373 protein-coding genes, 4 tRNA genes, 3 rRNA genes, 18 pseudogenes and 1 riboswitch (2 of these 399 cut by a window edge) are annotated in these 461,373 nt (G+C 59.9%); of the genes and pseudogenes, 218 read left to right on the top strand and 180 right to left on the bottom strand.

Annotated features, from left to right (window positions below; all coding sequences use genetic code 11):
* Nucleotides 1-532, bottom strand: the 5' portion of a protein-coding gene (locus BLU75_RS21065) for an AsmA family protein (protein ID WP_084381832.1). The gene continues 1,685 nt to the left of window position 1, outside the view; 532 of the gene's 2,217 nt are visible here — the first part of the coding sequence; the start codon lies at nt 530-532; its stop codon lies beyond the left edge, outside the window.
* A gap of 296 nt (nt 533-828) precedes the next feature.
* Here BLU75_RS21065 and BLU75_RS21060 point away from each other — a divergent pair, with 296 nt between their 5' ends.
* From BLU75_RS21060 to BLU75_RS21030, 7 genes are all read left to right on the top strand, one after another.
* The gene (locus tag BLU75_RS21060; protein WP_084381833.1) at nt 829-2,490 is read left to right on the top strand and encodes an OFA family MFS transporter; all 1,662 of its coding nucleotides are present in this window, start codon (nt 829-831) and stop codon (nt 2,488-2,490) included.
* A gap of 233 nt (nt 2,491-2,723) precedes the next feature.
* Complete coding sequence (gene hisB, locus BLU75_RS21055; RefSeq protein WP_084381834.1) at nt 2,724-3,317, top strand: imidazoleglycerol-phosphate dehydratase HisB; 594 nt, start codon at nt 2,724-2,726, stop codon at nt 3,315-3,317.
* Nucleotides 3,317-3,955: an imidazole glycerol phosphate synthase subunit HisH gene (hisH, locus tag BLU75_RS21050; RefSeq protein WP_084381835.1), complete on the top strand. Its 639-nt coding sequence runs from the start codon at nt 3,317-3,319 to the stop codon at nt 3,953-3,955. The genes hisB and hisH overlap by 1 nt, the downstream gene beginning before the upstream one ends.
* Nucleotides 3,955-4,212: a DUF2164 domain-containing protein gene (locus BLU75_RS21045; protein WP_084381836.1), complete on the top strand. Its 258-nt coding sequence runs from the start codon at nt 3,955-3,957 to the stop codon at nt 4,210-4,212. The genes hisH and BLU75_RS21045 overlap by 1 nt, the downstream gene beginning before the upstream one ends.
* Before the next feature lie 39 nt (nt 4,213-4,251).
* Nucleotides 4,252-4,989, top strand: coding sequence for a 1-(5-phosphoribosyl)-5-[(5-phosphoribosylamino)methylideneamino]imidazole-4-carboxamide isomerase (hisA, locus tag BLU75_RS21040; RefSeq protein ID WP_084381837.1), 738 nt, complete (start codon nt 4,252-4,254; stop codon nt 4,987-4,989).
* Nucleotides 4,990-4,998: 9 nt separating this feature from the next.
* The gene (gene hisF, locus BLU75_RS21035) at nt 4,999-5,769 is read left to right on the top strand and encodes an imidazole glycerol phosphate synthase subunit HisF (RefSeq protein WP_003171107.1); all 771 of its coding nucleotides are present in this window, start codon (nt 4,999-5,001) and stop codon (nt 5,767-5,769) included.
* Between the two features lie 65 nt (nt 5,770-5,834).
* Nucleotides 5,835-6,590, top strand: coding sequence for a substrate-binding periplasmic protein (locus BLU75_RS21030; protein WP_084381838.1), 756 nt, complete (start codon nt 5,835-5,837; stop codon nt 6,588-6,590).
* On the opposite strand, the gene BLU75_RS21025 is transcribed toward BLU75_RS21030, so the two are convergent.
* The 4 genes from BLU75_RS21025 to gpmI all read right to left on the bottom strand — a co-directional run bounded on the left by BLU75_RS21025 (nt 6,581) and on the right by gpmI (nt 11,652).
* Complete coding sequence (locus tag BLU75_RS21025; protein ID WP_084381839.1) at nt 6,581-7,369, bottom strand: divergent polysaccharide deacetylase family protein; 789 nt, start codon at nt 7,367-7,369, stop codon at nt 6,581-6,583. The two genes, BLU75_RS21030 and BLU75_RS21025, sit on opposite strands and share 10 nt — an antisense overlap.
* Nucleotide 7,370: 1 nt before the next feature.
* A complete protein-coding gene (locus BLU75_RS21020) occupies nt 7,371-8,678 on the bottom strand; it encodes a S41 family peptidase (RefSeq protein WP_084381840.1) in 1,308 nt (435 codons plus the stop codon).
* Nucleotides 8,679-8,707: 29 nt separating this feature from the next.
* Nucleotides 8,708-9,985: a murein hydrolase activator EnvC family protein gene (locus BLU75_RS21015; protein WP_084381841.1), complete on the bottom strand. Its 1,278-nt coding sequence runs from the start codon at nt 9,983-9,985 to the stop codon at nt 8,708-8,710.
* A 137-nt stretch (nt 9,986-10,122) separates the two neighbouring features.
* Nucleotides 10,123-11,652 carry a 2,3-bisphosphoglycerate-independent phosphoglycerate mutase gene (gpmI, locus tag BLU75_RS21010; protein WP_084381842.1) on the bottom strand — a complete coding sequence of 510 codons (1,530 nt, stop codon included), beginning with the start codon at nt 11,650-11,652 and terminating at the stop codon, nt 10,123-10,125.
* Nucleotides 11,653-11,803: 151 nt separating this feature from the next.
* Here gpmI and BLU75_RS21005 point away from each other — a divergent pair, with 151 nt between their 5' ends.
* Genes BLU75_RS21005 through secB form a run of 3 tightly spaced genes read left to right on the top strand, consistent with a single transcriptional unit; the run spans nt 11,804 to nt 12,995 of the window.
* Nucleotides 11,804-12,217, top strand: coding sequence for a rhodanese-like domain-containing protein (locus BLU75_RS21005; RefSeq protein ID WP_084381843.1), 414 nt, complete (start codon nt 11,804-11,806; stop codon nt 12,215-12,217).
* A gap of 1 nt (nt 12,218) precedes the next feature.
* Entirely contained in the window at nt 12,219-12,473 is a 255-nt protein-coding gene (gene grxC, locus BLU75_RS21000; protein ID WP_084381844.1) for a glutaredoxin 3, read from the top strand.
* A gap of 42 nt (nt 12,474-12,515) precedes the next feature.
* A complete protein-coding gene (gene secB / locus BLU75_RS20995; RefSeq protein ID WP_084381845.1) occupies nt 12,516-12,995 on the top strand; it encodes a protein-export chaperone SecB in 480 nt (159 codons plus the stop codon).
* A gap of 150 nt (nt 12,996-13,145) precedes the next feature.
* Here secB and BLU75_RS20985 read toward each other — a convergent pair whose 3' ends face one another.
* Nucleotides 13,146-13,601 (bottom strand): tRNA (cytidine(34)-2'-O)-methyltransferase, encoded by a 456-nt coding sequence (locus BLU75_RS20985; protein WP_084381847.1) that lies wholly within the window; start codon nt 13,599-13,601, stop codon nt 13,146-13,148.
* On the opposite strand from BLU75_RS20985, the gene BLU75_RS20980 reads away from it, so the two are divergent.
* On the top strand, nt 13,600-14,040 hold the full coding sequence (locus tag BLU75_RS20980) for a hypothetical protein (protein WP_084381848.1): 441 nt from the start codon (nt 13,600-13,602) through the stop codon (nt 14,038-14,040). The two genes, BLU75_RS20985 and BLU75_RS20980, sit on opposite strands and share 2 nt — an antisense overlap.
* 352 nt (nt 14,041-14,392) lie before the next feature.
* Here the strand turns inward: BLU75_RS20980 and BLU75_RS20970 are convergent, their stop codons facing one another.
* The 6 genes from BLU75_RS20970 to glnA form a co-directional block, all read right to left on the bottom strand.
* Nucleotides 14,393-15,310, bottom strand: a complete 918-nt coding sequence (locus tag BLU75_RS20970; RefSeq protein ID WP_084381955.1) for an IS110 family transposase — start codon at nt 15,308-15,310, stop codon at nt 14,393-14,395.
* Between the two features lie 261 nt (nt 15,311-15,571).
* Nucleotides 15,572-17,008 carry a nitrogen regulation protein NR(I) gene (ntrC, locus tag BLU75_RS20965; protein ID WP_084379894.1) on the bottom strand — a complete coding sequence of 479 codons (1,437 nt, stop codon included), beginning with the start codon at nt 17,006-17,008 and terminating at the stop codon, nt 15,572-15,574.
* Nucleotides 17,005-18,090, bottom strand: coding sequence for a nitrogen regulation protein NR(II) (gene glnL / locus BLU75_RS20960; RefSeq protein ID WP_084379893.1), 1,086 nt, complete (start codon nt 18,088-18,090; stop codon nt 17,005-17,007). Before glnL ends, ntrC begins: the two co-directional genes overlap by 4 nt.
* A gap of 295 nt (nt 18,091-18,385) precedes the next feature.
* Nucleotides 18,386-18,811 carry a cupin domain-containing protein gene (locus tag BLU75_RS20955; protein ID WP_084379892.1) on the bottom strand — a complete coding sequence of 142 codons (426 nt, stop codon included), beginning with the start codon at nt 18,809-18,811 and terminating at the stop codon, nt 18,386-18,388.
* 78 nt (nt 18,812-18,889) lie between these two features.
* Nucleotides 18,890-19,426, bottom strand: coding sequence for a chorismate mutase (locus BLU75_RS20950; protein ID WP_084379891.1), 537 nt, complete (start codon nt 19,424-19,426; stop codon nt 18,890-18,892).
* A 155-nt stretch (nt 19,427-19,581) separates the two neighbouring features.
* Nucleotides 19,582-20,988 (bottom strand): glutamate--ammonia ligase, encoded by a 1,407-nt coding sequence (gene glnA / locus BLU75_RS20945; RefSeq protein WP_084379890.1) that lies wholly within the window; start codon nt 20,986-20,988, stop codon nt 19,582-19,584.
* Between the two features lie 333 nt (nt 20,989-21,321).
* Here glnA and thiI point away from each other — a divergent pair, with 333 nt between their 5' ends.
* Complete coding sequence (gene thiI / locus BLU75_RS20935) at nt 21,322-22,776, top strand: tRNA uracil 4-sulfurtransferase ThiI (protein ID WP_084379889.1); 1,455 nt, start codon at nt 21,322-21,324, stop codon at nt 22,774-22,776.
* A 140-nt stretch (nt 22,777-22,916) separates the two neighbouring features.
* Entirely contained in the window at nt 22,917-24,737 is a 1,821-nt protein-coding gene (gene typA / locus BLU75_RS20930; protein ID WP_084379888.1) for a translational GTPase TypA, read from the top strand.
* Between the two features lie 268 nt (nt 24,738-25,005).
* On the opposite strand, the gene BLU75_RS20925 is transcribed toward typA, so the two are convergent.
* Nucleotides 25,006-25,440: a YkgJ family cysteine cluster protein gene (locus BLU75_RS20925; protein ID WP_084379887.1), complete on the bottom strand. Its 435-nt coding sequence runs from the start codon at nt 25,438-25,440 to the stop codon at nt 25,006-25,008.
* 227 nt (nt 25,441-25,667) lie between these two features.
* Here BLU75_RS20925 and BLU75_RS20920 point away from each other — a divergent pair, with 227 nt between their 5' ends.
* From BLU75_RS20920 to BLU75_RS20905, 4 genes are all read left to right on the top strand, one after another.
* Nucleotides 25,668-28,118, top strand: coding sequence for a glycogen/starch/alpha-glucan phosphorylase (locus BLU75_RS20920; RefSeq protein ID WP_090221549.1), 2,451 nt, complete (start codon nt 25,668-25,670; stop codon nt 28,116-28,118).
* Nucleotides 28,119-28,216: 98 nt separating this feature from the next.
* On the top strand, nt 28,217-31,303 hold the full coding sequence (locus tag BLU75_RS20915; protein ID WP_084379885.1) for a DUF2339 domain-containing protein: 3,087 nt from the start codon (nt 28,217-28,219) through the stop codon (nt 31,301-31,303).
* Entirely contained in the window at nt 31,303-32,646 is a 1,344-nt protein-coding gene (locus tag BLU75_RS20910; RefSeq protein WP_084379901.1) for a DUF3999 domain-containing protein, read from the top strand. The genes BLU75_RS20915 and BLU75_RS20910 overlap by 1 nt, the downstream gene beginning before the upstream one ends.
* Before the next feature lie 115 nt (nt 32,647-32,761).
* Entirely contained in the window at nt 32,762-33,772 is a 1,011-nt protein-coding gene (locus BLU75_RS20905) for a class 1 fructose-bisphosphatase (protein WP_084379884.1), read from the top strand.
* 52 nt (nt 33,773-33,824) lie between these two features.
* Here BLU75_RS20905 and BLU75_RS20900 read toward each other — a convergent pair.
* Nucleotides 33,825-34,148: pseudogene (locus BLU75_RS20900) on the bottom strand (type II toxin-antitoxin system RelE/ParE family toxin).
* A gap of 208 nt (nt 34,149-34,356) precedes the next feature.
* On the opposite strand from BLU75_RS20900, the gene BLU75_RS20895 reads away from it, so the two are divergent.
* Both BLU75_RS20895 and BLU75_RS20890 read left to right on the top strand, forming a co-directional pair.
* Nucleotides 34,357-34,611, top strand: coding sequence for a hypothetical protein (locus BLU75_RS20895; RefSeq protein ID WP_084379883.1), 255 nt, complete (start codon nt 34,357-34,359; stop codon nt 34,609-34,611).
* A 32-nt stretch (nt 34,612-34,643) separates the two neighbouring features.
* Complete coding sequence (locus tag BLU75_RS20890) at nt 34,644-35,213, top strand: lipocalin family protein (protein WP_084379882.1); 570 nt, start codon at nt 34,644-34,646, stop codon at nt 35,211-35,213.
* Nucleotides 35,214-35,402: 189 nt separating this feature from the next.
* Here BLU75_RS20890 and BLU75_RS20885 read toward each other — a convergent pair whose 3' ends face one another.
* Complete coding sequence (locus BLU75_RS20885) at nt 35,403-36,767, bottom strand: formimidoylglutamate deiminase (RefSeq protein ID WP_084379881.1); 1,365 nt, start codon at nt 36,765-36,767, stop codon at nt 35,403-35,405.
* Between the two features lie 132 nt (nt 36,768-36,899).
* On the opposite strand from BLU75_RS20885, the gene hutC reads away from it, so the two are divergent.
* The 20 genes from hutC to BLU75_RS20785 all read left to right on the top strand — a co-directional run bounded on the left by hutC (nt 36,900) and on the right by BLU75_RS20785 (nt 60,988).
* On the top strand, nt 36,900-37,625 hold the full coding sequence (hutC, locus tag BLU75_RS20880) for a histidine utilization repressor (protein ID WP_231982688.1): 726 nt from the start codon (nt 36,900-36,902) through the stop codon (nt 37,623-37,625).
* Nucleotides 37,622-38,182: a HutD/Ves family protein gene (locus BLU75_RS20875; RefSeq protein ID WP_084379879.1), complete on the top strand. Its 561-nt coding sequence runs from the start codon at nt 37,622-37,624 to the stop codon at nt 38,180-38,182. Before hutC ends, BLU75_RS20875 begins: the two co-directional genes overlap by 4 nt.
* A 343-nt stretch (nt 38,183-38,525) precedes the next feature.
* Nucleotides 38,526-40,214, top strand: coding sequence for a urocanate hydratase (hutU, locus tag BLU75_RS20870; RefSeq protein ID WP_084379878.1), 1,689 nt, complete (start codon nt 38,526-38,528; stop codon nt 40,212-40,214).
* A gap of 223 nt (nt 40,215-40,437) precedes the next feature.
* The gene (locus BLU75_RS20865) at nt 40,438-41,406 is read left to right on the top strand and encodes an ABC transporter substrate-binding protein (protein ID WP_084379877.1); all 969 of its coding nucleotides are present in this window, start codon (nt 40,438-40,440) and stop codon (nt 41,404-41,406) included.
* A 70-nt stretch (nt 41,407-41,476) separates the two neighbouring features.
* Entirely contained in the window at nt 41,477-42,328 is an 852-nt protein-coding gene (locus BLU75_RS20860; RefSeq protein ID WP_084379876.1) for an ABC transporter permease, read from the top strand.
* Nucleotides 42,325-43,149, top strand: coding sequence for a quaternary amine ABC transporter ATP-binding protein (locus BLU75_RS20855; RefSeq protein ID WP_084379875.1), 825 nt, complete (start codon nt 42,325-42,327; stop codon nt 43,147-43,149). Before BLU75_RS20860 ends, BLU75_RS20855 begins: the two co-directional genes overlap by 4 nt.
* A gap of 135 nt (nt 43,150-43,284) precedes the next feature.
* Nucleotides 43,285-44,808 (top strand): HAL/PAL/TAL family ammonia-lyase, encoded by a 1,524-nt coding sequence (locus BLU75_RS20850; protein ID WP_084379874.1) that lies wholly within the window; start codon nt 43,285-43,287, stop codon nt 44,806-44,808.
* A gap of 26 nt (nt 44,809-44,834) precedes the next feature.
* Nucleotides 44,835-46,367 carry a histidine ammonia-lyase gene (gene hutH, locus BLU75_RS20845; RefSeq protein WP_084379873.1) on the top strand — a complete coding sequence of 511 codons (1,533 nt, stop codon included), beginning with the start codon at nt 44,835-44,837 and terminating at the stop codon, nt 46,365-46,367.
* 306 nt (nt 46,368-46,673) lie between these two features.
* Nucleotides 46,674-48,083 (top strand): amino acid permease, encoded by a 1,410-nt coding sequence (locus BLU75_RS20840; RefSeq protein WP_084379872.1) that lies wholly within the window; start codon nt 46,674-46,676, stop codon nt 48,081-48,083.
* Between the two features lie 15 nt (nt 48,084-48,098).
* Complete coding sequence (hutI, locus tag BLU75_RS20835; RefSeq protein WP_084379871.1) at nt 48,099-49,304, top strand: imidazolonepropionase; 1,206 nt, start codon at nt 48,099-48,101, stop codon at nt 49,302-49,304.
* A gap of 11 nt (nt 49,305-49,315) precedes the next feature.
* Nucleotides 49,316-50,116: an N-formylglutamate deformylase gene (gene hutG / locus BLU75_RS20830; protein ID WP_084379870.1), complete on the top strand. Its 801-nt coding sequence runs from the start codon at nt 49,316-49,318 to the stop codon at nt 50,114-50,116.
* A gap of 140 nt (nt 50,117-50,256) precedes the next feature.
* Nucleotides 50,257-50,964, top strand: coding sequence for a class I SAM-dependent methyltransferase (locus BLU75_RS20825; protein WP_084379869.1), 708 nt, complete (start codon nt 50,257-50,259; stop codon nt 50,962-50,964).
* A gap of 174 nt (nt 50,965-51,138) precedes the next feature.
* Complete coding sequence (gene pip / locus BLU75_RS20820; RefSeq protein ID WP_084379868.1) at nt 51,139-52,110, top strand: prolyl aminopeptidase; 972 nt, start codon at nt 51,139-51,141, stop codon at nt 52,108-52,110.
* Nucleotides 52,107-52,544, top strand: coding sequence for a D-aminoacyl-tRNA deacylase (gene dtd / locus BLU75_RS20815; protein WP_084379867.1), 438 nt, complete (start codon nt 52,107-52,109; stop codon nt 52,542-52,544). The genes pip and dtd overlap by 4 nt, the downstream gene beginning before the upstream one ends.
* 268 nt (nt 52,545-52,812) lie before the next feature.
* Nucleotides 52,813-54,549 (top strand): glucan biosynthesis protein G, encoded by a 1,737-nt coding sequence (locus BLU75_RS20810; RefSeq protein ID WP_084379899.1) that lies wholly within the window; start codon nt 52,813-52,815, stop codon nt 54,547-54,549.
* The gene (gene mdoH / locus BLU75_RS20805; RefSeq protein ID WP_084379866.1) at nt 54,542-57,112 is read left to right on the top strand and encodes a glucans biosynthesis glucosyltransferase MdoH; all 2,571 of its coding nucleotides are present in this window, start codon (nt 54,542-54,544) and stop codon (nt 57,110-57,112) included. The genes BLU75_RS20810 and mdoH overlap by 8 nt, the downstream gene beginning before the upstream one ends.
* 241 nt (nt 57,113-57,353) lie before the next feature.
* Nucleotides 57,354-58,154 carry a transporter substrate-binding domain-containing protein gene (locus tag BLU75_RS20800; protein WP_084379865.1) on the top strand — a complete coding sequence of 267 codons (801 nt, stop codon included), beginning with the start codon at nt 57,354-57,356 and terminating at the stop codon, nt 58,152-58,154.
* 223 nt (nt 58,155-58,377) lie between these two features.
* Nucleotides 58,378-59,175 (top strand): transporter substrate-binding domain-containing protein, encoded by a 798-nt coding sequence (locus BLU75_RS20795; protein ID WP_084379898.1) that lies wholly within the window; start codon nt 58,378-58,380, stop codon nt 59,173-59,175.
* Nucleotides 59,176-59,301: 126 nt separating this feature from the next.
* Nucleotides 59,302-60,261, top strand: coding sequence for an amino acid ABC transporter permease (locus BLU75_RS20790; protein ID WP_084379864.1), 960 nt, complete (start codon nt 59,302-59,304; stop codon nt 60,259-60,261).
* Nucleotides 60,254-60,988, top strand: a complete 735-nt coding sequence (locus BLU75_RS20785; protein WP_084379863.1) for an amino acid ABC transporter ATP-binding protein — start codon at nt 60,254-60,256, stop codon at nt 60,986-60,988. Before BLU75_RS20790 ends, BLU75_RS20785 begins: the two co-directional genes overlap by 8 nt.
* A 15-nt stretch (nt 60,989-61,003) precedes the next feature.
* Here the strand turns inward: BLU75_RS20785 and BLU75_RS28395 are convergent, their stop codons facing one another.
* From BLU75_RS28395 to ubiE, 11 genes and pseudogenes are all read right to left on the bottom strand, one after another.
* Nucleotides 61,004-61,708 carry a methyl-accepting chemotaxis protein gene (locus BLU75_RS28395; protein WP_414860575.1) on the bottom strand — a complete coding sequence of 235 codons (705 nt, stop codon included), beginning with the start codon at nt 61,706-61,708 and terminating at the stop codon, nt 61,004-61,006.
* 198 nt (nt 61,709-61,906) lie between these two features.
* Nucleotides 61,907-62,830 (bottom strand): annotated as a pseudogene (locus BLU75_RS28390) (methyl-accepting chemotaxis protein); the annotation flags it as partial.
* A gap of 276 nt (nt 62,831-63,106) precedes the next feature.
* Complete coding sequence (locus BLU75_RS20775) at nt 63,107-63,814, bottom strand: 16S rRNA (uracil(1498)-N(3))-methyltransferase (RefSeq protein WP_084379861.1); 708 nt, start codon at nt 63,812-63,814, stop codon at nt 63,107-63,109.
* Nucleotides 63,811-64,602: a twin-arginine translocase subunit TatC gene (tatC, locus tag BLU75_RS20770; protein WP_084379860.1), complete on the bottom strand. Its 792-nt coding sequence runs from the start codon at nt 64,600-64,602 to the stop codon at nt 63,811-63,813. The genes BLU75_RS20775 and tatC overlap by 4 nt, the downstream gene beginning before the upstream one ends.
* A complete protein-coding gene (gene tatB / locus BLU75_RS20765; RefSeq protein ID WP_084379859.1) occupies nt 64,599-65,015 on the bottom strand; it encodes a Sec-independent protein translocase protein TatB in 417 nt (138 codons plus the stop codon). Before tatB ends, tatC begins: the two co-directional genes overlap by 4 nt.
* Nucleotides 65,016-65,025: 10 nt before the next feature.
* Nucleotides 65,026-65,304: a twin-arginine translocase TatA/TatE family subunit gene (locus BLU75_RS20760; protein WP_084379858.1), complete on the bottom strand. Its 279-nt coding sequence runs from the start codon at nt 65,302-65,304 to the stop codon at nt 65,026-65,028.
* Between the two features lie 27 nt (nt 65,305-65,331).
* Entirely contained in the window at nt 65,332-65,664 is a 333-nt protein-coding gene (locus BLU75_RS20755) for a phosphoribosyl-ATP diphosphatase (RefSeq protein ID WP_017478214.1), read from the bottom strand.
* 2 nt (nt 65,665-65,666) lie between these two features.
* The gene (gene hisI / locus BLU75_RS20750) at nt 65,667-66,059 is read right to left on the bottom strand and encodes a phosphoribosyl-AMP cyclohydrolase (RefSeq protein ID WP_084379857.1); all 393 of its coding nucleotides are present in this window, start codon (nt 66,057-66,059) and stop codon (nt 65,667-65,669) included.
* 63 nt (nt 66,060-66,122) lie between these two features.
* Nucleotides 66,123-67,727, bottom strand: coding sequence for a ubiquinone biosynthesis regulatory protein kinase UbiB (ubiB, locus tag BLU75_RS20745; RefSeq protein WP_084379856.1), 1,605 nt, complete (start codon nt 67,725-67,727; stop codon nt 66,123-66,125).
* The gene (locus BLU75_RS20740; protein ID WP_084379855.1) at nt 67,724-68,347 is read right to left on the bottom strand and encodes a ubiquinone biosynthesis accessory factor UbiJ; all 624 of its coding nucleotides are present in this window, start codon (nt 68,345-68,347) and stop codon (nt 67,724-67,726) included. The genes ubiB and BLU75_RS20740 overlap by 4 nt, the downstream gene beginning before the upstream one ends.
* Nucleotides 68,347-69,117 carry a bifunctional demethylmenaquinone methyltransferase/2-methoxy-6-polyprenyl-1,4-benzoquinol methylase UbiE gene (gene ubiE / locus BLU75_RS20735; RefSeq protein WP_084379854.1) on the bottom strand — a complete coding sequence of 257 codons (771 nt, stop codon included), beginning with the start codon at nt 69,115-69,117 and terminating at the stop codon, nt 68,347-68,349. The genes BLU75_RS20740 and ubiE overlap by 1 nt, the downstream gene beginning before the upstream one ends.
* A gap of 144 nt (nt 69,118-69,261) precedes the next feature.
* Between ubiE and BLU75_RS20730 the strand changes: the two genes are divergently transcribed.
* The 3 genes from BLU75_RS20730 to BLU75_RS20720 all read left to right on the top strand — a co-directional run bounded on the left by BLU75_RS20730 (nt 69,262) and on the right by BLU75_RS20720 (nt 71,057).
* Complete coding sequence (locus BLU75_RS20730; RefSeq protein WP_084379853.1) at nt 69,262-69,537, top strand: polyhydroxyalkanoic acid system family protein; 276 nt, start codon at nt 69,262-69,264, stop codon at nt 69,535-69,537.
* A gap of 139 nt (nt 69,538-69,676) precedes the next feature.
* The gene (locus BLU75_RS20725) at nt 69,677-70,099 is read left to right on the top strand and encodes a phasin family protein (RefSeq protein WP_084379852.1); all 423 of its coding nucleotides are present in this window, start codon (nt 69,677-69,679) and stop codon (nt 70,097-70,099) included.
* Between the two features lie 10 nt (nt 70,100-70,109).
* Nucleotides 70,110-71,057 carry a phasin family protein gene (locus BLU75_RS20720; RefSeq protein WP_084379851.1) on the top strand — a complete coding sequence of 316 codons (948 nt, stop codon included), beginning with the start codon at nt 70,110-70,112 and terminating at the stop codon, nt 71,055-71,057.
* 91 nt (nt 71,058-71,148) lie between these two features.
* On the opposite strand, the gene BLU75_RS20715 is transcribed toward BLU75_RS20720, so the two are convergent.
* The 10 genes from BLU75_RS20715 to BLU75_RS20670 form a co-directional block, all read right to left on the bottom strand.
* Nucleotides 71,149-71,781, bottom strand: a complete 633-nt coding sequence (locus tag BLU75_RS20715) for a TetR/AcrR family transcriptional regulator (RefSeq protein ID WP_084379850.1) — start codon at nt 71,779-71,781, stop codon at nt 71,149-71,151.
* Between the two features lie 32 nt (nt 71,782-71,813).
* The gene (phaC, locus tag BLU75_RS20710; RefSeq protein WP_084379849.1) at nt 71,814-73,496 is read right to left on the bottom strand and encodes a class II poly(R)-hydroxyalkanoic acid synthase; all 1,683 of its coding nucleotides are present in this window, start codon (nt 73,494-73,496) and stop codon (nt 71,814-71,816) included.
* A 103-nt stretch (nt 73,497-73,599) separates the two neighbouring features.
* Nucleotides 73,600-74,445, bottom strand: coding sequence for a poly(3-hydroxyalkanoate) depolymerase (gene phaZ, locus BLU75_RS20705; protein ID WP_084379848.1), 846 nt, complete (start codon nt 74,443-74,445; stop codon nt 73,600-73,602).
* Between the two features lie 133 nt (nt 74,446-74,578).
* Nucleotides 74,579-76,258, bottom strand: coding sequence for a class II poly(R)-hydroxyalkanoic acid synthase (phaC, locus tag BLU75_RS20700; protein WP_084379847.1), 1,680 nt, complete (start codon nt 76,256-76,258; stop codon nt 74,579-74,581).
* Between the two features lie 249 nt (nt 76,259-76,507).
* A complete protein-coding gene (locus BLU75_RS20695) occupies nt 76,508-76,885 on the bottom strand; it encodes a gamma-butyrobetaine hydroxylase family protein (protein WP_084379846.1) in 378 nt (125 codons plus the stop codon).
* 132 nt (nt 76,886-77,017) lie between these two features.
* Nucleotides 77,018-78,355, bottom strand: a complete 1,338-nt coding sequence (gene hslU, locus BLU75_RS20690; protein ID WP_084379845.1) for an ATP-dependent protease ATPase subunit HslU — start codon at nt 78,353-78,355, stop codon at nt 77,018-77,020.
* 38 nt (nt 78,356-78,393) lie between these two features.
* On the bottom strand, nt 78,394-78,924 hold the full coding sequence (gene hslV / locus BLU75_RS20685; RefSeq protein ID WP_084379844.1) for an ATP-dependent protease subunit HslV: 531 nt from the start codon (nt 78,922-78,924) through the stop codon (nt 78,394-78,396).
* A gap of 398 nt (nt 78,925-79,322) precedes the next feature.
* Nucleotides 79,323-80,030 carry an SPOR domain-containing protein gene (locus tag BLU75_RS20680; RefSeq protein ID WP_084379843.1) on the bottom strand — a complete coding sequence of 236 codons (708 nt, stop codon included), beginning with the start codon at nt 80,028-80,030 and terminating at the stop codon, nt 79,323-79,325.
* A 1-nt stretch (nt 80,031) separates the two neighbouring features.
* Nucleotides 80,032-81,768, bottom strand: coding sequence for an arginine--tRNA ligase (gene argS, locus BLU75_RS20675; RefSeq protein WP_084379842.1), 1,737 nt, complete (start codon nt 81,766-81,768; stop codon nt 80,032-80,034).
* Nucleotides 81,769-82,005: 237 nt separating this feature from the next.
* Entirely contained in the window at nt 82,006-84,225 is a 2,220-nt protein-coding gene (locus tag BLU75_RS20670) for a primosomal protein N' (protein WP_084379841.1), read from the bottom strand.
* A 256-nt stretch (nt 84,226-84,481) separates the two neighbouring features.
* Between BLU75_RS20670 and rpmE the strand changes: the two genes are divergently transcribed.
* The 3 genes from rpmE (at nt 84,482) to BLU75_RS20655 (ending at nt 86,995) form a co-directional block, all read left to right on the top strand.
* Nucleotides 84,482-84,715: a 50S ribosomal protein L31 gene (gene rpmE / locus BLU75_RS20665; RefSeq protein ID WP_028621753.1), complete on the top strand. Its 234-nt coding sequence runs from the start codon at nt 84,482-84,484 to the stop codon at nt 84,713-84,715.
* A gap of 10 nt (nt 84,716-84,725) precedes the next feature.
* A complete protein-coding gene (locus tag BLU75_RS20660) occupies nt 84,726-85,544 on the top strand; it encodes a thermonuclease family protein (protein ID WP_084379840.1) in 819 nt (272 codons plus the stop codon).
* A 182-nt stretch (nt 85,545-85,726) separates the two neighbouring features.
* Nucleotides 85,727-86,995 carry a malic enzyme-like NAD(P)-binding protein gene (locus BLU75_RS20655; RefSeq protein WP_084379839.1) on the top strand — a complete coding sequence of 423 codons (1,269 nt, stop codon included), beginning with the start codon at nt 85,727-85,729 and terminating at the stop codon, nt 86,993-86,995.
* 128 nt (nt 86,996-87,123) lie between these two features.
* Here BLU75_RS20655 and BLU75_RS20650 read toward each other — a convergent pair whose 3' ends face one another.
* The gene (locus BLU75_RS20650; protein WP_373863653.1) at nt 87,124-89,571 is read right to left on the bottom strand and encodes a penicillin-binding protein 1A; all 2,448 of its coding nucleotides are present in this window, start codon (nt 89,569-89,571) and stop codon (nt 87,124-87,126) included.
* A gap of 219 nt (nt 89,572-89,790) precedes the next feature.
* On the opposite strand from BLU75_RS20650, the gene pilM reads away from it, so the two are divergent.
* The 11 genes from pilM (at nt 89,791) to hemE (ending at nt 104,434) form a co-directional block, all read left to right on the top strand.
* Nucleotides 89,791-90,444 (top strand): type IV pilus biogenesis protein PilM, encoded by a 654-nt coding sequence (gene pilM / locus BLU75_RS20645; RefSeq protein ID WP_084379837.1) that lies wholly within the window; start codon nt 89,791-89,793, stop codon nt 90,442-90,444.
* Nucleotides 90,444-90,995 (top strand): PilN domain-containing protein, encoded by a 552-nt coding sequence (locus BLU75_RS20640; protein ID WP_084379836.1) that lies wholly within the window; start codon nt 90,444-90,446, stop codon nt 90,993-90,995. The genes pilM and BLU75_RS20640 overlap by 1 nt, the downstream gene beginning before the upstream one ends.
* Nucleotides 90,992-91,612, top strand: a complete 621-nt coding sequence (locus tag BLU75_RS20635) for a type IV pilus inner membrane component PilO (protein ID WP_084379835.1) — start codon at nt 90,992-90,994, stop codon at nt 91,610-91,612. Before BLU75_RS20640 ends, BLU75_RS20635 begins: the two co-directional genes overlap by 4 nt.
* Entirely contained in the window at nt 91,609-92,133 is a 525-nt protein-coding gene (locus tag BLU75_RS20630) for a pilus assembly protein PilP (protein ID WP_084379834.1), read from the top strand. Before BLU75_RS20635 ends, BLU75_RS20630 begins: the two co-directional genes overlap by 4 nt.
* A gap of 69 nt (nt 92,134-92,202) precedes the next feature.
* The gene (locus BLU75_RS20625; protein WP_084379833.1) at nt 92,203-93,543 is read left to right on the top strand and encodes a type IV pilus secretin PilQ; all 1,341 of its coding nucleotides are present in this window, start codon (nt 92,203-92,205) and stop codon (nt 93,541-93,543) included.
* Nucleotides 93,544-93,547: 4 nt separating this feature from the next.
* On the top strand, nt 93,548-94,066 hold the full coding sequence (gene aroK / locus BLU75_RS20620; RefSeq protein ID WP_084379832.1) for a shikimate kinase AroK: 519 nt from the start codon (nt 93,548-93,550) through the stop codon (nt 94,064-94,066).
* A gap of 147 nt (nt 94,067-94,213) precedes the next feature.
* The gene (gene aroB, locus BLU75_RS20615; RefSeq protein WP_084379831.1) at nt 94,214-95,314 is read left to right on the top strand and encodes a 3-dehydroquinate synthase; all 1,101 of its coding nucleotides are present in this window, start codon (nt 94,214-94,216) and stop codon (nt 95,312-95,314) included.
* Between the two features lie 10 nt (nt 95,315-95,324).
* Nucleotides 95,325-96,875 carry an SPOR domain-containing protein gene (locus BLU75_RS20610; protein WP_084379830.1) on the top strand — a complete coding sequence of 517 codons (1,551 nt, stop codon included), beginning with the start codon at nt 95,325-95,327 and terminating at the stop codon, nt 96,873-96,875.
* A gap of 352 nt (nt 96,876-97,227) precedes the next feature.
* On the top strand, nt 97,228-101,673 hold the full coding sequence (gene gltB, locus BLU75_RS20600; protein ID WP_084379829.1) for a glutamate synthase large subunit: 4,446 nt from the start codon (nt 97,228-97,230) through the stop codon (nt 101,671-101,673).
* 32 nt (nt 101,674-101,705) lie between these two features.
* On the top strand, nt 101,706-103,124 hold the full coding sequence (locus BLU75_RS20595) for an FAD-dependent oxidoreductase (RefSeq protein ID WP_084379828.1): 1,419 nt from the start codon (nt 101,706-101,708) through the stop codon (nt 103,122-103,124).
* A gap of 242 nt (nt 103,125-103,366) precedes the next feature.
* Nucleotides 103,367-104,434, top strand: a complete 1,068-nt coding sequence (gene hemE / locus BLU75_RS20590; RefSeq protein ID WP_084379827.1) for a uroporphyrinogen decarboxylase — start codon at nt 103,367-103,369, stop codon at nt 104,432-104,434.
* A 193-nt stretch (nt 104,435-104,627) separates the two neighbouring features.
* On the opposite strand, the gene BLU75_RS20585 is transcribed toward hemE, so the two are convergent.
* The gene (locus BLU75_RS20585) at nt 104,628-105,896 is read right to left on the bottom strand and encodes an MFS transporter (protein WP_084379826.1); all 1,269 of its coding nucleotides are present in this window, start codon (nt 105,894-105,896) and stop codon (nt 104,628-104,630) included.
* A 124-nt stretch (nt 105,897-106,020) separates the two neighbouring features.
* Here BLU75_RS20585 and BLU75_RS20580 point away from each other — a divergent pair, with 124 nt between their 5' ends.
* Complete coding sequence (locus tag BLU75_RS20580; RefSeq protein WP_084379825.1) at nt 106,021-106,902, top strand: LysR family transcriptional regulator; 882 nt, start codon at nt 106,021-106,023, stop codon at nt 106,900-106,902.
* Between the two features lie 107 nt (nt 106,903-107,009).
* Here the strand turns inward: BLU75_RS20580 and BLU75_RS20575 are convergent.
* A pseudogene (locus BLU75_RS20575) lies at nt 107,010-107,927 on the bottom strand (S-type pyocin domain-containing protein); the annotation flags it as partial.
* 256 nt (nt 107,928-108,183) lie between these two features.
* Entirely contained in the window at nt 108,184-108,483 is a 300-nt protein-coding gene (locus BLU75_RS20570) for a DUF6124 family protein (RefSeq protein ID WP_084379823.1), read from the bottom strand.
* A gap of 393 nt (nt 108,484-108,876) precedes the next feature.
* Here BLU75_RS20570 and BLU75_RS20565 point away from each other — a divergent pair, with 393 nt between their 5' ends.
* A complete protein-coding gene (locus BLU75_RS20565; protein ID WP_084379822.1) occupies nt 108,877-109,479 on the top strand; it encodes a helix-turn-helix transcriptional regulator in 603 nt (200 codons plus the stop codon).
* Nucleotides 109,463-110,332, top strand: a complete 870-nt coding sequence (locus BLU75_RS20560; protein WP_084379821.1) for a queuosine precursor transporter — start codon at nt 109,463-109,465, stop codon at nt 110,330-110,332. Before BLU75_RS20565 ends, BLU75_RS20560 begins: the two co-directional genes overlap by 17 nt.
* A 64-nt stretch (nt 110,333-110,396) precedes the next feature.
* Here the strand turns inward: BLU75_RS20560 and queC are convergent, their stop codons facing one another.
* The 21 genes from queC to BLU75_RS20455 form a co-directional block, all read right to left on the bottom strand.
* Nucleotides 110,397-111,092 (bottom strand): 7-cyano-7-deazaguanine synthase QueC, encoded by a 696-nt coding sequence (gene queC, locus BLU75_RS20555; protein ID WP_084379896.1) that lies wholly within the window; start codon nt 111,090-111,092, stop codon nt 110,397-110,399.
* A gap of 260 nt (nt 111,093-111,352) precedes the next feature.
* On the bottom strand, nt 111,353-111,802 hold the full coding sequence (locus tag BLU75_RS20550) for a hypothetical protein (RefSeq protein ID WP_084379820.1): 450 nt from the start codon (nt 111,800-111,802) through the stop codon (nt 111,353-111,355).
* Between the two features lie 17 nt (nt 111,803-111,819).
* On the bottom strand, nt 111,820-113,055 hold the full coding sequence (locus BLU75_RS20545) for a beta-ketoacyl-ACP synthase (RefSeq protein ID WP_084379819.1): 1,236 nt from the start codon (nt 113,053-113,055) through the stop codon (nt 111,820-111,822).
* A complete protein-coding gene (gene fabG, locus BLU75_RS20540) occupies nt 113,055-113,783 on the bottom strand; it encodes a 3-oxoacyl-ACP reductase FabG (RefSeq protein WP_084379818.1) in 729 nt (242 codons plus the stop codon). Before fabG ends, BLU75_RS20545 begins: the two co-directional genes overlap by 1 nt.
* A complete protein-coding gene (locus BLU75_RS20535; protein ID WP_084379817.1) occupies nt 113,776-114,240 on the bottom strand; it encodes an ApeP family dehydratase in 465 nt (154 codons plus the stop codon). The genes fabG and BLU75_RS20535 overlap by 8 nt, the downstream gene beginning before the upstream one ends.
* The gene (locus BLU75_RS20530) at nt 114,237-115,403 is read right to left on the bottom strand and encodes a beta-ketoacyl-[acyl-carrier-protein] synthase family protein (protein WP_084379816.1); all 1,167 of its coding nucleotides are present in this window, start codon (nt 115,401-115,403) and stop codon (nt 114,237-114,239) included. The genes BLU75_RS20535 and BLU75_RS20530 overlap by 4 nt, the downstream gene beginning before the upstream one ends.
* The gene (locus tag BLU75_RS20525) at nt 115,400-115,882 is read right to left on the bottom strand and encodes a hypothetical protein (RefSeq protein ID WP_084379815.1); all 483 of its coding nucleotides are present in this window, start codon (nt 115,880-115,882) and stop codon (nt 115,400-115,402) included. Before BLU75_RS20525 ends, BLU75_RS20530 begins: the two co-directional genes overlap by 4 nt.
* Nucleotides 115,879-116,613, bottom strand: a complete 735-nt coding sequence (locus tag BLU75_RS20520; RefSeq protein ID WP_090221639.1) for a class I SAM-dependent methyltransferase — start codon at nt 116,611-116,613, stop codon at nt 115,879-115,881. Before BLU75_RS20520 ends, BLU75_RS20525 begins: the two co-directional genes overlap by 4 nt.
* An 11-nt stretch (nt 116,614-116,624) precedes the next feature.
* Nucleotides 116,625-117,872, bottom strand: coding sequence for an NAD(P)/FAD-dependent oxidoreductase (locus BLU75_RS20515; protein WP_231982584.1), 1,248 nt, complete (start codon nt 117,870-117,872; stop codon nt 116,625-116,627).
* A gap of 57 nt (nt 117,873-117,929) precedes the next feature.
* Nucleotides 117,930-120,242, bottom strand: a complete 2,313-nt coding sequence (locus tag BLU75_RS20510; protein ID WP_084379812.1) for an MMPL family transporter — start codon at nt 120,240-120,242, stop codon at nt 117,930-117,932.
* On the bottom strand, nt 120,232-120,924 hold the full coding sequence (locus BLU75_RS20505) for an outer membrane lipoprotein carrier protein LolA (protein WP_084379811.1): 693 nt from the start codon (nt 120,922-120,924) through the stop codon (nt 120,232-120,234). Before BLU75_RS20505 ends, BLU75_RS20510 begins: the two co-directional genes overlap by 11 nt.
* Nucleotides 120,918-121,346, bottom strand: coding sequence for an acyl-CoA thioesterase (locus BLU75_RS20500; RefSeq protein WP_084379810.1), 429 nt, complete (start codon nt 121,344-121,346; stop codon nt 120,918-120,920). Before BLU75_RS20500 ends, BLU75_RS20505 begins: the two co-directional genes overlap by 7 nt.
* Nucleotides 121,339-122,883 carry an HAL/PAL/TAL family ammonia-lyase gene (locus tag BLU75_RS20495; protein WP_084379809.1) on the bottom strand — a complete coding sequence of 515 codons (1,545 nt, stop codon included), beginning with the start codon at nt 122,881-122,883 and terminating at the stop codon, nt 121,339-121,341. The genes BLU75_RS20500 and BLU75_RS20495 overlap by 8 nt, the downstream gene beginning before the upstream one ends.
* Entirely contained in the window at nt 122,864-123,802 is a 939-nt protein-coding gene (locus tag BLU75_RS20490) for an LpxL/LpxP family acyltransferase (protein ID WP_084379808.1), read from the bottom strand. Before BLU75_RS20490 ends, BLU75_RS20495 begins: the two co-directional genes overlap by 20 nt.
* The gene (locus BLU75_RS20485; RefSeq protein WP_084379807.1) at nt 123,799-124,533 is read right to left on the bottom strand and encodes a glycosyltransferase family 2 protein; all 735 of its coding nucleotides are present in this window, start codon (nt 124,531-124,533) and stop codon (nt 123,799-123,801) included. Before BLU75_RS20485 ends, BLU75_RS20490 begins: the two co-directional genes overlap by 4 nt.
* Nucleotides 124,526-126,196, bottom strand: a complete 1,671-nt coding sequence (locus BLU75_RS20480) for an acyl-CoA synthetase family protein (RefSeq protein ID WP_084379806.1) — start codon at nt 126,194-126,196, stop codon at nt 124,526-124,528. Before BLU75_RS20480 ends, BLU75_RS20485 begins: the two co-directional genes overlap by 8 nt.
* Entirely contained in the window at nt 126,193-126,738 is a 546-nt protein-coding gene (locus BLU75_RS20475) for a COG4648 family protein (RefSeq protein ID WP_084379805.1), read from the bottom strand. The genes BLU75_RS20480 and BLU75_RS20475 overlap by 4 nt, the downstream gene beginning before the upstream one ends.
* The gene (locus BLU75_RS20470; RefSeq protein ID WP_003209389.1) at nt 126,735-126,989 is read right to left on the bottom strand and encodes an acyl carrier protein; all 255 of its coding nucleotides are present in this window, start codon (nt 126,987-126,989) and stop codon (nt 126,735-126,737) included. Before BLU75_RS20470 ends, BLU75_RS20475 begins: the two co-directional genes overlap by 4 nt.
* An 8-nt stretch (nt 126,990-126,997) precedes the next feature.
* Nucleotides 126,998-127,267: a phosphopantetheine-binding protein gene (locus tag BLU75_RS20465; protein ID WP_084379804.1), complete on the bottom strand. Its 270-nt coding sequence runs from the start codon at nt 127,265-127,267 to the stop codon at nt 126,998-127,000.
* Nucleotides 127,251-128,057 (bottom strand): lysophospholipid acyltransferase family protein, encoded by an 807-nt coding sequence (locus BLU75_RS20460; protein ID WP_084379803.1) that lies wholly within the window; start codon nt 128,055-128,057, stop codon nt 127,251-127,253. Before BLU75_RS20460 ends, BLU75_RS20465 begins: the two co-directional genes overlap by 17 nt.
* The gene (locus BLU75_RS20455; RefSeq protein WP_084379802.1) at nt 128,033-128,752 is read right to left on the bottom strand and encodes a beta-ketoacyl synthase chain length factor; all 720 of its coding nucleotides are present in this window, start codon (nt 128,750-128,752) and stop codon (nt 128,033-128,035) included. Before BLU75_RS20455 ends, BLU75_RS20460 begins: the two co-directional genes overlap by 25 nt.
* A gap of 348 nt (nt 128,753-129,100) precedes the next feature.
* Between BLU75_RS20455 and BLU75_RS20450 the strand changes: the two genes are divergently transcribed.
* Complete coding sequence (locus tag BLU75_RS20450) at nt 129,101-129,871, top strand: ParA family protein (RefSeq protein ID WP_084379801.1); 771 nt, start codon at nt 129,101-129,103, stop codon at nt 129,869-129,871.
* Between the two features lie 186 nt (nt 129,872-130,057).
* Here the strand turns inward: BLU75_RS20450 and trxC are convergent, their stop codons facing one another.
* The 4 genes from trxC to BLU75_RS20430 all read right to left on the bottom strand — a co-directional run bounded on the left by trxC (nt 130,058) and on the right by BLU75_RS20430 (nt 137,443).
* Nucleotides 130,058-130,495 carry a thioredoxin TrxC gene (gene trxC / locus BLU75_RS20445; protein ID WP_084379715.1) on the bottom strand — a complete coding sequence of 146 codons (438 nt, stop codon included), beginning with the start codon at nt 130,493-130,495 and terminating at the stop codon, nt 130,058-130,060.
* A 239-nt stretch (nt 130,496-130,734) separates the two neighbouring features.
* A complete protein-coding gene (gene selO / locus BLU75_RS20440; RefSeq protein ID WP_084379714.1) occupies nt 130,735-132,198 on the bottom strand; it encodes a protein adenylyltransferase SelO in 1,464 nt (487 codons plus the stop codon).
* 48 nt (nt 132,199-132,246) lie between these two features.
* Nucleotides 132,247-135,630 carry a mechanosensitive channel MscK gene (gene mscK, locus BLU75_RS20435; RefSeq protein ID WP_084379713.1) on the bottom strand — a complete coding sequence of 1,128 codons (3,384 nt, stop codon included), beginning with the start codon at nt 135,628-135,630 and terminating at the stop codon, nt 132,247-132,249.
* 70 nt (nt 135,631-135,700) lie between these two features.
* Nucleotides 135,701-137,443 carry a potassium/proton antiporter gene (locus BLU75_RS20430; RefSeq protein ID WP_084379712.1) on the bottom strand — a complete coding sequence of 581 codons (1,743 nt, stop codon included), beginning with the start codon at nt 137,441-137,443 and terminating at the stop codon, nt 135,701-135,703.
* Nucleotides 137,444-137,777: 334 nt separating this feature from the next.
* Between BLU75_RS20430 and BLU75_RS20425 the strand changes: the two genes are divergently transcribed.
* The gene (locus BLU75_RS20425) at nt 137,778-138,008 is read left to right on the top strand and encodes a hypothetical protein (RefSeq protein WP_084379711.1); all 231 of its coding nucleotides are present in this window, start codon (nt 137,778-137,780) and stop codon (nt 138,006-138,008) included.
* Complete coding sequence (locus tag BLU75_RS20420) at nt 138,005-138,307, top strand: cell division protein ZapA (RefSeq protein ID WP_084379710.1); 303 nt, start codon at nt 138,005-138,007, stop codon at nt 138,305-138,307. The genes BLU75_RS20425 and BLU75_RS20420 overlap by 4 nt, the downstream gene beginning before the upstream one ends.
* Nucleotides 138,308-138,309: 2 nt before the next feature.
* Here BLU75_RS20420 and BLU75_RS20415 read toward each other — a convergent pair whose 3' ends face one another.
* Both BLU75_RS20415 and putA read right to left on the bottom strand, forming a co-directional pair.
* The gene (locus BLU75_RS20415) at nt 138,310-140,112 is read right to left on the bottom strand and encodes an acyl-CoA dehydrogenase (protein ID WP_084379709.1); all 1,803 of its coding nucleotides are present in this window, start codon (nt 140,110-140,112) and stop codon (nt 138,310-138,312) included.
* A 163-nt stretch (nt 140,113-140,275) separates the two neighbouring features.
* On the bottom strand, nt 140,276-144,229 hold the full coding sequence (gene putA / locus BLU75_RS20410; RefSeq protein WP_090221548.1) for a trifunctional transcriptional regulator/proline dehydrogenase/L-glutamate gamma-semialdehyde dehydrogenase: 3,954 nt from the start codon (nt 144,227-144,229) through the stop codon (nt 140,276-140,278).
* 81 nt (nt 144,230-144,310) lie between these two features.
* Here putA and BLU75_RS27535 point away from each other — a divergent pair, with 81 nt between their 5' ends.
* The 3 genes from BLU75_RS27535 (at nt 144,311) to BLU75_RS20395 (ending at nt 147,203) form a co-directional block, all read left to right on the top strand.
* Nucleotides 144,311-144,514, top strand: a complete 204-nt coding sequence (locus BLU75_RS27535) for a hypothetical protein (protein ID WP_231982583.1) — start codon at nt 144,311-144,313, stop codon at nt 144,512-144,514.
* A gap of 176 nt (nt 144,515-144,690) precedes the next feature.
* Complete coding sequence (gene putP, locus BLU75_RS20400) at nt 144,691-146,175, top strand: sodium/proline symporter PutP (protein ID WP_084379706.1); 1,485 nt, start codon at nt 144,691-144,693, stop codon at nt 146,173-146,175.
* A gap of 191 nt (nt 146,176-146,366) precedes the next feature.
* Nucleotides 146,367-147,203, top strand: coding sequence for a 23S rRNA (adenine(2030)-N(6))-methyltransferase RlmJ (locus BLU75_RS20395; protein ID WP_084379705.1), 837 nt, complete (start codon nt 146,367-146,369; stop codon nt 147,201-147,203).
* 201 nt (nt 147,204-147,404) lie between these two features.
* Here the strand turns inward: BLU75_RS20395 and msrA are convergent, their stop codons facing one another.
* The 4 genes from msrA to aceE form a co-directional block, all read right to left on the bottom strand.
* Complete coding sequence (gene msrA, locus BLU75_RS20390; protein WP_084379704.1) at nt 147,405-148,052, bottom strand: peptide-methionine (S)-S-oxide reductase MsrA; 648 nt, start codon at nt 148,050-148,052, stop codon at nt 147,405-147,407.
* 72 nt (nt 148,053-148,124) lie between these two features.
* Nucleotides 148,125-150,815 (bottom strand): putative bifunctional diguanylate cyclase/phosphodiesterase, encoded by a 2,691-nt coding sequence (locus BLU75_RS20385; RefSeq protein WP_084379703.1) that lies wholly within the window; start codon nt 150,813-150,815, stop codon nt 148,125-148,127.
* 339 nt (nt 150,816-151,154) lie between these two features.
* The gene (gene aceF / locus BLU75_RS20380) at nt 151,155-152,798 is read right to left on the bottom strand and encodes a dihydrolipoyllysine-residue acetyltransferase (protein ID WP_084379702.1); all 1,644 of its coding nucleotides are present in this window, start codon (nt 152,796-152,798) and stop codon (nt 151,155-151,157) included.
* A gap of 11 nt (nt 152,799-152,809) precedes the next feature.
* Complete coding sequence (aceE, locus tag BLU75_RS20375) at nt 152,810-155,455, bottom strand: pyruvate dehydrogenase (acetyl-transferring), homodimeric type (RefSeq protein WP_084379701.1); 2,646 nt, start codon at nt 155,453-155,455, stop codon at nt 152,810-152,812.
* Between the two features lie 383 nt (nt 155,456-155,838).
* On the opposite strand from aceE, the gene glnE reads away from it, so the two are divergent.
* The 14 genes from glnE (at nt 155,839) to BLU75_RS20305 (ending at nt 173,063) form a co-directional block, all read left to right on the top strand.
* Nucleotides 155,839-158,778 (top strand): bifunctional [glutamate--ammonia ligase]-adenylyl-L-tyrosine phosphorylase/[glutamate--ammonia-ligase] adenylyltransferase, encoded by a 2,940-nt coding sequence (glnE, locus tag BLU75_RS20370; protein ID WP_084379700.1) that lies wholly within the window; start codon nt 155,839-155,841, stop codon nt 158,776-158,778.
* 204 nt (nt 158,779-158,982) lie between these two features.
* The gene (waaF, locus tag BLU75_RS20365) at nt 158,983-160,017 is read left to right on the top strand and encodes a lipopolysaccharide heptosyltransferase II (RefSeq protein ID WP_084379699.1); all 1,035 of its coding nucleotides are present in this window, start codon (nt 158,983-158,985) and stop codon (nt 160,015-160,017) included.
* Nucleotide 160,018: 1 nt separating this feature from the next.
* Nucleotides 160,019-161,080 (top strand): lipopolysaccharide heptosyltransferase I, encoded by a 1,062-nt coding sequence (gene waaC, locus BLU75_RS20360; RefSeq protein WP_084379698.1) that lies wholly within the window; start codon nt 160,019-160,021, stop codon nt 161,078-161,080.
* A complete protein-coding gene (locus tag BLU75_RS20355; RefSeq protein ID WP_084379697.1) occupies nt 161,080-162,204 on the top strand; it encodes a glycosyltransferase family 4 protein in 1,125 nt (374 codons plus the stop codon). Before waaC ends, BLU75_RS20355 begins: the two co-directional genes overlap by 1 nt.
* Complete coding sequence (gene rfaP / locus BLU75_RS20350; protein WP_090221547.1) at nt 162,201-163,007, top strand: lipopolysaccharide core heptose(I) kinase RfaP; 807 nt, start codon at nt 162,201-162,203, stop codon at nt 163,005-163,007. Before BLU75_RS20355 ends, rfaP begins: the two co-directional genes overlap by 4 nt.
* Complete coding sequence (locus BLU75_RS20345; protein ID WP_084379695.1) at nt 163,007-163,741, top strand: lipopolysaccharide kinase InaA family protein; 735 nt, start codon at nt 163,007-163,009, stop codon at nt 163,739-163,741. The genes rfaP and BLU75_RS20345 overlap by 1 nt, the downstream gene beginning before the upstream one ends.
* Nucleotides 163,738-164,490, top strand: coding sequence for a lipopolysaccharide kinase InaA family protein (locus BLU75_RS20340; RefSeq protein WP_084379694.1), 753 nt, complete (start codon nt 163,738-163,740; stop codon nt 164,488-164,490). Before BLU75_RS20345 ends, BLU75_RS20340 begins: the two co-directional genes overlap by 4 nt.
* Nucleotides 164,490-165,944 carry a lipopolysaccharide kinase InaA family protein gene (locus BLU75_RS20335; RefSeq protein WP_084379693.1) on the top strand — a complete coding sequence of 485 codons (1,455 nt, stop codon included), beginning with the start codon at nt 164,490-164,492 and terminating at the stop codon, nt 165,942-165,944. The genes BLU75_RS20340 and BLU75_RS20335 overlap by 1 nt, the downstream gene beginning before the upstream one ends.
* 446 nt (nt 165,945-166,390) lie before the next feature.
* On the top strand, nt 166,391-166,732 hold the full coding sequence (locus BLU75_RS20330; protein WP_084379692.1) for a YceK/YidQ family lipoprotein: 342 nt from the start codon (nt 166,391-166,393) through the stop codon (nt 166,730-166,732).
* A 152-nt stretch (nt 166,733-166,884) separates the two neighbouring features.
* Nucleotides 166,885-168,642 (top strand): carbamoyltransferase family protein, encoded by a 1,758-nt coding sequence (locus BLU75_RS20325; RefSeq protein ID WP_084379691.1) that lies wholly within the window; start codon nt 166,885-166,887, stop codon nt 168,640-168,642.
* Entirely contained in the window at nt 168,643-169,539 is an 897-nt protein-coding gene (locus BLU75_RS20320; protein ID WP_084379690.1) for a GNAT family N-acetyltransferase, read from the top strand.
* The gene (locus tag BLU75_RS20315) at nt 169,536-170,948 is read left to right on the top strand and encodes a PIG-L deacetylase family protein (RefSeq protein WP_084379689.1); all 1,413 of its coding nucleotides are present in this window, start codon (nt 169,536-169,538) and stop codon (nt 170,946-170,948) included. Before BLU75_RS20320 ends, BLU75_RS20315 begins: the two co-directional genes overlap by 4 nt.
* An 88-nt stretch (nt 170,949-171,036) precedes the next feature.
* Nucleotides 171,037-172,185: a glycosyltransferase family 4 protein gene (locus BLU75_RS20310; protein WP_084379688.1), complete on the top strand. Its 1,149-nt coding sequence runs from the start codon at nt 171,037-171,039 to the stop codon at nt 172,183-172,185.
* Entirely contained in the window at nt 172,182-173,063 is an 882-nt protein-coding gene (locus BLU75_RS20305) for a glycosyltransferase (RefSeq protein ID WP_084379687.1), read from the top strand. The genes BLU75_RS20310 and BLU75_RS20305 overlap by 4 nt, the downstream gene beginning before the upstream one ends.
* A gap of 63 nt (nt 173,064-173,126) precedes the next feature.
* Here the strand turns inward: BLU75_RS20305 and BLU75_RS20300 are convergent, their stop codons facing one another.
* Nucleotides 173,127-174,983, bottom strand: coding sequence for a bifunctional O-antigen ligase/aminoglycoside phosphotransferase family protein (locus BLU75_RS20300; RefSeq protein ID WP_084379686.1), 1,857 nt, complete (start codon nt 174,981-174,983; stop codon nt 173,127-173,129).
* Between the two features lie 162 nt (nt 174,984-175,145).
* Here BLU75_RS20300 and msbA point away from each other — a divergent pair, with 162 nt between their 5' ends.
* Nucleotides 175,146-176,951, top strand: a complete 1,806-nt coding sequence (gene msbA / locus BLU75_RS20295; protein WP_084379685.1) for a lipid A export permease/ATP-binding protein MsbA — start codon at nt 175,146-175,148, stop codon at nt 176,949-176,951.
* A 289-nt stretch (nt 176,952-177,240) separates the two neighbouring features.
* Nucleotides 177,241-178,662 carry a bifunctional D-glycero-beta-D-manno-heptose-7-phosphate kinase/D-glycero-beta-D-manno-heptose 1-phosphate adenylyltransferase HldE gene (gene hldE, locus BLU75_RS20290; RefSeq protein WP_165447469.1) on the top strand — a complete coding sequence of 474 codons (1,422 nt, stop codon included), beginning with the start codon at nt 177,241-177,243 and terminating at the stop codon, nt 178,660-178,662.
* A gap of 38 nt (nt 178,663-178,700) precedes the next feature.
* Here hldE and BLU75_RS20285 read toward each other — a convergent pair whose 3' ends face one another.
* The 4 genes from BLU75_RS20285 to BLU75_RS20270 all read right to left on the bottom strand — a co-directional run bounded on the left by BLU75_RS20285 (nt 178,701) and on the right by BLU75_RS20270 (nt 182,149).
* The gene (locus tag BLU75_RS20285; protein WP_084379683.1) at nt 178,701-179,669 is read right to left on the bottom strand and encodes a metal ABC transporter ATPase; all 969 of its coding nucleotides are present in this window, start codon (nt 179,667-179,669) and stop codon (nt 178,701-178,703) included.
* 41 nt (nt 179,670-179,710) lie between these two features.
* Complete coding sequence (locus BLU75_RS20280) at nt 179,711-180,523, bottom strand: aldo/keto reductase (protein WP_084379682.1); 813 nt, start codon at nt 180,521-180,523, stop codon at nt 179,711-179,713.
* Nucleotides 180,520-181,695 (bottom strand): NAD(P)/FAD-dependent oxidoreductase, encoded by a 1,176-nt coding sequence (locus tag BLU75_RS20275; RefSeq protein WP_084379681.1) that lies wholly within the window; start codon nt 181,693-181,695, stop codon nt 180,520-180,522. The genes BLU75_RS20280 and BLU75_RS20275 overlap by 4 nt, the downstream gene beginning before the upstream one ends.
* Before the next feature lie 118 nt (nt 181,696-181,813).
* Complete coding sequence (locus tag BLU75_RS20270) at nt 181,814-182,149, bottom strand: DMT family transporter (RefSeq protein ID WP_003188013.1); 336 nt, start codon at nt 182,147-182,149, stop codon at nt 181,814-181,816.
* Nucleotides 182,150-182,249: 100 nt separating this feature from the next.
* Between BLU75_RS20270 and BLU75_RS20265 the strand changes: the two genes are divergently transcribed.
* Both BLU75_RS20265 and waaA read left to right on the top strand, forming a co-directional pair.
* Entirely contained in the window at nt 182,250-183,140 is an 891-nt protein-coding gene (locus BLU75_RS20265; protein ID WP_084379717.1) for a LysR family transcriptional regulator, read from the top strand.
* 23 nt (nt 183,141-183,163) lie between these two features.
* Nucleotides 183,164-184,441 (top strand): lipid IV(A) 3-deoxy-D-manno-octulosonic acid transferase, encoded by a 1,278-nt coding sequence (gene waaA, locus BLU75_RS20260; RefSeq protein WP_084379680.1) that lies wholly within the window; start codon nt 183,164-183,166, stop codon nt 184,439-184,441.
* A gap of 60 nt (nt 184,442-184,501) precedes the next feature.
* Here the strand turns inward: waaA and BLU75_RS20255 are convergent, their stop codons facing one another.
* Nucleotides 184,502-185,941 carry a TolC family outer membrane protein gene (locus tag BLU75_RS20255; protein ID WP_084379679.1) on the bottom strand — a complete coding sequence of 480 codons (1,440 nt, stop codon included), beginning with the start codon at nt 185,939-185,941 and terminating at the stop codon, nt 184,502-184,504.
* Nucleotides 185,942-186,137: 196 nt separating this feature from the next.
* Nucleotides 186,138-186,243: riboswitch (TPP riboswitch) on the top strand.
* A gap of 150 nt (nt 186,244-186,393) precedes the next feature.
* Between BLU75_RS20255 and thiC the strand changes: the two genes are divergently transcribed.
* Both thiC and BLU75_RS28385 read left to right on the top strand, forming a co-directional pair.
* Nucleotides 186,394-188,283, top strand: a complete 1,890-nt coding sequence (gene thiC / locus BLU75_RS20250) for a phosphomethylpyrimidine synthase ThiC (protein WP_084379678.1) — start codon at nt 186,394-186,396, stop codon at nt 188,281-188,283.
* A 365-nt stretch (nt 188,284-188,648) separates the two neighbouring features.
* Nucleotides 188,649-188,798: pseudogene (locus tag BLU75_RS28385) on the top strand (outer membrane lipoprotein carrier protein LolA); the annotation flags it as partial.
* Nucleotides 188,799-189,087: 289 nt separating this feature from the next.
* Here the strand turns inward: BLU75_RS28385 and BLU75_RS20240 are convergent.
* Nucleotides 189,088-189,834, bottom strand: a complete 747-nt coding sequence (locus BLU75_RS20240) for an RsiV family protein (protein ID WP_084379676.1) — start codon at nt 189,832-189,834, stop codon at nt 189,088-189,090.
* Nucleotides 189,835-190,047: 213 nt separating this feature from the next.
* On the opposite strand from BLU75_RS20240, the gene BLU75_RS20235 reads away from it, so the two are divergent.
* From BLU75_RS20235 to BLU75_RS20195, 9 genes are all read left to right on the top strand, one after another.
* Entirely contained in the window at nt 190,048-190,665 is a 618-nt protein-coding gene (locus tag BLU75_RS20235; RefSeq protein WP_084379675.1) for an NUDIX domain-containing protein, read from the top strand.
* A complete protein-coding gene (locus tag BLU75_RS20230; protein WP_084379674.1) occupies nt 190,656-191,105 on the top strand; it encodes a DUF1249 domain-containing protein in 450 nt (149 codons plus the stop codon). The genes BLU75_RS20235 and BLU75_RS20230 overlap by 10 nt, the downstream gene beginning before the upstream one ends.
* Nucleotides 191,106-191,208: 103 nt before the next feature.
* The gene (gene cpdA / locus BLU75_RS20225) at nt 191,209-192,024 is read left to right on the top strand and encodes a 3',5'-cyclic-AMP phosphodiesterase (RefSeq protein WP_084379673.1); all 816 of its coding nucleotides are present in this window, start codon (nt 191,209-191,211) and stop codon (nt 192,022-192,024) included.
* Nucleotides 192,025-192,071: 47 nt separating this feature from the next.
* Entirely contained in the window at nt 192,072-192,680 is a 609-nt protein-coding gene (locus BLU75_RS20220; RefSeq protein ID WP_084379672.1) for a YqiA/YcfP family alpha/beta fold hydrolase, read from the top strand.
* Nucleotides 192,681-192,737: 57 nt separating this feature from the next.
* Nucleotides 192,738-194,642 (top strand): DNA topoisomerase IV subunit B, encoded by a 1,905-nt coding sequence (gene parE / locus BLU75_RS20215; RefSeq protein ID WP_084379671.1) that lies wholly within the window; start codon nt 192,738-192,740, stop codon nt 194,640-194,642.
* On the top strand, nt 194,642-195,637 hold the full coding sequence (locus BLU75_RS20210) for an esterase-like activity of phytase family protein (RefSeq protein WP_084379670.1): 996 nt from the start codon (nt 194,642-194,644) through the stop codon (nt 195,635-195,637). The genes parE and BLU75_RS20210 overlap by 1 nt, the downstream gene beginning before the upstream one ends.
* On the top strand, nt 195,634-196,155 hold the full coding sequence (locus BLU75_RS20205) for a retropepsin-like aspartic protease family protein (RefSeq protein WP_084379669.1): 522 nt from the start codon (nt 195,634-195,636) through the stop codon (nt 196,153-196,155). Before BLU75_RS20210 ends, BLU75_RS20205 begins: the two co-directional genes overlap by 4 nt.
* A 10-nt stretch (nt 196,156-196,165) precedes the next feature.
* Nucleotides 196,166-198,430, top strand: a complete 2,265-nt coding sequence (parC, locus tag BLU75_RS20200; RefSeq protein ID WP_084379668.1) for a DNA topoisomerase IV subunit A — start codon at nt 196,166-196,168, stop codon at nt 198,428-198,430.
* 177 nt (nt 198,431-198,607) lie between these two features.
* A complete protein-coding gene (locus BLU75_RS20195) occupies nt 198,608-199,315 on the top strand; it encodes a PqiC family protein (protein WP_084379667.1) in 708 nt (235 codons plus the stop codon).
* A 388-nt stretch (nt 199,316-199,703) separates the two neighbouring features.
* Here BLU75_RS20195 and BLU75_RS20190 read toward each other — a convergent pair whose 3' ends face one another.
* Nucleotides 199,704-201,236, bottom strand: a complete 1,533-nt coding sequence (locus BLU75_RS20190; protein WP_084379666.1) for an AhpA/YtjB family protein — start codon at nt 201,234-201,236, stop codon at nt 199,704-199,706.
* 134 nt (nt 201,237-201,370) lie between these two features.
* On the opposite strand from BLU75_RS20190, the gene serB reads away from it, so the two are divergent.
* Complete coding sequence (gene serB, locus BLU75_RS20185) at nt 201,371-202,585, top strand: phosphoserine phosphatase SerB (RefSeq protein WP_084379665.1); 1,215 nt, start codon at nt 201,371-201,373, stop codon at nt 202,583-202,585.
* Between the two features lie 136 nt (nt 202,586-202,721).
* Here the strand turns inward: serB and asd are convergent, their stop codons facing one another.
* From asd to BLU75_RS20170, 3 genes and pseudogenes are all read right to left on the bottom strand, one after another.
* Nucleotides 202,722-203,582, bottom strand: coding sequence for an archaetidylserine decarboxylase (gene asd, locus BLU75_RS20180; RefSeq protein WP_084379664.1), 861 nt, complete (start codon nt 203,580-203,582; stop codon nt 202,722-202,724).
* Between the two features lie 16 nt (nt 203,583-203,598).
* Nucleotides 203,599-204,414 (bottom strand): rhodanese-like domain-containing protein, encoded by an 816-nt coding sequence (locus BLU75_RS20175; protein WP_084379663.1) that lies wholly within the window; start codon nt 204,412-204,414, stop codon nt 203,599-203,601.
* Between the two features lie 57 nt (nt 204,415-204,471).
* A pseudogene (locus BLU75_RS20170) lies at nt 204,472-206,008 on the bottom strand (HDOD domain-containing protein).
* 166 nt (nt 206,009-206,174) lie between these two features.
* Here BLU75_RS20170 and motA point away from each other — a divergent pair.
* Complete coding sequence (motA, locus tag BLU75_RS20165) at nt 206,175-207,026, top strand: flagellar motor stator protein MotA (RefSeq protein ID WP_084379662.1); 852 nt, start codon at nt 206,175-206,177, stop codon at nt 207,024-207,026.
* Nucleotides 207,027-207,029: 3 nt separating this feature from the next.
* On the top strand, nt 207,030-208,055 hold the full coding sequence (motB, locus tag BLU75_RS20160; RefSeq protein WP_084379661.1) for a flagellar motor protein MotB: 1,026 nt from the start codon (nt 207,030-207,032) through the stop codon (nt 208,053-208,055).
* A 101-nt stretch (nt 208,056-208,156) separates the two neighbouring features.
* Here the strand turns inward: motB and rsgA are convergent, their stop codons facing one another.
* Nucleotides 208,157-209,188, bottom strand: a complete 1,032-nt coding sequence (rsgA, locus tag BLU75_RS20155; RefSeq protein WP_084379660.1) for a small ribosomal subunit biogenesis GTPase RsgA — start codon at nt 209,186-209,188, stop codon at nt 208,157-208,159.
* A gap of 106 nt (nt 209,189-209,294) precedes the next feature.
* Between rsgA and orn the strand changes: the two genes are divergently transcribed.
* Nucleotides 209,295-209,837 (top strand): oligoribonuclease, encoded by a 543-nt coding sequence (gene orn, locus BLU75_RS20150; RefSeq protein WP_084379659.1) that lies wholly within the window; start codon nt 209,295-209,297, stop codon nt 209,835-209,837.
* A gap of 181 nt (nt 209,838-210,018) precedes the next feature.
* Nucleotides 210,019-210,633, top strand: a complete 615-nt coding sequence (locus BLU75_RS20145) for a trimeric intracellular cation channel family protein (protein WP_172832109.1) — start codon at nt 210,019-210,021, stop codon at nt 210,631-210,633.
* Here BLU75_RS20145 and queG read toward each other — a convergent pair.
* On the bottom strand, nt 210,615-211,694 hold the full coding sequence (gene queG, locus BLU75_RS20140) for a tRNA epoxyqueuosine(34) reductase QueG (protein WP_090221546.1): 1,080 nt from the start codon (nt 211,692-211,694) through the stop codon (nt 210,615-210,617). The genes BLU75_RS20145 and queG overlap by 19 nt on opposite strands.
* 63 nt (nt 211,695-211,757) lie before the next feature.
* Between queG and BLU75_RS20135 the strand changes: the two genes are divergently transcribed.
* The 12 genes from BLU75_RS20135 to BLU75_RS20080 all read left to right on the top strand — a co-directional run bounded on the left by BLU75_RS20135 (nt 211,758) and on the right by BLU75_RS20080 (nt 226,108).
* Nucleotides 211,758-212,618, top strand: coding sequence for an NAD(P)H-hydrate dehydratase (locus BLU75_RS20135; protein ID WP_084379656.1), 861 nt, complete (start codon nt 211,758-211,760; stop codon nt 212,616-212,618).
* Nucleotides 212,606-213,076 (top strand): tRNA (adenosine(37)-N6)-threonylcarbamoyltransferase complex ATPase subunit type 1 TsaE, encoded by a 471-nt coding sequence (gene tsaE, locus BLU75_RS20130; RefSeq protein ID WP_084379655.1) that lies wholly within the window; start codon nt 212,606-212,608, stop codon nt 213,074-213,076. Before BLU75_RS20135 ends, tsaE begins: the two co-directional genes overlap by 13 nt.
* A gap of 15 nt (nt 213,077-213,091) precedes the next feature.
* A complete protein-coding gene (locus BLU75_RS20125) occupies nt 213,092-214,513 on the top strand; it encodes an N-acetylmuramoyl-L-alanine amidase (RefSeq protein ID WP_084379654.1) in 1,422 nt (473 codons plus the stop codon).
* Nucleotides 214,513-216,426 (top strand): DNA mismatch repair endonuclease MutL, encoded by a 1,914-nt coding sequence (gene mutL, locus BLU75_RS20120; RefSeq protein ID WP_084379653.1) that lies wholly within the window; start codon nt 214,513-214,515, stop codon nt 216,424-216,426. Before BLU75_RS20125 ends, mutL begins: the two co-directional genes overlap by 1 nt.
* The gene (miaA, locus tag BLU75_RS20115; protein WP_084379652.1) at nt 216,426-217,397 is read left to right on the top strand and encodes a tRNA (adenosine(37)-N6)-dimethylallyltransferase MiaA; all 972 of its coding nucleotides are present in this window, start codon (nt 216,426-216,428) and stop codon (nt 217,395-217,397) included. The genes mutL and miaA overlap by 1 nt, the downstream gene beginning before the upstream one ends.
* 96 nt (nt 217,398-217,493) lie before the next feature.
* The gene (hfq, locus tag BLU75_RS20110; protein ID WP_084379651.1) at nt 217,494-217,754 is read left to right on the top strand and encodes an RNA chaperone Hfq; all 261 of its coding nucleotides are present in this window, start codon (nt 217,494-217,496) and stop codon (nt 217,752-217,754) included.
* 12 nt (nt 217,755-217,766) lie between these two features.
* The gene (gene hflX / locus BLU75_RS20105) at nt 217,767-219,068 is read left to right on the top strand and encodes a ribosome rescue GTPase HflX (RefSeq protein WP_084379650.1); all 1,302 of its coding nucleotides are present in this window, start codon (nt 217,767-217,769) and stop codon (nt 219,066-219,068) included.
* 96 nt (nt 219,069-219,164) lie between these two features.
* Nucleotides 219,165-220,340 carry an FtsH protease activity modulator HflK gene (gene hflK, locus BLU75_RS20100; RefSeq protein ID WP_084379649.1) on the top strand — a complete coding sequence of 392 codons (1,176 nt, stop codon included), beginning with the start codon at nt 219,165-219,167 and terminating at the stop codon, nt 220,338-220,340.
* Nucleotides 220,340-221,206 (top strand): protease modulator HflC, encoded by an 867-nt coding sequence (gene hflC / locus BLU75_RS20095; RefSeq protein WP_084379648.1) that lies wholly within the window; start codon nt 220,340-220,342, stop codon nt 221,204-221,206. Before hflK ends, hflC begins: the two co-directional genes overlap by 1 nt.
* Before the next feature lie 296 nt (nt 221,207-221,502).
* Complete coding sequence (locus BLU75_RS20090) at nt 221,503-222,690, top strand: ATP phosphoribosyltransferase regulatory subunit (protein WP_084379647.1); 1,188 nt, start codon at nt 221,503-221,505, stop codon at nt 222,688-222,690.
* A gap of 54 nt (nt 222,691-222,744) precedes the next feature.
* Nucleotides 222,745-224,034, top strand: coding sequence for an adenylosuccinate synthase (locus BLU75_RS20085; RefSeq protein WP_084379646.1), 1,290 nt, complete (start codon nt 222,745-222,747; stop codon nt 224,032-224,034).
* Nucleotides 224,035-224,173: 139 nt separating this feature from the next.
* Nucleotides 224,174-226,108, top strand: a complete 1,935-nt coding sequence (locus BLU75_RS20080) for a methyl-accepting chemotaxis protein (protein WP_084379645.1) — start codon at nt 224,174-224,176, stop codon at nt 226,106-226,108.
* A gap of 139 nt (nt 226,109-226,247) precedes the next feature.
* On the opposite strand, the pseudogene BLU75_RS20075 reads toward BLU75_RS20080, so the two are convergent.
* From BLU75_RS20075 to BLU75_RS20060, 6 genes and pseudogenes are all read right to left on the bottom strand, one after another.
* Nucleotides 226,248-227,715, bottom strand: a pseudogene (locus tag BLU75_RS20075) (ABC transporter permease).
* 26 nt (nt 227,716-227,741) lie between these two features.
* Nucleotides 227,742-227,930 (bottom strand): annotated as a pseudogene (locus BLU75_RS20070) (iron ABC transporter substrate-binding protein); the annotation flags it as partial.
* 75 nt (nt 227,931-228,005) lie between these two features.
* Complete coding sequence (locus tag BLU75_RS27365) at nt 228,006-228,356, bottom strand: hypothetical protein (RefSeq protein ID WP_130909331.1); 351 nt, start codon at nt 228,354-228,356, stop codon at nt 228,006-228,008.
* Nucleotides 228,357-228,711: 355 nt separating this feature from the next.
* Entirely contained in the window at nt 228,712-229,068 is a 357-nt protein-coding gene (locus BLU75_RS27360; protein WP_130909330.1) for a hypothetical protein, read from the bottom strand.
* Nucleotides 229,069-229,561: 493 nt separating this feature from the next.
* A tRNA-Leu gene (locus tag BLU75_RS20065) sits at nt 229,562-229,648 on the bottom strand.
* A gap of 178 nt (nt 229,649-229,826) precedes the next feature.
* Nucleotides 229,827-229,913, bottom strand: a tRNA-Leu gene (locus BLU75_RS20060).
* Nucleotides 229,914-230,137: 224 nt separating this feature from the next.
* On the opposite strand from BLU75_RS20060, the gene rnr reads away from it, so the two are divergent.
* The 7 genes from rnr to dnaB all read left to right on the top strand — a co-directional run bounded on the left by rnr (nt 230,138) and on the right by dnaB (nt 237,350).
* Nucleotides 230,138-232,768 carry a ribonuclease R gene (rnr, locus tag BLU75_RS20055; RefSeq protein ID WP_090221545.1) on the top strand — a complete coding sequence of 877 codons (2,631 nt, stop codon included), beginning with the start codon at nt 230,138-230,140 and terminating at the stop codon, nt 232,766-232,768.
* Nucleotides 232,765-233,520, top strand: coding sequence for a 23S rRNA (guanosine(2251)-2'-O)-methyltransferase RlmB (rlmB, locus tag BLU75_RS20050; protein ID WP_084379643.1), 756 nt, complete (start codon nt 232,765-232,767; stop codon nt 233,518-233,520). The genes rnr and rlmB overlap by 4 nt, the downstream gene beginning before the upstream one ends.
* A 245-nt stretch (nt 233,521-233,765) precedes the next feature.
* Nucleotides 233,766-234,188: a 30S ribosomal protein S6 gene (gene rpsF / locus BLU75_RS20045; protein WP_003217491.1), complete on the top strand. Its 423-nt coding sequence runs from the start codon at nt 233,766-233,768 to the stop codon at nt 234,186-234,188.
* Between the two features lie 28 nt (nt 234,189-234,216).
* A complete protein-coding gene (rpsR, locus tag BLU75_RS20040) occupies nt 234,217-234,447 on the top strand; it encodes a 30S ribosomal protein S18 (RefSeq protein WP_002551829.1) in 231 nt (76 codons plus the stop codon).
* Nucleotides 234,448-234,483: 36 nt separating this feature from the next.
* Nucleotides 234,484-235,377: a YybS family protein gene (locus BLU75_RS20035; protein ID WP_084379642.1), complete on the top strand. Its 894-nt coding sequence runs from the start codon at nt 234,484-234,486 to the stop codon at nt 235,375-235,377.
* Between the two features lie 18 nt (nt 235,378-235,395).
* Nucleotides 235,396-235,842: a 50S ribosomal protein L9 gene (gene rplI, locus BLU75_RS20030; RefSeq protein ID WP_003171376.1), complete on the top strand. Its 447-nt coding sequence runs from the start codon at nt 235,396-235,398 to the stop codon at nt 235,840-235,842.
* Nucleotides 235,843-235,952: 110 nt separating this feature from the next.
* Nucleotides 235,953-237,350: a replicative DNA helicase gene (gene dnaB, locus BLU75_RS20025; RefSeq protein WP_084379641.1), complete on the top strand. Its 1,398-nt coding sequence runs from the start codon at nt 235,953-235,955 to the stop codon at nt 237,348-237,350.
* Nucleotides 237,351-237,359: 9 nt separating this feature from the next.
* On the opposite strand, the gene BLU75_RS20020 is transcribed toward dnaB, so the two are convergent.
* Complete coding sequence (locus BLU75_RS20020; RefSeq protein ID WP_084379640.1) at nt 237,360-241,376, bottom strand: dermonecrotic toxin domain-containing protein; 4,017 nt, start codon at nt 241,374-241,376, stop codon at nt 237,360-237,362.
* A 216-nt stretch (nt 241,377-241,592) separates the two neighbouring features.
* Between BLU75_RS20020 and BLU75_RS20015 the strand changes: the two genes are divergently transcribed.
* The 4 genes from BLU75_RS20015 (at nt 241,593) to BLU75_RS20000 (ending at nt 245,980) form a co-directional block, all read left to right on the top strand.
* Nucleotides 241,593-243,896, top strand: coding sequence for a YgiQ family radical SAM protein (locus tag BLU75_RS20015; RefSeq protein ID WP_084379639.1), 2,304 nt, complete (start codon nt 241,593-241,595; stop codon nt 243,894-243,896).
* Nucleotides 243,897-244,132: 236 nt separating this feature from the next.
* The gene (locus tag BLU75_RS20010; RefSeq protein WP_084379638.1) at nt 244,133-245,059 is read left to right on the top strand and encodes an NAD synthetase; all 927 of its coding nucleotides are present in this window, start codon (nt 244,133-244,135) and stop codon (nt 245,057-245,059) included.
* Nucleotides 245,056-245,508, top strand: coding sequence for a hypothetical protein (locus BLU75_RS20005; protein WP_084379637.1), 453 nt, complete (start codon nt 245,056-245,058; stop codon nt 245,506-245,508). The genes BLU75_RS20010 and BLU75_RS20005 overlap by 4 nt, the downstream gene beginning before the upstream one ends.
* Nucleotides 245,441-245,980 carry a hypothetical protein gene (locus BLU75_RS20000; protein WP_231982582.1) on the top strand — a complete coding sequence of 180 codons (540 nt, stop codon included), beginning with the start codon at nt 245,441-245,443 and terminating at the stop codon, nt 245,978-245,980. Before BLU75_RS20005 ends, BLU75_RS20000 begins: the two co-directional genes overlap by 68 nt.
* A 223-nt stretch (nt 245,981-246,203) precedes the next feature.
* Here the strand turns inward: BLU75_RS20000 and BLU75_RS19995 are convergent, their stop codons facing one another.
* A complete protein-coding gene (locus BLU75_RS19995; RefSeq protein ID WP_084379635.1) occupies nt 246,204-246,392 on the bottom strand; it encodes a hypothetical protein in 189 nt (62 codons plus the stop codon).
* A gap of 383 nt (nt 246,393-246,775) precedes the next feature.
* On the opposite strand from BLU75_RS19995, the gene azu reads away from it, so the two are divergent.
* Nucleotides 246,776-247,222 (top strand): azurin, encoded by a 447-nt coding sequence (azu, locus tag BLU75_RS19990; protein WP_084379634.1) that lies wholly within the window; start codon nt 246,776-246,778, stop codon nt 247,220-247,222.
* A gap of 136 nt (nt 247,223-247,358) precedes the next feature.
* Here the strand turns inward: azu and nadE are convergent, their stop codons facing one another.
* The 3 genes from nadE to BLU75_RS19975 all read right to left on the bottom strand — a co-directional run bounded on the left by nadE (nt 247,359) and on the right by BLU75_RS19975 (nt 250,472).
* On the bottom strand, nt 247,359-248,186 hold the full coding sequence (gene nadE, locus BLU75_RS19985) for an ammonia-dependent NAD(+) synthetase (protein ID WP_084379633.1): 828 nt from the start codon (nt 248,184-248,186) through the stop codon (nt 247,359-247,361).
* Nucleotides 248,187-248,189: 3 nt separating this feature from the next.
* On the bottom strand, nt 248,190-249,404 hold the full coding sequence (gene pncB, locus BLU75_RS19980) for a nicotinate phosphoribosyltransferase (RefSeq protein WP_084379632.1): 1,215 nt from the start codon (nt 249,402-249,404) through the stop codon (nt 248,190-248,192).
* 108 nt (nt 249,405-249,512) lie between these two features.
* Complete coding sequence (locus BLU75_RS19975; protein ID WP_231982581.1) at nt 249,513-250,472, bottom strand: LysR family transcriptional regulator; 960 nt, start codon at nt 250,470-250,472, stop codon at nt 249,513-249,515.
* A 153-nt stretch (nt 250,473-250,625) separates the two neighbouring features.
* Here BLU75_RS19975 and amaB point away from each other — a divergent pair, with 153 nt between their 5' ends.
* The 10 genes from amaB (at nt 250,626) to BLU75_RS19925 (ending at nt 262,973) form a co-directional block, all read left to right on the top strand.
* A complete protein-coding gene (amaB, locus tag BLU75_RS19970; RefSeq protein WP_084379631.1) occupies nt 250,626-252,116 on the top strand; it encodes an L-piperidine-6-carboxylate dehydrogenase in 1,491 nt (496 codons plus the stop codon).
* 318 nt (nt 252,117-252,434) lie between these two features.
* Nucleotides 252,435-253,352, top strand: coding sequence for an IS110 family transposase (locus BLU75_RS19965; protein ID WP_084381955.1), 918 nt, complete (start codon nt 252,435-252,437; stop codon nt 253,350-253,352).
* Between the two features lie 89 nt (nt 253,353-253,441).
* A complete protein-coding gene (gene amaA / locus BLU75_RS19960; protein WP_084380884.1) occupies nt 253,442-254,725 on the top strand; it encodes an L-pipecolate oxidase in 1,284 nt (427 codons plus the stop codon).
* A 387-nt stretch (nt 254,726-255,112) separates the two neighbouring features.
* Entirely contained in the window at nt 255,113-256,249 is a 1,137-nt protein-coding gene (locus BLU75_RS19955) for a branched-chain amino acid ABC transporter substrate-binding protein (RefSeq protein ID WP_084380885.1), read from the top strand.
* Nucleotides 256,250-256,456: 207 nt separating this feature from the next.
* The gene (locus BLU75_RS19950; RefSeq protein WP_084380886.1) at nt 256,457-257,371 is read left to right on the top strand and encodes an ABC transporter permease subunit; all 915 of its coding nucleotides are present in this window, start codon (nt 256,457-256,459) and stop codon (nt 257,369-257,371) included.
* A gap of 2 nt (nt 257,372-257,373) precedes the next feature.
* Entirely contained in the window at nt 257,374-258,672 is a 1,299-nt protein-coding gene (gene livM, locus BLU75_RS19945; RefSeq protein WP_084380887.1) for a high-affinity branched-chain amino acid ABC transporter permease LivM, read from the top strand.
* The gene (locus BLU75_RS19940) at nt 258,665-259,540 is read left to right on the top strand and encodes an ABC transporter ATP-binding protein (RefSeq protein ID WP_084380888.1); all 876 of its coding nucleotides are present in this window, start codon (nt 258,665-258,667) and stop codon (nt 259,538-259,540) included. The genes livM and BLU75_RS19940 overlap by 8 nt, the downstream gene beginning before the upstream one ends.
* Nucleotides 259,537-260,253 (top strand): ABC transporter ATP-binding protein, encoded by a 717-nt coding sequence (locus BLU75_RS19935; RefSeq protein WP_084380889.1) that lies wholly within the window; start codon nt 259,537-259,539, stop codon nt 260,251-260,253. Before BLU75_RS19940 ends, BLU75_RS19935 begins: the two co-directional genes overlap by 4 nt.
* 817 nt (nt 260,254-261,070) lie before the next feature.
* Nucleotides 261,071-261,838, top strand: a complete 768-nt coding sequence (locus BLU75_RS19930; protein WP_084380890.1) for an SDR family oxidoreductase — start codon at nt 261,071-261,073, stop codon at nt 261,836-261,838.
* 229 nt (nt 261,839-262,067) lie between these two features.
* The gene (locus BLU75_RS19925) at nt 262,068-262,973 is read left to right on the top strand and encodes a cation diffusion facilitator family transporter (RefSeq protein ID WP_084380891.1); all 906 of its coding nucleotides are present in this window, start codon (nt 262,068-262,070) and stop codon (nt 262,971-262,973) included.
* 57 nt (nt 262,974-263,030) lie between these two features.
* Here the strand turns inward: BLU75_RS19925 and BLU75_RS19920 are convergent, their stop codons facing one another.
* From BLU75_RS19920 to ureE, 5 genes are all read right to left on the bottom strand, one after another.
* Complete coding sequence (locus tag BLU75_RS19920; protein ID WP_084380892.1) at nt 263,031-264,152, bottom strand: AGE family epimerase/isomerase; 1,122 nt, start codon at nt 264,150-264,152, stop codon at nt 263,031-263,033.
* A gap of 129 nt (nt 264,153-264,281) precedes the next feature.
* Nucleotides 264,282-264,854: a HupE/UreJ family protein gene (locus tag BLU75_RS19915; protein WP_084380893.1), complete on the bottom strand. Its 573-nt coding sequence runs from the start codon at nt 264,852-264,854 to the stop codon at nt 264,282-264,284.
* Nucleotides 264,855-264,876: 22 nt separating this feature from the next.
* The gene (gene ureG, locus BLU75_RS19910; protein WP_084380894.1) at nt 264,877-265,491 is read right to left on the bottom strand and encodes an urease accessory protein UreG; all 615 of its coding nucleotides are present in this window, start codon (nt 265,489-265,491) and stop codon (nt 264,877-264,879) included.
* Between the two features lie 9 nt (nt 265,492-265,500).
* On the bottom strand, nt 265,501-266,175 hold the full coding sequence (locus tag BLU75_RS19905) for an urease accessory protein UreF (protein WP_084380895.1): 675 nt from the start codon (nt 266,173-266,175) through the stop codon (nt 265,501-265,503).
* Nucleotides 266,172-266,672 (bottom strand): urease accessory protein UreE, encoded by a 501-nt coding sequence (gene ureE, locus BLU75_RS19900; protein WP_084380896.1) that lies wholly within the window; start codon nt 266,670-266,672, stop codon nt 266,172-266,174. The genes BLU75_RS19905 and ureE overlap by 4 nt, the downstream gene beginning before the upstream one ends.
* 339 nt (nt 266,673-267,011) lie before the next feature.
* Between ureE and BLU75_RS19895 the strand changes: the two genes are divergently transcribed.
* Nucleotides 267,012-267,530 carry a C40 family peptidase gene (locus BLU75_RS19895; protein WP_084380897.1) on the top strand — a complete coding sequence of 173 codons (519 nt, stop codon included), beginning with the start codon at nt 267,012-267,014 and terminating at the stop codon, nt 267,528-267,530.
* Between the two features lie 5 nt (nt 267,531-267,535).
* Here BLU75_RS19895 and BLU75_RS19890 read toward each other — a convergent pair whose 3' ends face one another.
* Together BLU75_RS19890 and BLU75_RS19885 are read right to left on the bottom strand one after the other, a co-directional pair.
* Complete coding sequence (locus BLU75_RS19890; RefSeq protein ID WP_084380898.1) at nt 267,536-268,168, bottom strand: TetR family transcriptional regulator; 633 nt, start codon at nt 268,166-268,168, stop codon at nt 267,536-267,538.
* A 152-nt stretch (nt 268,169-268,320) separates the two neighbouring features.
* A complete protein-coding gene (locus tag BLU75_RS19885) occupies nt 268,321-268,743 on the bottom strand; it encodes a hypothetical protein (protein WP_084380899.1) in 423 nt (140 codons plus the stop codon).
* A 368-nt stretch (nt 268,744-269,111) separates the two neighbouring features.
* Here BLU75_RS19885 and BLU75_RS19880 point away from each other — a divergent pair, with 368 nt between their 5' ends.
* Nucleotides 269,112-271,181 carry an AsmA family protein gene (locus BLU75_RS19880; protein ID WP_090221544.1) on the top strand — a complete coding sequence of 690 codons (2,070 nt, stop codon included), beginning with the start codon at nt 269,112-269,114 and terminating at the stop codon, nt 271,179-271,181.
* Nucleotides 271,182-271,241: 60 nt separating this feature from the next.
* Here the strand turns inward: BLU75_RS19880 and BLU75_RS19875 are convergent, their stop codons facing one another.
* Together BLU75_RS19875 and BLU75_RS19870 are read right to left on the bottom strand one after the other, a co-directional pair.
* Nucleotides 271,242-271,772 carry a ferritin-like domain-containing protein gene (locus tag BLU75_RS19875; protein ID WP_084380900.1) on the bottom strand — a complete coding sequence of 177 codons (531 nt, stop codon included), beginning with the start codon at nt 271,770-271,772 and terminating at the stop codon, nt 271,242-271,244.
* Nucleotides 271,773-271,860: 88 nt separating this feature from the next.
* A complete protein-coding gene (locus BLU75_RS19870; protein WP_084380901.1) occupies nt 271,861-272,769 on the bottom strand; it encodes a LysR substrate-binding domain-containing protein in 909 nt (302 codons plus the stop codon).
* Between the two features lie 137 nt (nt 272,770-272,906).
* Between BLU75_RS19870 and BLU75_RS19865 the strand changes: the two genes are divergently transcribed.
* Both BLU75_RS19865 and BLU75_RS19860 read left to right on the top strand, forming a co-directional pair.
* Complete coding sequence (locus BLU75_RS19865; RefSeq protein ID WP_084380902.1) at nt 272,907-273,548, top strand: FMN-dependent NADH-azoreductase; 642 nt, start codon at nt 272,907-272,909, stop codon at nt 273,546-273,548.
* Between the two features lie 98 nt (nt 273,549-273,646).
* The gene (locus BLU75_RS19860) at nt 273,647-274,537 is read left to right on the top strand and encodes an esterase/lipase family protein (RefSeq protein ID WP_084380903.1); all 891 of its coding nucleotides are present in this window, start codon (nt 273,647-273,649) and stop codon (nt 274,535-274,537) included.
* An 18-nt stretch (nt 274,538-274,555) separates the two neighbouring features.
* Here BLU75_RS19860 and BLU75_RS19855 read toward each other — a convergent pair whose 3' ends face one another.
* Nucleotides 274,556-275,443, bottom strand: coding sequence for a DMT family transporter (locus BLU75_RS19855; protein ID WP_084380904.1), 888 nt, complete (start codon nt 275,441-275,443; stop codon nt 274,556-274,558).
* Nucleotides 275,444-275,746: 303 nt separating this feature from the next.
* On the opposite strand from BLU75_RS19855, the gene BLU75_RS19850 reads away from it, so the two are divergent.
* On the top strand, nt 275,747-276,046 hold the full coding sequence (locus tag BLU75_RS19850) for a PsiF family protein (RefSeq protein ID WP_084380905.1): 300 nt from the start codon (nt 275,747-275,749) through the stop codon (nt 276,044-276,046).
* A 179-nt stretch (nt 276,047-276,225) separates the two neighbouring features.
* The gene (locus BLU75_RS19845; protein ID WP_084380906.1) at nt 276,226-277,239 is read left to right on the top strand and encodes an AI-2E family transporter; all 1,014 of its coding nucleotides are present in this window, start codon (nt 276,226-276,228) and stop codon (nt 277,237-277,239) included.
* 105 nt (nt 277,240-277,344) lie between these two features.
* On the opposite strand, the gene BLU75_RS19840 is transcribed toward BLU75_RS19845, so the two are convergent.
* Nucleotides 277,345-278,613 carry an Hsp70 family protein gene (locus BLU75_RS19840; RefSeq protein WP_084380907.1) on the bottom strand — a complete coding sequence of 423 codons (1,269 nt, stop codon included), beginning with the start codon at nt 278,611-278,613 and terminating at the stop codon, nt 277,345-277,347.
* A 276-nt stretch (nt 278,614-278,889) separates the two neighbouring features.
* Here BLU75_RS19840 and BLU75_RS19835 point away from each other — a divergent pair, with 276 nt between their 5' ends.
* On the top strand, nt 278,890-279,828 hold the full coding sequence (locus BLU75_RS19835) for a DnaJ C-terminal domain-containing protein (RefSeq protein WP_084380908.1): 939 nt from the start codon (nt 278,890-278,892) through the stop codon (nt 279,826-279,828).
* A gap of 44 nt (nt 279,829-279,872) precedes the next feature.
* Here BLU75_RS19835 and BLU75_RS19830 read toward each other — a convergent pair whose 3' ends face one another.
* The 4 genes and pseudogenes from BLU75_RS19830 to ureC (BLU75_RS19820) form a co-directional block, all read right to left on the bottom strand.
* Nucleotides 279,873-281,000 carry a sensor histidine kinase gene (locus tag BLU75_RS19830; protein WP_084380909.1) on the bottom strand — a complete coding sequence of 376 codons (1,128 nt, stop codon included), beginning with the start codon at nt 280,998-281,000 and terminating at the stop codon, nt 279,873-279,875.
* 214 nt (nt 281,001-281,214) lie between these two features.
* On the bottom strand, nt 281,215-281,919 hold the full coding sequence (locus tag BLU75_RS28380) for a methyl-accepting chemotaxis protein (RefSeq protein WP_373863662.1): 705 nt from the start codon (nt 281,917-281,919) through the stop codon (nt 281,215-281,217).
* Nucleotides 281,916-282,848 (bottom strand): MCP four helix bundle domain-containing protein, encoded by a 933-nt coding sequence (locus tag BLU75_RS28375; protein WP_373863663.1) that lies wholly within the window; start codon nt 282,846-282,848, stop codon nt 281,916-281,918. The genes BLU75_RS28380 and BLU75_RS28375 overlap by 4 nt, the downstream gene beginning before the upstream one ends.
* Before the next feature lie 113 nt (nt 282,849-282,961).
* Nucleotides 282,962-283,189: pseudogene (gene ureC / locus BLU75_RS19820) on the bottom strand (urease subunit alpha); the annotation flags it as partial.
* 7 nt (nt 283,190-283,196) lie between these two features.
* On the opposite strand from ureC (BLU75_RS19820), the gene BLU75_RS19815 reads away from it, so the two are divergent.
* The gene (locus BLU75_RS19815) at nt 283,197-283,757 is read left to right on the top strand and encodes a dermonecrotic toxin domain-containing protein (RefSeq protein ID WP_090221542.1); all 561 of its coding nucleotides are present in this window, start codon (nt 283,197-283,199) and stop codon (nt 283,755-283,757) included.
* Nucleotides 283,724-290,206 carry an NEL-type E3 ubiquitin ligase domain-containing protein gene (locus BLU75_RS19810; RefSeq protein WP_084380911.1) on the top strand — a complete coding sequence of 2,161 codons (6,483 nt, stop codon included), beginning with the start codon at nt 283,724-283,726 and terminating at the stop codon, nt 290,204-290,206. Before BLU75_RS19815 ends, BLU75_RS19810 begins: the two co-directional genes overlap by 34 nt.
* Nucleotides 290,207-290,224: 18 nt before the next feature.
* Here the strand turns inward: BLU75_RS19810 and ureC (BLU75_RS19805) are convergent, their stop codons facing one another.
* The 22 genes from ureC (BLU75_RS19805) to cbiE form a co-directional block, all read right to left on the bottom strand.
* Entirely contained in the window at nt 290,225-291,925 is a 1,701-nt protein-coding gene (gene ureC, locus BLU75_RS19805) for an urease subunit alpha (protein WP_084380912.1), read from the bottom strand.
* Between the two features lie 50 nt (nt 291,926-291,975).
* Nucleotides 291,976-292,281: an urease subunit beta gene (locus BLU75_RS19800; RefSeq protein ID WP_084380913.1), complete on the bottom strand. Its 306-nt coding sequence runs from the start codon at nt 292,279-292,281 to the stop codon at nt 291,976-291,978.
* On the bottom strand, nt 292,278-292,811 hold the full coding sequence (locus BLU75_RS19795; protein WP_084380914.1) for a GNAT family N-acetyltransferase: 534 nt from the start codon (nt 292,809-292,811) through the stop codon (nt 292,278-292,280). The genes BLU75_RS19800 and BLU75_RS19795 overlap by 4 nt, the downstream gene beginning before the upstream one ends.
* A 5-nt stretch (nt 292,812-292,816) precedes the next feature.
* The gene (locus tag BLU75_RS19790) at nt 292,817-293,347 is read right to left on the bottom strand and encodes a GNAT family N-acetyltransferase (protein WP_084380915.1); all 531 of its coding nucleotides are present in this window, start codon (nt 293,345-293,347) and stop codon (nt 292,817-292,819) included.
* Nucleotides 293,348-293,356: 9 nt separating this feature from the next.
* Complete coding sequence (locus BLU75_RS19785; protein ID WP_084380916.1) at nt 293,357-293,659, bottom strand: urease subunit gamma; 303 nt, start codon at nt 293,657-293,659, stop codon at nt 293,357-293,359.
* Nucleotides 293,660-293,744: 85 nt separating this feature from the next.
* Complete coding sequence (locus BLU75_RS19780) at nt 293,745-294,584, bottom strand: urease accessory protein UreD (protein WP_084380917.1); 840 nt, start codon at nt 294,582-294,584, stop codon at nt 293,745-293,747.
* Between the two features lie 30 nt (nt 294,585-294,614).
* Complete coding sequence (gene urtE / locus BLU75_RS19775) at nt 294,615-295,313, bottom strand: urea ABC transporter ATP-binding subunit UrtE (RefSeq protein WP_084380918.1); 699 nt, start codon at nt 295,311-295,313, stop codon at nt 294,615-294,617.
* 138 nt (nt 295,314-295,451) lie between these two features.
* A complete protein-coding gene (urtD, locus tag BLU75_RS19770) occupies nt 295,452-296,312 on the bottom strand; it encodes an urea ABC transporter ATP-binding protein UrtD (protein WP_084380919.1) in 861 nt (286 codons plus the stop codon).
* Nucleotides 296,309-297,388, bottom strand: a complete 1,080-nt coding sequence (gene urtC, locus BLU75_RS19765; RefSeq protein ID WP_084380920.1) for an urea ABC transporter permease subunit UrtC — start codon at nt 297,386-297,388, stop codon at nt 296,309-296,311. The genes urtD and urtC overlap by 4 nt, the downstream gene beginning before the upstream one ends.
* Nucleotides 297,388-298,890 carry an urea ABC transporter permease subunit UrtB gene (urtB, locus tag BLU75_RS19760; protein ID WP_084380921.1) on the bottom strand — a complete coding sequence of 501 codons (1,503 nt, stop codon included), beginning with the start codon at nt 298,888-298,890 and terminating at the stop codon, nt 297,388-297,390. The genes urtC and urtB overlap by 1 nt, the downstream gene beginning before the upstream one ends.
* Nucleotides 298,891-299,174: 284 nt before the next feature.
* Nucleotides 299,175-300,437, bottom strand: coding sequence for an urea ABC transporter substrate-binding protein (urtA, locus tag BLU75_RS19755; protein ID WP_084380922.1), 1,263 nt, complete (start codon nt 300,435-300,437; stop codon nt 299,175-299,177).
* A gap of 184 nt (nt 300,438-300,621) precedes the next feature.
* The gene (locus tag BLU75_RS19750) at nt 300,622-301,632 is read right to left on the bottom strand and encodes a FecCD family ABC transporter permease (RefSeq protein ID WP_084380923.1); all 1,011 of its coding nucleotides are present in this window, start codon (nt 301,630-301,632) and stop codon (nt 300,622-300,624) included.
* Nucleotides 301,629-302,576 (bottom strand): ABC transporter substrate-binding protein, encoded by a 948-nt coding sequence (locus tag BLU75_RS19745; RefSeq protein ID WP_084380924.1) that lies wholly within the window; start codon nt 302,574-302,576, stop codon nt 301,629-301,631. The genes BLU75_RS19750 and BLU75_RS19745 overlap by 4 nt, the downstream gene beginning before the upstream one ends.
* Nucleotides 302,573-303,361, bottom strand: a complete 789-nt coding sequence (locus BLU75_RS19740) for an ABC transporter ATP-binding protein (RefSeq protein WP_084380925.1) — start codon at nt 303,359-303,361, stop codon at nt 302,573-302,575. The genes BLU75_RS19745 and BLU75_RS19740 overlap by 4 nt, the downstream gene beginning before the upstream one ends.
* 229 nt (nt 303,362-303,590) lie before the next feature.
* Nucleotides 303,591-304,973, bottom strand: coding sequence for a PepSY-associated TM helix domain-containing protein (locus BLU75_RS19735; protein WP_084380926.1), 1,383 nt, complete (start codon nt 304,971-304,973; stop codon nt 303,591-303,593).
* A 173-nt stretch (nt 304,974-305,146) separates the two neighbouring features.
* Nucleotides 305,147-307,222 (bottom strand): TonB-dependent copper receptor, encoded by a 2,076-nt coding sequence (locus BLU75_RS19730; protein WP_084380927.1) that lies wholly within the window; start codon nt 307,220-307,222, stop codon nt 305,147-305,149.
* A 93-nt stretch (nt 307,223-307,315) separates the two neighbouring features.
* Nucleotides 307,316-307,738 (bottom strand): DUF2946 domain-containing protein, encoded by a 423-nt coding sequence (locus BLU75_RS19725; RefSeq protein WP_084380928.1) that lies wholly within the window; start codon nt 307,736-307,738, stop codon nt 307,316-307,318.
* A 21-nt stretch (nt 307,739-307,759) separates the two neighbouring features.
* Nucleotides 307,760-308,242: a copper chaperone PCu(A)C gene (locus BLU75_RS19720; protein WP_090221540.1), complete on the bottom strand. Its 483-nt coding sequence runs from the start codon at nt 308,240-308,242 to the stop codon at nt 307,760-307,762.
* A 45-nt stretch (nt 308,243-308,287) separates the two neighbouring features.
* Nucleotides 308,288-308,683 carry a DUF2946 domain-containing protein gene (locus tag BLU75_RS19715; RefSeq protein WP_084380930.1) on the bottom strand — a complete coding sequence of 132 codons (396 nt, stop codon included), beginning with the start codon at nt 308,681-308,683 and terminating at the stop codon, nt 308,288-308,290.
* A gap of 97 nt (nt 308,684-308,780) precedes the next feature.
* The gene (locus BLU75_RS27965) at nt 308,781-308,984 is read right to left on the bottom strand and encodes an addiction module antidote protein (protein ID WP_231982687.1); all 204 of its coding nucleotides are present in this window, start codon (nt 308,982-308,984) and stop codon (nt 308,781-308,783) included.
* Nucleotides 308,985-309,244: 260 nt separating this feature from the next.
* Nucleotides 309,245-309,964 carry a cobalt-precorrin-6A reductase gene (locus tag BLU75_RS19705; RefSeq protein ID WP_084380932.1) on the bottom strand — a complete coding sequence of 240 codons (720 nt, stop codon included), beginning with the start codon at nt 309,962-309,964 and terminating at the stop codon, nt 309,245-309,247.
* Entirely contained in the window at nt 309,961-311,166 is a 1,206-nt protein-coding gene (cbiE, locus tag BLU75_RS19700) for a precorrin-6y C5,15-methyltransferase (decarboxylating) subunit CbiE (RefSeq protein ID WP_084380933.1), read from the bottom strand. The genes BLU75_RS19705 and cbiE overlap by 4 nt, the downstream gene beginning before the upstream one ends.
* Nucleotides 311,167-311,276: 110 nt before the next feature.
* On the opposite strand from cbiE, the gene cobG reads away from it, so the two are divergent.
* From cobG to BLU75_RS19675, 5 genes are all read left to right on the top strand, one after another.
* Complete coding sequence (gene cobG, locus BLU75_RS19695; RefSeq protein ID WP_278045755.1) at nt 311,277-312,581, top strand: precorrin-3B synthase; 1,305 nt, start codon at nt 311,277-311,279, stop codon at nt 312,579-312,581.
* A complete protein-coding gene (locus tag BLU75_RS19690) occupies nt 312,574-313,200 on the top strand; it encodes a precorrin-8X methylmutase (protein WP_084380934.1) in 627 nt (208 codons plus the stop codon). The genes cobG and BLU75_RS19690 overlap by 8 nt, the downstream gene beginning before the upstream one ends.
* Nucleotides 313,197-313,931: a precorrin-2 C(20)-methyltransferase gene (locus BLU75_RS19685; RefSeq protein ID WP_373863664.1), complete on the top strand. Its 735-nt coding sequence runs from the start codon at nt 313,197-313,199 to the stop codon at nt 313,929-313,931. The genes BLU75_RS19690 and BLU75_RS19685 overlap by 4 nt, the downstream gene beginning before the upstream one ends.
* A complete protein-coding gene (gene cobJ / locus BLU75_RS19680) occupies nt 313,928-315,574 on the top strand; it encodes a precorrin-3B C(17)-methyltransferase (RefSeq protein WP_090221539.1) in 1,647 nt (548 codons plus the stop codon). The genes BLU75_RS19685 and cobJ overlap by 4 nt, the downstream gene beginning before the upstream one ends.
* Nucleotides 315,575-315,869: 295 nt before the next feature.
* Nucleotides 315,870-316,661, top strand: a complete 792-nt coding sequence (locus BLU75_RS19675; RefSeq protein ID WP_084380936.1) for a hypothetical protein — start codon at nt 315,870-315,872, stop codon at nt 316,659-316,661.
* Nucleotides 316,662-316,667: 6 nt separating this feature from the next.
* Here BLU75_RS19675 and BLU75_RS19670 read toward each other — a convergent pair whose 3' ends face one another.
* The 13 genes and pseudogenes from BLU75_RS19670 to BLU75_RS19610 form a co-directional block, all read right to left on the bottom strand.
* Nucleotides 316,668-317,264, bottom strand: coding sequence for a MarC family protein (locus tag BLU75_RS19670; RefSeq protein WP_084380937.1), 597 nt, complete (start codon nt 317,262-317,264; stop codon nt 316,668-316,670).
* A gap of 122 nt (nt 317,265-317,386) precedes the next feature.
* Nucleotides 317,387-320,161: pseudogene (locus tag BLU75_RS19665) on the bottom strand (hybrid sensor histidine kinase/response regulator).
* A 101-nt stretch (nt 320,162-320,262) separates the two neighbouring features.
* Entirely contained in the window at nt 320,263-321,555 is a 1,293-nt protein-coding gene (gene purD / locus BLU75_RS19660; protein ID WP_084380939.1) for a phosphoribosylamine--glycine ligase, read from the bottom strand.
* Between the two features lie 148 nt (nt 321,556-321,703).
* On the bottom strand, nt 321,704-323,311 hold the full coding sequence (purH, locus tag BLU75_RS19655) for a bifunctional phosphoribosylaminoimidazolecarboxamide formyltransferase/IMP cyclohydrolase (RefSeq protein WP_084380940.1): 1,608 nt from the start codon (nt 323,309-323,311) through the stop codon (nt 321,704-321,706).
* Nucleotides 323,312-323,392: 81 nt separating this feature from the next.
* Nucleotides 323,393-323,713, bottom strand: a complete 321-nt coding sequence (gene fis, locus BLU75_RS19650; protein WP_003221275.1) for a DNA-binding transcriptional regulator Fis — start codon at nt 323,711-323,713, stop codon at nt 323,393-323,395.
* Nucleotides 323,710-324,705 (bottom strand): tRNA dihydrouridine synthase DusB, encoded by a 996-nt coding sequence (dusB, locus tag BLU75_RS19645; RefSeq protein WP_084380941.1) that lies wholly within the window; start codon nt 324,703-324,705, stop codon nt 323,710-323,712. Before dusB ends, fis begins: the two co-directional genes overlap by 4 nt.
* A 185-nt stretch (nt 324,706-324,890) precedes the next feature.
* Complete coding sequence (locus BLU75_RS19640; protein ID WP_084380942.1) at nt 324,891-326,138, bottom strand: DUF3426 domain-containing protein; 1,248 nt, start codon at nt 326,136-326,138, stop codon at nt 324,891-324,893.
* 30 nt (nt 326,139-326,168) lie between these two features.
* A complete protein-coding gene (prmA, locus tag BLU75_RS19635) occupies nt 326,169-327,047 on the bottom strand; it encodes a 50S ribosomal protein L11 methyltransferase (protein WP_084380943.1) in 879 nt (292 codons plus the stop codon).
* Between the two features lie 405 nt (nt 327,048-327,452).
* The gene (gene accC, locus BLU75_RS19630) at nt 327,453-328,814 is read right to left on the bottom strand and encodes an acetyl-CoA carboxylase biotin carboxylase subunit (RefSeq protein ID WP_084380944.1); all 1,362 of its coding nucleotides are present in this window, start codon (nt 328,812-328,814) and stop codon (nt 327,453-327,455) included.
* Between the two features lie 17 nt (nt 328,815-328,831).
* On the bottom strand, nt 328,832-329,287 hold the full coding sequence (gene accB / locus BLU75_RS19625) for an acetyl-CoA carboxylase biotin carboxyl carrier protein (RefSeq protein ID WP_084380945.1): 456 nt from the start codon (nt 329,285-329,287) through the stop codon (nt 328,832-328,834).
* 24 nt (nt 329,288-329,311) lie between these two features.
* Nucleotides 329,312-329,767, bottom strand: coding sequence for a type II 3-dehydroquinate dehydratase (gene aroQ / locus BLU75_RS19620; protein WP_084380946.1), 456 nt, complete (start codon nt 329,765-329,767; stop codon nt 329,312-329,314).
* A gap of 327 nt (nt 329,768-330,094) precedes the next feature.
* A complete protein-coding gene (locus BLU75_RS28370; protein WP_414860574.1) occupies nt 330,095-330,862 on the bottom strand; it encodes a methyl-accepting chemotaxis protein in 768 nt (255 codons plus the stop codon).
* A gap of 1,248 nt (nt 330,863-332,110) precedes the next feature.
* Complete coding sequence (locus BLU75_RS19610) at nt 332,111-333,781, bottom strand: response regulator (protein ID WP_084380948.1); 1,671 nt, start codon at nt 333,779-333,781, stop codon at nt 332,111-332,113.
* Nucleotides 333,782-334,055: 274 nt separating this feature from the next.
* Here BLU75_RS19610 and BLU75_RS19605 point away from each other — a divergent pair, with 274 nt between their 5' ends.
* From BLU75_RS19605 to BLU75_RS19585, 5 genes are all read left to right on the top strand, one after another.
* Nucleotides 334,056-335,123, top strand: coding sequence for a DUF2333 family protein (locus BLU75_RS19605; protein WP_084380949.1), 1,068 nt, complete (start codon nt 334,056-334,058; stop codon nt 335,121-335,123).
* 3 nt (nt 335,124-335,126) lie between these two features.
* Nucleotides 335,127-335,663 (top strand): NUDIX hydrolase, encoded by a 537-nt coding sequence (locus BLU75_RS19600; RefSeq protein WP_084380950.1) that lies wholly within the window; start codon nt 335,127-335,129, stop codon nt 335,661-335,663.
* Nucleotides 335,664-335,859: 196 nt separating this feature from the next.
* Nucleotides 335,860-336,231, top strand: coding sequence for a translation initiation factor Sui1 (locus tag BLU75_RS19595; RefSeq protein ID WP_084380951.1), 372 nt, complete (start codon nt 335,860-335,862; stop codon nt 336,229-336,231).
* A 210-nt stretch (nt 336,232-336,441) separates the two neighbouring features.
* A complete protein-coding gene (gene speA / locus BLU75_RS19590) occupies nt 336,442-338,355 on the top strand; it encodes an arginine decarboxylase (RefSeq protein WP_084380952.1) in 1,914 nt (637 codons plus the stop codon).
* A 247-nt stretch (nt 338,356-338,602) separates the two neighbouring features.
* Nucleotides 338,603-339,520: an IS110 family transposase gene (locus BLU75_RS19585; protein ID WP_084381955.1), complete on the top strand. Its 918-nt coding sequence runs from the start codon at nt 338,603-338,605 to the stop codon at nt 339,518-339,520.
* A 50-nt stretch (nt 339,521-339,570) separates the two neighbouring features.
* Here the strand turns inward: BLU75_RS19585 and BLU75_RS19580 are convergent, their stop codons facing one another.
* Nucleotides 339,571-340,914 carry an MATE family efflux transporter gene (locus BLU75_RS19580; RefSeq protein WP_084381953.1) on the bottom strand — a complete coding sequence of 448 codons (1,344 nt, stop codon included), beginning with the start codon at nt 340,912-340,914 and terminating at the stop codon, nt 339,571-339,573.
* A gap of 109 nt (nt 340,915-341,023) precedes the next feature.
* On the opposite strand from BLU75_RS19580, the gene BLU75_RS19575 reads away from it, so the two are divergent.
* Both BLU75_RS19575 and BLU75_RS19570 read left to right on the top strand, forming a co-directional pair.
* Nucleotides 341,024-341,476, top strand: coding sequence for a hypothetical protein (locus BLU75_RS19575; protein WP_090221538.1), 453 nt, complete (start codon nt 341,024-341,026; stop codon nt 341,474-341,476).
* Nucleotides 341,477-341,843: 367 nt separating this feature from the next.
* Nucleotides 341,844-346,742 (top strand): alpha-2-macroglobulin family protein, encoded by a 4,899-nt coding sequence (locus tag BLU75_RS19570; RefSeq protein WP_090221537.1) that lies wholly within the window; start codon nt 341,844-341,846, stop codon nt 346,740-346,742.
* An 88-nt stretch (nt 346,743-346,830) separates the two neighbouring features.
* Here the strand turns inward: BLU75_RS19570 and BLU75_RS19565 are convergent, their stop codons facing one another.
* Complete coding sequence (locus tag BLU75_RS19565; RefSeq protein WP_090221536.1) at nt 346,831-347,124, bottom strand: hypothetical protein; 294 nt, start codon at nt 347,122-347,124, stop codon at nt 346,831-346,833.
* 150 nt (nt 347,125-347,274) lie between these two features.
* Between BLU75_RS19565 and pbpC the strand changes: the two genes are divergently transcribed.
* The 5 genes from pbpC (at nt 347,275) to BLU75_RS19540 (ending at nt 352,035) form a co-directional block, all read left to right on the top strand.
* Nucleotides 347,275-349,554: a peptidoglycan glycosyltransferase PbpC gene (gene pbpC / locus BLU75_RS19560; RefSeq protein WP_231982685.1), complete on the top strand. Its 2,280-nt coding sequence runs from the start codon at nt 347,275-347,277 to the stop codon at nt 349,552-349,554.
* Between the two features lie 197 nt (nt 349,555-349,751).
* Complete coding sequence (locus BLU75_RS19555; protein ID WP_084381765.1) at nt 349,752-350,060, top strand: MazG-like family protein; 309 nt, start codon at nt 349,752-349,754, stop codon at nt 350,058-350,060.
* Nucleotides 350,053-350,802, top strand: coding sequence for a methyltransferase domain-containing protein (locus tag BLU75_RS19550; RefSeq protein ID WP_084381764.1), 750 nt, complete (start codon nt 350,053-350,055; stop codon nt 350,800-350,802). The genes BLU75_RS19555 and BLU75_RS19550 overlap by 8 nt, the downstream gene beginning before the upstream one ends.
* A 24-nt stretch (nt 350,803-350,826) precedes the next feature.
* Complete coding sequence (locus tag BLU75_RS19545; RefSeq protein ID WP_084381763.1) at nt 350,827-351,432, top strand: DUF4136 domain-containing protein; 606 nt, start codon at nt 350,827-350,829, stop codon at nt 351,430-351,432.
* A 45-nt stretch (nt 351,433-351,477) separates the two neighbouring features.
* On the top strand, nt 351,478-352,035 hold the full coding sequence (locus tag BLU75_RS19540) for a DUF4136 domain-containing protein (RefSeq protein ID WP_084381762.1): 558 nt from the start codon (nt 351,478-351,480) through the stop codon (nt 352,033-352,035).
* 49 nt (nt 352,036-352,084) lie between these two features.
* Here the strand turns inward: BLU75_RS19540 and BLU75_RS19535 are convergent, their stop codons facing one another.
* A complete protein-coding gene (locus tag BLU75_RS19535) occupies nt 352,085-352,933 on the bottom strand; it encodes a MaoC family dehydratase (protein ID WP_084381761.1) in 849 nt (282 codons plus the stop codon).
* Between the two features lie 2 nt (nt 352,934-352,935).
* On the bottom strand, nt 352,936-354,288 hold the full coding sequence (locus tag BLU75_RS19530; RefSeq protein ID WP_084381760.1) for a 3-oxoacyl-ACP reductase: 1,353 nt from the start codon (nt 354,286-354,288) through the stop codon (nt 352,936-352,938).
* Between the two features lie 113 nt (nt 354,289-354,401).
* On the opposite strand from BLU75_RS19530, the gene BLU75_RS19525 reads away from it, so the two are divergent.
* Nucleotides 354,402-355,679 (top strand): acetyl-CoA C-acetyltransferase, encoded by a 1,278-nt coding sequence (locus BLU75_RS19525; RefSeq protein WP_084381759.1) that lies wholly within the window; start codon nt 354,402-354,404, stop codon nt 355,677-355,679.
* Between the two features lie 186 nt (nt 355,680-355,865).
* Nucleotides 355,866-356,762: a PA4780 family RIO1-like protein kinase gene (locus BLU75_RS19520; protein WP_084381758.1), complete on the top strand. Its 897-nt coding sequence runs from the start codon at nt 355,866-355,868 to the stop codon at nt 356,760-356,762.
* Nucleotides 356,763-356,837: 75 nt separating this feature from the next.
* Here BLU75_RS19520 and cueR read toward each other — a convergent pair whose 3' ends face one another.
* Nucleotides 356,838-357,239: a Cu(I)-responsive transcriptional regulator gene (gene cueR / locus BLU75_RS19515; RefSeq protein WP_084381757.1), complete on the bottom strand. Its 402-nt coding sequence runs from the start codon at nt 357,237-357,239 to the stop codon at nt 356,838-356,840.
* Nucleotides 357,240-357,315: 76 nt separating this feature from the next.
* Nucleotides 357,316-357,696, bottom strand: a complete 381-nt coding sequence (locus BLU75_RS19510; protein ID WP_084381756.1) for a hypothetical protein — start codon at nt 357,694-357,696, stop codon at nt 357,316-357,318.
* Between the two features lie 147 nt (nt 357,697-357,843).
* Here BLU75_RS19510 and BLU75_RS19505 point away from each other — a divergent pair, with 147 nt between their 5' ends.
* Together BLU75_RS19505 and BLU75_RS19500 are read left to right on the top strand one after the other, a co-directional pair.
* A complete protein-coding gene (locus tag BLU75_RS19505) occupies nt 357,844-358,041 on the top strand; it encodes a heavy-metal-associated domain-containing protein (RefSeq protein WP_084381755.1) in 198 nt (65 codons plus the stop codon).
* Nucleotides 358,042-358,125: 84 nt separating this feature from the next.
* Nucleotides 358,126-359,319: a multidrug effflux MFS transporter gene (locus BLU75_RS19500; RefSeq protein ID WP_084381754.1), complete on the top strand. Its 1,194-nt coding sequence runs from the start codon at nt 358,126-358,128 to the stop codon at nt 359,317-359,319.
* 11 nt (nt 359,320-359,330) lie between these two features.
* Here the strand turns inward: BLU75_RS19500 and BLU75_RS19495 are convergent, their stop codons facing one another.
* Entirely contained in the window at nt 359,331-359,510 is a 180-nt protein-coding gene (locus BLU75_RS19495) for a hypothetical protein (protein WP_084381753.1), read from the bottom strand.
* A 149-nt stretch (nt 359,511-359,659) separates the two neighbouring features.
* Nucleotides 359,660-360,673, bottom strand: a complete 1,014-nt coding sequence (locus BLU75_RS19490) for a zinc-binding alcohol dehydrogenase family protein (protein WP_084381752.1) — start codon at nt 360,671-360,673, stop codon at nt 359,660-359,662.
* 132 nt (nt 360,674-360,805) lie between these two features.
* Between BLU75_RS19490 and BLU75_RS19485 the strand changes: the two genes are divergently transcribed.
* From BLU75_RS19485 to BLU75_RS19475, 3 genes and pseudogenes are all read left to right on the top strand, one after another.
* Nucleotides 360,806-361,735, top strand: coding sequence for a LysR family transcriptional regulator (locus BLU75_RS19485; protein WP_084381751.1), 930 nt, complete (start codon nt 360,806-360,808; stop codon nt 361,733-361,735).
* 132 nt (nt 361,736-361,867) lie between these two features.
* Nucleotides 361,868-362,583: pseudogene (locus tag BLU75_RS19480) on the top strand (ArsR/SmtB family transcription factor).
* 96 nt (nt 362,584-362,679) lie between these two features.
* Nucleotides 362,680-364,050 (top strand): MFS transporter, encoded by a 1,371-nt coding sequence (locus BLU75_RS19475; protein WP_084381750.1) that lies wholly within the window; start codon nt 362,680-362,682, stop codon nt 364,048-364,050.
* A gap of 76 nt (nt 364,051-364,126) precedes the next feature.
* Here the strand turns inward: BLU75_RS19475 and BLU75_RS19470 are convergent, their stop codons facing one another.
* Nucleotides 364,127-365,080, bottom strand: coding sequence for an adenosine deaminase (locus BLU75_RS19470; RefSeq protein ID WP_084381749.1), 954 nt, complete (start codon nt 365,078-365,080; stop codon nt 364,127-364,129).
* 194 nt (nt 365,081-365,274) lie between these two features.
* Here BLU75_RS19470 and BLU75_RS19465 point away from each other — a divergent pair, with 194 nt between their 5' ends.
* The gene (locus BLU75_RS19465; RefSeq protein ID WP_084381748.1) at nt 365,275-366,363 is read left to right on the top strand and encodes a calcium:cation antiporter; all 1,089 of its coding nucleotides are present in this window, start codon (nt 365,275-365,277) and stop codon (nt 366,361-366,363) included.
* 2 nt (nt 366,364-366,365) lie between these two features.
* Here the strand turns inward: BLU75_RS19465 and BLU75_RS19460 are convergent, their stop codons facing one another.
* The 3 genes from BLU75_RS19460 to BLU75_RS19450 form a co-directional block, all read right to left on the bottom strand.
* Nucleotides 366,366-367,721 carry an 8-oxoguanine deaminase gene (locus tag BLU75_RS19460; protein WP_084381747.1) on the bottom strand — a complete coding sequence of 452 codons (1,356 nt, stop codon included), beginning with the start codon at nt 367,719-367,721 and terminating at the stop codon, nt 366,366-366,368.
* Between the two features lie 152 nt (nt 367,722-367,873).
* Nucleotides 367,874-368,560 (bottom strand): SDR family oxidoreductase, encoded by a 687-nt coding sequence (locus BLU75_RS19455; RefSeq protein ID WP_084381746.1) that lies wholly within the window; start codon nt 368,558-368,560, stop codon nt 367,874-367,876.
* Nucleotides 368,561-368,585: 25 nt separating this feature from the next.
* Nucleotides 368,586-368,936: a MerR family transcriptional regulator gene (locus BLU75_RS19450; protein WP_084381745.1), complete on the bottom strand. Its 351-nt coding sequence runs from the start codon at nt 368,934-368,936 to the stop codon at nt 368,586-368,588.
* An 83-nt stretch (nt 368,937-369,019) separates the two neighbouring features.
* Between BLU75_RS19450 and BLU75_RS19445 the strand changes: the two genes are divergently transcribed.
* Nucleotides 369,020-369,424 carry a hypothetical protein gene (locus tag BLU75_RS19445; protein ID WP_084381744.1) on the top strand — a complete coding sequence of 135 codons (405 nt, stop codon included), beginning with the start codon at nt 369,020-369,022 and terminating at the stop codon, nt 369,422-369,424.
* An 89-nt stretch (nt 369,425-369,513) separates the two neighbouring features.
* Here BLU75_RS19445 and BLU75_RS19440 read toward each other — a convergent pair whose 3' ends face one another.
* The 3 genes from BLU75_RS19440 to BLU75_RS19430 all read right to left on the bottom strand — a co-directional run bounded on the left by BLU75_RS19440 (nt 369,514) and on the right by BLU75_RS19430 (nt 372,020).
* Nucleotides 369,514-370,095, bottom strand: a complete 582-nt coding sequence (locus BLU75_RS19440) for an IMPACT family protein (protein ID WP_084381743.1) — start codon at nt 370,093-370,095, stop codon at nt 369,514-369,516.
* 12 nt (nt 370,096-370,107) lie between these two features.
* Nucleotides 370,108-370,767, bottom strand: coding sequence for a TetR/AcrR family transcriptional regulator (locus BLU75_RS19435; RefSeq protein ID WP_084381742.1), 660 nt, complete (start codon nt 370,765-370,767; stop codon nt 370,108-370,110).
* 332 nt (nt 370,768-371,099) lie between these two features.
* A complete protein-coding gene (locus BLU75_RS19430) occupies nt 371,100-372,020 on the bottom strand; it encodes a LysR family transcriptional regulator (protein WP_084381741.1) in 921 nt (306 codons plus the stop codon).
* Between the two features lie 125 nt (nt 372,021-372,145).
* Between BLU75_RS19430 and aptA the strand changes: the two genes are divergently transcribed.
* The 13 genes and pseudogenes from aptA (at nt 372,146) to BLU75_RS19360 (ending at nt 392,768) form a co-directional block, all read left to right on the top strand.
* A complete protein-coding gene (gene aptA, locus BLU75_RS19425; RefSeq protein WP_084381740.1) occupies nt 372,146-373,495 on the top strand; it encodes an omega-aminotransferase AptA in 1,350 nt (449 codons plus the stop codon).
* A 74-nt stretch (nt 373,496-373,569) separates the two neighbouring features.
* A pseudogene (locus BLU75_RS19420) lies at nt 373,570-375,063 on the top strand (CoA-acylating methylmalonate-semialdehyde dehydrogenase).
* Nucleotides 375,064-375,688: 625 nt separating this feature from the next.
* Nucleotides 375,689-377,225, top strand: a 16S ribosomal RNA gene (locus tag BLU75_RS19410).
* Nucleotides 377,226-377,306: 81 nt separating this feature from the next.
* A tRNA-Ile gene (locus BLU75_RS19405) sits at nt 377,307-377,383 on the top strand.
* Nucleotides 377,384-377,413: 30 nt separating this feature from the next.
* Nucleotides 377,414-377,489, top strand: a tRNA-Ala gene (locus BLU75_RS19400).
* A 233-nt stretch (nt 377,490-377,722) separates the two neighbouring features.
* Nucleotides 377,723-380,616, top strand: a 23S ribosomal RNA gene (locus BLU75_RS19395).
* 161 nt (nt 380,617-380,777) lie between these two features.
* Nucleotides 380,778-380,893 (top strand): 5S ribosomal RNA (rrf, locus tag BLU75_RS19390).
* Together the 16S, 23S and 5S rRNA genes with 2 tRNA genes alongside form the textbook arrangement of a ribosomal RNA operon.
* A gap of 216 nt (nt 380,894-381,109) precedes the next feature.
* Nucleotides 381,110-384,559 (top strand): exodeoxyribonuclease V subunit gamma, encoded by a 3,450-nt coding sequence (gene recC / locus BLU75_RS19385; protein WP_084378996.1) that lies wholly within the window; start codon nt 381,110-381,112, stop codon nt 384,557-384,559.
* On the top strand, nt 384,556-388,236 hold the full coding sequence (recB, locus tag BLU75_RS19380) for an exodeoxyribonuclease V subunit beta (protein WP_090221535.1): 3,681 nt from the start codon (nt 384,556-384,558) through the stop codon (nt 388,234-388,236). Before recC ends, recB begins: the two co-directional genes overlap by 4 nt.
* Nucleotides 388,233-390,287: an exodeoxyribonuclease V subunit alpha gene (recD, locus tag BLU75_RS19375; RefSeq protein WP_084378998.1), complete on the top strand. Its 2,055-nt coding sequence runs from the start codon at nt 388,233-388,235 to the stop codon at nt 390,285-390,287. Before recB ends, recD begins: the two co-directional genes overlap by 4 nt.
* Before the next feature lie 144 nt (nt 390,288-390,431).
* Nucleotides 390,432-391,004 (top strand): regulatory sequestration protein YfiR, encoded by a 573-nt coding sequence (locus BLU75_RS19370; protein ID WP_084378999.1) that lies wholly within the window; start codon nt 390,432-390,434, stop codon nt 391,002-391,004.
* Nucleotides 391,001-392,272 (top strand): diguanylate cyclase DgcN/YfiN, encoded by a 1,272-nt coding sequence (locus tag BLU75_RS19365; protein ID WP_084379000.1) that lies wholly within the window; start codon nt 391,001-391,003, stop codon nt 392,270-392,272. Before BLU75_RS19370 ends, BLU75_RS19365 begins: the two co-directional genes overlap by 4 nt.
* A gap of 4 nt (nt 392,273-392,276) precedes the next feature.
* Entirely contained in the window at nt 392,277-392,768 is a 492-nt protein-coding gene (locus tag BLU75_RS19360) for an outer membrane lipoprotein YfiB (protein ID WP_084379001.1), read from the top strand.
* Nucleotides 392,769-392,789: 21 nt separating this feature from the next.
* Here BLU75_RS19360 and BLU75_RS19355 read toward each other — a convergent pair whose 3' ends face one another.
* A complete protein-coding gene (locus BLU75_RS19355) occupies nt 392,790-393,737 on the bottom strand; it encodes a LysR family transcriptional regulator (protein ID WP_084379115.1) in 948 nt (315 codons plus the stop codon).
* A gap of 305 nt (nt 393,738-394,042) precedes the next feature.
* Here BLU75_RS19355 and BLU75_RS19350 point away from each other — a divergent pair, with 305 nt between their 5' ends.
* Nucleotides 394,043-395,569 carry a CoA-acylating methylmalonate-semialdehyde dehydrogenase gene (locus tag BLU75_RS19350; RefSeq protein ID WP_084379002.1) on the top strand — a complete coding sequence of 509 codons (1,527 nt, stop codon included), beginning with the start codon at nt 394,043-394,045 and terminating at the stop codon, nt 395,567-395,569.
* Nucleotides 395,570-395,583: 14 nt separating this feature from the next.
* Complete coding sequence (mmsB, locus tag BLU75_RS19345) at nt 395,584-396,471, top strand: 3-hydroxyisobutyrate dehydrogenase (protein ID WP_084379003.1); 888 nt, start codon at nt 395,584-395,586, stop codon at nt 396,469-396,471.
* Between the two features lie 800 nt (nt 396,472-397,271).
* Here the strand turns inward: mmsB and BLU75_RS27530 are convergent.
* A complete protein-coding gene (locus tag BLU75_RS27530; RefSeq protein WP_172832057.1) occupies nt 397,272-397,586 on the bottom strand; it encodes a hypothetical protein in 315 nt (104 codons plus the stop codon).
* Between BLU75_RS27530 and BLU75_RS28365 the strand changes: the two are divergent.
* From BLU75_RS28365 to BLU75_RS19315, 6 genes and pseudogenes are all read left to right on the top strand, one after another.
* Nucleotides 397,532-398,947: pseudogene (locus BLU75_RS28365) on the top strand (Ig-like domain-containing protein); the annotation flags it as partial. The gene BLU75_RS27530 and the pseudogene BLU75_RS28365 sit on opposite strands and share 55 nt — an antisense overlap.
* Nucleotides 398,948-400,603: 1,656 nt before the next feature.
* The gene (locus BLU75_RS27945; RefSeq protein WP_331717134.1) at nt 400,604-402,568 is read left to right on the top strand and encodes a BapA/Bap/LapF family large adhesin; all 1,965 of its coding nucleotides are present in this window, start codon (nt 400,604-400,606) and stop codon (nt 402,566-402,568) included.
* A gap of 186 nt (nt 402,569-402,754) precedes the next feature.
* A complete protein-coding gene (locus BLU75_RS19330; RefSeq protein ID WP_084379117.1) occupies nt 402,755-404,152 on the top strand; it encodes a TolC family outer membrane protein in 1,398 nt (465 codons plus the stop codon).
* Nucleotides 404,149-406,332: a type I secretion system permease/ATPase gene (locus tag BLU75_RS19325; protein WP_090221533.1), complete on the top strand. Its 2,184-nt coding sequence runs from the start codon at nt 404,149-404,151 to the stop codon at nt 406,330-406,332. The genes BLU75_RS19330 and BLU75_RS19325 overlap by 4 nt, the downstream gene beginning before the upstream one ends.
* A gap of 29 nt (nt 406,333-406,361) precedes the next feature.
* Entirely contained in the window at nt 406,362-407,549 is a 1,188-nt protein-coding gene (locus tag BLU75_RS19320; protein WP_231982684.1) for an HlyD family efflux transporter periplasmic adaptor subunit, read from the top strand.
* Nucleotides 407,550-407,563: 14 nt separating this feature from the next.
* Entirely contained in the window at nt 407,564-408,457 is an 894-nt protein-coding gene (locus tag BLU75_RS19315; protein WP_231982579.1) for an alpha/beta hydrolase family protein, read from the top strand.
* A 17-nt stretch (nt 408,458-408,474) separates the two neighbouring features.
* Here the strand turns inward: BLU75_RS19315 and BLU75_RS19310 are convergent, their stop codons facing one another.
* The 3 genes from BLU75_RS19310 to BLU75_RS19300 form a co-directional block, all read right to left on the bottom strand.
* The gene (locus BLU75_RS19310) at nt 408,475-411,627 is read right to left on the bottom strand and encodes a UDP-N-acetylmuramoyl-tripeptide--D-alanyl-D-alanine ligase (RefSeq protein ID WP_084379006.1); all 3,153 of its coding nucleotides are present in this window, start codon (nt 411,625-411,627) and stop codon (nt 408,475-408,477) included.
* A gap of 130 nt (nt 411,628-411,757) precedes the next feature.
* Entirely contained in the window at nt 411,758-411,955 is a 198-nt protein-coding gene (locus BLU75_RS19305; RefSeq protein WP_084379007.1) for a hypothetical protein, read from the bottom strand.
* Between the two features lie 481 nt (nt 411,956-412,436).
* The gene (locus tag BLU75_RS19300) at nt 412,437-412,781 is read right to left on the bottom strand and encodes a cupin domain-containing protein (RefSeq protein ID WP_029299917.1); all 345 of its coding nucleotides are present in this window, start codon (nt 412,779-412,781) and stop codon (nt 412,437-412,439) included.
* Nucleotides 412,782-413,031: 250 nt separating this feature from the next.
* Between BLU75_RS19300 and kynB the strand changes: the two genes are divergently transcribed.
* Nucleotides 413,032-413,682, top strand: coding sequence for an arylformamidase (gene kynB / locus BLU75_RS19295; protein ID WP_084379008.1), 651 nt, complete (start codon nt 413,032-413,034; stop codon nt 413,680-413,682).
* The gene (kynA, locus tag BLU75_RS19290) at nt 413,679-414,536 is read left to right on the top strand and encodes a tryptophan 2,3-dioxygenase (RefSeq protein WP_090221532.1); all 858 of its coding nucleotides are present in this window, start codon (nt 413,679-413,681) and stop codon (nt 414,534-414,536) included. Before kynB ends, kynA begins: the two co-directional genes overlap by 4 nt.
* A gap of 218 nt (nt 414,537-414,754) precedes the next feature.
* Here the strand turns inward: kynA and BLU75_RS19280 are convergent, their stop codons facing one another.
* Complete coding sequence (locus BLU75_RS19280; RefSeq protein ID WP_084379011.1) at nt 414,755-416,158, bottom strand: amino acid permease; 1,404 nt, start codon at nt 416,156-416,158, stop codon at nt 414,755-414,757.
* Between the two features lie 160 nt (nt 416,159-416,318).
* Here BLU75_RS19280 and BLU75_RS19275 point away from each other — a divergent pair.
* Nucleotides 416,319-416,438, top strand: a pseudogene (locus tag BLU75_RS19275) (AraC family transcriptional regulator); the annotation flags it as partial.
* A 112-nt stretch (nt 416,439-416,550) separates the two neighbouring features.
* Here the strand turns inward: BLU75_RS19275 and BLU75_RS19270 are convergent.
* A pseudogene (locus BLU75_RS19270) lies at nt 416,551-417,427 on the bottom strand (LysR family transcriptional regulator).
* 57 nt (nt 417,428-417,484) lie between these two features.
* On the opposite strand from BLU75_RS19270, the pseudogene BLU75_RS27340 reads away from it, so the two are divergent.
* Nucleotides 417,485-417,673, top strand: a pseudogene (locus BLU75_RS27340) (muconate cycloisomerase); the annotation flags it as partial.
* 140 nt (nt 417,674-417,813) lie between these two features.
* Nucleotides 417,814-418,743 (top strand): catechol 1,2-dioxygenase, encoded by a 930-nt coding sequence (gene catA, locus BLU75_RS19260; RefSeq protein ID WP_084379013.1) that lies wholly within the window; start codon nt 417,814-417,816, stop codon nt 418,741-418,743.
* A gap of 306 nt (nt 418,744-419,049) precedes the next feature.
* Here catA and BLU75_RS19255 read toward each other — a convergent pair whose 3' ends face one another.
* On the bottom strand, nt 419,050-419,523 hold the full coding sequence (locus BLU75_RS19255; protein ID WP_084379014.1) for an Lrp/AsnC family transcriptional regulator: 474 nt from the start codon (nt 419,521-419,523) through the stop codon (nt 419,050-419,052).
* 142 nt (nt 419,524-419,665) lie between these two features.
* Between BLU75_RS19255 and kynU the strand changes: the two genes are divergently transcribed.
* Both kynU and BLU75_RS19245 read left to right on the top strand, forming a co-directional pair.
* Nucleotides 419,666-420,916, top strand: coding sequence for a kynureninase (gene kynU / locus BLU75_RS19250; protein WP_090221531.1), 1,251 nt, complete (start codon nt 419,666-419,668; stop codon nt 420,914-420,916).
* Between the two features lie 121 nt (nt 420,917-421,037).
* Nucleotides 421,038-422,486 carry an amino acid permease gene (locus tag BLU75_RS19245; RefSeq protein ID WP_373863647.1) on the top strand — a complete coding sequence of 483 codons (1,449 nt, stop codon included), beginning with the start codon at nt 421,038-421,040 and terminating at the stop codon, nt 422,484-422,486.
* Here BLU75_RS19245 and BLU75_RS19240 read toward each other — a convergent pair.
* Nucleotides 422,432-423,328 carry a LysR substrate-binding domain-containing protein gene (locus BLU75_RS19240; RefSeq protein ID WP_084379016.1) on the bottom strand — a complete coding sequence of 299 codons (897 nt, stop codon included), beginning with the start codon at nt 423,326-423,328 and terminating at the stop codon, nt 422,432-422,434. The genes BLU75_RS19245 and BLU75_RS19240 overlap by 55 nt on opposite strands.
* A 121-nt stretch (nt 423,329-423,449) precedes the next feature.
* Between BLU75_RS19240 and BLU75_RS19235 the strand changes: the two genes are divergently transcribed.
* From BLU75_RS19235 to BLU75_RS19220, 4 genes are all read left to right on the top strand, one after another.
* Complete coding sequence (locus BLU75_RS19235) at nt 423,450-424,214, top strand: sulfite exporter TauE/SafE family protein (protein WP_084379017.1); 765 nt, start codon at nt 423,450-423,452, stop codon at nt 424,212-424,214.
* Between the two features lie 132 nt (nt 424,215-424,346).
* Nucleotides 424,347-424,937, top strand: coding sequence for an NADPH:quinone oxidoreductase MdaB (gene mdaB, locus BLU75_RS19230; protein ID WP_084379018.1), 591 nt, complete (start codon nt 424,347-424,349; stop codon nt 424,935-424,937).
* Between the two features lie 41 nt (nt 424,938-424,978).
* A complete protein-coding gene (locus BLU75_RS19225) occupies nt 424,979-425,875 on the top strand; it encodes a LysR family transcriptional regulator (RefSeq protein ID WP_084379019.1) in 897 nt (298 codons plus the stop codon).
* An 82-nt stretch (nt 425,876-425,957) separates the two neighbouring features.
* Entirely contained in the window at nt 425,958-427,403 is a 1,446-nt protein-coding gene (locus BLU75_RS19220) for a SulP family inorganic anion transporter (protein WP_084379020.1), read from the top strand.
* Between the two features lie 388 nt (nt 427,404-427,791).
* Here the strand turns inward: BLU75_RS19220 and BLU75_RS19215 are convergent, their stop codons facing one another.
* On the bottom strand, nt 427,792-428,175 hold the full coding sequence (locus BLU75_RS19215) for a lysozyme inhibitor LprI family protein (protein ID WP_084379021.1): 384 nt from the start codon (nt 428,173-428,175) through the stop codon (nt 427,792-427,794).
* A 195-nt stretch (nt 428,176-428,370) separates the two neighbouring features.
* On the opposite strand from BLU75_RS19215, the gene BLU75_RS19210 reads away from it, so the two are divergent.
* From BLU75_RS19210 to BLU75_RS19195, 4 genes are read left to right on the top strand one after another with little or no spacing between them, the layout of a single operon-like run.
* On the top strand, nt 428,371-429,774 hold the full coding sequence (locus BLU75_RS19210) for a GntT/GntP/DsdX family permease (RefSeq protein WP_084379022.1): 1,404 nt from the start codon (nt 428,371-428,373) through the stop codon (nt 429,772-429,774).
* 12 nt (nt 429,775-429,786) lie between these two features.
* The gene (locus tag BLU75_RS19205; protein WP_084379023.1) at nt 429,787-430,647 is read left to right on the top strand and encodes a MurR/RpiR family transcriptional regulator; all 861 of its coding nucleotides are present in this window, start codon (nt 429,787-429,789) and stop codon (nt 430,645-430,647) included.
* A 1-nt stretch (nt 430,648) separates the two neighbouring features.
* Complete coding sequence (locus tag BLU75_RS19200) at nt 430,649-432,112, top strand: N-acyl-D-amino-acid deacylase family protein (RefSeq protein ID WP_090221530.1); 1,464 nt, start codon at nt 430,649-430,651, stop codon at nt 432,110-432,112.
* A gap of 29 nt (nt 432,113-432,141) precedes the next feature.
* Entirely contained in the window at nt 432,142-432,510 is a 369-nt protein-coding gene (locus BLU75_RS19195) for a glyoxalase superfamily protein (protein WP_084379025.1), read from the top strand.
* Nucleotides 432,511-433,164: 654 nt separating this feature from the next.
* On the opposite strand, the pseudogene BLU75_RS28360 reads toward BLU75_RS19195, so the two are convergent.
* From BLU75_RS28360 to BLU75_RS19185, 3 genes and pseudogenes are all read right to left on the bottom strand, one after another.
* A pseudogene (locus BLU75_RS28360) lies at nt 433,165-433,761 on the bottom strand (methyl-accepting chemotaxis protein); the annotation flags it as partial.
* Between the two features lie 306 nt (nt 433,762-434,067).
* Nucleotides 434,068-435,084, bottom strand: a pseudogene (locus BLU75_RS28355) (methyl-accepting chemotaxis protein); the annotation flags it as partial.
* A 197-nt stretch (nt 435,085-435,281) separates the two neighbouring features.
* Entirely contained in the window at nt 435,282-436,313 is a 1,032-nt protein-coding gene (locus BLU75_RS19185) for a hypothetical protein (protein WP_084379027.1), read from the bottom strand.
* A 169-nt stretch (nt 436,314-436,482) separates the two neighbouring features.
* Here BLU75_RS19185 and BLU75_RS19180 point away from each other — a divergent pair, with 169 nt between their 5' ends.
* From BLU75_RS19180 to xylB, 7 genes and pseudogenes are all read left to right on the top strand, one after another.
* Nucleotides 436,483-436,941: a GNAT family N-acetyltransferase gene (locus BLU75_RS19180; protein WP_084379028.1), complete on the top strand. Its 459-nt coding sequence runs from the start codon at nt 436,483-436,485 to the stop codon at nt 436,939-436,941.
* Between the two features lie 104 nt (nt 436,942-437,045).
* Nucleotides 437,046-438,518, top strand: a complete 1,473-nt coding sequence (gene pdxR, locus BLU75_RS19175) for a MocR-like pyridoxine biosynthesis transcription factor PdxR (RefSeq protein WP_084379029.1) — start codon at nt 437,046-437,048, stop codon at nt 438,516-438,518.
* Nucleotides 438,519-438,617: 99 nt separating this feature from the next.
* The gene (locus BLU75_RS19170) at nt 438,618-439,817 is read left to right on the top strand and encodes a benzoate/H(+) symporter BenE family transporter (RefSeq protein ID WP_084379030.1); all 1,200 of its coding nucleotides are present in this window, start codon (nt 438,618-438,620) and stop codon (nt 439,815-439,817) included.
* A gap of 176 nt (nt 439,818-439,993) precedes the next feature.
* Complete coding sequence (locus BLU75_RS19165) at nt 439,994-441,538, top strand: sugar ABC transporter ATP-binding protein (RefSeq protein WP_084379031.1); 1,545 nt, start codon at nt 439,994-439,996, stop codon at nt 441,536-441,538.
* A gap of 25 nt (nt 441,539-441,563) precedes the next feature.
* Nucleotides 441,564-442,541, top strand: coding sequence for an ABC transporter permease subunit (locus BLU75_RS19160; RefSeq protein ID WP_090221638.1), 978 nt, complete (start codon nt 441,564-441,566; stop codon nt 442,539-442,541).
* A 30-nt stretch (nt 442,542-442,571) separates the two neighbouring features.
* The gene (locus BLU75_RS19155) at nt 442,572-443,513 is read left to right on the top strand and encodes an ABC transporter substrate-binding protein (protein ID WP_084379032.1); all 942 of its coding nucleotides are present in this window, start codon (nt 442,572-442,574) and stop codon (nt 443,511-443,513) included.
* A 22-nt stretch (nt 443,514-443,535) separates the two neighbouring features.
* Nucleotides 443,536-445,018 (top strand): annotated as a pseudogene (xylB, locus tag BLU75_RS19150) (xylulokinase).
* Between the two features lie 45 nt (nt 445,019-445,063).
* On the opposite strand, the gene BLU75_RS19145 reads toward xylB, so the two are convergent.
* Nucleotides 445,064-445,594, bottom strand: a complete 531-nt coding sequence (locus tag BLU75_RS19145) for a P-loop nucleotide/nucleoside kinase family protein (protein WP_084379033.1) — start codon at nt 445,592-445,594, stop codon at nt 445,064-445,066.
* 14 nt (nt 445,595-445,608) lie between these two features.
* A complete protein-coding gene (gene dapF / locus BLU75_RS19140) occupies nt 445,609-446,412 on the bottom strand; it encodes a diaminopimelate epimerase (RefSeq protein WP_084379034.1) in 804 nt (267 codons plus the stop codon).
* A 423-nt stretch (nt 446,413-446,835) separates the two neighbouring features.
* On the opposite strand from dapF, the gene dctP reads away from it, so the two are divergent.
* The 3 genes from dctP to dctM all read left to right on the top strand — a co-directional run bounded on the left by dctP (nt 446,836) and on the right by dctM (nt 449,808).
* Nucleotides 446,836-447,831, top strand: a complete 996-nt coding sequence (gene dctP, locus BLU75_RS19135; protein ID WP_084379035.1) for a C4-dicarboxylate TRAP substrate-binding protein DctP — start codon at nt 446,836-446,838, stop codon at nt 447,829-447,831.
* A 64-nt stretch (nt 447,832-447,895) separates the two neighbouring features.
* Nucleotides 447,896-448,528: a TRAP transporter small permease gene (locus BLU75_RS19130; RefSeq protein ID WP_084379036.1), complete on the top strand. Its 633-nt coding sequence runs from the start codon at nt 447,896-447,898 to the stop codon at nt 448,526-448,528.
* On the top strand, nt 448,525-449,808 hold the full coding sequence (gene dctM, locus BLU75_RS19125) for a C4-dicarboxylate TRAP transporter large permease protein DctM (RefSeq protein ID WP_084379037.1): 1,284 nt from the start codon (nt 448,525-448,527) through the stop codon (nt 449,806-449,808). Before BLU75_RS19130 ends, dctM begins: the two co-directional genes overlap by 4 nt.
* Nucleotides 449,809-449,813: 5 nt before the next feature.
* Here dctM and BLU75_RS19120 read toward each other — a convergent pair whose 3' ends face one another.
* From BLU75_RS19120 to BLU75_RS19100, 5 genes are all read right to left on the bottom strand, one after another.
* Nucleotides 449,814-450,203, bottom strand: a complete 390-nt coding sequence (locus tag BLU75_RS19120; RefSeq protein WP_084379038.1) for a DUF1850 domain-containing protein — start codon at nt 450,201-450,203, stop codon at nt 449,814-449,816.
* Nucleotides 450,200-452,227: a TRAP transporter permease gene (locus tag BLU75_RS19115; RefSeq protein ID WP_084379039.1), complete on the bottom strand. Its 2,028-nt coding sequence runs from the start codon at nt 452,225-452,227 to the stop codon at nt 450,200-450,202. The genes BLU75_RS19120 and BLU75_RS19115 overlap by 4 nt, the downstream gene beginning before the upstream one ends.
* A gap of 74 nt (nt 452,228-452,301) precedes the next feature.
* Nucleotides 452,302-453,255, bottom strand: a complete 954-nt coding sequence (locus tag BLU75_RS19110) for a TAXI family TRAP transporter solute-binding subunit (protein WP_084379040.1) — start codon at nt 453,253-453,255, stop codon at nt 452,302-452,304.
* 99 nt (nt 453,256-453,354) lie between these two features.
* A complete protein-coding gene (locus BLU75_RS19105) occupies nt 453,355-454,812 on the bottom strand; it encodes a TrkH family potassium uptake protein (protein WP_084379041.1) in 1,458 nt (485 codons plus the stop codon).
* A 302-nt stretch (nt 454,813-455,114) separates the two neighbouring features.
* On the bottom strand, nt 455,115-455,591 hold the full coding sequence (locus BLU75_RS19100) for a hemerythrin domain-containing protein (protein WP_084379042.1): 477 nt from the start codon (nt 455,589-455,591) through the stop codon (nt 455,115-455,117).
* A gap of 695 nt (nt 455,592-456,286) precedes the next feature.
* On the opposite strand from BLU75_RS19100, the gene BLU75_RS19095 reads away from it, so the two are divergent.
* The 4 genes from BLU75_RS19095 to BLU75_RS19080 all read left to right on the top strand — a co-directional run.
* Nucleotides 456,287-456,805, top strand: a complete 519-nt coding sequence (locus BLU75_RS19095; RefSeq protein ID WP_084379043.1) for an Hcp family type VI secretion system effector — start codon at nt 456,287-456,289, stop codon at nt 456,803-456,805.
* 87 nt (nt 456,806-456,892) lie between these two features.
* Complete coding sequence (locus tag BLU75_RS19090) at nt 456,893-458,962, top strand: type VI secretion system Vgr family protein (RefSeq protein WP_084379044.1); 2,070 nt, start codon at nt 456,893-456,895, stop codon at nt 458,960-458,962.
* The gene (locus BLU75_RS19085) at nt 458,959-459,810 is read left to right on the top strand and encodes a DUF4123 domain-containing protein (protein WP_084379045.1); all 852 of its coding nucleotides are present in this window, start codon (nt 458,959-458,961) and stop codon (nt 459,808-459,810) included. The genes BLU75_RS19090 and BLU75_RS19085 overlap by 4 nt, the downstream gene beginning before the upstream one ends.
* Nucleotides 459,807-461,373 carry the 5' portion of a toxin VasX gene (locus BLU75_RS19080; RefSeq protein ID WP_090221529.1) on the top strand. 1,706 nt of this gene lie beyond the right edge of the window, so only the first 1,567 of its 3,273 coding nucleotides appear in the window; it begins with the start codon at nt 459,807-459,809; its stop codon lies off the right edge, out of view. The genes BLU75_RS19085 and BLU75_RS19080 overlap by 4 nt, the downstream gene beginning before the upstream one ends.

Below are 461,373 nucleotides of genomic sequence, written 5' to 3'. Positions count from 1 at the left end.
CGATGCGGGCGTTATTGACCGTCAGGCTGTCAATGTCCAGGCGGATCGGCTGGGCCGGTTTTTCCGGGGCTGGCGGGGCGGACGCTGGTGTAGCGGCAGGCGTCTCGACGGTGCCAGCGGTGACGGCCGGTGCCTTGCCGATGTCCTCCCAGTTGCCGTGGCCGTGCTTGTCGCGGTTCAGGCGCAGGTTCAGGCCTTCGACACGCACATCGCTCATCTGCACTTCGCGGCGCAGCAGCGGCAGCACGCGTACTGAAAGACCGAGCATCTGCAAGTCGGCAAATGGCTGGGCGGGATTGGTCAGGGTTGCCACGCTGGCGTCATGCAGCTCCAGGCCGAGCCAGGGGAAGAGGCTCCAGCCGATATCGCCATTGAGCGTCAGCTCGATGTGGGCCCTGTCACGGGCAATCTGGCGAATCTCGTCTTTATAGTCGTTGGGATCAAAGAGGTGGGTCAGGGCGAAACCCAGAGCCACAATGATCAGCAACAACCCGAGAAGTACCAGGCCCAGGATTTTGCCGAACGCTTTCATGGGCGAGTCCTTGTAAGTCAATTTTGAAATTCAGCCGCAGAGTATAACGCCGGCAGCTCTGCCGCTGTTTACGTATCGTTACATAGTGTCAAACAAAACAGCTGACTCGGAAAACCTAGTGGCAGTTTGGTTTTTCTGTCATCGACAGATGTTAATCTCCCCGTGTTCGTCCGCCTTCTGCGACTAACCGTCGCGCTTACAGGGAGCTTCACTCGACAAAAACGGCCACGCTTGCGTGCAAAGGCCGAGGAGGAGAGCGCCTGACGAACACAGACTAATAACTGGGGGAAACACCAATGAGCACTATCACTGCGGCAGGTATAACTGCCGCACAGCCCGCGTTCCTGTCCAAGGAACGCATTATCGCCAAGCCGGGATTCAACCGCTGGCTGGTTCCACCGGCCGCTCTGGCCATTCACTTGTGCATCGGCATGGCTTATGGCTTCTCGGTGTTCTGGCTGCCACTGTCCAAGGCACTGGGCGTTACCGCCCCGCTCGCGTGTTCGCCGGACATGAGCTTTATCGCCCAGATTTTCTCGTCGCAATGCGACTGGCCGATCTCGATGCTGGGTTGGATCTACACCCTGTTCTTCATCTTCCTGGGTTGCTCGGCAGCCATTTGGGGCGGCTGGCTGGAACATGCCGGACCACGCAAGGCGGGCGTTGTCTCGGCCCTGTGCTGGTGTGGCGGTTTGCTGATCTCGGCGCTGGGGATTTATACCCATCAGATCTGGCTGATGTGGATCGGCTCGGGGGTCATTGGCGGTATCGGCCTGGGCCTTGGCTACATTTCGCCGGTCTCGACCCTGATCAAGTGGTTCCCGGACAAACGCGGCATGGCGACCGGCATGGCGATCATGGGCTTTGGTGGTGGTGCGATGGTGGGCGCTCCGCTGGCCGCGGCGTTGATGGGGCAGTTTGCTACGCCTGACAGTGTTGGCGTGTGGCAGAGCTTCCTGGTGATGGCCGCGATCTACTTCGTGTTCATGATTGGCGGTGCCTTGTCCTACCGCGTTCCACCGACCGGCTGGAAGCCCGAGGGCTGGACCGCGCCGGCGAAAAAAGCCAGCAATGCGATGATCACTCATCGTCACGTACACGTGAACGTGGCCTGGAAAACCCCGCAATTTCGTCTGGTCTGGCTGGTGCTGTGCCTGAACGTATCCGCCGGTATCGGCATCATCGGCATGGCTTCGCCGCTGCTGCAGGAAGTATTCGGTGGCAAGTTGCTGGGCGTTGATGTGCCTTTCGGTCAACTGGATGCGGGTCAATTGGCCTCGATTGCGGCCATCGCTGCCGGTTTCACCGGTCTGTTGAGTCTGTTCAACATCGGTGGCCGCTTCCTCTGGGCGTCGATCTCCGACTACCTGGGTCGTAAAAATACCTATTTCGTGTTCTTCGCCCTGGGCGTTGCCCTGTATGCGCTGATTCCGAACATGGGGCACCTGGGCAACGTGGCGGTGTTCGTGGGCGCGTTCTGCGTCATTCTATCGATGTACGGCGGCGGGTTTTCGACAGTCCCGGCTTACCTGGCGGACCTGTTCGGCACGCAAATGGTCGGCGCGATCCACGGTCGTCTGTTGACGGCATGGGCGGCGGCGGGCGTATTGGGCCCGGTGTTGGTCAACTACCTGCGTGAGTATCAGTTGAGCATTGGTGTGGAGCGTGCGGCGGCTTACGATATTACTTTGTACATCCTCGCGGGCCTGCTGGTACTGGGCTTCATCTGCAACCTGTTGGTGCGGCCGGTGGCCGACAAGTACTTCATGACCGACGCTGAGCTTGCGGCCGAACAGGCCTTGGGTCATGACAAAGGCACCGATGCCACCACCGTGCTGGAGTGGAAAGCCAATCCGGGCACTGTACCGTTGGCTGTTGCCGCCTGGCTGGTCGTGGGTATTCCGTTGGCGTGGGGAGTGTGGGTGACCCTGCAGAAAACCGCGGTACTGTTTAACTAACAGCGCATGACCTATGTGGGAGCGGCGGTACGACGATTCGCCTTGCTTGCGATGCAGGCAACTCGGTCAGTCTGGATAGCGAGATAATGCTATCGCGAGCAAGCCCGCTCCCACATGTACACACATGTCTATCCCCGACACTCCATCAGTCTTATCCCCTCCGATGTTTCTGTTTAGCGCCCGCGCCCCTATAATGGCTGCCTTTTTCGCCCAATGATTTTGCGGAGCTGGTGATGGCCGAACGTATGGCGTCTGTCGAGCGCGACACTCTGGAAACCCAGATCAAAGCCTCGATCAACCTGGATGGCACCGGAAAGACCCGATTTGATATCGGTGTACCTTTTCTTGAACATATGCTGGACCAGATCGCCCGTCATGGGCTGATCGACCTGGATATCGTCAGCAAGGGCGACCTGCATATCGACGACCACCACACCGTGGAAGATGTCGGTATCACCCTGGGCCAGGCATTTGCCAAGGCTATTGGCGACAAGAAAGGCATCCGCCGCTACGGCCATGCCTATGTGCCGCTGGATGAAGCGCTGTCGCGGGTGGTCATTGACTTCTCCGGTCGCCCTGGCCTGCAGATGCACGTACCGTATACCCGCGCCACCGTGGGCGGTTTCGACGTCGATCTGTTCCAGGAATTCTTCCAGGGTTTCGTCAACCACGCACTTGTCAGCCTGCACATCGACAACCTGCGCGGCACCAACACTCACCACCAGATCGAAACGGTGTTCAAGGCCTTCGGCCGTGCCCTGCGCATGGCTGTCGAGCTGGACGAGCGCATGGCCGGGCAAATGCCGTCGACCAAAGGCGTCCTGTAATGCAGACGGTCGCGGTGATCGACTACGGCATGGGTAACCTGCACTCGGTGGCCAAGGCCCTCGAGCACGTAGGTGCCGGCAAGGTGCTGATTACCAGTGATGCCGAGGTGATTCGCGAAGCCGATCGGGTGGTATTCCCGGGCGTCGGTGCGATTCGCGACTGCATGGCTGAAATTCGCCGCCTGGGCTTCGATAGCCTGGTGCGCGAAGTCAGCCAGGATCGACCATTTCTCGGTATCTGCGTGGGCATGCAAGCCTTGCTCGACAGCAGTGAAGAGAACGACGGCATCGACTGCATCGGTCTGTTCCCAGGCCAGGTGAAGTTCTTCGGCAAAGACCTGCATGAAGATGGCGAACACCTGAAAGTCCCGCACATGGGCTGGAACGAAGTCCGCCAGAGCGTGGATCACCCGCTGTGGCACGATGTTCCAGACTTGGCGCGGTTCTACTTTGTCCACAGTTACTACATCGCGGCCGGTAATCCGCGCCAGGTGGTGGGTGGCGGGCATTACGGCGTCGACTTCGCCGCGGCCCTGGCCGACGGTTCGCGCTTTGCCGTGCAGTTCCACCCAGAGAAGAGCCATACCCATGGCCTGCAATTGCTGCAGAACTTCGCCGCCTGGGACGGGCGCTGGTAATGGCCAGGAAGGTCAAGCCGCCGATCTTGAACCTCACTCCCCAGCAGGAGAGTGAGGCGACCAACAAGATCAAGCGTTTCATGGAAGACCGCTTCGAGCTCAAGCTGGGCTCGTTCGAGGTGGCTGAGATCCTCGAGCTGTTCACTACCGAAATTGCTCCGCACTATTACAACAGGGCGATTTTCGATGCGCAGACGCACCTTAAAGAAAGGTTCGAAAGCATCGAAAGCGACTTGTGGGCGCTCGAGAAACCCTGATTCCTCGAGCAATGCTGAATATCGAATAAGGTTTGCCAGATGCTGATTATCCCCGCTATCGATCTCAAGGACGGCGCTTGCGTACGTCTGCGCCAGGGCCGTATGGAAGACGCCACGGTGTTCTCCGATGACCCGGTGAGCATGGCTGCCAAGTGGGTGGAAGGTGGCTGCCGCCGTTTGCATCTGGTGGACTTGAACGGCGCCTTCGAAGGTCAGCCGGTCAACGGTGAAGTGGTCACGGCCATCGCCAAGCGCTACCCGAACCTGCCGATCCAGATCGGCGGCGGTATCCGCTCCCTGGAAACCATCGAGCACTACGTCAAGGCTGGCGTGAGCTACGTGATCATCGGCACCAAGGCGGTGAAAGATCCTGCCTTCGTCGCCGAGGCTTGCCGCGCGTTTCCGGGCAAAGTGATCGTGGGCCTGGACGCCAAGGACGGTTTCGTCGCCACCGACGGCTGGGCTGAAATCAGCACCGTGCAAGTGATCGACCTGGCCCGGCAGTTCGAGGCCGACGGCGTGTCCGCCATCGTCTACACCGACATCGCCAAAGACGGCATGATGCAGGGTTGCAACGTACCCTTCACCGCAGCGCTGGCTGGTGCGACAAAGATTCCGGTGATCGCTTCCGGCGGTATCCACAACCTAGGTGATATCAAGTCACTGCTGGACGCCAAGGCGCCGGGGATCATCGGTGCGATTACCGGCCGTGCAATCTACGAAGGTACTCTGGACGTCGCGCAAGCCCAGGCTTATTGCGATGCCTACAACGGCTGAGGATTGACCATGGCGCTGGCCAAACGCATCATCCCTTGCCTGGACGTCGACAACGGTCGCGTGGTCAAGGGCGTCAAGTTCGAGAACATCCGTGACGCCGGCGACCCGGTGGAAATCGCCCGTCGCTACGACGAACAAGGCGCCGACGAGATTACCTTTCTCGACATCACCGCCAGCGTCGACGGTCGTGACACCACCTTGCACACCGTCGAACGCATGGCCAGCCAAGTGTTTATCCCGCTGACCGTTGGCGGTGGCGTGCGTACCGTGCAAGACATCCGCAACCTGCTCAATGCCGGCGCGGACAAGGTTTCGATCAACACCGCGGCGGTGTTCAATCCGGAATTTGTCGGTGAGGCCGCGCAGCATTTCGGTTCGCAGTGCATTGTCGTGGCCATTGATGCCAAGAAGGTTTCCGGGCCGGGTGAAACCCCGCGCTGGGAAATTTTCACCCACGGCGGACGCAAGCCTACCGGGCTGGATGCGGTGGAGTGGGCGATGAAGATGGAAGGCCTGGGCGCCGGTGAAATCCTGCTGACCAGCATGGACCAGGACGGCATGAAAAATGGTTTCGACCTGGGCGTGACCCGCGCCATCAGCGATGCCCTGGGCATTCCGGTGATTGCCTCCGGCGGCGTCGGCAACCTGCAACACTTGGCCGACGGTGTGATCGAAGGCCACGCCAGCGCGGTGCTGGCGGCGAGTATTTTCCACTTTGGCGAATACACCGTTCCCGAGGCCAAGGCCTACATGGCCGCACGCGGCATCGTGGTTCGCTAAACGTCACTGGACACCCTGGCAGGCTCGCGGCACTCTTGGGCCTGCCATGGATTTCGGTAACCCTCATGTTCAAAGACCTGCTGCTTGCCTTTGCCAGCGCCTCCATTCTGTGGGTGAGTTCGGCTGACGCCGCCGATCCCGGTGACACTGAACTGGTGTTGCTGACGGAAAATTTTCCGCCCTACAACATGGCAAAAAACGGCAAGAACTTCGCCAGGGACGAAAACATCGAAGGCATCGCCGTGGACATCGTCCGCGAAACCTTCAAGCGTGCCGGCATTTCCTACAACCTCACCCTGCGTTTTCCTTGGGAGCGAATCTACAAGCTCGCCCTGGAAAAACCGGGCTACGGCGTATTTGTAACGGCTCGCCTGGCGGACCGTGAAGCGCTGTTCAAGTGGGTCGGCCCCATCGGCCCGGATGATTGGGTGCTGCTGGCCAAGGCCGACAGCAAGATCCAGCTCGATGACCTGGCCCAGGCCCGTGTCTACAGAATCGGTGCCTACAAAGGCGATGCAATCGCCGAGAGCCTGGAAAAACAGGGACTCAACCCGGTGCTCGTATTGCGTGACCAGGACAATGCGCAAAAACTCCGCGACGGCCAGATCGACCTGTGGGCCACCGGCGATCCAGCGGGTCGCTACCTGGCGCGACAGGTCGGGGTGAAAGGCTTCAAGACCGTGCTGCGCTTCAATAGCGTCGAGCTGTATCTGGCATTGAACAGGGAGGTGCCGGATGAGGTGGCGGCCAAACTGCAGGCAGCCCTTGATCAGTTGCGCAAAGACGGCGTGGTGGAGCAGATCACGGCGCGCTACCTGTAACGGTAAACGCCATCCTTGCCGTGCCCGGCCATGGCTTGATTGCCGCGCACGCTGATCATCAGCTTTATATCAATCCATTCGATGCCCTGGGCCTTGAGCTTGGGTAACTCGCGCTCCAATACCGCCAGGGTTTGTGGATAAGGATGGCCGATCATGACGGCCGAGCCCTGTCTATGGGCCAGCTTGATCGCCGTCTGCAGCTGTGTGGTGATGGCGGCTTCAGTGCGTTCGTCATCGAGAAACACATCTCGCGAGACGCTGGCCAAGCCGATCTTTTGCGCCTCGGCTGCCGCCACGGTCTTGGCGCTGGTACGGCTGTCGAGAAAAAACTTGTGGCGCCGCTGCAACTCATCCATCAGCCAGGCCATGGCGGCCGGTTCGGCGGTCATGCGGCTGCCCATGTGGTTGTTGATGCCGGCGGTATAGGGCACCGCCTTGAACGCCGCATCCAGGCGCTTGCCGAGTTCCTCGACGGGTAGCTCGGGATGCCAGGCGAACGGGCCGGTGGCCGGATCCATGGGCATGTGCAGGATAATGGTTTTGCCGGCCTGGTGGGCCTCGCGGGCAAATTCGGCGGCGTGGGGGGTGTCGGGCATGATTGCTGTGGTGACCGGGCCGGGCAGGGCCAGCACGCGACGATCGCGCGGCAGGTTCTGCCCCAGATCGTCGATAATCAGCGTCAGGTAGGCTTTATGCGGCGCCGCCAAGGCGCTGGCGGAGGCGCCTTGGGCAGCTCCCGCCAGACAGCACAGCAACGTGAAGATCAGTCCACAGCGCATATCAGCGGTTGCGGGTGATGCTCAGACCCTTGAGCAGGCTCAAGGCCTGGGCCAACTGGTAATCATCATCCTGAGGCATCGGCTTGGCTTTCGGGCCGCTGCCGGTAGGCTGGTCGGCGCCGCCGTTGCCGTTGCCCAAGTGACCTTGCAGGTCCGCTTCCTTGAAGTACTCGTTTTCCTGTTCGTTGGTGATCTTGGCCTGGCGCACCTCGATATCAGGCGCGATGCCCTGGGCCTGGATCGAACGACCGTTAGGCGTGTAGTACAGCGCCGTGGTGATCTTCAAGGCGCGTTCATTGTTCAGCGGCAGCACGGTTTGCACCGAGCCCTTGCCGAAACTGGTGGTGCCCATCAACACGCCGCGTTTCTGGTCTTGCAGGGCGCCGGCGACGATCTCCGAGGCCGAGGCGCTGCCACCGTTGATCAGCACCGCCAGTGGAACGTTCTCGCTGAGGTCATTGCCGGTGGCCGAGAAGCGCAATTCGGAGTTGGCAATCCGGCCCTTGGTGTAGACGATCAGGCCTTTGGTGATGAAGTGGTCGACCACTTCCACGGCCGATTGCAACACGCCACCTGGGTTGTTGCGCAGGTCGAGGACGATGCCGTTGAGTTTCTTGCCGTTGTCCTTGCGCAGCTTCGCCAGGGCCTTGGCCACTTCATCGCCGGTCTTGACCTGGAACTGCGTGATGCGGATGTAGCCGTAGCCCGATTCCAGCAACTGGCTTTTCACGCTCTTGACCGTGATGGTGGCGCGAGTCAGGGTCACGTCGAACGGGTTACCGCCGTCGCGCACCAGGGTCAGGGTGATTTTCTGGCCGACCTTGCCGCGCATCTTGTCGACGGCTTCGGTCATGGTATGGCCACGGGTCGGTTGACCGTTGATCTTGACGATCAGGTCGCCGGCCTGGATGCCGGCCTTGGACGCCGGTGTGTCGTCGATCGGCGAAACCACTTTGATGATGCCGTCTTCAGCGCCGACTTCAATGCCCAGGCCGCCGAATTCACCGCTGGTGCTTTCCTGCAGTTCGGCAAAGTCTTCCGGACCCAGGTAGGCGGAGTGCGGATCGAGGTTGCTGAGCATGCCTTTGATGGCATTTTCCAGCAGCGTCTTGTCGTCCACAGGTTCGACATAGGCCGCCTTGATCCGGTCCATGACCTCGGCAAAGGTGCGCAACTCGTCCAGCGGCAACGGTGCCTTGGTGGTCGCGGCCGTGGTTGGCTCGGCGGCCTCGTCGGCGAATGCCAGAGGCGCGCCGAGCACCAGGGCGATCGTCAGGGCCAGCGAAGTGAGGCGGGACAAATGCAGCATGTCGAACGAACTCCTAATGTAGGTGCGGCCTATCCTTGGGCGCGACACCATTGTGCAGGATCGCTGGGGCGACCCTGCTGACGAATAGCGAAGTACAACGCCGGGGTGTCCTGGCCACCACTGCTACCGACAGTGGAGATGGATTCACCGGCTTTTACAACATCACCTGCTGCTTTGAGCAATGTTTGATTGTGGCCGTAAAGGCTCAAATAGCCATTACCGTGGTCGAGAATCACCAACAAACCCGCGCCGCGTAGCCAGTCGGCAAACACCACGCGGCCACCGTGGACAGCATGCACCTGGCTGCCGGCGGCGGCGCTGATCATCACGCCGTCCCATTTGGTGCGGGTGTCGTCGCCACGGGTCTGACCAAAACGTGCAAGCAATCGACCATCAACTGGCCATGGAAGTTTTCCCCGGGCTGAAGCAAACGGTCCGCCGAAAGATTCACCGGCACTGGAAACCAGCGGACCGGAAGCTGTGCGCGCCGGTTTACGCGGGGCGTCGGTGGCGGCGTCACGCTGACGCTTTTTTTCGGCTTCCTGCTGGGCAATCAGCGCCTTTTGTCGCGCCTGTTCAGCTTCGCGAGCCTGGCGCGCCAAGGTCTCTTCGATGGTTTTCAGAACCTTGGCCAAGTCGGCCTGGTCCTGTTGACGGGCCCGGAGTTTGGTGTCACGGGCTTTCACATCGTTATTGAGCTTGGCCAATGCCTGCTGGCGTTCCTTGCGGACCTTCTCCAGCTCATCGCGCTGGGTATCAAGGCTGCTTTTTTGCGCCAGCAACTGGTTCTGCTGGTCAGCGATTTCCTGTTCGACATTGGCCAACTGGCGCAGGGTCTCGTTGAAGCTTTTAAGTTGCTCCAGGCGCGCCGTGCTCAGGTAGTCGTAATACGTCAGGGTGCGAGCGAATTTTTCCGGGTTCTGCTGGTTGAGCAGCAGCTTGAGGTATTCCTGGCGGCCGTTCTGGTACGCGGCGCGCGCCTGGATTGCGATCAGGCGTTGCTGTTCAACGCGGGCGCTCTGGAGTTTTTTTTTCTCAGCGTCGAGTCGCTCCAGTTCCGACTCGCTCTTCTTTAGTTCTTTTTGCAGCTCCTGGACCTGCTTCTCCAGCTTGCCCATTTCGGTTTCCGTGCCGCGCAGATCTTTCTGCACGCCGGATTTTTCTTTCTGGAGCTTGCCGAGCAGCTTTTTCAGCTCGGTAATATCCTGACGCGTAGCGTCCAACTGTTGTTGGGTTTGCGCGCGCTCGTCGGCAAAAGCCGGTTGGAGCAGGCAGACAAGAGCAAGGGTAATCAAGGCGCGAAGCATAGAGGCGGGCGACACCAGGGAAAGGGACGGTCTAGTATGCCCGGCAAGCGCCGCAAAAAAAACGCCTCAAAGCCAACTGCTTTGAGGCGTTCGTCATAAAAAGCCGTTTCGGAGGCTTTAGTCGGTCGGTTTTGCCATCAAACCAATATCGAAGTGCCAGTCATCTCGGCAGGTTTTTCCAGGCCCATCAACTTCAGCATGGTCGGCGCCACGTCCGCCAGTACGCCGCCTTCGCGGACCTTGAAGTCGCGCTTGCCGACATAGATGAACGGCACCGGCTCGGTGGTGTGGGCCGTGTGGGCCTGGCCGGTGGATGCGTCGGACATTTGTTCGCAGTTGCCGTGGTCGGCGGTGATCAGCGCTTCGCCACCGACTTTCTCCAGGGCATCGACGATGCGGCCGACACACAGGTCGAGGCATTCGACGGCTTTGATGGCCGCTTCCAGGTTGCCGCTGTGGCCGACCATGTCGCCGTTGGCGTAGTTGACCACGATCACGTCATAACGCAGGTTTTCAATGGCATCGACGATCTTGTCGGTCACTTCCGGCGCGCTCATCTCCGGCTGCAAGTCATAGGTGGCGACTTTCGGCGACGGGATCAGGATGCGTTCTTCACCGGGGAACGGTTCTTCACGCCCGCCCGAGAAAAAGAAGGTCACGTGGGCGTATTTCTCGGTTTCGGCAATGCGTAACTGGGTCTTGCCGTTTTTTGCCAGGTAGTCCCCCAGCACGTTTTCCAGGCTGCCCGGCGCAAAGGCCGAAGGTGCCGGGATGCTGGCGGCGTATTGGGTCAGCATCACGAAACCAGCGAGTTTTGGCTGGCGGACGCGCTCGAAGTCGTTGAAATCATCTTCAACGAACACACGGCTCAACTCGCGAGCGCGGTCGGCGCGGAAGTTCATGAACACCATGGCGTCGCCATCTTCGACTTTCACCGGTTCACCGATGGTGGTGGCCTTGACGAATTCATCGCTCTCGCCACGGGCGTAGGCGGCTTCCAGGCCTTGCTGGGCGGTGGCGGCGTTGAATTCGGCGTTGCCGTCGACAATCAGGTTGTAGGCCTGGGCCACGCGGTCCCAGCGGTTGTCGCGGTCCATCGCGAAATAACGCCCCACCAGGCTGGCGATGCGGCCCTTGCCCAGAGCGGTGAAGCTCGCGTCCAACAGTTCGATGGACGATTGCGCGCTTTTCGGCGGTGTATCGCGGCCGTCGAGGAGCGCGTGCAGGTAGATTTTTTCGGCACCGCGCTTGTAGGCCAGTTCGGCCATAGCCACCAGATGATCCTGATGGCTGTGGACGCCGCCATCGGACAGCAGGCCCATGAAATGCACGGCCTTGCCGGCCGCGACGGCTTTATCCACCGCTGCGCAGAGGGTCGGGTTCTCGAAAAACTCGCCATCGCGAATGGATTTGGTCACGCGCGTGAAGTCCTGATACACCACTCGTCCGGCGCCCAGGTTCATGTGGCCGACTTCCGAGTTGCCCATTTGACCGTCCGGCAGGCCGACATCCATGCCGGATCCCGAGATCAGGCCGTTGGGCACGGTCGCCGTCAGGCGGTCCAGTACGGGCTTGTTGGCCGAGTACACGGCGTTGGATTCGTGGCTTTCACTGTGACCGAAGCCATCGAGAATCATCAGGACCAAAGGTTTAGGCGTCGTAGTCATAGATCCTCTCGCGGCGGTATTAAAGGAAGGCGATTGAAAAGGGAGTGGCAGTTTAAAGCGAAGTTCCGATGCCGTCACCGCTTTACGGGGGTTGGCCGGCCATGACGGCTGTGTATACTTACCGCCATTTTAACGCCCTGGAACCTCCTAGATGGTTGATCACCTGATTGCATTCGCTACCTCTCACTATCTGCTGGTCGGTGCCTTTGTCGTACTGCTGGCGCTGCTGATCGCTCATGAAATGAGCCGTGGCGGCCGCAGCCTCAGTACCGGCGAGCTGACTGCGCTGGTCAACAAGGACCAGGCCGTTATCGTCGATATTCGTCCCGCCAAGGATTTTGCCGCCGGGCATATCGTCGGTGCGCTGAACATTCCCCAGGACAAGCTGATCGCGCGCATCGCCGAACTGGAGAAGCACAAGGCCAAGACCATCATCCTGGTCGACGCCCAGGGCCAGCACGCCGGTGGCCACGCCCGCGAAATGATGAAAAGCGGTTTTACCGCCGCCAAGCTGTCCGGTGGTATCTCCAGCTGGCGCGCCGACAACCTGCCGTTGGTGAAGTGATATGAGTCAGGTTGTCGTGTATTCCAGCGATTATTGCCCTTATTGCATCCGCGCCAAGCAGTTGCTCCAGAGCAAGCAGGTTGCCTTTGAAGAAATCAAGGTCGATGGCAAGCCTCAGGTGCGCGCCGAAATGGCTCAGAAGGCTGGCCGTACCTCGGTCCCGCAAATCTGGATCGGTAGCCGGCATGTCGGCGGCTGCGATGAGCTGTTGGCCCTGGAGCGCGCCGGTAAACTGGACGCGCTGCTCAGCGCCTGACTCCTAAACCCTAAAAGACCCCAAGATCAAGAAGGCTCTACGATGACTGACCAACAGAACACCGAAGCGGCAGAAGCTCAAGGCCCACAGTTTTCCCTGCAGCGTATCTATGTGCGTGACTTGTCGTTCGAAGCGCCGAAAAGCCCGGCGATTTTCCGTCAGGAGTGGACGCCAAGCGTCGGTCTGGACCTGAACACCCGTCAAAAGCAATTGGAAGGCGATTTCCACGAAGTGGTGCTGACCCTCTCGGTTACCGTGAAGAACGGTGAAGAAGTGGCGTTCATCGCTGAAGTGCAACAGGCCGGTATCTTCCTGATCCAGGGCCTGGACGAAGCGTCGATGAGCCACACGCTGGGTGCGTTCTGCCCGAACATCCTGTTCCCGTACGCTCGCGAAACCCTGGACAGCCTGGTCACCCGTGGCTCGTTCCCGGCCCTGATGCTGGCTCCGGTGAACTTCGATGCCTTGTATGCGCAAGAGCTGCAGCGTATGCAACAGGAAGCTGCGCCAACGGTTCAGTAACCTCGCCATTGTAGGCGCGAGCTTGCTCGCGAAGGTCGTCAACGATGACGCGGAAAATCTGATACCCCTAAGCGTCCTCAGGTTTTTCGCGAGCAAGCTCGCTCCTACAGGAAGCGCAGGGCGGATCTGCACTTCCAGCCAGACACAGCCTTATTTGAAACCGAGCTGGCGCCAGCCTTCGTAGACGGCGACGGCGACCGTGTTGGACAGGTTGAGGCTGCGGCACCCTTCGCGCATCGGCAGGCGCAGGCGATGGCCCTCGGGCAGGGCGTCCAGCACCTCGGCCGGCAAGCCTCGGCTTTCCGGACCGAAGAGAAAGGCGTCACCTTCGACAAAACTGGCATCATGAAACGGTCGCGAGCCCTTGGTGGTGAACGCAAACAGCCGCGGGTGGCCGAGGCTTTCCAGGCAACTCGCCAGGTCCGCGTGGCGTTGCAAGGTGGCATATTCGTGATAGTCCAGCCCAGCCCGACGCAGACGTTTGTCATCCATGTCGAAACCCAGCGGCTCGATCAAGTGCAGGTTGCAGCCACTGTTGGCACACAGCCTGATAACGTTGCCGGTATTCGGCGGAATTTCTGGTTGAAAAAGGATGACGTGAAACATGCACGGCTCCGAAGGTAAAGATGCGCAGCATTCTACCCCCGAAGAAGATCCCAGGCCGAAGCTATTACCGAGGGTTTTGAGCTCGTTGGTGATTGTCGGCCTGATGGTGGGTTTAATGATTGGTCGCCTGACCACTGCGGATCCGGTTGAGCTGCAACAGATCGAACCCTCGGTGGACGGCCTGGTGCTGTGGTTCAACAGCGAACCCAAGCTCCATGGCGAACATGTCGACGGCGCCGTCGCGCTGCTGTTTGACGCGCAGGGTAGAGCGTTGGCGGGACAGTTGAAGGTCAGCCACAAGGATGCGAATTGGCGGGTGCGCAAGACCGATAAGGGCTTGCTGCTGAACGTGGTAGCGGCGCGACCGTTGCGTGGACAGTGGACAGGCGCCGAGGTCGATGACCGTTGGCGGTTGGAGATCCATCTCCAGGAGCAATAAAAGAGGGAGTTCCCAGCCTGCCTGTACCAGGACTCCCAAAACCGCGTGAAGCACGATGGCTTCGGTGTAAAAGAGGGGATTCTCGGCCTGCCTGTACCAAGGTCCCCGAAACTGGGTAGTACCAGGGTTATTGCAGGGCGCGTGCCAGCATTGCGAAGTCGTGTCAGAACGTTCTTCATAAAGCCAAAAGCCCCGGGGTGCGGGGCTTTTGGGTTTTCAGCGGGTGGAGTTTTTTCGAAAGTGACCTGGGGTTTGTGCGCGATGCCGGTTCAGGGTGCATTGAAACGGTGCGCGATCCTTGGACTTGGTGAAGAACCAAAGGTGGGAGCAACTGTCTTCACCATGCCATTCGTCACCGCCACTCAGTGCCATCTCGCAACATGGCATTGAGCCTAATCAGCAGTACACGCATGCAGGCGATGAGCGCGACCTTCGCGCTCTTACCTCGCTCTCGAAGGCCTTCGTAGCGTGCCTTGAAGTCGGGCTGATGGCGGATTACAACCCAGCAGGACATGTACAGAGCCCGTCTGACACGGGCTCTGCCTCCATAGATATGTCGCTTCCCGCTGTGATTACCGCTGTCGTCGTTCAAGGGCGCGATACCTGCCAAGGCCGCAACCTCACGGCGATCAAGCTCACCTAGTTCGGGCAGATAAACCAGCAAACTCGCGGTGGCAACCGTACCGATACCTTTAACAGAGATGAGCCGCTGGGCTTTTTCTGCGTCCAGTTCGTGCATGCTCTGATTGATGGCCTTATCAAGTTGCCTGATTTGCGTTTGCAGGAAGTGAATATGGCCTTTGATCAGCGCAATAACGGCTGGTAGCTGGGCTTGCTGAAGACGGCGCTTATTGTCGTCTCGTTGCTGAACGAAATGCTCGCGCTGCTGAACCAGCTCGCGGAGCGCTTCACGCTCAGGCGAAATAACCTTGCTGCTTGAGGCATTCAGCACTTCAGCAAAGTCTGCTAGAACGGCCGCATCAATAGCGTCAGTCTTCGCATTCTTGCCCATCGCCACGGCAAAGGATCTGGCTCGGCGAGGATTGACCCTGAGCACCTTGAAGTTTGCGCCTTGCAGAGCCGCCATGGCATTACGCTCATAGCCCCCGGTGGCCTCCAGCAAAATCAGACTGACTTCAAACTGACTCAATCGTCGAATCAGCTCAAGAAATCCTTCTGAAGTGTTTGAAACATCGAAACCTTCGCTCTGTGGTTTAACCCAGACGACAAGGTTTGATTTTGAGATGTCGATACCGACCCAGGAAATCATGGCAAAACCCTCTTACACTCAGATGTGAGAGTGCTCTGGCTTTGCCCACGCTTGTGATTTCGAGTGGCTGCTCGTCCAACTGTTCGGGCTTGTAGGCCAGAGTGGAAAGGTGGATGGCAGCTCGGCTCCCACACGTGCTTTGAGCACCGCGGACTTGCAGCTTGCCATCCACCCCTCTCACCCCAGAGTTTATTCCTAGATCAAGACACAAGCGGGCAAGCCCGCACGCAGTTGGATCTTCAGTGAGTTGGAGAGCTGTTATCAGCCCTCATCACTCTCGTCGTCGTCACCGCCATCGACCTTCATCCCCAATTCCTTGATCTTGCGCGTCAAGGTATTGCGGCCCCAGCCCAGTAGCACTGCGGCGTCGCGGCGGCGGCCGGCAGTGTGCTTGAGGGCGGTTTCGATCATGATCCGTTCGAAGGCCGGCACGGCGCTGTCCAACAGGTTCGATTGACCGCGTGCGAGCGCCTGGTCAGCCCATTGGCGCAAGGCCTGCTCCCAGTTTGTCACCGGCGCCAAATCCTGCGGCAGGCTCAGAAGCTCGGGCGGCAGGTCGCTGATATGCACTTCACGCCCGGAAGCCATCACCGTGATCCAGCGGCAGGTGTTTTCCAGCTGGCGCACGTTGCCCGGCCACGGCAGGTTCTTGAGGTATTCCTCGGTTTCCGTCTTCAGCAGTTTTGGCTCGACAGCCAGCTCCTGAGCGGCGCGACTGAGGAAGTGTCGGGCCAGGGTCGGAATGTCTTCACGACGGTCCGACATCCGTGGGATGTGGATGCGGATCACATTCAGGCGGTGAAACAGATCCTCGCGGAATTTTCCGGCGTGAACCAGGGTTTCCAGATTCTGGTGAGTCGCGGCAATGATCCGCACATCGACCTTGACCGGCGTGTGGCCGCCCACGCGATAGAATTCGCCATCCGCCAAAACCCGCAACAGTCGGGTCTGGGTGTCCGCCGGCATGTCGCCGATCTCATCGAGAAACAGCGTGCCGCCGTCTGCCTGCTCGAAACGGCCACGGCGCAGGTTGGCGGCGCCGGTGAACGCGCCTTTTTCATGGCCGAACAGTTCGGACTCCATCAAATCCTTCGGGATGGCCGCCATGTTCAGCGCGATGAACGGCGCGACCGCCCGTGGACTGTGGCGGTGCAGGGCGTGGGCCACCAGTTCTTTGCCGGTGCCGGACTCACCGTTGATCAGCACGGTGATATTGGAGTGGCTCAAGCGCCCGATGGCGCGAAACACTTCCTGCATCGCCGGCGCTTCGCCGATGATTTCCGGGGTGCGGGTCAGTGTCGGCACCACGTCGTGGCCTTGCTGTTCCTGGGCGTGCTGGTTGGCGCGCTTGACCAGCGCGACCGCTTCATCGACGTCGAACGGCTTGGGCAAGTATTCAAACGCGCCGCCTTGATAGGACGCGACAGCGCTGTCCAGGTCCGAGTGCGCGGTCATGATGATCACCGGCAAGCGCGGGTGTTGTTCGCGAATGCGCGCCAGCAAGTCCAGGCCGCTGGCACCGGGCATGCGAATGTCGGAGATGATTACGTCTGGCTGCTGGCGCGCGAGACGGCTCATCACGCCGTCGGCGCTGTCGAAGCTCTGGGTGGTCATGCCTTCCTGTTGCAAGGCTTTCTCCAGGACCCAGCGGATAGAACGGTCGTCATCGACGATCCACACAGTTTCACTACGGCTCATGTCGATGGGGCTCCTTGTTCCAGTGGCAGAAAGATCGAAAAAATCGTGTGGCCGGGATGGCTTTCACATTCGATCAAACCCTGGTGCTGGCTGATGATGTTCTGGGTAATGGCCAGGCCTAGCCCGGTACCGTCCGGGCGGCCGCTGACCATCGGAAAGAAAATGGTTTCCTGAAGGTCGGCGGGAATGCCCGGACCGTTGTCGATGATCTCGACCTTGGCGACCAGGCGATGGCGCACGTGGCCGATAGTGAACTGACGCAGGGCGCGGGTGCGCAGACTGATGCGGCCCAGGCGCAGCTCGTTCTGGCTGCTGATGGCTTGCATGGCGTTGCGCACTATATTGAGCACCGCTTGGATCATCTGCTCGCGATCGATCAATACATCGGGAATGCTCGGGTCGTAGTCACGCACCAAGGTGATACAGCCCTGGCTTTCGGCCTCCACCAGTTGGCAGACGCGCTCCAGTACCTCGTGCACATTGGTCAGCGCCAGTGAAGGCAGCTTGTTGGAGCCGAGCATGCGGTCCACCAGGTTACGCAGGCGGTCGGCTTCCTCAATGATGACGTTGGTGTAGTCCTTGAGGTGCTCGTCGGGCAGTTCGCGCGCGAGCAACTGCGCGGCGCCGCGAATCCCGCCCAGCGGGTTTTTGATCTCATGGGCGAGGCCGCGCACCAGCATCTTGCTGGTTTCCTGCTTGGACAGTTGCGCTTCCTCCTTGGTGATCCGCAGCAAGCGGTCACGCGGGTGGACTTCCAGCAACAGCAGGGTCGTGCCCTTGCTCAGGATCGGTGTGACGGCATAGTCGACAGTCAAGGTCTGGCCGGTGAGGGCGGTGAGCAACGCTTCGCGCTTGGTGAAGGGATGTGCCTGCTCCACAGCCTGGCGCAACGAACTCAATGCCTCGGCGGACTCGGTGAACAGTTCGCTGATGAATTGCCCGTGACTGCGCTGGCCACTGATGGCCAGGAGCATTTCTGCCGCCGGGTTCATGTACTCAAGGCGTAATTCGTCATTGAGCAAGATGGTCGCAGTGGTCAGGTTGTCGAGTAGCAAACGGTGCAGTGCGTCGCTGATGGTCATTAGGACCTCTTTTGGAGCAGGGCGCGGGCTTGAGGCGCGCGCTGATACCAGGAAAATGCAAAAACCAAACCAAGGCTCCGAAAAGAAGCGTAAAAACCCTGAAATAGGCGCTTGAAGCGCGAAACTATGGCGTAAAGCCAGCTTTTTCGGGATATCTCGAACCAAAATGGATTGGGACGGTGGGAAAGGTGCGGTCTAGCGCACCAATATAGTGCGTTTTCGTGACGAGTGTTCAGGAAGGGATGAGCGGATCGTTTTTAATGCGTGGTGGAAACGATCCGCGATAGGCGCTGTATCAGCGTTGTTCGGACAGCGGCATGCCAATACTGCCCGCGTAAAATATCAGGAGCTCAACCGGTGTCTCTGCGGTGATGCCGCGATGTTCGGTGCCCACCATCTCGGCCAGGGTTTGCCCTTGCCTCAAGGTGCGAGTCATCCCGTTCTTGCGGGTTTCAACAGTCAGCTCTCCCGATACGATGTAAGCGGCGTTCGGCATCGGGTGGGTGTGCCATGGCAACTGAGTGTGCGCAGGGATCTTGAGGCGTATCAACGTGAGCCGCGGCGGGCCGGAAGGGTAGGCTTTGTAGGGCGCACCATCCCACGACTCGCTGCGTTCAAGCAGGACCTCCTTCTCGATGGATGCCGCATTCTTTGGCTGGATGCCGCAGCCAAGCAACGACAATCCCAGAGCCGTTGCAATCAAGCATTTGAGGGTGTCCATGGTTCCATCCTGATCGGTAAATGAGTTTTTTCAGGCTATGTCTACCGATAGGCGCAGGATGCAGGGCGATGCTTCAAATCAAGTAGGCCGCGTACACAATTCGGCGGTGGCGCGGATCATCGCAAGTTGGCGCAATGGATCATTGAGCGGCGCATGCGCCGCCTGGGCCAGCCATCGCGGGCAGTCGGGGTCGGTGCGCTGGGGGGAAAAATCGGCCAATTGCTGCAGCAGGCGCTTTTGCAGCAGGTCCAGTTGCGGGCGAATCTGCTTCACTAAGTCCGGGCGCGGGTCGTCGGGCGCCTTGCCTTGGAGCTGCCAGTCGGAGAGGTGGGTGTACTGCACCAGTTTGTTCGCCTCGATTTGTGCCGAGAAAAACTGCTCGGCGGCGGCAGGGTCGAGTTTGTAACTTGATGCCTGGGCGGTGACGTTGGCGATTACCTCTTGCTCGCGTTTCTTGTCTTCCACGGGTTTGTGGCTGTCCCATTTGCTCAGGGCCACCTGATCGGCAATGGCCAGGCGTTCTGCGATGCTCTTGAGCAGCGGCTCAAGGGCTGGCGGCGCGGCGCTGGCACTGGCGCTGATAAACAACAGGGCGATTGCAAATCTATATTTCAATGGAGATCTCCTTGTGGGAGCAGGTCTGGAATGGCGTCAGTCAGAGGCTACCTTATCTTTCGCGGTTGTCTGCAAGCGGGGTAGACCCAGCGCAAAAAAAAGACCTCCACAAGGAGGCCTTTTTTCGTCACGCTGCATCAAGCAGCGCTACCGGATCAGCAGCTGTAGTACAGCTCGTATTCCAGTGGGTGTACGAAGGTGCGGACCTTGATTTCTTCTTCGCTTTTCAGGGCGATGTAGGCATCGATAAAGTCGTCGCTGAACACGCCGCCTTTGGTCAGGAACGCACGGCCCTTGTCCAGCTCTTCCAGGGCTTCTTTCAGGCTGCCGCACACTTGTGGAATTTCCTTGGCCTCTTCAGGCGGCAAGTCGTACAAGTTCTTGTCGGCAGCGTCGCCTGGGTGGATCTTGTTCTGGATACCGTCCAGGCCAGCCATCAACAGTGCAGCGAAGCCCAGGTATGGGTTGGCTGCTGGATCCGGGAAACGGGCTTCGATACGGCGCGCGCGCGGGCTGGTCACGTAAGGAATACGGATCGAGGCGGAACGGTTACGAGCCGAGTAGGCCAGCATTACCGGCGCTTCGAAACCTGGGACCAGACGCTTGTAGGAGTTGGTCGACGGGTTGGTGAAGCCGTTCAGAGCCTTACCGTGCTTGATGATACCGCCGATGAAGTACAGGGCAGTGTCGGACAGGCCGGCATAACCTTCGCCAGCGAAGGTGTTTTTGCCTTCTTTGGCGATGGACAGGTGAACGTGCATACCCGAACCGTTATCGCCGTACAGTGGCTTAGGCATGAAGGTGGCGGTACGGCCGTAGGCATCAGCCACGTTATGTACGCAGTACTTCAAGGTCTGTACTTCGTCAGCCTTGGCTACCAGGGTGTTGAACTTCACACCGATTTCGTTCTGACCGGCAGTCGCCACTTCGTGGTGGTGAACTTCGATGACCAGGCCCATTTCTTCCATGGCGTTGCACATGGAGGTACGGATTTCATGGTCGTGGTCGAACGGAGGCACCGGGAAGTAGCCGCCTTTGACGCCTGGACGGTGGCCTTTGTTGCCGCCTTCCACGTCCTGGTCGGACATCCACGAACCTTGTTCGGAGAAGATTTTGAACATCGAGCCGGAGATGTCGGACTTGAACTTCACTTCGTCGAAGATGAAGAACTCAGGCTCTGGCCCTACGAATACGGTGTCGCCGATACCGGTGGACTTCAGGTATTCCTCGGCACGCTTGGCGATTGCACGTGGGTCGCGGTCGTAGCCTTGCATGGTCGACGGCTCGATCACGTCGCAGACCAGAATCAGGGTCGGCTCTTCGGTGAATGGGTCGAGTACGGCGGTGGTGTCGTCCGGCATCAGGATCATGTCGGAAGCTTCGATGCCTTTCCAGCCAGCGATGGAGGAACCGTCGAACATTTTACCTTCTTCGAAGAAGGCCTCATCCAGCGCGTCGCGAGCCGGCATGGTCACGTGGTGCTGAGTGCCTTTGGTGTCCGTGAAGCGCAGATCAATCCATTTAACGTCATGATCTTTGATGAGTTGAACCGACTTCGACATAGTGTCCTCCGGGTGGCTTCGGGCTGGGTAGTGGAGTTAGCCCTTGGAATGTGGGTGATGCCGGCGCGGATAGTCCGCCATGGCAACCTGCCTCACAAGGGAGCAAATTGCATGCCAGTGCGCCAACATGGCCTTTTTGCCTCAAAATGGCCCCTATAAAGGTGCAGCCCGTTAAAACCGCATAAATAGCGCACCGCAATGTAGCGCAAAAGTACGCTGACGCACTGTTTTGGTGCGACTCGTGCCGTTTGTATATTAACTGGTTAAACCTTGAGCGATTTCCGCTATAATCCGCGCCCCCCTTTTTCGGCTGGCCCTGCGCGCGCTGTTTCCATGAAATTAATCGTTAAAGTCTTCCCTGAGATCACCATCAAGAGCCGACCGGTACGGATGCGTTTCATCCGTCAATTGGCCAAGAACATCCGTGCCGTGCTCCGCGATCTGGACCCGGCTGTGGTGGTGAACGGCGTGTGGGACAATCTCGAGCTGGAAACCCGCGTGACCGACCCCAAAGCCCTGAAGGAGCTGACCGAACGCCTGAGCTGCATGCCGGGCATCGCGCACTTTCTGCAGGTTGATGAGTACCCGTTGGGCGACTTCGACGACATCACCGAAAAGTGCAAGCAGCACTTCGGTGGTACGCTCGCAGGGAAGATTTTCTCCGTGCGTTGCAAGCGCGCCGGCAAGCACCCGTTCAGCTCCATGGACGTCGAAAAATACGTCGGCAGCAAGCTGCGTCGCGAATGCGGTGCAGCCGGAATTTCCCTGAAAGCACCGCAAATTGAAGTGCGCATGGAAATTCGCGACCAACGGTTGTTTGTGATCCACAGCCAGCACAACAGCATCGGTGGCTACCCGCTGGGAGCCCTGGAACAGACCCTGGTACTCATGTCCGGCGGTTTCGATTCCACGGTGGCGGCCTACCAGATCATGCGCCGCGGGCTGATGAGCCACTTCTGCTTCTTTAACCTGGGCGGGCGTGCACACGAATTAGGCGTGATGGAAGTCGCGCACTATATCTGGAAGAAATACGGCAGCTCCCAGCGTGTGTTGTTTGTCAGCGTGCCGTTCGAGGAAGTCCTGGGAGAAATTCTCGGCAAAGTCGATAACAGTCATATGGGCGTAGTATTGAAGCGTATGATGTTGCGCGCTGCGTCCCGGATTGCTGATCGGCTACAGATCGAGGCGCTGGTTACCGGCGAAGCGATCTCTCAGGTGTCCAGCCAGACACTGCCGAACCTGTCGTTGATCGACTGTGTGACCGAGAAGCTGGTGTTGCGCCCGCTGATTGCCAGTCACAAGCAGGACATCATCGACCTGGCGAACGAGATTGGTACCGCCGACTTCGCCAAGCACATGCCTGAGTACTGCGGGGTCATCTCGGTGAACCCCAAGACCCATGCCAAGCGTCACCGCGTGGAGTACGAAGAGCAACAATTCGACATGGCGATTCTGGAGCGTGCGCTCGAGAACGCCAAGCTGGTGCCAATCGATCGCGTGATCGACGAACTGGGCCAGGATTTGCAGATCGAAGAAGTCAGTGAGGCACTGGCCGGCCAAATCGTCATCGACATCCGTCACCCGGATGCCGCTGAAGATGAGCCGCTGGCCATCACTGGGATCGACGTACAAACGTTGCCGTTCTATGCATTGAACGCACGTTTCAAGGAACTGGATGACAGCCGTCAGTACCTGTTGTATTGCGACAAAGGCGTGATGAGTCGCCTGCATGCCCACCATTTGCTCAGTGAGGGACATGCCAATGTGCGCGTTTATCGACCGAGCTAAGAGCCCGGGGCTGTTTGCCTGTGGCCTGCGTCACCGGCCCCCCCGACTCTGCCGTCAAGCTGTAACGGCAAGGCCTGACTCTACTGTTAATCGCTGCCACGACCTGTCAGCACACCGAATCCTCTGATCGAGATACACAAGTGATCGAAAATCTACGTAACATCGCCATCATTGCCCACGTTGACCACGGTAAAACCACCCTGGTAGACAAACTCTTGCGTCAATCCGGCACCCTGGAGCGCAACGAGCTCAACGACGAGCGCGTGATGGACTCCAACGACCAGGAGAAAGAGCGCGGTATTACCATTCTGGCGAAAAACACCGCCATCAACTGGAACGGCTACCACATCAACATCGTGGACACCCCGGGCCACGCCGACTTCGGCGGCGAAGTTGAACGTGTAATGTCGATGGTTGACTCCGTTCTGCTGCTGGTTGACGCTCAAGACGGCCCTATGCCGCAAACCCGTTTCGTGACCAAGAAGGCGTTCGAAGCCGGCCTGCGTCCAATCGTGGTGATCAACAAGGTCGACCGTCCAGGCGCGCGTCCGGACTGGGTTCTGGACCAGATCTTCGACCTGTTCGACAACCTCGGTGCCACCGAAGAACAGCTGGACTTCAAAGTCGTCTACGCCTCGGCCCTGAACGGCATTGCCGGTCTGGACCACACCGACATGGCTGAAGACATGACCCCGCTGTACCAGTCGATCGTCGACAACGTACCGGCGCCGGCTGTTGACCGTGACGGTCCGTTCCAGATGCAGATTTCCGCTCTGGACTACAACAGCTTCCTGGGTGTTATCGGTGTTGGCCGTATCGCTCGTGGTCGCGTCAAGCCGAACACTCCGGTTGTCGCTATCGACGCCACCGGCAAGAAGCGTAATGGCCGTATCCTGAAGCTGATGGGTCACCACGGTCTGCACCGCATCGACGTTGAAGAAGCTGCGGCAGGCGACATCGTTTGCATCAGCGGCATGGATTCGCTGTTCATCTCCGACACCCTGTGCCACCCGGACACGGTCGAAGCGATGAAGCCGTTGACCGTTGACGAGCCAACCGTTTCCATGACCTTCCAGGTAAACGACTCGCCTTTCTGCGGTAAAGAAGGCAAGTTCGTGACGTCCCGTAACATCAAGGAACGTCTGGACAAAGAGCTGCTGTACAACGTTGCACTGCGCGTTGAAGAAGGCGACTCGGCTGACAAGTTCAAGGTTTCCGGCCGTGGTGAGCTGCACCTCTCGGTACTGATCGAAACCATGCGTCGCGAAGGCTTCGAAATGGGTGTTGGTCGTCCGGAAGTGATCATCCGCGTGGTCGACGGCAACAAGCAGGAACCGTTCGAAAACGTCACCATCGACACCCCTGAGGAATCCCAGGGCAAGGTCATGGAAGAGATCGGCCTGCGTAAGGGTGACCTGACCAACATGGTACCGGATGGCAAGGGCCGTGTTCGTCTGGAATACAACATCCCTGCTCGTGGTCTGATCGGTTTCCGTAACCAGTTCCTGACCCTGACCAACGGTGCTGGCATCCTGACCTCGATCTTCGATCGCTACGACACCATGAAGTCCGGCCAAATGTCCGGCCGTCAGAACGGTGTTCTGGTATCGGTAGAAACCGGCAAGGCGCTGACCTACTCCCTGGAAACCCTCCAGGCGCGTGGCAAGCTGTTCGTTGAGCACGGTCAAGAGATCTACAACGGTCAGATCGTTGGTCTGAACAGCCGTGACACCGACATGGGCGTCAACCCAACCAAAGGCAAGAAGCTCGACAACATGCGTGCTTCGGGCAAAGACGAAACCATCGCTCTGGTTCCACCTGTTCGCTTCACTCTGGAACAGGCCCTGGAATTCATCCAGGACGACGAGCTGTGCGAAGTCACGCCTAAGTCGATCCGCCTGCGTAAGAAGGTCCTGGACGAAGGCGAGCGTACCCGCGCTGCCAAGAAAGCCAAGAACTGAGTTAGCCCAGGCTGAATAAAAACGCCCCCGGTCGAAAGGCCGGGGGCGTTTTTTTATGCCTGCAGAATGTGCTGGGCCGGCTCTTGTTGTGAGCAGACTGGTGTGGCAAACGGGCTGTTGTGGCGAGCGGGCTTGCCCCGCGCTGAGCTGCGAAGCGGCCCTGAAACCAGGCAAAGAGTTTTACCTGAACGAACGCGCTGAGCCTATTGGGCCTGCTACGCAGCCCAGCGCGGGGCAAGCCCGCTCGCCACAGGTGTTCGGCGTTGGATCAGAATTTGTCGAGGGTCTTGAACTTGGTCTCGCGCACTACTTCTTTCGGCTTGTAGGCGCAATACCCTGGCCGTGGTCCGATCTTCGGGTGATTGCGGCAGGTATCCGGGCGCTTGTCATAAATAGTGCAGAAACGGCTCTTACGATCCAGATACAGGCAGTCGTTGTTGCTCATGCGCTGCAAGGTGAAAATCTCGGATTTTTGGTTGTAACGCTCGACGATGCCTTCCTTCTGCAAACGCTTGGCGATGTTCTTCGGCGGATCGCCGCGCTCGAACTCATCGACGATGCCAATGCGGATCAAATCCTTGATCTTCACCTCAACCGGCAAGGTGCAGCAGCTGGACACGCAGCCGCCGCACATGTGGCTGGAGTATTTCTGCCACGTTTCGAGACGGTCGAGTTCCGCGGCGGCGATCAATTGAGGCTTCATCAGGTTTCCAAGGGGGGCGTTGTCCGGGCGCGGGATCATACCGGGATTGGTGGTTTTTTGAACAATATTTTGCAGGTTTCAGCCCAAAGGGTGATCGGGCACGGCCCCTGCATCAAACTCCCCCACAGGTGAATGAGTGAAAAAACTGCCGAACCGTCAGCCTTGAGGTTTGTCAGACCGACTAGGCTCTAGGATTCCCTTCTTCTATCTCGCTCGAGGTCACACCGATGACTCAGGAACCGCTTGTACGAGAAGCAGAGGTGGCAGCGTTTCGCGATGCCGTCTTGACCAAGCTCACTTATGCCGTGGGCAAAGACCCTGATCACGCGTTCGATCACGACTGGTTCGAAGCCATCGCCCTGGCGGCGCGCGATCACATGGTCGATGACTGGATGGACCATACCCGGCGCATTTATCGTCGTGGGCAGAAGCGGGTCTATTACCTCTCGCTGGAATTTCTGATCGGCCGCCTGTTGTTTGACAGCCTGAGCAACCTCGGCTTGCTGGAGGTGGCGCGCGAAGCCCTGGGTGAGTTGGGTGTGGACCTGGAGCGGATTCGCCTGCTGGAGCCCGATGCGGCCCTCGGCAACGGTGGCCTGGGTCGCCTGGCGGCGTGCTTCATGGAAAGTATGTCGACCCTGGGCATCGCCGGCCATGGTTATGGCATTCGTTATGAACATGGCCTGTTTCGCCAGGCGATTGTCGATGGTTGGCAGCAGGAGCAGACCGAGCGCTGGCTGGATTTCGGTAACCCTTGGGAGTTCGAGCGGGCCGAGGTGATCTACCCGATCGGCTTTGGTGGCAGTGTCGAGACCGTACTGGACGCGTCCGGCAAGTCGATCCAGGTCTGGTCGCCGGGTGAAACCGTGCGCGCCGTAGCCTACGACACCCCGGTGGTCGGCTGGCGTGGCGCCAGCGTTAACACGCTGCGTTTATGGCGTGCGCGGGCGGTGGAAGATCTGCACCTGGAACGTTTCAATGCCGGTGACCATTTGGGCGCCGTCGCTGAAGTGGCGCGCGCGGAAAGCATCTCGCGGGTGCTTTACCCGGCCGACAGCACTGAAGCGGGGCAGGAATTGCGCCTGCGCCAGGAATACTTCTTCGTCTCCGCCTCGCTGCAGGACTTGCTGCGTCGCCACAAAAACATGCACGGCTCGGTGCTGAGCCTGGGTGAGCACGCGGCGATCCAGCTTAACGACACTCACCCCTCCATCGCGGTGGCCGAGTTGATGCGTCAGTTGGTGGACCTGCACGACATCGCCTGGGATGCGGCCTGGCAGGTCACCGTCGAAACGCTGTCCTACACCAACCACACATTGCTCCCCGAAGCCCTGGAAACCTGGCCGGTGGGGTTGATGGAGCGCATGTTGCCGCGGCACATGCAGATCATCTACCTGATCAACGCCCAGCACATCGACTCGTTGCGGGCCAAGGGCATCCATGACTTCGACGTGCTACGCGCCGTGTCGCTGATCGAAGAAGACAACGGCCGTCGCGTGCGCATGGGCAATCTGGCATTCCTCGGCTCCCATAGCGTCAACGGGGTATCCGGCCTGCACACGCAGTTGATGCGCAGCACGGTATTCTCCGAACTGCACAAGCTTTATCCGCAGCGGATCAACAACAAGACCAACGGCATCACCTTCCGCCGCTGGTTGTTCCAGGCCAACCCCAAGCTCACCTCGATGCTGGTGGGGGCCCTGGGCCCGGACATCCTCGACAACATGGAGCAGCGCCTGGTGGAGTTGGAAACCTTTGCCGAGAAGGAGGTTTTCCGCAAAGCCTTTGCCGAGCAGCGCCTGCACAGCAAGCGGGCACTGGCGGACATCATTCATCAGCGCCTGGACATCTCCATCAACCCGGCGGCGATGTTCGATGTGCAGGTCAAGCGCATTCACGAATACAAGCGCCAGTTGCTCAACCTGCTACACACCGTCGCCCTGTATCAGGCGATTCGCGCCGAGCCCGAGACCGATTGGGTGCCACGGGTGAAAATCTTCGCCGGCAAGGCGGCGGCCAGTTATCACCAGGCCAAGCTGATCATCAAGCTGACCAACGACATCGCCCGCACCGTGAACAACGACCCTACCGTGCGTGGTTTGCTCAAGGTGGTGTTCCTGCCCAACTACAACGTCAGCCTGGCGGAAAACATCATTCCGGCGGCCGATTTGTCGGAGCAGATATCCACCGCCGGTTTCGAGGCGTCGGGCACCAGCAATATGAAGTTCGGCCTCAACGGCGCGTTGACCATCGGGACCATGGATGGCGCGAATGTCGAGATGCACGAGCGCATTGGCGGCGAGCACATGTTTATCTTCGGCCTCAGCGCCCAGGAGGTGGAAGCGCGTAAACAGGCTGGCGAGTTCAGTGCGGGCCCCGAGATTGCCGCGTCCCACCGTTTGAACGACGTGCTGCAGGCGATTCGTGGCGGGGTGTTCTCACCGGACGACCCCGGTCGCTATGTCGGGCTGATCGATTCGTTGATCGACTACGACCGCTTTCTGGTCTGTGCAGACTTCGATTCTTATTGGGACGCCCAGGTGCGGGTCGAAGCGCATTGGCATGACTCCAAGGAGTGGTGGCGCTCGGCGGTGCTCAATACGGCGCGTACCGGCTGGTTCTCCTCGGATCGGACCATCCGGGAGTATGCGACCGAGATCTGGAAAGCCTTGGAGTAAAAGCAGCAGATACAAAATGTGGGAGCAAGTCGCACCGCCGCTCCCACATTGGTTACGCGTCGATATACTAGGCTTTGGTTTTCCTAGGGATTTGGACCATGCAATGGATGTTCATGCTGATTGGCCTGGTGCTCGGCTGGGCGCTGGATGAATCGTTCAGTGACGCAGGCGTCGGCGCACTACTGGGGTTGGTGATTGGCCAGGCAGTTCGACTGTCGAACCTGGGCAGCGCCTTGCAGGCGCTGGAGCAACGCCTCGCGATTCTGGAAAAACAGCCTCAGGTCGAACCGTCCATTGTTGAGCCCGTGGCCGCGCCTGAGTTGGTCTGGGAACTGCCCGCCGAACTGCAACCGACCTATTCCCCCGAACCCAGTCAACCGCTGCCGGACGACCTTTGGAAACCCGCCGCTGCTGTGCCCGCCGCTGAACCCGAAACGCCCCGTGGCCCGAATTTGATCGAACGCGCCATCCAGGGTGCGCGCAACTGGCTGCTGGGCGGCAACACCGTATTGCGGGTCGGCGTGGTGCTGCTGTTCCTCGGTCTGGCGTTTTTGCTGCGCTACGCCACCGAAGGCATGGTCGTGCCTATCGAATTGCGTTACCTCGGTGTCGCTGCCTGTGCCCTGGGTTTGCTGGGCCTGGGATGGTGGCTGCGCGTGCGCAACAGTCATTACGCACTGATGTTGCAAGGCACCGGCATTGCCGTGTTGTACCTGACGGTATTCGCCGCCATGCGTCTGCACCCGCTGCTCGACCCCGCTGCGGGGTTCGGCCTGCTGGTGGCGGTGACGCTGTTCTCGGCGATTCTGGCGATCACCCAGGACGCCATCGGCCTGGCCTGCGCCGCGGCCCTGGGCGGGTTCGCCGCGCCGATCCTGGCGTCCACCGGCGAAGGCAGCCATGTGGCGCTGTTCAGCTATTTCGCCTTGCTCAACGCTGGCATCCTCGCAATCGCCTGGTTCAAGGCCTGGCGCCTGCTGAATGTAATCGGTTTTGTCGGCACCTTCGGTATCGGCTTCGCATGGGGTATTCGCTCCTACACGCCGGAACTGCTCTGGAGTACCGAGCCGTTCCTGATCCTGTTTTTCCTGATGTACCTGGCCATCGGCCTGTTGTTCGCCCGGCGCAAGTTGCTGGACATCAGCGATGCCCCGCCAGACGATAGCCGCGGCGCACTGCTGCGCTGGTCGGCGGCCAAGGGTGATTATGTCGATGGCAGTCTGCTGTTCGGCCCGCCGATCGTGGCGTTTGGCGTGCAGTTCAGCCTGGTCCAGCACCTGGAGTTTGCGGCCGCTTTCAGCGCATTGGTGCTGGGCGTGATCTATATGGGATTGGCACGTATGTTCAGCGCAGGGCGCACCGTGCTGCTGGCGCAGACGTGCCTGGCGCTGGGCGTGATCTTCGCCAGCCTGGCGATTCCGTTGGGGCTTGATGCCCGTTGGACGGCGGCGGCCTGGGCGGTGGAGGGCGCGGGTATCTTCTGGCTTGGCTTGCGCCAACAGCGGTTGATGGCGCGGATGTTTGGCTTGCTGTTGCAACTTGGCTCGGCATTGGCCTTTCTCAGCGAGTTGGGTGCGGGTGAAGACAGGCTATTGGAGGGTGCGCCGCTGGGAGCGTTGCTGCTCGGTGTGGCGCTGCTGTTCAGCTTCCATCAACTGCGCAAGGCGTCCGGCGAGCAGGCGGCGGGTTGGGAGCGTCACGTTCTACCGGTACTGGCCTGTCTGGGGCTGAGCTTTTTGTACGTACTCGCACCGTTGCTGTGGTCGAGTCACGGCACCGCTATCGGTTGGGCGTTGGCGGGCGTGGCGAGCCTGTTTGTTGGCTTGCACATCACTTCGCGTACGTTTGTTTTCACGGCGCTTGGCGTGCAATTGCTAGGCGGCGCGTTGCTGCTGTGGGCGCCATGGAGCGGCGATGCATTGCCGGCGTTTGCTCATAAAGGTTTCTGGGCGCCGATGATCGTCGGGATGGTCGCGCTGTTGGGCGCGTGGCGTTTGCAGCACGGCACGCCATCGCCAAGTTTTGCCGGGCTCGGGTTGCAGCGTCTATCCGATCTGCTGCTGGTGTGGGGTGGCGCCTGGTGGGCGTTGGCGCTGACCAGTGAAGTGCTGCGTTTCATGCCGCCACAGTTGCAGGCAACTTGCCTGTTGGCTGCCGCCGCCATGAGTGCCGCGATCTGGACAGTGCTGGCCTGGCGTCTGCGCTGGGCAGCGCTGGGAATGCTGTGCCTGTTGCTGATGCCGGCGGCCGTGATGGTGCTGCTGGTGTCCTTGCACAGCTATTACCACCCGGCGGCGAAGCTCGGTTGGCTGGCTTGGGCGGCGGTGTTCGGCGTGCATTTCATCTCCCTGCGGTGTTTGGCGGAGCAGGTGCCGCAAAAGGCCCTGAGTATTGCGCATGTGCTGGGCTGCTGGATGCTGGTCGGCGTGCTGGCGCTGGAGTTGCGTTATGGCCTGTTGCGGTTGTCGGTGCAGTACAACGCCTGGCGTTGGCTGGGTTGGGCGGTGCTGCCGAGTCTGTATCTGGTGCTGGCCGCTTTGCCGCGTCATTGGCCATGGCCGGTGTCGGCTTATCCGCGAGAGTACCGGGTGCTGGCGGCGCTGCCGTTGGCAGTGTTGATGCTGGTCTGGTTCTGGCTCGCCAACCTTTTCAGTGACGGGACTGCCGCGCCATTGCCGTATGTACCATTGCTCAGCCCGTTGGACCTTGGCCTGTTGTTTGCGCTGCTGGGGGTGTACCTGTGGTCCCGCAGCGCGGCGCCGCAAAAGGGGCGTCGTGCTGAATGGGCGGCCCAAGGGATTGCGGGCATCTCGCTGTTCGTCTTCTTCACTGCGCTGGTGATGCGCACCGCGCACCATTGGGGCGGCGTGCCGTTCCATCTGGAGGCGTTGTTGGAGTCGATGCTGGTTCAGGCGGGACTGTCGATTGTCTGGACTCTGATTGCCCTGAGCCTGATGATCGGTGGCCATCTGCGTCACCGCCGCGAAGTCTGGTTGATCGGCGCGGCATTGATTGCCGTGGTGGTCGCCAAGTTGTTCTTCGTCGAACTGAGCAACCATGGCGGATTGGCGCGCATCGTGTCGTTTATCGGGGTCGGTGGGCTTCTGCTGGTGGTGGGGTATTTTGCCCCGCTGCCACCTAAGCGCGCCGAACCTGTCACTGAAAACCAAGGAGCATCCTCTTGATCGGCAAGTTGAGCGTCGCTGTAGTGGGGCTGTGTACGGCGCTATCCGCGTGGGGCCAGGAAGTCCCCGCCGACTTCGCTACCCAAGTGCCGCTGACGCTCAGCGGTGAAGGTCCGTGGTATCGCCTGGAGTTGCCGCTGGCCGCGCAGTTGAGCGCCCGTCAGGCGAATCTCGGCGATGTGCGCGTATTTAATGCCGCTGGCGAACCCCAGGCTTACGCGCTGGCGCAGGAGTCGGCACAACGTAACGAAAACCACGCACTCACGGCGGTGAAGTGGTTCCCGTTGTACGCCGATGCCGACGCCAACGAGGCGACGCCCGGCGTGCGAGTACAGTCGAGCGCCACTGGCACGTTGGTACAGGTGCAACCTTCGACGCCGTTGGCGGCGGGCGATGCCGTGCGCCGTGGCTGGCTGCTGGACGCCAGTGCGATCAAGGCACCCTTGCAGCAATTGGTCCTCGACTGGGTCAGCGAGCGCGACGGTTTCCAGCGGTTCAGCATTGAAGCCAGTGATGATTTGCAGCATTGGCGCTCCTGGGGGGAAGGGCAGGTGGCGCGTCTGGCGTTTGCCGACGAACGCGTCGAGCAGCACGACGTTGCGTTGCCCGGCCAGTCGGCCCGCTACCTGCGCCTGATGTGGAAAGGGCAGGCCGCGCCGCTGCTGACGGCCGCCCATGTGCAAGGCGCAAATGCCCTGCCATTGCCGTTGGTGTGGTCGCAGCCGTTGGCCGGTAGCCGGCTCAAGACGGGCGAATACAGCTGGCAGTTGCCCGCCACGCTGAGTGTGGAAAGGTTGCGTATCGAGTTGCGCCAGCCCAATAGTCTGGCGCCCGTGACACTCTATGGGCGTCGAGAGCCCGCTCAGCCGTGGCGCCCGTTGAGCAGTGGCCTGCTTTACCGGCTGACGCAGGATGGACAACAAGTGGTGCGCGATGAGTTGCCCTTGTCGGGTCAGGCGGTCCAACACTTCAAGCTCGAGATAGACGAGCGGGGCGGTGGCCTGGGACCTGATACGCCGACGCTCAGGTTTGCGGTACGCGCCACACAATTGATCTTCCTGGCGCGGGGCGAACCGCCCTTCACCCTGGCGGTGGGCAACGCGTCGGTCAGGCCGGCGAACTTGCCGCTGGCGACACTGATTCCCGACTACAACGCCAGACGCCTCAAGGATCTGGGCCAGGCCAAGGTGGACGGCGAGTGGCTACTCGACCCGTCCCCGCCGCCAGATGCGCGGGCCGTGGATTGGAAGCGCGTCGGCTTGTGGGCTGTGTTGCTGTTGGGCGTGGCGGCACTTGGGGCGATGGCCTACAGCTTGTTGCGAAAGCCGCCGTCCACGCCTTGAGGCAGAGCCCTGCATGAACTCTGTCAGGGTTATCTCGTCTGATAGGAGGAAATACACCCCGACTCGCGCTAAACTGCGCGGGTTTTCAGCCCCCCCCCATTCTCCGGAGCCTTCCATGTCCCGCGTTACTCTGAGTCGCTATTTGATTGAGCAGACCCGCAGCAACAACACCCCTGCCGATCTGCGCTTCCTTATCGAAGTGGTGGCGCGTGCTTGCAAGGAAATCAGCCACGCCGTATCCAAGGGCGCGCTGGGTGGTGTGCTGGGCAGCATGGGCACAGAAAACGTACAAGGCGAAGTGCAGAAGAAGCTCGACGTGATTTCCAACGAAATCCTGCTCGAGGCCAATGAGTGGGGCGGTCACCTGGCCGGTATGGCGTCCGAAGAAATGGACAATGCCTACCAGATTCCGGGCAAGTATCCGAAAGGCGCCTATCTGTTGGTATTCGACCCACTGGACGGTTCGTCGAACATCGATATCAACGCGCCGGTCGGTACGATCTTCTCGGTGCTGCGTTGCCCGAACGAATACCTGAGCCAGAACGAAGCCTTGGACGAAAAGGCCTTCCTGCAGCCTGGCACCAAGCAGGTCGCCGCCGGTTACGCGATCTACGGCCCGCAGACCATGTTGGTGCTGACGCTGGGTGATGGCGTCAAGGGCTTTACCCTGGACCGTGAAATGGGCAGCTTCGTGTTGACCCACGAAGACATCTCGATTCCTGCGTCGACCCAGGAATTTGCGATCAACATGTCCAACCAGCGTCACTGGGAAGAACCCGTCACCCGCTACGTGGGCGAGTTGATGGCCGGCGAGGAAGGCCCGTTGAAGAAGAACTTCAACATGCGCTGGGTCGCGGCGATGGTTGCCGACGTACACCGCATCCTGACCCGTGGCGGTTTGTTCATGTACCCACGCGACAGCCGCGAGCCTTCCAAGCCGGGCAAGCTGCGCCTGATGTACGAAGCCAACCCGATGTCGTTCCTGGTAGAGCAGGCGGGCGGTGCTTCAACTGACGGCCACCAGCGCATCCTCGACATCCAGCCCGAAGGCCTGCACCAGCGCGTGGCGGTATTCCTCGGTTCCAAGGAAGAAGTCGAGCGTGTGACGGGTTATCACAAGGCCTGATACCTTGCGCTAAGAAAAAAGCCCCGAAGTGCTCTCCGCGTTTCGGGGTTTTTTATTGGATGAGGTTTTTGAGTCGTAGCGCCTGCAGACTTCTGCGTAGGTCGGCAATGATGTAGAGGTAGATAGTTTTCCCTCGGATTTCGTAGATAACCCGATTCATTCCGCTGACGATTTGCCGGTACTGGCTCAGGTTCAGTTTCTCGATTTCTTCCGGTATAGGACCTGCATAAGATTGGCTTTCCGGGTGGCGCATAGCCTGTTGCAGGGCCTCGTAGGTGTGTTGTCAGGTCGCGGCTGAAAACCCTCGGGGGATGTAGGCGTTAATGTCTTTGAGGTGGTTTTTTGCGGATTGAAGTATCACAACCTGAAAGCGCATTGAGCTTCGTCCTTGTCCATTTCGGTGAACACGTTTGTTCACTTTAACGGTCCGACGAAAGGCGGCGATGTGTAGGTTAGAAGTTTTGTTGAAAAGAGCCGCCCCGTAGAAAAAAGAAATACCGCTGCCCATCGGGAACCAGACACCCCTTTTCCCTTCTAAGCTTCTGGCAGATCCCCACTGCTGCTTGTCCTTCAGGAGCTTTTCCATGTCGTTACGCCGTCTCGCTCTCTTGTGTTTTTGCGTCTTGCTGGCCGCATGCAGCAAGGTCACTCAAGAAAATTACCAAAAACTGTCGGCGGGAATGCCCAAGGCCGAGGTGGAATCGCTGTTGGGTAAGCCGACTGATTGTTCCGGTGCACTGGGCATGTCCAGCTGCACGTGGGGCGATAAAACCAGCTTTATCAGCGTGCAGTACGCCGGTGACAAAGTTCTGATGTTTTCCGGGCAAGGCCTGAAGTAAACCGGGGCGAAAGCCTGCGGGAGAAGAAGAACATGATGCGTTTTGTTTTATGCCTTTGCGCCAGCCTGTTTTTGGCGGGCTGCGCCAGCCATTCTGGCGATGATCTGCAACCCAAGACGGTCGACCACGTTGACCTCAAGCGTTACCAGGGCACCTGGTATGAGTTGGCTCGTTTGCCGATGTACTTCCAGCGCAATTGCGCGCAGTCCGAAGCCCGTTACTCGCTGTTGCCCGACGGTGATATGTCGGTGTTCAATCGCTGCCTGACCGCTGAGTGGCAATGGGAAGAAGCCAAGGGCACGGCCACGCCGCAAGTCCCTGGCAAGACCGACAAGCTGTGGGTCGAATTCAATAACTGGTTCACCGCGCTGTTGCCGGGTATCACCAAGGGTGATTACTGGGTGTTGTACGTCAGCGACGACTACAAGACCGCCATCGTCGGCAGTCCGAGCCGGCGTTACATGTGGCTCCTGTCCCGCACGCCGACGGTCAGCACCGATACCCGCGAAGACCTGTTGAGCAGGGCACGGCAACAGGGTTACGACACCACCCGTTTGATCTGGCGCACGTCGGACAAGCAAATGGCAAAGACCTCGCACTGAGAGAATCTGGATACCGCTCCCCATGATGAGGGGTGAGCCTGCTGCGGTTTTTGTAGGAGCGAGCTTGCTCGCGAAAAACCTCAACGATAACGCGTGTTTCCTGAATAAACGCGGCGCCTATGAGTTCTTCGCGAGCAAGCTCGCTCCTACAGTCAGTGGACATTATTTGGTTAGCTGAACGGCATTAGGCTAGCCCAGCAATTCCCGCAGGACTTGCGTAAACGCCCGGCTGCTCTGTTCCTCGCCGGCATGATGCCCGTCACGTATCACCCATTGCCCGTTGACCATTACGTCGCGTACCTGACGATCGCCGCCGGCGAACAGCCAGCGATTGAGAATCGCGTCTTCACGCGCAGTCGCCAGATACGGATCGTTGCCGTCCAGCACTAGCCAATCGGCGCGCTTGCCCACTTCGAGGCGTCCAATCGGTTGTCCCAATGCCTGGGCGCCGCCGTCCAGCGCCGCATCGAACAACGTACGGCCAATCATCGGCTGATCGCTGCGATACAGCCGGTTGCGCCGCTGATCCCGCAGGCGCTGGCCATATTCCAGCCAACGCAACTCTTCCACCACGCTCAATGAAACATGGCTGTCGGAACCAATCCCCATGCGCCCGCCCTGGGCCAGAAAGTCCACCGCCGGAAAAATCCCGTCGCCCAGGTTGGCTTCCGTGGTCAGGCACAGGCCGGCAATTGCCCGGCTCCTGGCCATTCGCGTGACTTCTTCGGCGTTGGCGTGAGTGGCGTGGACCAGGCACCAGCGTTGATCGACGGCGACATTGTCATACAGCCATTGCAACGGACGCTTGCCGCTCCAGGCCAGGCAATCGTCGACTTCCTTCTGTTGTTCGGCGATGTGGATATGCACCGGACAGGCCTGGTCACTGGCGGCCAGCACCTCACTGATCTGCTGCGGCGTGACAGCGCGCAATGAGTGGAAGCACAGGCCCAGCTGTTGCGCGGGGTGCGCTGCGAGGATCGGTTGCAGGCGTGCTTGCAGGTCCAGGTAGTTGTCGCTGCTGTTGATAAAACGACGCTGGCCTTCATTCGGTGCCTGGCCGCCAAAGCCCGAGTGACTGTACAACACAGGCAGCAAGGTCAGGCCGATACCGCTGCTGGCGGCCGCCTGGCTGATCTGGCGTGACAACTCCGTAGGGTCGGCGTAAGGCTGACCGCTGAGGTCGTGGTGTACGTAGTGAAACTCGGCCACCGAGGTGTAGCCGGCCTTGAGCATTTCGATATACAGCTGACGGGCGATGATCTGCAGTTGCCCGGGGCTGATCTGGCCGACCATCCGATACATCAAGTCACGCCAGGTCCAGAAGCTGTCATTGGGATTGCCGGCGACTTCCGCCAGGCCCGCCATCGCCCGCTGGAACGCATGGGAGTGCAGGTTCGGCGTGCCTGGCAACAGCGGGCCCCTGAGCCGTTCGGCAGCGTCTGCGGCGGCATTGGCCTCGACCTTTGTCAGCAGGCCTTCGGCACTGACTTCAAGACGTACATCATTGGCCCATCCATTAGGCAGCAGCGCGCGTTCGGCAAAGAAAGCGGACATGATTCAGGCACCCCGGTCGTGTGTTTATTTGTATATACATATACAGACGTTTGTCTGCTCGGTAAACTCCGGCAAGCTATGCTTCTTTTTCACCGACAAGGATTCCCCGTGCCGACTCCGCCCGCCAACTCGATGCTGGCTGCCCACATGGACGAAAGTCCGGCGCCCTTGTATGCCCGCGTCAAACAGATGATCAGCCAGCAAATCCTTAACGGCAACTGGCCGCCGCATTATCGCGTTCCCTCGGAAAGCGAACTGGTCAGCCAGTTGGGCTTCAGCCGCATGACCATCAATCGCGCCCTGCGTGAGCTGACCGCGGAAGGCTTGCTGGTACGCATGCAAGGCGTGGGCACGTTTGTCGCCGAGCCGAAGAGCCAGTCGGCACTGTTTGAAGTCCACAATATTGCCGATGAGATCGCTGCCCGTGGGCACCGTCATACCTGCAAAGTCATTACGTTGGGCGAGGAAGCCGCCGGCTCCGAGCGCGCCGTGGCTTTGGAAATGCGTGAAGGCGGGCGGGTGTTTCACTCGCTGATCGTGCATTACGAAAACGATATCCCGGTGCAAATCGAAGACCGTTTCGTCAACGCCCTGGTGGCGCCGGAATACCTGCACCAGGATTTCACCCAGCAAACGCCCTACGCCTATCTCAATCAGGTGGCGCCGCTGACCGAAGGCGAGCACGTGGTGGAAGCGATCCTGGCCGACGCCGAGGAGTGCACGCTGTTGCAGATCGAGCCCAGCGAGCCGTGCCTGTTGATTCGCCGTCGCACCTGGTCCGGTCGTCAGCCGGTCACCGCGGCGCGTTTGATCCACCCCGGTTCGCGTCATAGCCTGGAGGGACGTTTCAGCAAATGAGTGCAGTGAAAGTCTGGCGTGCAGCGGATTACGTGCGCATGCCGTGGAAAAACGGCGGTGGCAGCACTGAAGAAATCAGCCGCGATGCAGGCGATGGTCTGGATGGATTCGGCTGGCGTCTGTCGATTGCCGATATCGCCGAGTCGGGTGGCTTTTCCACGTTCGCCGGTTACCAGCGGGTGATCACCGTGATCCAGGGCGCGGGCATGGTGCTGACGGTGGATGGCGAGGAACAGCGCGGTTTGTTACCGCTGCAGCCCTTTGCGTTCAAAGGCGAAAGTCAGGTCTCCTGCCGGTTGATCGGCGGGCCGATTCGCGACTTCAACCTGATCTATTCACCCCAGCGTTACCACGCGCGCTTGCAGTGGGTAGATGGAGTGCAACGCTTTTTCAGTACCGCGCACACCGTGCTGGTGTTCAGTGTGGCCGATGAGGTGAAGGTGCTGGACGAGGTACTCGGGCATCATGACTGTTTGCAGGTGGACGGTAACAGTGGATTGCTGGATATCAGCGTGACTGGTCGCTGCTGCCTGATCGAGCTGACTGCACGCGATTAAAACATGTGGGAGCAGGCAAGCCAGCTCCCACATTAGTTATGCATAGGCTGCAAAATCTGTTTCCAGCCCCGCACCAATTTGTTACCGAATGCCCCAGCATGGCGCGATGCCCTGCCGTTGTAACAATCCTCCAGCTGTGTAAATCATCTCTGTAAGAAATTTCATAAAGCCTCGACGCCTTGATTTCCAAGGCTTGTGAACACCTCCAAAAAAAATTTTGGTCACGTACCGCTCAAGTTGGCCGTTTGATTGCATATGCTTGTATGTACAAGTAGAGATGTGTGCGTAAGAGTCCTCTTCGCACCAATCATGTTCGCGCATCGATCGCTGAGGAGTTCTTGTTGTGACTGATTCTTTCAAAGCCAAGCCTACGAAATACCGTGACGTCGAAATCCGTGCCGCCCGCGGTAACACGCTCACCGCCAAAAGCTGGCTGACTGAAGCGCCGCTGCGCATGCTGATGAACAACCTCGACCCACAAGTGGCCGAAAACCCGAAAGAACTGGTGGTGTACGGTGGTATCGGCCGCGCCGCACGCAACTGGGAATGCTACGACCAGATCGTCGAAAGCCTCACCCACCTCAACGACGACGAAACCCTGCTGGTGCAATCCGGCAAACCGGTGGGCGTATTCAAGACCCACAGCAACGCGCCCCGCGTGCTGATCGCCAACTCGAACCTGGTGCCGCATTGGGCCAGTTGGGAACACTTCAACGAACTGGATGCCAAGGGCCTGGCGATGTACGGCCAGATGACCGCTGGCAGCTGGATCTACATCGGCAGCCAGGGCATCGTCCAGGGCACTTACGAGACCTTCGTCGAAGCCGGCCGCCAGCATTACAACAGTGATCTGAAAGGCCGTTGGGTGCTGACCGCAGGCTTGGGCGGTATGGGCGGCGCTCAACCGCTGGCCGCCACCCTGGCTGGCGCCTGCTCGCTGAACATTGAGTGCCAGCAGGTCAGTATCGATTTTCGCTTGAACAGCCGTTATGTCGATGAGCAAGCCACAGACCTCGACGACGCACTGGCGCGCATCGCTAAATACACCCAGGAAGGCAAGGCGATTTCCATTGCGCTGCTGGGTAACGCCGCTGAAATCCTGCCGGAACTGGTCAAGCGCGGCGTGCGTCCGGACATGGTCACCGACCAGACCAGCGCCCACGACCCGCTCAATGGCTACCTGCCGGCCGGCTGGACCTGGGACGAGTACCGTGCGCGCGCCAAGACCGAACCGGCTGCCGTGATAAAGGCCGCCAAGCAGTCGATGGCCGTGCACGTCAAAGCGATGCTCGCGTTCCAGAAACAGGGCATCCCGACCTTCGACTATGGCAACAACATCCGCCAGATGGCCCAGGAAGAAGGCGTGGAAAACGCATTCGACTTCCCAGGCTTTGTACCGGCCTACATCCGCCCACTGTTCTGCCGTGGCATTGGTCCGTTCCGCTGGGCCGCGCTGTCGGGCGATCCGCAAGACATCTACAAAACCGACGCCAAAGTAAAAGCGCTGATCCCCGACGACGCCCACCTGCACAACTGGCTGGACATGGCCCGCGAGCGCATCAGCTTTCAGGGGCTGCCGGCGCGTATCTGCTGGGTTGGCCTGGGCCAGCGCGCCAAGCTCGGTCTGGCGTTCAACGAAATGGTGCGCAGCGGCGAGTTGTCGGCGCCGGTGGTGATCGGGCGTGACCACCTGGACTCGGGCTCGGTCTCCAGCCCGAACCGTGAAACCGAATCCATGCAGGACGGCTCCGACGCCGTGTCCGATTGGCCACTGCTCAACGCCTTGCTCAACACCGCCAGCGGCGCGACCTGGGTCTCGTTGCACCACGGTGGTGGCGTCGGCATGGGTTTCTCCCAACATTCGGGAATGGTGATCGTCTGCGACGGGACCGACGAAGCGGCCGAGCGCATTGCCCGCGTGCTGCACAACGATCCGGCCACCGGCGTCATGCGTCACGCCGATGCCGGGTACCAGATCGCCATTGATTGCGCCAAAGAGCAGGGTCTGAACCTGCCGATGATCAAAGGCTGACGCCTGCACCGTAGGAGCGAGCGTGCTCGCGAAGATCATTAACGATGACGCAGGCTTGCAGGATACCTGCGGCGCTTATACGGTTTTCGCGAGCCAGCTCGCTCCTACAGGCAATACCCGAACAATCGACAAACAGGCGCGTTGTACAAGTCTGATGGGACGTGGACAAGGCAGGATGCCTTTTAACTGCCGTAATCCATTTCATGATTGGGAGCGTCACACAATGAAAATGTATAAGACCCTGCTGACCACGCTGTTCGCCGCAGGCTGGCTGGCAAGCGCTGGCGCCACCCAGGCAGCCGGCTGGTGCGAGTCGGGTAAACCGGTGAAGTTCGCCGGCCTGAACTGGGAAAGCGGCATGTTGCTGACCGATGTGCTGCAAGTGGTCCTGGAAAAAGGCTACGACTGCAAGACCGATAGCCTGCCGGGCAATTCCATCACCATGGAAAACGCTCTGGGCAGCAACGACATCCAGATCTTCGCCGAAGAATGGGTAGGCCGCAGCGAAGTGTGGAACAAGGCCGAGAAGGCCGGCAAAGTCGTCGGGGTCGGCGCGCCTGTGGTGGGTGCCGTCGAGGGCTGGTACGTGCCGCGCTATGTGATCGAAGGTGACCCCAAGCGCAAGCTTGAGGCCAAGGCGCCGGGTCTGAAAAACATTGCTGATCTGGGCCAATACTCCGCTGTGTTCAAGGATCAGGAAGAACCGTCCAAGGGCCGTTTCTACAATTGTCCCGCCGGCTGGACCTGCGAGCTGGACAACAGCGAAATGCTCAAGAGCTACGGCTTGGAAAGTTCCTACACCAACTTCCGCCCAGGCACCGGCCCGGCGCTGGATGCCGCCGTGCTGTCCAGCTACAAGCGTGGCGAGCCGATCCTGTTTTATTACTGGACGCCGACACCGCTGATGGGCCAGGTGGACCTGGTGAAGCTGGAAGAAAAACCCGGCGTGGATAAGCGCGTGACCATCAAGATCGGCCTGTCCAAGGTCTTCCACGAGCAAGCCCCGGAACTGGTCGCGGTGCTGGAGAAGGTCAACCTGCCCATCGACCTGCTCAACCAGAACCTGGCGCGCATGAGCAAGGAACGTATCGAATCACCCAAACTGGCGAAGATTTTTCTCAAGCAACACCCTGAAGTCTGGCACGCGTGGGTGAGCGAAGACGCAGCCCGGAAAATCGACGCGGCCTTGTAGGTCGAGTGCCCCCGGCTACCCTGAACGGTAGCCGGGACCCGGCCACAATTCACTGGATCGAGAGCACGCTATGTTTCCTGAAAACTTTACGTTTTCCACTGCCGACTGGGTCAACGCTTGGGTGGACTCACTGGTGACCAACTACGGGGATGTGTTCCGGCATATCTCCGACACCCTGCTGTGGGCCATCGTCAACCTTGAGGGGATGCTGCGCATGGCGCCCTGGTGGTTGATGCTGGCGATTGTCGGCGGTATTGCCTGGCACGCCACGCGCAAAGTCGTGACCACGGCGGTCATCGTCGGCCTGTTGTTCCTGGTGGGAGCGGTGGGGCTGTGGGACAAACTGATGCAGACCCTGGCGTTGATGCTGGTTGCTACCGTGATCTCGGTGCTGATCGGCATTCCGCTGGGCATTCTGTCGGCGCGCAGCAACCGCCTGCGTTCGGTGCTGATGCCGTTGCTGGACATCATGCAAACCATGCCCAGCTTCGTGTACCTGATTCCGGTGCTGATGCTGTTCGGCCTGGGCAAGGTGCCGGCGATTTTCGCCACGGTGATTTACGCCGCGCCACCGCTGATACGCCTGACCGACCTGGGGATTCGTCAGGTCGACGGCGAAGTGATGGAAGCGATCAACGCATTCGGCGCCAACCGCTGGCAGCAGCTGTTCGGCGTGCAACTGCCGCTGGCCCTGCCGAGCATCATGGCCGGGATCAACCAGACCACCATGATGGCGCTGTCGATGGTGGTCATCGCCTCGATGATCGGTGCCCGTGGCCTGGGGGAAGACGTTCTCGTCGGCATCCAGACCCTCAACGTCGGCCGGGGCCTTGAAGCCGGCCTGGCGATTGTGATTCTCGCCGTGGTCATCGACCGCATTACCCAGGCCTACGGTCGTCCACGGCATGAGGCGAGCAAATGACTACTGTCAGCAAAATCGAAGTGAAAAACGTATTCAAGATTTTCGGTTCCCGCTCCAAGGAGGCGCTGGCGCTTATCGGCCAGGGCAAGACCAAGGATCAGGTATTGGCCGAGACCGGTTGTGTAGTCGGCGTGAATGACCTGTCACTGAACGTAGGCACCGGCGAGATCTTCGTGATCATGGGGCTGTCCGGCTCCGGCAAGTCGACCCTGGTGCGCCACTTCAACCGCCTGATCGACCCTACCAGCGGCGCGATCCTGGTGGACGGCGAAGACATCCTGCAACTGGACATGGAAGCCCTGCGCCAATTCCGGCGGCACAAGATCAGCATGGTGTTCCAGAGCTTCGGCCTGCTGCCCCACAAGAGCGTGCTGGATAACGTCGCCTACGGTCTGAAAGTGCGCGGCGAAAGCAAGCAGGTGTGTGCCGAGCGCGCGTTGCACTGGATCGAAACCGTGGGGCTGAAAGGCTACGAAAACAAGTATCCGCACCAGTTGTCCGGCGGCATGCGTCAACGTGTCGGCCTGGCCCGCGCCCTGGCGGCCGACACCGATATTATTCTGATGGACGAGGCCTTCAGCGCCCTCGATCCGCTGATCCGCGCGGAGATGCAGGACCAGTTGCTGGAACTGCAGAAGACCCTGCACAAAACCATTGTTTTCATCACTCACGACCTCGACGAAGCGGTGCGCATCGGCAACCGCATTGCAATCCTCAAGGACGGCAAGTTGATCCAGGTCGGCACCCCGCGCGAGATCCTGCATTCGCCAGCGGATGAGTACGTGGACCGCTTTGTTCAGCGGCGGGCGGCGGTGGTCTGATTCGAAAACTGTGGCGCGGCGGCTGCTCTTTCGCGAGCAAGCCCGCTCCCACAGGGGAATGCTTGCAAAAGGTGGGAGCGGGCTTGCTCGCGAAAGGGCCGGCAAAGCTGCACAAAAATTCAGGAAGGTATGAAGATGTCCCAGGCTGAAAAAATCATCATCGCCGATGCCCCGCTGCGTTGGCCGGACGTGGTCGCCGTAGCTCGTCACGGCGCGCTGCTCGAACTGTCGGGCCAGGCCTGGGCCCGCATCGACAATGCCCAGGCCATCGTGCAACGCATCGTCGCCAGCGGCGAGCGCGCCTATGGCGTCAACACCGGTTTGGGCGCCTTGTGCAACGTTTCGCTCAAGGGTGAGCAACTGAGCCAATTGTCGCGCAACACCCTGCTCAGTCACGCCTGCGGTGTGGGGGCGCCACTGAGTAACGAGCAGACCCGCGCGATTATCTGCGCCGCGATCATCAATTACAGCCAGGGGAAATCCGGTTTGCACCCGCAGGTGGTGCATGGGTTGCTGGCGCTGCTCAACCATGGCATTACCCCGCAGGTGCCGTCCCAGGGGTCGGTGGGTTACCTGACGCACATGGCGCATATCGGCATTACCCTGCTCGGTGTCGGCCATGTCAGTTATCGGGGCCGCAGCGTTGCGGCTCATGAAGCGCTGGCCGCCGAAGGCTTGCAGCCATTGGTACTGGGAGCCAAGGACGGTCTGAGCCTGGTCAATGGCACGCCCTGCATGACCGGCTTGAGCTGCCTGGCGCTGGCCGATGCCCACCATTTGCTGCAATGGGCCGATGTGATCGGGGCCATGAGTTTCGAAGCGCAACGCGGCCAGATCGACGCGTTCGATGAACAGGTCATCGCTCTCAAGCCACACCCCGGCATGCAGCAAGTCGGTAGCAACCTGCGGGCGCTGCTGGCCGGCAGTGAAGTGATTGGCGCAAGCAAGGGGATTCGTACCCAGGACGCCTTGAGCATACGTTCGATTCCCCAGGTTCATGGTGCCGCCCGCGACCAGTTGGAGCACGCCACCCGGCAGGTTGAAACCGAACTTAACGCTGCCACCGACAATCCCTTGCTGTTGGGCACGCCGGACAACTACCGCGTGGTGTCACAGGCCAATCCTCACGGGCAGTTCGTGGCCCTGGCGGCGGATATGTTGGCCATCGCGATGGCGGAAATCGGCTCCATCGCCGAGCGCCGTCTGGATCGCCTGATCAATCCACATGTCAGCGGCCTGCCGGCGTTCCTGGTGAGCAATCCCGGGGTCAACTCGGGAATGATGATTGTGCAGTATGTCGCCGCTTCCCTGTGCGGGCAGAACCGTCAACTGGCGCAACCGGCGGTACTCGACAACTTCGTCACCTCGGGCCTGCAGGAAGACCACCTGAGCATGGGCACCAACGCCGCATTGAAACTGCACGCGGTGCTGGAAAACGTCACCCGGATCCTCGCCATCGAGTACCTGCTGGCGTCCCAGGCGTTCGAGTTTCTCAAGCAGCAGCGGTTTGGCGTGGGGACCGATACCGCCTGGCGCCTGTTGCGTGAACAGGTCGCGGCCTACGATCAGGATCGCTGGTTGGCGCCGGATATCGAGACCGCTGCGGCGCTGCTCAAGAACCCTGATTTGCTGAATCACGCTTTACCGAATGTGCACTGAAAACCAATTCAACAAGGAGCATCAATGTGACTGCGCTAAATCTGATTCCAGGCCAACTGAGCCTTGCCCAACTGCGGACTATCTACCAGCAGCCGGTCGTCCTCAGCCTGGATGACAGCGCCACGGCGCAGATCGAAGCCAGCGTCGCCTGCGTGGAGCAGATTCTCGCCGAGAACCGCACCGCCTATGGCATCAACACCGGTTTCGGGCTGTTGGCTTCGACCCGCATCGCCAGTGAAGACCTGGAAAACCTCCAGCGTTCCCTGGTGTTGTCCCACGCGGCCGGCGTTGGTGTACCCATCAGCGATGAGCTGGTGCGACTGATCATGGTGCTCAAGGTCAACAGCCTGAGCCGAGGTTTCTCGGGGATTCGCCGGCAGGTGATCGACGCGCTGATCGCGCTGATCAACGCCGAGGTATACCCGCATATTCCGTTGAAAGGTTCGGTCGGTGCTTCCGGCGACCTGGCGCCGCTGGCCCACATGTCCCTGGTACTGCTGGGCGAAGGCAAGGCGCGTTACAAGGGTGAATGGCTGGAGGCTACTGAAGCGCTGAAAGTCGCCGGCCTCGTGCCGCTGACCCTGGCTGCGAAAGAAGGTCTGGCGCTGCTCAACGGTACCCAGGTGTCCAGCGCTTTCGCGCTGCGCGGGCTGTTTGAAGGTGAAGACCTGTTCGCGGCGGCCCTGGCTTGTGGCGGCCTGACGGTGGAGGCTGTGCTGGGTTCGCGCTCGCCGTTCGACGCACGTATTCATGCGGCCCGTGGTCAACGGGGGCAGATCGATTCTGCCGCGGCCTATCGCGATCTGTTGGGTGAGAGCAGCCAGGTTTCCCAGTCCCATCAGAACTGCGACAAGGTACAAGACCCGTACTCCCTGCGTTGCCAGCCGCAAGTCATGGGCGCCTGCCTGACCCAGTTCCGTCAAGCCGCTGAAGTGCTGGTGATCGAAGCCAACGCGGTGTCGGATAACCCGCTGGTATTCGCCGCCGAAGGTGACGTGATTTCCGGCGGCAACTTCCACGCCGAGCCGGTGGCCATGGCCGCCGACAACATGGCTTTGGCCATCGCCGAAATCGGCTCCCTGAGCGAGCGCCGCATCTCGTTGATGATGGATAAGCACATGTCGCAACTGCCGCCGTTTCTGGTGGGCAATGGCGGGGTCAACTCCGGTTTCATGATCGCCCAGGTGACAGCGGCGGCCCTGGCCAGTGAAAACAAGGCGTTGGCCCATCCCCATAGCGTCGACAGCTTGCCGACATCCGCGAACCAGGAAGACCACGTTTCCATGGCCCCGGCGGCCGGTAAGCGGCTGTGGGAAATGGCCGAGAACACTCGCGGGATTTTGGCCGTTGAATGGTTGGCCGCGTGCCAGGGCCTGGATCTGCGTGACGGTCTGAAAACCTCGCCAAAGCTGGAACAGGCCCGGGGGATATTGCGCAGCAAGGTGGCGTTTTATGAGAAGGACCGGTTCTTTGCGCCGGACATCAATGCCGCCAGTGAGTTGTTGGCCAGCCGTTGCTTGAATGAGCTGGTGCCTGGGCAGTTGTTGCCGAGTTTGTGAAGAGGGCGCCGATTCTGGTCGCTGTCAAAATCGGCGTTCGATTCGCACTCTCAGGTCTCAGGATTGAAACCAGGCAACTCGGTCAGTCCCCTCACCCCTCAGGGCAAATTTTGCCTCAACGCTTAAATCCAAGCAGATAGGGCTGTTGTGGCAAGCCCGCTCGCCACAGGGACATTTGTCAGTTTCTGAAAATTATGTAGATACCTATGCCCTCTGGGTGGAGGGTTAGGGTGGATCTCCCGGGTGCCGAGTGTTCCCGGTCACCCCTTCCATTCTTCTCCGGACAAAAATAATTAGGGACGAGAAATGCACCAGCAACAACAGGGTTTAAAACGCGGCCTGAACGCCCGCCACATTCGCTTCATGGCCCTCGGATCCGCCATCGGCACCGGGCTGTTCTACGGTTCCGCCTCCGCCATCCAGATGGCCGGCCCGGCGGTACTCCTGGCCTACCTGATCGGCGGTGCCGCGGTCTTCATGGTCATGCGCGCCCTCGGCGAAATGGCCGTACACAACCCGGTCGCGGGTTCCTTCGGCCAGTACGCCAGCACCTACCTGGGACCCATGGCCGGGTTTGTCCTTGGTTGGACCTACGCATTTGAAATGATCATTGTCTGCCTGGCGGATGTCACCGCGTTTGGCATCTACATGGGCTTCTGGTTTCCCGAGGTCGCGCGCTGGATCTGGGTGCTGGGCATCGTCCTGCTGATTGGCGGGCTGAACTTGTGCAACGTCAAAGTCTTTGGCGAAATGGAGTTCTGGCTGTCGCTGCTCAAGGTCGGGGCCATTGTCGCGATGATCCTCGGCGGCTTCGGCATCATGCTGTTCGGCGTTCATGCCGCCGGTGCCGCGCCGGCTACCGGACTGAGTAACTTGTGGGCCCACGGTGGCTTCATGCCCAATGGCTTCGGTGGCTTGATTGCGTCCTTCGCGGTGGTGATGTTTGCCTTTGGCGGCATCGAAATCATCGGTATCACCGCAGGCGAAGCCAAGGACCCGCAGCGCGTTATTCCGAAGGCGATCAACGCCGTGCCGTTGCGTATCCTGCTGTTCTACGTGCTGACGCTGTTTGTGCTGATGGCGATCTATCCATGGCCGCAGATCGGCAGCCAGGGCAGCCCGTTCGTGCAGATCTTCAGCAACCTGGGGATTGGCTCGGCGGCAACTATCCTCAACATCGTGGTGATTTCGGCGGCCGTCTCGGCCATCAACAGCGATATCTTCGGCGCCGGTCGCATGATGTACGGCCTGGCCCAACAAGGGCAGGCGCCCAAGGGTTTTGCGCAACTGTCGCGGCAGGGTGTGCCGTGGATGACCGTACTGGTCATGGGCGCGGCGTTGTTGGGCGGTGTGGTGTTGAACTACCTGATTCCGGAAAACGTATTCCTGGTGATCGCCTCGATTGCCACCTTCGCCACCGTCTGGGTGTGGCTGATGATCCTGTTTACGCAAGTGGCGATGCGCCGCTCGATGAGCAAGGAACAGGTCGCCGAACTGAAATTCCCGGTGCCGTTCTGGCCCTATGCGCCGGCCGCGGCGATTGTGTTCATGCTGTTTATTTTCGGTGTGCTGGGCTACTTCCCGGACACCCAGGCCGCCTTGATGGTCGGTGCTGTGTGGATCGTGCTGCTGGTGATCGCTTACCTGCTATGGGTCAAACCGGCTGCCGGGCAAGCCGCCAAGGTTCACTACGACCCGGCTTTTTCTCACCGATAACGGATGGAGGCGCGGATGAAAACGCTTTGGCAACACTGCCACATCGCAACCATGGCTCAAGGCAAGTACTCGATCATCGAGGATGCCGCGATGGTCACGGCCGGTACGCTGATCGAATGGATCGGCCCACGGGCACAACTACCGAGTGGCGATTACGCGCAGATCCACGACCTGCACGGCGCGTGGGTCACGCCCGGGCTGATCGACTGCCACACCCACACGGTGTTCGGCGGCAATCGTAGCGGCGAGTTCGAGCAGCGCCTGCAAGGTGTGAGTTATGCCGAGATTGCCGCGGCCGGCGGAGGAATTGCCTGCACGGTACGGGCGACTCGCGCGGCAACGGAAGACCAGTTGTTCGCCAGCGCCCACAAACGCTTGCGCAGTTTGCTGCGCGACGGTGTGACGACGGTGGAGATCAAGTCCGGCTATGGCCTCGACCTGGTCAACGAACGCAAGATTTTGCGCGTGATTCGTCGTCTCGGTGAAACGCTGCCGGTCAGCGTGCGCGCCACCTGCCTGGCGGCTCACGCCTTGCCGCCGGAATACACGGAGCGCGCCGACGCCTACATCGAGCATATCTGCAGCGAGATGCTGCCGACCTTGGCCGCGGAAGGCCTGGTGGATGCAGTAGATGCCTTCTGCGAGTACCTGGCGTTTACGCCGGCGCAGGTCGAGCGAGTGTTTGTCGTCGCCCGGCAACTCGGCTTGCCGGTGAAACTGCACGCCGAACAGTTGTCGTCCCTGCACGGCTCCAGCCTGGCCGCACGCTACCAGGCGTTGTCGGCCGATCACCTGGAGTTCATGACCGAAGACGACGCCATCGCCATGGCCGCCGCAGGCACCGTCGCCGTGCTGTTGCCGGGGGCGTTCTACTTCCTGCGCGAAACCCAGCTGCCGCCGATGGACGCCCTGCGCAAGCATGCGGTGAAGATCGCCATTGCCAGTGACCTGAACCCCGGCACCTCGCCCGCGCTGTCCGTGCGCCTGATGTTGAACATGGCCTGCACGCTGTTCCGCATGACCCCGGAAGAAGCCTTGGCCGGCGTTACGCAACACGCCGCCACCGCCTTGGGCATGGGCGTTACCCACGGCTCGCTGGAAGTCGGCAAGGTCGCCGACTTCGTGGCCTGGCAGATCGATCGTCCCGCCGATCTGGCGTATTGGCTGGGTGGCGAGCTGGATAAACGCGTCGTGCGCCATGGCGTCGACGTCACCGTGTAAGGAGTACCGTTGTGGATAACGTTCTGAATTTCAAGCAAGGCCGCGTACCACTGCTGATCAGCATGCCCCATGCCGGCCTGCGACTGACGCCAGCGGTGGAGGCCGGGCTGATTGCGCAGGCACAAAGCCTGCCGGACACCGACTGGCATATTCCTAGGTTGTATGACTTTGCCGAAGCGCTGGGCGCCAGTACCTTGGCCGCCGAGTACTCGCGCTTCGTCATCGACCTCAACCGGCCCGCCGACGACGCACCGTTGTACGCCGGTGCCACCACCGGTCTGTATCCGGCGACGCTGTTTGAGGGGGTGCCGCTGTTTCGTGAGGGGATGGAACCGTCGAAAGTCGAACGATCGACTTACCTGGAGCAGGTCTGGATGCCTTATCACCAGACCTTGCACGCCGAACTGGCGCGGCTCAAGGCCGAGTTCGGCTACGCCTTGCTGTTTGATGCCCATTCGATCCGTTCGGTAATCCCGCACCTGTTCGAGGGCAAACTGCCGGATTTCAACCTGGGCACCTTCAACAACGTCGCCTGCGATCCGCACCTGGCCAGCCAGCTTGAAGCTATCTGCGCTGAACATCCGCAGTACACCCATGTGCTGAACGGGCGTTTCAAGGGCGGCCATATCACCCGTCACTACGGCAATCCGGCGGAGAATATCCATGCGGTGCAACTGGAGTTGGGGCAGTGCACGTATATGGAGGAGTTCGAGCCGTTCAACTATCGAGCGGATCTGGCCGAGCCGACGCGGGTGGTGCTCAAGCAACTGTTGCAAGGTTTGCTGGCATGGGGGCAGCAGCGCTATGACTGAGGCTGTCGGTAGATTGTAGGTAGTTTCTTTTCTTGGCGTAGTTCAGGTCTTGTTCGGCCAATTGTCGCCTAACGTTGATTGAGCGCTTTTTCTGGCTGGGATTAAGGTCTTTCCTCGACTCTCTCAGGGAAGACGTACGCATGGATGTCTATACCAAAACCTTGAATCAAACCGGCTTTGCGTTGAATGCGGTGCTGGACCCCGTCGCGCAACAGTTTGTCGAGTTTACCCAAGGCGCTTCGCTTCCGGTTCTGGAACTGGGGTGTGCGTATGGCATGTCGAGCCTGGCATGCCTGGGCAACCGCGTGACCCTGATCCTCAACGACCTGGATGAGCGTCATCTGCGCAGCGCTATGGAACGTTGCCCGGTGCACCAGCGAAACCATCTGGTGCTGCTCCCCGGTGACTTGGAAACCTTGCCGATCCTGGAGCGCTCGCTCGCCGCGATCTTGTGCTGTCGTGTTATCCATTTCTTCGATCCGGACAAAGTGCTGCGTTCGCTGGCGCGTGTGCGTCACTGGCTGGCCCCTGGAGGCAAGGCATTTTTCACGGTGGAATCGCCGTACCTGGGGATTTGGCCGAAGTTCTACGAAGACTTTCAACGGAGGCGGCACCAAGGGCTGCTTTTTCCGGGCCATATGCGCGTGCGCGACTACGTTTGCGACAACGATATTGCCGCCAACCTGCCAGAATGGATGAACCTCTTCGATGTTGAAACGCTGAGCGAGGTGTTCAGAGTCAGTGGTTTTCAGGTTGAGTCATGCCAATTCATTCCTCGGCCCTACTTCTTTGAACAACTGCGGCTTGATGGCCGTGAGAGCGTGGGAATCATTGCGGTAAAGCACTGAGGTGGCACGCTGTGCACCTCGTGGTACAACATCGGTTCATGGCTGTTTGCGGGCTGCCGACACAGGTCTGAGTCCTCAAGGACATGCTCATTGCACAATTCGGGTTTATGATGCCAGACGGCAGAAAAACAGACGTCCCCCCAGGGATGGACCCGACCCCTTACGGAGTGCGCAATGCAGACTTTGTACCCGCAGATCAAACCCTACGCCCGGCACGATCTGGCCGTCGATGAAACCCATGTGCTGTATGTCGATGAGAGTGGTTCCCCGGAAGGCTTGCCGGTCGTGTTCATCCATGGCGGCCCTGGTGCCGGTTGCGACGCCAATAGCCGCTGCTATTTCGATCCGAACCTGTACCACATTGTCACCTTCGATCAGCGCGGTTGTGGTCGTTCGACGCCACGGGCCAACCTGGAAAACAACACCACCTGGGACCTGGTGGCCGACCTTGAGCGGATTCGCGAGCACCTGGGTATCGAAAAATGGGTGCTGTTCGGCGGCTCCTGGGGTTCGACCCTGGCGCTGGCCTACGCGCAAACCCATCCCGAACGCGTGCACGGCTTGATTGTACGGGGCATTTTCCTGGCCCGCCCCCAGGATATTCAATGGTTCTACCAGGCCGGCGCCAGCCGCCTGTTTCCGGACTACTGGCAGGATTACATCGCGCCCATCCCCCAGGAGGAGCGCCATGACCTGCTCCGCGCTTACCACAAACGCCTGACGGGCAACGACCAGATTGCCCAAATGCATGCCGCCAAGGCCTGGTCCACCTGGGAGGGCCGCATGTTGGGGCTGTGTCCGAACCCGCAGATCATCGAGCGGTTCGCGGAGCCTCAGCGGGCCTTGTCGATTGCGCGTATTGAATGCCATTACTTCACCAACAATTCTTTCCTCGAGCCCAATCAACTGATTCGCGACATGCACAAGATCGCTCACTTGCCGGGCGTCATCATTCATGGTCGCTACGACATGATTTGCCCGCTCGATAATGCCTGGGAGCTGCATCAGGCCTGGCCGAACAGTGAATTGCAGGTGATCCGCGAGGCGGGCCACGCGGCTTCCGAACCCGGTATCACCGATGCGTTGGTGCGTGCGGCGAGCGAGATGGCACGGCGCCTGCTTGATTTGCCGCCTGAAGAAGCATGAAGGGGCTTTTGCAGCGGGTGCGTGGCGCCCGGGTCGAAGTGGCAGGGGACGTGGTCGGCGCGATAGACCAGGGTTTGTTGGTGCTGGTGGCTGTCGAACCTTCAGATACGCTCGAGAGCGCCGACAAACTGCTGCATAAGCTGCTTAACTACCGGGTGTTCAGTGACGATGAGGGTAAGATGAACCGCTCGTTGAAGGACATTGCGGGCGGTTTGCTGCTGGTGTCGCAGTTCACCCTCGCGGCGGATACCAGGAGCGGTCTGCGGCCTAGCTTCTCCACGGCAGCACCGCCGGCGCTGGGCGAAGCGCTTTTCGACCACTTGCTGTCACAAGCGCAACAATTGCATGGCACGGTCGCGTCGGGGCGTTTTGGCGCGGATATGCAGGTGCATTTGGTGAATGACGGCCCTGTCACCTTCCTCCTGCAGACCTGAATCCATGAAAAACGACGTTTAGCGCCTGAAAGCGCAAGTTTTAGCTACAAATACTTCGTTGCCCCTGCTGCGTTATTTAACGGGCTACTAGATAATCGCGCGCTACGGGGGATCAGCGTTAATTGGTCCATTTTTGACTTAGGTAGAGTCTTGTCCGATGACCATTGGGGAATCATTTAGCCCCTCAGGAGTCGGAACAATGCTCGCCAACCTGGCATATAGATAGCTGGCCGTTGGTTTCATGATCTGTTTTCGGCGAGGGTTGCTCGTGATTGTTAGTCCCTGTAATGCACCAAAATTGTCTGCCAAACGGTTACGAAACGCACTGGTAACGGGCTCTGCCCTGTTTTGCCTGTTCGGCGCGGGTCAACTGTGGGCATTCAGTCTGGATGATGTGTCGGCCAAGGCAAAAGAGCTGGCTGGGCAAAAATACGAAGCCCCGCGCAGCAATCTGCCGAACGAATTTCGCGAAATGAAATTCGCGGATTACCAGAAAATTCGTTTCCGCAATGAAAAAGCCGAATGGGCCGATCAGAAAACTCCGTTCAAGCTGTCTTTCTATCACCAGGGTATGCACTTTGATACGCCGGTGAAGATCAATGAAGTCACGGCCACTGATGTCCACGAAATCAAGTACGACCCGACGCGTTTCGATTTTGGCGACCTCAAGTTCGATCCCAAGGCGACCGAACAGTTGGGTTACGCCGGCTTTCGCGTGCTGTACCCGATCAACAAGGACGACAAACAAGACGAAATCATGACCATGCTCGGCGCCAGCTATTTCCGCGTCGTGGGTAAAGGTCAGGTTTATGGCTTGTCCGCGCGTGGCATGGCGATCGACACCGCGCTGCCGTCTGGCGAAGAGTTTCCGCGTTTTACCGAATTCTGGATCGAGCGTCCAAAACCGGGTGACAAGCACCTGGTGATCTTTGCACTGCTGGATTCGCCACGGGCCACAGGCGCTTATCGCCTGATCCTGCGTCCGGGTACCGACACCATTGTCGACGTCAAGTCGCAGATGTTCCTGCGCGAAAACGTCAGCAAACTGGGCGTGGCACCGTTGACCAGCATGTTCCTGTTCGGCGCCAACCAGCCGTCCAAGGTCCTCAACTACCGTCGTGAACTGCATGATTCCAGCGGCCTGTCGATCCATGCCGGCAACGGCGAGTGGATCTGGCGCCCACTGAACAACCCGAAACACCTGTCGGTCAGCAACTTCTCGGTGGAAAACCCGCGTGGTTTCGGCTTGTTGCAACGTGGCCGTAATTTCAGCCAATACGAAGACCTTGACGACAACTACGACAAGCGCCCAAGCGCCTGGATCGAGCCCCAGGGCGATTGGGGCAAGGGCTCCGTCGACCTGGTCGAGATTCCGACCGCCGATGAGACCAACGACAACATCGTGGCTTTCTGGAGCCCGGCAGAATTGCTCAAGCCGGGCGAGCCGCTGGACATCAGCTACCGCCTGCACTGGACCCTCAACGATGCGCCGTTCCACTCGCCTGACAGCGCTTGGGTCAAGCAGACCCTGCGTTCCACCGGTGACGTGAAGCAATCCAACCTGATCCGCCAGCCAGACGGCAGCGTGGCTTATCTGGTGGACTTCGAAGGCCCGTCCCTGAAGGCCTTGAAAGAAGATGCCCCGGTACGTAGCCAGGTCAGCGTCGGTGAAAATGGCGAAATCGTGGAAAACAGCGTTCGCTACAACCCGCACACCCAAGGCTGGCGCCTGACCCTGCGCTTGAAGATCAAGGACGCCGGGAAACCGACTGAAATGCGCGCTGCGCTGGTCCAGGATATCGTCGAGCCGAAGGCGGAGAAGGTTTCGTCCCAAGTTCTGAAAACTGACAAGGCCTTGGCCAAGCAGCACGAGAAACAGGCCAAAAAAGACGCCAAGGACAAGCAAGCCAAGCAGCCAGAAGCTGCCCCAGCCACTCCGGAGCCGATCAAGACTGAGCAAGTCCTGACCGAAACCTGGAGCAATCAGTTGCCTGCCGATGATTAATTCCCAAGTACAGCCAGAAACGCTTGCCGAGTACCTGGCGCATCTGCCGATGACCGATGAGCAGCGCGCCGAACTGGCGGGCTGCACGTCCTTCTCTGAATTGCATGAGCGTCTTTCGTCCTCGACGTTTGATGCGCCGGTCGATGCCGCCCAGGCATCGGTAGGGCGTCGGCTGACCCTCAACAGCGCCGAGGAATTGGCGGAAGCCGAAATGCTGGTGCTCGACGCCAGCGGTCGGGTATGCCTGAAAGCCACGCCGCCGATCCGTCGCACCAAAGTGGTGCCCGAGCCTTGGCGCACCAATATCCTGGTGCGTGGTTGGCGTCGCCTGACCGGGCGCACCAACCCGCCAGCCCCGAAAAAAGACGAGCGTGTGCTGCCGGCTGCGCGCTGGCGCACCGTGGGCTCGATTCGCCGCTACATCCTGTTGGTGCTGATGCTCGGCCAGACGATTGTCGCCGGCTGGTACATGAAAGGCATCATGCCGTACCAGGGCTGGTCCTTCGTCGATATGGAAGAAATCCGCAACCAGACGCTGCTGCAAACCGCTACCCAAGTGCTGCCTTATGCCCTGCAAACCAGCATTCTGATTCTGTTCGGGATTCTGTTCTGCTGGGTGTCTGCGGGTTTCTGGACGGCGCTGATGGGCTTTCTCGAATTGCTCACCGGCCACGACAAATACCGTATTTCCGGTAAAAGTGCTGGCGATGAGCCGATCCCCAGGGATGCCCGCACCGCGCTGGTGATGCCGATCTGCAACGAAGATGTACCTCGGGTGTTTGCCGGTCTGCGAGCGACGTTCGAGTCGGTGGCTGCCACAGGTGACCTGGATCGTTTCGACTTCTTTGTCCTCAGTGACAGTAACGAGGCCGATATCTGTATCGCCGAACAGCAAGCCTGGCTTGATGTGTGCCGCGAAGCCGGTGGTTTCGGCAAGATCTTCTATCGCCGCCGCCGCCGCCGCGTCAAACGCAAGAGCGGCAACCTCGACGACTTCTGCCGTCGCTGGGGCGGTGATTACAAGTACATGGTGGTGCTCGACGCCGACAGCGTGATGAGCGGTGAATGCCTGACCAGCCTGGTGCGCTTGATGGAAGCCACGCCGGACGCCGGGATCATCCAGACCGCGCCACGGGCCTCGGGCATGGACACGCTGTATGCGCGCATGCAGCAGTTCGCGACCCGCGTCTATGGTCCGCTGTTCACCGCCGGCCTGCACTTCTGGCAACTGGGTGAATCGCATTACTGGGGTCACAACGCGATTATCCGCATGAAGCCGTTTATCGAGCATTGCGCCCTGGCGCCGCTGCCCGGTAAAGGCGCGTTTGCCGGTGCGATCCTCTCCCACGACTTCGTTGAAGCGGCACTGATGCGCCGTGCTGGCTGGGGCGTGTGGATTGCCTACGATTTGCCTGGCAGCTACGAAGAGCTGCCGCCGAACCTGCTGGATGAACTCAAGCGTGACCGTCGCTGGTGCCACGGTAACCTGATGAACTTCCGCCTGTTCCTGGTCAAAGGCATGCACCCGGTGCACCGCGCCGTATTCCTCACCGGGGTGATGTCGTACCTGTCGGCGCCGTTGTGGTTCTTCTTCCTGGTGCTGTCCACCGCTTTGCTGGCGGTTAACACCCTGATGGAGCCACAGTACTTCATGGCGCCTCGCCAGTTGTACCCGTTGTGGCCGCAATGGCATCCGGAGAAGGCGGTGGCGCTGTTCTCCACCACTATCGTGTTGCTCTTCCTGCCGAAACTGTTGAGCATCATCCTGATCTGGGCCAAGGGCGCGAAAGAGTTCGGTGGCAAGTTCAAGGTGACCTTGTCGATGCTGCTGGAGATGCTGTTCTCCATGTTGCTGGCGCCGGTACGGATGATTTTCCACACCCGCTTCGTGCTCGCCGCGTTCCTCGGCTGGGCCGCGACCTGGAACTCGCCGAAACGCGATGACGACTCCACGCCGTGGGGCGAGGCGGTCAAACGTCACGGTCCGCAGACCTTGCTCGGCTTCTTCTGGGCATTGCTGGTGGTGTGGTTGAACCCGAGCTTCCTGTGGTGGCTGGTGCCGATCGTCGGCTCGCTGATGCTGTCGATACCGGTGTCGGTGATTTCCAGTCGGGTCAAGCTGGGCCTCAAGTCCCGCGACGAAAGCCTGTTCCTGATCCCCGAGGAATACAATCCGCCCCAGGCGCTGCTGTCGACTGACCAATACACCCATGAAAACCGCTGGCATGCATTGAATGACGGTTTTGTACGGGCGGTGGTCGATCCGCAGCAGAACGCATTGGCCTGTGCCCTGGCGACCTCTCGCCATGGTCAGGCGGAGCCGATTGAGTGGCTGCGTACCGAGCGTGTTCGCCATGCGTTGAAGGTCGGCCCGGCCGGTCTCGACAACGCTGAGCGCCTGGCCTTGCTCAGCGACCCGGTCGCCCTGGCTCGCTTGCATGAGCAAGTCTGGAGCGAAGGTCACACCGAGTGGCTGGGGGCCTGGCGTGGTTCGGTCGAATCCGATCCGCATGCGCCGTTGCTGCCGCTCAAGCCACTGGTGTCGCAGGCTCAGCCAGCCTGATTCGGACGCCCCCGAGGCAGGTCTCGGGGGCGTTTGAAGCGTTACTCCTACAGCGTTTGCGCTTTCTGCTCTATCTGCATAACTCCTTGTTATTTCGAAACAAAAGACCTTTGCTCAAGGCATATTGCGGTGCCTGGGAGTGGGTTAGGATCGCCCCCCGAAATCTGACTCGGCCGTCTCTGGTTTGCGCTCAAACCGCAAGGCTCGGCACGCGGCTGATCAATGAAAAAAGGGGTGTTGCATGATCACAAGGTATTTGTCGGTGCTGCTGCTGGGCATCGTCACGTTTTTTCACCTGGACCTGGCGCGGGCGGGCGCCATTGAGGATGCCGTACGGCGCGGAGTGCTGAAAGTAGGCACCAATCCCGCTTATATTCCCTTTGAAATGACCGACAAGCGGGGACATATCGTTGGCTTCGAGATCGATCTGCTGCAGGAAATGAGCAAAGCGCTGGGTGTGGAACTGGAGTTGGTCCCGGTGGCTTATACCGATCTGATCCCGGGCCTGTTGGCCGACCAGTTCGACATGATTGGCAGCGGCATGACCGTGACCCAGAAACGCAACCTGCAGCTCAACTTCAGCGACGCGTTCATCATTGTCGGCCAGACCATCCTGCTTCATCCCAGGCTGGCAGGAAAGGTCAGCAGTGTCGAAGACTTGAACGAGGCCGGCTATCGGATCGCGGCAACGGACGGCACCACGGGAGAAGCCGCGGCCCAGCGTTTTTTGGGCGCGGCGCACTTGCGCAGTTTTCCGACACCGGAGGAAGGTGTGCAGCAGTTAGTCGACGGTGAAGTCGATGCCTTTATTCATGATGCGCCCTACAACCTGATCGCCATGGTCAAGCCGCAAAACCGCGAGCTGTTGGCCCTGGAGCAGCCCTTTACCTACGAACCGCTGGCGTTTGGCTTGAAAAAGGGTGATTACGACAGCCTCAACTGGATCAATCATTTTCTCAATCAGATAGCCCAGGATGGCACCTATGATCGCCTGCATGACAAGTGGTTCAGGGATACGGACTGGCTGTCGGAGATAGACTGATGCGCAAGGCCGCAAACATTTAGGCAACGGGCCCGGTTCCTGCAATGGAGGTGCCAGTGCTGTTTTTTCCTGGGGCCTGATAGGTTTTTTCTGTCATAACCGCCAACAAATCCCGGCTAGACCTTTGTCGCGATGGTCGAGTGGGTTAGCATCGCTGCGCTAAGAATAGTGCAGCCCTACTGGGGGCTGACCGCACAATAAAATGAGTTCAGGGGACATGGTGATGAAAAAGTATCTTTCGATGCTGTTGCTCGGCGTCACGTCGTTGTTGGCCGTCAGTGCGGCCCAGGCGGGTGCGATTGACGACGCGGTCAAGCGCGGGACGCTGAAAGTTGGCATGGACCCGACCTACATGCCGTTCGAGATGACTAACAAACGTGGTGAGATCATTGGCTTTGAGGTCGACCTGCTCAAGGCGCTGGCCAAGTCCATGGGCGTCAAGCTGGAGCTGGTCTCCACCGGTTACGACGGTATCATCCCGGCATTCCTGACCGGCAAGTTCGACATGATCGGCAGCGGCATGACCCTGACCCAGGAGCGCAATCTGCGCCTGAACTTCAGCGAACCCTTCATTGTGGTTGGCCAGACCCTGCTGATTCGCAAAGAGCTGGAAGGCACTATCAAGTCCTACAAAGACCTTAATGACGAAAAATATCGCCTGACCTCCAAGCTTGGCACCACCGGTGAGATGCAGGCCAAGAAGTTGATCTCCAAGGCCAAGTACCACGGCTACGACAACGAGCAGGAAGGTGTGCTCGACGTGGTCAACGGCAAGGCTGACGCGTTCGTCTATGACGCACCGTATAACGTTGTGGCAGAGAAAAAAGTCGGCAGCGGCAAGCTGGTGCACCTCGACGAACCCTTCACCTATGAGCCGCTGGCCTTTGGCCTGAAGAAGGGCGACTACGACAGCATCAACTTCATCAATAACTTCCTGCACCAGATCAAGCACGACGGCACCTACGATCGTCTCCATGACAAGTGGTTCAAACGCTCCGAGTGGCTCAAGGACATGGAATAAAGCTGTTTGAGTACCGAGTCGCACCTATCGCGAGCAAGCCCGCTCCCACCTTTGGAAGGCATTCCAAGGTGGGAGGGCTTGCTCGCGATGTCGGCCTGACAGGCGACATCAATCCCGGAATCCGTAATGAAACAGAAAAAAGCCCAATGGCCCTGGCACCTGCTGACCTTGCTGGTGCTGGTTGGCCTGGCGGGTGCGTTGTACTACGCCACCTCGCTGATGTCCTACGAATGGCGCTGGAACCGCGTACCGCAATATTTTGCCTATCAAGCCGAAGAGCCCCAGCGGGCGGCGGATATCTCCACCGTCATTGAACTGGTGCGCAACGGTGATACCGCCCGAGTGACCCTGCGCAACGATGCCGGCGGCGAGCAACAACTGACTGTCGCCGAGGACAGCCTGCAAGTGGCGCGCGGCGATGATGTGGCCGAGGGCGATGCGGTCGGCGTGACTCGGCACTGGGCGCTGGGCCCGCTGATGTGGGGTTTGTGGACCACGCTGTGGCTGTCGTTGGTGTCCGGTATCCTGGGTCTGCTGATTGGCTTGGCGACAGGGCTGTGTCGGTTATCGAATAACCCGACCTTGCGTGACTTGTCGACGATTTACGTCGAGTTGGTGCGCGGCACGCCGCTGTTGGTGCAGATTTTCATTTTCTATTTCTTCATCGGTACGGTGCTGAATCTGTCTCGCGAGTTTGCCGGTATCGCAGCGCTGTCGTTGTTCACCGGGGCTTACGTGGCGGAAATCGTTCGCGCGGGTGTGCAGTCGATTGCCCGTGGCCAAGGTGAGGCCGCGCGCTCCCTGGGCTTGAGTGCCGGCCAATCGATGCGCCATGTGGTGTTGCCGCAAGCCTTCAAGCGGGTGCTGCCACCGTTGGCCGGACAATTTATCAGCCTGGTCAAGGACACCTCGCTGGTGTCGGTGATCGCCATTACCGAGTTGCTCAAGAGCGGGCGTGAAGTCATCACCACCTCATTCTCGCCCTTCGAAATCCTGTTCTGTGTGGCAGGCTTGTACCTGCTGATCAACCTGCCGCTGTCGAAAATGGCCAGCCGGCTTGAGCGGAGGCTCGCGCAAAGTGATTGAAGTTCGCGATCTGGTAAAAGTCTTCGACACCCGTGGGCAAGTGGTCCGTGCGGTGGATAACGTCAGCACCCAGGTGGCCAAGGGCGAGGTGTTGGTAGTGATTGGCCCGTCTGGCTCTGGCAAATCGACCTTCCTGCGCTGCCTGAATGGCCTGGAAGAATTCGATTCCGGCTCGGTGAGCATCGACGGCCTGCAACTGGCTGACCCGAAAACCGACGTGAATGCCTACCGGCGGGAGGTGGGCATGGTGTTTCAACACTTCAACCTGTTCCCTCACATGACCGTGTTGGAGAACCTGTGCCTGGCGCAGAAAGTCGTGCGCAAGCGCGGCAAGCGAGAGCGTGAAGCCAAGGCCCTGGCGTTACTGGAGAAGGTGGGCATTGCGCAGAAAGCCAACGAGTTCCCGTCGCGGCTTTCCGGTGGTCAGCAACAGCGCGTGGCGATTGCCCGGGCGCTGGCGATGGAGCCCAAGGTCATGCTGTTCGACGAACCCACTTCGGCGCTGGATCCGGAAATGGTTGGCGAAGTGCTCGACGTCATGAAGACCCTGGCCCTGGAAGGCATGACCATGGTCTGCGTGACCCACGAAATGGGGTTCGCCCGGGAAGTGGCGGATCGGGTGCTGTTTTTCGATCATGGCAAGCTGTTGGAAGACGCGGCTCCGGCGCAGTTTTTCGATGCGCCGAAGGATCCCCGTGCCCAGGCGTTTTTGCGCCAGGTACTGTAAGCCCGCCAAGAACCATCAGATCCGGAAACGCCCGACCAGACTTTGCAGGTAAACCCCCAGCCGTGCCAGCTCCGCGCTGGACGCGGCGGTTTCTTCGCTGGCCGCCGAGGTCTGTTCTGAAACGTCACGTACGTTGAGCACGCTGCGGTTGATTTCCTCGGCCACGGCGCTCTGTTGTTCGGCCGCCGTGGCGATTTGCTGGTTCATCGCCTGGATGGCCGAGACGGTACGCGTGATGTTCTCCAGCGCGCTACCGGCGCGACGGGTCAACTCGACGCTGCTGTCGGTCAGACCACGGCTGTTATCCATGATGGTCGCGACTTGTTGTGTGCCGCTTTGCAGGCCGGCAATCAGTTCCTCGATTTCCTCGGTGGACTGCTGCGTGCGCAGTGCCAGGCTGCGTACTTCATCGGCCACGACGGCGAAACCGCGCCCGGCTTCACCGGCGCGAGCGGCTTCAATCGCGGCGTTGAGGGCCAGCAGGTTGGTTTGCTGGGCGACGGACTTGATCACGTCCAGCACGCTGCCGATCTTGTCGCTTTCACGTTTGAGGTGGCCCATGGCTTCGGTGGAGTTACCGACTTCGCTGGCCAGGCGTTCGATCTGGGCGATGGCCTCACCCACCACCTTGTCGCCTTCGCGGGCCTGTTGGTCGGCGGCAGCGGCGGCTTCCGACGCTTCCTCGGCGTTGCGCGCCACTTCCTGCACCGTGGCAGTCATTTCGTTCATGGCCGTGGCCACTTGGTCGGTTTCGACTTTCTGGCTGTTGACCCCGGCGCTGGTCTGTTCGGTCACGGCCGACAATTGTTCGGCGGCGCTGGCAATTTGCGTTACGCCATCGCTGATGCCACCGATCAGCTCGCGCAGACCGGTGGTCATGCTCTGCATGGCGCGTTGCAATTGCCCCAGTTCGTCACGGCGCTGCGAATTCAGGTCATGGCTCAGGTCGCCCGCGGCGACTCGTTCAGCAACCTTGAGCGTCTGGTTCAACGGGATAACGATTTGACGGGTGATGATCCAGGCGGCCACTACGCTGAAGAGCAGCGCCAAGCCCGTGGCCAGCATCAGCAGTCGCTTGGCTTGGGTGGCATCGGTATCACGGACCACGGTTTGTGAAGCGGTCAGTTTTTTGCTGCGATCGATCAGGATATCGCCTTGTGCGGCCATGATTTTAAGGGCCGCCGCGCTGGCCACCTGAGAGTCGCGGAACTGGCTGATGGCCGCGCGATAAGCCTTGAAGGAATCGCTGGCTGCCTGCAGGTTGGCGGCATATTGCTCGGACAGGCTGGTGCGCAGGCTGTCGATGTTCTGCAAGGCGCTGTTGATGGCATCCAGTGCCGGTTGCTCGGCCTCGGTCTTGCCGCTGTAGGTATAGCCGCGCACCTGGAAGCGCGCTTGTTGAATTAGCTTGCTCAGGTCGACCACGCTGTTGAACTGAGCGACGCTGTAACCTTGCAGCAGGCTTTTTTCAATTTCGCTGACCTGGACCACCGCGCTGTCGGCGGTCGCACCCAGTTTGCTGCGGGCGTCTTCGCGCTGGGCGCCGGCCTGGACCAGGGCGTTGAAGGACTGTCGATAGGTGGCGACGGCGGCCAGTTGATCGTCGATCAAGGTGACGTCTTTGGCCTGCTCGATCTGCCCGCGCGCGATTTTCAATCCGCCCTCGAGTTCGTCCAGCAGCGTGTTGACCTCATCCGGGCCTTGTTCGCCATGGCGCGTTTCAAAATCCAGGCGGGCCAGACGCAAGTCTTTGGACAATTCATTGAGACTGGAAATAAACCCCAGTTTGTCACCACGGCTGATCACGCTACTGAGGCCCGTCCAGCCGGTGAACGTGGTCATCAGCGTCAGAATCAACACCAGGCCGAACCCCATGCCCAGCTTGCGGTTGACGCTTACATTTCCCAACTTTTCAAACGCCCATCGGTACATGCACTGAACTCCCCTGAACAAGGCCTGGACTTATTTCAGAGGCTATCGGCAGAGGGTGAGGATTCTGTAGGGGCGAGGGGAGCGCCCAGCCAGTGTTCGCGAAAAGCCTGAGGGCGCCGCGTTAAACCAGGACAGCGTGCGGTCGTTTGCGATATTCGCGAGCAAGCTGCGCTCCTACAAAGGAGGTCAGAACAGGCGGGCGAGCAAGGCGGTGACGGCGGTTTCGACCCGCAGGATCCGCGCACCCAATTGCACTGGCTGCAAACCGGCGTTGGCCAGCAAGTCCACTTCGTAGGGGATCCAGCCGCCCTCCGGGCCGATGGCCAGGGTCACCGGTTCATCCAGCCCGCGTGGGCATGGCGGGTAATTGCCGGGATGACCGATCAGGCCAAGGGTTCCTTGGGTGAGGGCCGGCAGGCGGTCTTCGACAAAGGGCTTGAAGCGTTTTTCGATGATGATTTCGGGCAATACCGTGTCCCGGGCCTGTTCCAGGCCGAGGATCAGTTGCTCGCGGATCGCTTCGGGTTCGAGAAACGGTGTCTGCCAAAAGCTCTTTTCCACTCGATAGCTATTGACCAGCACCAGCCGCGGCACGCCCATGGCGGCCACGGTTTGCAGGACCCTGCGCAGCATTTTTGGTCGAGGCAGGGCGAGCAACAGGGTCAGCGGCAATTTGGCGGGTGGCGGCTGATCAAGGGAAATCTGCAGTTCCGCTTCGCCGGCTTCCAGGCGCAGCAGTTCGGCGTTGCCCATCAGTCCGTCAATCCGCCCGACACGCAGGCGGTCGCCGACAGCGGCGCGGTGGACGTCCTGCATGTGCACCAGGCGCCGATCACGCAGGACCACTCGGTCAGCCGCGATAAAGTCGGCCTGTTCCAGCAGCAGCAGGTTCACGGTTGTGTGGCTGGCGGCTGGTCGTCGTCGGCGGGTTGCTCATCCGGGCGTTCGCCGCGCTTGCTCACCAGGCTGCCAAACAGGATGCCGACTTCGAACAACATCCACATTGGCACGGCTAACAGGGTTTGCGAGAAGATGTCCGGTGGCGTCAGGATCATCCCGACCACAAAGCAGCCGATGATCACGTACGGACGGATCTTGCGCAGGTACTTGACGTCGACCACACCGATCCACACCAGCAGCACCACGGCCACCGGGATCTCGAAGGCTACGCCGAAGGCGAAGAACAGCGTCATCACGAAATCGAGGTAGCTGGTGATATCGGTCATCATTTCCACGCCGGCCGGCGTCGCGGCGGCGAAGAACTTGAAGATCAGCGGGAACACCAGAAAGTAGGCGAATGCCATGCCGGTGTAGAACAGCATGATGCTCGACACCAGCAGTGGCACTGCGATGCGTTTTTCGTGCTTGTACAACCCCGGCGCGATAAAGCCCCAGACCTGGTGCAGGATCACCGGGATCGCCAGGAACAGCGAGACCATCATCGTCAGTTTCAACGGCGTGAGGAACGGCGAGGACACGTCGGTGGCGATCATCGTCGCGCCTGCCGGCAGGTATTCGCGCAGCGGCGTCGAGACGAAGGTGTAGATCTGCTGGGTAAAGGCAAACAGCCCGGCAAAGATCACAAAGATCGCCGCGACACAGCGCAGCAGGCGGGTGCGCAACTCGGTGAGGTGCGAGACCAGCGGCATGTGCTGGTCGTTTTCCGGTTTATCAGCGCTCATGGGGCTCGCGGCGGCAATGTAGGGTCGTGGGGAGCGGGCGACGCAGCAGGCGTCGGCGCGGCTTCTGTCGGCGCTGTGACGGGCGCGGGCGTTGCAGCCGGCGCGGCTTCAGCCACGGGCGCAATGCTCTGCTCGGCCAGCGGTTCGACCGGCGCAGGTGCCTGCTGCTGGGGCGCGAGGATTTTTCGCGCGTCCTGCTCCAGGGACAGGATATGTTCGTTGTGCAACTGCCGACGAATCTCGTCGGCGCCTATTTCCCGTTCAACTTCCTGTTTGATCGCGTTGAAACTGCGTTTCAGGCGCCCGATCCACAGGCCGGCCGTACGTGCTGCGCCGGGCAGGCGTTCCGGCCCCAGCACCAACAGCGCAACGAGGCCGACGAGCAGCAGTTCAGTGAAGCTGATACCAAACATTAGTCAGTGCTCACGAGTCTTTGCGGGTCGGCTCTTCGACTTTCTCGGGCTGCACGTCGAAGGTGCGACGTTCAGTGATCGGTTGGGTGGCCTGCGGGTGCACAGGCTGCGCCGGCGGAACCGGGTTGGCGGCGTTATCGGCCGGTTTTTCGTCATCGTTCATGGCTTTGCGAAAGCCCTTGATGGACTCGCCGACGTCGGTGCCGAGGTTTTTCAGTTTTTTGGTACCGAACACCAGGACAACCACGATGAGAATAACGACCCAATGTTTCCAGTCAAAAATGCCCATGCTGCAATTCCTCTGTCAAAAAGTTATTCAGGCGGACGGGCGCGAGGCCTTTTCGGCGTGCCCGGACAAGCCGAAGCGACGGTCCAGTTCATCAAGCACGGCCTGCGGATGCTGCCCCAGTTGGGCGAGCATGACCAGACTGTGGAACCACAAGTCGGCGGTTTCGTAGATCACATCGCTGCAGTCGCCGCTGATTTGTGCGTCCTTGGCTGCAATGATGGTCTCGACGGACTCTTCGCCGAGCTTCTCGAGAATCTTGTTCAAGCCCTTGTGATACAGGCTGGCCACATAGGAGCTATCGGCGGCCGCGCCTTTGCGGTCTTCCAGCACCTGGGCCAGACGGTTGAGTGTATCGGTCATGTTCAGTGTCCTGCCGAATAGATAGCGTGCGGGTCTTTGAGGACGGGCTCGACGGTTTTCCATTCGCCGTTCTCGAACACCCGGTAGAAGCAGCTGTGACGGCCGGTGTGACAAGCGATGTGGCCAATCTGCTCGACCATCAGGATGATCACGTCGGCGTCGCAGTCGAGGCGCATCTCATGCAGCTTTTGCACGTGCCCGGACTCCTCGCCCTTGCGCCACAGTTTGCCACGCGAACGTGACCAATAGATGGCGCGCTGCTCGACGGCGGTCAGGCTCAAGGCTTCGCGGTTCATCCAGGCCATCATCAGCACGCGCCCGGTCTTGTGGTCCTGGGCAATGGCCGGCACCAGGCCGTCACTGTCCCACTTGATCTCGTCCAGCCAGTCTTTCATCTTCGACTCCGACAGCCGTGCGCTACCCGCAACGGCAATGAACACAGTGTATAACCGGACGGGCTATCGGCGCACGACCAGATACAGGCCGACGGCGACCATGATCCCCGCTGGCCAATGCCCAAGATCCTGTAGCGGTCCACCGGCCGCGAGCACCGCGCCGCCGCCCAAGTGTGCCGCACCCAGCAGACGCAGGAACCAGTCGTCCTTGCGCTCGGGCCACGGCGCGGGCGGGTCCTTGGCGTGGGGCTGGGACATGCGCTCAAGCAAGTCGCGGGTCATGTTGGCCAGATGCGGCAATTGCTCGACCTGGCTCTGCAGGTTGCCCAGCAGGGTTTTTGGGCTGACCCGCTCGCGCATCCAGCGCTCGAGGAACGGCTGTGCGGTGTTCCACAAATCCAGGTCCGGATACAGCTGGCGGCCCAGGCCTTCGATGTTGAGCAGGGTTTTCTGCAGCAGCACCAGTTGCGGCTGGACTTCCATATTGAAGCGCCGTGCGGTCTGGAATAGGCGCATCAGCACTTGGCCGAAGGAAATATCCTTTAACGGTTTTTCGAAGATCGGTTCGCAGACGGTGCGGATCGCCGCTTCGAATTCGTTGAGCTTGGTTTCTGCCGGCACCCAGCCCGAATCGATGTGTAGCTGCGCCACGCGGCGGTAATCGCGCTTGAAGAAGGCAAACAGGTTGCGCGCCAGGTAGTCCTGGTCTTCCGGCGTTAGGCTGCCGACGATGCCGCAGTCGATGGCAATGTACTGCGGGCTCCACGGGTTGACCGTGCTGACAAAAATGTTGCCGGGGTGCATGTCGGCGTGGAAGAAACTGTCACGGAACACCTGGGTGAAGAAAATCTCCACACCGCGTTCGGCGAGCATTTTCATGTCGGTGCGCTGGTCGGCCAGGGTCGCCAGGTCGGTCACCTGAACGCCATAGATGCGCTCCATCACCAGCACTTTCGGCCGGCACCAGTCCCAATAGACTTGTGGCACGTAGAGCAGCGGCGAACCTTCGAAGTTGCGTTTGAGCTGGCTGGCGTTGGCCGCTTCGCGCAACAGGTCGAGTTCGTCGTAGATGGTTTTTTCGTAGTCGGCGACCACGTCTACCGGGTGCAGCAGGCGCGCATCGGCGGAGAAGCGCTCGGCGGCGCGGGCGAGGATGAACAGCCACGCCAGGTCCTGGCCGATGATCGGCTTGAGCCCGGGACGAATCACCTTGACCACGACTTCTTCGCCGGTCTTGAGTTGCGCGGCATGCACCTGGGCCACCGAGGCCGAGGCCAGGGGCGCGATATCGAAGCGGCTGAAGACTTCGCTGATTTTTTTGCCCAACTGCTCCTCGATCAGCTTCATCGACAGTTGCGAGTCGAACGGTGGCACGCGGTCCTGCAACAGCATCAACTCGTCGGCGATGTCTTCGGGCAGCAAATCGCGGCGAGTGGACAGGATTTGTCCGAACTTGATGAAAATCGGTCCCAGGTCCTGCAGGGCCAGGCGCAGGCGTGCGCCACGGCTCAGATCGAGGCTCTTGCGCGGAAACCAGCGCCACGGCAGCACATAGCGCACCGCCAGCAGGAACCAGGGCAAGGGCAAGGCGAACAGCAGGTCATCGAGACGGTAGCGGATGACCACGCGCTGGATACGAAACAAACGGCGGACGGCGAGCAGCTTCATGCGTTATCGCTTGGATCAAGGGAGCGACTCAGGCGCTCGAAGCGCGCCTCAAGTCGTTCAAGGTCGAGTTTGGCCTGGTCGAGTTCACGAAAGCGCGCTTCGGCTTCCCGTTGTCCGACGAGGGTGCGCGATTCTTCGCTGAGGTATTCGGCGAGGTTCTGGTTCAGGCTGGCGAAACCCTGCTGGTACCAGCGCGAGCGGCTGCGCAGGTGGCCACTGAGCAGGTGAGTGGCCACCGGACCCAGCCAGCGCGACAGTTCGTATTCCCAGTCCAGGTCCAGGTCTTGCAACACCGCGGCCAGGTCCATCAAGACCGCGCTGTCGCCTTCGAGCGTCACGTCCGGGCCGTGCAGGATTGCCGTCTTGTCTTGGCTCAAGGCCAGGCGCAGCAGGCTTGCAGCCGGTGCGCGCAAGGTGCAGTCGGCATCGGCGGCCCAGTGGGCCGCCAGCAACAGGCCTTCATCGCTGGGCAGGATATACAGCTGCAGGGCAGGACGTGTGCAGTCCACGGCAATGATCTTGCCGTTCAAGTGCGCCAGTCGCGCCAGGGCGGTGCTGTCCAGGCGCAGGACACGGTTGATGCCGTGTTCGACGCTGGCGAGAAGGCCTTGCAGCAGCATCAGGGCTTGATGCCGCGGTGCAGGGCGACGATGCCCGAGGTCATGTTGTGGTAGGTCACCCGGTCGAAACCGGCCTCCACCATCATCGACTTCAGGGTTTCCTGGTTGGGGTGCATGCGGATCGACTCGGCCAGGTAGCGATAGCTTTCGGCATCATTGGTGATCAGCTTGCCCATCAACGGCATAAAGGCGAACGAGTAGGTGTCGTAGACCTTGGACATCAGCGCGTTGGTCGGTTTGGAGAACTCCAGCACCAGCAGACGACCGCCCGGCTTCAGTACGCGCAACATCGAGCGCAGGGCGTCTTCCTTGTGGGTCACGTTGCGCAGGCCGAAGGCGATGGTCACGCAATCGAAATGGTTGTCGGGGAACGGCAGTTTTTCGGCATCGGCCTGGACGAACTCAATGTTGCCGGCCACTCCCTTATCCAGCAGGCGGTCGCGACCGACCTTGAGCATGGAACCGTTGATGTCGGCCAACACCACTTGACCGGTCGGGCCCACCAGCTGGGAAAACTTGGCGGCCAGGTCGCCGGTGCCGCCAGCGATATCCAGCACGCGGTTGCCGACGCGCACGCCTGACAACTCGATAGTGAAACGCTTCCACAGGCGGTGCATGCCGCCGGACAGCACGTCGTTCATCAGGTCGTATTTGGCGGCCACGGAGTGGAACACCTCCGCGACCTTTTCCGCTTTCTGGCTTTCCGGGACGTTCTTGAAGCCGAAGTGAGTGGTGGGTTCGGCATCGCTGCCTTTGCGCTGATCAGTCATATCGCTGTCACCAAAAGAGAATGCGGGACATGATAATCCCCAAGGCCTGCTTTGTCTTGGCAAGGGTGAAGGTAAGATAGACGGCCACCGAGACCTTTTGCCGCATGGGCGGTCACCACATCGCTTTAATGAGGAGTCATTCCAATGGCCCGGATACAGATCGAACGTGCCCATACCCTGGGTAAAGAAGCTGCCAGGGCGAAGGCCGAGAAGTTGGCGATCAAACTCAAGGATCAATATGGTCTGGAGCCGTCCTGGACTGGCGATACATTGAACCTTAAGCGTTCCGGAGTTAAAGGCACGCTGAAAGTCGCTGAAGATTCATTGCGGGTCGAGGTGGAACTGGGCCTGTTGATGTCGGCCATGAGTGGCACCATCAAGTCCGAAATCGAGAAAGCCCTGGATAAGGCGCTGGCCTGACCAGCGTCGCGTGATCCTGCGCACGACAGGCCATTTTCCAGCGTTGTTAGGGTGCCGATTCTAATTTTTCTCCTTACTTTGTACCCAGCCCTCAACTCCTGTGGGCAGTTCCTCTACCCGTTTATACGTGAGGTGCAGCATGGCCAAAGTTATGTTGAAGAAAAAAATCGACACCCGGATTAACGCATTCAGCGACGTTAAATCCTATGCCCGCGGGATCTGGCTGGCGGGTTTGGGGGCGTACGCGAAGGTCGGCAGCGAAGGTAGCGAGTACTTCAAGGAACTCGTAAAGACCGGTCAAGATGTTGAAAATAAAAGCAAAAAAGTTGTGAGCGAACAACTTGATGCGGCCAACAGTCAGCTTGATTACGTCAAGAGCAACCTCTCCAGCGTCAAAGGCAAAGTCGACGTGCAGTTGGATAAAGTCGAGCGTGCCTTTGACAGTCGTGTTGCAAGTGTCTTGAATCGCATCGGTATTGCGGCTAAACATGACGTCGAGACACTCTCTGCTAAGCTCGATGAGCTGACGGCATTGCTTGAACGCGTCGCGCGTAAACATTAAGGAGAACGGGATGGCTGGTAAAAAGAATACTGAAAAAGAAGGCAGCTCGTGGATCGGGGAAGTTGAAAAATACTCCCGCAAGATCTGGCTTGCTGGTTTAGGCGTGTACTCGAAGGTCAGCAGTGACGGCGGCAAATACTTCGAGACGTTGGTTAAAGACGGCGAGAAAGCCGAAAAATTGACCAAGAGCGCAGTCGATAAACAAGTAGATGCCGCCAAGGCGAACGCCAGTTCCACCAAGTCACGCATCAGTGATGCAAAAAAACAGGTGCTTGGCACTTGGGGTGAACTGGAAGGTGCTCTCGACAAGCGCCTGAACAGTGCCATTTCGCGCCTGGGCGTACCTAGCCGCAATGAAGTGAAGGCGCTGCACAGCAAGGTCGATACGCTGACCAAGCAAATCGAAAAACTGACCGGTGCCAAAGTTGCGCCTGTGGCGACCAAAGCAGTAAAACCTGCTGCCAAGCCCGCGGCAAAAACCGCAGCGGCCAAGCCCGCCACTAAAACTGCGGCCAAGCCTCTGGTCAAGGCTGCCGCCAAGCCGGCTGCCAAACCAGCGGCCAAACCAGCGGCCAAGGCACTAGCCAAGACCGCAGCAAAACCTGCAGCCAAGCCAGCAGTCAAAACCGCAGCCGCCAAACCGGCAGCCAAGCCTGCCGCCAAGAAGCCAGTGGCCGCCAAAACTGCTGCCAAGCCGGTGGCAAAACCAGCGGCAAAACCAGCGGCTAAAACCGCAGCCGCCAAGCCAGCCGCCGCGAAACCCGCTGCAGCCAAGGCTGTTGCAAAACCTGCCGTGGCGAAGAAACCAGCCACCGCGAAAAAACCTGCCGCTCCAAAGCCAGCCGTTGCCGCCAAGCCTGCAGCCCCGGCGCCAACCACCAACTCGGCCACCGCGCCGACGCCGGCAGCTACCCCGACTGCAACGCCGGCAACCCCGACGCCTACCAGTCAGTCCTGATTTCACGGGACATAAAAAAGCGCCCGGCCTTTAAAGGTCGGGCGTTTTTTATGCTTGTGCCCAGACGCTATCTCGCTCAAGACAATGATGACTATCGCAGGCCGAGATTCGCGTCATTCAGATAGCGCAGGGCAAATCGTTCGGTCGCCTGCCTGGCTGGCATCAGCAGGTGCGGTGCCACCAGCATCATGACTTGGTACACCGCTACCCGCACCTCACCCTGACGATCGAGAATCCGTTGGTAATCTAGGGAAAACAGCAGGGTCATGGTGATCTGCTCCACCAGTTGTCCCAATGCCTGGGTATCGCTGACCAGCTGTCCCGTGGTTTTGAGTCGGGCCAACAGCGACGCCAATGTACGCTTCAACGCGGTCAGCAAATGGCGCATACCCTTGGCCAGTTTGGGCAGGCGTCCGGCCAGGTTCGACAGGTCCTGGAACAGAAACCGATAGTGCGCCATGCGTTCGACAATCAGATGCAGAAATAGCCAATAATCCTCGGGCGCCAATTGTACGTCCGGCGGCGGGTCGAGCAGCGGCGCCAACTCTGCCTGGAAGCGCTCGAACAGCCCGAGCACCAGAGGCTCCTTGCCGTGGAAATGGTAGTAGAGGTTGCCGGGGCTGATCCCCAGTTCATTGGCCACTTCCAGGGTTGAAACATTGGGTTCGCCCTTGTGGTTGAACAACTGCAGGGCACATTCAAGAATACGGTCTCGGGTTTTCATCCAGTCTTCTTAGTGATCGATGCGCCAAGGGGTCAGCGGACCCGCACGTAAGTGCCAGGCGCCGGCTCCATCGGTGGGTAGTTCTGGTTGCCCAGGGCGGTCAGGGTCTCGCGCTGGGTGCCCGAGCGTTGCTGGATCCACTCCAGCCACTGCGGCCACCAACTGCCTTCGATATGACTGGCGTCGTAGTACCAGGCACGCGGGTCGCTGCTCAGTTTCGGGTTTTCGACGAAGTTGGCCTTGGGGTTGCCCGGCGGGTTGAGAATGCTCTGGATGTGCCCGCTGTTGGACAGCACGAAGCGCTTGTCGCCACCCAGCAGCAGGCTCGAGCGATAGACTGCATCCCACGGGGTGATGTGGTCGTTGATCCCGGCCACGCTGAAACTGTCCACCGTGACTTTTTGCAGGTCAACAGGCGTGCCGCAGACCTCCAGGCCACCGGGATGGCTCAGCGGGTTGTGCTTGAAGAAATCCAGCAGGTCGCCATGCAAGGCCGCCGGCAAGCGGGTGTTGTCGTTGTTCCAGTACAGAATGTCGAAGGCCGGTGGCTCCTTGCCCAGCAGGTAGTTATTGATCCAGTAGTTCCAGATCAGATCATTGGGGCGCATCCAGGCGAACACCCTGGCCATGTCACGACCGTCCAGCACGCCTTCCTGGTAAGAGCGCCGTTTGGCCGCCTCCAGGGTTTGCTCATCGACAAACAGCGTGGCCGGACTGTCGATCTGACTGTCCAGCAGGCTCACCAGGTAAGTCGCGCTGGAGACGCGCCGCAGTTGTCGTTTGGCTTGCAGATGACCTTGCAGCGCCGCGATGGTCAGGCCGCCGGCGCACGCGCCCATCAGATTGACCTCGCGTGCGCCGGTGATCGCCCGGCAAATGTTCAACGCTTCCTCAAGCGCCGCCACATAGCTGGACAGGCCCCATTCGCGGTGGCGCACGTCCGGGTTGCGCCAACTGACCATAAACACTTGCAGGCCATTTTTCAGGGCGTATTGGACGAAGCTGTTAGCCGGGCTTAGGTCGAAAATGTAGTACTTGTTGATTTGCGGCGGCACCACCAGCAGTGGCTTGGCGTACTGTTTCTCGCTCATGGGCTTGTACTGGATCAGCTCCAGCAGCTCATTGCGAAAGACCACCGAGCCTGGCGTCGTGGCCACCGTCTTGCCGACCTCGAACGCCTGCTTGGTGACCTGGCGCGGCAAGCCATGGTTGTGCAGCAAGTCGTCGAGCAGATTGCTCGCGCCCCGCACCACGCTTTGGCCGCCGGAATTGAGCAGTTCCTTGATCGCCAAGGGGTTGAGCAAGGTGTTGGACGGCGACACCGCGTCATTCAGCAGCGAAAAGGCAAAATGCGCCCGTGCGCGGTCGTCCTCGCTCAGGGTGCTGTCATCGATCCAGTGTTTGGTCTGTTTCTGCCAGCTTAGATAGGCTTGCAGACTGCGTCGATAAAACGGGTTGTGCCGCCAGGTCGGGTCGGCGAAGCGGCCGTCGTGAGGATAGGGCTCATGCATGGTTTCTCCGAGCAGAACGCGTCCCAGCTGGCCGCCCAGCGCCACCGCGTGCCTGGCACTGTGCAGCGGGTTACGCAGGCTATGGGCCGCGACGCTGCGCAGGGTCGACAGCAGATCCCGACCGCGCAGGCCAGTGATTGCGCTTCGGGCATTGATGAACGCGGCGGGTGTGGGCGCCGGGGTGGTCACGGGTCGGTCACGCATGAGTCAACACTCCTTCGTCAATTCACCATCAAGCACGCCAATTCAGAACCATAGTCGGTTCTGGCCAAGTTGCGCGTTTGCCTTCTGGCTCGCGCCCTTGGTGTTACAGGGCTGGGTGCGGGTGGATCACCGCACGCAAGCGTTCTTCCTGGAGAAACTTCATGATGATCGGTGCTACCGCTTCGGCCCGGGTGATCAGGAACAGATGACCGTCGTCGATGATGTGCAATTGCGCGTTGGGAATGCGCCAAGCCAGCATGCGCATGTTGACCAGCGGGATCAGCGGGTCGTCGTCGCCGGCCAGCACCAGGGTCGGTTGCTTGATCTTGTGCAGCCAGTGAATGCTGGTCCAGCCCAGCCCGGCGAACAGTTGCCAGTAATAGCCCAGCTTGCCGGCCGAGCGCACTTTGCTCGCGTGTTCGGCCGCCAGCTTCAAGTCCCGACGGAACGAGCCGCCATAGATCATCGGCGCAATGCGCACCACGTGGGACGGTTGGATATAGCGCCGAGGGCTTGCCATCAGCCACAGCACCTTCGGCTTGCCGGGCACCATGAACGCCCCAGCTGCCGTCGCCGCGAGAATCAGCTTCTTGCAGCGTTCCGGGTAATCGTAGGCAAACTGCTGCGCCAAGGCGCCGCCCCAGGAAACCCCGACAGCATTCACCTGACCATAGTCCAGGTAATCGAGCATGCGCGCGGTGAGCTTGGCCAGGCCGGGAAAGCGATAGGGCCGGTTCGGGGTCGAAGAACCACCGACACCCGGTACATCGAAAGCAATCACTTCCAGGTCCGGATCCAGCGCCTGGACGAACGGAAACACCAGCTCGAGGTTGGCGCCGATGCCGTTGAAAATCAGCAGCGGGGTCAAGTGAGGCTTACCCGGTCGTACCGCCGTGCGGATGGTCTGGCCATCCAGATCGATGGTACGGAAGATAAACGGTTGCGGCATGGGCTTACCCTGCGAGTGTAGGAGCGAGCTTGCTCGCGAATATCGTCAACGAAAACACGGGGTGTCTGATACCCCACGGTGGTCTTGAGTACTACGCGAGCAAGGGCTAAGCGCCCCTCTCGCTCCTACAGGGTTATCTTTCGTGAACGTATGTGCCTGGTGCAGCCTCTGCGGCTGCATGGGCTTTGTTACCCAAGCTGGCCGGTGCCTTCTTCAACTTGCCCGAGCGATCCGCCAGCCACGCCTGCCAGTGCAGCCACCAGGAGTCGGTGTGCTTGGTGGCGTTCTCCTGCCAGTCCAAGGCCTTCTGCGCCATGCTTTCGTTGGTCTGGTAACGCGCTTTCGGGTTGCCGGGCGGGTTGAGGATGCTTTGAATATGTCCGCTGCTGGACAGCACGAATTCGACCTTGCCGCCAAACAGTTGCGCCGACTTGTAGCACGACTGCCATGGCGTGATGTGGTCGTTGGTGCCCGCCAGTGAGTAAATGTCGGCGGTCACCTGCTTGAGGTCGATGGGGGTGCCGCACACTTCCAGGGCATTCGGGCGTACCAGCGGGTTATTTTTGAACAGCTCGATCAGGTCGCCGTGAAAGGCGGCGGGCAAGCGCGTGGTGTCGTTGTTCCAGAACAGAATATCGAAGACCGGAGGCTCGTTGCCCAGCAGGTAGTTGTTGACCCAGTAATTCCAGATCAGGTCATTGGGGCGCATCCAGGCAAACACCTTGGCCATGTCACGACCTTCCAGCACACCCGCTTGATAGGAGTGGCGCTTGGCCGCTTCCAGGGTCTGTTCGTCGACGAACAGCGCCACTTGAGTGTCCAGGGTGGTGTCGAGCACGCTTACCAACAACGTCAGCGCGTGGACTTTTTTCTCCCCCAGCGCGGCGTAATGGCCGAGCAGGGCGGTGCAGGTGATGCCGCCGGAGCAGGCGCCGAGCATGTTGACGTCCTTGCTGCCGGTAATCGCCGTTACCACGTCGACCGCTTCCTTCAGCGCCTCGATATAGGTCGACAAGCCCCACTCGCGCTGAGCCTTGGTGGGGTTGCGCCAACTGACGATAAACGTCTGCTGGTTATTGCGCAGGCAGAAACGCGCCAGGCTTTTATCCGGGCTCAGGTCGAAGACATAGAATTTGTTGATCTGCGGCGGCACCACCAGCAACGGGCGTTCATGCACCTGTTCAGTGATCGGCTTGTATTGGATCAGCTCCAGCACATCGTTGCGAAACACCACGGCGCCCTCGCTGGTGCCCAGGCTCTTGCCCACCTCAAAGGCGCCCATGTTGACCTGGCTCGGCATACCGCCGTTATGAACCATGTCCTTGGCCAGGTGCGACAGGCCATCGAGCAAGCTCTTGCCGCCGGTTTCGAAGAAGCGTTTGACGGCGGCGGGGTTGGCGGCGCTGTTGGACGGGGCCATGGCTTCGGTCATCAGATTGATAACGAAGTGCCCGCGGCTGATGTCCTGCTCTGACAGATTGCTGTCACCGATCCAGTCGTGCAGTTCCTTGCGCCATGCCAGATAGGTCTGCAGATAACGTTTGTAGAGCGGGTTCTGGCTCCACGCCGGGTCATTGAAACGACGGTCATCGCTCTCGGGCGCAAGTTCGGATTTGCCGAACACCACGTTCTTCAATTCGACGCCAAAGTGTGCGACGTGCTTGACGCTGTGCAACGGTTGCCTGATGGCCTGGGTCAGCACCATTCGAGCAGAAGCCAGTAAATCCTTTTTCCGTAACGCGATGATCGGGTTCAGCCCCAAGGTGTTTTCCGAGGCCTGACGTTTCAAGTCATCGTTGTTCTTGTTACTCATCTACGACGCTCCATTGTCCGAAAGACGAGTACCAGGTACCGCTGCGCACCACGTGTCGGCGCACAACACCAGTCTGGTACTGCTGCTCGGGTGACCGTTGAGACCGCATCGTCAAATGCAGGGAACTTGCCAGTTCCATTGGTTACCCGAGTTTAATTTTTTTCGCAAGCGGGCCATTCATTGGCCACACGACAGGGCATTCAAGCAGATGAAATTAGAAAATGCTTACTAATGAGTAAGAGGCTTGAGTTAGAGCACCAGTCTGACGACCGACTCGTTGGGATCGCGGGTTTTTCCGGCTGACTTGAGTTCGGCAAGATAATCGGCCCACAGAACGTCCTGACGCACGGCAAGCTGATAAAGGTAATCCCAGGTGAGCAATCCGCTGTCATGACCGTCGTCGAAGGTCAATTTCAGTGCGTACTGTCCGGCGGGTTCGATCTTGCTCAAGCCGACATTCAGCTTGCCGAATTGCAGGATCGGTTTGCCGTGGCCCTGGACCTCGGCGGAAGGGGAGTGCACGCGCAGAAATTCGGCGGGCAGGTGATAGACCTCGTCTGGGCCGTAGGTCAGCGCCAGGGTTTTGGAGGCTTTGTGCAGATTTATCGCGGTAGGAAGCTTAGACATTGGGTATCCGCCCAGAGATGATCCTGAAGGAACCGGCTCAACAATGTGGGAGCGGCGGTGCGACGATTCGACTTGCTCGCGAATCGTCGCACCGCCGCTCCCACTTCAGAGCAAAGCGGTCCTGCGTGAGGCCTACAGGATATAACGAGACAGATCTTCGTTCTCGGCCAATTCGCCCAGGTGGCTGTTGACGTACTCGGCGTCGATCTTGATCGTCTCGCCGTTCTGCGCCCCCGCCATGTCGCCCGCGCTGAAGGAGACTTCCTCGAGCAGGCGCTCAAGCAAGGTGTGCAGGCGACGGGCACCGATATTCTCGGTCTTTTCGTTGACCTGCCAGGCGATCTCCGCCAAACGCTTGATGCCATCCGCCTGGAACTCGATGCCCAGGCCCTCGGTTCCCAGCAGTTCGCGATACTGCTCGGTCAGCGACGCGTGCGGCTCGCTGAGGATGCGCTCGAAGTCACCTGGCGTCAGCGCCTTGAGCTCCACGCGAATCGGCAGGCGGCCTTGCAGCTCTGGCACCAGGTCGCTTGGTTTGCTCAGGTGGAACGCACCCGAAGCGATAAACAGGATGTGGTCGGTCTTGACCATGCCCAGCTTGGTATTGACGGTGCAGCCCTCGATCAGCGGCAGCAGGTCGCGCTGCACGCCTTCGCGGGATACATCGACACCGCCGGAATTGCCGCGCTTGGCGACCTTGTCGATCTCGTCGATAAACACAATGCCGTGCTGCTCGACCGCTTCCAGGGCCTTGGCCTTGAGTTCTTCCTCATTGACCAGGCGCCCGGCTTCTTCGTCACGTACCAGTTTCAGCGCTTCCTTGACCTTGAGCTTGCGGCTTTTCTTCTTGCCCTTGCCCATGTTGGCGAACAGATTCTGCAACTGGCTGGTCATTTCTTCCATGCCAGGCGGCGCGGAAATATCGACGCCAGAGACTTCGGCGACTTCGATCTCGATTTCCTTGTCGTCCAACTGACCTTCACGCAGGCGCTTGCGAAACAGCTGCCGCGTGTTGGAGTCCTGGCTCTGTGCCGAGTCTTCGTTGAAGCCCATGCGTGCCGGTGGCAGCAGAGCATCGAGGATGCGTTCTTCGGCGGCATCTTCGGCGCGATGACTGACCTTGGTCATTTCCTGTTCGCGCAGCAGTTTCAGCGCGGCATCGGCCAGGTCACGGATGATCGACTCGACGTCACGGCCGACATAGCCGACTTCGGTGAACTTGGTCGCTTCGACCTTGATGAACGGCGCATTGGCCAGTTTGGCCAGGCGACGGGCGATCTCGGTTTTACCGACGCCTGTAGGACCGATCATCAGGATGTTTTTGGGGGTTACTTCAACGCGCAGTTCTTCGGGCAGTTGCATCCGGCGCCAGCGGTTACGCAAGGCGATAGCTACGGCGCGTTTGGCATCGTCCTGGCCGATGATATGGCGATCGAGTTCATGGACGATTTCGCGGGGAGTCATGGACATAATGGTGTGCGGTCCTCAAGCAGGAAAAAGCCGACGGCTTATTCCGCGAGGTCCTGCTCCTCAATGGTCAGGTTATGGTTGGTGAAGACGCAGATGTCGCCGGCGATACCGAGGGCTGTCTCGACGATTTCTCGCGCCGACAGGTCGGTTTTCTTCAGCAAGGCGCTGGCTGCCGCTTGAGCGTAGCCGCCGCCGGAGCCCATGGCGATCAAACCTTGTTCGGGTTCTACAACATCGCCGTTACCGGTAATGATCAGCGAGGCGTCTTTGTTGGCGACCGCGAGCATGGCTTCCAGGCGACTGAGGGAGCGGTCGGTGCGCCATTCTTTGGCGAGTTCGACGGCGGCGCGAACCAGATGGCCCTGGTGCTTCTCCAGTTGGCCTTCGAATCGCTCGAAAAGGGTGAAGGCGTCAGCGGTGGCACCTGCAAAGCCGGCGAGGACCTGGCCGTGGTACAGGCGACGCACTTTTTTCGCGTTGCCTTTCATCACGGTATTGCCAAGGGAAACCTGGCCGTCGCCGCCCATGACGACTTTGCCGTGGCGACGAACTGAAACGATGGTGGTCAAGGGGAGAGTCTCCACGCTGCGGGGCGAAAATGCCCTGTGGAAACTGATATGGGGGTAATGAAGGAGATTTCAACCGTAGGAGTATGGCGAAGGGGCTTGTCCTGTGGCGAGGGGGCTTGTCCCCCGTTGGGGCGCGCAGCGGCCCGAAACAGACCGCACCGCTTGTCTGGAAATTTACCGTTGGGTGGGGCTGCTTCGCAGCCCAGCGGGGGACAAGCCCCCTCGCCACAGGGTAAGCCCTCATTCCACAGGGCAAATCCTCACTCCACAGGGCAAGCCCACTCCCACAGGGCAAATCCTCACTCCACAGGGCAAGCCCACTCCCACAGGGCAAACCCTCACTCCACAGGGCAAGTCCCTCACCCACAGGGTGCCATGTGCACCCGCGCGGTGTTAGATCAGCGGCTCCGGCGTTGCTGTAGCAACAAGTTGTTGAACCCTGCGCCGGCCAGTTGTTTCTGGGCTACGGTCAGTTGTTCGCGGTTGCTGAATGGCCCCACCAGCACGCGATACCAGGTCGCCTCTTTCACCGTCCCGGACTCTACCGTCACGGACTGCCCCAGCAGGATGATCTGCGCCCGCACCCGATCCGCGTCCGCCTGCTTGGGGAATGAGCCCGCTTGCAGGAAGAACTTGGTCACCGGTGCTGCTTTTGTGGTGGCGACGGGCGGTGCCGGCGGCGGGGTGATCCCGGCCAGCGCGGCCTGGGCGCGCGCGGTGTCGATTTTCGCAGCCTCCGCTGGAGTGACCGGTGTCGTCGGTACTACCGGCACTTGCGGCGTCGGCAGGGTTTTCTCCGGCACGGCGTCCTGCGGCACGATGACTTCCGATTCCGGCAGCAGGGTGTAGAAGTCATACTTGGGCTTCACTGGTGCTGTCGGACTTGGCGGTGTCTTGTTGGCTTCGGCGATCTTGGCCTTGCGCTGTTCCTGCTTGACCCGCTTGACGTCATCACCCTGGCCCGGCTCGAGCTTCATCAGGAACACGATGAACGCGCCGACCGTCAAGCCGATGACCAGCCACATCCAGCCCGGGATCGGTTTTTTTGCCGGTGCCTGGTAGCGGCTGGCGCCGCGCTTGGGTGCAGGTTTTTTCTTGGCAGCCAACTTACATACGCTCCAGAGTTTCCAGGCCCAACAATTCCAGGCCTTGCTTGAGGGTCCGTCCAGCCAGCGCGGCGAGGCGCAGGCGACTTTGCTTTTGCGCTTCGTCTTCAGCGCTCAGGATCGGGCAGTTTTCGTAGAAGCTGGAGAACAATCCGGCGACTTCGTACAGGTAAGTGCACAGAATATGCGGCGTGCCTTTCTCGCCCACACTGTTGAGCACCTCACCGAACTGCGCCAGCTTGGCCGCCAGTTCCTGTTCGTGGGACGCTTGAAGAATGATCTGGCCTTCGACCTCGCTGAAATCCTTGCCCAGCTTGCGGAATACACCCGCCACGCGGGTGTAGGCGTACAGCAGGTAGGGCGCGGTGTTGCCCTCGAAGTTGAGCATCAGTTCGAAGTTGAAGCTGTAGTCGCTGGTGCGGTGCTTCGACAGGTCGGCGTATTTCACCGCGCCGATACCCACCACGCGGGCGATGTTGCGCAGGTCGACCTCGGCCAACTCCGGGTTCTTTTCCTTCACCAGGTTGTAGGCGCGCTCCTGGGCTTCGTTCAGCAGGTCAATCAGCTTTACGGTGCCGCCGTCGCGGGTCTTGAACGGACGGCCGTCGGCGCCGTTCATGGTGCCGAACCCCATGTGTTCCATGTGCATCGGGTGAGTGACGAAGCCGGCGCGGCGCGCCACTTCGAACACCTGCTGGAAGTGCAGGGCCTGGCGCTGATCGACAAAATACAGGGCGCGATCGGCTTTCAGCACGCTGCTGCGGTAGCGCACGGCCGCCAGATCGGTGGTGGCGTACAGGTAGCCGCCGTCGGCCTTGACGATGATCACCGGCAGCGGCTCGCCGTCGGCGGTCTTGAATTCTTCGAGGAACACGCACTGGGCGCCGTTGCTCTCTACCAACAGGCCTTTGGCCCTGAGGTCGTTGACCACGTTGATCAGGTCGTCGTTGTAGGCGCTTTCGCCCATTACGTCAGCCATGCTCAGCTTGACGTTCAGCAGTTCGTAGATTTCCTGGCAGTGGGACAGGGAAATATCCCGGAAGCGGTTCCACAGTTCCAGGCATTCGGCGTCGCCGGCTTGCAACTTGACCACTAGGCCGCGGGCGCGGTCGGCGAATTCTTCGGATTCGTCGAAACGTTTCTTGGCGGCACGGTAGAAATTTTCCAGATCCGACAACTCGTTGCTGGTGATCGGGTTTTCCTGCAGGTACGCCATCAGCATGCCGAACTGGGTGCCCCAGTCGCCCACGTGGTTCTGGCGGATCACAGTGTCACCGAGAAACTCCAGGGCTCGCGCCACGCCGTCACCGATGATGGTCGACCGCAAGTGGCCAACGTGCATTTCCTTGGCCAGGTTGGGGGCGGACAGGTCAATGACCACACGCTGGGCATTGCCGGCCTTGCGCGCGCCGATGTTCGCATCGGCCAGCGCGGCGTCGAGGCGCGCGGCCAGGGCCTGGGTGTTCTGGAAAATATTGATAAAGCCCGGGCCGGCGATTTCAGCCTTGCTGACTTGTGGGTCGGCAGGCAATGCGGCGATGATTTTTTCCGCCAAGTCTCGCGGTTTCATGCCCGCAGGCTTGGCCAGCATCATCGCGATGTTGCTGGCGAAGTCGCCGTGGGTCTTGTCGCGGGTATTTTCCACCTGGATCGCCGGCGTCAGGCCTTCAGGCAACACACCTTCGTTGACGAGTTGGGTGATGGCTTGTTGGATCAGCTGGCGAATGGTGTCTTTCATGGTGTTCTCTATCGACCGCAAGCGGCGGCGCGCGATGCGCAGGTGGAAAAACTGGACATTATCCGTTGCGAGGGCGGGCTTGCCAACCGTTCCGGACCTGTGGAGCCTTTAAAGATGACCCTGCTCCCTGTAGGAGCGGACTTGTCCGCGAAAATCGTCAACGATAACGCTGGTTTACTGATTTAACGTGGCGCTCTGGGGTTTTTCGCGGGCAAGCCCGCTCCTACAGTGGAGCGATCAATACAAATCTACCGGGTCCACATCCAGCGACCATCGCACCTGACGACCGCTGGGCATTTGCTCCAGCGCAAGTAACCAGCTGCTTAACAGGCGATGCAGCGGCGCCCGGGCGCTCGCTTGCAAGAGTAGCTGCGCGCGATAACGTCCGGCACGCCGCTCCATCGGTGCCGGCACAGGACCCAGCAACTCGATGCCGGTCAGCCCCAGTTCATCCAGCAAACGTTCCGCCTCGCTGCAGGCCTGATCCAGAAAACCCTCGGCCTGCCCCGGTTTATGGGCCTCGGCGCGCAACAGGGCGAGGTGCGCAAACGGCGGCAGGCCGGCGCCGCGGCGTTCGCTCAGGGCCTGCTCGGCGAAGGCGAAGTAGCCTTGCTCGGTCAGTTGGATCAACAATGGATGATCTGCCAGGTGAGTCTGGATGATCACTTTGCCGGGCTCTTCCGCACGCCCTGCACGACCGGCGACCTGGACGATCAATTGCGCCATGCGTTCACTGGCCCGAAAGTCCCCGGAAAACAACCCGCCGTCGGCATCCAGGATCGACACCAGTGTCACCCGTGGAAAGTGATGCCCTTTGGCAAGCATCTGCGTGCCTACCAGAATGCACGGCTGGCCTTTCTGGATCGTTGCGAACAATTGATTCATCGCGTCCTTGCGCGATGTACTGTCGCGGTCCACGCGCAATACCGGATAGTCGGGGAACAGGATTCCCAACCGCTCTTCGGCGCGCTCGGTGCCCGCGCCAACCGGACGCAAGTCGACCTTGCCACACTGCGGGCAATGGCGCGGCACCCGTTCAACATGGCCGCAGTGATGGCAGCGCAACTCGCCGGAACGTTGGTGCACGGTCATCCGTGCATCGCAGCGGTTGCACTCTGACATCCAACCGCAGTCGTGGCACAGCAACGTCGGCGCGAAGCCCCGGCGGTTGAGGAACACCAGCACTTGCTGGCCGGCGGCGAGAGTCTGGCCAATGGCCTGTTGCATCGGTCCGGAAATGCCGCTGTCCAGCGGGCGGCTTTTCACGTCCAGGCGCAGGAAGCGCGGTTGCTTGGCGCCACCCGCGCGCTCATTCAGGTGCAGCAGGCCGTAACGTCCGGTGTGGGCGTTGTGCAGGCTTTCCAGCGAGGGTGTCGCCGAGCCCAGCACAATCGGGATATTTTCCTGGCGCGCCCGTACCAGTGCCAGGTCGCGGGCGTGATAGCGCAGACCTTCCTGCTGCTTATAGGAGCCGTCGTGTTCTTCGTCGATGATGATCAGGCCCGGGTTCTTCATCGGTGTGAACAGCGCCGAGCGGGTGCCGATAATGATGTCGGCCTCGCCGTCGCGCGCCGCCAGCCACGACTCCAGGCGCTCGCGGTCGTTGACCGCCGAGTGCACCAGGGCGATCCGTGCATTGAAGCGCTGTTCGAAACGCGCCAGGGTCTGAGGGCCGAGGTTGATCTCGGGGATCAGCACCAATGCCTGTTTGCCGGCTTCCAGGGTTTCGCGGATCAACTGCAAATAGACTTCGGTCTTGCCGCTGCCGGTCACGCCGGCCAGCAGGAACGCATGAAAACTGTCGGCGCTCGCGCTGATGGCCTCGAAGGCGGCGCGCTGCTCCGGGTTAAGCGGCAGCTCCGGCTGGGCCAGCCAGTGTTCATGGCGCTCGCCGGGCGCGTGTCGGCGCACTTGCACTTGCACCAGGTCCTTGGCCAGCAACAGGTCGAGGCTGTCCTTGCTCAGCATCAGCTTGCTCAAGAGCTGGTGTGCCACGCCGTGGGGGTGTTGCGCCAGGGTTGCCAGGGCTTCACGTTGACGCGGGGCGCGGGCGATGCGCGGGTCGTCGAGGCGTGCGCCGGGGGCGATTGACCAGAAGCGTTCCTGGCGCGCTTCGGCCAGTTCGCCCTGACGCAACAGCACCGGCAGCGCCCAGCTCAGGGTGTCGCCCAGGCTGTGCTGGTAATACTGCGACGTCCACAGGCACAGTTTGAACAGCGCTGGCGGCAACGGTGGCGTGGTGTCCAGCAGGGCCAGGGCCGGCTTGAGTTTTTCGGCGGGGACTTCGCTGTGGTCGGCGATTTCCACCAGGATGCCGATCATCTCGCGGCGCCCGAACGGCACCCGCACGCGCATCCCAGGTGCCAATTGCGAGCGCAATACGCCGGCCGGGGCTCGGTAATCGAACAGGCGGCGCAGGGGCGAAGGCAGGGCGAGGCGCAAAATGGCGTCGGGCACGCGTGAAATTCTCGTCAGCAGGAGGTGAAGAAGGTCGCGAGCCTAGCAGACCGGTGATGGAGGTGTCCCGCCTCTGATGGCCGGCCTGGTTCCCGCGAGAGGCGGTCTGCGCCGCAATTATCGTGCGGTTTTCTGATGAAAGGGCCGGTCACGCGGCTTGCGCGTTTAAAAAGGTCTGGTAGAATCCGCGGCCTAATTACGTGCGGTATTCGACAATAGTGTTGAGTGGCGGCACGCTAGCCTCGAGGAATACACCATGAAAGCCGATATCCATCCAGCATACGAAACCATCGAAGTAACCTGCAGCTGCGGTAACAAGTTCGAAACCCGTTCGAACCTGTGCAAGCCACTGGGTACTGACGTATGCAACGAGTGCCACCCGTTCTACACCGGTAAGCAGAAGACTCTGGATACTGGCGGTCGTGTACAGCGCTTCGCTGACCGTTTCGGTGCTTTCGGTAAAGCTAAAGCTCCTGCTGCAGCTGAGTAAGGCAAGCCACGTGAAAAGCCTGCGCGGCTTTTCTTCGTTGGTAAAGAAGGCGCCCCTTGCGGGCGCCTTTTTTGTGTCCGCGACTTGGCTGGTGCCCGTCCAGGCCGAGGTGTTTTGCCCGGCGCCGGCCGCCATCGGTACCTTCAAGGTCCAGCGGGTGGTGGATGGCGACACCGTGCGCCTGACAGACGGCCGCAGTGTGCGGATGATCGGTGTCAACGCCCCGGAAACCGGCAAGAAAGGCCGTTCCGACGAGCCTTTCGCCGTGGCCGCGCGCCAGCGCTTGCAAGCGCTGGTTGACGCCAGCGACGGCCGGGTGGGCATGGTTCTCGGGCGTGAGAGCAAGGACCGTTACGGGCGGACCCTGGCGCACCTTTATGACGCCAGCGGTGCCAATCTGGAGGCCCGGTTACTCGCCGAAGGCCTGGGTTTTCTGGTGGCGGTCGCGCCTAACGTCGATCTGGTTGCCTGCCAGCAGGCTGCCGAGCGCAGCGCCCGTCAGGCCCGATTGGGGCTGTGGCGGCAGTCGCCGGTGCAAAAGGTCACGCAGATCGAGCGTTCCGGCTTCGCGGTGGTCAGTGGGCGAGTGAGCAAGGTCGAACGCAATCGTGGCGGAATCTGGATCGAATTGCAGGACTCGCTGGTATTGCGAATTGCACCCAATCTGGTGAAACACTTCGACAGCGTCTCGCTCAAGCGCCTGCAGGGCCAGCATATCGAGGCCCGGGGCTGGGTGTTGGATCGTTCCCGACGCGGCGGTTTGAAAAAAGGTCAGGCTCGCTGGCTGCTGCCCTTGACCGATCCTGGGATGTTGCAAGTGGCGCCCTGAGAAAAAATTGTAGACATTTTTTTGGCTGATTGTGAACAGTTGAGCCCTTGCGGGCCGTGGCTCTTGGCCAAAAGTCGTAGGGTAGGGCTCTTGACACCTGTGACTGCCCAGTCTTGTAGGGACTTTGCGACACGCGTATCCTCGGCGGTCCGTCGTCTAACAGTAAAAAGCGGAATGCCGATATGTCTGATTTGAAAACTGCCGCTCTCGAATATCACGCCCATCCTCGTCCAGGAAAGCTGAGTGTCGAGCTCACCAAAGCCACTGCTACCGCGCGCGACCTGTCGCTGGCGTACAGCCCCGGTGTAGCAGAGCCTGTGCGCGAAATCGCCCGCGATCCCGAACTGGCCTACAAATACACCGGCAAGGGCAATCTGGTTGCAGTCATTTCCGATGGCACCGCGATTCTCGGTCTGGGCAACCTCGGGCCATTGGCTTCTAAGCCGGTCATGGAAGGCAAGGGCGTGCTGTTCAAGCGCTTTGCCGGCATCGACGTATTCGACATCGAAGTTGACTCCGAAAGCCCACAAGCTTTCATCGACACCGTAAAACGCATTTCCATCACCTTCGGTGGCATCAACCTGGAAGACATCAAGGCACCTGAGTGCTTCGAGATCGAAAAGGCCCTGATCGAACAATGTGACATCCCGGTATTCCACGATGACCAGCACGGCACCGCGATCGTTACCGCGGCCGGCATGATCAACGCCCTGGAAATTGCCGGCAAGACCCTGGCTGACGCGAAGATCGTCTGCCTCGGCGCTGGCGCTGCGGCCATCTCCTGCATGAAGCTGATCATCAGCATGGGCGCCAAGCTGGAAAACATCTACATGGTCGACAGCAAGGGCGTGATCCAGTCCGAGCGTACCGATCTGAACCAGTACAAGGCGATGTTTGCCCATCCGTCCTCCAAGCGCACCCTGGCTGAAGCGCTGGACGGTGCTGACGTGTTCGTCGGCCTGTCCGGTCCGAACCTGTTGAGCGCCGAAGGCCTGAAGTCCATGGCGCCGAATCCGATCGTGTTTGCCTGCTCCAACCCTGATCCTGAAATCTCGCCGGAACTGGCGCATGCCACCCGTAGCGACGTGATCATGGCCACCGGTCGTTCGGACTACCCGAACCAGGTCAACAACGTACTGGGCTTCCCGTTCATCTTCCGTGGTGCCCTGGACGTTCGCGCCAAGCGCATCAACGAAGAAATGAAAGTGGCGGCCGCCAACGCCCTGCGCGAACTGGCCAAGCTGCCGGTACCTCAGGACGTGTGCGACGCTTACGGCGGCACCAAGTTGGAGTTCGGGCGTGAGTACATCATCCCGAAACCCATGGATAAGCGCCTGATCACCCTGATCTCCGATGCCGTGGCCAAAGCCGCGATCGAGACCGGTGTGGCGACCCTGCCGTATCCGAAGCACTACCCGCTGCAAAGCGTGGATGATGTGTTCAGCGGTTAAGTCCTTGTAGCGCACCAAGAAAAAGCCCCGGCTCTCGCGAGTCGGGGCTTTTTGTTATCTGGCGATCATCTAAATGTGGGAGCGAGCAAGCGCTCCCACCTTGGTTTTGTGTCAGGCCGCAGATTGAGTCAGAACAAATCAATCGGCGCCGCTTCGTCGGCCGGCAATGGGCTGCCTGGGGCAATGCCATTCCCCAGTTCACTGATCGACGGCGGCGTGTCTTCGCTCTTGAACAGTTCGAAGTACGCGTTCGGCGTGCCTGGTACCGCGGTTCGACCACTGACTGGATCAATCCGCAAACTCAGGATGCCTTCGGGCTCAGGCAGGTTGTGGGTCGGTTTGTCCTTGAGCGCCGCGCCCATGTAGCTCATCCAGATCGGCAGTGCGACGGTGCCGCCATACTCCCGCCGACCGAGACTTTCCGGCTGGTCATAACCGGTCCAGACGGTGGTGATGTAATCCGCGTTATAGCCGGAGAACCACGCATCCTTGGACTCGTTGGTGGTACCGGTCTTGCCTGCAAGATCAGTACGACCCAGGGCCAGGGCGCGACGTCCGGTGCCGCGTTTGATCACGTCTTGCAGAATGCTGTTGAGGATATAGACGGTGCGGCCGTCGACAACCTGCTCCGCGACTGCAGGTGTTTGCGCAGCTGGGGCCGGGGCAGTGTCCGTGGGCGTCGTGCCCGGCGCAGGCTCGATGGTGATGCCGTCGTTGGCCGGCGCGGCCAGGCCGTCGCTGGCGGCGGTGCCGTTGGGGACGCTGGGCGGGTTGGCGACGAACAGTGTCTCGCCGTTGCGGCTCTCGATCTTGTCGATCAGGTAAGGCGTGACCTTGTAGCCACCGTTGGCGAAGACGCTCCAGCCGGTCGCGATTTCCATCGGTGTGAGGGTTGCAGTTCCCAAGGCCAGGGACAGGTTGGGCGGCAGATCCTGCTTGTTGAAGCCAAAGCGGGTCATGTAATCGATGGTCTTGCCCACGCCCATCGCCTGCAGCAGGCGGATCGATACCAGGTTGCGGGACTTGTACAGCGCCTCACGGACCCGGATTGGGCCGAGGAAGGTGTTGGTGTCGTTCTTTGGTCGCCAGACTTTATCCAGATACTCATCGACAAACACGATAGGTGCATCGTTGACCAGGCTGGCGGCGGTGTAGCCACTGTCCAGGGCCGCGCTGTAGATAAAGGGCTTGAAGCTGGAACCCGGTTGGCGCTTGGCCTGGATCGCACGGTTGTAGTTGCTTTGCTCGAAGGCAAAGCCGCCCACCAGGGCGCGGATGGCGCCGTTCTGCGGGTCGAGTGACACCAGTGCGCCCTGGGCGACCGGGACCTGGCTGAACTTCAGGCTGTCATCCGCCTGGCGCTGCACGCGGATCAGGTCGCCGACTTGGGCCACATCCGATGCCTGCTTGGGCACCGGGCCCATGCTGTTGGTGTTCAAGAACGGACGTGCCCATTTCATCGTGTCCCAGGCCACGTGGGCTTCGCCGCTGCGGGTCAGCACCTGGAGGCCATCTTTATTCACTTGGGTAACGATGGCCGGCTCGAGACCGCTGATCGGGCGCTGTTTGCCCAGCTCCAGTGTCCAGGCACTCAAGGTCTTGCCCGGCAGGCGCGATTCGGGGCCGCGGTAGCCATGGCGCTGATCATAGGTGATCAGGCCTTCATGGACCGCGTTGTTGGCGATTTCCTGCAAGTTGCTCGGAATGGTCGTGGTAACGCGGAAACCTTCGGTGTAGGCCTCGCTGCCATAACGCCCGACCATCTCCGCGCGAGCCATTTCAGCGATATACGGCGCGCTCACTTCTGGTGTCTGCACGTGATAGCTGGCGTTCAATGGCTCCGCTACGGCGGTTTCGTAGGTGTTCTGGTCGATTTTGCCCAGCTTGTACATGCGCCCCAGGATCCAGTCGCGACGCTCCTTGCTGCGGGCCGGGTTGGCCAGCGGGTTAAAGCGCGATGGGGTCTTGGGCAGGCCTGCAATCATTGCCATCTGTGCCAGGCTGATGTCGCGAATCGACTTGCCGTAATACACCTGGGAGGCGGCTTCGATGCCGTAGGCGCGGTTGCCCAGATAGATCTTGTTGACGTACAGCTCAAGGATTTCATCCTTGGTCAGTTGGCGTTCGATCTGCAGCGCCAGGAGGATTTCCGTGGCCTTGCGGGAAAAACTGCGTTCACTGGTGAGGAAGTAGTTCTTCGCCACCTGCATGGTGATGGTGCTACCGCCCGACTGAATGTGTCCGCTTTTTATCAGTTGCGTGGTTGCCCGGATCAGGCTGCTGGGATCCACGCCGTGGTGATTGGCGAAGTTATCGTCTTCGGCCGACAGCAGGGCGTTGATGAAATTGGGGGGGATATCGGCAAAGCTGATCGGGGAGCGGCGCATTTCGCCGAATTCCGCGATCAGTTTTTCATCGCTGCTGTAGACCCGCAAAGGAATCTGCAACTGGATGCTTCTCAGGGCCTCTACCGAGGGCAACCCCGGACTAAGATAGAGATAGGCGCCGCTGAGCACGAGCAACAGCCCGCAAACCATCGCGACAACGGAGTACCCGAAAAACTTCAGCAGACGAATCAAGGCTTTTGGATTTCCAGAGAAAAGAATGAGTTAGGTGTCGGGGGTAAACACGACAAGCGATGGAGCGACCCGACCTGCAGAAAAAGCGGAAAAAAAACGCTGGGCATTAAAGCACTTTTCGACTTGGGGCGTCATGAGCGCCGCGCAACCGAGCCGACCGAATGCATCTTCAAGGCATTGACCAACCCTGAGACACGGAAAGCGTTAGGGAGTTTTATGGTAAAGGGATTTTTCAGGCGAAGAGCCGATACCGTGCTGGGTGTCGACATCAGTGATAGGGGAGTGAGCGTGCTGGAACTGGCGCGTTCCGGTGCCGGATACAGGGTGCGCGCCTATGCGACCCAGTCTTTTTCGGGGCGTGTCGTGGTCGACAGCAATATCCTTGATCTGGAGGTTGTCGCGCAGACCGTTTCCAAGGCATTGTCTCGGGCGCAAACATCGATCAGGCATGCAGCCGTGGCCGTGGCGGGGCCGTCGGTGATTACCCGTGTCGTCGAGATGGAGGCCGGGCTGAAACCTGGCGAAATGGAGCAGAGAGTGCGAGGTGAGGCCGATCAGTACATTCCTTATCCGTTGGATGAGGTGGCGATCGACTTTCATGTTCAGGGGCCATCGTCGCGTGACCCTGCTTATGTCGATGTATTGCTTGCCGCCTGCCTCAAGGAGCAGGTGGAGGCACGTGAAGCCGTACTGGCCCTGGCTGGCCTGGCCACGCGAATAGTGGATGTCGAGGCGTTTGCCCTGGCGCGGATGACCGATACAGTGGTTGCCTGTATCGCACCGGGGAGTGGGATCAATAGTGCACAATGGGCTGCCGATGCCCAGGAATTGCGGGTCGCCTGCGGTCTGGCCCTCAGGAGTTTTGATTGATGACGAGAATCAACCTTTTACCCTGGCGCGAAGAACAGGCTGAACGCCGGCGCAAGTACTTTCTGGTGTTTTTGTTGGCTGTCGCGCTTGTGGTGCTGGCTGCCATATGGCTGGCAGATCGTGTCATCGACCGGGCGATCGATCGCCAGGTGGCCCGTAATAACCACTTGAGCAAGCAAGTCACGGTGCTTGATTCACGGATCAAGACCATTGATGAGCTGCGTGAGCAGCGCCGGCAATTGATGGAGCGCATGAAGGTTGTCGAGGACCTGCAAGGCGATCGCTCGTCGGGCGGGCGGCTGTTTGACGAGTTGGCCCGTGCGGTACCCGATGGCGTGCAGTTGCACGAAGTCAGCGTCAGTGGAACATCGGTCGAGATCAGCGGAACGGCGGCCTCCACCCACGATGTTGCCCGCCTCATGCGCAGCCTGGAAGAGTCCTCGGGCTTGCAGGATCCCGGCTTGCGGCATGTGCGGGCCGACGATGCGGGAGCTGGCAATGCCTTCCAGCTGAGGGTACGTCAGAGGGCTTCAGGCGAGGCGGAGCAGTGACTCTGCTGTCCGGCCCGCTGGGGTCGGTTGTCCCGCTGTTCTCCACGCTGTACCACGCTGCCGGCCAATGGCCCTGGCCTGCCAAGATGCTGGTGGGAGGAGCGCTCGCCAGTCTGTTATGGCTGTCGGGCGACGCCTTTTACCTGAACGGGGCGCGGGAACAGTTGCACCGCCAGGAAATTCGAGAGCTGGCATTGCGCGAACAATTTGCCGACAAAGCTGTTCAGTCCGCTCGTCTTGAAGTCTTGTCCCGTCAGCTTGAGGTCATGCGCGGCGCATTTTCCGAGCAGTTGCATCGATTGCCCTCCGCGACCGAAGTACCCAGCCTGCTTGAAGATATTGCGCGCCTGGGGCTGACCAGCGGTTTGACACTGGAGGAGCTCAGGCTGTTGGATGAGCAGGTCCAGCCGCTCTATGCCGAGCTGCCGATTCAGATCAGCCTCATCGGGACCTATCATGACTTGGCGACCTTCATCAGCGCTGTGGCCGAGTTACCGCGCATCGTCACCTTGCATGACTTCCTCATCCGCCCCGCCGGTGGGCGGGATGCCGGGTTGCTGCACCTGAAGATGTTGGCCAAGACCTATCGTTACAGCGCTCCGAGGCCGTTGCCATGAGCGGCCTCGATGCTGCGTGCCTGGGGTTGGCGCTGATATTCCTGGCGGGCTGTGAAAATCACGCCGACCTGCAAGCGTTGAAGGATCAATTGCAGGTCATTCGTCAGCAAGTGCCCGTGCCGTCTGCGGAGGCGCCGTTGGCGGCCGCTCCAGGCCGGCGCTTTGTCTATGATCCGGTGTCCCTGCGTGACCCGTTCCAGCCGCCGCACAAACCTCTTGGTCGTCCGGCCGGTCGGCCTGGACGTGCGCCGGATCCAGGGCGTCCCCGGCAGTTTCTGGAAGGTTTTGCTGTCGATGATTTCCAGATGGTCGGTACATTGACCTTTGGGGCGCGGGTGTTTGCCCTGCTACGCGGCACTGTGGGCGTGCATCGCCTGGAGGTGGGCGATTATCTGGGTGGGGATCATGGGCGCGTGGTGGCGATCCATGAGGGGCAAGTGGATATCGTCGAGCTTTTTCCGGATGGACAGGGCGAGTGGCTGGAACGCTCGCGAACGTTGGTTTTGAACGTGAATTCATAACGGAACTAAAAAATGAAAAGGACTTTTTCGTCCTTCGGTGTGGCGCTATGGATAGCGTTCGCAGCACCGATGGTCATCGCCGTGCCCAATCGGGTCGAGCTGATTCAACTTCCACCGCCTGGTGCTGCGTCGCTGAGTAACGGACGTGGCGCGTTTACCGGCGATAAATTATCCCTCAACTTCCAGAACATCGAGGTCCGCGCTGTCTTGCAGCAGATCGCCGACGTTGCCGGCCTCAATCTGGTGGCCGCTGATGATGTCGGCGGCTCGATTACCTTGCGTCTCAAAGACGTACCGTGGGACCAGGCGCTGGATCTGGTGCTGCAAGCCAAGGGGTTGGACAAGCGGGTGAGCGCTAACGTGCTGTTGGTGGCATCGGCGCAGGAATTGGCCGAGCGTGAGTTGCGGGCTCTGGAGTCGCGCAGGCAGTTGACTGAACTGGCACCGCTGCGGCGCGAGCTGCTGCAAGTCAACTATGCCAATGCCGCGCAACTGGCCAAGTTGTTCCAGTCGGTGAGCGGCCTGGAAGGCGCGTCCGATGAACGTGGTTCGGTGGCGGTGGATGATCGGACCAACAACATCATCGTCTACCAAACCCAGGAGCGCCTGGACGAGTTGCGGCATATCGTTGCGCAACTGGATATTCCGATTCGCCAGGTCATGATCGAGGCGCGGATCGTCGAAGCCAATGTCGATTACGACAAGAGTACGGGCGTGCGCTGGGGAGGGCTGATACAGAATAAGGGCAATTGGAGCGGTGGCGGCATCAATAACGGATCTTCAGAGGAGGCCGGGCAGTCGGAGAGTACGCCCAGTTCACCGTTTGTCGACTTGGGCGTGGTCAATGGCTCGTCCGGCCTCGGTATCGCTTTTATCACCGATAACGTGCTGCTCGATCTGGAGCTGACGGCGATGGAAAAAACCGGTAACGGTGAAATCGTCTCGCAGCCCAAAGTGGTCACGTCCGACAAGGAAACCGCGCGGATCCTCAAGGGCACCGAGATTCCCTACCAGGAGTCCAGTTCCAGCGGGGCTACCTCGGTGTCGTTCAAGGAGGCTTCGTTATCCCTGGAGGTGACGCCGCAAATCACCCCGGACGACCGGGTAATCATGGAGGTGAAAGTCACCAAGGATGAGCCTGACTACCTGAATAAACTCAACGACGTGCCGCCCATCAAGAAAAACGAGGTCAATGCCAAGGTGCTGGTCAAGGATGGCGAGACCATTGTCATTGGCGGCGTTTTCTCGAAAACTCAAAGCAACGTGGTAGATAAAGTGCCATTTTTGGGTGATGTGCCGTATCTTGGCCGCCTTTTCCGGCGGGATGTGGTCTCGGAGAAAAAATCCGAGCTGCTGGTATTCCTGACTCCGCGTATTATGAATAACCAGGCGATTGCTGTGAGTCGTTGATTCTGTGCGAAATTTGATTCTTGTTGGACCGATGGGGGCTGGAAAAAGCACCATCGGCCGTTTGCTGGCCAAAGAGCTGCGCCTGCCATTCAAAGACTCCGATAAGGAAATTGAATTGCGCACGGGCGCCAATATCCCGTGGATCTTCGATAAGGAAGGTGAGCTGGGCTTTCGTGATCGCGAACAGGCAATGATTGCCGAGTTGTGTGGTTGCGACGGCGTGGTCCTGGCCACTGGCGGTGGCGCGGTGATGCGCGAAGAGAACCGGCGGGCGCTGCATGCCGGCGGTCGGGTGATCTATTTGCATGCATCGGTCGAACAACAAGTGGGGCGTACCGCGCGTGACCGCAATCGCCCACTGCTGCGCACGGCCAACCCCGAGAAAACCCTGCGCGATTTGCTGGCGCTGCGCGATCCGCTTTATCGGGAAATCGCCGATCTGGTGGTACAAACCGATGAGCGGCCACCGCGAATGGTGGTTCTCGATATTCTTGATCGCTTGCAGCAACTGCCGCCCCGTTAAAGCCAGGGCCGAAATGCGCTATTCTCGGCGACGCGTCATGATCGTCCGGGTTGTGGCGTAGAGCCATCAGGCAGCGTCGGGTCTCGAGGTTGCCGACAACGTTAATGCAGGGCGGGATGCCTGCTTCCATCTTCCACGTGGGGACACATGCAGACACTTAAGGTCGATCTTGGCGAGCGCAGCTACCCGATCCACATTGGCGAAGGTTTGTTGGACCAGCCCGAGTTGCTTGCACCGCACATTGCCGGGCGACAAGTGGCGATTATCTCCAATGAGACGGTGGCGCCGCTCTATCTCGAGCGTCTGAGTCGCAGTCTTGAGGCCTATTCGGTGATCTCGGTGATCCTGCCCGACGGCGAAGCCTTCAAGAACTGGGAAACCCTGCAATTGATCTTCGATGGCCTGCTCACTGCTCGCCACGACCGCCGCACCACGGTAATCGCACTCGGTGGCGGGGTTATTGGTGATATGGCCGGCTTTGCGGCGGCCTGTTACCAGCGTGGCGTGGACTTCATCCAGGTGCCCACGACGCTGTTGTCGCAAGTCGACTCATCGGTGGGTGGCAAAACCGGGATCAATCATCCGCTGGGCAAAAACATGGTGGGTGCGTTCTATCAGCCCAATGCGGTGCTGATCGATACGGCGACGCTCAACACGCTGCCGCCGCGCGAGCTATCGGCCGGTCTGGCCGAAGTGATCAAGTACGGTCTGATCTGCGACGAGCCGTTCCTCGCCTGGCTTGAAGAGCACCTCGATGCCTTGCGCAATCTGGATCAGGTGGCGCTGACCGAGGCGATTTCCCGCTCCTGCGCAGCCAAGGCGCTGGTGGTCAATGCCGACGAGCGTGAGTCCGGCGTGCGGGCCACGTTGAACCTGGGTCATACCTTCGGCCATGCGATCGAAACCCACATGGGCTATGGTGTGTGGCTGCATGGAGAAGCCGTGGCTGCTGGCACAGTGATGGCGCTGGAGATGTCGCAACGCCTGGGCTGGATCAGTGTCCAAGAGCGTGACCGTGGTATCCGCCTGTTCCAGCGCGCCGGGTTGCCGGTCATTCCTCCCGAGGAAATGACCGAGGCTGATTTTCTCGAACACATGGCGATAGACAAGAAAGTGATCGACGGTCGTTTGCGTCTGGTGCTGTTGCGCCGAATGGGCGAAGCGGTGGTGACCGACGATTATCCGAAAGAGATTCTACAGGCCACGTTGGGAGCGGATTACCGCCTCCTGGCCCAGCTTAAAGGTTAACCAGATCCCGATGACTAGTTTGCATGCCGACGAGGCGTTTCTCGGCCATTACCAGCTAAACCACGACCCTTTTGCTCCTCGGGTGCCTGGTTTCAAGTTTTTCCCTGCACAACGCAAGCCGGTGTTGGGGCAACTGCACCACCTGGCGCGCTACAGCCAGCTATTGCTGGTGGTCACCGGGCCACTGGGCAGCGGCAAGACCCTGTTGCGTCAGGCGCTGGTTGCCAGCACCAACAAACAGTCAGTGCAGAGCGTGGTGGTCTCCGCCCGTGGCGCGGGTGACGCGGCAGGCGTCCTGCGCCAGGTTGCGCAGGCCCTTGACGTCTCGGATGCGGAGCCGACAGCGATCCTCAAGCAGGTAGTCCAGCTGGGGCTGACCGGCCAGGAAGTTTATCTGCTGGTGGATGATGCCGAGCAGCTCGACGAATCGGCGCTGGATGCATTGCTGGCCCTGGCGGCCGGAACGCCTGAAGGTCGTCCGCATGTTTTCCTGTTCGGTGAGTCGTCGCTGATCGCCGATCTAGAGCAATTGGGTGGCGAGGAAGAGCGTTTCCATGTCATCGAATTACAGCCCTACGAAGAAGAAGAAACCCGCGAATATCTGGCCCAGCGTCTTGAAGGCGCCGGGCAAGGCATCGAACTTTTCTCCGCTCAGCAGATCTCTGATATTCACGAAAGCTCCGATGGATGGCCGGGCACCATCAACCAGGTCGCCCGGGATACGATGATCGAAGCGATGATAGCCAGCCGTTCAGCGGTCAAGCGTCCAAAGATGGGGTTTACCATGCCGAAGAAACACGTACTGGCCATTTCTGCTGTTGTCGTGGTTGCCGTCGCCGCCGCCTGGTTGATTCCAGGTCGCAGCAAAGCACCGACAGCGCCAGGCGCGCCTACCGAACAGGCGCAGTTGCCGTTGGGCAAGCCGACCACTAATGATGCGCCAGCCGTTGAGTTTGCAGGTTCTGGCCAGCCGACTGAGTTGCCAATGGTGGGGCAGCCGGTGATGCGTGGCCCGTTGGCGGAAGAAGCCGGCGCTATCGCCGAAGGCGACGACGGCGTACCGGTGGAAGGCGCCAGCGGCACTCCGCCGACCGTCACCACTGTTGCTCCGCCGTCTGGCGCGGCTGCCGACCCGGCACCAGCCCCGACTCCCGCGCCAGCCCCGACTCAGATTGCAGCGGCCAAGCCGGCTCCAGTCCCTGCCCCGACGCCGAAGCCTGCTCCGGCCGCCAAGCCTGCTGAAAAACCGGTAACCGTGGCCAAGGCTGCCGCCGGCAGTGGCTGGTATGGCAGTCAGCCAGCGAAGAACTATGTGGTCCAGATCCTTGGCACCAGTTCCGAAGCCAGCGCGCAAAACTTCATCAAGGAACAGGGTGGCGAGTACCGCTACTTCAAGAAGGACCTCAACGGCAAACCGTTCTATGTGGTCACCTACGGCAACTTTGCCAACCGTGATGCAGCCGTTAGCGCCATCAAGGCCTTGCCAGCGAAGGTTCAGGCTGGTAAACCTTGGCCTCGCACTGTCGCCAGCGTCCAACAGGAACTGGCAGCAACTCGCTGAAGATTCGGCGGCCTTACCCAGGCCGCCTCTCCCGGCACCTCAAAAAAACACCAAGTGCGTGCAGTCCCTGCGGACCGCGCGCTTTGTGGTGTCTGCGCCACAGTAGTTTTGAGTCGCGGCGGTCAGAATTAAAAAAGTTTTGACTAGCACAGCGTATCGCTTTAAACCTTTCATAGATGCGACATAGATTTGCGACATTTCGTCGCCAAATTTGTGAGCGTCTGTGTCGGTGTGTACAATGACCTCCCTTTTGCCCCCCGCTAAGCCGGCGTACGTTCGGTGTGGAAGGTAACAGGTTGAATTAAAAAGAAATTTGCCTCGAAACAAGAGGCAGCCTGGTGAGAAAGTGTCTATGAAAGCAGGTCTGTACCAACCCGATGAATTCAAGGATAACTGCGGTTTCGGCCTGATTGCCCATATGCAGGGCGAACCCAGTCATACCCTTCTGCAAACGGCCATCGAGGCCCTGACCTGCATGACCCACCGTGGTGGGATCAACGCCGATGGCAAGACCGGTGACGGCTGCGGCTTGCTGATTCAAAAGCCCGACCAGTTCCTGCGCGCCATCGCCAAGGAAACCTTTGGTGTCGATTTGCCCAAGCAGTACGCCGTGGGCATGGTGTTCTTCAATCAGGACCCGGTGAAAGCCGAAGCGGCTCGCGAGAACATGAATCGCGAGATCCTGGCTGCCGGCCTGCAACTCGTCGGCTGGCGCAAAGTACCGATCGACACCAGCGTCCTTGGCCGTCTGGCCCTGGAGCGCCTGCCACAGATCGAACAGGTGTTCATCGCAGGCGACGGCCTGAGCGACCAGGACATGGCGATCAAGCTGTTCACCTCCCGTCGTCGCTCGTCCGTGGCCAATGCCCTGGATACCGATCACTACATCTGCAGCTTTTCGCACAAGACCATCATTTATAAAGGCCTGATGATGCCGGCGGACTTGACCGCCTTCTATCCGGACCTTAGCGATGAGCGCCTACAAACCGCGATCTGCGTGTTCCACCAGCGCTTCTCCACCAACACGCTGCCGAAATGGCCGCTGGCCCAGCCTTTCCGCTTTCTCGCCCACAACGGCGAGATCAACACCATTACCGGCAACCGCAACTGGGCCGTGGCCCGTCGCACCAAGTTCGCCAACGACCTGATGGACCTCGAGGAACTCGGCCCGCTGGTTAACCGCGTGGGGTCCGACTCCTCCAGCATGGACAACATGCTTGAACTGATGGTTACCGGCGGCATTGACCTGTTCCGTGGCGTGCGCATGATCATTCCGCCTGCGTGGCAGAACGTCGAGACCATGGACCCCGATCTGCGGGCGTTCTATGAGTACAACTCGATGCACATGGAGCCGTGGGACGGCCCGGCCGGCGTGGTAATGACCGATGGCCGCTACGCCGTCTGCCTGCTGGACCGTAACGGTCTGCGCCCGGCGCGCTGGGTGACTACCACCAATGGCTTCATCACCCTGGCGTCGGAAGTCGGCGTGTGGAACTACCAGCCTGAAGATGTCATCGCCAAAGGCCGCGTCGGTCCTGGCCAGATCCTCGCCGTGGACACCGAGACCGGGCAGATCCTCGACACCGACGCCATCGACAACCGCTTGAAGTCGCGCCATCCGTACAAGCAATGGCTGCGCAAGAACGCCCTGCGCATCCAGGCGACCATGGAGGACAACGACCACGGCTCGGCGTTTTACGACGTCGATCAGCTCAAGCAGTACATGAAGATGTACCAGGTCACGTTCGAAGAGCGCGACCAAGTGCTGCGCCCATTGGGTGAGCAAGGCTACGAGGCCGTCGGTTCGATGGGCGACGACACGCCAATGGCCGTGCTGTCCCAGCGCGTTCGCACGCCGTACGACTATTTCCGCCAGCAGTTCGCCCAGGTGACTAACCCGCCGATCGACCCGCTGCGCGAAGCTATCGTCATGTCCCTGGAAGTTTGCCTCGGTGCCGAGCGCAACATCTTCCAGGAGTCGCCTGAGCACGCCTCCCGTGTGATCCTCAGCTCGCCGGTGATTTCCCCGGCCAAGTGGCGTTCGTTGATGAACCTGGAGCGTCCGGGCTTCGACCGCCAGATCATCGACCTGAACTACGACGAAAGCCTTGGCCTCGAAGCCGCGGTGCGCAACGTCGCCGACCAGGCCGAAGAAGCGGTGCGCGCCGGCCGTACCCAGATCGTGCTGACCGACCGTCACATCGCGCCGGGCAAGTTGCCGATCCACGCCTCGCTAGCCACCGGCGCGGTCCACCACCGCCTGACCGAAAAAGGCCTGCGCTGCGACTCCAACATCCTTGTGGAAACCGCGACTGCCCGTGACCCGCATCACTTCGCGGTGCTGATCGGTTTCGGCGCCTCGGCGGTCTATCCGTTCCTCGCGTACGAGGTGCTGGGTGACCTGATCCGCACCGGTGAAGTGCTGGGCGACCTCTACGAGGTATTCAAGAATTACCGCAAAGGCATCACCAAGGGCCTGCTGAAGATCCTGTCGAAGATGGGCATCTCCACCGTGACGTCCTACCGTGGCGCGCAGTTGTTCGAAGCCATCGGCCTGTCGGAAGAAGTCTGCAACATGAGCTTCCGTGGTGTGCCGAGTCGCATCAAGGGCGCGCGTTTCGTCGACCTCGAAGCTGAACAGAAAGCCCTCGCTGGCGAAGCCTGGAGCGCGCGCAAGCCGATCCAGCAAGGTGGCCTGCTCAAGTTCGTGCACGGTGGCGAATATCACGCCTACAACCCGGACGTGGTCAACACCCTGCAAGCCGCCGTGCAGCAGGGCGACTATGCCAAGTTCAAGGAATACACCGCGCTGGTGGATAACCGTCCGGTGTCGATGATTCGCGACCTGTTCAGGGTGAAGACCCTGGACACGCCGATGGACATCGACCTGGTCGAGCCACTGGAGTCGATCCTCAAGCGTTTCGACTCCGCCGGTATTTCCCTCGGCGCCTTGTCGCCTGAGGCTCACGAAGCTCTCGCCGAAGCGATGAACCGCCTGGGCGCGCGTTCCAACTCCGGCGAAGGCGGTGAAGACCCGGCACGCTACGGCACCATCAAGAGCTCGAAGATCAAGCAAGTGGCGACCGGGCGTTTCGGGGTCACCCCGGAATACCTGGTCAACGCCGAAGTGCTGCAGATCAAGGTCGCCCAGGGTGCCAAGCCAGGTGAAGGCGGCCAACTGCCGGGTGGCAAGGTCAACGGCCTGATCGCCAAACTGCGTTATGCGGTGCCGGGCGTGACCCTGATTTCACCGCCGCCGCACCATGACATCTACTCGATCGAGGATTTGTCGCAGCTGATTTTCGACCTCAAACAAGTCAATCCGCAGGCGCTGGTCTCGGTGAAGCTGGTAGCGGAAGCCGGGGTCGGCACTATCGCCGCCGGTGTGGCCAAGGCCTATGCCGACCTGATCACCATCTCCGGTTACGACGGCGGCACCGGCGCATCGCCGCTGACCTCGATCAAGTACGCTGGCGCGCCTTGGGAGCTGGGCCTGGCCGAGACTCACCAGACCCTGCGTGGCAACGACCTGCGCGGCAAGGTTCGGGTGCAGACCGACGGCGGCCTGAAAACCGGCCTCGACGTGATCAAGGCCGCCATCCTCGGCGCCGAGAGCTTCGGCTTCGGCACCGCGCCAATGATCGCCCTGGGCTGCAAATACCTGCGCATCTGTCACCTGAACAACTGCGCCACCGGCGTCGCGACGCAGAACGAAAAGCTGCGCAAGGATCACTACATCGGCACGGTCGACATGGTGGTGAATTTCTTCACCTACGTCGCCGAAGAAACCCGAGAGTGGCTGGCCAAGTTGGGCGTGCGCTCACTCGAAGAGTTGATCGGGCGTACCGATCTGCTGGACATCCTCGAGGGCCAGACCGCCAAGCAACATCACCTGGATCTGACACCGCTGTTGGGCAGCGATCACATTCCGGCGGACAAACCACAGTTCTGCGAAGTGGACCGTAACCCGCCGTTCGACAAAGGCCTGCTGGCCGAGAAGATGGTCGAGATGGCCGCTTCGTCGATCAACGACGCCAGCGGTGGCGAATTTGCCCTGGATATCTGCAACTGCGACCGTTCCATCGGTGCACGGATCTCCGGCGAAATTGCACGCAAGCATGGCAACCAAGGCATGGCCAAGGCGCCGATCACATTCCGCTTCAAGGGCACCGCCGGCCAGAGCTTCGGGGTCTGGAACGCCGGTGGCCTGCACATGTACCTGGAAGGTGACGCCAACGACTACGTCGGCAAGGGCATGACGGGTGGCAAGCTGGTGATCGTCCCGCCGGCCGGTAGCGTCTACCAGACGCAGGACAGCGCGATTGTCGGGAACACCTGCCTGTACGGCGCCACCGGTGGCAAGTTGTTCGCCGCCGGTACCGCCGGCGAGCGTTTCGCCGTGCGTAACTCGGGTGCCCACACCGTGGTGGAAGGCACTGGCGATCACTGCTGCGAATACATGACCGGAGGCTTCGTCGCCGTTCTGGGCAAGACCGGCTACAACTTCGGTTCGGGCATGACCGGCGGTTTCGCCTATGTGCTGGACCAGGACAACACCTTCGTCGACAAGGTCAACCACGAGTTGGTCGAGATCCAGCGGATCAGCGGCGAAGCCATGGAATCCTACCGTAACCACTTGCAGCACGTGCTGGACGAATACGTCGAGGAAACAGGCAGCGAATGGGGTCGTAACCTCGCTGAAAACCTCGATGATTACTTGCGTCGTTTCTGGCTGGTCAAGCCCAAGGCTGCCAACCTGAAATCGTTGCTTTCCAGCACCCGTGCCAACCCGCAGTGATATGCGCCTGAAGAGTTTGATGAGGTTTTAACATGGCTGAACGTCTGAATAACGACTTCCAGTTCATCGATGTCGGGCGCAAGGATCCGAAGAAGAAACTGTTGCGTCAACGCAAGAAAGAGTTCGTGGAAATCTACGAACCCTTCAAACCCCAGCACTCGGCCGATCAGGCCCACCGTTGCCTGGGATGCGGTAACCCGTATTGTGAATGGAAGTGCCCGGTGCACAACTTCATTCCCAACTGGCTGAAACTGGTGGCAGAGGGCAACATCCTCGCCGCCGCCGAGCTGTCGCACCAGACCAACACTCTGCCGGAAGTCTGCGGCCGGGTGTGTCCGCAAGACCGTCTGTGCGAGGGCGCCTGCACCCTTAACGACGGTTTTGGCGCGGTGACCATCGGTTCGGTCGAGAAGTACATCACCGACACCGCGTTCGCCATGGGCTGGCGTCCGGACATGTCCAAGGTCAAGCCGACCGGCAAGCGCGTCGCGATCATCGGCGCGGGCCCGGCTGGCCTGGGCTGTGCCGACGTGCTGGTGCGTGGCGGCGTGACGCCGGTGGTGTTCGACAAGAACCCGGAAATCGGTGGCCTGCTGACCTTTGGCATCCCCGAGTTCAAGCTGGAAAAAACCGTGCTGAGCAATCGTCGCGAAGTCTTTACCGGCATGGGCATCGAGTTCCGCCTGAACACCGAGATCGGCAAAGACGTGACCATGGAGCAACTGCTCGAAGAATACGATGCGGTATTCATGGGCATGGGCACCTACACCTACATGAAGGGCGGTTTTGCCGGTGAGGATCTGCCGGGTGTCTACGATGCCTTGGATTTCCTGATCGCCAACGTCAACCGTAACTTGGGCTTTGAAAAGTCGCCGGAAGATTTCGTCGACATGAAAGGCAAGAAGGTCGTGGTGCTGGGCGGTGGTGACACCGCGATGGACTGCAACCGCACGTCGATCCGCCAGGGCGCCAAGTCGGTGACTTGTGCTTATCGGCGTGACGAAGCCAACATGCCGGGCTCGCGCAAAGAGGTGAAGAACGCCAAGGAAGAAGGCGTGAAATTCCTCTACAACCGTCAGCCGATCGCTATCGTCGGTGAAGACAAGGTTGAGGGCGTGAAGGTGGTCGAGACCCGTCTCGGCGAACCCGACGCCCGTGGCCGTCGCAGCCCCGAGCCGATCCCGGGTTCCGAAGAGATCATCCCGGCTGACGCCGTGGTCATCGCGTTCGGTTTCCGCCCGAGCCCAGCGCCGTGGTTCGAGCAGTTCGAAATCCAGACCGACAGCCAGGGCCGTGTCGTCGCGCCCGAACTGGGCCAGTACAAACACCAGACCAGCAACCCGAAAATCTTCGCCGGTGGCGATATGGTGCGCGGCTCCGACCTGGTGGTAACGGCGATCTTCGAAGGCCGTAATGCCGCCGAAGGGATCCTGGATTACCTTCAAGTCTGACCCTGATCCCAGCTGGAAATGGGATCAAAATGTGGGAGGAGGTTTGCTCCCGATAGCGGTGTATCAGTCACCAGATTCATTGACTGACACACTGCTATTGGGAGCAAGCCCCCTCCCACATTTGCTTTGCGGCGCGTTCATGCCCGCGACAAATTGCCCCTATAGACAAAAGGCACGGCTCACTCCGTGCCTTTTACGTCCGGCTCTGAGAAAATGCCCGTACTTTTTTTGCGGATGCCGACATGACTGCCCTCAAGAACGACCGTTTCCTTCGTGCCCTGCTCAAGCAACCCGTGGACGTCACCCCCGTGTGGATGATGCGTCAAGCCGGTCGCTACCTGCCGGAATACCGTGCCAGCCGCGCTCACGCCGGTGATTTCATGAGCCTGTGCATGAACCCGGAGTTTGCGTGCGAAGTCACGATGCAGCCGCTGGATCGCTATCCACAATTGGACGCGGCGATTCTCTTCTCCGATATCCTGACCATCCCGGATGCCATGGGCCAAGGCCTGTACTTCGAAACCGGCGAAGGTCCGCGTTTCAAGAAAGTCGTCAGCACCCTGGCCGACATCGAAGCCCTGCCGATCCCCGACCCCCACAAGGACCTGGGTTACGTGATGGACGCGGTCAGCACCATTCGCCGCGAACTGAACGGCCGCGTACCGCTGATCGGCTTCTCCGGCAGCCCGTGGACCCTGGCCACCTACATGGTCGAAGGCGGCTCGTCGAAAGACTTCCGCAAGACCAAGGCCATGCTCTACGACAACCCGCAGGCCATGCACCTGCTGCTGGACAAACTGGCGCAGTCGGTCATCTCTTACCTCAACGGCCAGATCATGGCCGGCGCGCAAGCGGTGCAGATCTTCGATACCTGGGGCGGCAACCTGTCGGCGGCGGCGTACCAGGAGTTCTCCCTGGCTTATATGCGCAAAATCATCAGCGGCCTGATCCGCGAACACGAAGGCCGCAAGGTCCCGGTGATTCTGTTCACCAAGAATGGCGGCCTGTGGCTCGAAAGCATCGCTGATGCCGGCGCCGATGCCCTGGGCCTGGACTGGACCTGTGATATCGGCGAAGCCCGCCGTCGCGTCGGTAACCAGGTCGCCCTGCAAGGCAACATGGACCCAACGGTGCTGTACGCCAAGCCCGAGGCAATCCGCACTGAAGTCGGCCGCATCCTCGCCAGCTACGGCAAGGGCACCGGACATGTGTTCAACCTCGGCCACGGCATCACGCCGGAAGTCGACCCAGAACATGCCGGCGCGTTCCTGCGTGCGGTGCATGAGCTGTCAGCGCAGTATCACGAGTGATCGCGGCCCAATAAAAAATGCCCGAAGAACCCCGTATTACCGTTCAGCCAAGCTTTTGTAGGAGCGAGCTTGCTCGCGAAAAACGTCAACGATAACGCGTGCATTCTGGATAAACGCGGTGCCTTTGAGTTCTTCGCGAGCGAGCTCGCTCCTACAGGGAGCGGTGTGCGCCTTGCTATATTACTTGGGGTTATCAGGCGTGCTTGAGCGGCGGCAACTTCGCCAGCTTCAGCGCCACCAGCAATGCCACCAGCAGCAGTGCGACGATAAACCCGCCAATCCCGTTCCATCCCGCGTAATGCCAGAAGAACCCGCCTGCCGTACCGGCAATGCTGGAGCCCGCGTAGTAGCTGAACAGGTACAACGACGAGGCCTGGCCCCGCGCTTTGCGCGCCCGGCGCCCAATCCAGCTGCTGGCTACCGAGTGGGCGCCGAAGAAGCCGAAAGTGAACATCAGCATGCCGAGGAACACCAGCCACAGCGGGGTGAAGAGCGTCAGTGCGATCCCGGCGAGCATCAGCACGATAGTGGCCCACAACACGCGACGCCGACCCAGGCGGTCAGCCAGGGCACCGATCTTCGCCGAGCTGTAGATGCCCGAGAGGTACACCACAGAAAGCAAGCCCACCACGGCCTGGCTCAGATCATAGGGATCGGCGAGCAAACGATAGCCAATGTAGTTGAACAGCGTCACGAAGGCGCCCATCAACAAGAAGGCCTCGAGAAACAACCACGGCAATCCCGCATCCTTGAAATGCATGACAAAGCCATTCACCAGGCTGCGCGGCTTGAGGCTGCTGGCGCGGAAGTTGCGCGATTCGGGGAGGAGTTTCCAGAACAGCGTTGCCGCGATCAGTGCCAAGGCGCCGATGATCAGCATCGCGATGTGCCAACTGACGAAGTCGATCAGCACGCCAATGATCAAGCGCCCGCTCATGCCGCCAATGGCATTACCCGCGATGTACAGGCCCATGGCCAGACCGAGGTGCTGCGGATGGATCTCTTCGCTCAGATACGTCATCGCGACCGCAGCCAGTCCACTGAGGGACAGTCCCACCAGCGCGCGCATTAACAAAATCCCTTCCCAGGTCGGCATCAGGCCGCTGGCGATGGTGCTGGCGGCCGCGCAGAACAGCGCCGCCACCATCACCGGCTTGCGCCCGAGACGGTCGGAAACCGGCCCGGTAATCAGCAGGCCAAAGGCAAGCATCGCGGTGGACACCGAGAGGATCAGGCTGCTTTGTGCCGCGTTGATGGAGAACTCCCGGGACAGCACCGGCATCATCGGTTGTACGCAGTAGAGCAGGGCAAACGTGGCAAAACCGCCGGCGAACAGCGCCAGCACCGTGCGCATGAACAGCGGCGTGCCTTTTTCGATATAGGCATCTTCAAGCTGCGCGACGACCTCATCCAGGGCTGTGGGCGGGGGGTCTTGGGCAAGTGTGGCGACAGCAACTTTCACGCGGGACCTCGGGGAGGAAAAGCAGCCAAGACTGGCAATGGGAAAAAGAATATAGCTGGCTAATGATTCTTTCCAATATATTGTTCGACCTGTTTGATAGCTTTTACGACCTAATGAGGTTTTCATGGAATTGCGCCATCTGCGCTACTTCATCGCCGTGGCCGAAGAGTTGCACTTCGGCCGCGCCGCCCAGGTGTTGGGCATCTCGCAACCGCCGTTGAGCCAGCAGATTCAGGCGTTGGAGCAGCAGGTGGGCGCGCGCTTGTTCGAGCGTACCAATCGTCGGGTCGAACTGAGCGAAGCCGGCCGATTGTTCCTGCATGAAGCGCGCCTGGTATTGGCGCAGATGGACAAAGCCGCGGACGTGGCCCGCCGGGCGCAATTGGGCGAACTCGGTGAGTTGAAAATCGGCTTCACCTCTTCGGCACCGTTCAACGCCAGCATTCCACAGGCGATTTTTGCCTTTCGCCAGGCCTTTCCAGCGGTGCACCTGAGCCTGCGGGAAATGAGCAGCACCGAAGTGGCGCAGGCGCTGGTGGATGAGTCGATCCAGGTCGGGTTGATGCGTCCGCTGCCGTTGCCTGATTCGTTGAGTGTCGTGGAACTGATGCGTGAGCCTCTGGTCGCGGTGCTGAGTGCCGGTCATCCGCTGGTGGAAGGCAGCGAGCGCGGTTTGCATCTGGCGCAGTTGGCCGAAGAGCCTTTCGTGTTCTTCCCGCGCACCTACGGCAGCGGTTTGTACGCCCAACTGCTGACCCTGGCCCGCGAGGCCGGCTTCAACCCGCATTTCGCGCAGGAGGCCGCAGAGGCGATGACCATCATCGGCCTGGTGGCCGCCGGGCTGGGGGTTTCAGTGCTGCCAGCCTCGTACCAGCGTATCCGCATCGATGGCGTGGTCTACCGAACGTTGCTCGATCAGGAGGCGGTGACGGCGGTGTGGCTGGTGCAGCGCAAAGGCCAGCCATCGCCCATGGCCAAGGCGTTTGTCGAGCTGCTGACGCCATAGGACACTTCTCCCAGGTGCTGGTCAGGTCCCGTACCGGCGAATCCGGGCATTCCAAATCCCCGACACAGCCTGGCCCGCTCCCGTAATCCTACCGGGATCAAAGCCTAATTGAGCGCGATGTAGATCGGCTCAAGTCCCGCATCCGATGGGAACCAGATAATCGCGTCCTGATACTGCGGCGGATGCTCCGGGTTCATCAGGACCTTTTCCGCTTGTTCGGTGGACGGATAAACCCATATCGTCGGCTGAAGCGAGGTGCCTTCGAGTGCCGGAATACCCGGCGGGTCCGCGGGACTCGCCGCAGGCGTCCAGATCAGGCGAATGCCATTGCCAATCTCGGCGACAAACTTCTCGTCCTCTTGAGTGGCTTTGATCACCGGGACAAACTCCCAGTCTTGTTTTCCGCCGGTGTAGAAGCCGTAAGCGCTGACGGAGCCGTCGGGCAAGGTCTTCACGTTGATGCGCACACGGGTTCGTCCAGCATCCAGCTGTGCATATTGGTCTTTTTTGTAGAGGGCACTGTCGGGAGCAATTTGCGCGTTCGGCATCAGCAGCGCCACAGTCCCGACCGCAGCGTCAGCTGCCGTTGAGCCTGATAGCAGACCGAGTGCAAGGGACCCGCCGAGACGTTGGGCAATGACACCCTCCGTGGTCGAACATCCCAGCAGTTTCAGGGGGATGCCGTCGGTCGTGATGGCTGCGTCAGTACCCAGCACGGCCCACACCCCGTAATTGGTCAGCTTCTCGAGCGGGACAAAACCGCTCGGGTTGCTGTGATTGATGACCCCGTCAGGTAGGTTGCAACTCTTGGCGAACACGCAACCTTCAAGCTGCGTAGCGGATTTTTTGTTGTGCACAAATCCTGGGTTCTTTCCCCCGCGTGCGTCGGTGTCCATTTCATTCTTTGGATTAATGGCGGCTACCGCCGTACGAGGCTCCTGGAAGGCTTGTTGCTGCGCCTTGGCGGGCGGTTCTTCGGGGATAGGCAAAAAGTCCGGGGTGTCCGGGAAACCGAGCTTTTTCATCAGCGTTTCTTATTCGTCCTTGGGGATACCCAGCGTGTGACGGGTGGGAGGATCGAACTTATCCTGGCTGCTCAGGTGCTGGCGTTAGGATGTTTCCCTAATATGGCGCTGAAATTTCCTATTTCGTGGTGTTGCTACGGCGGGAAAAGGACATTGGTCCGGTTTTGCCTGCGGTACTGCTTCCACTGCGCCCGGATGTCGCGGGTGTCGATTCCTGACAAGAAACCTCCAACTGTTCACAAAACGCGACTACTCATCAGCGTTGGTTGTTCGACGGAGCTGCAGGCAACCCTACGGGCGGCTCCAGGTTGTCTAGTGCGCGATTTACCAATAACTCACCCAGCACGGCCAGTTGCTGAATTGCCAGCGCCACATTGCGGCGTGAGCCTTCCAATTCGCTGGCCAGATCGGTGGTCATTACATTCAGCGAGGCAAGGGTTTCGCAGGCGTGACAGAGCAGGGATGTGGTGTCGGCATTCGGGACGATGGTGAAAAAGGGGCTGACCGGGTCGGGGCGGTCTGGTGTTTCCGGGGTGTTTTGATTGGTCTTTTTCATGCTGAATTTCCTTGCAAGGTCTAAGTAGGTGCCGGTCCCTTGGCGGTACGTGACTGACCGCTCGTGGATTTATTACCAGAAAATTCAATTTTATTAATCAAATAAATGAACATATCTGTAATTAAATGATTCATTCACGGCTTAATTGGTTTTGCAATAACCTTCTACGTGAGTTGCTGTAGGAAGTTTCGTTAAACATTGTGGGATATAGTTCCTGAGTGGTCGGTCAAGGGGGGGGCAAAATAGTGTTTAACGATTGAGTGTCGAGTTCGTGGTATTGATTTTTGTACAATATGCTGCATTTGTAGGATGCTGATATCATAAAGGGATCCCTTTGTGGTCTCATTTGAAGCGCGCAGATGGCTAAAGCGATAAGTGAATGGTTAATATTTAATGTACAAGAAAGAAAAAACAGAGAACTTGAAGAATAATATTAAGTATTTGATAAAAAGCCGTGGAGAGACGCAGCTGTCTTTATGCATTGCAAGCGGACTGACCCGGACCACGATATATAACATTTTGGAAGGGCGGGTGGTGAATGTTCAGCAATCTACGATTCGCAAGATTTCTGATTTTTTTGGTGTGTCTTACCGGGAAATAGAGACCGTTGATTTTGAGGAAAAGGAAACAATTGAGAGTAGTGTTTCTTTACTTGGAAATATGAATCCGGCAGCGGTTCCTATAATCAGAGAAAGTTTGTTGATTCAGAGCTTGGACAAGCGAATCGGTGAGCTGGCTACGATTTATCCTCTTACTTATTATTTTGGTTCCGCCAGCAACGTCATCGGTGTGCTGCTAGAGAGCGACGTCGGTGGAGTGAATGGACCGGGTGATCTATTAATTGTCAAGAAAGGTATTTTGAATAGCGATAAAGAAAAGTTGGTATACGATAAAGTCACAAAAAAACTATCTGTCACCAACGGGCCTAGTTGTGATGATGTCATATGTGTTGTCGGGGACATATTGGAGGAGAGGTTTAATGGTTGGAGACAGTGAGGTTGAAAACAGTAGATATAAACTGTTAGGGTTTGAAAACGCTAAAGGTCGTGCTGTCATTATGGTGATTTCGACAGGAAGAATTATTAAGTTGAAACTGGGCGATCTGTTGAAAAGTGAAGTGTTGGATAATTTAAATAAGGGAGAAATAAAGGACGTATATAGGAAGTTTTATTCCGGTGGTGCTGCATTAACCGCATACGAATTAAATGATCGTAATGAACGGTCCTGGATGACTTACGTAGCTCTCAATCTGTTGTTGTTTGCGCTTTATATCTTCACGAACGTTGCGGCCACAAAACTCGTTTATGTGGAGCGATTTGATGTTGTGGTTACTCCGGGCGTATTTTTATATCCGCTAACATTTTTAATAGTTGATTTGTTGAATGAGTCTTACGGCCTTAGACTTGCAAGAAAGGCTATCTTTTTTGCTTTTGCAAGTAACGCTTTTATCATCGCGTTGCTAAGTGTCACCAGCTACCTTCCAGGATTGCCCGGTTGGAAGTTGGATGTGCACTATGGTGAGGTTATTGGTCATGTTTCGTCGGTATTGGTTGCGTCTTCCATATCTTTTCTGTTCTCCGAATATGTTAATTCCTATCTGCTGTGTAAGATAAAAGAACTTACGAGCTCCAGATTTCTGTTTTTACGAGTTTTTTTCAGTACTTTTTTTGCGGTGATAATAGATAGCTTTATTTTTTGTTTTGTGGCGTTTTATGGGGCTATGCCGAATGACGATATACTTAATATAGTCTATCTGCAGATAGCCATAAAATTGTGTTTTGCTGTATTTAATATCTTGCCCGCCTACGGAGCAAGGTCGTTGTTTAAAAAATACATAGCCGGTCCCTGATCGGCTATGAGAACGTGGATGAGGCGGGCTGTCAGTAGTTTCTTTGCCATGCCGTGAGTTGTTTTTATAACGTTAATTTTGTTTTTAGACTTAAACCGATTTGTGTTCTGTTTTCCATGAACGTCTTCAATCCTTTTGCACGAAGATTACAGGCATCGCAATTAGCGCACCCGTTTCCCTTTATTCCGTTATAGCAAGACAAGGTGTGCTCGCGGATCAAATCCAGTTTGTTATGGTGATCGGCCAAGGCCCAGGTCTCTGCCTTATTCAGCCACATCAGCGGGGTTTCAATGTGTAGCTTATAGTCCATGCCCAATTCGATGGCGTTGTTCAGTGTCTTGACAAATTCATCCCTGTAATCCGGATAGCCAGAGAAATCCGTTTCACAAACACCCGTGATTACAGTTTCAGCGCGGACCTGATAGGCATAAATAGCAGCCAAGGTTAAAAATAGAATGTTTCTGCCTGGTACGAAAGTGTCTGGCAGGCTTTCTGTCGAGCTACTTATACTTGGAGCGGGTATGTGGTCACGGGTTAAGCTACTGCTGGCTAACGCGTTGAGTAACGAGACATCCAGTACTTTATGAACCGCCACTCCAAGCTTTTTTGAGAGTTGTTGCGAAATTTCAATTTCTGCGCGATGACGCTGTCCATAGTCAAACGTAATGCAGTGTATTTCATCATAGATCGGCAAAGCATGGATTAAGCAGGTTGTTGAGTCTTGTCCACCACTAAAAACGATGACTGCTTTTCTATTCATCTTTTTCATCCCTGGAATATCCCGACATGTCGCTGGGATATTGACCCTACCGCGAAGATTAAAGATCTCGCTGTGGGATGTTTCTGAAATGATCCGCTCCAACTTCCCTTATTTCATGTCTTGCCAGGAGGGCGATATGGCAAACTCGTTTTTTTGGCATGCGGAATCAGCCATTGCAGAGCCAGGCAGGACGAAGACGATGACACGTCAGCCTGCTTGTGAAGAGGTCGCCGAGCGGCGCCCTTGTCGTTTCTGGTGTTTCAATTCTGCTTCGAAGTCCCGGTTTCCTTGAACAGCTGCGCCGCCGAGCCCGCCTCGCTCACGCCGTTGGCGCGCAAGCCGGCGAGGATGTCGCGATCGAGCATGCTCACCCAGCGGTTGTAGTTGCGATGAATCTTGCCGTTTTTGTAGCCCAGGTCGCGGCTGTCGCGGTAGGTGATGGCGTAGTTGCTGCCGGTGTAACGGATGTCGATTTCGGCGTGGTAGCGGTTGCGCACGGTGATTTCGGCCTGGATCAGGCCTGGGTCGGCGCGTTGCACGGTCCACTGGCGTTTATCCAGGGCGGCGAGGATGCTCTGTTTCATTTTCGCTGCACTGACCTGCTCATTGGCCGTCAGCGCGTGCTGGGTGTTGAGCACTGGTTTGCTGGTGCAGCCGGCAACGATCAGCAGGGTCAGGACCACCAGGGTAGCGCGTAGCAAGGAAGACATTCCGTTTCTCCAGTCAGTTAAAAGGCTTGCTGCCAGCGGCGAAAGATCAGCGAAGTGTTGACGCCGCCGAAGGCAAAATTGTTATTCATCACGTAATCGTTGTGCATCTGGCGAAACTCGCGTTGCAGGTAGTCCAGTTCGCCACAGCGCGGGTCGACGTGATCCAGGTTGAAGGTCGGCACGTATTGATCGCGGTTCATCATTTCGATGCTGAACCATGACTCCAGCGCGCCGCAGGCGCCCAGGGTATGGCCGAGGAAACTTTTCTGCGAACTGATGGGCATGCGGCTGCCGAACAAGCTGTGGGTGGCCAGGGTTTCGGCGATGTCGCCCTGTTCGGTGGCGGTGCCATGCCCGTTCACATAACCGATGGCCGCCGGTTGCAGATTGGCGTCTTCCAGGGCCAGCTCCATCGCCCGGCGCATGGTGGTCTGTTCGGGGCGCGTGGTGTGCTGGCCGTCGGCGTTGCTGCCAAAACCGACGATCTCGGCGTGGATATGCGCGCCGCGCGCCAGGGCGTGTTCCAGCTCTTCGAGCACCAGCATGCCGCCGCCTTCACCGATCACCAGCCCGTCGCGGCTGTTGTCGTAGGGACGCGGGCTGGTTTGCGGCGCGTCGTTTTTCAGGCTGGTGGCGTAGAGTGCGTCGAACACCATGGCTTCAGTCGGACACAGCTCTTCAGCGCCGCCGGCGAGCATCAACGGCAGCCGGCCGAACTTGATGGCTTCGTAGGCGTAGCCGATGCCCTGGCTGCCGCTGGTGCACGCGCTGGAAGTAGGTATCAGGCGTCCGGTGAGACCGAAGAAAATACTGATATTGGCCGCCGTAGTGTGGGGCATCATCCGCACGTAGGAGTTAGCGTTCAGCCCCTCGGCCACGGAATTGAGCAGCATGTTGCCGAAGGCTTTGATCTCGTCGGTGCTGCCGGTGGACGAGCCGCACGCGACGCCCATGCGTCCGTCCTTGATCGACTCGTCACCCAGCAGGCCCGCGTTCTGTAACGCCTGTTCCGCCGCCCACACCGCCAGCCGGGACACTCGGCCCATGCTGCGCAGTTGTTTGCGGGTCCAGTGGGCCGGCACCACGAAATCATCGATAGGCCCGGCCAGTCGTGTATTCAACTCGCTGAACCGGTCCCATTCATCCATGCGTCGAATGCCGCTACGGTTAGCGCGAAAATTGGCGACGATGCTCTCCCAGTCGCTGCCCAGGGACGTGACGCCGGCCATGCCGGTGACGACCACACGTTTCATCAGCACAGGCCTCCGTTGACAGCCAGGACCTGGCGCGTGATGTAAGCGGCCTCGGCGGACATCAGGAAGTTCACCGCACCGGCCACTTCTTCCGGCGTGCCCATGCGTTGGGCGGGGATCATCTTCAGCAGTTCTTCCACTGGCACGTTCTCATCGAGCATCGCGGTGTCGATCAAGCCGGGGGCCACGCAGTTGACGGTTATCCTGCGCTTGCCCAGCTCGATCGCCAAGGCTTTTGCGGCACCGATCAAGCCGGCCTTGGACGCGCTGTAGTTGACCTGGCCGCGATTGCCGATCAGCCCGGAAACCGAGGTGATGCAGACAATTCGCCCAGCGGCGCGGCGCCGAATCATCGGCATCATCACCGGGTGCAGCACGTTGTAGAAACCGTCGAGGTTCGTGCGCATCACCACGTCCCAGTCGTCTTCCGAAAGGGCCGGGAATGCGCCGTCGCGGGTCAGCCCTGCATTCAGCACGACACCGTAATAGGCGCCATATTTTTCCACATCCGCTTCCAGGATTGCCTTGCAGCCAGGGCGATCCGAGACGTCGAACTGCAGCACCCGAGCCTTGCGCCCAAGGGCCTGGATCTCGACCTGTACGGCATCCGCCTCGGCGCGTCCCGTGCGGCAATGCAGCACGATGTCATGGCCGGCGTGGGCCAGGCGCAAGGCAATGGCGCGGCCGATGCCTCGGCTGGAGCCGGTGACCAGTACGGATTCAGTCATGACGCGTGTCCTTCGATTCAGCTAAATAGTTGGCCGCCTGGGGCGGTCGAAATACGTTCAGGCGCGCGCTGGCCTGGATCCCGTCGCCCGTAAGGTGGCATTCGAACACACCCATGCCGTTGTCGTCTTCCAGGGAGCGCAGAGCGTGGATGTTCAGTTCGGCGCCGGCAGGGAAATGCTCGACGTTGCACTCGAACTTGCGGGTGCCGAGCAAAAAGCCCAGCACCACCGCTTCGCCCTTTTGGCGCGCATGACAGCCCGCGTAAGCGGCAACGCTCTGCGCCATCAGCTCAATACCGACCCAGGCCGGCAGGCTACCGTCTTCGCGGCTGAACAAGCCATCTGGCTTGACGGTCAGGCGGGTATGGATCTGCTCTTCGTCGAAGGCCAGGACCTGGTCGATGAGAATCATGTCGGCGGCGTGAGGCAGTAGCTCGGCGAGTGGCCAGTCGCTCATGGGGCATCTCCGATAATCAGGCTGACATTGTTGCCGCCGAAGGCAAACGAGTTGCTCATCAGGCAGCGTTTTTCCAGGCGCGCCCCGGTTGTTGCCCACTGCAAGGCGGGTAGCGCCGGGTCTGGCTGAGCGTCCCAGATATGCGGCGGCATCAGGCCCTGGCACAGGCTCAGCCAGCAAAACGCCGCCTCCAGCGCTCCGGCGGCGCCAAGCGTGTGGCCGGTCATGGGCTTGGTGGAAGAGCAGGCGACACCGTCTGGAAACAGCTTGGCAACCGCCAGGCTTTCCATGGCGTCGTTGTGTTGGGTCGCGGTGCCGTGCAAGTTCAGGTAACCGATCTGCGCGGGCCCGAGTCCAGCGCTGACCAGGGCCTTGTGCATTGCCTGCCACGCACCCTTGCCGCTGGGTTCGGGCGCGGAGATATGGTGCGCGTCGCAACTGGCGCCGCAGCCCAGCAGCGCGATAGGCGCCGGGGTTCTGCTCATCAGGAACAGCACCGCGGCTTCGCCGATATTGATGCCGTTGCGGTTGACCGAGAACGGGTTGCAACGCTGGGGCGAAACGGCTTCCAGCGCGGTAAACCCATTGAGGGTCAGTTTGCACAGACTATCGACCCCACCGCACAGCACGGCGTCGCAGATGCCCAGGTCCAGCAGGCGCCGGGCGCTCATCAGCGCGCGGGCGCTGGAGGTGCAAGCAGTGGAGATCACGTACGCCGGGCCGCTGAGTTGCAGCCAGTCGGCGAGAAAGTTGGCCGGCGCGCCGAGTTCTTGTTGCTGGTAGTCGTAGTCGCTGGGGAAATGGCTTTCCTGCAGGTATTGGGCGATGCCGCGACTGGCCTCATCGATACCCGACGTGCTGGTGCCGAGCACAATACCGATGCGTGAAGCACCAAAGCTTTGGATCGCCTGGCGGATCTCACCTTCGATCTGCAAGGTGGCCTCCAGCAGGAGTTGGTTGTTGCGACTGCTCTGTTGGACCATTTTCGGCGGTATCGGCGCCAACGCGCCCAATACGCTGCCGACCGGCAATGCACGTTCGGGCACCCAGCCGCTTTCGGTGTGCATGCCCGAGCAGTCCCCGGCAAACAGGTTACGGCTGACTTGGTGCTTGTCGCGGCCCAGCGCGCAGATCACGCCGAGGGCATTGAGGTAGGCCGTCATGGGGCGTTCTCAAGGGGCGTTATATGGTAATTCAGTTGCTGGCCCCGCAGGTATACGGTGAAGACCCGTGGCGCTTGATAGATGATTTGCCAATGGGGCTTGAGCACCCGCACATCATCCACCGCGCGGGCGTCGGGGTAATTGCCAGGGAGTTCATCCGTCGGTGTCAGGGCGAACAGCAGCGCCGCAAACAATTCCCGCGCCTGCGGGTTGGGCGGTAACAAGCCATCTGCCTGCCAACTGCCATCGACCAATTTTTGCCGGGCCTGGGGGATGCCCAGCGGGTCCATCAGCGACCAGCGAATAGCCTCGGCTTCGTGCTGGATCACCAGTATCCAATCCTGGCGCTGACCGTCCTGTTCGCGTTCGACATGCAACTGCAGCGGCAGGTCCAGGCTGGGACTGTGAGCGGGTAACGGCGGCTGGCTGGCGCAGGCGCTCAGCAGCAGGCAGGCGCTCAGCAGTAACCCGCGGATCATTGCGTTGCACCGGCGAGCGGCTTGCGGGCTACCACATTGACCAGGGTTTCTTCGCGCTCGCCAAACGGCTTGGGCCGACGCACGCCCCAGCGCTCAAGCAGGCCGAAATCCGTGGAACGACTCCACCACAGATACGGGTACGAGACGTTCTGCGGGCCGAACTCGAAACCGTGCTCGCGAATCATCTCCAGGTACTCATCGGCGCTTTTTTGCACATGCATCGGATGACGGAACAGCCAGCGAATCACCCAGGTGTCGATATAGGCTTCGGTGGACTCGGCAAATAGCAGGTAGCCGCCGGGCTTGAGCACTCGATAGAACTCGTTCAGCGCCCGTTGCTGTTCCACCAGGTGATGGAATGTCTGGTGGCAGAACAGAATATCGACACTCGCATCGGCCACGTCCAGGGTTGCGCAGTCGCTGCCGATCAGTTCGATGGCGAGATCCTGGCGCTGCGCTTCGGCGCGACTCAGTTCGAGGCTGTGGGGATCGGCGTCGAGGCCGATCAGGCGTTTGGGCGCGAACACTTGCTGCAACAGCCGGAACGATTTGCCCTGCCCACAACCGGCATCCAGCAGCACCGGCGCGACCGGCAGCGGCTCGCTGAACAGGCTGCGCAAGTCGTTGATCGCCACGCGCAATACGTGATGCTGCCAAGTGTGGCTGCGCAGGAACCAGAAACCGAACCTGGTTTCTTCGACGTAGTTCTTGCTCAGGTATTCCTTGTGCACCGGAGGGCTGCTCATGCGTGATCCTCCGCGCAGATTTCCGAAAGCATCCGCAAGCGGCGCTTGGGTTCGCTGACAAACGGGTTGCGCTGGTCCCAGGCATACCCGGCGAGGATCGCGCTGATCATCCGACGAATTTCCGGTGAGCTGTCGGCATGGAAAATCACATCTTGAAAGGTCCCGGCGTACCAGCCTTCGACGTAGCAGCGGAAGGTGTCCACGCCGCGCTTCAGCGGCTCGGCGAACTCGGTTTGCCAGTCGACGCTTTCGCCCTTGAGTTGGCGGTTCAGCAGGCCGGCGGCCATGCTGGCAGAACGCATGGCGATGGTCACCCCGGAAGAGAACACCGGGTCGAGGAATTCCGCGGCATTGCCCAATAGCGCAAAGCCCGGGCCGTGCAGGGTGGTGACATTGGCCGAATAGCCGCCGATGCTGCGCGCCGGGGTGTCCCACACGGCGTTTTTCAGCACCTTGGACAGGCTGGGGGTTTCGTCGATAAAACCGCGCAGGCAGGCATCGAGATCGAGATCGCGTCCCTCAAAATGGGTCTTGGCGGCCACCACGCCGACCGAGCAGCGACCATCGCTGAACGGGATGGTCCAGAACCAGATATCGCGGTGGGTCGGATGGGTGGTGATCAGAATCTTGGTGCGGTCGAAGCCCGGATGTTCGATGCGGTCTTCGATGTGGGTGAACACCGCCTGGCGCAACGGGAAGTTCGACGGGGCTTCCAGGTTCAGCAGGCGCGGCAGCACGCGGCCGTAACCGCTGGCGTCGAGGACGAAGCTGGCCTTGATGTGATATTCGCGGCCATTCTCTTGGCGCACATGCAGGTAGCGATGGCCGGCTGCGAAATCCACCCCGACCAAGGTCTGGCCGTAGCGGATTTCCACCCCTTGCAACGCGGCCTGATCGGCCAGCAATTTGTCGAAGTCGGCGCGCTGCACCTGGAAAGTGGTGGGCTTGCCGTTGCTGAAAGTGTCATCGAACTCAAAGGCGCTGTAGCGTTCGCCCCAGGCGAACGCGGCACCGGTCTTCAATTGGAAGCCGGCAGCGTTGACAGCCTCGAGCATGCCGGCTTCTTCGATGAAGTCGATGCAGTGCGACAGCAAGCTTTCACCGATGGAAAAGCGCGGGAAGTGCTGGCGCTCAATGATCAACACATCATGCCCATTACGTTTGAGCAGCGCGGCCGCAATGGCGCCGGACGGACCCGCGCCAATCACCACCACCTGGCGACGTTCCATTTCAACTGTGGGCACTGTTGCTCCTTGCCGGGTCGGCGATCATCAAATTCAATTCAGGAAAATCCGAGCACATCAGTGCAAGTGCTCCCGGTGGCTTGCCCACGGCGCGAGCATAAAGCTGAACGCCAGGCCCAGGCTCACCGAAAGACCGAAGTTACTCACCGCCGGAGTACTGGAAACCGCCAGCAAACCAAAGGATAGCCATGTGGTGATGGCTGCCAGCAGCGTTCCCAGCAAACTGACGGCGGCACCGCCGATCTGCTCGCGCATAAGAATCGCGTAGTCGACGCTGATGGCTGTCACCAGCAACAGGCCGAACAGGCTGAACAGCGTCAACGGCTGTCCCAGCCAGCCGAGACTGGCCAGGCTGCACATGGCCGCCAGCAGCGGCAGCGCGACGATACGCAATGCTCCGCCAAGCCCGAACGGCAGGAGCAGCAGCAATACGATCAGTACACAGGAGATTAATTTCAATTCGGCGGCGCTGATCTGGGTCGCGGCAAATACCTGGTTCAAATCACCCAGGCGGTCGACCAGTTTCACCCCGGGCAAATCCTGGGCCTGGATCCTCAGCAACGCCGGGTCGTTCAAGCCTTGCAGGCTGACCATCGCCGCTACGCCATCCTTGATGTCGCCCAGCCACAGCGTGCGCCACGGCTCGGCCAGCGGGCCGCGCAGTGCCGCGTCAATGTCTTGGGTGGGCAAAGCCTGCAATTGCGCCACTTCCGCCTGCAGCGCGCTGGCCGGTACACCGAGGTCGAGCAAGGGCTGCCAGAGTGGCGGCGGGCTGTTCAGGGCCTGGCGCAGCTGTTGTTGCGTGCTGGCGGGGCTGACCAACTGAGTGAGCGCCAGGTAGCCCTGCAGCTTGTCCATGTTGACCAGTTGATCCAGGCGCTGACTCAGCGCGGTCTGGCGCTCGAGCAATTGCTGTTGATTGTCCGCTCGCACGAGGAAGAACTGACTGGTGGGTTGATAGCCGGTAATCCGCGCAATGGTCTGTGCTTCCTGGAGCAATTGCGGCGGTGCGCCGATCCATTGGCGAATATCGTTTTTGCTGTTCAGTTGCCAAAGTCCACCGGCACAGAACAGCAGCGCCAGTACCAGCAGCGCTGGGCTGGGCAGGCGCTTGAGCAGCGACTCGCGTATCCCCAGCAGGCACTCGGCGACCTGTAATGGCCACTGCGCGGGGCGCAGGTCCATGCCACTGAGCAACGCCGGCAACAGGCACACCGCCGACAAGTAGGCGCCTACCAGGCCAGCGGCGGAGAACACGGCGATCTGTGTCAGCGCTGGGAACGGCGTCCAGGCCAGGGCCGGGTAGCCGATGCAACTGGTGGCCAGGCTCAGGCTCAGTCCCGGCAGCGTCAGGCGCAAGGCTGGCCAACTGCGCCAGGGTTGCAGGCTCCAGCTCTTGGACAGGTAGTGCAGCGGGTAGTCGATGGCCACCCCGATCAGGCTGGCGCCCAGCACCAGGGTCATCACGTGCACACGCCCAAACAGCGCGACACAGGCTACCGTGCCAAACAATATGCCCACCAGCACCGGAACGAAGGCCAACAGCACCCGCCAACGACGAAACGCCAGCAACAGCAACAGCAGAATGCCGAACGTCGCGCCGCCGCCGACCCAAGTGATTTCGCGGGAGGCCTGCTGTTGGCCGTTGGCGGCATACAGCAAGCCGCTGGCCGCTAGCAACTGCACACCTTGTTCCCCGGCCTGTTCGCGGCTCGATTGCAGCAAGGCGGCGACTTGCAGTGGCAGTTGCATATCGAACGCATTGCCGCTGGTGCGTGCCCGCAGCAGTACCCAGCTTTTGCCGTCGGCGTCGGCGATCAACGCGCCGCTGCCGATATCCAGTTGCACCGAGCCATGGTGCGGTTGGCTGTTCTGGATGCGCCCGGTCAGGCCAAGCCAGTCGTCCTGGCTCGGTACCAGGCTAAAACCGCTGAAAGGATCGAACAATGCCTGCACCCGCTGCGCAATGAACGCTTCGGGATGTTCGATCAACTGCTCGCGGTCCTGGGTCGAGAGCATTGCCAGGCGTCCCTGCAGCAGTTGCTTGCGCAGGGCCGGCAGGTCGGCCTGCACATTCCATGTGATCTTTTCAAACAGCCCACTGGCTTGCCAGCGCTCAGCCAGTTGTTGGGCCATGGCCAGCGCCTGTTGCCGTTCGGTGTGCCCCACCAGCACCAGCATTTCGCGGTTCAGCGGTTCTTGCATGCGCTGTTCGGCCTGAAGCTCCAACGCGTCGGGCGTGCTGCCCGGCACCAGTTCCATCAGGTTGGCCGACAGCGGCGCACCATTGCGCCATTGCCAGCCGGCCAGCGCCAATACGCCCACCAGCAGGATCAGGAACAGACGTGGCAACCAGCGCTCACTGGGCAAAATCGTGTTGCTCCGTCTCACTCAAGGGTTGCTCGGCGGTGCTGTCTTGCAGTCGCAACACGGTGCTGTCGCCCTGGGTTTCCAGCAGTTCGATGGTGTGCACCAGCGTGCCGCCGTCAATTTTGATTTGCGTGAAGACCTGTTTGAGCAGCAGCGAGCGCGGAATCAGCGTCAGTTTCCACGCCGTGGCTGCGCCTTGCAGTTGCAACTCGAAGTCTCGCTGCAAGCCGCTGCTGTCGCCTTGCAGTACGGCGAGGAACAGGCGGTTCTGCTGCGCGCCGGCGCTTTTGTTCGGTAGCGCTTGCCAGCCGCTGGCGTCGCGCCGGGCGATACCTTGGGCGTTGATCCGATAGTCTTGTTGCAACGGCGTTTCAAGCAGCCAGAGCAGGCCGTGGTCCTTGGCCAGCACGAACCTGCCTTTGCTGGTCAGCGGTTGCGGCAGGGCGCGCAGGTGTTTTTCCTGGATGAAATTGCCGTGGATCACCTCGGGCCTGGCTAACTGAGCGCTGAGTTGCTGCTGGTCAAACGCTTGGGCAACGCCTGATAAACCTAAAAACACCAACACTGTAGGCGCGAGTTTGCTCGCGAAAAACCTGAGGGCGCCGCGGGGTACCAGGCAACCAGCATTATCGTTGACGATTTTCGCGAGCAAGCTTGTTCCTACAGAGAACGCGGTCAGCATTTCAAGACTCTCTCTACGGCATCGATGAACACCTTGGGCGAGGCCAACTGCATCTCGCGACTGGCGATCTCGACCGCCACTTGCACGGTGCTGGCGCGGGTCAGGCGTTCGCCGCTGGCCAGGTCGCTGATCAGGTAGTTGACCTTCAAGCGGTTCTCCCACTCCACCAGGCTGGCGCGCACATTGATTCGTTGACCAAAGGTGGCGCCGCGCACGTAGCGCAGTTGCATATCGATCACCGGCCAGGCATAGCCGGACTCGAGCATCGCCGTGTAGTTATGCCCGATCTTGTCCAGCAGCGCGCAGCGCGCGACCTCCAAGTACTTCACATAGTGGCCGTGCCAGACCACGTGCATGGTGTCGACATCAAAAAACGGCACGAGGATTTCAGTGTCGCTGTGCAATACACCCTGGCTACGCATGCAGCCTCCAGTGTTGCTCGGCGATGCGTTGCAGGCACAGGCGTAGTTCGCCTTCGAGGGCGCGGTCTTCGATGACCGGCGGGAAGTCCTTGGCCAGTTCTTCGTGCATGGCGGCCAGGGCCGGTGGCAGCGGGCGGGCGTCGACGGCCTGGGCGCGCAGCCACACGCCTTGATTGGCGGCGAGCAAGGTGGCGGCGGCGACCTGTTCGGTCAGCTCGAGGACGCGGATCGCATCGCGGGCGGCGATGGTGCCCATGCTCACTTTGTCCTGGTTATGGCATTCGGTGGAGCGTGAGAACACGCTGGCCGGCATGGTGTTTTTCAGGGCTTCGGCGGTCCAGGCGCTGGTGCCGATCTGCACGGCCTTGAAGCCGTGATTGATCATCGCGCGATCCGCCGGCGCGCCCGACAGATTACTCGGCAAACCGTGGTTGTAACGCACGTCCACCAGCAACGCGAGCTGCCGGTCCAGCAGGTCGGCGACGTTGGCCACCAGGGTCTTGAGGCTGTCCATGGCGAAGGCGATATGACCGCCGTAGAAGTGCCCGCCGTGCAGCACGCGTTCGGCCTCGGCGTCGATGATCGGGTTATCGTTGGCGCTGTTGAGTTCGATCTCGATAAACGAACGCAGCCAATTCAGGCTGTCAGCCAGCACGCCGAGCACATGCGGCGCGCAACGCAGGGAGTAGCGGTCCTGCAAACGATGCAACGGCGCGGTCGGCGCGTCGATGGCCAGGTCCTTGCGCAGCCAGGCGGCGACTTGCATCTGGCCAGGGTGCGGCTTGGCGGCGAACAGGCGCTCGTCGAAGTGTTCCGGATTGCCTTGCAGCGCCACTACGTTCAGCGCGGTGATGCGCGTGGCCAGTTGCAGCAGGTAGTCGGCGCGAGCGAAAGCCAGGCAGGCCAGGCCGGTCATCACGGCGGTGCCGTTCATCAGCGCCAGGGCTTCCTTGGGCCGCAGCACCAGCGGTTCCCAGGCCAATTCACGGTGTACCTCACAGGCTGTGCGGCGTTCACGGCAGAACATCACTTCGCGCTCGCCGGACAGGGTGGCGGCCACATAGGACAGCGGCGTCAGATCGCCGCTGGCACCGACCGAGCCTTCTTCCGGGATCAGGGGCAGCACATCGTATTCAAGAAACGCCTGCAGGCGCTCCAGCAACTCGACGCGCACACCGGAGACGCCGTGGCACAGTGACTGCAAGCGCGCCGCCAGCACGGCGCGGGTGGCTTGCGCATCCAGCAACTTGCCCAGGCCACAGCCATGGAAGGTGTACAGATGACGCGGCAGCGCTTCGACGTGCTGCAACGGCACCGCCACCACGCACGAGTCGCCGTAACCGGTGGTCACGCCGTAGATCACGCCTTCCTTGTCCAGCAGCGAATCCAGGAACTGCGCGCCCTTGGCAATGCGCTGCCGATAGTCGGCATCGCCTTGCAACCGGGCCGGCGCTTGACGGTTGGCCAGGGCCAGCACGTCTTCGATGCGCAAAGGGAGTTCGCCGAAGGTTACCGGCTCAAGCGGATGCGTCGTCATCGGTCTTCCAGAAAGGGTAAAAGTTGAACCATTGTTGGGGCGCTTCCAGGCAGAAATGCCCCAGGCGTGCGGCATAGCGTGCGGTCCAGGTGGCAATCACCTGCTGGCGGTCGCTGCGCTTCCATTCGATCAACTGAGCGAAGGGCTCGATGATCAAGCGGTAGCGGCCCTGGTGTTTGAGGCACATCAGCAGGTTGACCGGGCATTTCAGCAAGCCGGCCAACAGCCACGGGCCTTGCGGAAACGCGGCGGCGTGGCCGAGAAAGTCCACACGGACGGTGCGCCCGCCGTGCAGCGGCACGCGGTCACCGGCAATCGCCAGCCATTCGCCGTCATCCAGGCGCTGGCTGAGCAACAGCATGACCGCCGGGTCCAGTTCGCTGACCTGGATCAGTCGCAGGTTGGTTGCCCCGGCCTCACCCAGCAGGCGGTTGAAACGTTCGGCGTGCTTGGTATGCACCAGCACGTTCATGGTGACTTTCTCGCCCAGTTCAGCGAGGGCCCGGCACACTTCCAGGTTGCCCAGGTGTGCGCCCACCAGCATCTGCCCGCGCGCGCTGCGCAGTTGGCCGCGCAACTGTGCCGGGTCGAGGATCTCGATCTGTTCCAGACGCAGCTTGCCATTCCACACATCGAGCTTGTCCAGCAGTGCGTCGGCAAAGGCCATGAACTGGCCGAACACCCGGCGATGACTGGGGCGCAAGTCGTCGCGAGCGCTCCAGTCGGCCAGCCGCTGCTGGTATTGCCAGGCGCTTTGGCGGGCGGCGCGGCCAAACAGGAAAAAGTACAGGACGATGCCATACAGCAGCGGGCTCAATAGCCGGCGCCCGAGGATTTTGGCGGCCAGTGCGGTGAGCCGCATCAACCACAGACTGCCGCGCTCTTGGCGGTCGGCCCAATGCTTGGCGTTGTCGCTCATGCCTGCCACCGTCGCCAGAGAATCATCGGCGCACGGACCAGCATGCCGAAGAACAGCCGGGTGTGCATGGAGGAAATCAGCAGGTTGTCGCGCACCATGCGAAAGTGCGACAAGCCGTCGGTCGGGTAGTGCACCTGGGTCGGCAGCCAGCGCATCGGCTGGCTGCGCCACGCCAGGCGCACGAGGATATCGGAATCGAAATCCATGCGTTTGCCGATGTTGGCCGAGTCCATCAGCGCCAGTACCGGTGCCAGCGGGTAGATACGAAAGCCGCACATCGAATCGCGAATCTGCAGCGACAGGCTGTTGATCCATACCCAGACATGGGTCAGGTAGCGTGCATACAAACGGCCCTTGGGCACGCTGTCGTCGTATTCGGGGTAACCGCAGATGAGGGCTTCGGGATGGGTGCGCGAGGCGTCGAGAAAGGTTGTGACCTCCCGCAAGTCATGCTGGCCGTCGGCATCCACTTGCAAGGCGTGGCTGAAACCCAAGCGTGCGGCTTCGCGAAAGCCCGCCATCACCGCCGCGCCCTTGCCTTGATTGGTGGGCAGGGTCAGCAGCGACACGTTGTCGAGGCTCGCGAGTCGCGCCAGTACGGTGGCGCAGGCCGGGCTGCTGCCATCATCCACCAGCAGGCAGGGCAGGCCGCTGTCCAGCAGGCGGTGGACCACGGCGGGCACGGCGGCTTCGTGGTTGTAGACCGGGATCAGCGCGCAGGGATTATGCATGGGTGGCGGCCAGCAAAATCCGTCCGCTGGAACACGCGGCCGTGTCATTGCGGTAGGCAAAGTACAACTTGCCGCGCTCGCGGTCGAAACGCAGGTGCAGTTCGATCCGATCGTCCGGGCGCACCAGTTGCTGGAACTTGAGTACTTCCATTCCGGCGAAGTCGCTCGGCAGGTCGAGCAATTGCCGGCCCAGGCTCAGCGCCCAATCCACTTGCACCACGCCCGGTAGCACCGGCGTCTGGGGGAAGTGACCGCTGAAATAGGCCAGGTCAGGCGGGATCGCCAGTTGCAGCGTCCACTCACCGTCGGTTTCGGCGTGTTCGAGGACTTCGGGGGCTTTGGGCCGCGGAGCCAGCAGCAAGGCCTCCACGTCAGCCTGGGGCAGTTTGCCTTGGGTATTCAACGGCAATTGCCGTAACAGCCGCCAGCGACGGGGCAGCGCCAGGGGTTCGCAGTGCTGGCTCAGATGCTGGCGCAAGGTTTCGGTAACCGCGCGCCGGCCCTGGTTGCGCAACGCGTGCAGGCCGTCGCCGCTGAGTACCACCAGCGCGCCGAGGGAGGCACGGTTCTCTTTCACCACGCCCAGGCGGCTTTCAGCGACCCAAGGGTGATCCATCAACGCGCGTTCGAGCATCGGCAGGGCGATGCGTTTTTCTTCCAGCTTGACGATCCGGTCCAGGCGGTCCAGCAGTTCGAAGCGGCCGTCGGCGTGGAGGATAGCGGCGTCGGCGGTTTGCTCGAGGTGACCGGCTGGCAGGTACGGCGAGGCAATACACAAGGCGCCGGCGGCGTCCTGGCTCAGTTGGACCCCGGCAAAGGGCTGCCACAGGCTTTCGCCCTGACGCCAGGCAATACCGCCGGTTTCCGAGCTGCCGAGGATTTCCGTCGGCCATTGCTGCAAGCGTTGTTGCAGGCTGCTGGCCGCGTCGCTGGGCAGTGCGCCGCCCGAGGAAAACACCCGCTTGACCGCGCTCAGCGCCGGCCAGTCGAGGTTGTCGCCCATGCGCTTGAGCAGCGCCGGGCTGGCGACCCAGGCAAAGTGCGGGTGCTGGCGGCTGACACGCTGCAAGTCTTCCGGGAAAGGCAGTTGCTGACGTACCAGCGTACGCCCGGCACACAACGGCCATAGCACGCGGAACAGTAAACCGTAGATGTGCTGGGTGGCGACGCTGCCGATGATGCAGGCGTCTCCCAGATCGGCGCCCCACAGGGTTTCCAGGGCCTGGACCTCATTGGCCAGTTGGCCCAGGGTTTTGTCGATGCGCTTGGGGTCGCCGCTGGACCCGGAGGTGCACAGGCTCAGTTGGCCAGCGTGCAGATCCAGGGCGCCAGCGCTGAGCGGCGCCTGGTACAGCGCGTCGAGATCGCTGGCCTCGGTCAGCCACGCGTCGACTTCATGGGCCCAGCGTTGGCGCGTCTGGGGTTGCAGGTCGGCGGGCAGCAACACGCTGACGCCGGCCCGCCAGGCACCCAGCAGGGCAATCGCCAGCAGACCGGCATCCGTCAGGTGCACGGCCAGGCGCCGAATGCCACGGGCGTGCAGCCCGGCAGCCAGGCTCGGGGCGGATTCGCACAGTTGTGCATGATTCATCGCCGGCTCAGTGGTGACCGGACGCTGTGCTACAGGCTCAAGCAGCAAGTGCTCAAGATTTACCCAATTCATACGCGGCCTCGAACCCTCTGTCGTATCAGCCATTCCACGGCAAACAACAACCCCATCAACCCGTAGGCAATCAGGCCGTTGTACAACGTCCACCAGCCCAGCGGCGCCCACAAGGTAAGCGCGGCGGCGATCAGGCCGTTACACAAGAAAAACACACTCCACGCCACGGTGACCTTGCGGGTATACACAATGGCGTTGTCAGGCAATTGCGGTTCGCTCAAACGCGCCAGGCGCTCGACCATCGGCGGGCCGTATTTCAGACTCAAGCCGAACAGCGCCAGCATGAAGGCGCTGACCAGGCTCGGGTACCAGCGCAACAGCTGCGGATTGTCGAACCACGCCAGCATCAGGCAAAACACGATGGCGAGCACCGTCATCCAGCGCGCACCTGGGTTGCGCGCGCCGGTCAGCGCGCGCAGCAGCCACAGGCAGGCCAATAGCAGGCCGAACTGCCAAGGCGCAAAGTGCGCCGTGCCGAAATACACCGCGAAAGGGTACAGCAGCCCTGCCAGCAACAGACCAAGGCCGATCAGGCGGCTCATGCGGCCGGTTGGACCAGACGGTAGACCGCCTCGACCACGTCATTGACCGTGCGTACGGCCTTGAACTCTTCGGCGGCGATTTTCTTGCCGGTCTGGCGCTTGATGTGGTCGATCAGGTCCACCGCATCGATGCTGTCGATTTCCAGGTCCTGATACAGGTTGGCATCGAGGGTGACGCGCTCAGGTTCCAGTTCAAACAATTCCACCAAGGCATCGCGCAGGGTGTTGAAGATATCGTCACGAGTTTGCATGTTGGGTCTCAAGCTGCCTGTCTGGCCGTGACGAACGCCGCGAGGCTGGCCACGTTGATGAAGTGATTGCGGGTGTCCTTGGCGTCGGCGTCGATTTTGATGCCGTACTTTTTCTGGATCGCCAGGCCCAGTTCCAGGGCGTCTACCGAATCCAGGCCGAGGCCTTCGCCGAACAGAATTTGCTCGTTACCGATGTCGTCCACGCTGATGTCTTCCAGGCCCAGGGCCTCAATGATCAGCGTTTTTATGTCGTGCTCAAGGCTATTTGGATTGCTCATCTTCGGCGAGCTCCTTAATGAAATAATGGTGCAGGTAATCGTTAAGCTTGCGTGAGGCTTGAGGAGGAGGCCCTTGCGTGGCAAACGTCTGTGGTTCTATATCGGCACCTACCTGCAAACTGAAGTGAAAGCGGCATTTGGGGATGCGATACCAGGGTTCGGCCTTGGTCAGGGTGGTGGGGCTGACTTTGAGCACCACCGGGGTAATGACCGCGGCTCCCCTTAGCGCGATGGCAGCAGCGCCTCGATGAAAGGCTGGCGCCTGGCCCGGCACAGTGCGGGTGCCTTCGGGAAAGATAATCAGCGTCTGGCCGTTGCGCAGTGCGCCGGCGGCGGCATCCAGCATGTCGATGCTGCCGTCGTTGCTGATGTACCCGGCATCGCGCACCGGACCCCGGGTGAAGGGGTTCTGCCACAGGCTTTGCTTAACCACGCAATTGGCCTGGCGCACCAGGCCAATCAGAAACACCACGTCGATCAGCGACGGGTGGTTGGCAATGATCATCTGGCCGGGACGTCCGAGATTTTCGGCGCCTTCGACGCTGTAAGTGAGAATGCCGGCACGCTGCATCATCCGGATAAAAAACCAGAACAGCCGACTGATGGTGTGACGCGCGCGCCGTTGATGCTGACGGGCGTCTCCCGGCAGACAACTGAGCAGCGGGAACACCAGCAGGCGCAGGCACAGGCCGCCGATACCGAACAGGGCGAAGCTCGCCGCCGTGGCGAACAGCCGCCAGTGATAAGCGTCTCGGGGCTTGTCGGTCAGTGATTGCGTTGCCAGTTCCATACTCGGCTCTTCCAGGCATGTTGGCAGGCGTCCTGTTCGTTGAACAGCGCGCGCAGCAGGTTCAGGGCGTGAGGCCACTGGGTTTTGATGGGTTGGACCGTCGCGGTGTGCAGCGCCAGTTGCCATTCGTCGCCTGGGGTCAACAACAGACCGAGGGCATAGGGGAAAGGTACATCGTCGATCCAGCGTGTGTAGGCCTCGGGCGGCTGTTCTTCGGTGATCACCAGCAGCACGGCTGGTGCGCCTTCGTTGAGCAGCGCGACGGCCTCCAGTACGCCGTGCTCCAGGCCGTCGCCGGCGGCGGCCAAGGCGGTCATTTCGCTGGTTTCATTACGCAGGATCGACCACAGGCCAATCACCGCGTTATGCACCGACAGGCTGAACTGGGTTGGCGATAGCGGCTGGTCTTTGGCCAGGTCGCTGAGAATCTCCAGGGTGCGTGGGGTTTCACCGTGACGCGAAACAAACACCAGCGGCAGGTCTTGCAAGCCTTCGGCCAGGGGCCAGCCGACACTGAAGGCCATCCGGGCCAGGCGGCTGAGACGGCGGCGCTGCATGGCTGGCAGGAACGACACATCGGGCGCGGCTGCGCTGGGAGCCAGCAACACTGGGGCCCGGCACCATTCGCGCCAGCCGTCCACGCTGTCGAGCCCAGGGGCCCACGCGCGCCATTGAGCGATGTTGAAGTTGATCACGGAGAAGATATCCCGCCCCTGCGGGCTTCCTTGTGCAGCAATCGGCCCGGAAAACCGGGACATGGCGCAACGGCCAAGTGGCGCGCATTATCCCGGTGCTGTTGGGTTCTAGCAAACTTTGGTAAAAAATTAGTCACGGAATATTACAAATTTACCGAAATACAAACAGTGATTGTCCATCATCGGGGTAGGGGGCTGGGTGTCAGGCATTTCCTGCTTGATCGGGCTGGTGCGGGACAGATGCGCAAGATAAAGCCTCCAATGCTGTAGTCCAGGTGTGATCAAGGTAGCGAGCGAGCGCTTTTGCCCTCTACACTCGGGCATTCATTGATACACGGAGGTTTTTTCATGCGGCGCGTGGTGTTCAATCAGAAAGGCGGCGTTGGCAAGTCCAGCATTGCCTGCAACCTGGCGGCGGTCAGCGCCAGCGAAGGCTATCGAACCCTGTTGGTAGACCTCGATGCACAAGCCAACTCGACCCAGTACCTCACCGGGCTGACAGGCGACGATATCCCCATGGGCATTGCCGATTTTTTCAAGCAAATCCTGTCCTCCGGGCCGTTCTCGAAGAAAAACAAGGTGGATATCTACGAAACTCCGTTCGACAACCTGCACGTTATTACCGCCACCGCCGAACTGGCGGACTTGCAGCCCAAGCTTGAGGCCAAGCACAAGATCAACAAGTTGCGAAAGCTGCTGGATGAGTTGGCCGAGGATTATGACCGGATCTACCTTGATACCCCGCCAGCGCTGAACTTCTATGCGGTTTCCGCGTTGATTGCCGCTGATCGCGTACTGATTCCTTTCGATTGCGACAGTTTCTCGCGCCAGGCGCTGTATGGCCTGTTGCGTGAAATCGAAGAGCTGAAGGAAGACCACAATGAAGACTTGGAAGTGGAAGGCATCGTGGTCAACCAATTCCAGGCCCGTGCGAGCCTGCCGCAGCAGATGCTCGATGAGTTGATTGCCGAGGGTTTGCCGGTGCTACCGGTGTACCTCGCCAGCTCGGTGCGGATGCGTGAGTCTCACCAGCAGAGCAAGCCGCTGATCCACCTGGACCCACGGCACAAACTGACGCAGCAGTTTGTGGAGTTGCATAATTTGCTGGAAAGCGCCTGAGCGCCTGTCGTCGAAAACAGTGCCGCCAAGACCGCACAATAAATCTGTGGCGAGGGGGCTTGTCCCCCGTTGGGCTGCGCAGCAGCCCCAAAAAAGAAGAATGCGCTGTATCAGACACTCCTCAGCGGGTGGTTTGGGGGCTGCTGCGCAGCCCAACGGGGGACAAGCCCCCTCGCCACATCCGTTTCAGTAAACGCCCTGGCCATGCAGCCAGCTCATCAGCTGTGGCAGCGGGAACGCGCCGCTCTGGCGCGCCACCTCCCGGCCATTCTTGAACAGGATCAAGCTGGGAATCGAGCGAATCCCCAACTGAGCGGACAACTGCTGATTGGCCTCGCTATCGAGCTTGGCCAGCCGGCATTTACCCGCCAACTGCCCGGCTGCCTGCTCGAACACCGGCGCAAACGACTTGCACGGCCCGCACCAGTCGGCCCACACGTCCACCAGTAGTGGCAAATCACCTTTGATCTGGCTGGCGTAGTCGCCCTGTTTCAGCTCAAAAGGCTTGCTCAATAACACCGGTTGCTTGCAGCGCCCACACTTCGGTGCGTCCCCCATGCGTTCGTTGGGGATGCGGTTAAGACCATTGCAATGCGGGCAGGGGATTACAAGAGGATCGGACATGGAGGACTCCGTTGAAGTGGCCAATGAATTCAAATTGGAGCCTAAGCGAGTGATTATCAAGCTCCGGCGGTGATGGCGCATGTGTTCACATTTTCGCCATTGCCGACTTGGTTTGTGTATCTAGGCTGAGTGAGCCTATTTGAAAAAGCACCATTGGTCCGTTCGCAGCTATCGCACATGGCGATAGCTGGCTGGCAGAGTATTTCAAAGTACCGGTGGACATGTTTATCTGAGAACCGCTAGGACGAACAACTAATCTCCAGATGCTTGCCCCAATCCGGCGGCCGCTGCGCGTATTGCTCCATCCCAGGCTGTTCTTCAAATGGCTTGCTCAACACCTCATGCAGCCGACGCACTTCGGTGTAATCACCTGATTCAGCCGCCTGGATAGCATTTTGTGCCAGATAGTTGCGCAGGATGTACAGCGGGTTCACCGCATGCATCCGTTCACGGCGCTGTGTTTCGTCGCCATTGCCTTCGCGAATGACGCGGGCCTGGTACTCATCCGCCCACGCATCAAAGCCCGCAAGGTCGACGAAATCATCGCGCAATCGCGCCACGGCCAATGCAGGGGGCTCATTCCCCAGGCGACGGAAGAACAGGGTGTAGTCGACGCCGCTGCCCTGCATCAGTTGCAACAGGCGCTCCACCAACGGCTGGTCGTCGTCTTCGGCGGTGGTGAAACCCAGCCGTCGGCGCATCAAGTCCAGGTAATGCGCCTGGTACAGCGGCAGGTACAGTCCCAGGGTTTCGCGCAGCGCTTGGACGCTGATAAACGGAGTGAGCGCCTGGGCCAGCGCACTGAGGTTCCATTGGCCGATAGGCACTTGGTTGCTGAACGAATAGCGACCCTGGTCATCGGAATGGTTGCAGATGAACTGTGCGTCGAAGTCATCGAGGAAGGCGAACGGCCCGAAGTCGAAAGTGATGCCGAGGATCGACATGTTGTCAGTGTTCATCACGCCATGGCAAAAACCGTAGGCCTGCCATTTTGCGATCAATTCAGCGTTGCGTTCGACGATCTCGCGGAACATCGCCAGATACGGCTCGGGTTGTTCCTGGCATTCGGGAAAATGCAGCTTCAGAACATGCTCGGCCAGTTGCTTTTGCTGTTCGGGTTTGCTGGTGTAGTAGAAGTACTCGAAGTGGCCGAAGCGGATATGACTCTGGGCCAGGCGCAAGACCATCGCGGCCCGTTCCTGTTTCTCGCGCCACACCGGTGTGCTCGAGCCGATCACGCACAGCGCGCGGCTGCTGGGGATGCCCAGGGCATGCAAGGCTTCGGAGGCGAGAAATTCGCGAATCGAGGAGCGCAGTACCGCACGGCCATCGCCCATGCGGGAGTAAGGCGTCTGTCCGGCGCCCTTGAGGTGCAAGTCCCAGTGTTCGCCGGCCTGGTTATACACTTCGCCGAGCAGCAGGCCGCGACCATCGCCCAGCTGCGGGTTATAGCCGCCAAATTGATGCCCGGAATAGACCATCGCCCGTGGCTCGGCCTCGGCCCACAGTTTGTGCCCGCCGAACAGTTCGGCGAACACCGGCGTTTCGGCAATGGCCGGGTCCAGGTCAAGCAAGGCCATGGCCGCGTTACTGGCGACCACCAGGCGCGGCTCGTCGATAGGTTCGGGCAGCACGTGGGTCGAAAAATCGTCGCCCAGACGGGCGAAACGGTTGTCGAAGGTCAATTCGTCGAGGGCTTTCACCGGCCATCTCCAGCAGAATGTACGGACATTCTGCTGGGCGCAGGCCAGTTAGTCGAGCTTGCTCGGCGGGGGCGGCGGCGCGTCGGCAACATCGCCGGCCGGCGGTTGTGGTGCGCCCTGGTCGCTGGCCGGACCTGGGAGGGTCGGGTGGCTTTCCTCTGCCGGCATCAGTTTGTATTCGTTGCCGTTGAGGTTCTTCAGGTAAATCTCCATCTGCCGGAACGAGATGTTGATGTGGTTTTTCTTGAACTCGCGGTTGATGAAACGGTTGACCTCATCCAGTACCGGGTTGCGGTCGCCGAGGTCGCGCACGTGCATGCGCAGTTCGTGGTCCAGGGTGCTCTCACCGAAATTGAGGAAGTAAACCAGCGGTTCCGGGTCTTTCAGTACTCGGGGATTGTCGCTGGCTGCCTTGAGCAGCAACTCCTTCACCTTATCCAGGTCGGAGCCATAGTCCACACCGAGTTTCAGGGTGACCCGGGTGACGGTGTCGGTCAGCGACCAGTTGATCAATTGACCGGTGATGAAGGTTTTGTTCGGGACAATGATGTCCTTGCGGTCGAAATCGGTGATGGTGGTCGCACGGATGCGGATCTTACTCACAGTGCCTGACAGGTTACCGATGGTGATGGTGTCACCGATGCGTACCGGGCGTTCGAACAGGATCATGATGCCGGAAATGAAGTTGGCGAAGATCTCCTGCATGCCGAAACCCAGGCCCACTGATAGCGCGGCCACCAACCATTGCAACTTGTCCCAGCTCACGCCGAGGGTCGACAACGTGGTGACAAAACCGATGCCTGCGATCACGTAGGACAGCAAGGTGGTGGCGGCGTAGGCGCTGCCTTGGGCCAGTTCGAGTTTGGACAGCACCAGCACTTCCAGCAGGCCCGGCAGGTTGCGCGCCAGGGCGAAGGTGATACCGATGATGATCAGTGCGCCGAGCAAGTCGCTCAAGCTGATGGGCACCATGCTGATATTGGGTGCGGTACCGCTGGTGTATTCGTAGAGCGTCACGTTGTCGAGGTAGGAGAACGCCGAGATCAGGTCTGACCAGACCCAGTACAGCGCCGCGATAAAGCCACCGAGCAAGGCCAGGCGGATCAGGCGCATCGACTGTTCGTTGACCTGTTCGATGTCTAGGGTCGGCTCCTCGATCACCACTTCGCCGTCGCCGGCCTCCTTCGTGGCCTGGCGCTTGGCCAATGCGCGGGAGTAGGCCAGGCGCCGTGCGGCGACGCCCAGGCCACGGACGAAGGTGGCTTCGATCACCAGCCAGAACATCAGCAGGTACAGGGTGTTGATCAAGCGGTCGCTGAGCTTGAGGGCGGTGTAGTAATAGCCGAAACACACCGCGATAAACAACGCGATGGGCAGCGCGGTAAACAGCACGCCCACGGCTTTGCGAAACAGCGAGGCTTTTTCATGGGTCGGGCTGATAAGCAGCAAGCGACTCAGCAGCAAGGCCATCAAGGCGTAGCAGGTCAGCACCACGGCGATGCCCAGGACGTCATCCGCCAGCGCCGCCGGTTGATGTTCGGCGATGGCCACCACCGCCACCAGCGCCAGTACCACCAACCCGAGCCTGCGGATCCAGCGCTGGAGAAATTCGACCTGAGGCTTTTCCCAGCGAAAGTGCAGTTCGGCCACGCCGCCCGGCGCAAGGACCCGATAGGCGGTATAGAACACCAGCCACGCCTGGGCGATCTGCAACAGCGCCGCGCCGAGGTTGGCGTTCTGTCCGCGGGCGTCGATTTGCAGGGCGTAGCCGCAGAGGGCCAGGCCAAGTGCAACGGGCATCGCCAGCAGGATATTGACCAGGATGGCAATCGGTGTGTGCCATTGGCTGTCACGTTTGAAGTGGCCGATGTCCAAGTGGATTTTTTTCAGCCGTTCGTACAGGTTGCGGCGTCGCCACAACAAAACACCGATCAGCAGGAGCAAGGGCGAAAACAGCAGCGGGCGCTGCGTCAGACCGTCGTACAGCTCGCTGACGCTGGAAGCCCAGGGCAGGGTGTCGATCTGTTTTTCCAGACGTGAAGGGACGGTTTTCAGCCATTCAGTATCCAGCGGCTTGTTGCTGGGGATCCAGAACATCTGCTCGTCGAGGGTTGCACGCAGGCTGGTGGCGGTGCTGAGGAGTTGTTTCTGGTTCAGTTGCAAGGTGATGGATTCGTTGAGCAGAGAACTCAACTCGCGACTCAGGCGCTCCAGCAGGTCGCTACGGGTCATCGCCAGTTCCAGGAGGGTGCGCCGCAGTTGTGGCGTGATCTGATCTGCTGGCTGGTTCTCCAGCAAATTGTCGACGTAGAGGCTAGGCGGGTTGATCAGTTCCCGCTGCTGGTTAACCTCGAACTGATACAGGCGAATGTTGGCGATATCATCCGCCAGATCACGGTCTACCTTCAGCGGTGGCAATGCCTGCTTTTGCTTATAAAGAATCTTCGACAGCAACAGACTGCCCTGAAGCACGTTGATCTGCTCGTCCAGCGCCGCATCGCTTTGGGTCACGTTGTCCAGCATTTGCTTGGTTTTCAGGTTCTGCTGGGTCAGTTCATTGAGCCGGTCAGTGCCTTTGAGCAGGTAGTCGGAGAGCTTCAGGTTGGCGGCGCTTTCCGTGGCCAGCAGGCTGCTGCCACCGGCTTTCTGCGCTTCGATGGATTGCTGGGTCACCGTCTCCTGGGACTGGGCCAGGCGCTTCTGGTTGATCAGGGTTTGCAGGTCCTGGATTTCCTGTTCCAGGCGGGCGGTTTTTTCCTCCACCAGGTCACGCTGGCTGTTGCCCAGGTCTTGCAGTTGGCTGTTGCCCGCCAGTTCCTGGCGACGCAGGGGGATCAGCGCATTGAGCGCCGCCAGTTCGGCATTCAGTTGGTTGCGTTGTTCGCCGCTCAGGGGCTTGCCCTCGTCCTTGCCGGCCTTGAGGGTGTTATTGATCTGCTGGATGCGGGTCTGGCTGCTGCTGATTTCAGTCTGCGCACGCTCCGGACGTGTCTGGGCGGCGATGCTCAGGCTGTTGGCGTCGGCCAGTTCTTTCTGCAGGTCGCCTTGCTGGGTGCTGCGCTGCACCAATAGTTGCTCAAGCTGCGGCACCGGCAAGTCGGCATAGCGTTGGGTGACCGGAATGACTTTGGTGGCCTTGAGCCGGGCCAGTTCACGCTGGTTCTTCGTGGTCTGGTGTGGCGCATCCTGCAGTTGGCGCTTGAGGTCCTCCAGGCGCTGCTGGTAATCCTGCTGGTTACCGAGAAAGGTCAGGGTTTGTTGCAGAATGGTTTGCAATGCCTTCATTTCTGCGTCGGGCAGCTTGCGGTCAGGCAATTTATCCAGGGATTGCTGGACGGCATCCACGCTGGGCGGGTCGGCGGCGTACACCGGGCTGACACAGAGACTCAAGCCGAGCAGGGCAGTAGCTAAAAAAGTGCGCAGGATTGTCATAGAGACCGGTCGAACGAGGTGAAAAATAGGGAGCGCCCTGACGTCCAGAAGTGCGTCATCGCTCCGCAGTTTAGAGGAAGAGTCCGGGCCCCGGGCGACTTCCTTCGGGGAATCTGACGCCGACTTTGCCGATCTTGTTCCCGTCCATCACGGCGACTGTCCAAATGGTGTTGTTCCACTCGACCTGGTCGCCCACGATCGGCGCGCCACCGACTTTCTGGGTAATAAACCGGCTTAGCGGCATGTTCGGGTCGATACCGTCGAGCTTCAGCCCGTACAGCGCCGAAACCGCGCCCAACTGAGCGTCGCCTTCCAACACGAAGTCGCCGAAGAAGCGCAAGTCAAGGCCACGCTGGGGTGCCTGGCTGAACAATTTGCCCAGCGCTCCCAAGTTGTGCTCATGGCCGATCACGCAGAGCAGGTCGCCGACTTCCAGCACGGTACTACCCGACGGATGGAGTAGTTGCTGGCCGCGAAACAAGGCGGCGATACGTGTGCCTTCGGGCATTTTCAGCTCACGCAGGGCGGCGCCGATGCACCACTTTTCAGCTCCCAGGCGATAAACGAAGAGTTCCCACTCGCTGGTGACGTGAACTTCCAGGGCCGCTCTGGAGACCGGCGCAGGCTCTGGGGGGACCGTGACTTTCAGCCATTTTGCGATCCACGGCAGGCTGGTGCCCTGGACGAGCAACGACACCAGGACGATAAAGAACGCCAGGTTGAAGTACAGCTGGGCATTGGGCAGCCCGGCCATCAGCGGGAACACCGCAAGAATGATCGGTACTGCGCCGCGCAAGCCCACCCAGGCGATAAAGGCTTTTTCCCGACCGTGGAAGGCTTTGAACGGCAGCAAACCGATCATCACCGACAGCGGCCGCGCGAACAGGATCATCCACAACGCCAGGCCGAGGGCCGGCAGGGCAATGGGCAGCAGGTCATGGGGCGTTACCAGCAGGCCCAGCACCAGGAACATACCGATCTGCGCGAGCCAGGCCATGCCGTCGAGCATGTGCAGGATGCCATGGCGGCTGCGCACGGGACGGTTACCGATCACCAGGCCGCACAAATACACAGCGAGGAAGCCGCTGCCGTGCGCGGCGTTGGTCAGGGCGAAAACGAACAGCCCCCCGGCGATCACCAGGATCGGGTACAAGCCGTTGGCCAGATTGATCCGGTTGACCATCTGCAACATCAACCAGCCGCCGCCCAGGCCGAAGATGCCGCCAATGCCGAATTCGCGTATCAGATGGGTCAACAGGCTCCACTGCAGGCCGGTCTGGCCGCTGGCAAGCATGTCGATCAGGGTGACGGTGAGAAATACCGCCATCGGGTCGTTACTGCCAGATTCGATTTCCAGGCTCGCGCTTACCCGTTCGTTGAGGCCCTTGCCGCCCAACAACGAGAACACTGCCGCGGCGTCCGTAGAACCGACGATGGCGCCGATCAACAGGCCTTGAATCAGGTTGAGATCAAACAGCCAGGCGGCGGCCATGCCGGTGAGACCGGTGGTGATCAGCACCCCGATCGTCGCCAGCGAGAGCGCCGGCCACAGCGCTACGCGGAAACTTGAGACCCGGGTGCGCAAACCACCATCGAGTAGGATCACCGCCAGGGCCAGGTTGCCGACAAGATACGCCGTGGGGTAGTTGTTAAAGATAATGCCGCCGCCATCGACGCCGGCGAGCATGCCCACGCCGAGGATGATCACCAGGATCGGGATGCCCAGGCGCGACGAAAGGGAGCTCACCAGAATGCTCGCACTCACCAGCAACGCGCCGATCAAGAACAGGCTGTTGATGGTTGTCGCATTCAAAGGCAGTACTCCAGAAAGAAAGGCGAGGCGCAGACTGACCATGCAGTCTGCGTGCCAGCGATTCTAACCTGTTGAATTGCGGTGCTGTCAAAAAGGTTTTTTGCGTAATGACTGGCAAGGGTGTCCAGCTTGCGGGTGGCCCTTACCCAAAAAACACAGCCTGAACCGCAGAGGATCTGTGGGGATTCAGGAACCAGATTGCATAATTGCAGTCACTAAGGCTCCAAAGCGTGGCCCGAGCTTTAAAATCAAGGCTGCGCGCCAGGATATCCCTGGCTTCCAAGGTGAATTTTCTTTATCGTCACCGCCCTTTTAAAAAGCCCGAGAAATCAAAATGTTAGAAACATCTCTCAGCCAGCTGGAACAACTGGTCAATGACCTGGTGCAGCAGAATCAACAACTGCTGGGCGCCAATGAGTCGCTCAAATCGGAGCTGGCCCTCGCCAAGGACGAGAACGACAGCTTGCAACTTAGCCTCATGGAACATGAAGAAAAGCAGGGCGTTACTGCCGCGCGGATTCAGGCGTTGGTTGAGCGCGTGAGCGCAGGTCCTGTCAGCGCATGAATCCAGGCACCGAGGGGATAAAGGTCGTTTCGATTCTCGGTGAGGATTACTCGATCAAGGCACCGGACGGGGAAGACAACACCCTGATGAGCGCCGTGACGATGCTCAAGGCGTCCCTGGCCATCACCAAGAAAAGGTACCCGACGCTGATCGGCGACAAACTGCTGGTGCTGGCGGCGCTGAACCTGTGCGCCGAACAGATTGAAATGCAGCAGCGTCACCAGCAGGAGCTCGACCGTTATCAAGAGCAAGTCAGCGCCACGGTCGAGGTGATCTCCAAGGCTATCGGCCAGCCTTAGAGCTAGAACCACTCATCCTGCATCCCCAGGCATGTATCGTCGCGTGCCTCGAGAAGTGCCAGTTCGTGATGGCAACCCGGTATTTCCCAGGTCAGGAAGTACCGGGCGGCCTGGAGCTTGCCCTTGTAGAAGGCGACATCGCCAGCGTTACCCTCGCGCAGCCCTTTTTCGGCGCGAATCGCTTGTTCCAGCCAGCGCCAGCCGATTACCGTATGCCCGAACACTTTCAGGTACAGCGCCGAGTTGGCCAGGCTGCTGTTGACCTTGCCGTGTGCCAGGTCGGTCAAGAGTCCGAGAGTGACGCTTTGCAAGCGTGCCACTAACTGTTCCAACGGTTCGCGTAACGCGCTGAGCGATGGGTATTTCTGAGCCCGTGCGCCGGTTTCGGCGATCAGGTGAATCAGTTGTTTCAAGCCCGAACCGCCATTCTGCGCGAGCTTGCGTCCCAGCAGATCCAGGGACTGGATGCCATGGGTGCCTTCATGGATCGGGTTCAAGCGGTTATCGCGGTAGTACTGCTCAACCGGATATTCACGGGTATAACCGTGGCCACCGAGAATCTGGATCGCCAGCTCGTTGGCCTTCAGACAAAACTCCGAAGGCCAGGATTTGACGATAGGTGTCAGCAGGTCCAGCAATTCGTGGGCCTGTTGGCGTCCGGCCTCGGTGTCCAGGGTCGTGGTGTCGTCGAACAGCCGCGCGGCGTAGAGCCCCAGGTCGAAGGCCCCTTCGACATAGGCTTTTTGCGTCAATAGCATGCGTTTGATATCGGCGTGCTGGATGATCGACACCGGTGCCGTGTTCGGGTCCTTGCTGTCGGGCAGGCGGCCTTGAGGTCGTTCCCTGGCGTATTCCAGGGAGTAAAGGTAACCGGCGTAGCCGAGCATCACCGCGCCCATGCCGACGCCAATCCGGGCCTCGTTCATCATCTGGAACATGCAGGCCAGACCCTGGTGAGGCTTGCCCACCAGATAGCCTACGCAGTCGCCGTTATCGCCGAAGTTCAGTGCCGTGGACGTGGTGCCACGCCAGCCCATCTTGTGGAACAGCCCGGCCAGCAACACGTCGTTGCGCTTGCCGAGACTGCCATCGTCGTTGACCAGGAACTTGGGCACGATAAACAACGAAATACCCTTCACCCCGGCGGGCGCGTCCGGCAGCTTGGCCAGCACCATGTGCACGATGTTTTCCGACAACGGGTGATCACCGCCGGAAATGAATATCTTGTTGCCCTTGAGTCGATAGGTGCCGTCAGGCGCGGGCTCGGCGCGGGTACGAATATCCGACAACGACGAACCGGCATGGGGTTCGGTCAACGCCATGGTGCCGAAGAAGCGACCTTCGATCATCGGTTGCAGGAAGCGCTGTTTCTGCGCTTCAGTGCCAAAGCTCTCGATCAGATTGGCCGCGCCCATGGTCAGGAACGGGTACGAGGTCGAAGCGGCGTTGGCCGACTGGAAGTGCGCAAAACAGGCCTGGGACAGCAGCGTCGGTAATTGCATGCCACCGACTTCGAAGCTGCGGGCCGCGTTGAGGAAACCCGCTTCGAGGAAGGCATCGACCGCCGGTTTCACTTCTGGAATCAGAATCGCCCGACCGTCTTCAAAGCGCGGCTCGTTCTCATCGCCCTTGCGGTTGTGCGGGGCGAAGAATTTCTCGGCGATGTTGCGAGCGGTGTCGAGGGCGGCGTCGAAGGTTTCACGGTTGTGCTCGGCAAACCGCTCGCGCTGGGTCAGGCCCTCGGCATCGAGGACTTCGTACAGCTCGAAAGCCAAATTGCGGGAACTGAGCAGCGACTCGGACATGGCGGCTTACCTGTGTGGGAATAGGCCTGAGTCTAAGTGCGAGAATAAAGGCTGGATAGCAAGATTGATTTGGGTGATGGAGGGGCAGAACAGAAGCGCAGAGTTGCAATGCGATCAATGTGGGAGCAAACCTGCTCCCACATTGTTTACCGCGTTTCTTCAGTTAGCCGATGGTCATGAGGCTGGCGTTACCACCCGCCGCAGCGGTGTTGACGCTCAGCGCACGCTCGATCACCAGGCGTTCCAGCGCAATGCCGGTCTCACCCGAAGACAGGCCGTGAACCCCGACAATGGCGCCGCCACGCTGGGCCACTTGTTGGCAAACCCCACGCAGTTGATCGGAGTCGCCGTGGTGCAAGACCGCGTCGAAGATCACTTCGTCTTTGGTCCAGTCGGCTACACGCTGGATCTTCGCTTGAATTTCCTTCGGCAAGCGTGTGAACAGTGCCTTGGTCAAGTCAGATTCCGGCCATACCGCCGAGCTACCCACGGCCAGTACAGCCGCCAGTTGCGCCAACAGGTCGCCTTCCACGTCCGCCAGGCACAACACGTGCTCGCGGGGCAGAATGGCGTAGCTGTTACGCTCGCCGGTCGGGCCAGCCAGTTGGCGGGTGATACCGCTTTGCGATTGGGCGGCGAACTGCACGCAGAGGGTGCTCAGGTCGCTGAACTGGTTGCTGTCGGCCCAGGTTTTCAGGGCTGTCAGCGGCTGGCTCATGGCGTCCCGCAGGCGTACATCCGGTGCAACCAAGGTGTCGGCGCGTACGAAGGATTGCTCGATCGCATCGGTAGGACGCGTCGACAACAGGCGGTACAAGTACAGCGGGCCGCCGGCTTTCGGACCGGTACCCGACAAGCCTTCGCCGCCGAATGGCTGCACGCCGACCACGGCACCGACGATGTTGCGGTTGACGTAGACGTTGCCGGCATTGACGTTGTCGATCACCTTGGCGATGGTTTCGTCGATACGGGTGTGCACGCCCAGGGTCAGGCCATAACCGGAAGCATTGATCTGGCCGATCAACTGGTCGATTTCCTTGCGCTTGTAGCGCACGACGTGGAGTACCGGGCCAAAGATCTCACGTTGCAGCTCGTCGAAGCTTTCCAGCTCGATCAGGGTCGGCATCACGAAGGTGCCGCGCTTGACTTCCTCGCTGTCGGCAATCGCCACCTGGTACACCGTGCGGCCTTTGTCGCGCATGCCTTGGATGTGCTTCTCGATACCGGCCTTGGCTTCGGCGTCGATCACCGGGCCGATGTCCACGGACAAGCGCTCAGGGTTGCCGAGACGGCATTCAGCCATCGCGCCCTTGAGCATTTCGATGACGCGATCAGCAGAATCTTCCTGCAGGCACAGTACGCGCAGGGCCGAGCAGCGTTGACCGGCGCTGTCGAAGGCCGAGGAAACGACATCGATGACCACTTGTTCGGTGAGTGCCGACGAGTCGACGATCATCGCGTTCTGGCCACCGGTTTCGGCGATCAGCGGGATTGGGCGGCCTTGTGCATCCAGGCGGCCGGCGACATTGCGTTGCAGCAGGCGCGCGACTTCGGTGGAGCCAGTGAACATCACGCCCTTGACGCGCTCATCGCCCACCAGGCGTGCGCCGACGCTTTCGCCCTGGCCTGGCAGCAGTTGCAACACGCCCTCAGGAATGCCGGCTTCCAGCAGCAGGCGCACGGCCTGCGCGGCCACCAGTGGCGTCTGCTCGGCAGGCTTGGCCAGTACCGGGTTGCCTGCAGCCAGTGCGGCAGCGACCTGGCCGCTGAAAATGGCCAGCGGGAAGTTCCACGGGCTGATGCAAACAACCGGGCCCAGAGGACGGTGCGCATCATTGCTGAAATCGTTGCGGGCCTGCACTGCGTAGTAACGCAGGAAGTCCACGGCTTCACGCACTTCGGCGATGGCATTGGCAAAGGTCTTGCCTGCTTCACGGGCCAGCAGGCCCATGAGTGGCTGGATCTCGCCTTCCATCAGATCAGCGGCACGTTCCAGGATCGCGGCGCGTTCGGCGGGCGGGGTGGCCTGCCAGATCGGGGCGGCGCTGAGGGCGCACTGGATCGCGTTGTCGACGTCGGCGACAGTCGCCTCCTGTACGTGGCCCACGACATCGCGGTGATCCGAGGGGTTCAGCACTGGCGATGCCACTTCATTGCTGGACTCGCAGCCCAGCATCGGCGCGGCTTTCCAGTTGTTGTGGGCGGTGGCCAGCAAGGCACAGGACAGCGATGCCAGGCGGTGTTCGTTGGCCATGTCGATGCCGGCCGAGTTGGCGCGGTCGCTGCCATACAGGTCACGCGGCAGCGGGATACGCGGGTGCGGCAGGCCGAAACCGCCTTCCAGCGTAGCCATTTGCTCGATGCTGGCCACCGGATCGGCCACCAGCTCCTGGATCGAGATGGATTGGTCGGCGATACGGTTGACGAACGAGGTGTTGGCGCCGTTTTCCAGCAGTCGACGTACCAGGTAGGCCAGCAGTGTTTCGTGGGTGCCGACCGGTGCGTACACGCGACACGGACGGTTCAGCTTGCCTTCGGAGATCTTGCCCACGACTTGTTCGTACAGCGGCTCACCCATGCCGTGCAGGCATTGGAACTCGTACTGACCAGGGTAATAGTTCTGGCCGGCGATGTGATAAATGGCCGACAAGGTATGGGCGTTGTGCGTGGCGAACTGCGGGTAGATAACTTCCGGTACCGACAGCAGCTTGCGTGCGCAGGCAACGTAGGAAACGTCGGTGTATACCTTGCGGGTGTACACCGGATAGCCTTCCAGGCCTTCGACTTGGGCACGCTTGATTTCGCTGTCCCAGTACGCGCCTTTTACCAGGCGGATCATCAGGCGGTGACGGCTGCGGCGTGCCAGATCGATCACGTAGTCGATCACATACGGGCAACGCTTCTGATAAGCCTGAATCACGAAGCCGATGCCGTTCCAGCCGGTCAATTTCGGCTCGAAGCACAGACGCTCCAGCAGATCCAGGGACAGCTCCAGACGGTCGGCTTCTTCAGCGTCGATATTCAGGCCGATGTCGTACTGCTTGGCCAGCAGCGTCAGGGACAACAGGCGCGGGTACAGCTCGTCCATCACGCGTTCGTACTGGGCGCGGCTGTAGCGTGGGTGCAGGGCCGACAGTTTGATGGAGATGCCCGGACCTTCGTAAATGCCGCGACCGTGGGAAGCCTTGCCGATGGAATGGATGGCTTGTTCGTAGGATGCGAGATACTTCTGGGCGTCGTGTTCGGTGAGTGCGGCTTCACCGAGCATGTCGTAGGAATAGCGGAAGCCCTTGGATTCGAATTTGCTGGCGTTGGCCAAGGCTTCAGCGATGGTTTCACCGGTAACGAATTGTTCGCCCATCAGGCGCATGGCCATGTCGACGCCCTTGCGGATCATCGGCTCGCCGCTCTTGCCGATGATGCGGCTCAGGGACGACGTCAGGCCTGCTTCGTTGTGGGTCGACACCAGTTTGCCGGTCAGCAGCAGGCCCCATGTGGCGGCGTTGACGAACAGCGATGGACTGTTGCCCAGGTGTGGGTGCCAGTTACCGGTGCTGATCTTGTCGCGGATCAACGCATCGCGGGTGCCTTTGTCCGGAATGCGCAACAGCGCTTCGGCCAGGCACATCAGTGCCACGCCTTCCTGGGATGACAGGGAGAATTCCTGCAGCAGGCCTTGAACAATGCCTGCACGGCCACCGGCGCTCTTCTGATTGCGCAGTTTCTCGGCAATCGAGGCCGCCAGCTTGTTGGTCGCTTCGGCCATTTCGGCGGGCAGGCGAGCCTGCTCGATCAACATCGGCACCACTTCCGGCTCAGGACGGCGGTAAGCGGCGGTGATCGAGGCGCGCAGGACCGATTGCGGCAGGATGCTTTCAGCGAACTCCAGGAAGCACTGATGGGCGTGGTCGGCCTGCACCTCGCCGGCGTCATCCATATCCTTGCTGCCCGAACCATTGAGCTCGGTCAGGGTTGCGCCACCCTCGAGTTTCTCCAGGTAATTGAAAATCGCCTGCTTGATCAGCCAGTGCGGCGTGCGATCAATGGAGGTCGCGGCCGCCTTGAGGCGTTCGCGGGTTGGGTCATCGAGTTTGACCCCAAGGGTGGTCGTAGCCATATTTTTATCCTCATGGGTGCCACTACCGCGTGGCATCAGCTGGCGGCAAGATTAGCTTTGCGCCGACACAGGTGCAACCGGGTGCAACCCAATTTGTCGATGAAATTCGCGCAGTTCGTCAGGAAAACGTTTTCACCCCGCGAAATCGGTAAAGTGCTGGTGTATTTACTTCTGAGTTCGGTTGTTTTTGCTCCGAAAAGGAGCAAAAACGGGCCGTTTGCCGAAAAACATCCTCAGGTGCAACTAAAACTCGCGAAACTGGTTGCACCTTATTTGCTTTGTTGAATAGCATTCGCGCCTAAGGTGCAACCGCCTGCAAGGGCAGGGTTCATCGGCTGATGGCTTTCCTGGGGAAACGTCAGTCATAAATGCGCGGCACGCAACTCCGTCTAACAAGCTACTCTTTTGTGGACGGACTGACAGGCCGCCGCTACATAAAAACAAAGCCAGGGCGTAACTCAATGAGCGTAAGTAATCCAACCCTGATCACATTTGTGATCTACATCGCGGCAATGGTGCTGATCGGTCTCATGGCCTATCGCTCCACCAATAACCTTTCCGATTACATTCTGGGTGGTCGCAGCCTCGGCAGCGTCGTCACCGCACTCTCGGCTGGCGCCTCGGATATGAGCGGCTGGTTGTTGATGGGGCTGCCAGGCGCCATCTACATGTCGGGCCTGTCGGAAAGCTGGATCGCCATCGGCCTGATTATCGGTGCTTACCTGAACTGGCTGTTTGTTGCCGGTCGCCTGCGGGTGCAGACCGAGCATAACGGCGACGCGCTGACGCTGCCGGACTACTTCTCCAGCCGTTTTGAAGACAAAAGCGGGCTGCTGCGGATTATCTCCGCGGTGGTGATCCTGGTGTTCTTCACCATCTACTGCGCTTCCGGCATCGTTGCTGGTGCCCGTCTGTTTGAAAGCACCTTCGGCATGTCCTACGAAACGGCGCTGTGGGCCGGTGCAGCTGCGACGATTGCCTACACCTTTATCGGTGGTTTCCTGGCAGTGAGCTGGACAGATACCGTGCAAGCCACGCTGATGATCTTCGCGTTGATCCTCACGCCGATCATCGTGTTGCTGGCTACCGGTGGTGTCGACACCACGTTCCTGGCCATTGAAGCGAAGGATCCGACCAGTTTCGACATGCTGAAAAACACCACCTTCATCGGCATTATCTCGCTGATGGGCTGGGGCCTGGGCTACTTCGGCCAGCCGCACATCCTGGCACGCTTCATGGCGGCGGATTCGGTGAAGTCGATTGCCAAGGCGCGTCGCATCTCCATGGCCTGGATGATCCTGTGCCTGTGCGGGACCGTGGCTGTCGGTTTCTTCGGCATTGCCTACTTCTCGGCGCACCCGGAAGTCGCGGGCCCGGTAACCGAAAACCCTGAGCGGGTGTTCATCGAACTGGCGAAGCTTCTCTTCAACCCATGGATCGCCGGTGTCTTGCTGTCAGCTATCCTGGCTGCCGTAATGAGCACCTTGAGCTGCCAGCTGCTGGTGTGCTCCAGCGCCCTGACCGAAGACTTCTACAAGGCTTTCCTGCGTAAGGGCGCGTCCCAGCTCGAGCTGGTCTGGGTCGGCCGGATCATGGTGTTGCTGGTTGCGTTGATCGCCATTGCCTTGGCGGCGAACCCGGAAAACCGTGTACTGGGCCTGGTGAGTTACGCCTGGGCTGGTTTCGGTGCGGCCTTCGGTCCAGTGGTCCTGATCTCGGTCCTGTGGAAAGGCATGACCCGCAACGGCGCACTGGCCGGTATTCTGGTCGGCGCGATCACTGTGATTGTATGGAAGCAGTTCGAGCTGCTGGGCCTGTACGAAATCATTCCGGGCTTCCTGTTCGCCAGCATTGCAATCTACCTCGTGAGCAAGCAGGGCGAGCCTACGGCCGGTATGGTTGAGCGCTTTGCCGCTGCCGAGAAAGACTACAACCTCAACAAGTGAGGCGTGTCGGCCGGCCTTGATGGTCGGTTGAACTGAAAGCGGCCCGCATCCCTGGGATGCCGGGCCGTTTTTTATGGGGTCGATTCGGCTGCTCACCCGTTCCATGGTGAAGGTGTGCACACCGCCGGGCATCCAGCCCTGCACCTTTGCCCCTGTAAAAGGTAAACTCCGCCCCCTGCGCAGGAGCAACCATGAACTATCGTCACGCCTTTCACGCCGGCAACCACGCCGATGTCTTCAAACACCTGACCTTGACCCGCCTCATCGCCCTGATGTCGCGTAAGGAGCAGCCGTTCGCCTATCTCGACACCCATGCCGGGATTGGGCTGTACGACCTGCAGGGCGACCAGGCCAACCGCACCGGTGAGTACCTGGAAGGCATCGCCCGTTTGTGGGGGGAGGCGGACCTGCCGGCGTTGACCACCGATTACATGCGGGTGCTGCACGAGATGAATCCGGATGGTCAATTGCGCTACTACCCCGGCTCGCCAGAGCTGGCACGGCGCCTGACCCGGCCTCAGGACCGTGTGTTGCTTAATGAAAAACACCCGGAAGACGGCGTGCTGCTCAAGGACAACATGAAAGGCGACCGACGGGTCAAGGTCCACCTGGGAGAAGGCTGGCATGTGCCACGGGCGCTGCTGCCGGTACCGGAAAAACGTGCCCTGATGCTGATTGACCCGCCGTTTGAAAAACTCGATGAGATGCAGCGCTGCGCCGCCTCCCTCAAGGAGGCCGTGGGGCGTATGCGCCAGACCGTTGCTGCGATCTGGTACCCGGTCAAGGACCAGCGCCTGTTGCGTCGCTTCTATCAGGACCTGGCCGGCACCGGTGCGCCGAAGTTACTGCGAGTGGAGTTGCTGGTGCATCCGCTGGACACACCCAACAGCCTGAATGGCTCCGGCCTGGCGATTGCCAATCCGCCCTGGGGTTTGGAAGAGGAGTTGCGTGAACTGCTACCGTGGCTGTCCAAGAAGCTTGGTCAGACCCAGGGCGGATGGCAAATGGACTGGCTGATCGCTGAGTAACTCAGCCTCTACTTGTATGGGCGCTTGCTGTGGCAAGGAGGCTTGTTGTGGCGAGGGGGCTTGTCCCCCCGTTGGGCCGCGAAGCGGCCCCAAATAGGCCCTACAGTACTTCCAGATAAACCCTGGAGCCTGGTTTCAGGGCCGCTTCGCGGCCCAGCGGGGGACAAGCCCCCTCGCCACAAAAAAGCCGCAAACACCGCGTCAGATCGGGCAGGTCACGCCTGTGCCGCCGATACCGCAGTAGCCTTGCGGGTTTTTCGCCAGATACTGCTGGTGGTACGCCTCGGCGAAATACACGGTCGGCGCTTCATCGATTTGCGTGGTGATCTCGCCTAGACCGGCTTTGCTCAGTTCTTGCTGATAGGCCTGCGCACTGGCTTGCGCCGCCGCCAGTTGTTCAGGGGTGGTGGCATAGATCACCGAACGATACTGGCTGCCGATGTCATTGCCCTGGCGCATGCCCTGGGTGGGGTTGTGCAGTTCCCAGAACATCTTCAACAGGTCTTCGTACTTGACCTTGGCCTGGTCATACACCACCAGCACCACTTCGCTGTGGCCGGTCAGGCCCGAGCAGACTTCTTCATAGGTCGGGTTCGGCGTGTAGCCACCAGCGTAGCCAACGACGGTGCTGACCACGCCGTCGCGTTGCCAGAATTTGCGCTCCGCACCCCAAAAGCAACCCAGGCCGAAGATCGCGAACCCTACGTCATCGAGGAAGGGCCCGAGCAGCGGGTTGCCATTGACGAAGTGGGTCTGTGGCAAGGCCATCGGGGTTTCACGCCCAGGCAACGCTTGTTCTTGAGTAGGCAGCACGTTTTTGTTCACCAGAATTTCCGAACGCAAGACCATGATCAGTCCTCTCAGTCAGATTGAGTAATGTGAATATTCAGACCGCCAGTGTGCCCGAGTGTTACGGCGATGTCAGGCGATTGGCCCGCGAGGATAGCGTCTGAGCTTGTCCAGCAACTCGGCGCCCGGGATTGGCCGGTCGAACAGGTAGCCCTGGCCGACGTCACAGCGATGGCGGCGCAGGAACGCCAGTTGCGCGGCCGTCTCGATGCCTTCGGCGACGACCTTGAGTTTGAGGTTATGGGCCATGGCGATCACCGCCGAGGTGATTTCCATGTCGTCCTGATTGTCCGGGATTTCATGGATAAAGCTGCGATCGATCTTGATGATATCGATAGGAAATTTCTTCAGGTAACTCAGGGATGAGTAACCGGTGCCGAAGTCGTCCATGGCCAGGGTCAGGCCGAAACTCTTCAACTGGTCCAGTTGCAGGCGCGTGTCTTCGGTAGCCTCCAGCAGCAGGCCCTCTGTCAACTCAAGCTCCAGCAGATTGGCCGGCAATTGTTCCTCCTTGAGGATGGTGGCGATGGACGCCACCAGGTCCGGATCGGAGAACTGCTTGGGCGACAGGTTGATCGCCACCTGCAAATTGCCCATGCCGGCGGCGCTCAGCTGTTTGCTCATGCGGCAGGCCTGGCGTGCGATCCATTTGCCGATGGGGATGATCAGGCCGGTCTCTTCCGCGACGCTGATGAACTGGTCCGGGCGGATCATGCCTTTTTCCGGGTGATTCCAGCGCAACAATGCTTCCATGCCCAGCAGGCGCCCGCTGCGCAGGCACAACTTGGGCTGATAGAACACGTCCAACTCGTTCTGGGTCAGGGCGCGGCGCAGATTGTTTTCGACGAACAGCTTGTAGCTGGCCTCTGCATTCAACACCTCGGTAAACACTTGCACCTGATGTTTACCGTTGGCCTTGGCCTTGTGCAGGGCCAGGCCTGCGTTACGCATCAGGGTTTGCGGGTCGCGACCGTGCAGCGGCGCGCAGGCCAGGCCCACGGAGCCGGTGACGCTGATCAACTGGTTGTCGACGAACATCGGCTTGTCCAGGGTCGCCAACAATTGGCTGGCCATCTGCTGGCCGGCCTCGAGGTCGGTGTCGTCCAGCAATACCGCGAACTCATTACTGGCAAACCGCGCCAGGCTGCCACCGGCGCTGAGGCTGTTGCGCAAGCGGCGGGCCAGGCTGATCAGCAGTTTGTCGCCGGTCTGATGGCCGAGGCTGTCGTTGATCCGCTTGAAGTTGTCGATGTCCACCAGCAACAGACTGATGGGGGCGTCACTGTCCCGGGCAAAGCGCTCATCCAGGTTGCGGATAAACGCCGGGCGGTTGCCCAGGTTGGTCAAATTGTCAGTGTAGGCCAGGCGTTCGATACGCTGCTGGGCCAGCTTGGACTGGGTGATGTCCTCGTAGATGCCGATGTAATGCGTCAGTTCGCGGTTGTCGCCATAGACTTTGGAGATCGACAACTGGCCCCAGTAGGGTTCGAGGTTTTTGCGTCGACTTTTGAATTCGCCTTGCCAGCTGTTGCTCTTGGCCAGGCTCGAGGGTGCGTCGAACAGCAGTTCGCTGAGGTTCTCCAATGCCGGCAGTTGTGCCAGGCGGTGACCATGGACTTCTTCGGTGCTGTACTGGGTGATCGCCGTAAAGCTGGGGTTAACGTATTCCACTATGCCGTCGCAGTTGACCAGCAAAAAGGCATTGGCGCTTTGCTCTACCGCGCGCTGGAACAAATGCAGGGCACTGGTGGCGGCACGGCGCTTGTGGTTGTTGATGACCTGGGCAAACTGGTCCGCCAGTTCGCCGGCAAAGGCAATCTCATCCGTCAGCCATTCCCGGGTGCTGCCGCTTTGTTCCAGGCACAGCACGCCGACCACCTGGCCATCGACGCGGATGCTGGCATCGAGCATGGCGTGAATATCCATGGGGCGCAGGCTTTCGACCATCTCCCGGGTGCGCGGATCCCGCGTCGCGTTGGTGGCGTCGATGGCCCGACTGGTTTGCAGCGCTTCCAGGTAATCGGGAAAGCCGCCGGCATCGATCGGTTCCGGCAGATGGTGTTGCTGTTTGGCCCGCTGGTAGGCCGAGATAGGCAGCAGGCGCTGGCCTTCCAGGTTCCAGAGGCTGGCGCAGTCGATCTGGTAAATGTCGCAGGCGCTGCGGGTGATCAGTTCGGCAGCTTCTTGCAGGGGATTGTTGGTGCAGTAGCGTTGCCGGGCCAGGAGCAGGATCAGTTCCTGCTGGGCACGTACTCGCTCCAGGTGTTGCAGTTGTTCCTGTTGCGCGCGCTGGTTGAGCTCCAGAGCGATCTGCAAGCGGCTGTTCTGGTCTTCAAGGTCGATCGCGGGCATCGGCGCGGAGCCGTTGAACAGACCTTCCACCACCATCAGGTAACCGCGCAGCAAATGGCGATTGTGCTGTTTGTAGGCTTCCCCCAGCTCCAGCACGCTCAATGGTCCGCCCTGGGTGTGCAGGGTATAGCGCACCAGGTAATGCGGACTGGCGCCCAGTTGCTGTTGAATGGTGTCATGCAGCTGGTAGCGGACTTGTGGCTCCATCAGGCTGGCATAGGGCGAACCGATCAGCGAACACAGCTCCACTGCGGGTAAACCGAACTGGCGTTCACAATTGGGATCAAGGTACAGCAGCGCCCAGCTTGCTTCATTCAGCCGCTCGAAACGCAGCATACCGAGGCGCGAAGGCACCGGTAATTGCGTCACGACCTCGGACGCCGTTCGGGCGACATCGGGTTGGCTTTTCATGGGGAGACTCGCTGGGAAAAATGCGTTCGAGCAGGGCTATCGCCCTCTGTGTTGCTGTCTACGGCAAGGTTGCATCATGCAGCACAGACTGACAAGTGAGGATGAAGGCTAAGTGCTATAAGGCTGTATCGGCCGTGCATCGGTTTTCTACAATTGGAGTGATGGAAGGGGTTGCTGCGCCGGTGTAGGTGCCATCGCTGCTGCAGCGGGAGTGCGCAGGTTCCGGCCATTGAACGGCGGGCAAAAAAAGCCCCGCCAATTGACGGGGTTGAGGTACGAGCGTGGCGCTCGGAAATCTTGAAACCGGGCCTTTCACACGGGTGAAAGACCCGTTGGGGCTTAAAGCAGGATGGTGCGGATGTCGTTCAGCAGGCTGCTCAGACGCTGGGTGAAGCGTGCGGCGGCCGCGCCATTGATCACACGGTGATCGTAGGACAGCGACAGCGGCAGCATCAGCTTCGGCTGGAAGGCCTTGCCGTCCCACACAGGCTGGATAGTGGCCTTGGAAACACCGAGGATCGCCACTTCCGGCGCGTTGACGATTGGCGTGAAGCCAGTCCCGCCAATGTGCCCGAGGCTGGAAATGGTGAAGCAAGCGCCCTGCATGTCGTCTGCGGTGAGCTTCTTGTCGCGGGCCTTGGCGGCCAGCGCAGCGGCTTCCGCAGCCAGTTGCAACAGGCTCTTCTGATCAACGTTCTTGATCACAGGCACCAGCAGACCGTCCGGGGTATCGACCGCAAAGCCGATGTGCACGTATTTCTTGCGAATGATTGCCTTGCCGCTTGGCGCCAGCGAGCTGTTGAAGTCCGGCAGTTCCTTGAGCAGGTGCGCGCAGGCCTTGAGCAGCAGTGGCAACACGGTCAGCTTGACGCCAGCCTTCTCGGCCACGGCTTTCTGCGCGATGCGGAAGGCTTCCAGGTCGGTGATGTCGGCCTGGTCGAACTGAGTCACGTGCGGAATGTTCAGCCAGCTGCGGTGCAGGCTCGACGCGCCGATTTGCATCAGGCGGGTCATCGGCACTTCTTCGGTTTCGCCGAAACGGCTGAAGTCCACAACCGGGATCGGCGGAATGCCCGCTCCGCCGGTAGCGCCACCGGCCGCCGGGGCGTCCTTGGCTTTTTGCATCATGGATTTGACGTAAACCTGCACGTCTTCCTTGAGTACGCGACCGTGAGGGCCGGAAGCCGATACGGCGCTCAGTTCGACGCCGAATTCACGGGCCAGTTGGCGCACGGCCGGACCGGCGTGAACCTTGGCACCGCTTGGCGCTGGTACGGCAGCAGGGGCCGCTGCTGTCTCGGCTTTTGCGGCAGGCGCAGGTGCGGCGGCGGCCGGTGCAGCTTCAGCCTTGGCGGCAGGTGCCGCGGCGGCAGGAGCTTTTGCCGCAGCAGGCGCAGCGCCTTGTACCTTCAACTTGAGGATGAAATCGCCAGTGCCGACTTCGTCTTCCAGCTTGACCGCGATGCTTTCCACCACGCCGGCAGCCGGCGAAGGGATTTCCATGGAGGCCTTGTCGGATTCCAGGGTGATCAGCGACTGGTCGGCCTCGACGGTGTCGCCGACCTTGACCAACAGCTCGATGATCTTGGCCTTGCCCGACGAGCCGATGTCCGGAACGTGAATGTCCTGGACCGTCGCTTCAGCCGGCGCAGCGGCCGCTGGGGCCTCTGCGGCAGCCGGTTTTTCGGCGGCGGCAGGGGCTGGAGCGGCGGCGGCAGGTGCTGCAGCCTCAGGCGCCGCAGCCGCGGCGCCTTCGATTTCCAGTTCGAGCAGTTCGTCGCCTTCTTTCAGGCGATCGCCCAGCTTCACTTTCAGGCTCTTGACCACGCCGGCCTTGGGAGCAGGGATTTCCATGCTCGCCTTGTCCGACTCCAGCGTCAGGATGCTCTGGTCGGCTTCGACAGTGTCGCCGACCTTCACAAACAGCTCGATTACTTCACCTTCACCGCTGCCGATGTCAGGTACGCGAATGAGTTCGCTCACAAAAAATCTCCTCAGCAGTCCAGTGGGTTGCGTTTTTCCGGGTTGATCCCGAACTTGACGATAGCGTCAGCCACCACCTTGGGTTCGATCTCACCACGGTCAGCCAAGGCTTCCAGGGCTGCCAACACCACGAAGTGACGGTCGACTTCGAAGAAGTGACGCAGCTTCTTGCGGCTGTCACTGCGGCCGAAACCGTCGGTGCCCAGGACTTTGAATTCCTTGGACGGGACCCACTGGCGAATTTGTTCAGCAAACAGTTTCATGTAGTCGGTGGATGCAATCACCGGACCTTTACGGCCAGTCAGGCATTCCTCGACGTAGCTCAGTGCTGGCTTCTGACCTGGATGCAGACGGTTGTTGCGTTCTACTGCCAGGCCGTCGCGACGCAGTTCGTTGAAGCTGGTGACACTCCATACGTCAGCACCGACGTTGAACTCTTCACGCAGGATCTTCGCCGCTTCACGGACTTCACGCAGGATGGTGCCGGAGCCCATCAACTGCACGTGGTGCGCCGCTTCCTTGGTGTCTTCTTCGAGCAGATACATGCCCTTTATGATGCCTTCCTCTACGCCGGCCGGCATGGCTGGCTGCTGGTAAGACTCGTTCATCACGGTGATGTAGTAGAAAACGTCCTGCTGCTCTTCGGTCATCTTCTTCATGCCGTCCTGAATGATCACCGCCAGCTCGTAGCCGTAGGTTGGATCAAAGGTGCGGCAGTTCGGAATGGTGGCAGCCAGGATGTGGCTGTGACCGTCTTCGTGTTGCAAGCCTTCGCCGTTCAGCGTGGTCCGGCCGGCAGTACCGCCGATCAGGAAGCCACGGGTACGGCTGTCGCCTGCTGCCCAAGCCAGGTCGCCGATACGCTGGAAGCCGAACATCGAGTAGAAGATGTAGAACGGCAGCATCGGCTGGTTGTGGCTGGAGTACGAAGTGCCGGCAGCGATGAAGGAGCTCATGGCGCCCGCTTCGTTGATGCCTTCTTCGAGGATCTGGCCCTTCTTGTCTTCCTTGTAGAACATCACCTGGTCTTTATCGACCGGATCGTAGAGCTGGCCGACGGAGGAGTAGATGCCCAACTGACGGAACATGCCTTCCATACCGAAGGTACGGGCTTCGTCCGGGATGATCGGGACAATGCGCGAACCGATTTCCTTGTCCTTGACCAATTGCGCGAGGATCCGCACGAAGGCCATGGTGGTGGAGATTTCACGGTCGCCCGAGCCGTCCAGGATAGCCTTGAGGGTATCGAGTGGCGGGGTCGGAATGCTCATGCTCTTGGCGCGGCGTTGCGGCACGAAACCGCCCAGTGCAGTGCGGCGCTCGCTGAGGTAGCGGGCTTCGGCGCTGTTTGGCTCAGGCTTGAAGAACGGCAGGTTTTCCAGCTCTTCGTCCTTGACCGGGATGTCGAAGCGGTCACGGAACAACTTCAGGCTGTCGACATCGACTTTCTTGGTGTTGTGCGCAGTGTTTTTCGCTTCGCCGGCCCCGGTGCCATAACCCTTGATGGTCTTGGCCAGGATGACGGTCGGTTGTTCTTTGTGGTTGACCGCTTCGTGGTACGCCGCGTAGACCTTGTACGGGTCGTGGCCGCCACGGTTGAGTTTCCAGATTTCCTCGTCGGACAAATCAGCAACCATCGCCTTGAGTTCAGGCGTGTTGAAGAAGTGTTCACGTACGAACGCGCCGTCTTTGGCTTTGTAGTTCTGGTATTCGCCGTCGATGACTTCGTCCATGCGACGTTGCAGGATGCCGTCGACGTCCTTGGCCAGCAGTGGGTCCCAGAAACGGCCCCAGATGACTTTGGTCACGTTCCAGTGAGCGCCGCGGAACACGCCTTCGAGTTCCTGGATGATCTTGCCGTTGCCGCGAACCGGGCCGTCGAGGCGCTGCAGGTTGCAGTTGATGACAAAGATCAGGTTGTCCAGCTTCTCGCGGCCAGCCAGGGAGATGGCGCCCAGGGATTCCGGCTCGTCGCACTCGCCGTCGCCCAGGAAGCACCAGACTTTCTGCTTGCCTTCAGGGATGAAGCCACGGGCTTCCAGGTACTTCATGAAGCGTGCCTGGTAGATCGCTTGAATAGGGCCCAGACCCATGGACACGGTCGGGAACTGCCAGAAGTCAGGCATCAGCCAAGGGTGCGGGTAGGACGACAGGCCCTGACCGTCGACTTCCTGGCGGAAGTTGTTCATTTGATCTTCAGAGATGCGACCTTCCATGAACGCACGGGCGTAAACGCCTGGCGAGGTGTGGCCCTGGAAGTAGATCAGGTCGCCGCCATGTTCCTCGGTCGGGGCCTGAAAGAAGTAGTTGAAGCCGATGTCATACAGGGTTGCGCTGGAGGCGAAGCTGGAGATGTGACCGCCCAGGTCAGAATCTTTCAAGTTCGTGCGCATTACCATGGCCATCGCATTCCAGCGTACCAGCGAGCGAATGCGGCGTTCCATGAACAGGTCGCCAGGCATGCGTGCTTCGTGGGTAACTGGGATGGTGTTGCGGTATGGCGTGGTGATGGCGTAAGGCAATTGCGAGCCGCTGCGGGTCGCGAGTTCACCCATACGGGTCATCAGATAGTGAGCACGGTCTTCGCCTTCTTTGTCGAGAACCGATTCCAGGGCGTCCAGCCATTCCTGGGTTTCGACGGGATCGAGGTCTTGCATGGCTTGCTCCAGGGCGGAAAGGCTACCAGAATCGGTTGCCTGAAGTTTGCGACTGGCCTTGTGGGCAGACGACATAAATTCTTGGATGGCCGGAGGTTGTTCCGGCGTCCTGTAGTTTTACTACAAATCGTCGACCATTTCAGCCTTTCGAATGTATATACGAGTAGTAAAACTACACAAGACCGAGGTGATTGCTCGGTCTTGCTGGTGAGCATAATCGTTATTGTTGATCTTTTGCGAACAAGAAAAGGTAGAGAGTTAATGTTACCTGCCAAAAAATATAAATTTTCAGCTATTTCTAACTTTTGTTCGACAGTGCTCCATCAAGCGCACTTCTTGCGTTCACTGCCGCAAGCCATTTACGCGCCGAACAAGGATAGACCATGAGCCTTCCCATGCTCGCCGAACTGCCGGCCATTCTCAAACCATTTATCAGCCGGGCCGAACAGTCGTTCCGCGCCGCCGTGGCGCAATTGGATGATGATCATGGCCTCTGCGACTGGACTGCACAACGCTGGGCTGACTTCGCTCGGGTGTGCGCTGCCAGTGACTTCGTCATTGAACAGAGTGTTCGTGACCCTTTGATGTTGCTCGAGTTGGTCGCCGGGGGCGAGCTGGATCGCGGCTTTGCGCCCACAGAGCTGTGCGGGCAGCTTGCCACCGCCGTGCAGCAAGCCGAAACCGAAGATGAGTTGGGGCGTGTCCTGCGTCGTCAGCGCACACGCCAGCAAGTACGCATCATTTGGCGCGACCTGACCCGACAGGCGGACCTGATCCAGACGTGCCGCGATCTGTCCGACATGGCCGACGCCAGCATCGACCAGGCGTATCACTGGCTGTACCAGCGTCACTGTGAGCAGTTCGGCACGCCCACCGGTCGACGCAGCGGCGAGCCGCAACATATGGTCATTCTCGGCATGGGCAAGCTCGGCGCGGTGGAGCTGAACCTGTCGTCCGACATCGACCTGATCTTCGCCTACCCCGAAGGCGGCGAAACCGTGGGCGTCAAGCGCGCCCTGGATAACCAGGAGTTTTTTATTCGCCTGGGTCAGAAGCTGATCAAGGCCCTGGACCCAATGACCGTCGACGGTTTCGTGTTTCGTGTCGACATGCGTCTGCGACCTTACGGCTCGGCCGGGGCGCTGGTGCTCAGCTTCAATGCGCTGGAGCAGTATTACCAGGATCAGGGCCGCGACTGGGAACGCTACGCCATGATCAAGGCGCGGGTGGTCGCCGGTGACCAAGTGGCCGGCGCGCAATTGCTTGACCTGCTGCGACCTTTTGTCTACCGGCGCTATCTGGATTTTTCCGCGATTGAAGCGCTGCGTACCATGAAGCAGCTGATCCAGCAGGAAGTGCGGCGCAAGGGCATGGCCGACAACATCAAGCTGGGTTCCGGTGGGATTCGCGAGGTTGAGTTTATCGCCCAGGCGTTTCAATTGATTCACGGCGGGCGTGACCTCAGCCTGCAGCAGCGTCCCTTATTGAAGGTGCTGAGCACGCTTGAAGGTCAGGGCTATTTGCCCCCGGCGGTGATTGCCGAGTTACGCAGCGGGTATGAATTTCTGCGTTACACCGAACACGCGATCCAGGCCATCGCCGACCGCCAGACACAAATGCTCCCCGATGGCGCTGAAGATCAGGCGCGCATTGCCTTCATGATGGGGTTTGCGGACTGGAGCGCGTTCCATGAGCAGTTGATGTACTGGCGTGGCCGGGTCGACTGGCATTTCCGTCAGGTGATCGCCGACCCTGATGAAGAGGAAGGTGAAGAAAGCGAACTGGTGGTGGGCGGTGAGTGGCTGCCGTTGTGGGAAGAGTCCCAGGACGAAGAGGCCGCGTGCCGACAACTGCAGGAAGGCGGATTCAAGGATGCGCCTAAAGCCCTGAAAACCCTGGCTGGATTGCGCGGCAGCTCCCAACTGCGCTCGATGCAACGCCTCGGGCGCGAGCGCCTGGACGCGTTTATCCCACGGTTATTGGCCCAGGCGGTCGAGCACGCCGACCCGGATCTGGTACTGGAGCGCGTGCTGCCGCTGGTGGAAGCGGTCGCCCGACGTTCCGCTTATCTGGTGTTGTTGACGGAAAATCCTGACGCCCTGCGTCGGCTGTTGACCCTGTGTGCGGCGAGCCCGTGGATCGCTGAGCAGATCACCCGCTTCCCGCTGTTGCTTGACGAGTTGCTCAACGAAGGCCGGCTGTTCAAGCCGCCCCAGGCGCCGGAGCTGGCCGCCGAACTGCGCGAGCGCCTGACGCGGATTCCCGAGGACGATCTCGAACAGCAGATGGAAGCCTTGCGCCATTTCAAGCTGGCTCACCGCTTGCGTGTGGCCGCGTCGGAAATTGCCGGCAGTCTGCCGTTGATGAAAGTCAGTGATTACCTGACCTGGCTTGCCGAAGCGATTCTCGAGCAAGTGCTGGCGCTGGCCTGGCGCCAGACCGTCGCCCGTCACGGCGCGCCGCTGCGAATGGATGGCACGCTGTGCGATCCCGGCTTCATCATTGTCGGTTATGGAAAAGTCGGCGGCATCGAACTGGGGCATGGTTCAGACTTGGACCTGGTGTTTATCCACGACGGTGATCCACAGGCGGAAACCGACGGCGCCAAGCCGATCGACGGTGCGCAATTCTTCACCCGCCTGGGGCAGCGGATCATCCACTTGCTGACCACCCAGACCAACTCCGGGCAACTCTACGAAGTGGATATGCGTCTGCGACCGTCCGGCGCGTCCGGGTTGTTGGTGAGTTCGCTGGGCGCGTTCGCCCGCTATCAAGAGAATGAGGCCTGGACCTGGGAACACCAGGCCCTGGTCCGCGCGCGGGTGTTGGTGGGCAGCCAGGATGTCGGTCGGGCATTTGAAGAGGTGCGGGCGCGGGTGTTGGGGCGTGGGCAGGACCTGGCGAAGCTGCGCCAGGAGGTCAGCGAGATGCGTGCCAAGATGCGCGGCAGCCTGGGGACCAAGTCCACGGCGGCGGGAACGGCGGCGAATGCCTTCGAGCCGACGGTGTCGTTCGACCTCAAGCAGGACGCCGGAGGTATCGTCGATATTGAATTTATGGTGCAATACGCGGCTTTGGCGTGGTCTGCGCAACATCCAACGTTGCTGCGCTACACCGACAACATTCGCATTCTGGAAGGCCTGGAGCAGGTCGGGCTGATGCCCGCCGCCGATGCTCACCTGCTGCGCGAGGTGTATAAGTCTTACCGCTCGGCTGCCCATCGTCAGGCCTTGCAAAACGAGGCTGGGGTGGTTGCCGGTGACCAGTTCGTGGACGAACGGCGCCAAGTGAAGCGAATTTGGCATGCGTTGGGGTTAAGCTGACGTTCGATTAATTGAGCGACGCCAATCTAATGTGGAAATCGGCTTTATGTGGGAGCGGGCTTGCTCGCGATGCAGGTGCTGCGGTCTCTCTGCCAGACCGGGGTGATGCTGTCGCGAGCAAGCCCGCTCCCACAAAAAGCCCGATCCACAGTAATTATCGATGCGGGGAGGCATGAGCCTCCCCGCATCGTTTGTGGAAACTACATGAATATTCTGATCGTTGGGCCCAGTTGGGTCGGTGACATGGTGATGGCGCAGACACTGTTTCAGTGTCTGAAACAACGTCATCCCGACTGCCAGATCGACGTGCTCGCCCCCGAGTGGAGCCGTCCGATCCTGGAGCGCATGCCTGAAGTGCGTCAGGCCTTGAGCTTTCCGCTGGGCCATGGCGCCCTGGAACTGGCGACCCGTCGACGCATCGGCAAATCCCTGGGCGGCCAGTACGATCAAGCGATCCTGCTGCCCAACTCGATGAAATCGGCGTTGGTGCCGTTTTTCGCCGGCATCCCCAAGCGTACCGGCTGGCGCGGCGAGTTTCGTTATGGCCTGCTCAACGATGTGCGCAAGCTCGACAAGGCTCGTTACCCGCTGATGATCGAGCGCTTCATGGCCCTGGCCTACGCGCCGGGCGCCGAATTGCCTGCGACGTACCCGCGCCCCAGCCTGCAAATTGATCCGGTTTGCCGCGACGCAGCCTTGGCCAAGTTCGGCCTGAGCCTCGATCGGCCGGTGCTGGCGCTGTGTCCGGGGGCCGAGTTTGGTGAGTCCAAGCGCTGGCCGTCGGAGCATTACGCGAAAGTCGCCGAGATGAAAATCCGCGAGGGCTGGCAGGTCTGGTTGTTCGGTTCGAAAAACGATCATTCGGTGGGAGAAGATATCCGCCAGCGCCTGATCCCCGGTTTGCGCGAAGAGGCCGTCAACCTCAGCGGCGATACGTCGCTGGCCGAGGCCATCGACCTGATGTCCTGCGCGGATTCGGTGGTGTCCAACGATTCCGGCCTGATGCACGTGGCGGCCGCGCTGAACCGTCCGCTGGTGGCGGTCTATGGCTCCACGTCTCCCGGTTTCACGCCGCCGTTGGCCGACAAGGTCGAAGTGGTACGCCTGGGCCTGGAATGCAGTCCGTGCTTTGACCGCACCTGCCGCTTTGGCCACTACAACTGCCTGCGTCAGTTGCTGCCACAGTCTGTGGCTGATGCCTTGCAGCGGTTGCAAGGCTCCGTGGTCGAGGTTCACTGAGTTGCGGGTACTGGTAATCAAGACCTCATCCCTGGGCGATGTGATTCATGCCCTGCCGGCGCTGACTGATGCGGCCCGGGCGATTCCGGGGATTCGTTTCGACTGGGTGGTGGAAGAAGGCTTCGCCGAGATCCCGACCTGGCATCCCGCGGTGGACAAGGTGATCCCGGTGGCGATTCGCCGCTGGCGCAAGAACCTCTGGCAAACCATCAAGAGCGGCGAATGGCGGCGTTTCAAACAGCAGGTCCAATCGACTAAATACGACCTGGTGATCGACGCCCAAGGCCTGCTGAAAAGCGCCTGGCTGACGCGCTACGTACGCGCGCCGGTGGCGGGGTTCGATAAGCAGTCGGCCCGCGAGCCGATTGCCGCGCGCTTCTATTCCCGGCGGCTGGCCGTGGCGCGTGGACAGCACGCGGTCGAACGCTTGCGCCAGTTGTTCGCGGTGGCTCTGGGCTACGACTTACCCAAAGGCTTGGGTGATTACGGTCTGAGCGTCGAGAAATTGCTCGGCCTGCCACCGAAAAAACCATTCGTGCTGCTGCTGCATGGCACCACCTGGGACACCAAGCATTGGCCTGAAGCCTATTGGCGTGACTTGGCTGAGCGCATGGGCCGCCTGGGGGTGGACGTGAAGTTGCCGTGGGGCAACCCGGCCGAAAAAGCCCGCGCCGAACGCCTGGCCCAAGGTCTGGACAATGCCCAAGTGTTGCCCAAACTCAACCTCGCCGGTGTGGCACGGGTCCTGGCGGGTGCCAGGGCCTGCGTTGCGGTGGACACGGGTCTCGGCCATTTGGCGGCCGCCCTGGACGTGCCGACGATTTCCCTGTTTGGCCCGACCAATCCGGGACTGACCGGCGCCTATGGCAAGGCGCAGATCCATCTGGCCAGCGATTTTCCGTGCGCGCCGTGCCTGCAAAAGAAATGTACGTATCAACCGACGGCCGAAGATCAGCGTCGGTTTGATCTCAAGCGTGAATCGCCGTTGTGTTTCACGCGACTGAATCCTGAGCGTGTGGCAAGCCGCCTGAGCACGTTGTTACTGGCTGAGGAGCAGCACTGATGCAACTGGCCTTTGTACTGTACAAATATTTTCCATTCGGTGGTCTGCAGCGCGATTTCATGCGCATTGCCCTGGAATGCCAGCAGCGCGGGCACCGAATTCGCGTCTATACCCTGATCTGGGAAGGCGAGGTACCACCCGGTTTTGAAGTGCTGGTGGCGCCGGTCAAGGCGCTGTTCAATCATCGGCGTAACGAAAAGCTCTTCGCCTGGATCCAGGCCGATCTGGGCAAGCGTCCGGTCGACCGGGTGGTGGGCTTCAACAAGATGCCGGGGCTGGATGTGTACTTTGCCGCCGACGGTGTGTTTGAAGACAAGGCGCAAACCTTGCGCAACCCGATGTACCGCTGGTTCGGCCGCTATAAACACTTTGCCGAGTACGAGCGAGCGGTGTTCGACAAGGACGCCAAGACCGAAATCATGGTGCTGTCCGAACAGCAGCAGGCATTGTTCAGCAAGTATTACGGTACGCCTGCCAGGCGTTTCCACTTTCTGCCGCCGGGCATCAGTCGTGATCGTCGCGCACCGCCCAACGCTGGCGCGATTCGCGCCGAATTCCGCGGTGAGTTCGGCTTGGCGGAGGATGATCTGCTGCTGGTGCAAATTGGCTCGGGCTTCAAGACCAAGGGCGTCGACCGCAGCCTCAAGGCCGTGGCTGCATTGCCTGCATCGCTGAAGAAACGCACCCGGCTGTTTGTAATCGGGCAAGACGACCCCAAAGTATTCCAATTGCAGAGTGCCGCGCTGGGCTTGGGCGAGCAGGTGCAGTTCTTCAAGGGCCGCAGCGACATCCCGCGCTTCCTGCTGGGAGCCGACTTGCTGATCCACCCGGCCTACAACGAGGCGGCCGGCATGGTGCTGATCGAAGCGGTGGTCGCCGGCCTCCCGGTACTGGTGAGCAAGGTCTGCGGTTACGCGTTCTACATCGATAAGGCCCAAAGCGGCCGAGTGTTGGACGAACCGTTCGAGCAGGACCAGCTCAACCAGTATTTGGTGGATATGCTCGACGATCCACACGCGCGTGCGGCCTGGAGCCGCAATGGTCTGGCTTTCGCTGAGACGGCCGACCTCTATAGCATGCCGCAGTACGCTGCGGACCTGATTCTGGCGGAGCCAAACCGATGAAGTTGATTCTTGCCGAACCGTTCAAGACCTTATGGGCCGGACGCGATGCGTTTGCCGAGGTCGAGAAGCTGGACGGCCAGGTGTACCGTGAACTGGATGCCCGCCGTACCTTGCGTACGGAGGTGGACGGCCACGGCTTTTTCGTGAAGATCCATCGGGGGATCGGCTGGGCCGAGATCCTCAAGAACCTCATCACCGCCAAGTTGCCGGTCCTCGGCGCCGGCCAGGAATGGCTGGCGATTCAACGCTTGCAAGCCGTCGGGGTACCCACCATGACCGCTGTGGCGTATGGCGAGAAGGGCAGCAATCCGGCCGACCAGCACTCGTTCATCGTCACCGAAGAGCTGGCGCCGACTGTCAGTCTCGAAGACTTGAGTCTGGACTGGGTCAAGCAACCGCCCAACCCCGTGATCAAACGCGCGCTGATTGCCGAAGTGGCACGCATGACCGGCATGATGCACCGCGCCGGGGTCAACCATCGCGACTGCTACATCTGCCACTTCCTGCTGCACACCGACAAACCGTTGGTGGCGAACGACTTCAAGCTCTCGGTGATTGACCTGCACCGTGCCCAGGTGCGTGCGAACATTCCGTTGCGCTGGCGCAACAAGGACCTGGCGGGACTGTATTTCTCGGCGTTGGACATTGGCCTGACCCGGCGCGACAAACTGCGCTTTCTCAAGGGCTATTTCCAGCAGCCGCTGCGCCAGCTCCTGGCCGACGAAGCGGCGCTGCTGCTCTTGCTGGAACGCAAGGCGGCCAAGCTCCACGAGCGCAAGCAACGTTACGGGGATGCACTCTGATGGCGGGTTGGATCCTGGAACCTGCCTACGCCCACTTGGCGCACGACTTTGGTAGCCTCGACGCGGTGTTCGCCCTGCAAGGCGAGCGGCTGACCCGAGATCCGCTATCCGAGGTCATTCGCGTGGAGCGCGATGGTGTCAACTATTACGTCAAGCGCTACGTAGGTGCAGGCAAAGGGTTGCGTCGTTACGTGGGGCGGCCTCGAGTCAAATCCGAATGGCAGAACCTCAAGCGCTTCGCCAAGTGGGGGATTCCGACGGCCGAGGTGGTCGCGTGGGGCCTGGAGCGCAAGGGCCTGGCCTATGACCGCGGTGCAATGATCACGCGCGAGTTGCCGAGGACCGAGGATCTGTCGGTGTTGGCCGAGCGCAATGACCCGCAATTGTCGGACCCGGTCTGGGTCGACAAGGTCAGTCGCCAGCTCGCCGAATACACGCGGATCATGCATGACCACCGCTTCACCCACAACGACCTGAAGTGGCGCAACCTGCTGATCGACGACCAGCAAACCCTGTACCTGATCGATTGTCCCAACGGCGATTTCTGGCGCGGGTTCTGGCTCAAGTACCGGATTACCAAGGATCTGGCGTGCCTGGACAAGGTCGCCAAATATCACCTGTCGGCCACCCAGCGCATGCGTTTCTATAAGCAATATCGACAGTGCAAGCACCTGAGCGCATCGGATAAACGGCGAATCCGCCACGTGGTGAAGTTTTTCGAGGGGCGTGAATGAGTGATTTCCTGGCCGCCGCCGATCGCGCTCTGCTTGAGCGCAACGGTTTGGCAACGTTCGACGAACTGTGGGCCAAGCAATTGGACGCAGTGGACGAGCCCAACACCAGCCGTGGCGGCTGGAGCAGTGTGTTTCGCCTGGAGCTTGAAGGCCACGGTTATTACCTCAAGCGCCAGAGCAACTACCTGACGCGCACGCTGTACCGGCCCTTTGGCGAGCCGAGTTTTGCCCGCGAGTTTCGCAACATCAGCCGCTATCGACAGATGGCGATTCCGGCATTGCAGGCGGTGTTCTTTGGCGAGCGCAAAGTCGGCGGCGAGCATCGCGCAATGTTGCTGACGCGTGCCCTGGATGGCTGGAATGACCTGGATACGTTGCTGGAGCAATGGTCAGTCTTGAGCGATGTCCAGCACCGCGCCATTCTGTTGGCTTGTGGCCAATTGGCGCGGCAACTGCACAGCGCCGGACAGGTGCATGGCTGCTTTTACCCCAAGCACATTTTCCTGCAGGCCACCGGCGACGGTTATGCCGCGCAGTTGATCGATCTGGAGAAAACCCGGCCCTTGCTGTTTGGCTGGCGCGACCGGGTCAAGGATCTGGAGCCGTTGCTGCGGCGTGCGCCGCAATGGTCACACGATCAGGTGCGCTGCTTATTGGCGGCTTACCTCGATCAACCTGCGGACAGCTCGCTGGTCGATAGCTGGGCCGAGCGCCTGGCTGCCCGCCGCAATCACAAGGAGACGCGTTGATGCGTTTGTCCGAGCTCAAGAATGCCGGTCGTACCCCCAGCCTGCCGCTGAGCATTGAGCTGGCCGATGCTGCCGGTCCGGGTCAGTTGCAACTGCTGAGCCTGTTGCGGGTATTGCCGGGCCAGCGTTACGTGGGCGCGGCCATCTGGCGCGGTCGTCCGGTATTGGCCAAGTTGCTGGTGGGCAACAAGGCGGCGCGGCATTTTCAGCGTGAGCTCAAAGGCGTGCGCCTGTTGGCGGAACAGGGCCTGACCACGCCATTGCTGCTGGTCGACGGGCTGCAAGACGGCGAGGGCGGCTGGCTGCTGTTCGAGTTTCTGGATGGCGCCGAGAGCCTGGCGGACGCCTGGCACGCCGTTGAAGCCCTGCCGCCCCTGGCGGACGCACAGCAAGCCGTGTTGGCCGAAGCGCTGGGCGCGATTGCGCAGATGCATGCCAAGGGCCTGTGGCAGGAAGACCTGCATCTGGACAACCTGCTGCGCCAGGACGGCAAACTGTATTTGATTGATGGCGCTGGGATTTGCGTCGAGCAGGCGGGAAAACCGCTATCGCGCAGCCGGGTGTTGGAAAACCTCGGTGTGTTTTTTGCGCAATTGCCGAAAAGTCTTGCGCCGTTTACCGAAGAGCTGCTGGTGCATTACTTGCTGAGCAACGGCGAGCATGCATTGCCGTTGGAGGCCTTGCAAAAGCAGGTGGATAAAGTCAGCGCCTGGCGTCTGAAAGACTTCCTGGGCAAGGTTGGGCGCGAATGCACGCTGTTCAGCGTGGTGCGCGGAGCCTTCGCGTTGCGCGCGATCCGCCGCGAGGAAGAGGCGTCGATGTTGCCGGTGCTGGCCCAGGCGGATGCGTTGCTCGATCAGGGCCACGTGTACAAGACCGGCGGCGCGGCCAGCGTCGCCAAGATTGAAGTTGGCGGACGGCCGCTGGTTATCAAACGCTACAACATCAAAGGCTTCGCCCATTGGCTCAAGCGTTTCTGGCGACCGAGCCGAGCCTGGCACTCCTGGCGCGAAGGCAATCGCCTGGCCTTCCTCGGCATCGCCACGCCCAAGCCGCTGGCCTTGCTGGAGCGGCGGTTTTTCTGGTTGCGCAGCCGCGCCTATCTGATCACCGAGTACTTGCCCGGCCCGGACATCATTGAGCGTTTTGCGCCGTATGTTGAAAGCGGCGAAGCACCCGAAGCAGAACTGCGGGCGCTGGATATGCTGTTTGGCGAGCTGATTCGTGAACGTATCAGTCATGGGGATCTCAAGGGGCACAACCTGTTCTGGGATCACGACCGTTGGGCGCTGATTGACTTGGACTCCATGTGTCAGCATGGCTCCTTGAGCAGCTTCGCACCGGCCTATGCCAAGGATCGTGCGCGGTTTATGCGCAATTGGCCGCAAGGCAGCGCGTTGTATCGAGTGATCGATCAGCGCTTGCCCAGGGATGTTTCGCCCATCGCCATTTAACGGCGCGCCACTCTCTAGCGCGCCGCGCTCTAACGACGCGCTACTCCCTAACGCGCCGTGCTCTAACGGCGCGCTACTCTCTAACGTACCGCGCTCTAACGACGCGCTACTCTCTAACGCGCCGCACTCTAACGGCGCACTACTCTCTAACGGCGTACCGCTTCTCTGTAGGAGCGAGCTTGCTCGCGAAAATCGTTAACGATGACGCGGGAACTCTGTCACGCCCGCGGCGCCTTCGGGTTTTTCGCGAGCAAGCTCGCTCCTACAGGAGGGCGGCGTTTAACCACTGTCAGCGCTACAACTATGAGCGTGCCTCAGGTCAAGCAAAACAGACCTTCTAACGATTCAGCCGGTGTTTGCCGAATCTACTTCCTACAGATAGTCGGGATACCCGTCCTACGCAGTCTCAGGGTAGGGTGCCTGTTTCAGGCGCGAGGGTGTTTCCGATGAATCTCACAAACGTTGTGCTTCTCACCGCCATTGTTCTATCGACCACAGCCTGCGGCACAATCGATACGCTGGCGCGTGAAGATGCGGTCACCCGCCAGAAGCTGAGGGACTTGGGTAGCTACTGTGAAAACGTGCCGCGTATCTACAGTGGCGTGGCCTACGATTTTTGTTCACTGAATGGCGAGCCCAACCGCGACAAGAGCCTGGAAGCCCAGCCGGCCGGCTCGGTGCCGTGGATTGCGTTTGATTTCGCGCTGTCCGGCATTCTCGATACTTTAGTACTGCCCTATACGATCTATCGGCAAAGTCGCGACGGTAGTATCGAAATATCCCGCTAGCCCCCCCGCGTCAACCTTGCCGCTTGCAGCTAGAGGCTTGCCGCTGCTTTTAAGCTATAATCCCGCCCTTTAGCTGTTTCTCGCCCAGGCGGGAGGCACACTTTTTTCAGGCGCCGCGCGCCTGCATGCAGACTAAAAGAGGCTAGACCCCAGTGGCATTGACGATTCTTGGCCTGTCCGGCGCCCTTAGCCATGATCCTTCCGCAGCCCTGTATATCGACGGCAAGCTGATTGCGGCCGCCGAAGAAGAGCGCTTCGTACGCGACAAACATGCAAAGAACCGCATGCCCTATGAGTCGGCGAAGTTCTGCCTGGAACAAGCCGGTATCAAGCCTTCCGACGTTGATGTGGTAGCGATTCCCTTCGCGCCGATCAGCCTGTTCGGTGAAGCGCGCTGGCACTACGCCAAGCGTTACTGGTACGCCCCGGATCGCGCCCTCGACGCGATCCTGATGGGCAACCGTCGCTACAAGCGCTATCGCAACAAGATTGTCTGGTGCCTGGAACAATTGGGCTTTGATCCGAAGAAGATCAAGATCGAACCGGTCGAGCACCATTTGGCCCACGCCTCCAGCGCTTACCACTGCTCCGGTTTCCAGGAGAAGACTGCGATCCTCGGGATCGACGGCAAGGGTGAATACGCCACGACTTTCTTCGGCTACGGCGAAAACGGCAAGATCCACAAGATCAAGGAATTCTACGATCCGGACTCCCTCGGCGGGTTGTACGGCGCGATCACCGAGTTCCTCGGTTTCGAGATGCTCGACGGTGAGTTCAAGGTCATGGGCATGGCGCCGTACGGCGATGCCAGCAAGTACGATTTTTCGCGCCTGGCCTCCTTTGAAAATGGCGAGTTGGTGATCAACACCGATTACGCCAACGTCATCGGCCTGCGCCGCTACAAAGAGAAGGGCAAGGGTTTTTACTTCTCGCCAAAATTGATCGAGTGGTTGGGCCCGAAACGCGAAGGCGACATTGCCGACGAGCCGTACATCCACTACGCGGCCAGCATGCAAGCACTGTTCGAGAAACTGGCCTTGCAGATGATTGACCACTACCTGGGCGACATCCTCAAGGACACCGGCAAGCTGGCCTTCGCTGGCGGTTGCGCACTGAACGTCAAGCTGAACCAGAAAATCATTGCCCGCGACGACGTCAAGGAGCTGTTCGTGCAGCCGGCGTCCGGCGATGCCGGTACCGCTGTCGGTGCGGCGGCCTACGTGTCTCACGCCCGCGGTGTACCGGTGGAGAAGATGGAACACGTCTATCTCGGCCCGTCCTACAGCAACGAAGATGTAATCGCTGCCTGCGCCAAGCACCCGAGCAAGCCGGCCTGGCGCCAGATCGAAAACATGCCCAAGCGTATCGCCAAGATCATGGTCGACGGCAACCCGGTGGCATGGTTCCAGGGCCGCATGGAGTTTGGCCCGCGTGCCTTGGGTGGTCGTTCGATCATCGGTTGTCCGAGCGCGACTGGCGTGGCTGACCGCATCAACCACCAGATCAAGTTCCGCGAGCGTTGGAGGCCTTTCTGCCCGTCGATGCTCGACACCGTGGCGCCGCAGATGATCAAGGTCGATCACCCCGCGCCATTCATGACCTTCACCTTTGAAGTGTCGGAAGAATGGAAAACCCGCGTGCCGGAAGTGGTGCATGAAGATGGCACCTCCCGCGCCCAGGTGCTCAAGCGCGAATACAACCCGCGCTACTACGACATGATGAAAGAGCTGGAAGTGTTGACCGGCAACGGTGTGTCGCTGAACACCTCGCTCAACCGTCGTGGCGAAGCGATGATCTGCTCGCCGACCGATGCGCTGAACATGTTCTTCGGTTCCGACCTGCAGTACCTGATCATGGAAGACATCCTCGTGGTCAAGGACGGCGTGGACCCTTATGACGCCGTGGTCTAAATGCTGAACCACTTCCAGGGTTGGCGTGAACGGGGCTGGACGCCTGTCGAACCCGAGGTTTACGCCCAGGCCTGGCAGCGTTTTGGTGGCAGTGTGGCGACGCATCCGCAGATCGTCGAGCGGTTGGCGCACCTGGCGCAGATTCCGGTGCGTTACCTGGGCTGGGAGCAAGACGGCAAACTCAAGGGTGCGATTGCCACGTGGGGGCGCGACCTGGCCTTGTCCAAGGAGGTGCTCAAGCGCAAAGGCAAGAAAGGCCTGTTTGACCTCGGTAATGCCGAGATCATCCTGCCGATTGCCGCCGATGCGCGGTTGCCGTTGCGCCATCGCGCGCGGTACCTGTCGTCCTTGAATGAAGGCCGTGTCAGCACCCTCAAGCCCCAGGCCGAGCAATTGGCCATGGCGCGTATGCCTGAAGAACTGTCGAAAAAGTTTCGCTACAACCAGCGCCGTGAATTGCGTTTGCTGGAGGAGGCGGGCGGCGTGGTGCGCGCGGTGAGCGAGTTTTCCAGTGTCGAGCTGGCGGCGATCTACTGCGACCTGTTTCAGCGCCGCTGGGGCTTTGCGGCAGCGGGCGCCGAGCGCCTGGCCGAAGTATTGGAGCTGCTCAAGGAGTTTCTTTTCGGTTCAGTGCTGTTTCTTAATGACGCTCCTATCGCCGTGCAACTGGTGTATCAAGTGCAGGCGCCGGAATGGGTCAGCGCTGAATACGTCAACGGTGGCGTTGACCCCGAGACCCGAGCGTTCAGCCCCGGCAGTGTCCTGAGCTTTCTCAATACCCAAAGTGCCTGGGAACAGGCGCGGGCCAGCGACAAGCCATTGCGTTTCTCCTTCGGTCGCGCCGATCGCGAATATAAAGAACGTTGGTGCAACCTGGTGCCGGTGTTCAGCGTATGAGTCGCAAGCAGCAATTGCTCAAGCGCCATCGGCGCAACAAACGCGTTGCGTTGGTGGTCGGCCTGCTGGTGCTGATGACAGCAGGTGTACTGGTGGCCTGGTGGCTGCCGCTGATTCTGGCGGTGCTGTTGTGGGCCGCCCATGAAGCCTGGTTTGCCGATCACCTGTTCTACTCCCCGAGTGACGACTATCAATACGCCTTTCCTGCCGATAGCGCACAGCCTGGCGTGCGTCTGGAGGCGGGCCGAGTGTTGCTGGATGCACCCTTGACGCTGGCGGGGGATGAAACACTGATCCTCGGTATCGAACTCAAAAGCTCGTGGCTGGGGCGTTTGCTCGACCCAGCAGTGGAAATGCTCGGCCTGGATGCGCCGGACCAACAAGTCTTCGAGCGGGGTGTTGCCGGGCGCCGCTATCTCAACCTGACGGGCGCCGCTCACGTGCTGGGCGCTGGCGAGCTGCGGTTGCGTGGTCGTTTTTGTCGAGTCAAAGGCCAGCCGAGGCTGTGGCTGTTTCGCCAGCCGGATTACCGTCAGCAGCGGGTCATGGTGATTGCGCCCCATGCCGACGACGCTGAGCTGGCTGCCTTCAGCCTGTACAGCCAGGCCGTTGAAAGCTGGGTGGTTACCCTGACCGCTGGCGAAATCGAAGCCGAGCACTATCAGCGGATGGGCCTGCCCAAGGCTGATGCCGCGCGTCTCAAGGGGCGCCTGCGTTCCTGGGACAGCGTGGTCGTGCCGCGTTGGGCCGGTGTACCCGAGGCACAGTGTGTGCAACTGGGCTACTTCTGCATGCAACTGCCAGCGATGCAGAGCGCGCCGCAGCAGCCTCAGGCTTCCCGCGAAGCGCAACTGGACGACACGCGACTGTTCCGTCAATTCAACGCGCTGGTGTTGCCGGGCGATGCCGATGGCGCACCGACCTGGAGCAACCTGATTGCCGACCTGCGGGTCTTGCTGCTCAAGGCACGCCCGCAAGTCGTGGTGTTGCCGACGCCGCTGCTCGATCCGCACCCGGATCACATCTGCGCCCACGCGGCGATCCTCGAAGCCTTGCAGGGTTTGGAGTGGCAGCCGGACACGTTGCTCGGATACGCCAATCACCTGCATGATAACGACCGCTGGCCCATGGGCGATTCAGGCAACGGGGTGGCGCTGCCGCCACGCTTTGATGCGACGCTTGAGCTCGTGCCCTGCAGTCTTCAGCTGTCGCTGAGCCAGCAGCAAGACAAGGCCATGGCCCTCGGCATGATGCATGATCTGCAACCGCGAGCGCCGTTCAAGCGTCGAATGCGCCGCCTGTTGCAGCAATGGCTGGCGGGCCGTGGTCCATCGCCTTACGGAGAGAATGAGTTCTTCCGCAAGTCCGTGCGTCGTCATGAATTGCTGTGGGTCCTGAAGCAGGACTGAGACCTTTTCGAGGGCGAGTGCCGCGGTGCTCGCCGACCCCTTTTTCGCCGGGCCGCGTGCCCGCAGCCCGATTGCAGCATGGAGAGTTATGAAGCCGCGGTTCAAGGTTTTGCAGTTACAGCCGGACTACAACGTCAAGAAACACGACTTCGCCGACTTGGGCGAGCAGATCGTCAAATCGTTGCCGGTGGAGCGTTTCGAGGTGACATCGGGCTTCCTCAGTGGCCGTCCGCTGCCTGGCCAGCCGTTGAGCGTGGCTGAACACTCGCACTATTTCGAGCTGCCGGAGAAGTCGCTCAAGGGCATCCGTTTTGGCGCGATGTGGCAGATCTACAAGTATTGCCGCGAGCAGAAATTCGATGTGGTCATCTGTAACCGCTTCAAGTCGGTGAACATGCTGCTGTCCCTTAACCGCTGGCTGAAGATCCCGCTGTGCGTGGGCATCTCCCATGGTTTTGGCGAGTACGCCCGTGGCTATCGCCGGCGTCAGACCCAGCGCTGGGTCAGCCCGGCGTGGCGGTTTGTCGGGGTCTCGGAGGCGGTCAAGGACTACCTGGTGGACCTCAATTGCGGATTCACCCGTGACAACACCACCTACGTCACCAACGCGATCGACATCCCGCAGGCCGAAGCGTTGCAGTTGCCGCGCGATGAAGCACGCCAGGCGCTGGGCCTGCCGCTGGATGCGCGGATGATTGGGGCGCTGGGGCGTCTGGTACCGATCAAGGGGCATACGCATTTGCTGCAAGCCTTTGCCACCCTCAAGGACAAATACCCCGAAGCCCAGGTGGGTATCATCGGGTCCGGCCGTGCCGAGGCTGACCTGCGTGCCGACATCGAGCGCCTCGGCCTGACCGGTCGCGCGCACCTGCTGGGTTTTCGTGAAGACGGCATGCAGTATGTACGCGGCTTCGATATCTGGACCATGCCTTCGCTGTTCGAAGGCCTGGGTCTGGCGCTGCTGGAAGGCATGAGCGGGCATTTGCCGGTAATCGCATCCAACGGCCCGGCCATGTTGCCGTTGGTGGAGGGGGCTGGCGGTCTGTCCCATGATCCGGGCAATGTCGAGCAACTGGCGGCGGCCCTGGACACTTATCTGGGCATGAGCGACGAGCAATTGCGAGCCAAGGGCGAGCAAGTGTTCCGCTATCTGGAAGAAAACCACACCCTGGACGAGTTTCGGAAAAAGTACCTGGACCTGATTGAAACCGGTCTGCGCGAAGTAGGTAGAGCATGAGTCAGCCACAACCGCTGGTCACGGTGATCATCGCGTCCTATAACCATGGCCCGTATATCGAGCAAAGCATCCTCAGTGTGCTGGAGCAAACGTACCCGAACATCGAGCTGCTGGTGATCGATGATGGCTCCAAGGACGACAGCGTCGAGCGCATCCAGCGTTTGCAGGCCGAGCATGCTTTTGATTTCCAGGTGCAGCAGAATCAGGGCCTGACCAACACCCTTAACGGGGCGATTGCCCGGGCCAAGGGCAGTTTGATCGCGCCCTTCGGTTCCGACGACATCATGCTGCCCGAGCGCATTGCGACTCAGGTCGCCTATATGGAAAACAAGCCGAAGGTCGGTATCTGCGCCGGCAACATCGAGCTGATCGATGGTGACGGCCAGCCTTATCCAGAAAAAAAACAGCGTCGCGACCTGCCGTTCCGCAGTCTGGATTTTGATGACCTGTTCCTGGACCGCAAGCCGTTTCCGCCAGCGCCGACCCTGATGATCCGCCGTGAGACGTTGGAGGAAGTCGGCGGCTTCGACCCGCAGATCCCGCTGGAAGACCTGCTGATCGAACTGAAGATCACCCACGCCGGCTACACCATCGATGTGTTGAATGTGGTGATGGCGCGCTATCGCCAGCACGCGACCAACACGTACAAAAACCATCGCTACATGATCCAGAACATCCTCAAGACGTATGCGCTGTTCAGCGATCATCCGTCCTATGACGCGGTGCGCTACAACTTCCTCAACTCGATGTTCCTCAAGACCGCCGACCGCGACCGGGGGCTGGCGCGGGAGATCCTCAAGCAGATCCCGTTGAAGTTCTGGGGGCGCAAGACCTTGCGCGGGTTGCAGCGCTTATACCTGGCGCCGCTCAGAAGCTGAGTGCGCAGGCTTGGGGGCGTAGTGAAAAAGGCGACTGTCACGCAGTGATAGTCGCCTTTTTTATCAGGTGGCCGCCCGTGCGAAGGTCAGCACCTGTTCACGGATCTTCGCCGTGGCGCGGGGGCTGGCGACCGACGCGTAGCCCTTGGCCAGTTGCTCGAAATGCGCTTCGAACAACCAACTGCGGTCTTGCGGGTAGCGCTGCATGTGCCGCAGGTTGCGTTGGCGCAGGCTATTGCTCAGGGCGGACGGCAGGATACGCATGTCGGCCAGGTCAATCAGGCCGAACTCGCCGTCGTCCATCAACAGCACGTTGCCCAGGTGCAGGGAGCGGAAGTACACGCCGCGTTCGTGCAGTTGTGCCATGAACCGACCGAAACGCTCGATCAGCGATTCGCGCAGGCTGCTGTCCAGGCTTTGCAAGGCCTGGCGCAAAGTCAGGCCCGGCAGCGGCTGATAAGTGACAACGCTGCTGCCGTCTTTCAGGCGATACAGGTCGAGGATCTCCGGGCTGGGAATCCCCAACGTCTGCAATCGCTCGCTATTGCTGGCAAAACGTTCGGAATACGGATTGAAGCTGCCGGAGGTGTACCAGCGCCGTGGGCGGAAAATCTTCAGAAAACTGCCATCTTCCAGGCGCAGGACTTTTGGGCCCAGGCCATCGGCTTCAATCACATGGGCGTTGCTGCACAGCTGCTCGAAAACCTCGGGCTTGAGGGATTGCACCGGCATGCGTAACAAGCTGCGACGACGTTGGGCGATGTTCAGGCCGGCGACCAGCGCCAAGGGGATCCATAGCAAGAACCAGTGTTCCTTGGGCCGCGAAAGAATGCCGCCACCTTCGGTCAGGCCCGCACCGATGCCATAGGCCAGCAGGCTCGACGCCAGGATGAACAGGGGTTGGGCGCGCTGCTTGACGCTTGTATAGAGGGCCCAGCCGAGCATGAAAATCCACGGAATGAAGCCGATGATGCCGACGTAATAGATCACCCCAAGGGCGAAACTGTGGGGTTCGCGCAGCTCTTTACCATAAGCGAGCTTCAGGTACAGCTCGGAATCAAAGCTGTGACCGATCCAGGGATGTTCCGCGATCCGCTGCAGTGTCATGGCCCACAGCTCAAAACGGAAAGAAGAGCCGCGCTGGGTGATTTGTTCGGGGAAGAACAGCGCGATGGTCAGGGTGCTTAGCACGAGTCCGCCAATCATCAGGGCCGATCGCCGATTACGAGTGACAAAGCTGAGCCAGAGCACGGCCAGCACCAGGGCCACCAACGGCGTTCTGGAACCGGTAGCCAATACCGCTGCAACCATGATTGCCAGCGCCGGGCCGGCGAGCCACAGCACTTGCAAGCGTTTACTGGTGGCGCATATATACAGCCAGTAGACACTGAAAAAACCAAACAGGTGCGAGCTGAGCAACGGGTTGTCCAGGGCGCCATGACCGCCGATCATGCGCATACCGGGCCTGAAACCCTGCATGAACGCTATCAGATTGAGTGCACTGACAATCAACGCGATCAGCGCCGCACTGAAGAAGATCGGTTTAAACAGCTCATTGCGGTAATGCAGCAACAAGCCACACCCGGCGAACAACATAAAGGTGTGCAGCGGCCGCTTGAACAGGTCGATGTCCGGATGTTGCTCCGGGCTCCAGAACAGGCTGAACAGTGCCCACACCGAAAACAGCGTGAAGGCTATCGCCAGGGGTTCACGGAAAACCTGCTTGAGCTCGGTCGGGCGCAGGCACAGCAAGAACAAGGTGGGGATGCTGAACAGGCCGTAGTAGAACTTGTGCAGGATGTTTCGATTGCTGACAAAGAACAGGGCACTCAAGAGGAGGATCAAGCCAATAGGCAAAATCCACAGGCACAAGAAGTCAAATACGCGATTCGAGCCATAGGTGAGGCGCTTGGAGTGCATACAGAAAAGCCATTCCAGAATAGAAAGAAAGCCGACCCTCTTAAGGTGGTGGCTAAATAGTATCTCATGTCGAGGCCATACCGCCCACAGCGGATGTCGGGTGCAAGTACAACAGAGAAGCTGTGCTAAAGTCAGCCTCCTTTTTCAAAACCGCCGCGTGATATGACCGACTCCAGTCCGAGCGCAAGCCCTTCGAGCTTGAAAATATACTTCCGTCTGCTCAGTTACGTTAAGCCTTATGCCGGCTTGTTCGCACTGAGTATCCTCGGCTTTCTGATTTTCGCCTCGACCCAGCCGATGCTGGGGTACATCCTCAAGTACTTTGTCGACGGCCTGTCCAATCCTGAAGCGGTGTTGTTCCCCACCGTGCCGTACCTGCGCGACCTGCAGCTGCTGCAGGCTGTGCCGCTGCTGATCATCCTGATCGCCGCCTGGCAAGGTCTGGGTTCATTCCTGGGTAACTACCTGTTGGCCAAGGTCTCCCTGGGCCTGGTCCACGACTTGCGGGTGCAGTTGTTCAACAATCTGTTGACCCTGCCCAATCGCTATTTCGACAATCACAACTCCGGGCATCTGATCTCGCGCATTACCTTCAACGTGACCATGGTCACGGGGGCGGCAACCGATGCGATCAAGGTGGTGATTCGCGAAGGCATGACGGTGATCTTCCTGTTTGCCTCGCTGTTGTACATGAACTGGCGCCTGACGTTGGTGATGATCGCTATCCTGCCGCTGATTGCAGTGATGGTCAGCACGGCGAGCAAGAAATTCCGCAAACAGAGCAAGAAAATCCAGGTAGCCATGGGCGACGTTACCCACGTGGCCTCGGAGACTATCCAGGGTTATCGCGTGGTACGCAGCTTTGGTGGCGAGGTCTACGAGCAGAAGCGTTTCCTCAAGGCCAGCCTGAGCAATACCAACAAGCAACTGCGCATGACCCGCACCGGGGCGATCTATACGCCGGCGCTGCAGTTGGTGATCTACACCGCCATGGCGGTGCTGATGTTCCTGGTGCTGTATCTGCGTGGCGATGCGTCTGCCGGTGACATGGTGGCCTACATCACCCTGGCTGGCCTGTTGCCGAAGCCGATCCGGCAGTTGTCGGAAGTCAGTTCGACCATCCAGAAAGGCGTGGCCGGTGCCGAGAGCATTTTCGAGCAGTTGGACGAAGAAGTGGAAGTCGACCGTGGCACTGTCGAGCGCGATGCGGTGAATGGCCGTCTGGAAGTGCGCAACCTGAACTTCACGTATCCGGGCACCGATCGCCATGTCCTCAAGGACATCAGTTTTGTCGCCGAGCCGGGGCAGATGGTTGCCCTGGTCGGGCGCTCGGGCAGCGGCAAGTCGACCCTGGCGGGGTTGATTCCGCGCTTCTACCATCATGAAAGTGGCGAGATCCTGCTCGATGGCGTGGAAATCGAAGAATATCGCCTGCTGAACCTGCGCCAGCACATCGCCCAGGTGACCCAGCATGTGACGTTGTTCAGCGACACCGTGACCAACAACATTGCCTACGGTGATCTGGCCGGCGCGCCTCGGGAAGCTGTTGAAGCGGCTGCCGCGGATGCTTATGCCAAGGACTTTATCGACCAGTTGCCCAAGGGGTTTGATACCCAGGTCGGTGAAAACGGTGTGTTGCTGTCGGGTGGCCAACGCCAGCGCCTGGCAATCGCCCGGGCCTTGCTCAAGAATGCGCCGGTGTTGATTCTCGACGAAGCGACCTCGGCCCTCGACACCGAGTCCGAGCGCCATATCCAGGCGGCCTTGGACAAGGTCATGCAAGGTCGAACCACGTTGGTGATTGCTCATCGCCTGTCGACCATTGAAAAGGCCGACCTGATTCTGGTGATGGATGATGGTCAGATTGTCGAGCGGGGCACCCACGGCCAATTGTTGGCGCTGAACGGCTACTACGCGCGATTGCATGCCATGGGCCTGGACGCGCCGGTGACGGCTAACATCACCTGACGGCTCGAGCGCAGGGCGTGGATACCGTCGTGGAACTCGCCCAGCAAGCGCAAATTGCGTGTCCCGTAGCAGCTGTCGAGCCTCGCCAAGGCTCGACAGCTGCTACGGGTTAACGATGCTCCAAGCGCTCCAAGCCTGTATCTACGAGCGATCACGCTCAAGATCTCGATTGGGTGGTCACGATTCTCACGTATGTGCCCGCTGAAACATCTTCTCCTACACCCCGACAAGCCTTTGACAACCCTGTGCTAATATCGCGCCCCTGTTCATTTTGTATGTGGGTTGCTCCATGAAGTTGTCCATGCCGCGATTCGATCAAGCCCCTGTCTTGGTGGTCGGCGATGTCATGCTCGACCGTTACTGGCATGGCGGTACCTCACGGATTTCCCCTGAGGCACCGGTACCGGTAGTCAAGGTCGAGCAAATCGAAGACCGTCCAGGCGGCGCTGCCAACGTTGCCCTCAATATTGCCGCCCTCGGCGCCCCTGCCTCCCTGGTGGGGGTGACCGGTGACGATGAAGCCGCCGACAGTCTGGCCAACAGCCTGCATGGTGCCGGCGTGCGTGCATTGTTCCAGCGCATTGCCCATCAACCGACCACCGTCAAGCTGCGAGTCATGAGTCGTCACCAGCAATTGCTGCGTATCGACTTTGAAGAACCCTCCGCCACTGACGCCCTGGCCCTCAGCCAACAGGTCGATGAGTTGCTGGAAGGCATCAAGGTGCTGGTCCTGTCCGACTACGGTAAAGGCGCGCTGAAAAATCACCAGATGCTGATCCAGGCCGCCAAGGCCCGCGGCATTCCGGTGCTGGCCGATCCCAAGGGCAAGGACTTCTCGATCTATCGGGGGGCCAGCCTGATTACGCCTAATCTCAGTGAGTTTGAAGCCATCGTCGGTGGTTGCGCCGATGAGCACGATCTGGTGACCAAGGGCGCGAGTCTCATGGCAGACCTCGACCTCGGTGCGCTGCTGGTGACCCGCGGCGAGCACGGCATGACCTTGTTGCGTCCTGATCATCCGGCCATGCACTTGCCGGCGCGGGCACGTGAAGTGTTCGACGTCACCGGTGCCGGCGACACGGTGATTTCCACCCTGGCCGCCGCTATCGCGGCTGGCGAGGAGTTGCCCCACGCCGTGGCCCTGGCCAATCTGGCGGCGGGCATCGTGGTCGGCAAGCTGGGTACGGCCGCCATCAGCGCCCCTGAACTGCGTCGGGCGATCCAGCGTGAAGAAGGTTCGGAGCGCGGTGTATTGAGCCTTGAGCAACTGCTGCTGGCGATTGATGATGCACGCGCGCACAACGAGAGCATTGTCTTCACCAATGGCTGTTTCGACATCCTGCACGCGGGACACGTGACCTACCTTGAGCAGGCGCGCGCCCAGGGTGATCGCTTGATCGTTGCGGTCAATGACGATGCGTCGGTCAGTCGCCTGAAAGGGCCGGGTCGCCCGATCAACAGTGTCGACCGACGTATGGCGGTCCTGGCGGGTCTGGGGGCGGTGGACTGGGTGATCAGTTTTGCCGAAGCGACCCCGGAAAACCTGCTGGCGCACGTCAAGCCGGACGTGCTGGTCAAGGGCGGGGATTACTCGGTCGACCAAGTCGTCGGCGGCAATATCGTCAGCGCCTACGGTGGCAAGGTCAAAGTGTTGGGGTTGGTGGAAAACAGCTCGACCACGGCGATTGTGGAAAAAATCCGCAATCGTTGAAGGGCATGCGGGAACGAGCTGGCTCGCTCCCGCAGGTCTTAGCGACTCGCTTTTTTCTTCGGCACTATCTTGCGCAAAATCTGTTGCGCCTTGCCGGTCAGTCGTTTCAATTTCGATTCCTTCTCCGGCGCGCTCAAGCCCTGCTGTCTCAGCCAGTCCTTCCATCTGATCCGTTCATCGCGCACCAGCCAGCCTTCCTGCAGGGCGAAGCTCTCCGCCAGGAACAATCCTCGGGTGCTGGCCGGTATCAGTTGATCCTTCTTCAGCGTATACAGCTCGGCGCAAGGCTGGCCGTCTTTGAGGGGCATCAGGTACAGGTCCGGGCGTTGGCGGTCCAGGCGTGCCACCAGTTGGTCGCCTTCCAGGCGTTCATCCACATGAAACAGGCTCAACGACTTGGCTTCTTTCGGCACTTCCAGGCGCAAGTCGTAAATCAACTGCAACGATGCTGTCGGCAGATGCACATAGGCCTGTGGGCGTTCGATCAACTGCATGTTGGCGCAGCGCACCGGGCGGGCCGCGCCGGACAAGGGCGACAGGCGAAACGGCAGGGCCTCGCGGTAATGCAGGGCGCTAGAATAGGGCGCCGGTAGCCAGGTGTCGTTGAAGCGGCCGCCAAGCCAGCCTTCCGGGGTTTCCAGCAGGCACTCTTCGGCAATTTCCTGGATCGCGGTGTGCAGTGGCAGGTTCAATTCATGGGCGGGCACGTACCCGGAAATCAGCTTGAGCACCACGTCGCCGCGGTCCTGTCGGCGCTGGCGTACCAGCACCCAGTAATCACGATTCTGCCAATGCAGGGTCAGTCGCACCGAGACCCCGAGGTTGGCCAGCTCCATCGAAAAGCGTTCGGCATCTGCCACTTCCACCGGTTTGCGGCGTTGCAAGGTCTGGGCGAAGTTGAGCGGCATGCCCACACTCTGGTAGCTCAGGCCTTCGGGGGTGGCCTCGACGTACAGCGGCAGAGTCTTGAAGTTGCTGGGATTTTTTCTTATGAGCGTTCGCGGCATGTCGGCTCCTTCCTGCGTCGGGGTCGGCCGCGTCGGCGGCATCAGCGTTGACGAATGACCTTGGCAGCGGTCGCCACGTTATGGGCCAGGTGCAGCGGATTGATGGTCCCGACAATAGCACTGGCTACGCCGGTTTGCGCAAACAACATCATGAAACTGGCGTGAATTGGATCCACTCCAGGCTCCAGGCAAACATGACCGCTGGCCAGGGCCTTTTTTACCAGAATGCCTTTGCCATGGGTCGCCGCATAATCAATCACGGCTTTTTCGGCCTGTTCGTTCAGATTGTAGGTGACCATCGCGCAATCGCCCTGTTCCAGAGCCTTCACACCGCCCTCGACGGTCTTGCCGGAAAAGCCGAAGCCGCGAATCTTGCCCTCGCGCTTGAGGTCCGCGAGGGTCTGGTAGACCTCGCAATCGTTCAGGATATGCAAGTCGTTGCCGTCGGAATGCACCAGCATCAGATCAATGAAGTCCGTTTCCAGTCGCTGCAGGCTACGCTCGACCGAAAGCCGCGTATGAGCGGCGCTGAAATCATGCAGGGACACGCCGTCGGCGAACTCTTCGCCGACTTTGCTCACGATCACCCAATCCTTGCGTTGGCCGCGCAGCAGCGGCCCGAGGCGCTCTTCGCTGCGGCCGTAGGCGGGTGCGGTGTCGATCAAGTTGATCCCCAGCTCACGGGCCTGGCGCAGCAGCATGCGTGCCTCTTCATCACCTGGGATCTGGAATCCGTTGGGGTATTTCACGCCCTGGTCGCGTCCCAGCTTGACGGTTCCCAGGCCGAGTGGCGATACCAGCAGGCCGGTGCTGCCCAGCGGACGGTGAAGTTCGTGCAGGGTCGGCAGGCTCATGGCAACAATTGCTCCCACGCAGGTTGTGCGATGGTCGGGCGTGGCAGTTCCGGAAGGGGATCGTTGTTCAGCGGCTTGATGCCGTCGCGTTCCAGGGCGTTGATCACCCGATCAGCGAAGTCCGGTGCCAGCGCCAGCTTGGTCGGCCAGCCCGCCAGCAGGCGGCCCTGTTCGGCGAGAAAGGCGTTGTCCGGGCGTGTCATGCCCGATTGCAGGGGCTCGGCGCGGTCCACGCGCAAAGTGGCCCAACGGGTCTGGTTCATGTCGATCCAGGGCAACAACTGGGCAAGCTCTTTTTGCGCGGTGGCAATCTGTTCGTCCGGGGTGCGGGCCACGCCTTCGGCTTCGGCGATATCTCCACCGATATACCAGACCCAATTACCATCGGCCGCCGGATGCGTGGTGACGGTGAGCCGTGGCTTGGTGCTGCCACCCAGGCAATGGGCGTACAACGGCTTGAGGCCGGGGCCCTTGGCAATGATCATGTGCAGAGGACGCTTTTGCATGGTCGGCTGGCTCAGGCCCAGCGCTGTCAGTACATCAGCCGTACCGCCGCCGGCACTCAACACGATGCGTTGGGCGCGGATCTCGCGGTCGTCGACCTTCAAGCCGACCAGCTCGCCGCCTTCCAGCAAGGGTGCAATCTGTTGCCCGGCCAGCAACCCGTCGCCGGCCAGGTGTGCCAGGCGCGCTATCAGGCTCGGCACGTCGACCACCAGTTCAGCCAGGCGATAAACCTTGCCCTTGAAGCGGCGATCTTGCAAGGCAATGGGTAAATCGTCGCCCTTGACCTGATCGACCCGGCCACGCACCGCCTTGCTGGCGAAAAAACTGGTGAGGTTGCCGGCCAGGGTGCCTGGCGACCATAGATAGTGGGCCTGGGACAGCAGGCGTACGCCCGACAGATCAAGTTCGCCGTCGCCGGCCAAGGCTTCACGCCAGCGGCGGGGCATGTCGGCAATGGCTTCGGACGCGCCGGTCAGGGCGCCGTGCAACGCGTATTTCGCACCGCCGTGAATGATCCCCTGGGATTTCACGCTTTGTCCGCCACCGAGGGTGGCGCTTTCCACCACAATCGTGGAAAACCCCTGGCTGCGCAGGCGCGCATTGAGCCAGAGGCCGGCAACCCCGGCGCCGACGATCAGCACGTCGGTGGAAATAACGGATGGCATGGGCGTCGGACCTCGGCGGCTAAAAACAGGCAGTATACCGCGCAGCTACAAGTTTCAAGCTTCAAGCGTCAAGTTAGAGGAGGTCTGCATGGCTTTTTCTGGTCGCTTGCAGCTGCTTTTAATGGCCTGCTGTTTTCGAAAACAGCTGAATCACCACCACCCCGAGCACAATCAAGCCCATCCCCAGCATCGCCGGCACGTCGAGTTTCTGCCCGTAGATAAACAGCGCGGCGATGCTGACCATGACGATTCCCATCCCGGCCCATACCGCATAAGCCACGCCCACCGGTACGGTGCGCACTACCAGGGTGAGCATCCAGAAGGCCACGCCATAGCCGACAATGACCAGCAGCAGAGGAATCGGGGTGCTCCAGCCCTTGATCGCCTTCATGGAAACGGTAGCGATCACTTCCGAGCAGATGGCAATGGCCAAGTAGTAGTAGGCGGCGTTCATGGGTAAATCCTCGGCGTGTCGTACAAATGAGGTCGGTATTTTAGTGGCTTATCAGATGCGGTAAAGTCATTACCTATCCGAATTGAAGATGGGTTTGGCGATGAGCGTGCAGTGGAACCTGGATCAGATGCGCCTGTTTGTCAGCGTCGCCGAGCAGCGGTCGTTTTCGGCGGTGGCCCGGCACCAGCGCAAGGCGCAGTCGGCGGTCAGCAATGGCATTGCGTTGCTGGAGGCGGATTTGGGGGTCAGTCTTTTCGAGCGCAGCAGCGGGCGTCAGCCTCGTCTGACCGAAGCCGGCGCGGTGCTGCTGGAGGAGGCCCGGGAAGTATTGCGCCAGTGCGAGCGCCTGAATGGCCGCGCCCTGTCGTTGCTGCGCGGCGAAGAAGCGAGTCTGCGCCTGGCCCAGGACGAAGCGATGTTGTATCAGCCGGTGCTCGACAGCCTTGAAGCGTTGGCGGGGAAATTTCCGAGTCTCGAAGTGCAGTTGTCCAGTACGGCTCAGGGCGATGTCGCACGCAAACTGGTGGAGCGCAAGGCCGACCTGGGGTTGTTGTTCTACCATGACCAGATCCCCGAGGCGCTTGAGCGGCGGGTGGTCGGCAGCGTGGAAATGGTCACGGTCTGCGGTGTCGGGCACCCGATGGCCAGCGACAAGTTCGTCGATTGCCAGCGCTTGGCGCAGTTTCGTCAGTTATTGATGTCGACCCAGACCAGCGTCTATCCCGGCAGCGAAGCGGCCAGCCCGCAGGTGTGGCGCGCCGACAGCTTCTACGTGCTGGCCGAGTGGCTGGTTCGTGGCCTCGGTTGGGCGTGGTTGCCACGGCATGTGGTGCAATACCCTACCTATGTAGGGCAGATCGTCGAACTGGACAGTGAATGGACCCCGCCGGCCTTGGTGGTGGAGCTGGTTTGGCGCCGTGACGAACCGCTGGGCCCGGCTGCGAGCTTTCTTGCTGAGCGTTTTACCGAGTGCTTGCAGGCGATCGATTGAAAAAGCCGATAAACTCCGCTGCCATGAATAGAACTCTTTATAGCTGTCTGTTTTACCTCGCGCTGCCATTGGTGGCCTTCCGTCTGTGGCTGCGTGCGCGCAAGGCGCCGGCCTATGCCGAACGCGTGGGTGAACGCTTTTCCTATGGCTTGCCGGTCATGCAGCCGGGCGGGATTTGGGTGCACGCGGTGTCGGTGGGCGAAAGCATCGCCGCCGCGCCGATGATTCGTGGGTTGCTCGAACGTTATCCACAGCTGCCGATCACCGTGACGTGTATGACGCCCACCGGTTCCGAGCGAATCCAGGCGTTGTTTGCCAACCAGCCGCGCATCCAGCACTGCTATCTGCCCTACGATTTGCCCTGTGCCGCCAAGCGTTTTCTGGATCGGGTCCAGCCGAAGCTGGCGGTGATCATGGAAACCGAACTGTGGCCCAATCATATCCACCACTGTGCCAAGCGCGGGATTCCGGTGGCATTGGCTAACGCACGGCTGTCGGCCCGATCCGCCAAGGGCTACGCACGTTTCGCCAGACTCACCGCGCCGATGCTCGCGCAAATGAGCCTGTTGGCGGTGCAGACCGAAACCGAAGCCGAGCGTTTTCGTAACCTTGGCGCTCGTCCGGAAACGGTCGAGGTCACGGGTTCGATCAAGTTTGACCTGAGCGTCGATCCGCAACTGCTGGAGCGCGCCGGCGCTCTGCGGCAACAGTGGCAGGCCGGCGAACGCCCGGTGTGGATCGCCGCAAGCACTCACGAAGGCGAAGATGAAGTAGTGCTCGCCGCTCATCGTCAGTTGCTGGGCAGCTATCCCAATGCGCTGCTGATTCTGGTGCCGCGACATTCGGAACGTTTCAACAGTGTGTTCGAGCTGTGCCGACAACAAGGCTTTGCCACGGTGCGCCGCTCCCGTGGTGAGCCGGTCACGGCCGACACCTCGGTATTGTTGGGCGACACCATGGGCGAATTACTGTTTCTGTATGCCCTGGCGGATAGCGCCTTTGTCGGTGGCAGCCTGGTGCCCACTGGCGGGCATAACCTGCTGGAGCCGGCGGCGTTGGGCAAACCGGTGATCAGCGGCGCGCATTTGTTCAACTTCCTCGACATCGCCGCGATGATGCGTGACGCAGGGGCATTGCGCGAAGTGGATGATGCCGACGGGCTGGCCGAAGCCGTGCGGCAGTTGTTCGAGTTGCCGCAGGATGCCCAGAGAATGGCGCAGGCGGCGCTCAAGGTGATGCAGGCCAACCAGGGCGCATTGAAGCGCTTGCTGGATGGACTGGATAAACTGCTTAACCACTGAGCAACACCAACCAAATGTGGGAGCGAGCAAGCCCGCTCCCACATGGGTTATGCGGTGAGCTTAATAGCTCGAGCGAGCCTTCAGTTGCTCGGCCGCGGCTTTCGCCAAATCCGGTGGCAAGAAGTCTTTGTCCGGGTTGTAGTCGGCCTTCAGGTACCGTGAGAGATCCTGCAGATCCCCTGGATTCAAGGTTCCCGCCGCCTGTTTCAAACGCAGGTTGTCGAGGATGTAGTCATAGCGGCTGTTGTTGTAATTGCGCACCGACGTATACAACTGGCGCTGGGCATCGAGCACATCGACGATATTGCGCGTGCCGACCTGATAGCCGATTTCCGTGGCTTCCACCGCACTCTGGTTGGAGATGATCGACTGACGGCGTGCCTGCACCTGTTCCACATCGGTATTCACCGCACGGTGCAGGTTGCGCGTGTTTTCCACCACCTGGCGGCGCAGGCCTTCGCGCTGTTGTTCGGTCTGGCCCAGGCGCGAATAGGATTCGCGCACTTGCGAGCTGGTGAGGCCGCCGCTGTACAGCGGGATATTCAGGCGCAGGCCGATAGTGCGCTGCTCGACATCACCGCGATAGGGCTGGCCGAAGGCATTCGGATTGCTGAAACCCAGGGCATCGTTGTCGCCTCTTTCGTACTGCGCCACGGCATCCAGCGTCGGGGCGTGACCGGCCTTGCGTTGCTTGAGGGTTTCTTCGGCTGCGGTGACCGCGTAGTTGCTAGCCAGCAGATTCAGATTCTGGCGACCGGCCGTATCGACCCAGGCCTTGGCGTCATTCGGGACCGGAGGCAGCACCGGCAGCGTGTGGACGATGCCCTGGATCGAGTTGTACTGGCGGTTGGTCAGGGTGATCAGCGCTTCAAAAGCGTCGTCGACCTGGCGCTGGGCTAGAATCCGATTGGCGCGAGCGGTGTCGTAACTGGCCTGGGATTGCAGTACGTCGGTCTTGTCCGACAGGCCCACATCGAAACGTTCGTTGGACTGGTCCAATTGGCGCTTGAAGGCGGCTTCTTCGGCCTTGGTCGAGGCGAGATTGTCCTGGGCGCGCAGCACCGCGAAATAACGTTCGGCGCTCTGCAGAATCAGCTCTTGCTCGGTGGCCGAGAGTTGCAGCGCGGCTTGCTCGTTGACGGCTTCGGCGGCCTGCAACTGGAACCAGCGGTCGGCGCGAAACAGCGGCTGGCTCAGGGTTGCTCGCCAGGAATGCGCGTCACGATTGGCGGTGGCCGCTGGCTGATCGATCTGAGTGCGCACATTGTTGATGTCGGCACCTGCCGAGAGGTTGGGCAGCAAACCGGCGCGGGCCTGGGGCACCACTTCTTTTTGTGCGCCATATTGAGCGCGGGCGGCCGCCAGATCGGCATTATTGTCCACCGCTTCCTGATAAACGCTGACCAGGTCGGTTTTGGTCGACAAGGGCGCTTCAGCTGCCCAGACCATTCCATTGGTCGCACAAGACACGGCAAGGGCCAGTGAGAGTTTGCGCAGCATGAGGCGATCCCTAGATGAATATTACAGCTATAATTTAGCGCCCAAGGCTACGATGAGCATTGTGTAGCGTCAAGGCGTTGAAGCAGTAGCCGAGTGTAGTGGCCGCGTCGCGACGCAACAATCCTGTAATTGCGCCATTTATCACGCTGAATGCTCCGGCGTTGGCAATTTGCCCGTTGCATGGTCTAGACTGGCGGCGTTCTTGTCGGGGTGCCTTGCTATGAGGCTGAGATCGGTAAATACCGGATCCCGTTGAACCTGATCAGGTTAGCGCCTGCGTAGGGAACAAGATTTCTCGTCACCCGGCGAGTCCTCTTGTGCTTCGTCCGGGATGTTGTTCGACAATCGAACAGCCTCGTGCGCCAAGCACAGCACTTATTCTCAGTGCGTCCATCCGTCCCAGGTTCGCTCCGACAAAAATCCACTGCCTGGATGTGTCTGGAGAGCCCGTGATGACTACAAAACCAAAAAACACCGTGCATTTGAGTGAGTCGGCCAAGGTCGATCAGCAGTCAGTGCAGCCGTTTACCCGCTCGCAAAAAATCTATGTCCAAGGCACTCGCCCCGACATCCGCGTGCCGATGCGTGAAATCAGCCTCGACGTCACACCCACCGATTTCGGCGGCGAAATCAATGCTCCGGTTGTGGTGTATGACACCTCCGGTCCCTACACCGACCCGAACGTCATCATTGATGTGCGCCAAGGCCTGGCCGACGTGCGTTCGCCCTGGATCGAGTCGCGTGGCGACACCGAGCGCCTGACCGGCCTCAGCTCGCATTTTGGTCAGCAGCGCCTGAGTGATGCCGAGCTGACCGCCCTGCGTTTCGCCCATGTGAAGAACCCGCGCCGCGCCAAGGCCGGGGCCAACGTCACGCAAATGCACTACGCGCGTAAAGGCATCATCACCGCCGAGATGGAGTACGTCGCCATCCGCGAAAACATGAAGCTGGAAGAGGCCCGCGCCAGCGGCCTGCTGGATCAGCAGCACGCCGGTCACAGTTTTGGCGCCAGCGTGCCGAAAATCATCACCCCGGAGTTCGTGCGCGAGGAAATCGCCCGGGGCCGCGCCATCATCCCGGCCAACATCAACCACACCGAATTGGAACCGATGATCATCGGTCGTAACTTCCTGGTGAAGATCAACGGCAATATCGGTAATAGCGCCCTGGGTTCGTCCATCGAAGAAGAAGTGGCGAAACTGACCTGGGGCATTCGCTGGGGCTCGGACACGGTGATGGACTTGTCCACCGGCAAGCACATCCATGAAACCCGCGAATGGATCATCCGTAACTCGCCGGTGCCGATCGGTACCGTGCCGATCTACCAGGCCCTGGAAAAAGTCGGCGGCGCTGCCGAAGACCTGACCTGGGAGTTGTTCCGCGACACCCTGATCGAACAGGCCGAGCAGGGCGTTGATTACTTCACCATCCACGCCGGCGTCCTGCTGCGCTACGTGCCGCTGACGGCCAAGCGCGTCACGGGCATCGTGTCCCGTGGCGGCTCGATCATGGCCAAGTGGTGCCTGGCGCATCACAAGGAGAACTTCACCTACACGCATTTCGACGAAATCTGCGAAATCATGAAGGCCTATGACGTCAGCTTCTCCCTCGGGGATGGCTTGCGTCCAGGCTCGATTGCCGACGCCAATGACGCAGCGCAGTTCGGTGAGCTGGAAACCCTCGGCGAGTTGACCAAAACCGCCTGGAAACATGATGTGCAAACCATGATCGAAGGCCCGGGCCATGTGCCGATGCAGTTGATCAAGGAGAACATGGACAAGCAACTGGAGTGCTGCGACGAGGCGCCGTTCTACACCCTCGGCCCGTTGACTACCGACATCGCACCGGGCTACGACCACATCACTTCAGGGATCGGCGCGGCGATGATCGGCTGGTTCGGCTGCGCCATGCTCTGCTACGTCACGCCCAAGGAACACTTGGGTTTGCCGAACAAGGATGATGTGAAGACCGGAATCATCACTTACAAGATTGCGGCTCACGCGGCTGACTTGGCCAAGGGACATCCCGGCGCGCAGATCCGCGATAACGCCTTGAGCAAAGCGCGCTTCGAGTTCCGTTGGGAAGACCAGTTCAACCTTGGCCTGGACCCGGATACGGCGCGTTCCTATCACGATGAAACTTTGCCGAAGGATTCGGCCAAGGTCGCGCATTTCTGCTCGATGTGCGGGCCGAAGTTCTGCTCGATGAAGATTACCCAGGAAGTCCGTGAATATGCGGCCAACCAGCGGATCGAGGCGGTAGATGTGGATGTCGCCAAGGGGCTGGCGGAACAGGCGGAGCGGTTCAGGCAGGAAGGTAGTCAGCTTTACAAGAAGGTCTGATGGGCGGGGGCGGTTGACGGGGTGCCTAAGAACAAAATCAAAAGCAAGTCGGCTTGAAGGCCGACCTGTTTTCGTTGAGTGTCTTGTAGGAGCGAGCTTGCTCGCGAAGGTCGTTAACGGTGACGCGGGAAGTCTGACTCCCCGAGGTGTCCTCAGGTTTTTCGCGAGCAAGCTCGCTCCTACAGAGGGCGGTTTTGCCCTGGCTTGCGATCTTGATCTTAGCCGCCGTTTAACTCCCCTGGCGCAACATCAGTGACCCACAGGCACCAGCTCCGGCGCGAGTGACGGGGTGCCTAAGAACAAAATCAAAAGCAAGTCGGCTTGAAGGCCGACCTGTTTTCGTGGAGTGTCTTGTAGGAGCGAGCTTGCTCGCGAAGGTCGTTAACGATGACGCGGGAAGTCTGACTCCCCGAGGCGCCCTCAGGTTTTTCGCGAGCAAGCTCGCTCCTACAGAGGGCGGCTCTGCCCTGGCTTGCGATCTTGATCTTAGCCGCTGTTTAACTCCCCTGGCGCAACATCAGTGACCCACAGGCACCAGCTCCGGCTTGATGATGCCTTCAAGGCGCGAGTGACGGGGTGCCTAAGAACAAAATCAAAAGCAAGTCGGCTTGAAGGCCGACCTGTTTTCGTTGAGTGTCTTGTAGGAGCGAGCTTGCTAGCGAAGGTCGTTAACGGTGACGCGGGAAGTCTGACTCCCCGAGGCGTCCTCAGGTTTTTCGCGAGCAAGCTCGCTCCTACAGAGGGCGGCTCTGCCCTGGCTTGCGATTTTGATCTTAGCCGCCGTTTAACTCCCCTGGCGCAACATCAGTGACCCACAGGCACCAGTTCCGGCTTGATGATGCCTTCAAGGCGCGAATAAGGAATCTGCAGCTCGACATGGCCCAAGGCATACGGGGCGATGGTCGTGGTCGGGTATTTGAGAACCACGTCACTGGACGTCAGCGCCACGTTCGGGGTTTTCTGAAACGGCCAGGCTTTCACGTAATCCGGCTCCAGGCTCAGGCGGGTGCTGATCAGCCAGCTGTTATGGGCGACCAGGCCGGCTTTCCAGAAAGCCTCTTCCTTGCCGGGCAACAGCATGTCAGTCAGGCTCAGGGCCTTTTGTTGCTGGCGCGAGTAGTTGATGAAGCCGCGACCGGGTTCGCCGTGGGCGCCGCCTTGGTCCAGGTAACTGGACAGTTCGATGATCACCAAGCCGTCATGCTGCTCACGTACCTTGGCCTGCAAATACATGCTGTTGCGCGGGCCGGACTCACGCAGGAATTTATCCCGATAGGCATTGAGCGTCGCTGGCAGCGGGGCGCCCGGCGTGGTGCGGGTCATTTCCAGCAGCCGTTGTTCGATCAAGGCGTCGAGTTTCGGTTCTTGGGCAAAATGCACGGTGTCGATGTTCACCAGCGGGCAATCGGCGGTGGCGCAGCCCGCCTGGGTTTGCTCCGATGTATCGCGAGTGACGTCCAGCGGTGCGCGGTAACTGGGTTGGAACAGGCTCTGACACGCACCGAGCGTCAAGGCGATACAGGCCACGGAGGCAATTTTTAAAAGCGACATGTGCGTCCTTCATAAAACGGAGAAGAGCGAAAGATATGCGGCTTCGACTACCTGCATCGCAGTCAGTTCGCCACTAAGCTGATTACAGAGAGTTTGACGCCAGCCGTCTATCCCGGCAACCGGAAAGGGGCTGCACCGAGGGCCAATGGCGCTGTAGGATGGCGCGATGTCGAGGGATACCTCGAAATCAATGTGCAGGAAACGAGGGTTGATATGACCGACATTGCGAAATCGACGCCGAGCCAGATCGAGCTCGTGCAGCGCGACAATGCCTATCAGGGCGTCTACAAGCTTGATCGCGTGCAATTGCGCCACGAGAAATTCGACGGTGGCCTGAGCCGGGTGATCAGTCGTGAAGTCTTCGTGCGTCACGATGCCGTGTGTGTCTTGCCTTACGACCCGCAGCGCGATGAAGTGGTGCTGATCGAGCAATTTCGTGTCGGTGCCATGGGCCGTACCGATAACCCGTGGCTGGTGGAAATGGTCGCCGGGTTGATCGACAAGGACGAGCAGCCGGAGGAGGTTGCACACCGCGAAGCCGAGGAGGAAGCTGGACTGACCTTCTCTGCGCTGTGGCCGATCACTCAGTATTTTCCGTCCCCTGGGGGCAGTACCGAATTCGTCCACTTGTTCCTGGGGCGCTGTGACAGTGGCGGTGCGGGCGGCATTCATGGACTGGAAGAAGAGGCAGAAGATATTCGCGTCACCGTCTGGGCCTTTGAAGATGCCCTGCAAGCGGTGCGTGACGGAAAAATTTGCAATGCAGCCAGCATTATCGCCCTGCAGTGGCTTGCGCTTAATCGCGCGGAAGTGAGGGGGTTATGGCAGTAAAGGCGCGTGAACGCTACCGGGTTGACCTGATCGGGTTGCAAGCTGCCTGCGAGGCCAACTATGCGCGGCTGATGCGGTTGCTGCCGGACATGCGCCACGCGCCTGAGGCACGGCGCATTGCCGTGACCCACGGTGACCAGATGCTCGGCGTGCTGACCCTGGAAGTCATCCTGACCTGTCCTTACACCAGCACGTTGAGGGTACGCCAGGAACACAGCTTGCCATGGCTGCCCGTGCCGCAGCTGGAGGTCCAGGTTTATCACGATGCGCGGATGGCGGAGGTGATCAGTGCCGAACATGCGCGGCGCTTTCGCAGTATCTATCCTTATCCCAATGTGTTCATGCACCAACCCGATGAGAAAGCCCAACTCAATGTGTTCCTCGGCGAATGGCTGAGCCATTGCCTGGCCTTGGGTCATGAGTTTGAAGTGGTTCGGTAGCGGTAATCTGCGCGCGCCCGTCTCGCGGGTTTTCTCTTTTGTGTGTGCCCCAGCATAATTACGCCCATTACCCATTCCTGTGATCACGTCCTGGGAGAACGTCTTGCCGAGTGTATCTATCTCGAACCCCGATGCTGCGGTGCTGCTGGTGCAACTGTCTGACAGCCACCTGTTTGCCGAGCCCGGCGCCCGGCTGTTGGGCATGAATACCCGCGACAGCCTGCAGCGGGTGATTGATCTTGTGCGGGCGCGACAGCCACGGATTGACCTACTGTTGGCCACCGGGGATTTGTCCCAGGATGGCACGCTGCAGTCATACCAGTTGTTTCGCGATATGACCCGCCAGATACTGGCACCGGCCCGCTGGATTCCGGGGAATCACGATGAGCTGCGGATCATGGCCGAGGCCACCACGGGCAGCACACTGCTGCAACCCGTGGTGGATGTGGGCAACTGGCGCGTTACCTTGCTGGATTCCGCCGTGCCGGGCTCGGTGCCGGGCTATCTGGCAGACTCGCAATTACAGTTGCTGGCGCAATCTCTGAGCGAAGCGCCGACTCGCCATCATCTGGTGTGTTTCCACCATCACCCGGTGTCCATCGATTGTGCCTGGATGGAGCCCATCGGCTTGCGCAATCCCGAAGCGCTGTTTGCCGTGCTTGAGCGTTTTCCACAGGTCAAGGCGCTGCTTTGGGGGCATGTCCATCAAGAGATCGACCGTGAGCGCAATGGCGTACGGTTGCTGGCGTCCCCCTCGACCTGTATTCAATTCGCCCCCGGCAGTGAGGATTTCAAGGTGAGCGAAGAGGCGCCCGGCTATCGCTGGTTGCGACTGCATCCGGATGGGCGACTGGATACGGGAGTAGAGCGGGTCGCAGGCTTCGCGTTTCAGGTGGACTACGGCAGCAACGGCTACTGATTTTCCCTGTAAACTGCGCCTTTTTGGCTGAAGCACGGAGAGCCGGTATGTCCGCTTCGATCTTGTATATCCACGGCTTCAACAGTGCGCCGGCCTCCAACAAGGCCAGTCTGTTGGTTGGGGTGATGGACAGTCTTGGTCTGGCTGATCAATTGCAGGTGCCGGCGCTGCACCACCACCCGCGCCAGGCAATTGCCCAGCTGGAACAGGCGATCAGTGAGCTGGGTCGGCCTTTGCTGGTCGGCAGCTCACTCGGCGGCTACTATGCAACCCATCTTGCCGAACGCCATGGCCTCAAGGCCTTGCTGGTCAACCCGGCCGTCAGCCCGCATCGAATGTTCGACGGTTACCTGGGGACCCAGAAAAACCTCTACACCGATGAAACCTGGGAACTGACCCACGACCACATCACGGCCCTGGTCGAGTTGGAGGTTGCGGCACCCGAGGATGCCCAGCGGTATCAGGTATGGTTGCAGACCGGGGATGAAACACTGGATTATCGCCTCGCTGAAGAATATTACCGGGCCTGTGCCTTGCGCATCCAGGCCGGCGGCGACCATGGCTTTCAAGGCTTTGGTCGACAGTTGCCGGCGCTGTTGAGTTTTGCCGGCATTGGCGCAGATCAGTATCAATCCTTCGATTTCACAGCGCTGTAGAAGACAGGCTGGAAATCGCAGGTTAATTTTTAATCGAACGACTCACGACGAGACCCCATGGCCACTCCCAGCGCTAGCTCTTATAACGCCGACGCCATCGAAGTCCTCTCGGGCCTCGACCCGGTGCGCAAACGCCCCGGCATGTACACCGACACCAGTCGGCCGAACCACCTTGCCCAGGAAGTCATCGACAACAGCGTCGACGAAGCCTTGGCCGGGCACGCCAAGTCGGTACAAGTCATCCTTCACGCCGACCATTCGCTGGAAGTGTCCGACGATGGCCGCGGCATGCCGGTGGACATTCACCCGGAAGAAGGCGTGCCGGGCGTCGAGCTGATCCTCACCAAACTGCACGCGGGCGGCAAGTTTTCCAACAAGAACTACCAATTCTCCGGCGGCTTGCACGGTGTCGGTATTTCAGTGGTCAACGCCTTGTCGACGCTGGTGCGGGTCAAGGTCAAGCGTGACGGCAACGAGTACCAGATGACCTTCGCCGATGGCTACAAAGCCACCGACCTGGAGGTGATCGGCACCGTCGGCAAACGCAATACCGGCACCAGCGTGTACTTTGCGCCGGACCCGAAATATTTTGACTCAGCAAAATTCTCCATCAGCCGCCTCAAGCACGTACTCAAGGCCAAGGCCGTATTGTGCCCCGGGTTGCTGGTCAGTTTTGAAGACAAAGGCACCGGCGAAAAGGTCGAGTGGCACTACGAAGACGGCCTGCGTTCCTACCTGGAAGACTCGGTCAGCGACTTCGAGCGCCTGCCCAACGAGCCGTTCTGCGGCAGTCTGGCGGGGAACAAGGAAGCGGTGGACTGGGCCTTGCTATGGTTGCCCGAAGGCGGCGACAGTGTTCAGGAAAGCTACGTCAACCTGATCCCGACCGCTCAGGGCGGTACCCACGTCAACGGTTTGCGCCAGGGCTTGCTGGATGCCATGCGCGAGTTCTGCGAATACCGCAACCTGTTGCCGCGTGGCGTGAAGCTGGCCCCGGAAGACGTCTGGGAACGGATCGCTTTCGTCCTGTCGATGAAGATGCAAGAGGCGCAATTCTCCGGGCAGACCAAGGAGCGTCTGTCGTCCCGCGAAGCCGCCGCATTTGTTTCCGGGGTGGTCAAGGACGCTTTCAGCCTGTGGCTCAACGAACACCCCGAGCTGGGCCTGGCTTTGGCGGAACTGGCGATCAACAACGCCGGACGTCGCCTCAAAGCCAGTAAAAAGGTCGAGCGCAAGCGCATTACCCAAGGCCCGGCGCTGCCGGGCAAGTTGGCCGATTGCGCCGGGCAGGACCCGATGCGCTCCGAACTGTTCCTGGTGGAAGGTGATTCCGCCGGTGGCTCCGCCAAGCAGGCGCGGGACAAGGAGTTCCAGGCGATCCTGCCGTTGCGGGGCAAAATCCTCAATACCTGGGAAGTCGATGGCAGCGAGGTGCTGGCCAGCCAGGAAGTGCACAACATCGCCGTGGCCATCGGCGTCGACCCGGGCGCGGCGGACATGAGTCAGTTGCGCTACGGCAAGATTTGCATCCTCGCCGACGCCGACTCCGACGGTCTGCACATCGCCACGTTGCTCTGCGCGCTGTTCGTCCAGCATTTCCGCCCGCTGGTGGATGCCGGTCACGTCTATGTGGCCATGCCGCCGCTGTACCGTATCGACCTGGGCAAGGAGATTTACTACGCCCTGGATGAAGCCGAGCGCGACGGCATTCTTGATCGCCTGGTGGCCGAGAAGAAGCGCGGCAAGCCTCAAGTCACCCGATTCAAAGGGCTGGGTGAGATGAATCCGCCGCAACTGCGGGAAACCACCATGGATCCGAACACTCGGCGCCTGGTGCAATTGACCCTGGAAGACTTCGCCGCCACTTCGGAAATGATGGACATGCTGCTGGCGAAGAAGCGCGCCGGTGATCGCAAGTCCTGGCTGGAATCCAAAGGCAACCTGGCCGAGGTGTTGGGCTGATGCGCAGCGGTTTCGCCCTGGCGATACTGTTGTCGAGCGCGGGGATGACCACTCAAGTGAGTGCCGCCCCGGTGGTCGAGCTCAAGCTGCTAGCTGAACACCCGGTCGAAGGCATGCGTGGCGGCAATCTGTCGGGGCTGGCCGTGTGCGGCGGTGAGCTGTGGACGGTGTCTGACCGCGATGACGAGCAGATTTACCGGCTTGATACGCGCGCAGAGACCTGGTTGGCCGAAACGGTGAGGATCAAGGTACCGCCAGTGCCTGAGTCCGGGCTGCCCTGGGGGTTGCGCGCACGCACGGCCGCGGCGTCGCTGATTCGCGGTGGCGACCTCGATTTTGAAGGTATCAGCTGTGATGCCGCGGGCAATCGCTACATCGTCAGCGAAGCCCATGCGGCGGTATTGCAGGTACCGGTGAACGGGGAGCCGGCGTGGCTGAAAATCGCCCCCGGCGTGGTGCGTGAGGCGCGGGCCAGCGGCCTGCTGCTGGAGTTCAATGCCTTATTCGAAGGCCTGGCGGTGAACCCCGAGGGCAATCAGATCTGGCTGGCGGCCGAGCGTCAGCGGCGTGGGCTGATTTCCATCAAGCGCCCGCAGAGTCTGTGGGATTGTGACGGTGCCTGCGTGTTGCTGAGCGAAGCGGGCGTGCACATGCAGCCGGCGCAGTTTCCGGGAGCCAAGGCGGTGCCCAAGGACTTCGCCGACCTGGCGTTGTTCAACGGTAAGCTGTTTACCCTTGAACGCAACGCGTACCAGATCTGCCGGCGCGACAGCGTGACGGCCAAGGTCGAGTTGTGTTGGTCGTTTGCCGAGGACGCCCTGACGCCGAACCGGCGTTACGCCCAGAGCTACGGCCTGGCGGAAGCCTTGGTGATTGATGAGGACGGTGCCTGGATCGGCCTCGACAATAATATCGGCGCCCGCGCCGATGGTGACAAACGGCCGGTGGTCTATCGTTTCGCCGCTCCGGCCGATGGTTGGAGCGCCCAGCCATGAGCAAGCCGCCGCCCGGCAAGCGCGCCGGTCGTATATTGATGTTTGTGGCCTGGGGCGCCGGACTGTTTTTGGCCACGCGTTTTTTTGGACAGTGGGAAGCGCGTCAGGAAAACCCCAACGCGGTGGTCACCTCGCAGCAACACGCGGGTTATATCGAAGTGAAACTGGTCGGCAACGGCCAGGGGCATTTCGTTGCCAGCGGCCAGATCAACGGCCAGTCGGTGGAGTTCATGCTCGATACCGGCGCCACCGATGTGGCGGTGCCGGCCGAGCTTGCCGAGCGCCTGGGGCTCACGCGTGGCTTACCAGTGACCTTGAGCACGGCTAACGGGCGTAGCCAGGGCTATCGCACGCACCTCGACCGCCTGCAGTTGGGCGATATTGTCCTGCAGGACGTGCGCGCCCTGGTGGCGCCGGGATTGGGTGGCGAGCAAGTACTATTGGGCATGAGCGCTTTGAAACAACTTGAATTTACCCAGCGTGGCGGCATCTTGCTGCTGCGCCAGACCAGACAATGATGAGGCCCGCATGAGTGACATCCTCGCAGACAGCTTAGATGGCGTTGAGCGCCGATCGCTGGCTGACTTCACCGAAAGTGCCTACCTCAACTACTCCATGTACGTGATCATGGACCGGGCCTTGCCGCATATCGGCGACGGCCTGAAACCGGTACAGCGGCGCATTATCTACGCCATGAGTGAGTTGGGCCTGGACGCGGACTCCAAGCACAAGAAGTCGGCGCGGACCGTCGGTGATGTGCTCGGCAAGTTCCATCCCCATGGCGACTCGGCGTGCTATGAAGCCATGGTGCTGATGGCTCAGCCGTTCAGCTACCGCTACACCTTGGTTGACGGCCAGGGCAACTGGGGTGCGCCGGATGATCCCAAGTCCTTCGCCGCCATGCGTTACACCGAAGCACGGCTGTCGCGCTATTCAGAAGTGCTGCTCAGCGAATTGGGCCAGGGCACCGCGAACTGGGGGCCGAACTTCGACGGCACTCTCGAGGAACCGCTGGTATTGCCGGCACGTTTGCCGAATATCCTGCTCAATGGCACCACCGGCATCGCGGTCGGCATGGCCACTGACGTGCCGCCGCACAACTTGCGGGAAGTCGCCACCGCCTGCGTGCGCCTGCTGGACGAACCCAAGGCCACCGTTGAACAGCTGTGCGAGCATATCCAGGGCCCAGACTACCCGACCGAAGCGGAAATCATCACGCCGCGCGCCGACCTGTTGAAAATGTACGAGACCGGCAAGGGCTCGGTGCGCATGCGTGCCGTGTACCATATCGAAGACGGCGATATCATCGTCACCGCCTTGCCGCACCAGGTCTCCGGGGCCAAGGTACTGGAACAGATTGCCGCGCTGATGCAGGCCAAACCGTCGAAACTGCCGCAAGTGGCTGACCTGCGTGACGAATCCGATCACGAAAACCCATGCCGCATCGTGATCATCCCGACCAATAGTCGGGTCGACCACGAAGTGCTAATGCAGCATCTTTTCGCCAGCACCGATCTGGAGTCCAGCTATCGGGTCAACGTCAACATCATCGGCCTGGACGGCAAGCCGCAGCTCAAGAACCTGCGGGCGCTGTTGGTGGAATGGCTGGAGTTCCGGGTGCAGACGGTGCGTCGTCGCCTTCAGTTCCGCCTGGACAAGGTCGAGCGTCGCCTGCACCTGTTGGATGGCTTGCTGATCGCCTACCTCAACCTGGATGAAGTGATTCATATCATCCGTACCGCCGAGCATCCGAAAGCCGAATTGATCGCGCGTTTCGAGCTGAGCGAGATCCAGGCCGACTACATTCTCGACACGCGCTTGCGTCAATTGGCGCGCCTGGAAGAGATGAAGCTGCGCGACGAGCAGGATGCGTTGCTCAAGGAGCAAGCCAAGCTGCAAGCGCTGCTGGGCAGCGAAGCCAAGCTCAAGAAACTGGTACGCAGCGAGCTGATCAAGGACGCCGAAACCTATGGCGACGACCGCCGTTCGCCGATTGTCGAGCGTGCTGAAGCCAAGGCTCTGACAGAAACCGAGTTGCTGCCGAACGAGAAAATTACCGTCGTTTTGTCGGAAAAAGGTTGGGTTCGCTCCGCCAAAGGGCATGATATTGACGCCACCGGGTTGTCTTACAAGGCCGGCGACGGATTCAAGACCGCGGCGCCCGGGCGGTCCAACCAATTCGCGGTGTTTATTGACTCCACGGGGCGCAGTTATTCGGTGCCGGCTCATACCTTGCCATCGGCGCGTGGCCAAGGTGAGCCGCTGACGGGGCGCCTGACACCGCCGCCTGGAGCGAATTTTGAGTGTGTGCTGTTGCCCGATGATGACTCGCTGTACATCATCGCGTCCGACGCCGGTTACGGATTTGTGGTCAAGGGTGAAGACTTGCAAGCCAAGAACAAGGCGGGCAAGGCACTTCTGAGCCTGCCGAACAACGCCAAAGTGATCCCGCCGCGTCCGGTGGAGGATCGCGAAGGCAACTGGCTGGCATCGGTGACCACTGAAGGACGTCTGCTGGTCTTCAAGATCAGTGACCTGCCGCAGTTGGGCAAAGGCAAGGGCAACAAGATTATTGGTATTCCAGGGGAGCGGGTGGCCAGTCGCGAAGAGTACGTGACTGACATTGCGGTGATCCCGGAAGGCTCGACCCTGGTGCTGCAGGCCGGCAAACGTACGTTGTCGCTGCGCCCTGACGACCTTGAGCATTACAAGGGCGAACGTGGTCGACGCGGGAATAAATTGCCCCGTGGCTTCCAGCGAGTGGACGCATTATTGGTCGAAACGCCCGCTTAACGCGATATAGAGCACCCGATCTACGATTTAACCCGTAGATCGACGCTTTCGCGCTGGAGTCATGACGCATATTCACGGATGATATGGCCTCTCTAGCGCCGGCGTGGCTGAGCGCGTACAGATTGTTTTTAAGTATTACATTATGGTTTGCCTTGTGGCCGCCACTTGGATGGGATGATGACTGCTCCACGCCTTCCTTTATTCTTGATGCTCGCTGGCCTTTTGGGGTTGGCGGGTTGCAGCACCCACCAGCCGGTGTCGCTGTATCAGTTGGACAGCGGAAGTCCGGCTCAGCCGTCACAAAGTGCCGGCATGGCAGTATTGCTCGGCCCGGTTGTGGTGGCTGACTACCTGCAGCGCGAAACCCTGCTGCAACGTCAGAACGACGGCAGCCTGCAAGGCGCTACTGACGGTCGTTGGGCCGGTAGTCTGTCTTCGGACATCAATCAGCTGATGTTGCGTCAAGTGGCCGGTCACCTGGATAGTCAGCGCGTGGTGTTAGCGCCGGCGCCGAGCAGCTTCGCCCAGGACGTACAGGTGTTGCTGACCATCACTCGCCTGGATTCCGGTTCTACGCAACCGGCCATCCTTGATGCGCAGTGGCGCCTGATTGATCGTCGTGGCCAGGTGCGTGACAACCGCATCGTGCATTTGCAGGAAGAGCACGGCGGCAGCACAGCTTCTCAGGTTCAGGCCCAGGGCGTGTTGTTGCAGCGTCTGGCGGAACAGTTGTCGGTGGCGCTCAAACCGTTGGCCAACCAGTCTGCGATCGTCGAAGCACCCCGCAAGCAGCCTAAGGCGCCAGCCAAGCCCGCAGCCCCGGAAAAGCCGAAAATCCCAATGGCTTCGCCTATCCGTACGGATCTGGAAGTGTTCAGGTTCTGATCTGGAGCCTGGCACCCCGAGGCGTTCTCAGATTTTCGCGAGCAAGCTGGCAAAAAAGGCTTCTGTAGGAGCGAGCTTGCTCGCGAAGATTGTCAACGATCACACGGGAAGCCTGGCACCCCGAGGCGTTCTCAGGTTTTCGCGAGTAAGCTGGCAAAAAAGGCTTCTGTAGGAGCGAGCTTGCTCGCGAAGATTGTCAGCGATGACATGGGAAGCCTGGCACCCCGAGGCGTTCTCAGGTTTTCGCGAGTAAGCTGGCAAAAAAGGCTTCTGTAGGAGCGAGCTTGCTCGCGAAGATTGTCAACGATGACACGGGAAGCCTGGCACCCCGAGGCGTTCTCAGGTTTTTCGCGAGCAAGCTCGCTCCTACACGATTCATAAAAAAGGTTTAATCCTCGGCCCGGGTCTCATGCATCCGCGCCAGTTGCCGTTCCAGCATCGATGGATAAGGCTCCATCAACCGCTCTACGCAGCAAGCACCCTCAGGGCTGGCAATCGGGCGGATTCGCGCACGTTGGCGAATCAAGGCATCGTCGCTGATCTTGCGCTCCACCAGCAGCAGGTTGCGACTGTGTTGCGACAAGGCCAGCGCATCCTGGGCGGTTTCGGTCAGTAATAGATCGATCTGGCTGATGCCGTGCAGATCGTCACCCAGGGTCAGCCCCAACTGCAGTTGCAGGGTGATACCGCTGTCGGCCACTTCGATTTGCAGGGCATGACCCAATGCCCGCAGCAACTCGCCGCAGCAGATGGCGTTGGTCAGGTAATCGTCGCCACTGTCTTCGCTGTGGAACAGCATCAGGGTGCTGCCGTCATTCAGGGTATGCAGTTCGCTGTCATACAGCGACGCTGCCTGATCGAGGCAATCACGATAGCGCTCCAGCAACTCGGTCAGGCGCGCGCGGGGCAAGCGACGCAGTTGATCCTGTGCACCCAATTGCACGGCCAATACTGCGCTGTGCTGAGACTGGGTGTTTTGCGCGGCGGCCGGTTTGGGACTGATGAGCGGGGTGGTGGCCGAGGTATCACGCAGGTCGGCGAACGGATCTTCGTCGTCCAGATCGTCTTTGTCGGCCGTGATCACTTGGCGCGATACTGGCTTGAGACCGGCTACGGGCGCACTTTCATCGAAGCTCGGGTCGCGCAGGTTGCGCACTTCAAACTCTGGCTCGTCATCGTAATCGCTGGCGTCGAACTCCGGCTCGGGTTCGACTTCGGGAATCACCGGTTCCGGCGCGAAGCTTGTGTGCAACTGGCGGGCCAGGTCGCCGATCTCATCCTGGCGGTCTGTGGCCGGCGTGTTGGCATCAATATCCCGCAGCCAGATGCGCAGTTGCATCAGGGGTGTGGAGATGTGTCGTCCCAGGCGCAAACTCAACGCCAGCGACAATGCCAGCAGGATCGCGCTCAAGATGCCCATGCTTTGCAGGCTGATGGTCATCGGCTGCTGGAACTGTTGCATGTCCAGGCTAATACGCAGTTGACCGGCTTTCACATCCTGGAACGTGATATTGCTCTGGAACAGACCTTCGGCATCACCCAGCAGGCCGTTTTTCGGGCGCTGCCCGGCTTCGGCCATGATCCGGTTGTCCACGCTGTAGATGGCGGCGTGGGCCACCAGCGGGTTCTTGGTCAGGTTGTTGAGCAGCACGTTGAGGCTCAGGATATCGTTGGACACCAACAGCTCGGTCGCCGAGGTCGCGGTCTGGGTGGTCAAGCTCTCGCCCAGGGCGTCGGCTTGCTCGTGCATGGCCTGTTTGAACTGCAAACCCATCACGCAGGCGTAGATCACCAGGGCCAGAGCGACCAGGATCACGTTATGGCTGGCGATGCGTAATGCGATCGGTACACGGCGATGGCGCAGTGCCCGGAAGATCAGCAGGAAGAAGTTATCGGTTTTTACTGGCGTGGGCCGGTTCACTTGAGCTCGGCTCTTTAGTCCGTGAAGTTGACGCGCAGTATAGCGACAGGCCCAAGACCGGCAAAGCGCTGGCTGTGCCCGATGGTCACTGAAAATGGGTAGAATGCGGTTTTTTTCCAGCCTGGGGGTGCGCTTTGCGCGAAATTGTCCTGATTAACATCACAGGTGAAGACCGACCAGGTCTTACCGCAGCCATTACCGGTGTTCTGGCCCAGGGTGGTGTGAACATTCTCGACATCGGTCAGGCGGTGATCCACGACACCTTATCGTTCGGCATCCTGGTGGAAATTCCGAGCACCGAGCAGGCCTCGTCGGTACTCAAGGACATCCTGTTTACGGCGTATAAGCTGGATCAGCAGGTGCGTTTCACCCCGGTGTCCGAAGAGGACTACCAGCACTGGGTCGCGGGCCAAGGCAAAAAACGTCACATCGTGACGCTGCTGACGCGCAAGGTAACGGCCGAACAATTGCAGCGTGTCAGCTCGATCACCGCTGAATATGGATTGAATATCGACCATATTGACCGTCTGTCGGGTCGTATGCCGCTGGACACGCCCGCCGATCAGGGCAAGGGCTGTATCGAGTTCTCCGTGCGCGGTGAGCCGGCCGACCCCCAGGCTTTGCGTGCCGATTTTCTTAGCGTCGCTCAGGAGCTGAATGTCGATATCGCCTTTCAGGAAGACTCGCTGTTTCGTCGCAACCGTCGCCTGGCGGTATTTGATATGGACTCGACACTGATTGAAGCCGAGGTTATTGACGAATTGGCCAAGGCCGCGGGCGTTGGTGAGCAGGTCTCAGCAATCACCGAGCGGGCCATGGCCGGCGAGTTGGACTTTCGCGCCAGCTTCAAGGAGCGTCTGGCACTGCTCAAGGGCCTGGATGTCAGTGTGCTCGACTCCATCGGCGCCTCCCTGCGCCTGACCGAAGGCGCTGAAACCCTGTTCGCCGAGCTCAAGCGTCTGGGTTACAAGACCGCGATTCTGTCGGGTGGCTTCACCTATTTTGCCAAGCAACTGCAGGCCAAGCTGGGCATCGATTATGTCTTCGCCAACGAGCTGGAAGTGGTGGATGGCAAGGTGACAGGTGTGGCGCTTGAGCCGATTGTCGACGCTCAGCGCAAAGCCGATCTGCTGAAGGAGCTGGCTCACAAGGAAGGTTTGCGTCTGGAGCAGACCATTGCGGTCGGTGACGGCGCTAACGACTTGCCGATGCTGGCGATCGCCGGTCTCGGTGTGGCGTTCCGTGCCAAGCCGCTGGTCAAGCAATCGGCCAAGCAGGCGATTTCGACGCTGGGGCTGGATGGCGTGCTGTATCTGCTGGGTTTTCGCGACCGCGACGGTCAGCTATAAACCCCGATCCCACTGTAGGAATGGGATCAAAAATGTGGGAGCTGGCTTACCTGCGATGACGATGGTGAATCCAACACCGCTATCGCAGGCAAGCCAGCTCCCACATTGATTGGGTTCCAGCTTCAAATTTTCGGAATCAGGCTTTAGGCAGTGCGATGCCCTGGCCCATCTGCACCGGTGAACCCGCCACCAGTTCTTCGGCCCACTTCACCTGATCCGGCCCAAACAGCACGATGGCGGTCGAGCCCAGTTTGAAGCGCCCCAGTTCCGCACCTTTTTCCAGGTGAATCGGCGCACGCGCGGCTTCGTCGTAACGGAAGGTTTTCAGTTCGCGCTTGGGTGGCGTCACCAGCCCGGCCCACACGGTTTCAATCGACGCAACGATCATCGCGCCCACCAGCACCACCGCCATCGGCCCGCGTTCGGTGTCGAACAGGCAGACCACGCGCTCGTTACGGGCAAACAGTTCCGGCACGTTTTCCGTCGTGGTCTGGTTGACCGAAAAAATCCGTCCCGGGACGTAGACCATTTCCCGCAAAGTGCCGGCCAGAGGCATATGCACGCGGTGATAGTCCTTCGGCGACAGATAAATCGTCGCAAAATCCCCGCCCATGAATGGCGCCGCACTAGCGGCATCGCCGCCGAGCAGTTCGAGCACGCTGAAACTGTGGCCCTTGGCCTGGAACACGCGCCCATGCTCGATCGGGCCGAGTTGGCTGACTGCGCCGTCGGCCGGGCTCAGTACTGCGCCTGGGGTCTGGTCCAGTGGGCGGGCGCCGTCTTTCAAGGCGCGAGTGAAGAAGGCATTGAAGTGCTCGTATGCCGTCACGTCCTCGACCAGGGCCTGGGACATGTCCACTTGGTAGCGCTTGGCGAACCAGCGGGTGAAGGCATTCTTGAACCAGCGCACACGGCATTCGGCAATGCAGCCGGCCAGGCGTGACAGCAGGTGGTGGGGCAGCAGGTACTGGCTGAGGATAAACAAGCGCTTTTTCATTAACTGTCCTTAAACCTTAAATCTCGACGGGGGTGTCGGGGTGGTTGCCCCATTCACCCCAGGAACCGGCATAACCTTTAACTCGCGGATAACCGAGCGCCTTGGCCACCAGATAGGTAAAACCAGAACGGTGGTGAGTCTGGCAGTGGGTGATGATTTCTTTGTCTTTGGTCAGCCCCAGGTCTTCGAGGATCTGCGGCATGTCGCGACGAATGCGCAGGTTGCGCGCCTTGTCCATGCCCTCGGTCCATTCGAAGTTCACGGCGCCGGGAATGTGTCCGCCCTTGGCGGCGAGGACCTTTTGCCCGGAGTACTCCAACGGGCCACGCGCATCCCAGATTCCCAGGTCGGCGGCGCCGAGGCGGCTTTGCAGGTATTCGCGGCTGGCGCTGGGTTCGTCGTGCAGCGTCAGGCTGACCGGGCCGCCGACGCTGGTCGGTACTTCGGTCGAGAGCGGATGTTGTTCATCCAGCCACGCCAGCAGGCCGCCGTCGAGGTAGTGATATTTCTGATGGCCGATCACGTCGAGCATCCAGATAAAACGTCCGGCCCAGCCACCCCCTTCGTCGTCATACACCACATAGGTGGCGTCCGGGGTATGACCCACTTCGCCGAACAGTTGTTCAAGATCTGCCTTGGGCGGCAGCAGTCCCGGCGCGGGCGCCTGGCCCAGTTGGGTGCGTTTGGGGTCGACAAAGTGCGCGCCGGGGATATGCCCTTCGGCATACCGCGCAGCGCTGGTCAGGTCCACCAGAATCAGCTGTTCAGCGGCAAGGCGACCCAGCAGGTCGCTGGGCTCGATTACCAGCGGCAAGCCAGAGAAGTCAGGCATGTGAGGTCTCCTGGGCACAAAATGGGGTAATAAAGGAGGGCGATTGTAGCGCAAGCTTCACGCGCTGCGGTTGGTAAAGCTGTGCAGGGCTTTCTCGATGCATTGGGCGGTTTTGCCGAAGGCTTGTACGGTGGTTTCCGAGAACGGCCCGCCGCCCTGGTCGGCAATCATCACCATTACCACGCGATCATTGCAGCTCAGCGAGCGTAGCAGCAGGTGTTCGCCGGCAAACAGGTGGCGTAGCGAGGCAGGCAGCAGCGCTGCGAACTGGGCGTAATTGTCGGGAGTCAGGCGTACCTGGGCGGATTTTTCCAGCAGGCGTTGTAGCAGTGTGCTGGGTGCCACATCCAGACTCAGGTGGGCCGCCTCGTTGGGCAGGCCGCCAACCTGATGCACGCGCAAGATGCTCAGGGTGCGGTCGGCCATTAACAGCATGACCCGTTGCATGCCGCTGGCAGTCAAGGCTTCCTTGGCGCAGACGGTCAAGTGCATCGCATTGGCGAAGCGGCTGGGCTCCATCAGCAGTTCGCCGCAGCGCTTGCGCCAAACGGCCAGCGATTCGGCAGTGGGGGGGCGGTGCCGGCAGCAAGCCGCGATGCACGCGTTGCTCGTCCCACGGCCAGATCAGCGCGAGTGCCGGGTGCCAGAGATCGGCCGCCAGTGTATGACGGGCGCTGATCGCTGCCTGCTGGTGAACCTGTTGCTGGATTTCGGCCAGGGGTTGCTGCAAGTACAGCGCGGTCAGGTATTGCCAGCGCAGGGTGTGCGGACATGACCAGGATTCCTGCGCCGCCAGGGCCATGCCGTTGGCCAGCAGCACGGTGTTGGCCGGCTGGTTCAGCCAGCGCTGCAGCGTCGGGTCATCATCCAGTTGCTGCTGCTGGTGCAGCGGCGTTTCCTCGCGGGCAATGCGTAACGCCTTGACCAGCAGACGTTGTTCGCCGAGCAACAATTGATAACCCTGGGAAACCCAGATCGGCAGGCGCCAGGTTTCGGTCAACCCCAGGCACAGTTCCAGCAAGCGCACGCCAAACAACTCTTGTTCGACCTGGTGCGCCGATTGACCCTTGTGGACCACCCGCAATTCCCATTCTTCGAGCAGTTTTGGGTAGATCACCGCCATTGGCCACAGCGGCGAGAGAAACAGCAGGCTGCCCCAATGGATGTCTTGCCACAGCCGCGCCAGGCGGCTGGCAAACAGGCCGCTGGCTTGTTGCGAGGCATGTTGGCTGATCAGTTGAAGTTGGCGCAGCGCCACGGGAATCTCATTGAACGGGACCGCCGGCAAGCGGGCAAGCAGTTCCTCGGTGCGTTTCAAGCCGAGGCGATTGATCGCCACTTCAAGGTTTTCTGCAGGTTCTGCCAGGCTGCCGTGGGTGTGGTTGTTGGCTTCACGCATGACGCTGAGCACCAGCGCCGGGCTGTCTTGCATCAACTCTGCAATATCTCGCAACGAACGACGGCTGTCGCCGATGGCCTTGCACACCGCGTTATGGCTCGATTGCGGGACAGGTAGGTGAACCTCGTCCAGACGCTTTATCCAGCCGGCCAGGGTAGTGGGCTTTGAAATTTGGATTGCCGTTTCGTTTGCCATGATTGGGGCGCGATCATCACTTGCGGTCAACACGCCCGGAGTGGGCCGAACTGGCTTTTCGCCTTAACGGGCTATAGTCTGGCGCAGTTTTGCCGATAAGTAGAAGAAGAGTTTTCAGATCTTCCGAATATGTCCATGAACCCGACGGCGCAAGTACTCATCCCCTATGGTTAAAATTATCGGCATCATCGTCGTTATCGCTAGCGTACTCGGCGGGTACGTTCTGTCTCATGGCAAGATTGCCGCGTTGATCCAGCCCTTCGAAGTACTGATCATCGGCGGTGCTGCGCTGGGCGCATTCCTGCAAGCCAACCCCGGCTACACGACCCTGCATGTGTTCAAGAAGTCCTTGGCCATGTTTGGCTCGCGCTTTTCCCACACTTTCTACCTGGAAGTGCTGAGCCTGGTCTACGAGATTCTCAACAAAAGCCGTCGTGAAGGCATGATGGCCATTGAAGGCGACATCGAGGACGCCGCGGCAAGCCCGATCTTCGCCAAGTACCCGGCCGTGCTCAAGGATGAGCGCATGACAGCCTATATCTGCGACTACTTGCGCATCATGTCCTCCGGCAACATGGCACCCCATGAGCTGGAGGGGCTGTTCGACATGGAGTTGTTCAGTTTGAAGGAAGAGCTTGAGCACCCGTCCCACGCGGTAAACGGTATCGCGGACGGCATGCCCGGCTTTGGTATTGTTGCGGCGGTGCTCGGGATCGTGGTGACCATGGCGTCTCTGGGCGAGGGTGACCAGACGGCCATCGGTATGCACGTGGGCGCGGCGTTGGTGGGAACCTTCTTCGGTATCCTGGCCGCCTACGGCTTTTTCGGTCCGCTGGCGACATCCCTGGCACACGACGCCAAGGAAGAACTGAATATTTATGAGTCCATCAAGGCTTCCCTGGTGGCCTCGGCTTCCGGCATGCCGCCGTCCCTGGCCGTGGAATTCGGGCGCAAGGTTTTGTATCCGAGACACCGTCCGAGCTTTATCGAGCTGGAACAAGCGGTTCGCGGTCGCTAAGTCATGGAAAACAATCAGCCGATTATAATCAAGCGCGTCAAGCGCTTTGCGGGCAGGCATCACGGCGGCGCCTGGAAAATCGCCTTCGCCGACTTTGCGACGGCGATGATGGCGTTCTTTCTGGTGCTGTGGCTGATGTCCACGGCGACCCCGGAGCAAAAGCTCGCGATTGCCGGTTACTTCAAGGATCCCATCGGCTTTTCCGAAAGTGGCACGCCCTTTGTAATCGACCTGGGCGGCTCGCCGGAGCTGGCGCCCGAGCGCACCATCAATCCCGAGGTCCAGACCGAGTCGCCGCAGGAAAAAATTCCAATCGAGCGCGACACCGTCGATAGCATGGCCGAACAGATCGAGCATGAGCGGTTGGAATTGCTGCTGCAGGAGTTAAAGAACAAGGTCGACGAGAACCCGCAACTGCAGCCATTCAAGGATCAGATCCAGTTCCAGATCACCCCGGATGGCTTGCGCATTCAGATCATGGACGCCGCGAACCGGCCGATGTTCGATTCCGGCAGTGCGCGCTTGAAGCCGTACTTCGAGGACATCCTGTTGGCCATGGCCGACACCATCAAGGCGGTGCCGAACAAGATCAGTGTCAGCGGTCATACCGATGCCGAGCCGTATTCAGGGTTGGGTGATTTCGGTAACTGGGAGCTGTCCGCCAGCCGCGCCAACGCTGCCCGCCGTGCACTGGTTGCCGGCAGTTATCCGGAGGCGCAAGTGGCGCGGGTGGTGGGTTTCGCGTCTTCGCAGTTGTTTGATGCCGAGGATCCGTTCAATCCGATCAACCGGCGCATTGATATCGTCGTACTGACCAAAAAGGCCCAGCGCGCGATTGAAGGTGAGCAAGGTGCGGTGCCGCCGCCAGTACCCATCCAGGGCGACGGCGCACCGGGCGAAGTGCCGGTGGATCCAAATGCCCTGCCACCGGAGCAGGAGCCGTTGCCGGCGCATGAGTTGCGCCAGAAGCTCAATCTGTTCGATGACGGTGGTCTGAAGGCTCCCGGAGAAGCTCCGGCTGGTAGCTGATGCTGCTTGTGTGGGGGGCGGGCTTGCTCGCGATACAGGCAACCCGGTGTAACTGATGCACCGAGGTGATGCTATCGCGAGCAAGCCCGCTACCCCACAACTTAATAGCTGCTTTCCGGCAAGCTGGCGATGATCGAGCGATAGCTGTTCATGCGCTGCTGTTGCACGCGGCCATCTTCCAGCGCCATGAGCAGGGCGCAGCCAGGCTCGCGGTCGTGCTTGCAGTCGCGGAAGCGGCAGGTACCGATCAAGTCGTTGAACTCGATGAAGCCCGCTTCGACATCGCTACGGCTGACGTGGCCGAGGCCGAACTCACGAATGCCTGGTGAGTCGATCAACTCGCCGCCGCCTGGGAAGTGAAACAACCTTGCGGTGGTGGTGGTGTGAGTGCCCTGACCGGAGAGTTCCGACAGCGGACCGACGCGGGTCTCGACCTCCGGCAGCAGGCTGTTGACCAGCGACGACTTGCCCACGCCCGACTGGCCGACGAACACACTGATGTGCCCATCGAGTTGGCGCTGCAGTTGCTCCATGCCGTTGCCGTGATGCGCGGAGACTTCCAGTACCGGGTAGCCCAAGTGCCGATAAACCGCCAGTAGTGCGTTGAGCGCCGGGGCGTTCTGTTCGTCAATCAGGTCGAATTTATTCAGCAGCAGTAGCGGGCGAATACCGGCGTGTTCGGCGGCTACCAGATAGCGGTCGATCAAGTTGGCGTGAGGTTCGGGCAGCGGCGCGAAGACGATGACGATCATGTCGACGTTGGCCGCTACCGGCTTGAGCTGGCCTCGGCTGTCCGGGCGACGCAGTTCAGTGTTGCGCGGCAGTTGCGCGACGATGACGCCGATGCCCTGGTTGCCGGCACGCCAGACTACCCGGTCGCCGGTGACCAGCGCCGGCAGGTTGGCGCGCAGGTGACAACGAAAGACCTGGCCAGCCAGTTCGCCTTCCAGGGCCTCGACCTCGACCTGTACCCCAAAGTGCGCGATGACCAGGCCCGTTTGCTCGGGGCCCAGATCGCCGCCCTCTAGCGCTTCTACGGCGGATGACTCACGTTTGGCGGCGCGGGCGGCGCGCTCGCCCTGGATTTTTTCGATGCGCCAGTTTTGGCGGCGATTGAGCTGGCGTTTGGCCATTGGTGTTCCGTGTCGATAATGCAAAGGATAGATGAAGCGGTCGCGAGTCTAGCACGCCGCGCCTGCTAAACTGCGCAGCTACGCCAAGGTGCCAAGGAACCACGACATGCAAAACCCACAGAACCTGATTTGGATCGATCTGGAGATGACCGGTCTGAACCCTGACACCGACGTCATCATCGAGATGGCGACCATTGTCACCGACAGCAATCTCAATACCTTGGCCGAAGGTCCGGTCATCGCGATTCACCACAGCGACGCAGTGCTCGCCACGATGGACGAGTGGAATACCCGCACCCACGGCAACTCGGGCCTGACCCAGCGTGTGCGCGACAGTCGCATCAGCATGGCTGAAGCCGAAGCGCAAACGCTGGCCTTCCTGGAGCAGTGGGTGCCCAAGGGCAAATCGCCGATCTGCGGCAACAGCATCTGCCAGGACCGCCGCTTCCTCTATACCCACATGAAGGCGCTGGAAAGTTACTTTCATTACCGCAACCTGGATGTGTCGACGCTCAAGGAGCTGGCCGCGCGCTGGGCACCGGAAGTCAAGGACAGCTTCCACAAGGGCGGTACGCACCTGGCGCTGGACGATATTCGTGAATCGATTGCCGAGTTGCAGCATTACCGCAAACATTTCATCAAGGCATGATTCCGGGGCGCCTGAACGGACGCCATCGCAGGCACGCCAGCTCCCACATTTGACTGTGTTCGCAAATCAAAGTGTGGGAGCTGGCGTGCCTGCGATAGGGCCGACGCGATTTATCTCCGAGCGCCCTCTTTTGGTGCCATCTGCAAATGATTAGACTGCCGGCCTCTCTGGAAGGATCGCCATCATGCTGCTGATGCTCTACCTCATCGCCATCACCGCTGAAGCCATGACCGGCGCCTTGTCCGCCGGTCGGCGCGGTATGGACTGGTTTGGCGTGGTGCTGATCGCCTGTGTGACGGCGCTGGGTGGTGGTTCGGTGCGTGATGTGTTGCTGGGGCATTACCCGCTGACCTGGGTCAAGCACCCGGAGTACCTGGTGCTGACCTCCATCGCCGCACTGGTGACGATCTTTATCGCACCGCTGATGCGCCATCTGCGCTCTCTGTTCCTGGCCCTGGATGCCGTGGGGTTGGTGGCCTTCACCCTGATCGGTTGCATGACGGCCCTGGAAATGGGACATGGCATGCTGGTGGCTTCGGTCAGCGGGGTGATCACCGGGGTGTTTGGCGGTATCTTGCGGGACATTTTCTGTAACGACATTCCGCTGATCTTTCGCCGTGAACTGTACGCCAGCGTGTCGTTCCTGGCCGCCTGGTTTTACCTGCTGTGTGTCTATCTGCAATTGCCCGGCGAGCAGGCGACCCTGCTTACGTTGTTCAGCGGTTTTCTACTGCGGTTGCTGGCCATCCGCTTTCACTGGGAAATGCCCAAGTTCGTCTACAACGACGAGCATTGACGTTCGGCGTGTTGCTTGAGCGCCCATTCCACATGTTCGCGGACCAGCTCGGAAGGGTAATCGCGGCGCGCTTTCAAGGCCTCCAGCACCACAATGCTTGAAGGCGCGTTGCCCAGGCCGACCGCCAGGTTGCGCAGCCAGCGTTCGTAACCGGCGCGGCGCAACGGCGAGCCTTCGGTGCTGCTCAGAAATTTATCCTCGTCCCACATAAACAGCTCGGCGAGCCCGGCGTTATCCAGGTTGTGCCGAGGCTGGAAATCACCTTCGCCGGAAGGTCGCGCGAAACGATTCCACGGGCAAACGATCTGACAGTCATCGCAGCCGAAGACGCGGTTGCCGATCAGCGGTCGCAGGTCTTCGGGAATCGCGCTTTTCAGCTCGATGGTCAGGTAGGAAATACAGCGCCTGGCGTCCAGTACGTAAGCCCCGACAAAGGCGTTGGTCGGACAGATATCCAGGCAGGCGGTGCAGCGCCCGCAGTGTTCGGAGGTGTGGGGCGGGTCGACGGGGAGCGGCAGGTCGACAAACAGCTCGCTGAGGAAAAAATAACTGCCGGCCTTGCGGTTGAGTACCAAGGTGTTTTTGCCGATCCAGCCGAGGCCGGCCTGTTCGGCAATGGCCTTCTCCAGGACCGGGGCGCTGTCGACAAAGGCGCGAAAGCCGAACGGGCCAATGTGTGCCTGGATCCGCTCAGCCAGTTGCTGGACGCGCTTGCGAATCAGCTTGTGGTAGTCGCGGCCCAGGGCGTAGCGCGAGATATAGGCTTTTTCCGGTTGGGCCAGCAAGTGCGCCATGTGCGTGTCGCCGGGCAAGTAATCCATGCGCAGGGACACCACGCGCAAGGTGCCGGGCACCAGTTCCTCGGGATGGGAGCGTTTGCTGCCGTGGGCGCCCATGTAGTCCATCTGGCCGTGGTAGCCGGCGTCGAGCCAGCGTTGCAGGTGCTGTTCATGCTCGGCCAGGTCCAGGCCGCTGATGCCGACTTGTTGGAAGCCCAGCTCTCGGCCCCAGTCCTTGATCGATTGGGCGAGGGCAGGCAGATCGGTGGTAATAGCAGGCATGAGACGAGAGAAACCGCAAGTTAGATGCGTATAATTCTGCCAGACATCGGAGCTTGAAGACGTATGCCGCAGACAAAACACGAAATAACCGACGTTCAGCAGTTGTTGCCTGGCCAATTGCCGCGACTCGCTGGGCGTTCCCCGGACGCGCACAAGGGCCAGTTTGGCCACGTGCTGGTGATCGGCGGCGACCATGGTTTTGGTGGCGCGGCGTTGCTGAGCGCCGAAAGTGCGCTGCGCAGCGGAGCGGGCAGGGTGTCTGTCGCCACCCGCAGTGAGCATGTCCCGGCGGCCCTGGCGCGTTTGCCGGAGGTGATGACGCTGGGTGTGTCTTCGGCCAATCAATTGATGGGACTGCTGGAAAAAGTCTCGGTGATCGTCGTGGGGCCGGGGCTCGGCGGGGCGGCCTGGGGCAGAAGTCTGCTTTCCGTGGCCGCCAATGCCCGGCAGCCACAGGTCTGGGACGCCGATGCGCTGAACCTGTTGGCGGCAGGCAATGTGAGTTTGCCGGCCAACTGCGTGATCACTCCACATCCCGCAGAAGCCGCGCGACTGATGGGGATCTCGACAGCCGAGGTTCAGGTTGACCGCCTTAAAGTGGCGCGCGCGCTGAGTCAGAAATTCAATGCGGTGGCTATCCTCAAGGGCGCTGGCAGTTTGATCGCCAGCCCCGATGGCCGTGTGTCGCGCTGTGATCAGGGCCACCCGGCGATGGCCGCGGCGGGTCTGGGCGATGTGTTGGCGGGCCTGGTGGGGGCGTTGCTGGCCCAGGGGCTGGCCGCCTTTGAGGCGAGCTGTCTGGCGGTGTGGTTGCACGCTAGCGCAGGCGATCGCCAGGGAGCGCTTGGTCGTGGCTTGGCCGCCAGCGATCTGATTCCCGCCATTCGTCAATTACTGGAGGAGCAGTCTCCGTGTCTGAAGTAACGGTGTTTCTGGCTGATGAAGAGGCTACGGTCGCCTTCGGTCATCGCGTCGCCCACGTCACGGCCGGTGCCGGATTGATCTTTCTTGAGGGTAACCTGGGAGCGGGCAAGACCACGTTGTCCCGGGGCATTATTCGCGGTCTGGGTCATGAAGGTGCGGTGAAAAGTCCAACCTTTACGTTGGTCGAACCCTACGAAATAGGTAAGGTGCGGGCCTTCCATTTCGACCTTTACCGTCTGGTAGACCCTGAAGAACTGGAGTACATGGGGATTCGCGATTACTTCGATGAGGATGTCCTGTGCCTGATCGAGTGGCCGGATAAAGGCACAGGCTTTTTGCCAAAGCCGGACCTGACCATTACCATTACCTCGCATAACAATGGACGTCAGCTGAAATTGTTGCCCCAGAGCGCGCGCGGCCAGTCGTGGTGCGCCACTCTGGCTTTGGAATTCAAATAATTGGTGGGGTTAGGTATGCGCTTTCGCGCGTTGGTTGCTGTCGTAGGGGTGTTGCTTGCGGCAATGACTGTCAATGCTCTGGCTGCTTCGCAGGTTCGCAGTGTGCGCCTGTGGCGTGCGCCGGATAACACGCGACTGGTTTTCGATCTGTCTGGCCCGGTCCAGCACAGCGTCTTTACCCTGACGGCGCCTGATCGCCTGGTGATCGATATCAACGGTGCGACCCTGGCCACGCCGCTGAAGGTGTCCACCGCCAATACGCCGATCATCGCCATGCGATCAGCCCAGCGCACGCCGACCGACCTGCGCGTGGTTATCGACCTGAAAAAGGTCGTCACCCCGAAAAGCTTTTCCCTGACGCCGAACGCCCAGTATGGCAACCGGCTGGTGGTCGATCTGTTCGACAACCCGGCCGACGCCGCCCCGGCGCCCGCACCGCCGCCAAGTGTCGCCACCGTGCCCGCGGTACCGGTCAACCCTGCGCAACCCCGGGTCAAGCTGCCGCCTCCGCCTCCCGCACCGTCCGGCAAACGCGACATCATCGTGGTAATCGACGCCGGTCACGGGGGTGAAGATCCCGGTGCTTCGGGGGCGCGTGGGCAGCATGAAAAAGACGTGGTGCTGGCCATTGCCCGGGAGCTGCAGCGCCAGATCAACGGCATGAAAGGTTTCCGTGCCGAGTTGACGCGCACCGGCGATTACTTCATCCCGTTGCGCGGGCGTACCGAAATCGCTCGCAAGAAGGGCGCCGACCTGTTCGTTTCGATCCACGCCGACGCCGCGCCATCCAGGGCGGCCTTCGGGGCCTCGGTGTTTGCCCTGTCTGACCGCGGCGCCACGTCCGAAACCGCGCGCTGGCTGGCAGACAGTGAAAACCGTTCCGACTTGATCGGCGGTGCCGGCAATGTCTCCCTCGATGACAAGGACCGTATGCTCGCCGGCGTGTTGCTGGACCTGTCGATGACCGCTTCGCTGACGTCCAGTTTGAATGTCGGCCAAAAGGTCCTCAGCAACATCGGCCGGGTGACGCCTCTGCACAAACGTCGGGTGGAGCAGGCCGGGTTCATGGTGCTCAAGTCACCGGATATCCCGTCGATCCTGGTGGAGACCGGCTTTATCTCCAACGCCAAGGAAGCGTCTAAGCTGGCGACCCGCAGCCACCAGCAGGCGTTGGCGCGTTCCATCAGCGCCGGCGTACGCCAGTTCTTCCAGCAAAACCCTCCGCCGGGAAGCTATATCGCCTGGTTGCGTGATTCCGGGAAAATCGCCCAGGGCCCCCGTGATCACAGGGTTCAGCCTGGCGATACGCTGGCCATGCTGGCAGTACGCTTCCAGGTTTCGACCGCAGCCTTGCGCAGTGCCAACAAGCTCACGAGCGACGAGCTGAAGGTTGGCCAGGTATTGAGTATTCCCGGCACTGAACTGGCGGCGCAGTAATGAGCGAATCGATATTGAATGACACTTCGCGGATCGAACTGCTCAGTCCGCGCCTGGCCAACCAGATTGCCGCGGGCGAGGTCGTCGAGCGGCCGGCCTCGGTCATCAAGGAGCTATTGGAAAACAGCCTGGATTCCGGTGCCAAGCGCATTGACGTCGATGTCGAACAGGGTGGTGTCAAGCTGCTGCGGGTGCGTGACGACGGTAGCGGTATTTCCGCCGATGACCTGCCGCTGGCCCTGGCCCGTCACGCGACCAGCAAGATTCGTGACCTGGAAGACCTTGAGCGGGTGATGAGCCTGGGCTTTCGCGGTGAAGCCCTGGCTTCCATCAGCTCCGTGGCGCGCCTGACCCTGACCTCTCGCACCCGCGGTGCCGAACAGGCCTGGCAGGTGGAGACCGAAGGTCGCGACATGGCGCCTCGGGTCCAGCCAGCCGCCCACCCGGTGGGCACCTCGGTCGAAGTGCGCGACCTGTTCTTCAATACCCCGGCGCGGCGCAAGTTCCTCAAGGCCGAAAAAACCGAATTTGATCACCTGCAAGAAGTCATCAAGCGCCTGGCCTTGGCCCGTTTCGACGTGGCCTTCCATCTGCGCCACAACGGCAAGACCATCCTCAGCCTGCATGAAGCCAATGACGACAGCGCCCGTGCACGGCGTGTCGCGGCGGTCTGCTGCTCGGGGTTCCTCGAGCAGGCGCTGCCCATCGAGGTCGAACGTAACGGCCTGCATCTCTGGGGTTGGGTTGGGTTGCCGACGTTTTCGCGCAGCCAGGCGGATCTGCAGTACTTTTATGTCAACGGGCGGGCGGTGCGCGACAAGCTGGTGGCCCATGCGGTGCGCCAGGCGTATCGAGACGTGCTGTTCAATGGCCGGCATCCGACCTTTGTGCTGTTCTTCGAGGTCGACCCATCGGTGGTGGACGTTAACGTGCACCCGACCAAGCACGAAGTGCGCTTCCGTGACGGACGCATGGTCCACGACTTCCTCTACGGCACCTTGCATCGCGCGCTCGGCGACGTGCGGCCGGACGATCAGGTGTCGGCGCCGATTGCCACCGCGATTGTCCGTCCAACAGGGCCGGAGGCCGGTGAGTTCGGACCTCAAGGCGAGATGAGTCTGGCGGCCAACCTGCTGCAGTCGCCCCAGGCCCAGCCGAGTTACCCCGCGCCGGGATCCGGCGCCGGTGCCGGCTACCAGTATCAATACACCCCGCGTCCGCAGTCGGCCGTGCCGATGGCTGAAGCCCAGGCGGCGTATCGTGAGTTTTTCGCGCCTTTGCCGGGCGCCGAATCAAGCGCCGCCGCGTTGCCCGAAGGTCAGGGCGATGTGCCGCCGCTGGGGTACGCACTGGCACAACTCAAGGGCATCTACATTCTCGCGGAAAACGCCCATGGGCTGGTGCTGGTGGACATGCACGCGGCCCACGAGCGGATCATGTACGAGCGGCTGAAGATCGCCATGGCCAGTGAAGGCCTGAGCGGCCAGCCGCTGCTGGTGCCAGAGTCCCTGGCGGTCAGCCAGCGTGAGGCCGACTGTGCTGAAGAGCACCACGCGGTGTTCCAGAAACTGGGCTTTGAATTGCAGCGTCTGGGCCCGGAAACCCTGGCTATCCGGCAGATTCCTGCACTGCTCAAGCAAGCCGAAGCCAACCGGCTGGTGGCCGATGTGCTGGCTGACCTGATGGAGTACGGCACCAGTGACCGGATCCAGGCGCACATCAATGAGCTGCTCGGCACCATGGCCTGCCACGGTGCGATACGTGCCAACCGCCGCCTGGCCTTGCCGGAAATGAACGGTTTGCTGCGCGACATGGAAAACACCGAGCGCAGCGGCCAATGCAACCATGGCCGGCCGACCTGGACCCAGATGGGCCTGGATGACCTGGACAAATTGTTCTTGCGCGGTCGTTGATGAGTGTTCTCCCTCCCGCTATTTTCTTGATGGGGCCGACAGCCGCCGGCAAGACCGACTTGGCGATCGAGCTGACCAAGGTCCTGCCTTGCGAGTTGATTAGCGTCGACTCTGCCCTGGTTTATCGGGACATGGACATCGGCACCGCCAAGCCTTCGAAAGAACTGTTGGCGGCGCATCCACATCGCCTGATCGACATTATCGACCCCGCGCAGAGCTATTCGGCGGCGGACTTTCGCACCGATGCCCTCGCCGCCATGGCCGAAATCACTGCGCGGGGCAATATTCCGCTGTTGGTGGGTGGCACGATGCTTTACTACAAGGCGCTGCAGGAAGGTCTGGCGGACATGCCGCCGGCCGACCCCCGGGTGCGCGCCGAGTTGGAGGACGAGGCGGCGCGTCTTGGCTGGCAGGCGTTGCATGATCAGTTGGTAGCGGTAGATCCGGTGTCCGCCGCGCGCATTCACCCCAATGACCCCCAGCGGCTGGCGCGAGCCCTGGAAGTCTGGCGAGTGAGTGGCCAGACGATGACTGCCCACCGACTGAAACAATCTGCGCAAAGTACTGATGCAGGCGCCTCAGGGCAGGGACAATTGCCCTATACTGTCGCCAATCTGGCCATCGCTCCGGCGAATCGTCAGGTTCTGCATGAGCGAATAGCACAAAGATTCACAATTATGTTGGAACAGGGGTTCGTGGACGAGGTCGTAGCTTTGCGTTCAAGAGGTGACTTGCATCCGGGGTTGCCTTCGATACGTGCTGTAGGCTATCGCCAAGTCTGGGATCATCTGGATGGCAAGCTGACGTCAGCCGAAATGCAGGAGCGCGGCATTATTGCTACGCGCCAGTTGGCAAAACGCCAGTTCACATGGCTACGCAGTTGGACTGACTTGCATTGGCTGGACAGTCTGGATTGCGACAATCTGTCACGCGCCTTGAAATACTTGGGAACGGTCTCCATATTGAGCTGAGTCCTTGCAATTGCCGTCTATCCTTGGGGGTGTGACGGACACAAGCTATCTATTTTCCCGATTTTATAATTATTGAACCTTAAAGGAGTGCGGCACATGTCAAAAGGGCATTCGCTACAAGACCCTTACTTGAATACTTTACGTAAAGAGAAAGTTGGGGTTTCCATCTATCTGGTCAACGGTATCAAGCTGCAAGGTACGATCGAGTCTTTCGACCAGTTCGTTATCCTGCTGAAAAACACCGTCAGCCAGATGGTTTACAAGCACGCTATCTCGACAGTAGTGCCGGTTCGTCCAATTCGTCTGCCTAGCGCAGCCGAAACCGAACAGGGTGACGCTGAGCCAGGTAACGCCTGATAGGAGTCTCCTTTGTTCTTTGAGCGCCACGGTGGTGGTGAGCGAGTGATCCTCGTTCACTTGGATGGACAGGACCCTGAGGCGCGCGAAGATCCGCAGGAGTTTCAGGAGCTGGCAAATTCGGCCGGCGCCGAGACCGTTGCGTTTTTTAACGTGCCGCGTCATCGGCCAACCGCCAAATACCTGATTGGCAGCGGCAAGGTCGAGGAACTGCGCGACCTGGTCCACGCCGAAGAAGCCGATCTGGTGATCTTCAATCACGTCCTCACGCCCAGTCAGGAACGTAACCTCGAACGTGTTTTCGAGTGTCGCGTGATCGACCGCACGGGCCTGATTCTGGATATCTTCGCCCAGCGCGCGCGTACCCATGAAGGCAAGCTCCAGGTCGAACTGGCCCAGCTTGATCACATGAGTACCCGGCTGGTACGTGGCTGGACTCACCTTGAGCGCCAGGGTGGCGGTATCGGTATGCGAGGCCCGGGTGAGACCCAGCTGGAAACCGACCGGCGCCTGCTGCGGGTTCGCCTGCGCCAGATCAAGGGTCGCCTGGAAAAAGTCCGCAGCCAGCGCGAGCAGTCGCGACGTGGCCGGATGCGTGCGGATATTCCTACCGTGTCCCTGGTCGGCTACACCAACGCCGGCAAATCCACGCTGTTCAACAACGTGACGAAATCTGACGTGTATGCGGCCGACCAACTGTTCGCCACCCTCGACCCGACCTTGCGCCGTCTGGATTTGGACGACCTGGGGCCGATTGTCCTGGCCGACACTGTGGGTTTCATTCGCCATTTGCCGCACAAGCTGGTCGAGGCATTTCGGTCTACGCTCGAAGAGTCGAGCAATTCCGACCTGTTGCTGCACGTGATCGATGCCGCCGAGCCTGACCGGATGTTGCAGATTGAACAGGTGATGCTGGTGCTGGGCGAGATTGGGGCCCAGGACTTGCCGATCCTCGAGGTCTATAACAAACTCGATCTGCTTGAAGGCGTTGAACCACAGATTCAGCGCGACGAAAACGGCAAGCCCCAGCGGGTCTGGCTGTCGGCGCGAGATGGCAGTGGTCTGGAGCTGCTGGAGCAAGCCATTGCCGAAATACTCGGCAGCGATTTGTTTGTCGGCACCTTGCGCTTGCCGCAACGTTTTGCTCGACTGCGTGCACAGTTTTTTGAGCTGGGCGCGGTACAGAAAGAAGAGCATGACGAAGAAGGTGTCAGCTTGCTGGCTGTTCGATTGCCCCGGACCGAGCTGAATCGGCTGGTCAGTCGAGAGGGCTTGCAGCCAGTGGAGTTCATCGAAGAACACACTTTGCAATAAAAGCCTGAGAAAGCGGTTGTGCCGCTGTGGCAGGCATTCTGTAGCATTGGTCGGCGCGCCGTGGGTGCGTCTTTGCTTTATCAGATGGAGAGCGCTATGGCTTGGAATGAGCCGGGTGGCAACTCGAATAATCAGGATCCTTGGGGTGGTAAACGCCGCAATAATGGCGACCGCAAGGGGCCACCGGATCTCGACGAGGCCTTCCGTAAGCTGCAGGAAAGCCTGAATGGGTTGTTCGGTGGTGGAAAAAAACGTGGTGGTGACGAGGGCGGTCGCACAGGCAAGGGCGGTGGTTACGGCCTGCTTGGCCTCGCGCTTGTCGCGCTGGCCGCTGTGTGGTTGTACAGCGCGGTCTATGTGGTCGACGAGCAGGAGCAGGCCGTGGTGCTGCGCTTCGGCAAGTACTACGAGACCGTTGGCCCGGGCCTGAATATCTATTTCCCGCCGATCGACAAGAAGTACATGGAGAACGTCACGCGTGAGCGTGCCTACACCAAGCAGGGCCAGATGCTGACCGAAGACGAGAACATCGTCGAAGTGCCGCTGACCGTGCAGTACAAGATCAGCAACCTGCAGGACTTCGTGCTGAACGTCGACCAGCCGGAAATCAGTTTGCAGCATGCGACCGAAAGCGCCCTGCGCCACGTAGTGGGTTCCACCGCGATGGACCAGGTGCTGACTGAAGGTCGTGAACTGATGGCCAGCGAGATCAAGGAGCGTCTGCAACGCTTCCTCGATACTTATCGCACCGGTATCACCGTCACTCAGGTCAACGTACAGAGCGCAGCGGCACCGCGTGAAGTGCAGGACGCCTTCGATGACGTGATCCGTGCCCGTGAAGACGAGCAGCGCTCGCGCAACCAGGCAGAAACCTATGCCAACGGCGTCGTGCCGGAAGCCCGTGGTCAGGCCCAGCGCATTATTGAAGATGCCAACGGCTATCGCGATGAAGTGGTTTCCCGCGCCAAGGGTGAAGCGGATCGCTTTACCAGCCTGGTCGCCGAGTACCGCAAGGCACCGGAAGTCACGCGTGAGCGTCTGTACCTGGACACCATGCAGGAGGTCTTCACTAACACCAGCAAAGTCCTCGTGACCGGCAACAAGGATGGGCAGAGCAATCTGCTATACCTGCCGCTGGACAAGATGATTGACAGTGGTCGTGGTGGCAGCAATCCGCCGTCCAGCAGTTCGACTGCGGCTGCCAATGAAGCGAGCGCCCGTGCGGCGGCTGACTTGCAGCAACAGCAAACACGTACCAGGGAGAGTCGTTGATGAGCAATAAATCGCTGACCGCTCTGATTGTGGGCGTCGTCGTGGTCATCGCTGCCTGGAACTGCTTCTACATCGTGGCTCAGACCGAGCGCGCGGTGTTGCTGCAATTCGGTCGTGTGGTTCAGGAAGATGTCCAGCCGGGCCTGCATGTGAAGATCCCCTACGTCAACAAGGTGCGCAAGTTCGACGGCCGTCTGATGACGCTGGATGCGCCGACGCAGCGCTTCCTGACCCTGGAAAAGAAAGCCGTGATGGTTGACGCCTACGCCAAGTGGCGCGTCAAGGACGCCGAGCGCTTCTACACCGCGACCTCCGGCCTCAAGCAGATTGCCGACGAGCGTTTGTCGCGTCGTCTGGAGTCGGGCCTGCGTGACCAGTTCGGCAAGCGCACCCTGCACGAGGTGGTTTCCGGTGAGCGTGATGCCTTGATGGCGGATATCACCGCTTCGCTGGACAAGATGGCTGAAAAAGAGTTGGGCATCGAAGTTGTCGATGTTCGGGTCAAGGCCATCGATTTGCCGAAGGAAGTGAACCGTAGTGTGTTCGAGCGTATGAGCACCGAGCGTGAGCGTGAGGCTCGTGAGCACCGCGCCAAGGGTAACGAACTGGCTGAAGGTATCCGTGCGGATGCCGACCGTCAGCGTCGCGTACTGTTGGCAGAAGCCTATCGCGAGTCTCAAGAGGCGCGTGGTGATGGTGATGCTCAAGCGGCGGCGATCTACGCCAAGGCATACGGTCAGGATCAGGAGTTCTACTCGTTCTATCGTAGCCTGCGTGCCTACCGTGAAAGCTTCGCGAACAAAACCGATGTCATGGTGTTGGACCCAAGCAGCGATTTCTTTCGCTACCTGGAAAAGTCCAAGTAACCTGGTTTTTATCTGAGTTCACTCCGTCGGGCGGCTAAAACGTTCGGCGGGGTGATCCTTTGAGAAAACGGGTGTATGATGCGGCAGCCGGGAAATTCCCGGCTTTTTTGCGTCTGCATGTTTGATTGTCGTTGTGTTCAGCTGGCGCGACAGGTTTTTCGAGGAAAGTGCCCGACGAGGCCGGTTACAGGCCGTTCGTCACGCTGCTCTTGCGCGTGGATTAGGCGAGGGCCGGGGATTTTCTGCTTCACTCAAGGCTCGCCCAAGGGCTGGCCGGGTCATAGGGGATTGGCGTAATGGCAACGGTAGACCGCTGGCTGCTGCCAGATGGCATCGAAGAAGTACTGCCACCAGAGGCCGCGCGCATTGAAGTCGCGCGCCGCCAGGTGTTAGATCTGTTCCAGAGCTGGGGTTACGAGTTTGTCGTGACTCCGCATATCGAGTATCTGGAATCGCTGCTGACCGGCGCGGGCCAGGACCTGGATCTGCGCACCTTCAAGGTCATTGACCCTCAGTCGGGTCGGCAAATGGGCTTTCGTGCCGATATAACGCCACAAGTCGCGCGCATCGATGCGCACACCTTGCGCCGTGAAGGCCCGAGTCGCCTGTGCTACGCCGGCAGCGTGCTGCATGCTCAGCCACGAGCCTTGTCGTCTTCGCGTAGCCCGATCCAGCTGGGTGCCGAGTTGTACGGCGATGCCAGCCCGAGCAGCGATGTGGAAGTCATCAGCCTGATGCTGGCGATGTTGCAACTGGCCGATGTGCCGGATGTCCACATGGATCTGGGGCATGTCGGTATTTATCGTGGCCTGGCCCGCGCCGCCGGTTTGTCCGGTGAAGTGGAGCAGCAATTGTTCGATGCGCTGCAGCGCAAGGCGATCGATGAAGTGATATCCCTGACCAAAGGTGTGCCTGCGGAACTGGCCGGCATGCTGCGCGCGCTGGTAGATCTGTGTGGTGGCCGTGAGGTCCTGGTCGCGGCCCGTGAACGTCTGGCGAATGCGCCTGCGCCGGTGTTGGCGGCGCTGGATGACGTGCTGGTGATTGCCGAGCAGTTGTCGGCCCGCTTCCCGCAGTTGCCGTTGTACTTTGACCTCGGTGAGTTGCGCGGTTACCACTACCATACAGGTGTGGTGTTCGCGGTGTTTGTGCCGGGTGTTGGCCAAGCCATCGCCCAGGGCGGACGGTATGACGACATCGGCGCCGACTTCGGCCGTGCGCGTCCGGCCACCGGCTTTTCCACCGATTTGAAAACCCTGGTGACCCTGGGGCGTGCTGAGGTCGAGTTACCGTCTGGTGGTATCTGGATGCCTGACAGTACGGACGCGGCACTCTGGCAGCAAGTCTGCCAGTTGCGCGGCGAGGGTCAGCGTGTCGTCCAGGCTTTGCCTGGGCAGCCATTGGCCGCCGCCCGTGAAGCGGACTGCGACCGGCAATTGATTTTGCAGAACGGGCTTTGGCAAGTATCGCCACTGGCTTCTTGAGTTTTCCTGTCGGCCGCTGCCGACACCAAGTTTGCGCGAATGAGGACAAGTGTTATGGGTAAGAATGTCGTAGTCCTGGGCACCCAATGGGGTGATGAGGGCAAAGGCAAGATCGTTGATCTGCTGACCGAACATGCTGCCGCTGTAGTGCGTTACCAAGGTGGCCACAACGCTGGCCACACGCTGGTCATCGATGGCGAAAAAACCGTCTTGCACCTGATCCCGTCGGGCGTCCTGCGCGAAGGCGTACAGTGCCTGATCGGCAACGGCGTGGTGGTAGCACCTGACGCCCTGTTGCGCGAGATCACCAAGCTGGAAGAGAAAGGCGTGCCGGTGCGTGAGCGCCTGCGTATCAGCCCGTCCTGCCCGCTGATCCTGTCCTTCCACGTTGCGCTGGACCAGGCCCGTGAAAAGGCTCGTGGCGAACTGAAGATCGGTACCACCGGTCGCGGCATCGGCCCAGCCTACGAAGACAAGGTTGCGCGTCGTGGCCTGCGTGTGGGCGACCTGCTCAACATGTCGCGCTTTGAAGACAAACTGCGTGAATTGGTGGATTACCACAACTTCATGCTGGTGGGTTACTACAAAGAGCCAGCCATCGAGTTTGAAAAGACTCTGGCCGAATGCAAGGAATACGCCGAGCTGCTCAAGCCGTTGATGCTAGACGTGACTGCCGAACTGCACGACCTGCGTCGCGCGGGCAAAGACATCATGTTCGAAGGCGCCCAGGGTTCGTTGCTGGACATCGACCACGGCACCTACCCGTACGTGACCAGCTCCAATACCACCGCTGGCGGCGTGGCTACCGGTTCGGGGGTTGGCCCGATGTTCCTGGACTACATCCTGGGCATCACCAAGGCCTACACCACACGCGTAGGCTCGGGACCATTTCCGACTGAGCTGTTCGACGAAGTCGGTGCGCATCTGGCCAAACAAGGCCACGAGTTCGGCGCGACCACAGGCCGTGCTCGTCGTTGTGGTTGGTTCGACGCGGTTATCCTGCGTCGCGCTATCGATGTGAACAGCATTTCGGGTATCTGCCTGACCAAGCTGGATGTGCTCGACGGCCTGGAAACCATCAACATCTGCGTCGGCTACAAAGATGCAGAAGGTAATGAGGCTGCGCCGACTGACGCTGATAGCTACGTGGGCCTGCAGGCTGTGTACGAAGAAGTGCCGGGCTGGACCGAATCGACCGTGGGTGCCAAGACCCTGGAAGAGCTGCCAGCTAACGCCCGTGCCTACATCAAGCGCGTTGAAGAGCTGGTAGGTGCGCCGATCGACATTATTTCGACGGGCCCGGACCGCAACGAGACCATCGTCCTGCGTCACCCGTTCGCTTAATAAGCTGTTGATGTAAAAAGCAAAGGGTCCCTTCGGGGGCCCTTTGTCGTTTCTGTCTTGCACACGGCACGACCCTTGCTATGTTTCTGTCTTTCGCGATGCCATCAATTTAATGGCACGTTGGATGGAGGTGTGCCCAATGTCTGCCGTTCTCTCATTGTTACAAAGCCGACTGTTGCGGCCGGTGTTCGTTACTCTAGGTATCGCTCTTTTGGTGCAGGTGCTGGTGGCCGTCGCTCTGACGCGGAGCACAGTCACTGCGCTGGAGGTCGATTTGGGTCGCCAGTTGGGCGCCGACAGTCAACAGCTCTCTGGCGAGTTGACCCAGGCGGGCCAGGAAGTGACGTCCAGTCTGGAGACGCTTTCAATCAGTACGCGCGAGCGTCTGACCGCGGGCCTTTCGGTGCGCTTGAAACAAGAGCAGCAGCACCTGCGTGCAACCCTGGAAAAAGACCTGCAGGATTCCGCCAATGACATGGCGCAGTTGCTGGCGTCGGTTGCGCCCCGAGCGATGTGGGACAGCGATGTACCTGCCTTGTCGGAGTTCGCCCGACGTGCCCAGCGCAATCCGAACGTATTGTTCGTGGTGTATGACGATCCCGCCGGCCAGCACCTGACTCGCTACCTGAACCGGCAAAATCCGATCAACAAGGCGCTGCTGGAAAAAGGCCAGGGTGATCGCGCTCTGGATAAAGTGCTGAATGCTGCCAAAAACGACCCTTCGGTGTATTACCTGGAAGCGTCTATCAGCCCGAATGGCGTGGAAATCGGCAAGGTCATCATGGGGGTGTCCACCGCATCGGTGGAGGCGGACTTGACGGCCCTGGATCAGCGTTTTGCGGCGTTGATCGCCAGCAGTGCTCAACTGGTCGGCGACAGTCTCAAGGGGGCGGCCGCTGATAGCGCTGCTGCCATGGGCGCGCGCCTGCAGTCGGCGCAGGTCACCGCAACACAGATGGCGGCCAATACCTCTGGCGCCGTGCAAGAGGCCGCGGGGACATTGCGTTGGCGGATCGGCATGGGGCTGGCCGTGGTCGGTTTTGCGGTGCTGCTGCTGGTTGCCGTGGTGCTTGGGCGACGGGTGGTCAATCGCCTGAAGCTGCTGATTGCCGCGATGGATGATCTGGCGGCTGGCGAGGGCGACCTGACCAAGCGTGTGCAGATCAGCAGCAAGGATGAAATCGGCGCCATGGCTTCGGCGGTCAATCGTTTTGTGGATAAGTTGCAGCCGATTGTGCGTGAGGCGGGCGATGTGGCTCAGCGGACAGGCGTGGAAATCGGCGCGCTGACCCTGCGCAATGCCGGCGCCGATGCTGCCGCGGGCCTGCAGCGCGATGAGGTGGCTGAAAGCCTGCGGGCGTTGTCGCAAATGGCTGATGAGGCCCAGGCGGAAAGTCATGCCATGCAGGCCGCCTTGCAGCAGGTGGTGGATATTCGCCAGGCAACCGATGAAAACTCTCGAACTTCTGCCGAGGTGGGCAGCCTGATCGAAGCGTTGGCGGGGCAGGTGGAAGAGGGAGCAAAAGTTATCGAGCGGCTGGCCCAGCAAAGCGAGCAAATCGAAGTGGTGTTGACGGTGATTCACGGGATTGCCGAGCAGACCAATCTGCTGGCGTTGAACGCAGCGATCGAGGCGGCGCGCGCCGGTGAGACCGGGCGTGGTTTTGCGGTAGTGGCGGACGAGGTGCGTGCGCTGGCGAGCAAAACCCAGAGTTCTACCGGGGATATCCAAGCGCATATCGTAGCCTTGCAGCAAGGCGCGCGTGAGGCGGTCGCCACCATTGGCAAGGCCGGACGCCAAGCCAATGAAGGCTTGCTGGTATTGCGTGACAGCGTGCGGTTGCAGCAGTCGGTGCAGGCTTCGGTGGAGCAGGTGCATGCGGCGATTGGTCTGGCGACGCGCGCGGCCGAGCATCAAGCGCAAGGCGCGCATGCGGTGCGCGGTCGAGTCGAGGTGATTCATGCCCAGGCCGAGCGTGCTGCGCAGGCAGTCGTGGAAACGACGGCCAGCGGCAAGGTGCTGGATGGGCTGGCGGCGCAGTTGAAAGCCAGCTTGGGGCAGTTCAGGGCCTAGCGTTGTCTGATCTGGCGCTTTCGCGAGCAAGCCTGCTCCCACATTCGATCGGGCTCACCCTGAAGGAGTGCGATCAAATATGGGAGCGGGTTTGCTCGCGATAGCTGTTTCAGCGGCTCAGATACATCTGTGTGGTCAGTCAATACACCGGCAGCCCGGATACCAGAGTTAGCAGCGCCGCATAGGGCGCTGCCGCCGCGAATTCCACCTTCGAGATATGCGCCGATACAGCGGTCGCCAATGTGTTGAGTCCTGTGAGGCTAAGCAATAAGGTCGCCGTCAGTTCCTTCATGGCGTCCAAAAACACCGCACCCAGTGCCGGGAAGATAATCGGCAAGGTTGCCCGGCAAAACGCACTGAAAGACGATGCGCCCAGCGTTCGCGCGGCCTCTTCCAGCTGCGGTGCCGCCTTGTTCCGCGGGGTACGAATCGGCGCCTGCGCCAGCGGCAGGAACAACAACACGTAGGCGATCAGCAACAACGCAGACGTCTGGTACAGCAGCGGCACATAATGCAGGGCGAAATACACCAGCGTCAGCGCAATCACCAGGCCGGGCAGGGCATGCAGCAGATATGGCAGGCGCTCGGCCCATAGCGCCAGTTGGCTGTTATAGCGCACGACCACTACCGGCACCGCCAGTGCCAGGCACAGCGCGGCGCCGCCCAGTGATAGCGCCAGCGATGACAGCAACGCCTCGCCTATCTCAGTCATCGGAAAGGCTGCTGACGAACCCACGGCAAGCCAGTAGCCGAGCATTCCGAGCGGAATGTTGCTGCCGATGATCGCCAGTGCTAGGCAATACAGTTGCGCCAGCGGCGCCCATTGGCCCAGGCGAACCTACTCCGCATGTCGCGCCGCGCCCTGGTCGGTACGTACGTGTCGGCCCTTGCCGCGCACCCGCAATGCCGCCGACAGCATCGCTGCGTTGGCGTTGCTGAATTCCAGCTCGAACTGTTGGTAGATTGCGGTGGTAAAGGTCTGCAGGCCGATGATCGACAGGGCGCCGAACTCCACCAGCATATTCAGCGGAATCAACAGCGCGCCGGCCAGCAGCGAAGGCCATAACAGGGGCAGGGTGGCGCGGAAAAACACGCCCCAGCGATTCAGTCCCAAGGTGCGCGCCGACTCCTCCAGCGAGGGGTTGAGGCTGCGCAGGGTCGCCGCCACCGGCAGAAACACCAGCGGGTATTTGGACAAGCTCATCACCAGGATGGCGCCGCCCAGCCCTTCGAAGCTGGCACTCAGCGAGACCCAGGTAAAACTGCTGACGAACGCTGGAACGGTAAACGGCAGGCACAGGACTACGCCCCACAGGCGTCTGCCCGGCAGATTGCTGCGCTCCAGGCCAATCACCGCGCAGGCGACGGTCACGCCGACCATCAGGGCCAAGGTGTTGCGCAGCAGTCCGAAAACATAAGGCCACCACAACAAATGCACGGCCTCGGCCCAGCCGGCCTGCCAGGCCTTGAGGCCGACATCCAGCAGTGTGGCAACAGGCTCAGGCCCACCAGCAGCAATACGGGCAGTAGCGGCCAGATCGAAGGGCGTTTGCGCCTTGGACTAAACCCCCCCCGCGCAAGGCGGGCGTGGATAGCGCTGGGTTCATCAGTTCAAGCCAACTTCACGTTCCAGCTACAAGGCTTCTTCGGCGTTGCCCAGGTCGGCGGAAGTGACTTTTGGCGGTTGCAGTTCATTGAACGGCTTGAGACTGCGGCTGGACTCCATGCCCTTGCGCAGTGGGTATTCGGCGGAGGTGTTGGTGATTGCCCACTGGCCTTCTTCGCTGGCCATGAACGCCACCAGTTGCTGGGCTTCCTTGGGGGGCTGGATTTGTCAGTTTTCCCCTCCGGGCTTGTAACTGTTTCAGTGACAAACCCGGCTCGACCGCTACAGGTGTCAGCATTCGCTGGTTTTTAGAACACCATTGCAATTATTGATTTTAGGTACGTCTTCGATTGGGAACTCGTACCGGCCTGAATACTTGCTTGTATTTCCGGATTTGAGGCAGCTTTTCCACATCACACAGATGCCTGCTGGATATTGCTGCGTAAATCCGTCGCCAGTGCACTGGCTTCTTACTCGGGTGGTCTCCCAGGCTTTCTGGCAGGCGTCGTTAGGCGGGCCACTGTTTTTACGCATCCCTAATAGGCTCTCGTTTTCATGTATGAAGTTGTCAGATAGCACGGGGGTGCTTTCAAGAGCACCAAAAAAAAGCAAAAAAACTGAGAGTTTAGTTGGTGCGTTCATAAGCGTTCTCCACTGTTTTTGAGCGTTAAATTGCGTCCGATCAGTGGTATAGCATTCTGATTTCTTGGCTGATACTGTCATAAGTAACAGTTGATTATATTTGTTTGAGGTTGAAAGTAGTATCTATATTCATTCGGGAAATAAGGGTGATGAGGTATTTATCGCGTGACCCCAATGATCGCTTGGGATCAGTTCGTCCAGTGAGATGGGTCCAGTGAGATGGAAACAGAGTGCATTGAGTGGGGCCTTTGCCTAGGAGGCAGCGCATAAAAATGCCCGTATCTTGCGATACGGGCATTTTTCAGTTTTTCCCTGCGGGCGTGTAACTTTGTCAATAATAAGCCCGGACCGACTTCTATGTGGGGCAAGGGCAGGTTTGTAGAACGCCATCGCAGTTATTGATTTTTGGCATGTCTTCAAGCCGAAAGTCGTACCGCGCACTATGTTTTTCTGTATTTCCGGATTTCAGACACGCCATGTCCAACACGCAGGTGCCTGCTGGATATTGCTGTATATATGCGCCGCCAGTGCACTGTTTTATTAGTCCGGTTTTATCCCAGGCTTCCTGACAGGTGTCGTTATGTGGGCCGCCATACATACGCATTTGTAATATCTCGTCGCTTTCAGCTATGACGTCGTCAGAAAGCACTGGGTTGCTTATAGCTAATCCAAATAAAAATATGAGGGAGGGGAGTATATTTAATACTTTCATGTGTATTCTCCAATATTTTTCGAGCGAGATATTGCGCTCGGTTATTGGTATAGCATTTTAATTTTTTGGCTAAAGCTGTCATAAGTAACAGTTGTTTATATTTTTTTGAAGTTTAGGAGTGTGCTTGTATTCAGACGGGAAGTAAGAGAGACTTTAAAATCATCAGTGATTATGATTGGGCCCGTAGCGTATTTCGGTTTCGCACGCCGTTCCGTTGCTCTCGGGGTCGCTTTGTCACAGGTGGGTGGCTTCAAGTCCAGAAGGACGCTACAAGTCTTGATCGCCCAAACCCAATCAGCGCTTGAGGTGAGCTCGGGCCAGTGAGATTGGCAGCAGAGCGCCTGGGTACGGTCTTTACCTTGGAGGCCGCACATAAAAAATGCCCGTATCTAGCGATACGGGCATTTTTTAATCAGCCAACAGCATGTAAGGGTTTCACATAGTCTGTTTTTAGCCGTTTTTTGCGTTCAAAACAGATCTTGAACGCGCTATGTGGTGCCCAGAAGAAGACTCGAACTTCCACGACCTTGCGGTCACCAGCACCTGAAGCTGGCGTGTCTACCAATTTCACCATCTGGGCAGTATCGACAGCGTTGCCGCTGTTGATGAAGCGAACTATACGGAGGCCTTTTTGATCTGTAAACCCCTGATTTGATTTTATAAATCAAGTTTTCCGTTAAAAATCAAAAGGCTGAAACGCAAAAACCCGCTTTCGCGGGTTTCTGTGAGACTCAAGGCCAAAACCTCGAGCTTGAAATTGGTGCCCAGAAGAAGACTCGAACTTCCACGACCTTGCGGTCACCAGCACCTGAAGCTGGCGTGTCTACCAATTTCACCATCTGGGCAGTATCTTTGACGTTGCCGTCGTCGATGGCGCGCACTATACGGAGTGACTTTTAAGCTGTAAACCCCCAGCATAAAAAAAGCCTGGGAAATTTCGCCAGCGGTCGCTCAAGGTTGATTCTGGAGGTTGCAAAAGGCTTTTACGGGCCAGATTTTGCTTGAGATTTCCCGTTTCAATACGCGTATGCCAAACTAACCCGCATATAGACAAGGTGAAAACTCTCTAATGGCCGATTGGCAGTCCCTCGATCCCGAGGCCGCTCGTGAAGCGGAAAAATATGAAAACCCTATTCCTAGCCGCGAACTGATCCTGGCGCACCTCGCCGATCGGGGTTCGCCTGCTAGTCGCGAGCAGTTGGTTGAAGAATTCGGTCTGACCACCGAAGACCAACTCGAAGCCCTGCGCCGCCGCCTGCGCGCCATGGAGCGCGATGCGCAGTTGATCTACACCCGTCGCGGCACCTACGCGCCGGTGGACAAACTCGACTTGATCCTTGGGCGTATTGCGGGTCACCGCGATGGTTTTGGCTTCCTGATCCCCGATGACGGTAGCGACGACCTGTTCATGAGCCCGGCGCAGATGCGCCTGGTATTCGATGGCGACCGCGCTCTGGCGCGCGTCTCAGGCCTGGATCGACGCGGTCGCCGTGAAGGCGTGATCGTCGAAGTGGTGTCCCGTGGTCACGAAACCATCGTCGGTCGCTACTTCGAAGAAGGCGGCATCGGCTTTGTGGTGCCGGATAACCCGAAAGTGCAGCAGGAAGTGCTGATTACCCCGGGCCGCAACGCGAATGCCAAGGTCGGTCAGTTCGTCGAGGTGAAAATCACCCACTGGCCAACCCCGCGCTTCCAGCCGCAGGGCGATGTGATCGAAGTGGTCGGCAACTACATGGCGCCGGGCATGGAAATCGATGTCGCGCTGCGCACTTACGATATTCCCCATGTTTGGCCAGAAGCGGTGGTCAAGGAAGCGCGCAAGCTCAAGCCGGTAGTCGAGGAAAAGGACAAAGAGAAGCGTATCGACCTGCGCCATCTGCCGTTCGTCACCATCGACGGTGAAGATGCCCGCGACTTCGACGATGCGGTCTACTGCGAAGCCAAGCCCGGCAAGTTGCGCCTGTTTTCCGGTGGCTGGAAGCTGTACGTCGCGATTGCCGACGTTTCCAGCTACGTGAAGATCGGTTCGGCCCTGGACAATGAAGCCCAGGTGCGCGGCAACTCGGTGTACTTCCCCGAGCGCGTGATCCCGATGCTCCCGGAAGAACTCTCCAATGGCTTGTGCTCGCTGAATCCGAGAGTCGACCGTTTGGCCATGGTGTGCGAGATGACTATCTCGAAAATCGGCGAAATGACCGATTACCAGTTCTACGAAGCGGTGATCCACTCCCAGGCGCGCCTGACCTACAACAAGGTCAGCACTATCCTGGAGCAGCCGAAAACCAGCGAAGCCAAGGCGCTGCGCGGTGAGTACGGTCATGTTGTGCCGCATCTGAAGCAACTGTATGCGTTGTACAAGGTGCTGCTGGGCGCGCGACATGTGCGTGGCGCGATTGATTTTGAAACCCAGGAAACCCGGATTATCTTCGGTTCCGAGCGCAAAATCGCCGAAATCACCCCGACTACGCGTAACGACGCGCACAAGTTGATCGAGGAGTGCATGCTGGCGGCCAACGTGGCCACCGCTGAATTCCTGAAAAAGCATGAAATTCCCGCGCTGTACCGGGTCCATGACGGTCCGCCGCCGGAGCGCCTGGAAAAACTGCGGGCATTCCTCGGCGAACTAGGCTTGTCCCTGCACAAAGGCAAGGACGGCCCATCGCCGAAGGATTACCAGGCCTTGCTGGCCAGCATTAAGGACCGTCCGGATTTCCACCTGATCCAGACCGTAATGCTGCGTTCCCTGAGTCAGGCGGTGTACAGCGCCGACAATCAGGGCCACTTCGGCTTGAATTACGAGGCGTACACCCACTTCACCTCGCCGATTCGTCGTTACCCGGACTTGCTCACGCACCGGGCGATCCGCAGCGTGATCCACTCCAAGATGAACACCTCGCACGTCAAGCGCGCCGGTGCCATGAGCATTCCGAAGGCGCGGATCTATCCGTACGACGAAGCGACGCTGGAGCAATTGGGCGAGCAGTGCTCGATGAACGAGCGCCGTGCCGATGAGGCCACGCGTGACGTGGTGAACTGGCTCAAGTGCGAGTTCATGAAAGACCGCGTGGGCGAGTCGTTCCCGGGTGTGATCACGGCGGTAACCGGTTTTGGACTGTTCGTCGAGTTGACCGATATCTACGTCGAAGGCCTGGTCCACGTGACCGCTTTGCCGGGTGACTACTATCACTTCGATCCTGTGCATCACCGCTTGGCGGGCGAGCGTAGCGGTCGCAGTTTCCGCCTCGGCGATACGGTGGAAGTGCGGGTCATGCGCGTCGACCTCGATGAGCGCAAGATCGACTTCGAAATGTCGGAAAAAACCATCGAAGCGCCGATCGGCCGCAAGAAGCGCGGTGCAGACACGGCGGCGCCGGCGAAAAAAGGTGCTCCTGCGAAAGCCCCGGCCACCGAGCCAGCGCCAGCCAAGACGGGTCGTCGTTCGTCGACCAAGGACAAGGCTGGCGACGCTTACCGACCAAGTGATGCCGCGGCGAAAAACGCCGAATTGCGCAAAAGCCGCGAGTTGAAGCAGCAGTTGCTCAATGAAGCGAAAAGCGGTGGTAAAGCGGCGTCTGGGGGAAAGTCCCAGGGCGCGGACAAGGCCTCGAGCAAACCGAGCAAGCACCGTAAAGGCCCGCCCAAAGCGGGTTCGGCTCCCGCGAAGAGCGGCGGGTCGCGCAAACCTAAGGCCAAGTCATGAGTCTGGAAAAAATCTACGGCGTACACGCCGTGGAAGCATTGCTGCGTCACCATCCCAAACGCGTCAAACAGGTGTGGCTGGCCGAGGGTCGCAGCGAACCGCGCGTACAGGCGCTGGTTGAGCTGGCGAATGAAAACCGCGTGGCAATCGGTCAGGCCGAGCGGCGTGAAATGGACGCCTGGGTCGAAGGTGTTCACCAGGGCGTGGTGGCGGATGTCAGTCCGAGCCAGGTCTGGGGCGAGGCAATGCTCGATGAGCTGCTCGACCGTACCGAAGGCGCGCCGCTGCTGCTGGTGCTGGACGGCGTGACCGATCCGCACAACCTCGGCGCCTGCCTGCGGTCGGCGGATGCTGCCGGGGCGTTGGCGGTGATCGTGCCCAAGGACAAGTCGGCGACGTTGACGCCGGTGGTGCGTAAAGTCGCTTGCGGCGCCGCGGAAGTGATTCCGCTGGTGGCCGTGACCAATCTGGCGCGTACCCTGGAAAAGCTCCAGCAGCGCGGCCTGTGGGTAGTCGGCACGGCGGGTGAGGCGGAGGTCAGTATTTATGACCAGGACCTGACCGGTCCGACCATCCTGATCATGGGCGCCGAAGGCAAAGGCATGCGTCGCCTGACCCGTGAGCACTGCGATTATCTGGTGCATCTGCCGATGGCCGGTAGCGTCAGCAGCCTTAACGTATCGGTTGCAACCGGTGTGTGCCTGTTCGAAGCCCAGCGCCAGCGCGGCGCCAAGGCCAAGACCAAGAAGTAATCAGGCCTGGTGCAGATCCAACATGTGGAGGGGCTTGCTCCCTCCCACATTGGGTTTTGTGGTGAAGGGAAGATTGTTCAAATAATCACCAATCACCTTGCGCGCTTTCGTCCCCTTCACTACAATTGCGCCCCTTGCCTTCCCGGCGGGCACCGATGTGCCTATTCGCGGCAAGATCCATAAGTGTCATTCACTCCTTGTCTGACCGTTTTTGAGCGGCAGGCTACAACCCGTAAGGAGCATTCATGCGTCATTACGAAATCATCTTTTTGGTCCACCCGGATCAAAGCGAGCAAGTCGGCGGCATGGTTGAGCGTTACACCAAGCTGATCGAAGAAGACGGCGGCAAAATCCACCGTCTGGAAGATTGGGGCCGTCGTCAACTGGCCTACGCAATCAACAATGTTCACAAGGCTCACTACGTGATGCTGAACGTTGAGTGCACTGGCAAGGCCCTGGCCGAGCTGGAAGACAACTTCCGCTACAACGATGCAGTGATCCGTAACCTGGTCATCCGTCGCGAAGAAGCCGTTACCGGCCAATCCGAGATGCTCAAGGCTGAAGAAAACCGCAGTGAGCGCCGTGAGCGTCGCGACCGTCCTGAGCACGAAGGCGCTGAAAGCGCTGATAGTGATGACAGCGACAACAGCGATAACGCTGACGAGTAATCCACGGACCTTTTAAGGAGCCTATCAAATGGCACGTTTCTTCCGTCGTCGTAAATTCTGCCGCTTCACCGCTGAAGACGTGAAGGAGATCGATTACAAAGATCTCAACACTCTGAAAGCCTACGTATCCGAGACCGGCAAAATCGTTCCAAGCCGTATCACCGGTACCAAAGCACGTTATCAGCGTCAGCTGGCCACCGCTATCAAGCGCGCCCGCTTCCTGGCCCTGCTGGCCTACACCGACAGCCACGGCCGCTGAGACCGGGCAGTCGACAAGTAGTAAGGGATTGAATGCATGCGCGCCTTAGCTGAGTTCATCATGCGCGGTCGTGTGCAGGCCACTCTGGTAGTGGCTGGTTGTGCAGCATTGCCGTTGTTGTATTGGTTGGGTGCTGCCGCAGGATGCCTTGTGCTCTTGCGGCGCGGTTTGAAGGACGCCCTTGGTGTCCTTGCCCTGGGGTTGTTGCCAGCCTTGATCTGGTGGCTGCAATTCGATGATCCGCGAGTACTTCTGGTACTGCTGGGGTCATTGGGTCTTGCGCTGGTTTTGCGCGCAAGTGAGTCCTGGACTCGCACGCTGCTGGTCAGCGTGGCATTGGGGTTGGTGTATTCAGTGGTGCTTGGCGCGGCTTTCCGCCCGCAAATCGAGGCGCTGTCGCAGGAGGTGGTCAAAATCCTGCCGCTGGCCCTCGGGGATCTCTACCAGCAATTGTCGGTAGAAGAGCGAGCGCGCATGGCCACACTGATTGCCCCGGTCCTGTCCGGTCTGATAGCGGCATTGTTGCAAATTGTCAGTGTGCTGAGCCTGATTCTTGGGCGTTACTGGCAGGCGGTGTTGTATAACCCAGGTGGTTTTGGTCGCGAGTTTCGCAGTATCAGAATCCCCGCAGGACCGGCGATGTTGCTGCTGGCGTGCATGCTTGTAGGACCGAACTTCGGTCCGCAAATGGCCATGTTGACGCCGTTGTGCAGTGTCCCGCTGGTGATTGCCGGGCTGGCCCTGATGCATGGGTTGGTGGCGCGCAAGCGCCTGGCCAAGTTCTGGCTGGTGGGGTTGTACGTGACACTGTTGCTGTTCATGCAACTGATCTATCCGTTACTCGTGGTTTTGGCCATTGTCGACGGCCTGATTGATTTTCGCGGACGTTCTGCGCCGAAAGACGCCGATAACGCGAACGGTGAAGGTTAAAAGTTAGAGGATTTTCACATGCAACTGATCCTTCTGGAAAAAGTCGCCAACCTGGGCAACCTGGGCGATAAAGTAAACGTTAAGGCCGGCTACGGTCGTAACTACCTGCTGCCATACGGCAAAGCCACCGCTGCAACCGCTGCCAACCTGGCTGCGTTTGAAGAGCGTCGTGCTGAGCTGGAAAAAGCCGCAGCAGACAAAAAAGCTTCGGCCGAAACTCGCGCTGCCCAACTGGCTGAGCTGGAAGTGACTATCACTGCCACCGCCGGTGACGAAGGCAAGCTGTTCGGTTCGATCGGTACTCACGACATCGCTGATGCACTGACCGCCTCCGGCGTTGAAGTGCAGAAGAGCGAAGTTCGTCTGCCGAACGGCACCATCCGCAACGTAGGTGAATTCGACGTAGCCGTGCACCTGCACGCTGAAGTCGAAGCCACCGTACGCGTTGTCGTGGTAGCAGCTTAAGAAGCACCTAACTGGCTGGCACCTCGCGTGTCAGGCGGTTAACATCGGGCACGATCCTGTTTACAGGTCGTGCCTTTTGTTTTTCTAAACCCCCCCAATTTCAAGTGGCCATGAACGATATCTCCGCTCCTGAGCAATACGATCTGCAAACCGCTGCCCTGAAGGTGCCGCCGCATTCCATCGAGGCCGAACAGGCCGTGCTCGGTGGCTTGATGCTGGACAACAACGCCTGGGAACGCGTGCTCGATCAAGTCTCGGACGGCGACTTCTATCGGCATGACCACCGTCTGATCTTCCGCGCCATTGCCAAGTTGGCCGACCAGAACTCACCGATCGACGTGGTGACCCTGGCCGAGCAATTGGACAAGGAAGGCCAGACCTCCCAGGTCGGTGGCCTCGGTTACCTTGGCGAACTGGCGAAAAACACGCCGTCCGTCGCCAACATCAAGGCCTATGCGCAGATCGTTCGTGAGCGGGCGACCCTGCGCCAGTTGATCGGCATCAGCACCGAAATCGCCGACAGCGCCTTCAACCCCGAAGGCCGTACCGCTGCCGAGATTCTCGACGAAGCTGAGCGCCAGATCTTCCAGATCGCCGAAGCCCGCCCAAAAACCGGCGGTCCGGTGAGCGTCAACGACCTGCTGACCAAAGCCATCGACCGTATCGATACCTTGTTCAATACGGACAACGCCATCACCGGTATTTCCACCGGCTACACCGACCTCGACGAGAAGACCAGCGGCCTGCAGCCGTCCGACCTGATCATCGTGGCCGGCCGTCCGTCCATGGGTAAGACCACCTTCGCGATGAACCTGGTGGAAAACGCCGTATTGCGCAGTGACAAGGCGGTGTTGGTGTACTCGCTGGAGATGCCAGGTGAATCGCTGATCATGCGTATGCTGTCGTCTCTGGGGCGTATCGACCAGACCAAGGTGCGTGCCGGCCGCCTCGAAGACGACGACTGGCCGCGCCTGACGTCGGCGGTCAACCTGCTCAACGACCGCAAGCTGTTCATCGATGACACCGCCGGTATCAGCCCGTCGGAGATGCGTGCGCGCACCCGGCGCCTGGTGCGTGAGCACGGTGACATTGCGCTGATCATGATCGACTACCTGCAACTGATGCAGATCCCCGGTTCCAGCGGCGACAACCGGACCAACGAAATTTCCGAGATATCCCGGTCGCTGAAAGCCCTGGCCAAGGAATTCAACTGCCCGGTGGTGGCGCTGTCCCAGCTCAACCGTTCCCTGGAACAACGTCCCAACAAGCGCCCGGTGAACTCCGACTTGCGTGAATCCGGGGCGATCGAGCAGGATGCTGACGTGATCATGTTCGTCTACCGTGACGAGGTGTATCACCCGGAGACCGAGCACAAGGGCATTGCCGAAATCATCATCGGCAAGCAGCGGAACGGGCCGATCGGCTTTGTGCGCCTGGCGTTCATTGGCAAGTACACGCGTTTTGAAAACCTCGCGCCGGGCAGCTATAACTTCGACGACGACGAGTAACCGCCCGGCCTATTGGTGTGCAGGCCTGGGGAACAGCAGGTTGATGGTTGCTTCGTCGTATTGGTAATTCCAGCGTAACTCGGCACCGGCTGGAATGTCCGCGCTGGCAAAGAGTGCCGTGAGCGCCAGCAGTTCCGGTTGCTCTGTGCCTGTTTGCGTCTTGACGTTGAAGCGTGCAGCCTCGACGTTGTAACCGCCAGCGGCCTGTCTGACCGGAGAGTCTGCGTCATAGTCGAAAATCGTATTGATCCGCGAGAGTGCGTTGTCTCCCGAAAGCACGAGTTGCGTATTGAGCGCGCGCGGTGGGGCAGGCTTTAAAGGTTTGATTTGCATCAGGTACGGGTCTTGTCGATGCATGGCGACCCACAAGGGCAGCACCTCGCCGCCGTACACCCCCAGTGCTTCGCCTTTTGTCAGCGGCCGGCGGGTGATGACAGTGGCCTGGCCAATCAGCGTGAACTCTTGCGCAAACCGTTGGTGAGCTGCGGTGAAAGGCGTCACTTCAAGCTTGTCTTCATAGAGGTTGGCGACCGCTTCATAGCCTTCCCACTGGATGTACGGCAAAACCAGCTCTTTGCCGAATAGGACGCCAGACGTCAGTGACCTGGCCTGACTCTGTATGCTTTTGATACGCATCGGGCGGCCCTGCATATCGCGCAGCGGATACCGGCCATTATTGGCGCGGTCATAGATGCGCCGATAGTTCTGGCTGTACTGATAGCCTTGTACGCTGCGCATGTGCCGCAGTTCCTGCTCGGTGTACGCCGTCTGCACGACGCCCTCTTCAGTTGACATATAGGTGCTGGAAGAGTGCGTCGAATCGTATTCGTCGCTGGACTCCTTATCGAACGTCGGCAATTGTGGTTTCGTGTCGCTTCCACCCAGTAGCGCGCCTCTGCTTTGATCGATTTCCCAGCGGCCCTCAGCGGTTTTTCTCAAGTAGGGTTGATAGGCTCTGAAGCGGCTGCGGGCGTCCAGCAGCCGCCAGCCCAGGCGGTCGTATTTGACCTGGTAGTATTTCTGCTGGTCATGGATGTAATGCCGATAGCTGCCGTCGGGCAGGGGCGGCGTCTGATACAGCCCGTCCGACTGTAGCGTCAGGGCGGTTGGAGGCACGGGTTCGGCAAACAACGGATCGAGTGGCAAACCTCTACCGTCCGATATCTCTGCCAGCGAGGGCATGGCGCGTATAGGCGGCGGTTCTTGGGTCATCAACGACAAGCTGGTTTTGTGAATCGCTTGTTTCAGCGAGGTGACGCTTGATTGCTCGAGGATTGCTTGGCGTTCCGCGAGGCTGAGGGTGCGTTCAACCGCCTCCGACAAGTCGTTGGCGGTGTTCAGTGGCTGACCCTTGGGATCCTCGGCGGCATACAACTCGCCTTGGCGGATCAGCACATGGCTGGCATTGGCGTCGCTGCTGCCGGTGCTGCCGAGCAACCGGCCGTCGCGGCTGCCCTCGTACACGTCGATCTTTCGCGAGTCCGGCCAGCCGGGCACTTGCTCCAAGGTATAGAGCGTCAGCGGCAAGCTCTCATCGGTGCTCAGTGAGTCGAGAAAAATCCCTGTGCTGGCACGGTTTGCCTGTATCGCTTCGCCATATTGGCCTGCCTCCAACTGCTGCACGGCCGGCAGGCATTTTACCGATTGCAGGTGTTGCTGCTCTTGTTCGGTGAGGGTGCGCTCGAGTTCTTCCAGATGACTTTTGCTCAGGTTCGGGGCGAGGGCGCGAATGTTTTTTTCGGTTGCGCTGAGTGCTTGCTCGTCGACGCCGACAAGCCAGGCCAGCAGCTTGTGTTTTTGCGTCGTGGCTTGCTTTTCGAGGCGCAAGGCGAGGTTTTCGATCTTGGTGAAATAGTCGATATACGGGCTGGCCAGCAGGTTGTTGAACTCGGCCTGCGGCATTTTGGCTCCCACCTCATGCAGCAGCAGCCCCAGCCTGAATCGTGACTCACTGATCTCGAGGTGTTTGGCGCCTGTGCCGTGGCCCAGAACCAGGTCTTTTTGTTCATTGACTACCTTCAAGGAGTAGTCAGCGGGCCATTCCGGCAGCGAAGTCAGTAGGTGGAATTGAATCAGCGGCGAGTAGTGACTGACGGTGGCGCCCGCGGCCTGATCAAGATTGAAGCCATTGATCTCCTGATCCAGGTTGAAGTGCTTGAGCGTGTCGCGCAGCAACGGCGGCGGCCGGAGCATTTGCTGATGGATTTCGCGCAGGGTGGTGTTATCCGCGCCGCCGAGCAGCAGGATCGGCTCGACCATTGGCTCGGTGATAGTGGCCGCGTCAGGCCCGAGGCGTTTGAGCAGCTTCAGGCTGTCCCAGGTCTGTGGCGTTTCATGCAGGTGGCGCCAGGCACCGGTCCCGTTGGTCAGCAGTGGTGGCGAGTAAGCCTGCGGGTCGGTGGGGTGGGCCAGCTCCCATTGTTTACCATCGGGCGTGGGTTTGACGAGGTGCAGTTGATCGTCCAGTTGCAGAAAGTGCTGCTGCTCATGCCGGTACAAGCCCTGCTCATCGGCGATCAGCGAGTTGGGCAGGGCTTTGGGGTAGCGATAGGGGGTCAGCTCGGGGTTCCACAGGCGCAAGCCTTTGCCACGCAGCTGGACCTTGATCAGGCCCGCAGTGAAACCAGCCGTCTTCAGGGCCCCCGCCGTGACGGCCGCGAAGGTCGCGTTATCGAGCAGGTCGAACAAGTCATTCAGGGCTTCATCGCTGTCGCCGCGACTCCAGGCGCTAAAGCCGTCATACACCGTGCCGATCACCTGGGCGGCAGTGATGATCAGCAGTGCCTGACCGACAATCGGAATGAAGGACGCGGCGAAGAACAGCAGTGACTGTCCAAGATCCGCGTAGCGTTGCAGGCGTTTTTCGCGGCTGATGAGGTCGGCATCGGCGGTGGGGATCACGAGGGTCCTGGCGTCACTCTTGATCTGTGCGATGCGCCGCTCGGCGATGTTCAGAAACAGCTCGCCGAGTATCAGGGTGAGGCTGATCCTGTGTTCCAGGCGCGCCGGCAAGATGACCCAGGGCTTGAGAAAATCATGCTCGTCGAGGTGGGCCGGGATCACTTTCAACAGGCTGCCTTGGTGTTGCAGCGGCACCAAATGGTTGAAAAAAGACTGGTAATCCGCTTTCAGCAGGCGTTCGGCCAGACGCTGCTTCAGATCGTCCATGCTGGTGTGCCGCCGCAGCGATTGCGTCGGGTCCTCGGGCGTGTAAAGCAGGAAGGGCAGGTCGACTGTCGGTGCCTGGATCACCAGGACGTTGGGCAGCACCACGCGATTGATGGTCAATTGGCTGCACTTTATGTGCAGGTGCGATCCCGCGCGCTGCAGAAGCTGGAGCAGCAGATACTGGCAGGCGCTGAGTTGGCGGCGCATGAAGGCGATATGCAGGGCGACGCCGAAGGCGTGCCGGGCCTGCGCGGCGAACGTCTCCCGCACCTGTGTGGCGTCATAGGTGCTGCCGGAAGTGGGCGCGGGTTCAAGCACGCTGCTGATGTGAGCGAGGTATTGGCTGCCCAGATCCAGCTTGCGACAGCCACTCGCGAACGTACCTGGCGGCATCGCGCTAAGCAACTGGCCGGCCTGGGTGACGTCGTAGATGGCGGTGCCGGACTCCATTCCTCCTTCTTCTGCTTCTGCGGCTTCAAAATTTTGCAGCGCCGCTTCCAGCAGGGTCTGGCGCGTGGTTCTGGCGTGGGTCCTGATCAGGCCCAGCAAGTAATGGTTTTTCCATTCGCGTACCAGAACCGAGCTTTCGTTGCTGGTAAAGCCAAACCACCAGTCCTTGAACGCTTCGCGCAGCAAGGGGCGGGCAAATGCCGCGGGGCTCTGGAGCTGATCCAGCAGCGCCTTGAGATCGTGCCTGGATTGATTGCTGGCGATCAGGCTGCTGCGAAAATCCTTGAGCACCGCAGCGGGCGCCTGGGTGAGCCATGCCGGTAATTGGCGCTTGATAAATGCCTGGTGTATTGCCAGGGGGGAAACAGGTGGAACGCTATTGGCGGGTGGAAGTACGGGTGTGTGCATGTGATCGGGCCATTGAGGGCAGTCATTGATCTCGTCCAAACTACCCTTTACTTTTGTGCCTGTTAGCTAGGGGAGTAGCCCCACGCAGGCAAAAAAAGCGGCTCGTGAACACCGCGCATCGTCTCAGCTTAAAAGCCGACCGCCATCGTCGGATTTGGTCAAATTTTGTGCTATATTTCGCGCCCGCGATTTTTCATCTCAACACCGGTCATCGTCATGCAAACAGCCAAGCCGTTATTTGACTATCCCAAGTACTGGGCCGAATGTTTCGGCCCAGCGCCATTCCTGCCCATGAGCAGGGAGGAGATGGATCAGCTTGGCTGGGATTCCTGCGACATCATCATCGTCACCGGGGATGCCTACGTGGATCACCCGTCGTTCGGCATGGCGATCATCGGCCGGCTGCTGGAGTCCCAGGGCTTTCGCGTGGGGATCATTGCCCAGCCCAACTGGCAGTCCAAAGACGACTTCATGAAGCTCGGCGAGCCGAACCTGTTCTTCGGTGTCGCGGCCGGCAACATGGATTCGATGATCAACCGCTACACCGCCGACAAGAAAATCCGCTCCGACGACGCCTACACCCCCGGCGGCATGGCCGGCAAACGTCCTGATCGCGCGAGCCTGGTGTACAGCCAGCGTTGCAAGGAAGCCTACAAACATGTGCCGATCGTGCTCGGTGGCATCGAAGCTTCCCTGCGCCGTATCGCTCACTATGATTACTGGCAAGATCGCGTGCGCAACTCGATCCTGATCGACGCGGCCGCCGATATCCTGCTGTACGGCAACGCCGAGCGGGCGATTGTCGAGGTTGCCCAGCGCCTGTCGTGGGGCCACAAGATCGAAGACATCACCGACGTGCGCGGCACCGCGTTCATTCGCCGCGACACGCCGCAGGGCTGGTACGAAGTCGACTCCACGCGTATCGACCGCCCAGGCAAGATCGACAAGATCATCAACCCCTACGTGAACACCCAGGACACCCAGGCCTGCGCCATCGAGCAGGAAAAGGGGCCGGTTGACGACCCGGATGAAGCCAAGGTCGTACAGATCCTGGCCAGCCCGCGCATGACCCGCGACAAAACCGTTATCCGTCTGCCGTCGGTGGAAAAGGTGCGCGGTGACACGGTGCTCTACGCCCACGCCAACCGCGTGTTGCACCTGGAAACCAACCCAGGCAACGCCCGCGCCCTGGTGCAGAAGCACGGCGAAGTGGACGTGTGGTTCAACCCACCACCGATTCCGATGACCACCGAAGAAATGGACTACGTGTTCGGCATGCCTTACGCACGTATTCCGCACCCGGTGTACGGCAAGGAAAAGATCCCGGCCTACGACATGATCCGCTTCTCGGTGAACATCATGCGTGGCTGCTTCGGCGGCTGCACCTTCTGCTCGATCACCGAGCACGAAGGCCGCATCATCCAGAACCGCTCCGAAGAATCGATCATTCGCGAAATCGAAGAAATTCGCGACAAGGTGCCGGGTTTTACCGGCGTGATCTCCGACCTCGGCGGCCCGACCGCGAACATGTACCGCATCGCCTGCAAGAGCCCGGAAATCGAATCCGCGTGCCGCAAGCCGTCCTGCGTGTTCCCCGGCATCTGCCCCAACTTGAATACCGACCATTCCTCCTTGATCCAGTTGTACCGCAGCGCCCGCGCGTTGCCGGGGGTGAAGAAGATCCTGATCGCATCCGGCCTGCGTTACGACCTCGCGGTGGAATCGCCGGAATACGTCAAGGAGCTGGTGACCCACCACGTCGGTGGCTACCTGAAGATCGCCCCGGAACACACCGAGGAAGGTCCGCTCAACCAGATGATGAAACCGGGCATCGGCAGCTATGACAAGTTCAAGCGCATGTTCGAGAAGTACACCAAGGAAGCGGGCAAGGAGCAGTACCTGATTCCGTACTTCATCGCCGCTCACCCGGGCACCACCGACGAAGACATGATGAACCTGGCCCTGTGGCTCAAGGGCAACGGTTTTCGCGCCGACCAGGTGCAAGCGTTCTACCCGTCGCCGATGGCCACCGCCACCGCGATGTACCACTCGGGCAAGAACCCGTTGCGCAAGGTCACCTACAAGAGCGACGGCGTGACGATCGTCAAGAGCGAGGAACAGCGCCGTCTGCACAAGGCATTCTTGCGCTACCACGACCCGAAGGGCTGGCCGATGCTGCGCGAAGCTTTGACTCGCATGGGCCGCGCCGACCTGATCGGACCGGGCAAGGACCAGTTGATCCCGCTGCACCAGCCAGCCACCGACAGCTACCAGAGCGCCCGTCGCAAGAACTCGACGCCGGCCGGCAGCCACAAGGTCGCCAAGGAAACCACTACCAAGATCCTCACCCAGCACACCGGCCTGCCGCCCCGTGGCAGCGACGGCAGCAACCCATGGGACAAGCGCGAACAAGCCAAGGCCGCGGCCATGGCCCGCAACAAACAGGCCGCCAAGGAGCGCACCGACGCGGCCAAGGGCAAAGGCAAGAAGCCTGCCCGCAAACCGGTCGTGCCGCGTTGATCGTCGCCTGAAACCACAAAACGCCAGCCTCCGTGCTGGCGTTTTGCTTTCTAGCGAGCCGACCCTCCCGTTTGTTAAGGTAACGCCCGTTCGACCCCCTCTCCTTGTAGGAGCGAGCTCGCTCGCGAAAAACTCAAAGGCGCCGCATTCCCCCAGGATGCACGCGTCAGCGTTGAAGATTTTCGCGAGCAAGCTCGCTCCTACGGTGGGGTTCATCATTTCAAGGAAGAGTAAGCATGAGCAGTCTCCAGCTCGGTATCGGCATGGACTCCAGCCCCTCCCAGTTCCTGGCCCGGCAACGCATCGAAAGCCAGATCAACCTGCCACGCCTGTTCGCCGCGATTGACGCCGATCCCGGCATCGTCGGCGCTGGCGTGGTGTACATCGATGCCGACTTCAACGTCGTGACCCTGCGCGAGTTCAAGCCGATCTGCAGTATCGCGCCCAAGCGCGTGATTTTGCGCGAAGCGAAAAGATACATCGCTCCGCAACAGTTCATCGAACAAGTAAAAAGTAGTCCGCGCGAGTCGAAGCTCGGAATTGAAACGACCAATGCAGGCTTATCTTGCGCCGCCGCCGTGCTTGGTTGGGTCGTGGTTTTCAGCGGCAGTGTTGCAGTGCCATTTACAGCAGGGGCAAGCGCCTGGTTGGTTGCTATTGGCGCATCTGCTGCAGTGGCGGGAACCGCACAATGTGTCATCGGCGGTAGACGGGTTGTGAACGAATTGACCAATCCTGCTGCCAACGATGAGATGAATGACGCTGATTGGTACAACATCGTAACCCCGATTCTTGACGCGGTTTCGTTAGTGGGTGTCGGAGGGTCGGCTCTGACTACCGTTCGCCTGCTCAAGGCCAATAAAGCGTCTGGTACTGGAAAAAGTTGGTACCAGTTGCTCAAGGGGTTGAATCGGCAAGAACGAGATAAGTTAACCAAGGAGCTGTTGACACTCAGGGATCCAAGCCTGACTCCCAAGCTGTTGAAGCTACAACAGCGTGCGGGAACACTGCCAAAACGCTATTCGTCGGCTGAGATCAAGCTCGCGACGCTGACCCAAATTAAGGACTCTTTGGGGGCAGCCCTCGGCGTCACCGGTAGTTATACGGGGGATGGTCATGTGAGAACCGTCGCCGTTGGTCTATACGAGGAGTTCTTGGAATGATCGGGGGAGGGTCACTGAGTAGCTTTCTTGCCCGGTATTTTCCGGTTTTTATGGGGACTATTCTGCTTGGATGCTTTTCAGGATCCACGCTGCTTTCGCTGGCCGAGACTACATATTGGCGCGCTTTGGAGCCCTCCGTCAGAGGCGGCTATGCTGGGTTCGGTACTTTGGTCTTGGTGCTCGTTCTGGTTTTGGGTAATTTCATGATTGCTCGGGGGCGTGCGTGGGCGGTCTGGATGGTAGCTAGCTATTTCCTCGTGTGTCTGGCAGCGGTGTTGCCGATGTTTGCTTATCGGCCCCATCAAGGGGTCTATGCATTTGCTGTGCTGTTGCCGCTTCTGGGGCTGTTACTGCTCAATAGCAAACGTCACCGGGAAATGCGTGCTCGACTTCTGGAAATTCGCCACGAACGTCAGCGGATCAAGCGTGAGGCCAAGCGGCAGAATTGATCAAATTAATGCGCGGGGTTTTCAGTTGATGGACTGCAAGAACTCATTGAGCGCTTTCCTGGCTGAGTATTTTCCAGCATTCATAGGTGCATTTTTCCTTGCCTGCTTCTCTCTCTCCGCCGCTATTTCATTGGCATCAAGTACATTTTTTCGCAGTGACCCAGAGCGGGCGCGTTATTCTTTTTTGGTGGCTGTTTTCTTAGGTTTACTCTTGGCGTTCGGCCACTTCGTCATGATTAGAGGGCGAGTGTGGGGCGTTTGGGCCATTGCTGCTTTCTACGTTGTATGTTTTCTGGTCGTGTTACCGACCTATAGCTATCGGCCACATATGGCTGCGTATGTAATAGGGTTGCTGTTCCCATTGCTGGGGCTGCTGTTGCTCAACAGCAAACGTCACCGCGAAATGCGCGCCAGGCTGCTGGTAATTCGCCATCTTCGCCAAGCAGTAATAGCTAAACACAGGTCTCGATAAATCGACGGGGAGGGATTCATGCCCACGCGAGTACGGGTGACACTGAGGCAGCGGAACGAGGCGACAGAACGCCTGTAGTCGCGGACCTCACCGAGCCGGTGAGGTCCCGTAGCCGCTTCGAGCCCTGGCGCGGCTCTCGGGTTTTACGACTGTTTGGCAGCCGTGCGCGGTCTCGCCGGGGCTGGACAGCGGCTAGGTAATATCGATTGCCGTATTAGCGCTTTCAGGCCTCGGGTGCCGGGTCTTTTGGTGTCTCGGCATCGTCAGTTGCCACTTCGCCTTCTGCATCCGGGTTCGATGCAGCCGCTTCTTCATCAGCAGCCGCTTTCTTGCGTTGCAGTTTTTCCTCTTTCTTCTGTTCCTTGGCCAAGTCTCTCTGACGTTTGGCGAAGGAGTAATTAGGTTTTGCCATGGGCGATCCTCTGGGGTCGAAGGTGAGGTTGAGCGGTGGCTATTCTGCCTTTAAACGCGCCCGAAGGGTTAATCGGGTTTTCAAAGTTTCGCCCCATGGATTAAACGTTAGTCGACATGGCGCGTTTCGTAAGTGCCGCTCGCACCACAGGCGTAGGCGGCAAGCAAACTGCGGAACAGGCTATTGAGATGCATGGCTCGAACTCCGGAGGGGGGAATGAGTCGATCATAAGCGGGTAATGGCATTTGGGCTGGTTGATTCTATCGATCAGTCTGATAGCCTAAAGTTGTATACAATCTGTTGATTCAGGTCATGAAACCATCGGCCTGCCTCAGGCACCCTTGTCGCACTATGCGTTTTCTAACACTGCCTTGGAGATCCACATGTTTACCAAAATCGTTGCTATTTCCCTGCTGACATTGGCCAGCGGCCAGTTGCTCGCTGCAGAGTGCAAGGTCACCGTCGACTCCACTGATCAGATGTCCTTTGACACCAAGGCCATCGAAATCGACAAGAGCTGCAAGACGTTTACCGTTGAGCTGACTCACTCCGGCAACCTGCCGAAAAACGTCATGGGCCATAACTGGGTGCTGAGCAAAGAAGCCGACATGCAGCCGATCGCGACGGATGGCATGGCCGCTGGCATCGACAAGGATTATTTGAAGGAAGGTGATGCCCGCATCATCGCCCATACCAAGCTTATCGGCGCGAAGGAAAATGACTCGGTCACCTTCGACGTATCGAAACTCTCGGCTGACGAGAAATACGGCTTTTTCTGCTCGTTCCCGGGCCACATCTCGATGATGAAAGGCACTGTGACCCTGAAGTAAGACCGCGTTAGCGTTCTTCGCGAGCAAGCCCGCTCCCACATTCGACCGCATCCTCATGTTGGAACTCGGTCAAGTGTGGGAGCGGGCTTGCTCGCGAAAGCGGTCTGGCAATCAACACTAAACTACCTGTCTACCCTCACGGGGCAAACGGCATTACCCGCTTGTGCTCGGTTTTGCGGTAAGTGTCGCAGATGATCCTGAACGCCTTCTCAGACACGCTCTCGCCGTGCAGGAATGCATCGATCTCGGCATAGGTCACGCCATGGGAAGCCTCATCCGGCTTGCCCGGCGACAGGTCTTCCAGGTCGGCCGTCGGGACTTTCTCCACCAGCGATTCCGGCGCGCCAAGATGTCGCGCAATCGCCCGCACCTGGTGCTTCACCAGCCCGCTCAGCGGTGCCAGGTCACATGCACCATCACCGAACTTGGTGAAAAAGCCCATCACCGCTTCCGCCGCATGGTCAGTACCGATCACCAGGCCGCCGGTCGCACCAGCGATGGTGTACTGCGCCACCATGCGCATCCGCGCCTTGGTATTGCCCAGTACGAAATCCCGGGAGGCGGCGTGCTTGTCCTCGAACGCGACCACTTCAGTGGCCAGGGCCTTGACCGCCGGGGCGATGTTCACCGTGTGGCGCTCGTCGGGCGCGATAAGGTCCACTGAAGCCTGGGCGTCGTGTTCGTCGAACTGGGTGTCGTAAGGCAGGCGCACGGCAATAAAGCGGTACGCCTGGTCACCGGTTTTCGCGCGCAGTTCTTTCATCGCGCGCTGGGCCAGCAGACCGGCCGTCAGGGAGTCGACGCCACCGCTGATGCCCAGTACCAAGGTCTTGAGCCCTGAATTGAGCAGGCAGTCCTGGATAAAGGTAATCCGCCGGGCAACTTCCGCCGCAAGGGCGGCAGGGTCTTTGAACGGCGGCTGGACCTTGAGCTGTTCAGCAATTTCACGCTGTACGGCTTGCATGATTCACTCCTCGCTGGAAATGGCAGGGACTTTAAAAACGTGGCGCAGATAGGCGACGAAGTTGGGATCCGTGCAATGGGTCTTACCCGCTTCATCGGAAATTTTCGCCACGGGCTGGCCATTGCAGGCCGTCATTTTAAGCACGATGCTCATCGGTTCCACACCTGGAATATCACAGGTCAGGTTGGTGCCGATGCCAAAGCTGACATTAATCCGGCCGCGCAGCGCTCGGAAAATCTCCAGCGACTTGGGCAGTGTCAGGCTGTCGGAGAACACCAGGGTCTTGCTCATCGGCTCGATCCCCAGCTTGTGATAGTGGGCAATGGCTTTCTCGGCCCACAGCAGCGGATCACCGGAGTCGTGGCGCAGGCCGTCGAACAGCTTGGCGAAATACAGATCGAAATCGCCGAGGAACGCGTCGGTGGTGATGCAGTCAGTCAAGGCAATCCCCAACAGACCCCGGTATTCGCGGACCCAGCAGTCGAGGGCGGCGATCTGGCTGTCAATCAGGCGGGGGCCCAGTTGCTGATGCGCCATGATCCATTCGTGGGCCATGGTGCCCAGTGGCTTCAGGTCCAGCTCGCGGGCCAGATGCACGTTGCTGGTGCCGACAAAACGGCCGGGGAAGTCATGCTTGAGGACATTCACCACTTCCTCCTGCACGCGGTAAGAGAAGCGCCGCCGAGTGCCAAAGTCCGCCACCTGCAATTGCGACAATTCATCACTGCTGGCGTTGGCGGTCAGCCAGTCGAACTTGCGATAAAGCTGTTCGCGGGCCTGTTCAAGGATGATGGTCTGGTAGCGATAGCGGTTGCGCACTTCGCTGACGATAGCCAGCAACGGCACTTCAAACAAAATCACATGCAGCCACGGCCCGCGCAGGCGGATAAACAACTCGCCGTTTTCGATACCGGTCTGCACATAGCGCAAGTTGAAACGAAACAGGCCGAGGAAGCGCAAGAAGTCCGGTTTCATGAAGCTGATGCGCTCCAGGAAACCCAGTTGATCGGGGCTCAGGCTCAATTCGGCAAGGCGCTCGATCTGGTAACGAATCTCCGCCAGGTAAGGCCGCAGGTCTTCGCTGTTACGGCAGCGGAACTCCCATTCAACCTCCACGTTGGGGTAGTTGTGCAGCACCGCCTGCATCATGGTCAACTTGTAGAAGTCGGTGTCGAGCAGGTTCTGCACGATGCGTTCGGCAAACACACTCTCGCTCATAGCGGGAATCTCCAGACGGGTCGGCGAAGGGCGCCGGCCTTGTACAGGCAATTGAAGGATGGTGCTAGTGGCGCATAGACAAGTGCCGTTAAGCCAGTGATTTTTTGGCTATGCGCTTCGCGTTGTTCTCGTGGTGTGGGTAGGTGCGTGGTTTTGGGGGTTGGGTTTTAATCCAGATCCCTGGACCTGCTCCAGCATCCAGCGCACAAAGTCCCGCACCTTGGGCACTTCCGCCGAATGCTCGGGATACGCCAGGTAATAGGCATCCTGGCTGGGCATTGCATGCTGCCAGGGGATGACCAGCTTGCCATCGGCCAATTCCTCTTCCACCAGGAACCTGGGCAACAGCGCCACGCCACAGCCCACCTGGGCAGCACGGATGCACATGTAAAAGGTGTCGAAACGCGGTCCGTGATAGCTGTGTTCGGTCTGGTAACCCTGGCTGGCGAACCAGTCGTGCCAGCCCTGGGGGCGCGAGGCATTTTGCAGCAGTACCAGATCGCTCAATTGCGTGGGATCGCTGAAGGGGGTGGCTGGCAGGCTGTCGGGCGCGCAGACCGGTATCAGCTCTTCGCTGAACAACTCGAGACTTTCGGTGCCGGGGCGTGAACCGGCACCGAAGTAAAACGCCAGGTCGGCCTTGCCTTGCAGCAGTTCGTCGGGCTCCTGTTCGTTACACAGGTCCAGGTGAATCTGCGGGTGTCGCAGGCGCCAACCCTTGAGCCGTGGCACCAGCCAGCGCGCGCCGAAGGTGTAGGGCGTGGATACCCGCAGTACTTCGGTCTCGCCCCCGTAAGAACGCAGGTAGTGGGTCGACATCTCCACTTGCGTGAGGATTTTGCGCACTTCCACCAAATACAGATCGCCCGCCGGCGTCATCTGCAGGCGGCGCCGCACCCGACGGAACAGCAAGTGTTGCAGCAGTTCTTCCAGCTGCGCGACCTGTTTGCTGACCGCGCTTTGGGTGAGGTTCAATTCCTCGGCGGCCCGGGTGAAGCTCAGGTGACGGGTCACGGCCTCGAAGCATTGCAGGGCGGTGATCGAGGGTAAATGTCTTTTATTCAGCACGGCACGTCTCTTTTTGTTCTTTGCATGAATAAACGGAATGATATCTCGCCTAATCGTCGTTTGTTGACAAGTCTTGGGCCAGCTACAAATAAGCGCTGGAGAGCCGCGCTGGTTGGCGGCGCAATTATTTGTTGCAGATTGAAGGAGTGACCCATGGTTGCCGCATTGCTTGATCGTCTTGGTGTAGAGCCAGCCCTGTATCAGTCGGGTAAGCAGCCCGTGCATTCGCCCATTGATGGTAGCCGGATTGCCTGCGTGCACTGGGAAGGCGCGGCCGAGGTCGAACAGCAGGTCAGTCGCGCAGAGCATGCTTTCGAGGCCTGGCGCAAAGTGCCGGCACCGCGTCGCGGTGAGCTGGTGCGGCAGTTCGGCGACCTGTTGCGGGAGTACAAGGCGGACCTGGGCGAGCTGGTTTCGTGGGAAGCCGGCAAGATCACCCAGGAAGGCCTGGGTGAAGTGCAGGAAATGATCGACATCTGCGACTTTGCCGTAGGCCTGTCGCGTCAGTTGTACGGCTTGACCATCGCCTCCGAGCGGCCCGGCCATCACATGCGGGAAACCTGGCATCCGCTGGGCGTGGTCGGCGTGATCAGCGCCTTCAACTTTCCGGTGGCCGTGTGGGCGTGGAACACTGCGCTGGCGCTGGTGTGTGGCAATGCGGTGATCTGGAAACCCTCCGAAAAGACCCCGCTGACCGCCTTGGCCTGCCAGGCGTTGTTCGAGCGGGCGTTGAAAGATTTCAGTGATGCCCCGCAGTACTTGAGCCAAGTGATTATCGGCGGCCGCGATGCCGGCGCCGCCCTGGTGGATGATCCGCGTGTGGCGCTGATCAGCGCCACCGGCAGTACTCGCATGGGCCGCGAAGTGGCGCCGAAGGTGGCCGCGCGTTTTGCCCGCAGCATTCTTGAACTGGGTGGCAACAACGCGATGATCCTGGGCCCAAGTGCCGACCTGGACATGGCTGTGCGTGCCATTCTGTTCAGCGCTGTCGGTACCGCCGGCCAGCGTTGTACCACCTTGCGCCGGCTGATCGCCCATGAATCGGTAAAAGAAGAGATCGTCACCCGCCTCAAGGCTGCATATTCCAAGGTGCGTATTGGTCATCCGCTGGAAGGCAACTTGGTCGGCCCGCTGATCGACAAACACAGCTTCGACAACATGCAAGATGCGCTGGAACAAGCCTTGAGCGAAGGCGGCAAGGTGTTTGGCGGCACGCGCCAGTTGCAGGATAAATTCCCCGGCGCCTACTACGTGGCGCCGGCGATTGTGGAAATGCCTGAGCAAAGTGAAGTGGTGCGCAGCGAAACCTTCGCACCGATCCTGTACGTGATCGGCTACAGCGATTTTGCCGAAGCCCTGCGCCTGAATAACGAGGTGCCCCAGGGACTGTCCTCCTGCATTTTTACCACCGACGTGCGCGAAGCCGAGCAATTCATGTCCGCGGTGGGCAGTGACTGCGGGATCGCCAACGTCAACATCGGCCCGAGCGGTGCCGAAATTGGCGGTGCGTTTGGCGGCGAGAAGGAAACCGGTGGCGGTCGTGAGTCGGGTTCGGACGCCTGGCGTGGCTACATGCGCCGGCAGACCAATACGGTGAACTACTCGCTGGAGTTGCCGCTGGCTCAGGGCATCACTTTCGACTGAATACCTGTCCAAATGCGGTCAAGGATGTGGGAGCGGGCTTGCTCGCGAAAGCGCTGTGTCAGTCAACGGATATACAACTGATCCACCGCATTCGCGAGCAAGCCCGCTTGTGTCTTGATCTAGGAATAAACTCTGGGGTGAGAGGGGTGGATGGCAAGCTGCAAGTCCGCGGTGCTCAAAGCACGTGTGGGAGCCGAGCTGCCATCCACCTTTCCACTCTGGCCTACAAGCCCGAACAGTTGGACGAGCAGCCACTCGAAATCACAAGCGTGGGCAAAGCCAGAGCACTCTCACATCTGAGTGTAAGAGGGTTTTGCCATGATTTCCTGGGTCGGTATCGACATCTCAAAATCAAACCTTGTCGTCTGGGTTAAACCACAGAGCGAAGGTTTCGATGTTTCAAACACTTCAGAAGGATTTCTTGAGCTGATTCGACGATTGAGTCAGTTTGAAGTCAGTCTGATTTTGCTGGAGGCCACCGGGGGCTATGAGCGTAATGCCATGGCGGCTCTGCAAGGCGCAAACTTCAAGGTGCTCAGGGTCAATCCTCGCCGAGCCAGATCCTTTGCCGTGGCGATGGGCAAGAATGCGAAGACTGACGCTATTGATGCGGCCGTTCTAGCAGACTTTGCTGAAGTGCTGAATGCCTCAAGCAGCAAGGTTATTTCGCCTGAGCGTGAAGCGCTCCGCGAGCTGGTTCAGCAGCGCGAGCATTTCGTTCAGCAACGAGACGACAATAAGCGCCGTCTTCAGCAAGCCCAGCTACCAGCCGTTATTGCGCTGATCAAAGGCCATATTCACTTCCTGCAAACGCAAATCAGGCAACTTGATAAGGCCATCAATCAGAGCATGCACGAACTGGACGCAGAAAAAGCCCAGCGGCTCATCTCTGTTAAAGGTATCGGTACGGTTGCCACCGCGAGTTTGCTGGTTTATCTGCCCGAACTAGGTGAGCTTGATCGCCGTGAGGTTGCGGCCTTGGCAGGTATCGCGCCCTTGAACGACGACAGCGGTAATCACAGCGGGAAGCGACATATCTATGGAGGCAGAGCCCGTGTCAGACGGGCTCTGTACATGTCCTGCTGGGTTGTAATCCGCCATCAGCCCGACTTCAAGGCACGCTACGAAGGCCTTCGAGAGCGAGGTAAGAGCGCGAAGGTCGCGCTCATCGCCTGCATGCGTGTACTGCTGATTAGGCTCAATGCCATGTTGCGAGATGGCACTGAGTGGCGGTGACGAATGGCATGGTGAAGACAGTTGCTCCCACATTGGATCGCATTTGCACAGCAAAATTGTTGTTTGTTAGGTCTCATCGGAGTCTGGCAATGGCACTGCGCGAAGCGTGTTTATGGGAACAACTGACCCCCGGCCGGCCGGATCACGCCGCGCTCAAGGGCGAGGTCAAGGTGGATGTATGCGTGATCGGCGCCGGTATCACCGGATTGTCGGCGGCCATCCACTTGCTGGAGCAGGGTAAGAGCGTCGCCGTGCTGGAAGCCCATCGCATCGGGCACGGCGGCTCGGGACGCAATGTCGGGTTGGTCAACGCCGGGATGTGGATCCCACCGGACGAGATCGAGGCCGGTTTCGGCGAGGCGGTGGGCAGTCAGCTCAATCGCATGCTCGGCGCTGCACCTTCTCTGGTATTCAGTCTGATCGACAAATACCACATCGACTGCCAACTGCGCCGCGAGGGCACTTTGCACATGGCGCACAATGCCCGTGGCGAAGCGGACCTGCGCAGTCGCGAAGAACAATGGAAACGGCGGGGCGCACCGGTGGAACTATTGACTGGCTCGGCCTGCGAGCAGGCCACCGGCACCAAAAAGATCGCCGCCGCCCTGCTGGATCGGCGTGCCGGAACCCTTAATCCGATGGCCTACACCAGCGGTCTGGCGAGTGCGACCATCGGCCTTGGAGGACAGTTGTTCGAGCGTTCCCCGGTGGTTCGGCTGGAGCGCCAGGGTTCGCGCTGGTCGGTGCAGACTGCCCTGGGCGCGGTGCATGCCGGGCAAGTGGTGATTGCTTCCAACGCCTACACCGAGGGCGAGTGGACAGCGCTGCGACGCAACTTTTTCCCCGGGTATTACTATCAAGTGGCGTCGACGCCGCTCACCGATGACGCTGCGCAACAGATTCTGCCGGGTGGGCAGGGTTCATGGGATACGCGACAGGTACTCAGCAGTATTCGCCGCGATGCGGATGGCAGGTTGTTACTCGGCAGCCTGGGTAACGGCAACCAGAAGCCGGCCTGGTTCCTCAAGGCCTGGGCCGACCGGGTGCAGCAGCATTATTTCCCGTTTCTGAAAGCGGTGGACTGGGAATGCACCTGGACGGGCTGTATCGCGTTCACCCCGGACCATCTGATGCGGCTTTTCGAACCGGCGCCCGGCCTGGTGGCTGTCACGGGTTACAACGGGCGCGGTGTGACCACCGGCAGCGTGGTGGGCAAGGCTTTCGCCGACTATCTGTGTCACCAGAATCCCCAGGTTTTGCCGATTCCCTTCGCGCCGATGCAACCGTTGGCTGGCGCGGGCTTGCGCAGCTGTTTGTATGAGGCGGGTTTTTCGCTGTATCACGCGGGCCAATGCCTGCGAATTGTCATCTGATCAGCGCAATAACAGTCAGACGCCGGCAGTTTCTTAGCCGGCTATTCATCTGTATTGGTGCGAGTCGTAGCAACGCCGCACTGTAAATGTGCAGTTCGGTTACGCGCGTTGTTACATAAGCTTGGGCAGTCGATTGATGGCTGCTTGATATCGATCATCGGCCAGGTGCTACTTTTTTTGACTTGGGGTTGCACCTTTGCGAGATAGACGGTTGCACGACCCGCGAAAAGGCGCCGAAACCCCTGTAATAACAATGACACCGTGTCTTTTTCAATAATAAAAACGCAATGGCACGCCCCTTGCTCTCAGCTTTTACGTGAAGGTTTCAAGTGAAAGTTTGAAGTGAAATTGCAGTGCCCATAAACAAAAAACTCGGAGCACCACCTCATGTCCCAGACGTTTTACAAGAAAGGCTTCCTGGCCCTCGCAGTGGCAGCTGCGCTGGGTGTGTCTACGTTTGTTCAAGCTGATGTGAAGATTGGCGTGGCGGGGCCGATGACTGGCGCCAACGCGGCATTTGGTGATCAGTACATGAAAGGTGCCCAAGCGGCGGCTGATGCGATTAACAAGGCGGGCGGGATCAACGGTGAGAAGATTACACTGGTGGCCGGTGACGACGCCTGCGAACCCAAGCAAGCGGTGTCCGTTGCCAACCGTCTGGTCGACCAGGACAAGGTGATCGGCGTGGTCGGGCATTTTTGTTCGTCCAACACCATTCCTGCTTCCGAGATCTACGACGACGCGGGCATCATCGCTATCACGCCAGGCTCTACCAACCCGCAAGTGACCGAGCGCGGCATGGGCGCCATGTTCCGCATGTGCGGACGTGATGACCAGCAAGGCATTGTCGCCGGTGACTACATCGTCGATGTGCTCAAGGGCAAGAAAGTCGCGGTCATCAACGACAAGGATACCTACGGCAAGGGGCTGGCGGATGCCACCGCTGCCCAGTTGACCAAGCGCGGCGTGAAGCCGGTACTGGAGGAAGGCCTGACCCGGGGCGAAAAAGACTTCAGCGCACTGGTCACCAAGATCCGCTCCCTGGGGGTCGACGTCGTGTACTTCGGTGGCCTGCACCCGGAAGCCGGACCTCTGGTTCGCCAACTGCGTGAAGCAGGTCTCAAGGACGTCAAGTTCATGTCCGATGACGGCATCGTGACTGACGAACTGGTGACCACCGCCGGTGGTGCGCAATACGTCGATGGTGTCTACATGACCTTCGGCGCCGACCCGCGCAAGCTGCCAGCCAGCAAGGCGGTAGTGGACGAGTTCCGCAAATCCGGCTACGAGCCCGAGGGCTACACCCTGTACGCCTACGCCTCGCTCCAGGCCCTGGCCGCCGGCTTCAATGGTGCCAAATCCAACAACGGCGAAGATGCGGCCAAATGGCTGAAAGCCAACCCGGTGCAAACCGTGATGGGTGAGAAGACCTGGGACGCCAAGGGTGACCTGAAAGTCTCCGACTATGTGGTTTACCAGTGGGACAAGGAAGGCAAATACCATCAGTTGGAAAAGCAGAAGTAATCCGAACTGACTGCATACCCTCTGTAGGAGCGAGCTTGCTCGCGAAGAACGTCAACGATGACGCCGCATCCTGGATGCACGCAGCGTTCTCGGGCTTTTCGCGAGCAAACTCGCTCCTACGGGAGGTAGTGATGAATATCTGTTTTTTCCTCCCAGAAGAGTCGCGCGCCGTCAGGCGTGCAGGCTCTCACCGCGTGAGATTGCGTTATGGATGGTATTTTCCTGCAGCAACTGGTCAACGGGCTGACCCTCGGGTCGGTCTATGGCCTGATCGCCATCGGCTACACAATGGTCTATGGCATCATTGGCATGATCAACTTCGCCCACGGCGAGGTTTATATGATATCCGCCTACCTCGCGGCGATCAGTCTGGCATTGCTGGCTTACTTCGGCCTCGAATCCTTCCCTCTGCTCATTCTCGGCACCTTGATATTCACCGTTGTCGTCACGGGCGTTTACGGTTGGGTCATTGAACGTGTCGCCTATAAACCGCTGCGTAACTCCACGCGGTTGGCGCCGTTGATCAGCGCCATCGGCATCTCGCTGATCCTGCAGAACTACGCACAGATCGCCCAGGGCGCCAAGCAGCAAGGTATCCCGACCTTGTTGGCGGGGAGCTGGCGCGTTGATATTGGTACCGGGTTCGTGCAGTTGACCTACACCAAGGTATTTATCCTGATCGCGGCATTTGCCGGTATGGCGCTGCTGACCTACATCATCAAGTACACCAAGCTCGGCCGCATGTGTCGTGCGACCCAGCAAGACCGCAAGATGGCTTCGATCCTCGGGATCAACACCGACCGGGTGATTTCCTACGTGTTTGTCATCGGTGCGGCCATGGCGGCCCTGGCCGGTGTGTTGATCACCCTGAACTACGGCACGTTCGATTTCTACGCCGGCTTCATCATCGGCATCAAGGCGTTTACCGCAGCGGTACTCGGCGGCATCGGTTCCCTGCCTGGGGCGATGCTGGGCGGGATCATCCTCGGGATCTCTGAATCGCTGTTCGCAGGGTTGATCAACTCTGACTACAAAGACGTGTTCAGTTTCTCCCTGTTGGTGGTGATTCTGATTTTCCGTCCCCAGGGCCTGCTTGGTCGCCCGCTCGTGGCGAAGGTGTAAACATGTCTGCTGCCAAATCTATCGATATTAAAAAAAGTGTGGTTGATGCAGTCCTGGCCGGGCTGATTTCACTGATCGTGTTCGGCCCCATCGTCGGCGTGGTGCTCGACGGCTACAGCTTCAACCTGGAGCCGACCCGCGTGGCCTTGCTGGTGGGCATCGTCATGGCGGGTCGGCTGGCCATGAGCCTGTTCCTGCAAACCCCCAAGGGCATACGCGTGCTCCAGGGCTTTGAAAGCTCAAGCTCGGGCGTACATGTGCAGGCACCGGACTACAAATCACGGCTGCGCTGGATCATCCCGGCATTGATCGTGATCGCCATCGTGTTTCCGTTCTTCGCCAACAAGTACCTGCTGACCGTGGTGATTCTCGGCCTGATCTACGTATTGCTTGGCCTGGGCCTGAACATCGTGGTGGGGCTGGCCGGGTTGCTCGATCTGGGCTACGTGGCGTTCTATGCCATCGGCGCTTATGGCCTGGCGCTGGGTTATGAATACCTGGGCCTGGGCTTCTGGACAGTGCTGCCATTGGCGGCCATCGCAGCGGCGTTGGCGGGATGCATACTCGGGTTTCCGGTGTTGCGAATGCACGGCGACTACCTGGCGATCGTAACCCTGGGCTTTGGTGAAATCATCCGCCTGGTGCTCAATAACTGGTTGTCGTTTACCGGGGGGCCGAACGGCATGCCGGTGCCGGCGCCGACCTTTCTCGGCCTGGAGTTCGGGCGCAGGGCCAAGGATGGCGGGGTGCCGTTCCATGAGTTTTTCGGGATTGCCTATAACCCCAATGTGAAGTTCCTGTTTATCTACATCGTCTTGTTCCTCGTCGTGCTGCTGGTGCTGTACATCAAGCATCGCCTGACACGCATGCCGGTGGGCCGTGCTTGGGAAGCCTTGCGTGAAGATGAAATCGCCTGCCGTTCCATGGGCCTTAACCATGTACTGGTGAAACTCTCGGCATTCACGATCGGCGCCTCGACAGCCGGTCTGGCCGGGGTGTTTTTTGCCAGTTACCAAGGGTTCGTCAATCCGTCCTCGTTCACCTTCTTCGAGTCGGCGTTGATCCTTGCCATCGTCGTGTTGGGGGGGATGGGCTCGACCGTCGGTGTGGTGATTGCCGCTTTCGTGCTGACCGTGGCACCGGAGCTGCTGCGCAGTTTCTCTGAGTACCGGGTGTTGCTGTTTGGGGTGTTGATGGTGGTGATGATGATCTGGCGACCGCGTGGCCTGATCCGCATCAGCCGTACCGGGGTGACGCCACGCAAGGGTGTCTTTGTGAAAGGAGAACCACGCCATGAGTAAGGAAGTCGTGCTGCGCGTGGAAAAACTGATGATGCACTTCGGTGGCATCAAGGCCCTGAGCGACGTGAGCCTCAAGGTCGAACGCAACTCGATCTTCGCTCTGATCGGCCCCAACGGTGCAGGCAAGACCACGGTGTTCAACTGCCTGACCGGCTTCTACAAAGCCACTGGCGGCAAGATCGAGCTGAATGTGCGGGGCAAGCAGACCAACGTCATTCAGTTGCTGGGCGAGCCGTTCAAGGTCACTGACTTTGTTTCACCGAAAAGCTTTGTCAGCCGGGTGTTCTACAAGATGTTCGGCGGTACCCATCTGGTGAACCGTGCCGGGCTGGCGCGGACCTTCCAGAACATTCGCCTGTTCAAGGAAATGTCGGTGCTGGAAAACCTGCTGGTGGCCCAGCATATGTGGGTCAACCGCAGCCTGCTGGCGGGCATCCTCAACACCAAGGGCTACCAAAAAGCCGAAAACGATGCCCTGGACCACGCGTTCTACTGGCTGGAAGTGGTGGACCTGGTGGACTGCGCCAATCGCTTGGCCGGTGAATTGTCCTACGGCCAGCAGCGGCGCCTGGAGATTGCCCGCGCCATGTGTACGCGACCGCAGATCATCTGCCTCGACGAACCTGCCGCCGGCCTCAACCCCCAGGAAACCGAAGCCCTCAGTGCGATGATTCGCCTGCTGCGCGACGAACACGACCTGACAGTGGTGCTGATCGAACACGACATGGGAATGGTGATGAGTATTTCCGACCACATCGTGGTGCTCGACCACGGCAACGTCATCGCCGAAGGTGGCCCGGAGGCGATCCGTAACGATCCGAAAGTGATTGCGGCATACCTGGGTGCTGATGAAGAGGAGTTGGCATGAGTAAACCTATCCTCGAAATCAAGGATCTGGACGTGTTCTACGGCCCGATCCAGGCCCTGAAAAAGGTCTCGCTGTACATCAATGAAGGCGAAACCGTCAGCTTGATCGGCTCCAACGGCGCGGGCAAATCCACCTTGCTGATGTCGATCTTCGGCCAGCCCCGGGCCGAGTCCGGGCAGATCATCTACAACGGCGTCGACATTACCCACAAGTCATCGCATTACATCGCCTCCAACGGCATCGCCCAATCCCCGGAGGGGCGCCGGGTATTCCCCGACATGACCGTCGAGGAAAACCTGCTGATGGGTACCATCCCCATTGGGGACAAGCACGCCAGCGAGGATATGCAGCGCATGTTCGAGCTGTTCCCGCGGCTCAAGGAGCGGCGTAACCAGCGGGCCATGACCATGTCCGGCGGCGAGCAGCAAATGCTTGCCATCGCCCGTGCGTTGATGAGTCGGCCCAAGCTCTTGCTGCTGGACGAGCCCAGCCTGGGCCTGGCGCCGATTGTGGTGAAGCAGATCTTCGCCACCTTGCGCGAGCTGGCCGCCACCGGGATGACCATCTTCCTGGTGGAACAGAACGCCAACCATGCGTTACGCCTGTCCGACCGGGCGTATGTGATGGTCAACGGCGATATTCGCCTGACGGGCACCGGCAAGGAACTGCTGGTGAATGAAGAGGTGCGTAATGCCTATCTCGGCGGGCACTGAATAATAATTCCAAGCGGTACGCTGGGTCCATGTGGGAGCCGGCTTGCTCGCGATAGCGGTGTGTCAGTCGAGATCTTGATTGACTGATTCACCGCTATCGCGAGCAAGCCTGCTCCCACATTATTTGGGGTGTCCACAAGCACGTCACCCAATTGTGGAAAACAAATCTACGCACCTGCCAAAGCGCGACATATAGCCGCCGCAAATCCCTGTTTTGTCACACAAATGACTTGTCCCCATCGGCTGTGGAACCGGCTGTGGGTAACGTGGGAGTATCTGGCTGCAGCCCAATGAAATAGCGGCCTGCAGTCTGATGGGTGTTTTTTGATCAGGGCTTTTTTGGTGACCGCTGCAAGGTTTTGTCAACCTGTTCATAGACACAGGTATATGACCGCGACATGTCTGCAATGCCTGTGGATAAGTCTGTGACTAAACTCTGGAAAGACTTCCACAGAGGCCGGAATTAGTGGCTTGGTGACAGGACTCTGGTGACTCGATGCGCCGTTGGACTACATACGGCCAGGCCAAGGTCAAGCAAAAAACTTTTTGAATCGCGCTGAAAGCCTTGTACACAGCGGTCTTGAGGGTTTTGCACTTGCCCCCAAAGACTGTGGACGGGGCTGTGGATAACGTGCGCGCACAACGCTGCAAGGCCCGGTTTGTATGGGGTAGGCACGTTTGGTTAAAAAATGCACAGTACGCGTCTGGATCAGCTTCAAGGGGTGTGCGTATCAGTTGCCGCCGGCCCGGCGGCGGGGCATGCTGCTGGCTGTTTTTATCTCATCGGCTGTTTGAAGCCCCCCGCAAGGAGAACACCATGTCCAATACGTTGTTTATTACCGGCGCGACCTCCGGTTTTGGCGAAGCCTGTGCCCGGCGTTTTGCCGAGGCCGGCTGGAAACTGGTGCTTACAGGGCGTCGCGAAGAACGTTTGAACGCCCTGTGCGCCGAGCTTTCGAAACAGACCGAGGTGCATGGCCTGGTGGTGGATGTGCGTGACCGCAAAGGCATGGAAGACGCCATCGCCAGCTTGCCGGCGTCCTTCAGCACGTTGCGCGGGCTGATCAACAACGCCGGCCTGGCGGTGGGCACCGATCCCGCGCCCAAGTGCAACCTCGATGATTGGGAAACCATGGTCGATACCAATATCAAAGGCTTGCTTACCACCACCAACCTGCTGCTGCCGCGCTTGATCGCGCATGGCCGTGGCGCCGGGATCATCAACCTGGGCTCGATCGCCGGCAACTATCCGTATCCGGGCAGCCACGTGTATGGCGGCTCCAAGGCCTTCGTCAAACAGTTCTCGCTGAACCTGCGCTGTGATCTGCAAGGCACTGGCGTGCGGGTGACCAACATCGAGCCGGGCCTGTGTGAAAGCGAGTTCTCGCTGGTGCGCTTCGGCGGTGATCAGGCGCGTTACGACGCCACTTATGCCGGCGCCGAGCCGATCCAGCCCCAGGACATCGCCGACACCATCTTCTGGGTGCTGAACACCCCGGCGCATGTGAACATCAATCGCCTGGAACTGATGCCGGTGAGCCAGACCTGGGCCGGTTTTGCGATTGAGCGCGGCGCGAAAGCCTAGCGTTGAGCCCCTGTAGGAGCGAGCTCGCTCGCGAAAAACTCAAGGACGCCGCGTTCATCCAGGATGCCCGCGTTATTGTTGACGATCTTCGCGAGCAAGCTCGCTCCTACAGTAAACAGTCATAAGTGAAGGTAATAGGCGGCAAATCGGCCAAAACACGGCATAAGGTACACTGCGCTCCTGAAAACCCGCCGCACTGTGCGGTTTCAAGGTTTTGACAGGAGGATTTGTGAGTAACCGAGGTGAGCAGTCGCTGCTCAAACAATCGACCATCCTGATGTTCGCGGTCGCGATCGCCGGGATTGTCACGGGTGTGGTGTCTGGCGCCCAATCCATTTTATTCGATGGCTTTTTCTCGTTGATCGCAACCGCCATCAAGGTGCTGATGCTGATCACGGCCAAGCTGATTGCCAAGCAAAGCAACGAGCGTTTCCAGTTCGGCTACTGGCACCTGGAGCCCATGGTGCTGTTGATCGAGGGCAGTTTCCTGCTGTTGATTGCCATCTATGCGTTTCTCAACGGTGTGTTCGGCATTATCAATGGTGGTCGCGAAATCGAATTGGGCCTGGTGATTATCTATGCGGCGGTATTTACCGTCGTTGAGTTTGCCTACTTCTTCTATGTGCGCTACCGCAATCGTACGCTCAAGTCATCGCTGATTCAGTTCGACAACATCAGTTGGCTGGTGGACGCGATGCTCTCGGTCGGCTTGCTGATCAGCTTTCTCGCCGCGCTGTTGCTCAAGTCCCAGGGCTATGGCGAGTGGGCGGTGTATGTCGACCCGCTGATCCTGATCCTGCTGGCCCTGAGCATGCTAGCGCCGGCCTTCAAGATTCTGCGTCCGGCGCTGCGTGATGTATTGGGGATTGCCCCGGACCAGTTGGCTGACCAGGTGCGTGAAGTGATGGATGCGGCCCAGGCCAAACATGGCTTCGAGGAATATGTGTCCTACGTGCAAAAACACGGACGGGCGCGGTTTATCGAGATTCATGTGGTATTGCCGGCGGATTACCCGGTGGATAACGTTGCGCGCCTCGACGGCTTGCGTGAAGAGATATCCACAGGCCTGGGTAAAGCGGATGCCGCGCGCTGGCTGACCATCAGCTTTACTGGAGATCGCAAGTGGATTGCGTGAAGGCCGTTGGGCCGAGGTGAGGCTATCGCGGGCTTGCTCGCGATAAGGCCCTTGAGGTCAGCCGAAATAATCCAGCAAACCCCGATAGCACGTCGCCAGGTGATACGGCGTGGTCGAGGGCATGTCCCACCGACTGACCTGGCCGCTGGCATCCAGGCACTCATTCCAGCCTTTGGCATGCAGGAAGCGCTGTTGCAACGCCAGCAATTGGCGCTGCAACAGCGCTTCACTGCCCGGTCTCAAAGTTAACGCCCGCAGGTATTCGGCCTGGGCCCAGATGCGCTGGGTACCGTCACGCACGACACCGTTCAGCGCCAACATACCGCTGACCGCGCCACTGGTGTTATCCACACCCGTTTGTTCCGCGTAGGCAAATGCCCGGCTCAATGAGGCATGCAGCGGCGTACCGCGCAGCACCGGTGACGACTCCAGCAAAAAGAACCATTCGAACTGGTGGCCCGGCTCGAACCAGTTATCCACAGCGCCCACGGGTTTTTCCATCATCAGCCCATGCTGACGGTCGATGAAGCGTTGCTGCATGGCCGTCGCCAGCGCCAGCAACGCCTGTTGCACGGCGGCGTCTGCGCGTACCGCGAGGGTTGCGAGAAAGCCTTCGGCCAGGTGCATCAACGGGTTTTGCAGCGGGCCTGAGTCGAGGGATGACCAGTCGCGCTCCAGCACCGCTTCATACAAACCGTCATTCGTGGCAAAACGCTTGGCGACCACCTCCAGGGCGGCATTCAACACGGATTCCACCAACGGCTCGCGGACCTTGGCCCAGTAATGGGCGCAGGCGAAGATGATGAAGGCGTGGGTGTAGAGGTCTTTGCGTTTATCCAGCGGCTTGCCGTGCGGATCGATGCTGTAGAACCAGCCACCGTACTCGGCATCGTGGAAATGCTGCTGCAGCGAGCGAAACAGCGCGGCCGCGCGTACTTCGGCGAAGGCCTGGCCGGGTTCGCCGATCAGGCTGGCAAACAGGTACAACTGCCGGGCGCAGGCCATGGCGCGGTAGCGTTGCGGCGCCAGTGGCTGGTGATTGGCGTCCAGCGCCTCGTAAGGCAGCGCCAACTCGGTGTTCCAGCCCGGGCCCTGCCAGAGCGGCACGATCAGGTCGTTGAAGTGCGTGAGCACAGCATTCAATTGAGGCTTGAGGGCAGAACTTGGAGCGATGGGCATCGGCTGGCGTCGTCACGGCAGGAGTGTTTGCCGCGCATGGTAGCAGATGAAGGGCTGTCACAAGTTGCAAGCTACAAGCGGCAAGTAAGAGCGATTGGGCTTTAACGTGCGGCTTGTAGCTTGCCGCTTTCAGCTGGCGAGCAACCACGCACCGGTCGCCGCCGAGGTGGCGCCGGCGATACGCACTAACGGTGCCGCGGCAGTCGGCAGGCAACGCACCACGGCATAGCCAACTGCGTGCAAGGCTGCGGTGGCGCCGACAAACCCGATGGCATACGTCCAGGGGCTGGACATGTCCGGTACCTCCAGGCCATGCGCGACGCCATGGAACAGGGCAAACACGGCGGTTGCCGCGACCGCGACCGCGACCGGTGGACGAATGGCCAAGGCTACCGCCAGGCCCAGGGCGAGTACCGATGCAGCAATCGCGCTTTCCAGGGCCGGCAACCCTAGGCCTTCAAAACCCAGCAAGCCGCCGATCAACATGCTGGCGACAAAGGTGCAGGGCAGGGCCCAGCGTGCCGCGCCTTGTTGTTGGGCGGCCCACAAGCCGACGGCAAGCATCGCCAGCAAGTGATCGAGGCCGCCGAGCGGGTGACCGATGCCGGCCAGCAGGCCGTTGTCACCATGACCCGGATGGGCAAAGGCCAGGGCGGGGGCGAGTAGCAGGGCGAGGGCGGCAAACAGTTTGTTGAGGCTCATGAACAGGCTCCTTGAGGGTTGATCAGGCTGCGGTCAGCAAGCCTTGGCGTTCGATGAAGGCGACGATAGCGTCGAGGCCGACCCCGGTTTTCTGGTTGCTGAAAACAAAAGGCTTGCTGCCGCGCATGCGTTGAGTGTCGCTGTTCATCAGCTCCAGCGAAGCGCCGACCAGCGGCGCGAGGTCGATCTTGTTGATCACCAGCAAATCGGACTTGCAGATCCCCGGCCCGCCCTTGCGCGGCAGCTTGTCGCCGGCCGACACATCGATCACATAGATCGTCAGGTCAGACAGCTCGGGACTGAACGTGGCGGAAAGGTTGTCACCCCCCGACTCCACCAGAATCAGGTCGAGGCCCGGAAAGCGTCGGTTCAGTTGATCCACCGCCTCGAGGTTGATGGACGCGTCCTCGCGAATCGCGGTGTGGGGGCAGCCTCCGGTTTCGACACCGATGATACGTTCGGGCGCGAGGGCCTGGTTGCGTACCAGGAAGTCGGCGTCTTCGCGGGTATAAATGTCGTTGGTGACCACCGCCAGGTTGTAGCGATCGCGCAGGGCCAGGCACAGGGCCAGGGTCAGGGCGGTCTTGCCGGAGCCAACCGGGCCGCCGATGCCGACGCGCAAGGGTTGTGTGTGCATGGGTTTCTCCTAGGAACGAAACAGGCGGCTGTACTGGCGCTCATGGGCCATGCATGCCAGGGACAGGCCGAACGCGGCACTGCCGTAGTGATCGGGAGCGTGTTGGGCGGCTTGCCGCTGGGCTTGTTGGAGCAACGGCAGCAACTCGCTGGTCAGGCGCTGGGCGGCTTGTTGCCCAAGGGGCAGGGTCTTCATCAGCACGGCCAGTTGGTTTTCCAGCCAGCTCCAGAGCCAGGCGGCCAATGCATCGTCTGGGGTGATCGCCCAGGCGCGGGCGGCGAGGGCCCAGCCCAGGGCCAAATGCGGCTCGCTCACCTGTTCGAGAAAATGGCGGGCCGGCGCGTCGAGTTCCGGCAAACCGTTGAGCAGTTGTTGCAAGGAATAGCCCATTTGCCGGCTTTCCTGAAACAACTCACGGGTCTCGCGGCTGGCGCGGTGTTCGTCACACAGCTGGCGCAGGCGCGACCAATCCTGATCGGCAGCAGCCTGGCAATGGGCGAGCAACAGCGGCGCTTCGAAACGCGCCAGATTGAGCAGCAACTGATCGCTGATCCAGCGTCGGGCGCTGGCCGGATCACACACGCGAGCCTGTTCCACGGCCATCTCCAGGCCCTGGGAATAGCTGTAGCCGCCAATCGGCAATTGCGGACTGGCCAGACGCAACAGCGCCCAGGCCGGGTTCACAGGCGCACGCCGAACTGGTGCAGTTTGGGTGGATAGTTGAAATCTTCGTCGCCATGGCGCGAATGGTGATGACCACCACCATAAGCGCCGTGTTCCGGCTGGAAAGGGGCTTCGATGGTTTCGGTGTGGGCGCCCAACTGCTCGAGCATGGCCTTGAGCACGTAGTCATCGAGCAGGCGCAGCCAGCCGTCTCCCACTTGCAGGGCGACATGCCGGTTACCCAGGTGATAGGCGGCGCGGGTCAATTCAAAGGCGCTGCTGCACGTGACGTGCAGCAGGTGTTCAGGACGCGCACTGACCCGTACGACACGTCCGTCTTCGGCCTGTAGGAACTCACCATCGTGCAGCGGTGGCTGGCCGCGCTCCAGAAACAGGCCGACGTCTTCACCGTCAACACTGAAGCAGCGCAACCGGCTTTTGCTGCGGGCTTCGAAATTCAGCAGCAGTTGCGCAGCCCAGAGGGTTTGAGGGGCGATTCGGCGGTGGATCACCAGCATCAGGAAGCTTCCAGCGATGAGCGATAGACAAGCTAGAGCAAGGGGCTTGCCAATCAGGCGTGGCGTAGGAAAAACCTGTAGGTAAGCACGCTGCGCCATCAAACGGGGCGCGTTGCTATTCGGTGATGATTCATATTGGTGCGCAAGGCGACCGGCAAGCACCTGAATTGGGCGATTTTTGCCAAGTGCGGCCAGCGGTTTGCGGGAGGCGTTTGTCGGGTTTTTACTGGGCGCTGATTTAAAGATTTTCCTTACATGTATTAAAGATTTGGCGTTCATCTCGTTACATGCCGTTTCTCTAGGATTTCGCTCCGTGTTTAACCCGTTGCGATATCCATCATGCTCAAGTCATTTTTATCTTTACTCATCGTCAGCCTGTTGTTGATCACGCCGTCGAGCTGGGCCAACGTCATCCAGCGTCACTCGTCACTGGCGCCCTTCAATACGTCGTTGCAGACGGTTCCCAAGCCGTCCATCGATAACGTCATCGACCGCGCTCACGCCTTGCTCGGCACGCCGTACCGCTGGGGCGGAACGTCGGTGGAACAGGGTTTCGATTGCAGCGGCTTTCTGGTGTACCTGTTCAAGACCGAAGCCAATATCCTGATACCACGCACCACGGCGGCGATGCACCGCTCAACCGCCGCGACGATCAAGCGTGATGCGCTGAAACCCGGCGATGCAGTGTTTTTCAAGGGCAATGGGCGCGGTCGGATCAATCATGTCGGCCTGTATATCGGCGAAGGCAAGTTCATTCATTCGCCACGCACTGGCAAGAACATCCGCATCGATTCGTTGGCCAACAGCTACTGGAAAAAACACTACACCACCGCCAAGCGTTTTCACGCGGTGCGTTGAGCGACTTACTCGGTACTGCCCAGGCCTTGCCAATGTTTGAGGCCGATAAAGATGAACCGCAGTTGCTGGGTGATCTTCGCCTGAGGCGTGAGGTGCGGTGGCAACGCTTCGGCGGGTGGATCGATGATGTCGGGCAGGGTGGCGAACACGCTCTTGACGATCAGGCCCGCCATCACATGCAAGCCTTTGGCATCCAGATGCTGGAGCTTGGGCATCAAGGTCAGGTCGGCGGCGAGGTCCGAGGTGATGTTCTCGCGCAAGGTGGCGATGGCTTGACGTACGGCCAGGCAGCCGCCGTATTGCTCGCGGGCCAGGAACAAAAATTGCGAACGGTTGGCGGCCACTACATCTAGAAAGATGCGTACCGAGGCGTCGATGATGCCGCCCATGACGAACTCATTGTGGCGTACCAGACGGATCGTGGCCCGGAAGGTCTGACCGACTTCACTGACCAGTGCCAGGCCCAGTTGATCCATGTCGGCAAAGTGCCGGTAGAACCCGGTGGGTACGATGCCGGCGGTCTTGGCCACTTCGCGCAGGCTCAGGCTGCCAAACCCTCGGCCGCACTCCATCAGATGGCGAGCTGCATCCATCAAGGCGAGGCGGGTCTGTTGCTTCTGTTCAGCGCGGGGCAGCATGGGCGAGGAGCTTTGTGGACAAGGACAGCGATGCACTCTAGCAAATCAGCTTTGTCGGCGTCGAACCTGAGACGCAGGCAGAAGTATTACGGATTACCCACAGTCAAAGCCCGATCTCTGGGGATCGGGCTTTTTTTCGGGCCAGCACGGGCTTAGCTCGCTGCTTGATGCATTTCATTCAGGCGGTCGGAACCACCTTCGGCGACGGGGTTGCGTTCCAGCAGACGGTCAGCACCGCCTTCGGCAACGGGGTTGCGTTCGCGCAAACGGTCAGCACCGCCTTCGGCGACGGGGTTGCGTTCGCGCAGACGGTCAGCACCGCCTTCAACCAGACCTTTCTGTTCCAGGCGATCGCGACCGCCTTCGGCTACGGCATTGCGTTCCAGCAGACGATCAGCACCGCCTTCAACCAGGCCTTTCTGTTCCAGGCGATCACGGCCACCTTCGGCGACAGTCTGGCTGGTGTGCGCAGCGTCAAGCTTGACTTGGGGAATGGCCTGTTCGGACGCTGGCACGGCGAAAGCGCTGGTGGCCAGGACCGAAAGTGCAACACTGAGAAGTAATTGGCGTTTCATGACAGTTGCTCCTTGGGAGGGCGATAAAGTGGGTACGAAGCTAATGCTACTCTCGATATCTCGATATAAAAGTTCATAAACACAATGGTAATAATCAACAGAATTGATTGTTTGCCGCGAAGGCTCTAGCGCGAGCCTCTCAAGCACGGGCTTTTGCACCGTGGTGGGTATTTTCGCTACAGTCGTGGGTAACAACGGTGCATCACACCAGGGGTAAATTGTCTATTTGGTCAGGAAAATCGGATTTTTGCGGCTAATTCGGAATTGCGGTTAAACCCCCGGGGCGTTTGCCAGTCGTAGCCCTATAAGCTTTAGTTCTCAGATGTGTCGCCATGGGCGCGCATCGTCGTAATCAGGAGCCTCGTGCAATGACGCGCACCCGTAAAATTCTCGCCTGGAGCTGCGCCAGCTTCGTTCTGCTCATTGCTGTGGTGGTACTGGTTCTGGTGTTTTTCGATTGGAATCGAATCAAGCCGTCGCTCAATGCCAAAGTCTCCGAAGAGCTGCATCGCCCGTTTGCCATCAATGGCGATTTGTCGGTGGCCTGGCAACGCGAGCCTGAGGAAGGCGGGTGGCGAGCCTGGATTCCATGGCCCCATGTGGTGGCCGAAGACCTGACCCTGGGCAACCCAGAATGGTCGAAAAAGCCGCAGATGGTCACGCTCAAGCGCGTCGAGTTGCGTATTTCCCCCTTGGCATTGTTGACCCAGCGTGTGGTGATCCCGCGTATCGACCTCACCGAACCAAGTGCCGAACTGCAGCGGCTGGCCGATGGGCGCGCCAACTGGACCTTCCAGTTCGATCCGAAGGATCCGAACGCCGAACCTTCCAATTGGGTGGTGGACATCGGTGCCATCGGCTTTGACAAGGGCCACGTCACCCTCGACGACCAAACCCTCAAAACTCGCCTCGACGTAGTGATCGACCCTTTGGGCAAGCCGATTCCCTTTAATGAAATCGTTGGCGAAAGTGATGCCAAGAAGGCGCTGGAGAAGGGCTCGGCACCTCAGGATTACGCGTTCGGCCTTACAGTCAGTGGCCAATACCACGGCCAGAAACTCGCCGGCAGCGGCAAGATCGGTGGGCTGCTGGCGCTGCAGGACGCCGCCAAACCCTTTCCGGTGCAAGCCCAGGTCAAGATTGCCGATACCCGCATCGCGGTAGCGGGCACCCTGACCGACCCCTTGAACCTCGGGGCCCTGGATGTGCGCCTCAAGCTATCCGGCAACAGCCTGGGCAACCTTTATCCATTGACCGGCGTAACCCTGCCGGACTCGCCGGCCTATTCCACCAACGGCCACCTGACCGCCAAGCTCCACGAGCCCGGCGGCGCGTCGTTCCGCTATGAGAACTTCAACGGCAAGATTGGCAACAGTGACATTCATGGCGACCTGGCCTATGTCGCCAGCCAGCCACGGCCCAAACTCAGCGGTGCGTTGGTCTCCAACCAATTGTTGCTGGCCGACCTGGCGCCGCTGATCGGCGCGGACTCCAACGCCAAGCAAAAGGCGCGTGGCGGAATGAGCAAGCAGCCGGCGACCAAGGTGCTGCCGGTGGAGGAGTTCCGCACCGAGCGCTGGCGTGACATGGACGCGGATGTCGAGTTCACGGGCAAGCGTATCGTCCACAGCGCCGACCTGCCGTTCACTGACCTCTACACGCACCTGGTGCTCAACGACGGCCAGTTGAGCCTAGAACCCCTGCGCTTCGGCGTGGCCGGCGGCAAGCTCGATGCGCAGATTCGCCTCAACGGGCACATCACTCCGCTGGAAGGCCGGGCGAAACTAACGGCGCGCAACTTCAAACTCAAGCAACTGTTCCCGACCTTCGAGCCGATGAAAACCAGCTTCGGTGAACTCAATGGGGATGCCGATATCGCCGGCCGCGGCAATTCGGTTGCGGCGTTGTTGGGCACTGCGAATGGCGATCTGAAGATGTTGGTCAACGACGGCGCCATCAGCCGTGGACTGATGGAAATCGCCGGGTTGAACGTGGGTAACTATGTCGTCGGCAAGATATTTGGCGACGAGGAAGTGAAGATCAACTGCGCGGCGGCGGACTTCGGCATCAAGCGTGGCCTGGCTACCACCCGTCTGTTTGTGTTCGATACCGAGAACGCAATCATCTACGTCGACGGCACGGCCAACATGAGCAGTGAACAGTTGGACCTGACGATTACACCTGAGTCCAAAGGCTTCCGTCTGTTTTCCCTGCGTTCACCGTTGTACGTGAACGGGCCGTTCATCAAGCCGAACGCCGGAGTCAAAGCGGTGCCATTGATGTTGCGGGGGGCGGGGATGATCGCGTTGGGCGTGATCGTCGGGCCAGCGGCGGGGTTGCTGGCGCTGGTGGCGCCGAGTGGCGATGTCCCGAACCAATGTGTGCCGCTGTTGCAGCAGATGAAGGAAGGCAAGGCGCCGAAAACGGTGAAAGACTGACGCTGGCAAACGTAAAAAAGGCGGAGCCGGTAAACCCGCTCCGCCTTTTTGAACGGCCGATTACAGGCTTTCGAGGATGTCGGCCATGTCGTCGGCGTGTTCTTCTTCCTGGGCGAGAATGTCTTCAAAGATCCGTCGTGTGGTGGGGTCTTTGTCGCCGATGTACTGAATGATCTCGCGGTAGCTGTCGACCGCGATCCGTTCGGCTACCAGGTCTTCGTAGACCATTTCCTTCAGGCTCTTGCCCGCCACGTATTGGGCGTGGGAGTTTTTCGACAGCAGATCCGGATTGAACTCCGGCTCGCCGCCCAACTGCACGATACGTTCGGCCAGTTTGTCCGCGTGTTCGGCTTCCTGGGTGGCGTGCTCGAGGAACTCCTGGGCAGCAACGGCGGCTTTTATCCCGCTGGCCATGAAATAGTGACGCTTGTAACGCAGGACGCAGACCAGCTCGGTGGCCAGCGATGTGTTGAGCAAGCGGATGATTTCTTCGCGGTCAGCCTCGTAGCCTTCGGTCACGGCACCGTTTTCGACGTTCTGGCGGGCGCGTGTGCGCAGGGTCGCAACGTCAGTCAAATTTGCTTCAGTCATCTCAATCTCCTGGTGCTAATCCGGTTTTGCTCCACGCTCTAACGGCGCGGTCGCTCCAGGTTGTGAGTGCTGCGCGCGGCAAAAAGTTTTATCGGATTTTGCTGCTGTGGCCGGACAGTCGCGCCTCTTCGCGCAGCCATTGGAAAAATGCCCTGACCGGCGGATGACGCTCGCGGCCCGGCACACACAGCGCGCTGTAGCCGGCGCCGTCGACACTGACCTGGGGCTTGTACGGCACCAGCAACCCGCTGGCCACGCTTTCCGAGACCAGGATATTGCTGGCCAGCACCAGGCCTTGGCCGGCAATCGCCGCTTGCAGCGCGTAATGCTCCTCGTCGTATTCGCGCATGGGCCGGGATGGCAATAACCACGGCTCGCCAGCGCGTTCACACCAGGCTTGCCAGCCGAGGGCGTAGAGCTTGGAGTTATGCCAGCGCACGCTGATCAGGGTCGGCACCTGGGTGCTGGCCTGGGCCACTTGCTCGGGGGCGCCGTAGACCGCGAAACACTCGTCGAACAAGCACAGGTTGTGCAGGTTCAGGTAGTCCTCGAGGCTGTAGCGAATTACCAAGTCAATGCTGGCATCCTGCTGCAGATCCACCACCTCGCACTGGGTATCAAGGCGCACATTGATGTCCGGGTGGGCGGCATAGAAACGTCCGAGCCGAGGCACCAGCCACAGGGCGGCGAAGGCTGGCGTGGTGGAGACCGTGAGATGGCCGGCGCTGCGCTGCGGGCGCAGGCTGTCGACGCTGTGGGCAACGTCAAGCAGTGCGCCATGCAGGCTGTGGAACAAGCGTTCACCGCAAGCGGTGAGGCGGACCTGACGCGGCAGTCGCTCGAACAAGGGCACTCCCAGCCAGGTTTCCAGCGAACGAATCTGATGGGAGACAGCGGTCGGCGTGACCGACAACTCTCTGGCAGCCGCCTTGAAACTGAGCAGGCGCGACGCCGATTCAAAGGCACGCAGGGCGGTGAGGGGCAGCGAGGCAAACATTCAGGGCTCCATGGATGAATTAATATCATCCAAAGTGACTTTTGCTCATTTGTCGGACGGCGGCCAGGACTCTAGATTTTTGCCAAGAAAAGCCGACCAACCAGGTCGTCTTAGTCTAGCCGTTGAAGGTGCTACAGATGAATAAAATACTTGCTATCCATGGCAGCCCGCGTGGCGAACGCTCGCATTCGCGGCGTTTGGCAGAAGCCTTTCTCCAGGTTTGGCAAACCACCCATCCTGATGCGCAACTGACCCGCCGGGAAGTCGGGCGTGCCTTCATTCCGCATGTCAGCGAAGCCTTTGTCGCGGCGAATTTTTACCCCGAGCCCCAGGCGCGTCCCCTGGCCATGCAGGCGGATTTGCAATTGAGTGATGAGTTGGTCGGTGAGCTGATCGACCATGATCTGCTGGTGTTTTCCACACCGATGTACAACTTCGGGTTGCCCAGCGGCCTGAAGGCCTGGATTGACCATATCGTACGCATGGGGCTGACCTTCGACGTCACTCAGGACAGTCAGGGCATTGCCCAATACCAGCGCTTGCTGCAAGGCAAGAAAGCGCTGATCGTCACCAGCCGTGGCGGCAGTGGTTTTGGCCCGGGTGGCGAGTACGCGGCGATGAACCACGCGGACCCGCATCTGCGTACGGCGTTGGAGTTTATCGGGATTGACGACATCACGGTGATTGCCGCCGAGGGCGAAGAATCCGTCCCCGAAGCATTTCGTCGTTCCAGCGATGAGGCCGAGCGCCAATTGCGCGATCTGGCGCGCACGTTCTGAGGGCGCGCGTCATCAGTTAGTCATCGGGGTGTCATGTCGGTTTGTGGGTGGCGGGTCTAGGATGCAGCTGTCGATTCACTGTCAAGGACGTTCGCCCCATGCCGCAGTCGTTGGCTACACGTTACCCTCTGGTGCTGGTGCCGGGGATGCTTGGGTTTGTGCGGCTGGTGCTCTACCCGTACTGGTATGGCATCGTCCCGGCGTTGCGTGCGGGTGGGGCGCAGGTGTTTGCGGTGCAGGTGGCGCCGCTCAACTCCAGTGAGGTGCGTGGCGAGCAATTGTTGGCGCAGATCGAACGGATTCGTCGCGAGACCGGCGCCGAGAAGGTCAACCTGATCGGGCATAGCCAGGGTTCGCTGAGCGCCCGTTATGCGGCGGCCAAGCGCCCGGACTGGGTAGCGTCCGTGACCTCGGTGGCCGGGCCCAATCACGGTTCGGAGCTGGCGGACCATATCCACACCCATTACCCGGCTGACAGCGCCAAGGGGCGGATCATGAGCGCATTGCTGCGGTTGATCGGGATCATCATGGGCGTGCTGGAAACGGGGTATCGCGGGCCACGCTTTGCGGTCGATATCCATGCGTCCCATCACTCGCTGACCCGCGAAGGCGTGGCGCTGTTCAATCGTCAATACCCACAAGGGTTGCCCGCCACGTGGGGCGGGCAGGGCGCCGAAGAGGTTGACGGCGTACGTTATTACTCCTGGTCCGGCACCTTGCAGCCGGGCAAGACCGATCGCGGACGCAACCTGCTGGATGGCACCCACCGCAGTTGTCGGCTGTTTGCCCGTACGTTCGTGCGGGAAAAGGGTCAATGCGACGGCATGGTCGGGCGCTACAGTTCGCACTTGGGCACGGTGATCCGCGACGACTATGCGCTGGACCATTTCGATATCGTCAACCAGTCACTCGGGTTGGTGGGCAAGGGCGCCGAACCTGTGCGCCTGTTCGTCGAACACGCGCAAAGACTCAAGGCCGCCGGCGTCTAGTCGCCGTTGTCGAGGGCCTCAGGTGAGGCTGCTTTTGGTGCCAATCGGCGTCGTCCAGCGTTCCGACAAAATGACCCCGCCCAACGTCAGTAACCCGCCGATCAAGTGATACCAGGCCAACTGCTCCTTGAGCACCACCGCCGCAATCAACGCGGTGATCAATGGCAGCAGGTTGAAAAACAAGGTCGTCCGGCTCGGTCCCAGGTGCTTGACCGAATGCATCCAGGCCAAAGGCGCAAGCATCGAGGCCAGCAGGCAGGCATACAGCACCAGGCCAATATTCGAACTGCCGAGGCCGACCTTCTCCGAGCTCAAAAACAGCGGGAACAGCACCACCACCGCGACCAATACCTGCAAATACAGAAGCACCAGTGGTGGCACGCGCAATTGCCACTTTTTCAGCAGGGTGCTGTAGATCGCGTAGGCCAACGTGGCGACCAGCATCATGCCGTCCCCCAGATTCAGTCCATGTTGCAGCAGGGCGCCAAGACTGCCGGAGGACACCACCACCAGCACGCCGACGAACGACAGCACCGCGCCGGCCAGCGCGCCGGCGGTCAGGCGCTGACCGAGGCTGATGATGGCGGCGGCCAGGACCATCAATGGCATCAGCGACAGGATAATGCCCATGTTGGTCGCGGTGGTCAGGGTTGCGGCGTAATACGCCAGGCTCTGGTAAACCGCCATGCCCAGCACACCGAGGATGAAGATCTTGCCCAGGTTAGGGCGAATCAGTGGCCAATTGGCAATGACCGGCTTGAACATGAACGGGGTAAAGAAGACGGCCGCCAGCAACCAGCGGTAAAAACCGATCTCGGCGGGAAAGATCGCGCCCACCGCCAGTTTGTTGATCACGGTATTGCCCGCCCAGATAAAAATCGCCAGCAGCGGATAAGCGTATTGCATCGAAAAGAACCAGAAGCGTGAATGAGCGTTGATTATCCTTTGTCTGGAGCGAAGCTCATACGTCGATCCGGTGGTATCCAGGAAAAATGCACAAGAAACTTATCAACCTGCGGATTTTCCCAGGCTGCCGGCCTCGATGTATGTGCGCTGCTCGGCGTTTATCGCACTATTCCCGCGTCAAGCCGGCTTTACCCCAGAGCAGTATCGAGGGGTGAATACACGTAGTAGGTGAAGGCGTAACAGGCTTTGTCTACACTGCGCGTGAGGCCGTGCCCGTCGGCGCGGTAACAGGGAGAAAACCCCATGAAGATGCTGCGTATTCCGTTGTTGATGGTTGGCTTGTTGCTCTGCTCCCAAGGATTTGCGGCCACGGCCCAGCAAAACAAAATGACCACCTGCAACGCCGAAGCCTCCACCAAGAGCTTGAAAGGTGATGAGCGCAAAGCGTTCATGAAGACTTGCCTATCGGCCCCTGCGGCCAACGATGCCAAGGCCCTGACCCCACAGCAGCAGAAAATGAAGAACTGCAATGCGTCGGCGAAGACCCAGGCGCTGACCGGCGATGCACGCAAGACCTTTATGAGCACGTGCCTGAAGAAATAATAGCCCCGGACTACAGAAGGCTGCGACACTCGCGCACCGCTCCTCTTGTAGGAGCGTGCTTGCTCGCGAAAAACGCAAGGGCACCGCGTCTCAGTCAGGATGCATGCGTTATCGTTCACGTTCTTCGCGAGCAAGCTCGCTCCTACAACGTCCTTTAACGCCGTTCGTTTAGAGGCTGTATGCCAACGTTTTCTCAGCGTCATGTGTTGCTGCTGGCCAGTTACATCATCATTTTCGGCGGGTTGCTACTGGTCTTGCCGTTAAAACTGCTGCCCAGCCTGTTGGCCGGCCTGCTGGTCTTTGAGCTGGTCAACATGCTTACCCCGCAATTGCAGCGGCTGATCGAAGGTCGGCGCGCGCGCTGGCTGGCCGTAGCCTTGCTGGGCACCTTGATCGTCAGCACGTTGGCGTTACTTTTCGCCGGAGCTATCAGCTTCCTGCTGCACGAGGCGGAAAACCCCGGCGCTTCCCTGGATAAATTCATGGGCGTGGTCGACCGCGCTCGCGGCCAGTTACCGCCGTTTCTCGACGCGTACCTGCCGGCCAGCGCCGCCGAGTTCCGCGTGGCCATCGGCCAATGGCTGGGCAAGCACCTGAGCGAGTTGCAACTGGTGGGCAAGGACGCGGCACACATGTTCGTGACCTTGCTGATCGGCATGGTGCTGGGCGCCATCATGGCGCTGCAACGTGTGCCTGATCTCACCCAGCGCAAGCCCCTGGCCGCCGTGTTGTTCGATCGCCTGCACCTGTTGGTTCAGGCCTTTCGCAACATCGTCTTCGCACAGATCAAAATCGCTGCCCTCAATACCGTGTTCACCGCGGTCTTTCTCGCGGTGGTGCTGCCGCTGTGCGGGATTCATTTGCCGCTGACCAAGACGTTGATCGTCCTGACCTTCCTGCTGGGCCTGCTGCCGGTGATCGGCAACCTGATCTCCAATACCCTGATCACCATCGTCGCCCTGTCGCTGTCGATCTGGGTCGCGGTGGCGGCGCTGGGTTATCTGATCGTGATCCACAAGGTCGAGTACTTCCTCAACGCGCGCATCGTCGGTGGGCAGATCAGCGCCAAGTCGTGGGAGCTGTTGTTGGCGATGCTGGTGTTTGAAGCCGCATTCGGTTTGCCGGGTGTGGTGGCCGGGCCGATTTATTATGCGTACTTGAAGAGTGAGTTGAAGCTGGCGGGGATGGTGTAGGAGCGGGCTTGCCCGCGAAAAACTCAAACCCACCCCGGGCACCCGGAATGCCCGGGTGATCGTTGACATACTTCGCGGGCGAGTTCGCTCCTACAGTGACGGGTGTCAGTAGCCGTAGCGTTTGCTGGCTTCGATTGCCAGGCCGCTGCCGATGCTGCCGAAGATGTTCCCCTCGACATGCCGCGCATTCGGCAACATCGCCGAGACGCTGTGGCGCAGCGCTGGAATACCGCTGGAGCCACCGGTAAAAAACACCGTGTCCACCTGGGCCACGTCCACCGAGGCATCGTCGAGCAGTTGCGTCACGCTATTGCGCACCCGCTCCAGCAGGTTGTCGATGGCGGACTCGAACAGCGCCCGGCTCAACTCCACACTCAAGCCCGGTTCAACCCGATCCAGCGGCACATGGCGGCTGTCGTCGTGGGTCAGCTGGATTTTGGTCTCCTCGACCTCCATCGCCAGCCAGTGCCCGGCGCGTTGCTCGATCAGTTTGAACAGGCGGTCGATACCACCGGTGTCTTCGATGTCATAGCGCATGCTGCCCAGGGCTAGTTGGGATTTTTGCGAGTAGACCGAGTTGATGGTGTGCCAGGTGGCCAGGTTCATGTGATGGCTGGTGGGCATGTAGGCGCCGCTTTTCATGCGGCTGCCGTAGCCGAACAACGGCATCATGCCTTGCAGGCTGAGCTGCTTGTCGAAGTCGGTGCCGCCGATATGCACACCGCCGGTGGCGAGGATGTCGGCATGGCGGTTGGCATGGGTGCGACGCTCAGGCGACAGGCGCACCAGCGAGAAGTCGGAGGTACCCCCGCCGATGTCGACGATCAGTACCAGCTCTTCTTTTTCAATCGTGGATTCGTAATCGAAGGCCGCGGCAATCGGTTCGTACTGGAAGGACACTTCCTTGAAACCGATCTTGCGGGCCACGTCCACCAGCGTATCTTCGGCCTCTTTGTCGGCCATCGGGTCATCGTCGACGAAAAACACCGGGCGGCCCAGCACCACTTCCTCGAACTCGCGACCAGCATTGGCTTCGGCGCGGCTCTTGAGCTGACCGATAAACAGCGCCAGCAAATCGGTGAACGGCATGGCCGTGCCCAGGACGCTGGTGTCGTGCTTGATCAGCTTGGAACCCAGCAGACTCTTGAGCGAGCGCATCAGGCGGCCTTCATACCCTTCCAGGTACTCGTGCAGCGCCAGGCGGCCGTAGACCGGGCGGCGTTCTTCAAAGTTGAAGAACACCACCGACGGCAGCGTGATCTTGTCGTCCTCCAGCGCGATAAGCGTTTCCATGCCGGGACGGATCCAGCCGACAGTGGAGTTGGACGTGCCGAAGTCGATACCGCAGGCACGGGCTGGGGATGGGTTTTTCATGTCTATCGGATTCCGGTTGAAAAACGGCCGCGCAGTGTATGTCAGTCGCGAGCAGATGCGTAGGTCAACCATCCGTTAAATACAGCGTACTTGTTACCTTGAAAGGTCAGCCATCTGCCCCCAAATCTTGTGCATACGATTGGTGGCTGTCGAAAGGACCGTTTTTGTCCTACAAGTTGCCGATAATTTTCTGACGCTCCCTCGACCAGACCCGGCCTGCGCAAGCAGGCTGGGCCGAAGACGGATGCGATCTCGATAACGGATGGTGATACTCCGATGGATTTCAAAGACTACTACAAGATTCTGGGGGTCGAGCCGACGGCGGATGATAAGGAAATCAAGGCCGCCTACCGCAAGCTCGCGCGTAAATATCACCCGGATGTCAGCAAGGAAAAAGACGCCGAAGCCAAGTTCAAAGATGCGTCCGAAGCCTATGAAGCGTTGAAAAGTGCCGACAAGCGCGCCGAATACGATGAGCTGCGCAAGTACGGCCAGCACGGCCAACCGTTCCAGGGGCCGCCAGGTTGGCAGAGCCGTGGCGGTTTTAGCGGTAACCAGGGTACCGAGGATTTTTCGGACTTTTTCAGTTCGATTTTCGGTAGCCGTGGCGACGCCTTCGGCGGCGGCCAACGCCGTAGCGCCGGGCGCAAGGGCCAAGACGTGGAGATGCAGCTGTCGGTGTTTCTGGAAGAGACGCTGTCGAACGAGTCCAAGCAAATTAACTTCCAGGTGCCGCAATACAACGCGGCGGGGCAACACGTCAGCAACACCACCAAGAGCCTGAATGTGAAGATTCCGGCCGGTGTGGCCGATGGCGAACGCATCCGCCTGAAGGGGCAGGGCGCGCCCGGAATTGGTGGTGGCGCCAATGGCGACCTGTACCTGATCATCCGCTTTGCCCCGCATCCGAAGTTCGAGGTGGAAGGCGAAAACCTGGTGATCACCTTGCCGCTGGCCCCATGGGAACTGGCGTTGGGCACGGAAGTGGCAGTGCCGACCCTGACCGGCAAGATCAACCTGAAAGTGCCCGCCGGCAGCCAGAACGGCCAGCGCATGCGCGCCAAGGGCCACGGTTTGATGAACAAGGCCGGGCAGCGTGGCTATCTGTTTGTGCAGCTCAAGGCGGTGATGCCTAAACAGGCGGACGACGAGACTATCGCGCTGTGGCAGGCATTGGCGAAGCAGGCCAATTTCAATCCGCGCGAGCATTTCTGATGCTGCTCGAATGAACCGCCAGGGTTAGCGCAAGTCCGCCAGCACTAGAACGTACGCGGCAGCACCACGGTAAACGTGGTGCCGTCCGCTTCGGTGGACGTCACATCAATGCTGCCCCGATGGGCCAATGCCACTTCTTTGACGATAAACAGTCCCAGGCCGAGGCTGGTGGAGGTGCTGCCCAGTCCGTCATTGCTGCTGCGCACCAGCGGGTCGAACACGGTGTTCAGTGCGGCTTGGGGAATCGGCGCGCCGTAGTTGTGCATGCTCAGCAACACGCTGTCGGCCGTACCGTTGAGAGTCAGGGTCACCGCTTTGCTGTTGAGGCCGTGTTGCAAAGCATTGCCAATCAAGTTCTGCAATAGCTGCTCAAGGCGTCCACGGTCCCATTGACCCCACATGTCGCCGTGGATGTGCAAGGTCGGATGGCAATCGGGACGACCCGCACAGGCTTCATCGATGGCCGATTGCGCCGCGTCGGCAAGGTTCATGGGCTTCGGTTCGATGGGCAGGCTGCTGCCCAGTCGGCTGCGGACGAATTCCAACAGGTCGCTGACCATCGCACCCATGTGCCGCGTACCGTTTTTGATATTGCCCACCAGGTTCAAGCCCTGGGGATCCAGTTGGGCCTTGCGCAGCAACATCTCGGTCGACATGTTCACCGCCTGCAATGGGGCGCGCAGATCGTGTCCGAGAATGGCGAGGAATATGTCCCGCGAGCGATTGACCTGCTCGGCGTAGGCCGCTGTGGACTCGGCCAAGGCTTCATCAATGGCTTCGTTGAAGCGGATCATGTCCTGGAAATACGTCAGTTGCGGTGAATCCAGGCTGTTGGCCCACAAACGAATCACACAGGCCCGCAGGTGGCGAAACTCGGCGGTCATCTGCACCAGGTCAAAACCCACGGTGTGGCGCAGCTCGCCATGGCTGGCGGCGGCCTTATCCAGGCTGGGGTTTTTCTCGGGGCCTTCGCCCTTGGCCTTGGCCGCTTGTTCGCTGGCGCTCTGGCGGGTGTTCATGTCCCGCGCGGCGGCCACCAGCATCGAATGCGCGTGGTCGCGCAACTGCGTGCGGTTCAAGGTGTTGGCGGCCGGGGTCAGCGTCTCGGCAAAGCGTTCCCACTCATCGACGATCTGTTCGGCATTGGCAGTGATGAACTCGGATAGGCGCATGGCCGGGGCTACCTTGCAGGGCGACGGTGAGGACCTGTGGCGCATCTTAGCGTCACGCGCAGGTTCCTTCACTGATGAGGCGAAAATATGCCGATGAACGGTTGCAATCGATGGTTTTGCGCTTCATGAGGGAGCGGCGTTGAATGATCACTGGAACTGAGAGCGCACCGCGCGTGCCCGCCCGAAATCAGCGGTGGGCACGCTCGCTTCTGACTCAGGTGCGGAAGCGGCCGGTCAGTTCCGCCAGGTTCTTCGACAGGCTGGAAAGCTGCTGACTGGCGTGCATGCTTTGGGCCGAGTTCTCTGCCGCCTCGCTGGACAGGTCGCGGATGTCGGAGATATTGCGGGCTATCTCCTCGGTGACGCTGCTCTGCTCTTCACAGGCGTTGGCGATCTGTGCGGCCATGTCGTTGATCCGCTGTATTGAACCGCCGGTGCCGCTGAGCACCTGATCCACGCTTGCGGCGCGCTCGACGCTGTCGCGGGCCTTGATGCTGCCGACATGCATGGCTTGCACGGCCTTGGCGACACCGGACTGCAAGCGCTCGATGCGCACCTGGATGTCCTTGGTCGAATCCTGGGTGCGTGCCGCCAGCGCCCTGACTTCGTCGGCCACCACGGCAAAACCGCGGCCTTGCTCACCCGCCCGCGCTGCCTCGATGGCGGCGTTGAGCGCCAGCAGGTTGGTTTGCTCGGCAATGCCCCGAATTACCTCAAGCACCGCGCCGATGCTAGAGGTTTCCTGGGCCAATGCCTCGATGGTGCCCGAGGCGCTTTCCACCTCGTGGGCCAGTTGGCGGATTGATTCGATGGTGCTGTTGACGACCTCGGCGCCATCACGGGACTGGCTGGTGGCTTGTTGGGCGGCATCCGAGGCGTTCAGCGCGTTATGCGCCACCTCATGCACGGCGGCACTCATTTGGGTCGCGGCGGTGCTGACTTGATCCAGCGCCGCTGTTCGCTGCTGATCAACTGATCATTGGTCGCCGCCATGCTGGCCATGGCGCGTGCCGCGGCATCGACCTCCCCAGTCACCCGGCCCACCTCGGCAATCAGCGGCTGCAGTTTGTCGAGGAAGCGATTGAAGGCGCTGCCAAGCTGACCCAACTCGTCAGCCGAACGCACCTCAAGACGGGTTTTCAAATCACCATCGCCCTCGGCAATTTGCTCGACGCGACTGAGCAATCGACGCATGGGACGCAGCACGACCAACGGCAGGGCAACCACCACCAGAATACAGCCAAGCAGCCCGATCAACAGAATGGCGCCCTGATGCATCCCCATTTCCCGACCATTGTCGATCGCCGCGTCCCCCTCGCGATGCGACGCCTGATCTTCCAGCTCACCAAGTTTGTCAATGGAATCGCGCAGGGTCTCGAACAGACGCTCACTGTCACCGAAACTCAGGGTGCTGGCCGCCTCCATGTCACCCACCGACAGTTCCATGACCCGCCGCGAAACCTGCTGCCACTTTGCAAAGTTGTCATTGAACTGACTGACCAGCGCCAGCGCCTCGGTCCCCGGCTGCATGGCGGCATATTGCTGCACGCGGTCATAAGCCTGCTTGGTATTCTCCTCATGACTGGCGCCCAGCGCCGTCAGATGCTCGTGCGCGTGGTCATCAAGCAGGCTGCGCTCGGCAACAAAAGCCTGGTAGAGATCGCGATCGGCGTTGAGCAGCAGGCTGATGGCCGGCAAATATCGCTTGGTCAGCTGTGTACTGGACTCAGTCACCTGGTCAATGCCACGCATGCCCGACCATCCCATCAACACCAACAGCAGTGCCAGGAACGCTATCGGCAGGGTGATTTTCCAGCGCAAGCCGATATCGGCAAAGAACCGCGACATGGGGGCGCTCCTTCTATGGGGGTTAACTTACCTATCGGCAGGCATCCGTTGAGCAATAGACCTTTAGCCGAATTGGTACAAAGGACTTGTCTGCTTTATTGCCGGGCTTTGGCCTAGAACAAAAAATAGTGTTGGGCCTTCGGCAGTACATCCGCCGGTTCGAACGACAGCCGTACGCCGTCGGCCCTGGCTCGATACGTCTGCGGGTCGACTTCGATCTGCGGCAACCCGGCATCTGCCGTCGCCTGGCTGATAAAAGTCAGGCTGATGGCGAGGCAGCAACTATCTATCGCTGAACCAACCGTCGGACATGGTGTGCTAGCGCTCCACTCTTCAAGGAGAAAGACCATGTCCGAAAGCCCCACTCCCATCATCCCGGCGGCGGTGGCCCAGACACCACCGGCATCGCTCAGCATCCACGGCCCGCTTCTCGAAAAGGCTATTCCCGATTGGCTCATCAAGACCACGCCGCAACGTCGCACGGAACTGAAAACAGCCGATACACCCATACCGGACTGGTATTTGCGCGCTTCACCCACGCAACGTAATACCCTTCACGACAGCTGTGCCGCCAGCGTCAACGCCCAGACCTTACTGGACAAGGCCATAGCGGACCTCCAAGACATCGACACTTATGCCAAACCGTTGTTGGTCAGTGCCTTGAAGGACCAGTTCAATGTTGAGTTAGATGTCGACGAGACTTATCTGGTACTGAGGAAGCCACTGGAAGCAGGCATTTTCGCTATAGAAATTACCAGTTTCGAAGTCTTGAAGCTGCCACTGCTGCAAGCTGCCCTGCATAACTTCGAGGCCTCGGAATGTGAGCCTGACGCTTTCCATGTGACTTCAGGGTTCTCAAAAAAAAAAACGCCACATTGGGTCGATTCGAGACCATTACCCCGGCATTGACGGTGGCTCAGTTCACCAAACTGTGCCGTTCGCTGGACATTGGCGCGAAGTATCAGGTTTACCTCAAAAGTTATGTGCAACCCGGCAATGCCGGGGCACACGAAGTGCTTCGGCACACGTTCAAGAATGCCCAGCAAACGGCTATGCGCATGGCCGCCGAAGTCGCGCTGTTGAAGCAGGATATCGCGCCTGGGGATTACACCATGGTGTTGTCGGTCATCAATGGAAATGTCCAGCCGCTGCTGGACGGTAAGCGCGTCAGCCTATGTGAGTTTGGCTTGATGGGGATTCAGATGACCGGCTGCGTGTTGTTCTCGGTCGGTGATTTATATGGCCGTTCCGATGAGTTGATTCTCTATATTCCCAATGATCCTCTATACCCCCTGAAACGCTACACCAGGGCCGAGATGACGGACCTTTTCAAGCAGCGTTTGACTGCCCGCGATGTGTCTTTGCCCGACGATGGCAGCCCGACGACTTACCAGCGATTTTTCAGCCAGTTCGTGGCTTATGCCGATCGCCCGTACTACTTCAAGCAGTTCACCCAGGATGGGCCGGTGCTGACGATTGACCAGGCCCTGGATCAGTATGCGCCGTTACTCATTGAGTTGAGCGGCATTGATCCCTACTCGCTTCTTTACCTGCCCAACGAGCAGCCGCCCCCACAGGTGCCGAACCTTGATCCCTATCTGGCGCCCGGCGCAATGCTTCGCAAAGGGGCAGGTATCGGGACCCGTAACCTGTGGGATTACCTGTTTGAGCAGCATCGCGACAAGCTCATTGCCGACGCCCGCGCTCACGCGGTGCCCTCGGCGGATGTCGATGCCAAGGCACGCTCGGAAAAACTCGCCCGCTTGTTGAATATCAGTCTGTTGGGGTTGACCGGCATTTCAATGTTTGTACCGGCGTTGGGTCAACTCATGATGGGGGCAATGGTGGCCCAATTGCTGGTAGAGACCTGTGAGGCCGCACACGAGTGGAGTCTAGGCGACCGCCAGGCAGCCAAGGCACACCTGATTGATGTGGCGCAAAACCTGGCTTTCATGGCGGTAATGGCCGGGGGCGGCAAAGTGCTGGGCAGATTGACTGCAGTCAAGGCCGAACCGGTGATCGAGGCGTTGGAGCCGGTTACCCTGTCCAATGGCGAGACGCGTTTGTGGAAACCCGATCTGAGCGGCTATGAAAGTCCCGTCAGCCTGGACCGCAGCAGCGGCCCCAATGCCATGGGCCAATATGAGCTGGACGGCAAGACGTACATTCGCCAGGACGGCAAGGCTTACCAACAAACCTACGATGAGACTCTCAAGTGTTGGCGTATCGAGCACCCGAGCAATCCGTGGGCTTACAAACCTCGGTTGACGCACAACGGCGCCGGTGCTTGGCGTCATACGCTGGAGCGCCCGCTGACATGGGACCGGTTGACGCTGTTGCGGCGTATGGGGCATGTGACGCAGATATTCGCGGATGAGCAATTGCTGAGAATCGCTGACATCAGCGGCGTCAGCGACAATGTTTTGCGCAAGATGCACATGGACAGTTTGCCACCGCCTCCGGAATTGACGAACACCCTGCGCTTGTTTGAGGCTGGCCAAGGCGTGGATGAGGTAATCAGTCAGATAGAAGGTGAGCAAGCGGTCGATGGTCGCTATCTGTACGTCCTGCCTTTGGTTGTCGATCTACCACGCTGGCCGCAGGGGCGGGGGCTGGAGGTATTTGAAACGACGGATTTGACGGGAGGCTCGCTCAAGTACGGCTCTGGACGCCAACTTCCTCCAGGAGAGGTCAAAGCGCCGGTCAGGATTTGTCGGGCTGATGTCATGAGTGGTGCATTGCCCGCGCGTATTTTGCAGGGGCTCGACGAGGCGGAAATTCTTCATCTGCTCGGCGGCGAGCCCGCGCGGGTTAAAGCAACAAGGCCGGAAAATTTTCGCAAACAGATCGTCGACTTCGTCAAGACTCGCCAACCGGACGTATTCGAAAGTCTCTATAAAGGATCGGAGCCCAAGGCGCGCTTCGTCGCGCAGATGCAACGTGTGACGCCAGGTCTCAGCGAGGCGGCCGCGGACGCCGTGCTGGCCCAGGCCAATAGCGAGGAATTCGAGCGGCTGGCGAGCACTGCGCGCTTTCCCTTGCGAATGTTGGAGCATGCTCGCTGGTATGCGCAACACGGGCGACTGAGCAACGCGTATGCCGGCTTGCACTTGGAAAACATGGCCTCGGTCGACAGCAAGCGGCTGGCGCTGCATGCCTTGCAAAAGTTGCCGGGGTGGTCGGATAGCGTGCGCCTGGAAGTTCGTGACACCAGCGGGGTATTGATCCACGGTATTGGCAGCGAGACGGCACCGGTTCCCAACTATCTGGTCAAGAAAGGTCCGGTATACCAAGCGTTCGATGAGCAGGGCACAGCGCTCGATAGCAACCCGCTACCCGGTGATAATTTTTTCCCTTCCCTCATGCGTGTCTTGCCCGATGACGCCCGCCAGGCAATGGGTGTTCCCGATATTAGCCAGCATGCTGAACTGCGCAAAGCAATTATCGGCTACGCCATCGATCATCCCGGTGAGATGGCGCAAGCGCTTGAACAGCACGCGGCCAAAAAAAACATGAACAAGTTGCCGATAAGGTTGAAAGACAAGCGCGTGGGTTATTACGCCAGTGGTCGCGGTCCAGGCATGGAGGCTCCACTGGTGGCACGCGTGCGGGCCGCCTACCCGGGGTTGACCGATCAACAGGCCAATAGCTACGTCCTTAAGCTGCGCCGGACAGGTCAAACCGATGTACAAGTTTATGCTTATTTACAAGCCCGGTTGAGCGAGTGGCAAACACTGGTGTCGACGCTTGAGGCGTGGGTGTCAGACCGATCCCCAGCGCTGCAAACCCATATTTTCGTACGTCGGGAGATTATGGACAGTCTCAAGGCATCGTGGCGAAATGCACCCTTGGCGGACCAGGAACTGCGTTTCAGCCAGCTGAGTCTAGTCGCTGTCGACCCCTTGCCTCTCATTACCGCCGATTTCTCCCATGTCCGGGATTTGAAGCTGAACGTGCCAAATGCCGAGGCTTTTTTAGAGCGTTGCGCTTCTGTGGAAACACTTGAAGTCCAGGTGATGCAGGACAACCCCGACAGGGTGTTCGAGTCATTGAAAAACCTGCGCAAACTGCGCAATTTGAACCTCAATACGCCGATAACTGCGCAGCTGGTATCCGAGCTTAAGGTGCTGTCCAACCTTGAAGAGCTTAACCTCACATCCCCCGTAGGAGGGGGAGGGCGCAGCGAGAGCCCCGTGTTGGATATTCGTGGTTTTAGCCGTTTGCGAAGGCTGCAAGTGAGCGACAGTCAGACAAAGCAGTGGCCAACAGGTGTGCTTGAGTTACCGCTGCTTGAACGGTTGAATCTGCGCGCAACGGGCATCGATACCCTGCCTGCAGACCTCTACCCTGGGCGTGATCGACTGTTGGCCGGCCTGTCGCTGGATTGGTCGAAAGTAGCGCGTGAGGACTTTAAACCCATTTATGAATACGTGCGCAATCGGCCTCGGCACTTGATTGATACGAGTGAAATGGTGAGGGATTACTGCAAAGGCGAGCTTTTTCGCCTGGCCGAAATAGACCCCCAGTATTTCAATGCGCTGCATACCAATGTTGCCGAGTTATGGCCAGAGCCTCAGGCCAGGTTTGACGCCGTGGAAGCCTTGAGCATGCAGCGCAGTGAGCTTGATCGACAGCTTGAGCGGTGGTTGGGCACAACGTCGCAGCCATCATCCGAGGGCCGTTCCATGAGTACGGTTGCGTCTACCTTGAAAGTAAGTTGGTGTAGCGAGTTGGTCCGCCAATACGTTCCCCCGACGGATTTACCGTTGCATGTTTACGGTCTCTCGGGGCTAACACGAGATCCCTCGATGTTTGTTTTGTTCGGCCTGCAGCTAGCCTCGTTACCGGAGTTACCTGCCGGTTTCTTCGCCCATGTGAAAACCTTGATCCTGAAACAGATGCGCGTGCCGGATCAACACTTGCAGCGCTTTGTCCTGGCTTTCAACGAAATTCGAACGCTTGACCTGAGCAATGGCGAGCTGACAGCTATGCGCTTCAAATCGGACGAGCTGCCGGCACTTGAGCATTTGAACCTGAGCCATAACCCCTTGACCGAGGTGGACGTGAGCCCAATGAGTCGACTCCACTCCCTGAGCGTGCGCGGAACACCGATTAAGGCGTGGCCGGTGGGGGCGGAGCATTTGCCGGAACCGATCTGGCTGGACTTGCGCGATACCCCTATCTCAACCTTGCCGCAGTCAGCACTGGACCGGGATCAGGTGCTGATTAATACCCACCTGAGCGGCACGCCTCTCAGCGTGCAAGCCTGCGCCGAGCTGGCGGCGGCACGCCAGCGATTCGAACAGACCAGGGGCCTGTCCCCAGGCACTCTGGCCCGTTTTGCCCAAGATCGTGTGCTGGTCATCTTTCCCCCGACCGAAAGCGACTGTTTGAATATTCACCATCTGCTGCCGTTACTGCCTGCCGAAATGTCGCGGGGCTCGCAGTCGTTGCAAACCCGCATGCGTCGTTTGCTCCCCGTGCTCAATGAGCATGAGGCGCGCCAGTGGATTGAAAAAATGTACGCGCAGGGAATCCCTGAGCTGCAACTGCATGAGCGTATCGATGGCTGGAACCAGACCTTCGAAGCGCTGACCCGTCGCTTGAATGATTGGTTACTCATTCGAGCGTTCAGGGAGGGCAACTGGGAGGTGTCGTCGCAGACTCGGCAAGCGGCAGCACTGCGCATCCTTGAATGCTGGCGCGAAGGGCTATTGACGGCCGGCAGCCAGGCCAGTGCCGAACTCAATCTCATTGGCCTGCGATTGGGTGATCTGCCTGAACTGTCAGGTGCCTTTACTCATGTCGCAACCTTGGGGTTGAGGGGCGTCGGGCTAACCGAGCAGGGTTCCAATGACTTCCTGCGTGCTTTTCCCAATGTGCGCACGCTGGACCTTGGCGGTAATCCGCTGGAGGAGGCATTGCCTGACGCTATCGCAGGCATGACTCATTTGCAGCACCTTGATTTGTCCTATACCAGCCTCACCGCATCCGAGGCTGTGTACCGCTCGCTGAGAGGCCTGCAGCATCTGCAAAGGCTGAACCTGGCCAACTGTGACCTGGAAAGCTTCCGGCTCGACGGGTTCAGACGACTTCAGAATCTGGATCTACAAAACAATTGGCTGACGCAGTGGCCCGAGGGCGTGTGGCAATCCGAGTCCCTGCTAAGGCTGAATCTGTCGGGCAATGACCTTGCTTCGATTCCACCCCAGGCGTTGGACGGAACCCACGATCTCCTGATGTCGAACACCAATTTGTTTGACAACCGTGAGCTGTCGCGGGACTCACTTGAGCGGCTCAGGGGGTACGCACATGAGCGGCAGCTCGATCCGGTATTAGGGTTTACGCGCTCAGAGCTTGATGAGCTGATTAATGACTTTGGCGGTGATGACAGCAATGACACCGAAAGCACCTTCTCCGATGAGGTCGTACCCGAAGGGCAGGGTGGACGTGGACATCTGTCGTTATGGCTGGAAAGCCTTGCTCCAGAGACGCAAGCAGCCAGTCGGGCGCTATGGGCGCAATTGGAGGGTGAGCCGGGTCATGAGGCGCTTTTTCATTTGCTGAGGCGTTTGCAGGACACTGCGGAGTTCAATTTTTCCCGCGCGGACCTGACACGAAGGGTCTGGGAAGTGTTGAAAGCGGCGGGAAGCGATAGTGAACTGAGGCAAGTGCTGTTCCGGTTGTCAGACACCCATGGCACCTGTGTGGACGGGCGTATCCTGACGTTCAGCGGATTAGAGGTCAAAGTATTCGAATATAACGCTCTGCTTGAAGTCAATCCTGCTCATCTGGACCAGAAGGGTCCTGCTTTGTTGAAATTGTCCCGGCAGTTGTTTCGTTTGGGCGAGGTTGAAAAATTGGCCGACAAAGACATCAGCGCTCGAGGGCGTCACGCAGATCCCGCGGAAGTGCGTCTGGAATATCGACTCGGCCTCCAGGGGCTGCTGGACTTGCCGGGTCAGCCCGGGTACATGATGTATGGCAAGCCCATTACCGGCATGACCCTTATCGGTGCATTCAAGGCAGTGAAGATCGCGGAAGCCACCGATGCATTTTATGAAGACCTGATTACACGTGACTACTGGGTGGATTACCTCAAGGAGAAATACCCAAAGGAATTTACCGCATTGGAGCAAAACTCGGCGCAAAAGCATGAAAAACTTGAAAATGATCATGCAACCTTCAGTGAGGCCTATAGCGAGGCCGCTAGCGTGCTGGAGGTTGAACTTACGACTGAGCGAAATAAAAAACTCCTTGAGTTGTCTCGTCAAGAGGCCTCGTCACCTCCGCTCTCTGAGCGTGACCCGGACCAGCCAGGCACTTCCAAGGACCTGATGGGCGGGCGGTCCGGCTGATCATTGGCTGACATTGAGCTAGAACAAAAAGTAGCGTTGGGCCATCGGCAGCACCTCGGCCGGTTCACACCACAGCAGTACGCCGTCGGCCTTGACTTGATAGGTCTGTGGGTCGACGTCGATCTGCGGCAGGTAGTCGTTGTGAATCAGGTCGGTTTTCTGCACGTCGCGGCAACCCTTGACCACACCGATCTGCTTCTTCAAGCCCAGTGCTTGCGGCAAGCCGGCATCTGCCGCCGCCTGGCTGATAAAGGTCAGGCTGGTGGCGTGCAACGAACTGCCGAAGCTGGCGAACATCGGGCGGTAGTGCACTGGCTGCGGCGTCGGGATCGAAGCGTTGGCATCCCCCATCAAGCTGGAAGCAATGGCGCCGCCTTTGAGAATCAGGGTCGGTTTGATCCCGAAAAACGCCGGGCGCCAGAGCACCAGGTCGGCCCACTTGCCGACTTCGATGGAACCCACCTCGTGACTGATCCCATGGGTGATCGCCGGGTTGATGGTGTATTTGGCGATGTAGCGTTTGGCGCGCAGGTTATCGTTGTCCGCGTCGTCGCCGGCCAGCGGCCCGCGCTGTTTTTTCATCTTGTCGGCGGTCTGCCAGGTGCGTGTGATGACTTCGCCCACACGGCCCATGGCCTGGCTGTCGGAGCTGATCATCGAGAACGCGCCAAGGTCGTGGAGGATGTCTTCGGCGGCAATGGTCTCGCGGCGGATACGGCTTTCGGCGAAGGCCACGTCTTCGGCGATGCTCGGGTCGAGGTGATGGCAAACCATCAACATGTCCAAGTGTTCGTCGATGGTGTTGCGGGTGAACGGCCGCGTCGGGTTGGTCGAACTGGGCAACACGTTGGCAAAACCGCAGGCCTTGATAATGTCCGGCGCGTGGCCGCCACCGGCGCCTTCGGTGTGATAGGTGTGGATGGTGCGGCCTTTGAGCGCCGCCAGGGTGGTTTCGACGAAGCCGGACTCGTTGAGGGTATCGCTGTGGATTGCCACCTGCACATCGTACGTGTCGGCCACGCTCAAACAGTTATCGATACTCGCCGGTGTCGTGCCCCAGTCCTCATGCAGTTTCAAACCGATGGCCCCGGCCTTGACCTGTTCGATCAACGGTTCGGGCAGACTGGCGTTGCCCTTGCCGGTAAAGCCGAGGTTCATCGGGAACGAATCGGCGGCCTGTAGCATCCGCGCCAAGTGCCAGGGCCCAGGGGTGCAGGTGGTGGCATTGGTGCCGGTGGCCGGGCCGGTGCCGCCACCGATCAGGGTGGTGACACCGCTGGTCAATGCCTCTTCGATTTGCTGCGGGCAAATGAAATGCACATGGGAGTCGATGCCGCCGGCGGTGAGGATCATGCCTTCGCCGGCGATCACTTCGGTGCTGGCGCCGACAGCAATCGTCACGCCGGGCTGCATGTCGGGATTGCCGGCCTTGCCGATGGCGGCGATCCGGCCGTTCTTCAGGCCCACGTCGGCCTTGACGATGCCCCAGTGATCGATGATCAACGCGTTGGTGATCAGGGTGTCGACGACTTCGGCAGCCAGCAGTTGGCTCTGGCCCTGGCCGTCACGAATCACCTTGCCGCCGCCAAACTTCACTTCTTCGCCGTAGGTGGTGAAGTCTTTTTCCACTTCGACGAACAGCTCGGTGTCGGCCAGGCGGACCTTGTCGCCGACGGTTGGGCCGTACATGTCGGCGTAGGCTTGGCGGCTGATTTTCATGGGGTTACCTTGAGAATAATGGGGTGAATGTGATTACTCGCGAAGGGGCCCTAAAGGTCGCCCATGACGCGTCCCGCAAAGCCGAAAACCCGGCGCAATCCAGCCAGTTCGACCAGCTCGACGTCGCGACGCTGCCCCGGCTCGAACCGCACCGCCGTGCCCGCTGGAATATTCAGGCGCATGCCGCGGCTCAGGGCGCGATCAAAGATCAACGCGTCGTTGGTCTCGAAAAAGTGGTAATGCGAGCCGACCTGGATCGGACGGTCGCCGCTGTTGGCCACGCTCAGGCTGAGGGTGCGACGGCCGGCATTGAGTTCGATCTCGCCAGGCTGGATCCGATATTCGCCAGGAATCATGCAGGTTGCCCCAAGGTCTTGAAGTAGATGGCGGTCGGGCTGTAGCGTCCGTCCGGGCTTTGGCAGTAGTCGGGCAGCTCGCCGATCTTGGTGTAGCGCAATGACTGGTAGAAGGCCTCGGCGCCAGAGCCGGCCTCGGTGTCCAGGTACAACAGGCCGCGCTTGTGCTGGCGTGCGGCGAGTTCCAGGGTACTCATCAATTGCTGGCCCAGGCCATGGCGGCGCGCCGTGCTGTGCACCAGCAGTTTCTGCACCTCGGCGCGGTTCAGGCCATTGGCTTTTTGGCACAGCGCCAGTTGGACGCTGGCCAGCACCTGTTCATCGCGCACCACCACCCATAACAACAGGCTGGCGTCTTCGAGGGCGCTATGGACCGTGTCGAAATAGGCACGGGCCAGGACCTCGTCGAGGTCGGCCATGAAACCTACTGATGCGCCGTGCTTCACGGCGTCCAGCAGCAGCTCGATCAAGCCCTGGCGATAGTGGAGAAAACTCTCTGCATGCACTCGACGCAAATGGGCGGCGCTCATCGGCATCACTCCTGGTGGGCGGCAGGCGGCGGCTCGCCGGGGTTAAGCAGCAGTTGCATGAAGGTCAGGTCGAGCCAGCGGCCGAACTTGGTGCCCACCTGGGGCATCTGCCCGGTGATGCTGAAACCCTGGCGTTGATGCAGGCGAATCGATGCCTGGTTGCCGCTCTCGATGGCCGCGACCATGACGTGTTTGTCGCAGGCCCTGGCGCGCTCGATCAGCACCTGCATCAGTTGCGGGCCCAGGCCTTTGCCGCGCTGGTCATTGCGCACGTACACCGAATGTTCGACGGTATGACGAAAGCCGTCGAACGGACGCCAGTCACCGAATGAGGCGTAGCCGACCACCTGATCGTCATCGACCGCCACCAGGATCGGATAGGCCTGTGCCTGGCGGGCACTGAACCAGGTCTGGCGATTCTCCAGGTCCACCGGTTGGTCGTTCCAGATTGCGGTGGTATTGAGCACAGCATCGTTATAGATAGCGCGGATTGCCGGCAGATCGCCGTGTACCGCGTCACGAATCAGCAAGGACATGGTCGGGCCTCAGGCGATGGGTTGGTGGACGGTCACCAGTTTGGTGCCGTCGGGGAAGGTGGCTTCGACCTGAATATCCGGGATCATTTCAGGGATGCCTTGCATCACTTGCTCGCGACTGAGCAGGGTGGTGCCGTAATGCATCAGGTCGGCCACGGTGCGACCGTCGCGAGCGCCTTCCATCAGCGCCGAGGAAATGTAGGCAATGCTCTCCGGGTAGTTGAGCTTCACCCCGCGCGCCAAGCGGCGCTCGGCCACCAGGCCGGCGGTGAAGATCAGCAGCTTGTCTTTTTCCCGTGGGGTCAGGTCCATGGATCAAGGTCCTTTGTTAAACAGTTCAAATGGGCGACGCCAACCTCTGTAGGAGCGAGGGGGACGCCTACAGAAAGGAGGATCTTCATGTGCTCCAGATTCTCGGTGATAGCGCTTCCCGACCCAGTACGGCCGGGCGCAACAGGTGCCACAGATCGATCAGCCACCCCCGTGCCAGGAGTGTTTCGCTGGCCAGGCAGCGCGCCACCAGCAGACCGGGTAATTGGCTCAGGTCGCCGCGCACTGCGTGGGGCAGCGAGCGACATTTTTCGAGCAGTTCGCTGTCGATCTCACCGCTCATCAGTAACGTGGCAAACACCGGCTGCCCATCCAGGCCAATCGGCGAGTCGAGCAAAGCGTCGTTGCCGATAACGCGTTGGCGCTCATGCCAGAGCAACTGGCCGTCACGGCGGATATCCAGATGAGACTGAAAATGCCCCAGGTCGAAACGCTCGCCGCTGGCAGGACGGCCGAGCGCGACGATGTCCCAGTAGAACAGCCGGGCGTCGCCTTCAAGTTCGATGCGCGTGGTGAGTTCGGCCTGGGCGGCACTGAACACGATGGTTTCCTGAGGCAACCATTCCAGAGTGGCGCCAGCTTTGACGGTCAATGTCACCTGCTGATAAGCCGGGCCTGCCGCGCGATACCACTTGGCTGCGCCCGGGCTGGTCAACTGAGCCCAGGCGCCCCGGTCGAGGTGCGCGCTGATGTCCAGCCGATCACCGCCGGCAATTCCGCCGGGCGGGTGCACGATGATGTGCTGGCACACCTCGGGGCCTTCGGCGTACAGGTGCTTTTGCACCCGCAGCGGACCCTTGTGGCGGCGTAGGACCGGGCGCGTGGACTCGCCAAACCGCGCGTAGCCGAGTTCCAGCTCGGCATGCCAGTTGGGGGTGAACAGGGCAGGAGAAACGGGCAGGTTCATGTTGAGTGCTTTTCGTCAGGACGCCACAGATTAGATCGTTACGAGGCCGCGTACACCCTCGGCCTGCATGTTTTCACCACGACCTTGCTGGACGATTTCACCCCGCGACATCACCAGGTAGTGGTCAGCCAGTTCGGCGGCAAAATCGTAGAACTGCTCCACCAGCAGAATCGCCATGTCGCCGCGTTCGGCGAGCTGCTTGATCACTGCGCCAATCTCCTTGATCACTGACGGCTGAATGCCTTCGGTGGGTTCATCGAGAATCAGCAGGCGTGGGCGACTGGCCAAGGCACGGCCGATGGCCAGCTGTTGTTGCTGACCACCCGACAAGTCGCCGCCCCGGCGCTGCTTCATTTGCAGCAGTACCGGGAACAGTTCGTAGATAAACCCCGGAACTTGCTTGGCCTCGGAGCCGGGGAAGCGTGACAGGCCCATCAGCAGGTTTTCTTCCACGCTCAGGCGGCCAAAAATCTCGCGACCCTGTGGCACATAGGCGATGCCCGCCTGAACCCGCTGGTGCGGCTTGAAACCGGTAATGGCCTTACCCTCCCAATTCACCGCGCCTTCCTTGGCCGGCAACAGACCCATCAGGCATTTGAGCAAGGTGGTCTTGCCCACGCCGTTACGGCCCAGCAGGCAGGTGACTTCGCCGATCTTCACGTCAAAGGACAGCCCGCGCAGGATGTGGCTACCGCCGTAGTACTGATGCAGCTTGTCGACTTGCAGCATATTCAAAACCTCCTCAAACCCCTGTAGGAGCGAGCTTGCTCGCGAAAAGCTCACAGGCACCACGGGCTACCTGAAGCGCTGGGTTATCGTTGACGATCTTCGCGAGCAAGCTCGCTCCTACAGAAAAGCCAAGCCAGCTCAGCGACCGAGATAAACCTCGATCACGCGCTCGTTTTCCTGCACCTGCTCCAGCGATCCTTCCGCCAGCACGCTGCCCTGGTGCAACACTGTCACATGGTCGGCAATCGAGCCGACAAACCCCATGTCATGCTCCACCACCATCAGCGAGTGCTTGCCCGCCAGGCGCTTGAACAGTTCGGCAGTGAACTCGGTCTCGGCGTCGGTCATGCCGGCCACCGGTTCATCCAGCAGCAACAGTTGCGGGTCCTGCATCAGCAACATGCCGATTTCCAGGAATTGCTTCTGGCCGTGGGACAGCAAGCCCGCCGGGCGCTGCACTGATTCGGTCAGGCGGATGGTGTCCAATACTTCGTCGATACGCGCTCGCTGCTCCCCGCTCAGGCGCGCGCGCAGGCTGGCCCACACCGACTTGTCAGTGTGCTGCGCCAGCTCCAGGTTTTCGAACACGCTCAAGGCTTCGAATACCGTGGGTTTCTGGAACTTACGGCCAATGCCGGCCTGGGCGATCTGCACTTCGCTCATGCTGGTCAGGTCCAGGGTTTCGCCAAACCAGGCGTTGCCGTGGCTGGGACGGGTCTTGCCGGTGATCACGTCCATCAGCGTGGTCTTGCCCGCGCCATTGGGGCCGATGATGCAGCGCAATTCGCCGACGCCGATGTACAGGTTCAGATCGTTGAGCGCCTTGAAACCGTCGAAGCTGACGCTGATGTCTTCCAGGGTCAGGATCGTGCCGTGACGCGTATTGAGCCCTTTGCCGGCGGCCTGGCCGAGGCCTATCGCGTCGCGACTGGTGCCTTGGTCACGGTTCGGCTCGATGATCGGTTCGAGCATGAATTCAGCGGTTGCCGTGACGCTCATTGTTCGCCCCTTTTCTTCAGCAAACCGATAATGCCCTTGGGCAGATACAGGGTGACGATGATGAACAGCGCCCCGAGAAAGAACAGCCAGTATTCCGGGAAGGCCACGGTGAACCAGCTCTTCATGCCATTCACCACGCCGGCGCCGAGCAGCGGGCCGATCAGCGTGCCACGACCGCCCAGCGCGACCCACACGGCGGCTTCGATGGAGTTGGTCGGCGACATTTCGCTGGGGTTGATGATGCCGACTTGCGGCACATACAGCGCGCCTGCCAAGCCGCACAACACTGCGCTCAAGACCCATACAAACAGCTTGAAGCCGCGCGGGTCGTAGCCGCAGAACATCAGGCGATTCTCGGCATCACGCAATGCGGTCAGCACGCGGCCGAACTTGCTTTGCGCCAGGCGCCAGCCGATGTACAGGCTGGTCACCAGCAACAGCAGCGTGGCGAAAAACAGCACCGCCCGCGTTCCCGGTTCGGTGATGCCAAAGCCGAGAATGCTGCGAAAGTTGGTAAAGCCGTTGTTGCCGCCAAACCCGGTCTCGTTGCGAAAGAACAGCAGCATCCCGGCGAAGGTCAGGGCCTGGGTCATGATCGAGAAGTACACGCCCTTGATCCTTGAACGGAAGGCAAAGAAACCGAATACCAATGCCAGTAATCCCGGCGCCAACACCACCAGGCACAGCGCCCAGAGGAAGTGCTGGGTGCCGACCCAGTACCACGGCAATTCGCTCCACGATAGAAACGTCATGAACGCCGGCAGCTCATCGCCGGAGGCCTGGCGCATCAGGTACATGCCCATCGCATAACCGCCGAGGGCGAAAAACAGACCATGCCCCAAAGACAACATCCCGGCGTAACCCCAGACCAGGTCCAGCGCCAGGGCGACGATGGCGTAGCACAGAATCTTGCCCACCAGCGTCAGGGTGTAGGCCGAGACATGCAGCGCATGCTCGGGCGGCAAGAGTGACAACAGTGGCAAGGTCAGCAGCAGGATCAGGAGTACCGCGCCCACGGCGATCGTCACTGTCGGGCCGGCCTTCTGTGTGGCCGTAAGCATCAATGGCTGGTTCATCAGTCGATTACCCGTCCTTTCAGTGCGAAGAGTCCTTGCGGGCGTTTCTGGATAAACAGAATGATCAGCGCGAGGATCAGGATCTTGCCGAGCACGGCACCGATCTGCGGTTCAAGAATCTTGTTGGTGATGCCCAGGCCGAACGCGGCCATGACGCTGCCGGCCAACTGGCCGACACCGCCGAGTACCACCACCAGGAACGAGTCGATGATGTAGCTCTGGCCCAGGTCCGGACCGACGTTGCCGATCTGACTCAAGGCCACGCCGCCCAACCCGGCAATGCCCGAGCCCAGGCCAAATGCGAGCATGTCGACGCGCCCGGTGGGCACGCCGCAGCACGCCGCCATGTTGCGGTTCTGGGTGACCGCGCGCACGTTCAGGCCCAGGCGGGTCTTGTTCAGCAGCAGCCAGGTCAGCACCACCACAAACAAGGCGAAGGCGATAATCACGATGCGGTTGTAGGGCAATACCAGGTTCGGCAGTACTTGAATCCCGCCCGACAGCCAGGTCGGGTTGGCCACTTCCACGTTCTGCGCACCGAACAGCAAGCGTACCAGCTGGATCAACATCAGGCTGATGCCCCAGGTGGCGAGCAGGGTTTCCAGCGGACGGCCGTAGAGGTGACGAATCACTGTGCGCTCCAGGGCCATGCCGATCGCGGCGGTGACAAAAAACGCCACCGGCAGTGCAATCAGCGGGTAGAACTCGATGGCGTGCGGGGCGTAGCGTTGCATCAGCAGTTGCACCACATAAGTGGCGTAGGCGCCGAGCATCAGCATCTCGCCGTGGGCCATGTTGATCACCCCGAGCAAGCCGAAGGTGATCGCCAGGCCGAGTGCCGCCAGCAGCAGGATCGACCCCAGGGACATGCCGCTGAAGGCCTGGCCGAGGATCTCGCCGAGCATCAGTTTGCGCTCGACCTGGGCCAGGCTGGTTTCGGCGGCGGTGTGCACGCGGGCGTCGGTTTCCACGCCCGGTGCGAGCAAGGCTTCCAGGCGGGTGCGGGCCAATGGGTCGCCAGTGCCGCCGAGCAAACGTACGGCCGCCAAACGCACCGCCGGGTCGGGATCGACCAGTTGCAGGTTGGCCAGGGCCAGGCTCAGGGCGGTATGGACGTCCTCGTCGGTTTCGCTGGCGAGTTGCTGGTCGAGGAATTTCAGTTGCGCCGGGGTGGCGCTTTTTTGCAGTTGCCGCGCGGCGGCGAGGCGCACCTCGGGATCGGCGGCGAACAGTTGCTGACTGGCTTGAAGGTTGTTGATCAAGCCGCGTAAACGGTTGTTCAAGCGTACGGTTCGGGTTTCACCGTTGAGGCTGACCTGGCCTTGTTGCAGGGCATCCGCCAGTTCGATGCGCGCGGGGTCGGGCTGCGCGGCCCAGGTCTGCAACAGTTTGGCCTGTTGCATCGGGTTGGCGTTGATGAAATCTTCGGCGTCGCTGGCGTGTGCGGCCAGGGGCAGCAGGAGCAGCGCGGCGAGGATGAAGCGGTGGAGGACGGTCGGCATTGGGGTGGTCCTGTTCTGAGGGGGCCGATGGGTTGGGGGCGGCTGTGGATTGGCCCCTCACCCTAGCCCTCTCCCCAAAGGGGCGAGGGGACTGATCGGGGGATGCTGGAGAAATTCGGCGACGTGAAAGTCTTGTGTTGAATCCGTAATCAAATGGGTTTCACTCGTCGCAGAAAGTCTTTAAATCCATCATCAACTCGGTCGCCACAGGTCGCAGAAAGTCTCGGTACACTTCGCTCGGCTCCCTCTCCCCTCTGGGGAGAGGGTTGGGGTGAGGGGTGGCCTCAATTGCTCACCGCATGATCCGGCTTCTTGTCATTCCCCGGGATGTAAGGGCTCCACGGCTGGGCACGGATCGGCCCTTCGGTTTGCCAGACCACCGAGAACTGACCGTCAGACTGAATTTCGCCAATCATCACTGGCTTGTGCAGGTGGTGGTTGGTCTTGTCCATGGTCAAGGTGTAGCCCGACGGCGCGGTGAAGGTCTGGCCGCCGAGCGCTTCGCGCACCTTGTCGACATCCGTGGACTTGGCTTTTTGCGCCGCTTGCGCCCACATATGAATGCCGACGTAAGTGGCTTCCATCGGGTCGTTGGTCACCGCTTTATCGGCGCCCGGCAAGTTGTGCTTCTTGGCGTAGGCTTTCCAGTCCGCGACGAACTTGGTGTTCACCGGGTTCTCCACCGACTGGAAGTAGTTCCAGGCGGCCAGGTTGCCCACCAGTGGCTTGGTGTCGATACCGCGCAGTTCTTCTTCGCCCACCGAGAAGGCGACGACAGGCACGTCGGTCGCTTTCAGGCCTTGGTTCGCCAGTTCCTTATAGAACGGCGCGTTGGAGTCGCCGTTGACGGTGGAGACCACCGCGGTCTTGCCACCCGCGGAGAATTTTTTGATGTTGGCGACGATGGTCTGGTAATCGCTATGCCCGAACGGGGTGTAGACCTCTTCGATGTCCTTGTCGGCCACGCCTTTGGAATGCAGGAACGAGCGCAGAATCTTGTTGGTGGTGCGGGGGTACACATAGTCAGTCCCCAGCAGGAAGAAGCGCTTGGCGCTGCCGCCTTCTTCGCTCATCAGGTATTCGACGGCCGGGATCGCCTGTTGGTTGGGCGCCGCACCGGTATAGAACACGTTGGGCGACATCTCTTCGCCTTCGTATTGCACTGGGTAGAACAGCAGGCCGTTGAGTTCCTCGAACACCGGCAACACCGATTTGCGTGACACCGAAGTCCAGCAGCCGAACACCACCGCGACTTTGTCCTGGGTCAGCAACTGCCGGCCTTTCTCGGCAAACAGCGGCCAGTTGGATGCCGGATCGACGACCACCGGTTCGAGCATCTTGCCGTTCACGCCGCTCTTGGCGTTGATCTCGTCGATGGTCATCAGGGCCATGTCTTTGAGCGACGTTTCGGAGATGGCCATGGTCCCGGACAGCGAGTGCAGGATACCGACCTTGATGGTCTCGGCGGCCTGGACGGTCCAGGTCAAACCCATGGCGGCAATGGATGCCGACACAGTGAAAGCCTTGATCAAGCTACGACGCTTCATGGTGCAATCTCCGCGAACTCAACATTGTTATGAGGGGGCAAGTCGAGGAGGTGATTGCAAGCGCTGTGCCTAGTCGGCAAAACGCATGAAATGGTGGTTTAGTCTGTTGTCGGGCGCCCGTTGTGCACCATGAGCTGGCAGCTCGGGTCGGCTGGTGCGCCCGTGTGCGCCACAACGGGGCGGATCAGCGCTTGCGCATCAAGCCGATAAAGAACAGCCCGCCGATGGCGGCAGTGGCGACACCGATCGGCAGGTCTTCCGGAGCAATCAAGGTGCGCGCGGCGACATCCACCCACACCAGGAACAGGCTGCCCAGCAGCACGCACGCCGGTAGCAAACGCCGGTGTTCGGCGCCCACCAGGCGCCGGGCAATGTGCGGCACCATCAAGCCGACAAAACCGATCGAGCCACTGATGGACACCAGCACGCCGGTCATCAGCGAGGCGATCAGAAATACCTTCAGCCGCACATTGCGCGCATTCAGGCCCAGGGTGACGGCAGTCTGCTCGCCGGCCATCAAGGCATTCAGCGGGCGCGCCATGCCCAATAGCAGCGCGAGCCCGAGCAACACCGTGGCGGTAGGAATCGCCAGCAGTTCCCAGCGCGCGAGCCCCAGCCCGCCGAGCATCCAGAACATCACTGCCGACGCCGCGCGATGATCGCCCATGAACAGCAGCAGGTTGGCCACCGCCATCATCACGAATGACACCGCCACGCCGCACAGCAGCAAACGATCGCTTTCGAGGCGGCCATTGCGGCTGGCCACCGCCAGCACCACCAGCATACTGAGCATTGCGCCGATAAAGGCGGCAATCGGCAGGGTCAGCAAACCAATGATTTCACCGACATGCAGCACCACGATCACCGCGCCCAGGGTGGCGCCGGAGGTCACGCCCAGCAGGTGCGGGTCGGCCAGCGGATTGCGTGTCACTGCCTGCAATACCGCGCCGATCAGCGCCAGCCCGGCGCCGACCAATGCACCGAGCAGCATGCGTGGTACACGAATCAGCCAGACGATATGTTCCTGGCCGACGGGCCAATTCACCTCACCAATACCCAGCACCTTGTGCAACAGGATCCGCCACACCACGTCCACCGGCACGTGTGCCGAGCCGAATCCCAGCGAGACCACGCAGGAGACCAGCAACAGGCCGCCAAGGACACTCAGCAGAAGAGCGTAGCGCCGGTTGATCATTCGCCGTGGAATCCTTTGGCCAGGGTTTCAACCGCCAGCACGTTGTCGATGCCCGGTGTGGCTTGCACATAAGGGATGACGATAAAGCGTCGGTTTTTGATCGCATCCACCGATTGCAGCGCGGGGTTGTCGAGCAGGAACTGTTGTTTCTGCTCGGCGGTGATTTCGCTGTAGTCGACGATCACGATCACCTGGGGATTGCGCTCCACCACGGTTTCCCAGTTGATCCGGGTCCAGCTGGCGTCCACGTCATCGAGGATATTGCGTCCCCCGGCGGCATCGATCAGGGCTTGCGGCATGCCCAGGCGACCTGATGTCATGGCGCGGTCTTCGCCGCTGTCGTAGAGGAATACCCGGGGTTTTTCGGCGGGCAGGGTCTTTTGCACCTCGGCCACCTGTTCCTGCATGTGCGCGATCAGTGCGTTGGCGCGGTCCTGCACATCGAAAATCTTGCCCAGGTTGCGCAGGTCGTTATAGGTGTCTTCCAGCGTGGCCGCCGGACGCTGCATGACGAAGGCGCATGACTCGGTCAATTCGTAGACGTTGATGCCCAGCGGCTGCAGGGTTTGCGGCGTAAGGTCGCCACCGACGCGCATGCCGTAGTCCCAGCCGGCGAAGAAGAAGTCGACATTGGCATTGAGCAGGGTTTCCACCGACGGGTACTTGCTGGCCAGCTCCGGCAAACCTTCGAGGATCCGTGCCATGTGCGGGGTGACCGCTTTCCAGCCGGTCACGCCGCTGTAGCCGACCATGCGCGGCTTGAGCCCCAGGGCGAGCATCATCTGGGTCATGTTGATATCGTGGCTGACCGCGTGTGTGGGGGCTTCTTTGAAGGTCACCACGCGGTTGCAGCTGTGGATCTTCAGCGGGTAATGCGTGGCTTCGGCGAACGCCTGGGTCGCACCGAACAACAGCGAGAGGCACAGCAGGGAGCGCAGGATCATGATTGGGTTATCCAGGTGATTCGGGGGTAGCCGGACAATGGGTGGGTGTCGATCAGCGCTTCGACACCAAACACGTCGCGCAGCAGTTCGGCGGTCAACACCTCGTGGGGCGTGCCGCTGGCGACGATGCGCCCGTGGTTGATCACGTACAGGCGATCACAGAAGGCGGCGGCCAGGTTCAGGTCGTGGATGCTGGCGAGGGTGCCGATTTTCAGGCGCTTGACCAGCTTCAAGAGTTCCAGCTGATAGCGTGGATCGAGGTGGTTGGTCGGCTCATCGAGGATCAGCAGTCGGGGTTGCTGCGCCAGGGCGCGGGCGAGGATCACACGCTGTTTTTCACCGCCCGAAAGGGTCGCGAACGCGTGGTCTTCAAAACCCAGCAGGCCGACCGAGTCGAGGGCCTGTTGGATCAGTTGCCGGTCTTCGAGGCTGTCACTGTCGAACAAACCTTTATGGGGCGTGCGACCCATGGCAACCACTTCATCGACCCGCAGGCCGAAGGCGTCGGGAAACTCCTGCAACACCACGGCGATGCGTTGGGCACACCAGCGTGAAGATTGTTTCCATAGGTTCTGGTGCTCGAGCAGCACCTCACCGTGCTCCGGTTTGCTGAAGCGGTAGGCGCAGCGCAACAGGCTGGTCTTGCCGCTGCCATTGGGGCCGATCAAACCGACGAACTCTCCCGCACCCACTTGCAGGCTGGCGTCACGCAGTTGGAACTGGTGATGACAGTGGCCATGCCCCAAAGGGGACCAGGCGAGGTGAGTGAGGGTGAGTGAGGTCATGCAGCGCTCATCAGAAGGTGTAGTCGGCGGTGACAAAGAACGAGCGCGGCTGGCCCAGGTTCCACTGTTGGCCGTCATTGTATTGGCTGACGGCCAGGTCAGCGCCGAGGCGCTGTCATGCAGCGCGAGTAGGCATTGCATTAAGTGTTATAAGTTAACACTTCTTGCGCTGAGGTTGAAAGCTCGCGCAAGACTATACAGTACCTCTAGGTTGGGCATCTCGCCCCTCTCATGAGGAAGGTGAGGTGGATTCACGTTGGCCGAACAGTCGTGAAAGCACCAGGCGATCCACTACCCACACCAGTACCAGCGACAAGCCCACCAACGGGAAAATGATCGCCAGGCCAAGCATGATCGCCATCGCGGTTTTCCATTTCGGTAGATCATGACGCAGCGGTGGAACGCCCAGGCCACCCTGTGGCCGGCGCTTCCACCAGATCACCACACCGCTGACGGCGCTCAGCAGAATCATCAGGCAAACCAGCAGCACGATGATCTGATTGATCACGCCGAACATCTTGCCTTCGTGCAACATCACCCCGGACTCGGTGGCTCGGGCGAGGTTGTTGTAGTGTTTCCAGCGCACGTCGGCGAGGACTTTGCCGGTGTATTGATCGACATGCAGCGTGGCGTCGTTGCGCGGGTCGTCGGCAAATACGGAGAGGGTAAATACCCCTTCGGCGGTGGTCGGGAAGGTGATGCTGTAGCCCGGCTCGACCTGGTGCGCGCTGGCCAGGTCCACCAGTTGTTGCAGGCTCACGGTCGGGGCGGCGGGGCCGTGGCTCTTGCCGCCGTGCTGCATGTGTTCGGCGTGCTCGCCGGACATCGGCATCGGTGTGTTTTCCATAGCCCAGGGCACGGTTTGTTGTGTGGCGGTATTAAGGCTGCGGGCCTGTCGGTCAGACTGCGGCACTTCGTTCCACATCGCCGCCGGAAAGCGGTTCCACAGGTCGGCGTATTGTTTGCCCCAAAACCCGGTCCAGGTCATGCCGCTCAGGAGCATCAGCAGCAGGAACGCGGCGCCCCAGAACCCGGTGACGGCATGCAGGTCACGCCAGAACAGGCGACCGCGACTGCCCAGGCGCGGCCATAAAATCCCGGCCGCCGACTTGCCGCGCGGCCACCACAGATACAGGCCCGACACCACCAGCATCACGCCCCAGCCCGCGGCCAGTTCCACCAGGCGATCGCCGAGGGTGCCGATCATCAGCTCGCCATGCAGCGCGCGTGCGATGGCTTGCAGGTTGTTTTTTGCGTCCTGCTCGCCGAGCACGGTGCCGCGATACGGGTCGACAAATACGTTCAGCTCGTTACCCGCACTCTGCATGACAAATTGCGCGCTGCGGCTGGCGTCCACCGGCGGCAGGTATTTGCTGATCGTGCCCTCGGGGTAGGCGGTCTTGGCCCGCTGCAGCAATTCGTCGGCGCTCAATACCTGTGCGGCCGGCTGCACCTTGAGCAGGTCGCCGTACATCAGCGGGTCGAGTTGCGGCTTGAACAGGTAGATGATGCCGGTCACCGCCAGCAGCACCATGAAGGGCGCGACGAACAGCCCGGCGTAGAAATGCCAGCGCCAGGCCAGGTTGTAGAAAGAAATTCGTTGAGTACTCATCGGGTGCTCCGCAAAAGGCATGTTATCGATCTAATGGTTAACCCTAAAACTGGTAGGAGCGGGCTTGCCCGCGAAGAACTTCTGAGCGCAGCGTTAAACCAGATGTGCTGCGTTATCGTTGGCATTTTTCGCGAGCAAGGGCTAGGCGCCCCCCTCGCTCCTACAGGGCGCGTTTAGAAACTCATGTCGACTTTGGTCCAGAGCGTGCGCCCCGGTTCGTTGATGGCTTGTGGGTCATTGGCCGGATAGCCGAACCCGGCGTTGCCGGCCAGGTTCAAGTGCTCGGAGTAGGCTTTGCCGAACAGGTTGTCGATGCCGGTACTGACCTTGAAGTTCTGGTTGATGCGGTACGCCGCGTTCAGGGAGAACACGCCGAAGCCGCCGCTCTTGTCGAAGTCCTTGCCGACCACGTTGCCCTTGTTCTGGTCGATGCGGTTTTGCGCCGCAACCACGCGCCACAAGGCGCCGGCGCTCCAGTCGTCTGCGCTGTAGCTCAGGCCGAACCGTGCATCCAGCGGCGGCATCTGTGGCAGGGCCTTGCCGTCGCTGCTGTTTTTGCCCCAGGCATAAGCCAGGGTGGCGTCGGCCTTCCAGTTGGGTGTCAGTTTGTAGGCTGCGCCCAGTTCACCACCCATGATCCGCGCGTCGATGTTCTGCGCCTGGGAGGTCATGCCCATCATGCCTGGGGTGTAATTGAACAAAATATAGTCGCGCACCTGGCCCACATAACCCGAAGCCCAGGCCTCCAGTTCAGCGGTCTTGTATTGCACACCGAAATCCAGTTGAGTGGTTTTTTCCGGCTTTACCGAATCGAAGGCGTTCACCGAGCCCGCAGGCCCGTTCTTGGGGGAGAACAGTTCCCAGTAGTCGGGGAAACGCTGCGCGTGGCCGAGTCCGGCGTAGAGCGTGGTCGGGCTGTCGGCCAGGTCGTGTTCATAACGCACGAAGCCGGACGGCAATGTGTCGGCGCGGGTGTTGCCGGCTGTGGGGTTGGCGCGGCTCATCATCCCGGAGCCGGTACGCTGGCGGAAATCCTTGGCCGAGGCGCGATCCAGGCGGGCGCCAGTGATCAGTCGGTGATTGTCGGCGGCGTACCAGGTCAGTTCGCCAAACACGCCGTAGTTATGAAAGTCAGCGTCCTTGTCGCGCGGCAGGCTCTTGTAAGTGTCGACGCCCGCGCTGCTGCGCTGGCGATGTTCGTTGGTCTGCGCGTCGATGCCGCCGATCAGTTGCACATCGGCCCAGCGCCAGGTCGCCTTGAGCCGGGCACCGAGGGTGCGGCGGTCGACGTTGGAGGCCATCGGCCCGGCCATCATCCCGCTGCCCGACGGCGTGCGCAGGCTGTAGTTGTCCATCACGTGGTCGGCGTAGTTGTAGTAGACCTGCGCCTCGATCTTGTCCAGCACTTCGCCGAGGTTGGATTTTTCAAAGCGCAGACCGAGGCTTTCGCGCAGGAATTGCGAACCGTCCATGCCGCGTCCGGCGTAGCGGGCTTCGCCGTCGCTACGGCCGGCAGTCAGTTCCAGCAGGGTGTCGGCATCTGGTGTCCAACCGAGGGCGACGTCACCGTTCCATTTGTCGTAGCGCGAGGCGACGCTGTCATTGTTGCCATCCTTGTAGTCATCGGCGTGGGCTTGGTTACCGATCACCCGGATGTAGCCCAACGAACCGCCGGCTGCGGCGTCCAGCACTTTGTCGAAACGCCCGTTGGAGCCGGCCAGGAGGCTCGCGTTGAGCCGTGTGCCCAACTCGCCGAACTGCTCCGGCTCGCGGTCGAACAGCACCGTGCCGGCCGAGGCGCCGGGGCCCCACAGCACGGTTTGCGGGCCTTTGATCACCGTCAGTTTGTCGTAGGTCTCCGGTGAAATGTACGACGTGGGCGCGTCCATGCGTCCAGGGCAGGCGCCGAGCATCATGCTGCCGTTGGTGAGGATATTCAGCCGCGAGCCGAACATGCCGCGCAGCACCGGGTCGCCGTTGGTCCCGCCGTTGCGCACTAGGGCAAAGCCGGGAATGGTCTTGAGGTAATCGCCACCATCGCTGGCCGGCACCGGTTGGCGCGGGTCCTTGGGGTTGGTGACAACCGTCAGCGGAGAGCTGGGGGCGACGGCGGTGATCACCGTCGGACTCAGTTCATTGGTGTGTTCGGCGTGTTCGTCGGCATGGACGTGGGGAGTTAACAGCGCGCCACACAAAACGGCGAGCACGGGGGTACATCCCATACGGGTGTCAGCAGGAAACCTGGACATGAAAAATTCCATCAATCAGTCGTAAACAACACGGCCAGCAGCCTGCGGCTGTCTGTTTTAAGTCGGCCGTGCGCAGTTGTTTTGATCAGTTGCCTACGACAGGACGGGAGGGGCGCGGCTGCGGGCGCCGGGGAAGATGCTCTGCCGGGCATGACCCAGGCGCGGTGCGGGGATCAGGGCCGTGGCCGGCGGCGGGGCGCCAAGGGCCACGAACGAGACGCTGCCGGGCAAGGCCGGGCAACTGAACAACAGGCTGCAATAGCCGCATTTCTCCCACAGCACGTGGTCGGCGGCGGGGGCTTTCTGGTGTTCGACAGGGTGCTGGGACGCGCCATGGCAAGTGTCGTCCATGGACATTTGCATGGACATGCCGGCGTGATGATTCATCGGCATCGCTTGGGAAATCAGCGGACCGATAAAGATCATCAGCATGGCGAACAGGCTGATCCAACTGCCGTGGGCAAGCCTCAAGGGCGTGCGGCGACGTGTGGCTGAGCTGTTGGCTGGAGCACCCATGAGCGGGAGACGGCGGCTTGGTTACTGGGCGTGCTGATGCTCGTGGGTGTTCATCGAGGGCGCTTTTTGTATCGACACCTTCACCTCGACCGGGCCAGCCTTTTCGAAGTTCAGGGTCAGTGGGAACTGCTGGCCATCCTTGAGCACAGTGCGGTCTTTAAGGCCCAGCAACATGACGTGGTAGGCCATGGGAGCGAAGGTCAGGTCGCCGCCGGCCGGGACGGTCACGCTAGGCACCTGCTGCATTTTCATCAGGTCGCCGTGCATCACGTGCTCATGCAGCTCGGCTTTTTCCGCCACTGGCGTATCGACGCTGAGCAGGCGGTCTGCTGTCTCGCCCTGGTTGTGAATCACAAAGTAGGCGGCAACCGTCGGCGCATTGGGCGGCAGTTCCTGTGACCAGGGATCGCTGACCAACAGGTCGCCGGCGGTGTAGTCATCGGCATTCGCGGCACTGAAAACGGGCAGCAGCAATGCCGCCAGAAGCAGGGAAGATTTGAACATGGCAGTTCTCCAGAACGATTCAGACGCAGGTCGATTGCGAAGTGATCAAACCGTTGGAGAGGCGCGAGGATTCAGACTTGGCCATTGCTGGCGCGGGGTGGGGGATTGCAGCGATGGAGGCGGCAGGCCCGGCACGACGTCAAGGCGTGTGACATACAACTGCGGCACATGCCCCGGCAGCGCCACCAACGGCGCCGAGCCCGAGCAGCACCAGCAATGCTGCATGTTGGAATGTTCGTCCTGTTGTGGTTCCGACAGGTCCAGCTTGGCCAGGGACATCGCCACCAGCGGACTGCCGTTGGACGAACAGAAACTGCCCCAGAGTAAGGGGTCAGCAGGGTTCTTACCGTGCTGCATCGCCCCGGCCATCGGCATCGCAAACGCGTTGAACAGCACTGCAAGGCAGGCAATCCAGGCAAATGCAAAGCGTTGACGGGCCATGGCGGATAATCCGTAGGGTTAAACGATCAGGTGGGTATTTAGCCTGATCGAGGTGGAGAAGTAAAAAGTGCCGGTGTGGTTTGGTGTCGCAGTGCTTTCAGAGTGTCGTGGCGTGTAACTTCAGGCCAAGGGCTTTCATGACCTTCATGATAGTCGCGAACTCGGGATTGCCAGTACTGGAGAGGGCTTTATATAGGCTTTCTCGTCCCAGGCCTGTGCTACGCGCCACTTGAGTCATGCCTTGGGCTCGAGCAATTTCCTCGAAACAGGCGTCTAGGCAGCCATTTCCAGGGGGCTTCAGATGCTCTGCTGCATCGAAACAAGTTAAGCGTCTAGTACCGCTTTTTGTGGCGAGGGGGCTTGTCCCCCGTTGGGCTGCGCAGCAGCCCTCAAACCAGCCGCCGAGGAGTGCCCCGATACGCCGCATTCTTCTTTATTGGGGCTGCTGCGCAGCCCAACGGAGGGCAAGCCCCCTCGCCACAGGATCGATTTCCATCCACAGCGATATCGAACGCCCAGCGCTGAAATGGCTTCCTTCGAATAAATCCCAACTGAGTGCTGTCAACGCTCGGACAGCGCATCCAGGATTGCCTTGACCGTGAAAAACTCCCGATCCACCTCCGCCAACACCGGCCGCTGCAACACCAGCACCGGCAACCCACGCTCGCGGGCTACCTCGAGCTTGGGCTCGGTGGCGCTGCTGCCGCTGTTCTTGCTGATCAATACGTCAATCTGCCGCCGCTCGAACAAGGCGCGCTCGTCTTCGAGCAAAAACGGCCCCCGGGCGCCGATCACCTCGCAGCGGGCATTGCCGGGATACACATCCAGGGCGCGCAAGGTCCAGAACTGCTCGGTGGGGATGTCGTCGAGGTGTTGCAGAGGCTCGCGGCCAAGGGTGAACAGCGGACGCTTGAAGGGTTTCAGCGCCTCCATCAAGCCGGCCCAGTCGCTGACTTCGCGCCAGTCATCCGCGACCTGCGGCTGCCATGCCGGCCGCCGCAGCGCCCAGCAGGGGATCGCGCACAGCTGCGCCGCACGGGCAGCGTTGGCACTGATTTGTGCGGCGTAGGGATGAGTCGCGTCGAGCAACAGGTCGATGCCTTTGTCGCGGATAAATTGCGCCAGGCCCTCGACACCGCCGTAGCCACCAACACGCACCTGGCAGGTCAGGTCGGTGGGCACGCGGCCGACGCCGGCCAGGCTGTAGATGTGTTGCGGGCCGAGGGTGCGGGCGATGGCCAGGGCTTCGGTGACGCCGCCCAGCAGCAGGATGCGTTTCATTCGGGCTTGATCACCTCAAGTAAGGTGATGGGCAGCGCCTGGCGCCAGGTGTCGAACTCGCCCAGCGGCTGGGCCTGGGCGACATGGATGCGGGTCAGCTCACCGCCATGCCGGGTGCGCCAGTCCATCAAGGTCATTTCGCTTTGCAGAGTCACCGCATTGGCCACCAGCCGGCCGCCCGGTCGCAGGTGTTGCCAGCAGGTATCGAGCACGCCGTCGCGGGTCACACCGCCACCGATAAAGATCGCGTCCGGCGCTTCAAGCCCCGCGAGGGCCTGGGGCGCACTGCCGCGAATCAATTGCAGGCCGGGTACGCCGAGGGCATCGCGATTGTGTTCGATCAGTTGCTGGCGACCTTCGTCGGCTTCAATCGCCAGGGCACGGCAACTGGGGTGCGCGCGCATCCATTCGATACCGATGGAGCCGCTGCCGGCGCCGACGTCCCACAACAATTCACCGGGAGTCGGTGCGAGGCGCGCGAGCGTCATGGCGCGCACATCGCGCTTGGTCAGTTGCCCGTCGTGTTTGAACGCTGCGTCCGGCAGCCCGGCCAGACGCGACAGGCGCGCAGTGTTGGGGGGCGCGAGGCAATCGATGGCTACCAGGTTCAAGGCAGCAATCGGCGGGTCTTGCCACGCCTCGGCGACGCCATCGATGCGGCGCTCAGCGGCGCCGCCCAGGTGCTCAAACACACTCAAGCGACTCGGGCCAAATCCTCTGGAGCGCAACAACCCAGCGATCGCGGCCGGGCTCTGGCCATCGTTGCTGAGCACCAGCAACCGCACGCCGCTGGACAGATGCGCATTGAGCGCCGCCAGTGGGCGTGCAACGACGGACAGCGTCACCACCTCCTGCAACGGCCAGCCCAGGCGCGCCGCCGCCAGCGACACGGAAGAGGGCGCCGGCAGGATCAGCAACTCATCGGCCGCGACTTGCCGCACCAGGCTGACGCCCACGCCGTAGAACATCGGGTCGCCGCTGGCCAATACACACAGCGGCTCGAAACGCCGTGCCAGCAGTGGTTCCAGGGAAAACGGGCTGGGCCACAGTTCGCGTTCGCCGCGAATGCACGTCGGCAACAAGTCCAGCTGGCGCTGGCCGCCAATGATCCGCGAGGCGCGCAACAGCGCATGCCGGGCATTTCTGCCCAGGCCCTTGAAGCCGTCTTCACCGATGCCTACTACCGTGAGCCAGGGCGACATATTGATTCCTTGAGCGACATCCGACGGTCAGGCTTTTCATGCGGTCGGACAAAGCAGGCATAATACCGCGCCTTTACCTGTGAACCGGTAGCCCCGTGAAACCACTGCCACTGTCCAATACATTGCGTCCCTCGGGTTGTCCGGGGTTGCTGCGTATTGTCCAGGCGCTGGACGGCGGGATTTGCCGGATCAAATTGGTCGGCGGTGCAATCCGTGCCGAACAAGCGCTAGCCGTGGCGGACGCGGCCCAACGCTACGCCGGTGGGGTGATCGAGGCGACTAACCGCGCCAACTTGCAAATTCGGGGTATTGGCCCTGAACACGATGGCCTGATCGCGCACCTGCTGGCTGCGGGTCTCGGGCCGACTACCGCGGGTGGCGATGACGTACGCAACCTGATGCTCAGCCCCGGCGCCGGTATCGATCGCGAACTGTTGTTCGACACCCGCCCACTCGCGGAGCAGCTTCTCGCGACGTTACAGTCCCGCCCGCGCTTTCATGAGTTGTCGGCCAAGTTCGCCGTGCAATTGGATGGCGGCGAGGCGCTGGCGATGCTCGAACATCACCATGACCTGTGGCTGTCGGCCTATGAGGCTAAGGGTGAAGTGCTGCTGGCGTTCGGCCTGGCCGGCTGCCCCGGGCATGACCAGCCATTGGCGGCCGTGTCCCTGGCTCAAGGCTATGAGTTGGTGGTCGCGGTACTGGAATTGTTTATCGACCTGGCCCGGCCTGACCAGACCCGCATGCGCCATCTGTTGGCCGAGATGTCTGTGGATAATTTTATCGGGCGTCTGCACCTGTCGTTGCTGCCCGTCGAGGGTTATCGACGACGTGACAACCCGGCAACCCTGCGCCTGGGAACTTATCCACAGCGTCGGCCACATCAGTTCTACGTAGCAGCGCTCGCACCCTTGGGGCGCCTGGATTCGACGATGCTCCAAGGTGCCGCGCACTTGGCGATTGAGCAGGGCGCCGGCACGCTGCGTTTCACACCGTGGCAAGGCCTGTTGCTGCCCGACCTGACGGCGCAGAACGCCATCCGCGTCACCGAGGGCCTGGCCCGGCTGGGCTTTCTCTGCTCCGCCGACCAGGCGCTGACACGCATGATCGCCTGCACCGGCTCCAGCGGTTGCGCCAAGGCCTTGGCCGACACCAAGGCCGACGCCCTGCACCTGGCCCGGTTGCTCCAGGCTGATGCGCAAGGGCCCGAGGTGCATCTGTCCGGCTGCCCGCGCACCTGCGCTGCCGCTCACACCGCGCCTGTCACCTTGTTGGCAGTCAGTCCCGGGCATTACGACCTTTATTTTCGCGAAGCAGGCCAGCCGGGTTTCGGCCGCTTGCACGCACGCACTCTTTCTATTGACGCGGCGGGCGCTCTGTTGCGCGCCTGCCCACGGAGCAACACCGATGATTGATTACATCCGCGACGGTCAGGAGATCTATCGCAACTCCTTTGCGATCATTCGTGCAGAGGCCAAGCTGGATCGGATCCCGGCCGACCTGGAAAAACTCGCGGTGCGGGTGATTCACGCCTGCGGCATGGTCGAGGCCATCGATGGCTTGCAGTTTTCCGAGGGTGCCGGCAAGGCCGGGCGTGAGGCGCTGGCCGCCGGTGCGCCGATCCTGTGCGATGCGCGGATGGTGTCCGAAGGGGTGACCCGTACGCGTCTGCCGGCCAACAACCCGGTGATCTGCACGCTGCGCGACGACAGCGTGCCGGGGCTCGCCCTGGAGCTGGGCAATACGCGTTCCGCTGCCGCCTTGGAACTCTGGCGTCCGCACCTGGCAGGCAGCGTGGTGGTGATCGGCAACGCGCCCACCGCGTTGTTCTATCTGCTGGAAATGCTCGATGCCGGGGCGCCAAAACCCGCGCTGATCCTGGGCTTCCCAGTGGGCTTTGTCGGTGCCGCCGAATCGAAGGCGATGCTCGCCGCTGACAGCCGTGGTGTGCCGTTCGTGGTCATGCAAGGCCGTCTGGGCGGCAGCGCCATGGCCGCCGCCGCCGTCAACGCGCTGGCTACGGAGATCGAATGATGCAGGCTCGTGGACGTTTGATTGGCCTGGGCGTCGGCCCCGGCGACCCCGAGTTGATTACGCTCAAGGCGCTGCGCTTGTTGCGCGAATCGCCGGTGGTGGCGTATTTCGTGGCCAAGGGCAAAAAGGGCAACGCATTCGGCATTATCGAAGCCCATTTGGTGCCCGAGCAGACGCTGGTGCCGCTGGTCTACCCGGTGACCACCGAAGCGCTGCCAGCGCCACTGTCTTACGAACAGGTGATCAGCGATTTCTACGACGGTGCCAGCGTCGAGGTGGCGGCGCATCTGGATGCCGGTCGTGACGTGGCGGTGATCTGTGAGGGCGACCCGTTCTTCTACGGTTCCTACATGTACCTGCATGACCGTCTGGCCGAACGCTACGACGCGCAAGTCATCCCTGGCGTGTGTTCGATGCTCGGCGGCGCCTCGGTACTGGGTGCGCCGCTGGTGTATCGCAATCAGAGCTTGTCGGTGCTGTCCGGGGTGTTGCCCCACGAGGAACTCAAGCGGCGCCTGGCGGATGCCGATGCGGCGGTGATCATGAAGCTGGGGCGCAACTTCACCAAGGTGCGTCAGGTATTGCAAGAGTTGGGACTGGCCACGCGTGCGCTGTATGTCGAGCGCGCCACCATGGCCAACCAGAAAATCGTGCCGCTGGAGCAGGTCGAGCCGATGTCCTCGCCGTATTTCTCGTTGATCATCGTTCCCGGTGAAAGGTGGCAAGGTTGAGGGCTCCCGCGCTTGTCATTCTGGGCCAGGGCAGCCTCGCCACTGCACGCACGATCCAACAGATCTACCCGGATACCTTGATCCACGGTTTGATCGGGCGGGTTGAAGGCGCTGATCAGGGCTATGAGGAATTCGGTGCCACGCTGCGCGAGTTGTACCGGCAGGGCACGCCCATCATCGCCCTGTGCGCTGCAGGCATTGTGATCCGTACGCTGGCGCCATTGCTGCTGGAAAAAGGTGAAGAACCGGCGGTGCTGGCGGTGGCCGAAGACGGCAGCGCGGTCGTGCCGTTGCTCGGAGGCCTGGGTGGGGTGAACCGGATGGCGCGTGAAATCGCCACGGCCTTGGGGACTGCCGCCGCCATTACCACCAGCGGCGAACTGCGTTTCGGCACCTGCCTGCTCAACCCGCCCGATGGTTATCAGTTGGCTGACCTGGCGTTGGGCAAGCGCTTCGTCTCGGACCTGTTGGCCGGTGAACGGGTACGTATCGAAGGTGCCGCGCCCTGGCTGGATCAGGCCAACTTGGCGCAGGACCCGCAGGCGCGCCTGACGATTCATGTGGGCAATGCCGAGCGCGTGCCGGCGGCCAATGAGTTGCTGATCTATCCGAAAAACGTGTGGGTGACGTGCCGTCCTGGCCTGGGGTTGGCGACGCGGATTCAGGAGGCTTTGCAGCAGGCGGCTATCGCGCAGCAATCCCTGGCGTGCCTGCTCGCGGATGAGGCCGATATGGCCAGTGAGCAACTGCATGCAGCCGCTCAGGCGTTGGCTGTTCCGCTGCGCTTTGCGGCGTTGGCGGGTGAGCAGCGTGCCGACATCGTGATCAACTCGTCGCTCGAGCCCGTGGATCTGTCGCGGATCGGTCGCTGCCGTGGCCGCCTTGCCGTCATTGGCCTCGGCCCTGGCGCTGCCGAGCTGATGGTGCCTGCGGTCAAGGCCGAACTGGCGCGTTGCACCGATGTGCTGGGCTACGAAACCTACGTACGCATGGCGGGGCCGTTTCGCGCTGATCAGGTCCAGCATTGCACTGACAATCGTGAGGAAATGCAGCGTGCCCGGCATGCCTTCGAGCTGGCCGCCCAAGGGCGCTCCGTGGTGGTGGTGTCGTCCGGTGATCCGGGGGTATTCGCGATGGCCGCGGCGGTACTCGAGGCATTGCACGAGTCCAGTGATCCGGCCTGGCAGCGCGTCGACCTGGAGATCCTGCCGGGCGTCTCGGCGTCCCTGGCCACGGCCGCCCAGGCGGGCGCGCCGCTGGGGCATGACTTCTGCGTGATGTCGCTGTCGGACAACCTCAAGCCCTGGTCGATCATCGAGAAACGCCTGGACCTGGCTGCCCAGGCCGACCTTGTGCTGGCGTTCTACAACCCGATCTCCCGTGCTCGCCCGTGGCAACTGGGCCGCGCCCTGGCGATCGTCGCGCAACACCGCACGAGCGCAACGCCGGTGGTGCTGGGACGGGACATCGGTCGTCCGGGCCAGACGCTGCGTACCACCACCTTGGGTCAGTTGACCCCGGACCAGGTGGATATGCGCACCATGGTGTTGATTGGTTCGTCCACCACCTGCGCCTTCCCACGGGACGGTGGCGGTGAGTGGGTGTACACCCCGCGTTGGTATGGTGAAAAACCATCGTCGTGACATCCCAGCGGCCCCGCAACGGGGCCGCTGAAGTCTGAAACCGCATGCGCCTGACGCACGACAGATCGTTTTACCGGGCGCTTTTAACGACGCTGCGGCACGGACTTTTCTGTTCTCGTCGAGGAATGACACCGTACAGATTGCTGTCTCTGCACCATCCCCTGGGTTTACGCAGGCTTCACGTATAGGGGGATCTTTTCCCTGGCAGAAACACCTTTTACCTACTCCTGAAAAGCGCGGACGGGCGGACTAGTGTTGGCAGTAGACCCGTGTGGGTTTTTTTGGAGAAGCAGTAATGGAGCGAATACATAAAGGATTCAAGGTTACGAGAAAGAACAAGCGGGCCGCGGCTTATACGTTGCCGTCAACCGCTGGGCAGGGACACGATCTGCCCTTGTCGGTCGTCGATGGGGCCGATGATGACTTGAATGGGGCGGTGGTCAATAACAGCGTCTTCTCGTTTGGTGCCGGGATGAGCCGCCTCAACCGGGAGTACACCTGCAAAAGCTATTTGCTGGCCAGCAGCTATGTGAGCGATGTCTTGAAACTGGGGCGGGGCACGCAGGCCTGGTATGACGAGTTCATCAAAGTCATGACTGGTCTGGGTTGGTTGCCGATCCGCAGCAGCTTCGAGCGGGTCACGACCTCGAAGAAGGGGCTGAGCGTGCAAATGGCGGCGCTTAACATCATCGCTAGTCTTGTGGCATCGACGTCGCTGTCGGGACCGCTGACGATGGGACTGCCCAAGTTAGCGGCGGATGCCTTTGAGGCGTTGAAGCAGCATCCGCAATCCTTCGACCTGTTCCAGCGAAATATCTCCACCCGTGAGGGCGGCGATTTCGGTCTGGCGTCCTGTTCCGAAATCGACGGAGAGGTGCTGATGGTGATGGTGACCTACAGCATTCACGACATCAGTAAAAAAGTCGGGGTGCCCTTTATCGAGTGGGACAGTTCGTCAGTCGAAGCCTTCAGTGGTAGAACCTGCCTGATGTTGAATCCGACGGTGGTCAACGAGGCGACGCTCAAGTTGTTGCGTGAACGCGTGGGGGACAAGGTATTGCTGGCCATCGCGCAATACAGGATCTGATCGTGGTTATGGCACCAGGTAACCGCGGACCCCGGTAAAGATAATCTGCGCCGCCAGCGCACATACAAACAAGCCCATCAAACGGCTGACAATTTGCAAGCCCTGGTCGCCGAGAATGCGTTCGATACGGTTGGACAGGTACAGCACCACGCCGACCGTTAGACTGGCCAGGGCAATACTCAAAATGGCGAGGAACTTGTCGTCCCAATGGGGTTGGCTGACGCCCATCACCAACAGTGCCCCAATGGTGCCGGGACCGACGGTCAGGGGAATGGTCAGCGGGACAATGGTCACGTCCTGTTGCACATTGTCGGTCTGTACCGCCGATTTACCCTGGGCCATGGCCAGGGCCGAAATGAACAGCACGCTGCCAGCGCCGATGCGGAACGCATCCACAGTGATGCCGAATACGCTGAAAATCACTCGTCCGAACAGGTAGAGCAAAACGCTCGACACCAGGGTGGCCAGGGCAACTTTCCAGGCCAGGCGCCGCCGCTCCTTGCTGGAGTAGCCACGGGTCAGGCTGATGAAACAGGACAGGACGAAGAAGGGGCTGTATAGCACCAGCATCTTCAAATAAACACTGAATAACACGTGGAGCATGGCAGGAGCTCACAGCGAAAGAGGGCGAGAGGGAGTTTATCAGGACTGTGGCGCGACGCTATCGGTGAAACAATGAGCCTGACGCATGACCCTCGTAGGGATCAAAAGCGGGGTATTTCAGCTCAGGAGGTAGGCGCCTCTTCCGGTTGTTCGCGGCGTGCGACCCAATACTCCACCAGCTCGCGCAGTTGCGACAACTCCACCGGTTTGGCCATGTGCCCGTCCATTCCCGCCTGGCGTGCGCGCTCCTTGTGTTCCGAGAGGATATGCGCGGTCAGCGCAACCACCGGGGTACGAATGCGCTGATTGCTGACTTCCCAGACCCGCAATTGCTGGGTCGCGGAGAAACCATCGAGAATAGGCATTTCGCAGTCCATCAGCACCAGGTCGTAACGCTGGGTCTTCATCGCCTGTAACGCTTCCTCACCATTGCTGGCGGTGTCCGGCTCCAGGTTGAGCTTGCCGAGCATGCCGCGAATGACTTTGGTCGAGATGCTGTTGTCTTCGGCCACCAGGATGCGGAAGTCGCTGGGCACCGTCACGCTGACAGGCGCGGCGGGGGGCACCTGGCGCGTCGGGACGATGCCTTTGCTGCGCTGGGTCAGTTCGTCGGCCAGGGTGGTCTTGAGGGTATATCCCGCCACTGGTTTGGCGAGGATGCGCTTGATCCCGCAGTTGCGCGCGATGATCTTGCTCGGGGCGTTGCTGATGCCGGTGAGCATGATCAGAAGGATGTCGTGATTCAGGCTCGGGTCTTCCTTGATCTTCGCCGCCAGTTGCATGCCCGTCATGCCGGGCATGTTCTGGTCCAGCAGGACCACGTCGAAATAGTCGCGCAAGTGCGCCTTGGTCCGCAGCAGGGCCAAGGCCTCTTTACCCGAAGGCACGGCGCTGACGTTCAAGCCCTAGGCGGTGCATTGTTGCACCAACACCTTGCGGCAGGTGTCGTTGTCGTCCACCACCAGTACCCGCGCGTCGCGCAGCGGGCCGTCGAGGTCGTTGGTCGGGTGTTCCAGGCGTTCCGGATCCAGGGGCAGGGTCAACCACAAGGTGCTGCCTTGTTGGCTGCCGCTCTTGATGCCGAATTCGCCGTTCATCAACAGGATCAGTTGACGGGCGATCACCAATCCCAGATGACCACTCAAGCGCGTGGCGGAGAGGAAGTTCTTGGTATGCAATTCGCTGTGCAACAACGCATCGCGTTCGGCAGCTTCCATCGGCACGCCACTGTCTTGTACGGCAATCCGCAGCCGCGGTTTGCTGCTGCGTTCATCCAGTGCCACGACAATCAGCACTTCGCCTTCGTCGGTCTTTTGCAGGGCGTTTTCCAACAGGCTCAGCAGCGTCTGGCGCAGGCGCGTCGGGTCGCCGCTGATGACGCGTGGCACCTGTGGCTGGATAAAGCTGATCAACTCGACATTCTGCTGCTCGGCCTTGGCGCGGAAGATGCTCAGGCAGTCTTCGATCAAGGCGTTGAGATCGAACTGCACGTCATCCAGTTCGATCTGCCCGGATTCGAGTTTGGAGATGTCGAGAATCTCGTTGATCAAGGTCAGCAACTCGTTGCCGGCACTGTGGATGGTTTGCACGTAGTCGCGCTGCTTGACCGACAAGGGTGTGCCCAACAGCAGTTCGGTCATGCCCAGCACACCGTTCATGGGGGTGCGGATTTCATGGCTAATCTTCGCCAGGAACTCGGCCTTGGCGGCGATTTCCGCGTTGCTGGCGGCCAGGTCGCGACTGAGACTGAAGCGGTCCTCGACGATGCTGCGCTGGCGTTCGCCCAAGGCCTGGCTCATCAGCAGGCCGCTGATGCAGATGACGCCGAGCAGGGTGACGATCAGGCCGTGGGGGGCGACCAGCGTCAGCCCCAGCAAGGCTGGCAGGATAATCAGTGTGCCGATGTTGAACACCACCATGGCGAGCATGAACAGCCGTGCCGGACGATAGCCTTTCTGCCAGTGGTAGGCCGAGACAAACAGCATGCTCAAGCCGGCCAGGGCCACCAAGGCGTAGGTGATGAGGTTCAGCGGCAGCGTATTGACGAACAGCAGCAACAACCCGCAAAGGGTGACCAGCAGGATGTCTGCCATCAGCAGTTTGTTCAGTGGGTGCGGACCCAGCGGGGCAAAGAAGCGATAAGCGAACATCAGCCCACACGGAGCGGTCAGCAGCAACGCCAGATAGGCTCCAGGGGTCTGCACCGCCGGCCAGTTCGGTAGCCACGGGCCGAGCAGGTTGAGCAACAACAGCAGGCTCAGCAGCAGCAACGCTTCGCAGGCCGCGAGCCACAGGCTGCTGCGGGAGCGATGATAGGCGTAGCGTGCGAGGTTATGCAGGATCAGCATCAACAGACAGCCGAACAGCAGTCCATACACCAGCGTCTGGTTCTGATTGGCGGCGGCCATGACCGCTGGCTCCAGGGTGATATACGGGCGTAGTTCATGCTCCGATACCAGGCGCACGTATACATCCAGCGGACGCTGGCTTTGCGGCAACGGCAGCATGAAGTCGCGGCTGGGCAACGGGCGGTCCGCCAGGGGCTGGCGGGCGCCGGTGTTCAATTGTTCCAGCAGGGCGTTGCCGTCCAGCACGTACAGGTTCAGATGCGCCAGGTCGGGAGCGAAGACCCGCAGCACTTGCTCGTGCTTGCCGGGTTGCAGCTTGAAACGTAGCCAAATCGCACTGTGGGGCTCGGACGCGGTGATCTGGTCCAGTTCGATGGGGCTGAATTGATTGGTGTAGCGCGGGGAGCGGATGTCGCTCAGTTGCAGGTCCGCCTGTTCATCAAGCAATACCGCCCAACCGCTGCCTTGCGCGGCGGCTTGGGCCGGAAGCAAGCAGAGCAGGGTCAGCAGGCTGACTGTAAAACCTATGGCGATCCTGAGCCAGCGCACGGCGAAATCCCTTCGTAGGTTAATGCACGGGGTTAACTATGCGCGGGACCGCAACAGTAGGGCAAGGGCCGGAGGCCCTTGCCTGACCGAACGGATAGCTGCTACTGATTTTCGCCTCGCTCGCGGGCAATGGCGCGGTAGCCGATGTCCTTACGGTAGAAGCAGCCCTGCCAATCGATTTTCGCCGCCAGTGTGTATGCCTGCTGCTGGGCAGCATCGACGCTCGCGCCCATGGCCGTTGCGCACAGTACGCGGCCACCCGCGGTTACGACCTTGCCATCCTTGAGCGCGGTGCCAGCGTGAAACACTTTGCCTTCCAGTGTAGCCGCGGCGTCCAGACCTTCAATCACCTCGCCCTTGGCGTAGTCGGCAGGGTAACCGCCGGCCGCCAATACGATCCCGACGCTTGGGCGTGGATCCCATTGGGCTTCGACCTTATCCAGCGCTTGGGCCAGGGCGGCTTCCACCAACAGGACCAGGCTCGATTGCAGGCGCAGCATCACCGGCTGGGTTTCCGGGTCGCCAAAGCGGCAGTTGAACTCGATGACTTTCGGGTTGCCGGCTTTGTCGATCATCAGGCCTGCGTACAGGAAGCCGGTATAGACGTTGCCTTCGTCGGCCATGCCACGCACGGTCGGCCAGATCACCAGATCCATGACGCGCTGATGCACCTCGGCAGTCACCACCGGAGCTGGGGAATACGCACCCATGCCGCCGGTATTGGGGCCCGTATCGCCGTCGCCGACGCGTTTGTGGTCCTGGCTGGTGGCCATTGGCAGGACGTTCTTGCCGTCGACCATCACAATGAAGCTGGCTTCTTCGCCGTCGAGGAATTCTTCAATCACCACGCGGGAACCGGCGTCGCCGAAAGTGTTGCCGGCCAGCATGTCGCGCACGGCCTCCTCGGCTTCGCCAAGGGTCATGGCGACGATCACGCCCTTACCGGCGGCCAGGCCGTCGGCCTTGATCACGATCGGTGCGCCTTTTTCACGCAGGTAAGCCAGCGCAGGCTCGATCTCGGTGAAGTTCTGATAGTCGGCGGTCGGGATCTTGTGGCGAGCCAGGAAGTCTTTGGTAAAGGCTTTCGAACCTTCCAGCTGGGCTGCGCCAGCCGTGGGGCCGAAGCAATCCAGGCCACGGCTGCGGAACAGGTCCACGACCCCGGCCACCAGCGGCACTTCAGGGCCGACGATGGTCAGGGAAACGTTCTTTTCGGCGAAATCGGCCAGTTGTTCCAGGGCCAGGACGTCGATGGCGACGTTTTCGCACTTGGCTTCGATGGCGGTGCCGGCGTTGCCTGGGGCGACGAACACTTTCTGTACGCGTGGGTCTTGGGCGACTTTCCAGGCCAGGGCGTGTTCACGGCCACCGCTGCCAATGATCAAAACATTCATTTCAAAAACCTCTGAGAAACGCTGTGCTTGCTTGTAGGAGCGAGCTTGCTCGCGAAAAGCCTGAGACCGCTGCGGGGTGTCAGGCTTACCGCGTTACTGTTGACGATCTTCGCGAGCAAGCTCGCTCCTACAGGGGGAAGCAGTGGTATTAGTGGCGGAAATGGCGCATGCCGGTAAAGACCATGGCGATGCCGGCTTCGTCGGCGGCGGCAATTACCTCGGCGTCACGCATCGAACCGCCTGGCTGGATCACCGCGGTGACGCCAGCCTTGGCCGCATTGTCGAGGCCGTCGCGGAACGGGAAGAACGCGTCCGATGCCATCACCGATCCCTGGACTTGCAGGCCCGCGTGTTCGGCCTTGATCGCAGCGATCCGCGCGGAGTTCACGCGGCTCATCTGGCCGGCTCCGACCCCGATGGTCTGGCGATTCTTGGCATACACGATAGCGTTGGATTTGACGTACTTGGCCACTTTCCAGGCGAAGATCAGGTCGTTGATCTCCTGCTCGGTCGGCGCACGTTTAGTCACGACCTTGAGGTCGCTGCTGCCGATCATGCCGATGTCGCGGCTCTGTACCAGCAAGCCGCCATTGACGCGCTTGTAGTCCCAGGCAGCGGCACGTTCAGTGGACCACTCACCGCAGGCCAGCAGGCGCACGTTAGCCTTGGCCGCCACGATGGCGCGGGCCTCGGCGCTGACGGAAGGGGCGATGATTACCTCAACGAACTGACGCTCGACGATGGCCTTGGCCGTTTCAGCATCCAGTTCACGGTTGAAGGCAATGATGCCGCCAAACGCCGATTCGGTATCGGTGGCGTAGGCCAGTTCATAGGCCTGGCGAATACCGCCTTCGGCGTCCGGGCTCACGGCCACGCCGCACGGATTGGCGTGCTTGACGATCACACAGGCCGGCTTGACGAAACTCTTCACGCACTCCAGCGCAGCGTCGGTGTCGGCCACGTTGTTGTACGACAGTTCCTTGCCTTGCAGTTGGGTCGCGGTGGCAATACCGACTTCGGCAGGCGTCGCTTCCACGTAGAACGCCGCGCTCTGGTGCGGGTTCTCGCCGTAGCGCATTTCCTGGGCCTTGATGAACTGGCTGTTGAAGGTGCGTGGGAACTGGCTGCGGCCTTCGGTGCTCAGGCTGTCGGCAGCCTGGTTCACGGTGCCCATGTAGTTGGCGATCATGCCGTCATACGCGGCGGTGTGTTCAAAGGCCTTGAGCATCAGGTCGAAACGCTGGGCATAGGTCAGGCCACCGGCTTTCAGGCTTTCCAGCACTTGACCGTAGTCACTGGCGTTGACCACGATGGCCACGTCCTTGTGGTTCTTGGCCGCCGAGCGAACCATGGTCGGGCCGCCGATATCGATATTTTCGATAGCGGTTGGCAGATCGCAGCCAGGCTTGGAGATCGTTGCCTCGAACGGGTAGAGGTTGACGGCCACCAGGTCGATCGGCTTGATGCCGTGCTCGCTCATGATGGCGTCGTCGATACCGCGACGGCCGAGGATCCCGCCGTGGATTTTCGGGTGCAGGGTCTTGACCCGACCGTCCATCATTTCTGCGAAACCGGTGTAATCCGCGACTTCTACTGCGGCCACGCCGTTGTCCTGCAGCAATTTGAAGGTCCCGCCGGTGGAAAGGATTTCCACGCCCAGGGCTTCCAGCTCCCGGGCAAATTCGAGGATCCCGGTCTTGTCGGAAACACTGATCAAGGCGCGGCGGATCGGCAGGCGGGTAGTCTGGTCGGTCATCTCAATTTCCATCAAAAGCAAAGGAGTCAGCAAAAAAGGCGACCGGTTTTACGCGGGCGCCTTTCTGGTTTGATTGAATGCTTACAGCAAATCGTACTGCTTGAGTTTCTTGCGCAGCGTGCCACGGTTGAGCCCGAGTAGCTCGCTGGCCTTGGTCTGGTTGCCCTTGACGTAGTTCATCACGCTTTCGAGCAACGGCGCCTCGACTTCGGATAGCACCAGGTTGTACACGTCCGTGACGGAAGCGCCCTCAAGGTGGGCGAAATAATTGTGCAGCGCCTTTTCGACACTCCCGCGAAGGGTCTGGCCTTCTTCGCTCGGCGTGTTGAGGTGCTGTTTCAAATTGACGTTGTCGCTCACGGGTGCTGTTCCACTCACTAAAGTCTCGGTCATCATCGTCATGCGGCCACCCCTTGGCTCTTATAACGCTCGCAGAAGAACTCACGAACGTTGGCGCACTGTGCTTCCGTATCATCCAAACGATTGAAGTGGGCGCGAAACTCCTTGGCGCCCGGCAAGGTTGCGAGATACCAGCCGACATGTTTGCGAGCAATACGTACTCCCATCACGTCTCCATAGAAGGCGTGCAGTGCGGCCAGATGCTCAAGCAGAATACGTTCCACCTCGCTCAGCTCCGGTGCCGGCAGCAGGTCGCCGGTACGCAGAAAATGCTCGATCTCACGAAAAATCCACGGCCGCCCCTGGGCAGCCCGGCCAATCAACAAGCCATCGGCACCGGTCGCGTGCAGTACGCGCCGGGCTTTCTCGGCAGAATCGATGTCGCCATTGGCGAAGACCGGAATCGACACCGCCTGCTTGATCGCGGCAATCGTGTCGTACTCGGCTTCACCGGTATAAAGATCGGCGCGGGTGCGGCCATGCACCGCCAGTGCTGTAATGCCCGCCTGTTCGGCGATCTTCGCCACCGTCAGGCCATTCTTGTTCTCCCGGTCCCAACCGGTGCGGATCTTCAGGGTGACCGGCACATCGACTGCAGCGACAACGGCCTGCAGGATCTCGTTCACCAACTGCTCATCCTTCAACAGGGCGGAACCGGCGGCCTTGTTGCAGACCTTTTTTGCCGGGCAACCCATGTTGATATCAATAATCTGCGCCCCCAGCTCGACGTTGGCGCGGGCCGCGTCCGCCAGCATTTGCGCGTCGCCACCGGCGATCTGTACCGAGCGGGGCTCGGGATCACCTGAGTGGATCATACGCATCCGCGACTTGCGGGTGTTCCACAAACTCATGTCGCTGGTGACCATTTCCGAGACGACAAGCCCTGCACCCAAACGTTTGCACAGCTGACGAAAGGGCTGGTCGGTGACGCCCGCCATCGGGGCGAGGATCAAGCCATTGTGTAATGTATATGGGCCGATGCGTACCGCCGACATAGGACTTCCCTGTTGTGGGGCCGGATCATTAGAGTTCGAAAAAGGGTTGGCATGATACCCGCTCTCGATGACTGGTTAAAGGCTGAATTGGATAAAATCTGAGCAGCTGTTTTTTTATCGCCAGCGGTTAGGTCCTGGACCGTCGAGTCAGAAAGCTGCCGTCAAACTTACCCGCCTGGACCCATTCACTCCGGAGAGTGGAAGCTCAGGCTGTAGTTCACCGCCCTGTTACCCGGGTCGAGAATGTCCAGTGCGATGTGAATCGGCGTCTGGGACGGCATCTCGGTCTGTCCTGCCAGCTCTCCGCTAAGGTATTCGGCGGGTTTGAAGCGCCGGCTGGCAATCATCCGGCCATTGAGGTCCGCGAAGCGTAGTTCCAGCAGCGGGAAAGGTTGGGAAAAGGTCGCTCGGTTATAGATGATCGCGTCCACTACCAAGGCGCCGGCGAACTCCGGATGGCTGCGCACCACCAGATTGCTGCTCTTGATATGCGCCACATCGACCCGCGAAGGCACCGTGCAGCCCAGTGTCGGGCACAGCTCCTGGAACCAGGAGCGGTAGTTGTCCTGGCGCGCCAGTTCGTCGAACTGGTAGGCAATGTATTGGCCGCCCAGCGCCGCCGCCGCCAGCAACACCAGTGTCAGCCAGAGCAAACGGCGACCGAGGCTGGCGGGGCGCTTGCCGGTGTAAAGGTGCAGCGGGTCGTCTTCCAGGCCTTGCAGCATTTCGTCATGGGCGCTGGTCGTGGCGCGAGGTCGCTTGCGGGCCGGTTGTGGCTCCTCCGGCTCAGCCTGCGGCGCGTCGGGCTCGGCGCTGATGGCTGGGGCGGGCGGGTCGACGTCGTCATCGTGGGAGTGGGCATGGAACGGCGGCTCATCGTCCGGTTCAAGGCTGTCAAATGACATCGACGGTTCGGTGCGCTTTGGTTTTCCCGGGGGCACCGGCGCCAACTCAGGTCCATCGTCGGCTGCGTCAAAGGGCTCGGCCGGTTCGTCAGGCTGGTCGCTGAACAGGCTGGCCGCCCACCGTTGTTCTTCTGCCTTGGCCGTATCGCGGCTGGCGCTGAGCACCTCGTCCTTTTGCCGGCGCTCAGCACCAGGCTGACGCCGGTCGGCGTCCTGGGGCTGAGCGTGTTTAATCTCCCGGCGTTCCAGCCTGGCCAGTTCCTCATCCAGATCCAGATTGTCCAGGTCGAGCACTTCGGCGTTCCATTGCTGTTGGCTGATGGCTCGCGGTGGCGCGTCGGCGGCTGGCGCTTCCTGGACCGGGGCCTCGGACGCCTGGGCGCGCTGCTCCAGCAGCTGTCGGGCCGCACTGAATACTTGTAGGCAGGAGCCGCAACGAACCACGCCGCGGGCCACGTTCAATTGAGCATGGTTGACGCGAAAACGAGTCTGGCAATGCGGGCACTGGGTGACGAAGCTGTCGGTCATGCGGCCATCCGATTCATGCAGGCGCTCATTCTAACGCCGGCGGCCGCTAATGCGTACCCAGCCATCGCGGTTGACGATAGGGTCCAGTTCGAAATCCTGCGCATAGGCGCCAGCCACTTCTTCGCCCTGCTCGGCGAGGATCCCCGACAGCGCCAGGCGCCCACCCGGCTTGACCAGGCTGGACAGTTGTGGCGCCAAGGCGACCAGTGGACCGGCCAGAATGTTGGCGACCAGTACATCGGCCTGCACCTGGGGCAATTGCTGCGGCAGATACAATGGGAATTTGTCTTCGGCAATGTTATTGCGCCCGGCGTTGTCGCGGGACGCTTCCAGGGCTTGCACATCGATATCGGTGCCGACGGCTTCCTTGGCGCCCAGCAGCAGGGCGGCGATCGCGAGGATCCCCGAACCGCAACCGAAGTCGAGGACGTTGCAGTCCTTCAGGTCCTGACCGTCGAGCCATTCCAGGCACAGCGCGGTGGTCGGATGGGTGCCGGTGCCGAACGCCAGGCCTGGGTCCAGCAGCAGGTTGACGGCGTCGGGCTCAGGCGCGGCGTGCCAGCTCGGGACGATCCACAGGCGTTGACCAAAACGCATGGGCTGGAAATTGTCCATCCAACTGCGCTCCCAGTCCTGGTCCTCGATCACTTCGCTGTGATGCTCAGGCAGCGGTCCGCCGGTCAGCAGCTCCATGTGGGCGAAGACACTGTCGGCGTCGGTACCGTCTTCGAACAGGGCCAGCAGATGGGTGTGGGACCATAGGGGTGTGGTGTTCAGTTCCGGCTCGAAGATCGGCTGGTCTTCGGCGTCCATGAAAGTGACCGAGACGGCACCCACTTCGAGGAAAGCGTCTTCGTAGGTTTCGGCTTGTTCCGGGCTGATGGCGAGGCGGACTTGCAGCCAAGGCATGGCGGGCACCTTTGAAAAAATGAGTGTGTGCAGCCATGTCCGGCCACGAAAGCGCGCCAGTTTACGCGAGAGCAAGACCTTGTGGCGAGGGGGCTTGTCTGTGGCGAGGGGGCTTGTCCTGTGGCGAGGGGGCTTGTCCCCCGTTGGGCTGCGTAGCAGCCCCCAAACCTGTCACCCCAGTTGGGACTGAAGGACCGCAGTGATTTTTTGGGGGGGCTGCTGCGCAGCCCAACGGGGGACAAGCCCCCTCGCCACAGGACAAGCCCCCCTTGCCACATGAAAACGGGGATTCAGATAATGCTGGTCGCGGGGAAGCGCTTTGCCCTGAGCAATGAGTTCGACACCGCGGCTGTTGCAGATACAACAAAGCCGCCCGAAGGCGGCTTTGTTGGTCGGAGCACAAACTTACTGGTTGGCCAGCTTGTGTTCCAGGTAGTGGATGTTGACCCCACCTTCGCAGAAACCTTCATCACGAACCAGATCCCGATGCAACGGGATGTTGGTCTTGATGCCGTCGACCACGATTTCGTCCAGGGCATTGCGCATACGGGCCATGGCCTCGTCGCGGGTTGCGCCCCAAGTGATCAGCTTGCCGATCAGCGAGTCGTAGTTGGACGGGACCTTGTAGCCGCTGTACAGGTGCGAGTCGACGCGAACGCCGTTGCCGCCCGGAGCATGAAAATGCTTGACCAGGCCTGGACTCGGGATAAAGGTTTTTGGATCTTCGGCGTTGATCCGGCACTCCAGGGAGTGGCCGTGCATCTTCACGTCATCCTGGGTGAACGACAGCGTGTTGCCAGCGGCGATGCTCAGCATCTCCTTGACGATGTCGACGCCCGTGACCATTTCCGATACCGGGTGCTCTACCTGCACGCGAGTGTTCATCTCGATGAAGTAGAAGCGGCCATTTTCGTACAGGAACTCGAACGTGCCGGCGCCACGGTAGTTGATGTCGATGCAGGCCTTGACGCAGCGCGCCAGCACTTCCTGGCGTGCATCTTCATCCAGACCCGGTGCCGGGGCTTCTTCCAGGACCTTCTGGTGACGGCGTTGCAGCGAGCAGTCGCGATCGCCCAAGTGGATGGCGTGACCCTGGCCGTCGGACAATACCTGGACTTCCACGTGACGCGGGTTGGTCAGGTATTTTTCCAGGTAGACCATCGGGTTGCTGAACCAGGCGCCCGCTTCTTCGCGAGTCTGCTTGGCCGCTTCGATCAGGTCTTCTTCCTTGTGCACCACGCGCATGCCGCGACCACCGCCGCCGCCGGCGGCCTTGATGATCACCGGGTAGCCGACTTCGCGACCGATGCGCAGTGCGGTTTCCGGGTCTTCGGGCAGCGGGCCGTCGGAACCAGGAACCGTCGGCACGCCCGCGGCAATCATCGCGGCCTTGGCCGATACCTTGTCGCCCATCAGGCGAATGGTGTCGGCTTTCGGGCCGATGAAGGCAAACCCGGATTTTTCCACCTGTTCGGCGAAATCGGCGTTTTCCGCGAGGAAGCCGTAGCCCGGGTGAATGCCGTCAGCACCGGCCACTTCGGCCGCGGCGATGATGTTCGAGACCTTCAGGTACGAGTTCGTGGCCAGTGGCGGGCCGATGCAGATGCTTTCGTCCGCCAGTTTCACGTGCATCAATTCGGTATCGGCCGTCGAGTAAACAGCGACGGTCTTGATGCCCTCTTCCTTACAGGCGCGCAGGATACGCAGCGCGATCTCGCCGCGGTTGGCGATCAGGACTTTTTGCAGTTTCTTCGCAGGTTTCAACATCGAAGGCGCTCCGCGGTTCAAACGATGGTGAACAGCGGCTGGTCGTACTCAACCGGCTGACCGTTTTCTACCAGAATGGATTCGATCACGCCGGCTTTCTCAGCGGTGATGTGGTTCATCATCTTCATCGCTTCCACGATGCAAATGGTGTCGCCGACTTTCACGGTTTTGCCCACTTCAACGAAAGCTGGCGAGGTCGGTGCCGGGGTGCGGTAGAAAGTACCGACCATTGGCGACTTGACCACGAAGCCGTTCAGCACAGGCTCGGCGGGAGCTGCAGGGGCAGCGGCAACCGGCGCGGCGGCTGGTGCGGCAGCGGCCGGTGCTTGCATCTGTGGCGCGTAGAATTGCTGGGCTGGGGTTTTGCTGTGGCGGCTGATCCGTACGGATTCCTCGCCTTCCTTGATCTCCAGCTCGTCGATACCGGATTCTTCCAGCAGTTCGATCAGTTTCTTAACTTTACGGATATCCATGAATCATCAACTCCCAAGGGTCGGTCAGGGGCGTATAGCCGGGGCTTCAAGTTGTTCCAGGGCGGCCTCCAGGGCCAGTCGGTAACCGCTGGCGCCAAGGCCGCAGATCACTCCTACCGCAACGTCGGAGAAGTAAGAGTGATGGCGGAAAGCTTCGCGTTTGTGCACGTTGGATAAATGCACTTCGATGAATGGGATGCTCACCGCCAGCAGCGCGTCACGTAATGCAACGCTTGTGTGCGTAAAAGCGGCGGGGTTGATCAGAATAAAGTCCACGCCTTCGCTACGGGCAGCGTGAATGCGATCAATCAATTCATACTCGGCATTGCTTTGCAGGTAGAGCAAATGGTGGCCGGCTTCACGGGCTCGTCTTTCCAGATCGAGGTTGATCTGCTCGAGGGTCGCTGCCCCATAGACCCCCGGTTCGCGGGTGCCGAGCAGGTTCAGGTTGGGTCCGTGCAGAACCAGTAAGGTCGCCATCGGCTGTTCCTTGTTATTGATTGAGGGACGGCAGAACCCGGCGACTATGCCGCAAAGCCTTTGTGACTGTCCAGTTCTCTGCAATAGCCAGCACGATGAGCGAGGATTGCGCAAAATTTGTGACTAGGCTGGAAGGTTTGGTCATGGGTGTGGGGGCGGGGTTGCGACCGCAGTCCTCCTTGTAGGAGCGAGCTTGCTCGCGAAGGACCTCAACGATGACGCGGAAAATCTGGCACCCCAAGGCGTTCTCGGGTTTTTCGCGAGCAAATTCGCTCCTACAGTGAGAAGGCGGCGTTGCCCCCGCTCTTCACAAAGTCCGGAATCGAATCAAACACGGAACGCCTGTACGGCTGTGTTGAGTTGCCCGCCAAGCACCAGCAAATGTTCGCCCTGGCTGCGACCCTGGCCGATGCGCAGCAAATTATCCTCGCCCAACTGATGAATCCGCTCACTGTTATCCCGAATCTCACTGACCGCATCGCTCTGCTGGGCCGTGACATCGGCAATTCGCACGGCAGTCTCGGAAATGGTCTGTATCGCACCGACGATTTCATCCAGTGCGCCATCGGCTGCCTGAGCCTGCTGGGCGGTAGCTTCGGCGTGTTCGACCTGGGCGCGCATACCTTCCACCGATTGTCGGGCGGCGGTTTGCAGGCCGGCGATCAGGGTCTGGATTTCTGCGGTGGCGCCAGCGGTGCGCTGCGCCAGGGAACGGACTTCGTCGGCGACCACCGCGAACCCGCGTCCGGCTTCCCCGGCGCGGGCCGCTTCGATGGCGGCGTTCAGCGCCAACAAGTTGGTCTGATCGGCAATTGAACGAATCACCGTCAGTACGCTACCGATAGTGGCGGATTCTTCAGCGAGTTTTTCAATCATCTGGGCGTTGTCCTGGACTTCGCCCACTAGCGCGTGCAGGCCGGTCAGGCTCAAGCCGATCACCCGCTGCCCATGCTCCACCGCGTCGCCCGCGCTACGGCTGGCATCGGCCGCCTGGCTGGCGTCACCGGCAACTTGTTGAATGGTGGCCTCCAGCTCGCCCAGGGAGTCACGGATTTGCGCGGTGTCACCGGCCTGGCGCTCAGCGCCTTGGTGCATGCTGTTGCTCAGCTCCGCCAAGGCGCCGCTGCTGCCGGCCACTTGCTCGGCATTGCCTCTGATGGTGCCGACCAGATCCACCAGATAGGCCCGCAGGCGATTGAGGGATTCCTCGATGTCTTGCAGTTCGCGATTAGTCTTGCCCAGCGCGATGTTCTGGCTGAAATCGCCTTCGGCCCAAGTGGACAGTGCCGGCGCCAGGTTGGTCAGGACTCTCGACAGCCGGCGTTGCAGGGTATCGATCAGCAACGCGATCAGCAGGATCAGGCCAATCATCGCCCCCTGTATCAAGCGCACTTCGCCCTGGATCTGCCCGTGTTGAGCGCGCACCACCGGTTCCAGCGTGGCGATGGCGTGTTGCACGGTATCGATTTTCAGGTGGGTGGCGGCTGCCAGGTCGGCGCGTTTCTGGATTAGCTCGCGGGTGCGCGCAAGTTCAGCCGGGTAACGTGTCAACAAGCTATTGAGCTCGCGCTTGAGGTCAACGCCAGTATCCTGGGCGAGGGTTTTTTCGCTGGTTTCCAGGCCCATCATCGCGGAGAAATCGTCGCTGTTGGACTCGCTGCTGGCGGTGACGCCCAACAGTGGCAGTTGTTCAAGCAGGGCCGCCTGGTCGCGGATGTTGGCGAGTCCGCGCTCTACATCTCCGGCCAGTTCGCTGCGCCCGCTGCTGACCAGCTTGTCCCGGGCCAGTGACAGCTTGGCCAGGTGCTGGGACGCCGCCAGCAGTGGCGGCAGATAGCGCGCAGCGTCAACGGAGTCGACGCCTGTGGCGTACTGGCTCAGTTGTTCGAGATTGGCGCCCAGTTCGCGTTCGGCTTGCAACAGCAATCCCTGCGGGTCACCGGCCAATTTGCCGGCGGCCAGCAGGTCGGTCTTGCTGAAACTGTCCAGGTCGAGAAGGCTGGGGCGCAGTTCTTGCGTCAACTGCGGCGGCAACTCATCCAGTTGCAGTATCAGGTTTTCCACGCTCTGGCTGGCGCTGCTCAAGCGCAAGGCATCGCCGCTGGACAGGTAATCCTCGATATTGCTCGCGGTCTGGTTCTGGAAGGCCTGGGACAGGCCCAGATAGCGCTCCATCAGTTGATAAGGTCGCTCCAGCGCGCGTTGTGACCACCAGAGCGTAGCGCCCAGGGCCAGGCAAACGGCAACCAGCAGGAGAGTGTTCAAATTCGTCAGCAGCTTCAGGCGCATGCGTGGTTTCAACCAACGGCAGAAAGATAAGTGCCTGAAGTTATTGCGTTTTCATTACAGCGTTATGACGGAGCGGGTGGAGTTCGATGAAAAGATGGCACTTTGCCTTGCGGTGTCCGAAGCCACCACCCGATTACGCCCGGCATCCTTGGCACGGTACAGCGCTTCGTCGGCCTGGGCGGCCATCATCAGGCTGTCCGAGTCATCGCACAGTTCCACGACACCCGCGCTGAACGTACACCACAAATCTTGCGGCTGGGCCGGGTAGTGGATTTCGGCAAAGCGCCCACGGATTTCGTCGAGCACCTTGCAGGCCGCATCCAGGTCGGTGTCGGGCATGACAATGGCGAATTCTTCGCCGCCGTAACGCCCGATAAAGTCGGTCTTGCGCAGCCGCTGCTTGAGAAACAACGCCAGACTCTTGATGACCCGGTCGCCCATGGGATGCCCGTGGCTGTCGTTGACGCGCTTGAAGTGATCAATGTCGAGCATCGCAAAGCTCAGTGGCTTGCTCTCGCGACGGGCGCGAAAGCTGCAGTCCTCCAGCAATTGCAGGATGTGCGTGTGGTTATACAGGCCGGTCAGGCTGTCGCGCACCATCCGCGCCTTGAGATGACGGGCGCGCGCCGCGCGATTGCGCACCGTGGTAATCAAGTGGCGGGGCTTGATCGGCTTGGTGAGGAAGTCGTCGCCGCCCTCGCTCATCGCATCCAACTGTTTGTCCAGGTCGTCTTCGGCCGACAGGTAAATGATCGGCACGCTGACATAACGGTCGTTGTGGCGAATGACTTTGGCCAGTTCGGTGCCGGTACAGGCAGGCATGTACATATCGAGGATAATCAGGTCGGGCTGGAAATCCGCCAGTTCGGCCATGGCCTGAATCGGCTCGATCAGCGTCCGGGTGATAATCCCGGCACTGTTAAGCAGGCGTTCGGTGTGCATGGCCTGGGCACGAGAGTCATCGATAATCAGCACTTTATAAGGTTCGTACTGGGCGACGCAGGTCAGTACTTCGATCTTTTCCAGCAGGCTCGAGGCTTCCAGGGTGCCAGTCAAGAATTCCTGACCACCCGCCCGCACAGCGGCCAGGCGGGTCGGGGTGTCGGTCTCATGCAGACTGAAGAACAGTAGCGGCAGTTTCTGCTCCAGGCCTGTCTGGGCTTCGGCCGCCAGTTCCAGCCCTACGCCGGGGCCGCAGAAGTCCACGTCCATTACGATCGCGGCGGGCAGGCGCTCGGCCATGCAGGCGCGGAAGGCTGCGAGGCTGTCGAGGGATTGTGCGCTCAGGCCGAAAAACTCCAGCTGCTTGGCCAGTCGCTCGGCGCGGTCGTGATCGGCCAGCATCACGTAGATCGGTTTGCGCATCGGCGGCAGGAGGGTTTGATCAAGGTGGTCGCCCTGACGCAACCCGGTGCGTGACAAGCGCTGCATCAAGCGGTTGAGTTCGCCGATCAGGCTGCTGCTCAGGCGGCCGCGGTTATCGTTCACCGCTTTGAGGGAGTCGATGATGTGCCGCGCCAGCTGACCGTGCTCGGCTTGTTCGAAACGCTCGGCGAAACGCAACAGACGCAGGCTGGCTTCGCTGAGTTCGGACAAATCGGCGCTCGACCATTCGCTGCGCTGTAGGCGCTGCCAGATCTCGAGGATTTGACGTGCCTGATGGATTACGCGCTGGGCAAAATGGTGTTTGAGACGCTCACGGCTGGGATCTTCTGACTCGGTCATATCCTGACTACTAGGTAAGGGCGCATGCTGAGATCGACTGATGGCTCTATGCTAGCATCTCTTTAGATTTGCAAGGGTGTCATACGTCAATTAACTGCAAGGTCCCGCCTATTGGTTTGCTGACCGGTAGGTCAAGTAGGCGCAAAAGCGTGCTTCCTTTATAGTTCAGCTTCGCCTTGGCGCCACTCTGATTAAAAGCCCCGCACGCGCGGGCACGATGGGGTAGGGTTGTGGTCGTAGCTATTGAACTCAAGTGACTGAAAGGATATTCGCCATGCTGGACTGGAAAAACCGTACAGGCAGCGCTCCGGGCCCAAACCCAGCGCCGAAGTCAGCCTCCCGCAGCTATTTTCGCAATCTGCTGATGAGCCGGGCCCTGCTGACCCTGGTTGTCTTGTACCTGTTGGTCACCAGTGCCCTGGGTTGGTACTGGAGTTCCGAGCCTGATTTATTTCCGGTCCAGCAGAACGCGCAAATCGCGGCTGAGAAAGAAGGCAAGAAAATGGTGCTGGGTTTCACCACTGTTGAAACCCTCAAGACGGTCGTGGGCACCTTGCTCGACAAGCCAGGCGGTTACATTTCCAACGACCGTTTTCCGCCAGGCCTGTGGATGGACAACATGCCGAGTTGGGAATACGGCGTACTGGTCCAGGTGCGTGACCTGACCCGTGCCCTGCGCAAGGACTTTGCCCGCTCCCAGTCGCAATCGGCGGAAGATGCCGACTTGGCCAAGGCCGAGCCGCGCTTTAACTTCGACAACAAGAGCTGGGTACTGCCGTCCAGCGAATCGGAATACCAGGAAGGCATCAACTCCCTGAGCCGCTATGAAGCGCGGCTGTCGGATCCCAATCAGAAAGGCGCATTGTTCTATGCGCGTGCCGACAACCTGAACAACTGGCTGGGGGACGTCGCCACCCGCTTGGGCTCATTGTCGCAACGGCTGTCGGCCAGCGTCGGCCGGGTCAAGCTCAACACCTCCCTGAAAACCGAGTCCCTGGCGCCGGGTCAGGTGCCGCAGGTCGACGAAGAAGTGGTGGAAACACCGTGGATGCAGATCGATAACGTGTTCTACGAAGCGCGCGGCCAGGCCTGGGCCTTGTCCCACCTGTTGCGTGCCATCGAAGTCGACTTCGCCGATGTGCTGGCCAAGAAGAACGCCACCGTCAGCGTGCGTCAGATCATTCGTGAACTGGAAGCGTCGCAGGAAACCCTGTGGAGCCCGATGATCCTCAACGGCAGTGGCTATGGTGTGTTGGCCAACCACTCGCTGGTCATGGCCAACTATATTTCCCGGGCCAACGCGGCGGTGATCGACCTGCGTCAACTGCTCAACCAGGGTTGATCGATGAGCGATAGCAGCAAAGAGGCCGCCCACCGCGCGGCCTCGGATGCCGAACACATTGCCTGGGTCGACGAGCAGGACAATCTGCTCGGCTCCCTGGTACGCGCCGACCTGCGCGAGCGCGGCCTGATCGGGCGCGGCACTTACATCATGTTGTTCAATGGCGCAGGTGAGCTGTGTGTGCATCGTCGCACCCTGAGTAAAGCCATCTATCCCGGTTACTGGGACGTGGCGGCGGGCGGGATGGTGGCGGCCGGCGAGACGTATGCTCAGTCGGCGGCGCGGGAACTGGAAGAGGAACTGGGCGTCAGCGGCGTGGAGTTGACCGCCCACGATCACTTTTTTTTCGAGGATACCGATAACCGGCTCTGGTGCTCGGCGTTCTCGGCGGTATGGGATGGGCCGCTGCGTTTGCAGCCCGAAGAGGTGCTGGAAGCGCGTTTCATGTCGATTGAAGCGGTGCTCGAGGACATCCAGCAAAAGGACTATTGCCCCGACTCCCTGGCTGCGTTGAAACGCTATCTGGCCGCACGTCGCTAAACTTGCATGAAATGGCGCTATTTGGCTCTTAGCAAGGGCGCTTTTTGTGGTTACACTGCGCGACTTTTCAAGCCGAACCGCCGAAGGATCCATGATCCCTGCGGTTCGGTTGCGCTGCCCCTGCCTGAGTGGGGTTTCGCGGTCAGTGACCGGTTGCAGGTCCTGATCAGTCTTTGTCCTCCCAAGAGGATTGCCGGTGGCCAAAAAAGCCGCATCCTTCGCCGCCCTTGGTGGCCTGGTATTCTCCACCGACGCAGGTCGTCATTGTCCGGACTGTCGCCAGCCCGTCGATGCCTGTACCTGCAAACAGACCCTGATTCCCGAAGGCGATGGCATTGCCCGCGTACGGCGCGAGAGCAAAGGCCGTGGCGGCAAGACGGTGACCGCCATCAGCGGTGTGCCATTGGCTGGCGAACCGCTCAAGGAGTTGGCCACCACGCTGAAAAAGCGCTGTGGCACCGGAGGCGCTGTGAAAGACGGGGTCATCGAAATCCAGGGCGATCATGTCGAATTGCTGTTGGGCGAGCTGATCAAGCTCGGTTACAAGGCCAAGAAGTCCGGCGGCTAGCAGCCTCTGTGAAACCCACCCCGATGACCTGCGGCTTATCGCTTGATTGTCGTCCCCATGGGTTTCACAGAGCCTGTTCCTGACCGGTGTCTAAACTCTGTCCTGCGAGTGGGGTCTACCTCCCTTGCAGGCAAATCGTCATTTTCACACTTTAGACTGCGCCAGCCTCTGACTTGGGTGGCGCTCTTCGACTTTATATAGGGGACTTCGATGTCCGTACGACGTACACGCAAAGACGATGGCAGCCAATGGACAGTTGCGGACAGCCGCAGTGTTTACGGGATTCGCCATTGGGGGGCCGGATATTTCGCGATCAATGATGCCGGTCGCGTTGAAGTCCGTCCGAACGGCCCGAACAGCACCCCCGTCGATTTGTATGAACAAGTCGACCAACTGCGCAAAAGTGGTCTGTCCCTGCCGCTGCTGGTGCGCTTCCCGGATATCCTGCAAGATCGCGTTCGCCAGTTGACCGGTGCCTTCGACGCGAATATCGAGCGCCTGGAATACCAGAGCAAATACACCGCGTTGTACCCGATCAAGGTCAACCAGCAGGAAGCGGTGATCGAAAACATCATCGCCACGCAAAACGTCTCCATTGGCCTGGAAGCCGGCTCCAAGCCGGAGCTGCTGGCCGTGCTGGCCCTGGCGCCGAAGGGCGGCACCATTGTTTGCAACGGTTACAAGGACCGCGAGTTCATCCGCCTGGCGTTGATGGGCCAGAAACTCGGTCACAACGTGTTTATCGTGATCGAGAAAGAGTCTGAAGTCGCGCTGGTGATCGAAGAAGCGGCCAACCTCAAGGTCAAGCCACAGGTTGGCCTGCGAGTGCGCCTGTCGTCCCTGGCGTCGAGCAAGTGGGCGGACACCGGCGGCGAAAAATCCAAGTTCGGCCTGTCGGCGGCACAGCTGTTGTCGGTGGTTGAGCGCTTCCGCGGCGCCGGCCTGGATCAGGGCATCCGCCTGCTGCACTTCCACATGGGCTCGCAGATCGCCAACCTGGCGGACTACCAGCACGGGTTCAAGGAAGCCATCCGTTACTACGGCGAACTGCGCAACCTCGGCCTGCCGGTGGATCACATCGACGTCGGTGGCGGCCTGGGCGTGGACTACGACGGTACTCACTCGCGTAACGCCAGCTCGATCAACTACGATATGGACGATTACGCCGGTGTCGTGGTGGGCATGCTCAAGGAATTCTGCGATGCCCAAGGCCTGCCGCACCCGCACATTTTCTCCGAGAGCGGCCGTTCCCTGACCGCCCACCATGCCATGCTGGTGGTGCAAGTCACCGACGTCGAGAAACACAACGATGACGTGCCGGTCATCGAAAACAAGGAAACCCTGCCGGAAACCGTGCAATGGCTGGTGGACCTGCTGGGCCCGACCGACATCGAAATGGTCACCGAAACTTATTGGCGCGCCACGCACTACATGAGTGATGTGGCTACCCAATACGCCGATGGCAAGCTGACCTTGGCGGAAAAAGCCCTGGCTGAACAGTGCTACTTCGCCGTATGCCGGCGCCTGCACAACTCGTTGAAGGCGCGCCAGCGTTCCCATCGCCAGGTGCTGGACGAACTCAACGACAAGCTGGCCGACAAGTACATCTGCAACTTCTCGGTATTCCAGAGCCTGCCGGACACCTGGGCCATCGGCCAGGTGCTGCCGATCCTGCCGCTGCACCGTCTCGACGAAGAGCCGCTGCGTCGTGCGGTGCTGCAGGATCTGACCTGCGACTCCGACGGCAAGATCAAGCAATACGTCGATGAGCAGAGCATCGAGACCAGCCTGCCGGTGCATGGCTTGAAGGACGGCGAGGACTACCTGCTGGGGATTTTCCTGGTGGGCGCTTACCAGGAAATCCTCGGTGACATGCACAACCTGTTCGGCGACACCGACTCGGTGAACATTTACCAGCGTGAAGATGGTTCGGTGTACAGCGCCGGCATCGAGACCCACGACACCATCGAAGACATGCTGCGATACGTGCACTTGTCGCCGGAGGAGTTGATGACGCACTACCGCGACAAGTGCGCCAGCGCGAAGATCAGCGCCAGCGAACGTACGCAGTTCCTTGATGCTTTGCGGTTGGGGCTGACGCGTTCGTCTTACCTGTCCTCATAAGGCAGGCAGAGGTCCAAATTGTGGGAGCAAGCCCGCTTGTGTCTTGATCTAGGAATAAACTCTGGGGTGAGAGGGGTGGATGGCAAGCTGCAAGTCCGCGGTGCTCAAAGCACGTGTGGGAGCCGAGCTGCCATCCACCTTTCCACTCTGGCCTACAAGCCCGAACAGTTGGACGAGCAGCCACTCGAAATCACAAGCGTGGGCAAAGCCAGAGCACTCTCACATCTGAGTGTAAGAGGGTTTTGCCATGATTTCCTGGGTCGGTATCGACATCTCAAAATCAAACCTTGTCGTCTGGGTTAAACCACAGAGCGAAGGTTTCGATGTTTCAAACACTTCAGAAGGATTTCTTGAGCTGATTCGACGATTGAGTCAGTTTGAAGTCAGTCTGATTTTGCTGGAGGCCACCGGGGGCTATGAGCGTAATGCCATGGCGGCTCTGCAAGGCGCAAACTTCAAGGTGCTCAGGGTCAATCCTCGCCGAGCCAGATCCTTTGCCGTGGCGATGGGCAAGAATGCGAAGACTGACGCTATTGATGCGGCCGTTCTAGCAGACTTTGCTGAAGTGCTGAATGCCTCAAGCAGCAAGGTTATTTCGCCTGAGCGTGAAGCGCTCCGCGAGCTGGTTCAGCAGCGCGAGCATTTCGTTCAGCAACGAGACGACAATAAGCGCCGTCTTCAGCAAGCCCAGCTACCAGCCGTTATTGCGCTGATCAAAGGCCATATTCACTTCCTGCAAACGCAAATCAGGCAACTTGATAAGGCCATCAATCAGAGCATGCACGAACTGGACGCAGAAAAAGCCCAGCGGCTCATCTCTGTTAAAGGTATCGGTACGGTTGCCACCGCGAGTTTGCTGGTTTATCTGCCCGAACTAGGTGAGCTTGATCGCCGTGAGGTTGCGGCCTTGGCAGGTATCGCGCCCTTGAACGACGACAGCGGTAATCACAGCGGGAAGCGACATATCTATGGAGGCAGAGCCCGTGTCAGACGGGCTCTGTACATGTCCTGCTGGGTTGTAATCCGCCATCAGCCCGACTTCAAGGCACGCTACGAAGGCCTTCGAGAGCGAGGTAAGAGCGCGAAGGTCGCGCTCATCGCCTGCATGCGTGTACTGCTGATTAGGCTCAATGCCATGTTGCGAGATGGCACTGAGTGGCGGTGACGAATGGCATGGTGAAGACAGTTGCTCCCACATTTTTGGACTGCGCTCCTTCAGCTCGCGCCTAACCAAAGCCCCTGCCGATTCAGTCGCCATGCGATTGCCCACAGCGTCAGACTGCGAACCGCCATGAACAGCAGGAACGCCATCCACAGTCCGTGGTTGCCCAGCCCCTGCAACGCCCACGCAAACGGCAGCACAATCAGCACCGTCAGCAGCATGCCGTTACGCATTTCCCGTGCACGGGTGGCGCCGATAAACAGGCCGTCCAACAGATAGCTCCATACCGCAATCAGCGGCAGCACCGCGAGGTACGGCAGGTAAAGGTCGGCGGTCGCGCGCACGCTGGGGATATCGGTCTGCATGGCGATAAACAGATGACCCACGAGGGTGAACAGCAACGCGAAACCGACACTGGCGAGCAGCGACCAACCGCCGGCTACCACCAGTGAGCGGCGCAAGGATTGGCGGTCACGGGCGCCGATGGCGTGGCCACACAAGGCTTCCACCGCGTGGGCCAGACCGTCCAGGGCGTGGGCGGTCAGCAGCAGCCCATTGAGCAGCAGCGCATTCGCCGCCACCGTCGCATCGCCTAATCGGGCGCCTTGCACAGTGATCATGAAAAATACCGACTGCAACGCCAGGCTGCGGATAAAGATGTCACGGTTCACCGCCAATAACGGGCGCCAGCTTTGCCATGCCTTGAGCGCCGTCCAGGCGATATGGCCAGGATAGGCGCGCAGGGCTTTTTGCGTCATGGCCAGGCCGATCAGAGCGCCGGTCCATTCGGCAATCACCGAGGCCCGTGCCGACCCGACGACGCCCCAGTCCAGGCCGAGCACAAACCACAGGTTCAAAGCGATGTTCACCAGGTTGGTGGTCAACAGAATCGCCAGCGGCGCACGGGCGTTTTGTGTGCCGAGGAACCAGCCCACCAGCGCGTAGCTGGCAAGGGCGGCGGGCAGGCCGAACAGGCGCGTGTGGAAAAACTCGCGGGTCAGTTGATTCAGTTCCGGCGACGGCTGCATCCAGTCCAGCGCCACACCGCTCAGCGGCACGCCGAGGGTGCCCAGTACCATCGCCAGTCCGAGCGCGAGTAACAATCCCTGCAACAGAATCTGTCGCAATGCGGCACCATCGCCACGTCCGGCTGCCTGCGCGGCAAAGCCGGTGGAGCCCATGCGCAGAAACCCCATGGCCCAGGCGAGGAAGGTATACAGACTCGCTCCCACGGCCACGGCACCCAGTTGATGGGCGTGAGGCAGATGGCCGATGACCATGCTGTCCACCAACGCCACCAGCGGTACGGAGATATTCGACAGAATCATCGGCGCGGCAAGCGCCCAGACCCGGCGATGGGTGGGGCGGTGGCGCCAGTCGGTGAGCAGGGCAGTCATTGGGGCTCCTTGGGGAGCGGTATTGTAACTGCGATGATGCTCAGAGCCACCCCTCACCCTAACCCTCTCCCCAAAGGGGCGAGGGGACCGACCGAAGTGTGCTGATAAAATGGGCGACCGGTTAAGCCGAGTCGATTTTGGATTCAGTGCGAGATTTCAGGCCGATGTAAAACGGCAATATCCCGCGGTCAGTCCCTTCGCCTCCTGGGGCGACCGATTAAACCGAGTCGATTTTGGATTCAGTGCGAGCTTTCAGGTCGATGTAAAACGGCAATATCTCGCGGTCAGTCCCTTCGCCTCCTGGGGCGACCGGTTAAACCGAGTCGATTTTGGATTCAGTGCGAGCTTTCAGACCGATGTAAAACGGCAATATCTCGCGGTCAGTCCCTTCGCCACCTGGGGAGACCGGTTAAACCGAATCGATTTTGGATTCAGTGCGAGCTTTCAGGTCGATGTAAAACGGCAATATCTCGCGGTCAGTCCCTTCGCCACCTGGGGCGACCGGTTAAACCGAGTCGATTTTGGATTCAGTGCGAGCTTTCAGGTCGATGTAAAACGGTAATATCTCGCGGTCAGTCCCTTCGCCTCCTGGGGCGACCGGTTAAGCCGAGTCGATTTTGGATTCAGTGCGAGCTTTCAGGCCGATGTAAAACGGCAATATCTCGCGGTCAGTCCCTTCGCCACCTGGGGAGACCGGTTAAACCGAATCGATTTTGGATTCAGTGCGAGCTTTCAGGTCGATGTAAAACGGCAATATCTCGCGGTCAGTCCCCTCGCCCCTTTGGGGAGAGGGTTAGGGTGAGGGGGCGGCCTTCAAGCCCTGCGCGGATTCAGACATTCAGTCGACCGCAAACCATCGTCTTGGCCATACCGTTTTGCCGGAGCTGATATATAGTTCAATCCTCGCCTACACCGACAACGAGTGCCCCATGCTTAACAAAGGATTGTTCCTGGCCTGCGCGCTGGCCCTGCTGAGCGCCTGTGATTCCTCAGATAAACCGGCCGCGCCTGCCGCGCCTGCTGCGGTGACGGCGCCGCAACCGGTCAAGCCTGCGGTGGATGTGGCGGCCCTCGAGCAGCGCTACGCCGGCCGCGAGTTAAGTGTGGTGGACGTGTCTGAAGTCCAGGTGGATGGCGCCAGCAGCTTGTCGGTGAGCTTTTCGATTCCGCTGGATCCGGAGCAGAAGTTCGCCGACAAACTGCATCTGGTGGACAGCAAGTCCGGCAAGGTCGATGGCGCCTGGGAACTCTCCGACAACCTGATGGAGCTGCGCCTGCGCCACCTCGAACCCCAGCGCAAACTGGTACTGACGGTTGACCCCGGCCTGCGCGGGGTCAATGACGCCAAACTCGCCGCCGAGTACATCAGCCGCCTGGAAACCCGCGACCTGCAAGCCACTGTCGGCTTCGCCAGCCGTGGCACATTATTGCCGACCCGTCTGGCCGAAGGCCTGCCGGTGATCGCGCTGAATGTCGACAAGATCGACGTCGAGTTCTTCCGGATCAAGCCCGAGTCCCTGCCGGCGTTCCTCGCCCAGTGGGGCCGTAGCACCAGCTTGCAGAGCTATGAATCCCGCGAACTGCTGCCGATGGCCGAGCTGGTGTATGGCGGCCGCTTCGACCTGAATCCGGCACGCAACACCCGCGAAACCCTGCTGCTGCCGATCGCCGGCCTCAAGCAGTTACAGCAACCGGGCGTTTATCTGGCAGTGATGCGTGCCTCGGGCACCTACAACTACTCGCAACCGGCAACGCTGTTCACGCTCAGCGATATCGGCCTGTCGGTACACCGCTATGCGGACCGCCTGGATGTGTTCACCCAGGCGCTGGAAGGCGGCAAGGCGTTGGACGGGGTTGATCTGGAAGTCCTCGATGCGGGAGGGCGTGTACTCGCTCAGGGCAAGACCGGCAAGGGTGGCCATGTCGAGTTGCCGTTGCCGAAAAAAGCCCAGGTGTTGCTGGCCAAGCAGGGCGAGCAAACCAGCCTGTTGCGCCTGGACAGCGCGGCGTTGGACCTGGCCGAGTTTGATATCGGCGGGCAACCCGCTCACCCGCTGCAGTTTTTCGTGTTCGGTCCGCGTGACCTGTACCGTCCAGGCGAAACCGTGCTGCTCAATGCCCTGTTGCGGGACAGCGACGGTAAGGCCGTCAAGCCGCAACCGGTGAGCGTCGAGGTACGCCGCCCGGATGAGCAGGTCAGTCGTAAGTTCGTGTGGGCCGCGGATGCTTCGGGGCTTTATCAATATCAATTGCAACTGGCAGGCGAAGCACCGACCGGACGCTGGCAACTGGTGTTCGACCTCGGCGACGGCAAGCCACAGCTGTATGAGTTCCTCGTTGAGGACTTCTTGCCGGAACGCCTGGCCTTGGAACTCAAGGGCAGCGACGCCCCGCTCAAACCTGCCGACAACGCGACCATTCAGGTCAATGGCCGCTACCTGTACGGCGCGCCCGCTTCGGGTAATCGGATCAGTGGGCAAGTCTATGTGCGCCCGCTGCGCGAGGCGGTCAAAGGGCTGCCGGGGTATCAGTTCGGTTCTGTCACCGAAGAGGAACTGAGCCAGGACTTCGAACTCGACGAAAGCGTGCTCGACGCCAAGGGTGAAGCGCTGCTGACCCTGGAAAGTAAATGGGCCGAGGCCAAGTCGCCGTTGCAACTGATCGTCCAGGCCAGCCTGCAAGAGTCCGGCGGACGGCCAATCACCCGACGTCTGGTGCAGCCGATATGGCCGGCCGAGCAATTGCCGGGCCTGCGCGGACTGTTCGACGGCAAAGAAACCAATGGCGATGGTCCTGCGGAATTTGAAGTGCTGCTGGCCGATCAGGCCGGCCAGAAGCTCGCCGCCGACAACCTCAACGTACGCTTGATTCGTGAGCGTCGCGATTACTACTGGAATTACTCGGACAACGATGGCTGGAGCTATCACTACAACGAAAAATTCCTCAACCTCGACGAGCAGAGCGTCAATATCAAGGCCGGCGACACCGCCAAGGTCAGCTTTCAGGTGGAGTGGGGCCCTTATCGGGTCGAGGTCGAAGACCCGCAAACCGGCCTGATCAGCAGCGTGCGCTTCTGGGCCGGCTATCAGGCTCAGGACAATACCGAAGGCGGCGCGGTGCGCCCGGATCAGGTCAAGCTGGCGCTGGATAAACCGGCGTATGCCGATGGCGATACGGCCAGCGTCACGGTTACCCCGCCGGCCGCCGGTAAGGGCTACCTGCTGGTGGAGTCCAGCGAAGGGCCGCTGTGGTGGCAAGAAATCGACGTGCCGGCCGAGGGCAAAAGCTATGCGGTGAAGCTCGATCCGAAATGGTCGCGTCACGACCTGTATGTCAGCGCCCTGGTGATTCGTCCGGGCGAACGCAAAGCCAATGTCACCCCGAAACGCGCGGTCGGCCTGCTGCATCTGCCGCTGGATCGCACCCAGCGTAAATTGGATTTGAGCCTGAGCGCGCCAGAAAAAATGCGTCCCAAGCAGCCGCTGACGGTAAAAGTCGCCGCTAAAAACGCCGACGGCAGCCTACCGAAGCAGGTGCATGTGCTGGTGGCGGCGGTGGATGTGGGTATTCTCAATATCACCGAATACCCGACGCCGGACCCGTATTCCGGGCTGTTTGGTCGCAAGGCTTACGGCGTGGACCAGTTCGATATCTACGGTCAACTGATCGAAGCCGGACAGGGACGTCTCGCCAGTCTGGCGTTTGGCGGTGATGCAGCATTGGCCAAGGGCGGTAAGCGTCCGGATACCAGTGTCACCATCGTTGCCTTGCAAAGCGCGCCGGTGACGTTGAACGAGAAAGGCGAAGGCGAAGTCAGCGTCAATATTCCCGACTTTAACGGCGAACTGCGGTTGATGGCCCAGGCCTGGAGCGACGATCGCTACGGCATGGCCGAAGCCAAGACCGTGATCGCCGCGCCGCTGATTGCCGAGCTGTCGGCACCGCGCTTCCTGGCCGGTGGCGACCAGACCGCGCTGGCGCTGGACCTGTCCAACTTGTCGGGCAAGGCCCAGAAGCTTGATGTACAGCTCAGTGCCGAAGGGCAACTGAGCTTGCTCGGCGAGGCTGCTCATAGCGTGCAGTTGACCAAGGACCAGCGCACCACCTTGCACATCCCGGTGCGTGCGCTGGGTGGTTTTGGCCAAGGCAAGGTCAAGGTCAGCGTCAATGGCCTTGATCTGCCAGGCGAGAGCCTGCCGCCGTTCACCCGCGAGTGGACGCTGGGTGTGCGGCCGGCCTATCCGGCGCTGCTCAAGCATTACCGCGCGGTACTCAAGGATCAAACCTGGAGCCTGCCGGAAGCCGAGCTGGCGCTGTTTGAATCGGCCGGACGCGAGGCGCTGTTAAGCCTGTCGAGTCGTCCACCGTTGAACCTTGGCGAACAGATTCGCGCGCTCAAGGCGTATCCGTATGGCTGCCTGGAACAAACTGCCAGCGGCTTGTACCCATCGCTCTATGCTGACGCCGCAGTGTTGACCCGCCTCGGCCTCAAGGGTGAACCGGACGCCGAGCGCAAGCGCAAGATCGAACTGGGCATCGAACGCCTGCTGGGCATGCAGCGCTATAACGGCAGCTTCGGTTTGTGGGGCGCCGATGGTTCGGAAGAGTATTGGTTGACGGCATATGTCACCGACTTCCTGTTGCGGGCCCGTGACCAGGGTTTTGCCGTGCCGTCCGAAGCGCTGAAAAACGCCAGCGAGCGCCTGCTGCGTTATGTGCAGGAGCGCAACCTGATCGAGGTCGACTACAGCGATGACGCCGATCACAGCCGTTTCGCCGTGCAGGCCTACGCCGGCATGGTGTTGGCCCGCAGTCAGCAGGCACCGCTGGGCGCCTTGCGCAGTTTGTTCGAGCGGCGTACCGATGCCCGCTCCGGGCTGCCGCTGGTGCAGTTGGCGATCGCCTTGCAGAAGATGGGCGATCAGCCGCGTGCCGATCAGGCTCTGGTTGCCGGCTTGGCGGTGAAGCGCAAAGCCAATGAGTGGCTGGCCGACTATGGCAGCCCGTTGCGTGACCAGGCGATGATTCTGGCGCTGCTGGAAGAAAACGATCTGGCCAAGGGCGCGCGCGAAGAACGGCTGTTCGAACTGTCCGACCAGATGGCTGCCAGTCAGTGGTTGTCGACCCAGGAGCGCAACTCGCTGTTCCTTGCCGGCCGTGGGCTGTTGAGCAAGCCGGAAACCAATTGGACTGCGCAATTGGGCAGTGGAGGTGAAACCCGCGAACTGAACAACGGTCAATCCGGCTTGAAGCTGGAAGGTGCATTGTTGGCTTCCCCGTTGACCCTGCGTAATCAAGGCAGCGAACCGGTTTACCAGCAATTGAGCATTTCCGGTTATCCACTGCAGCCGCCGGCCGCCGGTGGTGAAAACCTCAGCATTCGCCGTGAATACCTCGGCATGAATGGCCAACCGCTGAATCTGCGTAACCTTAACAGCGGGGATTTGGTGCTGGTGCACCTGGTCGTCAGCGCCAATAAACAGCGGGTGCCAGACGCCCTGGTGGTGGATTTGTTGCCCGCCGGCCTGGAACTGGAAAACCAGAACCTGGCGCAAAGCGCCGCCAGCCTGGAAAACGCCAGCAGTGAGGTCAAGGAGTGGCGCGAGTCAATGCAGAACGCATCGATCAAGCATCAGGAGTTTCGCGATGACCGTTATGTCGCGGCATTGAACCTCGACGGCCATGGCACCACGCACCTGTTGTACCTGGCTCGCGCGGTAACGCCGGGGACTTACCGGGTGCCGCCGCCGCAAGTGGAATCGATGTACCGGCCGAACTGGCAGGCGGTGGGTGAAACCCCGGCGGATATGGTGATCAAAGGCCGCTGAACGCAACACCTGTGGAACCCGGCTTTATCTTTATGTGGGAGCGAGCAAGCTCGCTCCCACACAAGCCCGCCTGCCACAGGGTCTCTATTTAATGTACGACCCAACTGAGCAGCCACAACCCGAGCAGCAACCAGATAATCCCCATGATGATTGACGCTCGCATAAAGGCGCGGATTGCCGAATACAGCAGCATCAAGCCGATGATCAAGGTGATTATGCTGATGATTGAGGTATCCATGCCCAAGGTGCGGGACAAACCGTCAATAAAATTGCCGCCGGCATTTGTCAGTGCACCGAACAACCCACTGAGCCCGTCGACGATAAACCGAATAACCGAACCGAGTGCCTGGCCCAGCCAGTCAAAAAAGCTTTCTACCTGCATATGAGTGTCCTGATGAAGTGGTGGGCGTATCTGCCGGACCTGAGCCTTTGGCCGTCAATCCCGCGGGCGAGTTCCGTTGAAGCATAGAGGTTTGCCCGGTTGAATTTGCGATTAGTTGCACGCTGGACCGTGGGTAGCCTGTTATTGGTGATGGCGCTGCTGTGGCTGGCTGATCGACTCTGGCCATTACCTCTGCCCAAGGACGACCTGGCCCGCGTGGTGTTGGCCGAGGACGGCACACCCTTGTGGCGTTTCGCCGATGCCGACGGGGTGTGGCGTTATCCGGTGCAAAGCCGCGAGGTCTCACCGTATTACCTCGATGCCTTGCTGACTTATGAAGACCGCTGGTTCTACCAGCATCCCGGCGTCAATCCGTTGTCCCTGATGCGCGCCACCTGGCAGAACCTGACAGACGCCCGGGTGGTTTCCGGTGGCAGCACCTTGTCGATGCAAGTGGCACGTTTGCTCGATCCCCATTCGCGCACCCTCCATGGCAAGTTGCGACAACTGTGGCGCACGGCGCAGTTGGAGTGGTACCTGTCCAAAGAGCAAATCCTCAACCTGTACCTGAATCGAGCACCCTTCGGCGGTACATTGCAGGGGGTGGCGGCGGCCAGTTGGGCGTATCTGGGCAAATCGCCGCAACACCTGACCCGGGCCGAGGCCGCCTTGCTCGCCGTGTTGCCCCAGACCCCGAGTCGCTTGCGCCCGGATCGTCATCCGCGGCGAGCCCAGGAGGCGCGAGACAAAGTACTGCGGCGGCTGGGCGAATTTCAGGTGTGGCCGCAGTCCGCCGTCGATGAAGCGCTTGAAGAATCGCTGTTGCTGGCGCCACGCCAGGAACCCAGTCTTGCGCCATTGCTGGCCCGTCGTCTGAACCGTCCCGACAGCCCGCCACTGATTCGCACCACCATTGATGCCAGCCTGCAACGCCGCCTGGAAGACTTGCTGATGGGCTGGCGTGCGCGCCTGCCGGAACACACCTCGGCGGCCATTCTTGTGGTGGAAGAGCAAAGCATGGCGGTGCGCGCCTACCTCGGGTCGGTGGACATCAACGACGCCCGACGCTTTGGTCATGTCGACATGATCAGCGCCCTGCGTTCGCCGGGGTCGACGTTGAAGCCCTTTCTGTATGGCATGGCGCTGGACGCCGGGCTGATTCACTCCGAATCGCTGTTGCAGGACGTCCCCCGGCGATACGGCGATTATCGGCCGGGCAACTTTTCCATGGGCTTTACCGGTGCGGTGCCGGCCAGCACTGCGTTGTCCAGCTCATTGAACCTTCCGGCCGTGCAGTTGCTGGAAGCCTACGGGCCGAAACGCTTTGCCGGCGAAATGCGCGTCGGCGGCATGCCGCTGGCGCTACCGCCGATGGCTGAGCCGAACCTTGCGCTGATTCTCGGGGGCGCCGGTAGCCGGCTGGAGGAGTTGGTCAGTGGCTACAGCGCCTTTGCCCGGGATGGCAAGAGCGCCACGATCCGTTTGCAACCGCAGGATTTGCTCAGAGAGCGGCCGCTGTTGTCGCCGGGTTCTGCCTGGATTGTGCGACGCATCCTCAGCGGCCAGGCGCGGCCGGATCGCGATCCGCGGGCCGAGCTGGTACAGCGGCCGGTGCTGGCTTGGAAGACGGGCACCAGTTACGGCTTTCGTGATGCCTGGGCGCTGGGTGTCGGGCCGCGTTATCTGATCGGCGTGTGGATCGGCCGGCCCGACGGCACCCCGGTGCCGGGCCAGTTCGGCCTGGCGTCGGCGGCGCCGTTGATGTTGCAGGTGCATGATGTGCTGACCAATCGCGACAGCCAGCGCGGTATCACGGCACCGGTCAAACCGGTGCCGACGAATGTCGGGGTGGCCGCGATTTGTTGGCCGTTGGGCCAGCCGATGAGCCGCAGTGATCCGAATTGCCGCCGCCAGCGTTTTGCCTGGACGCTGGACAAGACCACGCCGCCGACCTTGCAGGCGCTGGACCAACCGTTGAGTGTCGGCCTGATGGAAAAAATCTGGGTCAATGCCAAGGGCTTGCGGGTTGCCGCCAACTGCCCGGGTGCGGTGTCCCGTGACATTGCGCTGTGGCCGGCGCCGCTGGAGCCTTGGTTGCCCAGGATCGAACGGCGCGAGGCGCGGATTCCTGCGCCCGATTCCGCTTGCCCGCCACCGGCGTTGGCGGCGTCATCGCCGCTGTCGATCGTCGGTGTGCGTGAGGGTGATCAACTGCGGCTGCCTGCGTCGAGCTCGCACGCATTGCGTCTTGAACTGTCGGCCCTGGGCGGCAGCGGGCGGCGCTGGTGGTTCCTCAATGGTGCTCCGTTGGGCGACAGCGCTAATCAGGACAGTATCAACACCAGTTTCGAGCACTTGGGGCGCTATCAACTGAGTGTGCTGGATGAGGCGGGGCAGACGGCCAGGGTTGAGTTCAGCGTGGTGGACTGAGTGGTGATTGTTGGGGCCTATCCGTTGCCGCGCCCAGGGCACCGTAGGAGCGAGCTTGCTCGCGAAAAACCTGAGATCGCCTCGGGGTGCCATTCCAGGCTCTTTTCCAACGGTGACCCGCAAGTCCATGAACCCCCGCAGATTCACTTGCCATCCCCGCCTATCCACCCGAAGCTATACGCCTTCAGGAGCCCCCCATGAACCTCGAACACCTTACCGAACGTCTGCATCGCATTCGTGATAACAACAACTGGAAACAATTCCACAGCCCGAAAAACCTGGCGATGGCCGCCAGTGTCGAAATGGCCGAGCTGGTCGAAATCTTCCAGTGGCTGACCGAAGATCAGTCTCGACAATTACCTGCGGACAAGCTCGCCCATGCGGGCCAGGAGGTAGGCGACATCGTGCTTTATCTCCTGCTGCTGTGCAGCGAACTGGGGCTGGACATGGATCAAGTGGTTCGCGCCAAACTGGCCGACAGCGAACGGCGGTTTGCCCATGAGTGATCGTCATTTCGACCAGCTTGCGACGCGATTTGCCGAGAAAATCTACGGCGGTGCCAAGGGCGCGATTCGCCTCGTGGTGTTGCAGGCCGACTTGAGCGAAGCCTTGCCGGAGCGGCCGTTGCGGGTGCTGGATATCGGTGCCGGCCTCGGCCATATGTCGTTATGGCTGGCCGAGCGCGGCCATCAGGTGACCTTGGCCGAGCCCGCCGAACCGATGCTTGAAGGCGCGCGCCAACGCTTTGCCGAAGCCGGCCAACAGGCCACATTCATCCAGGCACCTTGGCAGGAACTGCCGGGCCGGCTCACCGAGCCTTACGATCTGGTGTTGTGCCACGCCGTGTTGGAATGGCTGGCAGAACCCCATGCGATCCTGCCGGTGTTGCACCAACTGACCGTGCCCGGCGGCTGGTTGTCCCTGGCTTTCTATAACCGCGATGCGCTGATTTACCGCAATCTGCTCAAAGGTCACTTCCGCAAAATGCGCACGAACGACATGGCCGGTGAAAAGCAAAGCCTGACTCCGCAACAACCCCTCGACCCTCGGGCGTTGGCGGCGCAACTAGCAGGGCTGTGGCAGGTCGAAAGCCAGAGTGGGGTGCGGGTGTTCCACGACTACATGCCGCTGGAGTTCCAGGCACGCGCCAGTTTGCCGGACGTGTTGGAGATGGAGCTGGCTCACCGTCGTCATCCAGGTTTTGCCGGGCTTGGACGTTATTTGCACTGGATCTGCCGTCCGGTTTAAACGGCCCAGTCTGCGGAGGTCGAAATGAAGCGTCATGTCGGATTTATCCTGCTCTGCCTTGGGCTTGCCGCGTGCCAGAGCAACAACCCTTATGTGGCGGCTTCCAGCCCCATGCCGCCGGCGCCTGCCCAGGCTGCCAGGACGTTCGATGCCAGCGCCTACCCGGCGCCGGTGCGCGACTATGGTGCCTACCGTAACTGGGCTTGGCGTAATGGCCAACTTCCGGCAGGCACCGCTTGGGCCGACTCGGCGCAGATTGCCGAAGCGGTCAGCGGCGCCCTGGACCAGCGCGGCTTGCGCCCGTTGCATGATAACCGGGCGCCGGATCTGCTGGTCAGCGCTGATGTACACCTCGAGAAGCGCCTGCGTCAGGTGCAGGACGATTACGGGTATGGCTACGGCGGCTACAACCGCTACGGTAACGGCTATGGCATGTACAACTCGGTGCCGATCGTGCGCACCTATGAAGTGCAGGTCGTGGTGGTACGGGTCAATCTGTTCGATGCCCGCAGCGGTCAGCCGGTGTGGAGTGCCAGCGCCGAAACCGGTAGCCAGGGAAGCCTGAGCGAGCGCGGTGATGCGTTGCGTGAGGCTGTGCAAAAGGCAATGACGGCGTATCCTCCAAGTTAACAACTATTCTCATCTCAGGTTCGGACTGTTTTTTGGAGAACCACCATGTTGCGTCGTCTCGCTTTGCTTGCTTTTGCCGTGCTGCTCGGTGGCTGCCAGACCAGCCAGGTCAACCACGATTTTGACGCCAGCCGCGACTTTGGCGCCTACCGCAGTTGGAGCTGGAAAGAGCCCGCGCTGCAGTACCGGCCCGATGACCCCCGGATCAGGAGTGACCTCACCGAACAGCGCATCCGCCAGGCGGTTGCCGACCAGCTCGATCAACGCGGTTTACGCGCCGCGCCGGCCGGGACCAAGGCCGACTTGAATGTGCAGGCCTACCTGATTGTCGAAGACCGCCAGCAACAAGTCAGCACCAACTACGGCGGCGCGTGGGGCGGGCCATGGAACGGTTATTGGGGCGCGCCGATGTACAACGAAACCCGCAACATCACCTACAAGGTCGCCACCCTCCAGATCGACTTGCTGGACGGCACGGACGGCAAGCTGGTCTGGCGCGGCAGCGATGAGCAGATGATGAGCGGCACGCCTGACCCGCAGGACCGTGCGGCGGCCATCCGCGTTACTGTCAGCAAGGTGCTCTCCAACTATCCGCCGCGCTGAAACTCCACGGTATCGGGTATAGGCAGCTCATCAGTGGAAGTTCCGGGTTTCAACCAATCGGCTTCCACTGTCCAATCATGTGTTCGATATCGCCCGCTCCTTTCAATTGCCATTGACCGTTCGAGCCAGGAGGGCTGCATGACAAGATCACTTCACTGGGTAAACGAACTGGCTTCTTGAAGTCGACCTCAATCTCGATGTTGACGATGGGCAAATGTTCCTCGAGAGCCGCCAATGCGCGTGCCTTGCTCCACAGACCATGGGCGATGGCCTGAGGGAAACCGAACAGCTTGGCCGTCAGCGCGCTTAAATGAATCGGATTGTAATCCCCGGACACCCGTGCGTAACGGCGGCCGATGTCAGTGGGCACCTGCCACCGGAGCAGTTCGTTCAGCGGGTCGATGATCTGCAGGGGTTGGTCCATCGACTCTCCCGCAAGCTTTGCCCCGCGACACAACATGCGACTCTCGCCTTCCCATAGCCGGCCGAGAGAATCGTCGAGCGTAGTTATCAGGTCAAACGTCGCCCCTTTTGCATGGGGTTGCAGGTTTTGCGCGTGCACGCTGACCTGTACTTCACTCACAGCGCCCAGTGGGCGAAGAATGCGCATGCGATTACGCAGATGCACAAGGCCCAGCAGCGGGAAAGGAAAGTGCTTGGCGGTCAATAATTGCAGTTGCAGGCCGAACGCGAGAATGTGCGGGTAGGTCGCCGGCAACATGGGGCCGTCGGCAAACCCGCAGACCTTGCGATAAGCCTCCACCGCCCTGGGATTGACGCGTACCGGGCAGCGCAGCCCGCAATCGGGCAGTGTCGTGCCACTGATGTTGCGTTTGAGGGCCGCGCGCAGATACAGCGGCGGCAACGAAGGGCTGTTGTGCAAAGTTTGCCATTCCATGTTCAGGCTCCCAGCAGACTTTGTCCACAGACCCGCAAGGCCTGACCGCTGATGGCGCCGGAACCCGGTTGACCGAGCCAGGCCACCGCTTCGGCGACGTCCTGCGGCAGGCCGCCCTGACCCAACGAACTCATGCGCCGCCCCGCCTCGCGCAGGGCGAAAGGAATGTGTGCGGTCATCTGGGTCTCGATAAAACCGGGCGCCACGGCATTGATACTGATGCCGCGTTCGGCCAGCAGAGGTGCCCAAGCCTGGGCCAGGCCGATCAAGCCGGCCTTGCTCGCGGCGTAATTGGTCTGCCCGCGATTGCCGGCGATACCACTGATGGAGGCCAGCAACACCACGCGGCCGTTGTCGTGCAACGTACCGCTGTCGAGCAGGGCTTTGGTCAGCACTTGGGGCGCGTTGAGATTGACCGCCAACACCGCGTCCCAATATTCAGGCGTCATGTTGGCCAGGGTCTTGTCCCGAGTGATGCCGGCATTGTGCACCACGATGTCGATACCGTCCGGCAACTGCTCGATAAGCTGCGCGGCGGCGTCTTCGGCGCAGATGTCCAGGGCAATGCCGCGCCCGCCCAGGCGCGCCGCCAATGCCTCAAGGTCTGCCTTGGCGGGTGGTACGTCCAACAATACGATCTGCGCGCCATCGCGGGCCAGGGTCTCAGCAATCGAGGCGCCAATGCCTCGCGCCGCACCCGTCACCAGCGCCTTGAGCCCGGCCAGCGGGCGTGTCCAGTCCTGGACTTGCGTCGCGCAGGCACTCAAGCGAATCACCTGGCCCGAGATGTACGCACTTTTGGGCGAAAGGAAAAACCGCAAGGCGCCTTCCAGCTGGTCTTCGGCACCTTCGCCGACATACAGCAATTGCAAGGTGCCGCCGTTGCGCAGCTCCTTGGCCAGCGAGCGGCTGAAACCTTCAAGGGCGCGCTGGGCGCTGGCGCCGAACGGCTCATCAAGGCTTTCCGGCGCGCGTCCGAGGATCACCAGATGCGCGCTGTGATCGAGATTTTTCAGCAACGGCTGGAAAAATTCGCGCAATTGCTTGAGCTGATCGGTGTGCTGAAGATGGCTGGCGTCGAACACCACGGCCTTGAGTTTGGGACCATGCCCCGGAATCCACGCGGTGGCCTCCAAGGGGTCGGCGCCGTAGCTGAAAATCGCCTCGGTGAGTTTGTTGGCAAATGGCAATACCTTGGCCGCCAGCGGACCGCCACCTAACAACAGGGCACCCTCGACAGGGCGCAGGCGGCCGGCTTGCCACCGCTCCAGGTGTCCCGGCGACGGCAGGCCGATGGCGGCAACCAGTCGCTGGCCGAGGCTTGAGTTGGCGAAGTCTATATAACGGTCAGACATGGAACGCTCTCCGGCTGCTGGGGTTCAAACGGTGGACCATCAATTGTTGAAAGTCGTTCGATTGAGCCTAGGCTAGGCTCAAGATTCCACCCACCACCTTCAGGGAACTTTCCATGACTCAGTTGCGCCGTGTCGCGATCATTGGCGGTAATCGCATCCCCTTCGCCCGGTCTAATGGCCCGTACGCCACGGCCAGCAACCAGGCGATGCTGACCGCGGCCCTGGAAGGCCTGATCGAGCGCTACAACCTGCATGGCTTGCGCCTGGGTGAGGTGGCAGCCGGCGCGGTGCTCAAGCATTCGCGGGATTTCAACCTGACTCGCGAGTGTGTGCTGGGCTCGCGTTTGTCGCCGCAAACTCCGGCCTACGACATCCAACAGGCCTGCGGTACTGGCTTGGAAGCGGCGCTGCTGGTGGCCAACAAGATTGCCCTGGGACAAATCGAATGTGGGATTGCCGGCGGAGTCGACACCACCTCCGACGCGCCGATCGGCGTGAACGAGGGGCTGCGTAAACTTTTGCTGAAAGCCAACCGCAGTAAATCCATGGCGGATAAATTAAAAGTCTTGTTACAACTTCGCCCCCAGCACCTCAAGCCCGAGCTGCCACGCAATGGTGAACCTCGCACCGGCCTGTCCATGGGGCAGCATTGCGAGCTGATGGCCCAGACTTGGCAGATCCCTCGTGCCGAACAGGACCAACTGGCGTTGGAAAGCCATCAGAAAATGGCCGCGTCCTACGCCGAGGGTTGGCACACCGATTTGCTCACGCCGTTTCTCGGTTTGACCCGCGACAACAACCTACGCCCCGACCTCAGCCTGGAAAAACTCGCGAGTCTGAAACCGGCGTTTGAACGCAGTGAGAAGGGCACCTTGACCGCCGGCAACTCGACGCCGCTGACCGATGGCGCCTCCCTCGTGCTGCTGGGTAGTGAGGCGTGGGCCAAGGAGCGTGGCCTGCCGATCCTGGCCTATCTGCGTGACGGCGAAGCGGCGGCGGTGGATTTTGTCCACGGCGCCGAAGGGCTGCTGATGGCGCCGGTGTATGCCATTCCACGCTTGCTGGCGAGAAATGGCCTGACGCTGCAGGACTTCGATTACTACGAGATTCACGAAGCATTCGCTGCCCAAGTGCTGTGTACGCTCAAGGCCTGGGAAGATGTCGAGTATTGCAAGACCCGTCTCGGACTGGACGCGCCATTGGGAGCCATCGATCGTAGCCGCTTGAACGTCAAGGGCAGCTCCCTGGCGGCCGGGCATCCCTTCGCGGCCACCGGTGGGCGGATCATTGCCAATATGGCCAAGCTGTTGGACGCGGCGGGTGGGGGGCGCGGGCTGATCTCGATCTGCGCGGCCGGTGGTCAGGGCGTGAGCGCAATTGTCGAGCGCTGATCTCGGCTATCATTGCCTCGCCTTTGCGGGGAATTGCTGGCAAAAGCGGTCTTGTCAGATAAATCTGGCATATTGGGCGCATTCTTGGATGGTCAAAGGTCGGTATCCTCTCCCAGCTGTGAGAGGATTGCCGTATAACGAGTGCCATACGCGTGTTTGGTAATAAAGGACCCACAATAAAAGCTGATGAAGACTCCTAAACGCATTGAACCCCTGATCGAGGACGGTCTGGTCGACGAAGTGCTGCGCCCACTGATGAGTGGTAAAGAAGCAGCTGTTTATGTGGTGCGCTGCGGCAACGAGCTACGTTGCGCCAAGGTCTACAAGGAGGCGAATAAACGAAGTTTTCGTCAGGCGTCCGAATACCAGGAAGGACGCAAGGTCCGTAACAGTCGACAAGCCCGGGCGATGGCCAAGGGCTCCAAGTTCGGCAAGAAAGAAACCGAAGACGCATGGCAGAACGCCGAAGTGGCGGCGCTGTTTCGTCTGGCGGGGGCCGGTGTGCGAGTTCCTCAACCCTACGACTTCCTTGAAGGCGTGTTGTTGATGGAACTGGTGGCCGATGAATACGGTGACGCGGCGCCGCGTCTTAACGACGTGACGCTGGATGCGGATCAGGCCCGTGAATATCACGCCTTCCTGATTTCCCAGATCGTGCTGATGTTGTGTACGGGTCTGGTGCATGGTGACTTGTCCGAGTTCAACGTGCTGTTGACCCCGACGGGCCCGGTGATCATCGACCTGCCTCAAGCGGTGGATGCGGCGGGCAACAACCACGCATTCAGCATGCTGGAGCGGGACGTGGGCAACATGGCCGCCTATTTCGGGCGTTTCGCGCCGGAATTGAAGCACACCAAGTACGCCAAGGAAATGTGGGCGCTTTACGAAGCGGGTACCTTGCATCCGGCCAGCCTTTTGACCGGCGAGTTTGACGAGCCGGAAGAGTCGGCGGACGTCGGCAGCGTGATGCGTGAGATTGACGCGGCGCGGCTGGATGAGGAACGGCGCCAGGCGATACGCGCGGCGGACGATGCGCCACCGGGCAAGACCGCGGAAGAACCGCCGCCGCCCTGGATGCAGTGACCTACCTTCGGGGTGTTCAAGGCCAATCGGGTCATCCTTGACTTGAGCATCCCGTAGCAGCCGCGCCAGGGATCCTCAACGACAACCGGCGCCAGAGGCCAATTCCTTGAGAATCGGGCAGTCTGGCCGGTGGTCGCCCTGACAGTTTTCGGCCAGTTCCTGCAAGGTATCGCGCAGTTGGCCCAATTCGCGGATTTTCTGATTCAGTTCATCGATGTGCTGGCGAGCCAACGCCTTGACGTCGGCGCTGGCCCTTTGCCGGTCCTGCCATAGTTCCAGCAATTTACCGACCTCCTCCAGGGAGAAGCCCAGGTCTCGCGAGCGTTTGATAAACGCCAGGGTGTGCAAGTCGTCGGCGCCATACAGGCGATAACCACTGGCGCTGCGAAGGGCCGGTTTGAGCAGATTGATGGATTCGTAGTAGCGAATCATCTTGGCGCTCAAGCCGCTTTGACGGGCTGCTTGGCCGATGTTCATGAGCAATACTCCCGGAGACATTGCCCCTAGGATCAACCCTGACCTCGGGGGAAGGTCAAGGATTCAGATCAATGTTTCAGTAACCCAGCTTCGCCGACTTGAGGTACATCCCGTCGGCGCCCTGGGCGATGCGCAACTTGCGCACGTCTCCGGCCTTCAAGGTGATTTCCTGTGCCTTGGGCGCCAGCATACCCGGTAAGCATCCCGGGGCCTGGCCCGGCAGCAGCTTGAGACGCAGCGAGATCTGGCCTTCGGGGAAGTTAAAGGAGGTGGCTTGTTCCTGAAACAGTCGCCCGGCCAATTGGTCGTTCACGTACAAGCCAATTTCGCAATTGGTTGGGACTTCCAGGCGCTCCCGGGAAATGATCAGTACCGCGTAGTCTTCGGCGGCATTGGCCATCGGGGCAGCGGCGAACAGGCTCATCAGGCCGGCAAGGCCAAACAGCGACCAGCGCATGGGGAATTCTCCGAGTTTTAAATCGTGGTTGCTTGCAGCTTGGCCGACGATGCCCACGAATACCAGCCCGGCCGAAGATTTCGGAACTTGACCTTGCCACCGTAGAAAGGTCAACACTGCCGACTACGTTATCAAAGGAGCCACCCCATGCAAGTATTCAACGTTGAAGGAATGACCTGCGGCCATTGCGTCCGGGCCGTGACACAAGCGGTGCAGAACCGGGATCCAGCGGCCAGCGTACGCGTCGACCTGGCCGCCAAGGAAGTCGGCGTTGAAAGCCGACTGTTGCCACAGGAGGTGATCGACCTGATCGCTGAAGAAGGCTACAGCGCCAAACTCGCCTGATTTTGATAGTTAGCGACCTAACGTAATGTTCAAGGCACCCAGGCACGGCTAGACTGTTGAGCTGCCGACTTACCTGGGTGCCTGATGAAACTTCGCATAATCCTGATTCTGGGGGCCTTGAGCGCATTTGCGCCCCTGGCAATCGACTTCTACCTGCCGGGATTTCCGGCCATGGCCGTGGCATTCGGCACTGATGAAAAGCATATCCAGCTGACCTTGGCCGTGTACTTCACTGGCCTGGCTATCGGGCAACTGATCTATGGGCCGCTGGCGGACCGTTTTGGCCGGCGTCTTCCGTTGTTGAGTGGCGTTGCCTTGTTCACGCTGGCCTCCCTGGCCTGCGCTTATGCGCCATCTCTTGAATGGCTGATCGGCGCGCGCTTCGTTCAGGCCTTGGGCGGCTGTGCGGGCATGGTGATTTCCCGTGCGGTGGTCAGTGATAAATGTGACGCGGTGGGCTCGGCCAAAGTGTTCTCGCAACTGATGCTGGTGGTCGGGCTGGCGCCAATACTGGCGCCGATGCTGGGTGGGGTGATGGTCAACCTGTATGGCTGGCAGTCGATTTTCCTGGCGTTGACGCTCTTCAGCGTCGGCGCGGGCATTGCGGTGGCTGTCGGCCTGCCGGAAAGCCTGCCGGCCAATCAACCTCGACAACCGTTATCCGGGGCGTTGCGCCAGTACGGTCGTTTGTTGGGGGACCGGATATTCTTCGGTTATGCCCTGACCGGAGGCATTGCGATTGGCGGGATGTTTGCCTACATCGCGGGTTCTCCGTTTGTCTTTATCAAACTCTATGGGGTACCGGCCGAGCATTACGGTTGGCTGTTCGGCACCAACGCGGCGGGCTTCATCCTGGTCGCGCAGGTTAACGCGCGGTTGTTGTCCAAGCGTGGCCCGGCGTTTTTGCTGACCCGCACGGTGTGGGTGTATCTGGCGGCGGCGCTGGCGTTGCTGGCAGTCAGCGTGCTGCAGACCGAGGCGCTGTGGCCGTTGATGCTGCCGCTGTTTTTTTGTATGGCCAGTTTGGGCTGCATCATGCCCAATACTTCGGCTTGCGCCATGAACGGGCAGGGCGCACGGGCTGGCAGCGCCTCGGCGTTACTGGGGTGCATTCAGTTTGGCATAGCGGCTGGCGCTGCCTCGTTGGTCGGCGTGCTGCACAATGGCACCGCCATGCCGATGGCGATGGTCATCAGCCTGTGCGGGGTATTGGCAGTGATTGTGGCCATGTGGACCCGGCGCCTGCAGCGTGAAAGAGCCTTGCAAGCGCCGGTCTGATCAGCGCATGTTCAGCCAGCAGCGCGCTGCTGGCTTTCGGGAAAGTGGTGGGGCGCCTGGATGCGGCTTTGCAGTGTGTTGGCGAAGGCCCTGGCCTCGGCCTCGCTGCGGAAGGTAAAGGTGTTCCGGTCCAGGTGAACCTGCCATTTGCTGCCTTGGGATTTTGCTAACGCTTTTATCAGGATTTTCATTGCTGATGTCCTCACGTAAAAGATTGCGTGGCAAAGGCGGCCAATATAAACCCGAATGCGCTGATAAATATGACAAGGATCAAGTGTCTGACTAGCGGTGTCATCCGCTGCCTACTCAGATAGCGGATGTCCCTGACAGACCTGTTTGTCTAGAAACCTTCCAGCACGATTTTGCCCTTGGCCTTGCCGCTTTCCAGCAATTCATGAGCCCGGCGCAGGTTATGCGCATTGATCACGCCGAAGTGCTCGCCCAGCGTGGTTTTCAACGTGCCTGCGTCGATCAGTTCGGCCACGCGGTTAAGCAGGTTGTGCTGCTCGATCATGTCGGCGGTTTCAAACATCGAACGGGTGTACATGAACTCCCAGTGCAACGACAGGCTCTTGCGCTTGAGCTTGCTGACATCCAACGCTTTGGGGTCATCAATCAGCGCCAGTTTCCCCTGAGGCACCAGGGCCTCCACCAGTTGATCCAGGTGATGATCGGTCTGGGTCAGGCTGGCGACGTGAGTCACCTGTGGCACGCCCACGCGCTTCAATTCTTCACTCAGTGGCTGGTTGTGATCAATCACCAGCTCGGCGCCGAGGTCCTTGGTCCAGGCGCGGGTCTCGGGGCGTGAAGCGGTGCCGATGACCTTTAGCGCAGTAAGCTGTGCGGCCAATTGGGTCAGGATCGAACCCACGCCGCCGGCCGCCCCGACGATCAGCAGAGTTTGCCCTTCATCGGTTTTGCCTTCGCGCACTTGCAGGCGTTCGAAGAGTAACTCCCAGGCGGTGATGGCGGTCAGCGGCAACGCTGCAGCTTCGGCAAAACCCAGGCTTTTGGGCATATGGCCGACGATCCGTTCATCCACCGTGTGCAACTCGCTGTTGCCGCCCGGGCGCACCAGTGAGCCGGCGTAGAAGACTTTGTCGCCGGCCTTGAACAGCGTCACTTCATTGCCCACGGCCTTGACCACGCCGGCTACATCCCAGCCCAGTACTTTGGCCGTACCGTTTTCCGGGGCGACGTTCTGACGGACCTTGGTGTCCACCGGGTTGACCGAGATGGCTTTGACTTCCACCAGCAGGTCACGCGGGCCTGCAACGGGCTCCGGCAATTCGATGTCTTGCAGGGATTTGGGGTCGTGGATGGGCAGGGCGGCGTAGTAAGCAATGGCTTTCATGATGAGTTCCGAAAATGAGCGGGACCGTGGAACGGGGTGAGCAGATGATTGGCTATTTCTAATGAAGATAAAACCCGCTAAAAGCACAGTCTCTTTCAAAGAATTTTTGATAATTGGCCAGGATTAATCTTCATGCTGCGTTTTGATGATTTGCAGTTGTTTGTTCGGGCTGCCGATTTGGGCAGCCTGTCGGCGGCGGCCAGGGGCATGGACATGTCGGCGGCTGTGGCCAGCGCGGCGTTGAAACGTATCGAGCAGCAATTGGGCGCGCGCCTGCTGGCGCGGTCTACCCGGAGCCTGCGCCTGACGGCTGAAGGTGAGGGTTTTTTGCAGTATGCGCGCGCCGCGTTGAGTCAGTTGGATGAAGGCCGGCGCTTGCTGGCCAGCCGGCAAGATCACGTCAGCGGTGTGCTGCAACTGTCGGCGCCTTCTGATTTCGGGCGCAATGTGCTGCTGCCCTGGCTGGATGAATTTCAGCGCGAGCATCCTCAATTGGCTGTGCGGTTGCTGCTGGGTGATCGCATCGCCGATCTGTTTCGCCAGCCTGTGGACATCGCCTTGCGCTACGGTGAACCCGAGGACTCCAGCCTGATTGCCTTACCTGTGGCACCTCACAATCACCGCGTGCTGTGTGCTGCGCCCAGCTACCTGGCGCGGCATGGCGAGCCGCGTCAGTTGGCGCAGTTGGCCCAGCATAATTGCCTGCTCTATATGCTCGGCAGCCGGGTGCATGATCATTGGGGGTTTCACGATGGCCGCCGGGAAGTCAGCCTGACCGTGACGGGCGATCGTTTCAGCGATGATGCCGATGTGGTCCGACGTTGGGCGGTGGCCGGTGCAGGCATCGCTTACAAGTCCTGGCTGGACGTCAGTGAGGATGTGTTGGCGGGGCGCTTGCGTGTGATCCTGCCGGAGCTGCGGGGGGAGCGAACGCCCCTCAATCTGTTGTGCGCTCACCGTGCGCAGTTGAGCAAACCGATCAACCTTTTGCGGGAAATGCTCGTGGCCCGTTGTACGAAATTGACTGAGCAGTTCTCGGATCGATGGAGCAATAGGCAATAACCGCGGAATACGGAGAAATTTCACTCAGCTTCTGTCTGCGATTTGGCTGTGGGACGTCAGGGAAAACGGAGTTTGCGCACCTATACTTTCGAGCGACGAGCAGCAGACGAATGATTCAACAGGGAGTGAATAATGGAACAGGCACCTTGCATCAGCCAGATTGCCACACTGCTGGCTGACCCCAAGCGCATCGCGATGATGTGGCCATTAATGGACGGTTCAGCCAGGCCTGCCGAAGAGCTGGCCACGTTGGCTGGCTTATCGCCGTCTTCGGCCAATGCCCACTTGGCCCGCTTGGCGACCGGCGGATTGCTGCGGGTGGAAGTCCGTGGGCGTAAACGCTTATTTCGTGTGGCCGCACCCGATGTGAGCGCTGCGGTCGAGGCCCTTGCCAGCACCACCGCCGCCAGCGCCGCGCGCAGTGCGCCGTCCCTGCCGGTGGAGGCCTTGGCTGCCCCCGCGTCAATGCGCCAGGCCCGGCTATGTCACGGCCATTTGGCTGGCGAACTGGCAGTCGCGCTTTATCAACGGATGCGCCTGGCCAGATGGATCGATTGCCATGAGCAACGGATCAATGTCACGTCCTTGGGCGCACGCAATCTGGCGAGTCATGGCATTTTTACCCAGGCGCTGGCTCAGTACTGCAAAACGTCCATCACCTGCGATTGCTTTGACTGGAGCGAGCAGCAGCCTCATCTGGGGGGGCATTGGGCGCGGGGCTGCTGCAATTGTTCATGCAGTCGGGCTGGTTGCAGGTCATCAATGAATCCAGAGCGCTCCAGATCACCGAGACAGGGCGAGTGGAAATAGCCAGGTTGGCGCTGTCGCCGGAGGCCTACGCCAGCTAGCGTCGTTCAGGGTTTTAATCAGGTCGCATCCAGCGAATACCCCGCCGGACGATGCCGCACACTCGCTCAGGGGATTTTCCACACGAGGGGCAGGGCATGGGCATGCAAGGCTATAGCGCGGCAGAACGGCTGGAACGGTTACCCATCAGTGGTTACCACCGACTTATTTTCATCATCATTGCCCTGGCGTTTTTTTTCGACTCCATGGACTTGGCGATGATGACGTTCCTGCTGGGATCGATCAAAGCCGAGTTTGGTTTAAGCACGGCGCAGGCCGGCTTATTGGCCAGTTCGAGTTTTTTCGGCATGGTGGTGGGCGCATCGTTATCGGGGATGTTGGCTGACCGGTTCGGACGCAAACCGGTGTTCCAATGGAGCATCGTGTTGTGGGGACTCGCCAGTTACTTGTGTTCCACGGCACAGACCGTGGAGATGCTGACGCTGTTTCGCATCCTGTTGGGGATTGGCATGGGCATGGAGTTCCCGATTGCCCAGTCGATGCTTTCGGAGCTGATACCGGCCAAGCGCCGTGGGCGCTACATCGCCTTGATGGACGGCTTTTGGCCGCTCGGGTTTGTCGCGGCGGGGGTGTTGTCCTATTTCCTGCTACCGGTGATTGGCTGGCGCGACATTTTCCTGGTGCTGGCGGTGCCGGCGGTGTTTGTCCTGGCGATTCGTTTCTTTATTCCCGAATCGCCGCGTTGGTTGGAGCAGGCCGGACATGCGCAAGCGGCGGACAAGGTGCTGCAGGGCATCGAGCAACGGGTGCAGAACGCGTTAGGGAACGTTCCCTTGCCGCCACCGGTGCGTTTACCGCGGGTGGATATCGTGCCGGGGACTTTTTTCTCGGCGTTCCGGCAATTGTGGTCAACGCAGTACCGCCAGCGCACGATGATGATCTGGAGTGTGTGGTTCTTTGCCTTGCTCGGTTTTTACGGGCTCACGTCGTGGCTGAGTGCTTTGTTGCAGCAATCGGGTTTCGCCGTGACCCAGTCGGTGTACTACACCGTGATCATTTCCCTGGGCGGGATTCCCGGCTTCCTGATGGCGGCCTGGCTGGTGGAGCGCTGGGGGCGCAAGCCGGTGTGCATCGTGACCTTGCTCGGCGGCGGGGTGATGGCGTTTCTGTATGGGCAGAGCGCGGTTTTTGGTGGCAACGTCGGCCTGCTGATCGGTACGGGCTTACTGATGCAGTTCTTTCTGTTTGGCATGTGGGCGGTGCTTTACACCTATACCCCGGAGCTGTATCCGACGTCGGCGCGGGCTACCGGTTCAGGCTTTGCTTCGGCGGTGGGCCGCGTAGGCTCGTTGCTCGGGCCGTTGGTCACGGGGCTGCTGTTTCCGATTACCGGGCAGGGCGGGGTGTTTGCCTTGGGCGCGCTGTGTTTTGCGGTGGCGGCGGGGGTGGTCTGGGTGTTCGGAATGGAGACGAAGGGCAAGACGCTGGAGGAGTTGAGCGAGGTCTGAAGGGCGATGCTGAACACCCGTGGGAGCCGGGCATTCCCGGTTCCCACGTTGGCGTGTTTACGTCAGTGGTCGTCGATTATGGCTTGACCAGTCGCGCATCCAAACTGTTTTGCGCCAGGCGCTGGGCCTGATCCTGGGTCATGCCCAGTGAGGTGTACAGCGCATGGAAGTTCTCGGTGACATAACCGCCGAAGTACGCCGGATCATCCGAGTTCACCGTGACCTTCACCCCACGCTCAAGCATGTCGAGGATATTGTGCTGGGACATGTCATCGAACACACAAAGCTTGGTGTTGGACAACGGGCAGACGGTCAACGGGATCTGCTCGTCGATGATCCGCTGCATCAAGCGTTCGTCTTCGATAGCGCGCACGCCATGGTCGATCCGCTGGATCTTCAGCAGGTCGATGGCTTCCCAGATGTATTCCGGTGGACCTTCTTCGCCGGCGTGAGCCACGGTTAGGAAGCCTTCGCCGCGGGCGCGGTCGAACACACGCTGAAACTTGCTGGGTGGGTGACCCATCTCCGAACTGTCCAGGCCCACGGCAACAAACGCGTCGCGGAACGGCAGCGCCTGGTCGAGGGTTTTCTCGGCTTCTTCTTCGCTCAAGTGGCGCAGGAAACTGAGGATCAGGCCGCTGCTGATGCCCAGTTGTTGCTCGCCATCCTTGAGTGCCGCCGCGATACCGTTGAGCACGACTTCGAAGGGAATACCCCGGTCGGTGTGGGTTTGCGGGTCGAAGAAAGGCTCGGTGTGGATCACGTTCTGCGCCTTGCAGCGCAGCAGGTACGCCCAGGTCAGGTCGTAGAAATCCTGGGAGGTGCGCAACACATCGGCGCCTTTGTAGTAGAGGTCAAGAAACTCCTGCAGATTGTTGAAGGCATAGGCCTTGCGCAGGGTTTCGACGTCGTTCCACGGCAGCGCGATCTTGTTGCGTTCGGCCAGGGCGAACAGCAGCTCCGGTTCCAGGGAACCCTCGAGGTGCAAGTGCAGTTCAGCTTTTGGCAGGGCGTTGAGCCAATCGTACATGTTCAAATTCTCATCAGGTGCAATGGCGGCATTCTACAGGCCAAGGCCAAAATAATCGGCAAAACCTGACCGAGCGGTAAGCATTCTTCATGCCTGCAGTAATCATCGATTGAACTAAGGTGTAACGAAACGTTAGCGACGTGGTGCAGTCTGTACCCCATCGACGACTGATTCGCTGCTCGAAAAGGCCTGTAATGCTCACATCCCTCAAGCAAGAAAAATTCATGCTGCTGGCGCTGATTGCGGCCATCGCGGCCTATGTGCTGGAACACCAGTTGCTGCACAGCGGACAGATGATCGCGCTATTCGGTGGCATGGTGCTGATCGGCTTTATCGTCATGGCTTCGATGCGGGTAGCCCATCATGCGGAGGTGTTGGCAGAAAAAGTCGGCGATCCCTACGGCACCATGATCCTGACCCTCGCGGCCGTGCTGGTGGAAGTGGTGATCCTAGCCATCATGATGAGTAACGAGGCGTCTCCCACCTTGGTCCGTGACACCATCTATTCGGCCGTGATGTTGGACATTAACGGAATCCTTGGCCTGGCCGCGCTGATGGGGGGCATCAAGCACGGCGAACAGTCCTATAACGATGATTCGGCGCGAACCTACAGCGTGATGATTCTCACGGCCATGGGCGTGTCGATGGTGGTGCCGGAATTTATCCCCGAGGCCGACTGGAAAATCTACTCGGCCTTCACCATCGGTGCGATGGTGGTGTTGTACACCTTGTTCCTGCGTATGCAGGTCGGGCCTCACAGTTACTTCTTCAGTTACAGTTATCCGGAAAAACGTCGCAAGCAGTTACCGCCGGGAGAAGCTTCGCCCGTCAACCTGACGTTCTCCATCGCGACGCTGGTATTCGGCGTGGTGGTGATTGGCGCATTGGCCGAGGTGATGTCCAAGACCCTGGATCTTGGCCTTGAAGGCACGGGCGCACCTCCCGTGATTACGGCAATCCTGGTGGCAGCCATTTCCGCGGCACCGGAGATCTTGACCGCATTGCGCGCAGCCTTGGCCAACCGCATGCAGTCGGTGGTCAATATCGCCCTGGGTGCATCGCTATCGACGGTAATCCTGACCGTGCCGGTGATGGAAGCGATGGCGCTGTACACCGGCCAGCCGTTTCAGATGGCAATGACCCCGGTGCAAACGGTGATGGTGTTTATCACGCTGATTGTCTGCGCGATCAACCTCAACGATGGCGAAACCAACGCCATCGAAGGGATGACCCATTTTGTGCTGTTTGCGACCTTTATCATGTTGTCGCTGCTGGGGTTGTAGCCTTAGCCTGCGATCAACTCCCGCGCCGCCTGGCTGTGATCGGCAATCAGGCCTTGAAGGTCCAGGCCTTCGACCTGCCCGTCGATCACTCGCCATTGACCGCCGACCATCACGCGATCGGCCCGGTCGGCGCCGCACAGCAGCAGGGCCGACAGTGGATCGTGGCTGCCGGAGAAGCGCAGCTCATCGAGCTTGAACAGGGCCAGGTCGGCCTGTTTGCCCACTGCCAACTCGCCGATGTCGCTGCGTCCGAGCAATTTTGCCGAGCCTTGGGTGGCCCAGCCGAGCACCCCTTCAGGGGTGATTTTCTCGGCGCCGTAACGCAGGCGCTGGATGTACAAGGCCTGGCGGGCTTCGAGGATCATGTTGGAGGCATCGTTGGATGCGGAGCCGTCCACCCCTAATCCGATGGGGGCGCCGGCGGCGATCAGGTCCAGGGTCGGACAAATGCCTGAGGCCAGGCGCATGTTGGAGCTCGGGCAATGGCAGATGCCGGTACCGGCCGCGCCCAGGCGGGCAATTTCTTCAGGGTTGAAGTGGATGCCGTGGGCCAGCCAGGTGCGAGGACCGAGCCAGCCGACGCTGTCCAGATAGTCGACAGTGCGCAAGCCAAAGCGTTGCAGGCAGAAGTCTTCTTCGTCGAGGGTTTCCGCCAGGTGCGTGTGCAGGCGTACATCGAGGCTGTTGGCCAGCTCGGCGCTGGCGGTCATGATTTGCGGCGTCACCGAAAACGGTGAGCACGGCGCCAGGGCAATCTGGATGCGCGCGCCATCGCCACGCTCGTGATACCGGGCGATCAGGCGCTGGCTGTCTTCGAGGATGACTTCGCCCTGCTGCACCGTCTGTTGCGGCGGAAGTCCGCCGTCAGCTTCACCCAGGCTCATGGAACCACGGGTCAGCATGGCGCGCATGCCCAGTTCACGGACACTTTCGACTTGTACATCGATGGCGTTTTCCAGGCCATCGGGAAACAGGTAATGATGGTCCGCCGCGGTGGTGCAACCCGAGAGCAGCAACTCGGCCAACGCAACCTTGCTGGCGAGCGCGAGCTTCTCGGGTGTCAGCCGCGCCCAGACCGGATACAAGGTTTTCAACCACGGGAATAAGGGCTGGTTGACCACCGGCGCCCAGGCGCGGGTCAGGGTTTGGTAGAAGTGGTGGTGAGTGTTGATCAGTCCGGGAAGGACGACATGCTCGCGGGCATCGAAGACCTGTCCACAGGCGGTGGCCGGTTGTTGCCCGAGGGCGAGGACTTCGACGATCACACCGTTTTGCAGCACCAGGCCGCCTCGGGCATCGAGGGCATTGGCGGTGAAAATCGCGAGAGGGTTTTTTAACCAGATACGGGTCGCAGGCATTGGCCGGCTCCTCTGAATGATGGGTTCAGGTTTGCCAGCTCAGTGTTGCCCTGTCTGCTGATCCAGGGTCGCCGGGGAGGGCGAGAGCGCAGTTTACGTGTAGTCCAAAGCTGGGTCTATCACCGGCAATCGGTGATAGATCCGTAGGACGCTTACCAGGGAATAGTCTCGCCCTTGTAATTCACAAAGTGATGACCGCCTTTGCCAGCGTAGGCGTTCACTTGGGCAATCAAACCGCGCACGCTGGTCTGCACATCCAGGTCGGCGCCTTCGCCGCCCATATCGGTCTTGACCCAGCCCGGATGCAGCGACAATACCGTTAGCTTCTGCTCGCCCAATTGGGTGACAAGGGTGTTGGTCATGGAGTTGAGCGCAGCCTTACTGGCTTTGTACAGCGCAAGCTCCGGTGCATCGGGCATGGTCACGCTGCCCAGCACTGAACTCATGAACGCCAGCACGCCGCTGTCTTTGCGAATCTGCGGGACAAAGCGCTGTGCCAGGTTGATCGGCGCCACCGCGTTGGTGAAAAACAGTTGGCCCACTTCGGCCAGGGTTGCATGCCCCGGGGCCTGGTTTTCCGGGCCCTTGACGCCGGCGTTGACGAACAGCAGGTCGAACGTCTGGGCTTTCAGATGCTGGCTTAGGGCAATCACGGCCTGCTGATCATCCATGTCCAGTTGTTCGATGTTTACCGGACCGAGGGCCTTCAAGGCATCGGCCTTTTGCGGATCACGAACTGTGGCGGTGACCTGCCAGCCATCCGCCAGCAGACGTTCGACCAGACCAAGGCCCAGGCCTCGAGAGGCGCCGATGATCAGCGCGGTTTTTGGCGTAGACATGAGTAGCTTCCTTCGTGGTGCAGGTTCAAGGGTTCAGTGGACAACGTTGTCCGAGTCGTTGCTGCAACTCCAGGCGCAGGTGGCCTAGTTCGCGGATGCGGGTGTCGATCAGCATGAGCTTGTCTTGCAACAGCTGGGTGACTGCGCTGTCAGGGTCGGGTGCATGCCAGAGAGCGGCGACGCTGCTGCCGATTTCACCGAGGCTGAAGCCTAGGCGTTGCGCGGTTTTGATGTACAGCACCAGTTGCAGCATATCTGCCGGGTAGTGGCGATAACCGTTGGCGCTGCGTTGCGCGGCAATCAGTCCGCGCTGCTCGTAGAAACGCAAGGTATCGCGGCTGACGCCACTGGCTTGAGCCAATTCGCCGATGCGCATGGGGTGAACTCGCTAAGGCTTGACCCTGGAGCATACTCCAGGCTTTACCTTGCTGGCTTCTTGAATCGAAGGAGCCTGCCGTTATGTGGACTACCGAACACTATCGCCAACTGGTGCGAGCCAGTGGCTGGTATGACTTGATCGTAACCGCTGCGTTTGTCACGCCATGGAGTTTTTTACTGTTGCACGGCGCTTTGTCGAATGTCAGCCAGACTTTCAATTTGCCGGGGGCGCTGCCACCTTTTGCGCCTATTCATCTGCTGATGGCTAACCTGCTGGGGTCGATTGTCTGCGTGTGGGCGGTGCTGCGGATCCGTGACCCGCAACGGGTTTTTGGTCGCTACGACGCAGTGGGCCGACTATTGTTTGCTACCTGGCAGCTCTATGCATTGTTAAATGGAGCATCTTCGATACTGGTGGTGATTCTGGTATTTGAGGTGCTCTGGGCAATTGCGCAATTCTGGCCGGTTCAATTGGATAAAAAATGAACAGCAGCCTCAACGCCTGGTGACAAAAAGGTTACAGGCAAGTGTGCTCAGGTTATCCACAGGCAGATGCACAGTCGCTGTGGGTAGTTTCAGCGTTGCAGGCGAATTCGTCCGCGACTCAGGTCTGCCAGTAGCGTTTGCAATGTGTCGATCTGGGCTTCACCCAGCGCGAGTTGAAGGTCCACGCCGTTGGCGGTGAAGGTTTCCTCTACCACCAGGCCGTCCAGTTCGGCGACACGCAGTTTTACCAAGGGCAGTTCAGCGAAGCTGCACGCGCAGGTGAGTGGCACGCGACTGATCAACTCGATCCGTTCGGCGTTTTGCAGGCATTTATTCGCGCCACCACCGTAGGCACGGGCGAGGCCGCCGGTGCCCAGTTGAATGCCGCCGTACCAGCGGATCACCAGCACCACGACTTGGTCGAAGTCTTGGGCTTCGATGGCCGCCAGGATCGGTCGCCCTGCGGTGCCTCCGGGTTCTCCGTCATCATTACTGCGGTATTGCCCACCCAGCTTCCAGGCCCAGCAATTGTGCGTGGCGTTCAGGTCGCTGTGCTGCTCGATGAACGCCTGGGCGTCTTGAGGGCTGGCGATGGGGGCGGCGAGGGTGATGAAGCGGCTTTTGCGAATTTCTTCGCGAAACTCGCAAAGGCCGATAAGCGTAAAAGGCATGAGTGACTTCGTTTAGAGGGCGGGCTTGATGCCGCAGCCTTTGAGAATGATATGGATAAGGTTGTTGCCGGCGTCTTCCATATCGTGTTTGGTCAGCTTGGTGCGACCGGTAACGCGACAGATCTGGGTGGCGAAGTCGGCGTAATGCTGGGTGCTGCCCCAGAGCAGGAAGATCAGGTGGACCGGGTCGACGGGGTCCATTTTGCCCGCATCGATCCAGGCTTGGAACACGGCCGCGCGGCCGCTGAACCAGGCGCGGTAGTCCTGGCTGAAATACTCGGTCAGGCATTCTCCGCCGCTGATGATCTCCATGGCGAAGATCCGCGAGGCTTGTGGCTGACGCCGGGAAAACTCCATTTTGGCGCGGATGTAGCGCGTCAGCGCTTCGGCGGGATCATCCTCGGCGGTCAGCGTGTTGAAGGCGCTGTCCCACAGTTCGATGATATTGCTGAGTACTGCAACATAGAGCCCCAACTTGTTGGTGAAGTAGTAGTGCAGGTTGGCCTTCGGCAGTCCGGCGCTTGTTGCGATGGTATTCATGCTGGTGCCTTTGTAACCATGACGGGCGAACTCGTCTTCGGCGGCCTGGATAATCGCTTGTTCGTTCTTTTGCCGAATGCGGCTTGCAGGTTTTCCAGCGTGGTTACTGTGGGCAGGAACTTCGAGGCTCATGGAGGTTTCCGTGCAGATCGATGAATGCGGTTGATGCACAGATAACCCACCCATAAGCCTCAGACAAGTCCCGATACGATAAAAGCCTCAAAGCGGTTTCAGTGTTTCGCGTTCCGGACCGCCGCGGCGCTGTTTGTCTAGAACGCGGGACGGTAACACGGCCTCACTAGCAGAGGGCCTGCGGATCTGGGTAAAAGCACCCGCGACTCTCAACGGCCAATAAGGCCGTACGCGGTCAGGCCCTATGCAGAACCGAGGCTCAGGCCGCAGGGGTCATTATTCTCGGGGCTGGCGAAAAACTATTCAGTGGCTGAATTTGCGCACGGCCCTTATCAGCGGGTTGCGGCCAAGCTGTCGAGAAAACTTTCCAGCACCAAATGAGGGCGACGACCTTTGCGCGTGACCGAAGCGAGGCTTAAATCATAAAAGCGCGCCGCAGGTTTCAGTGCTCGCAGTCGGCCTTGTTGCACCCACAGGCTGGCGTAGTGATCGGGCAGATAACCGATATAGCGCCCCGTCAGGATCAGGAATGCCATGCCTTCACGGTCGGATGCGCTGGCGGTGCAATTGAGGGCTTGATAATGCGCCTGGATTTCGGCCGGCAAGCGAAAGGTCGGCGCGATGGCGTCCTGTTGATTGATGCGTTGGTCATCCAGTTGCTTGTCATCGGCGTAGAACAGTGGATGACCGACCGCGCAGTAGAGCAGTGAACGTTCGCTATACAGCGGTTGATATTCGAGACCCGACAACGCGCTGGCCTGAGGCACCACGCCGACGTGCAGGCGTCCGTCGAGCACGCCTTGCTCGACCTCATTGGGGGCGATCATGCGAATCTGGATTTGTACGTCGGGGCCACGTTCTTTCAGTTGTGCCAAGGCGTGGGTAATACGCATGTGAGGAAGTGTGACCAGATTATCGGTGAGGCCGATGATCAGTTCCCCGCGCAGGTGTTGATGCAGGCCATTGACCTCGGTGCGGAAACTTTCCAGCGCACTTAATAACTGCAGCACTGACTGGTAGACCTCACGACCTTCCTCGGTCAGCGAAAACCCCGCGCGTCCGCGCTGGCACAAACGCAAGCCCAGGCGTTGCTCGAGATCACTCATCTGCTGGCTGATGGCCGAACGACCAATGCCCAGCACCGTTTCCGCCGCCGAGAAGCCGCCGCACTCCACCACGCTGCGAAAGATACGCAGCAAGCGAATATCGAAGTCGCTGACTTGGGCCAGGGGATCGGGGCGACGGCTGCTCATAGTTTAGTGAAACCCTGACTGAAGGTTAGAAGAGTTGGATTTCACAGACTTTATCCCCATGGCAATTTAGCTGCAAGAACGCTTTTCAATCCCGACGCTGCCTTCTGCCTTGCGAGGTTTTGCTGATGAACATGCCCGAAAACGCCCGGTCCTCCCTGGCCAGCCAATTGAAGCTGGACGCCCATTGGATGCCTTACACCGCTAACCGCAACTTCCAGCGCGACCCGCGTCTGATTGTCGGGGCCGAAGGCAGTTGGTTGATCGACGACAAGGGGCGCCGGGTCTACGACTCGTTATCGGGCCTGTGGACCTGCGGTGCCGGGCATACACGCAAGGAAATCCAGGACGCGGTGGCCAAGCAACTCGGTACGCTGGATTACTCACCAGGCTTTCAATACGGTCATCCGCTGTCGTTCCAGTTGGCCGAAAAAATCACCGACCTGACGCCTGGCAACCTTAATCATGTGTTTTTCACTGACTCCGGTTCCGAGTGCGCCGATACCGCGGTGAAGATGGTGCGCGCCTACTGGCGCCTGAAAGGCCAGGCGACCAAGACCAAGATGATTGGCCGCGCCCGTGGTTACCACGGGGTGAATATCGCCGGTACGAGTCTTGGCGGCGTCAACGGCAATCGCAAGCTGTTTGGTCAGGCAATGATGGATGTCGATCACCTGCCGCACACCTTGCTGGCGAGCAATGCATTCTCCCGGGGGATGCCGGAGCAGGGCGGGATCGCCTTGGCCGATGAACTGCTCAAGCTGATTGAGCTGCATGACGCTTCCAACATTGCGGCGGTGTTTGTCGAGCCTATGGCCGGTTCTGCTGGCGTACTGGTACCGCCGCAGGGCTACCTCAAGCGTCTGCGTGAGATTTGTGATCAACACAATATTCTGTTGGTGTTCGACGAAGTGATCACCGGTTTCGGGCGTACCGGTTCGATGTTTGGCGCTGACAGCTTCGGTGTGACGCCGGACCTGATGTGCATTGCCAAGCAAGTCACCAACGGTGCGATCCCGATGGGTGCGGTGATTGCCAGCAGCGAGATTTATCAGACCTTCATGAACCAGGCGACGCCTGAGTACGCAGTGGAATTCCCACACGGCTATACCTACTCGGCACACCCGGTGGCGTGCGCCGCTGGCCTGGCGGCATTGGATCTGTTGCAGAAGGAAAACCTGGTGCAGAGCGTGGCTGAAGTCGCGCCGCACTTCGAGAACGCATTGCACGGCTTGAAGGGCGGCAAGAACATCATCGACATCCGCAACTATGGCCTGGCCGGTGCGATCCAGATTGCCCCGCGTGACGGTGATGCCATCGTGCGTCCATTCGAGGCCGGCATGGCGCTGTGGAAAGCCGGGTTCTACGTGCGTTTCGGCGGTGACACCTTGCAGTTCGGCCCAACCTTCAACAGCAAGCCGCAGGATCTGGATCGCTTGTTCGATGCGGTCGGTGAAGTGCTGAACAAGATCGACTGATTTCTCCTTCTATATAGAACACACATCAGGCGCGGCGAGTGTCGCGCCTGTGGACAACTTTTCAGGAGCCCTGCATGAGCCTTATCCAGCATTTGATCAACGGCGAATTGGTGACCGACAGCGGTCGTAGTGCCGACGTGTTCAACCCGTCCACCGGCAAAGTGATTCACCAGGTGCCACTGGCCAGCCGCGAAACCATTTAGACTGCAATCGACTCGGCCAAGGCCGCGTTCCCGGCGTGGCGCAATACACCACCGGCCAAGCGCGCCCAGGTGATGTTCCGTTTCAAGCAGTTGCTGGAGCAGAACGAGGCGCGTATCTCGCAATTGATCAGCGAAGAACACGGCAAGACGCTGGAAGACGCGGCCGGCGAGCTGAAGCGCGGGATCGAGAACGTTGAGTACGCGTGCTCGGCGCCGGAAATTCTTAAAGGCGAATACAGTCGCAACGTCGGCCCGAATATTGATGCCTGGTCGGACTTCCAGTCGTTGGGCGTGGTGGCCGGTATCACGCCGTTCAACTTCCCGGCCATGGTGCCACTGTGGATGTATCCGTTGGCGATCGTCTGCGGTAACTGTTTCATTCTCAAGCCATCGGAACGCGACCCGAGTTCGACACTGCTGATCGCACAGCTGTTGCAGGAAGCCGGTTTGCCTAAGGGCGTACTGAGCGTGGTGCATGGCGACAAAGGCGCGGTGGACGCGTTGATCGAGGCGCCGGAAGTCAAGGCATTGAGTTTTGTCGGCTCGACGCCGATTGCCGAGTACATCTATTCCGAAGCCACCAAGCGCGGCAAGCGCGTTCAGGCATTGGGCGGGGCGAAAAACCATGCGGTGCTGATGCCGGACGCGGACCTGGATAATGCGGTCAGTGCCCTGATGGGCGCGGCGTATGGTTCGTGCGGCGAGCGTTGCATGGCAATCTCCGTGGCTGTGTGTGTTGGCGATCAGGTTGCCGACGCGCTGGTTGCCAAGTTGGTGCCGCAGATCAAGGCCCTGAAGATCGGCGCGGGGACTTCCTGCGGGCTGGACATGGGGCCGTTGGTGACAGGTCAGGCTCGGGATAAGGTCAGTGGCTATATAGAAGACGGTGTCTCCTCCGGTGCCGAGCTGGTGGTTGACGGTCGCGGTCTGAGCATCGACGGCCATGAAGATGGCTTCTTCTTCGGGGGAAGTCTGTTTGATCGTGTGACTCCCGAGATGCGTATCTATAAAGAAGAGATCTTCGGACCGGTACTGTGCGTGGTGCGGGTAAACAGCCTGGAAGCCGCGATGCAACTGATCAATGATCACGAATACGGCAATGGCACCTGCATCTTTACCCGTGACGGGGAAGCGGCGCGCCTGTTCTGTGACGAAATTGAAGTGGGCATGGTCGGCGTCAACGTGCCGTTGCCGGTGCCGGTTGCCTATCACAGCTTCGGTGGCTGGAAGCGTTCACTGTTTGGTGATTTGCACGCCTATGGGCCGGATGGGGTGCGTTTCTATACCCGTCGCAAGGCGATTACCCAGCGTTGGCCGCAACGAGCCAGTCATGAAGCGTCGCAGTTCGCCTTTCCCAGCTTGTAAGTAGACGGTAAAAGGCCGGCCCCTTTGGGCCGGCCTTTGCGTTTTTGGGACTTTTTTGACTGTTGTGACAATTTTGTGAAAATACAGGTTGACGGCAGAATCAGGACGTCTATAATTCGCCCCACTTCCGGCGCAGTCGAAACGGAAAACTCCTTGGTAAACAAAGAGTTATGCAGAGTTCGACAGCGGCCTGCTTCAGATCATCGAAGCCTGGAAGAAGTTGCTGGAGCAAGGTTGTACGGCTCTATCAACGGTTCGATCTTCTCGGTCGAAAGCGGTAAAAAAGAGGTGTTGACAGCAGCGTGTAACGCTGTAGAATTCGCCTCCCGCTAACGAGAGATCGGAAGCGCAAGTGGTTGAAGTTGCAGAGGAAACTTTGAAAACTTCTTAAAATAACCGCTTGACAGCAACAGAGGCTGCTGTAGAATGCGCGCCTCGGTTGAGACGAAAGATCTTAACCAACCGCTCTTTAACAACTGAATCAAGCAATTCGTGTGGGTGCTTGTGGAGTCAGACTGATAGTCAACAAGATTATCAGCATCACAAGTTACTCCGCGAGAAATCAAAGATGTAACCAACGATTGCTGAGCCAAGTTTAGGGTTTCTTAAAAACCCAAAGATGTTTGAACTGAAGAGTTTGATCATGGCTCAGATTGAACGCTGGCGGCAGGCCTAACACATGCAAGTCGAGCGGTAGAGAGAAGCTTGCTTCTCTTGAGAGCGGCGGACGGGTGAGTAATGCCTAGGAATCTGCCTGGTAGTGGGGGATAACGTTCGGAAACGGACGCTAATACCGCATACGTCCTACGGGAGAAAGCAGGGGACCTTCGGGCCTTGCGCTATCAGATGAGCCTAGGTCGGATTAGCTAGTTGGTGGGGTAATGGCTCACCAAGGCGACGATCCGTAACTGGTCTGAGAGGATGATCAGTCACACTGGAACTGAGACACGGTCCAGACTCCTACGGGAGGCAGCAGTGGGGAATATTGGACAATGGGCGAAAGCCTGATCCAGCCATGCCGCGTGTGTGAAGAAGGTCTTCGGATTGTAAAGCACTTTAAGTTGGGAGGAAGGGTTGTAGATTAATACTCTGCAATTTTGACGTTACCGACAGAATAAGCACCGGCTAACTCTGTGCCAGCAGCCGCGGTAATACAGAGGGTGCAAGCGTTAATCGGAATTACTGGGCGTAAAGCGCGCGTAGGTGGTTTGTTAAGTTGGATGTGAAATCCCCGGGCTCAACCTGGGAACTGCATTCAAAACTGACTGACTAGAGTATGGTAGAGGGTGGTGGAATTTCCTGTGTAGCGGTGAAATGCGTAGATATAGGAAGGAACACCAGTGGCGAAGGCGACCACCTGGACTGATACTGACACTGAGGTGCGAAAGCGTGGGGAGCAAACAGGATTAGATACCCTGGTAGTCCACGCCGTAAACGATGTCAACTAGCCGTTGGGAGCCTTGAGCTCTTAGTGGCGCAGCTAACGCATTAAGTTGACCGCCTGGGGAGTACGGCCGCAAGGTTAAAACTCAAATGAATTGACGGGGGCCCGCACAAGCGGTGGAGCATGTGGTTTAATTCGAAGCAACGCGAAGAACCTTACCAGGCCTTGACATCCAATGAACTTTCTAGAGATAGATTGGTGCCTTCGGGAACATTGAGACAGGTGCTGCATGGCTGTCGTCAGCTCGTGTTGTGAGATGTTGGGTTAAGTCCCGTAACGAGCGCAACCCTTGTCCTTAGTTACCAGCACGTAATGGTGGGCACTCTAAGGAGACTGCCGGTGACAAACCGGAGGAAGGTGGGGATGACGTCAAGTCATCATGGCCCTTACGGCCTGGGCTACACACGTGCTACAATGGTCGGTACAAAGGGTTGCCAAGCCGCGAGGTGGAGCTAATCCCATAAAACCGATCGTAGTCCGGATCGCAGTCTGCAACTCGACTGCGTGAAGTCGGAATCGCTAGTAATCGCGAATCAGAATGTCGCGGTGAATACGTTCCCGGGCCTTGTACACACCGCCCGTCACACCATGGGAGTGGGTTGCACCAGAAGTAGCTAGTCTAACCTTCGGGAGGACGGTTACCACGGTGTGATTCATGACTGGGGTGAAGTCGTAACAAGGTAGCCGTAGGGGAACCTGCGGCTGGATCACCTCCTTAATCGACGACATCAGCTGCTCCATAAGTTCCCACACGAATTGCTTGATTCATTGAAGAAGACGAAAGAAGCAGCCCGAAATTGGGTCTGTAGCTCAGTTGGTTAGAGCGCACCCCTGATAAGGGTGAGGTCGGCAGTTCGAATCTGCCCAGACCCACCAATTTTGTGTGGGAAACGCCTGTAGAAATACGGGGCCATAGCTCAGCTGGGAGAGCGCCTGCCTTGCACGCAGGAGGTCAGCGGTTCGATCCCGCTTGGCTCCACCACTACTGCTTCTACTGTTTAAAGCTTAGAAATGAGCATTCCATTGTGATGATGGTGAATGTTGATTTCTAGTCTTTGATTAGATCGTTCTTTAAAAATTTGGGTATGTGATAGAAAGATAGACTGAACGTTACTTTCACTGGTAACGGATCAGGCTAAGGTAAAATTTGTGAGTGATTGCGAATTTTCGGCGAATGTTGTCTTCACAGTATAACCAGATTGCTTGGGGTTATATGGTCAAGTGAAGAAGCGCATACGGTGGATGCCTTGGCAGTCAGAGGCGATGAAAGACGTGGTAGCCTGCGAAAAGCTTCGGGGAGTCGGCAAACAGACTTTGATCCGGAGATGTCTGAATGGGGGAACCCAGCCATCATAAGATGGTTATCTTGTACTGAATACATAGGTGCAAGAGGCGAACCAGGGGAACTGAAACATCTAAGTACCCTGAGGAAAAGAAATCAACCGAGATTCCCTTAGTAGTGGCGAGCGAACGGGGACTAGCCCTTAAGTGGCTTTGAGATTAGCGGAACGCTCTGGAAAGTGCGGCCATAGTGGGTGATAGCCCTGTACGCGAAAATCTCTTAGTCATGAAATCGAGTAGGACGGAGCACGAGAAACTTTGTCTGAATATGGGGGGACCATCCTCCAAGGCTAAATACTACTGACTGACCGATAGTGAACTAGTACCGTGAGGGAAAGGCGAAAAGAACCCCGGAGAGGGGAGTGAAATAGATCCTGAAACCGTATGCGTACAAGCAGTGGGAGCCCACTTTGTTGGGTGACTGCGTACCTTTTGTATAATGGGTCAGCGACTTATTTTCAGTGGCGAGCTTAACCGAATAGGGGAGGCGTAGCGAAAGCGAGTCTTAATAGGGCGTCTAGTCGCTGGGAATAGACCCGAAACCGGGCGATCTATCCATGGGCAGGTTGAAGGTTGGGTAACACTAACTGGAGGACCGAACCGACTACCGTTGAAAAGTTAGCGGATGACCTGTGGATCGGAGTGAAAGGCTAATCAAGCTCGGAGATAGCTGGTTCTCCTCGAAAGCTATTTAGGTAGCGCCTCATGTATCACTGTAGGGGGTAGAGCACTGTTTCGGCTAGGGGGTCATCCCGACTTACCAAACCGATGCAAACTCCGAATACCTACAAGTGCCGAGCATGGGAGACACACGGCGGGTGCTAACGTCCGTCGTGAAAAGGGAAACAACCCAGACCGTCAGCTAAGGTCCCAAAGTTATGGTTAAGTGGGAAACGATGTGGGAAGGCTTAGACAGCTAGGAGGTTGGCTTAGAAGCAGCCACCCTTTAAAGAAAGCGTAATAGCTCACTAGTCGAGTCGGCCTGCGCGGAAGATGTAACGGGGCTCAAACCATACACCGAAGCTACGGGTATCATCTTCGGATGATGCGGTAGAGGAGCGTTCTGTAAGCCTGTGAAGGTGAGTTGAGAAGCTTGCTGGAGGTATCAGAAGTGCGAATGCTGACATGAGTAACGACAATGGGTGTGAAAAACACCCACGCCGAAAGACCAAGGTTTCCTGCGCAACGTTAATCGACGCAGGGTTAGTCGGTCCCTAAGGCGAGGCTGAAAAGCGTAGTCGATGGAAAACAGGTTAATATTCCTGTACTTCTGGTTATTGCGATGGAGGGACGGAGAAGGCTAGGCCAGCTTGGCGTTGGTTGTCCAAGTTTAAGGTGGTAGGCTGGAATCTTAGGTAAATCCGGGATTCTAAGGCCGAGAGCTGATGACGAGTTACCCTTTGGGTGACGAAGTGGTTGATGCCATGCTTCCAAGAAAAGCTTCTAAGCTTCAGGTAACCAGGAACCGTACCCCAAACCGACACAGGTGGTTGGGTAGAGAATACCAAGGCGCTTGAGAGAACTCGGGTGAAGGAACTAGGCAAAATGGCACCGTAACTTCGGGAGAAGGTGCGCCGGTGAGGGTGAAGGACTTGCTCCGTAAGCTCATGCCGGTCGAAGATACCAGGCCGCTGCGACTGTTTATTAAAAACACAGCACTCTGCAAACACGAAAGTGGACGTATAGGGTGTGACGCCTGCCCGGTGCCGGAAGGTTAATTGATGGGGTTAGCTAACGCGAAGCTCTTGATCGAAGCCCCGGTAAACGGCGGCCGTAACTATAACGGTCCTAAGGTAGCGAAATTCCTTGTCGGGTAAGTTCCGACCTGCACGAATGGCGTAACGATGGCGGCGCTGTCTCCACCCGAGACTCAGTGAAATTGAAATCGCTGTGAAGATGCAGTGTATCCGCGGCTAGACGGAAAGACCCCGTGAACCTTTACTATAGCTTTGCACTGGACTTTGAATTTGCTTGTGTAGGATAGGTGGGAGGCTTTGAAGCGTGGACGCCAGTCTGCGTGGAGCCAACCTTGAAATACCACCCTGGCAACTTTGAGGTTCTAACTCAGGTCCGTTATCCGGATCGAGGACAGTGTATGGTGGGTAGTTTGACTGGGGCGGTCTCCTCCTAAAGAGTAACGGAGGAGTACGAAGGTGCGCTCAGACCGGTCGGAAATCGGTCGTAGAGTATAAAGGCAAAAGCGCGCTTGACTGCGAGACAGACACGTCGAGCAGGTACGAAAGTAGGTCTTAGTGATCCGGTGGTTCTGTATGGAAGGGCCATCGCTCAACGGATAAAAGGTACTCCGGGGATAACAGGCTGATACCGCCCAAGAGTTCATATCGACGGCGGTGTTTGGCACCTCGATGTCGGCTCATCACATCCTGGGGCTGAAGCCGGTCCCAAGGGTATGGCTGTTCGCCATTTAAAGTGGTACGCGAGCTGGGTTTAGAACGTCGTGAGACAGTTCGGTCCCTATCTGCCGTGGACGTTTGAGATTTGAGAGGGGCTGCTCCTAGTACGAGAGGACCGGAGTGGACGAACCTCTGGTGTTCCGGTTGTCACGCCAGTGGCATTGCCGGGTAGCTATGTTCGGAATAGATAACCGCTGAAAGCATCTAAGCGGGAAACTAGCCTCAAGATGAGATCTCACTGGAACCTTGAGTTCCCTGAAGGGCCGTCGAAGACTACGACGTTGATAGGTTGGGTGTGTAAGCGCTGTGAGGCGTTGAGCTAACCAATACTAATTGCCCGTGAGGCTTGACCATATAACACCCAAGCAATTTGCGTCGGCTCTCTAATCCAGAGCAACCAGATTGCGGTGTGTGAAGACGATACAAACCGAAAGTTTGCAGCACACACAAATCTATTACATACCCATTCGCTGGAACGTGATCTCGTTAGAGAAAACGCGCCGGCTACCGAATTTCTTGACGACCATAGAGCATTGGAACCACCTGATCCCATCCCGAACTCAGTAGTGAAACGATGCATCGCCGATGGTAGTGTGGGGTTTCCCCATGTGAGAGTAGGTCATCGTCAAGATTAAATTCCAGAACCCCTGTCTGCTCACGCAGACAGGGGTTTTGTTTTTGGGCGATCTGTAGGAGCGAGGGAGCGCCAGGCCCTTGCTGGCGAAGAGCGTCAACGATAACGCTTTCCACCAGATACCCCCCGCTCCACACCCTGTGCGCTCCCCCCGCCACTGGCCTTCAATGCTAAAGTCCATCCCTCGATTTTGCTTTTCCCAAGGAAGCCGTTATGCCGGATGCGACGTCCCTCAGCGCTGGATTCATGGTAGTTCACGGCAATCGCCTGGATGAGCTGCGCAGCTTGGTCGTCAGTTGGATGCGTCGTTATCCGCTGGCTCCTCTGGAAAACGAAATTGCCCTGGTACAAAGCAACGGTATCGCTCAATGGCTCAAGCTGGCCCTCGCTGAAGACCCTGAAGATGACGACATGGGCGGCTGCGGCATTGCCGCGGCTATCGATGTCCAGCTCCCCGGCAGCTTCATGTGGCAGCTCTATCGAATGGTCTTGGGACAGGATGAAATTCCGCCCAAATCTCTGCTGGATAAAGCCCCGCTGACTTGGCGTCTCATGCGCCTGTTACCTGAGCTTATTCACCAGCCGCATTTCGAGCCGCTGCAACGCTTTCTTACGCACGATTCGGATATGCGTAAACGCTACCAACTGGCAGAGCGCCTGGCTGACCTGTTCGACCAGTATCAAGTGTATCGCGCGGATTGGCTGGAGGATTGGGCCGCGGGGCGTCACCAACTGCGCAGTGTCCGAGGCGACTCCCGGCCGTTGAGTCCGGCCAACTGCTGGCAAGCTGAGTTATGGCGAGCCCTGCTGCTGGATGTCGGTGAAGAAGGGATGGCGCAAAGCCGTGCCGGCGTTCACCAGCGTTTTATCGAACGTATCAACCACCTGGATACAGCGCCTGCTGGCCTGCCTTCCCGAGTCATCGTCTTTGGCATTTCTTCGTTGCCTGCCCAAGCCCTTGAGGCACTGGCCGGCCTGGCCCGTTTCAGCCAGGTATTACTGTGCGTACACAACCCTTGTCGTCATCATTGGTCAGACATCGTGGCCGATAAAGACTTACTGAGAAACGAGTACAAACGCCAGGCCCGCAAGGCCGGAATGCCCGCCGCCATCGATCCGCAAACCCTGCATCAACATGCCCATCCGCTGCTCGCCGCATGGGGCAAGCAGGGCCGCGACTACATCAATTTGCTGGACAGCTACGACGATCCGAACAGTTACCGCGCAGCTTTCCGCGACGGTCGAATCGACCTGTTCAGCGACAATGCACCCACCACGCTACTCAACCAACTGCAGGACGATATCCTCGAACTGCGCCCGCTCAATGAAACACGTGAGCGCTGGCCGGCCGTCGACCTGGAGCAGGACACCTCGATCCGTTTCCATATCGCCCACAGCGCGCAGCGGGAGGTAGAAGTTCTGCATGACCAACTGCTCCAGCGCTTCAGCGAGAACCCCGCGCTGCGACCACGGGATGTCATTGTGATGGTCCCGGACATCGACAGTTATGCGCCCCATATCCGCGCGGTGTTCGGGCAATTGGACAGAAAAGACCCACGCTTCATCCCTTTCACTCTGACAGACCAGGGCCAACGAGGCCGTGATCCGCTGCTTATCGCGGTAGAGCATTTATTGAAGCTCCCGGATAGCCGCTTTCCAGTCAGCGAGATCCTTGATCTGCTGGATGTTCCCGCCCTGCGCGAACGTTTCGCGATCAAGGAGCGCGATCTGCCAACCCTGCATCGCTGGATAGAAGGCGCGGGCATCCGCTGGGGACTCAACGCCGAACAGCGGGCCGGCTTGGGGTTGCCGAATGAGCTGGAGCAAAACAGTTGGCGATTTGGACTGCGCCGTATGTTGCTGGGCTACGCCGTGGGCAGCGGCCCTGCCTGCGCAGGCATTGAGCCGTATGACGAAATTGGCGGGCTGGACGCAGCATTGATCGGCCCACTGGTTGCGTTGCTTGATGCACTGCACGACGCCCACCAGATACTCTTGGAACCTGCCACGCCACAGGCCTGGGGCGGGCGGCTGCAAGGCTTGATGCAGACGTTTTTTCTTCCCGCCAACGAACACGACGACTATCTGCTCGGTCAGCTAGAGCAATTGAGAGAAACCTGGCTGGAGACCTGCGACTCCGTTGGTCTGTACGACGAGTTACCGCTGACTGTCGTTCGTGAGGCCTGGTTGGCCGGCCTGGATGAAGGGCGCCTGTCCCAGCGCTTTCTCGCCGGAGCCGTCAATTTTTGCACCCTGATGCCGATGCGCGCCATTCCCTTCACGTTGGTCTGTCTGTTGGGCATGAACGATGGCGATTACCCCCGCGCCCAACCGCCGCTGGATTTCGACCTGATGGGCAGTGATTACCGTCCCGGCGACCGCTCTCGTCGTGAAGACGATCGTTACTTGCTGCTTGAAGCCCTGCTCTCGGCCCGTGACCAGCTCTATATCAGTTGGATCGGTCGGAGCATCCGCGATAATAGCGACCGTCCAGCGTCGGTGTTGATCGGCCAGTTGCGCGATCATCTTGCCAGCGGCTGGCAGCATGCCAAAGACCGGCCGCTACTGGAGGCAATGACCCAGGAACATCCGCTGCAGCCCTTCAGCGCCCGCTACTTTCACGCAGGCGACCCGCTGTTCAGCTATGCCCATGAATGGCGCTTGTTGCATGAAGCACAAGCGCAGTTCCCCGAGGTCAGCACGCTGCAGCCCTACATCCAGGAAGAGCCCCTGAGCCTTGCTCAGTTGCAAGACTTCCTGCGCAATCCCGTCAGACATTTTTTCAGTCAGCGGCTCAAAGTGTTTTTCGAGGCCGCCGAAGTGCCCATGGCCGATGAAGAACCCTTCGTCCTCGACGCGCTGCAACGCTACACATTGAGTGACAGCCTGCTGGCCGCGGCGCTGACCGAGCCGGATAACCCGGAACATGCCCTTAATGCCCAGGCCCGACGCTTGCAGGGCAGCGGATTGCTGCCCATGGTCGGTTTCGGCGAGTGCCTGCGCAACGAATTGATCGAGCCCTTGCCCGATTTGCTGCAACGCTATCAGCAACTCCTGGCACTCTGGCCGAGCCCACACAACAGCGCCGAGCCGGTCAGCTTCGAACATCAGGGTATTCAACTCGACGGTTGGATCAGCGGTTTGCATCGACGCGGTGACGGCGCTTTTCTCAGCGTCACCGCCATCCCCAACAGTATCGGCTCGATCAAGACCCGCAAGTGGCACCGCCTGATTCGCCCCTGGGTCAATCATCTGGTGGCGTGTGCCTGCGGCCTGCCGTTGAGCACCGGTCTGGTAGCCAGCGACGACACCCTGCTACTGGCGCCGCTGGAACAAAACATCGCCCAAGATGTACTGGGTCATCTGCTGCTGGCCTGGAAGGCCGGTATGAACGAACCGCTGCCGGTGGCCGTCAAGACCGCGTTCGCCTGGCTCGGCCAAACCGACCCAGAGAAAGCCCGGGCCGCGGCCCGCAAAGCTTATGAGGGCGACGGTTTGACCAGCGACGGTGAGCGCCGGGAAAGCCCGGCGCTCACGCGACAATTTCCTGATTACGCCGCGCTGATTGCCAGTGAGGACTTCGAAGGCTGGTGCGAGACCTTGTATCGCCCCCTGATAACCGCCCCATGGCGATCTCTGGCCAGCGAGGACGACCGTTCATGAGCGCCACCAAACCCTTGGCCCTGGCCTTTCCACTGCGCGGCAGCCAACTGATCGAAGCCAGTGCGGGTACCGGCAAGACCTTCACTATTTCTGCGTTGTACCTGCGTCTGGTGCTGGGCCATGGCGGCGATGAGTCGGGTTTTGGGCGTGAACTGTTGCCGCCGCAAATTTTGGTCGTAACCTTTACCGACGCCGCGACCAAAGAACTGCGCGAGCGAATCCGCACCCGCCTGGCGGAAGCGGCGCGCTTCTTTCGTGAGGAGATCGAACAGCCAGACGACTTGATCGCCGAGCTGCGCGATCAGTACCCGCCCGAGCAATGGCCAGCTTGCGCCAATCGACTCGACATTGCTGCCCAATGGATGGACGAGGCTGCCGTTTCGACTATCCACAGTTGGTGTCAGCGCATGCTGCGCGAACATGCCTTCGATAGCGGGAGCCTGTTTACTCAGACCCTGGAAACCGATCACAGCGATTTGTTGGGCGAAGTGTTGCGCGATTACTGGCGGCTGTTCTGCTACCCGATGCAGGACGATGCATTGAACTGGGTACGTAGCCATTGGGGAGGTCCGGCCGCCCTGCTACCCAAAGTGCGCGCCTTGTTCGGCAGCGAACGGTCCGGCGATGAACAACGCGAGCCGGCGGAATTGATCAATGCCTGCTTGCAGGAGCGCCGCGAAGCGCTGGTCGCCCTCAAGGCACCTTGGCGGCAGTGGGCGACCGAGTTGCGGGACATCTGCTTGCAGGCCGTTGCTGCCAAGGCGGTGGACGGCCGCAAGATGCAGGCGCGGTACTTCGAGCCCTGGTTTGAAAAGCTCAATGCCTGGGCCATTGATGAAACGCTGGAGCAACTGGACATTGGTACCGGCTTTGCGCGCCTGACGCCTGACGGAATGGCCGAAGCCTGGAAGGGCGAGCCGCCGCATCACCCTGGCCTGGAGGCGATGGCAGGTCTTAAAGCCAGTCTCGACGCTCTGCCTACGCCCGACGCCGCCGTGTTGCAACACGCGGCCGCCTGGGTCGGCAAACGCTTTGAAGAAGAAAAGCGTCGGCGCGCCGAGATGGGCTTTGACGACATGCTGATCCGCCTCGACGCAGCCTTGCAGGCAGACGGCGGAGAGCGTCTGGCCTGCGTGATTCGTGAACAGTTTCCGGTGGCCCTGATTGACGAGTTCCAGGACACCGATCCGATTCAGTACCGCATCTTTGAACGTATCTACCGCATCGAAGAAAACCACCCTGAAAGTGGTCTGTTCCTGATCGGCGATCCCAAACAGGCGATCTACGCCTTTCGCGGTGCCGATATTTATACCTACCTGCGCGCGCGGCAGGCCAGCGCCGGACGCTTGCACACCTTGGGCACCAACTTTCGCTCCAGCCATGCCATGGTGGAGGCGGTCAACCATGTGTTCGAGCGTGCGGAAACAGGGCGCGGTGCGTTTCTGTTTCGCGAGGCCGAAGGTGAAAACCCGGTACCTTTTCAGCGGGTCTCATCTCAAGGCCGCAAAGAACAGCTGCAGGTCGACGGGCAAACACTGCCGGCCCTAAATATCTGGCATCTGCCCACCGACCAGCCGATCTCCACTGTGCTCTACCGCCAACAATTGGCCGCAGCGTGTGCCAGCCAGATCGTTGCGTTGCTCAATGGCGGGCAACAGGGCAGTGCGGGGTTCATCAAGGGCGATACCTTCAAACCCGTGCTGCCATCGGACATCGCCATTCTCGTGCGTGACGGCAAAGAGGCCCAGGCCGTGCGCACCGAACTGGCCGCGCGTGGCGTGCGCAGTGTCTACCTGTCGGATAAGGATTCGGTGTTCGCCGCTCAAGAGGCACACGACCTGCTGGCCTGGCTCAAAGCCTGCGCCGAACCGGACGTCGAGCGTCCTCTGCGCGCCGCATTGGCTTGCGTCACCCTCAACCTGTCGTTGCTGGAACTTGAACAACTGAACCAGGACGAGTTGGCCTGGGAACGCCGTGTCATGCAGTTTCGTGATTACCGCGCAATCTGGCGGACCCAAGGTGTGCTGCCGATGCTGCGGCGTCTGCTCCACGACTTCAAGTTGCCGCAAACCCTGATCGCCCGCGGTGACGGTGAGCGCGTGCTGACCAACCTGTTGCACCTGTCTGAATTGCTGCAACAAGCTGCGGCTGAACTGGATGGCGAGCAAGCCCTGATCCGGCATCTGGCTGAACACCTGGCGCTCTCGGGCCAGGCGGGTGAAGAGCAGATTCTGCGCCTGGAAAGTGACGAACAACTGGTCAAGGTCGTGACCATCCACAAGTCCAAGGGGCTGGAGTACGACCTGGTATTCCTGCCGTTCATCTGCTCGGCAAAACCCGTGGACGGCAGTCGTCTGCCGCTGCACTACCACGATGAGAACGGCAAATCTCACGTGAGCCTCAGACCTACCGCCGAGTTGATTGCCCAAGCCGACGACGAGCGTCTGGCCGAAGATCTGCGCTTGCTTTACGTTGCGCTCACGCGTGCCAGGCACGCCTGCTGGCTGGGTGTGGCAGATCTTAAGCGCGGCAATAACCACAGTTCGGTGCTGCACCTGTCGGCACTCGGTTATTTGCTCGGCGGCGGTGCTGCATTGGCTGAGTCGGCCGGCCTGGCGCGCTGGCTTCTCGATCTGGCGCACGGCTGCCCGGCCATTCACTACCGGCAAATGCCCGAAGCCGAGGCGATGACGTACCTCCCGCCACGCAACGAGGCCATGCTGTTGGCGCCGTTGTTGCCCAAGCGCAAGGCCGCGGAAAACTGGTGGATTGCCTCATACAGTGCACTACGGATCGGTGAAAGCATGAGCGCCGCCAGCCTCGAGGCACCGGAAAGCCCACAGGCACAGAAACTCTTCGACGACGAACGCCTGGACCCGGACGCGCCTCGGGAGGTGCCCGCCACGGGGGGGGACATACACCGTTTCCCCCGTGGCCCTAACCCCGGGACGTTTCTTCACGGCCTGCTGGAGTGGGCCGGCAACGAGGGCTTCAACGTCACGCCTGCCGCCATCGAGGACGCTGTGGCGCGGCGGTGTAATCGACGCGGCTGGGAAGGTTGGATCGGTACCCTTGGAGGCTGGCTGGAGCATCTGTTGCAAGCGCCGCTGAGTCTCGGCAATGCGCAAGCGCCGGTCGTCCTGAGCGGCCTGCAGCACTACCAGATTGAAATGGAGTTCTGGTTCGCCAGCCATAAGGTCGATGTCCTCAGCCTCGACCAACTGGTATGCCAATACACCCACGAAGGGGTTTCCCGAGTGGCCGCCGAACCGGTGCTGCTTAACGGCATGTTCAAGGGTTTTATCGACTTGACGTTTGAACATGAGGGCCGCTACTACGTGGCTGACTATAAGTCCAACTGGCTGGGCGTCGACGATCAGGCCTATACCTGGCAGGCCATGGAACTGTCGATTCTCGAGCATCGTTATGATCTGCAATACGTCCTATACCTGCTGGCCCTGCATCGCCAACTCAAGGCGCGTTTGCCCGACTATGATTACGACCGCCATATCGGCGGGGCGCTGTACGTGTTCCTGCGCGGTACTCGGTCCGCGAGCCGGGGAGCGTATTTCACCCGGCCGCCACGGGCGCTGATCGAGCGCCTGGATTTACTGTTTCAAGGCAAACCGCAACCGCCCAAGGTCGAGCCCGCTTGGGAACAAGGAGTCTTGCTATGAGCCTCGAAACCCCGTTGGCGCCCCTCAACCATGCCGCTGATCTGCTTGAACTGCTTGAGCGCTGGGTAGACCGCGGCTGGCTGCGCGCGCTGGACAAGGCCTTTGTCGGGTTTCTGCATGAGCTGGACTTGCAGGCCGACCCCTTGGTGTTGCTGGCGGCGGCCCTTACCAGCCACCAGCTGGGCCACGGCCATGTTTGTCTCGACCTGTTCGAAACCCTGAAAGCCCCGGATTTCGCCTTGTCCTTGCCGCCCGAGGGGGATATGCAGACCGTCGCCATGTTGCTGCCCTCGCAATTGCTCAGTGGTCTGGACGGCGCCCATTGGTGTCACGCCCTGGCCGCCAGTCCTCTGGTCGCGCTGGCTGTCGACGGCAGCGCGCAGGCGCAAAGTCGGCCCTTGGTCTTGTCGGGCAAGCGCTTGTATCTGCGCCGTTACTGGACGTATGAGCGACGGATCGACAATGCCCTGCGTCAGCGGCTTGCCACCCAGGAAGCGGTCGCGGCGGATCTGCCCCAGCGCCTGAATGGCCTGTTCGACCAGGCCCCGCCGGAGGGCGTGATCGACTGGCAAAAACTTGCGTGTGCCTTGGCGACTCGCGGAGCCTTCAGCATCGTCACGGGCGGTCCTGGCACCGGCAAGACCACGACCGTGGTGCGACTGCTGGCTTTGTTGCAGGCGCCTGCCGTGGAAAAGGGTACGACCTTGCGCATTCGTCTGGCAGCGCCCACCGGCAAAGCCGCGGCACGCTTGACCGAATCCATCAGCCAGCAAGTGCGATCGCTGAAGGTGTCTGATGTGGTGAGAGGAAAAATCCCCACTGAAGTCACCACCGTCCACCGTCTGCTGGGCAGCCGCCCCGGCACCCGACATTTTCGTCATCATGCTGGCAACCTATTGCCGCTGGATGTGTTGGTGGTCGACGAAGCGTCGATGATCGACCTGGAAATGATGGCCAACCTGTTGGACGCCTTGCCCTCGCATGCGCGCTTGGTTCTGCTGGGCGACAAGGATCAATTGGCTTCCGTGGAAGCCGGTGCGGTGCTCGGCGATCTGTGTCGCGATGCCGAGGCCGGTTGGTACAGCCCGCACACCCGTGAATGGCTGGAAAGTGTCAGCGGTGAGTCGTTGGCCGCCAGTGGTTTGCAGGAAGACCTCGACGCCAGCCACCCGCTGGCACAGCAGGTGGTGATGCTGCGGTATTCGCGCCGTTTTGGCGAAGGCAGTGGCATCGGCCAACTGGCGCGCTGGGTCAACCAGCAGGACCCTGAACACGCCCGCCAGTTACTGGCCGCTCGCACACATGACGACCTGTTCTGCCTCCGCCTCAAGGGCGAGCACGATCGGGCGCTGGAGCGCCTGGTGCTGGAGGGACAGGGCGAGGGTGCCCATGGCTATCGCTACTACCTGAATCTGCTGCGTGCTTCGCGTCCGCCTGTCGATACGCCACGAGAGGATCCGCGCTGGACCGGCTGGGCCCGTCAACTCTTGCAGGCGTTCGATGCCTTTCAGTTGCTGTGTGCTGTACGCAAGGGGCCTTGGGGTGTCGAAGGCCTGAATCAGCGGATCACCGCCGCGCTGCTGAAGGCCCGGCTGATTGACAGCGATCAGCAATGGTACGAGGGGCGGCCGGTGTTGATGACCCGCAATGACTACGGTCTGGGACTGATGAATGGTGATATCGGCATCGCCTTGAAGCTCCCGGAAAGCGATGGCGGGCCGCAGGTATTGCGCGTGGCTTTCCCGCGCAATGATGGCCAGGGCGGCGTACGGTTCGTCCTGCCCAGCCGACTCAATGATGTGGAAACGGTCTACGCCATGACCGTGCATAAATCCCAGGGTTCTGAATTCACCCACACTGCGCTGATCCTGCCGGACGCCTTGAACCCGGTGCTGACCAAGGAGCTGATCTACACCGGCATCACACGCGCCAGGGAGCGGTTCAGCCTGATCGAATCGCGTAGCGGGGTGTTCGAGGAGGCCGTGCGACGCAAAGTGAAGCGCTTGAGCGGATTGATGCTGGAATTGGGTACTCCTGACTTAAATACCTGATGAAAGGTAGTCGTCTGATTCCGATCTATGCGTCTGAATTTTCAGCGAAGCTGGTAGGGATCGAAGGGGTGGCGCCTCGCTGGTCTTTCTGCCGATATGCTATCTTTGCGGCATCATCTCCGGAAGATCAAAGAGAGTCGCTGCATGAACGTGGCTGTCTCGGCTGTAGGACGTAGTGGGAGCTGGAGCCGAATGCTGCTGTTGGCCGTTCTCGGCCTTGTCACGCCTGTGGTTTTTGCCCAGGCGGCCGCCGTCAGCATGGCGGAGCAGCGTGCGAAGGCCGTGACTCAGGTGGTGCTAGGGATTCTCAGTTACGCCCGTTGGCCCCAAGAGCCTGAACAACTGCGCTTATGCATCGTCGGGCCCACTCAATATACCGATGACTTGGTCAAGGGCACGACTCAGGCCACCGGCCGTCCGGTGATGGTACGGCGCCTGTTGCTTGGGAACCCGGACATAGCGGGCGCCTGCGATGCGGTGTATCTCGGCGAGCTGGCCCCGGATGAGCGCAGCCAGCTGTTCACCTCGCTGATCGGCCGTCCTGTCCTGAGCATAAGCGAGGGCGCTGACGAATGTACCGTGGGCAGCCTGTTCTGCCTGCGTGTGGGAGACGAGCAGGTGTCTTTCGAGGTCAACCTCGATTCGGTCGCCCGTAGCGGCGTACGTATTCATCCCAGTGTCTTGCAATTGTCCCGCCGTCGGGCGTCCGGGCAATGAAATCAAGGCGTGTAACAGCTCGTCCCTCGTTGCGTTCGGTCCTCGACCGAGGGCACCTGAGTGTGGCGCTGGTGGCGGTAGCCATGGCCAGTGTGTCGCTGACGCTACTCGGCGTGCTGGCGCTGCGGGTGTATGCCGATCACAACCTGCATCTGATCGCCCGCTCCATCAACTACACCGTGGAAGCGGCGGTAGTGTTTAACGACCGTGCGGCAGCTACTGAAGCCCTGGCTTTGATTGCCTCCACCGAAGAGGTGGCGGAAGCCCGGGTGCTGGACATCGACGGGATGCTCTTGGCCCACTGGATGCGTCCGGATACGGGGATGCTGTCCAGGGTTGAGCTGGGATTGGCGCATACGCTGCTCGAGGAGGCGGTCAGCCAGCCGATCCTGCACCAGGGCCAACAGATCGGCACCATTGAATTGAGTGGTCACGGTGGCAGCCTGCTGCGTTTTCTGCTCAGTGGATTGGCAGGCATCCTGATCTGTACGGCCTTGAGCGGATGGGTCGCAATCTATCTGGTGCGACGCATGTTGCGCGATATCACCGGTCCCTTGCACAGTCTTGCCTCGGTGGCTCACGCGGCCCGTAGCGAGCGGGCCTTCGACCGTCGCGTGCCGCCGGCGCAGATAGCCGAGCTCGACAGCCTGGGCAATGACTTCAATGCCCTGCTTGACGAGTTGGAAGCCTGGCAAACCCATCTGCAAACTGAAAACGAAACCCTCGCGCACCAGGCCTCCCACGACAGCCTGACCGGACTGCCCAACCGGGCCTATTTCGAAGGGCGACTGATTCGCGCGTTGCGCAGCGCGGCCAAACTCAATGAGCGTGTGGCCGTGCTGTTTCTCGACAGCGACCGCTTTAAAGACATTAACGACAGCTTCGGCCATGCTGCCGGCGATGCGGTGTTGGTGGCCGTCGCCTCACGGGTTCGTGCGCAACTACGTGAAAACGACTTGGTCGCACGCTTGGGCGGCGACGAGTTCGCCATCCTGCTCTCTCCATTGCACAGACCTGAAGATGCTCAGCGGATCGCCGGGAAAATAATTGCCAGCATGGACCAGCCAATCCAGTTGCCCGGCAACGCAGAAGTGTTGACCTCACTGAGTATCGGCGTTGCCGTGTACCCCGATCATGGCGCCACTCCCGGCGCCCTGCTCAACGCCGCCGACGCGGCGATGTACCAGGCCAAGCGCCTCTCCCAGGGCGGCGGCCAGCACACGGCGGAGTCGGAGCACTCCGCCGCCAATGTACAACACAGGAGTTGATCCCTTGTTTTCTACTGCACGCATGTTGTTTATCACCTTGTTTGTGGCGCTCCTGGCGCTGAATGGCTGCCAGACCGCGCCACCCAAAGGCCTCACACCGGCACAAGTCGCGGTGCTCAAACAACAGGGATTCGAGCTGACCGAAGAAGGCTGGGCCTTTGGCTTGTCGGGTAAGGTGCTGTTCGGCAGCGACGTCGAGACCCTCAACCAACCCAGCACTGAAATCGTCGAACGTATCGGCAAAGCGTTGTTGGGGGTGGGCATTGAACGTGTCCGCATCGACGGTCATACCGATGCTTCGGGCAAGGAAACCTACAACCTGCAACTGTCCCTGCGCCGGGCCAAAAGCGTGAGTAACGTGCTGACGGGTATTGGTATGAAAGAAGAGAACGTGCAGTTGCGCGGCTTGGGCAGCAGCGAGCCCGTGGCGCCCAACACCACGGCTGCGGGCCGCACCGAGAATCGACGGGTGTCGATTGTGGTGATTGCCGACTGACCCGGCGCCTTCCTGCATCCGCTAGTCGGCAAACACCATGTGACGCGTGCGCCCCATCAGCAACGCCTGATTCTGCTCCGTCACCTCGCGGATGTAATCCCACAACAGGGTAATCCGCTTGAGCTTGCGCAAGTCTTCCCGGCAGTACATCCAGAACTGCCGGGTGATGGTGATTTCCTCGCCCAATATCGGCAGCAACCGTGGATCCTGCGCCGCCAGGAAGCACGGCAGGATCGCCAATGATCGTCCTTGCTGCGCCGCCACGTACTGCGCGATCACGCTGGTACTGCGCAAGCTGGCGCTGGCGCCGGGCACTACATTTGCCAGGTACAGCAGCTCCGAGCTGAACGCCAGGTCGTCCACATAGCTGATAAATGAATGGTCGGCCAAATCTGCCGGGCGCTGGATCGGGGGGTGTTGGTCCAGGTAGTCCTGGGTCGCGTACAACTGCAATGTGTAGTCGCACAGTTTGCAGCACACGTAGGGCCCGTGTTCCGGACGCTCCAGGGCGATGACGATATCGGCTTCGCGCTTGGACAGGCTGATGAAGTGGGGCAGGGGCAGGATGTCGACCGAAATCGCCGGGTAGGTGTCGACAAAGTGACTGAGCTGCGGGGTGACAAAGAAGCTGCCGAAACCTTCGGTACAGCCCATGCGCACATGCCCCGACAGTGCCACGCCGGAGCCGGAAACCTGTTCGCACGCCATGTGCAGGGTGCTTTCGATGGATTCAGCGTAGCCCAGCAAGCGCTGGCCTTCGGGGGTCAGGACGAAACCGCTGGTCCGGGATTTTTCGAACAACAGCGTACCCAGCGATACTTCCAGCGAACTGATGCGCCGCGACACGGTGGTGTAATCCACCGCCAGGCGCTTGGCGGCGATGCTGGCCTTGCGGGTGCGGGCCACTTCGAGGAAAAACTTCAGGTCATCCCAATTCAGCGACCCCAAGGACGTGATGTTTTTTTGCATGTTGGACCGGCTTTTATGTGCGTTCTTATTGGAAGTTTGCACATCTATACTCCAAAAACTGCCCGAACGCCTAATGTCGATCAGTTAAGCGAATGAGGCACCTTGTAGGAACGAGGGGGCGCCGAGCCCTAGCTCGCGAAAAACGTCAATGATAACGCGTGCGTTCTGGATAAACGCGGCGCCTTTGAGTTCTTCGCGAGCAAGCTCGCTCCTACAAAAAGCCTTAACTGATCGGCATTATCCGAACGCCTCTTTTTAAGGCGTTCCACGGCTCTCTGTATAACTACAAGATCTGGAGACCACTAATGAACGCATCGCTTACGTCCGCCGATACCGCCGTACAACAGGCCAAACTGTTGATCGACGGCGAGTGGGTCGAATCCACCACCACCGAATGGCAAGACATCGTCAATCCGGCGACCCAGGAGGTACTGGCCCGGGTGCCGTTTGCCACCGCCGATGAGGTCAACGCCGCCATCGATGCCGCCCAGCGCGCTTTCCAGACCTGGAAGCTGACGCCTATCGGCGCCCGCATGCGCATCATGCTCAAGCTGCAAGCCTTGATCCGCGAACACTCCAAGCGTATCGCCGCGGTCCTCAGCGCCGAGCAGGGCAAAACCATTGCCGACGCCGAAGGCGATATTTTCCGTGGCCTGGAAGTGGTCGAACATGCCTGCTCCATCGGCACTCTGCAAATGGGCGAATTTGCCGAGAACGTTGCCGGTGGTGTCGACACCTACACCCTGCGCCAACCCATTGGCGTATGCGCCGGGATCACGCCGTTCAACTTCCCGGCGATGATTCCGCTGTGGATGTTCCCGATGGCGATCGCCTGCGGTAACACCTTTGTGCTCAAACCTTCGGAGCAGGACCCGCTGTCGACCCTGATGCTGGTAGAGCTGGCGCTCGAAGCCGGCGTGCCGGCGGGTGTGCTGAACGTGGTCCACGGCGGCAAGGAGGTGGTGGACGCGCTCTGTACCCACAAAGATATCAAGGCTGTGTCTTTCGTCGGCTCGACCGCCGTCGGCACCCACGTCTATGACCTGGCCGGCAAACACGGCAAGCGCGTGCAATCGATGATGGGCGCCAAGAACCACGCGGTGGTGCTGCCGGATGCCAATCGCGAGCAAACCCTCAACGCTCTGGTCGGTGCCGGGTTTGGTGCCGCCGGTCAGCGCTGCATGGCCACTTCGGTGGTGGTCTTGGTGGGCGCCTCCAAACACTGGCTGCCGGACCTCAAGGCCCTGGCGCAGAAACTCAAAGTGAATGCTGGCAGCGAAGCCGGCACCGATGTCGGGCCGGTGATTTCCAAGCGCGCGAAGGCACGCATTCTTGATTTGATCGAGAGCGGCGTGAAAGAAGGCGCCAGGCTGGAACTCGATGGCCGCGACATCCAGGTGCCGGGTTTCGAGCAAGGTAACTTCGTCGGTCCAACCCTGTTTTCTGGCGTGACCACTGACATGCAGATCTACACCCAGGAAATCTTCGGCCCGGTGCTGGTGGTGCTGGAAGTCGACACCCTGGATGAGGCTATCGCCCTGGTCAACGCTAATCCGTTCGGCAACGGTACCGGCCTGTTTACTCAAAGCGGTGCGGCGGCGCGCAAGTTCCAAAGCGAAATCGACGTCGGCCAGGTCGGCATCAACATCCCGATCCCGGTGCCGGTCCCGATCTTCAGCTTCACCGGCTCCCGTGGTTCGAAACTCGGCGATCTGGGCCCGTACGGCAAGCAGGTGGTGCAGTTCTACACCCAGACCAAAACTGTCACCAGTCGCTGGTTCGACGATGACAGCGTCAACGATGGCGTCAACACCACCATCAACCTGCGTTGACCGAGGAGACGATCATGAAAATTGCATTTATCGGCTTGGGCAATATGGGCGCGCCGATGGCGCGCAACCTGATCAAAGCCGGCCATGCGCTGAATCTGTTTGACTTGAACCAGACCGTGCTCAATGAGTTGGCGGCGCTGGGCGGCACCGTCAGCGCCTCGCCCCGCGATGCGGCCCAAGGTGCGGAATTGGTGGTCACCATGCTCCCGGCTGCGGCGCATGTGCGTAGCGTTTGGCTAGGTGAAGAGGGTGTCCTCGCCGGCATCGGCAAAGGTGTACCAGCGGTGGACTGCAGCACCATCGACCCGCAAACCGCTCGCGATGTCGCCGCTGCCGCCGCCAAGCACGGCGTGGTCATGGCCGATGCGCCGGTTTCCGGTGGCACCGGCGGTGCCCAGGCCGGGACGCTGACTTTCATGGTCGGTGCCACCCCTGAATTGTTCGCCGTCCTGCAGCCGGTGCTGGCCCAGATGGGCCGCAACATTGTTCACTGCGGTGAAGTCGGCACCGGGCAAATCGCCAAAATCTGCAACAACCTGTTGTTGGGGATCACCATGGTTGGCGTCAGTGAAGCCATGGCGCTGGGAGATGCGCTGGGTATCGACACCCAAGTGCTGGCCGGGATCATCAACAGCTCCACCGGGCGTTGCTGGAGTTCAGACACCTACAATCCATGGCCAGGCGTCATCGACACCGCGCCGGCATCCCGGGGCTACACCGGTGGTTTCGGTGCGGAGCTGATGCTCAAGGACCTGGGCTTGGCCACTGAAGCCGCCCGTCAGGTTCATCAGCCTGTCGTGCTTGGCGCAGTGGCGCAGCAGTTGTATCAGTCGATGAGCCAGCGTGGGGAAGGTGGCAAGGACTTCTCGGCAATCATCAACAGCTATCGCAAACCCCAATAGGGGATTTTTCCGAGAGCCCGCGTCGGGCGGGCTCTCGGGTTTTTGGCGGTCATTCGCGTCTCCCGACATCTGCAGTTCCGTCGTCGTCGTACGATTGGCCTGACCTTCCCGATCACTGCCTCCCTGTGCCTTTTGTGCGCATTGCTTGCGTGTGCCCGGACACCCTGAAGAACTAAAAGAGCCGACGCTTGTCGGTCGCTATTTATATAGTAATAACAGGGATATATAAGGCCAATACGGCTGGCTGATTAGTTGGGCTGGAAGGTTCATGGTCGGGTATTTGATTTGTGAAATAAATTTTTACAAATTGAGAAAGCCAGGCTGATAGTTGTGGTTTTTATAACGATACTTTCATGTAATTCACCTTTAAATCTTATCTGATTATCATGCATTGATCATGCGGGTGTGGAGTGTTTTAAGTTGGTGTGCAGTAGGTTAACAGATTGAGCACTCGGCTTTAATGAGTGTTGGAAGTGTGTGTACTTTCTTCTTTGATGTTGAGTTCTACCCCGTTAGTATCGGCTTGGCAGGCGTTGTCACTCTTGTTGCGATCCAACAATCAGCTGTAGTTTTCCCAAGTTGTGCAGGTGTGTCTGAGATGGTTGATGAATGGATGCGTACCTCAAGCCCTACCAGGCTTGCGACCAAACAGGCGGCTGCGGCCAGGGCGCTCGATGGCGCGCAGATCCTTGCCCGGCGCCTTTGTTCTCTACTCCATCTGTGGTCATGTGGCCGTCCTGTCTTTATGCCGCCTCCACAGTCCAGCGTTTCTCTGCGAGCGCTCATGACGCTGGCACGAGTTACGAAAAAAACACTGCCGAAACACCTTTCGGCATCTTCTCGCACACCACGCCTTGAAATAGACACGCCTTGTCATCGAGGCGTGAGGCGCCTGCAACTGCGCGAAGAGACTGGCGTGGGCTGAAACTACTAACTCCTGATAAGTCTTTCAATAACGCGAATTTAAGTTGATTGCTCGGCAGGTCATGCTGCAGCGAAGTAGTCGTTCGCGCCGAGAAAACGATATGTCCATGTTTATCGAAGAGAAAACAGGTGTGAAATGGAAAATATAACAATTGTCGATAAGGCAACGGGAACGACAACGGAGCATGCATTTGGCAATGCCAGCCTCAATGGAACCGGTATTGTAAAGTTGCCGTTCGGGCCTGAAAGCGTGCAGTCGTTTCAGCAATCCGGGCAAAACCTGGTGGTCACTCTAAAAACTGGAGAAACCATCACCATCCAGAATTTTTTTGTAGTGGGGGCTGACGGTGCGACGAGCCAGTTGGTAATGACGAACCCTGACGGAACGTTATTGCTGGGCAACTATTCTTCGCCGTACTCGGGCTTTACATTCAGTGAGGTTTCCTCGCTCGACGATTTGGTCGGTGCGGGTGTGCTGGCAGAAAGCTCGACACCGAGTTGGGTGCTCTGGGGCCTGGGCCTGCTCGGCGTTGGCATTGCAGCTGCTGCACTTGATGGTGGTAGCGGCGGCGGCGGCGGAGGCGGCGGTGCCACCCCGTCACTGGGTAAAGCCACGGACTTATCGGTCAGTGCCGATGGCCTGAACGTCATCGGGAAAGGGCTGCCCGGTACCACGGTGATTGTCAGAGATGCCGCCGGAAATGTGATCGGTTCCGGCACTGTCGGCGCTGACGGTAACTTCCAGGTCGGCCTGGATACACCGCGTACCAATGGCGAGACTCTCGAAGTTGTCCTCAAGGACTCGGCGGGCAACGAGTCGCCCCCCAGCACTGTTGTTGCAGGCGATACCACCGCACCTGAGGCGCCGGCTGATTTGGTTATCAGTGAGGATGGAGCCACCGTCAGCGGCAAGGGTGAGCCAGGCACGACGGTGACAATCAAGGATGCCGCTGGCAACGTGATCGGTTCCGGCACTGTCGGCGCTGACGGTAACTTCCAGATCACACTGGATCCGCCTCAGGTCAACGGTGAAACGCTGGAAGTGACGCTGTCGGATCCCGCGGGCAATGAGTCGCAACCCGGCAGCGTTGTCGCGGGTGACACAACCGCGCCTGACGCACCAACCGGTCTGCTCGTCGGTGAGGATGGAACTACCGTCAGCGGCAAGGGTGAACCAGGCACGACGGTGACAATCAAGGATGCCGCTGGCAACGTGATCGGTACTGGTCAGGTCGATGCTGACGGTAACTTCCAGGTCACACTGGATCCGCCTCAGGTCAACGGTGAAACGCTGGAAGTGACGCTGTCGGATCCCGCGGGCAATGAGTCGCAACCCGGCAGCGTTGTCGCGGGTGACACAACCGCGCCTGACGCACCAACCGGTCTGCTCGTCGGTGAGGATGGAACTACCGTAAACGGCAAGGGTGAACCAGGCACGACGGTGACAATCAAGGATGCCGCTGGCATCGTGATCGGTACTGGTCAGGTCGATGCTGACGGTAACTTCCAGGTCACACTGGATCCGCCTCAGGTTAACGGTGAAACGCTGGAAGTGACGTTGTCGGATGCGGCGGGGAACGAGTCTGTTCCTGCCACAGTGGTCGCTATCGATATTGATGATACTGACGCCGACGCCGACGCTGACGCTGACGCTGACGCTGACGCTGACGCCGACGCCGACGCCGACGCTGACGCTGACGCCGACGCCGACGCCGACGCCGATGCCGACGCGGATGCTGATGCCGACGCTGATGCCGACGCGGATGCTGACGCGGATGCTGACGCGGATGCTGACGCGGATGCTGACGCTGATGCTGATGCTGATGCCGATGCCGATGCCGATGCCGATGCCGATGCCGATGCCGACGCAGATGCGGATGCCGATGCTGATGCTGATGCTGATGCTGATGCTGATGCTGATGCTGATGCTGATGCTGATGCGGATGCGGATGCCGACGCCGACGCCGACGCCGATGCGGATGCGGATGCTGACGCCGACGCCGACGCCGACGCCGACGCCGACGCCGACGCGGATGCGGATGCTGACGCTGATGCTGACGCCGACGCCGACGCCGACGCTGATGCTGATGCTGACGCCGATGCCGATGCCGATGCGGATGCGGATGCGGATGCCGACGCGGATGCGGATGCTGATGCCGACGCGGATGGGGATGCCGATGCCGATGCCGATGCCGACGCGGATGCTGACGCGGATGCTGACGCGGATGCGGATGCCGACGCGGATGCCGATGCCGACGCTGATGCTGACGCCGACGCCGACGCCGACGCTGATGCTGATGCTGACGCCGATGCCGATGCCGATGCCGATGCTGACGCGGATGCTGATGCTGATGCTGATGCTGATGCTGACGCCGATGCCGATGCCGATGCCGATGCCGACGCTGATGCGGATGCGGATGCGGATGCGGATGCGGATGCCGACGCGGATGCCGACGCTGATGCTGATGCTGACGCCGACGCCGACGCCGACGCCGACGCTGATGCTGATGCTGATGCTGATGCTGATGCTGATGCTGACGCGGATGCTGATGCTGATGCTGATGCTGATGCCGATGCCGATGCCGATGCCGACGCCGACGCCGACGCGGATGCTGACGCCGATGCCGATGCCGATGCCGATGCCGATGCGGATGCCGACGCTGATGCCGATGCCGATGCCGATGCGGATGCGGATGCCGACGCTGATGCTGATGCTGATGCTGATGCGGATGCTGATGCGGATGCCGATGCGGATGCGGATGCTGATGCTGATGCGGATGCTGATGCTGATGCTGATGCCGATGCCGATGCCGATGCCGACGCCGACGCGGATGCGGATGCTGACGCCGATGCCGATGCCGATGCCGATGCCGATGCCGATGCCGATGCGGATGCCGACGCTGATGCTGATGCTGATGCGGATGCGGATGCGGATGCGGATGCGGATGCGGATGCGGATGCGGATGCGGATGCTGATGCTGATGCTGATGCCGATGCCGATGCCGATGCCGATGCCGACGCGGATGCGGATGCGGATGCGGATGCGGATGCTGATGCTGATGCTGACGCCGATGCCGATGCCGATGCCGATGCCGATGCCGATGCCGATGCGGATGCCGATGCCGATGCCGACCTTGAAGCCTTTGACGACGTCGCCACTGCAGAGCTCACCGTCACTCCTGTCACGACACAGACAGAGCTGAACGAGATGCGCGTATTCACGTTGCTGGGAGTCGGTGGTATCCAGCTCGGGGTGCCTTCGCTGAGTCAGCAGTTCACCGTGGATGCCGAGAGTACCGGGACGCTGAACCTGTCCTTCAGCCAGGGAGACCTGCTGTCGGTCTTGGGAGGTGGCTTTACCGGCGTGCTCGAAGTCAGCGATGGGGCTGGCGGCTGGGTCGGTATCGATCAGTCCAGTGGTGGTTCGGGCCTGCTCGATCTGCTGGGGCTGTTCGGTTCTGGGACGACCGCGCAAATCGAAGGTCTGGCCGCAGGTGAGTACCGCTTCACGCTCAGCCTCGATCCGAACCTGGTAGCGGTGGGTGCCTCTGCAACGGCTAGCCTGAGCGTCGATAACGCAAGCCTGACGGACTTCACCGTGGAACCCGGCGCTGATGTTGAGGGTAACGTCATCACCGATCCAGGCTTCAACGGACAACCGGACTCCCCGGGGGCTCTGGGCGATGCGACGGTGCAAGTGGAAGTCGATGGTGTATTTGTCGATGCAGATGCCGCGGTTGGAACGGTCCTGCAAGGGCAGTACGGTCAACTGACGATCTTTGCCAACGGTGATTACAGCTACACGCCAAACGGCGATGCGGCGAGCATTGGCCAGGTCGACAGCTTCGCGTATCAACTGGTTACGGCGGCTGGCGGTGTGGCTTCGGCCAACCTTTATATCCGCATAGACAGCAACGATACGACGATTGTCTGGAGCCCTACCGATCCGTCGGCCCCGGGTGTCGTGGAGGTGGTTGCCACCGACGACATTGGTGCTGCGCAGGTCGATATCGACAACCTGGTCGACACGCAAGGCCTGGCGGAAATCAGCTATGCGCCGCCAGTTCTTATCGGCACCGGAACCGGGACCGGTGCGTCCTTTGTGGTGGCTGCTGACACGACGGCTGAGCTGGAGGTCAGTCGCGACTTCACGGGTATTGGCGTGTTGCCTACGACGACGATCAACTTGCAGAAACTGATCGATGGCGTTTGGACTACGCAGCAGACCACGACCACCGCCACTCATACCTTCACCGGGCTGGATGCCGGTGAGTATCGCGTGACGGCGTCGACTGGCGCGCTTGTATCGGTCGGCACGGTGACGATCGACCAGACGCTGGTGACGACCCACCTGACGGAGTTCGTTACGGGGGCCGCTGTCGCCGCAACGGGCAATGTCCTCGAACTCAGTGATCTATCGCCAGCGGACAGCCTCGGCTCGACGTTGACCGTACTGAGTGTGCTGGTCAATGGGCTCTACGTCATACCAGGGCAAACCGGAGCGGAGGTCCAGGGTCTTTACGGCACGCTGACGTTGCACGCCGACGGTGCTTACAGCTACACGCCGACCCCGGGGCTGGCGCTTGCGGACATCGGGCAGGTGGATACCTTCACCTACAAACTCACCACGCCAAGCGGTCAGGAGGATACGGCCAACCTGTACATCCGCATCGATTCGCCAGACCGCGACCTGGTGTGGGACGACGCCAACCCTGGCTCGCCTGCCACTGAGGGCGCCGGTATCGCCGCCGCCAGCTTCATGGTGGATCAGGCAGCCTCAGGTGATGACAGTGCGGGCTCGGAAGGCAGCGCAGACACTGACTTCAGTCATGTCGAAGGTGTCGCGGGGGCCGACGGTTTGCTATGGGAGGGTGGTGATGCAGCCATCAACCTGAGCGACCTGATCGGAAATGTCAGCGGTGTGGAGAGCATTGACCTGAATGACGTCAGCGCGGTTGAACTGACGTTGAGCCTGGAGGACCTGGTGTCCATCACGGGGCCGGAGTCGGATCGCTTGATGATCCAGGGCGACGATCAGGACAGTGTGCATTTGACAGGCGACTGGTCCACCGGTGCGACCCAGGTAGAGAACGGTCTGGAGTACGTGATCTACACCAGCCAGGAAGATGAAACCCATCAGCTGTGGGTGCAAAGCGGCATCAGCGTGGTTTAACCACGCACTCGACGGCCGGGCCGAAAGGCCCGGTTTTCCTCACCAACGTTATTGCAGCGATAGACCGTGACTGGTTTCAGTCACGGCCTATGGCTGTACCCATCAGGTTTAACGACAATCAGGGGACTTGAAGTGAGGCATACAAGTTTGGCCAAACAGCTGTCAGCGGCTTCGCTGTTAGCGGTAATGACCGCGTCGGCATCTGAGCAGGTCACGGCCAAGTCGTTTATCGACGATGAAGCAAGCGTCAATATCCTCAGCCCGAGTGACTTGGGCACGAATTTACCCGGCGGCTCCATGGGCGTCAGCGCACCCGTGGCACCGCAACGCGTGATACCGAAAAACATCGACCTGACACGGGCGATTCAATTAGCCGTGGAGTGGCACTCGGCCATTTCCGAGGCCATCGGCCAGTTGTACCAACAGAACGAGAACGTGAACATCGCCCGTTCCGGTTACTACCCGCAAGTGAGCGGCGGCTTCAATTCCGGCTGGGACAGTGGCCTGAGTGGCAACGGCCAAAGCCGGACCTTTTCGGTGTCGGCATCGCAGATGCTTTACGACTTCGGCAAGGTATCCAGCTCCGTGGACAGCGCCCTGGCCCGGGTCAATGGCAGCCAGGCGGCGGTCTTGTTATCGATCGACCAAGTGACCCGCGATACCTCGTTCGCCATGATCGAGTTGCAACGTTCGCAACTGTTGGTGGCGCTGGCGGGTGAACAGATCGACGGCATTTCGGCGATTGCCGAGTTGGCGAAAAAACGCAGCGACATGGGCGCCAGTACCCGTTCCGATCTGATCCAGGCCCGTTCGCGAGTCGAGGCGTCGGTGGCGACGCAGCTGCAACTCCAGGCGCAATTCAATCGCTGGCGCAGCACCTTGAGCAGTTTGCTGGGAGCACAGTCACCGGTGAGCGTTTCGCCAGGGTTTCCCGCGAACCTGGAGCAATCCTGTCAAGGCGTGGTGCCCGATGAGGCGGTCACGCCGGCGCTGTTGATTGCCCAGGCGCAACGGGTCGACGCTTTGGCGCTGATCGCCCAGGCCCGGGCCGAAGCGTTGCCGACGGTGTCGCTGGATCCATCGGTGACTCATTACCTGGACGACAACGACGACAGCAACATCCCCGGCGGCCGGGACCGGACCCGCTACGGTGTATTTCTCAATGTGAAGATGCCGCTGTACCAAGGGGGCGCCATCACCGCGCGCAAATCCGCGGCCGAACAAGCCCTGCGCTCAGCCGAGGCCGCCAACGACGCCGCGCGTCTTGAGGTGCGCCAGAGTCTGCTGGAAGCCAGGGATCAGATTTCGAGCCTGACTCAGCGGCTGTCCACGCTGGACTTTCGTGAGCGCAGCATCTCCGAGACTCGCGACCTTTACCGTCAGCAGTACCTCGAACTGGGCACCCGGCCCCTGCTGGACTTGCTCAATGCCGAGCAGGAAATCCACCAGGCACGCATGGATCGGGAAAACACCGCGGCTGATCTGCGACGCCTGAAAATCGATTGCCTCTACAACACCGGTGGATTGCGCACGGCGTTCCATCTGGATAACAGCACCTTGCAAGGTGTGGAGATTCGGCCATGAATGATGCCGTGATGCTTGAGGGTGACATGAGCCCGGTGGAGCCGGCGTTCAACCCGACGCCCGGGTTTGATTACGAAGTGTGGCTGGAGGCGGTGTTGGCCGTGGCCCGGCATTATCGTCTGGAATGCTCGGCGCAAAGTGTCCGGCTTGCCGCACAGTGGACCGAAGGCGCCTCGGTGGAAGACGTGGTGCGGCAGATGGCCCGCCAGGCCGGATTGAATTGCGCGATCGCCGACTTCAGTCCCTCGACGTTGATGCAGCGACAATTGCCAGTGATTCTGCAATTCGCGGACGGCCAGGTTGGCGTCCTGGAAACCTTGGGGGATGGCGAACACGTCGGCATTGCCTACAGCGGCGATGGGGGGCTGCAAAGCAGCCTCAGCCAGCAGGAGTTGCTCGATTCAGCACGCAATACGGTGATTCTGCGGCCCATGAGTGCGGTGCGCGACAACCGGGTGGATGACTACATCCAGCCGTATGCGAAGGATTGGTTCAAAGACATCGTGCTGCGAGACATGCGGCCTTACGGCTACGTCATGCTGGCATCGCTGGTGACCAGCGTGCTCGGGCTGGCGGGGGTGTTGTTTTCCATGCAGGTGTATGACCGGGTCATCCCGGCCGAGTCGATGCCGACTTTATACGTGCTGTTTGGCGGCGTCATGCTGGCGCTGGTGTTTGACTTCATCATGCGCATTACCCGAGTCCGGATCACCGATATGCTCGGCAAACGAGCGGACATTCGCGTGTCTGACCTGGTATTCGGACATGCCATTCGCCTGCGCAACAGTGCCCGTCCCAAGTCCACCGGGGCGTTCATTTCCCAGCTCAAGGAACTGGAGCAGTTGCGTGAATTGATTACCTCAAGCACCGCGACGGCCCTGGCGGACCTGCCGTTTTTCCTGCTGTTTCTGGTGATCTATTGGCTGATCGCCGGTCCGCTCGTCGCTGTGCCCTTGGTGGCGGTGCTGTTCCTGGTGGTGCCGGGTCTGTTATCGCAGAAAAAACTGGCGCGGCTCGCCAGCCAGTCGATGCGAGAAAGCTCGTTGCGTAGCGCCATGTTGGTGGAAACCATCCAGGGGCTGGATGATATCAAGGCACTGCAAGCCGAGCAGCGCTTCCAGCACCAGTGGAACCACTACAACGCCACATGTGGGGATGCCAGCTTGCGACTGCGTATGCTGACCAACAAGTTGCTGGCCTGGACCAACAACGTGCAGGGTTCGGTGTTTGCGGTCGTGGTGGTGTTCGGCGCACCCATGGTTATGGCCAGCGATATGACCACCGGTAGCCTGGTGGCCGCCTCGATCCTTGCGTCGAGAATGATGGCGCCGATGTCGCAGATCACTCAAGTATTGACCCGTTGGCAACAGGCCAAAGTGGCATTGAAAAGCCTGAACGGGCTAATGGAGCTGCCGGTGGACCACGCTGAAGGCAGCAAGCGCGTGCACTTGCCGGTGGTGCGTGGCCATTACGTCCTCAACCAGGCGGCATTTAAATATAGCGACGATGCGCCGATCCCGGCCTTGCTGGTGGCGAATCTGCAGATCCAACCAGGCGAGCGTATTGCCATTCTTGGTCGTAATGGCGCGGGCAAGTCGACCTTGCTGCAAGCACTGTCCGGCATGCTCGACCTGAAGGGCGGCAGCGTCAGCCTGGATGGGGTTGCCCTGGGCCATATCGATCCCGCGGACGTGCGCCGGGATGTCGGGCTGATGACGCAAAACTCACGTTTGTTTCACGGCACCCTGCGCGACAACCTGATCATGGGCGCGCCTCATGCGAGCGACCAGGAGATTCTCCACGCTCTGGCGTTGACTGGCGCGGCAGACTTTATTGGCAAATTCCCCGATGGCATGGACCACATGATTCTGGAAGGCGGCCTCGGCTTGTCAGGCGGGCAGCGCCAGTCATTGTTGTTGTCGCGCTTGATCATTCGCCAGCCGCATATCGTCCTGCTGGATGAGCCTACGGCGTCCCTGGATGAAGCGACCGAACGCCAGTTGATCCAGAACCTGGACAAATGGGCAGCTCACCGTACGTTGATCATCGCGACCCATCGCATGAGCGTATTGAGTCTGGTGAATCGAATCATCGTCGTCGACAACGGCCAGGTCATCGTTGATGACAGCAAGGAAAATGCGATCGCCCGGCTTTCCAAGCCGAAGGGGAAGAATCAGTGAAAGCCCATCAGCGTAAAAGAATTCCCCTGTTGGCCACCGAAGACGAGAGTGTCGGCCACTACAACGACGGGATTGACGACAATACGGTGGTGCGTTCGACACGGGTGGTCTTCTGGGTATTTGTCCTGCTGATCGCTTTTGGCGCCTGGGCGTACTTCTTTGAGATCGATGAAGTCTCGACGGGCAGCGGCAAGGTCATCCCGACCTCCCGTGAACAGATTATTCAATCCCTCGAAGGCGGAATTGTGACCGAGCTGAACGTGACGGAGGGCGACATCGTCAAGAGCGGCCAGACGTTGGCAAAGCTCGACCCGACCAAGACCGAATCCAACTTCGATGAAAGTGCTTCCAAGTACCGGGCGTCGCTGGCCAGTGTTGCGCGCTTGCAAGCGGAGGTGAACAGCAAATCGTTGGAGTTTCCCGCCGAGTTGCAAGACCATCCCGAGTTGATCCAGGCCGAAACCGACTTGTTCAACACCCGGCGCAAAGGTCTGGAGGAGACCCAGGCGGGATTGCGTTCGTCCCTGGCCCTGGTGCGCAGCGAGTTGCAGATCACCGAGAACCTGGCCAAGGTCGGTGCCGCCAGCAGTGTTGAAGTACTGCGTCTCAAACGCCAGAAGGCAGAGCTGCAGATGAAGCTGACCCAGACTCGCTCCGATTACATGGTGCGGGCTGGCGAGGAGCTGGCCAAGGCCAATGCCGACGTCGAGACGCTGTCATCGATCATGCGCGGGCGCTCGGACTCGGTGACGCGCCTGACGCTGCGCTCGCCGGTACGCGGGATTGTCAAAGACATCGAAGTCACCACCATCGGCGGGATCATTCCGCCGAATGGGCGCTTGATGCAGATCGTGCCTCTGGACGAGCAACTGCTGATCGAGGCGCGTATTTCACCGAGGGACATTGCCTTCATTCATCCGGATCAGGTGGCCAAGGTCAAGATCACCGCCTACGACTACGCGATCTATGGCGGCATGGATGGCAAGGTGGTGACGATTTCTCCCGACACTATCCAGGATGAGGTCAAGCCCGAAGTCTTCTACTACCGCGTGTTTATCCGTACCGACGCCGATACCTTGAAAAACAAGGCCGGCAAGTCATTTTCCATTGTTCCGGGGATGATTGCGTCCGTAGACATCAAGACCGGCCAGAAAACCATCCTCGATTATCTGATCAAGCCCATGAACCGCGCGCGTGAGGCGTTGCGCGAGCGCTAGAGGAGCACATGCCGATGGGTAAAATTCTCCGGTTGCTGGCGTTCGGGGCAGCGCTTGTCACCGCTTCGAGCGTATTGGCGCTCAATCCTGGCTCGACACCGCTGCCCTGGAACGCCCCTGCTGAGCGGACGCGCTGTACCGACCCGGACTCTGCGCTGTGGGTCGAGTGGGCGCGGGGTGAGGAGTGCATCCGCTATTTTGCGGGAGCCTCCCTCGACGATGCGCCGGTGGTAATCGTCATGTTCCATGGCGATCGTAATAGCGAGATGCACCAGGCGCCTGAAGCCATTCGCGGTAACACACTGGCTGCCAAGGTGCGTCAGGCCAAGGCGTTGAGCAAGCGTGCTGGTGTACCGCTGGTGATCGTCGCGCGGCCCGGTACGTATGGCTCCAGTGGCAATCATCGGCAGCGGCGCCAGGTCCGCGAATTTATCGCCCTGAATGGCGCACTGGATGGGTTGCGCAAGCGTTATGGTATTGGTCAGTGGGTTTTGTTGGGCCACAGCGGTGGTGCTACCGCGGTGGCGGCGCTGTTGACCCTGGGGCGGGACGATGTGAAGTGCGCGGTGATGACTTCCGGTGCATTTGCCCTGGTGCAGCGTGCACAAATGATCCGCCAGAGCAGAGGCCTGCCGTCAAGGCCCGGGCGCGATACCAATGGATTGCTCAACCCTTACGATCCTACCCAGCATATCGATGGGATTGTCCCGGCACCCAAGCGGCAATTGTTCGTGATTGGTAACGTAGAGGACAGGGTTGCGCCCTTCGTGCTGCAGGAAAGCTTTTTCCAGGCGCTGATTAAGGCTGGGCATCCAGCGCAGTTGATCAAGGCTAAGGCCGTGGCGCCGGTCTTTCATCAACTGCGCAATGATATCGGACTGAAAACGGCCGCCGGCTGCGCAGCCTGAGGTGTGCGCCTGAGCGCCTACTTGGCCGGGACGCCCTGTTCGGTCGCCCTCAACCATTCGCACACCTGTGACAACCCGGTCCCTCCCGAGCTTTTCACCAACACCCAATCCCCCGGATGAAACCATTGCGCCGGGTTCTGCATCAAGGCTTGCTTCAGCGCCTTGGCATTCTCGAACCACTGCACCGACAGATCGTCGCGCAACGCCTGGTAAAGCCCGTGCATCAACGGGCCGCACAGCAACACTCGCCGGGGCGCTGCCAGGCGCAGCGGGGTCAGCAGTTCCAAGTGGTAGCGCTGGGCATCGGGTCCGAGTTCCAGCATGTCTCCCAGGATCAACACCCGGTGGCGTGAGGTAACGGGAAGGTCCGCCATGGATTGCAACGCTGCGGCCATGGACCCGGGGTTAGCATTGTAAGCATCGTTAATGAGCTGGAAATGCCCTCCCGCACATTGGATCTGCATCACATTGCCTCGCCCCTCAACGGGTTCGAAGCCGGTCAGGACCTTGAGCGCCTCGCCGGCGGGCAGATCGGCGGCAAACAGGGTAGCCAGTACCGCCAGTGCGTTGAGCACCATATGCCGACCCCGTGCGCGCAAGGTGAAGTCGAGTGTCTGTGAGCCTCGTTGGGCCTTGACGTAAACCTGGCTCGCCTCATTGTGCCAATCCAGCAGCCGCAGATCCGCGTCGGCGTGTTCGCCATAACTGACGACTTTAAGGTGTGCAGTTTTTGCCGCTTGGGCGAACAGCTCGTAATAAGGCATGTCACGGTTGAGGATGGCGTGACCACCGGGCGCCATGGAGCGGAAGATCGCGCTTTTCTTGCGCGCCAGGTTTTCCAGTGTGCCGTGATACTCCAGGTGCGCGGGGGCCAGGCCGGTGACGATGGCGAACTGCGGGCGAACCAGCTCCGAGTTGATAGGCATTCGTCCGACGGCCATTTCCAGGACCCAGAACTTTGCCGCCGCAGGCATGCACGCCAAGTTCCAGGCAATGCCGGGAGGCAGGTTGGCATTGGCTTCGGTTTGTCCGACCTCGCCCCAGTGTTTCAAGGCATGGGTCAGCATTGATACCACCGTGGTTTTGCCAGAGCTGCCAGTCACGCCGAACACCAGCCCCTTGAAATGCTGTCGGGCATACCTGCCCAGTTGCAACGTCGCTTCACTGGTGTCGGCGACTTGCAGCACCGGCAAGCCGCTGTCCAGGTAGGGTGTCGGGTCCACGCACAGAAACGCCGAGGGGCGCCGTTCAGGGCTGGCTTGCGCCCAGCGCAGTGCCGATTGCGCTTCGGTCGGACCCACCTTGGTGGGGTGGCGGCTGAGTATGCGTTGCGGTTTGAAGAACTGCATGGAGGGGGCCAGACCCGCTGCTCGCCAGCCCGGTGGCGGCTGCCGGGCCCATGTACCTTGCGTTGCGCGGGCCAGGGTCGGCGCATCCCAGATCCAGTCGGGCTTGGCTTCAGCTGACGGAGCCAGGTTGACTTGGGGGGCGCCATCGAGCAGATACCGGTGATAGGCAATCAGTCCGGAAAGGTAATGCTCGACATCGTCGATACGCACCCTGAACGCGTGATGCCGAATGAAGAAGGCGCCTGCGATACGTGCCGGGTTTGCAAAGAACATCGCCATTTCCGGCCAGAAATAACCGTTGAGCAGGTAACGGGCACGATGGTGCAAGGCCCGATAGAACGCGTGCAGGTCAATCTCCTCGAGCAGGTGCTGGACAGCAGGTTGCTGCGCGATTCGTTCGAGCATTTGTTGGGCGGCCATCATCAACTCGAGCAAGGTCGGGAAGGTGGTAATGCGTTGCTCGACGAAGCCCAGGTACCCGGAGACGTTATTCAGGCCGAAACGAAAATACTTTTCATGCGGGCGATAACGTGTCAACTCATTCACACAGTAGCTGAGCCAGTGATCATGCTCGCGCCAGTGCTCTTTGCCGATGAAATAATCGAAGGCTTTTTCCACGATATTAAGCCAGCGCTCGTTGCGGGTCAGCCCATAAAGGCGCATCAGCCCGAACGCGGCTTCACCGTCGTAGTAAATAATGCGAAACGCCTCTTTGACGCTTAAGTCCTGGGCATGCAATACGTGCACGAAGGCGCCAGAGTCCGGGTCCTGCATCGATGCCATGCCGTTGGCGAGGGCTTCCAGCAGCGGCAGATAGTGGCGGGTACCGCTCACTTCGCTGTATTTGACCAAGGCCAGCAGGCATACCGCGTTACCACCCAGTTTAATCTCGTTGCCAGTGTCCACGAGGAAGGCTGCGACACTGCCATCAGGTAACAGGCTGGGTCTGATCAGTGTCTGGGTCAGGTAGTCCAGCGATCGTCGAATAGCAGCCATCAGTGCTTCATCACCACTCAGCGCCCATGCCTCGATCATCGAGTAGGTGCTGCTGGCGTGACGCAGGGTGTTGTAATTCTTGATGGGGCGGTCGAAGCAGGGAAAGTAACCGTAGACAAATTGACCACTGTCTTGCACCTGCATCGCCAGATAGGTGGCTGCAGTGCCGACTACCGCTTTGACATTGTCAGGTTTCAAGGTGTCCAGAGTACGCCAGCCAACTTCCGCGCCTTGGCTATTGAGCGTGTGAGCCATCGCGTCCTCAGCGCAAAACACACCCGCAGTGTCGAATAGATAAACCGTGGTGTCGGGCTTCAATGTGTCGAGTAGTTGGCGTGCCGTCGCCCCTGAAAAACGACGTTTGGCGTAGACAGAAAAATTTCCGGCATTGAAGGTTGCATGGGCAATGTCGCTGCCGCCATAGAGGATCGCGTTGGCATTCAGCTCCTGCTCGGTAAGCGCTATTTGAAAACTACTGTCGAGCGCGATGCCGCGCCTGAAGTAATTACGCTTGTGCTGCTTGAGGCGTTCATTGAGTTTTGCCCAACTCATTGGGGTTACGTTGATCACGCGTTCGACACGAATCCATGTTCGTTCGGGGCTATTGCCCCGTTGCTTTATCCACTGTTGGAGTTCATTGACTGCTGTTTGCCAAGCGCTTTCGAAGTTACTGGCAGCGACATGAAATACATGTGCACGTTTTGTGCTGTGACTGATTGAGAAAAATAAGATGCAGGCGTGCGCTGTATGCAATGAGACAACTCGCTCATCGGTGTCGTTACTCAGCAGAGTATAACAGGCGAGCACTTGCTGTTTCACGGGCATGGTCAATCCCTTAGTGAAAGTAATAGTGGAAGAGTTAAATTTTTTAATTGATTTGCCCGCCAATAAAAATGGAAGGCGGGTTTGCATCTTGTGTTGATGCTGAAAGTATTAGTGCAAATTTTTTATATCATCAATACCTGGAAGAATCCTCGCCTGTGCGTTCGATCACCTCGGGTTTGATTTGACTTTCATATTGCTGAAGATGGTCCCTGATCAGCTTGCGAATGACCTGGGAAATAGTAAGGTCAATCTCTTCGGACAGAGACACCAGCCGGTGCTTGGTTGGAGAGTCGATGAGGATGGTCAGGCGTGTCGTTTTTTCAGGCATTTTCTTGATCCTTTTGCAAGAGCGCGGTTTCAACTGCCACGTGCAGGAAGAACGTGAGGAAGTGATGACTGTTTGATGCAAACCCATGGAGTTGTAATTTGATGGGTTGAAAGTCTAATTCAAATATTGGGATTTTTCCTACGCAGATTAAAAGAAAGTTTTCATCTTGTGACACTGGACACTTTCTGCAAGTGTTTCGTTATAATGCTGTTATAATTTGATTAGGTTTTGATGTTAATTGAGTTTTTTTGGAAATTATACGAAAAAGCGGCGGGTGTCAAAGTGCCTGCTATCTAATGCTAAGTAGTGATGGACACTTGGTGGTTAATTTGTTAAGGCTGGAGTATTTTGAGCAAGTATATTTTTGCTGTCGCGGTTTGGGAGTCATTCATGTTGAATGAGGGTGAATACGTGCCCGAATATAGAACTCGCACACGCAAAAAAGGGGCCTGAACAGGCCCCTTTTCATGAAGGGTGTGACTCAGGCAAAAACAAAATACTTGCGCACGGTCTCGACCACCTCCCAAGTACCCTTCATCCCCGGTTCCACGACGAAGATATCCCCAGCCCTCAAGTGAATCGGTTCCAGGCCATCCGGGGTGATCACGCAGTAGCCTTCCTGAAAGTGGCAGTACTCCCACTTCACGTATTCCACCCGCCATTTACCGGGGGTGCAGATCCAGGTGCCCATGATTTTGCTGCCGTCTTCGCTGGTGTAGGCATTGAGATTGACGGTGTGCGGGTCGCCTTCGAGTTTTTCCCATTTGCAGGCATCCAGGACGGGCAGGGGATGGGTATCACGCAAAACGGTGATGGGCTGGGACATGATGACTCCGAGGCAGGAAAAGGGAATTCAAACCCTATAACGCCGGCCTGTTTGCCAGTGGTCTGAACTCGACATCGAGATGTCCAGAAGCGCAGCTGAATGGCGAGCGTGCCTGGATGAAATTTCCCCCCAGAAAATCGCGGTTTGTTCGCAGTAAGTTCGAAAGAAATCGCGCTTTGCGCTGGAATACGCAAGATTATTTACAGCGGGCCCTCGTATCATTCACTGCAGAAACAACCGAGAGCCGTGTATGAGTCCAATAAAAGCGTGGTGGGATATCAGCCCGCCCTTGAGTGCCGCGACCCCGACCTGGCCGGGAGATACGCCCTTCCAGGAAGAGCGGGTCTGGCAATTCGGTCCCGAATGTCCTGTGAATGTCGGCCGCATTACCTTGTCGCCCCACACCGGTGCCCATGTCGATGCGCCTTTGCATTACAGCGCTGACGGCGCGCCGATCGGTGAGGTTTCGCTGGAGGTGTACTTTGGCCCATGCCGGGTGCTGTATTGCCTCGACAGCGGGGCGCTGGTACAGCCGCAGCATTTGCAAGGGCGCCTGGATAATCTGCCGGAGCGGGTGCTGTTGCGTACTTATCAGCAGGTGCCCTTGGCCACCTGGGACTCGAATTTCACCGCGGTCGCCCAAACCACCGTTGAGCTGCTGGCCGGCCTTGGCGTGCGTTTGATCGGTATCGACACCCCGTCCCTGGACCCGCAACAGTCCAAAACCATGGATGCCCACAACGCTGTGGCTCGTCACGGCATGGCGATTCTCGAAGGCATCGTCCTCGATGATGTGCCTGAAGGCGATTACGAGTTGATTGCTTTGCCGCTGCGTTTTGCCAACCTCGATGCCAGCCCGGTACGCGCGATCCTGCGCCCGCTCAAGGAGCCCACGCGATGAGCCAATGTCCTTTCTCGCCTGATTACCAGCCACCGGAAGAATGGCACAACGCCGAGCTGAATTTCTCCGAGTCCATGAGCTACGGCGACTACCTCGATCTGGGTCGCGTGCTGAGTGCCCAGCATCCGCTGTCGCCAGATCACAACGAAATGCTGTTCATCATTCAGCACCAGACCTCCGAGCTGTGGATGAAGCTGATGCTTCATGAACTCAAGGCCGCCCGCGAACACGTACGCCAGGGTGAGTTGCCGCCGGCATTCAAGATGCTGGCGCGGGTCTCGCGGATCTTTGATCAGTTGGTGCATGCCTGGGCGGTGCTGGCGACCATGACGCCGTCGGAGTACAAGTCGATTCGCCCGTTTTTGGGGCAGTCATCCGGGTTCCAGTCGTTCCAGTACCGGGAAATCGAGTTTATCCTCGGCAATAAAAGCTCGGCGCTATTACGCCCCCACGCTCATCGCCCGGAACTGTTGAAGGAATTGCAAGTGGCGATCGCCACGCCGTCGTTGTATGACGAGGCGGTCAACCTGATGGCCAAGGCCGGCCTTGCCATCGATCCGCAGCGAGCCGAGCGTGACCCGACGGCCCCCACGGTTCACGATGATTCCGTAGAAGCGGCGTGGCGCGAAGTCTATTGCGATCCGAGCCGTTATTGGGACCTGTACCAACTGGCCGAAAAATTCATCGACCTGGAAGACTCCTTCCGCCAGTGGCGTTTTCGCCATGTCACCACCGTGGAGCGGATCATCGGCTTCCAGCCCGGCACCGGCGGCACCGAAGGCGTCGGTTACCTGCGCAAAATGCTCGATACCGTGCTGTTCCCGGAACTCTGGCGAGTGCGTTCCTCACTCTAAAAAACCTTGTGGCGAGTTGGCTTGTCCAGTGGCGAGGGGGCTTGTTCCCCGTTGGGCTGCGCAGCAGCCCTCAAACCTGCCCCCCGGTTTGACTGGACGAACGGGAAGGCCTTTTTGGGGCTGCTGCGCAGCCCAACGGGGGACAAGCCCCCTCGCCACAAAACAAGCCCCCTCTCCATAGGAAGCCTCTTGCCACAGGAATCCCCTTGCCACGGGGTTTACTGCGCTACGGCGAGCGCCTTGGCCTTCTTCCTGCGCAACCAGTACGCCACAAAGATAATCCCCACCCACACCGGCATCGCATATACCGAGGAGCGAATGCCCGGAATCGCCAGCATCACGCCGATGATCATCACCATGAACGCCAGGCACAGGTAATTGCTGAACGGGAACCAGAACGTCTTGAACGACGGCACCACGCCTTGCTCGCCCATGGCCTTGCGGAACTTGATGTGGGTCAGGCTGATCAGCGCCCAATTGATCATCAGCGAGGCAACCACCAGGGCAAACAACAGTTCCAGTGCGTCATGCGGTGCGACATAGTTGATCACCACACACAGCAAGGTCACTGCCGCGGAAATGCCCAGCGCGCGCAACGGCACCCCTTGCTTGTTGAGCTTCATCAGCGCCTTCGGGGCGTCGCCTTGCTCGGCCAGGCCGAACAGCATGCGGCTGTTGCAGTACACGCCGCTGTTGTACACCGATAATGCCGCGGTCAACACCACGAAGTTGAGGATGTGCGCGGCGGCGTCGTTGCCGATCAGCGAGAAGATCTGCACGAACGGGCTGCCGCTGTAGGCGTCGCCGGAAGCGCCCAGGGTCTGCAGCAGTTGATCCCATGGGTACAGCGACAGCAGCACGGTCAGCGCACCGACGTAGAAAATCAGGATCCGGTACACCACCTGATTGATTGCCTTGGGGATCACCTTGCGCGGCTCGCTGGCTTCGGCGGCGGTAATGCCCACCAACTCCAGGCCACCGAACGAGAACATGATGAACGCCATGGCCATCAGCAGCCCCATGCCGCCATTCGGGAAGAAGCCGCCGTGATCCCACAGGTTGCTGACCGACGCCTGCGGGGCACCGGTGCCGCTGAACAGCAGGTAGCAGCCGAGCACGATCATGCCGAGAATCGCCACCACCTTGATGATCGCGAACCAGAACTCAGTCTCGCCGAAGAACTTCACATTCAGGGTGTTGATCAGGTTGACCGCGATGAAAAACACCACGGCGCTGGCCCAGGTCGGCACTTCCGGCCACCAGAACTGGATGTATTTACCCACCGCGGTCAGTTCCGCCATGCCCACCAGTACATACAGGACCCAGTAGTTCCAGCCCGCGAGGAAGCCCGCATAACCGCCCCAGTATTTGTGGGCGAAGTGACTGAAGGAACCGGCCACCGGCTCCTCGACAATCATCTCTCCCAGCTGGCGCATGATCAGGAATGCGATGAAACCGGCGATCGCATAGCCCAGGATCATCGACGGCCCCGCCGACTTGAGCACCCCGGCCGAACCGAGGAACAAGCCCGTGCCAATCGCCCCTCCCAGGGCAATCAGCTGAATATGCCGGTTTTTCAGGCCACGCTTGAGGCCTACCGGGTTAACCATGTCATCCGCCATTAACATTCCCTTCTACTTGTTTTTTCAGGGGTGATCCTGCACGCCAGATCCGCCCCTCACTGCTGAGGGTTCAGATATTACTCTCGGTAAACTTTTCGTAATACAGCTGAACACCATCAAGTGCCTGATCTTGCAGCCAGTTTTTGATCGATTCGACCAGTTGCAGCGGCCGATTGATGCACCGCTGCGCTTTGACTCGGTGATGGGCGCGGTGGATGGCGCTTCGGCAGCGTGGTGGCGCATGGCGCGCGACTTCATTGCCGAGCTGGCGCACGGCTCCACGCGCACCATCTCCGAAATTGCCCTGGGCTGGGGCTTCACCCATTTGGGCCGGTTCTCGGCGCATGCGCGGTACATGAACACATTAGATTTGCGCGATGTTGAGAAAAATTTCAGATCAACTCTTCAACCAACTGCAGGCAATGACTGAGCCCTGGCGACTGGTCATTGACCCGTCGACTGAGAATGATCGGCGAGGTCGCGGTGGCTTCGACAACCGGTGTGTAGTCGATGTCCGCCCGATGCAGGATCTGCACCGAGGCGGGTACCAGCGTCACCCCCCATGCCTGCACCGACCAGGCCGATAGCGGTCTGCAACTCGTTAGTCCATTGCGCCACTTTGATACTCAAACCGTGGGCGTCGAACAACGCGATCACATGGTCGGCGTAGCTCGGGCGCGGATTGCCGGGGTACAGCACCAACGGCTCTTCAGCCAGTTGCGCCAGGGTCACCGGCGCACCCAGCAGCGGATGGCCGGCCGGCAACACGGCCACCAGGCGATCCTCCACCAATACCCGCTGGACGATGGCCGGGTCGTCAATGCGTATCCGCCCGAAGCCCACGTCAATCCGCCCGGCCTTGAGCGCTTCGACCTGTTGCAGGGTGGTCATTTCCGCCAGTCCCAGCTCCAGTTCCAGCCCGTCATCACTGCGCAGGCGACGAATCAACTCCGGCAACACGCCGTACAACGTCGAGGGCGCAAAGCCGATCCCAAGCCAGGTTTTCTGTCCCAGGCCGATGCGCCGAGTGCTGTCGCACACCTTGGCCAACTGTTCCAGCAGCACATTGGCATGCTCATAGAAAAAACGCCCGGCTTCGGTCAATCGCAACGGCCGCCCACGCTCCAGCAATACCACGCCCAACTCGTCTTCCAGTTGCTGGATCTGCCTGCTCAATGGCGGCTGGGCGATGTGCAGGCGTTCGGCGGCGCGGGTGAAGTTCAGGGTTTCTCCCAGCACTTGAAAGTAACGCAGATGGCGCAGCTCCATATGGACTCCTTTCATACCCTGGAGGTATTGTTTGAGCCCCATTCTATATTGGAACCCATGAAAGCGCTGGAACAGAATCGGAACCAGTCAATAAAAACCCCAACGGGTATTGTCATGCCGATTTGTGCCACCGAGTCGATCGAAACCATCATCGTCGATCTCCCTACCATCCGCCCGCACAAGCTGGCGATGCATACGATGCAGAACCAGACGCTGGTGATCATCCGCGTCCGGCCTGGGCCTGGCTATCGATGAAGAGCGCCTGGCGTTCTTCCGTCGCGACCAATGACAAGAGGAACGCCCTGTGCCGGCATCCCTCTTCGATCCGCGAGGATGATCGCTGAGTCTGTTTAGCCACCTGATAATTACAAGATGAGGAGTGCACCATGTCCATCCGACTGTCCCAGACTGCCCACGCCCAACAATTTCTCGAAGAAGTCAGCGGTAACTTCAACGATGCCGGCAACCCACGGGTGAAGGCGCTGATCTACCGAATCCTGCGGGATACGGTGAACATCATTGAAGACCTGGAAGTGACCCCGGAAGAGTTCTGGAAGGCGGTCAATTACCTTAATGAATTGGGCAAGAACCAGGAAGCCGGGCTGCTCGTCGCCGGCCTGGGCCTGGAGCATTACCTGGACCTGTTGATGGATGCGGCGGACGAGCAGGCCGGCAAATCCGGCAGCACCCCGCGCACCATCGAAGGGCCGCTGTATGTGGCGGGAGCGCCGCTGTCCAAGTACGAGGCGCGGCTGGATGACGGACTCGATCCGGGCGTGCCGCTGTTCATGCGCGGTCAGGTGCGGGACATCCAGGGCAATCCCGTGGCTGGAGCGATTGTCGATGTGTGGCAAGCCAACACCGGTGGCACCTATTCCTGGTTCGATGGCAGCCAATCGGAATTCAACCTGCGACGCCGGATCGAAACCGATGCCCAGGGCAATTACCGTTTTCGCAGCATCGTGCCGTCCGGCTACGGTTGCCCGCCGACTGGCCCGACGCAGCAGTTACTTGATCAATTGGGGCGCCATGGCCAGCGGCCGGCGCACATCCACTTCTTCATCTCGGCGCCGGGCCACCGGCACCTGACCACGCAGATCAACCTGTCGGGCGATCCGTACCTGCATGATGATTTTGCTTATGCGACGCGGGATGAACTGATTGCAGAGATTCGCTTCAGCGAGGATCAGATACTGGCGCGTGAGTTTGGCGTGGAAGGCCAGTTTGCGCAGATCGATTTTGACTTCGAACTGCAGTCGGCGGTGGTGGCGGCGGAGCAGAAGCGCATGCCGCGGGTGCGGGCGTTGGAGGATTGACGTGCGGTCCCCTCACCCCTCTGGGCATAGGTATCTACACAACTTTGCCTCAACGCTTAAATCCAGGCAGATAGGGCTGTTGTGGCGAGCGGGCTTGTCCCGCGTCGGGCTGCGAAGCAGTCCCAGTAAGCCGAATGCGGTGTATCAGAGACTCCGTAGCAGCTGTTTTTTGGGGCAGCTTCGCAGCCCTACGCGGGACAAGCCCGCTCGCCACAGGGACGTTCGTCAGTTTCTGAAAGTTGTGTAGATACCTATGACCTCCGGGAGAGGGTTAGGGTGAGGGGCGGTCTTCCCTGACCCCCCACCTCACTTGCGCACCACCAGGTCCAACACGTCATCCCGATCCTTGATCTTCTGCAACACAATCTCCGAGCGTATATCCATCACCCCCGCCGTACGGTTCAGGTGGTTCACGATAAAGTCCGAAAAGTGCTTGAGGTTGCGCGCCTGGACCCGCAATACATAGTTGCTGGCGCCGGTGATCACGTAGGCGCTGGCCACTTCCGGCCAACCCTGGACCTTCTTGATAAACGTCTCGTGCCAATCTTCCACGTCCTGGCGCAACGACAGGTGGACGATGGCTTCCAGTTCAATGCCCAACTGTTCGGCATTGAGCACGGCGCGATAGCCACTGATGACTCCCTCGCTCTCCAGCAGGCGCAAACGACGCAGGCAGGCGGACGGCGACAGGGCGACTTTCTCCGCCAATTCCTGGTTGCTGATACGCCCATCCTGTTGCAGGAAGTGCAGAAGACGCAGGTCGGTGGCGTCGAGCATCATGATTAGAATAAATCCACGTATTTTCAGGTTAAATTCGAATTTCCTACAGCTTAATTAGCCTGTTGCCGCGCACTTTGCACGAAAATTCTCCAAAAGTTCGTTCATTATTTGGTTCATTGTCACTACAAAAACAGGATTGATCATGACCACCCGAACCCATTGCCTGGCCCTCGATGAACAGGATCCCCTGGCCCCCTTGCGCGAGCAGTTCGCCCTGCCCGACGGGGTGATCTACCTCGATGGCAACTCCCTCGGTGCGCGTCCGGTGGCGGCGTTGGCGCGTGCGCAGGCGGTGATCGTCGAAGAGTGGGGCAATGGTTTGATCCGCAGTTGGAACAGTGCCGGCTGGGCCGACCTGGCACAGCGCCTGGGCAATCGCTTGGCGCCGCTGATCGGTGCGCGCGACGCTGAAGTGGTGATTACCGATACCACTTCCATCAACCTGTTCAAGGTACTGAGTGCCGCCGTGACCGTGCAGCGTCAACGCCAGCCGCAGCGTAAGATCATCGTCAGCGAGGCCAGCAACTTTCCGACCGACCTGTACATCGCCGAAGGCCTGGCCGAGTTGCTGCAGCAGGGTTATTCCCTGCGTCTGGTCAACAGTCCCGAGGAGCTGCCGCAAGCCATCGATGAGGACACGGCGGTGGTGATGATCACCCACGTCAACCACAAGACCGGCTACATGCATGACATGCAGGCGCTGACGGCCATGAGCCATGAATGTGGCGCGTTGACCATCTGGGACCTGGCGCATTCGGCCGGCGCGGTGCCGATCGATCTGCATCAGGCGGGGGCCGATTACGCTATCGGCTGCACCTACAAATACCTCAACGGCGGGCCGGGTTCCCAGGCGTTTGCCTGGGTCAACCCGGCGTTGGTGGAGTGTGCGCGCCAGCCGTTGTCGGGCTGGTTCGGGCATAGCCGGCAGTTCGCGATGGAACCTCACTATGCGCCGGGGCAGGGCATCACCCGCTACCTCTGCGGGACCCAGCCGATTACCTCGCTGGCGATGGTTGAATGTGGCCTGGATATTTTTGCCCAGACCGATATGGCCAGCCTGCGCACCAAGTCCCTGGCGCTGACCGACCTGTTTATCGAGCTGGTGCACAGCCGTTGCGCCGCCCATGACCTGACGCTGATTACCCCGCTCGACCATGCCAAGCGTGGCAGTCATGTGAGCTTTGAACATCCGCAAGGCTACGCCATCGTCCAGGCGCTGATTGCACGTGGCGTGATTGGCGATTATCGCGAGCCGAAGATCATGCGCTTTGGCTTTACCCCGCTATACACCCGCTTCACCGAGGTGTGGGATGCGGTAGAAATCCTTGGCGAAATCCTCGATGGCAAAACCTGGGACCAGCCGCAATTCAAAGTGCGCCACAGCGTTACGTAAAAACAACACGTCCCCTGTAGGCGCGAGCTTGCTCGCGAAAACCCCGAGAACGATGGGTTCATCCAGAGTGCCAGCGTCATCGTTCACGATCTTCGCGAGCAAGCTCGCTTCTACAGAAAATATGAGCTTCGTGTGCAATCACAATAATAAAGGGGCACGTCACGTGACCACGCCAGATAACGGCTTTGCAAAAATCACCAATCGCGAACTGGGCCTGCGGCGCCAGCTCACCTCCGGGCAGATGAGCATGATCGCCATCGGTGGCGCCATCGGCACCGGCCTGTTCATGGGCAGCGCCTACGCCATCGGTTATGCCGGCCCCAGCGTGCTGGTCAGCTATGCCATCGGTGCGCTGATTACCTTGCTGCTGATGGGCTGTTTGGCGGAGATGACGGTGGCGCATTCCACGTCCGGTTCTTTTGGTGCCTACGCCGAGTTCTATGTGAGCCCCTTGGCCGGTTTTCTGGTGCGGTATGCCTACTGGGCCGCGATTGTGCTGGCGGTGGGCGCCGAGGTCACGGCGGTGGCGATGTATATGAAGTACTGGTTCGCCAACGTTCCGGAATGGGTGTGGATCGTGTCGTTCTCCAGTGTGCTGATCGTGCTTAACGCCATCAGCGTCAAGACCTTCGGCACCTTTGAGTACTGGTTCTCTACGATCAAGATCAGCGCCATCGTCGGCTTCATCATCCTGGCGGTGTATGTGGTGTTCGGCTCGGGCAATCCAGAGTACGGGGTACAGAATTACACGGCCCATGGTGGCTTTTTCCCGAATGGCCTGAGCGGTATGTGGATTGCGGTGATCGTGTCGATCTTCAGCTACTTGAGCGTGGAAATGATCGCGGTGGCCGCCGGGGAGGCAGCCGACCCCGAGCAGGCGGTGAAAAAAGCCTTCCGCGCGACCATCGTGCGCCTGGTGGTGTTTTACCTGCTGACGTTGGCGCTGATGCTGGCCATCGTGCCGTGGACCCAGGCCGGTCAAACCCAGAGCCCGTTCGTCACGGTGATGCAGACCATTGGCATTCCCGGCGCGACCGGGGTGATGAACTTCGTGATCCTGATCGCCGCGCTGTCGGCGATGAACAGTCAACTGTACATCACCACCCGCATGATGTTCAGCCTGTCCCGCGCCGGTTTTGCGCCCAAATCCATGGGGGCGTTAAGCAAGAGCGGGATCCCGCTGAACGCCTTGTTGTTGTCCAGTTCAGGCATCGCCCTGGCCACACTGCTCAACGTGGTGTACCCGGAAAGCTCGTTCACGCTGATGATGGCGATCTCGATGTTTGGCGCGATTTTCACCTGGTTCATGATCTTCCTGACGCACTTTTTCTTCCGCCGCTACCGCAAGCGCCACGGCGGGCCGAAGCTGTCGTTCGAGCTGCGCTGGTTTCCCTGCAGCACACTGCTGGGGCTGGTGCTGATGGGCGCGGTGATGATCACCACCTATTTCACCGAGGCGCTCAAGATGACCCTGGTGTTCGGCGTACCGTTCCTGGTGATTCTTTCGGCGGTGTATTACGCGTTCTTCCGCAAGGGTGCGGACAAAGCCTCGAGCAACGCCTTGGCGTAACCCGGCAACTGCTCGAACGAACGGGCGCATAACAGCAAGCTGCGACAGGCCCATTCCTCGTTCAGGGGCTGGGCCTTGAAGCCTTGTAGATGAGACCAGCGCTGCAGTGCGGCTTGCGGCACAATGCCCAGGCCTGCTCCACGGGCGACCATGCGAATCAATCCATCAAAAGCGTCGGCGCGAATCCGCGTCTGCAAGCGAAAACCGGCGTGTAGCGCCTGCTCCTCCAGGTACACCGCCAGCGCACTGTCAGCAGCCAAGCCCACATGGTCGTATTGCAGGCTCTCGATGAAGCTCGCCGGCGTCGCGCTCAACGGATGCCCAAGCGGTACGATCAGCACCAGCGGATCATCGTGAAAGTGCCGAGTCTGCAAACCGTAGGTATCTACCGCATCGGAAATGATCCCCAGGTCTGCCACGCCTTGGCGCAAGGCGTGGGTAATGCGCAGGCTCGGCAACTCTTGCAGGTCTATATCGAGGTTGGGGTGTTGGCAGAGAAAATCAGCCAGGCGTTCCGGCAGGTATTCGCTGATGGCCGTGGTGTTACACAGCAAGCGTACCTGGCCTTTGACGCCCTTGGCGTATTCCGTCAGGTCTTGTTGCATGCGCTCGGCTTGTTGCAACAGCAGGCGCGCATGACGGGCCAGGGCCTTGCCGGCAGCGGTCGGGGTCACGCCACGGCGGCCACGCTGGAGAAACTCAATGCCCAATGAAGCTTCCATCGCGCGAATCCGCGCACTGGCGGCGGCCAGGGACAGATGGCTGCGTGCGGCCCCGGCGGTGATGTTGCCGGTGTCGAGAATGTGCAGATAGAGACGAAGGTCGATCAGGTCAACGTGCATGGCTTGAATTCTCGGGTGCCGGGGCTTGCTCGCGATAAGACCATTAGCCTCACGTAAAACAAGAGGCTGCCTCAGTATATGGCGAATTTCCAACCCTGCACCAAACCTGCAGAATCCCCCCATGAATACCTTCCTAGGGTTTTACCAGAACCTCGGTCCGACCCCGACTTTACTGGTCATTGGTACCTTTGTGCTGGCTGGCGCCGTCAAAGGTGTCATCGGTCTTGGCTTGCCCACTGTCGCCATGGGCCTGCTGGGGTTGGCTATGCTACCGCCGCAGGCTGCCGCCTTGCTGATTATTCCGTCGATGGTCACCAATCTGTGGCAACTGGCGTCCGGGGGCCATTTGAGGGTGTTGATCAGGCGCCTGTGGCCCATGCTCCTGTTGATTCTTTTCGGCACGGGCCTCGGTTCTGCATGGCTGGGTATGGAGGCTGGAGACGAGGTGGTGCGCGCATTGGGCGCCGCGTTGCTGGCATATGCCTTGAGCGGGCTGTTTTTGCCCCGGTTGCAGGTAAAACCTGCGGTCGAGCGCTGGCTGGGACCGATGTGCGGCCTGGTGACGGGGATCATCACCTCGGCCACCGGTGTGTTCGTGATTCCAGCCGTGCCCTATCTGCAAGCCTTGGGTTTGAATCGCGATCAACTGGTACAAGCCCTGGGCTTGTCGTTTAGCGTTTCTACCCTGGCCCTGGCGGCTGGCCTGTTCTGGCGCGGCAACCTGGGCAGTGGCGAAATCAATGCCTCATTCCTGGCGCTGATGCCGGCTCTACTCGGCATGTGGTTGGGGCAAAGCGTACGTCAGCGCATCAGCGCGACACTCTTCAAGCGCGTGTTCTTTATCGGGATGGCGGCGTTGGGCGGGCATTTGCTGATAAGCGGGTAAAGCTGATAAAGCAACAATTGCCATTTGATTCGTGCGTTTCAGTCAAATGTATTTTACCGAGACCAGGCTTATTCAGCGCCGATGTAATCGATAACCTGAGGCTATACATTCTTAACTTCAGGTTCGTTCCCCATGAAAAAAGTACTGTTGCTCAACGGTGGCAAGCAATTCGCCCACTCGGAGGGTCGCTACAACAACACCCTGCACGATGCTGCGCTGGCGCTGTTGGATCGTGGCGGCATCGATGTAAAAGTGACCCACATCGATCAGGGTTATGACGTGGCTGAAGAGGTGGCGAAGTTTCTTTGGGCCGACGTGATCATCTACCAAATGCCTGGCTGGTGGATGGGCGCGCCGTGGATCGTCAAGAAGTACATCGATGAAGTGTTTACCGAAGGCCACGGCAGCCTGTATGCGAGCGATGGCCGCACCCGTTCCGATGCGTCACAGAAATACGGCAGCGGTGGCCTGATCCAGGGCAAGCATTACATGCTGTCGCTGACCTGGAACGCCCCGCAGGCAGCATTCGACGATCCGAGCGATTTCTTCGAAGCCAAGGGCGTGGACGCGGTGTATTTCCCGTTCCACAAGGCCAATCAATTCCTGGGCATGCGTGGCTTGCCGACCTTCCTCAGCGTGGACGTGATGAAGCGCCCGGCCATCGAGGCCGATGTGGTTCGTTACGAGCAACATCTGGCTCAAGTGTTTAACCTGAGTCTGTAACGCGGCTAGTATCCCGGCAGCCGTATTAAAGAGGACTCACCTTGAAAGCCCGATCCGATGAGCTACAGATATTCGTCTGCGTCATTGAGTGCGGATCGATTTCCGCGGCCGCCGAACAGATCGGGCAAACCCCCTCGGCGGTCAGCCGCACGTTGTCGCGCCTGGAGGCCAAGCTCGACACCACGCTGATCAACCGCACCACGCGGCGCATGGACCTGACCGAAGAGGGCAAGTATTTCTTCGAGCGGGCCAAGGTGATCCTGGCGCAAATGGACGAGTTGGAGGAGCGCCTGTCTTCGCACCGGCAAACGCCTTCCGGGCGGCTGCGGATCAACGCGGCGTCACCGTTCATGCTGCATGCGGTCGTGCCATACATTGCCGAATTTCGGCGCTTGTACCCGCACATCCAGTTGGAGTTGAACAGCAACGACCTGATCATCGACCTGCTGGAGCAAAGCACTGACATCGCGATCCGTATCGGTACGCTGGCGGACTCGACCTTGCACGCCCGTGCCCTGGGCTGTAGCCCGTTGCATATCCTGGCCAGCCCTGCCTATCTGGAACAACACGGCACGCCGACCACGGTGGCCGAGTTGGCTGACCACATGCTCTTGGGCTTTACCCAGACCGAAACCCTCAACCATTGGCCGCTGCGTCATCCGGAGGGCGATCGTTGGCTGATCCAGCCAGGCCTTGCCGCTTCCAGCGGTGAAACCCTGCGCCAGTTGGCGCTGCAAGGGCAGGGAATAGCCTGCCTGTCGCATTTCATGACCAGCGAAGACATTCAGACCGGGCGCCTGCAGGTGGTCCTGGAGCCGTTCAACAGCGGCTATCGCCAGCCGATCAACGCCGTGTACTACCGTAACTCGCAGCTTGCCCTGCGCATTCAGTGCTTTTTGGACTTCATCCAGGACAAGTTGGCCCGTTACGCGTGCTGACGGCAGCGATCAGCAGCGCTGGCCCCGCTTCGCTCAATTCCGTACCATCCGCCCCTCATTTTCCGCGACGCCCCGGTAATCCATGAAACTCACTCGTCTGCGCACCGACGCCTTGGCCGGACTCACCACCTCTTTCGCTTTGCTGCCCGAATGCATCGCCTTCGCCCTGGTGGCCCACCTCAATCCGTTGATGGGGCTCTACGGCGCATTCATCATTTGCACCCTGACCGCATTGTTCGGCGGTCGGCCGGGCATGGTCTCCGGTGCAGCGGGATCGATGGCGGTGGTGATCGTCGCGCTGGTGGTGCAACACGGCGTGGAGTACTTGTTGGCCACGGTGTTGCTGGGCGGCTTGATCATGGTCGCCTTCGGCCTGCTGCGCCTGGGCAAGCTTGTACGCATGGTGCCGCACCCGGTGATGCTGGGTTTCGTCAATGGCCTGGCGATCATCATCGCCCTGGCCCAGCTTGAACACTTCAAGAGCGGCGAAACCTGGCTTAGCGGCACAGCGTTGTATGTGATGACCGGGCTGGTGATTGCGACCATGGCTATCGTCTATCTGCTGCCGCGCCTGACCCGGGCGGTGCCGCCGGCCTTGGTGGCGATCCTTGGCGTAGGGTTGGCGGTGTACCTGCTGGGCCTGCCCACGCGCACCTTGGGCGATATGGCGCATATCGCCGGCGGCCTGCCGAGCTTTGCCTTGCCGCAGATTCCGTGGACCCTGGAAACCCTCGGCATCATCGCGCCTTATGCGTTCTTGATGGCCATGGTCGGCTTGCTGGAAACCCTGCTGACCCTCAACCTCACCGACGAAATCACCGAGAGCCGTGGTTTCCCGGACCGCGAAAGCGTGGCGCTGGGTGCCGCCAACATGGTCTCCGGAGTGTTCGGCGGGATGGGCGGTTGCGCGATGATCGGGCAGACGGTGATCAACCTCAGTTCCGGTGGACGCGGACGATTCTCCGGGGTATTCGCCGGGGTCATGATCCTGTTGTTTATCCTGTTTCTGTCGCCGCTGATCGAGCGGATCCCGCTGGCTGCACTGGTCGGGGTGATGTTTGTGGTGTCCCAGCAGACCTTCGCCTGGGCCTCGCTGCGGGTGATCAATAAGGTACCGCTGAACGACGTGCTGGTGATCATCGCGGTGACCGTGATCACGGTCTTCACCGACCTGGCCACTGCGGTGCTCTGCGGGATTGTAATCGCGGCGCTCAATTTTGCCTGGCAACAGACCCGCGAGCTGTACGCCGACGAGCATCTGGAAGCCGACGGCAGCAAGCTCTATCGCCTGCACGGCACCTTGTTCTTTGCCTCGACCACGCCGTTTCTCAATCAGTTCGACCCGGCCAATGATCCGGAGCAGGTGACCCTGGATTGTCGGCACCTGAGTTTTGTCGACTACTCAGCCATTGCCGCGCTGATGACCCTGCGTGAGCGTTACACCAAGGCTGGCAAGCATCTGCGGGTGCTGCATTTGTCAGAGCGCTGCAAAAAACTGCTCAAGCGCGCACGGGTGGGTCATGACTAGCCACAACTCCTGCTCAACCGGGAGCATGGTTACCATTGTGGCGGGGGCTCGTCCTAATGCCGTTCAGTTAAAGCTATTTGTAGGAGCGAGCTTGCTCGCGAAGAACTCATAGGCGCCGCGTTTATTCAGGAAACACTCGTCATCGTTGACGTTTTTCGCGAGCAAGCTCGCTCCTACAAAAACCTTAACTGAACGGCATTGGGGCTTGTCCCCCGTTGCGCTGCGCAGCAGCGCTCAATGAACTCGACGCATTTCTTCTGAACTGTACTCGGTGGCAGGTTTTAGGGCTGCTGCGCAGCCCTACGGGGACAAGCTCCCTCGCCACAAGACAAGCCCCATTTACCACAAGGGTTGCATCAGGGCTGGCAGGCGCGCAGGCACATGTGAGTCAGGGGCGGACGAGGTTTTCCAGTTCCTCGGCACGGGTCTGGGTCATGTCCAGCATGCACCCGGAGCCGTTGACCTGATCGATGCTGCCGCCCGACGCGGAGCCGGCAAACGCACAATTGGCATCCCGGTACTTGATCCACAGGCGCTGCACGTCCTGCAGCTGCTGTTTGCGTGCACCCTCCTGAGCGGCCATGGCGGCTTTGTACGCGGTGTTCAGCCGCTTGTCCTGAACCTTGGTTTCACGGGTATTGCAGTCGACCATAGCGGCCGTGGTGTTGGCGTTGTCCATGCATTTTTGCAGCGCCGGACTGCTGTCGGCGGCTGACGCGGTGCCGCACAAGGCCAACAATAGCGCGCTGATGGCGAGGGTATGAGCTTTCATGGGCTGCTTATCCTGAGGGTGATTCGGTTGCAATGTATGACCTGGCGTCGGCATTCGAGTTTCCTGCGGCGGGCCAATCCTCATGTAAGAACGAACCCCTGATTTTCATCGTGTGCCTGCAGGCATATCCCTGCGCGACAGTACGTGCCTGTTGACGAAAATTACTTTCATAAAGTTTGAAAATGTTCCTCGGTAATGATTTATGAGTTTCACAACATATTCGACGTGACCCTTTCCGAGGAGTACCGCATGGCCGCATCACCGGGCTTTTGGTTATTGGCATACGCTGCCATCGCCATCATTGCATTGATCGTGCTGATCGCACGTTATCGGCTCAACCCGTTTATCGTCATCACCCTGGTGTCCATTGGCCTGGCGCTGCTGGCCGGGATGCCGGCGGATACGATCATGGGTTCCTACGAGGCCGGCGTCGGCAAGACCCTGGGGCATATCGCGCTGGTGGTGGCCCTGGGCACCATGCTTGGCAAGATGATGGCCGAGTCCGGTGGCGCCGAGCAGGTCGCACGTACGCTGATCGACCGCTTCGGTGAGCGCAACGCCCATTGGGCGATGGTGTGCATCGCATTCCTGGTGGGGCTGCCGTTGTTTTTCGAAGTCGGTTTTGTGCTGCTGGTACCGATTGCCTTTACCGTGGCCCGGCGTGTCGGGGTGTCGATTCTGATGGTTGGCCTGCCAATGGTCGCCGGCTTGTCGGTGGTGCATGCGTTGGTGCCGCCGCACCCGGCCGCGATGATGGCTGTGCTGGCCTATGACGCTTCGGTCGGGCAAACCGTGCTCTACGCGATCCTGATCGGTATTCCGACCGCGATCATTGCTGGCCCGGTGTACGCAAAGTTCATCGTGCCACGCATCCACCTGCCCGCCGAAAACCCGCTGGAACGCCAGTTCATCGACCGTGAGCCGCGCACCCGCTTGCCGAGTTTTGCCCTGACCATGGGCACCATCCTGTTGCCGGTGGTGTTGATGATGATCGGCGGTTGGGCCAACTTGATCTCCACACCCGGCACGGCCTTCAACCAGTTCCTGTTGTTTATCGGCAACTCGGTGATCGCCTTGCTGGTGGCGACGTTGGTGAGCTTCTGGACGCTGGGCCTGGCGCAAGGCTTCAATCGCGAGTCGATCCTCAAGTTCACCAACGAATGCCTGGCGCCGACCGCCAGCATTACCTTGCTGGTGGGCGCTGGAGGAGGGCTCAACCGGATTCTGGTGGATGCGGGCGTCACCCATGAAATTCTCGGCCTGGCCAACGCCTTCAACTTGTCGCCGCTGGTGATGGGCTGGCTGTTTGCGGCATTGATGCGTATCGCCACGGGGTCCGCGACGGTGGCCATGACCACCGCTTCAGGCGTAGTCGCGCCAGTTGCCCTGGGCCTGGGTTATCCACACCCGGAACTGCTGGTGCTGGCGACCGGTGCTGGCTCGGTAATTTTTTCCCACGTCAATGACGGCGGCTTCTGGCTGATCAAGGAATACTTCAATATGACGGTGATCCAGACCTTCAAGACCTGGACCGTGCTGGAGACCTTGATTTCCCTGGTCGCGTTCGGTCTGACTTATGCTCTGTCCTGTCTGCTGTAACCCGGAGACCGCATGGATATCCTCTACCAGATCCGCGCCCGTCAGGATTCGTTCAGCGCCGGCGAAGGGCGTATCGCCAGGCTGATGCTCGAGGATGTCGGCTTCGCCGCGTCCGCCAGCCTGGAAGCGTTGTCGCAGCGGGCCGAAGTCAGTACCGCCACCCTGTCGCGCTTTGCCCGCAGTGTCGGCTGCCGTGACTTGCGCGACCTGCGACTGCAATTGGCCCAGGCCAGTGGCGTGGGCAGTCGCTTTCTGGACCCGGCGGGTTTGCCTGAGCAGTCGGCGTTTCATCGGCAAATCCTCGGTGATATCGAATTGACCTTGCGCCAGCATCTGTCGGGCTTCCAGCAGAGCAGCTTTGTCGACGCCGTGCGACTGCTGGGCAAGGCGCAGATGATTCATGCATTCGGCATGGGCGGGCCATCGAGCCTGTGCAGCGAGGAGTTGCAGGTCCGTCTGGTGCGTCTGGGATATCCGATTGCCGCTTGCCACGATCCGGTGATGATGCGCGTAACGGCCGCCACCCTGGGACCGGAACATGTGTTGATGGTGTGCTCCCTGACGGGCCTCACACCTGAGCTGCTGGGGGTGGTGGAACTGGCCAGCAACTACGGCGCGCGGATTATCGCCATCACCCTCGCCGATTCGCCGCTGGCGCACTTGGCGGATGTGGTGCTGGCGCTGCAACCGGCCGAAACCAGTTTTATCTACAAGCCCACCGCGGCGCGTTACGGCATGTTGCTGGCGATCGACGTACTCGCCACCGAACTGGCGCTGGTCAAGCCGGACGACAACCAGGAACGCCTGCGTCGGATCAAGCTGGCCCTGGACGATTATCGCGGCGGCGCCGATTGCCTGCCGCTGGGAGACTGAGATGAAGTACCACACGCTGATCCGCAACGCGCAGGTGATTGATGGCAGCAACGCGCCGGCTTATGTCGCCGATGTGGCGTTGCTGGATGGGCGCATCGCAAAGATCGGCGACCTGTCAGGCGCCAGTGCCGAGCATGAATTCGACGTCGCCGGGCAGGTCCTCGCCCCGGGCTTTATCGACGTGCATACCCACGATGACAGCGTGGTGATCCGTCAGCCGCAGATGCTGCCCAAACTCAGCCAGGGGGTGACCACGGTCATCGTCGGTAACTGTGGCATCAGCGCCTCGCCGGTGAGTCTGCGGGGTGATCCATCCGACCCGATGAACTTGCTGGGCAGTGCCGAGGCGTTCGTCTATCCGCGTTTTGTCGACTACCGTGTCGCGGTGCAAAACGCCCGGCCAGCGCTGAATGTCGCGGCCCTGATTGGCCACACGGCGTTGCGCAGCAACCATATGGACGATCTGCATCGCAGCGCGACGCCCGGCGAAATCGCCGCGATGCGTGAGCAATTGCACGAAAGCCTGGAGGCCGGCGCCCTGGGCTTGTCCACCGGCCTGGCCTACGCCAGCGCCTATAGCGCCGAAACGGATGAAGTGCTGCAACTGAGCGAAGAACTGACGGCGTATGGCGCGGTGTACACCACCCATTTGCGCAGCGAATTTGAACCGGTGCTGGAGGCCATGGACGAAGCCTTCCTGATCGGTCGTCATGCCCGGGCACCGGTGATCATCTCCCACCTCAAATGCGCCGGCGCTGGTAATTGGGGGCGCAGCCCGCAGTTGCTGGCGTCGTTGGAGCAGGCGGCGAAGAACCATCCGGTGGGCTGCGATTGCTACCCCTACGCGGCGAGTTCCTCGACCCTGGACCTCAAGCAAGTCACCGATGCCTTCCGAATTACCATCACCTGGTCGACACCGCACCCGGACATGGGCGGCCGGGACCTGCAGGACATCGCGGCGCAATGGAACGTGTCGCTGATCGACGCCGCCCGTCGCCTGCAGCCGGCGGGGGCGGTGTATTACGGGATGGATGAGGCCGATGTACAACGCATCCTCGCGCACCCGTTGTCGATGGTCGGTTCGGACGGCCTGCCAGAGGACCCATTCCCTCATCCGCGGTTGTGGGGCGCATTCCCACGGGTGCTCGGGCATTTCAGCCGTGACCTGGGACTGTTCCCGCTGCACACCGCAGTACACAAAATGACCGGGTTGTCGGCGGCGCGGTTTGGCTTGTCGCAACGGGGTGAGATCCGCGAAGGGTACTGGGCTGACCTGGTGCTGTTTGATCCACTACGGGTGAGGGATGTGGCTGACTTCAAAGACCCTCAGCGCGCCGCCGAAGGGATCGACGGCGTGTGGATCAACGGGGTGTTGAGTTACCGCGATGGTCAGGCGAACGGTCAGCGGGCGGGGCGTTTTTTGCTACGCAGCGGGGATTTGCGAGAGGGCTTCAAGACTCTATAGTGGCGGCTCACGAACAGGGAGTCACCCGCATGCACTTAGGAAGAGTCATCCCCATCCTGCGGATCTTCGACGAGACCAAGGCCCTCGAGTTCTATGTCGATTTCCTGGGGTTCAAGGTCGATTGGCAACATCGGTTCGAGGCGAACTACCCGTTGTACCTGCAAGTGTCGTCGGGAACGTGTGTGTTGCACTTGTCCGAACATCATGGCGATGCTTCGCCGGGCGCAGCGGTGCGGATTCAGATTGAAGGTATTGCGACGTACCAGCAGCAATTGCTGGCCAAGGATTATCGCTATGCGAAACCTGAGGTCGAAGAAACGGCCTGGGGCACGCGGGAAATGAGCATCAAGGATCCGTTTGGCAATCGTGTGGTATTCGTCGAAGAGATGGCGGATTGAGTCCGCCGTCTGCGGAAAAATGCAGGCAATAAAAAACCGCCTTAGTAGGGCGGTTTTTTAGTGCAATCCCAGCAAATGCGGGGGTTGCGAGCTCAACGGAAGCAATGACCTGCAAAAAGGATACGGCCAATTATCGCATCACGCAAGGCTTGACGACGGCCGATACTTTTCATGTTTTTCACTCTGGGTTATTCAAAAGTAGCGGCAAAAATTGGCAACAAATAGCTGATCTCTGCGCAGAGCTTTCTCGTCTCCCGTCACACCTTCGATCAGGATGTTGGTTAGTATCACCCCCGTTCCATGGATGTCGTTTTGTAGGGGGCTGGGTATGCGCGCGAATTATGGACCGAACGCCACGGGCTAGTAATCCGTGCCGGATTCATGCGGGAGGAACCAAAGCCCGGCCGCCTCAACGGAAGCGATGACCAGCGTCCGAAGGCCCACGTGTTCCGGTAAGTGTGCTGGAGGTAAGGCCCAACTCTTGGAGGGCCGAGTATGTCTAAGTTTGCACGACGTACGTGGGACCTCGTAGTGAATTCCCTGCGTGTCTATCACGTGTGGAAATTCCTGCGGGACAGCTTTGATGACCGTTAAGGTCTGATGCGCGGGAGCCGCCCCGGTTTTAGCCGAGGCGGCTTTTTTGGGCCAGGGTATCTACACCCGGAAATGGCTGACCATTTGCTGCAACTGACCGCCCAGGCGCGCCAGTTCGACACTCGACTTGGCTGTCTCGTCGCTGGCGGTGGCGGTCTGTTCCGACACATCACGCACGTTGACGATGCTGCGGCTGATTTCTTCGGCCACGGCGCTTTGCTCTTCGGCTGCGGCGGCAATCTGCTGGTTCATCGACTGGATGTTCGACACCGTGCGGGTGATGTTCTCCAGTGACACGCCGGCCTTGCGCGTCAGCTCGACGCTGCTGTCGGTGAGGCTGCGACTGTTGTTCATCACGCTGGCCACTTGCTGGGTGCCGTTCTGCAAACCGGCGACCAGACCTTCGATTTCCTCGGTGGATTTCTGCGTGCGCTGGGCCAGGCCACGGACCTCGTCGGCGACCACCGCAAAACCACGACCGGCTTCACCGGCGCGGGCGGCTTCGATGGCGGCGTTGAGCGCCAACAGGTTGGTCTGTTCGGCCACGGCCTTGATCACGTCCATCACGCTGCCGATCTTGTTGCTCTCTTGTTGCAGGTGCGCCATGGCGTCGGTGGAACGTGCCACTTCCTCGGCCAGACGTTCGATCTGGGCGATGGCTTCGGCCACCACCTTGTCGCCTGCGCGGGCTTCGCCGTCGGCGTCCGAGGCGGCTCGGGAGGCTTGCTCGGCATTGCGCGCCACTTCTTGCACGGTGGCGGTCATCTCGTGCATCGCGGTCGCCACTTGATCGGTCTCGATCTTTTGACTGTTGACCCCGGCGCTGGTCTGCTCGGTCACCGCCGACAATTCTTCGGCGGCGCTGGCGATCTGGGTCACACCGTCGCGGATGCCGGAGATCAGCTCGCGCAAGGTGGTGCCCATACGCTGGATGCCTTGTTGCAAGACGCCCAGCTCGTCACGACGGGTGACCTGGATGTTATGGCTCAAGTCACCGGACGCGATGCGTTCGACCACGGCAAGGGTCTCTTGCAGCGGACGAGTAATCTGCCGGGTGATGATCACGGCGGCGATGATGCCCACCAGCAACGCCAGGAGGGTGCTGATCAATTGCAGGCTGCGGGCCTGGGCGCTTTCGGCGTCGCGACGTTGCAGTTGAATGGCATACAGCGCTTCGCTGCGCGAAACAATATCTGCGCCCTGCACGGTCATTTCCTGGCGGGCCAGGACGATATTGGCGTTGGCGGCCTTGTACGCCTGCACCGCACTGCGATAGGCGCCGAGGGCGTTTTCCAGGGTTGTCAGTTCGGTGCGCTGAGTGGCAGCGAATACGCTGTTCAACGCTTTCAAACCGTTGATCGCGGTCTCGACCTGCGCTGCGGCGCGCGCTTCGGTGTCCGGGTTGACGTTGCTGGTGTAGCCGCGTACTTCATAACGGGCCAGCAGCAACTGTTCCTTGGCCTGGATGATGGCCTCGAACTGGGCAAAACGCTCGGTACTGTCGGGCATCTGACGTACGTTACGCTCCAGTGTACTGATCGCCGCGTTGGCGGCTTCGGCACGGTCGCCCATGGTTTGGCGCGCGGCATTACCGTTACGGTAAGCCTCGCGCATTTTGTTCAGCGACTGCTGGTAAGCAGTGATGATGCTTTTCTGCTCGTTGAGCAACTTGAGATTTTCCGGGCTCTTGAAGCTATTGAGCAACTTTTGCTGCTGGGCGGAAAACCCGTCGAGACTGGTTTGCACGTTCTGCGCCACGCTTTCGTCGCCGTTGGCCAGCATGTATTGCAGGCGCACGATGCGCAACTTGGTCAGAGAGGCGTTGAGCTGAGTGATGTCGCTCATCCAGTTGCTGCGGTCGATCAGGCCCCCGAGGCTGGTCCAGCCGGTGAGGGCCAGGATCGAGGTAAGGGCCAGCACCAGGCCAAAGCCCAGGCCGAGTTTCAGGTTGACGCTAAGGTTGGCGAACCAATTGTTCATCGAATGCCTCCAGGCACGCAGTTATTTCATTGTCGGCACTGGAAGGTTGTCGTTATTGGAGGCCAGTACAGCGGTGTAGAGCGTTATCGGCTAGAACGCCTTCAACTGAAGTAAATTTTCAATATGGCTGGATTTTCTGGACAGATGCCTGAAAAAACTCGCGCACTACACCGATCATTGCGCAACGAAACGGGGATTCAAGGCGCCTTCAGGCTGGCCAGGGCCGCCTTGCCTTGCGCCGACAACACGGGCTCCAACTGCGCCCAGGTGAAGCTCAGCTCATTGTCGCAACCGTCGCCGTAGGAGGGTGTTGAGAGCTGCAAGCCTTGAGTGTTGAAGCTCAGGTCGAATCTCGAGTAGCTGCTGATGGCCGGGCAGCCCTCGTCCACGCTGGCCTGCTTTTCCAGCCAGGCACTGAAGGCGGGCGACAGTTTGACCTGTGCGGAGTAGGGGGCATCCCACGCCTGGCGACTGCCGACCCAGCGCCATGGATCGACGCGTTCACCGGTTTGCAGGTCCCAGGAGTGCAAGCCCCAACTGATGCCGTTGCGCCCATAGCCGGCGGTCCAGCGATAGAACTTGACGGTGATCCAGTGGGACGACCAGTAAATGGGCTCTACCTCGATTTCGCTGGTGTGGGCGGAACCGTTGCGGCCCAGATACTCGCGCCGTTCACGGAAGAACTCGGCCTGGCCCTCGGGGCTGACGGCCAGCTGCGCCAGGTGCTGGTTGATCTTCTGCATCGCCCGACCACCACCCTCCAGCTTGAGGGTGACCTCGGCGCCTTGGGTCTTTACCTGGTAGCGATGCGCGCCAAAGGTTCTTTTTTCCACTTTGGCGGGTAGCGGTGCTGATTCCATCGGCCGGTTATAGGCGTCACTGCCACACCCTTGGGCGTCAGTTCGTGTCAGCACTAACGGCAGCGGCTCGCCGCCTGAGGGCTTGGTCCAGGTTCCCGTCAGTCTGTTCTCCTGAGGCGTGTTCAGTTTCCAGGACCCACTGTTGCCTTCCTCCACCCATGGCTCGCCAGCTTGCTCACGGCTCAATTGGATCGACGTCAGAAAACGCGTGTAGTAGTAACTGCCGTTGCTGTCGGGAGACGCATTGAAACAGGCAGTGATCGAAGCTTTGCCAAGAGTGCCGCTCCACACACCGGCAAGGTCGGCGGGCGCCGCATCGGCATAGCTCGCAGCGCCCGCGAAGGCCAGGACAGCCAAGGGTTTGAACATGAGATCGGACTTCCAGTTGTCTGGCGGGTATTCATGATAGCCGATGAACAGCGGCGCGCGATTGGCCTGCCCGACGGGGCTGAAGTGGTCGGTTGCGAACGGGTTGAAGACCCTACCATTGCACGGTCCCGATCCGGTTTCGGTTTCGGTTTTTCTGTAGGAGAGTGCAATGGGTAATGATCAACAGAGCGTGATCGTGCGAGCGCTTCAGCCCGACGACTATGAGCGGTGGCTGGCATTGTGGCTGGCTTATCAAGACTTCTATGAAGTCACGCTGGAGGAGGCTGTATCACGGTCTACGTTCAGTCGTTTTCTCGATCCGGATGAGCCGGTTTCTGGTTTCGTGGCGGCCCAGGGCGAGGATCTGGTGGGGTTGGTTAATGCCGTCCTGCATCGCTCAACCTGGACAGTCGCCGACTACTGCTACCTGGAGGACCTGTATGTGGCGCCCACCGTCCGTGGCAGCGGGAGCGGCAAAATGCTTATCGAACAGGTGCGCGACTTTGCTCGGCAACACGGATGTTCGCGCCTGTATTGGCACACCCATCAAACCAATAAGCGCGCACAAAAGCTCTACAACTGGGTGGCCGAGGACTCGGGCTTCATCGAGTACCGCATGACGTTGTAACCCGCACTCGCTCTACATCGCCGACATTGGACATGGACATATCGGCGGTGTCGAACAAAGATGTGGGGTTTGGCGTGCCGTCTTTTTCATGCCTGGCAAACTACATGACTCACAACCTCGAGCTAGACACGCTCAAGATTCGCCTCGCCGACCCGAAAATAGCCGCACTGGATTTACGCGTGCGTGTGCAGCGCGTGCTGCGCCAACTGATCCTGGAAGGCATCCTTGCGCCCGGCAGCCGCCTGCCGGCGACTCGCACGCTTGCACGCTCGTTGGGCATTTCTCGGGACACCGTTGAGATTGCCTATGTGCAGTTGCAACTGGACGGCTATCTCTGTCGGCGTGAAGGCTCGGGTAGCTTCGTTTCCGAAAAGATCGGGCCTGGTCTGCGGGGCGTGCGCCAGCATAAGCCGGTGCCCGTGAACTTGGCCGCGACGCTCAGTACCCGCGGTGCGGATATTCTCGCCAGTGGCGGTGTCAGCGACCAACAAGTAGTCAAGGCCTTTGCCACGGGCCTGCCTGAAACCCGTACCTTTCCCGTCGGAATCTGGGAGCGCTTGCACCGCCATACGTTGAAGGATTACCCGCCAGGCCTGCTGTTGCACGGCGACCCGCAAGGCGCCGAACCGCTGCGCCAGGCCATCGCGCATTATCTGAACCTGGAGCGGGGTGCCCGAGTGACGCCTGATCAGGTGCTGGTGTTGTCCAGTACACGCCAGGCTCTCTATTTGTGTGCCCAAGTGTTGGTGGATGCCGGCCAGCCGATCCTGATGGAAGACCCCGGCTACTTCGGTGCGCGCAAGGCGTTCGAGATGGCCCAGCTCAAGGTTGTGCCGGTTCCGGTGGATGATCAAGGCGTGTGTATCGATCACCTGCGCGCCGACCGCAGCGGCGCCAATACCGTGTACGTCACGCCGTCCCATCAATATCCCACCGGTGCGACCCTCGCCCTGGAGCGACGCCTTGAACTGACCGCCTGGGCCGCCGAGCGCCAAGGCTGGATTATCGAGGACGATTACGACAGCCAGTTTCACTACGAGGGCTTGCCGACTGCCTGCGTGCAGGGGCTGGACCGTTACCAGCGCACGCTTTACCTGGGTACGTTCAGCAAGTCGCTGTACCCCGGTTTGCGCATGGGGTTCATGGTGTTGCCGCCGGAGCTGGTCAAACCCATGACCTATGCGCGCAGCATCCTCGATGGGCACACCCCGCAGCTCGCCCAACTGACGTTGGCGCGCTTCATGAGCGACGGCCATTTCGGCAGCCATATCCGTGCGATGCGCAACATCTACGGAGAGCGCCGCGATGCGATGGCGCAGGCCGTCCGGCGCCACTTGAGCGCTATCGTCACTGCCAGTTTGCCGCCGGGTGGCTTGCAGCTCCCCTGTTTGCTGAAGGAGGGGTGGACAGAACTCGAGACCCTTCGGCGCGCGGCGCGGGTGGGTATCCAGTTGCCAGGTCTTAGTCGTCTCTACGCCAAGCCACCCGCTACGGGAGGCTGGCTATTGGGTTTTTCGGCGCTGACGCCCACTGAAATCGAGGCGGCGACCCGGACGCTGGCCAAGGCGCTTCGATAATCTCAAGTGGTCTGGCATGGCGCGAGGAAGTGGACTGAAAGGGGGGGCCATCGAGGGTTAGCCTTGGCGCCCTCAATCCTCTCCGTCAAGGACGCCTCCATGAGCCAATCAGCTACAAAACTGCGCCTCACCGACTTCATCTCCCCCGGCATCAGCGCGTTCATTTCGGTAATCGTCAACTACGCCGGGACCTTCATCCTGGTGTTCCAGGCCGCACAATTGGCGCAACTCAGTGCGGCGCAAACTGCTTCATGGGTCTGGTCGGTGAGCATCGGGGTAGGTGTGACCGGGGCGTGGCTGAGTTACCGCTATCGGGCGCCGATCATCACGGCCTGGTCGACACCGGGCGTGGCCTTTTTGGCAACGGTCATGCCCTTTACGCCTTATGCTGAAGTGCTCGGCGCTTATATCATGTGCGCCGCCGGCTTTGTGGTGCTGGGTCTGTGCGGCGCTTTTGAACGGTTGGTGCGGTTGATCCCGGGCGGAATTGCCGCAGGTTTGCTGGCAGGCATTCTGTTGCAGTTTGGTGTGGCGGCGTTTGGCGGTGCCAGCGCCGATCCAGTGTTAGTGATCATCCTGGTGGTGTCTTACGCGGTGTTGCGGCGCTTCACTTCGCGCTATGCGATGGTCGGGATTCTGTTGATTGGCTTGGCATTGCTCATCAGTCAGCAGCGAGTCGATTTGAGCGGCGTCGAGCTGCAACTGGCGGCGCCGGTTCTGCAAATACCACACTTTTCCGTCGCCGCATTGCTTGGTGTCGCGTTACCGCTGTTTGTGATCACCCTGACCGGGCAATACATCCCAGGCATGCTGGTGCTGCGCAATGATGGCTTCAGCACCAGTGCCAACCCGATCATCACCGTCACCGGTCTGGGATCGCTCATCATGGCGCCGTTCGGTGCGCATGCGTTCAACATCGCAGCGATCACGGCGGCGATCTGCACGGGCCGCGACGCCCACGAAGATCCGTCCAAACGCTATATCGCCGGGCTGGTGTGCGGTGCGCTGTACATCACTGTCGGCGTCTTTGGGGTCACGCTCGCAACGTTGTTCATGGTTCTACCGCGTGCCTTTATCACTACGTTGGCGGGCCTGGCCTTGCTCGGTGCAATCGGCTCGAGCCTGGCCAGTGCGATGGCCGACACGCATACGCGGGAAACAGCGTTGATTACCTTTCTGGCGACCGCCGCCAATGTCACCTTGCTAGGAGTAGGCGGTGCGTTTTGGGGGTTAGTGGCGGGGTTGTTGGTGCATGGGTTGATTCATGGTGGGCGTAAGGCCGATACGAGGGTGGTGTAGTGGCGTACGGGTTGGTCCTGAATATGCTGTGTTCTTCGTCGATCCCACTACGCTGAAACGTTTCTTCCGTGCTTGCGTTAGCAAATATATCTGATTACAGTCGAGCGTAATCAGGCCAGCCGACACTGCGGTGTCGCAAGAGCCAACGGACAAAAATAATAAATACCGGGGTCGCCATGTACCTTGAACCCACTGCAGTTCCCCTGCTCGAAATGCGCGATATTTCCAAGACCTTCAACGGTTTGCGCGTACTGAAAAATGTCGGCCTGAAAGTCTATCCTGGTGAAATTCACGCCTTGATGGGGGAAAACGGTGCCGGCAAATCGACGCTGATGAAAATCCTCTCCGGCGCCTATCAGGCGGATGATGGTGGCGAAATCCGCATCAACGGCCAGCCCGTTGCCCACTATCACCCCGGCACCGCAAAAGACCTCGGCATCGCCGTGATCTATCAAGAACTGAGCCTGTGCCCGAACCTCAGCGTGGCCGAGAATATTTATCTGGGGCGCGAATTACGTCGTGGGTGGACCATCGACCGCAAGGGCATGGAGGGCGGTTGCCTTGAGGTGCTGACGCGCCTGGGCGCTGAATTCAAGCCGTCCGCTCGCGTGGGCACATTGTCGATCGCCGAGCGCCAATTGGTGGAAATCGCCCGCGCCTTGCATGCCGAGGCAAAAATCCTGGTGATGGACGAGCCCACTACACCGCTGTCGTCGCGCGAGACCGACCGTCTGTTCGCCTTGATCAAACAGCTGCGCGGCCAGGGGCTGGCGATTATCTACATCAGCCACCGCATGGCCGAGATCTATGAACTGTCAGACCGTGTTTCGGTGTTGCGCGATGGTGAATATGTCGGCGAATTGGCCCGGGATGTGCTGTCTGCCGAAATGCTGGTGAAGATGATGGTGGGGCGCGACCTGTCCGGGTTCTACAAGAAGGAGCACGCGGCCTACGACCCGGGAGCGGTGGTGATGCGGGTGCGCGACATGGCCGATGGCAAGCGCGTGAAGCCGTGCAGTTTCGAGTTGCATGCCGGTGAAGTGCTGGGCATCGCCGGGCTGGTGGGCGCTGGCCGTACCGAATTGGCGCGGCTGATCTTTGCCGCCGACCCACGTACCGGCGGCACTCTGGAGGTGGTGGGCAAACCCGTGACGCCGTTGCGCAACCCGACCGATGCGATCCGTGCCGGCGTGGTTTACCTCACCGAAGACCGCAAGGCCCAAGGGCTGTTCCTCGACATGAGCGTGGCTGACAACATCAACATCTGCGCCTGTGTCCCGGACGCTCGCGCCGGCGGGGTGCTTGACCGGCGCCAGGGCGCGCGGCGCGCCACGGGGGCTATTGAATCGCTGTCGATTCGTGTCGCCTCGGGCAAGGTCAATGTCGGCGCGCTGTCCGGTGGCAATCAGCAGAAAGTGTTGCTGGCGCGTCTGTTGGAGATCAAGCCGCATGTGCTGATCCTCGATGAGCCCACCCGAGGCGTGGACATCGGTTCCAAATCGGAAATCTATCGAATCATCAATCAATTGGCGCAGGCGGGCGTGGGCATTGTGGTGATTTCCAGCGAACTGCCGGAAATCATCGGCACCTGCGACCGGGTGCTGATCATGCGCGAAGGCCAGTTGGTGGCGCAGTTGGGCGGAGCCTGCGGCCATGAGATTTCCCAGGAAGCGATTATCGACCTCGCCACCGGTGGCGAGCAGGTGGCCGCTCATGGCTGACCCCGAGACTTTGGAGAGCACTGCGATGACCGTAGACACCCTTGCAACTGTGGCCAAGCGCGAGCGTATTCGCGAACTGATGCGCACTGTTGGCATGCTGCCGGTATTGGTGCTGTTACTGGTGGGCTTTGCCCTGGCCAGCGAAAACTTTCTCACGCTGCAGAATCTGTCGATCATCAGCCAGCAGGCGTCGGTGAATGTGGTCTTGGCGGCGGGCATGACCTTTGTGATCCTGACTGCCGGTATCGATTTGTCGGTGGGGGCGATTCTTGCCGCGTCTGCCGTGGTGGCGCTGCAAACCTCGATGTCACCGCAATACGGCATGCTGGGGATTGTCGCCGGGGTCGGCTTCGGTCTGTTACTGGGCCTGGTCAACGGCGGATTGATCGCCTTCCTGCGGCTGCCACCGTTTATCGTCACCCTCGGTGCGCTGACGGCCATGCGTGGTTTGGCGCGGTTGTTGGCCGACGACAAAACCGTATTCAACCCGGACTTGCCGTTCGCCTTTATCGGCAATGACTCGATTCTCGGTGTGCCGTGGCTGGTCGTGATCGCGGTGGCGGTGATTATCCTGTCGTGGTTCATCCTGCGGCGCACGGTGATGGGCGTGCAGATCTACTCGGTGGGCGGCAACCCGGAAGCGGCGCGGCTTTCTGGCATCAAGGTGTGGAAGGTGCTGCTCTTCGTCTACGCCATGTCCGGTGCACTGGCAGGTTTGGGCGCGGTGATGAGTGCGTCGCGCCTGTTTGCCGCCAACGGCTTGCAACTGGGCCAATCCTACGAGTTGGATGCGATTGCCGCGGTGATCCTTGGCGGCACCAGTTTTGTCGGCGGTGTCAGCACCATCGCCGGTACCTTGATTGGTGCACTGATCATCGCGGTGCTGACCAATGGCCTGGTGCTGCTTGGGGTCTCGGATATCTGGCAGTACATCATCAAGGGCATCGTGATCATTGGCGCCGTGGCGCTGGATCGTTATCGCCAATCCGGCACGCGAACCTGATTTCTCAACAACAATCACAAGAGAGTCGTCATGAACTTCAAACGTATCTTTCCTGTTGTCGCTTCCCTGAGCCTGGCTGTGCTGATGTCCCAAGCCGTGCAGGCCCGTGAACTCAAAGCCCTGGGGATCAGCATGGGGTCGCTGGGTAATCCCTATTTCGTCACCCTCGCCGATGGCGCCACGGCGCGGGCCAAGGCGTTGAACCCGGACGTCAAGGTGACCTCGGTCTCGGCTGATTACGACCTGAGCAAGCAGTTCTCGCAGATCGATAACTTTATCTCGTCCAAGGTCGACCTGATATTGCTGAACGCCGTCGACCCGTCGGCCATGGCGTCGGCGATCAAGAAAGCCCGGAATGCCGGGATCGTGGTGGTGGCGGTGGACGTCGACGCCAAGGGCGTGAACGCCACGGTGCAGACCGATAACGTTGAGGCCGGCAAATTGGCCTGTCAGTTCATCGTCGACAAGCTGGCGGGCAAAGGTAACGTGATCATCCAGAACGGACCGCAAGTCACGGCGGTCACTGATCGGGTCAAGGGTTGTAAGGCCGCCCTGGCCGGCGCGCCGCAGATCAAAGTGCTGTCCGACGATCAGGACGGCAAAGGTTCACGGGAAGGCGGCTTGAATGTGATGCAGGGTTACCTGACACGCTTCCCGCAGATCGATGGACTGTTCGCCATCAACGATCCACAGGCCATTGGCAGCGATCTGGCTGCCCGGCAGTTGAAGCGCGGCGGCATCGTCATTACCTCAGTGGACGGCGCGCCGGATATCGAGAATTCGCTCAAGTCCGAGTCGCTGATCCAGGCTTCTTCCAGCCAGGACCCGTGGGCCATGGCGCAGACGGCGGTCGACATTGGCAACGACTTGCTCAATGACAAGCCACCGGCCGAAGCCGTGACCCTGCTCGCGCCCAAATTGATCACGCGCGATAACGTCGCGGCGTACAACGGCTGGTCGAGTAAGCGTTGATGCCTGATTGGAGCGTGTCGGTATGAGCAGTCCCATCTCTCTGGGCATCGACCTGGGCACTTCGGAACTCAAGGCCATTTTGCTCGAGGAGAACGGCCAGGTCGTGGCCCATGCTGGCGCGCGCCTGACCGTCTCGAGGCGGCACAGCGGCTGGTCCGAACAGCATCCCGAGGACTGGTGGCAAGCGTGTCTGCAGGTGCTCGATCAATTGCGTCTTGAGCAGCCAGAAGTCTTTGCCCGGATAGGGTGTATTGGCCTTTCCGGGCAGATGCATGGGGCGGTGCTGCTGGGGGATGACGATCGCGTGCTGTACCCGGCCATGCTCTGGGATGACTCGCGGGCCGTAGCTTGCGCCGAAGCATTGGCGCGTGACTACCCGGACTTTGCCGAGATCACTGGCAGCGTGCCGATGGCCGGGCTGACCGCCCCCAAGTTACTGTGGCTGCAACACCATGAGCCGCAGATTTTCAGCGCCATTGATTGCGTGCTGTCACCCAAGGATTATCTGCGTCTGCGCCTGAGCGGCGAACGCCTCAGCGACGTCTCGGATGCCGCCGGAACCTTGTGGCTGGACGTCGCCAGGCGAACCTGGTTCGAGCCCATGCTGCGGGCAACCGGGCTGAGCCTCTCGCACATGCCCGGACTGGTGGAGGGCGGGGCGCCCGGCAGCGTCCTCGACAGCCGTGCAGCGCTCCGCTTGGGTTTGCCCGCAGGTTTGGTCATCGCCGGAGGCGGTGGGGACAACCCGGTAGCGGCGGTCGGTATCGGTGCGATCAATGCCGGTGACGGATTTATCACCTTGGGCACCAGCGCGGCCATCGTCGCGATCACTGATTATGCCGCGAGCAATCCCGCCAGTGCGGTGCACAGTTTTTGCCACGCATTGCCCGAGCGTTGGTACACCATGGGCGCCATGCTCGCGGGCGCCAGTTGCCTGCGCTGGGTCACACGCCTGAGCGGTATCGTCGATGAGCACACGCTGCTGGAGCACGTGCAGGCAGCAGTCCCGCTCGAGGAAACCATTTCTCTCTCTTCCGCTGTTCCTGCCTTACCTGGCGGGTGAGCGCACGCCGCACAATGATCCGCTGTTACGCGGTGGCTTCATGAACCTGGGCCACGACTGCACGCCGGCAATGCTCGGTTATGCGGTGATGGAAGGTGTCGGCTTCGGCCTGCTCGACGCTCTGCATGCAGTGCAATCGGCCGGCGCCTCGGTACAGGCTTGCGCCTTGGTGGGCGGCGGCGCTCGCAGCGCGTATTGGGCACAGTTACTGGCGAATATTCTTGAGCGGGACATCTACACCTTGCACGGCAGTGAATTGAGTGCGTGTATCGGCGCGGCGAAGCTGGGGTTTGTTGCGAGCGGGCGGGGGGCCGTATTGTTACAAAGTGGAATGCCGATCAAGGCGCGGTATGTGCCGGATACCAGGCAGCGTGCCGCATTGCGGGCGCGTCATGCCTTGTTTCGGGGGTTATTGCCGGCGGCGCGGGCGCTGCATGGGTGATGTTCCAGGTTGCCAGGGTGCCCAGTGATATAAGGCAGAAGATGCTCAACACCTTGGATGTGACTGAGTGCCGTGAAGTAATGCACATCGCCGGGCAATCAATGCGACCGCTTGCGTCGCGGACATCAAGGCCGTGTCTATCGTCAGCGGCGCGTCATTCCAGGCTTCATAATCATGCGCTAACACCGATTGCCAGGTGGGGGGCGTCAGTCCTGCGATATCGCTGTGCCGGGTTTCTACCCGTCGGCGATGCTCTTGTTGATCGGAGCAGATCACCTGAATATTCAACAATGGGCTCGCACCCCGCGCGGCAATATCGCGCCAGGCCTGTCGGCTTTCGGTCACCGGGTTAACGCCGTCGACCACCACCTGGTTACCGATGCGCAGGTTACTCAGGGCCAGCTCGTTGGCGACTCGATAACCGCTGCGCCCGACGTCCTGCGCCAGTACCTCGGCGTTGCGGATGGCTTGTTCTATCGTGTCGATTCGCAGATACACGGCGCGCATTTCAGCCGCCAGGCCCTGCGCAATCGTGGTTTTTCCAGTGCCTGGAAGGCCGCTGAAGACAATTAGCATTGCATCTCCCGTCATCAGCTGTGGGTGAACGTTCCCGAGAACGTAGCTTCAACCGGGCCGGTGAGTAACACCTGGCCGGCGCCGGTCCACTGGACCGTGACGTTTCCGCCATCGCACGCGACCTCGACGCACTCATCCAACAGGCCTCGACGGATGCCGTTAACCACGGCACCACAGGCACAGGAACCTGAGCCTTGCGGTATGCCGCCGCCACGTTCCCATATACGTAACCGAATCTGCCTGCGGTTGATGATCTGGACGAAATGCACATTCGTCTTGAGAGGAAACAACGCGTGGGTTTCGATCCCCGGCCCAATGCTCGCGATGTCCAGGGCCGCCAGATCATCGACAAAATAGGTGCAGTGCGGGTTTCCCATACTGCACGCGGCAGGCATGCCCTCCAACGGCAAAACCGTCGTATCCAAGTCCCGGGCCAGGGGAATATCCGACCATCCGCAGTGCGGTTCGCCCATGCTGACGGTAATCGCGCCGGTTGCAGTGCGTTCGCAGGTGTGCAGGCCACGCTCGGTCCGCAACACCACCGAGGCTTTGTTTGACTCGCCCATCAGCCTGGCCGCGACACCTCGCGTGGCGCTGCCACATACCTCCAGCGGCGAGCCATCGGCATTCCAGAACAGCACCTGAGCCGCTGCGTCATCACACTTGAGCATTACCGCCAGTTGATTGAAGCCGATACCCAGATTCCGGTCACCCATGCGCCGGGCCAGGACGTTGGTAATGGGATTCGATGAATTTCGCAGGTCGACGATGACGAAGTCGTCGCCATTGGCATGCATCTTATGAAAACTCAGTGACATGGCAGGTTCCTGGCGAAGACATGGGAACAGACGTTGATTTACCGGGAACGTTGAGCAATTGCACTGCATCGCGGCGAGCGTACCCCAACCCTTGTAGGAGCAAGCTTGCTCGCGAAAAACGTCAACGATAACGCGTGCATTCTGGATAAACGCGGTGCCTTTGAGTTCTTCACGAGCAAGGGCTAGGCGTCCCCTTACCCTTACAAAAAAGCTTAACCGATCAGCGCTAGCCTCACAGCCTTGCTTATTAATATTGTAAGAAAATATTGCCACGCGAAAGCCATTCATCTGCAAGTTTTATAACTAAATCCGCTCATCACGGGCCAAATAACCGTTTTCTGCCTGGACTTGCTTAGTCCCTCGTGCATATGCTTTCACAGCATTAAATTGCACAAAAAAAATAAAACAAAAGGAGTCGCCCCCATGTTCAAACCTATGTGGAAAGCAGTCGTCTGCGCCCTGGCGCTTGGCGCCATGAGCACAGCCATGGCCGCAGACCCGATCACTATAAAATTCTCCCACGTGGTTGCAGAGCAGACTCCCAAGGGCCAGGGGGCGCTGCTGTTCAAGAAGCTGGTGGAAGAACGCCTGTCTGGCAAGGTCAAGGTTGATGTCTACCCCAACTCCTCGTTGTTTGGCGATGGCAAGGAGATGGAGGCGCTGTTGCTCGGGGACGTACAGATGATTGCCCCGTCGCTGGCCAAGTTCGAGCACTACACCAAGTCCGTGCAGTTGTTCGACCTGCCATTCCTGTTCGATGACATCTCCGCCGTGGACCGCTTCCAGTTGAGTGCTGAAGGCCAGAAGCTGCTCAAGTCCATGGAAAACAAGAACATCACCGGCCTGGCCTATTGGCACAACGGCATGAAGCAACTGTCGGCGAACAAGCCACTGCGTGAACCCAAGGATGCGCGTGGTCTGAAGTTCCGGGTGCAGGCGTCCGCGGTGCTGGAAGAGCAGTTCAAGGCGGTCAACGCCAACCCGCGCAAAATGAGTTTCGCCGAGGTGTATCAAGGCCTGCAGACCGGTGTGGTCAACGGTGCGGAAAACCCTTACTCGAACATCTACAGCCAGAAAATGCACGAAGTGCAGAAGTACATCACCGAATCCAACCACGGTGTACTCGACTACATGCTGATCACCAACACCAAGTTCTGGAATGGCTTGCCACCTGACATCCGCACCGAGTTGGACAAGATCCTGGTTGAAGTCACCAACCACGTTAACGACCAGGCGGCGCAACTGAACCAGAAAGACAAACAGCGCATCCTCGACGCCAAGACCACCGAGATCATCACCCTCACGCCTGAACAGCGCGGCGAATGGCGCGACAAGATGAAGCCGGTATGGAAGAAGTTTGAAGGTGACATCGGCGCTGATCTGATCAAAGCCGCCGAAGCCTCCAACAAGGCTCAGTAATGGGTGGCCGGTGCTGCCGCCTTGGCAGCGCCGGCCTGTCGTCCCCCCGCAGGAGATGTCATCCATGAACGCCCTTCAGCGCATCTGGGAACACTTCGAGGAAGGCTTCATCGCTTTCCTTCTGGCCGCTATGACGCTGGTTACATTCGTCTACGTGATGCTTAACAACCTCTACACCGTTTTCTACAGCCTCGGCGACAACTGGCCCGCCGCCAGCGAGCCAGCGTTCGCCATTGGCGACAGCATCATGGGCCTGGCCCAGGCGATGACCTGGAGCAGTTCGCTGACCAAGGCCCTGTTTGGCTGGCTGATATTTTTCGGCTTGTCGTATGGCGTGCGCACGGCCGGACACATCGGCGTCGATGCGCTGGTGAAACTCGCGAGCAAGCCGGTACAGCGCTTTATCGGCGTCATCGCTTGCCTGTGCTGCCTGGCCTACGCCGGGATGCTCGCTGTCGCCAGTTATGAGTGGATCAATACCTTGATGATTGCTCAGATCGGCGCGGAAGACCTGGGCCACTTTGGCATCATGCAATGGCACATCGGCCTGATCGTGCCGGTGGGCTTTACGTTGGTGTTTATCCGCTTCGCGGAAATTCTCGTACGCATCCTGATGAATCGTCAGACAGGCCTGGGCCTGGCCGATGAAGCGGCGGAAGCTATCAAACTGACCGAACACGAGGAAGACAAGCCATGACTATTGCCTTCCTGTTCGTGGCATTGTTCGCGCTGATGTTTATCGGCGTGCCCATCGCCATTTCGTTGGGGCTGGCCGGTTCGCTGACTATCATTTTCTTCAGCCCCGACTCGGTGCGTTCCCTGGCGATCAAGCTGTTCGAGACCTCTGAACACTACACCTTGCTGGCGATTCCGTTTTTCCTGCTGGCCGGTGCGTTCATGACCACCGGTGGCGTGGCGCGGCGGCTGATCGATTTTGCCAACGCTTGCGTCGGACATATCCGGGGTGGCCTGGCGATTGCGGCAGTGTTGGCCTGCATGTTGTTTGCTGCGCTGTCGGGATCAAGCCCGGCAACAGTGGCGGCGGTCGGTTCCATCGCCATTGCCGGGATGGTGCGGTCGGGTTATCCACAGGCGTTTGGCGCGGGCATCGTGTGTAACGCCGGCACCCTGGGGATCCTCATTCCGCCATCGATCGTGATGGTGGTGTATGCGGCGGCGACAGAAACCTCGGTGGGCAAGTTGTTCATGGCTGGGGTGATTCCCGGCCTGCTGCTGGGGTTATCGCTGATGGTGGCGATTTACATCGTCGCGGTGAAGAAGAACCTGCCGGCCCTGCCCCGGGCGACGTTCCGCGAGTGGCTGTCCACGGCGCGCAAAGCCCTCTGGGGCTTGCTGTTGATGGTCATCATCCTCGGCGGAATCTATTCCGGGATGTTTACCCCCACCGAAGCCGCTGCGGTGGCGGCCGTGTATTCGGCGTTTATCGCCTTGTTCGTCTATAAAGACCTGACCATTCGCGAAACCCCGAAAGTGCTGCTGGAGTCGGCCAAGCTGAGCATCATGCTGATGTTCATCATCGCCAACGCCATGCTGTTCGCTCATGTGCTGACCACCGAACAACTGCCACAGCAAATCACCGCATGGGTGATCGATGCCGGGCTGACGCCGGTGACCTTCCTGCTGGTAGTGAACATCGTGCTGTTGATTGCCGGGGCGTTTATGGAGCCTTCGGCGATCATCCTGATCCTGGCACCGATTCTGTTCCCTATCGCCATGCAACTGGGTATTGATCCGATTCACCTGGGCATCATCATGGTGGTGAACCTGGAGATCGGCTTGATCACGCCCCCCGTGGGGTTGAACCTGTTCGTGACGTCTGCCGTCACGGGAATGTCATTGACGGCTACCATCAAGGCGGCCATGCCCTGGCTGCTGATCCTGCTGGCATTCCTGATACTGATCACTTACGTACCGTGGATCTCCCTGGCGCTACCTAATTGGCTGGGCATGAGCTGATGTTGTCACCCGCCCGTCCGGCAACTCCACAACTCGACTGAGGATGGGTTGCTGACGGGAGGGCCTAGCCACTCGCTCATCGCGTGACAGCGTTGATCGAAGCACAACTGGTAGTCACCCGCCTGTGGGGTGCGTCCAAGTTTCAGCGGCTGCAAGGGCGGCAGCTGGCGCTGATAGTGCCAACTGCCGTTTTCCAATCTGGCCCCAGGGGGTATCTCCATGCCTGCGCCATTGCCTTTGACCCTGGCTTCCATCAGAACAAGTCCCTGTTCCGAAACACTGTAGTCCTCTTCCCAGCGAACTTTTTCTATCGTGTGATCCCAGCCCAGTGTAAAGCTTGCGACCGGGAGTTGCGCCCACACCACGCCCGCCAGTCCCAGGCACAAACCCATCATGCCTGGGCAAACCCGGTACGACGCGAGCGCCAGACATGCTGAACTATTAGCAGAATACCCAGCATGAAACCGATCTCGTCCGTTATCGGCAGCGCGACGACCAGTAAGGCTCCTGCGGCAAAGCACAAGAAACGTTCCCAGATCGGCATTTTCTGTTGCAGGTAGCCGGTGCACGCCATGCCCCAGAGACCAATGGCCAATGTGGTCTTCACCAGCATGTAGGCCGTCATCCAGTAATTGTCGCCTTGCATCATCAGTGCAGGGTTGTAGACCGTCATAAACGGAATGACGAAACCCGCCAGGGCAATACGCACCGCCCACAGGCTGATCTTGAAGCCTGTCTCCCTGGCGATGGGCGCTGCGGCAAAGCACGCAAGGGCGACCGGTGGAGTAAGGTCTGCAAGGATTCCGAAATAGAACACGAACATATGCGACACGATCAGCGGCACGCCCAGTTCCAGCAGCGCGGGTGCAGCGATCGAACTGGTGATGATGTAGTTGGGAATCGTCGGGATCCCCATGCCCAGCACCAGGCAGGTAATCATCGTCAGTATCAGCGACAGCAGCAGGTTGTCTCTGCCGATGGCCAATATGTAGCCGGCAAAGGTCGAGGCTATTCCAGTCAATGACACCACACCGATGATGACCCCCACCAACGCGCAGGCAATCCCCACCGGCACGGCATGCCGAGCACCCTCGACCAGCGCGTGCAGGCAAATATCCAGGGTTTCCCGGCCGCCCTTGATGAACCAGCAGATGAGCACCAGTGTGGCGATGACGGCAAAGATCACGCCGATCCCTAACTGGAAAAATCCGACGCAGAGGATCCCCAGGGCGACCCAGAACGCGCATCGCAACGCAAAGCTGGAGACCCTGAGAATAATGGCCGAGCCGAGAATGACGATGGCTGTCAATGCCAGCCCGACCATGCCGGAAAACAGCGGGGTACGCCCGGAAAACAGCAGGTAGACCAGCACCAGGAGCGGAATCAGCAAGTACCAGCTTTCCTTTACCGCGCCCCAGGCGCTGGGGCACTGGTCTTTGGGCAGTCCTTTAAGGTTGGAGCGTTTGGCCTCAAGGTGAACCATCCAGAACACCGAACCGAAATACAGGATGGCTGGGATCAGCGCTGCCTTGGCGATTTCCACGAACGGTACATTGATGGTTTCCGCCATGATGAACGCCACCGCGCCCATGACCGGCGGCATTATCTGGCTGCCCATGCTGGCAGTCGCCTCCACGCCGCCGGCAAACGCGGCCTTGTAGCCGAAGCGTTTCATCAATGGAATCGTGAATTGGCCGGTCGTCACGACGTTCGCGATGCCGGAACCCGTTATCGTCCCCATCAAGGCCGATGACACCACCGATACCTTGGCCGGACCGCCCAGTTTGTGGCCAAACAGACCCATCGCGAAGTCAGTGAACAGCTTGATCATGCCCGCCTGTTCAAGAAAGGCGCCGAACAGAATGAACAGGAAAATATAAGTCGCCGAAACATAAGTTGGTGTGCCGTAGAGGCCTTCGGTGCCGAATGACAGTTGGTTGACGATTTGATCGAGTCCGTAGCCGCGATGGGCCAGCTCGCCTGGCAGGTATTCACCCAATAGACCGTATGCCAAAAATAGTCCGCAGATGACCGGCAACGCGATCCCCATCACCCGGCGAGCCGCCTCGAACACCAATACGATCAGTATCAGCCCGATCACCATGTCTTCAAGCGTCAGGTCGCCCGAACGCTGGATCAAATCCGCCTCGAAAAACCATTGGTACGCAGCGGTGGCAATCGCTGCGAGGCTCAATAGCCAGGCCAGCGGCTGCCAGGGACGGGCCTTGCCGTACGCCGGGTAACTCAGGAAGACCACCCACAGCAGGAAGCCGACATGCACGGCGCGTAGCACCTGGCTGGAAATAGGCGCAAATGCGGCAGTGACTATCTGGAAAATGGAAAACAGCAACGCTACGTAGAACAGCGTTTTCGGCCAGTCGCGCGGGTTCGCCGCGATACCTTGATGATCTTCGCTCATTGGGAACCTGCCTCAAAAACTATAAGGAAGGGCACGCGCCGCTCCAGCGTGCGTCCCTGTGGCCTGTTGTTGGGTTACAACGCGCCAACTTCCTTGTAGTAGCGTTCGGCGCCGGGATGCAGGGGGATGGGCAGGTTCTTTGCAGCGTTTTGCACGTGGATGTCCTTGGCGGCCGAGTGAGAATTGCCGAGGCGCTTCAGGTTATCGAACATCAGCTTGGTCATCTTGTAGGCCACGTCGTCGGAGACGTCCGAGTGAGTCACCAGAATATTGGTGATCGCCACCGTCGGCACGGGGTCGGGCTGTCCGTCATAGGTGTTGGCGGGGATTTGGGCGGGCAGGTACGCGGCATTGCCAATTTTTGTCACCACCTCCGCGGGGATGGAGACGTAGTTCAATGACATGGTTGAAGCCAGGTCGCGAATGGCCGCCATTCCCAGTCCCGAAGACTGCAGCGTGGCGTCCAGCTGACGATTCTTGATCAGTTCGACCGACTCGGCGAAGGGCAGGTATTGGACCTTGCTCATGTCATCGTAGGTCAGTCCCGCGGCCTTGAAGATCGCCCGCGCGTTCAACTCGGTCCCGGATTTCGGAGCACCGACGGAGATGGTTTTGCCTTTCAGGTCGGCCAGGGTTTTGATCCCGGACTCTTTATTCGCAACAATTTGGATGTAATTCGGATAGGCGCCCGCAATCGCGCGCAACTTTGTCAGTGGCGCCTTGAACCCGGCGTCTTCCACGCCGTTTTTTGCATCAGCCACAGAGTCTCCAAGCGCAAAAGCAAGTTCCCCACGGCCGGCTTGTAAAAGGTTGAGATTCTCCACCGAGGCTTTGGTCGCCTGGACTGAAGTCTTCGACCCCTCGATCCCTTCGCTGTAGATCTGCGACAGCCCGACCCCGATAGGGTAATAAACCCCGCTGGTGCCCCCGGTGAGGATGTTTATGAATATCGGTGCGGCATTGGCCGCACACGAGACTGTCAACGCAGCCGTGGCGGCCAGGAGGCTGAAGCGTTTTTTTACGCGCATGGAAAGTGCTCCGTCTTGTTATGGCTTTATGCAGAGTCTTCCTACTGTAGTCGAAATCAACGCTGGAGTGAGAGGCTGGGTTGGCCTGAAGCGGAGCGCCTAATACCTCCAGAAGACGGGAGTGACAATGACCAATACGGTGAGGATCTCCAGGCGTCCGAGCAGCATGCCAATGGTCAGTAGCCATTTCGCTGCATCAGGCAATGAGGAGAAGTTGCCGACAGGCCCGATGATCGTGCCCAGTCCCGGGCCTACGTTACACACCGCAGTGGCCGCGCCACTTAGCGCAGTCGTCCAATCCAGCCCGATCAGCGCGAGGCCCAGGGCAATCACGGCAATGGTGATGCTGAAGAAAAACGAGAAGGTCAGCAGTGAGCGCAAGATCTCTTCGTCAATCGGATGGTTGTTGTATTTCTTCTGGATCACCGCCCGAGGATGGATCAACTGCTTCAAGCTGCTGACCAGCAAGGCCGCTGCAACCTGGAAACGGAAGATTTTCAGACCGCCCGCCGTCGAGCCGGAACATCCGCCGACAAAGGTCAGGTAGAAGAACAGCAACACCGCGAAGCTGCCCCATAACGTGTAATCGCCCACCGCAATGCCCGTGGTCGTGACGATAGAGGTCACGTTGACCGCCACGATACGCACGGCATCCCACCAGGCGTAATCGCTGTGAACACATAACCATGTCCCCACCGCCAGCCAGGTGACCAGCAAGAACCCGATAAATCCGCGAACCTGATGATCATTGGCCAGCGCGCGTCGATGACCGCGCAATGTCGCGACGTACAAGGTGAAGGGCAGGCTGCCCAGGATCATGATAACCACCGCGACCCAATGAATCGCCGGTTGCGTCCAATGCCCAAGCGAGGCATCCGAGGTGGAAAACCCGCCTGTGGAGATCAGCGACATGGCGTGGTTGATCGCTTCGAACGGTGTCATACCAGCGATCCACAGCGCGACAGCACTGGCGCCAGTGAGTCCCAGGTAGAGAAAAAGGATGTATTTGGCGGCCACATGGGAGCGCGGCGTGACTTTCTCCGACCAGTCGGAGGACTCCGTCTGGAACAGACGCATGCCCCCGACCCGCAGCAGGGGAAGGATGGCGACCGCCATGCCGATAAAGCCGATACCACCCAACCAGTGCAGCATCGAGCGCCATATCAACAATCCCGGCGAGGCGCTATCGAGGCCGCTCAGCACCGTTGATCCGGTGGTGGTGATGCCCGACATCGTCTCAAAGAATGCATCGGTGTAACTGATGTGGCTGATGAACACCATGGGCAATGCAGCGAAGCTACACACCACCACCCAACTGGCCGTAGTCAGCAGGTACATATCCCTGGGACGCAACTGGGCCGCTTCCGGTCGCCGTCCCCACACGCTAAGCAGTACGCCGCAGACGAAAGTAATCATGCCCGACCAGACAAACGCCCATAGATCGTCGCTTCGCTCGTAGAGGGCGAGCGTGATCATGGGAATGGCCATGCTGACCGCCAGCGTAATCAGAAAAATGCCGAGGATGAAGCCGATAAGCCGCATGGCTGCGAGGGACATAAAGGGTGGCCTGCCAAATTAGCGCCGAGCAGTATCGGATGCTGGAGCACCCGGCTGCGTAAATTTTGCATAAAGTTTCCACGAGCGTGTGACGCATTGATGGAAGGCCACACCAAAAAAAAACGCACAGTTAGCGATCATTGTAGGAGCGAGCTTGCTCGCGAAAAACGTCCACGATAACGCGTGTTTCCTGAATAAACGCGGCGCCTATGCGTTCTTCGCGAACAAGCGCCTACCAAAAAGCCCGGACAGGTCCGGGCTCAAGGTGCTGCGTTCGGTAACGGGGGCCGGGCGTTTAAGTGTTACGCCGCTTGTTTCGAAGACGTCATGCTCTTTTTGAGCGATGCTTTTAATGTCTGCATCTGTTCACCCAATTCATCGAGCTTGGCTTTGCCCAAGAGCTTTTTGGCTTGCGGGAACATCTCGATTTCTTCTTCCTCGATGTGGTGCTCCAGCAGCTCTTTCACTACTTTTACCCGACCTGCAAATTCCGGGCTGCCCGGGTCTGTGACTTTCAGGTCCGGAAGGACCAGGGCGTCGACGGTCCGGTGCTCTTCCTTGGCTTCGTAATACATCTCATCCTGCTCCTTGCCACCTGCTTCTTTAAAAGCCGGGTAAAGGATCTGTTCTTCCAACTGAGTGTGAATGCTGATTTCCAACTCCAGCTTATCCAACAGATCAACGCGTTTTTTCAGGGCCCGATCAGTCGACTCGCTCAACTGAGTCAGAATGGCTTTGACTTTTTCGTGGTCGGCTTTCAGAAGATCAATGGCGTTCATTTTTGCAGCCTCGCTATCACGGTTAGGTGTTTGCCGATCTGTGTCGGCGTGCATGAATTTCCAGGTAGATATCGCATAAGCTGTGCCAGTTGCAGAAATTACAAAAAAACAGATTTTTCAATTGGTTAGGTTTTTTGGTGGCGAGAGGAATTCGTGCAAGTTGCCCGAAGAAGATCTGATCGTGATGCATATCGCCGTATCAACGCGAATGAGCGTGGCCGCTTTCAATTAGTGGATGGCGCGGTCTGAGAGGGGTTAATGGTAAAGAGTCAGCTTTTTTGCATGGCTCTTTGCTATTGACTGGCTGTCACTCGATACGTAATGGGCAAGTGAATCGCCTCAGGAAAACTCCTGAACGACTGATATTTATGAATGCTGAAATCGAATAGCGCTAAATTGCCATCATGCGCCAAAAGTTGCACACTAAAATGTGGATAACCCTGTGAATAAATCTCTACAGGGCACGTACTTAACTACTTACAGGCAAGTGCGCAAGAAGTTGCACAGCATTGCGCAACTTCTTGCGCACTTTTATTGATAATTCCTATGTTAGACGCTAGCTAAATCTACGGCTTTAAATCCATACCGTTGATAAATAAGGTATTTAGTTTTATTGGCATAAACCTTGAAAGAGTTTACGGCACCTGCAGTGCAAACATGCCTGCGGGTTCCTCTATTTTCAGCAAGGAACATCCATGGCTACGCCAGCATATATGTCCATCACAGGTACCAAACAGGGCCTGATCACTGCCGGTGCTTTCACCGCTGACTCGGTCGGCAACACCTACCAGGAAGGTCATGAAGACCAGGTCATGGTTCAGGGCTTTAGCCACGAAGTGATCATTCCTCGCGATCCGCAATCGGGTCAACCGACCGGTCAACGCGTTCATAAGCCTGTCAAAATCATTAAGGTGTTCGACAAGTCCTCGCCGCTGCTGCTGGCTGCACTGACGTCCGGCGAACGTCTGACTGAGATTACCATCCAGTGGTATCGCACCTCGGCAGCGGGTACTCAAGAGCACTACTTCACCACCAAACTCGAAGACGCGATCATCGTCGACATCAAGGATTACATGCATAACTGCCAGGATCCGTCGAATTCGCACTTCACGCATCTGGAAGACGTTGAGTTCACCTATCGCAAAATCACCTGGACCCACGAAGTGTCTGGCACCTCCGGTTCTGATGACTGGCGCACCCCAGTCGCTGGCTGACACGGGCAGGCGGTTTCACGGCATCGACCTGTTTGACGGTTGATGCCGTTTTGTGTGTTGTCTTCTCTCTCAGCCAAGGATAAGCGTATGTTCGCGCCGGCCAATGCTGCGCATTTTGCGTTATTGATCCCTTCTGTTCGCAACGACTTCAAGGTCCTCGCTTTCGAGGGTACGGAAGCGATCAGCAGCTTGTATGCGATCCAGATTGAGCTCGTCAGCGAGTCGCCGGATTTCGACCTTGAGCGCCTGCTCGGGCAGCCGGCTTTTCTGCAGTTTGGCCTGAATGGGGAAGGCATGCATGGGCATATCGAGGACGTGCTGGTGGGCGAGGCGGGCAAGCGCCTGACCCGCTATCAGTTGACCTTGGTGCCGGCCTTGCACTATCTGCAGTTCAGCCACAACCAACGGATTTTTCAGCATCTGACGGTGCCGCAGATCGTGGCCAAAGTGCTCCAGGGTCACGGGATTCAGGCCGATGCGTTTACCTTTAATGTCAGCACCAGCCCAGAGCGCGAATACTGCACGCAATACGCTGAAAACGACTTCGAGTTCATCCAGCGGTTGTGCAGTGAGGACGGGATTTCGTGGCACCACCAACACAGCCAGGATGGCCATCAGTTGGTATTCACTGATGATCAGACCTACTTCCCCAAACTGGGGGCGACGGTCTATCAGCAAGGCTCCGGCCTGGCCGCGGATCACCCGGTCGTCAGCCAGTTCTCCATGCGTTTCAACACCCGAACCAGCACCACCACGCGGCGGGGCTATGACTTAAAACGCCCAAGCCAGTTGCTGGAAAGCCAATTCACTGCCGAGTTCAGTCCTGCACTTGAAGATTACCGTTACCCGGTGCGGCATGAAAATGAAAAGCTCGGCAAACAGATTGCCCGGCAGGCGCTGGAGCGGCACCGTGCCGATTATCAGTTGGCCGAGGGTAAAAGCGACCAGCCAACCCTGCGCAGTGGTCACTTCTTTGACCTGACCGAACATCCGCGTCAGCAGTGCAACGATTTGTGGTTGTTACTCAGCGTGACTCACTCCGGTAAGCAGCCCCAGGCTCTTGAGGAATCAGTTACTAGCGAGGTTAAATCTGAAGACGGTTTTACCCAAGGTTACCGTAATACCTTCAGCGCGATTCCCTGGGACGTGTTCTACCGTCCAGCGCTGGTCACGCGTAAATCGGTATTGGTCAGTCAGACCGCTCAAGTCACCGGTCCAGCAGGGGAGGAAATCTTTTGCGATGAGTACGGGCGGGTTAAGGTCGAATTCCATTGGGACCGCGCCGAACTTGGCAGCGACAAGAGCAGTTGCTGGCTGCGGGTTTCATCCAACTGGGCGGGGGAAGGTTTCGGTTCGGTGACCATACCGCGCATCGGCATGGAAGTGGTGGTGACCTACCTTGAAGGTAATCCCGACAATCCATTGATTACCGGGTGCGTGCCGAACAAGGTCACATCGCTGCCTTATCCCTTGCCCGCGAACAAAACCAAAACCGTCCTGCGTAGCCAAAGCTCGCCCGCCAGTGGTGGCTACAACGAGCTATCGATTGAAGATCGTAGCGGCCAGGAACTGATCTGCCTGCGCGCTCAGCGCGATATTGAACAGGTAATCCTCAACGACAGTGACACCAAGATCGGTAACGATCGCCACGAGCAAATTACTCGCGACAGTCACACCCTGATCAATAACGACCGCTTTGAGCAGGTGGACAACAACAGTTCCAGCTTGATCAAGGGTGACGAACTGCACACGACCCAAGGTCTGCGCAACACGGTGATTGGTGGTAGCGAACTGACCAGCATTACCGGTGACAGCAGCACCATGGCAGACGGTACGGTGGTGATTCAGGCCGGGGCACACGCTCACGTCACAGCCACCAACGTGGTGGTCGGTGCCGGGATGAGCCTGACGCTCAGCGCAGGAGGTCACCACATCGTCATCACCCCTGCGGGGATTTTCAGCAGCGTACCTATCGTCCAAGGTGGGGCACCTATGGCGGGGGTTCCTGCGCAGCAGGCCCTTTCAGTCATACCGATGGTCGGCGAGGCGTTGGTTGCGCCGTCACTGGCCTCACAAACATCTGCGTTGATTCAGGCCGCACGTCACGCCGCACCGGTCTGTGCGGTGTGTCAAAAACTAGCGGAGTTGAATGCATGAATCAGGCTTATTTACTGCTGGATGGTGCTCAGATCGACAACCTGTCCGAGCGCCTGCTCGATCAGGGGGGAAACACTAAGTTTCAGCCGCTGTATCAGCACACGGCCTACCGCGAGCTGGCGGATATTGGCCCCATATTGGTGCCGGTTTCCCCCAACAGCCCGTTGGCCCACCTCTTTGCACTGGAGTGGAGTGCAACGGCGGGTATCTGGCTGGAGTCCGAGGTGGACGAGGCATCTGTATTACACCACCTGCGCAGCCTGATTCACGTCCGCGTCGAGGGTGACGCGACGGTCCTTTTTCGTTACTACGACCCCCGTATCACGCGTTTGTGGCTGACTGGTCTGGAGCCCCAGGCGCGTGATCGATTGATGGGGCCAATCCGACTTATCTTGCTGCCGAAATTGGCTCACAGCTCCGGATTTATTCGTCAGGAAAACCCTGAGCAGCCCATCGCGCAGTATACGGAACAGCCTTGGTTATGCCTGACCCCAGAACAACTGGATCACTTGAGCGAAGCCAAGCGGCAGCGTCTTGCCCAGCAGTTGATCGAACATTGTCAGCAGCACTTCCCTCAGTGCCTGCAAGGATTGGATCACGCCGCACAGCAGCAGTGGGTCACGACCTGTCAACTCAGTGCTGAACGACAAGGCTACAGCTCCGCCGATGAAGTCACCCGCTGGGCCAGCTTTCACGCCTTACTAGGTAATGACTTTCCTGACGCTCCCGGCCATGCCGTTTACCGACAGATTCTCACCGAACCTGGGATTTTGCCTGAGCAACGCCTGGACAACCTGAGTGCTGAACTAGAGCGTCAGCAGCTCACCGATAAGGAATTCTCCGCATGAGCGCAGAAAAACTGGCCATGGTTGATCGGTTGGCTCAGGCTAACCGGGCCGCCAAGGCGATGCCCCACGAAGATATCAACAGTTCAATTACGCCATGCCCAGCCCACCAACCGGACATATTCGTAGTGCCCGTGCGGTATGCCCTGGCAGAAGAACAAGCCGCCCATCCTTGCTGCGTGCCCGGCGTGGCTACCCAGAGCCACCCTATGGCGGCACGCCGCCTGCGCGGAGGTTTTCTTTATCTGTGGCAGGACCAAGGTCCTCTCAAACGCTATGCCATCGGGTCGAATGGTTTGCTGAGTGAACAAGCGCTGGAAGCCGATGCCACCGTCGTGCTGGATGGCACCCTGACAGGTCTGGCCCTGAAGAAAATCTATGACGCCTGGATGCTCTATAGCGAGTTTCCACTGAATCCAGAACACTGTCAGTCGCTGAGCGAGAGCAGTGCCAAGCGCAGTGCACACATGCGCCAGATGGCCTTGCGCACGGTGGCCAACGAGTTGCAAGCGCCTCATTGCCCGCCGCTGGCCAAAGCCGATCAGGTCATGGCTGAACTCATCCCAGTCACCTATACCAGGTCGATGAAGGCTGACCAACAACGGGGCGGCGATGATACGGATGCACTGGGTGCGACCGCGATGAAAGACCCGACGACCCTGAATATCAATGCCTACACCGAGGCCATGCACCGTTCACGTGAGCGGGAGAAAGTCATCGCCCAACACCCCGACGCCAGCGATGAGCCTCCGGGTGAGTGGAGTGCTGAACGCTGGGAGGGGCAGGCCACGCAGAATTGGCTCGACCTGGCGAAAGCGCAGGCCAAAGGTTTGTTCCCTGTCTTTGCGTGCCTGGATGATGACTTGGGTGTGCTGCGCGATATCAACCATGAGCAGGAATGGGTGGAAGCGCGACACGAACAATGGATCGGTGACAACAATCTGCGCCTCAGTATCGGCGGGTTTGTGCGCAGCCTGATCAGCGAAGACGGTGCCGAGCTGGCGGGTTCCCTCAGCTACCGCTACAAGGAGCGTGACATCCACCTGACGCCCGATCAGGGGTGGGTGATGCTCAATGCCCAGCATCAGCTGGACGATGAGCTCAAGGCGGAAACTCAGGCCCGTCGTTACGGTGGCGCGCCTGGCCCGGCTGAAGCCCGCGACCGCGATGCGCGGATCGCGGCCATCGTCTCACCGGTGAGGGCCTTTATTCCGGCTGATTTGTACAACGAGGCAGAGTTCGTGGTACGTGAGTACCGTGCTGAAAAGCAGGCCAACCTCGACAACGATTTCCTCAGTGCCAAAGTCGGCGAGTATATCGATCTGACAGCGATGAACACCTGGCTCGACACCACCGCGCCGGCGCATTTCCAGCAGATCGAACAACGCCATAAAGCACTGTTTACTGACCGAGGCGTATACCTCAAGCGTTCCGCCAACGGTACCTGGTTTGTCGATTACTATGACCCGGAAACCCGGCATTGGTTGACCGAGCTGGCCACCGGTTGTTTGACCGCCCAATGCATTCGTGCCCAGGGCGCCGAACAATACGCCGACTATGTGCGGG

This window comes from Pseudomonas mucidolens, from assembly GCF_900106045.1.
Lineage (GTDB): Bacteria > Pseudomonadota > Gammaproteobacteria > Pseudomonadales > Pseudomonadaceae > Aquipseudomonas > Aquipseudomonas mucidolens.
Note: the sequence above shows the minus strand (reverse complement) of the source record. Positions and strands in the feature narration are given on the sequence as shown.

Bases quoted from the DNA above. Each gene is read 5' to 3' on its own strand.
- BLU75_RS21060 (WP_084381833.1), top strand. From the start codon at position 829: ATGAGCACTATCACTGCGGCAGGTATAACTGCCGCACAGCCCGCGTTC.
- hisB (WP_084381834.1), top strand. From the start codon at position 2,724: ATGGCCGAACGTATGGCGTCTGTCGAGCGCGACACTCTGGAAACCCAG.
- hisH (WP_084381835.1), top strand. From the start codon at position 3,317: ATGCAGACGGTCGCGGTGATCGACTACGGCATGGGTAACCTGCACTCG.
- BLU75_RS21045 (WP_084381836.1), top strand. From the start codon at position 3,955: ATGGCCAGGAAGGTCAAGCCGCCGATCTTGAACCTCACTCCCCAGCAG.
- hisA (WP_084381837.1), top strand. From the start codon at position 4,252: ATGCTGATTATCCCCGCTATCGATCTCAAGGACGGCGCTTGCGTACGT.
- hisF (WP_003171107.1), top strand. From the start codon at position 4,999: ATGGCGCTGGCCAAACGCATCATCCCTTGCCTGGACGTCGACAACGGT.
- BLU75_RS21030 (WP_084381838.1), top strand. From the start codon at position 5,835: ATGTTCAAAGACCTGCTGCTTGCCTTTGCCAGCGCCTCCATTCTGTGG.
- BLU75_RS21025 (WP_084381839.1), bottom strand. From the start codon at position 7,369: ATGCGCTGTGGACTGATCTTCACGTTGCTGTGCTGTCTGGCGGGAGCT.
- BLU75_RS21020 (WP_084381840.1), bottom strand. From the start codon at position 8,678: ATGCTGCATTTGTCCCGCCTCACTTCGCTGGCCCTGACGATCGCCCTG.
- BLU75_RS21015 (WP_084381841.1), bottom strand. From the start codon at position 9,985: ATGCTTCGCGCCTTGATTACCCTTGCTCTTGTCTGCCTGCTCCAACCG.
- gpmI (WP_084381842.1), bottom strand. From the start codon at position 11,652: ATGACTACGACGCCTAAACCTTTGGTCCTGATGATTCTCGATGGCTTC.
- BLU75_RS21005 (WP_084381843.1), top strand. From the start codon at position 11,804: ATGGTTGATCACCTGATTGCATTCGCTACCTCTCACTATCTGCTGGTC.
- grxC (WP_084381844.1), top strand. From the start codon at position 12,219: ATGAGTCAGGTTGTCGTGTATTCCAGCGATTATTGCCCTTATTGCATC.
- secB (WP_084381845.1), top strand. From the start codon at position 12,516: ATGACTGACCAACAGAACACCGAAGCGGCAGAAGCTCAAGGCCCACAG.
- BLU75_RS20980 (WP_084381848.1), top strand. From the start codon at position 13,600: ATGCACGGCTCCGAAGGTAAAGATGCGCAGCATTCTACCCCCGAAGAA.
- BLU75_RS20985 (WP_084381847.1), bottom strand. From the start codon at position 13,601: ATGTTTCACGTCATCCTTTTTCAACCAGAAATTCCGCCGAATACCGGC.
- BLU75_RS20970 (WP_084381955.1), bottom strand. From the start codon at position 15,310: ATGATTTCCTGGGTCGGTATCGACATCTCAAAATCAAACCTTGTCGTC.
- ntrC (WP_084379894.1), bottom strand. From the start codon at position 17,008: ATGAGCCGTAGTGAAACTGTGTGGATCGTCGATGACGACCGTTCTATC.
- glnL (WP_084379893.1), bottom strand. From the start codon at position 18,090: ATGACCATCAGCGACGCACTGCACCGTTTGCTACTCGACAACCTGACC.
- BLU75_RS20955 (WP_084379892.1), bottom strand. From the start codon at position 18,811: ATGGACACCCTCAAATGCTTGATTGCAACGGCTCTGGGATTGTCGTTG.
- glnA (WP_084379890.1), bottom strand. From the start codon at position 20,988: ATGTCGAAGTCGGTTCAACTCATCAAAGATCATGACGTTAAATGGATT.
- thiI (WP_084379889.1), top strand. From the start codon at position 21,322: ATGAAATTAATCGTTAAAGTCTTCCCTGAGATCACCATCAAGAGCCGA.
- BLU75_RS20925 (WP_084379887.1), bottom strand. From the start codon at position 25,440: ATGAAGCCTCAATTGATCGCCGCCGCGGAACTCGACCGTCTCGAAACG.
- BLU75_RS20920 (WP_090221549.1), top strand. From the start codon at position 25,668: ATGACTCAGGAACCGCTTGTACGAGAAGCAGAGGTGGCAGCGTTTCGC.
- BLU75_RS20915 (WP_084379885.1), top strand. From the start codon at position 28,217: ATGCAATGGATGTTCATGCTGATTGGCCTGGTGCTCGGCTGGGCGCTG.
- BLU75_RS20905 (WP_084379884.1), top strand. From the start codon at position 32,762: ATGTCCCGCGTTACTCTGAGTCGCTATTTGATTGAGCAGACCCGCAGC.
- BLU75_RS20895 (WP_084379883.1), top strand. From the start codon at position 34,357: ATGTCGTTACGCCGTCTCGCTCTCTTGTGTTTTTGCGTCTTGCTGGCC.
- BLU75_RS20890 (WP_084379882.1), top strand. From the start codon at position 34,644: ATGATGCGTTTTGTTTTATGCCTTTGCGCCAGCCTGTTTTTGGCGGGC.
- BLU75_RS20885 (WP_084379881.1), bottom strand. From the start codon at position 36,767: ATGTCCGCTTTCTTTGCCGAACGCGCGCTGCTGCCTAATGGATGGGCC.
- hutC (WP_231982688.1), top strand. From the start codon at position 36,900: ATGCTGGCTGCCCACATGGACGAAAGTCCGGCGCCCTTGTATGCCCGC.
- BLU75_RS20875 (WP_084379879.1), top strand. From the start codon at position 37,622: ATGAGTGCAGTGAAAGTCTGGCGTGCAGCGGATTACGTGCGCATGCCG.
- BLU75_RS20865 (WP_084379877.1), top strand. From the start codon at position 40,438: ATGAAAATGTATAAGACCCTGCTGACCACGCTGTTCGCCGCAGGCTGG.
- BLU75_RS20860 (WP_084379876.1), top strand. From the start codon at position 41,477: ATGTTTCCTGAAAACTTTACGTTTTCCACTGCCGACTGGGTCAACGCT.
- BLU75_RS20855 (WP_084379875.1), top strand. From the start codon at position 42,325: ATGACTACTGTCAGCAAAATCGAAGTGAAAAACGTATTCAAGATTTTC.
- BLU75_RS20850 (WP_084379874.1), top strand. From the start codon at position 43,285: ATGTCCCAGGCTGAAAAAATCATCATCGCCGATGCCCCGCTGCGTTGG.
- BLU75_RS20840 (WP_084379872.1), top strand. From the start codon at position 46,674: ATGCACCAGCAACAACAGGGTTTAAAACGCGGCCTGAACGCCCGCCAC.
- hutI (WP_084379871.1), top strand. From the start codon at position 48,099: ATGAAAACGCTTTGGCAACACTGCCACATCGCAACCATGGCTCAAGGC.
- BLU75_RS20825 (WP_084379869.1), top strand. From the start codon at position 50,257: ATGGATGTCTATACCAAAACCTTGAATCAAACCGGCTTTGCGTTGAAT.
- pip (WP_084379868.1), top strand. From the start codon at position 51,139: ATGCAGACTTTGTACCCGCAGATCAAACCCTACGCCCGGCACGATCTG.
- dtd (WP_084379867.1), top strand. From the start codon at position 52,107: ATGAAGGGGCTTTTGCAGCGGGTGCGTGGCGCCCGGGTCGAAGTGGCA.
- mdoH (WP_084379866.1), top strand. From the start codon at position 54,542: ATGATTAATTCCCAAGTACAGCCAGAAACGCTTGCCGAGTACCTGGCG.
- BLU75_RS20800 (WP_084379865.1), top strand. From the start codon at position 57,354: ATGATCACAAGGTATTTGTCGGTGCTGCTGCTGGGCATCGTCACGTTT.
- BLU75_RS20795 (WP_084379898.1), top strand. From the start codon at position 58,378: ATGAAAAAGTATCTTTCGATGCTGTTGCTCGGCGTCACGTCGTTGTTG.
- BLU75_RS20790 (WP_084379864.1), top strand. From the start codon at position 59,302: ATGAAACAGAAAAAAGCCCAATGGCCCTGGCACCTGCTGACCTTGCTG.
- BLU75_RS28395 (WP_414860575.1), bottom strand. From the start codon at position 61,708: ATGACTGCCACGGTGCAGGAAGTGGCGCGCAACGCCGAGGAAGCGTCG.
- tatC (WP_084379860.1), bottom strand. From the start codon at position 64,602: ATGAGCGCTGATAAACCGGAAAACGACCAGCACATGCCGCTGGTCTCG.
- tatB (WP_084379859.1), bottom strand. From the start codon at position 65,015: ATGTTTGGTATCAGCTTCACTGAACTGCTGCTCGTCGGCCTCGTTGCG.
- BLU75_RS20760 (WP_084379858.1), bottom strand. From the start codon at position 65,304: ATGGGCATTTTTGACTGGAAACATTGGGTCGTTATTCTCATCGTGGTT.
- BLU75_RS20755 (WP_017478214.1), bottom strand. From the start codon at position 65,664: ATGACCGATACACTCAACCGTCTGGCCCAGGTGCTGGAAGACCGCAAA.
- hisI (WP_084379857.1), bottom strand. From the start codon at position 66,059: ATGAAAGACTGGCTGGACGAGATCAAGTGGGACAGTGACGGCCTGGTG.
- ubiB (WP_084379856.1), bottom strand. From the start codon at position 67,727: ATGAAGCTGCTCGCCGTCCGCCGTTTGTTTCGTATCCAGCGCGTGGTC.
- BLU75_RS20740 (WP_084379855.1), bottom strand. From the start codon at position 68,347: ATGCTGCTGCAAGGCCTTCTCGCCAGCGTCGAACACGGCATCAACCGT.
- ubiE (WP_084379854.1), bottom strand. From the start codon at position 69,117: ATGACTGATCAGCGCAAAGGCAGCGATGCCGAACCCACCACTCACTTC.
- BLU75_RS20730 (WP_084379853.1), top strand. From the start codon at position 69,262: ATGGCCCGGATACAGATCGAACGTGCCCATACCCTGGGTAAAGAAGCT.
- BLU75_RS20725 (WP_084379852.1), top strand. From the start codon at position 69,677: ATGGCCAAAGTTATGTTGAAGAAAAAAATCGACACCCGGATTAACGCA.
- BLU75_RS20720 (WP_084379851.1), top strand. From the start codon at position 70,110: ATGGCTGGTAAAAAGAATACTGAAAAAGAAGGCAGCTCGTGGATCGGG.
- BLU75_RS20715 (WP_084379850.1), bottom strand. From the start codon at position 71,781: ATGAAAACCCGAGACCGTATTCTTGAATGTGCCCTGCAGTTGTTCAAC.
- phaC (WP_084379849.1), bottom strand. From the start codon at position 73,496: ATGCGTGACCGACCCGTGACCACCCCGGCGCCCACACCCGCCGCGTTC.
- phaZ (WP_084379848.1), bottom strand. From the start codon at position 74,445: ATGCCGCAACCGTTTATCTTCCGTACCATCGATCTGGATGGCCAGACC.
- phaC (WP_084379847.1), bottom strand. From the start codon at position 76,258: ATGAGTAACAAGAACAACGATGACTTGAAACGTCAGGCCTCGGAAAAC.
- BLU75_RS20695 (WP_084379846.1), bottom strand. From the start codon at position 76,885: ATGTCTAAGCTTCCTACCGCGATAAATCTGCACAAAGCCTCCAAAACC.
- hslU (WP_084379845.1), bottom strand. From the start codon at position 78,355: ATGTCCATGACTCCCCGCGAAATCGTCCATGAACTCGATCGCCATATC.
- argS (WP_084379842.1), bottom strand. From the start codon at position 81,768: ATGAAAGACACCATTCGCCAGCTGATCCAACAAGCCATCACCCAACTC.
- rpmE (WP_028621753.1), top strand. From the start codon at position 84,482: ATGAAAGCCGATATCCATCCAGCATACGAAACCATCGAAGTAACCTGC.
- BLU75_RS20655 (WP_084379839.1), top strand. From the start codon at position 85,727: ATGTCTGATTTGAAAACTGCCGCTCTCGAATATCACGCCCATCCTCGT.
- pilM (WP_084379837.1), top strand. From the start codon at position 89,791: ATGGTAAAGGGATTTTTCAGGCGAAGAGCCGATACCGTGCTGGGTGTC.
- BLU75_RS20640 (WP_084379836.1), top strand. From the start codon at position 90,444: ATGACGAGAATCAACCTTTTACCCTGGCGCGAAGAACAGGCTGAACGC.
- BLU75_RS20630 (WP_084379834.1), top strand. From the start codon at position 91,609: ATGAGCGGCCTCGATGCTGCGTGCCTGGGGTTGGCGCTGATATTCCTG.
- BLU75_RS20625 (WP_084379833.1), top strand. From the start codon at position 92,203: ATGGTCATCGCCGTGCCCAATCGGGTCGAGCTGATTCAACTTCCACCG.
- aroB (WP_084379831.1), top strand. From the start codon at position 94,214: ATGCAGACACTTAAGGTCGATCTTGGCGAGCGCAGCTACCCGATCCAC.
- BLU75_RS20610 (WP_084379830.1), top strand. From the start codon at position 95,325: ATGACTAGTTTGCATGCCGACGAGGCGTTTCTCGGCCATTACCAGCTA.
- gltB (WP_084379829.1), top strand. From the start codon at position 97,228: ATGAAAGCAGGTCTGTACCAACCCGATGAATTCAAGGATAACTGCGGT.
- BLU75_RS20595 (WP_084379828.1), top strand. From the start codon at position 101,706: ATGGCTGAACGTCTGAATAACGACTTCCAGTTCATCGATGTCGGGCGC.
- hemE (WP_084379827.1), top strand. From the start codon at position 103,367: ATGACTGCCCTCAAGAACGACCGTTTCCTTCGTGCCCTGCTCAAGCAA.
- BLU75_RS20580 (WP_084379825.1), top strand. From the start codon at position 106,021: ATGGAATTGCGCCATCTGCGCTACTTCATCGCCGTGGCCGAAGAGTTG.
- BLU75_RS20570 (WP_084379823.1), bottom strand. From the start codon at position 108,483: ATGAAAAAGACCAATCAAAACACCCCGGAAACACCAGACCGCCCCGAC.
- BLU75_RS20565 (WP_084379822.1), top strand. From the start codon at position 108,877: ATGTACAAGAAAGAAAAAACAGAGAACTTGAAGAATAATATTAAGTAT.
- BLU75_RS20560 (WP_084379821.1), top strand. From the start codon at position 109,463: ATGGTTGGAGACAGTGAGGTTGAAAACAGTAGATATAAACTGTTAGGG.
- queC (WP_084379896.1), bottom strand. From the start codon at position 111,092: ATGAATAGAAAAGCAGTCATCGTTTTTAGTGGTGGACAAGACTCAACA.
- BLU75_RS20550 (WP_084379820.1), bottom strand. From the start codon at position 111,802: ATGTCTTCCTTGCTACGCGCTACCCTGGTGGTCCTGACCCTGCTGATC.
- BLU75_RS20545 (WP_084379819.1), bottom strand. From the start codon at position 113,055: ATGAAACGTGTGGTCGTCACCGGCATGGCCGGCGTCACGTCCCTGGGC.
- fabG (WP_084379818.1), bottom strand. From the start codon at position 113,783: ATGACTGAATCCGTACTGGTCACCGGCTCCAGCCGAGGCATCGGCCGC.
- BLU75_RS20535 (WP_084379817.1), bottom strand. From the start codon at position 114,240: ATGAGCGACTGGCCACTCGCCGAGCTACTGCCTCACGCCGCCGACATG.
- BLU75_RS20530 (WP_084379816.1), bottom strand. From the start codon at position 115,403: ATGACGGCCTACCTCAATGCCCTCGGCGTGATCTGCGCGCTGGGCCGC.
- BLU75_RS20525 (WP_084379815.1), bottom strand. From the start codon at position 115,882: ATGATCCGCGGGTTACTGCTGAGCGCCTGCCTGCTGCTGAGCGCCTGC.
- BLU75_RS20505 (WP_084379811.1), bottom strand. From the start codon at position 120,924: ATGCTGACCGCGTTCTCTGTAGGAACAAGCTTGCTCGCGAAAATCGTC.
- BLU75_RS20500 (WP_084379810.1), bottom strand. From the start codon at position 121,346: ATGCGTAGCCAGGGTGTATTGCACAGCGACACTGAAATCCTCGTGCCG.
- BLU75_RS20495 (WP_084379809.1), bottom strand. From the start codon at position 122,883: ATGACGACGCATCCGCTTGAGCCGGTAACCTTCGGCGAACTCCCTTTG.
- BLU75_RS20490 (WP_084379808.1), bottom strand. From the start codon at position 123,802: ATGAGCGACAACGCCAAGCATTGGGCCGACCGCCAAGAGCGCGGCAGT.
- BLU75_RS20485 (WP_084379807.1), bottom strand. From the start codon at position 124,533: ATGCATAATCCCTGCGCGCTGATCCCGGTCTACAACCACGAAGCCGCC.
- BLU75_RS20480 (WP_084379806.1), bottom strand. From the start codon at position 126,196: ATGAATTGGGTAAATCTTGAGCACTTGCTGCTTGAGCCTGTAGCACAG.
- BLU75_RS20475 (WP_084379805.1), bottom strand. From the start codon at position 126,738: ATGAGCCGCCTGATCGGCCTTGGTCTGTTGCTGGCAGGGCTGCTGTAC.
- BLU75_RS20470 (WP_003209389.1), bottom strand. From the start codon at position 126,989: ATGCAAACTCGTGACGATATCTTCAACACCCTGCGCGATGCCTTGGTG.
- BLU75_RS20465 (WP_084379804.1), bottom strand. From the start codon at position 127,267: ATGAGCAATCCAAATAGCCTTGAGCACGACATAAAAACGCTGATCATT.
- BLU75_RS20460 (WP_084379803.1), bottom strand. From the start codon at position 128,057: ATGGAACTGGCAACGCAATCACTGACCGACAAGCCCCGAGACGCTTAT.
- BLU75_RS20450 (WP_084379801.1), top strand. From the start codon at position 129,101: ATGCGGCGCGTGGTGTTCAATCAGAAAGGCGGCGTTGGCAAGTCCAGC.
- trxC (WP_084379715.1), bottom strand. From the start codon at position 130,495: ATGTCCGATCCTCTTGTAATCCCCTGCCCGCATTGCAATGGTCTTAAC.
- mscK (WP_084379713.1), bottom strand. From the start codon at position 135,630: ATGACAATCCTGCGCACTTTTTTAGCTACTGCCCTGCTCGGCTTGAGT.
- BLU75_RS20425 (WP_084379711.1), top strand. From the start codon at position 137,778: ATGTTAGAAACATCTCTCAGCCAGCTGGAACAACTGGTCAATGACCTG.
- BLU75_RS20420 (WP_084379710.1), top strand. From the start codon at position 138,005: ATGAATCCAGGCACCGAGGGGATAAAGGTCGTTTCGATTCTCGGTGAG.
- BLU75_RS20415 (WP_084379709.1), bottom strand. From the start codon at position 140,112: ATGTCCGAGTCGCTGCTCAGTTCCCGCAATTTGGCTTTCGAGCTGTAC.
- putA (WP_090221548.1), bottom strand. From the start codon at position 144,229: ATGGCTACGACCACCCTTGGGGTCAAACTCGATGACCCAACCCGCGAA.
- putP (WP_084379706.1), top strand. From the start codon at position 144,691: ATGAGCGTAAGTAATCCAACCCTGATCACATTTGTGATCTACATCGCG.
- BLU75_RS20395 (WP_084379705.1), top strand. From the start codon at position 146,367: ATGAACTATCGTCACGCCTTTCACGCCGGCAACCACGCCGATGTCTTC.
- msrA (WP_084379704.1), bottom strand. From the start codon at position 148,052: ATGGTCTTGCGTTCGGAAATTCTGGTGAACAAAAACGTGCTGCCTACT.
- BLU75_RS20385 (WP_084379703.1), bottom strand. From the start codon at position 150,815: ATGAAAAGCCAACCCGATGTCGCCCGAACGGCGTCCGAGGTCGTGACG.
- aceE (WP_084379701.1), bottom strand. From the start codon at position 155,455: ATGCAAGACCTCGATCCCGTCGAAACCCAGGAATGGCTGGACGCCCTG.
- glnE (WP_084379700.1), top strand. From the start codon at position 155,839: ATGAGCCTTCCCATGCTCGCCGAACTGCCGGCCATTCTCAAACCATTT.
- waaF (WP_084379699.1), top strand. From the start codon at position 158,983: ATGAATATTCTGATCGTTGGGCCCAGTTGGGTCGGTGACATGGTGATG.
- BLU75_RS20355 (WP_084379697.1), top strand. From the start codon at position 161,080: ATGCAACTGGCCTTTGTACTGTACAAATATTTTCCATTCGGTGGTCTG.
- rfaP (WP_090221547.1), top strand. From the start codon at position 162,201: ATGAAGTTGATTCTTGCCGAACCGTTCAAGACCTTATGGGCCGGACGC.
- BLU75_RS20345 (WP_084379695.1), top strand. From the start codon at position 163,007: ATGGCGGGTTGGATCCTGGAACCTGCCTACGCCCACTTGGCGCACGAC.
- BLU75_RS20340 (WP_084379694.1), top strand. From the start codon at position 163,738: ATGAGTGATTTCCTGGCCGCCGCCGATCGCGCTCTGCTTGAGCGCAAC.
- BLU75_RS20335 (WP_084379693.1), top strand. From the start codon at position 164,490: ATGCGTTTGTCCGAGCTCAAGAATGCCGGTCGTACCCCCAGCCTGCCG.
- BLU75_RS20330 (WP_084379692.1), top strand. From the start codon at position 166,391: ATGAATCTCACAAACGTTGTGCTTCTCACCGCCATTGTTCTATCGACC.
- BLU75_RS20320 (WP_084379690.1), top strand. From the start codon at position 168,643: ATGCTGAACCACTTCCAGGGTTGGCGTGAACGGGGCTGGACGCCTGTC.
- BLU75_RS20315 (WP_084379689.1), top strand. From the start codon at position 169,536: ATGAGTCGCAAGCAGCAATTGCTCAAGCGCCATCGGCGCAACAAACGC.
- BLU75_RS20310 (WP_084379688.1), top strand. From the start codon at position 171,037: ATGAAGCCGCGGTTCAAGGTTTTGCAGTTACAGCCGGACTACAACGTC.
- BLU75_RS20305 (WP_084379687.1), top strand. From the start codon at position 172,182: ATGAGTCAGCCACAACCGCTGGTCACGGTGATCATCGCGTCCTATAAC.
- BLU75_RS20300 (WP_084379686.1), bottom strand. From the start codon at position 174,983: ATGCACTCCAAGCGCCTCACCTATGGCTCGAATCGCGTATTTGACTTC.
- msbA (WP_084379685.1), top strand. From the start codon at position 175,146: ATGACCGACTCCAGTCCGAGCGCAAGCCCTTCGAGCTTGAAAATATAC.
- hldE (WP_165447469.1), top strand. From the start codon at position 177,241: ATGAAGTTGTCCATGCCGCGATTCGATCAAGCCCCTGTCTTGGTGGTC.
- BLU75_RS20285 (WP_084379683.1), bottom strand. From the start codon at position 179,669: ATGCCGCGAACGCTCATAAGAAAAAATCCCAGCAACTTCAAGACTCTG.
- BLU75_RS20280 (WP_084379682.1), bottom strand. From the start codon at position 180,523: ATGAGCCTGCCGACCCTGCACGAACTTCACCGTCCGCTGGGCAGCACC.
- BLU75_RS20275 (WP_084379681.1), bottom strand. From the start codon at position 181,695: ATGCCATCCGTTATTTCCACCGACGTGCTGATCGTCGGCGCCGGGGTT.
- BLU75_RS20270 (WP_003188013.1), bottom strand. From the start codon at position 182,149: ATGAACGCCGCCTACTACTACTTGGCCATTGCCATCTGCTCGGAAGTG.
- BLU75_RS20265 (WP_084379717.1), top strand. From the start codon at position 182,250: ATGAGCGTGCAGTGGAACCTGGATCAGATGCGCCTGTTTGTCAGCGTC.
- waaA (WP_084379680.1), top strand. From the start codon at position 183,164: ATGAATAGAACTCTTTATAGCTGTCTGTTTTACCTCGCGCTGCCATTG.
- BLU75_RS20255 (WP_084379679.1), bottom strand. From the start codon at position 185,941: ATGCTGCGCAAACTCTCACTGGCCCTTGCCGTGTCTTGTGCGACCAAT.
- thiC (WP_084379678.1), top strand. From the start codon at position 186,394: ATGACTACAAAACCAAAAAACACCGTGCATTTGAGTGAGTCGGCCAAG.
- BLU75_RS20240 (WP_084379676.1), bottom strand. From the start codon at position 189,834: ATGTCGCTTTTAAAAATTGCCTCCGTGGCCTGTATCGCCTTGACGCTC.
- BLU75_RS20235 (WP_084379675.1), top strand. From the start codon at position 190,048: ATGACCGACATTGCGAAATCGACGCCGAGCCAGATCGAGCTCGTGCAG.
- BLU75_RS20230 (WP_084379674.1), top strand. From the start codon at position 190,656: ATGGCAGTAAAGGCGCGTGAACGCTACCGGGTTGACCTGATCGGGTTG.
- BLU75_RS20220 (WP_084379672.1), top strand. From the start codon at position 192,072: ATGTCCGCTTCGATCTTGTATATCCACGGCTTCAACAGTGCGCCGGCC.
- parE (WP_084379671.1), top strand. From the start codon at position 192,738: ATGGCCACTCCCAGCGCTAGCTCTTATAACGCCGACGCCATCGAAGTC.
- BLU75_RS20210 (WP_084379670.1), top strand. From the start codon at position 194,642: ATGCGCAGCGGTTTCGCCCTGGCGATACTGTTGTCGAGCGCGGGGATG.
- BLU75_RS20205 (WP_084379669.1), top strand. From the start codon at position 195,634: ATGAGCAAGCCGCCGCCCGGCAAGCGCGCCGGTCGTATATTGATGTTT.
- parC (WP_084379668.1), top strand. From the start codon at position 196,166: ATGAGTGACATCCTCGCAGACAGCTTAGATGGCGTTGAGCGCCGATCG.
- BLU75_RS20195 (WP_084379667.1), top strand. From the start codon at position 198,608: ATGACTGCTCCACGCCTTCCTTTATTCTTGATGCTCGCTGGCCTTTTG.
- asd (WP_084379664.1), bottom strand. From the start codon at position 203,582: ATGAAAAAGCGCTTGTTTATCCTCAGCCAGTACCTGCTGCCCCACCAC.
- BLU75_RS20175 (WP_084379663.1), bottom strand. From the start codon at position 204,414: ATGCCTGACTTCTCTGGCTTGCCGCTGGTAATCGAGCCCAGCGACCTG.
- motA (WP_084379662.1), top strand. From the start codon at position 206,175: ATGGTTAAAATTATCGGCATCATCGTCGTTATCGCTAGCGTACTCGGC.
- motB (WP_084379661.1), top strand. From the start codon at position 207,030: ATGGAAAACAATCAGCCGATTATAATCAAGCGCGTCAAGCGCTTTGCG.
- rsgA (WP_084379660.1), bottom strand. From the start codon at position 209,188: ATGGCCAAACGCCAGCTCAATCGCCGCCAAAACTGGCGCATCGAAAAA.
- orn (WP_084379659.1), top strand. From the start codon at position 209,295: ATGCAAAACCCACAGAACCTGATTTGGATCGATCTGGAGATGACCGGT.
- queG (WP_090221546.1), bottom strand. From the start codon at position 211,694: ATGCCTGCTATTACCACCGATCTGCCTGCCCTCGCCCAATCGATCAAG.
- BLU75_RS20135 (WP_084379656.1), top strand. From the start codon at position 211,758: ATGCCGCAGACAAAACACGAAATAACCGACGTTCAGCAGTTGTTGCCT.
- BLU75_RS20125 (WP_084379654.1), top strand. From the start codon at position 213,092: ATGCGCTTTCGCGCGTTGGTTGCTGTCGTAGGGGTGTTGCTTGCGGCA.
- mutL (WP_084379653.1), top strand. From the start codon at position 214,513: ATGAGCGAATCGATATTGAATGACACTTCGCGGATCGAACTGCTCAGT.
- miaA (WP_084379652.1), top strand. From the start codon at position 216,426: ATGAGTGTTCTCCCTCCCGCTATTTTCTTGATGGGGCCGACAGCCGCC.
- hfq (WP_084379651.1), top strand. From the start codon at position 217,494: ATGTCAAAAGGGCATTCGCTACAAGACCCTTACTTGAATACTTTACGT.
- hflK (WP_084379649.1), top strand. From the start codon at position 219,165: ATGGCTTGGAATGAGCCGGGTGGCAACTCGAATAATCAGGATCCTTGG.
- hflC (WP_084379648.1), top strand. From the start codon at position 220,340: ATGAGCAATAAATCGCTGACCGCTCTGATTGTGGGCGTCGTCGTGGTC.
- BLU75_RS20090 (WP_084379647.1), top strand. From the start codon at position 221,503: ATGGCAACGGTAGACCGCTGGCTGCTGCCAGATGGCATCGAAGAAGTA.
- BLU75_RS20085 (WP_084379646.1), top strand. From the start codon at position 222,745: ATGGGTAAGAATGTCGTAGTCCTGGGCACCCAATGGGGTGATGAGGGC.
- BLU75_RS20080 (WP_084379645.1), top strand. From the start codon at position 224,174: ATGTCTGCCGTTCTCTCATTGTTACAAAGCCGACTGTTGCGGCCGGTG.
- BLU75_RS27365 (WP_130909331.1), bottom strand. From the start codon at position 228,356: ATGAACGCACCAACTAAACTCTCAGTTTTTTTGCTTTTTTTTGGTGCT.
- BLU75_RS27360 (WP_130909330.1), bottom strand. From the start codon at position 229,068: ATGAAAGTATTAAATATACTCCCCTCCCTCATATTTTTATTTGGATTA.
- rnr (WP_090221545.1), top strand. From the start codon at position 230,138: ATGGCCGATTGGCAGTCCCTCGATCCCGAGGCCGCTCGTGAAGCGGAA.
- rlmB (WP_084379643.1), top strand. From the start codon at position 232,765: ATGAGTCTGGAAAAAATCTACGGCGTACACGCCGTGGAAGCATTGCTG.
- rpsF (WP_003217491.1), top strand. From the start codon at position 233,766: ATGCGTCATTACGAAATCATCTTTTTGGTCCACCCGGATCAAAGCGAG.
- rpsR (WP_002551829.1), top strand. From the start codon at position 234,217: ATGGCACGTTTCTTCCGTCGTCGTAAATTCTGCCGCTTCACCGCTGAA.
- BLU75_RS20035 (WP_084379642.1), top strand. From the start codon at position 234,484: ATGCGCGCCTTAGCTGAGTTCATCATGCGCGGTCGTGTGCAGGCCACT.
- rplI (WP_003171376.1), top strand. From the start codon at position 235,396: ATGCAACTGATCCTTCTGGAAAAAGTCGCCAACCTGGGCAACCTGGGC.
- dnaB (WP_084379641.1), top strand. From the start codon at position 235,953: ATGAACGATATCTCCGCTCCTGAGCAATACGATCTGCAAACCGCTGCC.
- BLU75_RS20020 (WP_084379640.1), bottom strand. From the start codon at position 241,376: ATGCACACACCCGTACTTCCACCCGCCAATAGCGTTCCACCTGTTTCC.
- BLU75_RS20015 (WP_084379639.1), top strand. From the start codon at position 241,593: ATGCAAACAGCCAAGCCGTTATTTGACTATCCCAAGTACTGGGCCGAA.
- BLU75_RS20010 (WP_084379638.1), top strand. From the start codon at position 244,133: ATGAGCAGTCTCCAGCTCGGTATCGGCATGGACTCCAGCCCCTCCCAG.
- BLU75_RS20005 (WP_084379637.1), top strand. From the start codon at position 245,056: ATGATCGGGGGAGGGTCACTGAGTAGCTTTCTTGCCCGGTATTTTCCG.
- BLU75_RS19995 (WP_084379635.1), bottom strand. From the start codon at position 246,392: ATGGCAAAACCTAATTACTCCTTCGCCAAACGTCAGAGAGACTTGGCC.
- azu (WP_084379634.1), top strand. From the start codon at position 246,776: ATGTTTACCAAAATCGTTGCTATTTCCCTGCTGACATTGGCCAGCGGC.
- nadE (WP_084379633.1), bottom strand. From the start codon at position 248,186: ATGCAAGCCGTACAGCGTGAAATTGCTGAACAGCTCAAGGTCCAGCCG.
- pncB (WP_084379632.1), bottom strand. From the start codon at position 249,404: ATGAGCGAGAGTGTGTTTGCCGAACGCATCGTGCAGAACCTGCTCGAC.
- amaB (WP_084379631.1), top strand. From the start codon at position 250,626: ATGGTTGCCGCATTGCTTGATCGTCTTGGTGTAGAGCCAGCCCTGTAT.
- BLU75_RS19965 (WP_084381955.1), top strand. From the start codon at position 252,435: ATGATTTCCTGGGTCGGTATCGACATCTCAAAATCAAACCTTGTCGTC.
- amaA (WP_084380884.1), top strand. From the start codon at position 253,442: ATGGCACTGCGCGAAGCGTGTTTATGGGAACAACTGACCCCCGGCCGG.
- BLU75_RS19955 (WP_084380885.1), top strand. From the start codon at position 255,113: ATGTCCCAGACGTTTTACAAGAAAGGCTTCCTGGCCCTCGCAGTGGCA.
- BLU75_RS19950 (WP_084380886.1), top strand. From the start codon at position 256,457: ATGGATGGTATTTTCCTGCAGCAACTGGTCAACGGGCTGACCCTCGGG.
- livM (WP_084380887.1), top strand. From the start codon at position 257,374: ATGTCTGCTGCCAAATCTATCGATATTAAAAAAAGTGTGGTTGATGCA.
- BLU75_RS19940 (WP_084380888.1), top strand. From the start codon at position 258,665: ATGAGTAAGGAAGTCGTGCTGCGCGTGGAAAAACTGATGATGCACTTC.
- BLU75_RS19935 (WP_084380889.1), top strand. From the start codon at position 259,537: ATGAGTAAACCTATCCTCGAAATCAAGGATCTGGACGTGTTCTACGGC.
- BLU75_RS19930 (WP_084380890.1), top strand. From the start codon at position 261,071: ATGTCCAATACGTTGTTTATTACCGGCGCGACCTCCGGTTTTGGCGAA.
- BLU75_RS19920 (WP_084380892.1), bottom strand. From the start codon at position 264,152: ATGCCCATCGCTCCAAGTTCTGCCCTCAAGCCTCAATTGAATGCTGTG.
- BLU75_RS19915 (WP_084380893.1), bottom strand. From the start codon at position 264,854: ATGAGCCTCAACAAACTGTTTGCCGCCCTCGCCCTGCTACTCGCCCCC.
- ureG (WP_084380894.1), bottom strand. From the start codon at position 265,491: ATGCACACACAACCCTTGCGCGTCGGCATCGGCGGCCCGGTTGGCTCC.
- ureE (WP_084380896.1), bottom strand. From the start codon at position 266,672: ATGCTGGTGATCCACCGCCGAATCGCCCCTCAAACCCTCTGGGCTGCG.
- BLU75_RS19895 (WP_084380897.1), top strand. From the start codon at position 267,012: ATGCTCAAGTCATTTTTATCTTTACTCATCGTCAGCCTGTTGTTGATC.
- BLU75_RS19890 (WP_084380898.1), bottom strand. From the start codon at position 268,168: ATGCTGCCCCGCGCTGAACAGAAGCAACAGACCCGCCTCGCCTTGATG.
- BLU75_RS19885 (WP_084380899.1), bottom strand. From the start codon at position 268,743: ATGAAACGCCAATTACTTCTCAGTGTTGCACTTTCGGTCCTGGCCACC.
- BLU75_RS19880 (WP_090221544.1), top strand. From the start codon at position 269,112: ATGACGCGCACCCGTAAAATTCTCGCCTGGAGCTGCGCCAGCTTCGTT.
- BLU75_RS19875 (WP_084380900.1), bottom strand. From the start codon at position 271,772: ATGACTGAAGCAAATTTGACTGACGTTGCGACCCTGCGCACACGCGCC.
- BLU75_RS19870 (WP_084380901.1), bottom strand. From the start codon at position 272,769: ATGTTTGCCTCGCTGCCCCTCACCGCCCTGCGTGCCTTTGAATCGGCG.
- BLU75_RS19865 (WP_084380902.1), top strand. From the start codon at position 272,907: ATGAATAAAATACTTGCTATCCATGGCAGCCCGCGTGGCGAACGCTCG.
- BLU75_RS19860 (WP_084380903.1), top strand. From the start codon at position 273,647: ATGCCGCAGTCGTTGGCTACACGTTACCCTCTGGTGCTGGTGCCGGGG.
- BLU75_RS19855 (WP_084380904.1), bottom strand. From the start codon at position 275,443: ATGCAATACGCTTATCCGCTGCTGGCGATTTTTATCTGGGCGGGCAAT.
- BLU75_RS19850 (WP_084380905.1), top strand. From the start codon at position 275,747: ATGAAGATGCTGCGTATTCCGTTGTTGATGGTTGGCTTGTTGCTCTGC.
- BLU75_RS19845 (WP_084380906.1), top strand. From the start codon at position 276,226: ATGCCAACGTTTTCTCAGCGTCATGTGTTGCTGCTGGCCAGTTACATC.
- BLU75_RS19840 (WP_084380907.1), bottom strand. From the start codon at position 278,613: ATGAAAAACCCATCCCCAGCCCGTGCCTGCGGTATCGACTTCGGCACG.
- BLU75_RS19835 (WP_084380908.1), top strand. From the start codon at position 278,890: ATGGATTTCAAAGACTACTACAAGATTCTGGGGGTCGAGCCGACGGCG.
- BLU75_RS19830 (WP_084380909.1), bottom strand. From the start codon at position 281,000: ATGCGCCTATCCGAGTTCATCACTGCCAATGCCGAACAGATCGTCGAT.
- BLU75_RS28380 (WP_373863662.1), bottom strand. From the start codon at position 281,919: ATGAGTGCCGCCGTGCATGAGGTGGCGCATAACGCGCTGAACGCCTCG.
- BLU75_RS28375 (WP_373863663.1), bottom strand. From the start codon at position 282,848: ATGTCGCGGTTCTTTGCCGATATCGGCTTGCGCTGGAAAATCACCCTG.
- BLU75_RS19815 (WP_090221542.1), top strand. From the start codon at position 283,197: ATGTCCGAAAGCCCCACTCCCATCATCCCGGCGGCGGTGGCCCAGACA.
- ureC (WP_084380912.1), bottom strand. From the start codon at position 291,925: ATGAAAATCAGCCGCCAAGCCTACGCCGACATGTACGGCCCAACCGTC.
- BLU75_RS19800 (WP_084380913.1), bottom strand. From the start codon at position 292,281: ATGATTCCTGGCGAATATCGGATCCAGCCTGGCGAGATCGAACTCAAT.
- BLU75_RS19795 (WP_084380914.1), bottom strand. From the start codon at position 292,811: ATGAGCGCCGCCCATTTGCGTCGAGTGCATGCAGAGAGTTTTCTCCAC.
- BLU75_RS19790 (WP_084380915.1), bottom strand. From the start codon at position 293,347: ATGTCCTTGCTGATTCGTGACGCGGTACACGGCGATCTGCCGGCAATC.
- BLU75_RS19785 (WP_084380916.1), bottom strand. From the start codon at position 293,659: ATGGACCTGACCCCACGGGAAAAAGACAAGCTGCTGATCTTCACCGCC.
- BLU75_RS19780 (WP_084380917.1), bottom strand. From the start codon at position 294,584: ATGAACCTGCCCGTTTCTCCTGCCCTGTTCACCCCCAACTGGCATGCC.
- urtE (WP_084380918.1), bottom strand. From the start codon at position 295,313: ATGCTGCAAGTCGACAAGCTGCATCAGTACTACGGCGGTAGCCACATC.
- urtD (WP_084380919.1), bottom strand. From the start codon at position 296,312: ATGAGCGTCACGGCAACCGCTGAATTCATGCTCGAACCGATCATCGAG.
- urtC (WP_084380920.1), bottom strand. From the start codon at position 297,388: ATGAACCAGCCATTGATGCTTACGGCCACACAGAAGGCCGGCCCGACA.
- urtB (WP_084380921.1), bottom strand. From the start codon at position 298,890: ATGCCGACCGTCCTCCACCGCTTCATCCTCGCCGCGCTGCTCCTGCTG.
- urtA (WP_084380922.1), bottom strand. From the start codon at position 300,437: ATGAAGCGTCGTAGCTTGATCAAGGCTTTCACTGTGTCGGCATCCATT.
- BLU75_RS19750 (WP_084380923.1), bottom strand. From the start codon at position 301,632: ATGATCAACCGGCGCTACGCTCTTCTGCTGAGTGTCCTTGGCGGCCTG.
- BLU75_RS19745 (WP_084380924.1), bottom strand. From the start codon at position 302,576: ATGATCCTGCGCTCCCTGCTGTGCCTCTCGCTGTTGTTCGGTGCGACC.
- BLU75_RS19740 (WP_084380925.1), bottom strand. From the start codon at position 303,361: ATGACCTCACTCACCCTCACTCACCTCGCCTGGTCCCCTTTGGGGCAT.
- BLU75_RS19735 (WP_084380926.1), bottom strand. From the start codon at position 304,973: ATGAGTACTCAACGAATTTCTTTCTACAACCTGGCCTGGCGCTGGCAT.
- BLU75_RS19730 (WP_084380927.1), bottom strand. From the start codon at position 307,222: ATGTCCAGGTTTCCTGCTGACACCCGTATGGGATGTACCCCCGTGCTC.
- BLU75_RS19725 (WP_084380928.1), bottom strand. From the start codon at position 307,738: ATGGGTGCTCCAGCCAACAGCTCAGCCACACGTCGCCGCACGCCCTTG.
- BLU75_RS19720 (WP_090221540.1), bottom strand. From the start codon at position 308,242: ATGTTCAAATCTTCCCTGCTTCTGGCGGCATTGCTGCTGCCCGTTTTC.
- BLU75_RS19715 (WP_084380930.1), bottom strand. From the start codon at position 308,683: ATGGCCCGTCAACGCTTTGCATTTGCCTGGATTGCCTGCCTTGCAGTG.
- BLU75_RS19705 (WP_084380932.1), bottom strand. From the start codon at position 309,964: ATGAAACGCATCCTGCTGCTGGGCGGCGTCACCGAAGCCCTGGCCATC.
- cbiE (WP_084380933.1), bottom strand. From the start codon at position 311,166: ATGTCGCCCTGGCTCACGGTAGTAGGCATCGGTGAAGACGGCTTCAAG.
- BLU75_RS19690 (WP_084380934.1), top strand. From the start codon at position 312,574: ATGATTGATTACATCCGCGACGGTCAGGAGATCTATCGCAACTCCTTT.
- BLU75_RS19685 (WP_373863664.1), top strand. From the start codon at position 313,197: ATGATGCAGGCTCGTGGACGTTTGATTGGCCTGGGCGTCGGCCCCGGC.
- BLU75_RS19675 (WP_084380936.1), top strand. From the start codon at position 315,870: ATGGAGCGAATACATAAAGGATTCAAGGTTACGAGAAAGAACAAGCGG.
- BLU75_RS19670 (WP_084380937.1), bottom strand. From the start codon at position 317,264: ATGCTCCACGTGTTATTCAGTGTTTATTTGAAGATGCTGGTGCTATAC.
- purD (WP_084380939.1), bottom strand. From the start codon at position 321,555: ATGAATGTTTTGATCATTGGCAGCGGTGGCCGTGAACACGCCCTGGCC.
- purH (WP_084380940.1), bottom strand. From the start codon at position 323,311: ATGACCGACCAGACTACCCGCCTGCCGATCCGCCGCGCCTTGATCAGT.
- fis (WP_003221275.1), bottom strand. From the start codon at position 323,713: ATGACGATGATGACCGAGACTTTAGTGAGTGGAACAGCACCCGTGAGC.
- dusB (WP_084380941.1), bottom strand. From the start codon at position 324,705: ATGTCGGCGGTACGCATCGGCCCATATACATTACACAATGGCTTGATC.
- BLU75_RS19640 (WP_084380942.1), bottom strand. From the start codon at position 326,138: ATGACCGACAGCTTCGTCACCCAGTGCCCGCATTGCCAGACTCGTTTT.
- prmA (WP_084380943.1), bottom strand. From the start codon at position 327,047: ATGCCTTGGCTGCAAGTCCGCCTCGCCATCAGCCCGGAACAAGCCGAA.
- accC (WP_084380944.1), bottom strand. From the start codon at position 328,814: ATGTTGAAACCTGCGAAGAAACTGCAAAAAGTCCTGATCGCCAACCGC.
- accB (WP_084380945.1), bottom strand. From the start codon at position 329,287: ATGGATATCCGTAAAGTTAAGAAACTGATCGAACTGCTGGAAGAATCC.
- aroQ (WP_084380946.1), bottom strand. From the start codon at position 329,767: ATGGCGACCTTACTGGTTCTGCACGGACCCAACCTGAACCTGCTCGGC.
- BLU75_RS28370 (WP_414860574.1), bottom strand. From the start codon at position 330,862: ATGCACCAAGGCGCTGAGCGCCAGGCCGGTGACACCGCGCAAATCCGT.
- BLU75_RS19610 (WP_084380948.1), bottom strand. From the start codon at position 333,781: ATGACCGAGTCAGAAGATCCCAGCCGTGAGCGTCTCAAACACCATTTT.
- BLU75_RS19605 (WP_084380949.1), top strand. From the start codon at position 334,056: ATGCTGGACTGGAAAAACCGTACAGGCAGCGCTCCGGGCCCAAACCCA.
- BLU75_RS19600 (WP_084380950.1), top strand. From the start codon at position 335,127: ATGAGCGATAGCAGCAAAGAGGCCGCCCACCGCGCGGCCTCGGATGCC.
- speA (WP_084380952.1), top strand. From the start codon at position 336,442: ATGTCCGTACGACGTACACGCAAAGACGATGGCAGCCAATGGACAGTT.
- BLU75_RS19585 (WP_084381955.1), top strand. From the start codon at position 338,603: ATGATTTCCTGGGTCGGTATCGACATCTCAAAATCAAACCTTGTCGTC.
- BLU75_RS19580 (WP_084381953.1), bottom strand. From the start codon at position 340,914: ATGACTGCCCTGCTCACCGACTGGCGCCACCGCCCCACCCATCGCCGG.
- BLU75_RS19575 (WP_090221538.1), top strand. From the start codon at position 341,024: ATGGGCGACCGGTTAAGCCGAGTCGATTTTGGATTCAGTGCGAGATTT.
- BLU75_RS19570 (WP_090221537.1), top strand. From the start codon at position 341,844: ATGCTTAACAAAGGATTGTTCCTGGCCTGCGCGCTGGCCCTGCTGAGC.
- BLU75_RS19565 (WP_090221536.1), bottom strand. From the start codon at position 347,124: ATGCAGGTAGAAAGCTTTTTTGACTGGCTGGGCCAGGCACTCGGTTCG.
- pbpC (WP_231982685.1), top strand. From the start codon at position 347,275: ATGGCGCTGCTGTGGCTGGCTGATCGACTCTGGCCATTACCTCTGCCC.
- BLU75_RS19555 (WP_084381765.1), top strand. From the start codon at position 349,752: ATGAACCTCGAACACCTTACCGAACGTCTGCATCGCATTCGTGATAAC.
- BLU75_RS19550 (WP_084381764.1), top strand. From the start codon at position 350,053: ATGAGTGATCGTCATTTCGACCAGCTTGCGACGCGATTTGCCGAGAAA.
- BLU75_RS19545 (WP_084381763.1), top strand. From the start codon at position 350,827: ATGAAGCGTCATGTCGGATTTATCCTGCTCTGCCTTGGGCTTGCCGCG.
- BLU75_RS19540 (WP_084381762.1), top strand. From the start codon at position 351,478: ATGTTGCGTCGTCTCGCTTTGCTTGCTTTTGCCGTGCTGCTCGGTGGC.
- BLU75_RS19535 (WP_084381761.1), bottom strand. From the start codon at position 352,933: ATGGAATGGCAAACTTTGCACAACAGCCCTTCGTTGCCGCCGCTGTAT.
- BLU75_RS19530 (WP_084381760.1), bottom strand. From the start codon at position 354,288: ATGTCTGACCGTTATATAGACTTCGCCAACTCAAGCCTCGGCCAGCGA.
- BLU75_RS19525 (WP_084381759.1), top strand. From the start codon at position 354,402: ATGACTCAGTTGCGCCGTGTCGCGATCATTGGCGGTAATCGCATCCCC.
- BLU75_RS19520 (WP_084381758.1), top strand. From the start codon at position 355,866: ATGAAGACTCCTAAACGCATTGAACCCCTGATCGAGGACGGTCTGGTC.
- cueR (WP_084381757.1), bottom strand. From the start codon at position 357,239: ATGAACATCGGCCAAGCAGCCCGTCAAAGCGGCTTGAGCGCCAAGATG.
- BLU75_RS19510 (WP_084381756.1), bottom strand. From the start codon at position 357,696: ATGCGCTGGTCGCTGTTTGGCCTTGCCGGCCTGATGAGCCTGTTCGCC.
- BLU75_RS19505 (WP_084381755.1), top strand. From the start codon at position 357,844: ATGCAAGTATTCAACGTTGAAGGAATGACCTGCGGCCATTGCGTCCGG.
- BLU75_RS19500 (WP_084381754.1), top strand. From the start codon at position 358,126: ATGAAACTTCGCATAATCCTGATTCTGGGGGCCTTGAGCGCATTTGCG.
- BLU75_RS19495 (WP_084381753.1), bottom strand. From the start codon at position 359,510: ATGAAAATCCTGATAAAAGCGTTAGCAAAATCCCAAGGCAGCAAATGG.
- BLU75_RS19490 (WP_084381752.1), bottom strand. From the start codon at position 360,673: ATGAAAGCCATTGCTTACTACGCCGCCCTGCCCATCCACGACCCCAAA.
- BLU75_RS19485 (WP_084381751.1), top strand. From the start codon at position 360,806: ATGCTGCGTTTTGATGATTTGCAGTTGTTTGTTCGGGCTGCCGATTTG.
- BLU75_RS19475 (WP_084381750.1), top strand. From the start codon at position 362,680: ATGGGCATGCAAGGCTATAGCGCGGCAGAACGGCTGGAACGGTTACCC.
- BLU75_RS19470 (WP_084381749.1), bottom strand. From the start codon at position 365,080: ATGTACGATTGGCTCAACGCCCTGCCAAAAGCTGAACTGCACTTGCAC.
- BLU75_RS19465 (WP_084381748.1), top strand. From the start codon at position 365,275: ATGCTCACATCCCTCAAGCAAGAAAAATTCATGCTGCTGGCGCTGATT.
- BLU75_RS19460 (WP_084381747.1), bottom strand. From the start codon at position 367,721: ATGCCTGCGACCCGTATCTGGTTAAAAAACCCTCTCGCGATTTTCACC.
- BLU75_RS19455 (WP_084381746.1), bottom strand. From the start codon at position 368,560: ATGTCTACGCCAAAAACCGCGCTGATCATCGGCGCCTCTCGAGGCCTG.
- BLU75_RS19450 (WP_084381745.1), bottom strand. From the start codon at position 368,936: ATGCGCATCGGCGAATTGGCTCAAGCCAGTGGCGTCAGCCGCGATACC.
- BLU75_RS19445 (WP_084381744.1), top strand. From the start codon at position 369,020: ATGTGGACTACCGAACACTATCGCCAACTGGTGCGAGCCAGTGGCTGG.
- BLU75_RS19440 (WP_084381743.1), bottom strand. From the start codon at position 370,095: ATGCCTTTTACGCTTATCGGCCTTTGCGAGTTTCGCGAAGAAATTCGC.
- BLU75_RS19435 (WP_084381742.1), bottom strand. From the start codon at position 370,767: ATGAGCCTCGAAGTTCCTGCCCACAGTAACCACGCTGGAAAACCTGCA.
- BLU75_RS19430 (WP_084381741.1), bottom strand. From the start codon at position 372,020: ATGAGCAGCCGTCGCCCCGATCCCCTGGCCCAAGTCAGCGACTTCGAT.
- aptA (WP_084381740.1), top strand. From the start codon at position 372,146: ATGAACATGCCCGAAAACGCCCGGTCCTCCCTGGCCAGCCAATTGAAG.
- recC (WP_084378996.1), top strand. From the start codon at position 381,110: ATGCCGGATGCGACGTCCCTCAGCGCTGGATTCATGGTAGTTCACGGC.
- recB (WP_090221535.1), top strand. From the start codon at position 384,556: ATGAGCGCCACCAAACCCTTGGCCCTGGCCTTTCCACTGCGCGGCAGC.
- recD (WP_084378998.1), top strand. From the start codon at position 388,233: ATGAGCCTCGAAACCCCGTTGGCGCCCCTCAACCATGCCGCTGATCTG.
- BLU75_RS19370 (WP_084378999.1), top strand. From the start codon at position 390,432: ATGAACGTGGCTGTCTCGGCTGTAGGACGTAGTGGGAGCTGGAGCCGA.
- BLU75_RS19365 (WP_084379000.1), top strand. From the start codon at position 391,001: ATGAAATCAAGGCGTGTAACAGCTCGTCCCTCGTTGCGTTCGGTCCTC.
- BLU75_RS19355 (WP_084379115.1), bottom strand. From the start codon at position 393,737: ATGCAAAAAAACATCACGTCCTTGGGGTCGCTGAATTGGGATGACCTG.
- BLU75_RS19350 (WP_084379002.1), top strand. From the start codon at position 394,043: ATGAACGCATCGCTTACGTCCGCCGATACCGCCGTACAACAGGCCAAA.
- mmsB (WP_084379003.1), top strand. From the start codon at position 395,584: ATGAAAATTGCATTTATCGGCTTGGGCAATATGGGCGCGCCGATGGCG.
- BLU75_RS27530 (WP_172832057.1), bottom strand. From the start codon at position 397,586: ATGCATGCTCCGTTGTCGTTCCCGTTGCCTTATCGACAATTGTTATAT.
- BLU75_RS27945 (WP_331717134.1), top strand. From the start codon at position 400,604: ATGCGCGTATTCACGTTGCTGGGAGTCGGTGGTATCCAGCTCGGGGTG.
- BLU75_RS19330 (WP_084379117.1), top strand. From the start codon at position 402,755: ATGACCGCGTCGGCATCTGAGCAGGTCACGGCCAAGTCGTTTATCGAC.
- BLU75_RS19325 (WP_090221533.1), top strand. From the start codon at position 404,149: ATGAATGATGCCGTGATGCTTGAGGGTGACATGAGCCCGGTGGAGCCG.
- BLU75_RS19315 (WP_231982579.1), top strand. From the start codon at position 407,564: ATGGGTAAAATTCTCCGGTTGCTGGCGTTCGGGGCAGCGCTTGTCACC.
- BLU75_RS19310 (WP_084379006.1), bottom strand. From the start codon at position 411,627: ATGCCCGTGAAACAGCAAGTGCTCGCCTGTTATACTCTGCTGAGTAAC.
- BLU75_RS19305 (WP_084379007.1), bottom strand. From the start codon at position 411,955: ATGCCTGAAAAAACGACACGCCTGACCATCCTCATCGACTCTCCAACC.
- BLU75_RS19300 (WP_029299917.1), bottom strand. From the start codon at position 412,781: ATGTCCCAGCCCATCACCGTTTTGCGTGATACCCATCCCCTGCCCGTC.
- kynB (WP_084379008.1), top strand. From the start codon at position 413,032: ATGAGTCCAATAAAAGCGTGGTGGGATATCAGCCCGCCCTTGAGTGCC.
- kynA (WP_090221532.1), top strand. From the start codon at position 413,679: ATGAGCCAATGTCCTTTCTCGCCTGATTACCAGCCACCGGAAGAATGG.
- BLU75_RS19280 (WP_084379011.1), bottom strand. From the start codon at position 416,158: ATGGCGGATGACATGGTTAACCCGGTAGGCCTCAAGCGTGGCCTGAAA.
- catA (WP_084379013.1), top strand. From the start codon at position 417,814: ATGTCCATCCGACTGTCCCAGACTGCCCACGCCCAACAATTTCTCGAA.
- BLU75_RS19255 (WP_084379014.1), bottom strand. From the start codon at position 419,523: ATGATGCTCGACGCCACCGACCTGCGTCTTCTGCACTTCCTGCAACAG.
- kynU (WP_090221531.1), top strand. From the start codon at position 419,666: ATGACCACCCGAACCCATTGCCTGGCCCTCGATGAACAGGATCCCCTG.
- BLU75_RS19245 (WP_373863647.1), top strand. From the start codon at position 421,038: ATGAGCTTCGTGTGCAATCACAATAATAAAGGGGCACGTCACGTGACC.
- BLU75_RS19240 (WP_084379016.1), bottom strand. From the start codon at position 423,328: ATGCACGTTGACCTGATCGACCTTCGTCTCTATCTGCACATTCTCGAC.
- BLU75_RS19235 (WP_084379017.1), top strand. From the start codon at position 423,450: ATGAATACCTTCCTAGGGTTTTACCAGAACCTCGGTCCGACCCCGACT.
- mdaB (WP_084379018.1), top strand. From the start codon at position 424,347: ATGAAAAAAGTACTGTTGCTCAACGGTGGCAAGCAATTCGCCCACTCG.
- BLU75_RS19220 (WP_084379020.1), top strand. From the start codon at position 425,958: ATGAAACTCACTCGTCTGCGCACCGACGCCTTGGCCGGACTCACCACC.
- BLU75_RS19215 (WP_084379021.1), bottom strand. From the start codon at position 428,175: ATGAAAGCTCATACCCTCGCCATCAGCGCGCTATTGTTGGCCTTGTGC.
- BLU75_RS19210 (WP_084379022.1), top strand. From the start codon at position 428,371: ATGATTTATGAGTTTCACAACATATTCGACGTGACCCTTTCCGAGGAG.
- BLU75_RS19205 (WP_084379023.1), top strand. From the start codon at position 429,787: ATGGATATCCTCTACCAGATCCGCGCCCGTCAGGATTCGTTCAGCGCC.
- BLU75_RS19200 (WP_090221530.1), top strand. From the start codon at position 430,649: ATGAAGTACCACACGCTGATCCGCAACGCGCAGGTGATTGATGGCAGC.
- BLU75_RS19195 (WP_084379025.1), top strand. From the start codon at position 432,142: ATGCACTTAGGAAGAGTCATCCCCATCCTGCGGATCTTCGACGAGACC.
- BLU75_RS19185 (WP_084379027.1), bottom strand. From the start codon at position 436,313: ATGTTCAAACCCTTGGCTGTCCTGGCCTTCGCGGGCGCTGCGAGCTAT.
- BLU75_RS19180 (WP_084379028.1), top strand. From the start codon at position 436,483: ATGGGTAATGATCAACAGAGCGTGATCGTGCGAGCGCTTCAGCCCGAC.
- pdxR (WP_084379029.1), top strand. From the start codon at position 437,046: ATGACTCACAACCTCGAGCTAGACACGCTCAAGATTCGCCTCGCCGAC.
- BLU75_RS19170 (WP_084379030.1), top strand. From the start codon at position 438,618: ATGAGCCAATCAGCTACAAAACTGCGCCTCACCGACTTCATCTCCCCC.
- BLU75_RS19165 (WP_084379031.1), top strand. From the start codon at position 439,994: ATGTACCTTGAACCCACTGCAGTTCCCCTGCTCGAAATGCGCGATATT.
- BLU75_RS19160 (WP_090221638.1), top strand. From the start codon at position 441,564: ATGACCGTAGACACCCTTGCAACTGTGGCCAAGCGCGAGCGTATTCGC.
- BLU75_RS19155 (WP_084379032.1), top strand. From the start codon at position 442,572: ATGAACTTCAAACGTATCTTTCCTGTTGTCGCTTCCCTGAGCCTGGCT.
- BLU75_RS19145 (WP_084379033.1), bottom strand. From the start codon at position 445,594: ATGCTAATTGTCTTCAGCGGCCTTCCAGGCACTGGAAAAACCACGATT.
- dapF (WP_084379034.1), bottom strand. From the start codon at position 446,412: ATGTCACTGAGTTTTCATAAGATGCATGCCAATGGCGACGACTTCGTC.
- dctP (WP_084379035.1), top strand. From the start codon at position 446,836: ATGTTCAAACCTATGTGGAAAGCAGTCGTCTGCGCCCTGGCGCTTGGC.
- BLU75_RS19130 (WP_084379036.1), top strand. From the start codon at position 447,896: ATGAACGCCCTTCAGCGCATCTGGGAACACTTCGAGGAAGGCTTCATC.
- dctM (WP_084379037.1), top strand. From the start codon at position 448,525: ATGACTATTGCCTTCCTGTTCGTGGCATTGTTCGCGCTGATGTTTATC.
- BLU75_RS19120 (WP_084379038.1), bottom strand. From the start codon at position 450,203: ATGATGGGTTTGTGCCTGGGACTGGCGGGCGTGGTGTGGGCGCAACTC.
- BLU75_RS19115 (WP_084379039.1), bottom strand. From the start codon at position 452,227: ATGAGCGAAGATCATCAAGGTATCGCGGCGAACCCGCGCGACTGGCCG.
- BLU75_RS19110 (WP_084379040.1), bottom strand. From the start codon at position 453,255: ATGCGCGTAAAAAAACGCTTCAGCCTCCTGGCCGCCACGGCTGCGTTG.
- BLU75_RS19105 (WP_084379041.1), bottom strand. From the start codon at position 454,812: ATGTCCCTCGCAGCCATGCGGCTTATCGGCTTCATCCTCGGCATTTTT.
- BLU75_RS19100 (WP_084379042.1), bottom strand. From the start codon at position 455,591: ATGAACGCCATTGATCTTCTGAAAGCCGACCACGAAAAAGTCAAAGCC.
- BLU75_RS19095 (WP_084379043.1), top strand. From the start codon at position 456,287: ATGGCTACGCCAGCATATATGTCCATCACAGGTACCAAACAGGGCCTG.
- BLU75_RS19090 (WP_084379044.1), top strand. From the start codon at position 456,893: ATGTTCGCGCCGGCCAATGCTGCGCATTTTGCGTTATTGATCCCTTCT.
- BLU75_RS19085 (WP_084379045.1), top strand. From the start codon at position 458,959: ATGAATCAGGCTTATTTACTGCTGGATGGTGCTCAGATCGACAACCTG.